At 68.9% G+C, this 346,568-nt stretch carries 320 protein-coding genes, 6 tRNA genes, 1 other RNA gene and 6 pseudogenes; 135 read left to right on the top strand and 198 right to left on the bottom strand.

Annotated elements, in window-relative coordinates; translation table 11 throughout:
* The 17 genes and pseudogenes from AC37TH_RS08195 to ffs form a co-directional block, all read right to left on the bottom strand.
* A pseudogene (locus AC37TH_RS08195) lies at positions 1 to 187 on the bottom strand (thymidine kinase); the annotation flags it as partial.
* A gap of 30 nt (positions 188 to 217) precedes the next feature.
* Complete coding sequence (locus AC37TH_RS08190; protein WP_490763875.1) at positions 218 to 1,816, bottom strand: response regulator transcription factor; 1,599 nt, start codon at positions 1,814 to 1,816, stop codon at positions 218 to 220.
* A gap of 285 nt (positions 1,817 to 2,101) precedes the next feature.
* Entirely contained in the window at positions 2,102 to 3,343 is a 1,242-nt protein-coding gene (locus AC37TH_RS08185) for a sensor histidine kinase (RefSeq protein ID WP_490763835.1), read from the bottom strand.
* 176 nt (positions 3,344 to 3,519) lie between these two features.
* Positions 3,520 to 4,653 carry an Rv2578c family radical SAM protein gene (locus AC37TH_RS08180; RefSeq protein ID WP_490763834.1) on the bottom strand — a complete coding sequence of 378 codons (1,134 nt, stop codon included), beginning with the start codon at positions 4,651 to 4,653 and terminating at the stop codon, positions 3,520 to 3,522.
* 60 nt (positions 4,654 to 4,713) lie between these two features.
* Positions 4,714 to 6,408: an ABC-F family ATP-binding cassette domain-containing protein gene (locus tag AC37TH_RS08175; RefSeq protein WP_490763833.1), complete on the bottom strand. Its 1,695-nt coding sequence runs from the start codon at positions 6,406 to 6,408 to the stop codon at positions 4,714 to 4,716.
* A gap of 311 nt (positions 6,409 to 6,719) precedes the next feature.
* Positions 6,720 to 8,149 (bottom strand): annotated as a pseudogene (locus AC37TH_RS08170) (malate:quinone oxidoreductase).
* A 129-nt stretch (positions 8,150 to 8,278) separates the two neighbouring features.
* Complete coding sequence (locus tag AC37TH_RS08165; protein ID WP_490763832.1) at positions 8,279 to 9,349, bottom strand: aspartate-semialdehyde dehydrogenase; 1,071 nt, start codon at positions 9,347 to 9,349, stop codon at positions 8,279 to 8,281.
* An 81-nt stretch (positions 9,350 to 9,430) separates the two neighbouring features.
* A complete protein-coding gene (locus tag AC37TH_RS08160; RefSeq protein ID WP_490763831.1) occupies positions 9,431 to 10,717 on the bottom strand; it encodes an aspartate kinase in 1,287 nt (428 codons plus the stop codon).
* Positions 10,718 to 10,825: 108 nt separating this feature from the next.
* Positions 10,826 to 11,422 carry a recombination mediator RecR gene (gene recR / locus AC37TH_RS08155; protein ID WP_490763830.1) on the bottom strand — a complete coding sequence of 199 codons (597 nt, stop codon included), beginning with the start codon at positions 11,420 to 11,422 and terminating at the stop codon, positions 10,826 to 10,828.
* A 3-nt stretch (positions 11,423 to 11,425) separates the two neighbouring features.
* Positions 11,426 to 14,017 (bottom strand): DNA polymerase III subunit gamma and tau, encoded by a 2,592-nt coding sequence (locus AC37TH_RS08150; protein ID WP_490763829.1) that lies wholly within the window; start codon positions 14,015 to 14,017, stop codon positions 11,426 to 11,428.
* 60 nt (positions 14,018 to 14,077) lie between these two features.
* The gene (locus AC37TH_RS08145) at positions 14,078 to 15,361 is read right to left on the bottom strand and encodes an acyl-CoA thioesterase/BAAT N-terminal domain-containing protein (RefSeq protein WP_490763828.1); all 1,284 of its coding nucleotides are present in this window, start codon (positions 15,359 to 15,361) and stop codon (positions 14,078 to 14,080) included.
* Positions 15,358 to 16,656, bottom strand: coding sequence for an alpha/beta hydrolase family protein (locus tag AC37TH_RS08140; RefSeq protein WP_490763874.1), 1,299 nt, complete (start codon positions 16,654 to 16,656; stop codon positions 15,358 to 15,360). Before AC37TH_RS08140 ends, AC37TH_RS08145 begins: the two co-directional genes overlap by 4 nt.
* Positions 16,656 to 17,987, bottom strand: coding sequence for an acyl-CoA thioesterase/bile acid-CoA:amino acid N-acyltransferase family protein (locus AC37TH_RS08135; protein ID WP_490763827.1), 1,332 nt, complete (start codon positions 17,985 to 17,987; stop codon positions 16,656 to 16,658). The genes AC37TH_RS08140 and AC37TH_RS08135 overlap by 1 nt, the downstream gene beginning before the upstream one ends.
* A gap of 24 nt (positions 17,988 to 18,011) precedes the next feature.
* On the bottom strand, positions 18,012 to 19,229 hold the full coding sequence (locus AC37TH_RS08130; RefSeq protein ID WP_490763826.1) for an acetate/propionate family kinase: 1,218 nt from the start codon (positions 19,227 to 19,229) through the stop codon (positions 18,012 to 18,014).
* A complete protein-coding gene (pta, locus tag AC37TH_RS08125) occupies positions 19,226 to 21,370 on the bottom strand; it encodes a phosphate acetyltransferase (protein WP_490763825.1) in 2,145 nt (714 codons plus the stop codon). Before pta ends, AC37TH_RS08130 begins: the two co-directional genes overlap by 4 nt.
* A 3-nt stretch (positions 21,371 to 21,373) precedes the next feature.
* Positions 21,374 to 22,708: a DUF1254 domain-containing protein gene (locus AC37TH_RS08120; RefSeq protein ID WP_490763824.1), complete on the bottom strand. Its 1,335-nt coding sequence runs from the start codon at positions 22,706 to 22,708 to the stop codon at positions 21,374 to 21,376.
* 107 nt (positions 22,709 to 22,815) lie between these two features.
* An RNA gene (ffs, locus tag AC37TH_RS08115) (signal recognition particle sRNA small type) lies at positions 22,816 to 22,912 on the bottom strand.
* Between the two features lie 105 nt (positions 22,913 to 23,017).
* Here ffs and AC37TH_RS08110 point away from each other — a divergent pair.
* Positions 23,018 to 23,102 (top strand) — tRNA-Ser (locus AC37TH_RS08110).
* A 124-nt stretch (positions 23,103 to 23,226) separates the two neighbouring features.
* Here AC37TH_RS08110 and AC37TH_RS08105 read toward each other — a convergent pair.
* A complete protein-coding gene (locus AC37TH_RS08105) occupies positions 23,227 to 25,200 on the bottom strand; it encodes an acyltransferase family protein (RefSeq protein ID WP_490763823.1) in 1,974 nt (657 codons plus the stop codon).
* A gap of 258 nt (positions 25,201 to 25,458) precedes the next feature.
* Here AC37TH_RS08105 and AC37TH_RS08100 point away from each other — a divergent pair, with 258 nt between their 5' ends.
* Together AC37TH_RS08100 and AC37TH_RS08095 are read left to right on the top strand one after the other, a co-directional pair.
* A complete protein-coding gene (locus tag AC37TH_RS08100) occupies positions 25,459 to 25,605 on the top strand; it encodes a hypothetical protein (RefSeq protein ID WP_490763822.1) in 147 nt (48 codons plus the stop codon).
* Positions 25,606 to 25,655: 50 nt separating this feature from the next.
* Positions 25,656 to 25,988 carry a hypothetical protein gene (locus AC37TH_RS08095; RefSeq protein ID WP_490763821.1) on the top strand — a complete coding sequence of 111 codons (333 nt, stop codon included), beginning with the start codon at positions 25,656 to 25,658 and terminating at the stop codon, positions 25,986 to 25,988.
* 489 nt (positions 25,989 to 26,477) lie between these two features.
* On the opposite strand, the gene AC37TH_RS08090 is transcribed toward AC37TH_RS08095, so the two are convergent.
* Positions 26,478 to 27,170 carry a FadR/GntR family transcriptional regulator gene (locus tag AC37TH_RS08090; protein WP_490763820.1) on the bottom strand — a complete coding sequence of 231 codons (693 nt, stop codon included), beginning with the start codon at positions 27,168 to 27,170 and terminating at the stop codon, positions 26,478 to 26,480.
* A gap of 136 nt (positions 27,171 to 27,306) precedes the next feature.
* Here AC37TH_RS08090 and AC37TH_RS08085 point away from each other — a divergent pair, with 136 nt between their 5' ends.
* From AC37TH_RS08085 to AC37TH_RS08070, 4 genes are all read left to right on the top strand, one after another.
* Positions 27,307 to 28,776 carry a GntP family permease gene (locus AC37TH_RS08085; protein WP_490763819.1) on the top strand — a complete coding sequence of 490 codons (1,470 nt, stop codon included), beginning with the start codon at positions 27,307 to 27,309 and terminating at the stop codon, positions 28,774 to 28,776.
* A 1-nt stretch (position 28,777) separates the two neighbouring features.
* Entirely contained in the window at positions 28,778 to 29,311 is a 534-nt protein-coding gene (locus AC37TH_RS08080; protein WP_490763818.1) for a gluconokinase, read from the top strand.
* Positions 29,312 to 29,451: 140 nt separating this feature from the next.
* Entirely contained in the window at positions 29,452 to 30,777 is a 1,326-nt protein-coding gene (locus AC37TH_RS08075; protein WP_490763817.1) for a YibE/F family protein, read from the top strand.
* A gap of 84 nt (positions 30,778 to 30,861) precedes the next feature.
* Positions 30,862 to 31,089, top strand: a complete 228-nt coding sequence (locus AC37TH_RS08070) for an RNA-binding S4 domain-containing protein (RefSeq protein WP_490763816.1) — start codon at positions 30,862 to 30,864, stop codon at positions 31,087 to 31,089.
* A gap of 18 nt (positions 31,090 to 31,107) precedes the next feature.
* On the opposite strand, the gene arfB is transcribed toward AC37TH_RS08070, so the two are convergent.
* Positions 31,108 to 31,545 carry an alternative ribosome rescue aminoacyl-tRNA hydrolase ArfB gene (gene arfB, locus AC37TH_RS08065; protein ID WP_490763815.1) on the bottom strand — a complete coding sequence of 146 codons (438 nt, stop codon included), beginning with the start codon at positions 31,543 to 31,545 and terminating at the stop codon, positions 31,108 to 31,110.
* 184 nt (positions 31,546 to 31,729) lie between these two features.
* On the opposite strand from arfB, the gene AC37TH_RS08060 reads away from it, so the two are divergent.
* Positions 31,730 to 32,095: a hypothetical protein gene (locus AC37TH_RS08060; RefSeq protein ID WP_490763814.1), complete on the top strand. Its 366-nt coding sequence runs from the start codon at positions 31,730 to 31,732 to the stop codon at positions 32,093 to 32,095.
* On the opposite strand, the gene AC37TH_RS08055 is transcribed toward AC37TH_RS08060, so the two are convergent.
* The 6 genes from AC37TH_RS08055 to AC37TH_RS08030 all read right to left on the bottom strand — a co-directional run bounded on the left by AC37TH_RS08055 (position 32,085) and on the right by AC37TH_RS08030 (position 38,097).
* On the bottom strand, positions 32,085 to 32,711 hold the full coding sequence (locus AC37TH_RS08055) for a hypothetical protein (protein WP_490763813.1): 627 nt from the start codon (positions 32,709 to 32,711) through the stop codon (positions 32,085 to 32,087). The genes AC37TH_RS08060 and AC37TH_RS08055 overlap by 11 nt on opposite strands.
* Before the next feature lie 36 nt (positions 32,712 to 32,747).
* Positions 32,748 to 33,734 (bottom strand): EamA family transporter, encoded by a 987-nt coding sequence (locus tag AC37TH_RS08050; RefSeq protein ID WP_490763812.1) that lies wholly within the window; start codon positions 33,732 to 33,734, stop codon positions 32,748 to 32,750.
* A gap of 81 nt (positions 33,735 to 33,815) precedes the next feature.
* On the bottom strand, positions 33,816 to 34,313 hold the full coding sequence (locus AC37TH_RS08045; RefSeq protein ID WP_490763811.1) for an FBP domain-containing protein: 498 nt from the start codon (positions 34,311 to 34,313) through the stop codon (positions 33,816 to 33,818).
* 328 nt (positions 34,314 to 34,641) lie between these two features.
* Positions 34,642 to 35,634: an adenosine deaminase gene (add, locus tag AC37TH_RS08040; RefSeq protein ID WP_490763810.1), complete on the bottom strand. Its 993-nt coding sequence runs from the start codon at positions 35,632 to 35,634 to the stop codon at positions 34,642 to 34,644.
* A 10-nt stretch (positions 35,635 to 35,644) separates the two neighbouring features.
* The gene (locus tag AC37TH_RS08035) at positions 35,645 to 36,628 is read right to left on the bottom strand and encodes a nucleoside hydrolase (protein ID WP_490763809.1); all 984 of its coding nucleotides are present in this window, start codon (positions 36,626 to 36,628) and stop codon (positions 35,645 to 35,647) included.
* A gap of 47 nt (positions 36,629 to 36,675) precedes the next feature.
* Complete coding sequence (locus AC37TH_RS08030) at positions 36,676 to 38,097, bottom strand: MFS transporter (RefSeq protein ID WP_490763808.1); 1,422 nt, start codon at positions 38,095 to 38,097, stop codon at positions 36,676 to 36,678.
* A gap of 100 nt (positions 38,098 to 38,197) precedes the next feature.
* Between AC37TH_RS08030 and AC37TH_RS08025 the strand changes: the two genes are divergently transcribed.
* The 4 genes from AC37TH_RS08025 (at position 38,198) to AC37TH_RS08010 (ending at position 41,013) form a co-directional block, all read left to right on the top strand.
* Entirely contained in the window at positions 38,198 to 38,986 is a 789-nt protein-coding gene (locus AC37TH_RS08025; protein ID WP_490763807.1) for a GntR family transcriptional regulator, read from the top strand.
* A 68-nt stretch (positions 38,987 to 39,054) separates the two neighbouring features.
* The gene (locus AC37TH_RS08020; RefSeq protein ID WP_490763806.1) at positions 39,055 to 39,936 is read left to right on the top strand and encodes a PfkB family carbohydrate kinase; all 882 of its coding nucleotides are present in this window, start codon (positions 39,055 to 39,057) and stop codon (positions 39,934 to 39,936) included.
* Between the two features lie 241 nt (positions 39,937 to 40,177).
* Positions 40,178 to 40,426, top strand: a complete 249-nt coding sequence (locus tag AC37TH_RS08015; RefSeq protein ID WP_490763805.1) for a hypothetical protein — start codon at positions 40,178 to 40,180, stop codon at positions 40,424 to 40,426.
* Positions 40,427 to 40,476: 50 nt separating this feature from the next.
* Positions 40,477 to 41,013 carry a hypothetical protein gene (locus AC37TH_RS08010; RefSeq protein WP_490763804.1) on the top strand — a complete coding sequence of 179 codons (537 nt, stop codon included), beginning with the start codon at positions 40,477 to 40,479 and terminating at the stop codon, positions 41,011 to 41,013.
* A 38-nt stretch (positions 41,014 to 41,051) separates the two neighbouring features.
* Here AC37TH_RS08010 and AC37TH_RS08005 read toward each other — a convergent pair whose 3' ends face one another.
* Positions 41,052 to 41,660, bottom strand: coding sequence for a GNAT family N-acetyltransferase (locus AC37TH_RS08005; protein ID WP_490763803.1), 609 nt, complete (start codon positions 41,658 to 41,660; stop codon positions 41,052 to 41,054).
* A 17-nt stretch (positions 41,661 to 41,677) separates the two neighbouring features.
* On the opposite strand from AC37TH_RS08005, the gene AC37TH_RS08000 reads away from it, so the two are divergent.
* The gene (locus tag AC37TH_RS08000; RefSeq protein WP_490763802.1) at positions 41,678 to 42,577 is read left to right on the top strand and encodes a helix-turn-helix domain-containing protein; all 900 of its coding nucleotides are present in this window, start codon (positions 41,678 to 41,680) and stop codon (positions 42,575 to 42,577) included.
* Positions 42,574 to 43,455: an aminoglycoside phosphotransferase family protein gene (locus AC37TH_RS07995; RefSeq protein ID WP_490763801.1), complete on the top strand. Its 882-nt coding sequence runs from the start codon at positions 42,574 to 42,576 to the stop codon at positions 43,453 to 43,455. Before AC37TH_RS08000 ends, AC37TH_RS07995 begins: the two co-directional genes overlap by 4 nt.
* A gap of 7 nt (positions 43,456 to 43,462) precedes the next feature.
* Here AC37TH_RS07995 and AC37TH_RS07990 read toward each other — a convergent pair whose 3' ends face one another.
* The 9 genes from AC37TH_RS07990 to AC37TH_RS07950 form a co-directional block, all read right to left on the bottom strand.
* Positions 43,463 to 45,364, bottom strand: coding sequence for a helicase HerA-like domain-containing protein (locus AC37TH_RS07990; protein WP_490763800.1), 1,902 nt, complete (start codon positions 45,362 to 45,364; stop codon positions 43,463 to 43,465).
* Between the two features lie 4 nt (positions 45,365 to 45,368).
* Positions 45,369 to 46,670, bottom strand: coding sequence for a saccharopine dehydrogenase family protein (locus AC37TH_RS07985; protein ID WP_490763799.1), 1,302 nt, complete (start codon positions 46,668 to 46,670; stop codon positions 45,369 to 45,371).
* A gap of 43 nt (positions 46,671 to 46,713) precedes the next feature.
* Complete coding sequence (locus AC37TH_RS07980; RefSeq protein ID WP_490763798.1) at positions 46,714 to 47,391, bottom strand: phosphatase PAP2 family protein; 678 nt, start codon at positions 47,389 to 47,391, stop codon at positions 46,714 to 46,716.
* A 117-nt stretch (positions 47,392 to 47,508) separates the two neighbouring features.
* Positions 47,509 to 48,738 carry a multidrug effflux MFS transporter gene (locus AC37TH_RS07975; RefSeq protein ID WP_490763797.1) on the bottom strand — a complete coding sequence of 410 codons (1,230 nt, stop codon included), beginning with the start codon at positions 48,736 to 48,738 and terminating at the stop codon, positions 47,509 to 47,511.
* A gap of 189 nt (positions 48,739 to 48,927) precedes the next feature.
* On the bottom strand, positions 48,928 to 50,100 hold the full coding sequence (locus AC37TH_RS07970; RefSeq protein WP_490763796.1) for an ROK family transcriptional regulator: 1,173 nt from the start codon (positions 50,098 to 50,100) through the stop codon (positions 48,928 to 48,930).
* 70 nt (positions 50,101 to 50,170) lie between these two features.
* Positions 50,171 to 51,268 carry a Gfo/Idh/MocA family protein gene (locus AC37TH_RS07965; RefSeq protein WP_490763795.1) on the bottom strand — a complete coding sequence of 366 codons (1,098 nt, stop codon included), beginning with the start codon at positions 51,266 to 51,268 and terminating at the stop codon, positions 50,171 to 50,173.
* Positions 51,253 to 51,945 carry a ThuA domain-containing protein gene (locus tag AC37TH_RS07960; protein ID WP_490763794.1) on the bottom strand — a complete coding sequence of 231 codons (693 nt, stop codon included), beginning with the start codon at positions 51,943 to 51,945 and terminating at the stop codon, positions 51,253 to 51,255. The genes AC37TH_RS07965 and AC37TH_RS07960 overlap by 16 nt, the downstream gene beginning before the upstream one ends.
* Complete coding sequence (locus tag AC37TH_RS07955) at positions 51,942 to 53,153, bottom strand: Gfo/Idh/MocA family protein (protein WP_490763793.1); 1,212 nt, start codon at positions 53,151 to 53,153, stop codon at positions 51,942 to 51,944. The genes AC37TH_RS07960 and AC37TH_RS07955 overlap by 4 nt, the downstream gene beginning before the upstream one ends.
* 103 nt (positions 53,154 to 53,256) lie before the next feature.
* Entirely contained in the window at positions 53,257 to 54,264 is a 1,008-nt protein-coding gene (locus AC37TH_RS07950) for a LacI family DNA-binding transcriptional regulator (RefSeq protein ID WP_490763792.1), read from the bottom strand.
* A gap of 76 nt (positions 54,265 to 54,340) precedes the next feature.
* Here AC37TH_RS07950 and AC37TH_RS07945 point away from each other — a divergent pair.
* Positions 54,341 to 55,316 (top strand): annotated as a pseudogene (locus AC37TH_RS07945) (acetylxylan esterase).
* Positions 55,317 to 55,361: 45 nt separating this feature from the next.
* Here AC37TH_RS07945 and AC37TH_RS07940 read toward each other — a convergent pair.
* The 4 genes from AC37TH_RS07940 to AC37TH_RS07925 form a co-directional block, all read right to left on the bottom strand.
* On the bottom strand, positions 55,362 to 57,782 hold the full coding sequence (locus AC37TH_RS07940) for a beta-xylosidase/alpha-l-arabinosidase (RefSeq protein ID WP_490763873.1): 2,421 nt from the start codon (positions 57,780 to 57,782) through the stop codon (positions 55,362 to 55,364).
* Positions 57,783 to 57,883: 101 nt separating this feature from the next.
* Positions 57,884 to 58,759, bottom strand: coding sequence for a carbohydrate ABC transporter permease (locus tag AC37TH_RS07935; protein WP_490763791.1), 876 nt, complete (start codon positions 58,757 to 58,759; stop codon positions 57,884 to 57,886).
* Positions 58,759 to 59,781, bottom strand: coding sequence for a carbohydrate ABC transporter permease (locus tag AC37TH_RS07930; RefSeq protein WP_490763790.1), 1,023 nt, complete (start codon positions 59,779 to 59,781; stop codon positions 58,759 to 58,761). The genes AC37TH_RS07935 and AC37TH_RS07930 overlap by 1 nt, the downstream gene beginning before the upstream one ends.
* 8 nt (positions 59,782 to 59,789) lie before the next feature.
* Positions 59,790 to 61,085 carry an ABC transporter substrate-binding protein gene (locus AC37TH_RS07925; protein ID WP_490763789.1) on the bottom strand — a complete coding sequence of 432 codons (1,296 nt, stop codon included), beginning with the start codon at positions 61,083 to 61,085 and terminating at the stop codon, positions 59,790 to 59,792.
* Positions 61,086 to 61,253: 168 nt separating this feature from the next.
* On the opposite strand from AC37TH_RS07925, the gene AC37TH_RS07920 reads away from it, so the two are divergent.
* From AC37TH_RS07920 to AC37TH_RS07905, 4 genes are all read left to right on the top strand, one after another.
* Complete coding sequence (locus tag AC37TH_RS07920) at positions 61,254 to 62,282, top strand: LacI family DNA-binding transcriptional regulator (RefSeq protein ID WP_490763788.1); 1,029 nt, start codon at positions 61,254 to 61,256, stop codon at positions 62,280 to 62,282.
* Positions 62,283 to 62,358: 76 nt separating this feature from the next.
* Positions 62,359 to 63,636, top strand: coding sequence for an endo-1,4-beta-xylanase (locus AC37TH_RS07915; RefSeq protein ID WP_490763787.1), 1,278 nt, complete (start codon positions 62,359 to 62,361; stop codon positions 63,634 to 63,636).
* An 11-nt stretch (positions 63,637 to 63,647) separates the two neighbouring features.
* On the top strand, positions 63,648 to 64,838 hold the full coding sequence (xylA, locus tag AC37TH_RS07910) for a xylose isomerase (protein WP_490763786.1): 1,191 nt from the start codon (positions 63,648 to 63,650) through the stop codon (positions 64,836 to 64,838).
* Positions 64,839 to 64,906: 68 nt separating this feature from the next.
* The gene (locus tag AC37TH_RS07905; protein ID WP_490763785.1) at positions 64,907 to 66,349 is read left to right on the top strand and encodes a xylulokinase; all 1,443 of its coding nucleotides are present in this window, start codon (positions 64,907 to 64,909) and stop codon (positions 66,347 to 66,349) included.
* A gap of 40 nt (positions 66,350 to 66,389) precedes the next feature.
* Here the strand turns inward: AC37TH_RS07905 and AC37TH_RS07900 are convergent, their stop codons facing one another.
* Both AC37TH_RS07900 and AC37TH_RS07895 read right to left on the bottom strand, forming a co-directional pair.
* Positions 66,390 to 68,219: a bifunctional sugar phosphate isomerase/epimerase/4-hydroxyphenylpyruvate dioxygenase family protein gene (locus AC37TH_RS07900; protein WP_490763784.1), complete on the bottom strand. Its 1,830-nt coding sequence runs from the start codon at positions 68,217 to 68,219 to the stop codon at positions 66,390 to 66,392.
* A complete protein-coding gene (locus AC37TH_RS07895; RefSeq protein WP_490763783.1) occupies positions 68,219 to 69,091 on the bottom strand; it encodes a shikimate dehydrogenase in 873 nt (290 codons plus the stop codon). The genes AC37TH_RS07900 and AC37TH_RS07895 overlap by 1 nt, the downstream gene beginning before the upstream one ends.
* Positions 69,092 to 69,226: 135 nt before the next feature.
* Between AC37TH_RS07895 and AC37TH_RS07890 the strand changes: the two genes are divergently transcribed.
* A complete protein-coding gene (locus AC37TH_RS07890; protein ID WP_490763782.1) occupies positions 69,227 to 70,564 on the top strand; it encodes an MFS transporter in 1,338 nt (445 codons plus the stop codon).
* Positions 70,565 to 70,652: 88 nt separating this feature from the next.
* Here the strand turns inward: AC37TH_RS07890 and AC37TH_RS07885 are convergent, their stop codons facing one another.
* Both AC37TH_RS07885 and AC37TH_RS07880 read right to left on the bottom strand, forming a co-directional pair.
* Positions 70,653 to 71,072: a DUF5684 domain-containing protein gene (locus AC37TH_RS07885; RefSeq protein WP_490763781.1), complete on the bottom strand. Its 420-nt coding sequence runs from the start codon at positions 71,070 to 71,072 to the stop codon at positions 70,653 to 70,655.
* Between the two features lie 194 nt (positions 71,073 to 71,266).
* Complete coding sequence (locus AC37TH_RS07880) at positions 71,267 to 72,682, bottom strand: MFS transporter (RefSeq protein WP_490763780.1); 1,416 nt, start codon at positions 72,680 to 72,682, stop codon at positions 71,267 to 71,269.
* Between the two features lie 36 nt (positions 72,683 to 72,718).
* Here AC37TH_RS07880 and soxR point away from each other — a divergent pair, with 36 nt between their 5' ends.
* Positions 72,719 to 73,165: a redox-sensitive transcriptional activator SoxR gene (gene soxR, locus AC37TH_RS07875; RefSeq protein ID WP_490763779.1), complete on the top strand. Its 447-nt coding sequence runs from the start codon at positions 72,719 to 72,721 to the stop codon at positions 73,163 to 73,165.
* A gap of 37 nt (positions 73,166 to 73,202) precedes the next feature.
* On the opposite strand, the gene AC37TH_RS07870 is transcribed toward soxR, so the two are convergent.
* From AC37TH_RS07870 to AC37TH_RS07815, 12 genes are all read right to left on the bottom strand, one after another.
* Positions 73,203 to 74,186 carry a LacI family DNA-binding transcriptional regulator gene (locus AC37TH_RS07870; protein ID WP_490763872.1) on the bottom strand — a complete coding sequence of 328 codons (984 nt, stop codon included), beginning with the start codon at positions 74,184 to 74,186 and terminating at the stop codon, positions 73,203 to 73,205.
* Between the two features lie 93 nt (positions 74,187 to 74,279).
* Positions 74,280 to 75,617, bottom strand: coding sequence for an APC family permease (locus AC37TH_RS07865; RefSeq protein WP_490763778.1), 1,338 nt, complete (start codon positions 75,615 to 75,617; stop codon positions 74,280 to 74,282).
* A 32-nt stretch (positions 75,618 to 75,649) separates the two neighbouring features.
* Complete coding sequence (locus tag AC37TH_RS07860) at positions 75,650 to 77,794, bottom strand: glycosyltransferase family 39 protein (protein WP_490763777.1); 2,145 nt, start codon at positions 77,792 to 77,794, stop codon at positions 75,650 to 75,652.
* The gene (locus tag AC37TH_RS07855; RefSeq protein WP_490763776.1) at positions 77,791 to 79,179 is read right to left on the bottom strand and encodes a glycosyltransferase; all 1,389 of its coding nucleotides are present in this window, start codon (positions 79,177 to 79,179) and stop codon (positions 77,791 to 77,793) included. Before AC37TH_RS07855 ends, AC37TH_RS07860 begins: the two co-directional genes overlap by 4 nt.
* Before the next feature lie 92 nt (positions 79,180 to 79,271).
* Entirely contained in the window at positions 79,272 to 79,544 is a 273-nt protein-coding gene (locus tag AC37TH_RS07850) for a hypothetical protein (RefSeq protein WP_490763775.1), read from the bottom strand.
* Positions 79,545 to 79,613: 69 nt separating this feature from the next.
* Positions 79,614 to 80,756, bottom strand: coding sequence for a carboxylate-amine ligase (locus tag AC37TH_RS07845; protein ID WP_490763774.1), 1,143 nt, complete (start codon positions 80,754 to 80,756; stop codon positions 79,614 to 79,616).
* A complete protein-coding gene (locus tag AC37TH_RS07840) occupies positions 80,753 to 81,259 on the bottom strand; it encodes a GNAT family N-acetyltransferase (protein WP_490763773.1) in 507 nt (168 codons plus the stop codon). The genes AC37TH_RS07845 and AC37TH_RS07840 overlap by 4 nt, the downstream gene beginning before the upstream one ends.
* 7 nt (positions 81,260 to 81,266) lie before the next feature.
* A complete protein-coding gene (locus tag AC37TH_RS07835) occupies positions 81,267 to 82,622 on the bottom strand; it encodes a calcium:cation antiporter family protein (protein WP_490763772.1) in 1,356 nt (451 codons plus the stop codon).
* 327 nt (positions 82,623 to 82,949) lie between these two features.
* Positions 82,950 to 83,636: an alpha/beta fold hydrolase gene (locus tag AC37TH_RS07830; protein ID WP_490763771.1), complete on the bottom strand. Its 687-nt coding sequence runs from the start codon at positions 83,634 to 83,636 to the stop codon at positions 82,950 to 82,952.
* A complete protein-coding gene (locus AC37TH_RS07825; protein WP_490763770.1) occupies positions 83,636 to 84,040 on the bottom strand; it encodes a VOC family protein in 405 nt (134 codons plus the stop codon). Before AC37TH_RS07825 ends, AC37TH_RS07830 begins: the two co-directional genes overlap by 1 nt.
* A 97-nt stretch (positions 84,041 to 84,137) precedes the next feature.
* Entirely contained in the window at positions 84,138 to 85,328 is a 1,191-nt protein-coding gene (locus AC37TH_RS07820; protein WP_490763769.1) for a cystathionine gamma-synthase, read from the bottom strand.
* A 40-nt stretch (positions 85,329 to 85,368) separates the two neighbouring features.
* Positions 85,369 to 86,733: a cystathionine beta-synthase gene (locus AC37TH_RS07815; protein WP_490763768.1), complete on the bottom strand. Its 1,365-nt coding sequence runs from the start codon at positions 86,731 to 86,733 to the stop codon at positions 85,369 to 85,371.
* Between the two features lie 49 nt (positions 86,734 to 86,782).
* Here AC37TH_RS07815 and AC37TH_RS07810 point away from each other — a divergent pair, with 49 nt between their 5' ends.
* Positions 86,783 to 87,451 carry a metal-dependent transcriptional regulator gene (locus AC37TH_RS07810; protein WP_490763767.1) on the top strand — a complete coding sequence of 223 codons (669 nt, stop codon included), beginning with the start codon at positions 86,783 to 86,785 and terminating at the stop codon, positions 87,449 to 87,451.
* Positions 87,452 to 87,472: 21 nt separating this feature from the next.
* Here the strand turns inward: AC37TH_RS07810 and AC37TH_RS07805 are convergent, their stop codons facing one another.
* Together AC37TH_RS07805 and AC37TH_RS07800 are read right to left on the bottom strand one after the other, a co-directional pair.
* On the bottom strand, positions 87,473 to 88,738 hold the full coding sequence (locus AC37TH_RS07805; protein WP_490763766.1) for an Nramp family divalent metal transporter: 1,266 nt from the start codon (positions 88,736 to 88,738) through the stop codon (positions 87,473 to 87,475).
* A gap of 75 nt (positions 88,739 to 88,813) precedes the next feature.
* Positions 88,814 to 90,700 carry an ABC transporter ATP-binding protein gene (locus AC37TH_RS07800; protein ID WP_490763765.1) on the bottom strand — a complete coding sequence of 629 codons (1,887 nt, stop codon included), beginning with the start codon at positions 90,698 to 90,700 and terminating at the stop codon, positions 88,814 to 88,816.
* Positions 90,701 to 90,836: 136 nt separating this feature from the next.
* On the opposite strand from AC37TH_RS07800, the gene AC37TH_RS07795 reads away from it, so the two are divergent.
* The 5 genes from AC37TH_RS07795 to AC37TH_RS07775 all read left to right on the top strand — a co-directional run bounded on the left by AC37TH_RS07795 (position 90,837) and on the right by AC37TH_RS07775 (position 95,418).
* Complete coding sequence (locus AC37TH_RS07795; protein ID WP_490763764.1) at positions 90,837 to 92,120, top strand: ABC transporter substrate-binding protein; 1,284 nt, start codon at positions 90,837 to 90,839, stop codon at positions 92,118 to 92,120.
* 81 nt (positions 92,121 to 92,201) lie between these two features.
* On the top strand, positions 92,202 to 93,227 hold the full coding sequence (locus AC37TH_RS07790) for a carbohydrate ABC transporter permease (protein WP_490763763.1): 1,026 nt from the start codon (positions 92,202 to 92,204) through the stop codon (positions 93,225 to 93,227).
* A complete protein-coding gene (locus tag AC37TH_RS07785; RefSeq protein WP_490763762.1) occupies positions 93,227 to 94,141 on the top strand; it encodes a carbohydrate ABC transporter permease in 915 nt (304 codons plus the stop codon). Before AC37TH_RS07790 ends, AC37TH_RS07785 begins: the two co-directional genes overlap by 1 nt.
* 4 nt (positions 94,142 to 94,145) lie before the next feature.
* Entirely contained in the window at positions 94,146 to 94,394 is a 249-nt protein-coding gene (locus tag AC37TH_RS07780; RefSeq protein ID WP_490763761.1) for a hypothetical protein, read from the top strand.
* A gap of 16 nt (positions 94,395 to 94,410) precedes the next feature.
* Positions 94,411 to 95,418, top strand: a complete 1,008-nt coding sequence (locus AC37TH_RS07775) for a LacI family DNA-binding transcriptional regulator (protein WP_490763760.1) — start codon at positions 94,411 to 94,413, stop codon at positions 95,416 to 95,418.
* 231 nt (positions 95,419 to 95,649) lie between these two features.
* On the opposite strand, the gene AC37TH_RS07770 is transcribed toward AC37TH_RS07775, so the two are convergent.
* Both AC37TH_RS07770 and AC37TH_RS07765 read right to left on the bottom strand, forming a co-directional pair.
* Positions 95,650 to 96,888: an MFS transporter gene (locus AC37TH_RS07770; RefSeq protein ID WP_490763759.1), complete on the bottom strand. Its 1,239-nt coding sequence runs from the start codon at positions 96,886 to 96,888 to the stop codon at positions 95,650 to 95,652.
* Positions 96,889 to 96,943: 55 nt separating this feature from the next.
* Positions 96,944 to 97,411, bottom strand: a complete 468-nt coding sequence (locus AC37TH_RS07765) for a MarR family winged helix-turn-helix transcriptional regulator (RefSeq protein WP_490763758.1) — start codon at positions 97,409 to 97,411, stop codon at positions 96,944 to 96,946.
* A gap of 94 nt (positions 97,412 to 97,505) precedes the next feature.
* Here AC37TH_RS07765 and AC37TH_RS07760 point away from each other — a divergent pair, with 94 nt between their 5' ends.
* A complete protein-coding gene (locus AC37TH_RS07760; RefSeq protein WP_490763757.1) occupies positions 97,506 to 99,002 on the top strand; it encodes an amino acid permease in 1,497 nt (498 codons plus the stop codon).
* A 3-nt stretch (positions 99,003 to 99,005) separates the two neighbouring features.
* On the opposite strand, the gene AC37TH_RS07755 is transcribed toward AC37TH_RS07760, so the two are convergent.
* From AC37TH_RS07755 to AC37TH_RS07725, 7 genes are all read right to left on the bottom strand, one after another.
* A complete protein-coding gene (locus tag AC37TH_RS07755) occupies positions 99,006 to 99,647 on the bottom strand; it encodes a class I SAM-dependent DNA methyltransferase (protein WP_490763756.1) in 642 nt (213 codons plus the stop codon).
* Positions 99,648 to 99,716: 69 nt separating this feature from the next.
* Positions 99,717 to 99,857 (bottom strand): hypothetical protein, encoded by a 141-nt coding sequence (locus AC37TH_RS07750; protein WP_490763755.1) that lies wholly within the window; start codon positions 99,855 to 99,857, stop codon positions 99,717 to 99,719.
* Positions 99,858 to 100,122: 265 nt separating this feature from the next.
* A complete protein-coding gene (gene rplL, locus AC37TH_RS07745) occupies positions 100,123 to 100,509 on the bottom strand; it encodes a 50S ribosomal protein L7/L12 (protein WP_490763754.1) in 387 nt (128 codons plus the stop codon).
* A 59-nt stretch (positions 100,510 to 100,568) separates the two neighbouring features.
* Entirely contained in the window at positions 100,569 to 101,084 is a 516-nt protein-coding gene (rplJ, locus tag AC37TH_RS07740; protein WP_490763753.1) for a 50S ribosomal protein L10, read from the bottom strand.
* Between the two features lie 233 nt (positions 101,085 to 101,317).
* Positions 101,318 to 102,094, bottom strand: a complete 777-nt coding sequence (locus tag AC37TH_RS07735) for an alpha/beta fold hydrolase (protein ID WP_490763752.1) — start codon at positions 102,092 to 102,094, stop codon at positions 101,318 to 101,320.
* Complete coding sequence (locus AC37TH_RS07730; protein WP_490763751.1) at positions 102,091 to 103,713, bottom strand: sensor histidine kinase; 1,623 nt, start codon at positions 103,711 to 103,713, stop codon at positions 102,091 to 102,093. Before AC37TH_RS07730 ends, AC37TH_RS07735 begins: the two co-directional genes overlap by 4 nt.
* Positions 103,710 to 104,465 (bottom strand): response regulator transcription factor, encoded by a 756-nt coding sequence (locus AC37TH_RS07725; RefSeq protein WP_490763871.1) that lies wholly within the window; start codon positions 104,463 to 104,465, stop codon positions 103,710 to 103,712. Before AC37TH_RS07725 ends, AC37TH_RS07730 begins: the two co-directional genes overlap by 4 nt.
* A 179-nt stretch (positions 104,466 to 104,644) precedes the next feature.
* Here AC37TH_RS07725 and AC37TH_RS07720 point away from each other — a divergent pair, with 179 nt between their 5' ends.
* Positions 104,645 to 106,198, top strand: a complete 1,554-nt coding sequence (locus AC37TH_RS07720; RefSeq protein WP_490763750.1) for an ABC transporter permease — start codon at positions 104,645 to 104,647, stop codon at positions 106,196 to 106,198.
* A gap of 19 nt (positions 106,199 to 106,217) precedes the next feature.
* The gene (locus AC37TH_RS07715) at positions 106,218 to 106,889 is read left to right on the top strand and encodes an ABC transporter ATP-binding protein (RefSeq protein WP_490763749.1); all 672 of its coding nucleotides are present in this window, start codon (positions 106,218 to 106,220) and stop codon (positions 106,887 to 106,889) included.
* A 12-nt stretch (positions 106,890 to 106,901) separates the two neighbouring features.
* Here AC37TH_RS07715 and AC37TH_RS07710 read toward each other — a convergent pair whose 3' ends face one another.
* The 5 genes from AC37TH_RS07710 to AC37TH_RS07690 all read right to left on the bottom strand — a co-directional run bounded on the left by AC37TH_RS07710 (position 106,902) and on the right by AC37TH_RS07690 (position 111,639).
* Complete coding sequence (locus AC37TH_RS07710) at positions 106,902 to 107,522, bottom strand: pentapeptide repeat-containing protein (RefSeq protein ID WP_490763748.1); 621 nt, start codon at positions 107,520 to 107,522, stop codon at positions 106,902 to 106,904.
* 83 nt (positions 107,523 to 107,605) lie between these two features.
* Positions 107,606 to 108,625: a sugar phosphate isomerase/epimerase family protein gene (locus AC37TH_RS07705; protein WP_490763747.1), complete on the bottom strand. Its 1,020-nt coding sequence runs from the start codon at positions 108,623 to 108,625 to the stop codon at positions 107,606 to 107,608.
* Positions 108,622 to 109,719, bottom strand: coding sequence for a Gfo/Idh/MocA family protein (locus AC37TH_RS07700; protein ID WP_490763746.1), 1,098 nt, complete (start codon positions 109,717 to 109,719; stop codon positions 108,622 to 108,624). The genes AC37TH_RS07705 and AC37TH_RS07700 overlap by 4 nt, the downstream gene beginning before the upstream one ends.
* A gap of 79 nt (positions 109,720 to 109,798) precedes the next feature.
* A complete protein-coding gene (locus tag AC37TH_RS07695) occupies positions 109,799 to 110,896 on the bottom strand; it encodes a Gfo/Idh/MocA family protein (protein ID WP_490763745.1) in 1,098 nt (365 codons plus the stop codon).
* Positions 110,893 to 111,639 carry a sugar phosphate isomerase/epimerase family protein gene (locus AC37TH_RS07690; protein WP_490763744.1) on the bottom strand — a complete coding sequence of 249 codons (747 nt, stop codon included), beginning with the start codon at positions 111,637 to 111,639 and terminating at the stop codon, positions 110,893 to 110,895. Before AC37TH_RS07690 ends, AC37TH_RS07695 begins: the two co-directional genes overlap by 4 nt.
* 143 nt (positions 111,640 to 111,782) lie before the next feature.
* Between AC37TH_RS07690 and AC37TH_RS07685 the strand changes: the two genes are divergently transcribed.
* From AC37TH_RS07685 to AC37TH_RS07675, 3 genes are all read left to right on the top strand, one after another.
* Complete coding sequence (locus tag AC37TH_RS07685; RefSeq protein WP_490763743.1) at positions 111,783 to 113,003, top strand: ROK family protein; 1,221 nt, start codon at positions 111,783 to 111,785, stop codon at positions 113,001 to 113,003.
* A gap of 119 nt (positions 113,004 to 113,122) precedes the next feature.
* The gene (locus tag AC37TH_RS07680) at positions 113,123 to 114,256 is read left to right on the top strand and encodes a Gfo/Idh/MocA family protein (RefSeq protein WP_490763742.1); all 1,134 of its coding nucleotides are present in this window, start codon (positions 113,123 to 113,125) and stop codon (positions 114,254 to 114,256) included.
* Between the two features lie 2 nt (positions 114,257 to 114,258).
* Positions 114,259 to 115,002 (top strand): ThuA domain-containing protein, encoded by a 744-nt coding sequence (locus AC37TH_RS07675; protein WP_490763741.1) that lies wholly within the window; start codon positions 114,259 to 114,261, stop codon positions 115,000 to 115,002.
* A 65-nt stretch (positions 115,003 to 115,067) separates the two neighbouring features.
* Here AC37TH_RS07675 and AC37TH_RS07670 read toward each other — a convergent pair whose 3' ends face one another.
* Both AC37TH_RS07670 and AC37TH_RS07665 read right to left on the bottom strand, forming a co-directional pair.
* Complete coding sequence (locus tag AC37TH_RS07670; protein WP_490763740.1) at positions 115,068 to 116,090, bottom strand: cell wall-binding repeat-containing protein; 1,023 nt, start codon at positions 116,088 to 116,090, stop codon at positions 115,068 to 115,070.
* Between the two features lie 31 nt (positions 116,091 to 116,121).
* Positions 116,122 to 116,271, bottom strand: coding sequence for a hypothetical protein (locus tag AC37TH_RS07665; RefSeq protein WP_490763739.1), 150 nt, complete (start codon positions 116,269 to 116,271; stop codon positions 116,122 to 116,124).
* 145 nt (positions 116,272 to 116,416) lie between these two features.
* Here AC37TH_RS07665 and AC37TH_RS07660 point away from each other — a divergent pair, with 145 nt between their 5' ends.
* Both AC37TH_RS07660 and AC37TH_RS07655 read left to right on the top strand, forming a co-directional pair.
* Entirely contained in the window at positions 116,417 to 117,475 is a 1,059-nt protein-coding gene (locus AC37TH_RS07660) for a Gfo/Idh/MocA family protein (RefSeq protein ID WP_490763738.1), read from the top strand.
* 187 nt (positions 117,476 to 117,662) lie between these two features.
* A complete protein-coding gene (locus tag AC37TH_RS07655) occupies positions 117,663 to 118,307 on the top strand; it encodes a YqaJ viral recombinase family protein (protein WP_490763870.1) in 645 nt (214 codons plus the stop codon).
* Here AC37TH_RS07655 and AC37TH_RS07650 read toward each other — a convergent pair.
* Positions 118,295 to 118,993 carry a DUF998 domain-containing protein gene (locus AC37TH_RS07650; protein ID WP_490763737.1) on the bottom strand — a complete coding sequence of 233 codons (699 nt, stop codon included), beginning with the start codon at positions 118,991 to 118,993 and terminating at the stop codon, positions 118,295 to 118,297. The genes AC37TH_RS07655 and AC37TH_RS07650 overlap by 13 nt on opposite strands.
* Before the next feature lie 139 nt (positions 118,994 to 119,132).
* Between AC37TH_RS07650 and AC37TH_RS07645 the strand changes: the two genes are divergently transcribed.
* On the top strand, positions 119,133 to 120,101 hold the full coding sequence (locus AC37TH_RS07645; protein ID WP_490763736.1) for an NADP-dependent oxidoreductase: 969 nt from the start codon (positions 119,133 to 119,135) through the stop codon (positions 120,099 to 120,101).
* On the opposite strand, the gene AC37TH_RS07640 is transcribed toward AC37TH_RS07645, so the two are convergent.
* The 7 genes from AC37TH_RS07640 to AC37TH_RS07610 all read right to left on the bottom strand — a co-directional run bounded on the left by AC37TH_RS07640 (position 120,098) and on the right by AC37TH_RS07610 (position 125,582).
* Positions 120,098 to 120,628: a GNAT family N-acetyltransferase gene (locus tag AC37TH_RS07640; protein ID WP_490763735.1), complete on the bottom strand. Its 531-nt coding sequence runs from the start codon at positions 120,626 to 120,628 to the stop codon at positions 120,098 to 120,100. The two genes, AC37TH_RS07645 and AC37TH_RS07640, sit on opposite strands and share 4 nt — an antisense overlap.
* 67 nt (positions 120,629 to 120,695) lie before the next feature.
* Positions 120,696 to 122,693 (bottom strand): S53 family peptidase, encoded by a 1,998-nt coding sequence (locus AC37TH_RS07635; RefSeq protein ID WP_490763734.1) that lies wholly within the window; start codon positions 122,691 to 122,693, stop codon positions 120,696 to 120,698.
* A gap of 197 nt (positions 122,694 to 122,890) precedes the next feature.
* Complete coding sequence (gene rplA / locus AC37TH_RS07630) at positions 122,891 to 123,580, bottom strand: 50S ribosomal protein L1 (RefSeq protein WP_490763733.1); 690 nt, start codon at positions 123,578 to 123,580, stop codon at positions 122,891 to 122,893.
* Between the two features lie 74 nt (positions 123,581 to 123,654).
* A complete protein-coding gene (gene rplK / locus AC37TH_RS07625) occupies positions 123,655 to 124,086 on the bottom strand; it encodes a 50S ribosomal protein L11 (RefSeq protein ID WP_055890341.1) in 432 nt (143 codons plus the stop codon).
* Positions 124,087 to 124,205: 119 nt separating this feature from the next.
* Positions 124,206 to 125,126 (bottom strand): transcription termination/antitermination protein NusG, encoded by a 921-nt coding sequence (gene nusG / locus AC37TH_RS07620; RefSeq protein ID WP_490763732.1) that lies wholly within the window; start codon positions 125,124 to 125,126, stop codon positions 124,206 to 124,208.
* A 67-nt stretch (positions 125,127 to 125,193) separates the two neighbouring features.
* Positions 125,194 to 125,466 (bottom strand): preprotein translocase subunit SecE, encoded by a 273-nt coding sequence (secE, locus tag AC37TH_RS07615; RefSeq protein WP_490763731.1) that lies wholly within the window; start codon positions 125,464 to 125,466, stop codon positions 125,194 to 125,196.
* Positions 125,467 to 125,509: 43 nt separating this feature from the next.
* Positions 125,510 to 125,582, bottom strand: a tRNA-Trp gene (locus AC37TH_RS07610).
* Between the two features lie 191 nt (positions 125,583 to 125,773).
* On the opposite strand from AC37TH_RS07610, the gene AC37TH_RS07605 reads away from it, so the two are divergent.
* Positions 125,774 to 126,979: a pyridoxal phosphate-dependent aminotransferase gene (locus tag AC37TH_RS07605; protein WP_490763730.1), complete on the top strand. Its 1,206-nt coding sequence runs from the start codon at positions 125,774 to 125,776 to the stop codon at positions 126,977 to 126,979.
* A gap of 102 nt (positions 126,980 to 127,081) precedes the next feature.
* Here the strand turns inward: AC37TH_RS07605 and AC37TH_RS07600 are convergent, their stop codons facing one another.
* On the bottom strand, positions 127,082 to 127,867 hold the full coding sequence (locus tag AC37TH_RS07600; RefSeq protein ID WP_490763729.1) for a LuxR C-terminal-related transcriptional regulator: 786 nt from the start codon (positions 127,865 to 127,867) through the stop codon (positions 127,082 to 127,084).
* Positions 127,864 to 129,081 (bottom strand): ATP-binding protein, encoded by a 1,218-nt coding sequence (locus AC37TH_RS07595; protein ID WP_490763728.1) that lies wholly within the window; start codon positions 129,079 to 129,081, stop codon positions 127,864 to 127,866. The genes AC37TH_RS07600 and AC37TH_RS07595 overlap by 4 nt, the downstream gene beginning before the upstream one ends.
* Positions 129,082 to 129,195: 114 nt before the next feature.
* On the opposite strand from AC37TH_RS07595, the gene AC37TH_RS07590 reads away from it, so the two are divergent.
* The 5 genes from AC37TH_RS07590 (at position 129,196) to AC37TH_RS07570 (ending at position 134,928) form a co-directional block, all read left to right on the top strand.
* Positions 129,196 to 130,605 carry a PspC domain-containing protein gene (locus tag AC37TH_RS07590; protein ID WP_490763727.1) on the top strand — a complete coding sequence of 470 codons (1,410 nt, stop codon included), beginning with the start codon at positions 129,196 to 129,198 and terminating at the stop codon, positions 130,603 to 130,605.
* Complete coding sequence (locus AC37TH_RS07585; protein ID WP_490763726.1) at positions 130,602 to 130,961, top strand: hypothetical protein; 360 nt, start codon at positions 130,602 to 130,604, stop codon at positions 130,959 to 130,961. The genes AC37TH_RS07590 and AC37TH_RS07585 overlap by 4 nt, the downstream gene beginning before the upstream one ends.
* Before the next feature lie 7 nt (positions 130,962 to 130,968).
* A complete protein-coding gene (locus AC37TH_RS07580) occupies positions 130,969 to 131,904 on the top strand; it encodes an ABC transporter ATP-binding protein (protein WP_490763725.1) in 936 nt (311 codons plus the stop codon).
* Positions 131,901 to 132,716, top strand: coding sequence for an ABC transporter permease (locus AC37TH_RS07575; RefSeq protein ID WP_490763724.1), 816 nt, complete (start codon positions 131,901 to 131,903; stop codon positions 132,714 to 132,716). The genes AC37TH_RS07580 and AC37TH_RS07575 overlap by 4 nt, the downstream gene beginning before the upstream one ends.
* A gap of 115 nt (positions 132,717 to 132,831) precedes the next feature.
* The gene (locus AC37TH_RS07570) at positions 132,832 to 134,928 is read left to right on the top strand and encodes a RecQ family ATP-dependent DNA helicase (protein WP_490763723.1); all 2,097 of its coding nucleotides are present in this window, start codon (positions 132,832 to 132,834) and stop codon (positions 134,926 to 134,928) included.
* Positions 134,929 to 134,933: 5 nt separating this feature from the next.
* Here the strand turns inward: AC37TH_RS07570 and AC37TH_RS07565 are convergent, their stop codons facing one another.
* The 5 genes from AC37TH_RS07565 to AC37TH_RS07545 form a co-directional block, all read right to left on the bottom strand.
* Positions 134,934 to 136,073, bottom strand: coding sequence for a UDP-N-acetylmuramate dehydrogenase (locus AC37TH_RS07565; RefSeq protein ID WP_490763722.1), 1,140 nt, complete (start codon positions 136,071 to 136,073; stop codon positions 134,934 to 134,936).
* Positions 136,073 to 136,492 carry a MaoC family dehydratase gene (locus AC37TH_RS07560; RefSeq protein ID WP_490763721.1) on the bottom strand — a complete coding sequence of 140 codons (420 nt, stop codon included), beginning with the start codon at positions 136,490 to 136,492 and terminating at the stop codon, positions 136,073 to 136,075. Before AC37TH_RS07560 ends, AC37TH_RS07565 begins: the two co-directional genes overlap by 1 nt.
* Complete coding sequence (locus tag AC37TH_RS07555; protein ID WP_490763720.1) at positions 136,492 to 136,938, bottom strand: FAS1-like dehydratase domain-containing protein; 447 nt, start codon at positions 136,936 to 136,938, stop codon at positions 136,492 to 136,494. Before AC37TH_RS07555 ends, AC37TH_RS07560 begins: the two co-directional genes overlap by 1 nt.
* 615 nt (positions 136,939 to 137,553) lie before the next feature.
* Positions 137,554 to 138,450, bottom strand: a complete 897-nt coding sequence (locus tag AC37TH_RS07550; protein WP_490763719.1) for an SMP-30/gluconolactonase/LRE family protein — start codon at positions 138,448 to 138,450, stop codon at positions 137,554 to 137,556.
* Positions 138,450 to 139,208 carry an SDR family NAD(P)-dependent oxidoreductase gene (locus AC37TH_RS07545; RefSeq protein ID WP_490763718.1) on the bottom strand — a complete coding sequence of 253 codons (759 nt, stop codon included), beginning with the start codon at positions 139,206 to 139,208 and terminating at the stop codon, positions 138,450 to 138,452. The genes AC37TH_RS07550 and AC37TH_RS07545 overlap by 1 nt, the downstream gene beginning before the upstream one ends.
* 58 nt (positions 139,209 to 139,266) lie before the next feature.
* On the opposite strand from AC37TH_RS07545, the gene AC37TH_RS07540 reads away from it, so the two are divergent.
* The 4 genes from AC37TH_RS07540 (at position 139,267) to AC37TH_RS07525 (ending at position 143,476) form a co-directional block, all read left to right on the top strand.
* Positions 139,267 to 139,998 carry an SDR family oxidoreductase gene (locus tag AC37TH_RS07540; RefSeq protein WP_490763717.1) on the top strand — a complete coding sequence of 244 codons (732 nt, stop codon included), beginning with the start codon at positions 139,267 to 139,269 and terminating at the stop codon, positions 139,996 to 139,998.
* Complete coding sequence (locus AC37TH_RS07535) at positions 139,995 to 140,678, top strand: FadR/GntR family transcriptional regulator (RefSeq protein WP_490763716.1); 684 nt, start codon at positions 139,995 to 139,997, stop codon at positions 140,676 to 140,678. The genes AC37TH_RS07540 and AC37TH_RS07535 overlap by 4 nt, the downstream gene beginning before the upstream one ends.
* A 104-nt stretch (positions 140,679 to 140,782) precedes the next feature.
* Entirely contained in the window at positions 140,783 to 142,147 is a 1,365-nt protein-coding gene (locus AC37TH_RS07530) for an O-acetylhomoserine aminocarboxypropyltransferase/cysteine synthase family protein (RefSeq protein WP_490763715.1), read from the top strand.
* A gap of 9 nt (positions 142,148 to 142,156) precedes the next feature.
* Positions 142,157 to 143,476, top strand: coding sequence for an NtaA/DmoA family FMN-dependent monooxygenase (locus tag AC37TH_RS07525; protein WP_490763714.1), 1,320 nt, complete (start codon positions 142,157 to 142,159; stop codon positions 143,474 to 143,476).
* A 7-nt stretch (positions 143,477 to 143,483) separates the two neighbouring features.
* Here AC37TH_RS07525 and AC37TH_RS07520 read toward each other — a convergent pair whose 3' ends face one another.
* Genes AC37TH_RS07520 through AC37TH_RS07510 form a run of 3 tightly spaced genes read right to left on the bottom strand, consistent with a single transcriptional unit; the run spans position 143,484 to position 147,159 of the window.
* Positions 143,484 to 144,806, bottom strand: a complete 1,323-nt coding sequence (locus AC37TH_RS07520; protein ID WP_490763713.1) for an NtaA/DmoA family FMN-dependent monooxygenase — start codon at positions 144,804 to 144,806, stop codon at positions 143,484 to 143,486.
* Positions 144,803 to 146,134 (bottom strand): LLM class flavin-dependent oxidoreductase, encoded by a 1,332-nt coding sequence (locus AC37TH_RS07515; RefSeq protein ID WP_490763712.1) that lies wholly within the window; start codon positions 146,132 to 146,134, stop codon positions 144,803 to 144,805. The genes AC37TH_RS07520 and AC37TH_RS07515 overlap by 4 nt, the downstream gene beginning before the upstream one ends.
* Positions 146,131 to 147,159 carry an LLM class flavin-dependent oxidoreductase gene (locus tag AC37TH_RS07510; protein ID WP_490763711.1) on the bottom strand — a complete coding sequence of 343 codons (1,029 nt, stop codon included), beginning with the start codon at positions 147,157 to 147,159 and terminating at the stop codon, positions 146,131 to 146,133. Before AC37TH_RS07510 ends, AC37TH_RS07515 begins: the two co-directional genes overlap by 4 nt.
* Before the next feature lie 175 nt (positions 147,160 to 147,334).
* Between AC37TH_RS07510 and AC37TH_RS07505 the strand changes: the two genes are divergently transcribed.
* The 5 genes from AC37TH_RS07505 to AC37TH_RS07485 are packed head-to-tail and all read left to right on the top strand — an operon-like array spanning position 147,335 to position 153,178.
* Positions 147,335 to 148,129 (top strand): DUF427 domain-containing protein, encoded by a 795-nt coding sequence (locus AC37TH_RS07505; protein WP_490763710.1) that lies wholly within the window; start codon positions 147,335 to 147,337, stop codon positions 148,127 to 148,129.
* A 26-nt stretch (positions 148,130 to 148,155) separates the two neighbouring features.
* Positions 148,156 to 149,703, top strand: coding sequence for an ABC transporter substrate-binding protein (locus AC37TH_RS07500; RefSeq protein ID WP_490763709.1), 1,548 nt, complete (start codon positions 148,156 to 148,158; stop codon positions 149,701 to 149,703).
* Positions 149,704 to 149,725: 22 nt separating this feature from the next.
* Positions 149,726 to 150,766 (top strand): ABC transporter permease, encoded by a 1,041-nt coding sequence (locus AC37TH_RS07495; RefSeq protein WP_490763708.1) that lies wholly within the window; start codon positions 149,726 to 149,728, stop codon positions 150,764 to 150,766.
* A 1-nt stretch (position 150,767) separates the two neighbouring features.
* Positions 150,768 to 151,658 (top strand): ABC transporter permease, encoded by an 891-nt coding sequence (locus AC37TH_RS07490; protein WP_490763707.1) that lies wholly within the window; start codon positions 150,768 to 150,770, stop codon positions 151,656 to 151,658.
* Entirely contained in the window at positions 151,655 to 153,178 is a 1,524-nt protein-coding gene (locus AC37TH_RS07485; RefSeq protein ID WP_490763706.1) for an ATP-binding cassette domain-containing protein, read from the top strand. The genes AC37TH_RS07490 and AC37TH_RS07485 overlap by 4 nt, the downstream gene beginning before the upstream one ends.
* A gap of 218 nt (positions 153,179 to 153,396) precedes the next feature.
* Here the strand turns inward: AC37TH_RS07485 and AC37TH_RS07480 are convergent, their stop codons facing one another.
* Entirely contained in the window at positions 153,397 to 153,786 is a 390-nt protein-coding gene (locus tag AC37TH_RS07480) for a DUF4352 domain-containing protein (RefSeq protein WP_490763705.1), read from the bottom strand.
* 467 nt (positions 153,787 to 154,253) lie between these two features.
* Here AC37TH_RS07480 and AC37TH_RS07475 point away from each other — a divergent pair, with 467 nt between their 5' ends.
* From AC37TH_RS07475 to AC37TH_RS07435, 9 genes are all read left to right on the top strand, one after another.
* Positions 154,254 to 155,381 (top strand): Gfo/Idh/MocA family oxidoreductase, encoded by a 1,128-nt coding sequence (locus AC37TH_RS07475; protein WP_490763704.1) that lies wholly within the window; start codon positions 154,254 to 154,256, stop codon positions 155,379 to 155,381.
* Positions 155,378 to 156,271 carry a sugar phosphate isomerase/epimerase family protein gene (locus tag AC37TH_RS07470; protein WP_490763703.1) on the top strand — a complete coding sequence of 298 codons (894 nt, stop codon included), beginning with the start codon at positions 155,378 to 155,380 and terminating at the stop codon, positions 156,269 to 156,271. The genes AC37TH_RS07475 and AC37TH_RS07470 overlap by 4 nt, the downstream gene beginning before the upstream one ends.
* Before the next feature lie 66 nt (positions 156,272 to 156,337).
* The gene (locus AC37TH_RS07465; protein ID WP_490763702.1) at positions 156,338 to 157,726 is read left to right on the top strand and encodes an ABC transporter substrate-binding protein; all 1,389 of its coding nucleotides are present in this window, start codon (positions 156,338 to 156,340) and stop codon (positions 157,724 to 157,726) included.
* Positions 157,723 to 158,679, top strand: coding sequence for a carbohydrate ABC transporter permease (locus AC37TH_RS07460; RefSeq protein WP_490763701.1), 957 nt, complete (start codon positions 157,723 to 157,725; stop codon positions 158,677 to 158,679). Before AC37TH_RS07465 ends, AC37TH_RS07460 begins: the two co-directional genes overlap by 4 nt.
* Positions 158,676 to 159,506: a carbohydrate ABC transporter permease gene (locus AC37TH_RS07455; protein WP_490763700.1), complete on the top strand. Its 831-nt coding sequence runs from the start codon at positions 158,676 to 158,678 to the stop codon at positions 159,504 to 159,506. The genes AC37TH_RS07460 and AC37TH_RS07455 overlap by 4 nt, the downstream gene beginning before the upstream one ends.
* Positions 159,503 to 160,315, top strand: a complete 813-nt coding sequence (locus AC37TH_RS07450; RefSeq protein WP_490763699.1) for a 6-phosphogluconolactonase — start codon at positions 159,503 to 159,505, stop codon at positions 160,313 to 160,315. The genes AC37TH_RS07455 and AC37TH_RS07450 overlap by 4 nt, the downstream gene beginning before the upstream one ends.
* Positions 160,316 to 160,332: 17 nt before the next feature.
* Positions 160,333 to 161,085: a GntR family transcriptional regulator gene (locus tag AC37TH_RS07445; protein WP_490763698.1), complete on the top strand. Its 753-nt coding sequence runs from the start codon at positions 160,333 to 160,335 to the stop codon at positions 161,083 to 161,085.
* The gene (locus tag AC37TH_RS07440; protein ID WP_490763697.1) at positions 161,082 to 161,963 is read left to right on the top strand and encodes an ROK family protein; all 882 of its coding nucleotides are present in this window, start codon (positions 161,082 to 161,084) and stop codon (positions 161,961 to 161,963) included. The genes AC37TH_RS07445 and AC37TH_RS07440 overlap by 4 nt, the downstream gene beginning before the upstream one ends.
* Entirely contained in the window at positions 161,914 to 162,711 is a 798-nt protein-coding gene (locus AC37TH_RS07435) for a phosphatase PAP2 family protein (RefSeq protein ID WP_490763696.1), read from the top strand. Before AC37TH_RS07440 ends, AC37TH_RS07435 begins: the two co-directional genes overlap by 50 nt.
* A gap of 12 nt (positions 162,712 to 162,723) precedes the next feature.
* Here the strand turns inward: AC37TH_RS07435 and AC37TH_RS07430 are convergent, their stop codons facing one another.
* The 7 genes from AC37TH_RS07430 to AC37TH_RS07400 all read right to left on the bottom strand — a co-directional run bounded on the left by AC37TH_RS07430 (position 162,724) and on the right by AC37TH_RS07400 (position 169,760).
* Positions 162,724 to 163,071, bottom strand: coding sequence for a TOBE domain-containing protein (locus AC37TH_RS07430; RefSeq protein ID WP_490763695.1), 348 nt, complete (start codon positions 163,069 to 163,071; stop codon positions 162,724 to 162,726).
* Positions 163,068 to 163,781: an ABC transporter ATP-binding protein gene (locus AC37TH_RS07425; RefSeq protein ID WP_490763694.1), complete on the bottom strand. Its 714-nt coding sequence runs from the start codon at positions 163,779 to 163,781 to the stop codon at positions 163,068 to 163,070. The genes AC37TH_RS07430 and AC37TH_RS07425 overlap by 4 nt, the downstream gene beginning before the upstream one ends.
* Position 163,782: 1 nt before the next feature.
* The gene (locus AC37TH_RS07420; RefSeq protein ID WP_490763693.1) at positions 163,783 to 165,261 is read right to left on the bottom strand and encodes an ABC transporter permease; all 1,479 of its coding nucleotides are present in this window, start codon (positions 165,259 to 165,261) and stop codon (positions 163,783 to 163,785) included.
* 102 nt (positions 165,262 to 165,363) lie between these two features.
* Positions 165,364 to 166,407 (bottom strand): iron ABC transporter substrate-binding protein, encoded by a 1,044-nt coding sequence (locus AC37TH_RS07415; protein ID WP_490763692.1) that lies wholly within the window; start codon positions 166,405 to 166,407, stop codon positions 165,364 to 165,366.
* 227 nt (positions 166,408 to 166,634) lie between these two features.
* Positions 166,635 to 167,630 (bottom strand): type I glyceraldehyde-3-phosphate dehydrogenase, encoded by a 996-nt coding sequence (gene gap, locus AC37TH_RS07410; RefSeq protein ID WP_490763691.1) that lies wholly within the window; start codon positions 167,628 to 167,630, stop codon positions 166,635 to 166,637.
* A gap of 119 nt (positions 167,631 to 167,749) precedes the next feature.
* A complete protein-coding gene (locus AC37TH_RS07405) occupies positions 167,750 to 168,697 on the bottom strand; it encodes a GlxA family transcriptional regulator (protein ID WP_490763690.1) in 948 nt (315 codons plus the stop codon).
* A gap of 64 nt (positions 168,698 to 168,761) precedes the next feature.
* Entirely contained in the window at positions 168,762 to 169,760 is a 999-nt protein-coding gene (locus AC37TH_RS07400) for an alpha/beta fold hydrolase (RefSeq protein WP_490763689.1), read from the bottom strand.
* A gap of 151 nt (positions 169,761 to 169,911) precedes the next feature.
* On the opposite strand from AC37TH_RS07400, the gene AC37TH_RS07395 reads away from it, so the two are divergent.
* The 4 genes and pseudogenes from AC37TH_RS07395 to AC37TH_RS07380 all read left to right on the top strand — a co-directional run bounded on the left by AC37TH_RS07395 (position 169,912) and on the right by AC37TH_RS07380 (position 174,027).
* Complete coding sequence (locus AC37TH_RS07395) at positions 169,912 to 170,382, top strand: MarR family winged helix-turn-helix transcriptional regulator (RefSeq protein WP_490763688.1); 471 nt, start codon at positions 169,912 to 169,914, stop codon at positions 170,380 to 170,382.
* Between the two features lie 63 nt (positions 170,383 to 170,445).
* Positions 170,446 to 171,909, top strand: coding sequence for an MATE family efflux transporter (locus tag AC37TH_RS07390; RefSeq protein WP_490763687.1), 1,464 nt, complete (start codon positions 170,446 to 170,448; stop codon positions 171,907 to 171,909).
* Positions 171,910 to 172,008: 99 nt separating this feature from the next.
* The gene (locus AC37TH_RS07385) at positions 172,009 to 172,755 is read left to right on the top strand and encodes a FadR/GntR family transcriptional regulator (protein WP_490763686.1); all 747 of its coding nucleotides are present in this window, start codon (positions 172,009 to 172,011) and stop codon (positions 172,753 to 172,755) included.
* Between the two features lie 8 nt (positions 172,756 to 172,763).
* A pseudogene (locus AC37TH_RS07380) lies at positions 172,764 to 174,027 on the top strand (alpha-hydroxy acid oxidase).
* 2 nt (positions 174,028 to 174,029) lie between these two features.
* Here the strand turns inward: AC37TH_RS07380 and AC37TH_RS07375 are convergent.
* A complete protein-coding gene (locus tag AC37TH_RS07375) occupies positions 174,030 to 174,560 on the bottom strand; it encodes a hypothetical protein (protein ID WP_490763685.1) in 531 nt (176 codons plus the stop codon).
* Positions 174,561 to 174,610: 50 nt separating this feature from the next.
* Here AC37TH_RS07375 and AC37TH_RS07370 point away from each other — a divergent pair, with 50 nt between their 5' ends.
* Positions 174,611 to 175,489, top strand: coding sequence for an SMP-30/gluconolactonase/LRE family protein (locus AC37TH_RS07370; RefSeq protein ID WP_490763684.1), 879 nt, complete (start codon positions 174,611 to 174,613; stop codon positions 175,487 to 175,489).
* 17 nt (positions 175,490 to 175,506) lie between these two features.
* On the opposite strand, the gene AC37TH_RS07365 is transcribed toward AC37TH_RS07370, so the two are convergent.
* The gene (locus tag AC37TH_RS07365) at positions 175,507 to 176,370 is read right to left on the bottom strand and encodes a fumarylacetoacetate hydrolase family protein (RefSeq protein ID WP_490763683.1); all 864 of its coding nucleotides are present in this window, start codon (positions 176,368 to 176,370) and stop codon (positions 175,507 to 175,509) included.
* A gap of 34 nt (positions 176,371 to 176,404) precedes the next feature.
* Positions 176,405 to 177,385 carry a C-terminal binding protein gene (locus AC37TH_RS07360; RefSeq protein WP_490763682.1) on the bottom strand — a complete coding sequence of 327 codons (981 nt, stop codon included), beginning with the start codon at positions 177,383 to 177,385 and terminating at the stop codon, positions 176,405 to 176,407.
* 88 nt (positions 177,386 to 177,473) lie between these two features.
* Between AC37TH_RS07360 and AC37TH_RS07355 the strand changes: the two genes are divergently transcribed.
* Together AC37TH_RS07355 and AC37TH_RS07350 are read left to right on the top strand one after the other, a co-directional pair.
* Positions 177,474 to 178,223: an SDR family NAD(P)-dependent oxidoreductase gene (locus AC37TH_RS07355; RefSeq protein ID WP_490763681.1), complete on the top strand. Its 750-nt coding sequence runs from the start codon at positions 177,474 to 177,476 to the stop codon at positions 178,221 to 178,223.
* A gap of 59 nt (positions 178,224 to 178,282) precedes the next feature.
* Positions 178,283 to 178,618 (top strand): nuclear transport factor 2 family protein, encoded by a 336-nt coding sequence (locus AC37TH_RS07350; protein ID WP_490763680.1) that lies wholly within the window; start codon positions 178,283 to 178,285, stop codon positions 178,616 to 178,618.
* Here the strand turns inward: AC37TH_RS07350 and AC37TH_RS07345 are convergent.
* Genes AC37TH_RS07345 through AC37TH_RS07275 form a run of 15 tightly spaced genes read right to left on the bottom strand, consistent with a single transcriptional unit; the run spans position 178,608 to position 196,609 of the window.
* The gene (locus AC37TH_RS07345) at positions 178,608 to 179,393 is read right to left on the bottom strand and encodes an SDR family NAD(P)-dependent oxidoreductase (RefSeq protein ID WP_490763679.1); all 786 of its coding nucleotides are present in this window, start codon (positions 179,391 to 179,393) and stop codon (positions 178,608 to 178,610) included. The genes AC37TH_RS07350 and AC37TH_RS07345 overlap by 11 nt on opposite strands.
* Positions 179,390 to 180,511 (bottom strand): enolase C-terminal domain-like protein, encoded by a 1,122-nt coding sequence (locus tag AC37TH_RS07340; RefSeq protein ID WP_490763678.1) that lies wholly within the window; start codon positions 180,509 to 180,511, stop codon positions 179,390 to 179,392. Before AC37TH_RS07340 ends, AC37TH_RS07345 begins: the two co-directional genes overlap by 4 nt.
* Positions 180,508 to 181,326: an SDR family NAD(P)-dependent oxidoreductase gene (locus tag AC37TH_RS07335; RefSeq protein WP_490763677.1), complete on the bottom strand. Its 819-nt coding sequence runs from the start codon at positions 181,324 to 181,326 to the stop codon at positions 180,508 to 180,510. Before AC37TH_RS07335 ends, AC37TH_RS07340 begins: the two co-directional genes overlap by 4 nt.
* 38 nt (positions 181,327 to 181,364) lie before the next feature.
* Positions 181,365 to 183,488, bottom strand: a complete 2,124-nt coding sequence (locus tag AC37TH_RS07330; RefSeq protein WP_490763676.1) for a peptidase C14 — start codon at positions 183,486 to 183,488, stop codon at positions 181,365 to 181,367.
* 18 nt (positions 183,489 to 183,506) lie between these two features.
* Positions 183,507 to 185,708 (bottom strand): peptidase C14, encoded by a 2,202-nt coding sequence (locus AC37TH_RS07325; protein WP_490763675.1) that lies wholly within the window; start codon positions 185,706 to 185,708, stop codon positions 183,507 to 183,509.
* Positions 185,705 to 187,084 carry a hypothetical protein gene (locus AC37TH_RS07320; protein WP_490763674.1) on the bottom strand — a complete coding sequence of 460 codons (1,380 nt, stop codon included), beginning with the start codon at positions 187,082 to 187,084 and terminating at the stop codon, positions 185,705 to 185,707. Before AC37TH_RS07320 ends, AC37TH_RS07325 begins: the two co-directional genes overlap by 4 nt.
* Complete coding sequence (locus AC37TH_RS07315; RefSeq protein WP_490763673.1) at positions 187,081 to 188,037, bottom strand: GNAT family N-acetyltransferase; 957 nt, start codon at positions 188,035 to 188,037, stop codon at positions 187,081 to 187,083. The genes AC37TH_RS07320 and AC37TH_RS07315 overlap by 4 nt, the downstream gene beginning before the upstream one ends.
* On the bottom strand, positions 188,034 to 188,972 hold the full coding sequence (locus AC37TH_RS07310; protein WP_490763672.1) for a Gfo/Idh/MocA family oxidoreductase: 939 nt from the start codon (positions 188,970 to 188,972) through the stop codon (positions 188,034 to 188,036). The genes AC37TH_RS07315 and AC37TH_RS07310 overlap by 4 nt, the downstream gene beginning before the upstream one ends.
* On the bottom strand, positions 188,969 to 190,000 hold the full coding sequence (locus AC37TH_RS07305; protein WP_490763671.1) for a hydroxyacid dehydrogenase: 1,032 nt from the start codon (positions 189,998 to 190,000) through the stop codon (positions 188,969 to 188,971). Before AC37TH_RS07305 ends, AC37TH_RS07310 begins: the two co-directional genes overlap by 4 nt.
* Positions 190,000 to 191,076 carry a dihydrodipicolinate synthase family protein gene (locus AC37TH_RS07300; protein ID WP_490763670.1) on the bottom strand — a complete coding sequence of 359 codons (1,077 nt, stop codon included), beginning with the start codon at positions 191,074 to 191,076 and terminating at the stop codon, positions 190,000 to 190,002. Before AC37TH_RS07300 ends, AC37TH_RS07305 begins: the two co-directional genes overlap by 1 nt.
* 1 nt (position 191,077) lies before the next feature.
* Positions 191,078 to 192,100, bottom strand: a complete 1,023-nt coding sequence (locus tag AC37TH_RS07295; protein WP_490763669.1) for an NAD-dependent epimerase/dehydratase family protein — start codon at positions 192,098 to 192,100, stop codon at positions 191,078 to 191,080.
* Between the two features lie 56 nt (positions 192,101 to 192,156).
* Positions 192,157 to 193,026, bottom strand: a complete 870-nt coding sequence (locus AC37TH_RS07290; RefSeq protein ID WP_490763668.1) for a carbohydrate ABC transporter permease — start codon at positions 193,024 to 193,026, stop codon at positions 192,157 to 192,159.
* Positions 193,023 to 193,976 (bottom strand): carbohydrate ABC transporter permease, encoded by a 954-nt coding sequence (locus AC37TH_RS07285; RefSeq protein WP_490763667.1) that lies wholly within the window; start codon positions 193,974 to 193,976, stop codon positions 193,023 to 193,025. Before AC37TH_RS07285 ends, AC37TH_RS07290 begins: the two co-directional genes overlap by 4 nt.
* A gap of 59 nt (positions 193,977 to 194,035) precedes the next feature.
* Positions 194,036 to 195,280 (bottom strand): extracellular solute-binding protein, encoded by a 1,245-nt coding sequence (locus AC37TH_RS07280; protein WP_490763666.1) that lies wholly within the window; start codon positions 195,278 to 195,280, stop codon positions 194,036 to 194,038.
* Positions 195,281 to 195,334: 54 nt separating this feature from the next.
* Entirely contained in the window at positions 195,335 to 196,609 is a 1,275-nt protein-coding gene (locus tag AC37TH_RS07275) for a Gfo/Idh/MocA family protein (protein ID WP_490763665.1), read from the bottom strand.
* A 241-nt stretch (positions 196,610 to 196,850) separates the two neighbouring features.
* On the opposite strand from AC37TH_RS07275, the gene AC37TH_RS07270 reads away from it, so the two are divergent.
* Complete coding sequence (locus AC37TH_RS07270; protein ID WP_490763664.1) at positions 196,851 to 197,537, top strand: GntR family transcriptional regulator; 687 nt, start codon at positions 196,851 to 196,853, stop codon at positions 197,535 to 197,537.
* Positions 197,538 to 197,544: 7 nt separating this feature from the next.
* Here AC37TH_RS07270 and AC37TH_RS07265 read toward each other — a convergent pair whose 3' ends face one another.
* Entirely contained in the window at positions 197,545 to 197,670 is a 126-nt protein-coding gene (locus AC37TH_RS07265; RefSeq protein ID WP_490763663.1) for a hypothetical protein, read from the bottom strand.
* Between AC37TH_RS07265 and AC37TH_RS07260 the strand changes: the two genes are divergently transcribed.
* On the top strand, positions 197,663 to 197,998 hold the full coding sequence (locus tag AC37TH_RS07260; RefSeq protein ID WP_490763662.1) for a hypothetical protein: 336 nt from the start codon (positions 197,663 to 197,665) through the stop codon (positions 197,996 to 197,998). The genes AC37TH_RS07265 and AC37TH_RS07260 overlap by 8 nt on opposite strands.
* Positions 197,999 to 198,311: 313 nt before the next feature.
* On the opposite strand, the gene AC37TH_RS07255 is transcribed toward AC37TH_RS07260, so the two are convergent.
* Positions 198,312 to 199,796 (bottom strand): MFS transporter, encoded by a 1,485-nt coding sequence (locus tag AC37TH_RS07255; RefSeq protein WP_490763661.1) that lies wholly within the window; start codon positions 199,794 to 199,796, stop codon positions 198,312 to 198,314.
* A 138-nt stretch (positions 199,797 to 199,934) separates the two neighbouring features.
* Here AC37TH_RS07255 and AC37TH_RS07250 point away from each other — a divergent pair, with 138 nt between their 5' ends.
* From AC37TH_RS07250 to AC37TH_RS07235, 4 genes are read left to right on the top strand one after another with little or no spacing between them, the layout of a single operon-like run.
* Positions 199,935 to 200,498, top strand: coding sequence for a TetR/AcrR family transcriptional regulator (locus AC37TH_RS07250; protein ID WP_490763660.1), 564 nt, complete (start codon positions 199,935 to 199,937; stop codon positions 200,496 to 200,498).
* A gap of 51 nt (positions 200,499 to 200,549) precedes the next feature.
* Complete coding sequence (locus tag AC37TH_RS07245) at positions 200,550 to 202,286, top strand: cation:proton antiporter (protein WP_490763659.1); 1,737 nt, start codon at positions 200,550 to 200,552, stop codon at positions 202,284 to 202,286.
* A 45-nt stretch (positions 202,287 to 202,331) separates the two neighbouring features.
* Entirely contained in the window at positions 202,332 to 202,778 is a 447-nt protein-coding gene (locus tag AC37TH_RS07240; protein WP_490763658.1) for a Fur family transcriptional regulator, read from the top strand.
* Between the two features lie 13 nt (positions 202,779 to 202,791).
* Positions 202,792 to 204,285, top strand: a complete 1,494-nt coding sequence (locus AC37TH_RS07235) for a catalase (protein ID WP_490763657.1) — start codon at positions 202,792 to 202,794, stop codon at positions 204,283 to 204,285.
* A gap of 103 nt (positions 204,286 to 204,388) precedes the next feature.
* Here AC37TH_RS07235 and AC37TH_RS07230 read toward each other — a convergent pair whose 3' ends face one another.
* Both AC37TH_RS07230 and AC37TH_RS07225 read right to left on the bottom strand, forming a co-directional pair.
* A complete protein-coding gene (locus AC37TH_RS07230) occupies positions 204,389 to 205,306 on the bottom strand; it encodes a Vgb family protein (RefSeq protein WP_490763656.1) in 918 nt (305 codons plus the stop codon).
* Positions 205,303 to 206,010: a PhzF family phenazine biosynthesis protein gene (locus AC37TH_RS07225; protein WP_490763655.1), complete on the bottom strand. Its 708-nt coding sequence runs from the start codon at positions 206,008 to 206,010 to the stop codon at positions 205,303 to 205,305. Before AC37TH_RS07225 ends, AC37TH_RS07230 begins: the two co-directional genes overlap by 4 nt.
* Positions 206,011 to 206,092: 82 nt before the next feature.
* Between AC37TH_RS07225 and AC37TH_RS07220 the strand changes: the two genes are divergently transcribed.
* The gene (locus AC37TH_RS07220; protein WP_490763654.1) at positions 206,093 to 207,190 is read left to right on the top strand and encodes a LacI family DNA-binding transcriptional regulator; all 1,098 of its coding nucleotides are present in this window, start codon (positions 206,093 to 206,095) and stop codon (positions 207,188 to 207,190) included.
* Between the two features lie 88 nt (positions 207,191 to 207,278).
* Here AC37TH_RS07220 and AC37TH_RS07215 read toward each other — a convergent pair whose 3' ends face one another.
* Positions 207,279 to 207,710 (bottom strand): hypothetical protein, encoded by a 432-nt coding sequence (locus AC37TH_RS07215; RefSeq protein WP_490763653.1) that lies wholly within the window; start codon positions 207,708 to 207,710, stop codon positions 207,279 to 207,281.
* A 325-nt stretch (positions 207,711 to 208,035) separates the two neighbouring features.
* Here AC37TH_RS07215 and AC37TH_RS07210 point away from each other — a divergent pair, with 325 nt between their 5' ends.
* Genes AC37TH_RS07210 through AC37TH_RS07185 form a run of 6 tightly spaced genes read left to right on the top strand, consistent with a single transcriptional unit; the run spans position 208,036 to position 215,376 of the window.
* Positions 208,036 to 209,703, top strand: coding sequence for an ABC transporter substrate-binding protein (locus AC37TH_RS07210; protein WP_490763652.1), 1,668 nt, complete (start codon positions 208,036 to 208,038; stop codon positions 209,701 to 209,703).
* 4 nt (positions 209,704 to 209,707) lie between these two features.
* Positions 209,708 to 210,688: an ABC transporter permease gene (locus AC37TH_RS07205; protein WP_490763651.1), complete on the top strand. Its 981-nt coding sequence runs from the start codon at positions 209,708 to 209,710 to the stop codon at positions 210,686 to 210,688.
* Complete coding sequence (locus AC37TH_RS07200) at positions 210,685 to 211,638, top strand: ABC transporter permease (RefSeq protein ID WP_490763650.1); 954 nt, start codon at positions 210,685 to 210,687, stop codon at positions 211,636 to 211,638. The genes AC37TH_RS07205 and AC37TH_RS07200 overlap by 4 nt, the downstream gene beginning before the upstream one ends.
* Positions 211,635 to 213,332 (top strand): ABC transporter ATP-binding protein, encoded by a 1,698-nt coding sequence (locus AC37TH_RS07195; protein ID WP_490763649.1) that lies wholly within the window; start codon positions 211,635 to 211,637, stop codon positions 213,330 to 213,332. Before AC37TH_RS07200 ends, AC37TH_RS07195 begins: the two co-directional genes overlap by 4 nt.
* Positions 213,329 to 214,186, top strand: coding sequence for an alpha/beta fold hydrolase (locus tag AC37TH_RS07190; RefSeq protein WP_490763648.1), 858 nt, complete (start codon positions 213,329 to 213,331; stop codon positions 214,184 to 214,186). Before AC37TH_RS07195 ends, AC37TH_RS07190 begins: the two co-directional genes overlap by 4 nt.
* A 17-nt stretch (positions 214,187 to 214,203) precedes the next feature.
* Positions 214,204 to 215,376 carry a glycoside hydrolase family 1 protein gene (locus tag AC37TH_RS07185; protein ID WP_490763647.1) on the top strand — a complete coding sequence of 391 codons (1,173 nt, stop codon included), beginning with the start codon at positions 214,204 to 214,206 and terminating at the stop codon, positions 215,374 to 215,376.
* An 85-nt stretch (positions 215,377 to 215,461) separates the two neighbouring features.
* Here AC37TH_RS07185 and AC37TH_RS07180 read toward each other — a convergent pair whose 3' ends face one another.
* On the bottom strand, positions 215,462 to 216,955 hold the full coding sequence (locus AC37TH_RS07180; RefSeq protein WP_490763646.1) for an NAD-dependent succinate-semialdehyde dehydrogenase: 1,494 nt from the start codon (positions 216,953 to 216,955) through the stop codon (positions 215,462 to 215,464).
* Positions 216,952 to 218,304 carry a 4-aminobutyrate--2-oxoglutarate transaminase gene (gabT, locus tag AC37TH_RS07175; RefSeq protein ID WP_490763645.1) on the bottom strand — a complete coding sequence of 451 codons (1,353 nt, stop codon included), beginning with the start codon at positions 218,302 to 218,304 and terminating at the stop codon, positions 216,952 to 216,954. Before gabT ends, AC37TH_RS07180 begins: the two co-directional genes overlap by 4 nt.
* A 94-nt stretch (positions 218,305 to 218,398) precedes the next feature.
* Here gabT and AC37TH_RS07170 point away from each other — a divergent pair, with 94 nt between their 5' ends.
* Positions 218,399 to 219,892, top strand: a complete 1,494-nt coding sequence (locus AC37TH_RS07170) for a PucR family transcriptional regulator (protein WP_490763644.1) — start codon at positions 218,399 to 218,401, stop codon at positions 219,890 to 219,892.
* Between the two features lie 56 nt (positions 219,893 to 219,948).
* Here AC37TH_RS07170 and AC37TH_RS07165 read toward each other — a convergent pair whose 3' ends face one another.
* Entirely contained in the window at positions 219,949 to 224,406 is a 4,458-nt protein-coding gene (locus tag AC37TH_RS07165; protein WP_490763643.1) for an SdrD B-like domain-containing protein, read from the bottom strand.
* Positions 224,407 to 224,651: 245 nt separating this feature from the next.
* On the opposite strand from AC37TH_RS07165, the gene AC37TH_RS07160 reads away from it, so the two are divergent.
* Positions 224,652 to 225,575: an aldose 1-epimerase family protein gene (locus tag AC37TH_RS07160; protein ID WP_490763642.1), complete on the top strand. Its 924-nt coding sequence runs from the start codon at positions 224,652 to 224,654 to the stop codon at positions 225,573 to 225,575.
* Positions 225,576 to 225,802: 227 nt separating this feature from the next.
* Here AC37TH_RS07160 and AC37TH_RS07155 read toward each other — a convergent pair whose 3' ends face one another.
* Positions 225,803 to 228,544 carry an AAA family ATPase gene (locus AC37TH_RS07155; RefSeq protein ID WP_490763641.1) on the bottom strand — a complete coding sequence of 914 codons (2,742 nt, stop codon included), beginning with the start codon at positions 228,542 to 228,544 and terminating at the stop codon, positions 225,803 to 225,805.
* Between the two features lie 136 nt (positions 228,545 to 228,680).
* Here AC37TH_RS07155 and AC37TH_RS07150 point away from each other — a divergent pair, with 136 nt between their 5' ends.
* Together AC37TH_RS07150 and AC37TH_RS07145 are read left to right on the top strand one after the other, a co-directional pair.
* Positions 228,681 to 229,364, top strand: coding sequence for an alpha/beta fold hydrolase (locus AC37TH_RS07150; RefSeq protein WP_490763640.1), 684 nt, complete (start codon positions 228,681 to 228,683; stop codon positions 229,362 to 229,364).
* 127 nt (positions 229,365 to 229,491) lie between these two features.
* Positions 229,492 to 229,692 (top strand): hypothetical protein, encoded by a 201-nt coding sequence (locus tag AC37TH_RS07145; RefSeq protein ID WP_490763639.1) that lies wholly within the window; start codon positions 229,492 to 229,494, stop codon positions 229,690 to 229,692.
* Between the two features lie 63 nt (positions 229,693 to 229,755).
* Here AC37TH_RS07145 and AC37TH_RS07140 read toward each other — a convergent pair whose 3' ends face one another.
* The 6 genes from AC37TH_RS07140 to AC37TH_RS07115 all read right to left on the bottom strand — a co-directional run bounded on the left by AC37TH_RS07140 (position 229,756) and on the right by AC37TH_RS07115 (position 236,885).
* Complete coding sequence (locus tag AC37TH_RS07140; RefSeq protein WP_490763638.1) at positions 229,756 to 231,423, bottom strand: amidohydrolase; 1,668 nt, start codon at positions 231,421 to 231,423, stop codon at positions 229,756 to 229,758.
* Positions 231,416 to 232,885: an APC family permease gene (locus AC37TH_RS07135; protein ID WP_490763637.1), complete on the bottom strand. Its 1,470-nt coding sequence runs from the start codon at positions 232,883 to 232,885 to the stop codon at positions 231,416 to 231,418. Before AC37TH_RS07135 ends, AC37TH_RS07140 begins: the two co-directional genes overlap by 8 nt.
* A gap of 163 nt (positions 232,886 to 233,048) precedes the next feature.
* Positions 233,049 to 234,059, bottom strand: a complete 1,011-nt coding sequence (locus AC37TH_RS07130; protein ID WP_490763636.1) for a LacI family DNA-binding transcriptional regulator — start codon at positions 234,057 to 234,059, stop codon at positions 233,049 to 233,051.
* 106 nt (positions 234,060 to 234,165) lie between these two features.
* Positions 234,166 to 235,518 (bottom strand): flavin monoamine oxidase family protein, encoded by a 1,353-nt coding sequence (locus AC37TH_RS07125; RefSeq protein WP_490763635.1) that lies wholly within the window; start codon positions 235,516 to 235,518, stop codon positions 234,166 to 234,168.
* Between the two features lie 153 nt (positions 235,519 to 235,671).
* The gene (locus tag AC37TH_RS07120) at positions 235,672 to 236,133 is read right to left on the bottom strand and encodes a MarR family winged helix-turn-helix transcriptional regulator (protein ID WP_490763634.1); all 462 of its coding nucleotides are present in this window, start codon (positions 236,131 to 236,133) and stop codon (positions 235,672 to 235,674) included.
* Positions 236,130 to 236,885 carry an SDR family NAD(P)-dependent oxidoreductase gene (locus AC37TH_RS07115; RefSeq protein ID WP_490763633.1) on the bottom strand — a complete coding sequence of 252 codons (756 nt, stop codon included), beginning with the start codon at positions 236,883 to 236,885 and terminating at the stop codon, positions 236,130 to 236,132. Before AC37TH_RS07115 ends, AC37TH_RS07120 begins: the two co-directional genes overlap by 4 nt.
* Positions 236,886 to 236,959: 74 nt before the next feature.
* Here AC37TH_RS07115 and AC37TH_RS07110 point away from each other — a divergent pair, with 74 nt between their 5' ends.
* The 3 genes from AC37TH_RS07110 (at position 236,960) to AC37TH_RS07100 (ending at position 241,156) form a co-directional block, all read left to right on the top strand.
* Entirely contained in the window at positions 236,960 to 238,567 is a 1,608-nt protein-coding gene (locus AC37TH_RS07110; protein WP_490763632.1) for an MFS transporter, read from the top strand.
* 174 nt (positions 238,568 to 238,741) lie between these two features.
* Entirely contained in the window at positions 238,742 to 240,259 is a 1,518-nt protein-coding gene (locus AC37TH_RS07105; protein ID WP_490763631.1) for an APC family permease, read from the top strand.
* 90 nt (positions 240,260 to 240,349) lie between these two features.
* A complete protein-coding gene (locus tag AC37TH_RS07100; protein WP_490763630.1) occupies positions 240,350 to 241,156 on the top strand; it encodes a CPBP family intramembrane glutamic endopeptidase in 807 nt (268 codons plus the stop codon).
* Here AC37TH_RS07100 and AC37TH_RS07095 read toward each other — a convergent pair.
* The 6 genes from AC37TH_RS07095 to melA form a co-directional block, all read right to left on the bottom strand.
* Positions 241,140 to 242,078: a carbohydrate kinase family protein gene (locus tag AC37TH_RS07095; protein WP_490763869.1), complete on the bottom strand. Its 939-nt coding sequence runs from the start codon at positions 242,076 to 242,078 to the stop codon at positions 241,140 to 241,142. The two genes, AC37TH_RS07100 and AC37TH_RS07095, sit on opposite strands and share 17 nt — an antisense overlap.
* A gap of 21 nt (positions 242,079 to 242,099) precedes the next feature.
* Complete coding sequence (locus AC37TH_RS07090) at positions 242,100 to 242,987, bottom strand: carbohydrate ABC transporter permease (RefSeq protein ID WP_490763629.1); 888 nt, start codon at positions 242,985 to 242,987, stop codon at positions 242,100 to 242,102.
* The gene (locus tag AC37TH_RS07085) at positions 242,987 to 243,937 is read right to left on the bottom strand and encodes a carbohydrate ABC transporter permease (protein WP_490763628.1); all 951 of its coding nucleotides are present in this window, start codon (positions 243,935 to 243,937) and stop codon (positions 242,987 to 242,989) included. Before AC37TH_RS07085 ends, AC37TH_RS07090 begins: the two co-directional genes overlap by 1 nt.
* A gap of 12 nt (positions 243,938 to 243,949) precedes the next feature.
* Positions 243,950 to 245,269 carry an ABC transporter substrate-binding protein gene (locus tag AC37TH_RS07080; protein ID WP_490763627.1) on the bottom strand — a complete coding sequence of 440 codons (1,320 nt, stop codon included), beginning with the start codon at positions 245,267 to 245,269 and terminating at the stop codon, positions 243,950 to 243,952.
* A 57-nt stretch (positions 245,270 to 245,326) separates the two neighbouring features.
* Positions 245,327 to 246,208, bottom strand: coding sequence for an SIS domain-containing protein (locus AC37TH_RS07075; protein ID WP_490763626.1), 882 nt, complete (start codon positions 246,206 to 246,208; stop codon positions 245,327 to 245,329).
* 120 nt (positions 246,209 to 246,328) lie between these two features.
* Positions 246,329 to 247,642 carry an alpha-galactosidase gene (melA, locus tag AC37TH_RS07070; RefSeq protein WP_490763625.1) on the bottom strand — a complete coding sequence of 438 codons (1,314 nt, stop codon included), beginning with the start codon at positions 247,640 to 247,642 and terminating at the stop codon, positions 246,329 to 246,331.
* 110 nt (positions 247,643 to 247,752) lie between these two features.
* Between melA and AC37TH_RS07065 the strand changes: the two genes are divergently transcribed.
* Positions 247,753 to 248,568, top strand: a complete 816-nt coding sequence (locus AC37TH_RS07065) for a DeoR/GlpR family DNA-binding transcription regulator (protein ID WP_490763624.1) — start codon at positions 247,753 to 247,755, stop codon at positions 248,566 to 248,568.
* Positions 248,569 to 248,599: 31 nt separating this feature from the next.
* On the top strand, positions 248,600 to 249,229 hold the full coding sequence (locus AC37TH_RS07060) for an NADPH-dependent F420 reductase (protein ID WP_490763623.1): 630 nt from the start codon (positions 248,600 to 248,602) through the stop codon (positions 249,227 to 249,229).
* Here the strand turns inward: AC37TH_RS07060 and AC37TH_RS07055 are convergent.
* A complete protein-coding gene (locus AC37TH_RS07055; protein ID WP_490763622.1) occupies positions 249,215 to 249,811 on the bottom strand; it encodes a TetR/AcrR family transcriptional regulator in 597 nt (198 codons plus the stop codon). The two genes, AC37TH_RS07060 and AC37TH_RS07055, sit on opposite strands and share 15 nt — an antisense overlap.
* A 165-nt stretch (positions 249,812 to 249,976) precedes the next feature.
* Here AC37TH_RS07055 and AC37TH_RS07050 point away from each other — a divergent pair, with 165 nt between their 5' ends.
* On the top strand, positions 249,977 to 251,002 hold the full coding sequence (locus AC37TH_RS07050) for an aldo/keto reductase (RefSeq protein WP_490763621.1): 1,026 nt from the start codon (positions 249,977 to 249,979) through the stop codon (positions 251,000 to 251,002).
* 62 nt (positions 251,003 to 251,064) lie between these two features.
* Here the strand turns inward: AC37TH_RS07050 and AC37TH_RS07045 are convergent, their stop codons facing one another.
* Entirely contained in the window at positions 251,065 to 251,658 is a 594-nt protein-coding gene (locus tag AC37TH_RS07045) for a TetR/AcrR family transcriptional regulator (protein ID WP_490763620.1), read from the bottom strand.
* Between the two features lie 85 nt (positions 251,659 to 251,743).
* Between AC37TH_RS07045 and AC37TH_RS07040 the strand changes: the two genes are divergently transcribed.
* Positions 251,744 to 252,832 (top strand): ABC transporter permease, encoded by a 1,089-nt coding sequence (locus AC37TH_RS07040; RefSeq protein ID WP_490763619.1) that lies wholly within the window; start codon positions 251,744 to 251,746, stop codon positions 252,830 to 252,832.
* Between the two features lie 180 nt (positions 252,833 to 253,012).
* Positions 253,013 to 253,633: a hypothetical protein gene (locus AC37TH_RS07035; protein WP_490763618.1), complete on the top strand. Its 621-nt coding sequence runs from the start codon at positions 253,013 to 253,015 to the stop codon at positions 253,631 to 253,633.
* An 84-nt stretch (positions 253,634 to 253,717) separates the two neighbouring features.
* Here AC37TH_RS07035 and AC37TH_RS07030 read toward each other — a convergent pair.
* The 3 genes from AC37TH_RS07030 to AC37TH_RS07020 form a co-directional block, all read right to left on the bottom strand.
* Positions 253,718 to 253,791 (bottom strand) — tRNA-Met (locus tag AC37TH_RS07030).
* A gap of 32 nt (positions 253,792 to 253,823) precedes the next feature.
* Positions 253,824 to 253,895: transfer RNA gene (locus tag AC37TH_RS07025), tRNA-Thr, on the bottom strand.
* 257 nt (positions 253,896 to 254,152) lie between these two features.
* Positions 254,153 to 255,109 (bottom strand): aldo/keto reductase, encoded by a 957-nt coding sequence (locus AC37TH_RS07020; protein WP_490763617.1) that lies wholly within the window; start codon positions 255,107 to 255,109, stop codon positions 254,153 to 254,155.
* A gap of 122 nt (positions 255,110 to 255,231) precedes the next feature.
* On the opposite strand from AC37TH_RS07020, the gene AC37TH_RS07015 reads away from it, so the two are divergent.
* Positions 255,232 to 256,128, top strand: a complete 897-nt coding sequence (locus AC37TH_RS07015; protein ID WP_490763616.1) for a pentapeptide repeat-containing protein — start codon at positions 255,232 to 255,234, stop codon at positions 256,126 to 256,128.
* A gap of 89 nt (positions 256,129 to 256,217) precedes the next feature.
* On the opposite strand, the gene AC37TH_RS07010 is transcribed toward AC37TH_RS07015, so the two are convergent.
* Entirely contained in the window at positions 256,218 to 258,176 is a 1,959-nt protein-coding gene (locus tag AC37TH_RS07010) for a glycoside hydrolase family 13 protein (RefSeq protein WP_490763615.1), read from the bottom strand.
* 74 nt (positions 258,177 to 258,250) lie between these two features.
* Here AC37TH_RS07010 and AC37TH_RS07005 point away from each other — a divergent pair, with 74 nt between their 5' ends.
* Positions 258,251 to 260,014: a glycoside hydrolase family 13 protein gene (locus tag AC37TH_RS07005; protein ID WP_490763614.1), complete on the top strand. Its 1,764-nt coding sequence runs from the start codon at positions 258,251 to 258,253 to the stop codon at positions 260,012 to 260,014.
* 81 nt (positions 260,015 to 260,095) lie between these two features.
* Here the strand turns inward: AC37TH_RS07005 and AC37TH_RS07000 are convergent, their stop codons facing one another.
* The 3 genes from AC37TH_RS07000 to AC37TH_RS06990 form a co-directional block, all read right to left on the bottom strand.
* Positions 260,096 to 261,091, bottom strand: a complete 996-nt coding sequence (locus AC37TH_RS07000) for a M23 family metallopeptidase (RefSeq protein ID WP_490763613.1) — start codon at positions 261,089 to 261,091, stop codon at positions 260,096 to 260,098.
* A gap of 141 nt (positions 261,092 to 261,232) precedes the next feature.
* Positions 261,233 to 262,045 carry an inositol monophosphatase family protein gene (locus tag AC37TH_RS06995; protein WP_490763612.1) on the bottom strand — a complete coding sequence of 271 codons (813 nt, stop codon included), beginning with the start codon at positions 262,043 to 262,045 and terminating at the stop codon, positions 261,233 to 261,235.
* Between the two features lie 241 nt (positions 262,046 to 262,286).
* Positions 262,287 to 262,368: transfer RNA gene (locus tag AC37TH_RS06990), tRNA-Tyr, on the bottom strand.
* A gap of 184 nt (positions 262,369 to 262,552) precedes the next feature.
* Here AC37TH_RS06990 and AC37TH_RS06985 point away from each other — a divergent pair.
* Positions 262,553 to 263,122, top strand: coding sequence for an ATP-dependent Clp protease proteolytic subunit (locus AC37TH_RS06985; protein ID WP_490763868.1), 570 nt, complete (start codon positions 262,553 to 262,555; stop codon positions 263,120 to 263,122).
* 75 nt (positions 263,123 to 263,197) lie between these two features.
* On the opposite strand, the gene AC37TH_RS06980 is transcribed toward AC37TH_RS06985, so the two are convergent.
* The 7 genes and pseudogenes from AC37TH_RS06980 to AC37TH_RS06950 form a co-directional block, all read right to left on the bottom strand.
* Positions 263,198 to 263,584: a helix-turn-helix domain-containing protein gene (locus tag AC37TH_RS06980; protein ID WP_490763611.1), complete on the bottom strand. Its 387-nt coding sequence runs from the start codon at positions 263,582 to 263,584 to the stop codon at positions 263,198 to 263,200.
* On the bottom strand, positions 263,542 to 265,071 hold the full coding sequence (locus AC37TH_RS06975) for an acyltransferase family protein (protein WP_490763610.1): 1,530 nt from the start codon (positions 265,069 to 265,071) through the stop codon (positions 263,542 to 263,544). Before AC37TH_RS06975 ends, AC37TH_RS06980 begins: the two co-directional genes overlap by 43 nt.
* Before the next feature lie 139 nt (positions 265,072 to 265,210).
* Positions 265,211 to 265,885, bottom strand: a complete 675-nt coding sequence (locus AC37TH_RS06970; protein ID WP_490763609.1) for a response regulator — start codon at positions 265,883 to 265,885, stop codon at positions 265,211 to 265,213.
* Positions 265,882 to 267,114 (bottom strand): sensor histidine kinase, encoded by a 1,233-nt coding sequence (locus AC37TH_RS06965; protein WP_490763608.1) that lies wholly within the window; start codon positions 267,112 to 267,114, stop codon positions 265,882 to 265,884. Before AC37TH_RS06965 ends, AC37TH_RS06970 begins: the two co-directional genes overlap by 4 nt.
* Before the next feature lie 26 nt (positions 267,115 to 267,140).
* Positions 267,141 to 267,800: a DedA family protein gene (locus AC37TH_RS06960; protein ID WP_490763607.1), complete on the bottom strand. Its 660-nt coding sequence runs from the start codon at positions 267,798 to 267,800 to the stop codon at positions 267,141 to 267,143.
* A 49-nt stretch (positions 267,801 to 267,849) separates the two neighbouring features.
* On the bottom strand, positions 267,850 to 268,389 hold the full coding sequence (locus AC37TH_RS06955) for a hypothetical protein (RefSeq protein WP_490763606.1): 540 nt from the start codon (positions 268,387 to 268,389) through the stop codon (positions 267,850 to 267,852).
* A 115-nt stretch (positions 268,390 to 268,504) separates the two neighbouring features.
* Positions 268,505 to 269,398 (bottom strand): annotated as a pseudogene (locus AC37TH_RS06950) (DHA2 family efflux MFS transporter permease subunit); the annotation flags it as partial.
* A gap of 64 nt (positions 269,399 to 269,462) precedes the next feature.
* On the opposite strand from AC37TH_RS06950, the gene AC37TH_RS06945 reads away from it, so the two are divergent.
* The gene (locus AC37TH_RS06945; protein WP_490763605.1) at positions 269,463 to 270,086 is read left to right on the top strand and encodes a TetR/AcrR family transcriptional regulator; all 624 of its coding nucleotides are present in this window, start codon (positions 269,463 to 269,465) and stop codon (positions 270,084 to 270,086) included.
* Here the strand turns inward: AC37TH_RS06945 and AC37TH_RS06940 are convergent.
* The gene (locus AC37TH_RS06940) at positions 270,083 to 270,313 is read right to left on the bottom strand and encodes a DUF2283 domain-containing protein (RefSeq protein WP_490763604.1); all 231 of its coding nucleotides are present in this window, start codon (positions 270,311 to 270,313) and stop codon (positions 270,083 to 270,085) included. The genes AC37TH_RS06945 and AC37TH_RS06940 overlap by 4 nt on opposite strands.
* A 158-nt stretch (positions 270,314 to 270,471) precedes the next feature.
* Here AC37TH_RS06940 and AC37TH_RS06935 point away from each other — a divergent pair, with 158 nt between their 5' ends.
* Both AC37TH_RS06935 and AC37TH_RS06930 read left to right on the top strand, forming a co-directional pair.
* Positions 270,472 to 270,615: a hypothetical protein gene (locus AC37TH_RS06935; RefSeq protein ID WP_490763603.1), complete on the top strand. Its 144-nt coding sequence runs from the start codon at positions 270,472 to 270,474 to the stop codon at positions 270,613 to 270,615.
* An 88-nt stretch (positions 270,616 to 270,703) separates the two neighbouring features.
* Positions 270,704 to 271,192, top strand: a complete 489-nt coding sequence (locus AC37TH_RS06930) for a YajQ family cyclic di-GMP-binding protein (protein ID WP_490763602.1) — start codon at positions 270,704 to 270,706, stop codon at positions 271,190 to 271,192.
* Between the two features lie 70 nt (positions 271,193 to 271,262).
* Here the strand turns inward: AC37TH_RS06930 and AC37TH_RS06925 are convergent, their stop codons facing one another.
* The 4 genes and pseudogenes from AC37TH_RS06925 to ubiE form a co-directional block, all read right to left on the bottom strand.
* Positions 271,263 to 272,279: an alpha/beta hydrolase gene (locus AC37TH_RS06925; RefSeq protein ID WP_490763601.1), complete on the bottom strand. Its 1,017-nt coding sequence runs from the start codon at positions 272,277 to 272,279 to the stop codon at positions 271,263 to 271,265.
* 78 nt (positions 272,280 to 272,357) lie between these two features.
* Positions 272,358 to 273,752: an FAD-dependent oxidoreductase gene (locus tag AC37TH_RS06920; RefSeq protein ID WP_490763600.1), complete on the bottom strand. Its 1,395-nt coding sequence runs from the start codon at positions 273,750 to 273,752 to the stop codon at positions 272,358 to 272,360.
* 18 nt (positions 273,753 to 273,770) lie between these two features.
* A pseudogene (locus tag AC37TH_RS06915) lies at positions 273,771 to 274,848 on the bottom strand (polyprenyl synthetase family protein).
* The gene (ubiE, locus tag AC37TH_RS06910; RefSeq protein WP_490763599.1) at positions 274,848 to 275,975 is read right to left on the bottom strand and encodes a bifunctional demethylmenaquinone methyltransferase/2-methoxy-6-polyprenyl-1,4-benzoquinol methylase UbiE; all 1,128 of its coding nucleotides are present in this window, start codon (positions 275,973 to 275,975) and stop codon (positions 274,848 to 274,850) included. The pseudogene AC37TH_RS06915 and the gene ubiE overlap by 1 nt, the downstream one beginning before the upstream one ends.
* A 191-nt stretch (positions 275,976 to 276,166) precedes the next feature.
* Here ubiE and AC37TH_RS06905 point away from each other — a divergent pair, with 191 nt between their 5' ends.
* Entirely contained in the window at positions 276,167 to 277,432 is a 1,266-nt protein-coding gene (locus tag AC37TH_RS06905; RefSeq protein WP_490763598.1) for an isochorismate synthase, read from the top strand.
* 6 nt (positions 277,433 to 277,438) lie between these two features.
* Here AC37TH_RS06905 and AC37TH_RS06900 read toward each other — a convergent pair whose 3' ends face one another.
* Positions 277,439 to 278,251, bottom strand: a complete 813-nt coding sequence (locus AC37TH_RS06900) for a polyphosphate kinase 2 family protein (protein ID WP_490763867.1) — start codon at positions 278,249 to 278,251, stop codon at positions 277,439 to 277,441.
* An 84-nt stretch (positions 278,252 to 278,335) separates the two neighbouring features.
* A complete protein-coding gene (locus AC37TH_RS06895; protein WP_490763597.1) occupies positions 278,336 to 280,261 on the bottom strand; it encodes a hypothetical protein in 1,926 nt (641 codons plus the stop codon).
* A gap of 141 nt (positions 280,262 to 280,402) precedes the next feature.
* Between AC37TH_RS06895 and AC37TH_RS06890 the strand changes: the two genes are divergently transcribed.
* From AC37TH_RS06890 to AC37TH_RS06875, 4 genes are all read left to right on the top strand, one after another.
* A complete protein-coding gene (locus AC37TH_RS06890; RefSeq protein ID WP_490763596.1) occupies positions 280,403 to 280,789 on the top strand; it encodes an SHOCT domain-containing protein in 387 nt (128 codons plus the stop codon).
* 253 nt (positions 280,790 to 281,042) lie between these two features.
* Positions 281,043 to 281,726 (top strand): GntR family transcriptional regulator, encoded by a 684-nt coding sequence (locus AC37TH_RS06885; protein ID WP_490763595.1) that lies wholly within the window; start codon positions 281,043 to 281,045, stop codon positions 281,724 to 281,726.
* The gene (locus AC37TH_RS06880; protein ID WP_490763594.1) at positions 281,726 to 282,427 is read left to right on the top strand and encodes a GntR family transcriptional regulator; all 702 of its coding nucleotides are present in this window, start codon (positions 281,726 to 281,728) and stop codon (positions 282,425 to 282,427) included. The genes AC37TH_RS06885 and AC37TH_RS06880 overlap by 1 nt, the downstream gene beginning before the upstream one ends.
* Positions 282,428 to 282,506: 79 nt before the next feature.
* Positions 282,507 to 283,439 carry an alpha/beta hydrolase gene (locus AC37TH_RS06875; RefSeq protein ID WP_490763593.1) on the top strand — a complete coding sequence of 311 codons (933 nt, stop codon included), beginning with the start codon at positions 282,507 to 282,509 and terminating at the stop codon, positions 283,437 to 283,439.
* Between the two features lie 9 nt (positions 283,440 to 283,448).
* Here AC37TH_RS06875 and AC37TH_RS06870 read toward each other — a convergent pair whose 3' ends face one another.
* The 5 genes from AC37TH_RS06870 to AC37TH_RS06850 all read right to left on the bottom strand — a co-directional run bounded on the left by AC37TH_RS06870 (position 283,449) and on the right by AC37TH_RS06850 (position 285,006).
* A complete protein-coding gene (locus AC37TH_RS06870) occupies positions 283,449 to 283,748 on the bottom strand; it encodes a Dabb family protein (RefSeq protein ID WP_490763592.1) in 300 nt (99 codons plus the stop codon).
* Positions 283,745 to 284,008, bottom strand: a complete 264-nt coding sequence (locus AC37TH_RS06865) for a glutaredoxin family protein (RefSeq protein WP_490763591.1) — start codon at positions 284,006 to 284,008, stop codon at positions 283,745 to 283,747. Before AC37TH_RS06865 ends, AC37TH_RS06870 begins: the two co-directional genes overlap by 4 nt.
* A gap of 78 nt (positions 284,009 to 284,086) precedes the next feature.
* Positions 284,087 to 284,185: a 30S ribosomal protein bS22 gene (locus tag AC37TH_RS06860; protein ID WP_003792170.1), complete on the bottom strand. Its 99-nt coding sequence runs from the start codon at positions 284,183 to 284,185 to the stop codon at positions 284,087 to 284,089.
* A 69-nt stretch (positions 284,186 to 284,254) separates the two neighbouring features.
* A complete protein-coding gene (locus AC37TH_RS06855) occupies positions 284,255 to 284,449 on the bottom strand; it encodes a helix-turn-helix domain-containing protein (RefSeq protein ID WP_055889786.1) in 195 nt (64 codons plus the stop codon).
* A gap of 128 nt (positions 284,450 to 284,577) precedes the next feature.
* A complete protein-coding gene (locus AC37TH_RS06850; protein WP_490763590.1) occupies positions 284,578 to 285,006 on the bottom strand; it encodes an ArsR/SmtB family transcription factor in 429 nt (142 codons plus the stop codon).
* 65 nt (positions 285,007 to 285,071) lie between these two features.
* On the opposite strand from AC37TH_RS06850, the gene AC37TH_RS06845 reads away from it, so the two are divergent.
* The 3 genes from AC37TH_RS06845 (at position 285,072) to AC37TH_RS06835 (ending at position 288,286) form a co-directional block, all read left to right on the top strand.
* On the top strand, positions 285,072 to 286,508 hold the full coding sequence (locus tag AC37TH_RS06845) for a TrkH family potassium uptake protein (RefSeq protein WP_490763589.1): 1,437 nt from the start codon (positions 285,072 to 285,074) through the stop codon (positions 286,506 to 286,508).
* Positions 286,501 to 287,172, top strand: a complete 672-nt coding sequence (locus AC37TH_RS06840) for a potassium channel family protein (protein WP_490763588.1) — start codon at positions 286,501 to 286,503, stop codon at positions 287,170 to 287,172. Before AC37TH_RS06845 ends, AC37TH_RS06840 begins: the two co-directional genes overlap by 8 nt.
* Before the next feature lie 292 nt (positions 287,173 to 287,464).
* On the top strand, positions 287,465 to 288,286 hold the full coding sequence (locus tag AC37TH_RS06835; protein WP_490763587.1) for a hypothetical protein: 822 nt from the start codon (positions 287,465 to 287,467) through the stop codon (positions 288,284 to 288,286).
* Between the two features lie 42 nt (positions 288,287 to 288,328).
* On the opposite strand, the gene proC is transcribed toward AC37TH_RS06835, so the two are convergent.
* A complete protein-coding gene (gene proC / locus AC37TH_RS06830) occupies positions 288,329 to 289,177 on the bottom strand; it encodes a pyrroline-5-carboxylate reductase (protein ID WP_490763586.1) in 849 nt (282 codons plus the stop codon).
* Between the two features lie 22 nt (positions 289,178 to 289,199).
* On the opposite strand from proC, the gene AC37TH_RS06825 reads away from it, so the two are divergent.
* Together AC37TH_RS06825 and AC37TH_RS06820 are read left to right on the top strand one after the other, a co-directional pair.
* The gene (locus tag AC37TH_RS06825) at positions 289,200 to 290,162 is read left to right on the top strand and encodes a cation diffusion facilitator family transporter (RefSeq protein WP_490763585.1); all 963 of its coding nucleotides are present in this window, start codon (positions 289,200 to 289,202) and stop codon (positions 290,160 to 290,162) included.
* Complete coding sequence (locus tag AC37TH_RS06820; RefSeq protein WP_490763584.1) at positions 290,159 to 290,863, top strand: glutamine amidotransferase; 705 nt, start codon at positions 290,159 to 290,161, stop codon at positions 290,861 to 290,863. The genes AC37TH_RS06825 and AC37TH_RS06820 overlap by 4 nt, the downstream gene beginning before the upstream one ends.
* A gap of 12 nt (positions 290,864 to 290,875) precedes the next feature.
* Here AC37TH_RS06820 and tadA read toward each other — a convergent pair whose 3' ends face one another.
* Positions 290,876 to 291,343 (bottom strand): tRNA adenosine(34) deaminase TadA, encoded by a 468-nt coding sequence (gene tadA / locus AC37TH_RS06815; RefSeq protein WP_490763583.1) that lies wholly within the window; start codon positions 291,341 to 291,343, stop codon positions 290,876 to 290,878.
* A gap of 42 nt (positions 291,344 to 291,385) precedes the next feature.
* Between tadA and upp the strand changes: the two genes are divergently transcribed.
* Together upp and AC37TH_RS06805 are read left to right on the top strand one after the other, a co-directional pair.
* On the top strand, positions 291,386 to 292,018 hold the full coding sequence (gene upp, locus AC37TH_RS06810; RefSeq protein ID WP_490763582.1) for a uracil phosphoribosyltransferase: 633 nt from the start codon (positions 291,386 to 291,388) through the stop codon (positions 292,016 to 292,018).
* A gap of 424 nt (positions 292,019 to 292,442) precedes the next feature.
* On the top strand, positions 292,443 to 293,198 hold the full coding sequence (locus AC37TH_RS06805) for a winged helix-turn-helix domain-containing protein (RefSeq protein ID WP_490763581.1): 756 nt from the start codon (positions 292,443 to 292,445) through the stop codon (positions 293,196 to 293,198).
* A gap of 148 nt (positions 293,199 to 293,346) precedes the next feature.
* Here AC37TH_RS06805 and AC37TH_RS06800 read toward each other — a convergent pair whose 3' ends face one another.
* The 5 genes from AC37TH_RS06800 to AC37TH_RS06780 all read right to left on the bottom strand — a co-directional run bounded on the left by AC37TH_RS06800 (position 293,347) and on the right by AC37TH_RS06780 (position 296,607).
* Complete coding sequence (locus tag AC37TH_RS06800) at positions 293,347 to 294,174, bottom strand: ABC transporter permease (RefSeq protein ID WP_490763580.1); 828 nt, start codon at positions 294,172 to 294,174, stop codon at positions 293,347 to 293,349.
* Complete coding sequence (locus AC37TH_RS06795) at positions 294,171 to 295,187, bottom strand: ATP-binding cassette domain-containing protein (RefSeq protein WP_490763579.1); 1,017 nt, start codon at positions 295,185 to 295,187, stop codon at positions 294,171 to 294,173. Before AC37TH_RS06795 ends, AC37TH_RS06800 begins: the two co-directional genes overlap by 4 nt.
* A gap of 161 nt (positions 295,188 to 295,348) precedes the next feature.
* Positions 295,349 to 296,026 carry a PadR family transcriptional regulator gene (locus AC37TH_RS06790; RefSeq protein ID WP_490763578.1) on the bottom strand — a complete coding sequence of 226 codons (678 nt, stop codon included), beginning with the start codon at positions 296,024 to 296,026 and terminating at the stop codon, positions 295,349 to 295,351.
* A gap of 119 nt (positions 296,027 to 296,145) precedes the next feature.
* Entirely contained in the window at positions 296,146 to 296,301 is a 156-nt protein-coding gene (locus tag AC37TH_RS06785; protein ID WP_490763577.1) for a hypothetical protein, read from the bottom strand.
* A gap of 39 nt (positions 296,302 to 296,340) precedes the next feature.
* Positions 296,341 to 296,607, bottom strand: coding sequence for a hypothetical protein (locus AC37TH_RS06780; protein WP_490763576.1), 267 nt, complete (start codon positions 296,605 to 296,607; stop codon positions 296,341 to 296,343).
* Between the two features lie 167 nt (positions 296,608 to 296,774).
* Here AC37TH_RS06780 and AC37TH_RS06775 point away from each other — a divergent pair, with 167 nt between their 5' ends.
* The 4 genes from AC37TH_RS06775 (at position 296,775) to AC37TH_RS06760 (ending at position 301,281) form a co-directional block, all read left to right on the top strand.
* A complete protein-coding gene (locus tag AC37TH_RS06775) occupies positions 296,775 to 297,317 on the top strand; it encodes a MarR family winged helix-turn-helix transcriptional regulator (protein WP_490763575.1) in 543 nt (180 codons plus the stop codon).
* Between the two features lie 327 nt (positions 297,318 to 297,644).
* Positions 297,645 to 298,130, top strand: coding sequence for a MarR family winged helix-turn-helix transcriptional regulator (locus tag AC37TH_RS06770; protein WP_490763574.1), 486 nt, complete (start codon positions 297,645 to 297,647; stop codon positions 298,128 to 298,130).
* An 85-nt stretch (positions 298,131 to 298,215) separates the two neighbouring features.
* Complete coding sequence (locus AC37TH_RS06765) at positions 298,216 to 300,519, top strand: transglycosylase domain-containing protein (RefSeq protein ID WP_490763573.1); 2,304 nt, start codon at positions 298,216 to 298,218, stop codon at positions 300,517 to 300,519.
* A 228-nt stretch (positions 300,520 to 300,747) separates the two neighbouring features.
* Positions 300,748 to 301,281: a TetR/AcrR family transcriptional regulator gene (locus AC37TH_RS06760; RefSeq protein WP_490763572.1), complete on the top strand. Its 534-nt coding sequence runs from the start codon at positions 300,748 to 300,750 to the stop codon at positions 301,279 to 301,281.
* Between the two features lie 68 nt (positions 301,282 to 301,349).
* Here the strand turns inward: AC37TH_RS06760 and AC37TH_RS06755 are convergent, their stop codons facing one another.
* Positions 301,350 to 301,826: an SRPBCC family protein gene (locus AC37TH_RS06755; RefSeq protein ID WP_490763571.1), complete on the bottom strand. Its 477-nt coding sequence runs from the start codon at positions 301,824 to 301,826 to the stop codon at positions 301,350 to 301,352.
* 49 nt (positions 301,827 to 301,875) lie between these two features.
* The gene (locus AC37TH_RS06750; protein ID WP_490763570.1) at positions 301,876 to 303,585 is read right to left on the bottom strand and encodes a glycoside hydrolase family 13 protein; all 1,710 of its coding nucleotides are present in this window, start codon (positions 303,583 to 303,585) and stop codon (positions 301,876 to 301,878) included.
* Between the two features lie 99 nt (positions 303,586 to 303,684).
* Between AC37TH_RS06750 and AC37TH_RS06745 the strand changes: the two genes are divergently transcribed.
* The gene (locus AC37TH_RS06745) at positions 303,685 to 305,184 is read left to right on the top strand and encodes an FUSC family protein (RefSeq protein ID WP_490763569.1); all 1,500 of its coding nucleotides are present in this window, start codon (positions 303,685 to 303,687) and stop codon (positions 305,182 to 305,184) included.
* A 9-nt stretch (positions 305,185 to 305,193) separates the two neighbouring features.
* Complete coding sequence (locus AC37TH_RS06740; protein ID WP_490763568.1) at positions 305,194 to 307,323, top strand: S9 family peptidase; 2,130 nt, start codon at positions 305,194 to 305,196, stop codon at positions 307,321 to 307,323.
* Between the two features lie 45 nt (positions 307,324 to 307,368).
* Here AC37TH_RS06740 and AC37TH_RS06735 read toward each other — a convergent pair whose 3' ends face one another.
* Complete coding sequence (locus AC37TH_RS06735) at positions 307,369 to 308,193, bottom strand: aldo/keto reductase (RefSeq protein WP_490763567.1); 825 nt, start codon at positions 308,191 to 308,193, stop codon at positions 307,369 to 307,371.
* Positions 308,194 to 308,249: 56 nt separating this feature from the next.
* Here AC37TH_RS06735 and AC37TH_RS06730 point away from each other — a divergent pair, with 56 nt between their 5' ends.
* Positions 308,250 to 308,795 carry a type 1 glutamine amidotransferase domain-containing protein gene (locus AC37TH_RS06730; protein WP_490763566.1) on the top strand — a complete coding sequence of 182 codons (546 nt, stop codon included), beginning with the start codon at positions 308,250 to 308,252 and terminating at the stop codon, positions 308,793 to 308,795.
* A gap of 32 nt (positions 308,796 to 308,827) precedes the next feature.
* On the opposite strand, the gene AC37TH_RS06725 is transcribed toward AC37TH_RS06730, so the two are convergent.
* A complete protein-coding gene (locus AC37TH_RS06725) occupies positions 308,828 to 309,025 on the bottom strand; it encodes a hypothetical protein (RefSeq protein ID WP_490763565.1) in 198 nt (65 codons plus the stop codon).
* A 147-nt stretch (positions 309,026 to 309,172) separates the two neighbouring features.
* Here AC37TH_RS06725 and AC37TH_RS06720 point away from each other — a divergent pair, with 147 nt between their 5' ends.
* Positions 309,173 to 309,454: a Fe-S cluster assembly protein HesB gene (locus AC37TH_RS06720; protein WP_490763564.1), complete on the top strand. Its 282-nt coding sequence runs from the start codon at positions 309,173 to 309,175 to the stop codon at positions 309,452 to 309,454.
* An 83-nt stretch (positions 309,455 to 309,537) separates the two neighbouring features.
* Here AC37TH_RS06720 and AC37TH_RS06715 read toward each other — a convergent pair whose 3' ends face one another.
* The 11 genes from AC37TH_RS06715 to AC37TH_RS06665 form a co-directional block, all read right to left on the bottom strand.
* Positions 309,538 to 310,299 (bottom strand): DUF805 domain-containing protein, encoded by a 762-nt coding sequence (locus AC37TH_RS06715; protein ID WP_490763563.1) that lies wholly within the window; start codon positions 310,297 to 310,299, stop codon positions 309,538 to 309,540.
* Between the two features lie 51 nt (positions 310,300 to 310,350).
* On the bottom strand, positions 310,351 to 312,426 hold the full coding sequence (locus tag AC37TH_RS06710) for an ABC transporter ATP-binding protein (RefSeq protein ID WP_490763562.1): 2,076 nt from the start codon (positions 312,424 to 312,426) through the stop codon (positions 310,351 to 310,353).
* 1 nt (position 312,427) lies between these two features.
* Entirely contained in the window at positions 312,428 to 314,158 is a 1,731-nt protein-coding gene (locus tag AC37TH_RS06705; RefSeq protein WP_490763561.1) for an ABC transporter ATP-binding protein, read from the bottom strand.
* A gap of 105 nt (positions 314,159 to 314,263) precedes the next feature.
* Entirely contained in the window at positions 314,264 to 314,713 is a 450-nt protein-coding gene (locus tag AC37TH_RS06700; RefSeq protein WP_490763560.1) for a YdeI/OmpD-associated family protein, read from the bottom strand.
* 120 nt (positions 314,714 to 314,833) lie between these two features.
* On the bottom strand, positions 314,834 to 315,574 hold the full coding sequence (locus AC37TH_RS06695) for a GntR family transcriptional regulator (protein WP_490763559.1): 741 nt from the start codon (positions 315,572 to 315,574) through the stop codon (positions 314,834 to 314,836).
* Positions 315,575 to 315,638: 64 nt separating this feature from the next.
* On the bottom strand, positions 315,639 to 316,346 hold the full coding sequence (gene deoC, locus AC37TH_RS06690) for a deoxyribose-phosphate aldolase (RefSeq protein WP_490763558.1): 708 nt from the start codon (positions 316,344 to 316,346) through the stop codon (positions 315,639 to 315,641).
* A gap of 77 nt (positions 316,347 to 316,423) precedes the next feature.
* Positions 316,424 to 316,879, bottom strand: coding sequence for a D-ribose pyranase (gene rbsD, locus AC37TH_RS06685; RefSeq protein ID WP_490763557.1), 456 nt, complete (start codon positions 316,877 to 316,879; stop codon positions 316,424 to 316,426).
* A gap of 32 nt (positions 316,880 to 316,911) precedes the next feature.
* Positions 316,912 to 318,465: a sugar ABC transporter ATP-binding protein gene (locus tag AC37TH_RS06680; protein ID WP_490763556.1), complete on the bottom strand. Its 1,554-nt coding sequence runs from the start codon at positions 318,463 to 318,465 to the stop codon at positions 316,912 to 316,914.
* A gap of 3 nt (positions 318,466 to 318,468) precedes the next feature.
* Positions 318,469 to 319,497: a sugar ABC transporter substrate-binding protein gene (locus AC37TH_RS06675; RefSeq protein WP_490763555.1), complete on the bottom strand. Its 1,029-nt coding sequence runs from the start codon at positions 319,495 to 319,497 to the stop codon at positions 318,469 to 318,471.
* Between the two features lie 76 nt (positions 319,498 to 319,573).
* A complete protein-coding gene (locus AC37TH_RS06670) occupies positions 319,574 to 320,575 on the bottom strand; it encodes an ABC transporter permease (protein WP_490763554.1) in 1,002 nt (333 codons plus the stop codon).
* Positions 320,572 to 321,489, bottom strand: a complete 918-nt coding sequence (locus AC37TH_RS06665; protein WP_490763553.1) for a ribokinase — start codon at positions 321,487 to 321,489, stop codon at positions 320,572 to 320,574. Before AC37TH_RS06665 ends, AC37TH_RS06670 begins: the two co-directional genes overlap by 4 nt.
* Before the next feature lie 168 nt (positions 321,490 to 321,657).
* On the opposite strand from AC37TH_RS06665, the gene AC37TH_RS06660 reads away from it, so the two are divergent.
* Complete coding sequence (locus AC37TH_RS06660) at positions 321,658 to 322,017, top strand: cytoplasmic protein (protein ID WP_490763552.1); 360 nt, start codon at positions 321,658 to 321,660, stop codon at positions 322,015 to 322,017.
* Between the two features lie 50 nt (positions 322,018 to 322,067).
* Here the strand turns inward: AC37TH_RS06660 and AC37TH_RS06655 are convergent, their stop codons facing one another.
* The gene (locus AC37TH_RS06655) at positions 322,068 to 322,493 is read right to left on the bottom strand and encodes a VOC family protein (RefSeq protein WP_490763551.1); all 426 of its coding nucleotides are present in this window, start codon (positions 322,491 to 322,493) and stop codon (positions 322,068 to 322,070) included.
* A gap of 99 nt (positions 322,494 to 322,592) precedes the next feature.
* Here AC37TH_RS06655 and AC37TH_RS06650 point away from each other — a divergent pair, with 99 nt between their 5' ends.
* The 3 genes from AC37TH_RS06650 (at position 322,593) to AC37TH_RS06640 (ending at position 324,989) form a co-directional block, all read left to right on the top strand.
* On the top strand, positions 322,593 to 323,675 hold the full coding sequence (locus tag AC37TH_RS06650; RefSeq protein ID WP_490763550.1) for a helix-turn-helix transcriptional regulator: 1,083 nt from the start codon (positions 322,593 to 322,595) through the stop codon (positions 323,673 to 323,675).
* Between the two features lie 16 nt (positions 323,676 to 323,691).
* The gene (locus AC37TH_RS06645) at positions 323,692 to 324,327 is read left to right on the top strand and encodes a hypothetical protein (protein WP_490763549.1); all 636 of its coding nucleotides are present in this window, start codon (positions 323,692 to 323,694) and stop codon (positions 324,325 to 324,327) included.
* Between the two features lie 290 nt (positions 324,328 to 324,617).
* Entirely contained in the window at positions 324,618 to 324,989 is a 372-nt protein-coding gene (locus AC37TH_RS06640; RefSeq protein ID WP_490763548.1) for a DUF2510 domain-containing protein, read from the top strand.
* A 206-nt stretch (positions 324,990 to 325,195) separates the two neighbouring features.
* Here AC37TH_RS06640 and AC37TH_RS06635 read toward each other — a convergent pair.
* Together AC37TH_RS06635 and AC37TH_RS06630 are read right to left on the bottom strand one after the other, a co-directional pair.
* Positions 325,196 to 325,268: transfer RNA gene (locus tag AC37TH_RS06635), tRNA-Arg, on the bottom strand.
* 445 nt (positions 325,269 to 325,713) lie between these two features.
* Positions 325,714 to 326,490, bottom strand: a complete 777-nt coding sequence (locus tag AC37TH_RS06630; RefSeq protein ID WP_490763547.1) for a dienelactone hydrolase family protein — start codon at positions 326,488 to 326,490, stop codon at positions 325,714 to 325,716.
* 168 nt (positions 326,491 to 326,658) lie between these two features.
* Here AC37TH_RS06630 and AC37TH_RS06625 point away from each other — a divergent pair, with 168 nt between their 5' ends.
* Together AC37TH_RS06625 and AC37TH_RS06620 are read left to right on the top strand one after the other, a co-directional pair.
* Positions 326,659 to 326,952, top strand: coding sequence for a GNAT family N-acetyltransferase (locus AC37TH_RS06625; RefSeq protein WP_490763546.1), 294 nt, complete (start codon positions 326,659 to 326,661; stop codon positions 326,950 to 326,952).
* 3 nt (positions 326,953 to 326,955) lie between these two features.
* Entirely contained in the window at positions 326,956 to 328,005 is a 1,050-nt protein-coding gene (locus tag AC37TH_RS06620) for a zinc-binding dehydrogenase (RefSeq protein WP_490763545.1), read from the top strand.
* 224 nt (positions 328,006 to 328,229) lie between these two features.
* Here AC37TH_RS06620 and AC37TH_RS06615 read toward each other — a convergent pair whose 3' ends face one another.
* Together AC37TH_RS06615 and AC37TH_RS06610 are read right to left on the bottom strand one after the other, a co-directional pair.
* Positions 328,230 to 328,688, bottom strand: a complete 459-nt coding sequence (locus AC37TH_RS06615) for an SHOCT domain-containing protein (protein WP_490763544.1) — start codon at positions 328,686 to 328,688, stop codon at positions 328,230 to 328,232.
* Positions 328,689 to 328,806: 118 nt separating this feature from the next.
* Positions 328,807 to 328,977 (bottom strand): hypothetical protein, encoded by a 171-nt coding sequence (locus AC37TH_RS06610; protein WP_490763543.1) that lies wholly within the window; start codon positions 328,975 to 328,977, stop codon positions 328,807 to 328,809.
* Positions 328,978 to 329,113: 136 nt separating this feature from the next.
* On the opposite strand from AC37TH_RS06610, the gene AC37TH_RS06605 reads away from it, so the two are divergent.
* Complete coding sequence (locus AC37TH_RS06605; protein WP_490763542.1) at positions 329,114 to 330,082, top strand: helix-turn-helix domain-containing protein; 969 nt, start codon at positions 329,114 to 329,116, stop codon at positions 330,080 to 330,082.
* Positions 330,083 to 330,118: 36 nt separating this feature from the next.
* Entirely contained in the window at positions 330,119 to 330,469 is a 351-nt protein-coding gene (locus AC37TH_RS06600) for a hypothetical protein (protein ID WP_490763541.1), read from the top strand.
* Between the two features lie 51 nt (positions 330,470 to 330,520).
* On the opposite strand, the gene AC37TH_RS06595 is transcribed toward AC37TH_RS06600, so the two are convergent.
* Positions 330,521 to 331,045 carry a VOC family protein gene (locus tag AC37TH_RS06595; protein WP_490763540.1) on the bottom strand — a complete coding sequence of 175 codons (525 nt, stop codon included), beginning with the start codon at positions 331,043 to 331,045 and terminating at the stop codon, positions 330,521 to 330,523.
* A gap of 144 nt (positions 331,046 to 331,189) precedes the next feature.
* On the opposite strand from AC37TH_RS06595, the gene AC37TH_RS06590 reads away from it, so the two are divergent.
* Positions 331,190 to 332,161, top strand: a complete 972-nt coding sequence (locus AC37TH_RS06590; protein WP_490763539.1) for an NADP-dependent oxidoreductase — start codon at positions 331,190 to 331,192, stop codon at positions 332,159 to 332,161.
* Between the two features lie 549 nt (positions 332,162 to 332,710).
* On the opposite strand, the gene AC37TH_RS06585 is transcribed toward AC37TH_RS06590, so the two are convergent.
* On the bottom strand, positions 332,711 to 332,875 hold the full coding sequence (locus AC37TH_RS06585) for a CsbD family protein (protein ID WP_490763538.1): 165 nt from the start codon (positions 332,873 to 332,875) through the stop codon (positions 332,711 to 332,713).
* A gap of 156 nt (positions 332,876 to 333,031) precedes the next feature.
* Between AC37TH_RS06585 and treY the strand changes: the two genes are divergently transcribed.
* The 4 genes from treY (at position 333,032) to AC37TH_RS06565 (ending at position 340,026) form a co-directional block, all read left to right on the top strand.
* Positions 333,032 to 335,302, top strand: coding sequence for a malto-oligosyltrehalose synthase (treY, locus tag AC37TH_RS06580; protein ID WP_490763537.1), 2,271 nt, complete (start codon positions 333,032 to 333,034; stop codon positions 335,300 to 335,302).
* Positions 335,299 to 336,984 carry a malto-oligosyltrehalose trehalohydrolase gene (treZ, locus tag AC37TH_RS06575; RefSeq protein WP_490763536.1) on the top strand — a complete coding sequence of 562 codons (1,686 nt, stop codon included), beginning with the start codon at positions 335,299 to 335,301 and terminating at the stop codon, positions 336,982 to 336,984. Before treY ends, treZ begins: the two co-directional genes overlap by 4 nt.
* Before the next feature lie 115 nt (positions 336,985 to 337,099).
* Positions 337,100 to 339,139, top strand: coding sequence for a glycogen debranching protein GlgX (gene glgX, locus AC37TH_RS06570; RefSeq protein ID WP_490763535.1), 2,040 nt, complete (start codon positions 337,100 to 337,102; stop codon positions 339,137 to 339,139).
* On the top strand, positions 339,139 to 340,026 hold the full coding sequence (locus AC37TH_RS06565) for a serine/threonine-protein kinase (protein ID WP_490763534.1): 888 nt from the start codon (positions 339,139 to 339,141) through the stop codon (positions 340,024 to 340,026). The genes glgX and AC37TH_RS06565 overlap by 1 nt, the downstream gene beginning before the upstream one ends.
* Here AC37TH_RS06565 and acs read toward each other — a convergent pair.
* The gene (gene acs, locus AC37TH_RS06560) at positions 339,967 to 341,940 is read right to left on the bottom strand and encodes an acetate--CoA ligase (RefSeq protein WP_490763533.1); all 1,974 of its coding nucleotides are present in this window, start codon (positions 341,938 to 341,940) and stop codon (positions 339,967 to 339,969) included. The genes AC37TH_RS06565 and acs overlap by 60 nt on opposite strands.
* Positions 341,941 to 342,039: 99 nt before the next feature.
* Between acs and AC37TH_RS06555 the strand changes: the two genes are divergently transcribed.
* From AC37TH_RS06555 to AC37TH_RS06545, 3 genes are all read left to right on the top strand, one after another.
* Positions 342,040 to 342,615 (top strand): TetR/AcrR family transcriptional regulator, encoded by a 576-nt coding sequence (locus AC37TH_RS06555; RefSeq protein WP_490763532.1) that lies wholly within the window; start codon positions 342,040 to 342,042, stop codon positions 342,613 to 342,615.
* Positions 342,616 to 342,753: 138 nt separating this feature from the next.
* Positions 342,754 to 344,169: an MFS transporter gene (locus AC37TH_RS06550; protein ID WP_490763531.1), complete on the top strand. Its 1,416-nt coding sequence runs from the start codon at positions 342,754 to 342,756 to the stop codon at positions 344,167 to 344,169.
* 20 nt (positions 344,170 to 344,189) lie between these two features.
* Entirely contained in the window at positions 344,190 to 345,200 is a 1,011-nt protein-coding gene (locus AC37TH_RS06545; RefSeq protein ID WP_490763530.1) for a PHP domain-containing protein, read from the top strand.
* A 69-nt stretch (positions 345,201 to 345,269) separates the two neighbouring features.
* Here the strand turns inward: AC37TH_RS06545 and AC37TH_RS06540 are convergent, their stop codons facing one another.
* Positions 345,270 to 346,001, bottom strand: a complete 732-nt coding sequence (locus AC37TH_RS06540; protein WP_490763529.1) for a hypothetical protein — start codon at positions 345,999 to 346,001, stop codon at positions 345,270 to 345,272.
* Positions 346,002 to 346,150: 149 nt separating this feature from the next.
* On the opposite strand from AC37TH_RS06540, the gene AC37TH_RS06535 reads away from it, so the two are divergent.
* Positions 346,151 to 346,492 (top strand): YciI family protein, encoded by a 342-nt coding sequence (locus tag AC37TH_RS06535; protein ID WP_490763528.1) that lies wholly within the window; start codon positions 346,151 to 346,153, stop codon positions 346,490 to 346,492.
* The last annotated feature ends 76 nt before the right edge of the window (positions 346,493 to 346,568 follow it).

Raw genomic sequence — 346,568 nt, 5'->3', positions numbered from 1 at the left:
TGATCAGGTAGTCGACCTCGCGGGTGACGCCGAGCCGCGACAGGATGCCCATGTCGCCTCTGGTGTCGATCGACGGCTTCGCGAGCAGCACGCGATGCCCGCGCTCCTCATAGTTGTAGGCCGCCTGGAGCATCGCCGTGCTCCTACCGCTGTTCATCGCGCCGTAGCGGAAATACAGTTTTGCCACGCACCGATCCTAGAGGGTGCCGCCCGGAGGTCAGGTGAGATACCCGTCCTCTGCGGCGCGCCGGATGAGGTCGGCGCGCGAACTCGTCGGTCGCCCGGCCTTGCCGTACTTCTCCCTGACCCTGCGCAGGTAGGTCTTGGCGGTCTCGTACTGGACGTTCATCGCCTTGGCCACCTCGGACGTCGTCCTGCCGTCCGCATACAGTGTGAGGGCCTGCCGCTCTCCGTCGCTGAGCCGGGGCCTGGCCGATTCCGGGATGCTCGGCTTCGGCCGCCACGACGGCTCCGCCGGCGGCTCCTTCTGCGCGTCGTCGCCCCCTCTGCCCATCGCCGAGAGCGCCGCGTCCAGAACGTCTGTCATGGGCTGCGTCTTGGTCAGGTATGCGACGGCGCCTGCTGCGAGCGCCGCATCCCTGTCTTCCGCCGTGTCGACGGCGCTGAGCACGATGACCTTGGCGCCGGCCGCCCGGCAGGTGCGCACGCGCGCGCCGATGGAGATGGTCTCGCGCAGTTGCAGATCCATGATGACGAGGTCGGTGGGGAACGCGTCGCTATGGACGAGTTCGAGCCAGCTGCTCGCGCGCAGCACGAGGTGCGAGCTCTGGCGCATGCTTCTCGATCCACGACGACAGACTGTCGAGCAGGAGCTCGTGGGTCGTCGAGGAGGGCGAGTACTGATCGGTGGCGGTGGAGTGGGTGCGGGGGTCACTCTGTTCTCCCCCTCCGGGTATTCGAATCGGATAGTGAGGTGGTCGCCGCGAAGACGCAAGGAGGTTTCCATCGCGACGGATCGCAGCGAGCTGAGCAGGGCGGCAAGCGCCTCCCTGACTTCGCGCGGCGGCTGGTCGACCGTCGCGGTCAGTTCGAACGCAGGATGCTCCGGCCTGCTGACGACGATGCGCACGGACGAGGGGACGAGACCGGGGAGGGCCGCGGTCGTCGCGATGATCGCACCGACGATGGCGCGCTGCTCCTCGCTGAGCACCCTGTCGAGCCCGTCCGGGTCGTCGACCATGGTGGTCGAGCGGGCGGCACGCGGATCGAGTCCGCGGAGCGCGAGTTCGTGCGCAAGTCGTTCGGCCAACCAGGTGCGGTCGACGGCCGAGACGGCTTCGTCGCGCAGCCGGATGGCGAGTTCTCTGGCCGTCGTGGCGTCGTCTGCTGTGACTTCGCCACGACGCAGCAGGTCCGCGAGGAACGGTGTCGTCGCCTCGTTGAGCGTCGACAGCTGCTCCTGGACGACCATCCGGCGCGCGGTCTCACGCAGCTCGGTGTCGAGATCCGCCTGCCCCCGTTTGGCGACCTGGCGCCAGGCGAGGGTCTCTCCCGTCATCGTCCACGCATAGCCGCATCCACCGCAGGCGAGCGCGATGATCGGCGTCGCGGAGACGGTGAAGTAGACGACAGGACTGGTCACGATGGTGAGCGAAGCGCTCTGCAACGCCGAGGAGACGCCGATGACGAACGCCGAGACGCAGGCGACGAAGATCACCTCGGAGACCGGCCGGTACAGCGGCATAGCGACGAGGAACAGTGCGACGGCGATCTGCCCCCAGTCGTCCTGGATGCGCACATTGCGCCCCCAGGCCGACGCGGTGAACGCCAGCGCGGCGGTGACGGTCACGGCCATCACGGAGAGGTGCTCCTCGGCCGAACGGGGCGAGGGCCCGGTGAGCGCGCACGGAGAACGCCGTACCGGCGAGGACGAGCAGCACGATCGCGGAGTATGCGAGCGCGGGGTCTCTGACCTGATCGCCGTGCTTCACGGTGGAGTAGATCGCGTAGCCGACCGCGAGGGCGCTGAGCAGGGGCACGAGCATCCAGGCCGATTGCACGCCGAGCGGGTCGAGTCGTTGCGGTGTGCGCTCGAACGGCGCCGACCTCAGGCGGACGATGGTGGCGTCGTCGAGTCTGGTCACCCCGTCGCCTCCTCGTCGCCGGACGGGACGACGATCAGCACGGTGGTGCCGACGTCCTCGCTCGAGTAGATGGTCACCACTCCGCCGACGCGCTCGATCCTGTCGTGCACGGACTGCCGAAGTCCGAGTCTGTCGCTGCCGGCCGCCGACGGCACGAAGCCGTGCCCTTCGTCGACGACCATGACGGACACGGATCCCCCGGACGACGAGAGGGTCACCTTGGCCGTCGCGCTTCCTGAGTGTCGCAGGACGTTGACCAGGCACTGCCGCACGGCGAGTCCGACAGCGCGTCGGCGGTCGTCGGAGAGCCTGTCCAGGACGTCCCTGTCGCCGGAGACGCTCACCGCGAGTCCTTCGTCGCGCGCCAGCTCGATGGCGTGATGCAGTTCGCTGGAGAACCACGCGTCTCCCGGCCCGTCGCCCAGTGGGTGCGGATGGTCGGCGGAGCGCTGCTCCGGCAACCCTCCCGGCGCGGGACGGCCGGATCCTCCCGACGCCCCGAGCGACAGCAGATCGGCCTCGATCCGTTCCCTGAGCTTCGGCGCAAGCGGACCGGGCGACGCCGCTGCGACGGCGAGGAGATCGCTGAGCACGGTGTCGTGAAGGTCGGCGGCGAACTCCGCGATCACGTTGCGACGGAGGTCGATGAGGCGCGCATCCCGCACGGACCGGTGGATCGCGGACTGTGGCTTGCTGCGCGACCCTCTGGTCAGGCCGTCGAACGCGAACACTCCGACGAGGAGGAGGTACGCGCCGAGCGAGATCGCGTCCGGCCGGAAGGTCCGGCCCACGTTGATCGCCGCCAGAAGCACCGCCGCCTCCGCGAGGGCGAAGCCTGCCGTCGACCAGAGGATGCCGGAGAGCGATCCCGTACCCGCCCCGCCGACCAGGGTCATGGCCACCACCGGAAGTGCGATGACGAAGAGATTGGTGTCCGTGTACGACGGCGTGGTCGTCAGGAGGATGACGACGTAGAAGTACGTGGAGAACGCACCGACCGCAAGGTACGCCACGGTCAGCGCGACCGTCCTCCCGCGCGCCAGGAGCACCAGCAGCGCCACCATTGGCAGCAGCACGAGCAGCCCCACCCAGGAGTAGGCGCCCGCCGCTCCGAACCCGGCGACCGCCACATTGATGAACGCGGAGCCGAGGCACACCATCCCCGCCCAGCGCGCCGCCGACCCGAGCGCCCGGGAGTTGGCGACGCGCGACAGATGTGTCGGAAGCCCGAGCGACATCGCCACCCCCTCGTGTCCTGGATCGTCCCCCCGAGCGTGCCCGATCGGCATCGGGCACGGTGGACGGAACGGAGCGACTCGGACGGATACCGAGCGCCCCCAGATGGATTATGGCAGTTCCTCGGCGCCCTGTGTACCCCGCCGCGTTCTCCGCTGTACCCCGCGCCCGGGCATCCTCAGAACAACGTCGGCTGCACCCCCAGCATCGTCAGCCCGTTCGCCGCGGCGTCCACCTCCTCCGGGATCACCCTTGTGCGCCGCACCCCCGCCGCCGCCGCAACCTGTCGCTCACCTTCCCCATCGCGCAGCATCCCGAGCGCCGTCGACCGCACCCCTCCGGTGAGCGGGTCCTCCTCCCCGCGTTCCAGACCGTGCGCGGTGATCAGCGGCTTGATCTTGGCCGCCAGCCACTTTCTATACTCCTTGGGCGCGTGCGCTCCCCCGCCATACATGCGCCGGTAGTGCGGCAGCAACTCAGGATGCTCCCGCCCGAGCCACAGGTAATACCACTCCTTCACCCCCGGTTTGAGGTGCAGGGCCGTGTAGAGCACCGACGTCGCTCCCGCCTCTTTGGCCTGCCGCAGGGCGTCGTCCAGGTGCGCCCTCGTGTCGGTGAGGTAAGGCAGGATCGGCATGAGGAACACGGCGCAGTCGAGGCCGTGCTCGCGCACAGCGGTGACCGTTGCGAGCCGCGCCTTCGTGCTCGGGGTGCCAGGCTCGACGGACTGCTGCAGTTCGTCGTCGTAGATCGCGATCGACATCGCGAGGTCGACGGGGACCCGGCGCGCAGCGTCTGCCAGGTGGTCGAGATCGCGCCGGAGCAGCGACCCCTTGGTGAGGATGCTGAACGGCGTGCCCGTGTCGGCGAGAGCGTCGATGATGCCCGGCATCAGCGCGTACCGCCCCTCCGCCCGCTGATACGGGTCGGTGTTGGTGCCGAGCGCCACCGGGTGACGACCCCAGCTCGGTCGGCTGAGCTCCTTGCGGAGCACCTCGGCCACGTTGACCTTGACGATGATCTCCTGGTCGAAGTCTTTGCCGGAGTCGAGGTCGAGGTAGGAGTGCGTCGGCCGCGCGAAGCAGTAGACGCAAGCGTGCGAGCATCCACGGTATGGGTTGATGGTCCACCCGAACGGCATCGGCCCCCCGCCGCCCGGGATCTTGTTGAGCGCCGACTTCGCGAGCACCTCGTGAAACGTGATGCCCGCGAAGTCGGGCGTGCGCACGGAGCGCACCAGATTGTTCAACCGCGCCAGCCCCGGCAGCGTCGACGGCTCCTCAGCCGTGAGTTCTTGCCCGCTCCATCTCATGGATTCATTCGAACATACGTTCGAAAGTTAAGCAAGCGCTCAGACGCCCGCGTCCGGAACTCACCTCCCCACGATCCGCCCCGCGCGCATCTCCACCCGCTCCCCGGTCCACGCCGCGCGCAGCCACCTGTCATGGCTCGCCACCACGACAGCGCCCGGATACGCGCCGAGCGCCTCCTCCAGCTCCGTCGCCAGCGAGAGGGACAGGTGATTGGTGGGCTCGTCGAGCAGGAAGACGTGCGGCGGTTTCGCCAGGATCAGGGCGAGCGCGAGCCTGCGCTGCTGACCGATCGAGAGCGCACCGACCGGCCGGTCGACGTCGCGAGGAGCGACGAGCCCGAGCCCGGTGAGCGGCACCGCCTCCGCGCGCCGCTCGCCGAGGCGTTCCTCGTAGATCCGGCGCGGGCTGGCGGACGGGTCGGCGAAGCGCACGTCCTGTTCGAGCAAGCCGACGCGCAGCCCTCTCCTCCTCGTCACAGTGCCCGCGTGGACCTCCTGAAGGCCGGCCAGCGCCGACAGCAGGGTCGACTTGCCTGCGCCGTTGTGGCCCGTGATCAGGATGCGCGACTGCGGCTCGACCCGGAAGGAGCGCACGTCGAGACGATCCGGGATGCGCGCCTCCGACACCTGCACCAGCGTGCCGGCCTCCTCGTTCAGCGCTTGCGACCCGGTCGGGATGCCGGCGAAGCTCAGGATCGCCGGGGGCTTGCGCACCTGGGTCTCGCTGAGTTCGTCGAGCCTGCCGGACGCGTTCTTGATGCGGCGGCTGATCTGCTTGTCCAGCGCACCGCCCTTGAACGACTTGGCGAACTTGTCGTTGTCGCGCACCTTGCCCGACCATGCAATGCCGCGCGCCGTCACATCGACGGCGAACTTCAGCGCTTTGAGCTCGTCCTGCTCGTCGGAGAACTGCTTCTCCCAGCGTTCCCGCTCGTCCGCCTTCGCGGCGAGGTATGCGCTGTAGTTGCCGCCGAACACCGTCGTGCCGGAACGCGCAGGGTCGAGGTCGAGCAGACTGGTCGCGACCGCATCCAGGAAGGCGCGGTCGTGGCTGGCGAAGACCACTGGCCCACGCCAGGCGGTGAGCTGGCGTTCGAGGAACAGCGCCGCATCGTCGTCGAGGTGGTTGGTGGGCTCGTCGAGGAGCAGCGCATCCGGCCGGGACAGCAGGAGTGCCGCCAGCGCGAACCTGCTGCGCTGCCCGCCGGAGACCTCGGACAGCCGCCGGGCGAGCGGGATGGACCCGACGCCGAGACCGGACAGAAGCTCGTCGCGGCGCGCATCCACGCTCCAGACGGCGGCGCGTTCGGCCGCGTCGAGAGCGGCGGCGTAGCGCGTCGCCGCCTCCGGATCGTCGCCGCCGAGCGCCGAGGCCGACGCTTCGAGCTCGCGCTCGATCGCCCGCACCTCCACCAGGGAGCCCTCGATGAGCTCGGCGAGGGTGTCCTCCGGAGCGAATCGGACCTCCTGCCAGAGGATGCCGGTGCGCGCCGGGCGCACCAGCGCTCCCCCGTCCGGCGCCTCGGCACCGCCGAGGATCCGCAGCAGGGTCGATTTGCCGACGCCGTTCTCGCCGATCAGGCCGAGGCGGGCGCCGGGCGCGACGGTGAGCGACACATCGGTGAGCACTCTGCGGTCGCCGTAGCTCTGCGAGACGCCATCCGCCTTGAGGTAGGCGGCGACGCTCGCTGGAGCGGTGACGACCGCATCCACAGTGGATGCGGTGGGAAGGGGTGAGAGAACGTTGCGTGGCATGGAAACCGCCTTTTCGAGCGCTCCGGAGAGCAGATTCCCGCCGGGTGTTCCGTCGTAGCCGCGCCGGAGCGCTCAGAACGATGACCGTGTCATCTGGCTATGTCGACGGCGCCACGATGCGTTGCATCGCGCAGGCTGAGCCTCGGGCGCGGGACGATAAGGAGATTCCTACTTCATAGCGCCGACTACTCTACCAACGTCGTCGGCGGTTTGTCCAGCAGCAATTCTGCGGGCACGATTCGTGCGAAAAGCGCGGTCGGTGCCACTCCGACCGCACTTTCGGCACGAGCCGTGCCAGCTGACCAGCGCGCCTACTGCGCGATGTGCAGCGTCTCGGCGGTCTCAGCGACGACGCGCGCGGCCTCGGCGGGCTTGTCGTTCAGTGTGGTCCCGATGGTGGGCACGAGCGCCGTCAGTGTCGGCAGCCAGCCGTCGTAGCGGTCGGGGAAGCAGCGCTTGAGGATGTCGAGCATGATCGGCACAGCAGTGGATGCGCCGGGCGATGCCCCGAGAAGGCCCGCGATCGAGCCGTCCTCCGACGCGATGACCTCGGTGCCGAACTGCAGAACGCCGCCCTTCTTGGCGTCTTTCTTCATCACCTGAACGCGCTGACCGGCGGTGATCAGCTCCCAGTCCTCGCTCTTGGCGGTCGGCATGAACTCCTGCAGCGCCTTGAGCTTCTTGGCCCGGTTGGCGAGCAGCTCGCCGACGAGGTATTTGATGAGGTCGAAGTTGTCTTTCGCGACGGCCAGCATCGGGATGAGGTTGCCAGGCCGGATGGAACCGGGAGGTCCCACCAGGTGCCGGTCTTGAGGAACTTGGGGCTGAACCCGGCGTACGGGCCGAACAGCAGCGACGCCTCTCCGTCGACCACGCGCGTGTCGAGGTGGGGCACAGACATCGGCGGAGCGCCGACGGCGGCCTTGCCGTAGACCTTCGCCTGGTGCTGCGCGACGATCTTCGGGTCGCTCGTGCGCAGGAACTGGCCGGAGATCGGGAACCCACCGAAGCCGTTGATCTCCGGGATGCCCGACTTCTGCAGCAGGTGCAATGCGCCGCCGCCCGCGCCGACGAACACGAACCGTGCCGTCACTTCGTGCGGGGTGTGGCCGACCTGGTGGCGCACCTTGAGCTTCCACAGCCCGTCTTTGGTGCGCTTGATGCTGCGCACCTTGTGGTTCAGGGCGACGTCGGCGCCGCGGCGCTGCATGTCGTCGACCAGGGAGCGGGTGAGCGCGCCGAAGTCGACGTCTGTCCCAGCCGGAACCCTGGTCGCTGCGACCCGCTGCTTGGGGTTGCGCTTCTTGGTGAGCAGCGGGGTCCACTCGGCGAGAACGGCCGGGTCTTCCGTGTACTCCATTCCCGCGAAGAGCGGCTGATCCTTCAGCGCCTCGTAGCGCTTGCGCAGGTAGGTGACGTTGTCGCGGCCGTGCACGAACGTCATGTGCGGCGTCGAGTTGATGAACGTGGAGGGCTCCGGGAGGTCGCCCGAGGTCACCAGGCTCGCCCAGAACTGGCGGCTCAGCTGGAACTGCTCATTGATGACGATGGCCTTGGCGGGGTCGACGGTTCCGTCGGGCGCCTCGGGCATGTAGTTGAGCTCGCAGAGCGCTGCGTGGCCCGTGCCCGCGTTGTTCCAGGGGTTCGAGCTCTCCTGTGCCACCTCGCCCAGGTTCTCGTACAGGCGGATGCTCCAGTCCGGCTGCACCCTCTGGATGAGGGCTCCGAGCGTGGCACTCATGATGCCACCGCCGATGAGGACGACGTCGATGGGAGAATTACTCACCCGTCAGTCCTACGGTGCCCGGCGACCGGCTTTGTCCGTCCGGCGGGCACCAGTGGCGCGCACCGTCGTCGCCGGCCCAGCTTGTCAGGCGGTGACGGGCGTCGCGAGGCGCTCGGCGACGATCTCCGCGATCTGGACGGCGTTGAGCGCCGCACCCTTGCGGAGGTTGTCGTTGCTGATGAACAGGGCCAATCCCCGGCCGGCCGGTGCGCCCTCGTCGCGGCGGATGCGGCCGACGAAGCTCGGGTCCTTTCCGGCGGCTTCCAGCGGTGTGGGGACATCGGTGAGCACGACACCCGGAGCGTTCGCGAGCAGTTCCTCGGCGCGCTCGGGGCTGATCGGCCGGGCGAACTCGGCGTTGATCGACAGCGAGTGACCCGTGAACACCGGGACGCGCACGCACGTGCCGCTGACCAGGAGTTCCGGAAGGCGGAGGATCTTGCGGCTCTCGTTGCGGAGCTTCTTCTCCTCGTCGGTCTCGTTCTCGCCGTCGTCGACGATGGAACCGGCGAGCGGGATCACGTCGAACGCGATCGGGCGGACGTACTTGACAGGCTCCGGCATCGCGACGGCCGAGCCGTCGTGCACCAGCTGCAGCAGGTTCTCGTCGGCGACCGCGGTGCGGATCTGCCCGGCGAGCTCCTCAGCCCCGGCGAGGCCGGAGCCGGAGACGGCCTGGTATGTGCTGACGATGAGGCGCTCGAGACCGGCCTCCTCGTGCAGGACCTTGAGCACCGGCATGGCGGCCATGGTGGTGCAGTTGGGGTTGGCGATGATGCCCTTGCGTGCTTCGGCGATCGCGTCCGGGTTGACCTCGCTGACGACGAGGGGAACATCCGGGTCCATGCGCCAGCCGCTGGAGTTGTCGATCACGATGGCGCCGGCCTCGGCGAATCGCGGAGCCTGCGCCTTCGAACCGGTCGCACCCGCGGAAAAGAGGGCGATGTCGATGCCGGCGACGTCGGCCGTGGCCGCGTCCTCCACCAGAACGTCCTCACCCTTGAACGGCAGGGTCGTTCCCGCGGAGCGGGCGGAGGCGAAGAAGCGGATGCGTCCGACCGGGAAGTCGCGCTCCTCCAGCAGGCGGCGCATGACGCTGCCGACCTGCCCGGTCGCTCCGACGACGGCGACGGTGAGTTCTCTTTTTTCGCTCATGGTGTGGCCCCTTCGGGTCGTGTGTTGAGTGATCGAACGACGGGTCTGCTCCTGGCATTCCCGCCACAGTGGATGCGCGGGTCAGCGACCCGTTCCGGCGTAGACGATCGCCTTGTCGTCGCCGTCGAGGCCGAACGCCTTGTGGACGACGCGGGCGGCCTCGTTGACCGTGTCTGCGCGAGTGACGACCGAGATGCGGATCTCGCTGGTGGAGATCATCTCGATGTTGATGCCCGCGTCGAAGAGCGCGGCGAAGAGCTGCGCCGAGACACCGGTGTTGGTGCGCATCCCGGCACCGACGAGCGCGAGCTTGCCGATCTGGTCGTCGTACTGGAGGGACTGGAAGCCGACGTCCGGCTGCTCGGCTTTGAGGGCGGTCAGCACCCGCTGGCCCTCTGACTTCGGCAACGTGAAGGAGATGTCGGTGAGCCCGGTGGATGCGGCGGACACGTTCTGCACGATCATGTCGACGTTGGCTTCGGTCTTCGCGACGATCTTGAAGATCTGTGCGGCCTTGCCTGGAACGTCCGGCACGCCGACGACGGTGATCTTGGCTTCGCTCAGGTCGGTGGCGATTCCGGCGATGATCGGCTCTTCCACGGTTCCGTCCTTCAATCTCGCGGCCTCGACCGCTGCTTCGTTGAGCACGAGCGTTCCGTCGTTGTTGTTGAACGACGAACGGACGTGCAGGGTCACGTTGTGGCGACGCGCATATTCCACTGCGCGAATATAGAGGACCTTCGCGCCGGCCGCGGCCAGTTCGAGCATCTCCTCGCTGGTGATGCGGTCGATCTTGCGCGCGTTGGGGACGACCCGCGGGTCGGAGGTGAACACCCCGTCGACGTCCGTGTAGATCTCGCACACCTCGGCGCCGAGAGCGGCGGCGAGGGCGACGGCGGTGGTGTCGGAGCCCCCGCGGCCGAGCGTCGTGATGTCTTTGGTGTCGCGGTTGAAGCCTTGGAACCCTGCGACGATCGCGATGGCGCCGTCGTCGAGCGCATCCCGGATGCGGCCCGGGGTCACATCCACGATGCGGGCAGCGCCGTGCTGGGCGTCGGTGATCATTCCGGCCTGGCTGCCGGTGAACGAGCGGGCGTCGTATCCCATGCTGCGGATCGCCATGGCGAGCAACGCCATCGAGATGCGCTCGCCAGCGGTGAGCAGCATGTCGAGCTCGCGCGGCGCGGGGATGGGCGTGACGTCGTGCGCGAGGTCGAGCAGTTCGTCGGTCGTGTCGCCCATCGCGGAGACGGCGACCACCACCTCGTTGCCACCCTTGCGGGTCTCGACGATGCGTTTCGCGACGCGCTTGATGCTCTCTGCGTCTGCGACGGACGATCCGCCGAATTTCTGAACGATGAGGGCCACTGATACTCCTGGGGATAAGCCGGAACCCCCATCCTACCGGCGATCACATGCGCCGAATCCCATATGACGCCGCGCCCGCGGAGCCGCCGGGCGGGCTGTTCTCCGGGGTCAGGAGATGAGGCGCCTGCCCTCGAAAGCACGCCCGAGGGTGACCTTGTCCGCGTATTCGAGGTCGCCTCCGACGGGGAGTCCGGAGGCGAGTCTGGTCACCCGGATCTCGAGCGTCGTCAGCAGCCTGCTGAGGTAGGTGGCCGTCGCCTCGCCCTCGAGGTTGGGGTCGGTGGCGATGATGACTTCCTGCACGGTTCCGTCCGCGAGCCGCTGCATCAGCTGCCGGATGCGCAGGTCGTCAGGTCCGACGCCGTCGATCGGGCTGATCGCGCCGCCGAGCACGTGGTAGAGCCCACGGAACTCGCGCGTGCGTTCGATCGCGACGACGTCCTTCGCTTCTTCGACGACGCAGATCAGCTCCGGGTTGCGCCGGGGGTCGCGGCAGATGGTGCAGGTCTCCTGCTCGGACACGTTGCCGCAGATGGCGCAGAAGCGCACCTTGTCGCGCACTTCGAGCAGCACCTCGGCGAGCCTGGTGACGTCGAACGTCTCGGTCTGCAGGATGTGGAACGCGATGCGCTGCGCCGACTTCGGCCCGATGCCGGGGAGCCGGCCGAGTTCGTCGATCAGCTCCTGGACGATTCCTTCGTACACGAACTACCTCGACCCGGCAGGCGGTGCTGCCTGCTCTTCGATGAAGGTGGCGCCGAGGATCTCGCGCACCACCGCTTCGCCGTACCGCTGCGGCTGCTGGAACGTGGGAGTGCGGGTGCCGGCCGCCTGCGACGTGCGCGCCGGACGCTCCTCGATGCGGCCACTGGATGCGGCGGGGCGCTCCGGGCTGGACGTCGCGGGCGCGGAAGTGGGGGCAGGCGCAGGAGCTGAAGCAGGGGCGGACGCCGATGGCCGCGTGGCCGGGATCGCGTCGGGGAAGGGGGCGTCGTCGGGGGCGCTCACCGCCCATTCGCCCTCCGGCTCCTCGGGGAGCGGCGGCTCGTACGGCGGCTCGATCTCGGGGGGAGGGACGTCGTCGTGCGGGTAGTCGTCGCGTTCGAGCGTCGCGACGGCCGACGGAGCTGTGGACGTCGAGGCAGAGCTCGACGCGGCGGCCGACGCCGGAGCGACGCTTGCTGCCACGGTCGGCGCGGAGGCTGTGCCCTCGACAGCTGCCGAACCACCCGGGATGCTGACGACCGCCCACTCGGTGGTGACAGCGGTGGGCTGCGCGGGCGCAGCGGCCGCAGGGGCTGTGGTCGACGCTGCGGGTACCGAGACGGTGGGCGCAGCAGCCGCCGGTGCCGAGGCCGAGGCCGAGGCCGCCGGCGCAGCGGCCGCCGGTGCAGAACTTGCAGGCGTGGACGCGGCGGGCGCAGACGCGGGTGGCGCGGACGTGGGCGCTCCTGCTCCTCCGGCACCGGGGCCGGCGCCCGGGCCGCCGGGCGCAGGACGCGTTCCACCGGTCGGTCCGGCGCCGCCGCTCGGGGCGCCGTCTGTGCGCGCGATGAACTTCACGCGGATTCCGAGGATGTCGACGATCGCTTGGCGGAGGTATTCGCTGACGCCCTTGGTGTCGGAACCCTGCTGCTGCTTGAAGCTCGCCACGTCGTTGTCGCTCGGGAACGACAGCGTGAGGACGTCGTCGTTGAGAGACCGGACCTGCGCGGTGAAGACGACCATCCACGCACTGCGCTTGGCACGCTGCACGGCGTCGAGGATCTGCGGCCAGGTGTCTTTGACCTGCTGGGTGGTGACGGGGCCGACCGGCGCAGCAGCCGGGGCAGGCGCAGCGGCCGGTGCAGGCGAGGTAGCCGGTGCAGGCGCAGCAGCCGGGGCAGGCGAGGTTCCGGCAGGAGCGGCTGGCGCGGCAGCTGCAGCACGTGCCGCCGAGGCGGCCGTCTCCACAGACGCGGGCGGCGTGGCCGCCGCAGTGGAGGGCCGCTGCGAACCAGGCGCCGCTGCGGCAGGAGGCGTCGCTGCTGCAGGAGGCGAACTCGGCGTCGGTGGGGTCGCAGCAGGAGCAGGAGCAGCAGCAGCGGGCGCAGCCGGAGCGGCACTCACCGCACCCGCCCCACCCGTCGCGTCGCTCACGCCGACCCTGCGCTCCAGCCGCTCCACGCGGGCGAGCGCGCCGCGCTCGGTCTCGTCGCTCGACGGCACGAGCACGCGCGCGATCATCAGTTCGAGGTGGAGCCGGGGCGAGGTCGCGCCCGTCATCTCGGTGAGCGCGGCGTTGACGATGTCGGCGGAGCGCGACAACTCCGCCGCGCCGAACTTCATGGCCTGGACGCCCATGTGGTCGAGCTCGTCCTGCGGGATGCCACGCAGCACGGCGGCTGCGCCCTCGGCGCTCGTCGCCGAGACGACGATGAGGTCGCGGAGCCGTTCGAGGAGGTCTTCGACGAAGCGCCGCGGGTCCTGGCCGGTCTGCACGACCCGGTCGACGGCGCCGAACGCTCCCGCCGCATCCCGTGCTGCAATGGCGTCGACGACCTCGTCGAGCAGGGCGGCGTGCGTGTAGCCGAGCAGGGCGACCGCGCGCTCGTACTCGACGGTCTTCGCGTCGGAGCCCGCCATGAGCTGGTCGAGCAGCGACAGGGTGTCTCTCGGCGAGCCCCCGCCTGCACGAACGACGAGCGGGAGGACGCCGGGCGCGACCTGCACGCCTTCGCTGTCGCAGAGAGTCTGCACGTATTCGAGCATCTGCGCGGGCGGCACGAGCCGGAACGGGTAGTGGTGCGTGCGCGACCGGATGGTGCCGATCACTTTCTCCGGCTCGGTGGTCGCGAAGATGAACTTCACGTGCTCCGGCGGTTCCTCCACGATCTTCAGCAGGGCGTTGAAGCCCTGCGGAGTGACCATGTGCGCCTCGTCGAGGATGAAGATCTTGTATCGGTCACGCGCGGGGGCGAAGATGGCGCGCTCTCGGATGTCGCGGGCGTCGTCGACGCCGTTGTGGCTGGCGGCGTCGATCTCGACCACGTCGAGCGATCCACTGCCGTCGCGGCTCAGCTCGATGCAGCTCGAGCACTTTCCGCACGGGGTGTCCGTCGGGCCCTCTGCACAGTTGAGGCAGCGGGCCAGGATGCGCGCCGACGTGGTCTTGCCGCAGCCGCGCGGGCCGCTGAACAGGTAGGCGTGATTGACGCGGTTGGTGCGCAGCGCCGTCATCAGCGGCTCGGTCACCTGCGACTGCCCGATCATCTCGGCGAAGGTGTCTGGCCGATAACGGCGATACAGTGCGGTAACCACCCACTCATGGTACTTGCCGCCGCCGACATTTCGGTGGGGGCGACCGCATCCGGAGACCGCTCAGCGGCCGGGGACGCTCGACGGCTCGGAGAGGGCTTCCAGGATGCCGTTCCAGAGACGAACCCTCGCGTTCTCGGTCGGTTGCGCATCCGGAGCTGCTAGAAGGTAGAGCGGGGTGTACGGCGGCGCGTAGAAGAGGTGCGTCGCCTCGGGAGCGCGGACGACGATGTCGCCGAATCTGGTGCCCCTCGCCGCGATCCCCGCGTCCATCCACGCGCATCCATTGGCGAGCTGTTCGTCCTTGCCTGCGCAGCCGAGCACGATCGGGCCGGGGATGCGGGACAGGTCGAGCACGTTGGGCCGGCTGGTGTCCCTGGTGCCGGAGGCGCACGGCACCCAGCTGCCGTCGACGGTCACGGCCGGGCTCGGGACCGGCGAGTTGCAGATCAGTCCCGTCGTGCCGCCCGGCGCGATCGCTCCGTAGACGAGCGTCGGATATGCGACGGCAGCCCACAGCGCCAGCTGGGCGCCCCTCGACGTGCCGAAGGTGAAGATCCGCTGACGGTCCACGCCGGGCTGCGCGCGCAGCCACGCGACCGCAGACAGGAACCGCTCGGCGGGGAAGGTGTGCGTCGGGTCGAGCTGACCGGCCGACCCGAACGTGGACAGCGCCAGCGTCGGATAGCCGTTCGCGGCGAGCTGCGACGCGGCGACGACGCCCGTCGGCGCATCGCTGTCCGTGCCGTCGAAGACGATGATGGCCGGCCGGAGGGCGACGTCGCTCGTCGTCGGCTGGAAGAAGTCGCCGCTGATCCCGTCGTCGAAGACGGCGCTCGACACCGAGGCCGCCGAGAGGCCGACGCGCACGACAGTGGTCTGGGCGACGCGGCGCCCCTCGATCGACGCAGCCATGCCCACCCGCTGGGTCGCCCCACCCCACAGGGCGGCCGACGACGCCGGGGCTCCGGAGGCGCTGCGCAGCGACCAGAACAGCCCCATCCCGTCCACGCCGGTGAACGGCGCGTCGACGGGAGCCTGGCTGTCCAGGTCCACCGTTCCGTTCGCGGGGACGACGTAGTCGGCGTGCGAGGACCAGAGCGTCCCGTTCTTCACCGTCGCGGTGATCGTCACCCGCTGGCCGGGCGGGAGGGAGGCGAGCCGGATGCCGACGGGCTGCCAGACGGGACTCGGGTTCTGGCTGACCACGAACCGCGGGCCGTCGCGCTGCACGCCGCCGGAGGGCTGCGCGCACCCGGCGAGCGCCGCGACGACCGTGAACACCGCGAGCACCGCCGCGACGACCGCGAACCCGCGCCGTCGCCCACCCCGCGCTCCCGCTCTCATTCCACCGCCTCCTGCAACGCGGAGAGCGCGTCGAGCCAGATGGCGCTGCGTGCCAGCTCGGTCGCCTGCGCGAGCGACTGCGGCAGGTCGGACAGCCCGACCGGGACGATGGGCGGTGTGCTGATCGCGTGCCCGGCGCCCTCGGCTCGCAGCATCCGGTCGCCTGGCCGGCGTCCCCTCGCCTGCAGTGCTGCCGTGAGCCAGTCGCACGCGTTCGACAGGATCTCGTCCTTGCTCCCGCAGGCGAGGACGAGGGGCCCAGTGATGCGGTCCAGCCGCAGCGTCGGGGTGTCCGCGATGGTGCGCACCTGGCTCTCGCACGGCACGGGGTCGCCCCGGCTGGTGAGCGGAGACGCCCCGCCGGAGGCTGTGCAGAGGAGCGCCGTCGGCCCGCTCGCCCCGATGGCGCCGTAGACGGCATCCGGTTCGACGGCGGCGAACCAGAGCGCGAGCGGCTCGGCCCGCCAGGTCCCCCAGACGAAGATGCGGGAGGCGTCCACCTGCGGTTGCTCTGCCAGCCAGGTGCGCGCCGTGTCGAACGATTCGACGGCGAGCGCGGACGAGCCGGGGATCTGGCCGGTCGGTCCGAACGACGGGAGCACGAAGGCGGGGAACCCGTTCGCGGCGAGCTGTCCGGCCACGAAAGCGCCGGAGCCGCCGTCGTCATCGCCGTCGATGACGATCACAGCGGGCTTCGGGATTCCCGTGACCCGACCCGGCAGGACGAGGGTTCCGATCGGTCTGTCGAACACCGTCCCTCCAACGTCCTGCCCGCTGTCCGGTGCGCTCAGCAGGTCTCTCGCGAACACCTCGCGCGACGATGTCGCGTTCCGGAACCCTGTGCGGTGCATGATGCGGGAGGCGACCTCCCTGCCGTCCTGCTCCGCAGCGAGCCGGATGTCCACGTCTCCCCCGGCCCAGGTCTGCTCCAGCCCGCTCTGACTCACCGGCGGTCCGGACAGACTCCACAGGAGGGCCGCGGAGTCGGCGGCGGCGAACGGGGCGAGCAGCGGTTTCGCCCTCCAGAGGTCGATCACCCCGTTCGGCGGTACGTCGTAGACGGCGCGTGACGACCAGGTGCCCGTCGCCGTCCGTGCCGTCGCCGTCAGCACGGCGTCGCCGCCCGGACGCAACCCGACCACGGAGAGGACGACGGGATCGGCGATGCCGGTGTGCAGCTGGTCGACCACGAACCGCGGGCCGATGGACTGGGGTGGGCCCCCGCATCCGGACAGCACGGAGACGACGAGCAGCGCCCCGGCCACGACCGACGCGAGGCGCCATCGGCCGCGCATCACGCCCGCACCGCCCTCAGCAGCACGTTGAGCACGGCGTTCCAGAACGCGATCCTCGCCTGCTCGGTGTCTTGAGCGTTCTGCCCGTCCGGGAGGGCGATCGGCAGCCCGGGCGGCACGGTCGTCGCGTGCGTCGCCCCCGCGTCGCGCAGGAAGACGTCCCCGGCCCGCGTCCCTCGGAGCGTCATCACGGCGGACAGCCAGCCGCACGCCACCGGCAGGGACGCGTCGTGCTCCGAGCAGCCGAGGACGAGCGGCCCGCGGACGGCGGAGAGCACGGGAACCGCCGACTGCTCGACCACGAACGGATCGGACTGGCAGTCGGCGGTCACGCCACCCGTGAACACCGGGGCGACGCTCGTCGACGGCAGGCAGAGCAAGGCGGTGGCTCCCCCGGCGGCGAACACCCCGGCTATCCGGCCGGGGAATTGCGCGGCCGTCCACAGTGCCAACTGCTCCGACTGGCTGGAGCCGTAGACGTACACCTGCCGTGCGTCGACGTCGCCCCGTTCGTCGAGCCAGTCGAGCACGGAGCCGACTGTGCCCGCGTCGATGATCGACGTGAGCCGGACCCCGTCGTCCGACCGGGTGACCGGAACCACGAAGACGGACGCGCCGAACAGCGAGAGCAGCGGAGCGACAAAATCACCGGATGCGCCGGACGCCGGGTCGTCGAAGACCAGCACTGCAGGCGTGCGCGGCCGTTCGATCGACCGAGCGCTGTAGAACGTGCCGATCCGCACATCCTCGTGGGTCTGGGCCGGGAGGAGCGGCGCCTCGCCGCCGGTCCGCTGCGCCGTCGCCGCCAGCAGATCACGCGTGAACACCCCGCTGGTGTGCACGCCGGCGCCGAGCCCCTGCAACCGGAACGTCCTGGCCGCGATGGCGCGGCTGCCGTCGAACGCGGTGACGGTGACCGGAGAGGTGTCGAGCATCCACTGCTGGACGAGCGCCTGCTGATCGAGCTGCGGGCCGCGCAGCGACCAGAACAGGCCGGCCGAGTCCGGCTCGGCGAACTGGGACAGCTGAGGCCTGGCCGTGGCGAGGTCGAGCGTGCCGGAGGCGGGGATCGTGTACGTCGCCGACGACCGCCACTGACCGCGGTCCGTGCGCATGGTCGCCTCCAGCCGCACCCGGCTGCCCGGCTCTGCTCCCACCAGTTGCAGCGGCACCGGCCAGAGCACCGAGGTGTACCTGATCAGCGGGGGTGTGACGAATTGGGGGCCCTCCGCCCCACTGGACGACGTGCATCCGGTGAGTGCGACAGCGGCGACGGCGATCGCGGCGCACACGGCGAAGGCCCGACGCAGCCTGCCGTTCCGCGCGTGCATGACACCACCGCCGCCGGTCGCCGGTCACCCGGCGGCTGAGGCCCCCGTCTGGCCGCCGCCGATGGCCTGCACCGTCTGGCGTGCGATCTCCAGCTCCTCGTCCGTCGGGACGACGAGCACGGTCACCGGCGAGTCGTCCGTGGAAATGACCCGCGCCTCCGTGGACGTGCTGGCATTGCGTTCTCGGTCGAGCCGGATGCCGAACGTCTCGAGGCCGGTCAGCACGTCGGCTCGCAACGCGGCATCGTTCTCGCCGACGCCGGCCGTGAACGTGAGCACGTCGAGCCCGCCGAGCAAGGCCGTGTACGCGCCGATGTAGTGCTTCAGCCGGTGCACGGTGGTCGCGAGCGCGAGCTTCGCCGCTTCGTCCCCCGCGTTCGCCGCCCGGCGCACATCCCGCATGTCGCCGCGGCCGGACAGCCCGAGCAGGCCGCTCTTGCGGTTGAGCAGTTCGTCGAGGTCGTCGATGTCGAGGTTCGCGCGCCTGGCCAGGTGGATGAGGACGGCCGGGTCGAGGTCGCCGGAGCGGGTGCCCATCACGAGCCCCTCCAACGGCGTCATCCCCATCGACGTGTCGATCGAACGTCCTCCGTCGATCGCGCACGCCGACGCACCGTTGCCCAGATGCAGGACGATCTGCTTCAGCTCGGCGAGCGGGCGTCCGACGAAGGCGGCCGCCGCCTCGGAGACGTATTTGTGCGACGTGCCGTGGAAGCCGTAGCGACGGACGCGGTGCCGCTCGGCGAGCGCTGCGTCGATCGCGTATGTGTACGCCTCCGGCGGCAGGGTCTGGTGGAACGCCGTGTCGAAGACAGCGACGTGCGGCACGTCCGGGAACGCCTTCTCCGCGGCGCGGATCCCCTGCAGGTTGGCTGGATTGTGCAGGGGGGCGAGGTCGGCAAGGTCTTCGATGTTGATCTCGACCAGCGGCGTCACGACGGTCGGCTCGAAGAACCGCTTGCCTCCGTGCACCACCCGGTGGCCGACGGCGACAGGGGGATGCTCGGTGAGACTCGGCCCATCGGCCTCGAACGCGTCGATCATCGCCTGGAACCCCGCCGTGTGGTCCGGGATCTCGACACTGCGTTCGCTCGTGCCGTTCGGGCCGCGATGCGTGGTGTGGCCGGACCCTTCGCCGATCCGCTCCACCAGCCCGCTCGCCAGCGGCTGCTCCGTGTCGAGGTCGATCAGCTGGTACTTGAACGACGACGAACCGCTGTTGATCACGAGGACGGCGCTCATGAGAGACCCGCCTGGATCGCCGTGATGGCGACAGTGTTGACGATATCGTCGACGAGGGCGCCGCGGGACAGGTCGTTGATCGGTTTGCGCAGGCCCTGCAGCACCGGCCCGATCGCGACAGCGCCTGCGCTCCGCTGCACCGCCTTGTAGGTGTTGTTGCCGGTGTTCAGGTCGGGGAAGATGAACACCGTCGCACGCCCGGCGACCACCGAGCCGGGCAGCTTCGCAGCGCCGACCGCCGCATCCGCCGCCGCGTCGTACTGGATGGGACCGTCCACCGCCAGCTCCGGCGCGCGTTCGTGCACGAGCGCCGTCGCCGCGCGCACCTTGTCGACGTCCACCCCGGAGCCGGACTCGCCGGTGGAGTACGACAGCATCGCGACGCGCGGCTCGATGCCGAACTGCGCGGCCGTCTCGGCCGACGAGATCGCGATGTCGGCGAGCTGCTCCGCCGTGGGGTCGGGGATGACGGCGCAGTCCCCGTAGACGAGCACCCGGTCGGCGAGCGCCATCAGGAAGACGCTCGACACCACGGACACCTCCGGACGGGTCTTGATGATCTCGAACGCGGGCCGGATGGTGTGCGCCGTCGTGTGCGCGGCACCGGACACCATCCCGTCGGCGAGGCCGAGGTGCACCATCATCGTGCCGAAGTAGGACGGGTCGGTGACCGTGTCGGACGCCTGCTCCAGGGTGATGCCCTTGTGCGCACGAAGCTTCGCGTACTCGGTGGCGAACCGCAGCCGCAGCACGTCGTCGAACGGGCTGAGCACTTCGGCGCCGGAGATGTCGACGCCGAGCTCGATGGCACGCGCGCGCACCTCGAACGACTCCCCCAGGATGGTCAGCCTGGCCACACCCCGGGAGAGCAGCGTCGCCGCCGCCCGCAGGATGCGGTCGTCCTCGCCCTCCGGCAGGACGATGTGCTTGTTCGCCGCGCGGGCACGTTCCAGCAGGTCGTACTCGAACATGAGCGGGGTGACCACATCCCGCGGGCTGACGTCCAGCCGCTTGAGCAGCGCGTCCGCATCCACGTGTCGTTCGAAGAGCGCCTGCGCCGTGTCGTACTTACGCTGCGAGTCGGCGGCGAGCCTGCCTCGGGCGTGCGTGATCCGCACCACCGTGTCGTACGTCCCGAGTTCCGTCTCCACGATCGGCAGCGGAGAGCGCAACCCGGCGAGCAGCCGCTCGATCGGCTCAGGAAGCGCGAAGCCGCCGTTGAGGACGATCCCGGCGATGGACGGGAAGGTTCCGGATGCGTTCGCCAGCAGCACCGCGAGCAGCACCTCGGTGCGGTCGGCGGGCACGACGACGACAGAACCCTCGATCAGCCGGGGCAGCACGTTGTTCATCGACATCCCGGCGACCACCACGCCGAGCGCCTCCCGCGCCAGGAGTTCCTCATCCCCCGCGATCAAAGTCGAGCCGGTGGCCTCCATGATCGAGCGCATACTCGGCGCCACCAGGAACGGGTCCTCCGGGATCGCCCACACCGGAGCGGCAGCGGAGGGCGACGCTCCTGCCGACGCTGCTGCCGCCGCCGCGACCGCCTGCTCCACGGCGTGCACCACCTGGTCGAGAGTGTCAGGATCCGCGCGGTTGGCGACGACCCCGAGCAGCGCGACGTGCTCATCCCGCAGCTCCGCGAGCGCCAGCTCGGTGAGTTGCCGCATGTCCTCCGGCGTGCGCGGCTCCGCCTGCCCGAGACGTTCGCCGAGGCCCTGGCCCACGCGTCCGCCGAGGACGAGCAGCACGGGAGCGCCGAGGTTGGCGGCGATGCGCGCGTTGAAGCGGAGCTCGGTCGGGCTGCTCACGTCCGTGTAGTCGGAACCGAGGATGACGACGGTGTCGCAGCGCGACTCGACCGCCCGGAATCGGCGGACGATCTCGGAGAGGGCGGCGTCCGCATCCAGATGGACGTCGTCGTACGTGACGCCGATGGCCTCCTCGTAGTGGATGTCGGCCGTTTCCCGCTGCAACAGCAGCTCGAGCACGTAGTCGCGCTCCGCCGTCGAGCGCGCGATCGGCCGGAACACGCCGACCCGCCCGACGGCGCGGCGGAGCGCCTCGAGAACACCGAGGGCGACGGTGGACTTGCCTGTGTGACCCTCAGCGGAGGTGATGTAGAGCGAACGTGCCACGAGTCAGTCGACCCGCTCGATCGCAGGGACCTCGTACTCGCCGTCGAGAAGTTTGCGCTCCGGCACATACAGCCGCATGATCGGCCGGAACTCGCCCTTCGGCGCCGGCAGCCAGTTGGCAGCCGCCGTGGCGTCGGTCGGCCTGGTCGCACTCATGGTGATGGTGAGTCCTCCGTCGTCGTCGTACACGATCCCGCGCGTTCTGTCCCCGATCGAATACCGCTCCGCCTCGTTCTCGACGAGGTAGAAGTTCGGGAGGTCGTACATGGTGATGGACCAGAAGGCGCCGACCGGCGGCGTTGGATGCAGGCGCAGCGTGTACGTGTGCTCCCCGCTGAGCGCCTCCCCTGCCGCGTCGGTGTACGTCATGAAATAAGCGGCCTCGTAGCCGTGGTTGCCCCAGAGGCCGCCGAGCGCCGCGCCCGCCCTCGTGGCATACCTGGTCTTGGCGTCCTCGTCCTTCCAGAACGGCTCGTCGAGCGCTCCGACCTCGAAGAAGTCGAGGTTGTAGTCGAACAGGTGCAGGTTGACCAGCCAGTTGTTCACGAACGGCCCCTGTCCGCCGTGCACCGCCATCTCCAGTGCCTGCTTGCCGGCTGCGTACCCGGCCTTCAGCGCCTCGCGCACCTCGGCGGACGCCTCCGCCAGCGTGTACGGGCTGGTCAGACCGAGCACCTCGTACGAGTCGAGAGCCACCCTGTCCCTGTCGGCGGGAGGGAAAGCGAGCGACCAGACGCGGACCTTCTCGAAGAAGTCGAGCGCCTCGCCGAGGCCCTCGGCCACGACGGGAATGCCCTGCGGAGGCGTCAGCGATTTCCGGATGGGCGTCAGCGTCAGCGAGTTCTGCAGCTCCTCGACGGCCGGCAGATCCTCCTCGCCATCGCACGCCCACCGACCGACGATCGTCGCAACGCGCGTTGGGAACCGGATGACGGTCACGCCGTCACCCTCTGGCCCGCCCTCCCAGTCCGGCGGGACGAGCAGGAAGTCGCCGCGCCCGTTTCCGGTGGCCCTGGTGCCGACATAGGCGAAGTTGTTGGTCCACGCGTCGACGAACTGCAGCACGTAGTAGCGGTCCCCCGCCTCCGGAACGCTCAAGAGGACGGGGCCGACGCTCAAGTCGATCGGCGCGAACGAATAGAGGGTGTCGTTGTTGATCGACACGAAGGTGTCGCGCGACGTCGCCAGTTCGCGCGCGTGCCCGAACGAGTTGTACGAAGCGGGAGGGAGCGACCCGATCCCCGTCGTCGTGATCCGGAGCATCTGCTCCCCGTTGAACACGAGTGGGAATCCGAAGACATACGCCTCAGAAGCCAATTCGCTCAATTGCTCCGTCATACAGCACCCCAACTCAATCGGCGGATCTCGAATCGTTCTTCTACAAAGTGTAGAAGAGCGGTCGTGCTGATCCCAACTGTACGCGGAACACCCTGACCGACAGCAAAGAAAAAGACCCCTCACGCACCCGCCAGAGCCCGGTTACCCTTGCTGCGTTTCCGCCCTGGGGGAGTTGGCCTGGATGGCGCCACGTGAGGAGCCGGGAACCAGTGTAGCGGGTGAGACTGAGAGCACGTGGCACGAGCATCCCCGAAGACCCGGTAGGATACTTCGTGGCCGTTGCTCCGCTACCGGAGTGACACCGCCCAAGGAGAATTCGCCTAGTGGCCTATGGCGCACGCTTGGAAAGCGTGTTGGGTGCAAGCCCTCGGGGGTTCGAATCCCCCATTCTCCGCCGAATTTGCCAGTGAATGATGGCCCCGAGATCCGTGCGTTTAGGCGGAAGTCGGGGCCCTTGCTCTTTCCTCAGCCAGCCGATTCTGCTCGCCGTGCCCACACTATGCCCACACGTTTCTGACTCAATGACTTTGTCTCGACGCCGTTTCTGTGGGGCCGAGAGCTCGCTCGAGCGCTGTCTCGAAGCTGGGGAGGGCGGCAAGGTTGCCCCAGCCGGAGACGTGGTCGGTGTCGACGAACAGGGCTCGGCCCTGTTCGTCGTATTCGCTGCAGGTGCTGTGCGTCGGGGGGCAGAGCGCGGAGAAGACGTCCCAGACGATCACAGAGGGGACTGCGGCGACCACCGCATCGATGCTGCTCTGTCCGGGCTGTGCTCGCTTCAGTTCGCTAGACCGTGGCACTGTTGCGGGGCTGCGGCATCCAACGTTGGCACTGAACCAGACGTCATCGCACAGGTAAGGAGCGCGCGCGAACAGCGGCTCCGGAGTGTTGACCATGACCTTCACGCCGCGATCGGTCAGCTGACGGACGATGGGCTCGAATTGGGCGAGCGCCGTTGCCCTGGCGGCGACGTTGTCCGGACTGTCGCTGACGTATGCGGGTTCGATCCTGCCTAAGTCCGCGATTCGAGGTGCTCGGAGGCCGATGAAAAGTGCGAAATCGCCCCGGCGGGCCGAGCGGATCGCTTCCCACGTGGCGCGGCAGCTGCCGTCTGTTGTAACGGGAGCGAGCAGCGTGAAACCGCAACCCGAGTGGCTGGCGATGGTGAGTGAGAGCCCGTGGTCTTTCGCCGCCGCCGTCACCATGGCGGTGTACGCGCTGGCGTGTGAGTCTCCGATGTCGATGAGCCGTGGCGCATCTGCCGCAGCGGTCGGCGTTTGCTTCGGTTGGTTTGGCAGACGATCGCTAGCCCAGCCCTCTTGCTTCGTCACCGTGAGCGAGAGCGGCGATTCACGGGCGAAGCTGTCGTGATGCCAGCCGACGATGAAGACGACCGACAGCGTCGTCAGGATGGCGGCCCCGCCAAGGATCCACTGGGTGCGCCTCAACGGTTTGTTCGCCAGTCGGCTGCGGAGCACAGGGCGTTCGACACCGTAGTACGACAGTGCAGCAAGGCCGACAGCGATCGCGATCGCCAGAACGATGCCGTCGGGTCCAGGCGACCCGAAGACCCACAGCCAAATGACGGCGACAGGCCAATGCCACAGGTACAACGAATACGACACCCGGCCCAGCCAGGTCATCGGAGGCGTGCGCAGCCACCGGCCGGATGCGGCCCATCCCGCGCGTTCGACGGGTGCTACCCAGATCAGCGCCACTGTGCCCGCGACGGGGAGGAGCGCCGCGGGGAACGGGCTGTCCGGGCCACCGAGCCCAGCCAGCGACGCCAGCACGACGGCCATCGCCGTCCAGCCCAGTGCGACCCGCGGAATGGCACCGCGAATGCGTGCGGCCACCCAACCCGCGGCCTGGAAGGCGAGCGCGCCGGCGGCGAGCTCCCAGAACCGGGTCGGGAGGAGGTAGAAGGATGCGCTCGGGTTCGTCCGCCACAACCACGCCGCGAGTGCGAGAGACGCGACCGCGAGCACGATGAGCAGCAGCAGGGCGCGCCGCCGTGCCACCGCGACGGTGGCGCTGAGAACCAGCCACAGCAGCAGTGGGAAGAGCAGGTAGAACTGCTCTTCGACCCCTAACGACCAGGTGTGTAGGAACGGATTGAAAGCCGTGGTCGCACCGAAATAGTCGCCCTGCTCACTGCCGAGCAGGACCATATTCGACACTCCGACAGCCGCCCCGATACCGGTCCAGAGAATGGTCGCCGACGTCGAGCCGCGCGGCTCGAAGAGTGCGAAGAGGGCGCCTACCACCCCGACCATGACGAGAAGCGCCGGGGCGATTCTCCATAAGCGCCGCCGATAGAAGCCGAGCAACCAACTCCCCAGGCCGCCCGGATGGTTTGAGTGCGCCGCCGCCAACGACCGGCTGATGACGTAGCCGCTGATCACGAAGAACACGTCGACGCCGAGGAAGCCGTTCCGCACGCCGGGAATTCCGAAGTGGTACAACACCACCGCGGCCACGGCGATCGCCCGCAAGCCGTCGATGTGAGATAGACGCCCAGACGCCGAGCGCGGCTGTTCGGCGCCGGACTGTGCCGACGTTTCCGGTTGTACTCGGGGACGCCGCCGCAGAGCGCGGCCGAGACCAAGCGCCCCCGCATTCACTGAGCGTTCCTCATGTTCACGACAATAGCGAGATCGGCACCCTGGCGGTCTACCCCCAATGCAGGGGGCGGGTACGTCGCAGCGCGCTCACTGCGTGAGGGCTCGCCGCTTCATGTTTCGGACGTGTTGATGTCCACGGGCGAGTACGACTCCCTGCTGGAAACCACCTTCCTGCTCCGCTCCCCCGAGAACGCCCACCTCCTGATCGAAGACATCCTCCGCGACGACCCCTTTGACGGCGTCGGCAAACCGGAACCACTCAGGCACGTTGCCTAAATCGACGAAACCAGTCGACCTGCACAGGCGTGGCGCTTTAGTGTTCCCACATGACCAGACCGTGGAAGATCGAGTCGCAAACCCTCAACGGCGATGCGTTGAGTTCGATCGTTCTCTTGACCGTCGTACATGACATCGGATCGACGACGATCACGTTCAAGATCATCGGATCCAACGATCCTCTAGTCGCCGGCAGGGAAGTCCTGGATTCCATTGGCGTACGAATGGATAACGAACCCGTACGGGTGAGGGGCACGCTAGGGGATCAATGGCAGAAGGACGGTATCCGCGAGTTCTTGATCTGGACCGACCCGGTGTCAACGGATAGCCGCGCGCTCGAGCTGCACGTCGGGGATACCTTCCTGTATGCGACGCTCAGCTAGGCCGCGCTCGACACGTATCGCTACGGCTGAAAGTGAATTCACGGGTCATGGGAACTGAGTCTTCAGGTGACGCGTCAAGCGCTGGTTGGTGGTGGGACAGGAAACCTGACGCCCTCCTTCGAGTAACGCTTTGGCCGAGCGAGGACGGCGGACTGACCAGAGCTATCCACGGACCGTTTGTCGGCTTTCCATTGGACGCGGACGACGGATACCCACACATGAATGACTGTCGTCTGCTGCTTGGTGATCTCACACTGCAACCAGGAAGCACGACCGTCGTTCCAGTCGCGTATCTGTCGCCCGATGAAGCGCAGAGCCGATTCGCGGAGGGAACGGTGGTCAAGCTTTGGGCCGGGCGATTCGTCGGCGAAGGCGTCATACTCAAGACCTCGAGGCCCCAAGCCCCCCTCGCGACGCTTCGACAGATGATCGGCCCGGGAGGCCACTAGTCCTGACCCGAACGTTCGCCGGGCGAAGGTTCCAGCCGGCTCAGTCCCCCTCGGCCGCCGCCTGGACCGCCGTGTCCGCCTCTTCGACGATGGCGCGCATCGCTGCTTCCGCCCGGACGCCGTCGCCGGAGCGTACGGCGGCCGCGACCTCCTGGTGCAGCCGGATCGCCTCCGGATTTGCGGTGTGCGGCATGAGGGCGTGCGTCGTGCGACCCGAGAGCGCTTCGACGATCGCTCCGCTGAGAGAACGGAACCCCGGATTTCCCGAGGCTTCGAGCAGGACGCGGTGGAACGCCTGGTCGTAAGCCAGATACTCGCCATGGTCTGCGGCGCGCTGGGTGGACGCCATCCCGACGATCGCCTCGGTCAGCGCTCCGCACTGCGCCGGCGTTGCACGGGTGCTTGCGAGGCGTGCGGCGATCGGTTCGATCGCGAGCCGGAGCTCGCTGAGGTTGCCCAGCGCCGCACGGCGGCCGGGGCCGGCGAGCCGCCAGGCGATCACGCGGGGGTCGAGGACCTGCCACTCGCTCTCGTCCTGGACGACGGTGCCGCGGCGGCGTCTCGCCTGCACGAGGCCGAGGGACTCCAGCACGCGGATGGACTCCCGCAGCACGCTGCGGGAGATCCCGAGGCCTTCCGGGGTGAGCACCGCCCCGGGCGGGATCTCGCCGGAGACGATGCGGCTGCCAACGGCCTCGAGGGCTTGCTCGTGAAGGGAGTCCGCGATGGCCATGCCTCATTATCGAGCTTCGAGCTCGCGCAGACAAAACCACGACGAGCGACGATTAAATGCTATCAACAAGCTCAGATTTCGTAATTAATCTGATTTATAGGTAGGGTAGCGCAGCACATTCCCATCACGACCAAGGATGCTCATGATCGCTTTCCCCTCCAGCGCGCTCCGCGTCGCCGCGGCCGCAGCGCCGCCCGCACCTCATCCCAGCGGCGCCGAACCGCAATTGATCCTCGCCGCCGTCATCGGCGTCGCCGTCATCGTCGCGCTGATCACCTGGCTCAAAATCCACCCCTTCCTCGCTCTGCTCCTCGGAGCACTCGTCACCGGCCTTGTCGCCGGCATGGCCGCGGACGCGGCCACGACGAGCTTCATCACCGGTTTCGGGAGCACAGAGGGCAGCGTCGGCATCCTCATCGCCCTCGGCGCGTTGTACGGCAAACTCCTCGCCGACTCCGGCGGAGCCGACCGCATCGTCGACACGCTGGTCTCGCGGACCAGCGTGCGGGCTCTGCCCTGGGTGATGGGTCTCGTCGGCGCCATCATCGGCCTCCCGATGTTCTTCGAGATCGGGCTTGTGCTGCTCATCCCGGTGATCATCCTGGTGACGAAGCGCTCCGGCCTGCCGCTCATGCGCATCGCACTGCCGACGATCGCCGGCCTCTCTGCCATGCACGGGCTGGTGCCGCCGCACCCTGGACCGCTCGTCGCCATCGGCGCTCTCGGCGCCAACCTCGGGGTGACGCTCGCGTTCGGCGTGCTCGTCGCCATCCCGACCATCATCCTCGCCGGCCCCGTCTTCAGTCGCTGGGCCGCCAAGTGGGTGCCCGTCGATGTTCCCGGCCTGTTCTTGGAAAGCGACCCCGAGCAGGGGCGCACCGGAGCAGGCGCCACGGAGGCAGGCCACGGCCAGCCCGTCGAGCGCAAGCGCCCGTCGTTCGCCGGAGCATTGATCAGCATCCTGCTGCCCGTCGTGCTCATGCTGGCCAAGGCGTTCGCCGATATCGTCGCGCAGAATTCCACCGCCGAGTGGAAGACGATCCTCGATTTCCTGGGCACCCCGGCCATCGCACTGACCATCGCCGTCCTCGCCGGCATCTTCCTGCTCGGCATCCCGGGCGGGATGAACCGCAAGGCGCTCCAGACGAGCATGACGGCTGCGCTTCCCCCCATCGCGGGAATCCTGCTCATCGTCGGCGCGGGCGGCGGTTTCAAGCAGGTGCTCGTCGATACGGGTATCGGTCAGGTCATCGCTTCCTTCGCCCACGGCAGCAACGGCGTCGGCATCCTGCTGCTCGCCTGGTTCATCGCAGCGCTCATCCGCGTCGCGACCGGATCGGCCACGGTCGCGACCGTCACCGCTGCGGGCATCCTGGTGCCGGTGACCGCGCACCTGTCGACCCCGATGGTCTCGCTCCTGGTGCTCGCGATCGGTTCCGGTTCGCTGTTCCTCTCCCACGTCAACGACGCCGGATTCTGGCTCGTCAAGGAGTACCTCGGTCTCAGCATCCCGCAGACCCTCCGCAGCTGGACGATCCTGGAGTGCATCGCATCCATCGTCGGGCTCGCCGGGACGCTGGTGATCGCCGTCTTCGTCGGAGGCTGACATGCGGCCGACCCAGGTGAGCGCGATCGTCGTCATGGGCGTCGCAGGATGCGGGAAGTCCACCGTCGCCGCGCTCCTCGCGGAAAGGCTGGGCTGGGAGCTGCTGGAAGGCGACGACCTCCACCCGGCGCGCAATGTCGAACGCATGCGAGCCGGCATCCCTCTCGACGACGACGACCGCGCTCCCTGGCTCGCGGCCGTGGCCGAACGGATGCGCGATCGACGCGCCGCCGGGCAGCCGCTCGTGGTCACGTGCTCCGCCCTGGCGCGCCGCTACCGCGACGTGCTCCGCGCGGACGGCGTCCTCTTCGCGCACCTCGACGGTTCGCGGGAACTTCTCGAACGCCGCATCGCCGAACGCAGCGCCCACTTCATGAAGGCCGGGATGCTGGACTCCCAGTTGCGTACGCTCGAGCCGCCCGAGCAGGACGAGACCAGCGTCACGGTCGATATCGACGCGGCTCCGCAAGTGATCGTGGACCGGCTCCTCTCCGAGCTGAAACGCCGCCGCGACACGGGAGCCTCCGCCGCTTAGGACGGCGAACTGCCGGCGTTCGATCGGGCTCGAGGGAGAACCGAGCCGAGACTGGCTTCTGATCTTCACACCCGAGCGCGCTTATTCAGAATGGTTCTCAGGAAATCCACTAGGGTGACATGTCGTTCCTAGGAGGTTCCATGGCGCACGCCAACGCTGACTCACGCGACCGCAGACGGCGCCCGACCACCAGCGGCCGGACGCTGCGCACCGTCGTCGTCGCCATCCTGATCGCGGCGGGAGTGTCGACAGCGCTCGGGCTGGTCGCCTTGTGGCCGGATCACGCGAAGGTCGCGGCCGCGTCGGCCGACCTGCAGTTCGCCGCGCCGGGGACGACCTTCCCCACCGCGAAGATCGTGACCCTCTCCGACGGGTGTCCCGGATACTTCCCCTCCGGGACGACCGCGTCCTCCGCACCGGGAGACACCCGGGCCTGCCAGACGGCGAAGGTCGTCCTCCTCGACGGTCCGAGCACCGGCCGGAGCGTCTCACTGCCCTTGCTGTGGCCGTGGTCGAAGGCCGGGCTGCACGTGGACGACAAGCTGGAACTGATCGTGCCCCCGCAGCCGTCCACGAACTCCGGCGGGAGCAGCACGCAGGGCGTCACCGTGAACGGGGTCGTGCGCGACCAGTCACTTCTGGTCTGGGCTCTTGTCTTCGCGGCGGTGGTCATCGCCGTGGGCTTGCTCCGCGGGCTGATGGCTCTCGTGTCGCTGGCCTTCAGCGCGTTCATGTTGATCGAGTTCATTCTTCCCGCACTGGTGTCGGGCCAACCAGGGCTTGCTGTCGCCGTCGTCGGGGGCTCGGCGATCATGTTCGTGGTCCTCTACCTCGCGCACGGACTCTCGATGCGAACGAGCGTCGCGCTCCTGGGAACCCTCTTCGGCATCGCGCTCACCGCAGGGATCGCGCAGCTCGCGGTGGTGACCACGCACCTCACCGGGGTGTCGGGAGACGTGGGCGGCATGCTGGCCGGTGCCACCCAGATCGACTTCCGCGGTGTTCTGACGAGCGCCATCGTCATCGCCGGACTCGGCGTTCTCAACGACGTGACAGTGACGCAGGCGTCCTCGGTCTGGGAGCTCAGGGCCGCCTCCCCCGAGCTGTCCCGGCGGCAGCTCTTCACGCGGGCGATGCGGATCGGCCGCGACCACATCGCTTCGACGATCTACACCATCGCGTTCGCCTACGCCGGCGCTGCGATGGTGGTGTTGATCGTGCTCTACCTCTACAACAGGTCGACGTTGAGCCTCCTGTCGCAGGAGGATCTTGCCGGCGAGGTCGTCCGCACCCTGTGCAGCGGCATCGGACTGGTGCTCGCCGTGCCCGTGACGACGGCTATCGCGGCGGCCCTCGTCCCCGCCGACGTCGAGCTCCGCGAGAACAGGATGCTCGACGCACTCAAACTCCGATGGCACTCGTTCATGCCACGCTCGGCTCCCGAGCCCGCCCGACGTCCGTACTAGATGGCAGCGTCCGTTCCAGCTCCCCCTTCGTGACGCGATGTGTTCGCCACTGGGGCCCAGCATCGGATGGACTAATATTCGAGGATGACGAAACCGGCTCCGATCGACGACATCCCGATCGGCGGGGAGGGCATTCGCCTCGGTCAGTTCCTGAAGTTCGCGGGACTCCTCGACTCCGGCGGCGACGTGAAAGAGGCCATCATCGACGGCTTCGTGTCGGTGAACGGCGAGGTCGATCGCCGACGCGGACGGCAACTGCAGCCCGGTGACATCGTCAGCTTCGAGGGGCGAAGAGCTCGCGTCAGCCGGTGAGGCGCCGCCTGTCGATGGTCAGTCCTGAGGAGGGCGACGCAGCCGCTTGACGTCGGTGCGCCGCTTCTTCGCTTCCAGACGCCGTTGCTTGGAGCCGCGACTGGGCTTCGTCGGTCGTCGCGGCGCTGCCGGCGGCAGGAGCGCCTCTGCCACGATGTCGGCCAGCCGGGCGCGCGCAGCCTCCCTGTTGCGCAGCTGCGCGCGGTGCTCGGAGGCCGCGATGGTCAGCGTTCCGTCAACGAGGCGACCGCTCAGACGCTCACGGAGCCGCTCCCGCTGGAGCGGCGTGAGAATGGCAGAGCCTGCCACATCCCACACGAGCTCCGCCCGGGAGTCGGCCGTGTTGACGCCCTGCCCGCCGGGACCGGACGACCGCGAGAACCGCCACGACAGCTCCGACTCGGGGATCGTGAGTCCGGCGCCGACCAGAAGGCCGGGACGGTGAGCAGTAGGCATGGGTCCATCATCCTCGTTGTGGTCGAGCTGCGCCCGCCGACAGCTCGATCGCCGCTACTCTGATCATCATCATCAGCGAGCCGACTCTGGAGGGCAATGCGGGAACTCGACGACGAACTCGTCGCCGCCTGGGCGATGCCATCCAGTGCGCCCGAGACCCCCGAACACAGGCATTCCTGAGCCCATGGTGGTCCTTCAGTCCATCGCGTTCTGGGTCGTGACGATCCTCGTGTTCGGCGTGCCCGTGGTGCTTCTCAGACGGAGGAGCACGAGCAGGGCGCGCGCTCGCGGCCGCGGACCGGATCAGCCCGCCGATGCTTCCCTGTCCCACGATCATCGGGATTCCCCGGCCTCTCCGCCGACGAAACGCACGCCATACGCAGGGGTCGCCGAATCCATCCTCGCGAAGCTCATCGTGGACGATGCCGACCCGGAGGCGGACGCTCACCGTGCGACGATCCACCGGCTGTTCGTCATCGCCACGGTCGTTCTAGCCGTCGGCTTTCTCGGCATCGTGACCGCGATGATCGTCGCGCTGGCTACGAACTAGCCCCGCTCTCGGCGAGGTCGCGCGATCCGGCTTCGCGCGGCCTCGGCCAGAACGCGAACCCGAAGACGATGGGGGCGACGACTCTGCCCACCACTGCCAGCACGATCAGCGGCGCACTGTCCAGACCGAACGCCAGCGGCTGAATCAGGACCCCCACGGATCCGACGACGGCCGCGATGATCGCCGTTCGATTCCAAAGGCGGGCAGGGAGCAGAGCGCGCACCAGCCTGATCGGTCGGAGTCTCACGGTTGTCAACATTCTTCCCGCCCCGATGAGTGCCAATACACCGATCGCGAGAGTCCCGAACGCGAGCAAGGTTCCGACGACGGTCAGCGCGACCACTGTCATCATCTGTAGTCGCACCACCGACCGAGGCGTGAAATCCCGGTACGCGAGGTACCCGAACACCCAGAGTGCGACGGCCGTCGCCGCCGGCAGCGCCACGGCGGCGAACGCCAGGGCGGGCACAGAGTGCGACCCCGGCCTCGCCGCGATCAACGCCTCGACCACCGCGATTGCGACCAGCAGGAACGGCGGCAGCACCCACTCGTACACCCGGACGGGCGCACCGGCAGGGACCACCAGCTCGGGTTCGGCCGTCACCTCGTCGTCCACCTTTGAACACTACTGCGGCGCTCGCACGGTCACAGGTCACCCCCGCGCATCCCGCACCCCCACCGGATTCCGCAGCACCAGCCCCACCCCCACCACGCACACCAGCATCGCCGCACCTTCCGCGAGCGAGGGCCATGCGCCGCCAGCGGCCACCTCCAGCGCGCGAACGACGAACGGTACGGCGAGCGACACGGTCGCCGCGTACACCGCACCACGCTGGTGGATGAGCTGGTGCTGCAGCACGTAGACCGGCACGTAGATCCCGATGCCGAGCACCGCCAGAAGCAGCCAGGTGACCGGGTCGACGCTCAGGATGTCGGCGAGACGGCCCGTCGCCGCGAGCAGGATCAGGAGCAGCATCGTTCCGAAGCCGAAGATCCCGGGCAGGAGGTCGAGCGGGTTCCGCCCGGCCGAGAGCCGCGCATAGTGCTGACCGTAGAGCGCCATCGAGAGGGCTGCCACGACGGCGAGCGCCACCCCGACGATGCCGCCGAGCACCGAGATGCCGTCGGCCGTCCTGAACGACACCACCACGTAGGCCGCCGCCCCGGCCGTCGCGATCAGCGTGCCGACGATAGCCGCAGCATTGCCGCGCGCACGGAACCAGAGCATCCCGACCACGAGCGACAGCAGGGGTGTCGTGGTGAGCAGCAGGTTCGGGATGGACACCCCGAGCAGCGCAATCGCCTGCAGCGAGGCGAAGGCGTAGACGGCGACGCCGAGCAGGCCGGACAGCAGCAGCGACCACGGTCGCGCCCGCAGCACCTGCACCGACCTGCGGGCGGAGCCGCGGCTGCGGGCGGCCAGCAGCAGGATCCCGACGCAGCTGAAGAAGGACCGCCCCGCCGCCACGATGCCCGCCGACTCCCGCTGCACGGCCAGGTCGGAGACCACCCAGGTGAGGCCGAGCAGCAGAGCGAGCGCCGCGGTCATGACGGGGACGGCCCAGCGACGCGCGCGCGTCCGCTCGCCGGCGGCCACCGGCGACGTCATCTCACGCTTCGACGACGACAGCCAGCCCATCCCGCGATGGTACCGGCCGGTGGATGCGCGGAGGGCGCACGAATCCGCGACTTCCTGCGCCGCGCATCCACCGGTCGGCCGCTAGCGCGCTGTGCCGTGCAGCACCGACACGGCGAAACTGGCCGCCCGCTCGCGCAGGCTCTCCATGCGTTCCTGGCGTGCCGCATCCACGTCGAAACCGACGTAGGCGAGCGGCGGGCGTTTGCGCACGTTGACCGAGCATCCGAAGTCGGTGCAGACGAGCGTGCCGACGGTGTCGCCGTTCTTGCCGGCCTGCCCGGCACGCTTCGCGCTGTAGAAGGCGACGTCGTTGGTCAGGTTGACGTCCTGGCACCAGGAGCACTGCGGCCTGCGGAGCGCCGACGCCTCCGACTGGCGCAGGAGCAGGCCGACGGGTTCGCCGTCGAGCACGACCACGGCGTACGCCCGCTTGGGCTGCTTGCGATCGCGCCAGCCGAGGTAGTCGAGTGCGTCCCAGTCGATGGTCGCGAAGTCGACGGGCAGGGTCAGGTCGCTGACCTCTTTACGGGAGGCGTTGACGAAGGAGGAACGAACCTGTTGTTCGGTCAGGGGGAGCATGAGGTGTCACCAATCGGACAGGCCACGAAGGCCGAAGAGATCGCACGAGCCGACAGGCCCGGATGCGCGTCGATGTCTGCGCGGGACCGACGCCGGCTGTGCACCAGGAACCACACACGCGCGGAAACGGTCGATCACCGCAGCCCTCGCACGGAACGGCGAGAGTGAAAGGCAGGAGACGACGTCTTTATCTCGCGCCGGCGTTCAGAACGCCGACGACCTCCTGACGCCCGGAGGGCAGCACGGAAGCGGAACGGGAAGACACCCTGGGAGTGTAACACCGCCCCTCCCTGCAGCGAGTGGTGACAGGGCGGCAGGCCGCGGGCGGTCAGCGCGTGGCGGGTGACGCCTCGGCCGCGAGGGTGCGCGAGAGCGCCGTGCGGGTGCCGTCGTCGAGGAAGGCGGCGGCGATGCTCGTGCTGGCGACCTCCGCGATCCCGCGCGCACCGAACCCGAGGTCGTCGCGCAGGATGACCGCTTCCGCGCTGAGCGGCGAGAGCGTCTGGCGCGGGTTGTCGTCGCCCAGCACGACACGGACGCCTGCCTGGCGGAACAGCGGCGCCGGATGTGCGGCGATCGCCCCGATGGCGCCGGTGAACCAGTTGGAGCTGGGGCAGACCTCCACCACGATCCCGCGCGCGACGATCTCGTCGAGCGCCGCGCGGTCGTCGACGATGTGCGCTCCGTGACCGATCCTGGTCACCCCGAGGAGGTCCACCGCCTCGATCGCCGCCGAGCCAGGGCCGGCTTCCGCCGCGTGGCAGGTGAGCCCGAGACCGGCAGCCCTGGCGATGGCGAACGCCCCGGCGTACGGCGCGAGAGCCGGGTAGCGCGCCTCGTCGCCCGCGAGGTCGAAGCCGACCACCCCGCGTCCCGCGAACGCGGCGGCCGCCCGCGCGACGGCCTCGTTGGTCTCTGCATCGTGCAGGCGCAGCGCCGCGACCACCACGCCCGCCGCCATCCCGGTGGATGCGCGCCCCTGCTCGACGCCCTCGCTCACGGCAGCGATCACCTGGGCCAGCCCGAACCCGTCCCGCGCGTGGGTCGCCGGGCCGAACCGCAGTTCCAGGTAGTCCTCGCCGTCAGCGGCTGCGTCTTCGACGGCCTCCCGCGCAATGCGGGTGAGCGCGTCGCGGCTGGCGAAGAACGGATAACTGGACGAGACCTTCTCCAGGTAGGACGTCAGGGTCGCGGGCCCGTCGAGCTGGAGCGCAGCCCGCCAGTCCCTGCCCGGATTCGTCAGGCCGAGTTCGGCGGCCAGCTCGGCCGCGGTGTCCGGCCGCACGCGGCCTTCGAGGTGCGTGTGCAGGTTGAGGAGCATCCCTGTCGCCTCAGCGTCCGGTCGCGACGAGGGCGCCGACCAACCGGCCGACCAGCTCTGGTGCGAGCGGCCGGTCGGTCGCCTGGACCACCCGCACCGTCGCCCCCGGCTGATCGACCGGGCCGAGGCGCTGGCCGCGAAGGTCGCAGATGGTCTGGCCGCGACCTGGCCCGTCTGTCGCGTCGACGACGACGCCGACGGCCGGGGCGACGGTCGCGTGCACGCCGCCCACCGCGATGGCTGCCGCCAGCGGGTCGTGCAGTGCGCTGCAGCGACGCCCGTACAGCTCGACGTAGAAGTCGAAATAGAAGTCGAGCATCTCGCCGACCGCTCTGGCGATCGGCACGTCCGAGCCGAGCAGCACCGCGCGGTCGTCCTCGTCGAGGACGTTCTCCAGGGTGACGTCGAGCGGTACCAGGGTCACGTCCCAGGCCGCGGAGACCAGCTCGGCAGCAGCCTCCGGATCATTCCAGATGTTCGCCTCCGCCACCGGTGTCACATTGCCGGGCACGAGGGCAGCGCCACCCATCGTCGTCACCTGCGCGACCCGCTCGGGCAGCGACGGGTCGAGCCGCAGAGCGATGGCGATGTTGGTGGTCGGACCGACGGTGATGACCTCCAGGCGACCGGCGTGCTCGCGCGAGAGCCGTAGCAGCAACTGCGCGGCGCTCTCGGTCGCCGCAACGACACCGGACGGCGGCAGTTCGACGCCGCCGATGCCGTTCGCCCCGTGGACATGCGGCGCACCGCCGTCGAACGCCCTGGCGAGAGGGTCGTGCGCGCCGACGGCGACCGGCACATCGGTGCGTCCGGCGAGCGCGAGCAGGCGGAGGGTGTTCTCTGCCGCCTGCTCGGCGCTGACGTTGCCGCTCACCGTCCCGATGCCGACCAGGTGGATCTCCGGGGACGCCAGCAGGTATGCCAGCGCCAGGGAGTCGTCGATGCCGGTGTCGCAGTCGAAGTAGACCGGGCGGATGGGGTCGGGAGCAGTCATGGTTCCTCCGTTGGGGTGGTGATGGTGGTGCGGTGCGTGCGCGCCGGTCAGAGCTTCTGGCCGGGGCGCGCCGCGATGAACAGGCTGGTGATGAAGGCGAGCACGGTGATCCCGACGGAGATCCACAGCGCCGTCGAGTATCCGCCGATCGTTCCCTGAGCGGCGAACGGAGCGACGATCCCGATTCCGAGGCTCGCCCCGATGCCGAAGGCGGCACCGTTCAGCCCGGGCAGAGCGGCGGGCGCATCTTCCGGCGAGAGCAGGACGCCGAGCCCGTTGATGGTGGTGAGGACGAGACCGTTGTACGTGATGCCGAGCAGGGCGATCATCGCGAACACGACCCATTCGGTGTGCGGCAGCAGGCCGACGACGATCAGCGCGAGCGTGCTCGCCACCAGTCCGATGCGCAGGATGCGGATCCAGCCTCGACGCCCGGCCAGCCAGCCGGAGATCGGCGCGGCGAACACGCCGAGCAGCGCCGGGGGCGCCAGGAAGAGGAGCGCGGAGGTCGCCGCGTCGAGCCCGAACCCGGCCTTCGCATCCTGGCTGAGGAGCACAACGGTGAAGTTGATGACGGCGAAGACACCGGACAGCGTGAGGATCGTCGTGGCGATCACCGGCCAGACCTGACGCGACTTGAGGTGCTCGACCGAGATCAGCGGAGTGCGCTTGCGCTTCTCGATGAACCAGAACGCCACGAACGAGACGACGGTCCCCGCGAGGTAGAGCAGCGTGATCGGCGCCGTCCAGCCGGCCGACGAGCCCTGCGAGACGAAGAAGGTCACGCAGATCAGGGCGATCGAGAGGACTGCTGCGCCCCACCAGTCCATGCGCCCTGCCGACACCGGTCTTGTCGTCTTCGGCACGACCAGGAACACGCAGAGCAGGGCGATCAGACCGACGATGAAGATCACCACGAAGATCGAGCGGAAGCCGAACGCATCGGAGAGCAGCCCGCCGACCCAGCCGTCGACACCGCCGACGCCTCCGTTGATGGCGGTGATGATGCCGAGGGTCGTACCGAACACCTTGGCGCTCATCGACTCGCTGAGGATCACGTAGGAGAGCTGGAAGGCGGCGCTCGAGGCGCCCTGGAGTGCCCGGCCGATCAGGAGGATCGGGAGGGACGGCGCGAACATGCAGAGCAGGGTTCCGACGGCGAGGACGCTCAGCACGATGATGAGCGCCTGCTTACGGCCGATGAAGTCGGACCACCGGGACAGGACGACGCCGCCGATCGCACCGGCGAGGAAGAACAGGCTGGAGACCTGCGACACAGCGCCGACGTCCTCGTGGAGCTGGCGGGCGATGTCCGGCAGCGCCGGCGAGATCATGCTGGCGTTGAGCTGGTACGAGAGCACGCCGAGGACGAGGGTGGCGACGAGGCCGACGGCTCGCCCGCCGCGCAGAGGCGGAGCGCTGGGGTGGACAGCCGCGGACGTGCCGCTGTCGAGGGTGGGGGAACTCACGGGAGAGACTCCTTCGTCTGGTTCGGGATGAGGTGGGTACGATGTTATACCTCTCGGGTACGACATGTACAACCGCGACTTTTCCTGCTTGAATATGGGCATGACGATGACCGTGGATCAGTTCCTCGACCGCGACCTCACCACGACGGTCGGCCAGCCGCTCCGCGTAGCGGTGTACTCCCGGATCGCCGAAGGCATCCGCTCCGCCGTCTTCCCGCTCGGCTCCGCCCTCCCCCGCGAGACCGAGCTCGGAACCGCGCTCGGCGTCAGCCGCACAGTCGTCCGCGAAGCACTCATGCTGCTGGAGGAGGACGGCCTGATCGTCACGAAACGCGGCGTCGGCCGATTCGTCGCGACGAGCATCCCGAGGGTCGGGCTGGAAGAACTCCAGCCGTTCGAGGAGGCGCTGTCGGAGGGGGACCGTCCCGTGACGGTGCGACCGATCGAGTTCGTGATCCAGCAGACCACCGACTTCGTCTCCAACAAGCTCGGGCTCGACCTGGCCGCGAACACCTGGTTCCGCGAGAGCGTGATCGAGCAGGACGGCGAACCGATCGCGATCGTGCAGGAGCACGTTCCCGCCGGTCGCTACCTCAGCGACGTGAGCCCGGCGCTCGCCGACAGCCTGCAGGCCGCCGCCGAAAGCCCGGCCACCCTGCTCGCCGGCCTGATCGAGCGCTGCGGTCCGGTGTTCAGCGCCGGGGTCTGCCAGATCGCCGTCAACGTCGTCGGGGCGACGCGCGGCAAGCTGCTCGACCTCGACGCCACCGCGCCCGTGCTCATCCTCACCCAGACGGCCGAATACGACGGGACGCCCATCTACCTCGCCAAGTGCATCGTCTCCGCGCGGGTCGGCCATCTCTCCGTGGTGCAGGCCTCCGCCTCCTGACCTTTCGCATCCCGGCCCACCGCATCCCGGGCCACCAGCTCCTGGCCGACCGCACTCAAGGAACCTTCATGTCGCACTCCGCCGCCCCCACCCCTGCCATCGGTCAGATTCCCGTGGCGCTCACTGTCGTCGGGAGCATCAACCTCGACCTCACCGCACGCACGGCGCGGCTTCCCGAGCCCGGCGAGACGATCGGCGGAGGCCGGCTGCGCCGCGACGCCGGCGGCAAGGGCGCGAACCAGGCCGCTGCTGCCGCGAGACTGGGCGCCAAGGTCAGGATGGTCGGAGCAGTCGGAGCAGACCGTGACGGCGAGGAGATGGTCTCGGCGCTCACCGCAGCAGGCGTGGACGTGAGCCGCATCCGCACAGTGGACGAGCCGACCGGCACGGCTCTGATCGTCGTCGACGCCGACGGCGAGAACCAGATTGCGGTCTGCGAGGGCGCCAACGCGCTGGTCAGCCTCGACGGCGTCGACTTCGCCGAAGACGAGACGGTGCTCGCCCAGCTCGAGATCTCGATGGAGCTCGCTGTGCAGCTCGCGCGCAGGGTGCCGGGCTACTTCGCCCTGAACGCCGCCCCCGCCGTCCCCCTTCCCGCCGAACTGCTGGACCGCGCAGACCTCATCATCGTGAACGAGACCGAGTACGCCCTCATCCCTGAGCTCGCGCACGCGCGTCTCGTCGCGGTCACCTACGGCGCGGACGGCGCCGCTCTCCTGCAGCGCGGCGAACGCATCGCATCCGCTCCGGCCGTGAAGACGACGGTGGTCAACACCGTCGGCGCCGGCGATGCCTTCTGCGCCGCCCTCACGATCGCGCTGCGCTCCGGGCTCACTCCTGAGGATGCACTGAGCACGGCGTGCGCTGTCGGCGCAGCGGCCGTCGCGGACCCGGCCTCCCAGCCCGCGCTCGACGCACTCTCGGCGTACACGCCGACGCCGAGCGCCTAGCCCCGGCCGAGGCGCGTGCTGCAGGCTACTTCAGCCTGCGCTCCTCTTCCTCTTCGAGGTGCTCCTTCTCGGCGTCCTTGCGCTCCTGCTCTTTCTGGATCTCTTCCTCGCGCGGCGTCTTGTTCGTCATGGGCTCATCCTCTCGTCGTATCCCGACTGTAGCCCCGGCCCGTGCGCCGAGGCCATCCCTCCCAGCGGACGCCCGCGCGGACCCTGCGAGCAGCCCCATACGATGGGCACCGTGAGCAAAAAGGTCTTCGCGCAATTCTGCACAACCCTGCTGCTCGGCGCCCTGACGGTGCTCGTCGGGCGCAACATGCACGATCTGGGCATGGTCGTGGTCTTCGCCGTGTGCGTGCTCGTCACCATCCTCAGCGCGTTCCGGGTGCGCAACCTCCGGATGCGGGAGCGAGCAGCCGCCCTCCGTGCCGCACAAAAACCGGACGTCCGTGTCCCCCAAAATGCCGCTACCGAGACCACTGGCGAATAGGCGATGCTCGAAGGATGGTGGGTCGGCGTGAGCTGAGACAGGAGTCGGGCGTGGCACAGCAGACGGTTGTTCTGCGTCCGCACGCCCACCTCTTCGCGCGCGGAATCGTCGCGCTGCTCGCCCTCACCACCCCGGTGTTCGCTGTGCTCTACTGGTTGACCATTCCGGATGGGGTCTGGCCTCTTGTCCTGGGCGCGCACATCGTTGTGATCACCGGCACGACGCTCGCCGTCCTCGCCTTCTTCAGCACCACCATCCAGCTCAGCCCCGACCTGGTGCGCGAGCGCGGCTTCTTCGGCAGGACAGTGGATGTTCCCCCCGGCACGGTGGGGTCGGTGATCCTCGTGAACCTCTACGAGGGCAGCACGCTCGACACGCAACCGCAGCTTTTCGTCACGGGCGCGGACGGCACGCTGCTGATCCGGATGCGCGGCCAATTCTGGGCGCTCGAAGACATGGAGCGGGTCGCGGAAGAACTCGACGTTCCGGTGACGAGGCGCGAGGACTCGATGACGCTCTCTGAGCTGCGGCGCGCCTCCCCTGGGCTGCTGTACTGGTTCGAGCGCATCCCCGGCCTCAGCCGCTGACTGGTGCGCTGACTGGTGCGCTGACTCGCGCGCTGCCGCTACACGGTGGCGCTGGTCGAGATCGCGTAGATCGGACCGTTCGGCGTGCTCGACGGCAGCTCGTGGAAGCCGAGCCTCTCGTAGAACGCCCGGGCTCCGGTGTTCGTCGGCGACATCCGCAGGTACACCCCCGGCACCCCGCGCTCGCGGAGAGCTGCGAGGAGCGTGCGGATGAGGGCACGCCCGAAGCCTCGGCCCTGCAGTTCCGACAACAGGTCGATGTGGAGGTGCGCCGGATAGTCGGCGAGCTCGGGAATCAGCACCTCGCGCACGTCGAGCCCGTAGCCGATCGCCTCGCGCTCCCTGTCGTCCCTCGCCTGGTCGATGGGGTGCTTCGCCGCGAACGCCGGCAGCCACGCGCTGGCGTACCAGTCGACGTACGCCGCGCTGTCGGCCACCGCGATGACATACCCGGCCACGTGGTCGCCGGTGTCGACGACGAAGGCAAGGTCGGGCTGGTACGTCACGTACGGCCCGGCGAACACGTCGGGGATGAGCTCGTCGTTCCGGTACGTGCCCGTGGCGTCAGCACCGCTCGCCCCTGTTCTGATGCACACGCTGTACACGTCGTCACGGTCGCCTGGCTGGTAGGGACGGATCGAGCTCACCGTGAAAGTATGTCAGCGTGAGCACCCCAGCCGCTGGCACCCGCGCCGCCGATGCGCGCTCCGCCGGTGCGCGCGACGCCCTCGGAGTGGAGCCGGTGAGCCACGGACTGCTCACCGAGAACGGCTCGGCGCCGGTGAGCATCGAGCGGCTGTGGCCGGACGACGACGCAGCGGTGTTCGTCCGCCACTACTGGCTCCCCCGCTGGCGGCTCGCCCCCAGCCAGACGATCCGGCAGCAGGTGCTCGAGTATCCGACGGCCAACCTGGTCATCGAAGGCGACCATGTCGCCGTCCATCTGGCCAGACGCGGACTCAGCGTGAGGACGCTGCGCGGTGAGGGCTGGGCGTTCGGGGCGATGCTCCGTCCCGGTGTGCTGCGCGGGCTCGCAAGTGTGAGCGTCCGCAGCCTGCCGACCGTCCTCCGGCTGGTGGACGGCGAGCGGGGCGGCGCACGCCACGACGAGCTGGTGCTGCCCGGCGTGGATGCGATGACCTCGCGCATCCAGGACGCCATGCGCTCGCGCGCCGGTGGCGCCGCTGTCGCCGCATTCGAGGCGTGGCTCACGACCGTCCCCGCCCCCGGCGAAGACGCCCTGGCGGTCGACACGATCGTGGACACGGTGGAGAACGACAGGACCATCGCCCGCGTCGAACAGCTCGCCGACCGTTTCGGACTCGGCATCCGGCACCTGCAGCGTCTGGTGGCCGGCCACATCGGCTTCGGCCCCAAATGGCTCATCCAGCGCTACCGGCTGCAGGAGGCGGCAGCCGCCCTGCGCTCACCGATCCCGCCGCAGCTCGCCGACCTCGCCGCCGAGCTCGGCTACGCCGACCAGGCGCACTTCGGCCGGGAGTTCAAAGCGGTGGTCGGGGCGACCCCCGGCGCATACGCGGCCGAAGCGGCGCGCGCCCGATGACGGAGGCGCCGCAGCACAGACCGCTGCCGGGCTCGCAGCCGCGCCCCTCCTCCGCGGACGACGCGCTTGCGCCCTGGCGCGCCCGCTGGAGCCTCGCACCGGACGGACCGGCGTTCCGTACGCCGTCGAGCATCCTGCAACCGGTGGGCTGGCGGGGGCGGCGGGCGTTCCTCAAGCTGGCGACGGTCGAGGAGGAGGCCGCCGGAAACCGGCTGCTCGCCTGGTGGGCCGGCCGGGGCGCTGCGCCGGTCTACGCGGCGGACGGCGACGCGATTCTGATCGAACGCGCGACAGGCGAACACGACCTCACGACACTGGCGAACTCCGGGGAGGACGGCGACGACGAGGCCACCCGCATCCTGTGTCGCACAGCACTCCGCCTGCACGCCGTCGACGACCGGCCGAGACCGGACGGGCTGGTCGACCTGCCGACCTGGTTCCGCGAGCTGTCCGCCGAAGCGGCCGAGCATCCGGAGGAGCACGGAGGGCTGTATGCGCACGCCGCGACGGTCGCTGCCGAGCTGATGGCGCATCCCGTCGCCGACGTCGTGCTGCACGGCGACCTGCACCACGGCAACGTGCTCGACTTCGGCGCGGACGGCTGGCTCGCGATCGACCCCAAACACATCGCGGGCGACCCCGGCTTCGACTACGCCAACATCCTGTGCAACCCGGATGCGCGGCTCGCCCTGGCGCCCGGCCGGTTCGAGCGGCAGCTGCGCGTCATCTGCGCGACGACGGGCGTCGAGGAGGGCAGGATGCTGCGCTGGGCGTTCGCGTGGGCAGCCCTCTCCGCCTGCTGGTCGGAGCGCAGCGGGCTGGACGCCGCGCACACACTGCAGGTGGCGACGATGGCGCGCGGGCTGTTCACCGGGTAGCGCGGTATCAGCGCCGCTTGCGCGTGCCGAAGATCCCCTCCACCACCCCGGTGAGGATCGACGAGGTCGCCTTCGAGCCGAGCACCTGCTCCAGGATGTTCGGCTGGGGCTTCGAGGTCGTGCGCGTGCCCCGCGTTGCCGGCCCGGTCGACTTCAGCAGCCGGTTGTACTCGGCGTCGGCGGCTTTCTGCGCCTTCGCCTGATCGGCAGCGGCTTTGTCTGCAGCCTTCTGCGCCTCCACTGCCGCCTTGGCCTGGGCAAGAACGCGCTCCTGCTCCTCGGCTGCAGCGGCCGCCGCATCCAGTCTGCGGGTGAGCATCTCGCGCGCCGAGTCGCGGTCGATCGCTGTCCCGTATTTCGCGAGCAACGGCGACGCCGCGATGGTCGCGTCGAGCTGCGCATCCGGAGCGGGGGACATCGACCCCTGCGGTGCCCGCAGTCGAGTCCACGCGACCGGGGTCGGTGCTCCCTTCTCCCCCATCACCGTGACGATCGCTTCCCCCGTTCCAAGCTGCTGCAGCACGTCGGCGAGGTCGTAGCCGGACTTCGGGTAGGTGGAGACGGTCGCCTTGAGCGCCTTCGCGTCGTCCGGTGTGAACGCCCGCAACTGGTGCTGGACGCGCGAGCCGAGCTGCGCGAGCACGTCAGACGGCACATCCTTCGGCGTCTGCGTGACGAAGAAGATCCCGACACCCTTCGACCTGATCAGCCGCACGGTCTGCGTGATCGAGGCGAGGAAGTCCTTCGACGCGTCCTTGAACAGCAGGTGCGCCTCATCGAAGAAGAACACCAGCTTGGGCTTGTCGAGATCGCCGACCTCTGGCAGATCGTTGAAGAGGTCCGCGAGCAGCCACATCAGGAAGGTGGAGAACAGCGCCGGCTTGTCCTGCACGCCGGGCACTTCGAGCAGGCTGACCACCCCGGTGCCGTCTGCGGCGAGCTTGAGGAACTCGGCGGTGTCGATCTCCGGCTCCCCGAAGAACGCGTCGGCGCCCTGGTCGGCGAACGCGATGAGCTCGCGCAGGATGACCCCGACTGTCGCACTCGACAGCCCGCCCAGGTCCACGAGCTCGGCTTTGCCGTCCGCACTGTTCAGGAAAGTGAGCACCGCCCGCAGATCGCTGAGGTCGAGCAGCGGCAACCCAGCCTTGTCGGCATAGTGGAACACCAGACCGAGGCTCGACTCCTGCGTGTCATTCAGCCCGAGCACCTTCGACAGCAGCAGCGGACCGAACCCGGCGACGGTCGCCCGGATCGGGACGCCCTTGCCGATGCCGCCGAGCGAGAAGAACTCCGTGGTGGTGGCGTGCGGAGCCCAGTCCTGCCCGATGCCGCTGGTCCGTTCGAGGAGCTTGTCGTTCGGCTCCCCCGCCACGGCGATCCCGGACAGATCGCCCTTGATGTCTGCGGCGAACACGGGAACACCGTTCGCGGCCAACTGCTCGGCGAGCACCTGCAGGGTCTTGGTCTTGCCCGTGCCTGTCGCACCGGCCACGAGGCCGTGCCGGTTGGTCATCGCCAACGGGATGCGCACGGGCACGTCGGCGCGGCCGTCCCCGTTGACGAGCGCGCCCATCTCCAGGGCGGCGCCGCTGAAGGCGTACCCGGCGCGGACGGCGTCGACCTCGGCCTCGGTGAGCGGGCCGGGTGAGGCGGGGGTGGGACCGGGAGGTGCGGGAGTAGTGGGTGGCGTATCTGCCTGCGTCGGCGCGGGCGGCGCCACCTCCGTGACGGCAGCACTGGCCGCGGTCGCCGCGTCTGCTGCTGCGGCCGCCGCATCCTGTGCTGCGGCCGCCGCATCCTGGGCCTGTTTCAGCGCCGCGTCCGCCTCCGCCTGCAATCTGGCCGCGTTCTCCGCGGCTGCTTTCGCGTCGGCCTGGGCGTGTGCAAGTGCATCGGCGTCACTCATGCGCTCACTCTAAAGGGCCCGTCTCGCCGCCCGCAGCAATCTGCTCGCGAAGGCCCCACGACTGGCCGTAGCCGCCGTCCTCGACGGGCCGCTCCATCAGGGCGAGGTACGGCCCGGCGTCGAACGCCTCCGGCCCGAGCACGCCGATGCCCGACCAGACGCCGGTCGCCAGCAGCTCGAGGGCGATCACCGGGTTGAGGGCGGTCTGCCAGACGACGCACTGGGAGTCGTATTCGGACATCGTCCACTCGTTGTCGCTCACGTGATACAGGTAGACCTCGCGCGGGTTCCCGTCCGTACCGGTGCCTTTCACCCACACCCCGGCGCAGGTCTTGCCCGTCATCCTGGGGCCGATCGTCGCCGGATCCGGAAGGGCAGCTGCGACCACATCCCTCGGCGCCACCTCGACCGGGCCGTTCTGGCTGCGCACCCTGAGCGGCGTCGTCGAGTCCAGTCCGAGCTGATGCAGCGTGCGCAGGATCCCGATGAACTCCTCGCCGAGCCCGTACTTGAACGTCACCCGCTCCGCGTCGATCCAGCGGGGCATCAGCAGCACTTCCTCGTGCTCCACATTCACGCACTCGACCGGCCCGATGCCATCCGGGAAGTCGAACACCTCCGGTTCGCTGAACGGCGGCGTCGTGTACCAGCCGGCCTCCTTCTCGAAGATCACCGGCGGGTTCAGGCACTCCTCGATCGTGGTCCAGATGCTGAACGACGGCGCGAAGATCTCGTTTCCGTCGCTGTCGCGCACCACCAGGTTCGCTCCGTCGCGCGTGCCGAGCTCCTCGATGTGCGAGAACAGAGTGTCGGCGGCGTACCGGGCGAACACGTCACTCAGCCCCGGCTCGACGCCCATCCCGACGAGCGCCAGCCGGCCGGCGGTCTCCCAGTCACCGCGCTGCGCGAACTGGTCGTCTCCGAGCTTCACGCCCGTCTTCGCATACGGATCGGTGGGGTGCGGCTCAGACAGGCTCATCGCCATGTCGAGATAGTCCGCTCCCGCGGCGAGAGCCCCGGCGAAGATGGTCGGGACGAACTTCGGCTCGACGGCGTTCATGACGTGCGTGGCGCGATGCTCCCTCGCGACCGACGCCACCGCATCCGGATCGGACGCGTCGATGGCGGCTGCGACGAAGCGGGATGCGACGTCGTCACCGTGTTTGCCGCGGATCCACTCGATGGTCTTCTCGGCCCGGCCGATGTCGTAATCGCTGACGACGATGATCTCGAAGAAGGAGCGGCGAGCGGCGATCTTCGCGATGGCGGCGCCGACCCCGCCGGCGCCCACGAGCAGGATTCTCATGGCGCAACGCTAGCGCTATGAGGGCGGGTGCGGTCAATAACGGTCAGTCACGCAAGAAGAACAATCGGTGCGGCTCCAGCCGCTCCTTCGTGAGCCGCAGCGCGAGCGGCGCCCACACGATCACCGCGACGGCTGCCCCGAGAATCAGCCCACCGATCGTGTCGCTGAGCCAGTGCGCCCCCAGGTAGGTGCGGCTGATCGCCATCAGGACGGCCCAGGCACCGCCGAGCACCCACACCCACACGCGCGGGAAGATAATAGCGAGCACCACCACCATCGTGGCGGCATTCGCCGTATGCCCCGACGGGAATGAGCCAGCGTCCGACTGCACCAGGATCTCCGTGGGGCGGGCGCGGCCGACCGTGTGCTTGAGAAGCTGGACACACGCCACCGACAGGATGCTCGCGACGGCGAAGAACGTCGCTCCCCAGGGTCTGCGGAAAGCGAGGAGCAGCAGGAAGATCACGACTGGGATGACGAGCGTGCCGACGATCCCGCCGCCCGCGTAGTTGAAGAACAGCGCCGGGCCCAGCCAGAACGGCGAGCGGTGCTCGACGATCTCGCTCATCCACTCGAGGTCGATGGCGAAAGCCTCATGAGGGCGGAAGGCGATGATGGCGCCGAGCACCACCACAAGTCCTACGGCGACGGACGCGGAGATGACCGGCCACCGCCTGTTCACTTTCGCAGCCTGCTGAACTTGTTCGTGCGCCGATCCCATGCCGACCACCGTACTCATCACCGCCTGGGCATCAATCCAGTCCGGAGTTATTCACGCCCCCGACCGGCGTGTCGCGTGAAGAAGTCCAGACTCGATCGTGCGGGGACGCGGGCGGGGTCAGTGGGCGAGGGCGGGGACGGTGCGCGGGCGGACGATGAACCAGAGGGAGGCGATGGAGACGAGGGCGCAGATGGCCATCACCATGCCCATCGGGGTGGAGCTGCCGACGCCGAGGATGCCGACGATCGGCGACACGATGCCCGCGATCCCGAAGTTGAGCGCACCCAGGAGGGAGGCCGCCGTGCCCGCTTCGTGTCCGTGGCCGTTGAGCGCGAGCACCTGCACGCAGGGGAAGCCGAAACCGCAGGCCGCAATGAAGAACCAGAGCGGGATGACCGTGCCCCAGAGTCCGACGTGCGCCTGGTCCAGGATCACGATGAGCGCACTGGAGACGAACATCACGATCGTCGAGACCGCGAGGATCCACTGCGGGCCGACGTATTTGGTGAGGCGGGCGGCCGACTGCACGCCGATGATGATGCCGATCGAGTTCACCGCGAACAGCAGGCCGTATTCCTGGGCGTTGAACTTGTAGATCTCCTGGAACACGAACGAGCTCGACGACAGATAGGAGAACAGCCCGGTGAAGTTCGCGGCTCCGACGATGGCGATGCCGACGAAGATCCTGTCGCTCAGCACCGATTTGTAGCGCTGGCGCACCGTGGAGTGCCCCGCATCGTGGCGTCGGGCCTTCGGGAGCGTCTCGACGATCCAGAGCGAGACGCAGATCACGACGAAGAGGCCGTAGCAGGCGAGGACGACGAAGATGCCGCGCCACGGCATGACGAGCAGCAGCCACGAGCCGATCACCGGGGCGAGCACCGGCGCGAGACCGTTGACGAGCGCGAGTCGGCTGAGCATCCTGACCAGCGGGCGGCCACCGAAGAGGTCGCGCACCATCGCCATCGCGACGACGCCGCCGGCTGCGGCGCCGATGCCCTGCATGGCGCGGGCGAGGCCGAGCAGTTCGACGTTCGGTGCGGCGGCGGCGCCGAGGCACGCGAGGATGTGCACGATCGTGGACAGGATGAGCGGCGTGCGCCGTCCGATCTTGTCGCTCCACGGTCCGACGAGCAGCTGGCCGACGCCGAACCCGATCGTGGTGGCCGTGAGCGTGAGCTGGATGGCCGCCGTGGAGACGTTGAAGTCGGCCTGCAGGGTGGGCAGCGCCGGCAGGTACGTGTCGATGGTGAACGGACCGAGAGCGGTGAGGGCACCGAGGATGAGGATGTATGCGAGGCGCTGGCGACCGGAGAGGGAGTCCCCTGGATGCACGACGGTGGTCACGAAAGAGTTCCTTGACTGGAGAAGACGAACACCGCGGACGTATCCGCGGTGCGTGGGTGGGTGGGATCTGCCGGACTCCCGGCGGGGTGCTACTCGCTCGCTCGAATCGATTCGACCGTCGTTGCTCGATAATCCTATCGGATTCGACGGCCGAATGTTACCGTGCACATCCCCGAGTTCGGGGGGAGTTCAGTCGGCGGGACCCGCGAGCAACGGAGCGAACGCGAGCTCAGCGGCGCCGATCATCAGGATGTTCGCCCCGAGTTCCGCGCGCGCGATCCTGAGTTGCTCGCCGGACGCCGCCAGCGCCTGCTCGGCGACGAGCCCGCTCAGCCGCTCCGGGGCGACGGCGAACAGCGAACCGAGGAACCCGCCGAGCACCACCAGCTCCGGATTGAACACGTTGGTCGCGTTGCGCAGCGCCACGGCGAGGAAGCCGAGCTGCCGCTCGATCTCCGCGAGCACGCTGGCGTCGCCCGCCTCGACCGCGGCGGCGAGCGCCGCATCCAGTTCGTCGGCGTCCGCGGACTCCAGCCCGATCGCCGCGAGCAGCGCGCGCTGATTGACCTCGGTCTCCAGGCAGCCGACGGCCCCGCAGTGGCAGCGGACGCCGTTCGAGTTGACGAGGGTGTGCCCGAGCTCCCCCGCGTATCCGGAGACGCCGGTCAGGGGCACGCCGCCGACCACGACGCCCGCGCCGATTCCGGATGCGCCACCGTTCAGATAGACGAGGTCGCTCGCTCCCCGCCCTGCACCGAAGAGCCGTTCGGCGTTGGCGCCGAGGTTGGCGTCGTTCGCGGCGACGACGCCGAGGCCGGTCGCGTCTGCGAGCTGAGTGGCGAACGGCTCGTCGCGCCATTCGAGGTGCGGGGCGAGTCTCACCACTCCGTCGCTCTCGCGCACCAGCCCCGGCACGGCGACGCCGATGCCGACCACCCGGCTCGCGGCGGCCAGGTCGGGGCGGAGTCCGTCGATGACGGCCGCTGCGACGGCGGCCGCCTCTTCCGCACCGGGCACGTGGTCGAGCGGGAACCGAACACGGCGGTGCACGACGCCGTCGAGCCCCACGATGCCCACGGTGACGGCGTCGACCTCAGGGTTCACGGCGATGGCGACGACACGTCCGTCCGCAGCCACGACGGGCGACGGCCGACCGACCCTGTTGCTCGTCCCAGGCTCGCGCTCGCTGACCAGCCCGAGCTCGACGAGCTCTGCCACGAGCGCTCCGACGGTCGACCTGTTCAGCCCGGTCGCCTGCGTCAGCGCCGAACGCGCGGCAGGACCTCCACGGTGAACGAGGCCGAGGACCGTGGCGAGGTTGTTCCTGCGCACCGTGTCGAGGTTCGTCCCTGTGGTGTTCATGATCCTGTGTACTGTACCGGTTCGCGCCGGGCGGCCACGGTCAGGTGACGGAGAGCGTCTGCTGCGCTGTTCACCAGTCCTGGGGCCGCGCGCCGAGCGGAACAGGCTCAGGACGGACGGCCGTCGAGGTCAGCGTGACGACCTCGTGGCTGCGCCCGGCGACGATGATCGACTCCATGATCTCCAGCACGTGGAACGCCAGCTCTCCGGAGGCGCGATGCGGTCTGCCCGTCTCGACCGCCCTGGCGAGGTCGGCGAGTCCGACGCCGCGTCCGGCGTCCGCATAGCCCGCCGTGACGGGAACCTCGCGCCAGGTCCGGTCGTCGGAGGTGGCGATGGCTGCGACGGCCGAGAACTGGTTCGGGTCCGGCACCGCGATCGTGCCGTCCGTTCCATACACCTCGAACAGCGGGGATTTCGACGCCCACACCTCGAACGAGACCGTCACCGTCGAAATGACACCGGAGGCGTGCTCCAGGATCGCGGTGACGTGCGTGTCGACGTCGACCGGGATGGCCGTTCCCGCGAGCGGTCCGGTCGCCACCGTGCGCTCCCGCTCCGACCGGCCGACAGCGCCGGACACCCGCACGACCGGCCCGAAGAACGTGACGAGACTCGTGAGGTAGTAGGGGCCCATGTCGAACAGTGGGCCGCCGCCCGGCTGGTAGTAGAACGCCGGCGCCGGATGCCACAGCTCGTGACCTGGAGCACTCCATGCGACGGCTGCACCGACCGGCCGTCCGATCCGCCCGTCGTCGAGCAGCGCCCGCGCGGTCTGGATGCCCGTGCCGAGCACCGTGTCCGGTGCGCTGCCGACGCGCAGCCCCTTCTGCTCAGCGCGCGCGAGCACCGGGCGGGCGTCGGCGGTGGCGAGGGCGAGGGGCTTCTTGCCGTAGACGTGCTTGCCCGCATCCAGTGCGCGGAGAGCGATCTTGGTGTGCGCCGCAGGGATGGTGAGGTTGAGGACCACGTCGATCCGCGGGTCGGCGATCAGCGCATCCACGGTGAGTGCTTCTGTGCCGTGCTCGGCGGCGACGGCGGAGGCGCGGTCCAGGTCGAGATCGGCGACGGCCGTCAGCGCCAGGTTCGGCAGGTGCGGGAACTGGTCGAAGTATTGACGGCTGATGTTGCCGACCCCGACGACGCCGACGTTCAACGGGCTGCCCACAGGAGTCCCCTCTCGATGATGGTGCGCACGGGCTGGCTCTCCACGACTTCGAGCCGGTGGCCTGGCGCGGAGACGAAGATGCGGCCTTGGCCCCACTGTCTGGTCCAGATCGCCGGTGCGGTGACCGGTCTGTTCCAGGCATCCCAGGGCCGCACGGACTGGGTCGTGGTGGCGAGGACGTCGTTGTATTCGTCGCTCAGCACCCAGTACTGCTCGCTGACGAGGTCGAAGTCGTCGATCCCGTCGGTGATGGGGTGGCTGCGGCCGTACTCGGTGATGTTGACCGTGTACGGGATGTAGTTGTCCGACTGCTCGCCGATGCGCTCGGCCGGGTCGATGCCCGCATGGTGGGCGAACTGGCCGCCGATCATGTGCAGGTAGTCGGCGTTGTCACGGTAGGCGTCGGCGATGCCGCCGTGCCAGCCCGCCAGGCCGGTGCCGTTGAGCACGGCACGCTGCAGTCCGGCGAACTCCTCCTTCTCGATCGTGTTCATCGTGTTGATCTGGACGATGAGGTCGACCGTGTCCAGGTACGCCTCGTCGGTGTAGACCGCCGGAGACCCCTCGACGCGCACGGTGAACCCGTTCGCTTCGAGGTACGGGATGAAGAGGTCCGTGGTCTCGACGGGCATGTGCCCGTCCCAGCCGCCGCGGACGACGAGTGCGTTCTTGGTCATGCTTCCTGTCCTGTCGGTTCTGCGGTCGTCGTCCAGGCGCTTCCGGCCGCCGCGCTGCGCTCCACCGCGGCGAGCACCCTCTGCACATGCAGGCCGTCCGCGAACGACGGCTGCGGGTTCCTTCCGGCGACGATGTCGTCGACGAAGTCGGCGATCTGGTGGCTGAACGCGTGCTCGTAGCCGATCGCGTGCCCGGTCGGCCACCAGTTGGCCATATATGGATGCTCTGGCTCGGTGACGAGGATGCGCGTGAAGCCCTGCTCCCCCGCCGGGAGGGTCGCGTCGTAGAACTGGAGTTCGTTCATCGCCTCCAGGTCGAAGGCGATGGCGCCGAGCGAGCCGCTCAGCTCGATGCGCAGGGCGTTCTTGCGTCCGGTCGCATAGCGGGTGGCCTCGAACGCGCCGATTGCTCCAGATGCGGCGCCTCCCCCACCCAGGCGGGCGGTGAACCACGCGGCGTCGTCGACGGTGACCCTGCCTCGTTCGGCGGACGCCGTGCCGGACAGCCCGACCGTCTCCCCGAGCAGCGGGCGCTCCTCCACGAACGTCGCCAGCGTGCCGGAGACGCTGTCGAGCCGCGAGCCGGTGATGTGCTCGACCAGGTCGATGGCGTGGGCGCCGATGTCGCCGAGGGAGCCGGAGCCCGCCGCCTCCTTGTCGAGCCGCCAGGTCATCGGGCCGTTCTCGTCGGTGAGCCAGTCCTGCAGGTAGAGCGCGCGCACCTGGCGGATCGTGCCGAGTCTGCCGTCTGCCACGAGCCGCCTGGCGAAGCCGATCGCGGGGACGCGGCGGTAGCTGAACCCGACCATGGACCGCACGCCGCGTGCGGCTGCACGCTCGGCGGCGGCGACCATGGCCTCCGCCTCGGTGACCGTGTTGGCGAGCGGCTTCTTGCAGAGGACGTGCTTGCCCGCATCCAGTGCCGCGATGGCGATCTCGGCGTGCGAGGCGCCGGGCGAGCAGATGTCGATCACGTCGATGTCCGGATCGTCGACGACACGACGCCAATCGGTCTCCGCCTGCTGCCAGCCGAAGCGCGTCTTCGCAGCGTCGACCCTGTCGCGGTCGCGCCCGACGATGGTGCTCATCACCGGCTCGGCGCCCAGAGGGAAGAAGCGTGGGGCGACCCGCCAGCCCTGGGAGTGGGCGGCGCCCATGAACCCGTAGCCGACCATCGCCACGCGCAGCTGCCTGGCAGCGTCCGTCATCTCTCGCTCCTTCGCGTCGTCCCGCCGTTCGACGCTATTGTGCGCCGCTCACGGCTCACAAGTTTCGGCGAACCATTGGAAAACTTTCGCGAGCGAACGCGATTCAGGATGCGGGCGCGGCTGTCGACTGCCGCACCACGAGGGAGGTGGCCAGTTCCAGCCGCGCGTTGTCGATCTCTCCGGAGCGCAGGCGCAGCGCCATCCTGGTCGCCTCCTCCGCCATCTCCTGCAGCGGCTGCCGCACGGTCGTCAGCGGCGGCCGGGCCCACAGGGCAGGGCGCACATCGTCGAAGCCGACCACCGACAGGTCGCCGGGGATGTCGAACCCGAACGCCGACGCCGCGTCATAGACGCCGAGCGCTTGCTGGTCGTTGCCTGCGAAAATCGCCGTCGGCCGGTCGGTCATCGCGAGCATCCGCCGCGCCTCCCGCTCGCCGTCGGCCTGCCCGAAGTGTCCGGACCCGGCCAGCTCTTCCACATACGGGATTCCGGCCTCGGCGAGCGCCGACTGGTATCCGGCAACCCTCGCCCGGGAGCACATCAGGTCGGCCGGCCCGGAGATCACGCCGATCCTGGTGTGGCCGAGCCCGATGAGGTGCCTGGTGGCCGCGACGCCGCCCGCCCAGTTGGTGGCCCCGACCGCGGGGACGTCGTCGGGCGGATCCCCGGCGGGGTCGACGACCACGAACGGGATGTTCCTGGTGCGCAGCTTCCGGCGGTGCTCGACGGTGAGGTCCGAGAACTGCAGGATCACCGCGACGGGTTTGCGCTGCAGCACCCCTGTCATCCACTCGTCGCGGGGCTTGTGGTGGTCGCCGAGTGCGGAGAGGGCGAGGACGAACCCCGACTCGCGGGTGATCCGCTCCACCCCGCGGATGATCTCGACCGACCACTCGCTCTGCAGGTCTTCGACCACGAGCTCGACCAGGCCGCCGCGCTCAGGGTCGAGGCCGCGCCTGGCGTACCCGGAGTCGCGCAGCAGCTCCTCGACGCGCTGACGGGTGGCCGCCGAGACGCCCGGCCTCCCGTTGAGCACCTTGGACGCGGTCGACAAGGAGACGGACGCCTGCAGCGCTATCGCCTCCAGCGTCGGCCTGGCTCGATCGGACATGCTCACACTGTGCCACAATGTGGCCCATCCCTTTCGCCCGATCCGGCGAAAACTTCCCAGAAGGAACTGCTCAGCGATGGCTTTCACCGACCTCTCCCCCGCCGAACTGCTCGCCTTCCGCCCGGAGGTGGACGAGCCCGCTGACTTCGACACGTTCTGGGTCGAGACGCTCGCCGAGGCGAGGGCGGCCGGTGGCGAGACGACGATCACGGCGGCCGACACCCCGATCACGCAGCTGATCATCGAAGATCTGACGTTCCCCGGCTTCAACGGGGAACCGGTGCGCGCGTGGGTCTCGCGGCCTAGGGATGCCACCGGCCCGCTCCCGGCGGTCGTGCAGTTCCAAGGCTACGGCGGAGGCCGCGGCCTCCCCGGCGAGAACGTGCTTCTGGGCCCTCGCCGGCTACGTGCACGTCTTCGTCGACACCCGCGGCCAGGGCAGCAACTGGGGCACCGGCGGAGACACCCCCGACCCGCACGGCTCCGGCCCGGCGACCCCCGGCTACATGACCCGCGGCGTCCACGACCCGCGCGCGTACTACTACCGCCGCGTCTTCACCGACGCCGTCCGGGCGGTCGACGCGACGCGCTCCCTGCCGTTCGTCGACGCCGGCCGGATCGCCGTCACCGGCGGCAGCCAGGGCGGCGGCATCGCCATTGCGGCGGCAGCGCTGGCCGACGGCGTGAGCGCTGTGCTTCCCGACGTCGCGTTCCTCTGCGCGTTCCGCCGCGGAGTGGAGATCGCGGTCGGCGGCCCGTACGTCGAGCTGGCCACCTATCTGTCGGTGCACCGCGACCAGGTGGATGCGGTCTTCCGCACCCTCTCCTACTTCGACGGCGTGAACTTCGCCCGCCGCATCCACGCCCCGTCGTTGTTCTCGGTGGCGCTGATGGACAGGGTCGTCCCTCCGTCGACCACGGTCGCCGCGTTCAACCACCTCGCGGCGGAGGACACGACGCTGGAAACGTACCCGTTCAACGACCACGAGGGCGGCTCAGCCGTGCAGTGGCAGAAGCAGGCGCGGTGGCTGGGCGAGCGCTTCGGCGTCTGATGTTCTGACGCCTAGCCCCCGGCAGAGCGCCCGGCAGAGCGCTCGTCAGACCGCGTCGGCCAGCTGCCCGACGCGCTCGCTCAGCAGCACGCCGACTGTGCGCCTGTCCGCCGCCGTCACCTCGTGCACGCCGCCGGTCAGAACGACCGTGGCACGCGGCGTCGACGAACCGGGGATGTTCCGCACGTCGGCCTGCTTCTCGTTGACGATCGCACCGCCGGTGACCTCGTCGCCGCGCAGCCCCGTGGAGGCCGCGGCGTGCGTCGCCGTCCACACCTCCACGTCTCCCGGCTCGACGACCCTGACCATCCTGCGGTCGCTGAACGCGAACCGGGTCGCCGGGACGTCGAACGTCACCCGCACGGACTCTCCGGCGTCGAGGTCAACCCTCGCGTAGCCGAGAAGTTGCGCCACCGGACGCGTGACGGTCGCCGCGACGTCACGGCCGTAGAGCTGCACCGTGTCCGTGCCGCGCACCGAGCCGGCGTTGGTCACAGTGACGGAGGCGCTGAACGCCCCGTCTGTGGAGGCGGCGGCGTCGACGGACAGCTCGGAGTAGCCGAACGCCGCATACGACAGACCGAAGCCGAACGGCAGCACGGGCGTCGAGTCGGTCGCCGTCACGTCGGACGGGCCGCCCAGGATCGGGTGCAGGTACGAGTACGGCTGCGCTCCGGCCGAGCGCGGCATCGAGACGGGGAGGCGCCCAGACGGGTTCACCCTGCCGGTCAGGATGTCCGCGATGGCCGGTCCGCCGCCCTCGCCGGGGAAGAATGCCTGCAGCACGGCCGCGGGGGCCGCATCCTGGTGGATGGCCCAGTCGATCGCGTACGGACGACCGGTGAGCAGGACCATGACGACGGGCGTTCCCGTCGCGATGACCGCCTCGACCAGACGACGCTGGGCGCCGGGGAGTTCGAGCGATTCGGAGTCGTTGCCCTCACCGACGGTTCCGCGGCCGAACAGACCGGCCTGGTCGCCGACGACGACCACGGCGAGGTCGGCGCCGATTGCCGCCTCCACGGCCGCAGCGAAGCCGGACTCGTCGTCGCCCTCCACCGAGCAGCCCTCGGCGTGCACGAACTCCGGGACAGGGAGCCCTGCATCGGCGAACGCGGTGGGGAGGGATTCCAGCACGGTCGGGATCTCGAAGCCGAGCGGGAGGCCAGGGTGACCGGCGAGCACGTGGTTGGCGAACGAGTAGCAGCCCTGCAGCGCCTCCGCACGGTCGGCGTTCGGGCCGATGACGGCCACCCGCGAGAGCGCAGACGGCCGCGCGCGGAGCGGGAGCACGCCGTCGTTCGAGAGCAGGACGACCGACTCCTCCGCGAGCCGTCTAGCCAGCTCGCGATGGCGCGGAGAGTCGAGGTCGACCACCGCGGGCGGCTCGTCCTCGAACGCGTCGGCGTCGAGCAGCCCGAGCTCCTCCTTCTGGCTGAGCGCGCGGAGCACCGCCCGGTCGACGTACGCCTCGTCGAACGCCCCGGAGCGGATGCGGTCGGCCAGCGGCTGCAGGTACGCGTCGCCGGTCGGCAGCTCGATGTCGATGCCGGCCTCCAGGGCGAGAGCGGCCGCCTCTCCGCGATCGGCGGCGACGGCGTGCATCACCTCCAGGAACGCGACGGCGAAGTAGTCGGCGACGACCACGCCGTCGAAACCCAGCTTCTCGCGGAGCGTGCCCGTGAGCAGGGAGGGGTCCGCGGCGACCGGGACACCGTCGATCTCGGTGTATGAGTTCATCACCGAGCGGGCACCGCCGTCGAGGATCGCCATCTCGAACGGGGGCAGGAAGACGTCCGCGATCTCGCGGGGTCCGGCGTGGACGGGCGCATGGTTGCGTCCGGCGCGCGACGCGGAGTATCCGAGGAAGTGCTTGAGCGTCGCGTGCACACCCGCATCCTGCAGCCCGCGCACGTACGCGGTCCCCACCGTGCCGACGAGGTACGGGTCCTCGGCGATGCACTCGTCGACTCGGCCCCAGCGGGGGTCGCGGATCACGTCGAGCACGGGGGCGAGGCCCTGATGGATGCCGAGCTGCTTCATCGCATCGCCGATCGAGCCGGCCACCTGCTCCACCAGCTCGGGGTCGAACGACGCACCCCATGCCAGCGGGGTCGGGAACGTCGCCGCCTTCCAGGTGGCGAGACCGGTCAGGCACTCCTCGTGCACCAGGGCCGGGATGCCCAGCCTGGTCTCGCGCTTGAGCCTGCGTTGCTCCTGCCACAGCCACGCCGCACGTTCGGCCGGGTCGACGGGGCGGGTGCCGTACACCCGCGTGTAGTGCCCGATGCCGTGGCGCGTCACCTCGGCGAGGTCGCCCTTCGCATCCTGACCGGAGGCCATCTCGCTCTGCATCGGGGCCACGAGGCCGTTCTGATCGAGCCAGTACCCGACGATCTGAGCGAGCTTCTCTTCGAGGGTCATGCGGGCGTGGAGTGCGCGAACGCGCTCCGACACGTCGGGCATGGCCGCGGGAGGAACGGTCGCGGACTCAGTGCTTTTCTTCACGGGAACCAATCACAAAAGAGAGCTGAAGGCAGGTGGAGGTGGAACGGGCGGAACTGCGGTCAGCCCTTGACCGCGCCGGTCAGGCCGCCGACGATGCGGCGTTCGAACAGCGAGAAGAAGATCAGTGCGGGGATCATCGACAGCGACGTGAACGCGAGCACCTTCGCCGTGTCCACCGAGTACTGCGACGAGAACGCCTGCACACCGAGCGGCAGCGTGAACGTCGACTGGTCGTTCAGGATGAACAGGGGCAGCATGTAGCTGTTCCAGCTTCCGATGAACGCCAGGATGCCCACGGTCACGACGCCGGGCAGCGAGAGCGGGATGACCATCCGCCAGAAGAAGCCGAGCCTGCTCGCTCCGTCGATGGAGGCGGCCTCCTCGATCTCCATCGGGATCGCCTTGAGGAACGGCACCATGATGATGACGGTCGTCGGCAGCCCGAACGCGATCTGCGGCAGGATGACACCGGCGAGGTTGTTCGTGAGGCCGAGGTCCTTCACCAGCAGGTAGAGCGGGGTGATGGCGACGGTCATCGGGAACATCAGGCCGGCGGCGAACAGTGCGTACATCGCCCCGCGGCCGACGAAGTCGTAGCGCGCGAGCACGTAGCTCACCATCACGCCCAGGATGACGACCCCGATGGTCGTCGAGAGTCCGGCGATCGCCGAGTTGCCGACCTCCTGCCAGAAGGTCGAGCTGACCAGGACGTCGAGGTAGTTGTTGAACTGCCACGGGTTCGGCCACGCGGCGGGCGCGTTGGTGATCTGCGAGTTCGTGCGGAACCCGCCGATGACGATGTAGAGCACGGGGGCGAGGCACACCGCGATGAAGACGAGGGCGACGAGATACGTGAACGGCTTGGCACGGCGGAACCGCGTCGCGAACGACGCACGTTCCTGCGTGGGCGCGTGGCGCAGCGCTGTGGTGGTCATCACTTCTCTTTCTCGGTGATCGCGCCGGCCATGTCACGTCGCAACACGAAGCGCTGATAGATCAATGCGATGACGAGCGAGATGACGAAGATCACCACGGCGACGGCGTTGCCGAAGCCGTAGTTCCCCGAGTTGCGCCCGTTCGCCACCATGTAGGTCGCCATCGTCGATGTGCCGGCCGTCGACGCGACGTATTGACCCCAGATGATGTAGACGAGGTCGAACAGTTGCAACGACCCGATGATCGAGAGGAACGCCCAGATGCGCACCGTCGGTCCGAGCAGCGGCAGGGTGATCGTGCGCTGGATCTGCCAGTAGCTCGCGCCGTCGATCTGCGCTGCCTCGAACAGTTCTTCCGGGATGCTCTGGAGACCGGCGAGGAAGAGGATCACGGCGAAGCCGATGTACTTCCACGAGATGATGATCATCAGGGTCCAGATGGCGATCTTCGGATCGGACAGCCAGTTGGCTTTGAAGGCGCCGAGCCCGATGTGCTCCAGCAGGTCGTTGATGGCGCCGGAGGTCTGCAGCATGAGGCTCCAGCCGGTTCCGACGATCACCTCGGAGATCACGTACGGCACGAAGATCAGCACGCGGATGATCGAGCGTCCGCGGATCTTCTGGTTGAGCAGCAGCGCGAGGATGATCGCGACTGGCCCCTGCATGAGGAGCGACAGCACCACGATGAGGCCGTTGTGGAGCAGCGCCTGGTGGAACGCGCTGTCGGTGAAGATGATCAGGTAGTTGTTGATTCCGACGAAGTCGGTGGGGGCTCCGTAGCCCTTCCATTTGAAGAAGCCGTAGTACGCGGCCATGATGACCGGCAGGATCACGAAGCCGACGAAGACGATGATCGCGGGGCCGGCCAGGAGTGCGATCTCCAGGCCCTTGCGCCGATCTTTCTTCCGCTTGGGTCGCGCCCCGGCCGGGGACGACGCACGCTGTGCGCCGCCCCCGGCCGTCTGCGCTTCCCTGCGCGGCTGCGTGTCGATGTCCGACTTCGCATCCAGGGAACTGCTCATGGTTCGAACTACCCCTTAGCGGCGGCCTGGTTGGTCGCGCTGATGATGTCGGCGACCGACCCCTGACCTGCCATCAGGTTGACGACACCGGTGTTGAGCGCGTTGCCGACGCTCTGGCCGTAGAGGGTGTCGAGGTACTGGGACACGAACGGCGCCTTGTTGTACGCCTCGAGGACGGGCTTGATGTACGCGCCGTCGATGCCGCCCTGGGCGTCCTTGTTCACCGGGATGGTGTTGAACGCGGTGGCGTACGCCTCCTGGACGCTCTTGGTGGCGGTGTAGTTCAGGAACGCGGTGCATTCCTTCTGCGGAGCCTTCGCGGAGCACGAGTACCCGTCGAGGCCGCCCATCATGGAGGCGGGGTCACCCTTGCCACTGGCGGTCGCAGGGAACGGGAACCAGGCGAGGTCCGGCAGGGCCTTCTGGTCGGGCGTGAGCGATGCGATCACTCCCGGGTCCCACGCGCCCATGAGCTCCATGGCCGCCTTGTGGTTGGCGACGAGTCCTGCGGAGCTTCCGGCGCCCTGCTGGGCGGAGGTGGTGAGGAAGCCGTCGTTGAAGGGCTTGGTGTCGTTGAACGCCTTGAGGTCGTCTCCGGCCTTCGTCCAGCAGGAGTCGTCGAACTTGAGCGACTTGGCCGTGGCGTCCAGCGTCGACTCGCTGCACTCGCGCAGCGCGAAGTTGTAGTACCAGTGCGCGGCCGGCCAGGCGTCCTTCGCGCCGACGGCGACAGGGGCGACGCCGGTGGCCTTGAGCTTGACGATGTCGGCGTTGAGCTCGTCCATGGTGGTGGGCGGGGTGTCGATGCCTGCTGCCTTGAACAGGTCCTGGCTGTAGTAGATGCCTTCCGGCTGCACGTCGATCGGCATGGCGTAGACCTTGCCCTGGTACGACTCGCCCTTGAACGCGCCGTCGCTGACCGCTGCCTTGACGTCGGCGTCGATCGAGCCGCTGATGTCCATCAGCTGGCCGGCGTCGGCCATGGCGGCCATCTTGCCTCCGCCGCGCTGCAGGAAGATGTCCGGGGCGTCGCCCGAGTTGAGGGCGGTCTGCAGCTTGCCGTCGAGGTCTTCGTTCTGGATGGTCTGCATCTTGATCGTGACGTTCGGGTTGGCCTTCTCGAAGTCTGAGATGGTCTTCTTCCAGAAAGTCTGACCTGGACCGGTGGTCGCGTTGGTCCAGAAGGTCATCGAGACCTTGCCGTCGCTCGAACTGCTGTTGCTGTTGCCAGAACAGCCCGTTGCGAGCAGCGCTGTGCCCGCAACGACCGCGAGAATACCCGCGACCCGAAATTGCCTCTTCATTGTGGAAACTCCTTGGTTGTCCTCATTGACGCACGGAAACGTCCGCCGCGGAGAGCATCGCATCCGGTCACGGAGTTTGTCAAACGTTGTCGATAACGTTTTCGATAACGTTATCGAAATGGCGGTGGGCAACCCGGAAAACCACTGGGCGCACGGTACTGTGTCCCCATGGACACCGAAATCGATCCGTCCGCCTTCGGCAGGGTGACGATCACCGACGTGGCACGCGCGGCGGGGGTCTCGGTGTCAACGGTCTCGAAGGTCGTCAACGAACGCTACGGCGTCGCCCCGACCACCTCCCGGCGCGTGATGGAGGTCGTCAACGAACTCGGCTACGAGACATCGCTGGTCGCCAGCAGCCTCCGCCGGAGCCGCACCGACGTCATCGGCATCCTCGTGGCGGAATTCGAGCCGTTCTCGGTCGAGCTGCTGAAGGGCATCTCGGTGGCGGCGACGGGAACCGGCTACGAACTGCTCGCGTACACCGGGCTCGTCTCCGGCGAGAGCAGTGTGGGCTGGGAGCGCAAGTCGCTCTCCCGATTGGCGGGGACCCTCATCGACGGCGCGATCATCGTGACGCCGACCACGCTCATCCCGAGCTCCTCCATCCCGGTCGTCGCCATCGACCCGCACACCGGCCAGGGCGGCCCTGCGACGATCGACTCGGACAACGTGGGAGGCGCGCTCGTCGCCGTCCGCCACCTGATCGGGCTGGGACATCGCAGAATCGCGCACATCCGCGGCCGCAGAGACCTCGCCTCCGCCCAGCTCCGAGAGGACGGCTACCGCGCCGCCCTCGAAGAGGCCGGGATCGCGTTCGATCCGGACCTCGTCCTGTTCGGCGAGTACTCCGCGGCGCAGACCGCCTCTGTCGCCCACGAGCTGCTGAGCAGGCCGGACAGGCCGACGGCGGTGTTCGCGGCGAACGATACGTCGGCGCTCGGCGTCATCACGGTGGCGCGCGAGCTCGGACTGCGCGTGCCGGAGGATCTGTCGGTGGTCGGCTTCGACGACATCCCGGATGCGGCGAATGCCACGCCGCCGCTGACCACTGTCGCGCAACCGCTGCACGAACTCGGTGAGCGAGCGCTGCAGATGCTGCTCGCACTGCTCGACGACCAGCCCGTCTCCACGGGCGTTCATCTTCCGGCGGAGCTCGTCGTCCGGGCAAGCACGGGACCAGCGCCGGCCGCCTGACGAGAATCGGTATTTCCCATCGGCCGCTCTCGCTGATATGTTCTTAGAAACAACAATTACCTCCGAGAGTGAATCGATGTCGATCTATTCCGCAGCAGTGCCGTCGGCCACGGCGCCTGCCCACCGCATCCACGATGCTGTGGTCACGGTGCTGGATGCGCGGGGAGAGCCGCTCGCGGGGGTCGAGGTCACGGTCGAGCAGACCAGGCACGCGTTCGCGTTCGGCAACATCGGCTTCGACTTCGTCGGCCTCGCCAACGGCGAGAGCGAGCATGACGGCGAGCGCGATCGCGCGGCGACCGAGCAGCTCGCGGAGCTGTACACCGACGTCTTCAACACCGCAACACTCCCGTTCTACTGGGGCCGGTTCGAGCCGCGACGCGGCGAACCGGACACGCACCGGCTGCAGCAGACTGCGCACTGGTTCCGCGAGCGCGGCGTCGCCCTGAAGGGCCACCCGCTCGTCTGGCACACCGTGCAGCCGGACTGGCTGCTCGGCCTCCCGCTGGACGAGGTCGAGCGCCTGCAGCGCGAGCGCATCCGCCGGGACATACACGACTTCGCCGGGCTGATCGACACCTGGGACGCCATCAACGAGGTCGTCATCATGCCGGTGTTCGACAACGGCGACAACGCCATCAGCCCTCTCGCCCGCGCGAAAGGCCGCATCCCGATGATCAGGATGGCGTTCGAGGAGGCGCGCGCCGCCAATCCGGAGGTGCGGCTGCTGCTCAACGACTTCGACCTGTCCACCGCGTACGAGTGCCTGATCGAGGGCGTGCTGGAGGCGGGCATCCCGGTCGACGCCATCGGCCTGCAAACCCACATGCACCAGGGCTACTGGGGCGAGGACGCGATGCTGGAGACCGTCGACCGGTTTGCCCGCTACGGCCTCCCGCTGCACTTGACGGAGTCGTCCCTGGTCTCCGGGCGCCTGATGCCCGCCGACATCGTCGACCTCAACGACTACCAGGTGCCCGAATGGCCGTCCACGCCGGAGGGCGAGGAACGCCAGGCGGACGAGATCGCCCGGCACTACCGCTCACTCGTCTCGCACCCCGCCGTCGAGGCGATCACCTACTGGGGCCTGACAGACGCGGGCGCGTGGCTCGGCGCCCCGATCGGGCTCGTCCGCGCCGACGGAACACCCAAGCCCGCCTACGACACGCTTCGCCGCCTGGTGAAAGAGGACTGGTGGCTCGCGCCCACCACCACCGTCACCGACGACGACGGCCGTCTCCGTGTCTCCGGATTCAGCGGAGACTACCTGGCCCGTGTCGGCGCAACGGCCACCGCATTCACCATCGACCCCACCACCGATCGCACGCCGATCACCATCCCATCGAACACCTGAAGGACACACTCATGACTGCAACACCCACCCGCGAGGACAAGTTTTCGTTCGGCCTCTGGACCATCGGCTACAACGGAACGGACCCGTTCGGCGGCCCCACCCGCCCGCAGCTCGACGTGGTCGAAGCCGTCACCAAGCTCAACGAACTCGGCGCGTACGGCCTCACCTTCCACGACGACGACCTGTTCGCCTTCGGCTCCACCGACGCGGAGCGCCAGAAGCAGATCGACCGTCTCAAGGGCGCCCTCGCCGACACCGGCGTCATCATCCCGATGGTGACCACCAACCTGTTCAGCGCCCCGGTCTTCAAAGACGGCGGCTTCACCTCCAACGACCGCGCCGTCCGCCGCTTCGCGCTGCGCAAGGTGCTTCGCAACCTCGACCTCGCCGCCGAGCTCGGCGCCAAGACGTTCGTCATGTGGGGCGGCCGCGAAGGAGCGGAGTACGACTCGGCCAAGGACATCCGGTCGGCGCTGGAGCGCTACCGCGAGGCCGTCAACCTGCTCGGCCAGTACGTCACCGACAAGGGCTACGACATCCGCTTCGCCATCGAGCCGAAGCCGAACGAGCCCCGCGGCGACATCCTGCTGCCGACCGTCGGCCACGCGATGGCGTTCATCGAGACGCTGGAGCGTCCGGAGCTGGTCGGCGTGAACCCCGAGGTCGGGCACGAGCAGATGGCCGGCCTCAACTTCGCCGCCGGCATCGCCCAGGCGCTGTACCAAGGCAAGCTGTTCCACATCGACCTGAACGGCCAGCGCGGCATCAAGTACGACCAGGACCTCGTCTTCGGTCACGGCGACCTGCAGAACGCGTTCGCGCTCGTCGACCTGCTGGAGAACGGGGGCCCGAACGGCGGCCCGTCCTACGACGGCCCCCGCCACTTCGACTACAAGCCGTCGCGCACCGAGGACATCACCGGTGTCTGGGACTCCGCAGCAGCCAACATGCGCACCTACCTCCTGCTCAAGGAGCGTGCGCAGTCGTTCCGCGCAGACCCCGAGGTGCAGGAGGCGCTGGAGGCATCGCGCGTCACCCAGCTCGCGCAGTCGACGCTCGGCGCCGGCGAGAGCTACGACGACCTGCTCGCCGACCGTTCGGCCTACGAAGACTTCGACGCCGACGCATACTTCGGCGGCAAGGGCTTCGGGTTCGTGCGCCTGCAGCAGCTCGCGCTCGAGCACCTGCTCGGCGCCCGCTGAGCCGACACCACCATCGAGGGGCGTCCCGGCGGGGCGCCCCTCTCCCCCTTTCTGAAAGGACAGACCGGATGACACTGGTCGCCGGAGTCGACTCGTCGACCCAGAGCTGCAAGGTGGTCGTGCGCGACCTCGAAACAGGAGCCGTCGTGCGGTACGGGCGTGCCGCGCATCCCGATGGCACCGAGGTCGACCCCGCCGCCTGGTGGTCGGCACTGCAGGAGGCCATCGCAGATGCGGGTGGGCTCGACGACGTCGCCGCCGTCTCCATCGCCGGTCAGCAGCACGGCATGGTGACACTGGATGCGCAGGGCCGGGTCGTCCGCGACGCCCTGCTCTGGAACGACACCCGCTCCGCCCAGGCCGCCCGCGATCTGATCGACGAGGTCGGCGCCACCGAGTACGCGTCGCGCGTCGGCGTGGTGCCGGTGGCGTCGTTCACCGCGACCAAGCTGCGCTGGCTGCGGGACGCTGAGCCGGAGAACGCCGCCAGGGTCGCTGCCGTCGCACTCCCCCACGACTGGCTCACCTGGCGCCTGCTCGGCTATGGCCCGGAGGGCGAGAGCGACCTCGGACCGGACCTCGACGCTCTCACGACCGACCGCTCCGACGCGAGCGGAACGGCGTACTGGGGCGCCGCATCCGGTGCGTACGACCTCGATCTGTTCTCCCGGGCTCTCGGGCGCGACGGCCGTGAGGCAGGCGGCGGACAGGCAGGCGGCGACGACGTCGTCGTGCTTCCGCGCGTGCTCGGACCGGCGGAACCGGCTGGACGCACGCCGTCCGGTGTCCTGGTCGGCCCCGGCGCCGGCGACAATGCCGGAGCCGCGCTCGGGCTGGGGGCGGCGGACGGCGACGTTGTCGTCTCCATCGGCACCAGCGGCACCGTCTTCGCCGTCACCGACGCCCCGATCGCCGACGAGAGCGGAACCGTCGCCGGCTTCGCCGACGCCAGCGGTCTCAGCCTGCCGCTCATCGCCACCCTCAACGCCGCTCGCGTGCTCAGCTCCATCTCCGGCCTGCTCTCCGTCGATCACGACGGCCTCGCCGGCCTCGCCCTCTCCGCCGAGCCCGGTGCGGAAGGCGTCGTGCTCGTCCCATACTTCGAGGGCGAACGCACGCCCAACCTGCCGGACGCGACCGCGAGCATCCACGGGCTCACCATCGCCAGCACACGTCCGGCCACGTTCGCGCGCGCCGCGATCGAAGGGATGCTCTGCGGGCTCGCCGACGGACTCGACGCCGTGCGCGCTGTCGGCGTGCGCGAGAAGCGCGTGCTGCTCATCGGCGGGGCGGCGCAGAACCCGGCCGTCGCGGCCATCGCGGCGCAGGTGTTCGACGCGCCCGTTGTGGTGCCGTCGCCGGGCGAGTATGTCGCGAACGGCGCGGCGGTGCAGGCGGCGTGGGCGCTCACGGGCGAACGCCCGGCCTGGGCAGTGGATGCGGCCCCTGCGCTCCCGGTCGACACCCGGCCGGTGATCCGCGAGCAGTACGCGCGAGCGACCTCCGCCTGATCTGCAAGGCGGGCAGAGGCGGCGGTCGGCCGGAAGCGGCTCAGACCGCCGTGTGCTGCACCGACATCCGCACCGGAGCGTTTCCGGCGCCGTAGCCGTCGTACCCGCCGAACCGCTGCACCACCTCGATGAAGACGCTGCCGACCGTCTGCGTATAGAAGTGCACGAATTCTCCGCCTGCGTCGCGGTCGTAGAGCAGGTCGAGCGAGCGCAGTTCCGCGACGCGCTCGGCGTCGAGGCCGAATCGCGCCGCGAGGTCGTCGTAGTAGTTGGCCGGAACGGGAAGGAAGGCCAGGCCGCGATTCTTGGCACGCCCGGCCAGGCCGACGATGTCCGAGCAGGAGACGGCGACGTGCTGGGCGAAGGGCGCAGCATCCGGTGCCGCATCGTGCTCGGACAGCGACGGAGCGACGTTGAGCGCGAACCGGACGCCGCCGTCGCGCGAACGAACCACCTGGCTGCGGACCAGCCCCACCGGACCGGCCACCTCCGTCGTCGCCGACGGGCGGAGCGCGAGCAGGCTGCCGTAGAACAGCACGGCCTCGTCGAAGTCGGCGGCCGGCTGCGCCAGGTTCACGTGGTCGATGCGGCCGATCGCCGCATCGCCGCCGCCGAAGCCGCCGGTGAACTCGGCCACCCACGGCGGGGCACCGTCCCCGGCCGGAACGGTCGCCCAGAAGATCTCGGTGCCGTCCGGTGCGAGAACGGCGGGAAGCTCGTGATCGCCGGCGCTCGTCCGCCGGAGGGCGGGAGGGACGCTCAACCCGGCTGCCCTCGACGCCGCGGCCGCCGGGTCGTCGACGTCGAGCCCGACCGCCGCGATCGACGGCGTACGCCCCCGCCCTCGCTGCTCGTTGAGGACCACGCGGGCTCCGCCCTGCGCCCAGAGGCGGACGTCCTTTGTCCTGTGCTGCCCGGCGTACGCGAAGCCCAGCCGTTCCAGGAGAACGGCGACCTCGTCGGTGTTCTCGCCCGTGATCTCCACGAAGTCGACGCCACGCGGTTCCGGCACGGCCGTCACCGTGTCGAGCAGCAGAGCGGCGGGCTCCCCCACCAGCAGTCGCGCCGTCGCGTCCTCGAGCACCCGCAGCGAGCGGTGCGCGTGCCGCGCCGTCCGCCACGCATCGGTCTGCCGGAAGGTGTCGTTGAAGACCTCCAGCGACAGCGGGCCGCGGTAGCCGGCGCGCACCACGTGGGCCAGGAACGAGGGCAGGTCGAACCCGCCCTCGCCGGGGAAGAGGCGGTGATGGCGGCTCCAGCTCAGCACATCCATCGCCAGCAGCGGCGCATCAGCCAGTTGTACGAAGAAGATCTTCTCGCCAGGGATGCGCTCGATGCCTGCCGGGTCGTGCCCGCGCGACAGGATGTGGAAGCTGTCGAGGCAGACACCGAGCGCGTCGTTGCCGGCCAGTTCCACGATCCGCCACGACCGGCGGTAGTCGTCGACGTAGCGACCCCAGGCGAGCGCTTCGTACGCGATCCGCATCCCGCGCGTCGCAGCCAGGTCGGCCAGCCGCGACAGCTGGGAGGCGGACACCGCGTCGTCGTCGACGGTCGCCGTGGCCACGTTGCTGCACACCAGCACCGTGTCGATGCCGAGCCTGTCCATCAGCGCGAACTTGGCGTCCGCCCGGCGCAGCACGGCGCCGAACGCCTCCTCGCCGACGCCCTCCGCATCCCGAAACGGCTGATAGAGCGAGAGCGAGAGGCCGAGCCTGTCGCTCAGCGCGCGGAGCTCCTCCGGCGACTGCCGGGCGACGACGAGGTCCTGCTCGAAGATCTCGACAGCGTCGAACCCCGCGTCGGCCGCGGCGTGCAGCTTGTCGACGATGCCGCCGGAGAGGCAGACGGTCGCGATCGAGGTGCGCATCAGCGGCCGTCGGCGATCATCGCGAGGAAGTGGGCGTGCATGCGGAGCCTGTCGGGTTCGCTGCCGGTGATGAGCCGGAACGCGTCCGCCGCCTGCCCCACCGCCATCTGCCCGCCGTCGAGCACGCGACAGCCGACGGCCGTCGCTGCCGCGACCAGTTCGGTGACGACGGGTCGGTAGACGATGTCGGCCACCCAGAGATCCGGATGCAGGAGTGGCGCATCCAGGGGGATGCCGGGGTGCGAGTTCATCCCGATGTAGCTGGCGTTGACGAGGCCCGTCGCGGTCGACACGAGGCGTGCAAGTTCCACCGGAGCCGCAGACTCGACCCTGGTGTTGAGGTGCGCCGCCCCGGCGGAGGCGGCGAGTCCGCTCGCCGCACCGCGGTCGATGTCGACGATGGTGAGTCGCCCAGCGCCCGCGGCGAGGAGTGCGTGCGCGACAGCGGAACCGGCACCGCCTGCGCCGATCAGCACGACGGAGGAGAGGTCCGCGCCGGGCAGGCCGTGGGCGAGCGCCGCAGCGAAACCGGTCACGTCGGTGTTGTGGCCGACGAAACGGCCGTCCTGGAGGAGAACGGTGTTGACCGCGCCGACGGCCCGCGCCGCCGCGTCGACGGTGTCGAGGCCGCCGAGCACCTCGCGCTTGCACGGGTGGGTGATGTTGAAGGCCGAGAAGCCGAGCTCCCGGCCGGCGTCGAGGAGACGGCCGACCTCGTCAGCGCTCCGGCCGATCAGCGTGAGGTCGAGCGGCCGGTAGAGATAGCGCATCCCCTGCGCGTCGCCCTCCGCCTCGTGGAGTGCGGGCGTGAGCGATGGCAGCACTCCGTCGCCGATCAACCCGACGAGATACGACTCGCCCACCGTGCTCATGAAGACTCCTCGCCCGTGAATTGGATGCTGAAATTCGTTTGACAGCGGCCGTACCTTCTTTCTAACGTACCGTATGACTCATCCAACATTTGAGTAAGATCGGGCTCGCGGCCCGAGTGATCAGCGAGGACCACCATGGCGACTGCCGCTCCCCCCACCAAGACACCGCGTCGCGCCGCCGTCGCCAGCTTCCTCGGCTCGGCCGTCGAGTACTACGACTTCTTCATCTTCGGAACGGCGTCGGCGCTGATCTTCCCGCACGTCTTCTTCCCCGACGCGGACACGAACGCGCTCGTCATGTCGTTCGCGACGTTCGGGTTCGCGTACGTGGCCCGGCCGATCGGTGCGGTCTTCCTCGGTCACTTCGGCGACAGGATCGGGCGTCAGAAAGTGCTGGTCTTCACGCTCGTGCTGATGGGCCTGTCGACGTTCATCATCGGCTGCCTGCCGACCTTCTCGGCGATCGGCTGGTTCGCCCCGGTGCTCCTGGTGCTCTGCCGGCTGATGCAGGGGCTCTCCGCGGCCGGCGAGCAGGCGGGCGCCAGTTCGATGACGCTCGAACACGCGCCGGAGGACCGGCGCGCGTTCTTCACCTCGTGGACGCTGACCGGCACCCAGGGCGGGCAGATCATCGCCGCCCTCGCGTTCATCCCGATCCTTGCGGCGCCGGACGAGTTCACATATTCGATCGGGTGGCGCATCCCGTTCTGGCTGTCTGCCGTCGTGGTCGTCATCGCGTTCGTCGTGCGCCGGTCGCTCTCGGAGTCGCCCGACTTCGAGGAGGCGAAGAGCAAGGGCGAACTCGCCAAGCTGCCCGTCGCCGACCTGATGCGCGACCACTGGCGGGATGTGCTGCGCGTGGTGCTTTGCGCGACCGTGTCGGCGGTCTCCACCGTCTTCGGCAGTCTCGCCATCGCCTACGGGATCAGCGTGGGCGTCGAGAAGGAGCTCACGCTCTGGCTGGTCGTCGCGGCGAATGCCGTCGCGCTCGTGACCCAGCCGTTGTTCGGCCGCCTCGCCGACCGGATCGGCCGCAAGCCCGTCTTCGTCTACGGGGCGCTGGCGAGCGCCGCCCTCATGCCGTTCTATCTGCTGTCGATGTCGCAGCCGAACATGCTGCTGGTGTTCGCGCTCTCCGTCGCGACCTTCTCCTGCGGCTACGCGGCGGCGAACGCGGTCTGGCCGTCGTTCTACAACGAGATGTTCTCGCGCCGGGTGCGATTCTCCGGTGTCGCCATCGGCACCCAGCTCGGCTTCCTCGCCGCCGGCTTCGCGCCGAGCATCGTCACCGCCCTCGGCGGAACCGGGGACGACGGGTGGGTGGTCATCTCGATCTTCACGGCCTGCATCGCCGTGCTCGCCTCCGTCGCGGCACTCACGGCGCGGGAGACCGCTCACGTGCCGACCGACTCACTGGGTCATGACCGCGCATCCGGTGCGGTCGACGCGCTCGAACCCGCGGCGACCCGCTGAGCCGGCATCGGCCCCGAGACCTAGAGAACCGGAGACAGCGAAAGGGTGCGGCCGGAACTCCCGGCCGCACCCTTCCTGATTCGCTGACCTACGCGGCGACGCCTTCGCGGCGTCCACCGGGGCCGACGTACTGCGAGCTGCCGTAGCCGACGATGAAGTATCCGATGATGGCGAACAGCCAGAGCAGGAAGATGCTGAACGCAGCGCCCTTGGCGAACGCGCGTCCGACGCCGAGCGCGACGATGATCGCGACGACGATGTTGACGATCGGGATGAAGTACAGGATCACGAGCGCACCGTGGAACCCGCCGATCTTCACGAGCAGGTAGGTGTTGTAGATCGGGATGAGCGCACCCCAGCCCGGTTTGCCCGCCTTGGTGAACACGGGCCACAGGGCGATGACGACCAGGATGTAGCCGATGAGTCCGCCGATGACGGACGGCACAGGGTTGTATGCGGTGGTGTCGGTGGCGATCAGGCCGTCGGCGGCCAGGGCGATGGGGAACATGGGTGTCCTCTCTATGAACGAAATGACAGTATCCACTCAGGGAATCAACAGGGGGACGCCAGGTGAACCGGGCGTGTCGTGCGACCGACGGATTCCCGCCGTCGAGTATCGTCGCGGCGGCGGACGGCTGTCGCTCGGCCCCGCGGTTCGGGAGCCGTCCGGCCGCCGCCGCGACGAGTGTGAGGGGCCCGCGGCTAGCGCCGCGACACCAGGATGCGCGGCCCGGCAGCCCACGACGCCAGGCACAGGATGCCGGTGAACGCGAACGCGCCGACGAACGGCCACGCGCCGCCCAGCCCGGCCAGCGCCGCGAACACGATGGCGGTCGCTGCGAGCGAGATCGCCGAGCCGATCGCGTCGGCGATGGACAGCGCCGAACTGTTGAACCCCTGATTCTCGATCGTCGAATACTGCAGCGTGAGCACCCCGAGCCGGGGGTACAGGATGCCCATCCCGGCTCCGGCGAAGGCCCAGCCCACCACGACCACCACCGGCGACAGGTGGAACAGCGCCGTCAGCAGGAGCGACCCGACGGCGATGCTGAGGCCGAGTGATCCGAGCCACGCCGCCGTCCGATTGCGGAGCGCGGGGAACTTGCCCTGCACCCAGGAGGCCGTCGCCCAGCTCACACCGGCGGCGGTCAGTGCGAGGCCGGACAGCGCCGCCGACAGGCCGTACTCGGTCACGAGCAGCAGTGGCACGTACACTTCGGCCGCGAAGAACGTCCCGGCGACCAGGGCGCGCACGAGGATCACGCTCGGCAGCCCGCGTGCGGCACGGAGGGCACGCGCGGGCAGCAGCGGCCGGATGGCGACGATCGCGACCGCGACGGCGAACACCGGCGCGATCCACTGCACGGGTCCGCTGGCTTCGGCCGTCAGGTTGAGCGCGAGCACCGCGACGGCGACCAGCACGGCCCAGCCGATCCGCTTGACGTCGAGCGGCGGACGCTCCTCGCCCTCGTCCGGGCGGTGGACACCGCGCATGGCCGGCACGACCATCAGCATCGCGAGCACCGCGAGCGCGACGACGCCGAGGAACACCCAGCGCCAGCCGACCGACTCGGCGAGCGCACCGGCGATCAACGGTCCGATGAGCGACGGGATGACCCAGGCGGCCGCGAACCCGGCGAAGATCTTGGCGTGCAGGTTCGGCGGGTAGACGCGCGCGACGATCACATACAGCGCCACGGTCAACGCGCCGCCACCGAACCCGTGGATGAGCCTGCCGGCCACGAAGACGCCCATGTTCTGCGCCGTGCCCACCACGAGCAACCCGACCACGAACATCCCGACGGAGGCGAAGAGCGCGTTGCGTGGGCTGCCCCTGTCGCACCAGGCGCCGGCGAGCACCATGCCGACGACGCTGACCGCGAGGGGTCCGGCGAACGCGAACGCGTACAGCCCTGCACCGTCGAGCTCGCGGCTCACGGTCGGCATGATCGTGGTGACGGCGAGAGCCTCGAACGCCGCCAGCATGATCAGCGCGCACATCCCGATGCTGACCCAGCGGTAGCGCGGGCTCAGCACCCCGCCCGGCGGGGGCAGGTCGGCGACCGGCGCCCCCTGCTGGGCGGGCGCAACGGTGCCTTCGATGTCGTCACTGGTCATGGTGCGAGCCTATGACCTCAACTACGGTTGAGGTCAATGACTCCCTCCGAACCCATCCTGAGCGTCGGCGACCTCGCCTCCCGCAGCGGCGTCGCCGTCTCCGCCCTGCACTTCTACGAACGCCAGGGCCTGATCAGCAGCGAGCGGACCGCAGGCAACCAGCGTCGCTACCGGCGCGACGTACTGCGCCGGGTCGCGTTCATCCGGGTGTCGCAGCGGGTGGGGGTGCCGCTCGCCGAGATCCGGATCGCCCTGGACTCCCTGCCAGAAGGGCGGACACCGACGAAGAAGGACTGGGCGCGGCTCTCCCGGCTCTGGCGGGATGCGCTCGACGAACGCGTCAGCGACCTGGAGCACCTGCGCGACGACCTCACCGGCTGCATGGGGTGCGGCTGCCTGAGCCTGCGCACCTGTGCCCTGCAGAACCCGGCGGACGAGCTCGGCGGGCACGGACCGGGCCCACGGAGGTGGGTCGAAGACTGACCGGCCGCCGCTGCCCGCTCAGCCTGCCGCTGCCCGCTCAGCGCGGCGCGGCGGTGGAGGCGCGGACGATCAGCGCCGGCTGCACGTTTCCGGGATGCGGTTCCTCGGTCGACTCGATCTCGGCGACCAGCCGGGCGACGCAGCGGCGGCCGAGCTCGGCGAAATCCTGCCGGACGGTCGTGAGCGGAGGGCAGAAGTGCGCGGCCTCCGGGATGTCGTCGAAGCCGACGATGCTGAGGTCGGCGGGGATGTCCCTGCCGAGATCGCGGGCGGCGTGCATGACGCCGAGCGCGAGCTGGTCGTTCGAGGCGAAAACGGCGGTGACGCTCGGGTCTGCGAGGAGCTCCCTCCCCGCCGCGTAGCCGGACTGCGCAGACCAGTCGCCGCGGATCGGTGGAAGCACGTCGATCCCGGCCGCGCGGCACTCCTCCTCGAAACCCTGCAACCTCGCCTGCGCCTCGATCCAGCCGAGCGGACCGGAGACGTGGACGATCCGGCGGTGACCGAGGTCGATCAGGTGCCTCGTCGCGGCGCGCGCTCCCGCGAGCTGATCGACGGACAGCTCCTTCTCCGCGTATCGGTCGCCGGCCTGGAGTGTCACATACGGCACGTCGAAGCCAGTGGCAGCGATCTGGTCGAGGATCCTGTCCTGCGGGGCGATCACGACGATGCCCTCCACGGCCTGCGCGAGCAGATGGTCGATCCCGTCGGCGATGCTTTCCGCGCTGAGGTCGGCGAGCTGCGCGACGGCCACGTAGTATCCGGCTTCGCGTCCGGCGTTCTGGATCGCGCCCATGCTCGACACCGGTCCGTAGAGCGACGCGGCGGAGGCGGCGAGCACCCCGAGCGTGTTGGAGCGCGCCGTGACCAGGGCCCGCGCCGCGCGGTTGGGGCGGTAGTGCAGCTCGTCCATCGCCTGCACCACCCGCTCGCGCGTGGACGCGCGGATGCTCGGGTGGCCGTTCAGAACGCGTGAGACCGTCTGGTGCGACACCCCGGCGACGCGCGCGACATCGCGCATACTGGCTGCCCGACCGGCGACTTCCTCGTGCGTCACCCCCCAATTATGCGTGCCGTCGACCCGTGCGCCCGCCACCCGCCATCGAGTCCGAACTTATTCCCGGGTGCGCTCGGCATGCCGCGTGAACACGTTCGGTGTCGATCGCCAGGGGCGGATGATCACAGCGGCGAGCGCGAGGGCGAGCGGGAAGACGAGATGCCAGCCGGCGAGCGCGAGCAGCCCGGCCGCGAAGACGCAGGAGGCCAGCGACATCCACCAGCCGACGGAGCGCCGGGGCAGCAGCACCAGCGCGGAGGCGACGCCGAGCGCGTAGACGGCCGCGGCGATGCTGGTGTGCACCAGGATGAACGGCTGCAGGTCGCCGCTGGCCAGGACCACCACCGAGTAGAGCCCCATGACGACGGCCGACAGCAACAGGCCACGGCGGGCGATGCCCCCGTTCTCGGCACCACGCCCGAACCAGCGGGGTAGGTCGCCGTCGCGTCCCATCGCGGCCCCCAGCTTGCTGAACGCCGCCAGGTACGCGTTGAAGACTCCGGTGACGACGATGGCCGCGATCACGGCGACGACGATCCCGCCGCCCTTCCCGAACGACACGACCACGAGGTCGAGCAGCGGCACGGCGCTCGTGGATGCTGAGCCGCCGAGCACCAGCACGGTCACGGTCTGGATGGCGAGGTAGGCGACGGAGACGATCACGAGGGCGAGCGCGGTCGCGCGCGGGATGTCGCGCTTCGGGTTGCGGAACTCGCCGCCGATCCCGGCCACGGCCTCCCAGCCCGCGAACGCCCAGATGTACAGGTTCATCGCGAGTCCGACGCCCTGCCAGCCGTGCGGGAGCAGCGGCTGCAGGTTGGCGGGGTCGGCGTGCGGGACCGCCGCGGTCAGCACGAAGACGAGAACGGCGACAAGGGCAGCCGAAAGCACGAGCTGCAGCCAGCCGGCGAACCGGACGCCGAACGCGGTGACGATCACCGGGATCACCATGAGGCCGATCGCGATGAGGGTGGTGGTCAGCGCATCCCCGCCGAGGACGGCCACGACGTATCGCGCCGTCATCAGCGCGGCGATCGGCGCACCGATCGGCGTGCCGAAGAAGAACCAGTAGCTGATGATGCGCGCGGCCGTCGGCCCGAACGCCCGGCGCGCGAACGTCGCGACACCGCCCGCATCCGGATGCCGTCTGGAGAGCGCGGCGAAGGTGGCGGCCAGCGGGATGGAGATGAGAGCGAGGGCGGCGACCGCGATGATCGAACCGGGGCCGGCGACGGAGGCGGCGAGCGCCGGAAGCACCAGGATGCCGGTGCCGAGGACGGCGGCGACGTAGAGTGCCGTTCCGCCCGCGACGCCGAGGTGCCCGCGAGGTTCGGAGCGATCGTCGCTGGGTGCTGTGCCGCGAGCACGCGTGATCGAGGGCCCGCTCTCCGTCATGTCTCCATGATGGCGCGGACCCCCGACATCGGCTACTTCGTCAGGTCGTAGAGCGTGGTTCCTCCGACCGTGGTTGCGGTGTAGTTCGCCGCGACCCAGCTCGCGATGGCACTGGAGGCGCTGCTCCCGCCGTTCGACTGGCCGACGCCTCCACCGATGAAATAGTGGATCTTGCCGGCGGCGACGTACGCCTTGAACTGCGCGAGCGTCGGCGACGGGTCGGAGCCGTTGAAGCCGCCGATCGGCATCACGGCCTCCTGCGAGGCCAGCTGGTAGCCGGCCGCCGAGTTGGAGCCGATCGCGGCGGCGACCCAGGTGTACGACGACGCGTTCTTCCTGAGGAGCGCTGTGACGGTGGAGCTGACGTTCGACGATCCGAGTAGGCCGCCCATCCCGCCGCCCTGGGCGCCGGTCCCGGTGCCGCCGGGTGCAGTGCCGGTTCCCGTGCCCGTTCCCGTTCCGGTGCCGGTCTGGGTTCCGGTTCCACCCTGGGTCGTACCGGTGCCGCCGGGAGGCGTGAAGCCGCCCCCGGTCCCGCCCTGCGTCGTGCCGGTGCCGCCTGGCGCGGTTCCCGTTCCGCCCGGCGCGCCGCCGAATCCGCCACGGCCGCCGCCCGCACCTCCGCCACCCGGGCCGCCCATCGACCCGGAGACCGTTGGACCTGCCGTGACGATCGAGCCAGTGTGCCCGGTGGTGACGGTCTCGACCGAGTACGCGGCGGGTGCGAGCAGTGCGGCGACGAGGGTGGTCGCGATGGTCGCTCCGGCGAACATCCTGCCCCGGGGCGGCAGCACGAGCAGCACGGCGCCGATGACGGCGAGCACCATCACGACGATCTTGAGCCAGGGCAGCCAGTCGGCCGCCCTGTCGAGCAGCACCCACGCCCACACGGCCGTTCCGATGAGCGTCGCAGCCGACAGGATGCGCACCCACAGCTTCTCCCGCGCCGACCAGGCCGCCGCGGCCCCGATCGCGACCGTCCCGGCGAGCGCCGGGGCGAGCGCGATCGTGTAGTAGGCGTGGAAGATGCCGGCCATGAAACTGAAAGCGAGCGAGGTGACGATGAGCCAGCCGCCGAAGAGCAACAGCGTCGCACGGCGGGCGTCCGTCCGCTTCGCCCCGCGTCCGAGCACCAGCGCGAGCACGAACAGCACGAGCGCTGCGGGCAGCAGCCAGGTGATCTGGCCGCCGATCTCGTTCTCGAACAGGCGGAAGATGCCGGTCGAGCCCCACATCCCCCCTCCGGTGGCGCCGCCGCCCGCGCCTCCGGTGACGCTGCCGGTCTCGTTGCCGGTGAGGCGGCCGAGCCCGTTGTATCCGAAGGTCAGCTCCAGGAAGCTGTTCGTCTGCGAGCCGCCGATGTACGGCCGCAGCGAGGCCGGCACCAGCTCCACGATCGCGACCCACCACCCCGCCGCCACGATCACGGCGCCGAGGGCCGCGAACAGGTGGCCGAACCGCTTCTTCCACGAGACGGGGGCGACCCCGAGGTACACACCGGCGAGCACAGGCAGGATGAGAAAGGCCTGAAGCTGCTTGGTCAGGAACCCGAACCCGACCGCCACGCCGGCCAGCAGCAGCCAGCGCATCCTGCCGGACTCGATGGCGCGGAGGGTGAAATAGGTGGCGGCGGTCAGCAGCAGCACGAGCAGCGCATCCGGATTGTTGAACCGGAACATCAGCGCGGCGACCGGGGTGATCGCCAGCACCCCTCCCGCGAGCAGCGCGGTCTGCGCCGAGAAGTGCCTGCGGACGATGCAGTAGACGATGGCGACGGTCGCGACGCCCATCAGCGCCTCCGGCACCAGGATGCTCCACGAGCTGAGGCCGAAGATCCTCACCGAGAGGGCCATGATCCACAGGCTCGCTGGCGGCTTGTCGACGGTGATCGAGTTGGCGGCGTCGCTGGAGCCGTAGAAGAACGCCTCCCAGTTGACGCTGCCCGCCTGCACGGCGGCCGAATAGAAGGAGTTGGCGTATCCACTGGCCGCCAGATCCCAGAGGTACAGGATCGCGGTGACGCCGAGCAGGCCGAGGAGCGCCGGTCGCTCCCACGCCGCGCTGCCGACGCGACCTCTGATCAGCCGGCGGCCCGCTGCTCGCAGGCGGCCTCCGGCGTGCGGCTGCTCGTATACCGGGTACTCCACGGCGGGGCGGTCCTGCGTTGTGGTGGTCATGATCCGTTCACTTCCTGTCGGATGTCGGTCTGTCGGAGGTCGTGCTCTGGAATCGAGTGGTCCCGAATTGCCGTGAGCGCATCCTGTGTTGCGGCAATTCGGGACCACTCGATCGGGATGGGGACGGGCGCGGGGCGCGCGGACCCGGCGGGAACGGGCGGCGCGGCGGGGGACGTCGCCGGGACGGGCGGCGCGGTGGGGCGACGGGAGGCGCGGAAGACCCAGAGGCGCAGGAGGACGAAGCGCACCAGGGTCGCCGCGAGGTTCGCGACGGTGAGCACGACGAGCTCTGCGCGGGCGCCGGCGGTCGGCGCGGCCGCGTGCAGGACGGCGAGCGAGCCCGAGGTCATCGCCCAGGCGATGCCGAACACGATCAGGCCCTGGAACTGGTGCCGGACCGCGCCGTTCCTCCCCCGGACGCCGAAGGTGAACCTCCGGTTCGCCCCGGTGTTCGCAATCGTCGTGATGAGCAGGGCGGCGAAGTTCGCGAGCTGCGCGGCCATCACCCCCTGCAGCAGCAGGTAGAGCACCGCGTACGCAGCGGTCGACAGCACCCCGACGACGCCGAACCGCACCACCTGGCCGAAGAAGCTGGGCGGCCGGGGCGGATCGAACGGGCGCCTCCCGAGTTCGGCGTACACCGACTCGAGCGGGATGCGCCCTCTGGCGATGTTGGTGCCGACCCTGAGCATCCCTTTGAGGTCTTCGCCGGCGGTCGAGACGATGTCGACGGAACTGTGCGGGTCGTCCACCCAGTCCACCGGGATCTCGTGGATGCGGAGCCCCGCCCGCTCGGCGAGGATCAGCAGTTCGGTGTCGAAGAACCACGCGTCGTCTTCGACCAGCGGCAGCAGCCGGTCGGCCACCTCCCGCCGGATCGCCTTGAAACCGCACTGCGCGTCACTGAAGCTGACGGCCATCGTGCGGCGGAGCAGCAGGTTGTAGCTGCGGGAGATGAACTCGCGCTTGCCTCCGCGGGTGACCCGCGAGCTGTGGCCGAGCCGGGTGCCGATGGCGAGGTCGGAGTGACCGGAGAGCAGAGGGGCGACGAGGGGAGGGAGGGCGGCGAGGTCGGTGGAGAGGTCTTCGTCGAGGTAGACCAGGACCTCGGCCGGGGACGCGCCCCACACCTGTTTGAGGGCGCGACCGCGACCCTTCAGGGCGAGGTGCACCGCGACGACGCCAGGAAGCTCGGCCGCCAGGGCGTCGGCGATCGCGGCCGTGGCGTCCGTGCTCGCGTTGTCGGCGATCGTGATGCGCCAGGTCTGGTCGATCTGGCCGGTCAGGTAGGCGTTGAGCTGACGGATGGACTGTTCGAGCGTCGCCTGCTCGTTGTAGACGGGCACGACGATGTCGAGCGACAGGGGTGAGAGTGAGTGCGACATGCAGGCAACACTCGCGTCGTTACATTCCTGTGACCTTTGCTGGTCCTATGCGGAATGAATGCATTTCCTCCGGGGTCGCTATGCGCCGCCGATCAGAGCCCTGCGTGCGCCGCCAGCACCTCCACCGCGAGCCGCCAGTCACTCGACGGAGCTCCCTCGCCCTCGCCCTCCTCCTCGCCGGGCAGCCGCGCGACGAACGACGGCCACGCCGCGCCCTCCGTGCGCACCTCCTCGATCAGCCCGAGATACTCGCCGCCGTAATAGACCTCCCACGCCGCCGTCGCCGTCGGGCTGTACATGAGGGTGAGGGGCGTCGTCCCATAGCTGTAGACGGCGTGCTGGTGATCGAGCTGTTTCCCCGCCATGTCCGGCAGAGTATGCGCTATCGCGTCCAGGCGGTAGACGGCGGCGGCAGGTATTGCGGAGTGAGACGCTCAGGCCACCGAGAGGTCGCCACCGGACGGGGTGAGCTCGTGCGTCGCATCCACGGCGTCCGACACCACATCCTCCAGTCGTCCGCGCACCGCGAAAGCCGCCCGCTGCCGTCCCGCCCCGCCGCCGACGGCCACGATCCGCTCCAGGCCGTCCCGCACGAGTGCGGTGTCCCCGTTCGCGGCGAGAGCATCCCCGATGTGGCCGACCAGCGCATCCAGTGCGTCGGCGATATCGCCGCCGGACCCGTGCACCGGATGCGGGAGCATGCCCTGCACACCGGTCAGCGCCGCCTGCCACCCGGCCAGCCGGAGCGCGGCGGTCGGCAGATCGGACGGCACGATGCCCGCGCGCCACTCCGCAGCGGCGGTGTCGACCAGTGCGCGCACGACAGCGGCGAGCACCACCGTGTCCCGCGCATCGAGGCAGACGTCGGCGATGCGCACCTCCACGGTCGGCTGCTTGTGCGACAGCCGGGCGTCCAGGTACACCATCCCGTAGTCCAGGATCACCCCGGTGTCGAGCAGAAGCCGCTCGAACCGGTCGTACTCGTCGACCGAGCCGAAGACCTCCGTGGGCCCCGCGCTCTGCCACTGGTGCCAGGTGAGGAACCGGAAGCTCGCGTATCCGGTGTCGCCGCCGTCCGCGAACGGGGAATTGGCGCTCAACGCGAGAAGCACCGGAAGCCAGGTGCGGATACGGTCGAGGATCGCGACGCCCTCCTCGCGGGAGGCGATGCCGACGTGCACATGGCAGCCGCAGACGAGCGTCTTGTGCGCGGTGGCGCCGTAGCGTCGCATCATCTCGCTGTAGCGCGCCTTCTCGGTGGGATGCGGCTGGAACGGCATCGGCGACATGGCCAGCGCGACCGCGCGCACCCCGAGCGGACGGACCAGCTGATCCGCCGCGACGCGACCGGCGATGATGTCGGCGAGCAGCTCGTCCGTCGACGTCGTCGGCCTGGTCTGCGTCTCGAGCATCTCCTGATGGATCTCCGCCGACACCTCGGGGGTGCTCTCCCCGGAGACCGGTCTGGCGAGCTCATCGGCCGCTGCGACGGCGAGCGCCTGCGGCGCGACGGCCCGCGGGGTCCCGGTGTGCTCGTCGACGAGCAGCAGTTCTTCCTCCACCCCGAAAGTCCTCATGCACCAACTATCCGCGCCAGCACCTGCCCTGGCCAGTCCCCCACCAGGAATGCGTCCGTTTTCGTGTAACCGCACGACTCATAGAACCGGACGAGATCGCCGGTCCCTCCCGCGTAGCAGTCCACCCGGAGGAGGGTGACACCCGCGGCCAGAGCCTGCTCGTCCGCGAACGCGAGCAGCGATCGTCCCGTGCCTTTCGCACGCGGGTCCCGCGAGCCGATCAGCACCTTCACATACAGTTCCGGCTCCGTTGCGGCGGGGACGTAGTCGGTCGCATCCCCGAGGATGAGCGCGCCGACCACCCCGGCCTCCGGATGCTCGGCCACCCACGCGCCAGGTCCAGCCAGCCACGCGTTCACCCTGTCCACCTGCTTCTGCTGGGCCGAGAACGGCTCGGACCCCCACTGCCCGGTGTTGCCGATGCTGACGAACCAGGCGACCGCATCGTCGAAGAGGCCGAGGACGGGTGCGGCGTCGGACGGGGTGGCTGGGCGGATCGTCATGCCACCATCATCCCGCGTGCTCCGGCTCGTGCACAGGCGGCGCATCCCCGTCCAGCGCCTCCACGCGCTCTCCCTTGTCCCGCCCGCCGAACCGGAACGGCGCCGTGATCGTCGGGAGCAGTGTGCGCCAGCGGATCGCGAACAGCGCGAGGGCGAGCACCGCATAGACCGCGGACACGATCAGCCTCGCCTCCGTCGAGGTGAACACGAACGTGGCAGCGAACAGCACGAACAGCGCCGCGGCCCAGCGCCCGCTGAACCGGAGTGTGAGCAGCATCGCGACGCCCAGGATGGTCTGCGTGGCGGTGAGCGTGAACTCCTCCACCTGGCGTGCATCCATCGGAAGGGCGGGGCCCCCGCCGCCGATCAGGTGGGCGATCGGGAGGGTGCCGACCAGCGCCGTCCACTGGTTGACCTTGCTGGCGAGCAGGATGCCGATGCCCATCCGTGCTTTGCCTCGGAGGGCGAAGATCACGGCGATGACGAACTCGGGTGCCTCCGAAGCGAGCGGCGCCAGCCACTGCACCAGCAAGAAGTCATCGATCCCGAGCGAGCGGCCGCCCTCCACCAGACTGGTCGCGAACGGTTCGGCGAGCAGCAGGATGATGACGGCCGCCAGGACGAAGATCGCGATCACCGTGGTGCGGCGAGCGCGGGTCGGCAGCGTTCCGATGCTGTGCGCGACGCCGACGAGCTCCGGCTCGTCGCTCTCGCCGGTCGACACCCGCCACAGGTAGTAGGCGAATAAGGCGAGCAGAACGACGCCGAGGACCACGTGGATCTGCCCGGTCAGCGGGATCGCGAGGGTGAGCACGGAGGCGATCAGGAGCAGCCCCAGCTCCACGCGGTTGTCCCGGGGAAGGGTGATGGCGAACGGCGTGGCCTGCACATCCGGATCAGCTGGCGTGCGCCGGTTGCGGGCGGCACGGAACGCGACGAACGCCACCAGCAGGATAAACGGCCAGCCGAACCCGAGCAGCAATCGGTTCGACCCGGTCATGTTCGCCGCCGCGTACTGCGCCTGCGACGGGTCGGAGCCCGCGGTGAAAGCGAAGTACAGGTCGATCGCGTACTCGGGCAGGATCGCGATGATCGCGAGCAGCCCCACGGCGAGGCCGCCGGAGATGTCGACCTCCGCCGCCTCTCCTGCCCAGGCGAGGGCGAAGGCGGCGGCGACGATCGCGACGCCGAAGGCGAGCACGCCGACGAGTGGAGGGACGTGCACGCCGGTCAGCCGCAGCGCGAGGCCTTGCGCGGCGATCAGTCCAACGATCCCGAGCGGGAGGACGAGGCGGCGCCAGGCGGAGGCGGAGCGAGTTGGGCCGGAGCGGGTGGGCGCTGCGGGATGGTGCGGATTCGACACGGGGAGACCCTTTCGATCACAGGCAGCGACCGAGAGGAACGCAGGGGTGGACTCGGTCGCCGTGAATGGCCGACCGAAGGTCTCGTTCGCCCGCGCGCTGGACGCGCTGCGGGTGGTGCGCCGGGCCGGTCTCCGTGACCGGCCAGTATGTCGACGAACCGCGTCGCCGTCTCCGCACGCTGCGACGAGTCGCGCTGCGCGGTTCCGGCGGTGGGAACTACTCCCCTTCGATGTCGTCCATCCTGCCCGGGATGCGCGCGAACCTGTGAGCCGGCCGGGTGTTCTCCCAGCGTTTAGGCCGGCCTGACATTCGCACCGAGGCCGACCTCATTCCGCGGTTCGGCCGCCCGAGAGGAGAAGCTCGACGATCGGTTCGGGATGCGAGAGCGCGGCGAGGTGCCCGCCGGGGACCAGGTGCGCGTCCAGTGCCAGTCGTTCGCGTGCGACCCGCTGCTGCAGGGCGGGAGGGAACAGCCGGTCGTCGCGTCCGGCGATGACCGTGACGGGGACGTCCGGCCAGCCGGGGAAGTCCGCGGGCTCGGCGAACATGGCCGCGGAGTCTTCACCCGGCTCGTGCTGCATCAGCGCCTCCCTCTCCTCCGGAGACAGGTCGTGGAAGAAGTAGAGGTCGAGATCGAACCCGGCGTCGGGATCGCGCCCCTCCGCGATGTCGTTCGCGCGCATGGCGTCGCCGTGGCCGACCGCCTCCCACCAGCCGCCCGCCGTCTCGCCCGGCACGGGGATCATCGCGTTCACGAACACGATCCGGCTCACTGGGAGACGCTGGGCTGCGAGCGCGGCCGTGAAGCCGCCCATCGACTGCGCGACGAGCACGACATCGTCGGCGCCGTCGGCTGCGGCGACCACGGAAGCGGTGTATTCGGCCAGCCCGCGGCCCTCGCCGACCTCGAGGTCGACGGCGACCGCCTCCAGGCCCTCCGCCTGCAACTGCTCGACAACGCTGTGCCAGATGTAGCCCGCGCCTCCCGCGCCCGGAACGAGGACGTAGCGCATCAGATGGTCAGCGTTCCGTCGGCGTTGATCGTCCAGTCCGGGTTGTACGCGACCTCCCAGACGTGTCCGTCGAGGTCGGCGAAGTAGCCGGAGTACCCGCCCCAGAACACCCGCTCCGCCGGCTTCAGGATGCGCGCCCCCGCCGCCTCCGCCTCCGCGAATACCCGGTCGACGGCTTCTTCCGACGGCTGGTTGATGGCGATGGTGATGCCACTGAACGTGCCGTCGATGGGATGCTTCGCGTCGTCGGCGAGCGCGTCCCTGCCGAAGAGCCCGAGCGCGATCCCCGGCAACTGGTAGAAGCACACGCCGTCGAGCGCCTCGGTCGGCACCCACCCCAGCCCCTCCTCGTAGAAGTGCCGCGCGCGCCCCAGATCGGCCACGCCAAGGGTGATGAGACTCACTCGCTGATCCATGCCCCCGACGCTACCTGCACCGCCCGACACCCGCCAGCGTCAGCGGGTGGGTGGGCGCGGGTGAACCGCGCCCGCCCCGGAAGAACTAGCGGGCGAGGGCCTGGTCGATGTCGGCGAGGAGGTCGGAGACGTCCTCGATGCCGACGGAGAGGCGAATGACGTTGTCGGGGACCTCGAGCTCGGTGCCGCGGACGGAAGCGTGCGTCATTTCGGACGGGTAGCCGATCAGGGACTCCACGCCGCCGAGCGACTCTGCCAGCTGGAAGACCTCCGTCGACTCCGCGAACCGGCGGGCCGCCGCAGCTCCCCCGCTCAGGGCGACGGAGAGCATCCCGCCGAAGCCGCTCATCTGGCGGGCGGCCAGCTCGTGGCCGGGGTGCGTCGGCAGGCCGGGGTAGTAGACCGCATCGATGCCCGCGCGGCCGACCAGCGCTTCCGCGATGGCCTGCGCGTTCTCGGTGTGGCGCTGCATTCGCACCGCGAGCGTCTTGATGCCGCGGGTGGTGAGCCACGCATCCATCGGTGCAGACACCGCGCCGGCGGCGAACTGGATGAATTGGACCCTGCTCGCCAGCTCGTCGTCATTGAAGACGAGGGCGCCGCCGAGCACGTCGGAGTGGCCGCCGAGGTACTTCGTGGTGGAGTGCGCGACCACGTCGGCGCCGAGCGACAGCGGCTGCTGCAGCGCGGGCGACGCGAACGTGTTGTCGACGACGACGAGCGCGCCGACCGCGTGACCGAGCTCCGCGAGGGCCGCGATGTCGCTGATCTTCATCAGCGGGTTGCTCGGGGCCTCGATCCAGAGCACGCGCGTGCGCTCCGTCTTCAGGGCGGCGCGCACCGCGTCCAGGTCGGTGAGGTCGACCGTGGTGTTCGTGATGTCCCACGCCCCGTGGATGCGGTTGATCAGCCGGTGGGTGCCGCCGTAGACGTCGTTGCCGAGCACGACGTGGTCTCCCGGCTTCAGGACGGCGCGCAGCAGCGCGTCCTCCGCTGCGAGCCCGGACGCGAACGACAGCGCGCTCGTCCCGCCTTCGAGAGCGGCGAGCAGTGTCTCCAGGGAGGTGCGGGTGGGGTTGCCTCCGCGGCTGTACTCGTAGCCGCCGCGCAGACCGCCGACGCCGTCCTGGACGAACGTGGACGTCTGGTAGATCGGCGGGATGATCGCGCCGGTCGTCGGGTCGAACTCCTGGCCGACGTGGATCGCCTGTGTTGCAAACTTCATGGTTCTGGCTGCTGCTTTCTGTGAGGAGCAATCGAGTCCGAACGTCTTCACGCCGGGCCTCGCCGTGTCGCGTGAAGAAGTCCGGAGTCGTTTATTCGCTGAGGAAGTTGAGGAGGTCCTGCCTGGTGAGGACGGCGACGGGCTTGCCGTCCTCTGTGACGAGGAGGGCGTTCTCGGTGGCGAGCGCGGCGCGGGCCGCGCTGACCGGCTCGTTGACGCCGATCAGCTGCAACGGGGCACCGACGTGCGCTCCGATGTCGTCGGTCATCTGCGCGCGGCCGCTGAACACGGCGTCGACCAGCGACGTCTCGTCCAGGGCGCCGGCCACCTCGCCCATCACCACGGGCGGTTCGGCCGTGAGCACGGGGAGCTGCGAGACGCCGTACTTGTTCATGATCTGGATGGCGTCGCGCACCGTCTCCGACGGGTGCGTGTGCACCAGGTCTGGCAGGTCGCCGCGCTTGGTCTTGACCACGTCGTGCACCGTCGCTTCGTCTGGAACATCGCTGAAGCCGTAGGAGCGCATCCATTTGTCGTTGAAGATCTTGGCGAGGTAGCCGCGGCCGCCGTCCGGCAGGATCACGACGACGATGTCATCCGCGCTGAGGTCTTTCGCCGCACGGAGCGCCGCTGCGACCGCCATGCCGCTCGAACCGCCGACCAGGATGCCCTCCTCGCGGGCGAGTCGACGCGTGACGTGGAAGGACTCGGCGTCGGAGATCGCGATGACCTCGTCGACGACGCTCGGGTCGTACGCGCCCGGCCAGAAGTCCTCGCCGACGCCCTCGACGAGGTACGGCCGCCCGGTTCCTCCGGAGTAGACCGACCCCTCGGGGTCTGCGCCGATCACGCGCACGCTGCCCTCCGACGCCTCTTTGAGGAAGCGCCCTGTGCCGCTGATCGTGCCGCCCGTGCCGACGCCGATGACGACGTGCGTCACCTTCTGGTCGGTGTCGCGCCAGATCTCCGGACCGGTGGTCTCGTAGTGGCTGCGCGGGCCGTTGGGGTTGAAGTACTGGTTGGGCTTGAAAGCGCCGGGGATCTCCGCCGCGAGTCGGTCGGAGACGCTGTAGTACGACTCAGGATGCTCCGGCGCCACCGAGGTCGGCGTCACCACGATCTCCGCGCCGTAGGCGGTGAGGACGTTGCGCTTGTCCTCCCCCACCTTGTCCGGCAGGACGAAGACGCAACGGTATCCGCGCTGCTGGGCGACGAGCGCGAGCCCGACGCCGGTGTTGCCGCTCGTCGGTTCGACGATCGTTCCGCCGGGCTTCAGCAGCCCCTCTTTCTCCGCAGCGTCGATGATGCGGGTTGCAATGCGGTCCTTCGACGAACCTCCGGGGTTCAGGTACTCGAGTTTGACGAGTACCGTCGCCGCGATTCCGTCGGTCAGCCTGTTGAGCTTCACGAGCGGAGTGTCGCCGACCAAGTCGATGATGGTCTCTGCGTAATTCACGCGACCCACCGTAACAGTGACGCATGCCGACCGCCCGTACAATTACGTCATGCCTGTGTCCGACCTCTCGACCGTGGCCCAGGATTACCTCAAAGTCATCTGGTCGGCCACCGAGTGGTCGGAGACCCCGATCACGGTCAAGCAGCTCGCCGAGCGTCTCGGCGTCCGCGCCGCGACCATCTCGGACGGCATCCGCCGCCTCGCCGATCAGGGGATGCTCGTGCACGAGCCGTACGGCGGCATCGAGCTGACGGAGACGGGCCGCCGCCACGCGGTGATGATGGTGCGCAGGCACCGTCTGCTGGAGACGTTCCTGGTGGAAGAACTCGGCTACGGCTGGGATGAGGTGCACGACGAGGCGGAGGTCCTCGAGCACGCCGTCTCCGACACCCTCGTCGAGCGCATCGACCGCCGCCTCGGCTTCCCGTCCCGCGACCCGCACGGCGACCCCATCCCGAGTGCGGACGGCACCCCGCACCGACCGGATGCGACCCCGCTGCTGTCCGCACGCACCGGCGTTCCGCTCACCGTCTCGCGCATCTCCGACGCCGAACCGGCGATCCTCCGCTACCTCGCCGAGCGCGGCATCGTGCCGGACGCGGAGCTGACCGTGGACGAGCACAGGGAGTTCGCGGGCGACGTGACCGTGCGGCTGGGCGACGCGGAGATCGTGCTCGGCCAGACGGCGGCCGGCGCGGTGTGGGTGGCGAGCAGCTGACCGGCGTCAGCCGATCCAGCGTCAGCCGATCCACTGCCCCACCGTCAGCACCACCAGCGCGATGTTGAGCACGACCACGAGCGCCGCGATGCCGACGCCCGCAACACGCATCCAGACGCCGTCCGCCCTGTCGCCCATCACCGCTTTCGACGCGGTCAGCCGCAGCAGCGGAATCATCGCGAACGGGATGCCGAGGCTCAGGAACACCTGGCTGATCACGAGGGCCCAGGTCGGCTCGACGCCGAGTGCGAGGATCACGATGGCCGGGATGAGCGTCACCACCCTCCGCGTCAGCAACGGGATGCGCACCTTAAGGAGTCCGGCCATGATCGTCGCCCCCGCGTAGCTCCCCACCGATGTGGAAGCGAGCCCGGACGCGAGCAGGCCGACCGCGAACGCGATCCCCACCACCGGCCCGAGCGCCGCCGTGATGGCCGCGTGCGCCCCCTCGATCGTGTCGGTGCCTCCCACTCCGCCGAGCGACGCCGCGGCGAGCAGGAGCATCGCTATGTTGACGGCCCCGGCGAGGACGAGCGCCGCCACGACGTCGACGCGGGTTGCGCGGAGGAGCGTGCGCCGTGCCTCCGGTGTCGCAGCGTGGCCGTGCCGGTCGCGGGACAGCGCGGAGTGCAGGTAGATGGCGTGCGGCATGACCGTGGCGCCGAGCATACTGGCGGCGAGCAGCACGGTGGGAGCCCCGTCGAGGCGCGGCACGAGCCCCGCAGCCGCCGCGCCCCAGTCGACCGGGCTGACGACGAGCCCGGCGAGGAAGCCGATCGCGATCACGCCGAGCAGGCCGAGGATGACGGCCTCGAACGGCCGCTGCCCTCTGCGGGACTGGATGGCGAGGATGCCGATGGAGACCACGCCGACGATCAGGCCGCCGAGCGGCAGCGGTAGGCCGAACAGCAGGTTGAGGGCGATGGCCCCGCCGATCACCTCGGCCAGATCGGTGGCTGCTGCGACGAGTTCGGCCTGCACCCAGAAGGCGCGCCTGCCGCCTGTGCCGAGCCGGGCGCCGAGAAGTTCCGGCAGGCTGCGGCCGGTGACGATCCCGAGCTTCGCCGACTGGTATTGCACGAACACCGCGATCACGTTGGCGGCGACGAGCACCCAGACCAGCAGGTAGCCGTATTGGGCGCCGGCGGTCAAGTTGGCGGCGACGTTGCCGGGGTCGACGTAGGCGATGGCGGCGACGAAGGCGGGGCCGAGCAGGAACCAGAGGCGGGTGGACGGGCGGCGCCCGCGCGTGGTTCGCTGGTCGCGTTCTGCGACGGCGTCCGCCATCGGCCACCTCCCTAACCTGAATGTTAGACCAGCCTAACATTCAGTGGGAAGCGGTGCGAGGGATCAGCGGGAGATTCAGTCGCCGAGCAGCGCGCCCTCCGTCTGCTCCCGGTACAGCCCCGCGTACACGCCGCCCAGCTCCAGCAACTCGCGGTGGCTGCCGTGCTCGACGAGCCGCCCGTGGTCGATCACGAAGATGACGTCGGCGGCGACGATGGTGGACAGCCGGTGGGCGATCGCGATGGTCGTCCTGCCCCGGGAGGCGGTGTCGAGCGCCTGCTGCACCACGCGCTCCGAGATCGAGTCGAGGGCGCTGGTCGCCTCGTCGAGGATCAGCACCTCCGGGTCTTTCAGCAGCACGCGCGCAATGGCGATGCGCTGCTTCTCGCCACCGGAGAGACGGTAGCCGCGTTCGCCGACGACCGTGTCGTAGCCGTCGGGGAACCCGGCGATCGTCTCGTGGATGTTCGCCTTCCTGGTCGCCTCCTCGATCTCCGCCTGCGTCGCCTCGGGCTTGGCGTAGCGGAGGTTCTCGCCGATCGTGGCATGGAAGAGATAGGTCTCCTGGCTGACGACGCCGATGTGGGCGACGAGGGAGTCCTGCTGCAACTGCTTGATATCGGTGCCGCCGAACAGGATGCGGCCGCTCGTCGCGTCATAGAAGCGCGGGATGAGGTACGAGACCGTCGTCTTGCCGGCGCCGGAGGGCCCGACGAACGCGGCGAACTGTCCGGGCTGGATCAGGAACGACACGTCGTCGAGCGTGTTCCGCTCGCCCTCGCGCGCATCCGGATAGCGGAACACCACGTGGTCGAACTCGACGCGGCCGAGGTCGCGCGCCGGGTCGACGGGAGCCGCATCCGGACGGTCGGCGATGGCCGGCTTCAGGTCGAGGTACTCGAAGATGCGGGCGAACAGCGCGCCGGAGGTCTGCAGGTCGAGCGCCACGCGCATCAGCGCGAGCAGCGGGAACAGGAGCCGCGCCTGCACGGTCGTGAACGCGACGATCGTTCCCGCCGTGATGTCGGTCGCCCCACCGAGCACCAGCCAGCCGGACACCAGATAGACGATGGCCGGGATGGACGACAGGAAGATGTTCACCATCGCGAAGAACCATTGGCCGCTCATCGACTGCGACACCTGCAGCCTGATCTGGTTCTCGTTCTCGTCGGAGTACCGTCCGACCTCCGCCGCCTGCCTGTTGAAGCTCTTCGACAGCAGGATGCCGGACACGCTCAGCGTCTCCTGCGTGATCGCAGTCATGTCCGACAGCGACTCCTGCGTCTTCGTGGCGATCCGCGCGCGCACCTGGCCGACCCTGCGCTGGGCGATCACCAGGATCGGCATCAGGATGACGGCGACCACCGTCAGTTGCCAGTTGAGCAGGATCATCGCCACGAACGCCGCGATCACGGTGACGGTGTTGCCCAGGATGCTCGACATCGTGTTGGTGAGGACGTTCGCCACACCTCCGACGTCGTTCTGCAGCCGCGACTGGATGATGCCGGTCTTCGTCTTGGTGAAGAAGCTGAGCTCCATCGACTGCAGGTGCGAGAACAGCCGGACGCGCAGGGAGCCCATCACCTTGTTGCCGACGGACGAGGTCAGATAGGTCTGCCACACGCCGAGCAGGGCGGAGCCGACGTACACCACGATCATCACGACGACGATCGTGATCAGCGCCTCCATGTTCGGCTTGCCGCTCTTCGGGAAGAGCCCGTCGTCGAACGCGCGCTGGGTCAGCAGCGGAGGGATGACCGACAGCGCCGCTCCGATGAGCACGAGGACCATCGTGACGATGATCGCCGTGCGATGCGGGGCGAACAGCGTCGTGATGCGCCGGAACAGGTGGGGGATCTTCGGAGCCGTGGCGTTCAACGCCTTCTGGGCCTCCGCGTCCCCGCCGCTCACACGGGAACGACCGCCGCCTCCACCGCCGGCCATGCCGCGCATCCCGCTCATGGTTTCAGCGTAGCCCCGGCGTGACCGAACCGTGATGCAAGCGCTTGACGTAAACGCTTGCATTGCACCCCGTTCCGGGGGTAGCGTCCGTTCCGGGCGCACCCGCGCCTGCACCACGAGCTCAATGAGGAGTGAAATGAAAGCAGCACGTCTCTCGGTGATCGCCGGAGTGGCCGTCGTCGGCCTCGCGCTGGCGGGATGCACCGGCGGTGGTTCAGGGGGCAGCGGGGGCGGAGACGCCGGCGCCAACCTCACGGGCAAAGGCCCGATCACCTACGTCCAGGGCAAAGACAACTCCAACGTCGTCCGCCCGCTCATCGACAAGTGGAACGCAGCCCACCCGGATGAGAAGGTCACCTTCAAGGAGCAGTCCGACCAGGCAGACCAGCAGCACGACGATCTCGTCCAGCACTTCCAGGCCAAAGACTCCGGCTACGACGTCGTCGACGTCGACGTCGTGTGGACAGGCGAGTTCGCGGCCAAGGGCTGGTTGCAGCCGCTGACCGGCGACCTCAAGATGGACAACTCGGCGCTTCTGGCCCCGACCGTCAAGTCCGGCACGTACAACGGAACGCAGTACGCGGCGCCGCAGACGTCCGACGGCGGCATCCTGTACTACCGCAAGGATCTCGTGCCGACGGCGCCGAAGACCTGGGCCGACATGCTCAAGGACTGCGACATCGCCAAGGCGAAGGGCATCGGCTGCTACGCCGGGCAGTTCGCCAAGTACGAGGGCCTGACGGTGAACGTGGCTGAGGCCATCAACACCAACGGCGGGACCATCGTCGGCGACGACGGCAAGACCGTCACCGTCGACAGCTCGGAAGCCAACGCCGGACTCACCCGTCTGGCAGACGGCTTCAAGAACGGGCAGATCCCCGCTGAGGCCATCACCTACCAGGAGGAGCAGGGACGCCAGGCGTTCGAGGCAGGCAAGCTCCTCTTCCTGCGCAACTGGCCGTACGTGTACAACCTGGCCAAGACCGACGGCAGCTCGACCGTGAAGGACACCTTCGGCATCGCACCGCTTCCCGGCGTCACCGCCGACAAGCCGGGCGTTTCCAGCCTGGGTGGTCACAACGCGGCGATCAGCGTCTACTCGAAGCACAAGGCGACGGCGTTCGCGTTCCTGAAGTTCCTGCAGAGCGAAGAGACCCAGAAGTTCTTCGTGACCCAGGGCTCGCTGGCTCCCGTGCTGTCGTCGCTGTACGACGACGCGAGCCTGAACACGCAGCTGCCGTACCTGTCGACCCTGAAGACGTCGATCGAGAACGCGGTCCCGCGTCCCGTCTCGCCGTTCTACCCGGCCATCACCAAGGCGGTGCAGGACAACGCATACTCCGCGCTGAAGGGTGACAAGACAGTAGACCAGGCGCTGAAGGATATGGCTGCGGCCATCAAGACCGCGAGCGCCGGATAACCCGACCGGATGCGGCCACCGGGCGGCGGGAACTCTCCCGCCGCCCGGTCCCCTTCCCCTGAAACCGTACGGAGGCCTCACATGTCAACGTCGAACGTCGTCGCCCCGCCAGGAACCCGCCCGCCGCAAGCGCGGGCCGGGGTCAAGAAGAACCGCCGCCAGCAGAGTCGCTGGGCGCTCTATCTCATCCTCCCCACCATCGTCCTTCTCGCGATCGTCATCGGATACCCGGTCGTCAGCGCGATCATCATGTCCTTCCAGAAGGACGCAGGACTCGACCCGGCCACCGGGCTGTTCGTCCAGGGCGGCTTCGCCGGCTTCGACAACTACGCCCACTGGCTATTCCAGCAGTGCGCGGGCCCGAACGGCACGACCATCACCTGCCCGCCGGGCAACCTCGGCTCGCAGTTCTGGAACGCCGTCTTCGTCACCTTCTTCTTCACCGTCACCACGGTGGTCCTGGAGACGGTGCTCGGGATGTGGTTCGCCTTCATCATGAACCGCACGTTCCGCGGCCGCGGCCTCGTCCGCGCCGCCATCCTGGTGCCGTGGGCCATCCCCACCGCCGTCACCGCGAAGCTCTGGTTCTTCATCTTCTCGGTCGCCGGCATCGCGAACGCCGTGCTCGGCGCCCACATCCTGTGGACGAGCGACGAATGGGCATCGCGGTTCGCGATCATCATCGCGGACACCTGGAAGACGACGCCGTTCATGGCGCTGCTCATCCTGGCCGGTCTGCAGATCATCCCCGAAGAGGTGTACGAGGCCGCCAAGGTCGACGGCGCATCCACCTGGCAGCGGTTCTGGCGGGTGACGATGCCGCTGGTGAAGCCGGCGTTGCTCGTCGCCGTGCTGTTCCGCGTGCTCGATGCGCTCCGCATCTACGACCTGCCAGCCATCCTCACCGGCGGAGGTGGTGGCACCGGTAATGCCACGACCACCCTCTCCATCCTCGTGGTCGATCAGATCAGGCAAGGCTTCAACAGCGCCTCCGCCCTGTCGACGATCACGTTCATCTTGATCTTCCTGGTCGCGTTCATCTTCGTGCGGTTCCTCGGAGCCAACGTGGTCAGAACGCAGGAAGCCCAGCAGAAGGGAGCGAAGTGATGACCACCGTCGCAGGGCCGGCAACGGCCACGGCTGAGGCGAACGCCCTCCCCCGCACCAAGCAGAAGTCCAAGTCGAAGTCCCGCCAGCGCAACGCGGGCCTCCGCACCGGTTTCAGCGCGATCATCATCGTGCTGTGGTGCCTGCTCCCGTTCTACTGGATGGTCGTGACCTCGTTCCGTGACGTCGGATACACCTTCGACACCACACCGTGGTTCACGCACTTCACCTGGGACAACTACGCGACGGCGTTCTCCACCCAGCTCGGCAACCACCTGGGCCAGGCGCTCCTGAACTCGCTGTTCATCGGAGCCTGCGTCACGATCATCGCCCTGCTGGTCGGCACCTTCGCCGCGTACGCGCTCGCCAGGCTCGACTTCCGGTTCAAGGGAATCGTGCTCGGGATCATCCTCGGCGCCTCCATGTTCCCCGGGGTCGCGCTCATCACGCCGCTGTTCCAGCTGTTCACGAACATCGGCTGGATGGGCACGTACCAGGCGCTGATCATCCCGGAGATCTCGTTCGTCCTTCCCCTCACCGTCTACACGCTCACCTCGTTCTTCCGCGAGATGCCGTGGGACCTGGAGGAGGCGGCACGCATCGACGGCTGCACGCAGGCGCAGGCGTTCAGGAAGATCATCCTGCCGCTGGCGGCTCCCGCCGTGTTCACGACGGCGATCCTGGCGTTCATCTCCTCCTGGAACGAGTACCTGATCTCCAGCCAGCTGTCCAGTGACGCCACCCAGCCTGTCACCGTCGCCATCGCCTCCTTCGCCGGCAGCCAGCCGCACCAGGAGCCGTACACGGCCGTCATGGCGGCCGGGACGATCGTGACGGTCCCGTTGGTCATCCTGGTGCTGATCTTCCAGCGCCGCATCGTCGCCGGGCTCACCGCCGGTGGTGTGAAAGGCTGATCGCATGCGCTGGAACGATTCGCTGGAGATGGTCGACGTCGGCATCGGCATCGTCGGATTCTTCGCGTTCGCGTTCCTGATCATTACGATCGTGAGCGAGCTCACGGGCGCCGATGCCCTTGGCTGGGCATTGACTCTCCTGGCTCTCGTTCTCATCCTCGTCCTGCTCTGGCAGTCGCGGCGCCGCATCGTGGCGTCGCGACTGCCGGCGGACGAGGACGAACGCGCCGCCATGCCCCACCAGGGCTCCTGACCGACAAGGGACGAGCATGGCAGGGATCGACGAGGTCGCGCGCGCGACGGGCGTCTCGACGGCGACCGTCTCGCGGGCGCTGCGGGGGCTGCCGAACGTATCGGATTCGACGCGGGCGGCGGTCAGGCGAGCGGCCGACGAGCTCGGCTACGTCGCGTCGTCGAGCGCGTCCGGGCTCGCGAGCGGACGCACGCTGGCGATGGGTGTCGTCGTCCCCTCGGTGAGCCGCTGGTTCTACACCTCGGTGCTCGAGGGCGTCGACGCCGAGCTGCGCACGGCCAGCTACGACATGATCCTGTTCAACCTCGGCGGCCACCGGGGTGACAGGGAGCGCGTCTTCCACCGCAGCATCCTGCGCAAGAGGACGGATGCACTCCTCGCGCTCTGCCTGGATTTCACGGCCGACGAGCGCCACCAGCTGGCGTCGCTCGGCCACCCGACCATCGTGGTCGGAGGCCCGGTGAAGGGCCTGCGCAGCGTCGGCATCGACGAGAAGGCAACGGCGCGGGCCGCGACGGCCCACCTCATCGACCTCGGCCACACCGACATCGCGCACATCGGAGGTGAGGACGAGGAGGGCCTGAACAGGCAGGTGCCCATCGGCCGCCTGCACGGCTTTCAGCTGGCGATGCGCGATGCGGGCCTCGCCGTTCGCCCGGAGTGGGTGGTCCCCGGCGGGTTCTCGCTCCCCCTCGGGCGCGCGGCGATGAATACCCTGCTCGACCGGCCTGGGCCACGGCCGACCGCCGTGTTCGCCGCGTCGGACGAGATGGCGATGGGAGCGATGCTCGCCGCCGCAGACCACGGCCTCTCCGTGCCGGGTGACCTGTCGATCATCGGGATCGACAACCACGACTTCGCCGAATCGTTCCAGCTGACGACGATGGCGCAGGACCCGTTCGATCAGGGGTCCGTCGCCGCGCGCATCCTGCTGGCGGAGCTGGCTGGGGGCGAGCCTCGGAGCAGGTCGGTGCGGTCGAGCGCGAAGCTCACCCTGCGCGGCTCGACCGCGCCTCCCCGGTGAGGATTCGTCACCCGCTGCCGACACGCGCGGAGGAGCGCTTGATAGGTTGCACACTCGGCGATCTGAAAGAATAGCCGAGCGAACGTCCGGCTGATCGTGCCTTTCGGGTAGGCGCGATCAACTGCTGTCGATGTCGCCCGTTCTTGAGCACCTAACTCGGGAACGGGGAGAGCCGCCCTGCCTAGGAACAGGGCGGCTCTTCGAATTCCGGCGTCCGGCCGGTCCGTCGACTCAGACGGTGTCGCCGATCGAGACGGCCTCCGCCTCTTCGATCCCGGACTCGTCGACGCCGTCCACCCGCTTGAGGTAGCGGTGCCCGGCCATGATCAGGATGACCGCGACGAGCACCGAGATCGCACCGGCGAAGAAGGGCGTGGCCGGCGAGATCGTGGCGGCGAGCAGCGTCGCAGCGGGCGGGGCGATGGCGCCGCCGAGGAAGCGCACACCGGAGTACGCACTGGATGCGACGGAGCGCGGCAGGTCCGTCGCCTCCATGACGCACTCGGTCAGCACGGTGTTCAGCACGCCGAGCAGCAGGCCTCCGACGATCACGCAGACGATGAGCCCGACGAGCGAGCCGATCAGGAGGCCGGCTGCGGCGAGGTCGATGGCGAGCAGCGGCATCACGATCCACAGCACCCTGGTGCGCGGCAGTCTGCTGGTCAGCAGCGGGGCGCCCCAGACCGAGGTGACGGCGAGCGCGACACCCCACCCGAAGAAGACCAGGCCAAGCGAGATGGCGCTCCCCATCCCGAGCGGTACAAGGGCGAACGGCGTGTACGCCAGGAGGACGAAGAAGCCGATGTTGTAGAACAGGGCGGCAGCGGCCAGGAACCCGAGCGCGGGCTTGGCGAGCGCCTTGAACGGCGCGGAGAGGCTGGTCGGCTGCGGTTTCTCCGGCGACTTCTTCAGCATCAGGACGATGGCGATGAAGCCGACGGCCATCAGCGTCGCCGTCCCGAAGAACGGTCCGCGCCAGCTCCAGCTGCCGAGCAGGCCGCCGAGCAGCGGGCCGATCGCGATGCCGAGACCGAGTGCGGCCTCATAGAGGATGATCGCCGACGAGGTGCCACCGGAGGCCGCCCCGACGATCGTGGCGAGCGCCGTGGAGATGAACAGCGCGTTGCCCAGACCCCAGCCCGCCCGGAAGCCGATGATCGACTCGACGTTCTGCGACAGCCCGGCGGCGAGCGCGAACACGACGATCAGGGCCAAACCGATCAGCAGCGTCTTCTTCGCGCCGATGCGGCTGGAGATCCAGCTGCTGAAGAACATCGCGATTCCGGTGATCAGGAGGTAGCTGGTGAACAGCATCTCCGTCTGCGTCGGAGTGGCCTGCAGGCTCTTGGCGATCGCGGGGAGGATGGGGTCGACGAGACCGATTCCCATGAAGGCGATGACGGAGGCGAAGGCGACGGCCCAGACGGCGGTCGGCTGCTTGAGGAGGTTGTTCGGTTTGTCGTGGGACATGGACGTGCGTGGCTCCGATGCGTGTCGGTGGTGGGTGAGGAGGTGGTGTGGTTCGCTATTCGGCGGCGGCGAGCGCAGCGGCCGGGCTGGCGAGGCCGACGCGCGACCCGATGATGCGCACCGTGGCGCGCAGGGCGGCCACCTCGTCGTCGGTGAGGTCGTCGAACATCGGCACGAGGGCTCCGGAGAGCTCGTCGCGCCAGGCCTGCAGCGCGGTCTCGCCCTTCGGGGTCACGGCGATCTGCCAGGCCCTGGCGTCGTCGGTGTCCGCGATGCGCTTGACCCACTCGGCCTCGACCAGGTTGCGGACGAGCTTGGTCATGGTGGGCTGGGAGACCCTGCTGTGCGCTGCCAGCTCACCGAGGCGCATCGCGCCGGAGGACTGCAGGACGCTGAGAGTGCGCCAGGTGGCCGGGGATTCGGTGTTGCCCGTGACGCGGGCGGCGAGACGCGTCAGCCGGTGGCTGGCGACCACGAGGTCGCCGAGCGTCTCCCGGAGTTCGCTGGGGGTGCTGTGTGTCATACGTCGATTATATATAGCTACGCTATGTAAATCAAGCCTAATTCGTATCAGTATTTTATATGGGTACGTTTTAGATGTGGGTTAGATTGAAAGAATGCCCTCCCCGCGCCGCACCCCGCAGCAGACCGCCGAGCTGCTCGCCGCCCAGAACGACACCGACTCGTACAAGAAGGGCCTCAAGCGGCGACACATCCAGATGATCGCCGTGGGCGGCGCCATCGGCACCGGCCTCTTCCTCGGCGCGGGTGGGCGGCTCGCGACGGCCGGTCCCAGCCTGCTCATCGTCTACGCGATCTGCGGGCTCTTCGCCTTCTTCATCCTCCGCGCCCTTGGCGAGCTGGTGCTGCACCGACCGGATTCCGGCTCGTTCGTCTCGTACGCCAGAGAGTTCTTCGGCGAGAAGCTCGCGTTCGTGGCCGGCTGGTCGTACTGGGTCTACTGGGCGATGATCGCGATCGTCGACATCACGGCCATCGCGCTCTACCTGTCGTTCTTCGGCAAATACGTGGAGTTCTTCGCCGTCGTGCCGCAGTGGATCTTCGCCCTCGCCGCCCTCGCGGTCGTGCTCGCGCTCAACCTGCTCTCGGTCAAGGTGTTCGGAGAGCTCGAATTCTGGTTCTCCGTCATCAAGGTCGGTGCGCTCATCATCTTCCTGGTCGTCGGCGTCCTGTTCGTGGTCCTCGGCACCCCGATCAACGGCCAGACGCCCGGCTTCTCCCTCTTCGCCGAGAGCGGGGGCTTCTTCCCGAACGGGGCCCTGGCCGCCGTCCTCGTGGTGCAGGGCGTCGTCTTCGCTTACGGCGCCATCGAGCTCGTCGGCACGGCGGCGGGCGAGACGCCCGACCCGCAGAAGACGATGCCGCGGGCCATCAACTCGGTCATCCTGCGCATCGCGCTGTTCTACGTCGGCTCCATCGCCCTGCTCTCCCTGCTCCTGCCATACACGGCGTTCGACAAGGACACGAGCCCGTTCGTCACCTTCTTCGCTTCGATCGGAGTAGAGGGCGCCGACGTCGTGATGAACATGGTGGTGCTCACCGCCGCGCTCTCCTCGCTGAACGCGGGCCTGTACTCCACCGGACGCATCGCCCGCTCGCTCGCGCTCCGCGGCGCGGCTCCGGTGTTCACCACCAAGCTCAGCCGCCACGGGGTGCCGTACGGCGGCATCATGATCACCGGGGCCATCGCACTCCTCGGCGTCGGCCTCAACGCCGTCGTCCCGGAGAACGCCTTCGAGATCGGCATCAACCTCACCGCACTCGGCACCCTCACGGCGTGGGGCGTCATCGTGATCTGCCAGATCCGCCTTCGGCAGCTCTCGCTGCGCGGGCTCGTCAAACGACCATCGTTCCGGATGCCCGGGGCGCCGTTCACTGCTTACGCCACGCTGGCGTTCCTCGCCACCGTCGCGGTGCTCATCCTCTTCGACTTCCCCACGGGCACGTTGACGTTCGGAACGGCCATCGTGGTCGTCATCCCCGCCCTCGTGCTCGGCTGGTTCGGCGTCCGCCGCCGCGTCGCCCTCGTCGCCGCGGCGCGCGAGGCGCGCGCGCCGGCCGCGCCGGCTGCGGAGCCCTCGCCCCGTTCATAACCCTCAGCGGGAGGCGAGGACGTAGGCCTGACGCACCTTCTCCGGGGCGTCGGGGGCGCGGACGAGGCGCGCGTACTCCGTGAAGCCGGCAGCCTCCAGCAGAGCCCGGATGCGGTCGGGGTCCTGGCGGTACGCGTCCAGTTCGAGGTCGTGGCCGTAGGCGTGCCGCAGGTTCACCACGTCGTCGCCGACCTGGAAGGCGAGCAGCAGCCAGCCGCCCGGCCGCACCACCCGCGCGAACTCCGAGAACAGGAGATGCTGCCGCTCGGGAGGCGTGTGGATGATCGAGTACCAGGCGACAGCGCCGGTGAGCGCGGCATCCGGGATGTCGAGCGCCGCCATCGTCCCCACCTCGAACAGCAGGCCGGGGTAGCTCTCCCTGGCGACCTCGACCATCGCGGGAGACAGGTCGATGCCGAACGCGTCCACCCCCAACCCGGCCAGGTGCTCGGTGACCCGCCCCGGCCCGCAGCCGAGGTCGGCCACCTCTCCCCCGCCCGCCGCCGCGATGTGCTCGGCGAACGCCGCCAGCATCGCCCGATCCACCGGCTTCGCCGCCAGCTCGTCGCGCAACATATCCGCGTAGTCCACGGCAACGACGTCGTAGGCGGTCCGGGTGGCTGCGATATCGGGATGCTCGGTCATGGCAGCAGTCTAGACAGACAAGGAAACGCCCCCGGTTACCAACCGGGGGCGTTCTCATGGGGTCGGGGGCTACCGCAGGAATCGCTCGTAGAGAGCGATGCTGCGGTAGAGATCCGGCGGGTGAGCTGAGCTCTCCCGCGTCTCCCCTGTCAGGGTCGCGACGGTCAGGTCGCGCCAGTATGCGGCGTATGAACGCCAGGATCGTTTCATCGTGGTTCTTCCTTGCGGTTGTGCGTCCTTGCACACCGGAACACGCTGGCAGGCGCGATCGGACGCGGTGGGTGGTCGAGCATCCACGTCGATCGGCGTCGTTAAACGCACGAAGGGCGTCGCCCCGTTGCGGGGGCGACGCCCTTCACAACGCGGATACTCGTCTTGCGAGGAGTCCGCGTCGCGTTCCGGCAGTCAACCTGCGGTAGAAAGAGCCCCGATGGGGCGCCGACTACGTGAGGGGGTCCACGTGGGACCCGCTCAACTACTTGAGGGTGATGGTGGCGCCAGCTTCTTCGAGCTGAGCCTTTGCCTTCTCTGCGGTCTCCTTGTTGGCGCCTTCGAGCACGGTGCTCGGAGCGCCGTCAACGAGGGCCTTCGCCTCACCGAGGCCGAGGCTGGTGAGTGCGCGCACCTCCTTGATGACCTGGATCTTCTTGTCACCGGCAGCCTCGAGGACGACGTCGAAGGAATCCTTCTCCTCGACCTCTTCAACGGGGGCGGCAGCGCCAGCACCGGCCGCAGCAACGGCGACGGGGGCGGCGGCGGTGACCTCGAAGGTCTCCTCGAACTTCTTCACGAACTCGCTGAGCTCGATCAGGGTGAGCTCCTTGAACGCCTCGAGCAGCTCGTCAGTCGACAGCTTTGCCATGATTTTCTCCTTAGTTTTCGTCGTTTACTCACCGCTGATAGTGCATCCCGGGGGATGGACTATGCAGCGGACTCCTGCTTCTCACGCAGCGCGTCGACCGTGCGAACGGCCTTCGACAGCGGTGCGTTGAACAGATATGCGGCTCCGAACAGCGAGGCCTTGAAGGCGCCGGCCAGCTTGGCCAGCAGAACCTCACGGGACTCGAGGTCGGCGAGCTTGCCTACCTCTTCTGCGGTCAGCGGGTTACCGTCGAAGTAACCGCCCTTGACCACGAGGAGAGGGTTTGCCTTGGTGAAGTCGCGCAGAGCCTTCGCGACGGCGACAGGGTCACCGTGAACGAATGCGATCGCCGAGGGGCCGACAAGCTCCTCATCGAACGACGAGATCCCGGCCTTGTTGGCAGCGATCTTGGTCAGCGTGTTCTTCACCACGGCGTACGTCGCGTGCTCACTGATGGACTTGCGCAGCGTCTTGAGCTGAGCAACAGTGAGACCGCGGTACTCGGTCAGCAGAACGGCGGTCGAGCTCGTGAACAGGTTCTCGAGTTCGGCAACCGTGGCTTCCTTGTTCGCCATGGCCTACTCCTTATATGTACGTCGCACACCGCGGGAGCGATGTGCGCCCAGACCGCCGGCATGAAAAAAGCTCCGGCGCGGGGCACGGAGCTGGCGACGCAGGAGAACCTGCGAGAACTGCTTCATACACCTGCGCGGGCGCCCACCTGAGTGGATCTTCTTGCCGTGCGAGCACGACAACCAGCGGTCTTTGGCTTCGTATAGCGTACGGGATGCGCGGGGCTCTACGCAAATCAGGCGTTCGCGCTGAGGAATCCCGCGATGTCCCCGGCGAAGTGCGGGTGCAGTGGAACCCCGCCGTGCGCCCGGCCGCCGTAGACGATGTGGCTGGAGCGCCGGATGCGTTTCGCCGTCTCCCTGCCGAGCTCCGGCGGGTAGAACACGTCACGGCCACCCGAGATGATGAGGGTGGGAGCGGCGATGCGGTGGACGCGGTCGAGCACGTCGAAACCGTCCTCCGCGCGCACCAGGGCGATCAGGCTCTCCGCGTCGTCCGGCTTCGGTGCGAGCCTGCTGGCAAGGCGGACGACGCCGTCGAAATGCTTGGAGTTCATGGTTGCGCTCGCCAGCTCGGCGTACGCACGACGGTCGCCCGCGGCGAGCAGGGAGACGTACCGGCGCTGGATGGCGCGGCCGCGGGAGCCGAGCCTGCCGGAACCGGCCGCGATCACCAGCGACTTGACGAGCTCCGGCTGATCCGCCGCGAGCTGCAGGGCGACGCTCGCGCCCGTCGACAGCCCCATCAGGGCGACGGGGCGATCGAAGTGCTCCCGCAGATAGCGCCCGTAGACCTCCGCGATCTCCGGCATGTCGAAGTCGGAGGGGAGGTACGCCGGCCGCCCGACGGCGTGCACCCGCCTGACCCGCGACGGACCGCGGACGATCAGCCGCTCGATGAGGCGGTCGGCACCGCGCGGGTTCTCGATCTCGGCAGGCAGCGCGCGGATGAACAGCAGAGGGTCCCCATCGGGCTGGCCGTATGAGGCGGTGGCGAGGATGTCGGGCGTCACCGTTCCGCCTCGGCCGTTTCGCCACGGTCGGGACTCTCGCGGTCGGGACTCTCGCTGTCGTGGAGGTGTCCGAGCGGCAACGAGACCGAGAACACGGTGTTCCCCGGCTCGCTCTCCACGGAGAGAGCGCCGCCGTGCGCCTCGACGACGGCACTGACGATCGCGAGGCCGAGACCGGTGGAGCCGGTCGCCCTGTTGCGGGAGCTGTCGCCGCGGGCGAACCGCTCGAAGAGGGTGGACCGCAGCTCTTCCGGGATGCCAGGGCCGTCGTCCTTCACGGAGATGATCGCCCTGCCAGCCGCCTCGTCGACGGCGAGTTCCGCGACGACCTTCGTGCCCTCCGGAGTGTGCACGCGAGCGTTCGCCAGCAGGTTCGTGACCACCTGGTGCAGACGCGGCTGGTCGCCGATCACCTCGACGGGCTCCTCGGGCAGCACGATCGACCAGCTGTGGTCTGGACCGGCGGCGTGCGCGTCGCTCAGCGCGTCGATCAGCAGCATCGAGAGGTCGACCGGGTCGCGATCCAGCTCGCGGCCCTCGTCCAGCCTCGCCAGCAGGAGCAGGTCTTCGACGAGGGAGGTCATCCTGGTCGCCTCCGACTCGATCCGGCCGAGCGACCTGGTCACATCGGTCGGGAGTTCGTGCGGGGCACGCCTGGTCAACTCCGCGTAGCCCCGGATGGAGGCGAGTGGCGTGCGCAACTCGTGGCTGGCGTCCGCGACGAACTGCCGCACCTTCTGCTCGCTCGCCTGCCGGGCGGTCAGCGCGGAGGCGACGTGGCCGAGCATCCGGTTGAGGGCGGCGCCGACGGTGCCGACCTCGGTGTGCGGATCGGTGTCGGCCTCCGGCACGCGCACCGACAGCGCGACGTCTCCGCGGTCGAGCGGCATCTCGGCAACCTGCTGGGCGGTGCTCGCCACGCGGGCGAGCGGCCGCATCGCCAGCCGGACCACGAAGCTCGCGATCAGGAACGCGAAGATCAGCCCGGCGAGGGTGACCAGCGCGATCACGAGCGTGAGCTGCGAGACGGTGGCGTTCACGTCGCTGAGCGGCAACCCGATGATGACGCTGTCGCCGTTGTCGAGGCGTGCCGCGGCGATGCGGTACGAGCCGAGCGTCTCACCGAGATCGACGGTGTGCGGTTTCTGGTCGGAGGGGACGGTCAGCAGCGCGAGACCGTTGATCGTGACCTGCTTCGGTTCGAGCGGCAGGTTGGTCGAGTTGTCGGACGGCTGGTCCGCGAGGACGACCGGCGGGAAGAGGAGCCCGCCACTCGCGCTCCGCACCGCCCCGAGCGTGCCGGTCGGCTGGCCGGGGGTCTGGACGACGCCGGCGGCCTGCGGACTGGTGGGGCCGCCGCCGTTGATCCGGTCGGCGGCGTGCTGTCCGCGGATGAGTGCACTGGTGAGCTGCCCATCCAACCGGTTCACGAGATAGCCCTGCAGCGCGACGACGCTGATCGCGCCGATCACGGTGCCGAGCACGGCCAGCATCGCGACGACCACGAGGACGACGCGACTGCGGAGCGTCCAGGAACGGAATGGCCGGATGCGCGAGAAGAGCGAGCGCCGCCCGCTCGCCGCCTCTGTCGGTGTGCCCGTCGCGCGGGCTGTCGTCATTGTGCCGCCTTGACCATGTAACCGGCTCCGCGCACCGTGTGGATCATCGGGGCGCGTCCGGAGTCGATCTTCTTGCGCAGATAGGAGATGTACAGCTCGACGACGCTGGAGGAGCCGCCGAAGTCGTAACTCCAGACGCGGTCGAGGATCTGGGTCTTGCTGAGCACGCGGCGCGGGTTGCGCATCAGGAAGCGCAGCAACTCGAACTCGGTGGCGGTCAGCTGGATGAGCTGGCCGTCGCGGTGCACCTCGTAGCTGTCCTCGTCGAGGACCAAGTCGCCGACGATCAGCACGGGGTCGCTCTCGTCGGCGACCGCGGCGCGTGACCGGCGCAGCAGGCCGCGGAGGCGGGCGACGAGCTCTTCGAGGCTGAACGGCTTGGTGACGTAGTCGTCGCCGCCCGCCGTCAGCCCGGCGATGCGGTCGTCGAGCGAGTCTTTCGCCGTGAGGAAGAGGACGGGAGCCTCGTTGCCGTCCGCGCGCATCCTGGACAGCACCTGCAGCCCGTCGATGTCGGGGAGCATGATGTCGAGCACCACGACGTCCGGCTTGAACTCGCGCGAGAGCTGCAGAGCCTGCTGCCCGTTGGAGGCGGTCTTCACGTCCCAGTCTTCGTAGTGCAGTGCCATCGAGAGCAGATCGGTCAGCGTGGACTCGTCGTCGACGACGAGCACGCGGATCGCGGTCCCGTCTGCACGGCGCAGCAGGCTTCTTGGCTGGGTGGAGGTGCCGGAAGCGGCACGCGAGTTCATGGTCACCTTTCCCATTATGAGGAGTGCTCTTGATGTGGGCTATGCGAAACCTATGGGAAATCTGTGAGCATTCGGCCAGCGCCCACAGCGAAAACATAGCCACGCCATAGTCATCGCAAATTGCACGCTCCTAACGTCCGAATCGCCCCCAAGACCCACCCGAGAGATACGGAAGCAACATGTTCGGGACTTATCTGCGGCGCGAGCTCCTCAATCGCCGCAAGCAGACAGTGATCATCGCAGTTGGCATGGCCCTTGCGATCGCGCTCGTCATCATCGTCAACTCCGTCTCGGCGGGGGTGAAAGCAGCGCAGGCGAGTGTCCTCCAGTCGGTCTACGGCGTCGGGACGGACATCACCGTCAGCGAACCCGCCACCGCGCAGAGCGCCACGACCAGCCAGGCGCAAGGCGGTGGCCCGCGCTTCGACTTCGGCGCGAACGCCGGGACGGACACCGGCGCAGGCCGCTCGGTGAACACGTCGCGCCTCGAACCGACGCGCGGAGCGACGGTGATGGATGCGACCACCCTCACCACCGTCAAGAAGGTCCAGAACGTCTCGGCCGCCGCCTCGGTGCTGTCGCTGACGAACACGAGCTTCTCCGGAACGCTCCCCAACTTCCAGCAGCTCCGTGAGCAGCGCCAGGCCGCCGGCGGCACGGGCTCGTCCGGCGGAGCAGCTGTACCGAATCCCGCGCCCACCGGCGGCTCGGACGGCGCGGGCGGAAGCTCGTTCAACGTCGACTCCTTCTCCGTCCTCGGCCTCGACCCCGCAGGCAAGTCGGTCGGCCCGCTCTCGTCGGTGACCCTCTCCAGCGGTCGCGCCTTCGCGGCCTCCGACGCCGGGAAAGACGTGGTGGTCCTCGACCAGGCATACGCCAAGACGGGCAGCAAGGCCGTCGGCGACACCGTGACCATCGGCGGAACCGACTTCAAGGTCGTCGGCATCGTCGCGGCCACCGGCAGCGACTCCACCACCGCAGCCAACGCGTACATCCCGCTCGACGTGGCGCAGAAGCTGTCCGGCCAGACCGGCAAGGTCAGCTCGGTCTACGTGACCGCCGCGTCGTCCAGCGACATCGACCAGATCAAGACGGACCTCACCAAGGCGCTCCCGAAGGCGACCGTCAGCACCCAGGCCGACCTCGCATCCAGTGTCTCCGGATCGCTCGGCACCGCCGGTGACCTGATCGCGAACCTCGGCACCTGGCTGTCGCTGATCGTGCTCGCCGCCGCGTTCCTCATCGCGATCCTCTTCACCATCTCCGGCGTCACCCGCCGCACCCGCGAGTTCGGCACCCTCAAGGCGATCGGCTGGTCCAACGGCCGCATCGTCGGCCAGGTGGCGGGCGAGTCTGTGGTGCAGGGCCTCATCGGCGGTGTGATCGGCGTCGCCGTCGGCCTCCTCGGAGTGCTCGTCGTCAACATGGTCGCGCCCACCCTCTCCGGCAGCATCAGCAGGGGGACGGTCGACGCAGCTGCTAGGACGGGCACAGGTGGCGGCGGAACCGGAACCGGCGGCGCCGGATTCGGCGGAGGCGGAGGCGGGTTCGCCGGCGCCAGGACCGCCGCGGCCAACGCGACCACCGACATCGCCCTGCACGCCCCCGTCACCGTCTGGGTGATCGTCATCGCCGTGGGCCTCGCCATCCTCGGTGGCCTGATCGCCGGCGCCATCGGCGGATGGCGCGCCTCCCGTCTCCGCCCAGCCGCCGCCCTGCGCTCGGTCGCCTGACCCACCTCCAGGAGAGAACATGTACACGCTCACCAACGTCACCAAGAAGTACACGCAGTCGAAGCGCGAGGTGATCGCCCTCAACGACGTGACCCTGCACATCCCGGATGGGCAGCTCGTCGCGATCCAGGGTCCGACCGGCGGAGGCAAGTCGACGCTGCTGCAGATGCTCGGAGCGCTCGACCGGCCGACCAGCGGCTCGGTCGAGCTGGAGAAGTCCAGCCTGTCCGGGCTCGGCGACAACAAGCTCACCGCGATCCGCGCCACCGAGATCGGCTTCGTCTTCCAGGGCTTCAACCTCATCCCGACGCTCACCGCCCAGGAGAACGTCGAGACCGCCCTCGCGCCGCTCAAGGTGAGCAGCGAGGAGCGGAAGCGCCGTGCGGCGGAGGCCTTGGCCTCGCTCGGCCTCGCCGACCGAGGAAGCCACCTGCCGTCCGAGCTGTCCGGCGGCCAGCAGCAGCGCGTCGCCATCGCGCGTGCCCTGGTCAAGAACCCGGATGTGCTGCTCGCAGACGAACCGACCGGCAACCTGGACGAGGAGACCCGCGACGAGATCATGGATCTCCTCGAAGGGCTCTGGCGCGACCGCGGCCTCACGCTGGTGATCGTCACGCACGACAGCGCCGTCGCCAAGCGCGCTCAGCGCCGCCTGCACATCAAGCACGGACAGGTGAAAGAGGTCGCCTGAGCGGCTCAGCGATCAGGCTGGGATGACGACCAGGCCGAGCGCCTCCACGAGGGCGACGGCCTGGTTGTCGTCGATGACGGCGCCGCGCAGCGTGGTGGTCAGCGGGTCGAGGCCGGTGAGGTCGCTCCCCCGCAGCGTTGCGCCCGTGAAGTCGGCGCCCTCGAACCAGGCGGCGGAGAGGTCGCAGCCCGCGAACGTGGCGTCTGCGCAGCGCGCGGAGCCGAGGTCGGCCTCCCGCAGCCGCACGCCGCTGAAGTCGGCGCCGCGCAGTTCGGCCTTCTGGAAGCCGACGAACGACCAGTTTCCTCCGTCGACCTTCAGCAGGCCGAACTCGCAGCCGTCGAACTGGCTGCCGGTGAGCTTGCAGCGGGTGAACGTGGTGTCGAAGAAGTTGCAGCGGGTGAACGTGCAGTTCACGAACGCCGACTCGGCGTGCGTGCTGACGTTGAACTTGACGTTGAGGAAGGTGCACTCGGTGAACACCGCACCGGAGCTGGTCAGCTCGGTCATGTCCACGTCGATGAACTCGACCTTCTCGAACTCGGCCCCATCGAGGTCGCGCCCGTACCAGTCCTCTCCTCTGACCGTCGTCTCGGTCACGGGCATCCTGGCATTGCGTCGACTGTCCACCATCCCCCTATCCAAGCACCGGCCACCGACCCGCGTGCGCCGAAGCGCGCGAGCCGGTGGCCGGTGAGGTGAATCGGTGAGGTGAATCAGTCCTGGTTGCTGAACGCGGCGTCGAACGACGCTGTCGGCTGTTTCCAGAGCAGCGAGCGGATGTAGCCGACGGCCTCCTTGGCGCCGTGCAGCCTGTCCATGCCGGCGTCCTCCCACTCGATCGAGATGGGGCCGGTGTATCCGATGGACGTGAGAGCGCGGAAGGAGTCCTCCCACGGCACGTCGCCGTGACCGGTGGAGACGAAGTCCCAGCCACGCCGCGGGTCGCCCCACGGCAGGTGCGAACCGAGCACCCCTGCTCGGCCGTTCTTCGGGCGCAGGCGCGTGTCTTTGCAGTCCACGTGGTAGATGCGGTCTTTGAAGTCGACGATGAAGCCGACAGGGTCGATGTCCTGCCACATCATGTGGCTCGGGTCCCAGTTGAAGCCGAACGCCTCGCGGTGGTCGATCGCTTCGAGGGACCGGACGCTCGACCAGTAGTCGTAGGCGATCTCGGACGGGTGCACCTCGTGCGCGAACCGCACGCCCTCGCCGTCGAACACATCCAGGATGGGGTTCCAGCGGTCGGCGAAGTCCTGGTAGCCGGCGTCGATGACGGAGGCGGGGACCGGAGGGAACTGGGCGACATACGGCCAGATCTTCGAACCGGTGAAGCCGACGACCGTGTCCACGCCGAGCTTGCGGGCGACCTTCGCGGTGAGCTTCAGCTCTTCGGCGGCGCGCTGGCGCACACCCTCAGGCTCGCCGTCTCCCCACACCTTCGAGCCGACGATCGCCTGGTGACGGAAGTCGATCGGGTCGTCGCAGACCGCCTGGCCCTTGAGGTGGTTGGAGATGGCCCAGACCTTGAGGCCGTACCTGTTCAGGATGTCGAGGCGACCCTGCAGGTATGCGTCGTCCTCCGCCGCCCTCCACACGTCGAGGTGTTCGCCGGAGCAGGCGATCTCGAGGCCGTCGTAGCCCCACTCGCTCGCGTACTTGGCGACCTCTTCGAGCGTGAGGTCCGCCCACTGGCCGGTGAACAGCGTCACCGGGTGCGTGCTGGTCTCTGTCATTCTGTTCCCATCTCGATCCAGGTGCCTGACTCCGCGGAGTCGAGCACGGCGTCGGTGACCCGCACGGCCCGCAGGCCGTCGGTGAAGCGCGGCAGCCCGGCGGGGTCCGCCCCGCCGATGGCCGCGTATGTGTCTGCGACGAACGCGTTGAACGCATCCTGATAGCCCTGGGGATGCCCGGACGGCACAACGCAGAGGCGTGCGGCGTCGGCGCTCAGCTGGTCGGCGTCGCGCGGCAGGAGCACGCTGCCCTTCCGCTTGCCGATCCACAGTGTCTCCGGCTGTTCCTGGTCGAACGCGACGCTCTCGGCGCTTCCCGCGATCTCCAGGGACAGCCTGTTCTTCCTGCCGGGAGCGACCTGGGACACCAGCAGGGTGCCGAGGCCGCCGGAGCGCGTCTCGATGACGACGGCGACTGCGTCTTCGGTGGTGATCGCTGAGTGCGACGCCCGCTCGGTGAAGTAGGTCTTCTTCGTGGCGGAGACCCGGGAGACCCTGTCGCCGCTGACGAACTCGACGAGGTCGACGAGGTGCGATCCGATGTCGGCGAACGCGCGGGAACGGCCTCCCGCAGCGGAGTCGACACGCCAGTTGTCGTCGTCCGCGCCGAGCAGCCAGTCCTGCAGGTACGACGCGTTCACGCTCAGCACGCGCCCGGCCGCTCCGGAGGCGAACCGGTCGCGCGCCTCCCGGACCATCGGGTGGAAGCGGTAGGCGAACGGCACCGTGGCGGTGAGATCGCCGACGGCGGCGACCAGGGCCTCCGCATCGGCGACCGTCGTGGTCAGCGGCTTCTCGCAGACGACGTGCTTGCCCGCCGCGAGCACGGCGGCGGCCTGCTCGGCGTGCAGCCCGTTCGGCGTGCAGACGTGAACGACGTCGATCGAGTCGTCGGAGAGCACCTGGTCGAGCGAGTCGTATGCGCGGTCGATCCCGAGGGTTTCGGCGGCCGCGGCGGACTTCCGCGGGCTGGAGGAGACGATTCCGGCCAGCTGCGCCCGCGCGTTGCGCGCCGCCCGGGAGTGGACCTCCGCCATGAACCCGCCGCCGACGATCGCGACCCTCGGCCGCGGTGTTGCCGTGTTCTCCGTCATTCGCCCATCCTGACCGGCGACGCACCGCGCCGCCATCGCTCTGCCGTTTTCACTGTGACCCCGCTCGCACGCGCCCGCCTCAGGCGAGCGTGGCCGCGCGAGGGTCCCAGTCCTCCGGCAGCGCCGGAGCGACCGTGACGGTGCTCTGAACGTCGACGGGCGCCTTGGCGAGCCCGGCCTCGATCGTCGAGACCATCACGTCGAGCACGTGGTACGCCTGCTCTCCGGATGCGCGCTCCGGCACTCCCGCGCGGATCGCGCGGGCCAGCTCGACGACACCCGTGCCGCGGCTCGACGTGGAGCCGGTCGCCGGGACGGTCTCGATGCCGTCGGCGCCGTGCACCAGCAGGCCGCCGACGAAGGTGTTCGGGTCGGGGACAACGAGGGTCCCCTCGACGCCCGCGACCTCGAACTGGGTGCGGCCGAGCTTGGAGTCGAAGCTGAAGATGCTCTGCGCGGTCTGCCCGCTCTCGAACTCGTAGAGAGCGCTGACGTGAGTCGGAACCGTGACGGCGAACTCCTCGCCGGCACGCGGGCCGGAGCCGATGACGCGCGTCTCCTTGGACTTCGACGCGACCGCGCTGACGCGGGCGACGGGACCGAAGAGCTGCACCAGAGCGGTGAGGTAGTACGGGCCGATGTCGAACAGCGGACCGGCGCCCTCCTGGAACAGGAAGTCGGGGTTCGGGTGCCAGGACTCCGGGCCAGGGCTCTGCATCAGCGTCAGCGCGGTCAGCGGGGCGCCGATCGTGCCGTTCTCGATCAGGCGGCGGGCCGACTGGATGCCGGCGCCGAGGAAGGTGTCCGGCGCCGTCGCGACGCGCAGCCCCTTCTCGTGGGCGGCTTCGAGCAGCTCGGTTCCGCTGACGCGGTCGAGCGCGAAGGGCTTCTCGCTCCAGACGTGCTTGCCCGCATCCAGGATCTGCAGGGCCACCTCGACGTGCACGCGCGGCAGCGTGAGGTTGACCACGATCTCGATCTGGTCGTCGGCGAGCAGGTCGGCGACGGAGCCGTGCCCGGCGATGCCGAACTTCTCCGCCTGCGCTTCGGCGCGCGCCTCGTCGATATCGGCGACGAAGCGCACGTCGAGGTCGGGGAAGGCCGTGAGGTTGGTGAGGTATTCGGAGCTGATGACACCGGCGCCGATCACACCGACGCCGACCTTGCCGCCGCTCACGCGAGGCCCTTGGAGGTGAGGAACTCGATGCTGTCTGCGACGGCCTCGAAGCGGTCGCCGCGGGAGTCGTCCAGCTCGATCACGCGCAGCGCGTTCGGCGCGGCGGCGATGATCTGCTCGATCGGCAGCGAGCCCTGGCCAACGGCGACCTGGTCCTTGGTCTCCGTTGTGGCTGGGCCGTCTTTGATGTGCAGCGCGACGACGCGGTCGCCGAGCTTCCCGAGGAGTTCCACCGGGTCGTGACCGCCCACCGCCACCCAGTACGTGTCGACCTCGAGGACGACCTCCGGGGAGAGCTTGCCTGCGAAGTACTCAAGTGCGGTGACGCCGTCGATGGTGCTCTCGAGCTCGTGCGCGTGGTTGTGGTAGCCGACGCGCACGCCGTGGCGGGCGGCGACCTCGGCCGCCGCGTTGAGCTGAGCGGCGATCTCGTCGACGCTCTCGGCCGTCTGCCAGCGCTCGGGCGCGACGAACGGGTCGATCACGGTCTCGATGCCGAGGGTCTTGGCCGACTCGAACACGGTGTCGAGGTCGCCGGACCCGATGAAGCCCTGGTGGGCGGTGGGGGCGGTGAGTCCGGCCTCCTCGAGTCCACGACGCAGGGCGTCGCCGAAGTCGAGGAAGGCGAACGGCTCGACCTGGGTGAACCCGAGGTCGGCGATGCGCTTGATGGTGCCGACCGTGTCGTCGGTCAGGAGCTCACGAACCGTATAGAGCTGAACGGAGAGGTTGGACTTCGACACTGTGCTCCTCGTCGAGTGGATTGGGGATGCGCCTGATGGCGACGGTCTCCATTCAAGCGAGACTTTTGCCGATTGTCAATCAAAAGTCGCATGAGAGAAAACAGACTTTGATCGCTTCGGGAACGGTGTGGTTCAATACCCTCATGACCGACAGCGTGCGCGAGCAACCGCTTGTCGCCCCGGACGCCGCCGGCCTGCTGGCGATCCTGCGCGACGGCATCCCCCGCACGCGCGCTCAACTGGCGGAACTGACCGGTCTCGCCCGCTCGACGATCGCGGTGCGCATCGACAGCCTCACCGCCTCCGGTCTCGTCGCACCGGCGGGAGACGATGTCTCGACCGGTGGACGGCCGCCCGCGCGCATCCGGTTCAACCCGGAGTCGCGCATCGTCATCGCGATCGACCTCGGCGCGACGCACGGCGTCGTCGCCCTCTCCGACCTGGCCGGCACCATCCTGACCAGCGAGTCCAAGCGCATCCTGATCACCGACGGGCCGGAGGCGATCCTGGACTGGGCGCTCGGGGTCGCCGAGACCCTGTTCGCCGCCTCCGGTCGGCCCACCGGCGATCTGATCGGCATTGGCATCGGCGTCCCTGGACCGGTCGAGCACTCGACGGGCCTGCCGGTCAACCCGCCGATCATGCCCGGCTGGGACCGCTTCGACATCCCGGAGTACGTCGGCAGGACGTTCGACGTTCCCGTGCTCGTCGACAACGACGTGAACCTGCTCGCCCTCGGCGAGCACGCCCTGGTCTGGCCGGACCAGTCCGACATCCTCTTCATCAAGGTGGCGACCGGGATCGGCGCAGGGATCATCAACGGCGGCCGCCTGCAGCGCGGCGCGCAGGGCTCGGCCGGCGACCTCGGCCACGTGCGCGTCCCGTTCGGTGCAGACACCCCCAGCCACGGCGCGAAGGACGCCGATCTCGAAGCGCTCGCCTCCGGCCCGGCCATCGCCCGCACGCTGACGGCGCTCGGCATCCCAGCGCGCACCAGCGACGACGTCGTCGAGCTGGCCCGCACAGGAAACCCGACGGTGCTGCAGACCATCCGTCAGGCCGGACGCGACCTCGGCGAGGTCATCGCCACGTCGGTGAACCTCCTCAACCCGTCGCTCGTCATCGTCGGCGGCAGCCTCTCCCGCGTCGGCGAGCAGCTCCTCGCCGGGATCCGCGAGGTCGTCTACCAGCGGTCGACACCGCTGGCGACGCAATACCTCACCATCACGCAGTCGCGCTCGGGCGAGACCGGCGGCGTGATCGGCGCGGCGACCATGGTCATCCAGAACGCGCTCGATCCCGTCTCCCATCCCGCCCGTCCCCTCTCCGCCAGAGCTGCAGCGGAGAGACCGCTCGGCCGCTGAGGCCGACCGTCCGGCACCCCGCGCATCCACCGGGCGAATCGAATCGTTTCGACCCTCAGCCATCAGCCACCGATCACCCACCAACCACCTACAGACCACCACCAACAGGAAGGACAGTCGTGAGCACTGCGACGAACCCCGGCGCCGCGACAGGCGCCGACACCGGAGCGACCATCAAGGCCGCCGTCATCGGACTCGGCTGGGCAGGCCAGCAGCACATGGATGCGTATGCGAGCCTCCCCGGCGTCGAGCTCGTCGCCATCGCCGGCATGGAGGACGGACCGCGCGCCGAACTCGGAGAGAAGTACGGCGTCACGCGCCTCTACCGCGACTGGCACGAGCTGGTCGAGGACGGCGGGATCGACGTCGTCAGCGTCGCGGTGCCGACCTTCCTGCACGCACCGATCGCTGTCGGGGCACTGGAGGCGGGCATCCACGTGCTCAGCGAGAAGCCGATCGCCAGGACTGCCGACGAAGCGCAGGCCATGGTGGATGCGGCGCACGCCGCCGACCGTGTGCTCGAGGTCGCGTTCAACCACCGCCGCCGCGGCGACATCGAGGCGCTCAAGGCCGCGATCGACGCCGGCCAGATCGGCCGCCCGTACCACGCGCGCGCCATCTGGCTCCGGAGGGCGGGCATCCCGGCTCTCGGCAGCTGGTTCACCAACCGCGAGATGGCGGGAGGCGGACCGCTGATCGACATCGGCGTGCACGTGCTCGACTACGCGCTGCACCTGTTCGGCGAGCCGACCGTGACGGCCGTCTCCGCCGTCACGCATTCCGAACTCGGCTCGCGCGGGCGAGGCGGCGCTGCCGGCAACAAGCAGGATGTGGGCTCCGCCTACGAGGTCGAAGACCTTGCGAGCCTGCTGCTGCGCCTGGAGGGCGGCGGCTCGATCGTGCTCGAGACCAGCTGGGCGGCCTACCGCCCGGCGGGCGACGAATTCGGCATCACCATCTACGGCACGGAGGGCGGCGCCGACCTGCGCGTCGTCGACTACGCCCCTGCTGGAGAGCTGACCATCTTCACGGGGGAGGGCGAGGCCACCTCCGACGTGAACGTCGCCGCCGATCCTGGCCGCGGTCACCTCGCTGTTGTCGAGACGTTCCTCGAACACGTGGCGGACACCGCCAACTGGGCGCAGTACGACGGCTCACGCGCCCTCGACAGAGCCCGCGTCATCGACGCGGCGTACGAATCGGCCCGCCGCGGCGCCGAGGTCGTGCTCGAACCAGCAACGAAGGGAGCCTGAACATGTCTGCACTGCGCGTCACCGTCTGGAACGAGGGGGTCCACGAGGCCACCCAGCCCGACATCGCCGCCATCTACCCCACGGGCATCCACGGCGCGATCGCCGACGGCCTGACCGAACTGCTCGGCACTGATGTCGCCGTGCGCACCGCGACGCTCGCCGACGAGGAGCACGGACTCACCGAGGACGTGCTCGCCGACACCGACGTGCTGCTCTGGTGGGGCCACATCGCCCACGACCAGGTGGCCGACGAGGTCGTCGAGCGCGTCCGCAGGCACGTGCTCGGCGGCATGGGCCTGATCGTGCTGCACTCGGGGCACTTCTCGAAGATCTTCATCCGGATGCTCGGCACCACCTGCTCGCTCGCCTGGCGCAACCCGGAGGGCGGAGAGCGCGAGCTGGTCTGGAACGTCAACCCGACGCATCCGATCGCCGAAGGGGTGGAGCAGCCCATCGTGATCGAGGCGCAGGAGATGTACGGCGAGTTCTTCGACATCCCGACGCCGGACGACCTGGTGTTCATCAGCTCGTTCACCGGCGGCGAGGTCTTCCGCTCGGGCGTGACTTTCACGCGCGGCCGCGGCAAGATCTTCTACTTCAGCCCCGGAGACCAGGAGTACCCGGTGTACTTCCACCCGCAGGTGCGGAAGGTGCTCGCCAACGGCGTGCGCTGGGCTGCCCCGGTGGCCGGCGCACGCCAGGCGCCGGAGGTGTCCAACCCGGACGCGGGAGTGTGGCCGCGGTAGGTCGCCCGCCTGTCGGGGGCCCGCGTTCATCGTGGCGATGAGCGCGGGCCCTTCGCGTGCGCTTCTCAGGGCGTGGGCGGACCCGGTACGCTGCAGCCGTCCTGCGACGAGATCGCGATGTCCGAGATCGATTGTGTGCCGCCGAGGACGGTCACCCCGGTGATGCCCAGCTCGCGTTGGCTGAGGACGATTGTGCCTGGCTGGCAGGTGGGCATGATGACGTACAGAGGCTGACCGTTCTTGCCGGCGATGGCCGACCCGACAAGCGCGTCCGGGAAGTTCCAGCCGGAAGCGACGTAGCCGTGCGTCGCGGTGCCGAAACTGCGAGCGATCACGGCTGACGTTTGGAACCGGTCCTGGCCTGCCGCACGGGACGAGTCGGGGACGATGGACTTCGCGTGCGCGAGGATGCCGTCGGAGACGACCACGGGGCCGCCAGCGATCACGAGCTGTGCCGGTGCCAGCTTCTTCAGCGTCGCCATCGTGGCGGCGTCGAGCCGGTCCGCGCCACCGTCCACCAGGAGGACGGGGCCACCCGCTTCGGCGGCGGCGGCGCCCGCGGAGAGCGCGTCCGGATAGTCCTTTCCTGTTGCGAGGTAGACCGTCGCGACCGGCTTCGTGAAGGTCGCCTCGGCAAGTTGCCTCGACGTGTCGTACCGATCCGTTCCGGCGACCCGCGCAACCTCGGGCGCGAGAGACGTCATCTCCTTCTCGACGCTAGGTGCGAGCGCGGCTGTCCCACCCACGAGCACGATCTTCTTCGGCGAGAGCCGCTTGATCTCGGCGGCGGTCACCGCGGGCACCTGGTCCCACTTGGTCAGCAGAACAGGACCGTCCTGCGTCGCAGCGACAGGCCCGGCCGACAGTGCGTCGGGGAAGTTCACCCCGCTCGCCAGATAGACCACCGCCGCTGTTTCCGGATACCCGCTCTTCGACACAGCAACAGCGGTGCCGAAACGATCGGCGCCAGCCAACCGCTCCGTGACCGTCGGTGTCAGCGCTGGGGTCTTTGCGTTCGCGGCAGGCGCCGTGAACGCGAGAGCAGCAGCACCCACGAACATCGCCACGGTCATCGGTGTTTTACGCATTGGTCGTTCCTTTCAGATAGATGGTCATGACTCAGCAGGGTCGTCCGGCTGCGACATCGGCGTTGAGGGAGTTGAGGCCGCCGATCAGGGTGAGTTGGTTGGCGCCGAGGCGGTCCATTTCGGTGAGCACCTCATGGTTGAGGCAGTATCCCGGGGACAGGAAAACGGGAGCCTTCTTCACCGCGGCAAACCGCGCCCGTAAACTTCACAGAAATTTCAGACTAGTATGCAGCATCATTTCTTTCTAGTGGTGGTATGTTTTGATAACGAGCCGTTGCCTGGGGTTCGCCCCGCGTCCATCCATTCGGTTGCGGCAGACTGGTCCCATGACCACCGGACTCTCCTCGCTTCCCGACCCGCGGCATCCCGACCCGGCGGACGCCCCTCCCCTGCGCTGGGGAGTCCTCGCGCCGGGAGGGATCGCCGCCGATTTCACGGATGCGCTGCACAAGCACACGACGCAGCGGGTCGTGGCGGCCGGGTCGCGGTCGGCGGAGCGCGCTGCTGCGTTCGCCGCCGCGCACGGCGTCGAGCGCTCTTACGGCTCGTACACACAGCTGGTCGAAGATCCGGAGGTGGACGTCGTCTACGTCGCCTCCCCGCACACCCAGCACGCCGAGCACGCGCTGCTGGCCATCGCGGCAGGCAAGAGCGTGCTCGTCGAGAAGCCGCTCGCCGCGACCGCGGAGGACGCCCGGCGCATCGAGCGGGCGGCGAAAGCGGCCGGGGTGTTCGCGATGGAGGCGATGTGGACGCGCTATCTGCCGCAGACCGACATCATCCGCAGACTCCTGGACGACGGCGCGCTCGGCGACGTGCGCGTCGTGACGGCCGACTTCGGCGGCAACGCGCGCTTCGACCCGGCCAGCCGCCTGTTCGACCCCGCGCTCGGAGGAGGCGCCCTGCTCGACCTCGGCGTCTACGTCGTCTCGTGGGCGTCGTTCGCCATCGGCCGCCCGGCCGGCGTGATCGCCGCGGGCACCCTCGCGCCCACCGGCGTGGACGAACAGGTGTCGCTCATCCTGTCGTCGCTGAGCGGCGCGCAGGCGCTCCTCAGCACCGGCGTGCGCGCCGTGACCCCGTCGCTTGCGACGATCAGCGGATCGCTCGCGCGCGTCGAGACCGGCAGCCCGTTCTGGTCGGCCAGCGGCGTCCGGTTCGTGCCGGGCGGCGGCTCCCCCGCGCTCGAATGGACCGATCCGTACGGCCGCCCCGGCCGCGAGGGCATGTCATACGAAGCTGCGGCACTCGCCCGCTACGTCACGGAGGGGCTGACCGACTCCCCCCTGCATCCACTGGTCGAAGCCGTGCAGACGCTGGAGACCATCGACGAGGCGCGCCGGCAGCTGGGCGCGGTTGGCGTGGGGTCCGGCACGGCCGCCTGAGGCGAGGCACAATGGAGGGGTGCTCGATCCTGCTTTGACCCGCCCCGCCTCCCTCGCCGACCTCCGGTCGCCGGAGCAACGCGCTGCGGAGCAGGCGGCGGCGCACGCGGGCGCCGAGATCGCACAGCTCGAGTTCCAGCTCGAAGCCCCGGATGCGGAACGCGTCTTCCACGGGCACCTCGCCAGGGTGGTCGCCCACTCCAGCGACAGGGTCGCCTGGCTGCGCGCCCGCAGCCGCGGCATCACCGCGACCGACGTCGCCAAGCTCTCCACGCCGCGGTCCGTGCAGTCCGCCGCGTACGACAAGCTGCACGGCTCAGGGTTCTCCGGCAACGTGTACACGCAGCACGGGCGGACGCGCGAGCCCGAGATCGCGGCGTGGGTGGCCGCGACCCACGGCATCCACCCCTCGGATGCGCTCTACCACTCCGAGCGCGACAAGCGCTTCCTCGCGACACCGGACGGCCTGACCGTCCGTTCGAGCGGCAGCATCGAGCTGGCCGAGATCAAGACCACGAACAAGCCGTTCAACAGCATCCCGCGCAACTATCTGCGGCAGATCTGGTGGCAGCAGTACGTGCTCGGCGCCGAGCGGACGCTGTTCGTCTGGGAGCAGCACGCCGGGTTCGTCCCGCTGCACGACGAGCCGCAGTGTCTCTGGGTCGACCGCGACGAGAACGAGATCAGGAAGCTGGTCGCCCTCGCCTGCGACCTCATCGACGCGCTGCGGCGCGCCACCAGCCCGCGGTCCACCAGCCCTCAGTCGTCCGGACCTCAGGCGCCCGGACTTCAGGCGCCCGGACCTCAGCCGTCCGGCCCTCAGGCGTCCTGAGCCCCGACCGGCACGCGCACGAGCGTGAGCGAGTAGATCGCCAGCCACGCGATGGCGACCGTCGTTCCGAGGAGTTCCAGCCACGCGCCCACGTCCGTCGCAACGTGCACGATGGCGAGCAGACCGCCGACGATCGTGATCGCCGCGACCGCGAAGCAGCTCACCATCGAGAACCGCGCGACCCTCGGCAGCGCGGAGGCGAACGCCACCTGCAGCATCGCGTAGCAGGCCGCCCCGAACCCCAGCACGGCGGTCACCGTGTGCACGAGATCCTGGATGGTCGACCGCGGATCGGCGAGCGGCACGGGGCACAGCGCCGTGCAGGTGATCTGTGACGCCACCACGAAGCAGATGGCGGCGAACCCCAGCGTGACAGCCGGCGCCCACCGGTTCAGCAGCCGCGCCGACGACCGGATGTGCCCGCTAGCCAGCGCGATCGAGAAGCCGCCCGCCGCGATGCAGAGCAGAGCGACCCTGAACGGCGCAGCGGTCGGCGCCCCCTGGGCGCCGAGCTCGCTGACGTAGACGGGATACGGCACGGTCAGCCGCGCAGCCCAGATGATCGTGAGGCCGCCGAGGACCGCGATGGTCCCGAGCGCGAGCAGCACGGGAACGGCACGCTGCCAGCCCCTAGCGAGCAGCGGTGCCGCAAAAGGTTGGCGCACGACGCGCAGCACTCTGCTCACGAGGAGCATCTTAACCAGACAGCACCTGCAAAGGCCCTGGGGGTATCCGAAACGCATTGTTCATCAGCTGTGACGCCGCCGAAACACCGGTGAATCATTCACGGGATTGACTGAGACACAGCCGATGAGGGGACGACGAATGCAGAAGACGATGCGGGCGGCGCTGCTCGCCCGCGCCGGCGCAGCCGACGAGCTGCGGATGGGTGAGATCGCCACACCGGACAGGGTGAACGCCGAGTTCCTCGTGAAAGTGGTCGCGGCCAGCGTGAACCCGATCGACGCCAAGACCAGGGCGGGTCGCGGCACCTTCGGCGCCATCCGGAACCTGCCGGCCGTCCTCGGCCACGATTTCAGCGGCGTCGTCGTGGAGTCGCCGTACCGCGCGCATCCGATCAAACCGGGCGACGAGGTGTTCGGGATGGTGATGGTCCCCCGGTTCAGCGGAACATACGCGGAGTACGTGTCCGTGCCGAGCCTGAGCGTCGTGCGCAAGCCGTCGACGCTGTCACACATCGAGGCGGCCGGCGCGCCGCTCGCCGCACTGACCGCGTGGGGCATGGTCGTCGAGGTGGCGAAGGCGCACGAAGGACAGCGGATGCTCATCCACGCGGGCAGCGGAGGCGTCGGTCACTTCGCCGTGCAGTTCGCGTCGTATTTCGGCGCGCAGGTCACTGCCACCGCCTCCGGCGCCAACGCCTCCTGGCTGCGGTCGCTCGGGGCGTCCACGGTGATCGATCACACGACCACCCGCTTCGAGGAGGTGGCCCACGACATGGATGTGGTCATCGACCTGATCGGCAACGTGCACGACGACACGGGAACCCGCTCCCTGACGGTGCTGCGTCCCGGCGGCCTCATCGTCAACGCGCCGACCGGCAGCTGGCCGACCTTCGCTGAGGAGACCGCCGCCGCCGGGATGCGCGGCACCGACTTCAAGGTCGCGCCGGACGGCAACACCCTCGCCGTGATCTCCCGCCTGCTGGAGTCGGGCAACGTGCGCGTGCACGTCGACCAGATCTTCGCGCTCGACCAGGCGGCGGAGGCGCACAAGGCCATCGAGTCCGGCCACACCCGCGGCAAGATCGTGCTGAAAGTGGCGGAGGGCTAGAGTGCCCGCTCCATCACCCAGTCGTCCTCCAGCCGGTCGCCGACCAGGAACTGCTTGGAGCCGACGCGCTCGAACCCGTTCTTGGAGTAGAACCGCTGCGCCCGCTCGTTCTCCTCGTTGACGCCCAGCCAGATTCCGGAGGCACCGGCATCGGCCGCCGCCGTGAGGCTCGACTCCATCAGCCCGCTCGCCACACCCGCACCGTGATGGCCTGGCAGTACGTAGCACTTGCTCAGCTCGCTGGACGGGCGGATGCGGATGGCCGCGCTGACGTCGCCGTCCGTCGGCTCTCCGAGGTTCACCATCGTGTAACCGATCGCCTCGTCGTCCTCCTCCGCGATCATCAGCACGCGCGCGTCGTCGGCGAGGTATTCGCCGAACTTCTCCTCGGACAGCATGGTCGCGACGAACGCGGCCTTCGCCTCCTCGGTGGTGTGCGGAGGACAGGCGAGAGGGAAGGTCACGGCGGCGACGGCGGCCAGGCTGCGCGCATCCCGTGCTTCTGCAGGGCGAATGGTGACGGTCACGCGACCCACCATACTGAAACGGCCGGCCGTCCACGAAGGACGACCGGCCGTTCCGGCGGTTCGGGCGCTAGTGGCGCCCTGCCGCGACCAGTGAGAGCAGGTTGAACGACACACCGCCGAGGCCGGTGACGTCGTCGTATCCCTTCGCGGTCTTCAGCGTGGTGTCCTGATCGAACGACACCAGGTAGCTGTTGCCGCTGGTGGCGCTGGTGTACGCGACCGCCTGCGTCGGGTTCTGCGGCACGACGTCACGGAACGCGTTCGGCAGGATGCGCTTGACGCCGTACAGCGTCGGGTTCGCGAACCCGATCGTGGCGTGCGTGGCCTGCTGCACGATCGCGATCTGCGCCGCCACGATCGGAGTCGCCAGCGAGGTTCCGCCGTACGTCTCGTTCACGTAGTCGCCCGTTGCGAGGGTCGTGTCGTCGATGATCGGACGGATGCCGATCGAGAACCCGGTGTACGGGTCGGCGAGCGCAGCCACATCCGGAGAGACGCGGTGGCCGTTCGCCAGGGCGGCCGGCACAGCGTTCCGCTGGTAGTCGGGCTGAGCGAACACAGCGCTCACCCCGCCGCCGGCGCCGCCGACGAAGCGGGTGCCGGGCAGCGGCTCCTTGTAGGACAGCGAACCGTCGGCGTTCTTGACGATCTGGTCGACCGTGTCGCCCCAGCCCGCCTCGAACGAGATCTTGCTGTTCTTGTCGATGCCGAGACTCGTGCCGCCCACCGAGGTGACCCACGGGGAGGAGGCGGGGAAGTCGGGCGACGCGTAGTCGAGGTTCGCGACCTCGTCGCCGTTGTCACCGCTCGAGAAGTACAGCCCGATGCCTTCGCCGGCCGCCTGCAGCTGCAGGTTGACCTCGCCCTGGATCACGTCGGCCGGGACAGCCTCACCCACGTTGCCGTAGCTGTTGCTCACGATGTTCGACAGCTTGTTGTCGAGGACCTTCGACATCGCGACATCGAGGCCGCCGCTGCAGTCCGTGCCACCCACGTACAGGATGCGCGCGCCCGGTGCGATGCCGTGGACGGACTCGACGTCGAGCGTCTGCTCGCCCTGCCATCCGCTCGGCTGCTGGCACAGCTCCTGGTCGGTGAAGTCGCTCGACTTCGGAACCAGCTGCTGGTAATTCGAGTTGTTCAGGCCGGGCTCGCCGTTCTGCTGCGAGTACGAGTTCACGTCCTTCACGATGCTCGGGCTCGCGTACGCGTCGATGATCGCGACCGTCTGGCCTGAGCCGTTCACTCCGCGCTTGTTGAGCGCGTCCAGCCCGTAGGCCGTGCGGAGCTGCGACGGCGTGTAACCGCAGTTGAACGTGCTGTACTGCGTCTGGCCGTTGTAGCTCGCGGGAACCGTCACGACATGCTCGCCGATGTAGTGCGAGCACGGGGTCACGACGACCGGTGCGGCCGCCGCCTTGCGGCTCAGCTGCGGGGTCGCGGAGGCGCCGAGGTCGCCCTGCTTGATCGAGTCCGGCTTGGTCAGCGTTCGTGACTGCTCGATGCTGATGCCGGAGACCTTGGTGCCGACCGCCGCGGGGAGTGACGGGGCGGAGGTCGGAGCGACCAGGCGCTTGCCCGCGTAGTCGAACGAGTGCAGCGACGTGCCGAAGATCGACCCCAGCTGGTCGGGCGTCCCCCGGAAGACCACGTACTGCCGGCTCGCCGGAACAGCCGTGATCGTGAGGCCGACGGTCTTCAGGAAGCTGACCACCGAATCCGAGTCGGCCTGGGTCGGCGAGAACCGGTTGATCCACTGGTTCGGGTTGAGCGCCTTGCGGTAGCCCTGGTTGACCGGATTCGAGACAGCCTTGGCGAGCGCCTCCGCGCCCTGCTGGTCGCGCAGGGGGAGATAGATCTCGCCCTGCACTGTCTGGTCCGTCGGTGCGGCGCCTGCGTCGTTGGCTGCAGTGGCCCAGCTCGGTACGGAATCGGCGAAAGTGACCCTGTCGGCCGCATTCGCTGCTCCGGTCCCCGCCATCGACAACGCCACCGCGGCGGCCGCGGTGGCGATGATTCCGACGGCCCTTTTGTGGAGGACTCGTCTGGTGGTGCGAGTTGTCATGAAGTGATCCTTACTCGACAGTGAGCGACGCGCGACGCGCGCCAACCGCGAGAGTAGACCCACAAGTTCTACCGCCACAAGAGGGGTAGACAGTTCTGTTGCAGATTGCGTCGTCTGTGGACGCCACCTCAGCGCAGGGATGCGAAAAGGCCGCCTCCGGAATCCGGAGACGGCCTGTTCGCACGAACGATGCGCGACTAGATGGCGTTGACGTCCAGCGGGATGCCGGGGCCGAACGTGGTCGACACAGCACCCTTCTGCACGTAGCGACCCTTCGAGGAGGACGGCTTCAGACGCATGATCTCTTCGAGCGCGGTCTTGATGTTCTCGTCGAGCTGCTCGGCGGTGAAGCCCGCCTTGCCGACGACGAAGTGCACGTTGGCGTGCTTGTCGACGCGGAACTCGATCTTTCCGCCCTTGATGTCGGAGACGGCCTTGGCCACATCCGGCGTCACGGTTCCGGTCTTCGGGTTCGGCATGAGGCCACGCGGGCCGAGCACCTTACCGAGACGGCCGACCTGGCCCATGAGCTCCGGGGTGGAGACAGCCGAGTCGAAGTCGGTGTAACCACCGGCGACCTTCTCGATGAGCTCCGCTCCGCCGACCTCATCGGCGCCCGCGGCGATCGCGGCCTCAGCGGCCGGACCCGTCGCGAACACGATGACGCGCGCGGTCTTGCCGGTACCGTGAGGAAGGATGACGGTACCGCGGACCATCTGGTCCGCCTTGCGCGGGTCGACGCCGAGCTTCAGCGCGACCTCGACGGTCGAGTTGAACTTGCTGGAGCCGGTCTCGCGAGCGAGCGTGACGGCCTCAGTGGGGGTGTAGAACTTTCCGGCCTCGATCTTGTCGGCCGCGGCCCGGTAGGCCTTTGACTTCTGTGCCATGTGGTTTCTCCTGTCGAGAATGTGGTGCGAGCCTGGCCGGCTCTGCCACGGATGTGTCTGTGAAGGACGAGGGCTTACGCCTCGACCGTGATGCCCATCGAACGGGCGGTGCCTGCGATGATCTTCGACGCTGCGTCGATGTCGTTCGCGTTCAGGTCGACCATCTTCTGCTCGGCGATCGCGCGCACCTGCTCCTGGGTCAGCTTGCCGACCTTGGTGGTGTGCGGGACGCCGGAGCCCTTGGGGACGCCTGCGGCCTTCTTGATGAGCTCAGCGGCCGGCGGGGTCTTGAGGACGAACGTGAACGAACGGTCCTCGTAGACGGTGATCTCCACCGGGATGACGTTGCCGCGCTGCGACTCGGTCGCCGCGTTGTACGCCTTGCAGAACTCCATGATGTTGACGCCGTGCTGACCCAGCGCCGGACCGATCGGCGGAGCGGGGTTGGCGGCGCCGGCGTTGATCTGAAGCTTGATCAGACCAGTGACCTTTTTCTTCGGTGCCATGTTTCTTCCTTCTTTGTGTATTCGAGCGTTCAGGATGAATCCCGAACGGCTCTCCCGGTTTCTCGGCCTGTCCGAGACCCGGTGATCTAAAAAACCAGGGGCTGTCGGCTCTTATTCCGTTAGAGCTTGGTGACCTGGTCGAAGCTGAGCTCGACCGGGGTCTCACGCTCGAACAGGGAGACGAGGACGGTGAGCTTGCCGCTCTCCGGCTTGATCTCGCTGATCGAACCGGGCAGGCCCGCGAACGAGCCTTCCTTGATCGTGATGGTCTCGCCGATCTCGAAGTCGACCTCGGCGGGGATGACGCGCTGTGCGGCCTTCTGGCCCTTCGCGGCGCCCTTGACCGGAGCGGCCTCGATCTGCACGAGGCTCTTCAGCATCGAGAAGGCCTCTTCGAAGCGCAGCGGGGTGGGGTTGTGCGCGTTGCCGACGAAGCCGGTGACACCCGGCGTGTGACGCACGACGGACCAGCTGTCCTCGTTGAGGTCCATGCGCACGAGCACGTAGCCGGGGATGCGCACACGGTTGACCATCTTGCGCTGGCCGTTCTTGATCTCGACGACGTCTTCCATCGGAACCTGGACCTCGAAGATGAAGTCCTCCATGTTCATCGAGACCATGCGGTTCTCGATGTTGGACTTCACGCGACGCTCGAACCCGGCGTATGAGTGGATGACGTACCACTTGCCGATCTTGCTGCGCAGCTCGGCGCGGAACTCCTCGTACGGGTCGGTCGCTGCCTCGTCTTCGTCTTCGACGGCCTCGACGGCGGCTTCCGCCTCCTGGTCGTCGTCGACCTCGAGGGCCTCGTCGACGGCGCGGTCGGCCTCGGGGTCGACAGCCTCGGCCATCGCGTCGAGGACCGCATCCAGGTCGATCTCGGTTCCGTCTTCTGCGACGACGTGCAGAGCTTCGTGCTCAGCGGCGTCGACCGATTCTTCTTCACCGGCCAGAACGTTGCCGGTCTGCGCCTCATCGTCTTCGGAGGACTGCTCGGCTGCGGTCGCCCAGTCCACGTCGTCGCGATTTGTCTCAGACACTGAATTCATTCCATTTCTGTCGGTGGCCGGTCGGCCGGCTCGGGAAGGCCGTGACTCAGGCGCTGGATCAGGTCGGGTTTCCGAAGACCCAGACGACGCCGAGCCCGAAGACCCAGTCGAGCAGGGACACGAGCGCCATCATGATCACCACGAAGACGAGAACAACCCCGGTGTAGCTGAAGAGTTCTTTCCTGGTCGGGGTGACGACCTTCTTGAGCTCGCCGATGACCTGGCGGATGAACAGAGCGATCCGAGCGAAGGGTCCACGCTTTGCGGCGCGGTCCTTTTTCGCGTTGGCGACGATTTCCTCGCTCGGCTCGTCGATAACTTTTCGGGCCACCTTGTTACACCTTTCGTGGGTCGTCACCTGAAGTGACGACTTGCAGGGCGGACAGGACTTGAACCTGCAACCTGCGGTTTTGGAGACCGCTGCTCTACCAATTGAGCCACCGCCCTATGAAAGCGAAATCGCGGAGCCTTCCCGCGCACCTTCTCGAACAAGGCTAGCCGATCCCACTCGGAGATTCCTCTGCGAGAGGCAGATCCGCCGGCCGTCCTCAGTGAAAAAGGGCGCAAAAAAGCTTGGCAGATTTCAACTACCGCGACCAAGTGTATGTGACGTGGGGCGGACTGTAAAGTTGGGCACCGTGACCGGACAGCAGCGCATTTCCCGACGCATCGCATCCATCGCCGAATCGGCGACGCTCAAAGTGGATGCGAAGGCCAAAGCCCTCAAATCACAGGGCAGACCCGTGATCAGCTTCGCCGCCGGCGAGCCGGACTTCGTGACGCCGCAGAACATCGTGGATGCGGCGCTGACGGCCGTGAACGACCCGCGCAACTACCGGTACACCCCCGCCGCCGGTCTGCCGGAGCTGCGGGAGGCGATCGCGGAGAAGACGCGACGGGACTCCGGGATGGACGTCCCCGCATCCGGAGTCGTCGTCACCAACGGCGGCAAGCAGGCCGTGTACCAGGCGTTCGCCACCTTGATCGACCCCGGCGACGAGGTGCTCGTGCCGACGCCGTACTGGACGACGTACCCGGAGGCGATCAAGCTCGCCGGCGGCGTGCAGGTGGACGTGTTCGCCGGAGCAGACCAGGGCTACCTGGTCACCGTCGACCAGCTCGAAGCAGCCCGCACGGAACGCACGAAGGTGCTCCTGTTCGTGTCGCCGTCGAACCCGACCGGTGCCGTGTACCCGCCGGAGCAGGTCGAGGAGATCGGCCGCTGGGCGGAGGAGCACGGGCTGTTCGTCATCGCCGACGAGATCTACCAGAACCTCACATACGACGGCGGGAAGGCCCTGTCGATCGTCGAGGCGGTGCCTGCGCTCGCCGACCGCACCATCCTGGTCAACGGCGTCGCCAAGACGTACGCGATGACCGGCTGGCGGGTGGGCTGGATGGCCGGGCCCGCCGACCTCATCGCCGCGGCGGCCAACCTGCAGTCGCACCTCTCGTCGAACGTCTCCAACATCTCGCAGCGCGCGGCCCTCGAAGCGCTGACGGGTCCGCAGGAGCCCGAGGAGCAGATGCGGCTCGCGTTCGACCGCCGGCGGCAGACGATCGTCGCCGAGCTGAACGCGATCGACGGCATCCGCACGCCGACGCCGCAGGGCGCGTTCTACGTGTACCCGGACGTGTCCGGACTGCTCGGGCGGACCTGGGGCGGCGTGACGCCGACCACGTCGCTGGAGCTGGCGGACCTCATCCTGGAGCAGGCGGAGGTCGCGGCGGTGCCCGGCGAGGCCTTCGGGCCGTCCGGCTACCTGCGGTTGTCGTACGCGCTCGGCGACGACGAACTGCTCGAGGGCGTGCGCCGCCTGCAGCGCCTCTTCGGCGCGCGCTGAGCGCCGCTGCGCGGCCCGCGCGCGCCCTGCGCATCCACGATTCGTGCGAAAAGTGCGGTGCCGTCCTCGTAACCGCACTTTTCGCACGAGTCGCGCGGCGTGTCAGAGCAGCTTGCGCTCGAGCGCCCAGGCCGTGAGCTCGTGGCGGGAGGAGAGCTGCAGCTTGCGGAGGACGGCGGAGACGTGGCTCTCGACGGTCTTGATCGAGATGAACAGGTCGGCCGCCACCTCTTTGTACGAGTATCCGCGGGCGATCAGGCGCATCACCTCGCGTTCGCGCGCCGACAGACGGTCGAGCTCATCGGTGGACTCCGCCTGCTCGCCTGCGGCCGCGCCGAACGCGTCGAGGACGAAACCGGCCAGCCGCGGCGAGAACACGGCGTCCCCGCCCGCGACGCCGACGACGGCGTCGCTCACCTGACCGCCGGAGCTGCCCTTGGTGAGATAGCCGCGGGCGCCGGCCCTGATCACGCCGACGACGTCCTCGGCGGCGTCGGAGACGCTCAGCGCTAGGAAACGGGTGTCCGGGCACTCCGCGATGGTCCTGCGGACGACCTCCGCTCCCCCGCCGCCAGCCCCACCCGGAAGGTGGACGTCGAGGAGCACCACCGCGGGGTGAGCCTCGCGGATCACGGCGACCGCCGCATCCACATCGGCGGCCTCCCCGACGACCGAGAGGCGGTCGTCGAGGTCGGCTCGCAGGCCGGAGCGGAAGATGGAGTGGTCGTCGACGATCACGACGGTGATCGGGGCGACAGTGGATGCGCCGGGCTCAGTGGATGCGCCGGGCGCGTCCTCGTGTGTCGCCGCGTGCTGCCCGCCGTGCGCCCGCTGCTCGCCCTGCGCGTGCCGCTCGTCGTGCTCGCCCTGCTCGTGCTGCTCTGTCATGGTGCCTCGTTCGCGTACTCGATGCTCAGCTGGACCTCTGTGCCGGTGTCGCGCGACGTGACGGTCGCGTGACCGCCCGCCCTGCGCATCCGGCCGATGATGGACTCGCGCACTCCCAGTCTGCCCTCCGGAAGCGCATCGACGTCGAAGCCGGGTCCTCTGTCCCTGATGAAGACGTCGACACCGCCCGCCCTGCTCTCCACATAGACGGAGACGTCGCCGCCGGCGTGACGGGCCGCGTTCAGCATGGCCTCGCGCGCTGCGGCGGCGAGGTCGGACGGCGCGTGCTCGACCGGTTCTCCGACCGTCACGATGTCGAAGTGCACCGGATTGTCGACCTCCAGCGCCGCACCGGTGGACCGCAGCTCGGAGGCGAGGTCGCGCACCTGCGCATCCCGGTCGTCGGCGGCGTCGGCGTACAGCCACTCCCGCAGCTCCCGCTCCTGGGCTCGGGCGATGCGGGCGACCTCGCTCGACGCGCCCGCCCTGTTCTGGATGAGGGCGAGCGTCTGCAGCACGGAGTCGTGCAGGTGCGCGGCGATCTCGGCACGCTGCTCCTGCTTGATGCGGGCCGTCCGCTCGGCGATGAGCTCCCTCCACAGCCGGAGCGCCCACGGCCCGACGAGCACGGCCGCTCCCGCGAACGTGGCGGCGATGATCCCCAGCCAGAGCCAGCCCGTGCCCGCCCTGTCGACCAGCGAACTCAGGGCGACGGCGATCACGACCAGGAACGCGCCCGCGGCGATGCGCAGCGTGCGGGACGCGACCGGTCCGCGCGCCGCGTCCCCCGCGTCGACCAGCTGATCCCAGGCGACGCACGCGACGGCCGCCAGGATACTCGTGCCAATCGCGGCGAGCAGCCCGAACGGCGACGACCCTGCAGCGGCGAGCGCTACGGCCGCGACACCGGCGACCCCGGAGATCCCGAGCAGCAGCCACGACACCGGGATGCGGCGGACCACGCGTTCCTGCGGGTCGGCGGCCGTCGCGGGCCGGAGCGGCGTGAGCGCCCACAGCCAGAGATAGAGGAGCACCCCGGCGCCGCCGACGAGCCCGAGAGCGACGAACAGCCAGCGCACCATCGCGACCGGCCAGCCGAGATGGTCGGCGAGCGCGACGCTCACCCCGCTCAACTCGCACGTTCGCGGGCGCGCCAGTGGAACCCTCGGAGGGCGGGCGGCGGGCGCGCTGTCAGGCGCGAACGTGTCGGTCACGGTGAAATCCAAGCAGACTCCGCCCGTCCCCGACACCCCGGCCGCCGGGAATCAGGGGCGACTCAGGGTGATACCCGATATCGGCGGACCATCGGTCAGCGCCAGGATCGAAGCATGTCACAGCAGGACTCCCCAACACCTCCCCCTCCCGGCACCCCTGGCGCGCCGTACGGCGGCCCCACCAGCGGCCTCTCCGGGCGCGGCAGAACGTTCTTCGACTGGATGCGCGGCCTCGGCGTCGTGCGTTCGGACGGCTGGCTCGGCGGCGTGTGCGCCGGCGTCGCCAACCGCATCGGCATCGACCCGCTGATCGTACGCGGCATCGTCGTCGTCGCGGCGATCCTCGGCGCACCGATGCTCCTCCTCTACGCGGCGGCGTGGGCGCTCCTGCCGGACAGGGAGAACCGCATCCATTTGCAGCGGCTGTTCGATGGCGACTTCCAGCCGGCCATCGTCGGGATCGGCGTGCTCGCCCTGTTGTCTCTGCTGCCGTGGGCGCCGGGGATCTGGTGGGCGAACGGTGGATTCTGGGGGTCGCCTTCGCTCGGCGACGTGATCGGCCGGGTGCTCTGGACACTGATCGTGCTCGCGCTCATCGCCGGTCTCGTGGTCTGGGCGGTGCGCGGCAACTGGGGCCGGGATGCGTGGGGCGCGAACCGCGGGACGGGCGCCGGTGCCAGTGCTGGTGCCGGTACCGGTGCCAGTGCCAGTGCCAGTGCCAGTGAGTCCGCTACCCCCGCTGCCGACGCTTCCGCCTCCGCCGCACCGGGTCCTGGGGTCTGGGTGGCCGCCGCGGCGGGAGCATCCACTGTTCCTGAGCCTGCGAGCGCGGAGGCAGGCGCGACGCCGGACGCTCCTACCGTCCCCCTCGATCCCGTAGCCGGCAAGCCGGCCCTCGACACCACCGCAGAGCCGACCGAGCCGCCTGCGCCGACCGTCGGGGCGTCGACGCAGGACGTCGCAGACTGGCGCGCCCGTCACGCTTCCTGGCAGGCGGAGCACGCACAGTGGAAAGCCAGGCTCGACGAGGACATGCGCGCCGTCAAGCGTCAGCGAGCGGCGGAGATGCGGGCGCAGGCAGCCGCAGCCACCGCCGAGGCCGCCGCTCAGCGCCGGGCGTTCCGCGCGGCCAACCCGCGCGTCGGTGCGGCGTTCGGCTGGGCGACCGTCGGCCTGGCCCTCGTGGCCGCCGCGGTGGTCTCCGCGGTCTGGGAGCCCGCGACCGGCTTGACCGGTTACGGCGTCACGGCCGCGCTGGCCGCAGCGACGCTGGTCTTCGGCGTCGCGGTGCTCATCGCGGGGCTCGCCAGGCGCAGGAGCGGGTTCCTGATCTTCCTCGGGATCGTGCTCGCCGTCGCGACGCTGATCTCCGGGTGGGTGCCGCGCGATAAGCCATTCGTCTTCGAGGGCGTCCACTTCTCGTCGATGAGCGCCCAGCTCAACGACGCCCAGATCAGCGACGCCCAAAGCAGCGACGCCCGCATCAGCGACGCCCGAATCAATACACAGGAGCAGGGACGATGAGCGACAGCACGAACAACGACACCACGAATCACATCGCTCCGAACGCGGACGCCATCCCGACCGTCGTGATCGACCAGACGACCGGATGGGGCGCGCAGCAGCAGCCCCGCGCATCCACCGGCCGCAGCCAGATCCGGTGGGGCGGCGTCGTCTGGGGCGTCATCCTGATCGTCTTCGCCGCTGGCACGCTCGCCGTGCTCTCCGCCCGCGACCGGCTGATCGCCGCGCAGGTGTGGTTCGCCTCCCTCACCCCGGCGAGCGCGTGGGCGCTCGGGCTCGCGGTGGCGGGCGGGATCATCGTCGTCCTCGCCGTTCTCGGCGGAGTGAGGAGCGCTCAGCGCCGCCGACGGGCATGATGAGTGCATGAGCAGCAGCCCTTCCGGCGGTCCTGCCGTCGTCGTCCGAGATCTGCGGAAGTCGTACGGACAGTTCGAGGCCGTGCGTGGCGTGAGTTTCGACATCGAGCAGGGCGAGACCTTCGCCCTGCTCGGTCCCAACGGTGCAGGCAAGAGCACCACCATCGAGATCCTCGAGGGCTACCGGGATCGCAGCGGCGGCGAGGTGAGCGTCCTCGGCATCGACCCGCATCGCGGCGGGTCGGAGTGGAAGGCGCGACTCGGGATCGTGCTGCAGACCGGCGCGGAGGCCGCCGATGTGACCGTGCGGGAGCAGGTCGCGCACTTCTCGCGGTTCTACCCGGCCAGGCGGGATGTGGACGAGCTGATCGCGGCGGTGGGTCTCGCGGAGAAGGCGAAGGTGCGCATCCGGAACCTGTCGGGCGGGCAGCGGCGGCGACTGGATGTGGCACTCGGGGTGATCGGACGGCCGGAGCTGCTGTTCCTGGACGAGCCGACGACCGGGTTCGACCCGGAGGCGCGGCGCGAGTTCTGGCAGCTGATCCGCGACCTCAAGAAGGAGGGGACGACCATCCTGCTCACCACCCACTACCTCGACGAGGCGGCGCAGCTCAGCGACAGGGTCGCCGTGATCGCTCGCGGTGAGCTGATCGACATCGGAGCCGTCGACACCATCGGCGACCGGGGGGCGCGCATCCCGATCGTGCGGTGGCGGGATGCGAACGGGCAGCTGCACGAGGAGCGCACGGAGACGCCGGCCGCGGTGGTCGCCCGGCTGACCGCCGAGACCGGTGGGGAGCCGCGGGACCTGGAGGTGATCCGGCCGAGCCTGGAGGACGTGTACCTGGGGCTGGTGCAGGCGGCGGAGGAAGCGGCGGCGTCGACTGGCTCGGCTGCTGGGGCTGCTGCTGGGGCTGCCTCGTCGAAGGGGGCGGCAGCATGAGGACCGTGTCGCTCGGCTTCGTCCGCATCCGGTACGAGGTGCTCACCTATTTCCGCCAGGCGGACACGATCTTCTTCACCTTCCTGTTCCCGGTCGTCATGCTCGGGATCTTCTCCGTGGCGTTCCAGGGGCTCGGAAACGTCGGCGCCAACCCGGACGGGTCGGGTGGGATCACCCAGGCCGCCTACTATCTGCCGGGGATGATCGCCGCAGGCATCCTGCTGTCCGGCGTGCAGAACCTCGCCGTCGACATCGCCGTCGAGAAGAGCGACGGCACCCTCAAACGTCTCGGCGGCACCCCGCTGCCCGTCGTCTCGTACTTCATCGGGAAGATGGGGCAGGTGATCGCCACGAGCATCCTGCAGATCGGGTTGCTCCTGCTGATGGCACGACTGGTGTTCGGCGTCGCGCTGCCCACCGACCCCGCGCTGTGGCTGCGGTTCGCGTGGATCTACGCACTCGGCATCGTGACGTCGGCCGTGCTCGGCATCGCGCTGTCCTCCGTGCCCCGGACGGGCAAGAGCGCGACGGCCGTGATCATCCCGATCGTGCTGGTGCTGCAGTTCATCTCCGGCGTGTATCTGGCGTTCAATCTGCTGCCGACGTGGCTGCAGAACATCGCGAGCATCTTCCCGCTGAAATGGATCGCGCAGGGGATGCGCAGCGTGTTCCTGCCCGCGTCGTTCGAGGCGCAGGAGCCGAGCGGAAGCTGGCAACTGGGGTGGATGGCCGTGGTGCTGCTGATCTGGCTGGTCGCCGGGCTGGTAGTGTGCCGGCTGACGTTCCGGTGGATCCGGAAGGACGGGGCGTAGGTCGGCCGTTCGCACTCGCGTCCGCGCTCCCGTCCGGTTTTCCACAGCCGCGAGTTCTCCACCGGTTTGCACCCCCCGGCTCGGCAGCGTCGGTGCTCTCTGAAACGATGTGTCCATGAGCACCACCACCAGAGACCAGGCCGTCGACACCCTCCGCGCCCTGGTCGGCGATCCCCAGGCCGAATTCCACGACGGGCAGTTCGAGGCGATCTCGGCACTCGTCGACGAACGCAGGCGCGCCCTGGTGGTGCAGCGCACGGGATGGGGCAAGTCGGCGGTGTACTTCGTCGCGACGATGGTGCTCAGGGCGCGCGGGGCAGGGCCGACCATCCTGGTCTCCCCGCTCCTGGCGCTGATGCGGGATCAGGTCGCCGCCGCCGAACGTGCGGGAGTCCGCGCGGTCACCCTCAACTCCGCCAACCGCCATGAGTGGGACGACGTGTCCCAACGCCTCCGCGACGACACGGTGGATGCGCTGCTCGTCTCCCCGGAGCGGCTCAACAACCCGCAGTTCCGTGACGAGTTCCTGCCCGACCTCATCGCGCGCAGCGGACTGCTGGTGATCGACGAGGCGCACTGCATCTCCGACTGGGGGCACGACTTCCGCCCCGACTACCGGCGACTGCGCGACCTCATCGCCGCGATGCCGGACGGCGTCCCTGTGCTCGCGACCACCGCCACGGCCAACGAGCGCGTGGTGGCCGACGTCGCCGAGCAGATGGGCACCGGCAGCCACGAGCAGGTGCTCACCATCCGCGGGCCGCTCGCCCGGCGCTCGCTCCGGCTCGGCGTCCTCACCCTGCCAGACGCCGGGGCACGTCTCGCTTGGCTGGTGAGCCATCTGGCCGACCTCCCCGGGAGCGGCATCGTCTATGCCCTCACCGTCTCCGCCGCGGAAGACACGGCCCGGCTGCTGCGGCAGGCCGGGCACGAGACGTACGCATACACCGGCCAGACGGACACGGCCGAGCGCGAAGACCTCGAAGGTCGCCTGAAACGCAACGAGGTCAAGGCGCTGGTCGCGACCAGCGCGCTCGGCATGGGCTTCGACAAACCCGACCTCGGGTTCGTCGTGCACCTGGGCGCGCCGTCGTCGCCGGTGGCGTATTACCAGCAGGTCGGGCGCGCAGGGCGCGCGACCGATAACGCCGACGTGCTGCTGCTGCCCGGCCAGGAGGACCGGGCGATCTGGGACTACTTCGCCACCGCCTCCATGCCGTCGGAGGTGAAAGCGGACGCGGTGCTCGGCGCGCTGCACGACGAACCGCAGTCGACGCGCGCGCTGGAGAGCCAGGTGGACCTCAAGCCGTCGACGCTGGAGCTGCTGCTGAAGGTGCTCGACGTCGAAGGAGCGGTCAAGCGGGTGGCGAAGGGCTGGATCAGCACGGGCGTCCCGTGGACGTACGACCGCGAACGCTACGAGCGGATCGCCGCCGCCCGCACCGCAGAGCAGCAGTCGATGCTCGAGTACGAGTCCACGGACCAGTGCCGCATGATGTTCCTGCAGCGCGCCCTCGACGATCCGGAGGCGCAACCGTGCGGCCGCTGCGACAACTGCGCAGGCACGTGGTATCCGGCTGCGATCGACGCCGCTGCGAGCTCCTCCGTGGCGACGGCGCTCGACAGGGTCGGCGTCGAGATCGAGCCGCGCAAGCTGTGGCCGACCGGAGCCGACCGGCTCGGCGTGACCGTGAAGGGCAAGATCGCCGCCGACGAGCAGCTCGAACCGGGCCGCGCGCTCGCGAGGCTCACCGACCTTGGCTGGGGAGGGCCGCTCCGGGAGCTCCTCGGCGCCGACGCCGCCGACCAGGCGTGCCCGCCCGCGCTGCTGGCCGCGTGCATCCGGGTGCTGGGCGATTGGAACTGGGCGGAGCGTCCCGCCGCGGTCGTGGCGATGCCGTCCCGGCGGCGCCCGCAGTTCGTGCAGACGCTGGCCCGCGGATTCGCCGAGGCCGGGCGCCTCCCGTTCGCCGGGACGCTCGACGTGGTGGACGGCGGCCCGGTGGGCGAAGCGGGAGGCAACAGCGCGTTCCGGCTGTCATCGGTGTGGAACCGGTTCTCGGCCGACGCGCTCGATCTGCCGCAGGGCGTGCCGGTGCTGCTGGTCGACGACCTGGTCGACAGCCGGTGGACGATCACCGTCGCCGGGCGCGCGCTCCGGCGAGCGGGTGCGTCGGCGGTGCTGCCGTTCGCGGCGGCGCTGCGCTCGTAGCGGCGCTAGAGAGAGGTTCCGAGGAGGATCGGCTCAGGGTGCAGGATGACGCCGAACTCGGATTGGACGCGAGCCTGCACGTAGGAGGCGAGCTGGGTGATGTCGGCGGCGCTCGCGCCTCCGCGGTTGGTGATCGCGAGCGTGTGCTTGCTGGAGATCGCCGCACGGGAGCCCGGCAGCGAGAAGCCACGCCGGATGCCCGACTGCTCGATCAGCCAGGCGGCGCTGAGCTTCACCGAGTACGGGCCGCCTGCCAGGCCCGGGACGTCGCCAGGCCACACACCGCCCGCCTCCAGGCCGAGCACCCGATCCGGCTCCGGCGGGGTCACCGGCCAGCGTGGAGCGGCGGCGGGCAGCGAGCGGGCGAAGTTCTCGGACACGATCGGGTTGGTGAAGAACGACCCGGCGCTCACCGAGTCCTGGTCGTCCGGGTCAAGCACCATCCCCTTGGAAGCACGCAGAGCGAGCACGGCGCGCCGCAACTCGGCGACCGGCACCCGGGAGCCGAGCGCTACGCCGAGCGAGTCCGCAAGCTGTGCATACGCGATGGGAGCGCTGAGCGGGGCGCCGAGACCGCCGGGCTGGTTGCCGTCCTCGAGTTCGAGGACCACGGACAGGACCACGCCGCGCATCCCCTGTTTGAGCACAGACGTGCGGTAGCCGAGCCGCAGGTCGCCGCGGCCCATGGCGCGCAGCTCACCGGTGCCCGCATCGAGGAACTCGACGCCGAGCAACGCCGACTCGAGCTCCTGCCCGTACGCCCCGATGTTCTGCACCGGCGCCGCGCCGGTCGAACCGGGGATTCCGGACAATGCTTCGATGCCCGACCAGCCGTTGCGCACGGTGTGTGCGACGAGCGCGTCCCACGGCTCGCCCGCCTGCACCCGCAACCGGATGCGCCCGGCAGGGGCATCGAGGAGTTCGATGCCGCGGGTGACCACCCGGATGACCGTGCCGTCGAATCCGTCGTCGCCCGCCACGGTGTTGGAGCCGCCGCCGAGCAGCGCCCACTCCTCGCCGTCCGCCCACACGTCGAGGGCGGCCGCGATCAGGTCGTCGCGGGTGGGCGGTTCGATCAGACGTTCCGGCACGCCGCCCACCTGCATGGTGGTCAGCGTGGAGAGCGCGGGGGTCTGGTCCGGCATCAGGCGAACGTGACGCGGACCTGCGCCTTGCCGAGCACGGTCGCGCCGTCGAAAGTCACGGTGAGGTCGATGCGGGCGACGCGGGCGTCCGCATCCAGCTGGCCGACCTTGGCGATGACGGAGACGTCGGCGCCGTCGGCGGGGTCGACGACGACGGGGCGGGTGAAGCGCACCTGGTAGTCGGCGACGCGGGCGGGGTCGCCTGCCCAGTCGACGACCGGCTGCACAGCGAGGCCCATGGTGAGCATCCCGTGCGCGATGACGCCCGGCAGCCCGACGGAGGTGGCGACGTCGTCGCGGTAGTGGATGGGGTTGAAGTCGCCGGAGGCGCCGGCGTAGCGCACGAGGGTGCCGCGGGTGAGGTGGTAGCTCTGCTCGGCGACGACGTCGCCGACGGAGAGGGTGTCGAACTCGGGCATCACTCGTCTCCTCGAACGACCAGGGTGGATACGGCGGTGACGACATGCTCTCCCGCCGCGTCGACGATCACAGACTCCGCGGTGACCATCGAGTGCGCCCCGAGCGACTTGACACTGCTGACGGTGAGCGTGGCGGTCAGTTCGTCGCCGGCGACGACGGCACGCGTGTAGCTGAACCGCTGATCGCCGTGGACCACCCTGCTGAAGTCGATGCCGGCGTCCGGTTCGGCGAGCAGCTGCGCGAGCGTCTGCTCCTGCACCACCACGGGGAACGTCGGGGGCGCCACCAGGTCGGCATGGCCGGCGGCGTGCGCCGCCTCCACGTCGAAGCTGATCGGATCAGTGGCGAGGACGGCCCGCGCGAATTCGCGGATCTTCTCCCGCCCGACGAGATAAGGACTAGTCGGGGCGAACGTCCGCCCCTGCAACTCTGGGTTCACTGCCACCAGCCCATTCTACGGATGCGCGTCTCCGCCCCGATGGCTTAGGGAGGTAGGTGGGGCGAAAAAGAGAGAACCCCGGCGGCCGAAGCCGTCGGGGTTCTCGTACTGGTGCTGCTGCCTACTGGCAGCTGTCGCACTGCAGCAGATCCATGGGGTCGACGGGAACCGAGTAGCCGCCAACACTGTCGCTTTCGTAGTCCATGATGGCCTCCCCTAGAAGTCTCGTTGCTCCGCGTCTTGCGGTGTTCACCCACTATATAACCCGAATGACACGATTGTCATTCCACTACATGTAGTGTTTTCGAAGTTTTTTTGCTCTGCCTTGATTTTACGCGGAACCACCGACAATGACATCTCTCACAGACCGTGACACCCCAATCCCATTGGTGACACTTCTCGCGGATGACCGGGTCCGAGGAACCGGCCTGCCTCACAACTCCGGTCCCCCGAGGTTGCGGGTTGCGACGGGTTGCGCGATACCCAAATACTGTTCGCCCCTTCGCATGCTCCGCAGAACGACGCTCGCCCAGGGCCTCAGCGCGTCAGCCTTCTTAGAGAACCCGGTACGTTCATGATCGGGATGCGCGAACAGCACCGGGCGACCGTTCTCACTCTTTCCTAACGCGATCCTCTGATTCCAGCAGGAGACGCGTGGGCACCCGGCCGTCCCGCGAACACCTTGCCTGCGTGCGGGTCGCGCTCCGGCGCCTGACGGTCGTAGCCCTCGCTAGAGGTCGTGATGAAGAGCGTGGATCCGTCTGGGCCTCCGAAGCAGCAGCTGGACACTTGGGTGGCGGGGACTTCCATACGGGCGAGCAATTGGCCAGCAGAACTGTAACGTTGCACGGCACCGCCTCCCCAGAGCGCGACCCACAGGCACCCGTCGTCGTCGATGCACATACCGTCGGGCGCGCCGTCTTCAGGTGGGATGCGGATGACGACCTCGCCGCCGTCCAACCCGTTCGGCGTCACATCGAACCGGCGGACTGTCTGCGTCGGGGTGTCGATATAGAACAGGGTGTCGCCGTCGGCCGTCCACGCCAGGCCGTTGGAGATTGTGACGCCGTCGAGCATCAGCACGGACTGATCGCCGTCGAGTCGGTAGAGGGCTCCGGCTCCAGGCGTCTTGTCGAACGCCATCGATCCCGCCCAGAATCGGCCCAGCGGATCGAGCTTGCCGTCGTTCATGCGACGGCGCACACCATCGTTAGGCAGGACGTCGGTGATCAGCGTGAGATCACCGTCGCTGGCGAGGTGGTGAAAGCCAAGACCAGCCGCTACAAGCCAGCCGTCGTCTTGGGCCGGCACGATCGCACCGATAGGCATCCCGAGTTCAAACGGTTTCCCCTCCACGAGCGCCCCAGTGGCCGACACCATCGCGTGACGGACGATTCCCCGATATTGATCCACCCACATCAGGCTGTCATCGCGCGCGTCCCAAAGTGGTCCCTCAGCATGTTCCGCCGCGGCCTCCACCGCGACCTCCGTGTGTATGACCACCGGCGCCGCGGTCACTACCGCGCCTGCTCGTGAGCGACGCTCGGGATCTGCGTCGCGAACTTGCCGCCCGAAACGTCGACCATCGTGCCGGTGATGTAGCCGGCGAAGTCGCTCGCGAGAAAGCACACCAGGTCAGCGACATCCTCGGGCCGCTCCCACCGACGCAGCGACAGTGTGTCGAGCAGACGGCTCTGCCGCGCTTCCGGGAGGGCTTCGAACCCGTTCATCGCGGTCGGGATCATCCCGGGCGCGTACGCGTTGACCGTGATGTTCCAGGGGCCGAGCTCCGACGCAAGCACACGGGTGAACTGGACCACGGCCGCCTTGGATGCACCGTATGCGGCCGCGCCGACGCTCGGGATGACGGCGGCGAAGGAGGCTGCGTTGATGATCCGCCCTCGTCGCGCCCGCTTCATAGCGGGGACGACGGCCTGCGACAGCGCGAACACCCCGAAGACATTCACGTCGAAACACGCGCGCCAGCGCTCAGGGTCGAGGGTCTCGACCTCCCCCTCCACGTTGATGCCTGCGTTGTTCACGAGCACGTCGATGCGACCGAACTCGGCTTCGACAGTCTCGATCGCCGCTCGCACCGCTGCGGTCTCCGTCACGTCGCACTCGAGCCTCCGGACACCCGACAACCCCTCGTCGAACCCGATGTCCAGCGCCACGACGGTTGCGTTCTCTGCGACGAACCGCTCCGCGATCCCGCGGCCGATGCCACGGCCTCCCCCGCTGACGATAACGACCTGCCCGGCGAAGTCGATAAGCATGTGACCTCCAAAAGTCATACTATTGACCACAGCGTAGCGAGGATCAGGGAGGTTCGCGATGGGTTCGAACGATGAACGCCGGGTGGTGTGGATCACTGGGGCGGGTTCTGGAATCGGTCGCGCGACCGCGATCGAAGCTGCACGGTCCGGCTGGCGGGTCGTCCTTTCCGGCCGCCGCGCCGCAACTTTGGAGACAACCGCCGACGCCGTGCGCGCCGACGGCGGCGACGCACTCGTCGCGCCCGGCGATGCCGCGTCCGACGACGATATCCGCTCCACGGTCTTGCGGATCGTCGAAGTCTGGGGTCGCATCGACGCGGTCGTACTCGCGGCCGGCCTCAACGCGCCGGAGCGACGCTGGAACGACCAGGACCTCCCGACGTTCGACGACATCGTGCAGACCAACCTCGTCGGCCCTGCGCATGCAGTGGACGCCGCCCTCCCCCACCTGCGGCAGACCCACGGCGTCGTCGTGTTCGTCTCCTCATACTCGGCCTGGGCATTCAACCCGATCGCCGGCGTGGCGTATAGCGCGAGCAAAGCCGGGCTTTCGGCACTGAGCCGCACGCTCAACGCTCAGGAGTCGCAGGACGGTGTGCGGGCCTGCCACCTCTGCCCCGGCGACGTCAACACGGGCTTTCTTCAGCACCGTCCTCAGGTGCCGCAGGCCGACGCCCGCGCGGCGATGCTGCAACCGGAGGACGTGGCGAGAAGCATCCGCTTCGTGATCGACGCGCCGGCACACGTGCGATTCGACGAACTCGTGATTTCACCCGTGTCACAGGCATGAGCGCGAGCCCAGCCGCCGAAGGAGGACGTGCATATCGCAGGGTGCTCGATCAGGTCGGCCTGGCGATCATCTCCGGCGACCTCCCGCCCGGCCGCATCGTGAACGTGGACTGGGCGATGGAGCAGACCGGAGCATCCCGCAGCGTCGTTCGCGAGGCGACCCGCGTGCTCGTCTCGCTCGGCCTCCTCGTCGCCCGCCAGCGCGTCGGTCTCACCGTGGCGCCGATAAGCGACTGGGACACACTCGACGGAGACGTGGTCCGCTGGCGACTCGACTCCGCCGACCACGCCGCGCAGATCGGCGAGCTCCTGGAACTCCGCCTCGCCATCGAGCCCGCCGCCGCCCGCACCGCGGCGTTGCGCCGACCCGACGACGATGCCACCACCATTGTCGCCATCGCCCAGGAACTGGAAGCCGCGGCAGCACGTCGCGACGCCGCTGCGTTCTTCGAAGCAGACGCCGCCTTCCACAGCATGGTCATCGCGGCCAGCGGCAACAGTATGTTCGTCCGCCTCCAGTCCGTGCTGCGCGAGGCACTGCGGGAACGAACCCCGCGCGCCCAGGTGCGGTGGCGCGACGCCCCAGCGGACGCCCGGCTCCACGTACGCCTGGCCGACGCCATCCGAAAACGCGAGACGACTCGATCGGGCGAGCTCATGACGCAGATCGTGCGGGGGTGAAAACGTGAGTGCCGTCCGGACGGCGAGCCGGCAACGTGCGCCGCCCGCGTAGCTTTGCGAAACACACGCTTTGCCGAGCAGGGCTGGGAGTGCAGCATGTGCCAATGCCCCATTTCGCCACAGCCCAGATTCACGCCGGAGAGGCGCGAGACGCCGCCCACGGCGCCAGGGTCACGCCCATCTACCTGACGGCCGGCTTCGAGTTCGACGACTTCGAGGATGCCGGGGAGCGGTTCGTCACGGAGGGCGCCGGGTACACGTACAGCCGCCACGGCAACCCGACGACCGCATCGCTGGAGCGGCGCATCGCCGCCTTGGAGGGCGGCAGGGAGGCCATCGCCGTCGGCAGCGGGCAGGCGGCGATCACCGTCGCGGTGGTCGGGCTCGCGAAGGCCGGCGATCACATCCTCTCCGCGCAGAGTGTGTACTCGGGGACGCGGGCGCTCTTCGAGGACGGCCTGCGGCGGCTGGGCTTGGACATCGAGTTCGTCGACAATCCCCGCGATGCCGCAGAGTGGCGGCGCAAGCTCCGCCCGAACACGCGGCTGCTGTTCGGGGAGTCGATCGCGAACCCGTCCAACGACATCCTCGACATCGAGCTTCTCGCCGGAATCGCCCACGGGCACGGCATCCCGCTGGTGGTGGACAACACCCTCGCGACGCCATATCTCCTCAAGCCAGGCGAGCACGGCGCCGACATCGTCGTCCACTCCGCGAGCAAGTTCCTGGGCGGTCACGGCTCCGCGCTCGGCGGCGTGGTCGTCGACCAGGGCAGCTACGACTGGGCGTCGTCGCCGTTCGAGCACCTGACCGGTCCGGATGCGTGGCTCCAGGGTGCGAGCTACGTCGACACCCACGGCGCCGGGGCGTTCGTGGCGTTCTCGCGGGCCGTCGTCGCTTCGCTGTTCGGACCCGTGCTGTCCCCGATGAACGCATTCCTCATCCAGCAGGGTGTCGAGACACTTTCTTTGCGGGTGCAGAAACAGTCGGACACCGCGCTCGCGGTCGCGCGCTGGCTCGAGGCGCAGCCGGGGGTCGAGCGGGTGGACTACGCCGGGCTCGCCTCGCACTCCTCGCACGGACTCGCCCTGCAGTATCTGCCGCGCGGCGCCGGAGCCATCGTCGGCTTCGAACTCTCGGGAGGGGAGCCTGCCGCTCGACGCTTCTACGATGCGGTCCGGCTGTTCAGCAGGATGACGCACATCGGTGACGTGCGCTCGCTCATCCTGCACCCGGCGTCGACGACCCACGCCCACCTCAGTGGCGGCACGCGCGAGACGATCGGGATCGGGGACGGGCTGCTGCGCCTCTCGATCGGCCTGGAGGAGACCGACGATCTGATCGCGGACCTGTCGCTCGGCTTCGTCGCAGCCGAAGCCGGAGCCGCGCCTGCGCCCGCAACCGTCCCCGCCGCCGCCGCCGCCGTCGCAGCTGCTGTCGCCATCGCCGTCGCAACCGCGGCCAACTGAGGAGAAGACATGGCAAGGCTTCAGCATTTCGGCTGGTTCTTCTCGCGCGGGTTCGGCCCGCAGGGGTGGGGTCACCCGTCCTACGACTGGAACTACGACTGGACGAAACCCCGGCTCTACCAGCACGCCGCGCGCGAGCTGGAGCAGGCCGGGCTCGACCTGGTCATCATCGAGGACGCGCTCTCGCTCGGCTTCCCCGAGACGATCGACCTGCGGGTGCGGCAGGCATACGGCGGCCCCAAGCACGACCCGCTCATCCTTTCGCCGTACCTGCTGGATGCGACGGAACACATCGGTGTCGCCCCGACGATCAACGCCGGTGCATACCCTCCGTATGTCGCAGCCAGGCAGTTCGCGACGCTGCACCACCTCAGCGACGACCGGCTCGGCGTGAACGTGGTCACCGATGTCGGCAGCGCGCGGCACCTGGGGCTGCCGCAACTCGGTCACGACGCGGCGTACGACCGCGCGGAGGAGTGGCTGACCGTGATCCGCCGCCTCTGGCACAGCTGGGACGACGACGCGCTCATCCAGGATGCGCGAACCCACCACTACGCCGACGGCTCGAAGATCAGGGCGTTCGAGCACCACGGGGAGTACTTCAGCCTCACAGGACCGCTCAACGCTGCGCCGTTCTCGAACGGCGATCCGGCGATCGTGTCGCCGGGCGGCTCTCCGCGCGGGATCGCGTTCGCCGGCACCCATTCCGACGTACAGCTGGCCCTCGCGCCGCTCGACGTCGAGAGCGTCCGCGACTACCGCAGGAAGGTCCGCGAGGCGGCGATCGCCGCCGGACGCGATCCAGACTCGATCAAAGTGCTGTTCGTGTTCAAGCCGGAGATCGTCGCGAGCGACGAGGAGGCGGATCGCGTCGTCGAGGCGTCGAAGCACCCGACCGACGACGAGCTGTACTCGGTGCTCCTCGGACAGTCCAGCGACCTGGAGACCGACCTCACCGCACTCTCGCTGGACGAGCCGTTCGACGCGTCGATCTTCGGCGAGCACGTCTCGCAGGGCACCATCAAGGGGCTGTTCGGCAAGCAGGGGATCCGCGACGGCGTCACGCTCCGCGACCTCATCACACCGAAGACGGTCAAGGGCAGGATCACCGAGCGGCAGGGGTTCGTAGGCACAGCGGAGCAGATTGCCGACTTCATCGAGGAGTTCGGGGACGAGGCGGACAACGACGGCTTCATCTTCTCCGGCGATCTGCATCCGGTCACACTGCACAGGAACCTCGACGAGCTCGTCCCGATCCTGCGGCGTCGCGGCGTGCTCCGCACGGAATACGGCAACGGCGGAATCCTGACCAACCTGTCGGACTTCTGAGCCGTCGTCAGGCTGGAACGACCCGCGCGGGTCGTTCCAGCCCCAGCCGGTCCCGAAGCGTCCCGGGCCCGTAGCGCTCCGGGGTGAGGCCCCGCCGTTGCAGCTCGGGGGTGACGAGGTCGACGAACCGCTCCAGGCTGTCCGGGAGGGTGAGCGACTGGACGATGAAGCCGTCGGCCGCGTCCGCCTCCACCCGCTCTTGGATGATGTCGGCGACCTCCGGTCCCGTGCCGACAACGACCGCGTCGCGGAACGTCCGCGCGTACACCTCGCGCGGTGTCGTGGCGCCGCCGGCGCGAAGCACGTCCACGCGTCGGTTGGGCGAGCGTGACTCGTTGGAGGTGTCGGTGTCCGGAGCGAAGTCGAACGGTTCGTCTGCCGACCGGCCGGTCAGATCCTGGCCGATCGAGTGCGACACGTCCTCCACGATCAGCGCATCCGGTGTGGAGGCGAGCAGTTCGTCTGCGAGGTCCTCCGCCTCGGCGCTGCTGCGGCCGACCACGGGCTGCAGCGTCGGCAGGATGTGGAACGCTCCCGGATCGCGGCCGGCGTCGGCGACCTGGTCCTTCAACCCGCGGTAGAAGGCCTGCGCATCCGGCAGCGTGCTGTACCTGGCGAACACCGCGTCGGCGGTCAGGGCGGCGAGGTGCTGTCCGGCGGGCGAACCTCCCGCTTGGAACTGCACGGGATACCCCTGCGGAGGGCGGGCGATGTTCAGCGGGCCGCGCACGGTGAAGAACTCGCCCCGGTGGTCGGCGGTGCGCAGCCTGCTCCGGTCGGCGAAGATGCCGCTCTGCTTGTCGGCGGGGAAGGCGTCGTCCGCCCAGCTGTCCCAGAGTTCCTCGACCGTGCTCACGAATTCCGCGCCGCGCTCGTAGCGGCGGGAGTGGTCGAGGTGGCTGTCTCCGCCGAAGTTTCGCGCCTCTTCGTCGTAACGGGAGGTGACGAGGTTCCAGGCTGCGCGGCCGCCGCTGAGATGGTCGAGCGATGCCAGCGCGCGGGCCACGTGGTACGGCTCGTTGTATGTGGTCGAGATCGTCGCGGCGAGGCCGATGCTGGTGGTGTGCACGGCGAGCGCCGACAGCAGGGTGAGGGGTTCGAGTCGCAGCTGGCCGTAGTGATCGACGCCGGACGGGTGACGGTCCCAGAAGTAGAGGCCGTCGGCCAGGAAGATCGTGTCGAACACCCCGCGCTCGGCGGTCTGCGCGAACCGCCGGTAGTGGTCGATGGTCAGGTGACGCTCTGGCCGTGCGGTCTCGTGCCGCCAGCCGGTGACGTGCGCGCCACCCGGGTGGAAGGCGAACGCGCCGAGGTGGATGCGACGGGTCATGCGGCGTACCTGCTGTCTGGTCTGGCGAGCCCGAGGTGCTCGCGGAGGGTGTCGCCCGCGTACTCCGCCGGGTAGACGCCCCGGTCGGTGAGACGCGGGACGACCTCGGTGACGAAGTCGGTCAGGGCGTCGGGCAGGGTGGGGAACATCAGGATGAACCCGTCCGCCGCCCGCTCGGTGTATGCCTCGGTGAGGCGGTCGGCCAGGCTATCCGGTGTGCCGAGCACGAACCGCCGTCGGAGCACCTCGCGGTACAGTTCGCGGAGCGTGTATTCGCGCTCGCGCAGCAGCGCGACGATGGAGGCGTAGAGCGACTTGGACTGGTTGAAGCCGGCCAGGTCGGCGTCGAACTCGAACCGCTCGTCCAGGTCGCGTCCGCCGAAGTCCTCCCCCAGCCAGTGCGAGAGCAGGTCGAGCGCGACCTGTTCCGGGGTGAGCTCCTCGATCAGCCGCAGCTTCTCCTCCGCCTCGGCGAGCGTGCGACCGATGATCGGCTGCAGCGCGGGGAGGACCTTCAGGTCCTCCGGGTCGCGTCCGGCCCGCCGTGCGCGCAGTTTGTAGTCCCGGTAGAGCCGCGCGCCCGCAACCAGATCGTCGGAGCCGAGCGTGAACACGGCATCCGCCGTCCGGCCGGCGAGAGCCCGCCCCGCCTCCGACGCCCCGGCCTGGAACAGCGGTGGGTGACCCTGCGGCGGCCTGGCGATGTTGAGCGGGCCGCGAACGGACAGGAACTCGCCCTCGTGGTCGAGCACGTGCACCTTGTCGCGGTCGGCGAAGATGCCGGTCGACTTGTCGTGAGGGAAGGCGTCGTCGTCCCAGCTGTCCCAGAGGCCCTGGACGACGTCGACGAACTCCTCGCCGCGCCGGTAGCGCACGGCATGGTCGAGGTTCGCGTCCCTGCCGAAGTTGCGCGCCTCCTCGTCGCTGGCACTGGTGACGAGGTTCCAGGCTGCGCGGCCGTCACTCAGATAGTCGAGGGACGCCAGCTTGCGGGCCACGTGATACGGCTCGTTGTACGTGGTGGAGATGGTCGCGGCCAGGCCGATCTTCGACGTCAGCTGCGAGAGGGCGGCGAGCAGCGTCAGCGGCTCCGGCCGGATGTTGACGCCGTGGTCGACCCCGGAGTCGAAGCGGTCCCAGACATATAGTTCGTCGGCGAGGAAGACGGTGGCGAATCGGCCGTCCTCCGCCGTGCGCGCGAATTCGACGTAGTAGTCGAGGTCGAGATAGCGGGTCGGCTCTGCGGCGGCGGAACGCCATCCGGTGATGTGCTCCCCTCCCGGATAGAACATCCCTGCGCCCAGCACCAGCGGGTGCCGCGCGCTCATCCGGCGACCCCGGCCAGCACCGGAGAAGACCAGCCGAGCGCCGGAGCGATCTCCCGCGTGATCTGCTCGATCGCATCGTGCCGCTCCGTGTACCCGGCGTAGACGAGCTCGAGCTGCACCTGCAACAAAGTGGTGTACCGGAAGGCAGGATGCGTCGCGATCGACTCGACGATGTCGTCCGTCGTGCCGTAGTGCAGCCCGATCGATGCCGCCTTCTCCGCGAGGGTCGTCGCCGGGGGCAGGAAGTCCTTGCCCCACGCCCACTTGCGCTCGATGCCCTCCTCGGCGGCGCGCAACGCATCTTCGCGGCTGCGTCCTGGTCGGATGAGCGTCGAGAGCCCGAGCCGCGGCTCCGCCCTGTCCCCCAGGCCGTCAAGATACGCCTCGGCGGTGACCTCCGCCGGCACCGTCTGCGTGGAGCCGACGAGCACGCCGTAGCCGCTCTCGCCCGCCGCGCGGGCGCTCTCCGCCGTCAGCGTCGCCTCCCAAATCCGGTCGGCGAGCCCGGGCGCGGTCGGAGCGAGAGTGTGACCGTCCGGCGTCAAGGCGTCGCCCCTGAGCGCGCCGAGCAGCGTGTCCACCGCGGCGAGGAACGCACGGCGCCGCGCATCCCGGTCTTCGGGGAGCGCGCGGCCGAGCGCCTCCGTGGTGCCGGGAGGCCCGAACCCGTTGGCCACGCCGAGCTCCACCCTCCCTCCGCTGATCGCGTCGAGCACGGCCGCATCCTCAGCGACCCGGACGGCGCTCTCCAACGGCAACGTGATCGCCGCCGTCCCGAGCCGGAGGGTGCTGGTGCGCGCGGCGAGCGCGGCCAGCAGGACGAACGGCGACGGCAGACCGCCGGACCGTGTGCTGCCTGCGCTCCGAAAGTGAAACTGCCGCACCCAGGCGTACCCGAACCCCGCCTCCTCGGCGTGCTCGAAGAGGCGGAGGAACTCGCGGTACGACTCTGCCTCGCTCGCCTCATCGGCGAAGTGGGCGAAGAGGCCGAGCTGGAGGGGCACGTCGACGATTCGTTGGGACACCAGGTCTCCGTTTCTTTCGGTTCTCGACGACTTACGGTGGTTCGCGTCGTGGGAGCCGCCACTGTATTCACGCCATGTCCACGATCCGCTCGATGTGTTGCGAGATGTGACGGACATGTCGTTCTATGACGCCGACGGTGGCCATGACCGACGACCAGGCAATTGGATGCCCTCCATGCCTACCGAACAGTCCTGGCTGCCGACGGTCACAGAGACCCTCGTACAGCGATTCCCCGCATACCCCACCGCGTGGAGCTTCCAGCAGAGCGAGCGCTGGGTCCGCGGCTACATCGGCGACACCGCAGTGGTGGACAGTCGCCGTCAGATCCTCGTCTGGGAACCGCGCCACAAGGTGCCGGAGTACGGGTTCCCGCTCGCCGACGTCCGCACCGACCTCCTCGTCGAGACCGATGCCCCGGACACCGACCTCGGCTATTACCGGCCGCGTCGCACGCCGGCCCAGTGGTACGACCTCCGGGTCGGCGACCGGGTCGTGCGCCACGCGGCGTGGAGCTGGGACGTGCCAGAGCTCAGCGGGTTCCTCGGCGTCAGCTGGTTCCCCGGTGTGCTCGACCAGTGGCTGGAGGAGGAGCAGCCGGTGTTCGCACACCCCCGCGACCCGTACAGCAGAGTGGATGCGCTCCCCAGCGGCCGCCACGTCACCGTCTCCCGCGACGGCGTGGTCCTCGCCGACAGCCGCAACACTGTCGTCGTCTACGAGACCGGGCTCCTCCCGCGCTACTACTTCCCTCCGGAGGACGTCCGTTTTGCGCCGCTGACCACCAGCGACACCGTCACCGAGTGTCCATACAAGGGACACACCACGCAGTACTGGAGTCTCGCCGACGGCGGACTCGACGACATCGCGTGGACGTACGGCTCCCCGAAGACCGACGTGATCGCCATCGAAGGGCGCATCGCTTTCTACACCGAACGCCTCGACCTCACCGTCGACGGCATCCCCGTCTGACCAGCACGCCACCAGGAGACCCGACCATGAACACTCCCCGCACGGCCACCGGCCGTCGCATCGCCGCCCTCTCTGCGGCGATCGCCGCCACGGCACTCCTCCTCAGCGGATGCGCGGCAACCGCCCCCTCCGCATCCTCGACAAACGGAGCGAGTGGTGTCTACCGCATCCCGATCGGCGACCCCGGCGGAGAGGTCGACCCGCGGACAGCGGCCGACTACGACGCCATGCTGATCTCCGGTCTCACCCAGGAGGGGCTGATCAGCCTCGACTCGAAGGGCGCGCTCATCCCTCGCCTGGCCACCTCGTGGAAGTCGGCCTCTGACCAGCTGTCGTGGACCGTCGACCTGCGGCAGGGTGCCGAATTCAACGACGGCGCCCCCGTCACGGCGAAGGACGTCGTCTCGACCTTCGAGGCGATCACGGCAAAGGACAGCCCGTCGCCGGGCAAGAGCTCGTTCGACGGCATCCTCTCTTCCGTCACGGCCGGAGCGGACGGGACGTCGGTCGTGTTCACCCTTGCGCGTCCGTTCTCGGATTTCCCCAGGCTGCTGACCGGCGCGAACACCGCCATCCTGCCCGCCGGATACACGCCGGGCGACTGGCTGAAGCATCCGATCGGCGCCGGACAGTTCGTACTCGACAAGTACACACCGAGCCAGGGCGCGACGTACTCGAAGAACCCGAAGTACTGGGACGCGAAAGACATCCACGTCTCCGGCGTCGAACTCAAGATCTACGCGGACACCCAGGCTCAGCTGCTCGCCTTCCAGGCCGGGGAGATCGACCGCATCGACCAGACCAGCGAGGTATCAGCGGCGGTGAAGGCGTCCGAATACACGTCGGTCAACTCCGGGTACAACAAGTTCGACGGCATCTTCCTCAACACCACCGCCGCGCCGTTCACCGTCGTCAAGGTGCGCCAAGCCGTCGCCTGGGCGATCGACCGTAAGGCACTGGTCAAGACGGTGTACGGCGGCAACGCCGACGTCGCGGACGACAACCTGTACTTCCCGGACTACCCCGTGAAGCCGGCCGGCCTCGACCAGCGGCAGAAGGACTCGGCGAAGGTCGCCGAGTTGCTCGGCGGCAAGACCGTGTCGTTCGACATCACCACCGACAACAAGCTCTACGGCCAGGTGTTGCAGCAGCAGCTGAACGCGGTTCCTGGCTTCAAGGTCGGCCTCAAGGTGCTCACCAGCGAGCAGTATTACGCCGACGGAGCGGACTCACCGTGGCTGAACGCACCGCTCACTGTCACGAACTGGGCCAAGCGCGCGCCCTCGCAGTACATCGGCCAGGTCTATGCGACGGGAGCGGCCTGGAACGCGTCGCACTACTCCAACCCGAAGCTCGAAGCCCTCTCCGCCGAGTACGACAAGGCGACCGGTGAGCCAGAGCGGCAGAAGCTCGCCGACCAGATCGCCGAGATCGAGTGGACGGACGTCCCGGTGATCGTGCCGACCTTCGTGAAGGCGAATGTGCTCCAGAACAAGCGCGTGCACGGCACGTTCCCCGGTGCGCTGGACTTCTACACCGGGTACTCGTTCAAGGGGATCTCGATCGCCGGCTGATCCCGGCGAAAGAGACGATCCCATGACAACGAGCAGCCCCCGCCTCAGCGACCGCGATCCGGCGCGGAGTCGGGGGCTGTCCAGGCTCGCCCCCCGGCACACCGCTCTCCTCGGGGTAATCGGCCGACGTCTCGTGCAGATCCCGCTCGTGCTGCTGGTCGTCTCCGTACTGGTGTTCTGGCTGGTGCAGGTCGTCCCTGGCGACCCGGGCCGGAACGCGCTCGGACCGTACGCGACCGCCGCCCAGGTGGCCGCCTGGAACGCCCAGCACGGCCTCGACGGCACTCTCGTCGAGCGCTACCTGCACTGGCTCGGCGACTTCGTCACCGGCGACTGGGGCACCAGCATCGTCTACTCCGAGCCCGCGTCGCAGCTGATCCTCGAGCGTCTCGGCAACTCGCTCCTGCTCGGACTGGTCGCGTTCGCCATCATGGTGCCGGTTTCCATCGCCGTCGGCGCCCTGCAGGCGTATCGGGAGGGCAAGCGGACCGATCGCGCGATCACCGTGCTGCTGATGTCGTTGTCCGCCGTGCCGGAGTTCGTGATCGGCATCGTGTTCCTCATCGTGTTCGCCGTCTGGCTGGGCTGGGTGCCTGTCAGCTCGGCCGCCGACGCGCTCTCCCCCGACCCGCTCCTGCATCTCCGCGCGATGATCCTGCCCGCGGTCACCCTCGCCCTCGCTTACCTCGCGGTGCTGGTCAGGATGGTTCGCACCGGCACCCTGGAAACGCTCGCGTCGCAGTACCACCGCACCGCGGTGCTGAAAGGCCTCCGCCCCGCGCAGGTGGTGCGCTCGCACGTCGCCCGTAACGCGCTCATCCCGACCATCTCGCTCCTCGGCATCTACCTCGGCTCCCTGCTCGGCGGCAGCGCCATCGTGGAATCGCTGTTCGGTTACCCGGGGCTCGGCGCACTGCTCGTCACGGCCACGCAGAAGAAGGACATCGTGCTCCTGGAGGCGGGGGTCATGGTCACCGGTGTCATCTCGCTGCTCGCACTGCTCATCACCGACGTGCTGTTCTCGGTGGTCGATCCACGCATCCGCTTCGACAGGAAGGACTGACATGGCGATCGACGACCTCCGCGTTGCCGCGGCCGGCCCCACCGCCCTGCCGCTGAACGCTCCCGTCGCGCCCGCGAGGCGACGGCGAGCGATCCCCCGGCTGCTGCGGCGCCCGACCTTCGTCGTGAGCGTGATCGTCGTACTGTTCTGGGTGGTCGCCGCGGTCGGCTGGCGATGGTTCGGCCTGCAACCCTTCGCCGACACCGGCCAGCAGCTCGCCGCCCCCTCCGGCGCGCACTGGTTCGGCACCGACAGCATCGGCAGGGACGTCTTCGCGAGGGTGCTCGCGGGAGCGGAACCCGCCCTCGCCATCGGCCCGGCCGGCACCATCCTCGCTACCGTCCTGGGCAGCACGATGGGCCTGATCGCCGGATACTCCCGCGGCTGGGTGGACGCCGCGTTCATGCGCGTCTTCGACGTGTTCCTCGCCCTGCCGACCCTCATCTTCCTGCTCGTCATCGTCGGCGCTTTCGGGGCGAGCGTCCCGACCCTCATCGTGACCGTCGGGCTGATCTTCTCCCCGGGTATCGCCAGGATCATCCGCGCGTCCGTGCTCTCCGAGATGGGCAAACAGTACGTCACGACCGCGAAACTGCAGCGCGAGTCGACAGCGCGCATCCTGTTCAGGGAGCTGCTGCCGAACGTGTTCCCGACCATTCTGATCCAGGCGACCCTCAGCCTGGCCGCCGCGATCTTCCTCTCGTCGTCGCTGTCGTTCCTCGGCCTCGCGTCCGCGCCGCCGTCTCCGGACTGGGGCCTCGCGATCAGCGACAACCGCGCCTATCTGCAGAGCGCGTCCTGGACCGTGCTGTTCCCCGCCGCAGCCATCGCGTCGCTGGTGGTGTCCGTGCACTTGATCGCGGACAACCTCAAGGAGGTGCTCGACCGATGAGCGAACGCATCGTGGCGGTCGAAGGCCTCGACGTCGGCTACGCCATCGGGGGTGTTCCCCGCCGTGTCGTCTCCGACGTGGACCTGGTCATCCACGCCGGGGAGTCCTACGGCCTGGTCGGCGAATCCGGCTCCGGCAAGAGCACCATCGCGCTCGCCCTCACCCGCTACCTCCCCGCCACCGCGACACTCGCCGCGCGCAGGCTCGAGGTCGCCGGCCAGGATGTGCTCTCCCTGAACCCCGAACAACTGCGCCGCTACCGCGCGGGGACGGTCGGTGTGGTCTACCAGGAGCCCGGGCTCGCCCTGAACCCGACCTCCACCGTCGGCGCCCAGCTCGCGGAGGTGTTCCGGATCGCCGGCGCAGGCCGCACAGAGGCGCGCACCGCGGCGATCGCGGCTGCGGCCGACGTCGACCTGCCCGATCCAGCATCGATCGTCGCCCGGTACCCTCACGAGCTCTCCGGCGGACAGCAGCAGCGCGTCGTCATCGCGATGGCACTCGCCACCGATCCGCGGCTGCTCATCCTCGACGAACCGACCACCGGCCTCGACAGCAGGGTCGAAGCCGGGATCCTCGACCTCATCGAACGGCTCCGCCAGCAGAAGAGGTTCGCGACGCTGCTGATCAGCCACAACCTGCCCCTCGTCGCCTCGCACTGCGACACGGTGGCCGTGCTCCGGAACGGCCAGGTGGTCGAGCGTGCAGAAGCCAGACGGGTGCTGACCCGGCCGCAGCACTCTTACTCCCGCGCACTCGTCGACGCGCTCCCCTCCCTCGACCCAGCGCCGAGCATCCGGTCGGGGCCGGAGACGCCGCTGCTCGAGTTGCGCGACGTGCACAAGCACTTCGGCCGCAAACACGCCCTCGATGGTGTGTCGCTCACCATCGGCGCCGGCGAGATCGTCGGCCTCGTCGGCGAGTCCGGCAGCGGCAAGTCCACCATCGGCCGGATCGTCGCCGGGCTGACCTCGTTCGACGGCGACCGCGTGCTCCACGATGCCGCGCGCATCCCGGTGCAGATGGTGTTCCAGAACCCGGATGCGTCCCTCAACCCGCGCCGCACCGTACGCCAGGTGCTGACCCGCTCGATCCGGCTGCTCGGCGGCGACCAGGATGCGCACCACCTCGCCGACACCGTCGGCCTGCCACCCGACGCCCTCGACAAGCTGCCGCGCGAGCTCTCCGGCGGCCAGAAGCAGCGCGTCGCGATCGCGCGCGCCTTCGCCGGCCCGGTGCCGCTCGTGGTCTGCGACGAGGTGACCTCCGCCCTTGACGTGTCCGTCCAGGCGCGCATCGTCGAGCTGCTGTCCGACCTGCGGGAGAGGACGGGGGTGTCCTACCTCTTCATCAGCCACGATCTCGCCGTGGTGCGCTCACTGGCCGATCGGATCGTGGTGCTGAACGGCGGACGGGTGGTCGAGGAGGGGCCGGCCGATCAGATAGTTCGGGAACCGAAGGAGGAGTACACGCGCGAACTGCTCACAGCGGCCGCATCGCTCCGCGCCGCGCTGTACTAGCGATGTCCCGGTGATGGGTGACTGCATCCTCATCAAGGCGACCTTCGCCGACCGTGACTCCACCTGCTGGGACGGTGTGCCGCCGGGTCCGAGGAACCGAAGTATGTAGCACTGTCCATCTTCTGGTGACACCGTGATTGCGGGCAGCGGCCAGCAGCAGGAGGGACCGCCAAGACGGCGGACGGTTCGGGTGCCGTCCGCCGTCCTGCCGGTATCGTTCAGCCGAGGTTGATGGTCTCACCCTTGGTGAACGCGTTGTCCGACACCTGAACGCTGACCGCTTTCGTGCCCGCGGGGACGTCGAAGAGGATGGGGCCGGTGATGGCGTTGCCGGGGTTGATCGCTGCGACCCATGCGGACTGGTTCGGGCTGGCGTACAAGGTCGCGGTCGGGTCAGCGTCGAAGGTCTTCCCGGAGCTGTCGACGACTTTCACGTAGTTCGACAGGAACGTGGCGGCGCTGTTGCCGACGTTCTTGATCGTCAGGTCCACCTCGAGGAACGTGCCCTGTGCGGTCTGCGTCAAAGGGGACGCGCCGACGGTGGCGCCGGCGTCCTTGGACCCTGTTGCGGTGTACTCGAACGATCCGACCTTCACCGGCGTGTTCAACCCAGCGACCTGTGGGGCTGCGGCGGTTGTGGCGCCGGTGCTGGACCCGCCGCCGGCGGCTGTCCCGCCAGCGGAGCAGCCGGTGAGGGCGAGAGCGCCGGCGATAACGGCAGCGGCGGTCGCACGTTCAGTCGCACGTTCTCCGAGATCGTCGGCCGTTCCCCCGCCGCCTACCGCAAATGGGTCGCACCCGAGCAACAGATCGCGCCGACGTCCTTCGCGATGCGCTGGTCCCGTCCCTCGGCAACGGCCGCCGGCCGACTTCCTCCAAAAGGCAGGTGAGTCGACCTACGCGTTGTCCTCGCGGTGGATGTTCACCTCACCGCCGCCACCGTGCGCCAAGCCTTCTTTGACATTTGTCTCACAAATCAAAACTGGACTATCTGGTTTTGTCATGACATTCTGATCTGGAGCAACGACGCAGTCCCGATCGTCGGCTCGACAGTCAACGGAAGGACGACACGGCCATGCCCGAAAACACTCCCGGCCTGCGGATCGCGGTCATCGGAGCAGGAACCATCTCGCAGTCGGTGCACATCCCGAGCATCCGGAGGGCGGGCATGACCCTCGCCTGGGTCTGCGACCTCTCCCCCACCCGCGCGGCCGAGGTCGCTCAGGCGAACGGCAGCCGCACATCGTCCGACCCGGCAGAGGTGTTCGCAGCCGACGATGTCGACGCCGTCCTGATCGCGACCCCCGGATCGCACGCGTTCCTCGCCGCCCAGGCCATCCGCGCCGGCAAGCACGTCCTGGTCGAGAAGCCCGTCGCCCTCACCGTGCGCGAGATCGACGAGCTGATCGCCGTCGCCGCCGAACACGACCGCGTGGTGCAGGTCGGGTACATGAAGATGTACGACCCGCTCACCGCCACGGCCAAGGCCGAACTGGACGCGCTCGACGATGTGCGTCTCGTGCGGGTGACCGTCGCGCACCCCGCCGATTGGCCGCAGATCGCCCACTTGCGCATGTCCCCTCCGCCCCGTGACGCCTCCCCCGCGGCCATCGCCGAGGCCGAGGCGTACGAGACGGCGCGCGCCCGCGAAGCCATCGGCGACGCGAGCGACGACCTCCTCGCCTACTACGCCGGTGTGCTCAATGGCTCGGTCATCCACGAGTTCAGCCTGCTGCGCGCCCTCGGTCTCGACCTGCCGGCCGACTGGACCGCCTCGGTCTTCCCCGCCCTCGGCGGCGACGCGCCCGCCTGCCTGCTCGCGCAGGCAGAGGTCGGCGGATCCCGCTATGTGCTGAGCTGGAACTGGCTGCCCGAATACCCGGAGTACGACGAGGAGCTGGCCGTGCTCGCCTCTACCGGACGCCTGACGTTCACCCTCGCCAAGCCGTACCTGCTCGAGGCCAGGAGCTACCTCGAAGTTCAGCGCAACACCGGACTCCAGCGCACCGACACGCGCTTCTTCGACACCTATGAGACCGGCTTCCTCCGTCAGCTCGACGCGTTCGCCGCATCCGTCGCCGACGGCGCACCGGTCGTCTCGACCCTCGAGGGCGCGCGCGCCGACATCGAGCAGGTCCAGCGCCTCGCGCGGGCGATCGGCCGTTCCCAGGGCGTCGAGCTCGCGATCGAGACCGCGCGATGACCGCCCGGATCGCCAACGCGCCGGTCTCCTACGGCGTGTTCGGTACCATCACGGTGGATGAGGCGACCACTCCTGCCGCCCTCCTCCGCACGATGGCGCGGGGCGGATACGCGGGCAGCGAGCTCGGCCCTCCCGGCTTCTTCGGGACGATCGACGACACGGTCTCCGCCTTCGCCACCTCCGGCCTGGAGCCGGTCGGCGCCTACGTCCCGCTGCACACCCAGGGTCCGGAGCACGAACTCTCCCGCGACCTGACCAGGATGCGCCAGACCTTCGACGAGCTGGAGGCGCTCGGCGGCTCCGGGCTCGTGATCCTGGCGGACGAGGGCAGCGACACCCTGCTCGCCCACCCGCGCCACGCGGCGGAGTACGCCCTCGACCGGGAAGCCTGGGCGCGGCTCGTCGCCGTCGTCGAGGCGGCGCGCGTCGAGGCGGAGAGTCGCGGCCTGCGCACCTCGTTCCACCCGCACATTTCGACGTACGTCGAGCAGCCATCCGAGATCGAGCGGCTACTCGACGACACCGGCGTCGGCCTCACCTTCGACGTCGCCCACATCGTGCTGGCCGGCGGCGACGCCGTGGCCGACTTCGGCGCCTGGCGGGAACGCGTCAACCACATCCACGTGAAGGACGTCCGCCTCGCCGTGCTCGAACAGGCCGTGCAGAGCGGGCGCACCGACTTCGACGCCTGGTGGGCCCAGCTCTGCACCCCGCTGGGCGCAGGCGACATCGACCTCGACGCCTTCCTGGCGGCCGCGACGACCAGCGGCTACGACGGCTGGTACGTCGTCGAGCACGACCGCGCACCGCTCCGCGACGGCGACTTCCCCGGCGTCGTCGCCTCCCAGGCCGCCAACGCCGACTGGCTGCGCGCCCGCGTGGCCAGGTAAGACCACCACCCGCCCCAGAACCAGCACCACACCCGAACACCCCCACCCGAACGAGAGGAACCAATGATGTCGTCTTCATCGCGCACGAACCCACCCACGGCGGCCCGCCGCCGATCCAGGATGCTCGCATCCGTCGCCGTCGTCGCCACCGGCCTGCTCGCCCTCGCCGGCTGCTCCGCGCCGGGCGGCTCCAGCCAGCAGAGCACGACCGTCGCCGATCAGATCACCGCCCCTGTCACCGCCGCCCAGGTGAAGGCGCTCGGCGACACCACCCTCAACGTCTGGGCGGACCAGGGCGAGCAAGACCTGATGAAGTCGATCGTCCCCGCCTACGAGAAGGCCTTCCCGAATGTCACCGTGAAGGTGCAGTTCAAGAGCTTCAACGACCTGACCGCCACGGTCCTCAACGCGATGAACTCCGACAGCGCACCGGATGTGACCCAGGGCAACCAGGGCTGGGCCACCGACGGCTCGCTCGTGAAGGCCCACCTCATCCGGCCGCTGGACGATGTCGTGAAAGCATACGGATACGCGGACGCTGCGGGGGCAGCGGCGAGCCAGCTCAAGTGGTCGTCCGACGGCAAGACCTTCGGCACCGGCAGCTACTACGGCATGTCGCCGGACAACCAGATGGTCGGCCTCTTCTACAACAAGACGAAGCTCGACAAGCTCGGCCTCGCCGTCCCGAAGACGCTCGATGAGCTGAAGACCGCCCTGGCGAAGGCCAAGGCGGCGGGTGAGACGCCGATCACGCTGGGCAACTCCGACAAGGGCTCTGCCATGCAGGCCTTCTCGGTCGTCCAGGGCGCGATGACCCCGGCCGCGGACACCGTCGGCTGGATCACCGGCAAGAAGGGCGCCGACTTCGACGCCGACACCAACAAGCAGGCCCTGGATCTCTGGGCGTCCTGGGCAAAGGACGGCACCATCTCGGCCGGTTACGACGGCACCAGCCCGGACGACGCGGCAGCCGCGTTCGCCAAGGGGGCCGGCGTCTTCTACCTCGGCGGCAACTGGCAGGCGGGCACCATCTCGGACGGCGCCACCTTCGGGTTCGCTCCCGCACCGTCCGGCGCAGGCAACACCGCCGCATCCAACGGGTCGTTCGGTCTGCCGTGGCACATCAGCAGCAAGTCCAAGAAGACCCTCGCGGCCATCGCCTTTGTCGGCCTCATCAACGGTCCGGACAGCGGTCACTACCTCGCCGACGTCAACCGCGTGCCGATCCAGCTGAAGGGCGTCAACGTCTCCGACCCGATGTTCACCAGCCTGATCGACGCCTCCAAGACGCAACTGTCGAACAACGGAGCGCTCTACTACTACGACTGGTCCACCCCGACGATGTTCGACCTGTTCACCTCCGACCTGCAGGAGGTGATGGCCGGCAAGCTCAGCTCGGCCGACATGCTCAGCGCGGTCCAGAAGAACTGGACGGAGTTCCAGGCCAAGCCATGACCGCTCTCACCGAAACCCGGCGCGATGCCGCGGCCGTGCCGAGGGTCCGGAGGAAGGGGCTCCGGACCCGGTACGACTGGTCCGCCTATCTCTACATCCTTCCGGCGCTCATCTTCTATGTGATCTTCCTGGTGCGCCCAGTGGTCGAGTCCGCCTGGATCTCGCTGTTCGACTGGGACGGCATCACGCCGTCGACGTGGGCGGGCGCCGGCAACCTCGTCAGTGTGATCACCGACCCAGCGATCTGGACAGCTGTCGGCCACTCGCTCGTGTTCATCGTGTTCTACGCCGTGCTCCCGATCGCGCTCGCGCTGTTCTTCGTGGCGATCATCTCGCGCATCAAGGTGCGCGGGCTGGCCTTCTTCCGTGCCGCGTTGTTCGTGCCGTACATCCTCTCCACGGTGGTCGTCGCGATCGCCTGGCGCTGGATCTACGCACAGGACGGCCCGCTGAACTCACTGCTGCGGGCGATCGGGCTCGACGGGATCACCCGCGCCTGGCTCGGCGACTTCGGCACGGCGCTTCCGTCGGTCGGCTTCATCGGCACCTGGATCATGTTCGGCCTCGCTTTCGTCCTGTTCGTGAGCGGGCTGCAGAACATCCCGCTGGAACTGTTCGAGGCGGTCAGGCTGGACGGCGCCGGGTTCGTTCGCGAGTTCTTCACCGTCACGCTGCCGAGCCTCCGCGGCGAGATGCGGGTCGCGCTCGTGCTGATGATCACCGCGGCGCTGCGCAACTTCGACATCGTCTGGAACACCACGTCGGGCGGCCCTGGGACCTCGACGACGGTGCCCTCGTACTACATCTACCAAGAGGCGTTCACGGTGCACCAGGTGGGCAGGGCCTCGGCCATCGCCGTGCTGATGACCATCTTCATCCTGTGCGTGCTCGGCATCGTCATGTGGCTCATCCGGGATCGTCCGGACGTCGTGCGACGGAGGAAGGCGCCATGAGACAGCCACGTTCCGAACAGATCCTCGGTCACGCGGTCCTGGTGATCGGCGCGATCGTCGCCCTCTACCCGTTCCTGTCGATCCTGCTGCTCGCGGTCACGCCCAAGTCGGACCGCGCGACAGGGTTCACCATCCCGAGCTCGGTGACGATGGACAACTTCGTCACGGCCTGGACGCAGGGCGGTTTCGGCCAGGCGCTCTTCTCGTCGGCGGTCGTCGCGCTCGGCGTCGTGCTCGGCTCCGTGCTGTTGTCGGTGCTGGCCGGCTACGCGTTCGCCACGATGAAGTTCTGGGGCAAAGCAGTGCTTGCCGGGTTCCTCCTCATCGGCCTCGTGATGCCGTACGAGGGCCTGATCGTGCCGCTCTACTACCTGCTCGACTCGCTGCACCTGCTGAACACGTACTGGGCGCTCATCCTGCCGCAGATCGCGACCTCGGTCTCCCTCGGCATCTTCTGGATGCGCACCGCGTACGCCAACGTCCCCGGCTCGCTGCTCGAAGCGGCCAAAATCGACGGCGCGAGCAAGCGGGCGACCCTCTGGCGGGTGTACCTGCCGATCTCGTGGCCGGCGGTCGGCACGCTGGCGACGCTGCTGTTCCTCTTCACCTGGAACGAGTTCCTCATGCCGCTCGTGCTCGTCTCGCAGAACCCGGCGGTGCAGACGGCTCCGCTCGCGCTGTCGTTCTTCGCGGGCAACACCCGCAACTTCGACCCCTCCGTCACCGCGGCGGCTGCCGTCATCGTCGCGGTTCCGATCATCGTCGTCTACGCGATCCTGCAGCGACGTTTCATCTCCGGCATCGTCTCGGGAGCAGTAAAGGAATGACCATCATCAACGACAAACTCGCCGTCTTCGCCGACGCAGCAGAACTCGGCAGCACGCTGGCTGCGGAGATCGCGGACCGCATCGAGCGAGCCGTCGCCGCCGGGGACGGATTCGTGCTCGGCTGCCCGGGCGGCCGCACCCCGATGTCCACCTACCTCGCGCTCGGCGACGAGTTCGCCAGAAGGGGAACCGATCTGCGCAGCCTCACCATCGCGATGATGGACGACTACGTCGTGCGCGGCGACACCGGGTGGATGCACGTGCCGGAGACCGCGCACAACTCCTGCCGCCGCTTCGCGCGCGAGCAGATCCAGGCCGTCTTCAACGCGGGTGTTCCAACCGGGCACCGCGTCCCGGATGCGAACGTCTGGCTTCCCGACCCCGCCGACCCCGCCGCATACGATCGGCGCCTGACGGCGGCCGGCGGCGTCGACCTTTTCATCCTCGCCAGCGGCGCAGGCGACGGCCATGTCGCCTTCAACCCGCCCGGCAGCGCGGTGGACTCCATCACCCGGATCGTCGAGCTGGCCGAGCAGACCAGGCGCGACAACCTGGCCACGTTCCCCGACTTCGCCGGGCTGGACGAGGTCCCCACCCACGGCGTCACGGTCGGCATCGCCACGATCGCGACGCAGTCCAAGCACGCCGTGATGATCGCGGTCGGCGCCGACAAGCGGGAGGCGGTCCGTCGTCTGCTCGACGGAGACGGCTACGACCCATCCTGGCCGGCCACCGTGTTCCGCACCATGCCGGGCGTGCGGCTGTACGCTGACGCTGCCGCTGCGCCGGTCGCGTCCATCGCCGGCTGAGGCACGAGGGAGCGAACGTGAGCGACACAGAGACCCAGCAGCTGGGGCGCGCGGCGACCAGAGCGCGGGACGGCATCGAAGCCCTGATCACCGAGGGCGTCTTCGCACCGAACCAGAAACTGCCAGGCGAGCGGGACCTCGCGGAGCTCGTCGGCGTCAGCCGATCCGTGCTGCGCGACGCTCTCGCCTCGCTCGCAGCGGACGGCATCCTGGAGAGCTCCCCCTGGCGCGGCTGGTTCGTGCGCGGTCAGCAGATGGCGGAGCGAGTGGAGCTGACCAGCTTCACCGAGATGGCACGCAGACGCGGGATGATCCCGACATCCCACGTCGTCCTGTCCGAGGTGCGGCCGAGCACGTCCGAGGAGGCCGCTTCCCTCGCCATCGTCGCGGACGCCCCAGTCCTCGAAACACGCCGCCTGCGCAGCCTCGACGGACGACGCGCCTGCTTCGACGTCTCCGTGATTCCCCTCTCCCGCGCCGAAGGCCTGGTCGGCGCCTCGCTGGAGGACGCTTCGCTCTACGACACGCTCGAAGACGCCGCCGGGGTCAGGATCGTCCGCAGCGACTACGCCGTCCGCGCCGCGGCGGCCGACCCCGATCTCGCCGCTCTGCTCGGCATCGACGACGGCGATCCCGTCCTCGTCGGTGAGGAGATCGCATACGACGCGGGAGGAACCGCCATCCTCCTCGGCCAGGCGACATACCGAAACGAGATGTACCGATTCCAGGCCACCCTGTTCCGGCGCGCGACCTCCGAGAGCGACCAGTGAACGTCGTCGGCGTGGACGTCGGCGGCACCAAGACGATGATCGCCGTCGTCTCGGAAGACGGCGACATCCTCGACCTGGAGGAGCATCCGACGAGACAGGGACTCGACGACATCGAGCATGTCGTCTCCCTCACCGGTGAAGCCGTCGCGCGCTGGGGCGCCCACGACCTGCAAGCGGTCGGCGCGGGATTCCCCGAGTACGTCTCCGAAGGACTTTTGACGTCGAGCGAGGTGCTCTCGTGGGCGCACCAGCCCGGCAGCCTGTTGCGGAGCGAGCTGGCCCGACGCGAGCACACGCACCTGCCCGTCGTGATCGAGTCCGATGTCCGGCTCGGCGCCCTGGGCGAGGCCGCATTCGGTGCTGGCGCTGGTTTCGATTCGTTCGTCTTCGTTTCCCTCGGCACCGGGCTCTCGTCGGCGTTCGTCGCCGACGGCGTGTGCTGGCCCGGCGCGCGCGGCGAAGCCATCGCGCTCGGCGAGTGGGACGTGCGGGACGGCAGCTTCGCCGGGTCGCTGGAGGAGTACGCGTCCGGTGCAGGTATCGCGGCGAGGTACGCGGCGGCAACGGGCGTCGAACGCGCGACCAGGGAGCTCGTGGCGTCGGCCGCGAACGGCGACGCTGTCGCGCTGGACGTACTCGTCTCAGCCGGGACGGAACTCGGCCGTGCGTGCGCAGCGTTGGTCAGCGTCCTCGACCCCGCCGCAGTCGTCATCGGCGGCGGCCTGGGCACGGCACGCACCCCGGTCGCATCCGCCCTGCGCACCGAATTCGGCCGGCGGATGCGCCGCACAGGCGCACCACCGCTCCTCATTGCCGCGAATGGAGCGCGTGCCGGAGTTCTCGGCGCTGCCGCCGCGGCCGCCGCGCGCCTCCGCTGACGGAACCGGCAACCCAATCTTTGGTGAATCCTTGGAGACGTCGCGGCAGAGTGGCGTCGTGGGAACTCCCGTGGCAAACGACACCGCCCTCAGGACACCGAGACTGAGCGGTCCTTTGCAGGCGGCCATCGTCATCGCTGTCGCTGTGATCATTGCCGTTCCGTTCGCGGGCATCGCGATTCGGGGCTCGGCGTCGATAACGGCGTGGGACCTCTCGGTTCTCCAGGCCCTGGAAAGCGTGCGCTCGCCTGTGCTCGAGTTCATTGCACTGGGCATGAGTTGGCTGTTCTCGCCGGCGGTGTCGGTTGCTCTTGTCATCCTGGCGGCCGTGGCGGTCTGGGTTGTGCGCCGCGAGGTGTGGGCTTCCGTGATGGTCGTTGCGTTGACGCTGGTGCCGTGGCTGGGCAATTCCCTGATCAAAGCGATCGTCCACCGGCCGCGTCCGGACTCCGGAGCACTTCCGAACCATCTGCTGACCGCAACAGGATTCAGCTATCCGAGCGGACACACCAGCTTCGCGGTGGCGTTCTGCCTGGCCCTCGTGATCGTGCTCGGTTCAGGGAGGTGGCGTCTTCCGCTGATCGTGGTCGCGAGTGTGGTGCCTGTGCTCACCGCATTCGCACGGATATACGTCGGAGTGCACTACCTGACCGACGTGATCGCCAGCCTGCTCTACGCGACGGCAGCGACGGTGATCGTCTACGCGGCCCTGGTGGCGTCGCGTTCTCGCGCACCGTCACGCCGCTAGAGCGGGCAGCCGTCAGCGGTCCGCGCTCTCGGCCGGTTCGTCGAAGAGGGTTCCTGGACCGTCGACGGTTGCCCGCACCTCCGCGCCGACGGCGAACGAGCTCAACTGGTGCGTGGGCACGAGGACGCCGAGCCTGGTCTGATCGGAGAGCTCCACCTCGACCCGCGCGTACTGCCCTTCGGGAGTGGCGCTGAAGACTCGCGCGTTCGCTGCGCCGTCGGCCGCGTGGAGGGTGACCTGGCTCGGGCGGATCAGCAGGACGGCGCCTGCGTGCTCGGTGCGACGATCCGACGTGATGGCGAGGTCCCCGAGCGCTGTCGCGAACCGGCCTCCGTCGACACGACCGTTCAGAAGGATCACTTCGCCGAGGAAGCGGGCGATCTCAAGTGTTCGCGGCTGCTCGAAGACGACGTCGGGTGGGCCGTCCTGCTGCACCGTTCCCCCTCGAGGACCGCGATATGGTCGCCGAAGGTCAGGGCCTCATCCTGATCGTGCGTGACGAGCACGGTCGTCATCCCGGCGGCCTGGAGGGTGTCGATGACTGCTTGCCGTGTGCTTGCCCGAAGTCCGGTGTCCAGAGCGCTGAAAGGTTCGTCCAACAGCATCAGGCGCGGCCGCGGGGCCAACGCCCGGGCGAGCGCGACGCGCTGTTGCTGCCCGCCGGACAGCTGGTGGGGGTACCGATCGAGCAGTTCGGTCTCCAACCCGCTCAGTTCCGCCGCCTCGCGCACGCGCGTTAGTTTGTCGGCCCGGCCCCTGACCCCGAATCCGATGTTCTGAGCTGCGGTCAGGTGGGGGAACAGGGCGCCGTCCTGCGGGACGTAGCCGATGCGGCGCCGATGGGCAGGCAGATGACGCTCGACGGAGGACAGGATCTGTCCGTCGATGCGGATCTCGCCGCGGTCGACCCGCTCGAATCCCGCGATGAGCCGGAGGAGGGTGCTCTTACCGCTGCCGGACGGGCCGACGATCGCGCTGCGCGATCCCGTGGCAAGGGCGAGATCGATGTCGTGGAGGACCTTCTGCCGACCGAGCGACTTCTCGACGTTTCTGATGGCGAGCTCGTTCATGTCAGCGTGATCTCCTTGTGGCGTTGACGAACAGCAACGCGACGGACGGGATCGCCAGCGCGATCAACAGGATCGCGTACGGTGCCGCGGCCGGGTACGCGACCGCCGAACTCGCGGACCAGAATTGAGTGGCCAGCGTCCGGGTCCCGTTCGGAGCCAGCAGGAGTGTGGCAGTGAGCTCGTTCGCGCAACCCAGGCCGACCAGGGCGACGGCCGCACCGATGGCGGGGGCCAGCAAGGGGAACGTGACCCGCGCATGGACGCCGAATGAATTGTGTCCCAGCGATCGCGCAGCGTCCTCCAGCTCGGTCGGGATCTGGGCCAGGCCCGCCCGGAGCGCGACGAGCGCACGGGGAAGGAAGACGATCACATACGCTGCGATCACCGTCGCCGGCGTCTGATAGAGAGCTGGAACGGCGCGCAGGGTGACGGTGACGAGGGCCAGCGCGACGATGATCGTCGGCAGGCTTGACGCCACGAACATGGAACCCTCCAGAAAGCGCGCCGTGCGGCCGGAGAAGCGGACACTGAGCCACGCGACAGGCAGCGCGACCACTGTGGCGACGATTGCGCCGGCTACGGACAGCCCGATGGTCTGGAGGAGGGTTCCGAGGAGGTCGGACTGCTGCCAGGCCGCCGGATACGTCAGCCAGTGGACGATGCTCAACCCGGGGACGACGATCGACAGAGCCGCGATCCCGGCGAGGAACAGCAGTGCGGGAATGAGCCAGTATCCGAGCCGTTCACGAGTCGCTGGGCGCGGCGCTCCGGCTCCCACGCGGGCATACCGCCCTCGCCCGCGCGCCGACGACTCCCCCACCAGGAGGGCGACGCAGAGGAGGGCGAGGACGATGCCCAGTGCGTTGGCCGCTGGGCCGGCGAACGTCGACTGATACTGGGCGACGATCGCCGTCGTGAAGGTGTCGAACTGAATCGATGCGAACGCGCCGTATTCTGCCAGCAGGTGGAGCGCGACGATCAGCGCACCTCCCAGGATCGCCAGCCGAAGTTGTGGCAGCACCACGCGCAGGAACGTCGAGGCCGGGCGGTATCCCAGCGACCTGGCCGTCTCCTCCAGCGCAGGATCCAGCCCCCGGAGCGAGGCGAGGACCGGCAGATAGACGAACGGGTAGTACGCGAGCACCGCGATGAGCACGCCTCCGCCGAGGCCGCCGAGCGTCGGGACTGCGCTCACCCATCCGTAGCTGCTGACGAACGCGGGGATCGCAAGCGGTGCGGCCAGGACGACGGCCCAGATCCGGCGGCCCGGGAGCGTCGTCCGCTCCACCAGCCACGCGCCGGCGATTCCGAGGACGACACAGATGGGCACCGCGATGACCACGAGCAGGATGGTGTTGACGAGCAGTTCGCCGACCTTCGGCCGGAACACGAGCGGCGCAAGCGCCTCCCATCCGACGTCGATGCCGACCCAGCAGACGAATCCGATCGGCACGAGCATGAACAGCGCGATCGCCGCCACAACGACGATGAGGGAGGCCGGAGGCGATGGCCGCCGACCCCCCTGTTCAGCGCCCTTTCCCGCGACAGAGGCTGCGGATGCACGGCGTGCAGTATCGGTCAGTTAGATCAGCCCTGCTTCGGTCATCAGATCGGTCACGGTCTTGCTGTTGAGTTTGCTCGGGTCGATCGTCGGAGCCTCCAGCGTGTCCAGCGGCGGCAGGACAGCGTTGGGGGCCACATCGCTGGCGACAGGATACTCGAAGCTCGTGCCCGTTCGGAGGATGTCCTGACCGGCTTTGGAGGTGATGAACGCGAGGAACGCCTGCGCGGCAGCCTGGTGCTTGCTGGACTTCAGAACTCCGCCTCCGGAGATGCTGACGAAGGCCCCAGGATCCTGGTTCTTGAAGTAGGCGAGCTTGGTGTTCGCGCTGTTCTCCTTGGTGCCGGCCTGGTCGATGAACCAGTAGTAGTGGTAGATCACCCCCAGCGGGACCTCGCCGGAGTTCACCGCCTTCATCACCGTGCTGTTGCCCTTGTACGCCACCGAGTTCGTCTTCATCGCTTTCAGCCACGCGAGAGTCTCGGTCTTGCCCTTCTCTGCGAGCATCGCGGACACGATCGCCTGGAAGTCCGCTCCGGACGGCGAGGCGGCCCAGCGCCCCTTCCACTCGGGGTTCTGCAGGTCCATGATCGACTTCGGCAGGTCCCCGGCCGCGATCTTCGCGGGGTTGTAGACGACCACGGTCGAACGCGCAGCGATTCCGGTCCAGGTGCCCGTCGACGGCTTGTACGCGCTCGGAACGTTCTTCAGCGTGTCAGCATCCACTTCGCTGAACAGCTTGGCGTTGTCGACAAGTGACATCGCCGGTGAGTTCTCCGTCAGGAACACGTCTGCCGGTGACGCTGCGCCTTCCTGCACGAGCTGGTTCCCGAGCTCCGCATCCCCGCCGTTGCGCAGGATGACTTTCACGCCGCTCTGCTTCGAGAACGCGTCGGCCCAGGCTTGGGTCAGCTCCTCGTGCTGAGCGTTGTACACGGTCAGGCTGGTGCCGCGGATCGACTCGGTCGCGGACGGCGACGAGGTGTCGCCGCCGGACGAGGCACAGCCGGTGAGCGCAAGCGCGGCGGCCGTGAGACCGGCGGTGACCGTGAGTATGCGTCGCACAGAAACTTCTCCTTGGTACGGGGGCTGAGGATAGCCTTACCTTACCGTCGGCGAAGGAACCGTCCCAACTCGCTCCCGATCCGCGCCCGGTGATTCCCAGGAGGTTCCCACGCCTTTCAGGATGTGCTTCCGGACCCTGACCGGCGTGACGCACGCAGAGCCGGTCTTCGCCGGCCTCGTCACGCTGTGGCGACATGAACGCTGCGCTGCGTGCGCCTGCCGCCCGGTCAGCTCGCGAGCAGCTCCAGCGTGTCCACCACGCGGTTCGAGAAGCCCCACTCGTTGTCGTACCAGGCGACGACCTTGACGTGCGTGCCGCTCACCCTGGTGAGCGCCGCGTCGAAGATCGAAGACGCGGGCTGGCCGGTGATGTCCGAGGAGACCAGCGGCTCGTCGGCGTATTCGAGGACGCCGTTCAGCGGTCCGGCAGCGGCGTCGCGGTAGGCGGAGAGCACCTCGTCGAGCGTCACCTCGCGCGCCACCGTCGTGTTCAGCTCCACGATCGAGCCGACAGGAACAGGAACCCGGATGGAGTCGCCGGAGAGCTTGCCGTCGAGGTTCGGAAGCACGAGGCCGATCGCCTTGGCTGCTCCGGTGGTGGTCGGCACGATGTTGACGCCCGCGGCGCGGGCGCGGCGGAGGTCGCGGTGCGGGCCGTCCTGCAGGTTCTGCTCCTGCGTGTATGCGTGGACCGTGGTCATGAAGCCGTGCTCGATGCCGGCCAGGTCGTCCAGCACGGCGGCGAGCGGCGCGAGGGCGTTGGTCGTGCAGGACGCGTTGGAGACGATGACGTGCTTCTCCGGGTCGTACGCTGCGGTGTTCACGCCGTAGGCGAGGGTGACGTCCGCACCGTCGGACGGTGCGCTCACGAGGACGCGCTTCGCACCGGCGCGGAGGTGGGCGCGAGCGGCGTCGGCGGAGGTGAAGCGGCCGGTGGACTCCAGCACGATCTCCACGCCGAGCTCCGCCCAGGGCAGGTCGGCGGGCTCGCGCTCGGCCAGCACCCGGATGCGGCGGCCGTCGACCACGAGGTCCGTCCCGTCGACCTCGACGCTGCGGCCGAGACGGCCGAGGGTGCTGTCGTACTTCAGCAGGTGGGCGAGGGTCTCCGGAGCGGTGAGGTCGTTGACGGCGACGACCTCCAGGTCGCTGCCGCGCTCCAGCAGTGCACGGAGGGTGTTGCGTCCGATCCGGCCGAAACCGTTGATGGCGATGCGGGTCATGGGGTGGGTTCCTTTCGTTCCGCCTTCCATGCTCGGTGGCCACGCCCGGCTGCGACAGTGGCTCGAACGACAGTGTGCGCAAGGATCTCGCCTCGTGTTGCCGTGCGCGTCGCGACGGCCTAGGCGGAGAACGTGTGCCGATACTCCGTCGGCGAGGTGCCCAGGATGCGCTGGAAGTGCAGCCGCAGGTTGGCGCCACTGCCCAGACCGACGCGGTCGGCGATCTGCTCCACACCGAGGTCGCTGCGTTCGAGGAGTTCCCTGGCCAGGTCGACGCGCGCCCGGAGCACCCACTGCATCGGGGTGTATCCGGTGTCCTCCACGAAGCGGCGGGAGAACGTGCGCGGGGACACGCGGGCATCGGCGGCGAGCGCATCCAGTGTCAGCGGTTCGGCCAGGTGCTCCAACGCCCACTCCCGAGTGGAGGCGAACAGGTCGCCGAGCGGCTCTGGGACGCTGCGCGGAACATACTGCGCCTGTCCGCCGCTGCGGTACGGCGCGGCGACCAGGCGGCGTGCGACGTGGTTGGACAGCGCGACGCCGTGGTCGCGCCGCACCAGGTGCAGGCTGAGGTCGATCCCGGAGGCCGCTCCCGCCGAGGTGAGCACGTCGCCCGCGTCGACGAACAGCACGTTCTCGTCCACGCGCACGAGCGGGTATCTGCTGGCGAGCGCCCGGGTGTAGTGCCAGTGCGTCGTGGCACGCTTGCCGTCGAGGAGCCCGGCCGCGGCGAGCGCGAACGCGCCGGTGGAGATGGCGGCCAGCCGCGCGCCGCGTTCGTTGGCGGCCCGGAGCGCGGAGACGACGGCAGCGGACGGCTCGGTCGTCGCCGGCTCCCGGTAGCCGGGGACGAAGACGGTGTCCGCATCTTCGAGGGCGTCGAGGCCGTCGGCCACGTGATACGAGAGGCCGTCACCGCCGGTGACGAGCCCGGGAGCGGCCCCGCAGACGCGCACCTCGTACGGCATGCTCGGCCGGTGCGAGAACACCTGGGCGGGGATGCCGACATCGAGCGGTTTCGCGCCGTCGAGCACGAGCACGGCGACCCGGTGATTGCTGGACGGCATGGCGACCTCCTGGCGATGTGGATGCCTATCGCAAGCATCCTGTCACGAGGTCGCCGGAGGCGCGCTACCCGGCCGTCAGGAACGCCTCCATCGCGGAGGCGATCTCCGCCGACTTCGTGTGGTGCAGGTAGTGGTCGGCGTCCAGCGGGACGAGCTCGCTGTGCTCGACGCTCGCAGCCTGCTCCCTGTGCAGGGTCATCCAGCCGTCGACGTCCGTGTTGTCCGCCTGCACGAACAGCAGGAGCGGGAGGTCTTTCGGGAAGGAGAGCTTCTGCGCGTCGCGGAAGTTGGAGGCGAAGTGCTCCATCTCGCTCGCGTACGTCGCCGTGAAGCCGTTGCGGTTCGACAGGATCGTCATCTGCTGCTTCTGCTCGTCGGTGTACGGGAGCCCGGCATACGGGTCTCCGGCGGCCGCCGTCATGATCCGGAGCAGGCCGAGGGTTTTGAGCGTGCGCAGCGCGTCGATCGGGAACTCCTCGTCCATCCCCGGCTGGGTGGGGACGCTGCTGTCGATGCCGACGAATGCGGTCACCTCGTCGCGGTAGGTGTTCGCATACTGGAGGCCGTAGATCCCGGCGATGGAGTGGCCGCCGAGGACATACCGGTCGATGTGCAGCGCCTGCAGCGCTCCGTGCACCTCGCCGGCGATGTTGGCGTTGGTCCGCGGCCGGTCGGTCTCGTCGCTCAGTCCATAGCCGAACGGCTCGACGACGACCACCCGGTAGTGCGATTTCAGCTTCTCGACCAGTGGCGCGAAGTCGATGACCGGCGATGCCGTTCCGAAACCGGGCAGCAGCACGACGGTCTGCGCGCCGGCGCCCTGGATGTCGACGTTCATCTTCTTGCCGTCGACGTCGACCAGGCGGCCGTACTTCTTGAGCTCTTTCGCCTCGGAGGCGCTGGCGATGGCGTTGATCGTGGTGGTGGTTGCGAGGGTGAGCACCACCACGGCCACGATGCTGACGACGGTCACGAGGGTGACGCGAAGGAACTTCCGTCCCCGCTTCCTGGGCGGGGGATTCTGGGCGGCGGACTCGATGGTCGGACGGGTGTTGTCGCTCATGCTTCGACGCTATGGGAGGGGCCTCTCCGGCGGATCGGGCGGCGGTGCCAGGGCCGCCGACGGGGGTGTGGGACCGTGGCACCATCTTGGCGGTGAAGGGGTGCGCATCCGGGGGTTGACAGTTTGATTTCTAACTATTAGGTTTCTAACTATGTCGAAGAGATCCGAACAGCTGACCGCGCTCATCCGCACGCTGTCGTTCGCCCAGCGGGCGACGGCGGACGCCTGGGTGCGCAGCAGCGGCCTGAGCAGGTCCCAGGCGTTCACCCTCGGCTACATCGAGGAGCACCAGGAACGCGGAGTGATCGCCCGCGAACTGTCCGAGATGTCCGGCACCACCCCGGCCAGCGTCGCCAGCCTCCTGCAGGGGCTGGAGGAGCGCGGCTACATCACCCGCACGGCGTCCCCAGACGACTCGCGGGTGAAGCTCATCAGCGTCACCGCGCTGGGCGCGACGGTCGTCGCCGGATTCCAGGACGACCTCGCCGCAGAACAGGAACAGGCGTTCTCGGTGCTCGACGCCGCGGAGCAGGACCAGCTCATCGAGCTCCTGCAACGGGTCGCCGACCGCATCGAACCGTTCCCAGACGGACCGCCGGAGCGCGGCCGCCGGGCCGGCTGACACAGCCAGCCCACTCCTCTACTCACCCACTTCACAAGCCGTTACCGGAACGGAGGTTCCGTCATGTCCTCGAACCGTACCTACCTCGCCTCTGCGCCCATTTGGCGCTCCCTGGTGCACCTCTGCGTGCCCATGATCGCCGGCTTCTCGGTCGGCGTCGTCTACAACATCATCAACGCCGGATTCATCGGCGCCCTCCACTCCACGCCGCTGCTCGCGGCGCTCACCTTCTCCCTCCCTGTCTTCGCCCTGCTGATGGCGATCGGCGGGGTGTTCGGGGTCGGCGGCGGCACCTTCGTGTCCCGCCTGCTCGGGATGCACGACGATCCGGATGCGGACCAGGCCGCCGTGGCGGGCGCATCCACCAGGATCAAGCAGGTCTCCTCGTTCACGATGTGGGGCGCGCTTGCGGCCGGCGTGGTGATCGGGGTCCTCGGACTGGTGTTCGCCGAACCGCTGGCCATGGCGGTCGGCGCGAGCGGCGACTCCCTGCAGCCGACGGCGCTGTACATCGGAGCGATGTTCGGCTTCGCGCCGGTGCTGGTCGCGGCGTTCTCGCTCGAACAGCTCGTGCGGGCGGAGGGCGCGGCGGTCGCTTCGATGACCGGGCTCATCGCATCCACTGTTGCCAACCTCGTCTTCGACGTGCTGTTCATCCTGGTGCTCGGCTGGGGTGTGCTCGGAGCGGGCATCGCGCTCGGGCTCTCCAACGTGGTGACCGTCGGATACTACGTGTGGTGGCTGACGAAGAAGAGCAGTGCCGTCTCGCTCTCGCCCAAGCACTTCCGCGCCGACCGCGAGCTGGTGAAGACCGTGTTCGGCGTCGGCGCCTCCGAGCTGCTGATGTCGTCGTTCCTCATCGTCACGACCCTCGTGATGAACTGGATCGCCATCGCATACGGCGCCTCCCTGCTCGCCGCGATGGGCGTCGCCCTGCGGATCGTGCAGCTGCCGGAGATGATCTGCATGGGCGTGTTCATGGGTGCGATCCCGCTCTTCGCCTACGCATACGGGGCCCGCAACCACGCCAGGCTGCGCAAGGCCATCGCCGGAAGCGCCATCGCCATCGCGGGGATCACGCTGGTGTTCTCGACCATCGTGTTCCTGTTCCGCGACCAGGTGTTCGCCGCGTTCAGCGCCGACCCGTCGGTGATCGAGGACGGCACGCTCATCCTCACGGCGATGCTCGTCTCCACGCTCTTCAACGGGTTCACCGGTCTGGTGATCGCGGTGTTCCAGGCGACGGAGCAGATCAGGAACGCCACGATCATGGCGGTCTCGCAGGGCGTCCTGTTCATCCCGGTGGTGCTGATCGGCAACGCCGTGTTCGGGCTGAACGGCGTGATCTGGGCGATGACGGTGACCGAACTGCTGACGTTCGTACTCGGCGCCGGGCTGTTCCTGCTCAGCCGCCGGGCACTGAACGCTGCTCCGTCGGCCGAGGCGGTCGCCGCGGCGAGCGAGGTGGATGCGGACGAGGTGGACGCGGACGAGGTGGACGGCGTGCGGCCGGTCGCGGCGAGCTGATCTCGGCTCTGGACAGCGGACGGTCCGGCGGATAGTGTGGACGGACCACATGGTCGGACCACACGCTGAACCTCCGGCCGACCGCAGCGAGGGAGCACGATGACGACCGCAGAGCCGCGAGCCTGGGAGGGCGTTCTCGCCTCCATCGAGGCCAGGCTCGTCGACGGCGACCTCCGCCTCGGCGATCACCTCCCCGCCGAGCGCGCGCTCGCCGCCGACCTCGGCGTCGCCCGGTCCAGCGTGCGCGAAGCCATCCGCGTCCTGGAGGCGATGGGGCTCGTGCGCACACAGACCGGCTCCGGACCGAGCTCCGGTGCGATCATCGTGGCGCGACCAGTCGGCGGGATGCAGGCGCTCATGCGCCTTCAGGTCGCGGCGAGCGGGTTCCCTGTCGCCGACGTCGTGCGCACCCGCCTCCTGCTGGAGACGGCCGTCGCCGTCGACCTCGCCGAACGGCCTGCAGACATCGCGCTCGACGACGCGGAGCAGCTTCTCGACGCCATGGACGACACCGCGCTCACCCCGCAGGAGTTCCTCGCGCTCGACGCGCAGTTCCACCTGGCGCTCGCGGAGGCGTCGGGGAACACCGTCGTCGCGGCGATGATGGCCGGGCTGCGCAGCTCCATCGAGAGCTATGTGGTCTCCGGACTCGAACGCATCCACGACTGGGAGGCGATGGCCGACCGGCTGCGCGGGGAGCACCGCGCGATCGTCGGCGCGATCCGCTCCGGAGACCGGACGGGTGCACAGACCCTGGTGCACGACCACATCAGCGGGTACTACCGCGACGCCGCGCCCCTCCCCACTTCCACGTCAACGTCCCCCTCTCACCTCGAACCCCGTTAGGCACATCCATGGTCACTCGCCAGGTCCCCAAGCCCGCCGAGCTCCTCGAGCTCATGAAGTTCAAGAAGCCGGAGCTCGACGCCAAGAAGCGCCGCCTGCAGGGCGCGCTCACCATCGGCGACCTGCGCACGATCGCCAAGCGCCGCACCCCCAAAGCTGCGTTCGACTACACCGAAGGCGCCGCCGAAGGAGAAGCTCTCGCTCGCCCGCGCGCGCCAGGCGTTCGAGGACATCGAGTTCCACCCGTCGATCCTGCGCGACGTGTCGACGGTCGACACCGGATGCGAGATCTTCGGCGGCCGCTCAGCCCTCCCCTTCGGCATCGCCCCGACCGGGTTCACCCGGCTGATGCAGACGGAGGGCGAGACCGCCGGGGCCGGCGCCGCCGCCGCCGCCGGCATCCCGTTCACTCTCTCGACGCTCGGCACCACCTCCATCGAGGACGTCAAGGCGGCCAACCCGGTCGGCCGCAACTGGTTCCAGCTCTACGTGATGCGCGACCGCGAGATCTCCTACGAGCTGGTCCGCCGCGCGGCGGCCGCCGACTTCGACACCCTCTTCTTCACGGTCGACACCCCTGTCGCGGGCGCCCGCCTGCGCGACAAGCGCAACGGCTTCTCCATCCCGCCGCAGCTCACTCTCGGCACGATCGTCAACGCGATCCCCCGGCCGTGGTGGTGGTACGACTTCCTCACCACCCCGAAGCTCGAATTCGCGTCGCTCTCGGCCACCGGGGGCACGGTCGGCGACCTCCTCAACGCGGCGATGGACCCGTCGATCAGCTTCGACGACCTGGCGATCATCCGCGACCTCTTCCCCGGCAAGATCGTGGTGAAGGGCGTCCAGAACGTCGAAGACTCCCGCCGCCTGGTCGACCTCGGCGTCGACGGCATCGTCCTCTCCAACCACGGCGGGCGGCAGCTCGACAGGGCGCCCATCCCCTTCCACCTGCTCCCCCAGGTGGTGCGCGAGGTCGGGGCGGACACCGAGATCGCGATCGACACCGGCATCATGAACGGGGCGGACATCGTCGCCGCATACGCCCTCGGCGCGAAATTCACACTGATCGGCCGCGCATACCTCTACGGCCTGATGGCCGGAGGCCGCGCGGGCGTCGACCGCACCATCGAGATCCTGCGCGACCAGATCATCCGGACGATGCAGCTGCTGGAGGTCGCGAGTCTCGACGAGTTGAGCCCGAAGCACGTGACGCAGCTGCGGCGACTGGTGCCGGTGCAGGCGGTGGATGCAGGGGTGCGGGCGGAGGGGTAGCTCTACCTCCGCAGCGCCTCCGGGCGCGGGAGGCCGAGCTCTTCGAGCAGGTCGCCGAGCATCCGGTCGAGTTCGTAGCCCGCCTGCGTGATCTTGTTGTTCCCGAGGCTCACCAGCTGGGAGCTGGGCTGGTCGACGGTGAGGATCGTGCCGCCGTTGCGACCGGCGTGCAGCTCGATCCTGGTCGGCGTGTACAGCATCGCACCCGGGTCGTGCCGGAACACTCTGGATACGGTGACGTAGTCGCCGATCAGATAGCTCGCACTCGGGATGTCCGCCCCGCCCACCCGCATGATCGCGGAGGGGTAGTGCCGCCAGAACGCGACGAACCGGTGAATGCCGTTCCCCTCAGCCTCCTGAGCGAACCTCTTCCACTCCGCGCCGTCGGCCACCAACTGCTCGAACCGGGCGGAATCGACCAGAGGCACCTCCGCCTCGAACGCACGCCGCAGCGTCTCGAACGGCACGTGGGCTTCGATCTCGATCCGATTGACCGTGACGGGGACGAGCCGGTCGGAGGCGTGGAAGGTCATCCCCTCATTCTCTGCCAGGACGCGCCCCGCCGGCGTGAAAGGATCGATGGATGACTGCGTATGCCGCCGGCAGGGCGACCACCGAGGCGTTCGAACTGGCCGAAGGTCCGGTCTGGGATGCGCGGCGTGGCCGCCTGCTCTGGGTGGACATCCTGGGCGGCGCGGTCTTCGAGGGGGAACTGCACGGCGACGAGATCGACGTGGTCGGTCGTCACACGTTCGACGGGATGGTGGGCGCGGTCGTTCCCGCCGCGGACGGGTCGCTGGTGGTCGCCGGGGAGCGCGAGCTTGTCGTCCTGCGCCAGGACGGACGCAGGGAGCGCGGCCCAGTGCTGGTCGGGCCGGGTGCGGTCAGCCGCACGAACGACGCGGCGGTCGGCCCGGACGGTCGGCTGCTCGTCGGCACGATGACGCTCGACGACACGGTGGGAGCCGAACGGCTGCTGCAGGTGACCGGCGACGACGTGCGCGTCATCGACGACGACCTCGGCCTCTCGAACGGCATCGGCTGGTCGCCGGACGGCGCCGTCCTGTACAGCGTCGACACGGCGGCGCGGACGGTCTGGGCGCGCGACTACGACGCGGACACCGGCGCCACCGGCGCACGCTCGCGGCACCTGCTGGTCGACGGCTTCCCCGACGGGATGTGCGTCGACAGCTCCGGCGCACTCTGGATCGCGCTGTGGGGCGCAGGCGAGGTGCGCCGTTTCGGCGTGGACGGACGGCCGCTGGATGTGGTGACCACCCCGCTCGCGCCGCACACGTCGAGCGTCGCCTTCGCCGGGCCGGACCTGGACCTGCTCGTGGTGACGACCGCACAGCAGCACCTCACGCCGCAGCAGCTCCGCGAGTTCCCCGCATCCGGAGCGTTGTTCACCGCCCGCGTCGACGCGACCGGGCTGCCGGACCGCCCGTACGCCTTCGCCTGAACGCGGAGTCCGGCGGACTACGCCGCCAGCACCACCCGCCGCACCCGCTGGCGCTGCGTGCCGAGACCGTCGATGGACAGCTCCATCGTGTCGCCGTCCGCCAGGTATGGGAAGCGACCGGAGAGCGCGACACCCTGCGGCGTCCCGGTGTTGACGATGTCCCCCGGCTCCAGGACCAGGAACTGGCTGAGGTTCCACACCAGGTGCTCGACGCCGAAGATCAGGTCGGCGGTCGTCGAGTCCTGTCGTGGCGAGCCGTTGACGGCCGAACGCAGCCGCAGGGCGGTGTGGTCGACCTCGTCGGGGGTGACCAGCTCCGGGCCGAACGGGTTAAACGTCTCGCTCGACTTGCCCTTGGACCACTGGCCGCCGGACAGATCGAGCTGGTACTCGCGCTCGGACACGTCGTTGGAGACGGCGAAGCCCGCGATGTGGTCGAGCGCATCGGCCGGGGAGGCGAGGTAGCGTGCCCGGCGGCCGATGACCACGGCGAGCTCGACCTCCCAGTCCGCCCGCTGCGCCCCCGGCGGAAGGAGGACGTCGTCATCCGGGCCGACGAGCGTGTTCGGGTGCTTGAAGAAGACGATGGGATGCTTGGGCGGCTCCGCACCGGATTCGGCGGCGTGCGCGGCGTAGTTCTGGCCGATGCAGATGATCGCCGCCGGGCGCGCGACCGGCGCGCCGACCCGGAGCTCCCGCCAGCCGGAGGCGACGGGCAGCGTTCCGGAGCGGAGCGCCTCGCGGGAGCGGGCGACGCCGTCCGTCGCGAAGAACGCGGGGTCGATGTCGTCCGTCACGCCGCTCAGGTCGTAAACGGTGCCGTCAGCGTCGCGCAGGTGCGGGCGTTCGGCGCCCTGGTCTCCGAGTCGCAGGAAGCGCATCCGGGGTTCTCCTTCTGTTGCCTGGTGGGCGGGATCAGCGGACGGGCTGCGCCGCCGCGGCGTTCACGATGGCGGGTACGGGCCTGCCGGCCCAGTGGTCGATGATGTTGGCCGCGGCGTGCACGGGCAGGTCGGCCAGCGCCTGCGGCGAGTACCAGGCGGCGTGCGGGGTGAGCAGGACGTTGTCGAGCATCCGGAGCCTGCTGCCTGCGGGCAGCGGCTCGGTGGCGAAGACGTCGATCGCGGCGCCGGCGATCCGCCCGGTCTCGAGCGCGTCGGCCAGAGCGTCCTCGTCGATCAGCGGGCCGCGGCAGGTGTTCACGATCACGGCGCCCGGTTTCATCGAGGCGATCGCCGGCGCCCCGATGAGGTGGTGGGTCGCCGCTGTGAGGGGCGCGTGCAGGGTGAGCACGTCGGCCTGGGCGACGGCGTCGGCGAAAGTGACCGGCTCGAGCCCATCGCTCAGGATGCGGTCGGCGGGCACCACGGGGTCGGCGACGACCACGCGGAAACCGAGGGCGCTGCACCGCTGGGCGACGAGGGAGCCGATGCGGCCGTAGCCGACGACGGCGATGGTGGTCGCGGACGGCCGCACGGCCATCGGGGTCGCGGCGACGGCCGACCACTCCCCATTGCGCACGGCGCGGTCGTGGCCGAGCAGGCCGCGGCCGAGCCCCAGGATCATCGCGATGGTGTGCGTCGCGACCTCGTCGATGCAGTACGCGGGCGTGTTCGCGACCAGGACGCCACGCTCGCTGGCCGCCGCAACGTCGATCATGTCGTAGCCGATGCCGAGCCTGCTGATGAAGCGCACGGAGGGGAGCCGGTCGAGCAGGGCTGCGGTGATGGGCGCCCACTGCACGATGAGAGCGGATGCGTCTTCCGCCGCGGCGACGATGTCGTCGGCGGACGGGGACGCTGCTCTGTTCGCTGTGAGGCCGGCCGCGCGCAGTGTGTCTTCGGCCGCGCTGCCCGGCAGGTCGCAGTCGGTGATCACGACAAGGTCGGAAGTCATGCCAAAACGCTATAGCATCTAGCGTTTTTGCGCCACATTCGACGCTCGCTCCCGACGCATTCGGAGGAAATGCTATAGCGTTCTGGGTATGACTCCTCGCCGCTCACTCGTCACTGGCGCAAGCTCCGGAATCGGCTCGGCGGCCGCCGTGCAGCTCTCCGCGGACGGCAACGCCGTCTGGCTCACGTACACCTCGGGAGAGGAGGCGGCGCGGCGCGTCGCCGACCTCTGCGCCGAGGCCGGAGCGCCGGAGGTGCGCATCAGCAGGCTCGACCTGCGCTCCCCCGCCTCCATCGACGCGCTCGTCGCCGAGGTCGCCGCCGCCTGGGGCGAGCTGCACGTCCTCGTCAACAACGGAGGCGTGTGCCCGTACCGCAGCTTCGAAGACATCGACATCGACGAATGGGACGCCGTCATGGAGACCAACGGGCGCGGCACCTTCCTGCTCACCAGGGCAGCCCTCCCCATACTGCGCGCCGCCGACGGCGACCGCTCGGTCATCAACCTCTCGTCGATCGCCGGACAGGTCGGCGCCCTGCAGACCGGGATGCACTACGCGGCGAGCAAGGGCGCGATCCTGGCCATCACGCGCAGCTTCGCCAGGCACCTGTCCGCGGAAGGCATCCGCGTCAACGCGGTGACCCCCGGACCCGTCACCAGCGCGATCACCGACCAACTCTCCGACCAGGGACGCGCTGCGCTCGAATCGTCGATCCCGGTCGGCCGGTTCGGAGTGCCGGACGACGTGGCGTGGATCATCGGAACGCTCGCATCGCCGAGGGCCGGCTTCGTGACCGGCGCCACCTACGACGTCAACGGCGGCGTCCGCATCGACTGAGCACGTCGACGCGACCAGCACGCCGAGTCCAGCCCACCACGAGACGAGAAGAGACACCGATGACGGCCATCGCCGCCCTGCAGACCGTGACAGCCCAAGTGGATGCGTTCAACGCGCACGACCTCGACGCCTTCGTCGCGACCTACGCCGAGGACGCCGTCGTCACGGGCGTCGCCGAGGCTCCGCTGGTCGGCCGGGCGGCCATCCGCGCGTTCTACGCCGGGCGTCTCGACAACCCGCTGCTGAGCTGCAGCATCGACGCGACGACGCTGTTCGGCGACCGCTGGGTGGTCGCGCGAGAGAACGTGGTCAACGACGGCGTCGGCACCGAGACCATCGCGACGTTCGACGTGCGCGACGGCCTGATCCGCCGCGCCTCCATGCTCAAGGCCTGAGCCGGAACCGTTCGGTGAGCGCCTGGTCGGGCGACGGTGCGCCGAACGACGCGGTCCAGGCTCCGTCGACCGCGATCGACTGGCCGCTGATGTACGACGCCTCTCCGCCGAGCAGGAACGCGGCGAGCGCTGCGACCTCCTCGACGGTGGCGATCCTGCGCATCGGCGGGCCTTCTGCGAGGCCGCGTTCCTCGGCTTCCGGATCGGCGGCCGCGGCGATCTGCGCATCCAGGTGGGGGGTACGCACGCCGCCGGGAGCGACGGTGTTCGCGCGGATGCCGTACGGCCCGTAACTGACGGCGACGCTCCTGGTCAGGGCGTCGATGCCGCCCTTGGTGAACTCGTATGCCGCGTGGTCGACGAAGCTCGCGCGACCGTGGATGGAGCCGACGTTGACGATGGCCCCCGGCGTTCCCTGGTCGACGAATGCGGACACGGCGGCCGAGCATCCCCACAGGTAACCGAGCCCGTTGATCTCGACGATCTCGCGCACGGCGGCCTCGTCCAGTTCGTGCAACGGGGTCCGGCGGGTGATCCCGGCGTTGTTGACCCAGCCGCCGAGGGGCGCGAGCTCTCTGGCGCGCTCGGCGGCCCGGAGGTGCGTCTGCCTGTCCGCACTGTCGCCGACCACGACCGCCGCGCAGACGCCGTCCTCCACCGATCGGGATGCGCTCCTCTCGACGCCGACGACGACCCACCCGTCGGCGGTGAGCCGTTCGGCGATCCCGCGTCCGATGCCTTTGCCGCTTCCGGTGACCACGACGCTGCGTTTCATGCGTTCCTCCCGAAGTCGAAGGTACCCGGAGCGAACGAGAAGCCGAGACCGGGCTCCTGGGTCGGACGGGCCGTCCCTCCCGCGAACACCGGGCCGCCGTCGATCAGCGTCGGCGATGGATCGTATGGGTTGCCTCCCCGTCCGCGCCCGAAAGTCTCCAGTCCGACTCCGTGGCCGAGGTGCGCGCTGGTTTCCGGACTGATGTGGCAGGACACCGGGAGCCCCCTCTCCTCCGCCCAGGCGGCGAAGTCGAGTGCCGGGGTGATCCCGCCGATGGCGACGACGTCGAGCCGCGCCAGGTCGATGGCGCCGCCATCGGCGAGAGCTTTCAGGACGCCGGGGTCGGTGACCTCGTCGCCGACCCCGACACGGAGGCCCGTCGCCGCACGCAACCTGGCGCATCCGGCGATGTCTTCCGGCAGGAGCGGGTCTTCGAGCCACGCGAGCTCGGGATCTCCCCACTCCGCGACCTCGGCGATGGCCGTGTCGGCATCCGGCCAGCCGAAGCCCACGTCGACCACGATGCCGGTGCTCGGCGGCAGCTCGCGCCGCAGGGTCGCGAGCAGGTCGCGCATCAGCGCAGGGTCCGGCGAGCGGGAGAGCTTCACGAGCGGCCAGCCGTCTTCGGCCTGTGCGACGACGTCGTCCACGAGATCGGCGACGGTGCGCCCCGGGGTCGGGTACGCCGCGACCAGCATCGTGCTGCGCGGGCTGTCGTCCGCGCCGACCAGCCGCCAGACCGGAGTGCCGAGGCGCCGGCCGAGAAGGTCCCAGATGGCGATGTCCACCAGTCCGATGGCCCGGCGCACGAGGCCGACGCGTCCGACGATCGCGCTGCCGCGCAGCGCCCGCTGCCACAGCTCCGGCACGTCGAGCGCGCCGCCGACCACGTGCGACGCGATCAGCCGTTCGACCAGCTCGCCCATCGGGGCCTCGCGGGTGAGGCCGTAAGCGATGCCGGTGTTGCCGTCGCCGTCGGACACCTGCACGGCGGCGTACTCGCGCCGGGTGACGGTCATCGCGCCGAGAAAGAGCGGTCGGGCGAGGGGCACGGAGACGGTGGCGGTGCGGAGGTCGCGGACCACCGCATCCGGAGCGGACGAGGTGGCGACGGTCACGGCTTGGGCACCGAGGCGAGCGGCACGCCGTAGTCGACCATGAAGCCGCCGTCGACGTACATGGTCTGTCCGTTCATGTACGACGCCTGGTCGGACACCAGGAACGACACCCCCGCGGCGATCTCGGTCGCCTGTGCGAGCCGCCCGGCCGGGATGCGCGCGAGGATGGTCTGCTCGTTCAGCGTCCCCGCCGCGACGCCCTGGCGGAACACACCGGTGTCGACGTAGCCGGGCGCGACGGCGTTGACTCGCACCCCTCGGGCAGCCCACTCCGCCCCGGCGGTCGCGGTCAGTCCGATCACGGCCGCCTTCGTCGCCGCGTACGGCGCCCGACCGGCGGAACCGCGGGACGAGATGGAGGAGATGTTCACGATCCGCCCGCCACCCGCCGCGAGCATGTGCCGTCCGGCGGCCTGCAGGCAGAGGAAGACCCCGTGCAGGTTGACGTCGACGACGGCGCGCCACTCGTCCCAGGCCAGGTCCTCGATCGCGCGGTGCCGCTGGATGCCCGCGTTGTTCACGACCACGTCGATCCGCCCGAACTCGGACGCGATCCCGTCGAACACCGCTGTGACGTCGTCGGGGTCCGTCACGTTGAGCGGGCGATGCACGATGCCGTCGACGGGTGCGGTCTCGGTGAAGCCCGGCACGAGATCGGCGGCGACGACCCGGTAGCCGTCGGCGGCGAGTCTGCGGCCGATCTCCCAGCCGATGCCGGCCGCCCCGCCGGTGACGACGGCGACGGGGGCGGAGCCGGACGCTGTGGCTGGGGACGATGCCGAGGGGGTGGGTTCTGCGGAGGTGGTTGCGGTCATGATGGTCCTTCCTGGTGGAACGGGGGTGCGGTCGCGGTTCAGACCGCTATGTTGCCTGCGGTGACGATCCGGTCGGAGTCGTCCGGGAAGCCGACGCGCTTCACCGACGTCTCCACGTTCGCCGTGTGCAGGAGGGTCGAGCCCGACCCGAACGCCGCGCTGGACAACTCGAGCTTGCCACCGTCGAAGCGGCACCCGGATGCGCGGTAGTGGTTGGTGCCGCCGGTCAGGGAGACGTGGGCGCCGCCGGCCTCCGACCTGGCGAACGTGCTGTCGGCCAGGAGCATGGTGAGCGCCGCGCTCCCTCCCCGGCCGAGCGCCGTCCCTCCTGCACCGGTCACGGTGCTTCCGCCCGTGACCTCGACCGTCTGAGCCGCTCCGCCGGTGGCGACGACGGAGACGCCGTCGATCGTGCTGCCGCTGAACCGGGTGCGCGCCGAGGAGGTCTGGACGGCGTCCGCGCCGGCCGGGGCGGTCAGGGTGCTGCCGCGGAAGGTGACGTCCCCTGTGCCCAGGATCTTCATGCCGCCCACGTTTTCGAGGGTGGTCCCGTCGAAGAGCACCGGCACCGTGACGCTCGCGTCGGTGAGATTGCCTGGCGCGGCGAACCGGAACCAGGAGTCCCTGATCACGGTCGGCCGAGAAGACGCCGACGACGACTGGCTGATCACCAGGGTGCTGTCGGCCGTGCATCCGGTCAGCTGGGCGCCGTCGGCGTTGATCCAGAGCATCCCGGAGCCGGCCAGCGACGGCTTGCCGATGACCTTCACGTCTTCGAGGGTGAGGTCGGTGATCCGGACCCTGGCGACGAACCAGGAGCAGACGTGCTTGCGCACGGTGATGCGCTTCGCCGCCGACCCCCAGGCCGCGCCCGAATTCGCGAACGTCATCAGGCCGGAGTTGCCCGTGTACGTGAGGTCGTGCTCGTACTGGCCGTGGGTGACGAACGGGCCCTCGTCGTCTCCGTCGCCGTGGCAGTTCTCCACCATCGAGTACGCGCTGGCGGTGAAGTCGTTCAGGTGCCGCGCGTTCGAGGTGTGGCAATTGGCCACGTAGCCGTAGAGGCAGTAGATCTGCTGCGTGAGGTAGCCGGCGCCGCCGTATGTGACCGAGGTGGGGTTGGAGAGCGTGCACTCGATCGTGGAGTAGAAGGTGTTCCAGCGGCGCATGATCAGCGGCCAGAAGGTGAGAGAGCCGACCACCTTCTCCACGTCGCAGCGCACGGCGTACTCGAACGCGATCGGGTGCGCGCCGGTGATCGGATCGGTGCCCTTTCCGCGGAAGACGAGATTGCTGATCCGGATGTTCTGCACCGGTTCGACTCTGGTCCAGGTGATCGTGCGCCCGGCCTTGAGCGGCCAGCCGTTCTTGTAGTTCACGCGGATGTGGGTCGCGTCGACGATCTGCGTGACCTGCACCAGCTTCTGGAGCTCCTTCTCCCAGCGTCCGCTGAGCGCGTTCACGTCGGCGGCGTACCAGGAGTCCACGGCGAACCACGAGGCGTCTGCGACCTGGAAGATGTCCCCGAGATCGGGGATCGTCTCGGTCAGAGTCGCCGCCTGCGCGTCTTTGGACACGACGCCCGTGAAGAACAGGACGGCGCCGAACGGGTTGTCGGTCGAGTTGGCCTCGATGCCCTCCGCCGTCATCAGGTGACCGCCGAAGTCGAGGTCGAGGCCGGAGCGGGTGAAGACGTGCCGCCGCACGAAATTCAGGTCGGTGTGCGCCTCTATCCGCGAGACGGCCGGGTCGGCGACCATCGCATCCAGAGCGTCGTCGGCATTCTTGTCAGGACCGAAGACACCGAACTGCCGGAAGTCGACGGTACCGGCGTGCTGCAGCAGCCAGACCGTGCCGTTCTTGCCCGCGATCACGGTGCCACCGTTCGGCTCGCCCGTGAAGCGCGACGCTCCGCGGTAGACGAGGTCCCCCGCGTCGCCCGGCGTGCTGTACCCGGCGACCGCGACCAGCTCGCCGTCGGACGCCTTGATGCCCGCGAGGTCGCGCACGGTGCGCGCCTGCCGCAGCGATCCGGAGTTGTCGTTCTTGGCCGCGACGGCGGCGTCGGCCGGAGAGACGGCGCCGATCGCGCCGGCCCCGCCCAGCACGACCGCGCCGAGGCCGACGATCATGCCGCGCCTGGTGCCCTGGAGACTGTTCATCCGTGATTCCTTTTCGTGTCAGTCGACGACGATGCTGTCGCCGACGATGATTCGGGTCGTCTTTTCGGGAATGGTCCGCTCGACGCCGCGCTCGATCGACGCGTCGTAGAGGAGTGTGGATGGTGCGGAGAAGCCGGCCGACGGCAACTGGATGCGCCCGCCTGCGAACTGGGAGCCGACGATCCGCGCGTGGTTGACCCCCGACTCGATCGCGAGGTGCGGCGTGCCGCCGGGAGCGGTGGAGCTGACGCCGTCGACGCGCCAGGTGACGACTCCGGATCCTGCGGCCCTGCTGATCGTCGCTCCCGAGGTGCGCACGGTGCTGAGCCGCACCCCGTCGATGGTCACGAGCTGATCCTTCGCGGCCGTCGCGACCAGGGCGACGCCGTCGATCGTTCCGCCGCGCACGCTCACCTCCACGCCGGCGAGCTGGAACGGGTCGCCGGCGGCCGGACCGCTGAGGTCGCAGTCGGTGAAGCGCACCGCGCCCGCGCCCCTGGCGACCGTCCCGTCGATTCCGTCGATCCGGCAGCGCACGAACGAGACCGTCGCTGTGACCGGTGTCTGCACCAGCACCTGCCCTTTCGGCAGGGAGAACGTGCAGTCCTCGATCACGGTGGGACGGCTGGAGCGGGCGCTGCGCTGGCCGACCGCGAACAGTCCGGCCGTGCATCCACGCAGCTGGGCGCCGTCGGCGTTGATGGTCAGCGTCGCCTGCGGATCGAAGGTGGAACGCCCGACCACCCGGACGTTCTCCAGCGTCAGGTCGGTGATCTTGGTGCCGGCGACGAACCAGGAGCAGACGTGGTCGCGCACCGTGATGCGCTTCGCCGACGTGCCCCACTGCGCGCCGGAGTTGGCGATGTCCATCAGGCCGGAGCATCCGATGAACGTCAGGTCGTGCTCGTACTGACCGTGGGTGGTGAAGGGGTTGCCGCCCTGGTCGTCGCCGTCTCCGTGGCAGTTCTCGACCATGCAGTATGCGCTGGCCGTGAGGTCGTTGAGGTGCCTGGCGTTCGATGACGTGCAGTCACGGACGTGACCGTAGAGGCAGTAGATCTGCTGCGTGAGATACCCGGCCCCTCCATAGAACACGGTGGGCGGGTTCTCGATCGAGCAGCGCTCGGTGACGAAGTGGGTATTCCACCTCCGCATCACCACCGGCCACCAGGTGCGGGAGGCGTGGATGTCGGAGACGTCGCAGTGCACCGCGTACTCGAACGCGGTGGGGTGCGAGCCGGTGAGTTCGCGCGCATCCGGCAGCGATCCGTCTGTCGGCCCTGTGTACGGCCCTGAGCCGACGAATCGCAGGTTGCGCACCTGCACGCGCTCGACCGGCGCGACCCGGCGCCAGGTCATGCCCCGACCGGCGTCGAGCGGCCAGCCGTTCAGGTAGTCGACCCGGATGTGCGACGCATCGAGCTGCTGCGTCACCCGCACGAAGCGCTGCAGTTCGCGCTCGTCCGAGCCGCCGCCGGAAACCGGGTCTACCTGAACAGCCCACCAGGTGTCCACGGGGAACGCGGCGGCGTCCGGGACGGCGACGGCGTCCGTAAGCTCGGGCCACGCCTCGGCCAGTGCGTGCTTCACGGTGGTGCCGTCCGGCGTTCCGGTGAAGAAGAGGACCGCGCCGAACGGGTTGTCGTGGCTGTTCGGTTCGATGCCCTCGGTGGTGACGAGGTGACCGCCGAAGTCCAGTTCGATGCGGGACCGAGTGAAGACGTGCCGCCGCACGAAGTTCAGGTCGGTGTGCGCTTCGATCCGCTCCACGGACGGGTCACCCACGAGCGCGTCGAGCGCGTCGTCGGCCGGGCGATCCGGCCCGGTGATGCCGAAGACGCGGAAGTCGAGCGTGCCGTCGTGTTGCAGAAGCCAGACGGTGCCGCCCTTGCCCGGCACGACGGTGCCGCCGTTGACGCGCTGCCCCTTGCCGCTCGCCCCGCGGAAGATCAGCCGCCCGGCGTCCCCCGAGCGGCGATAGCCGGCCGCCAGGGCGAGCTCTCCGTCGCGCGCCTGGATGCGCCCGAGGTCGGCGACGGTCCGCACCTGCCGCACCTGTCCTGACGACCCGGAGGAGTCGGGGGTCTGCGGCACAGCGGCGCCGGCCGGAGCGGAGTTGCCGAGCACCCCTGCCCCTCCGAGAGCGACGGCGCCGAGGCCGACGATCAGTCCGCGCCGCGAGCTCGCGGCGGTGCGGGGTGGAACCGGTGGCTGCGTCATTGCTGCTCCTCGATGATCGTGCGGATGGCGGTGCGTGCTGCGTCCTCGAGTCGTTCGAGGGAGCCGGGGGCGAGCGGGGTCTGCCAGGCCTGGTATGCGCCGCGCTCGTAGGCGTCGCGCGTCGGCAGGTAGACGAACCCTGGCCCGTTGGTGAGGTTCATCACGATCACGGGCCGGTCGGGGAACGCCGCGCGCACCGTGCGCTGCAGCCGCGAGTACGCCTCGCCGGGGTGCGCGACCACGACAGCGTCGCCCAGCAACCAGGTCCACACCGGATGCTCCACCTGCGGCCCCGTGACATAGCCGTCGCGGAGGTTGCGCGCCCGACCGAGACGCTCGGCTCTGCTGCGCTGGTCGATGTCGGCCCACTGCTCTTCCAGCTCGGCGATGGAGGGAAGGGGCCCGAGGTCGAGGGCGACTGCCTCCTTGGCTGCGGCGATCCTGCCGCTCGGCGCCTGCCGTGCCTCTGTCCACAGCGCGAGCGGCGCCCCGGACTCGACGACGCCGGACAGTTCGAGTTCGTGGCCGGGAACAGGCAGGAGGTCGAGCGCCGACAGCACTGCGTGCCCGAGTGCGCGGCCGTGCCGGTCGGCGACATCCAGGTCACCCGTGTACTGCTCGCGCGGGGCGAGCTCGCCGGACGCCCCCTGCAGGAACAGACAGGCGGCGCCGGTCACCTCCTCCACCAGTTCGCGCATCGCGCCGACGTAGTCCGGGGACACGAGGCGGTTCTGCCAGGCGAGGGTGGTCGGATGACAGGCGTAGTTGACGATCGTCGCGAGCGTCGTGCCGTCCTCCGCGCTGACCCTGCCGATCAGGACCGTGTCGTCGGCCGCCTCCGCCTCCGGGTTGAATCCGACGAGCGCGCGGCCGTCCACGTCGAGTTCCCGGTCACCGGCGAGAGCGCAGCGGCCCGAGGTCCAGTCGATGCGTGCGGGCTCGGCCGACTGCAGCGCCTCGCGGCCGGCGGCGGTCGCCGCTTCCGCAAGCCTGTCCAGGTAGGCGGGGATGAGTTCCCCGCCGTCCAGGTCGGCGTCTGCGCTGCAGAGCACCGGCCCGGCATGAGTGTGCGACAGGGCGATGAGGAGCTGTTCGTCGCGGAGGCCGAGGGCGTCGAGCACCCGCGAGCGCACCGACCACTCGTCGTCCACGCGCCGCCACCAGGTGCCGTCCACGGCGATCAGCAGAAGCGGGTCCGCTCCGCCGACGGCGAGCGCGGTGAGCGTCATCGGACGGTGCGCGCCTTCCGAGCGCTCCCAGTCTGCCGGGCCCCAGTTCTTGGCCCTGATCCCGACGGGCGGCGTGATGTCGCGCCGGGCGACTCCGACGGCGGCGTCGGTGTGAGGAACAGCGTGCCGTGCTCCGAATGCCGTCACAGGTAGTCTCCCGTCCAGTGGTGGGCTCGCGGATGCGCGGCCGTCGCGAGGGCGTCGTCGAGCGTTCCGTCGAGCGGGTGGATCATGCCGGTGTTGTCCGGCTGCCAGACGGCGTCGGCGCTGAGGGCGGCGACGATGGCGTCGAAGGGTGCGCCGTCCGGCAGGTCGAACTCGATCGTCCCGACGCCGGCGCGGGTCAGGTCCACGAGCGCGGAGCGGCCGATCGCCGCCAGCGCGTCCGCGTGGCCGCCCACCTCCAGCACGGCGGCGTCCGACCCGCCGTGCTGCGCACCGGCCGTGCGGACGATGGCGTACGCCGCATCCTGAGCGTCGGGACCGGCAGCGAGGTAAAGCTCGGCGCCCGCGTACCAGCCGAACGCACGCCGCCAGCCGAGCTGGTCGCGGATCGCGCTGAGCGGCAGCGCCGCCGTGGCGGCGTCGTGCATCCCGGCGAGGCGAGCGGACTCGACGTCCGCGAGCGGGCGTCTGCTGGTGCGCAGGGTCGACGGCCCGCTCGCGTCGTTCACCGCCGCGAGGTGTCCGGCGCGGCGTCTGCGTTGCTCGAAGACCACGAAGCCCGCGCCCTCGTAGACGTGCGGGGTGCCGGTGAAGAGGAGCGCCCAGTCGTAGCCGGTGCGCCTCCCGTACGAGACGGCCTCGCCGGTGAGCATCCTGGCGACGCCCCTGCCGCGTGCCCGAGACGCGACGGCGACGTTCGCGAGCCCCAGCACCCTGACGATCCTGCCGCCGGCGCCACGCACACCGTGATCGAGCAGGTACACGCTCCCGGCCAGTCCGCTGTCGTCCTCCGCCACGATGGTGGAGGCGTGCCGGTTGGGGTCCAGCTCCCACTGGTCGAGCATCCCCGGCTCGGCGAAGGCCTCGGCCCAGAGGGCGGCGATGCCCGTGTCGTCTGCTGTGGATGCGGCCCGCAGTGTCACCACGCCCGTCACGCCGGCGCCTCCGACGTTGCGAGCGTCCGGCCGCGCGCGATGGTCGCGGCGGCGATGGCCGATCGGTAGACGGCGATGGTGCGCGCGGGTGCGACGGGCGCGTCCGCTCTCCCGGCGAATGCGACGACCGCCGCGGCGAGCGCCGCGTATCCGAGGTCGGAGCCGTCGCCGAGCGCGAGAGTGTGGACGCCGCTCTCGGCCACCACCCGCACGCCATACTCGTCCGGTCCGGGGACGCCGCTGATCGAGATGCTCACCGGGACGCCGGTGGACGTGCGCGCCCTGACGAGCGCTGACGATTCCGACATCGTGTCGACCGAACCACGGGCGGAGGTCGCGTCGACGATCTCGATGCGAGTGCCTCCCGTCACGAGGTCGAGCAGCTCGTACGCGTGGATGCCGACGTTCAGCATGGTGCCGCCCGCGCCGTCCGGTTCGTCCTGCCAGCGTCGCTCCGGAATGAGGAACCCGCCGATGTCGTGCTGCGCGGTCACCTGGATGGACAGTGCACGTTCGGAGCGCATCCGGTCGGCGAACGCGACGGCCTCCGGGGCGAACCGCAGCACGGAGGAGCTGAACCAGCGCGACGCCGGCGCGAGCGCCTCCAGCCTGCGCAGGTCGGCCGCCGAGGTGGCGACGGTCTTGTTCAGGAAGACCGGCACCCCGGCGGCCGCGCAGGCGGCCGCCACGTCGGCCGCGCGGGCGGTGCGCGGCGTCGCGACGACCACGTCCGGCCGGAGGGCGAGCAGGGCGTCGAGACCGGCGTCGAGACTGGAGACGACCGGCGCACCGAACCGCTCGGAGAACGTGGCGAGCCTGTCGGGGTCGTCGGCGTCCCAGACGCCAACGATCTCCGCCCCCAGCTCCTGGAGGTTTTTCGCGTCGGTGAACGGGTGCGTGTGCGCGACCCCGGCGAACGCCACCCGCACGCTCACGCCATCCGTTCGAGGTCGGCGGACGAGACAGTGTGCAGCAGGCGCTCGCCCGCGGCGAACCGTCCGACCTCCTCCGTGACGATCCGACCCTGACGCAGCCGCCCCTCCGTCGTGCCGGCCGCCTTGTGCGGGGCGAGCAGCACGTTGGGCAGCGTCCGGAGTTCGTGGTCGACCGGCAACGGCTCGTCGTCGAAGACGTCGAGCGCTGCGTCGATCCGCCCTGTCTTCAGTTCAGCGATCAACGACGCCTCGTCGACCAGCCAGGAGCGCGCCGTGTTGACCAGCGCAGCGCCGTCCGGCATCAGCGCCAGCTCCGGCGCCCCGACCATCCGTCTGGTCTCCGGCAACGACGGCGCGTGCAGCGCCACGATGCGGCTCTCAGCGAGGAGGGTCTCCAGCGGGACGAGCGTCGCGCCGAGCGCGTTCGCGTCTGCGGCGTCCAGCGTCGGGTCGGCCAACAGGATGCGCGCGCCGAGCATGCGGAGCAATTCCAGGTACGCGCGGCCGGTGCGCGACGCCCCGACCACGCCGATCGGGGCATCCAGGAGTTCATGCCGGGCTGGCGCGTCCTCCGCGACACTCCACTCCGCGCCGCCGTGCAGCGCGTGATCGAACCGCGGGAGGCGGTGCAGCAGCGCGAGCGTGAACGCCAGCGACACCTCGGCGACCGACCTGGCCATCCCCGCTCCAGCCTGCGTCACCTGCACTCCGCGCTCGAAGCACTCCGCCGACACGAACGGCTTCACGCTCGCGCCGGTGTGCGCGATGAGCCGCAGCCCCGGCATCCGGTCGAGCAGGGCGGCGTCGAAGCGGGGGGCGCCCCAGGCGATGACGGCCACCTGCGTCGCAGTCAGGTCGAAGCGGGTCCTGCCGTCCTCAACGGACTCGGCGACGGCCAGGCCGCCCCCGCCGAGCGTCGTCGCCGCAGCCGTCAGCACAGCGAGGTCGTCCCGCGTGAAGAACTCTGCGCGCAGCCCGGACGGCACCGCCACGAGGACGGACGGAGGGGCATCCATCAGCGCAGCCATCAGCGCAGCCACTCGTCGCGGTGCTCCGCGATGAACGCGTCGTCGTTGAGGTGAGGGTACTGGCGCCGGACGCGCTCGATCTCCTCCGACTGACCAGGCGACAGCGTCTCGTTCTCGTCGAGGCACCAGATGCCGTCGAGAAGCCCCTGCTGACGCAGCATCTCGTGCACCCCGGCGATCACGCCGGCGAAGCCGTTGGCCGGGTCGAAGACCGCGGCGTTCAGGTCGGTGAGGTCGGCCGCGAGACCGGAGAGCTCGGCCGCGGCCGCCGTGTCGCCGTCCGCCGCACGATGCGCCAGCGAGAGCACGCCCGTCGCGGCGCGCGTGCCGACCGCCCACTGCCCGAGCAGGCCGCCGACGAAGCGTGCGTCGCGCAGCCCGGTCGCAGTCTCGACATGGTGGCTGGCGGTCAGGTCGGCCACGATCGCGTCGTCGTTCCCTGTGTAGAGGCTCACCTCGCCCGCCCTGTCCGACTCGGTGACCCCGCGGACCAGCTCCGCCGTGCGGTAGCGGTCGAACGGCGCGGCCTTCACCGCCACGACCGACGGCAGATCGGCGAACCGGCGCCAGAACGACCGGGAGAGCACCGGGCCTCCGATCGCCTCCTGCAGGTAGAAGCCGACGACGGGCAGCACCTCGCCGACCGCCGCAGCGCGCTCGATCAGCGCGTGCTCGTCCGCCCCGGCGACCCGCGGGCTGAGCAGCACCGCGTGATAGCCGAGGGCAGAGGCCAGCTCCGCCTCGCGCACCGCCTGGGCTGTGTCCCCGACCACGCCGGAGATGCGGACGAGCGGCCGGTCGGCCTCCGCGTCGAGCACGTCGGCCGTGAGGGCGAGCACCGGCTCCAGCAGCCCGCGCTCCGGCTCGTGGATCTCGAACTGCGTGGTGTGCACGGCGATGGCGATGCCACCCGCGCCCGCAGCGAGGTAGTAGCGGGTGAGCGCCCGCTGGCGGCGCTCGTCGAGCGTGCGGTGCGCATCCAGAGCCAGTGGATGCGCCGGGATCACCGTGCCGGCCGCGAGCAGGTCTGCGAGGTCCCGCGGCAGCACGGGGACGGTGTGCGGTGTGCCAGGCATCTCAGAACCTCCCGTCGCGGACGGCCCACTTTGTCGGTTTGCCCGAGGTCGGGAGCCCCCGCGAGAGCCAGTCCGCCTGCCACTCGACCAGGGTGCCCGCCGGCACGGAGGGGTAGCCGAACAGCTCGAAGCACCGCCCGGCGTTGTTGAGCAGCGCGGTCGGGGCCTCCGCCCCGTCGAACCGCACCTCGCGGTCGAGCAGCTCGCCGAACCGTTCTGCCACCGAGCGGACGGAGAGCTGCTCCGGCCCGGTCAGGTTCACCGTAAAGACGGACTCGCTCGCGTGACGCATCGACCGGAGCACGACCTCGTTCGCGTAGCCCTGCCAGACCACGTTCACGGTTCCCGTGGTCAACGACACCGGCGCATCGGCGAGGACGGTGGAGGCGATGTCCGACAGCACGCCGTAGCGCAGGTCGACGGCGTAGTTGAGCCGCACGATGGAGACCGGCGTGGCACGGGTCAGCGCCGCGAACTCGAACACGCGCTCTCTGCCGAGGCACGACATCGCGTACTCGCCGACCGGCGCCGGGGCGTCCGACTCGACAGACCCTCCGCTCGCCGGAGCCACGAACGGGTACACGTTCCCGGTGGACATCGCGGTGATCGCACTGTCGCGGTAGCGGCGCGCCACCCGGTCCGGCAACGCGGCGTTGACCTCCCACGCCCAGGATGCGTTGGTCGCCGCCCCGAACTTCGCACCGACCATGAACACCACATTCTGCGCATCCGGCAGCTCGGCGAAGTCGTCGTCGGAGAGCAGGTCGAACGGAATCGTCGTCACGCCCTTCTGCTCCAGGCCGTCCCTGGCCGCCGGATCGGAGAACCGCGACACCGCGTAGACCGTGTCGGAGGAACGGCCGGCCTGGTCGAGCGCGTTGCGGGCGAGCCGCGACAGGCTCGGCCCCATCTTGCCGCCGGCGCCGAGGATGACGATGTCGCCGGACGACTCCGCCAGGTCGGCGACCAGCTCCGGCCGCGGGGTCGCGAGGGCGTCTTCGAGTTCGATCTCGGAGGTGAACATTGCTGCCTTTCCTGCTGCTGGCTGGTCTGCTGCGTGCTGTCCTGCTGCGGGGCCCGTCATCCCTTGATGCCTGCCGAGGTGACGCCCTCCTGCACGTAGCGCTGCGCGACGGCATAGGCGAAGAAGATGGGGACGAGCGCCACGACCGACCCGGCCAGCATCACGCTGAGCGGGACGTTCTGCTGCTGCAGCGACGAAACGCCGACGGTGAGGGTCCACATGTCGGAGCTCTTCGCCATGATCAACGGCCAGAGGAAGTCGTTCCAGTGCCAGAGGAAGATGAAGATGCCGAGGGTGGCGAGCACCGGCTTGCAGAGCGGGAGCACGATGGTGAGGAAGATGCGGAACTCGCCGGCTCCGTCGATCCTGGCCGCCTCGAACAGCTCGTCGGGGAGACCTTGGATGAACTGGCGCATCAGGAACACCGCCTGCGCATTCGCGAGGGTCGGCAGGATGAGGCCCCAGTATGTGTCGACGCCACCGAGCTTGGCCAGCACGATGAACGTCGGGATCAGCGTGACGTGGAACGGCACCATCACCATTGCGAGGAACGACCAGAACATCGTCTCCTTGCCGCGGAACCGCTTCTTCGCGAACGCGTAGCCCGCCATGGCGGAGAGCAGGAGCACCGCGACGACGCTCACGACGGCGTAGATCAGCGTGTTGCCCACCCAGACCAGGATGTTCTGACTCCCGAGCACCTGGTCGTACGACGAGGTCGACAGATTCCACGGCATCAGGCTCGCCGGGAAGTCGACCGCGAGACCGGGCTTCAGGCTGAGGATCACCATCGCGTAGAAGGGGAAGAAGCAGACCACGGCGGCGACCGTCAGCCAGATGTAGCGGACGACCAGACCGAGCCGCGTCGGTTCGAGCGCCCGGTATGCGCGCCTAGTGCGCGGGATGCGCTGGGTCGCGGTGGTCATTTCTGCCTTCCGATCACGCGGCGCTGGATGAGCGCGACGACGAGTGTCATGACGAAGAGCGCGACGCCGATGGCGGCGGCGTACCCGTAGTCGGTGTACTTGAAGCCCTGGTCGTAGAGCATGTAGACGAGGGAGTAGCTCCCGTGCGCCGGTCCGCCCTGGGTCATCACGTACACCAGGTCGAAGACTTGGAACGATGCCGTGGTCTCGATCACCGCGAGGAAGAAGATCGTCGGCTTGAGGTGCGGGAACACGATGAACTTGAACCGTGCCCACGCGCTCGCGCCGTCCATCAGCGCCGCCTCCTCGAGCTCTCGCGGTACATCCTGGAGCGCGGCGACCACGATGAGCATCCCGTAGCCGAACCGCGACCAGACGCCGACGATCACGAGCGCCGGGATGACGAGCACGGTCGAGTTCAGCCACGAGCCGCCCAGGCCGAGCGGGGTCATCAGCGTCGACCACGGGCCGTCGCTGGAGAAGATCCACTTGAAGATCGCTCCGGCGAGCACGAGGGACGTGATCACCGGAAGGAAGAAGACGGACCGGAAGATCCGGGATCCGCGGAACGCCCTGCGAACGCCGAGCGCCATCGCGATCGACAGCGCAACAGAGATCGGCACGGCGAGCACGGCATAGACGAGCGTGACGCGCAGCGCCTGCCAGAACACCGGGTCGGCGAACATCCGCTGGAAGTTGCCGACGCCCTTCCAGTCGAGCTCGCCCGAGATGTCGTAGTCGAAGAAGCTCAGCCCGACGCCCGCGATGGCCGGACCGAAGCGGAACGCCAGGAACAGCAGGAACGCCGGCAGCACGAAGAACAGCCCGATGCGGGCCTCGCGCCTGGCCAGCACGCGCTTGGTCAGGCCAGGTGGGCGGTCGGGGTCTCTCCGCGTCTCGCGCTGGGCGGCAGGTCGGGGCGCTGCCGGAGCCGGTCTGGTCGATGTCACGGGTCTTCCTTCTCCGTTCCCGGGGCGGGGATCGCTCCCCGCCCCGGGCACAGGGTTCGTTACTTGATGAGGGGCTGAGCGGCCGCTGCCGCGTCCTTCAGCGCCTGCTGCGGCGTCTTCGTGCCGAGCAGCGCCGCCTGGATCTCCGGTGCGAGCACGCCCATCACGGCGCGTGCGCTCGGCTGCAGTTCACCGACGCGGCTGGTCGGGATCGTCTTCTCGATCGCGCTCTGGATGGGGTCGCCGGCATAGAGCTCACCCGTCGACTTCAGCGGGGAGAAGAAGTTCGACGCGAGGTCGTACTTCTTGGAGTTCTCCGCGTCCGTGGCGAACGAGGCGAACTCGCCCGCCGCATCCTTCGCCTTCGAGCCCTTCAGCATCGCCAGCGAGCCGACGGTGCCGTACGACACCGACTTCTTGTCGGTCAGCGGCGGCAGGATCTTGATCGAGTCAGCACCCCAGAACGACGTGACGTCGGACGGACCGGACTGCCAGGTACACGCGACCTTGTTGGTCGCGAGAGCAGTCTGCTCGAGGCTCGGCATCGTGGAGATGAGGTCCTTCTCGATGTAGCCGTCCTTGGCGAAGCCGGAGATGAGGCTCAGCGCCTTCTCGCCCGCCGCGCTGTCGAACGCCACCTTGCTGCCGTCCTTGTTGTACACGGAGCCTCCCGCCTGCCAGAGCAGCGGGTAGAAGGTCATGTTGAGCGTCACATCCGGGGAGCCGAAGTAGTTGGTGACGTAGATGCCCTTCTCCTTGAACTTCGGGGCGAGCGCCTCGAGGTCGTCCCAGGTCTTCGGGTACTCGGTGATGCCGGCGGCGTCGAACGCCTTGGCGTCGCACATCAGCGCGTTGGCGCTCGTCAGGATCGGCGCAGCCATCAGCTTGCCGTCGATGGTGATCGACTCGGTGACGTTGTCGAGGATGTCCTTCTTCTGGGCGGCCGGAAGGTAAGAGTCCATCGGCTCGATCGACTTCTGGTACGTCGACAGCTGGTCAGGGATGAGGTACACCAGGTCGGGGCCTTTGCCGGCCGCGATCGCCGTCGCCAGTGACTCGTCGCGGTTCGCCCACGGGTAGACCTCGTAGTTGACCGTGATGTCCTTGTGCTTCGCCTCGAACGCCTTGATCGTCGAGTCCCAGAAGGCCTTGTGAGCCGTCTCGTCCGCGATCACCGGGTAGATCCACATGGTGACGGTCTTCTTGGAGGAGTCGGACTGGCCCGACCCTCCGCTGCAGCCGGCCAGAGCGACCGCTGCCGTTGCTGCCACGGCGGTGGCCGTGATCATTCTCTTGTACCGCATGCTGCTCCTTCTCGGTGGCGCGACGCGAGGTCGCTCGGGTGGGGTGGAACGCTGTCAGGCCCGGGGAACGGATTCGACGGTGCCGTGGTGTCTGGACCGCTCTGCGGCGAAGACGGCGAGGTGGCTGTCGAGCGACTCTCGCGGTCCGGAGCGGATGTGCGACGGATCGCCGGTGGCGACCGCCTCGACGAAGGCGTTCATGACGCCGCCGTCTCCTCCGCCGTGGTCTCCCCCGGCGTTGGCCGCGCCAGTCGGTCCCGTCTCGTAGACGACGGACTCTCCGGTGCGGAAATCTGTGACCCTGACCTGCTCGCCGTCGCCGTCGAGCACCCCGTGCGACCCGAAGAGCTGGGTCTTGCGGTGCTCCTGCTCGCTGAACGCCGTCATCACGAAGGTGCCTGCCGCGCCGTCCTCGAACTGGATGGCGACGACCTGGTTGTCGACGACTGTGTTGTCCGCCGCGTAGACGCAGACCCCGTACGGTCCCGTCCTGAGCGCCTCTGTCACACCGGCCTCCGTGGCGTCGTCGGTGATGACGGTGACCGGCCAGACGGCGCCTTCATCGCGCAGCACGGGGAAATAGAGCTTCTGCGCCGCATACGGGCAGGTGTTCTGCAGCGGGCAGTCCAGGCACCGGTCGGCCGCCTCTGCCGGGCGGTTCTCGTGCCGGAAGTGGTGGCGGGAACCGAAGCTCGCGACGGTCGAGATGCGCTTTCCGGTGACGTACCTGATCCAGTCGATGTCGTGACTCGACTTGGCGAGCAGCATCGGCGCGGCCAGGTCCTCCCTGCGCCACGGCCCGCGCACGTAGGAGTGCGCCATATGCCACCAGCCGACCGGTTCGAGGTGCTGGACGTTGACGATGTCGCCCAGGACACCGGAGTCGACCACGCTCTTCACCAGGTCGGTGTACGGCATGTACCGCATCACGTGGCAGACGCCGAACAGCACGCCGGTGGCCTCGACCGCGTCGACGATGCGCCTGCTCTCCTCCTCCGTCGGGGCGAGCGGCTTCTCCATCAGGATGGCGTATCCGCGTTCGGCGCAGGCGATGGCCGGTTCGACGTGCTGCCTGTCCTGGGTGGCGATGATCACCATGTCCGCGATGCGTTCCGGCAGCGTGACCAGCTCGCGCCAATCGTCGAACTGCCGGATGCGCTGGTCGCCCTGCGACACGATCTCCCGCTGGAACGGCCTCGGGTCCGCGACGGCGACCAGGCGCGCCCGCTCGGGGTTGGCGTGGATCCAGCGCGTGTACGACTGCCCCCTGTTGCCAGCGCCGATCAGCGCGATGCGCACGGGTCGGGTGGTCTCTGGGGTGTCTTCCATCGCTCCTAGGCCTTCTCTTCGTTGCTGCGGCTGTGCCCGGGAGGGTTCGCCGTCGAACGCTCCCACGATAGCATTATTGCTATAGCATGTAGCAAATGAAAACTTCGGGGCGGAAGATTTACCCGTTCGAAACAAAGAGCTGGCGCCGACACGATTCGCGCGATTCCATCCTTGCGTCCTATAGCTTGTAGCAAAGCACGATCACGGTGGGTCGCACGAATGGCCGCCACAGAGGAGAGCGATGACACTCGGGAGCGTTTCCGACAGGAACATCTCGGCGAAGGTGGCCGACGAACTGCGCGAGGCGATTCAGAACGGCACGTTCGAGCCCGGCGAGCGCCTGGTCGAACGCAAACTCGCCGATCGCCTCGGCGTCAGCCACATTCCGGTCAGGGAAGCCCTCGCGAAGCTCGCCGAGGAGGGCCTGATCGAGCGGACCCCGCGCCGCGGAGCCCGCGTCGCACTGCTCACGGACAAAGAGCTCGCGGAGATCTCCAGCCTGCGCATCGTGCTGGAGCAGTACGTCGCCCAGCGCGTGCAGCAGACCTGGACCCCCAAGACGGAGACGCAGCTGCGCAAGATCGTCGACTCCATGGTCGCCGCTGCCGAACGTAAGAACATCGACACGATGTTCGCCCTCGACCGCCGCTTCCACGAGACCCTCTGGGAGATGGCGGACAACCGCACCCTCCTGACCATCGCGTCCCAGCTGCGCAGCAGGATCAACGGCTTCCTGCGCGCCGCGAACGCCAGCCTCGCCCCCGACGAGCTCGTCGCGCACGCCCGCTCCCACGACGCCCTGGTGGATGCGCTGGCCAGCGGCGACCAGGCCCGTGCGGCCGAGGCGATGGCCGCCCACGTCGAGATCGCCGCAGCACGCATCACAACGAACGCGGAGGGCGACGAGCACCCGCCCGCCGCGCGCTGACGACCGCCTAGCGCCGCTTCTTCCGCGCCGCCCGCGCCGTACGCGACTTCCGCAGCGCAGCGATGTCGGCGCGCAACGCATCCAGTCGTTGCGGCTTGCCCCGATCCTCGCCGCCGATCGACTGGATGCGCACGGTCTCCTCGACGACGCCGGACAGCTCCCGCCATGCCTCCAGCCGCGACTCCTCGACGATCCTGGCGAAGGTACTCCTCGTCGGCGGCGCGGGCCCGCAACGACCTGGCCGTCGCCTGCGCGAGCGCCTCGCGCCTGCGGAGGTTGAGCGAGTCGGCCGTGCGGTAGTCGTGGGTGTGCTCAGCGCGGCCATCCTGGACCTCGGCCCAGGCCTGCTCGCGGACGATCCGCGCCTCCGACGCCTCCGACTCGTCGGCGAGCCGCAGCACGGCCTCTCGCGCGACGTCGGCGAAGTGCCCGGCGTCGAACGCACGGTCGGTCGTGAGTAGTTCGGTCATCATCCGGTTGCGCACCGCCATGCGCACGGCGTAGTCGGCGATGAGTAGCCCCTCCTCGAGCGCATGCGCCAGCGTGGTCGGCTTCGGCGACTCGAGCGCGCTGCCGTCGAACGGACGCATGTCCGCCCTCCGCGACGGCCGGCCCCTGCCGAAAACACCCATCAGCGCCTCTCGCCTCCGCTCCCGCTCGCTCGCCCCCACCTCCAGTGTCGCACCCGCCCGCTCGACGCAATCGAGCCCGCAGTTTCTCCCGCTCAGAACGTCTCAGAGCGGGAGAAACTGCGGGCTCGATTGTCAGGGGGGGTCAGGCGGCGGGGACGAGTTCTGGCTCGGGGGCGTCGGCGGGGACGAGCGCCGTCGGCGCCACGAGCGCGGGCACTGCGGGGTCTGCAGGCGCGAGCGCCGCGTCCGCACGCGGCGAGCGCATGAGCACGATCGCGACCACGGTCACCACGAGCGCTCCGGCCGAGAGCAGCCCGGCCACCACGAAGCCCTCGCTGTATCCGGCCTCGGTCGGGAGGCCATCCGCGGCTGTCGAGCCGGTGACCAGCGCCGTCATCACGGCGGCGCCGATCGCCGAGCCGACGGTGCGCAGGTTGGCGTTCATCCCGCTGGCCACGCCGGTCTGCGTGGCGGGGACACTCTGCACGACCACGCTGGTGATGGCCGCGTAGACCAGGCCGAGGCCGATCCCGAACACTCCGGAGGCGACGGACACCTCTACGAGGCTGCCGTGCAGCACTCCGAGCGAGACGCCGGCGAGCGCCATCAGCCCGGCGGCGATCACGATCTGCACGCGGAAGCCGATCCAGCGGGCGAGCGGTCCGCTGAGGAAGCCGGTGATGGCCATCGTGACGAGCATCGGGAGCATCAGCATCCCCGATTCGGCGACGGACGCGCCGAGCCCGTAGCCCGTGGAGACCGGTGTCTGCACGAAGCGCGGGAAGAACGCGAACACCGCGAACATGGAGGCGCCGATGAAGACGGCAGCGGCGTTCATCGTCCACACGCCGTGCTCGCGCATCAGCCGCATGTCGACCAGCGGGGTGCGCGAGCGCAGCTCCACCACGATCCAGCCGGCCAGCAGCAAAGCGGCGAGCACCAGCAGCCCCACGACCGCCGGAGACCCCCAGCCCCACTGCGCGCCCGTGCTGAGCGGGAGCAGGAGGGCGACGAGCCAGCCGGAGAGCAGCACGGCCGACCACGGGTTGACCCCTCCGGCCGCGCGGGTGGGCGATTCGGGGATGATCAGCATCGCGAGCACGGCGCCCGCGACGGTGAATACGGCCGGCACGAGGAACAGGCCGCGCCAGCTGAGCACGTCGGCCAATGGTCCGGCGAGCACGGTGCCGAGTCCGCTGCCGATGGCGATAATGGAGGCCATGGCGCCGATGGCGGACGGCAGGCGGTGCGCGGGGAACTCGTCGCGGATGATCCCGAACGCGAGCGGGAACATCGCGCCGCCGAGGCCCTGGATGATGCGCGCGCCGATCAGCACGCCGATGGTCGGCGCGACCGCGGCGATGACGCTGCCGAGCGCCACGGCGAGGAGGGCGAGAACCAGGATGCGGCGCTTTCCGACCATGTCCCCCACCCGGCCGAGCAGCGGGGTGGCGACAGCGGCGGAGATCAGCCAGGCGGTCATGGTCCAGGTGACGCCGGCAGTCGTGGTGCCGAGGTCGGTCTGGATGACGGGCAGGACGGGGACGACGAGGGATTGCAGTGTGGCGAAGGAGCCCGCACTCAGCGCCAGGACGGCGAAGGTGAGGCTGGGACTGGTTCGAGACATTGAGTTCTTCCGTTCTCGATGGGGTGTTGCCGAGGCAGAAATCGGCTAGAATGGAGGCTGGCTCCGATCGGAGGAAGCCTCCGCTTAATGACAGTAGCGGAGGGCCCCTCCGTTTTGCAACCCTCTGAAGGAAGAAACTTGGCCAGCACCACCCCGACCGTCGCGGCGACGCGTCCGCAGCGCGCGGATGCCCGCCGAAACTTCGACGCGCTGCTCGCCGCCGCGCGCGAGGCGTTCGCGGCCAACGGCACCAGCGCATCGCTCGAAGACATCGCGCGCCGCGCCGAGGTCGGCATCGGCACCCTCTACCGCAACTTCCCCACCAGAGACGCCCTGGTCGAGGCCGTCTACGTCGACGAAGTGGATGCGGTGGTCCAGGCCGCCCAGAACGCGGCGTCCCTCGAACCGTGGGCCGCCGTCGAGACCTGGGTGCGCCGGTTCGTCAGCTACATCGGAACCAAGAAGGCCCTGGTCGACGGCCTCAACAAGGACTCCCCCGTTCTGCTCACCTGCCGCACGTCGCTCTACGACGCGGGAGAGCCGCTGCTCGAGCGCGCCAAGGCCGCCGGCGAGATGCGCGACGATGCCCAGATCCAGGATGTGGTCCGCATGATCTCCGGCATCGCGAGCGTCGCCTTCGACGACGATGCGCAGAGGGACAGAGTGATCGCGATCGCGATGGACGGCTTGCGCGCGCGCTGACCGGGTAACCACCGACCGACGACTGCGCAGGTAGCCTCTAGGATTGGATATATGGAACTCGGCCTCTACGCGGTGATCGCTGTCTCTGTGATCGTCGGCGTGGCCGCGTTCTCCAAGAAACTGGGGGTCGCGGCCCCCATCATCCTGGTCGTGGTTGGCGTCGGGTTGTCCTACCTCCCCGGCGTCCCCGAGATCGAAGTGCCGCACGAGATCATCCTCGACGGGCTGCTCCCTCCCATCCTGTATGCGGCGGCCATCAGCGTTCCGCTCACCGATTTCCGGCGAAATCTCGCGCCGATCGCCGGACTCTCGGTCATCCTGGTCGTCATCACGGCGTTCGCGGCCGGGTTCATGCTCTACACCGTCCTGCCCGACCTCAACCTCGCCGCCGCCATCGCGCTCGGTGCCATCATCAGCCCTCCGGATGCAGTAGCCGCGACCTCGATCGGGCGCAAGCTCGGTCTCCCCCCGCGCCTCCTGACCGTTCTCGAAGGCGAGGGCCTCGTCAACGACGCGACCGCGCTGGTGCTGCTCCGCACGGCCATCGCCGCCGCCGTCGGAGCGCTCGCGACACCGTGGGCAGGAGTGTTCGACTTCTTCTCAGCGGTGGTGATCGCCATCGTCATCGGCGTCGTCGTCGGTTTCATCTCCGTCTGGGTGCGCTCGAAGCTGCACGACCCCGTGCTCGACACCGCATTGTCGATCGTGGTCCCGTTCGCCGCCTTCATGCCGACGGAGGCCGCGCACGGCTCCGGCGTGCTCGCGGTCGTGATCGCCGGCCTCTACACCGGGCACGCAGCACCGAGGCACTTTACGGCGCAGGCGAGGATCAGCGACAAGATCAACTGGCGCACCATCCAGTTCCTGCTGGAGAACGGCGTCTTCCTGCTCATCGGTCTGGAGATCCGCACGCTGGTCGGCGATGTCGACCCCGAGGTGCTGAGCGGTTGGGATGCGGTCGGCATCGGCCTGCTCGCGACTCTCGCGCTCGTGATCATCCGGTTCATCCTGATCGGCCCGCTCGTCCTCGCTTTGCGACAACGCGCGCGGCGCGCGGAGAAGGCCACCTTCAAGGAGTGGCTGATGATCAGCTACTTCCGCGACCATCCGGTGCGCTCCAGACGCGAGGCCTTCCGCAAGCAGCGGCTCGAAGTCCGGTATGCGCGGCGCAGAGCCGACCTGGAGCAACTCCGCCAGGAGGACATCGACTGGCGCGGCGGCATCGTGCTCGGCTGGTCGGGGATGCGCGGGGTGGTCACCCTCGCGGCCGCCCAGTCCTTGCCGAACGACGGCAGCATCCCGTACCGGCCTCAGCTCATCCTGATCGCGTTCACGGTCGCGGTGGTGAGCCTCGTCGTGCAGGGCGGAACCTTGCCCTGGCTGATCCGCCTCCTCAAGATCGAGGGCATCGACACCCGCTCGGACAGGCAGCAGCTCGCCCACCTGCTCGACGACCTGAGCAACGACGGTCTGGCGGTGCTCGACGACCCGGAAGGAGCCGTCGGCGCGACCGATCCGATCGACCCGGAGGTGGTCGAGCGGGTCCGCCAGTCGTCATATCTGCGCGCCGAGGCCGCCTGGGAGCGCATCGTGCTCAACGACATCCCGGCCGACAGCAGGCCGCACCAGCTCTACCGCACGCTGCGACTCGCGGTCGTGGACGCCGAGCGCGACAGGCTGCTCCTGGAGCGAACCCGCGGAGCGTACCCGTCGCGCATCCTGGCCGAGGCCGAGTCGATGCTCGACCTGGAGGAGACCAGGCTGCAGTCCCGCAACGTGCGGCACTGAATGCCAGCATTTTTTGAATCATTCAAAACAGGCTAGGCTCGTCGAATGGACACGGCACAGCTCGAAAGCGCACTGCGCGCCTCCGGGCTGCGGGTCACGACGGGCCGCCTCGCGGTCCTCGGGACCCTCGCCACGCATCCCCACGCGAACGCAGACGCCGTCTTCCGGAGTGTGATCGACGCGCTTCCCGGCACGTCGATCCAGAACGTGCACAACGTTCTCGGCGACCTGACGGACGCCGGACTCCTCCGGCGCATCGAGCCGGCAGGCTCGCCTGCGCTGTACGAGCGGCGCATCGGCGACAACCATCACCACATCGTCTGCACCTCGTGCGGCGCCGTCGCCGATGTGGACTGCGTCGTCGGCCACGCGCCGTGCCTCACCCCGTCGGATGCGTCCGGCTTCGCGGTGAGCACGGCCGAGGTGACGTTCTGGGGGCTGTGCCCGTCCTGCCAGGAGCGTGCGGCGAAAGCCCCGTCGCACGTCGAGTGACGAAGGAGAACGAATGTCGGAGAACTACACGACCAGCCAGACCGGAAGCCCGGTCGGCAGCGACGCACACTCGCTGACCGCGGGAGAGAACGGCGTCACCGCGCTGCACGACCGCTACCTGGTGGAGAAGCTCGCGCAGTTCAACCGCGAGCGCATCCCGGAGCGGATCGTCCACGCCAAGGGCGGCGGAGCGTTCGGCACGTTCGTCGTCACCGGCAACGTGACGGCGTACACGAAGGCCGCCGTCTTCCAGCCCGGCACCAGCACCGAGACCGTCCAGCGGTTCTCGTCCGTCGCCGGCGAGCAGGGCTCCCCGGACACCTGGCGCGACGTGCGCGGATTCTCGGTGAAGTTCTACACCTCCGAGGGCAACTACGACATCGTCGGCAACAACACCCCGGTGTTCTTCATCCGCGACGGCATCAAGTTCCCCGACTTCATCCACTCACAGAAGCGCCTGCCGGGCTCCGGCCTGCGCGATGCGGACATGCAGTGGGACTTCTGGACCCTGTCCCCCGAGTCTGCGCACCAGGTGACATACCTGATGGGCGACCGCGGCATCCCTCGCTCGTGGCGGCACATGCCCGGCTACGGCTCGCACACCTACCAGTGGATCAACGCCGCCGGTGAGAAGTTCTGGGTCAAGTACCACTTCCACGCCCTGCAGGGCAACGAGGAGATGCACGGCGCGGAGGCGGAGGCCATCGCCGGTGCGGACGCCGACTACTACCGCCGCGACCTCTACGAGGCGATCGAGCGCGGTCACTTCCCCGCCTGGAAGGTCTCCGTGCAGGTCATGCCGTACGAGGATGCGAAGACGTACCGCTTCAACCCGTTCGATCTCACCAAGGTGTGGCCGCACAGCGACTACCCGCTGATCGAGGTCGGCGTGCACACGCTGAACACCAACCCGGAGAACTTCTTCGCCCAGATCGAGCAGGCGGCGTTCTCGCCGGCCAACACGGTCCCCGGCGTCGACATCAGCCCGGACAAGATGCTGATGGCGCGCGTGTTCTCCTACCCGGACGCCCAGCGATACCGCGTGGGCACGAACTACAACGAGCTTCCGGTCAACGCGCCGGTCGCCCCGGTGCACAACTACTCGCAGGATGGCGCGACCCGGCACGGCTTCAAGCCGGCGTCCGCTCCGGTCTACGCCCCCAACTCGAAGGGCGGCCCCGTGGCGGACGCCGCTCGCGCCGGTGAGGGCTCGTGGGAGTCGGACGGCGCCCTGGTGCGCTCGGCCGCGACCCTGCACGCTGAGGACTCCGACTTCGGCCAGGCCGGAACGCTCTATCGCGACGTCTACGACGCAGCGGCCAAGGAGCGTTTCCTGGAGACCATCACGGGAGCCGTCGGCGGCGTGAAGGATGCAGAGATCCGCGAGCGCGCCATCCAGTACTGGACCAACGTGGATGCGACGCTCGGCGCCGCGCTCCGCGCCAACCTGGCTTCCGGCACGTCCACCCCGGACGAGTCCGCCGAGTACGTCGGCGTCGCCGGCTAGCCCACCGCAACGATCGAGTGGTCCCGAATGGCCGCGCCGCCACTGGCGCGCACGGCGATTCGGGACCACTCGTTGTTGGGGCGGGAGAGAGCGCGCCGCCGGGTCAGCCGGGGATGACCTCCGCGAGCGCGCCGGATTCGAGGGCGACCCAGACGGTGCCGTCGGGCGCGACGGCCAGGCCGTGCGGCTCGGAGTCCGGGGTCGGCAGGTCGTGGAGAGCGAGGTCGCCAGCGGCGCTGACGTGCGCGAGCTGGTTCGACCCCCACAGCGTCGCCCAGGCGCCTCCGTCGTCGTCCGCAGCGACCGCGTGCGGCTTGGATCCGTGCGCGAGCTTCACCTCGGTGAGTGCACCCCGATGGATGCGCGCAAGCGCGTCCCCGAGGATCTGCGCGACCCACACGGCGCCGTCCGCGGCCACGGCGATGCCGACAGGACCGGACGGGTCGCCGGGCAGCTCGGTGAACGCGATCGCCGCATCCCCGCCCCGCACATGGCCGACGAGCCCTGCGGCGTTGAGGGTGAACCAGATGCTGTCGCCCGTCGTCGCGATCATCGACACGAACGATCCGGCGCGGCCGACCGGGAACTCCTCCACCCTGCCGAGGATGTCGATGCGGCCGAGCGCGTCGGCGCCGAGCTCGGTGAACCACGCGGTGCCGTCGTCGAGGGCGACGACGCCGAACGGCTGCGCATCCGGTGTCGGCACGGCGACCTCGCCGATCAGGTCGATCACCGCATCCCGCACCCCGAGGTGCACGAGCCTGTTGCCGGTGCTGTCGGTCACCCAGACGGTCGACTCGGTGGCCGCCGCGAGGAGGGACGGCTGTGATCCGTCGCCGAGCGACAGGTAGGCCACCGTGCCGTCCGGAGAGAGACGGCCGACGCGTCCCCCGTGCACCAGGGTGAACCAGACGCCGCCGTCTCGGGTGACGGCGACGGCGTACGGGCCTTCGCCCGGCTCCCCGACGGGATGCTCGACCACATTCACGCGCGCCGCGGCCGCTCCGTGCTCCGCTGTCACAGCGTTGCGCTGATCGTGCGGTCGTACACCGTGCGTCCGCCGACCGCGATCCGGTCGTCGCCCTCGATCGCGGTGACGAGCTCGGAGCCTTCGCCCTGGGAGATGCGCAGGTCGCGCCCGAGGCGCGCGGTCAGTGCAATGGCGGCGGCGCCCGTCGCCTCGTCTTCGACGATGCCCATCGCCGGGGCGAACATCCGCGCGCGCAGGTGAGCCACGGACTCGTCGATCCAGGCGTACGCGTAGTGCTGACCGTCGGTGAACGCGTATGCGTCGAGCGCCTCCACGTCCTCCGGCGACTCCAGCGGCAGCCACTGGAAGGCAGGCGCCCATTCGGCCTCCGCGGTGATCCAGGTCGGCTCGTCCTCCGAACCGTATGTGACATCGACGATGCCGGCCGGTTCGCGCAGCATCGTGATCGGAGTGCCCTGCTCGCCGAGCCACCACGCGGTGCCGACGCTGGGGTGCCCGGCGAACGGCAGCTCGGAGGCCGGGGTGAAGATGCGGATGGTCGCGACGCGGCCCAGTTCGCCGTCCTCGCTCAGCGCGTCGAGGAACACCGTCTCGCTGAAGCCGAGCGCCGAGGCGATGGCCTGCTCGCGTCCCGCCGTCACCGGCGAGCTGCGCACGATGCCCAGCTCGTTTCCGTTCGCGCCACGGTCGTCCGTGAAGACGCGGACCACCACTACTTCGATCGATTCGTCCATGCACTCAGCCTCCCACGAACCAGGCGCGCGCGGATGCCCGTGCGTATAGTGGGGGTGCTCGAAGCAGTGAGGAAGCGCATACATGGGCCGGAATCCGACCGTCTACGACGTCGCGACGCACGCCGGTGTGTCGATCGCGACGGTGTCGCGCGTGTTCAGCCGTCCGGAGACCGTGAAGGAGGCGACGCGCGAGCGCGTTCAGGCCTCCGTGGAGGCGCTCGGCTACGTCCCGAGCGGAGCCGCCCGCGGTCTCGCCGCCAACAAGACCGGCGTGCTCGGGCTGTTCTTCCCCGGCCTGGATGCGATGGACGACATCTCCGACCTCCCGCTGGACGACGCGGACGCCGGGCGCACCACGATCATCCGGGATGTCGGCGGTGTGGCAGACACCCGGCAGCTCAACCTGTACTTCGACGAGGTGCTCCGCGGCAGTGAGCTGGAGGCGTGGCGGAACGGCTTCGTGCTGCTGGTCGGCGTCGGCCGGGGCTCGACGTCGGCGGAGACGGTCCGCGACATGGCAGGGAGGGTCGACGGCCTCGTGGTACTGGCGGGGAGTGCCAGCGACGACGAACTCGCCCAGCTCGCCCGCCGCATCCCGGTCGTGGTGATGGCCGGGGCGAGCATCGGCGACGGCTTCGACCACGTCTCCGTCAGCAACGCCGAAGGGATGCGCGCCCTCGTCGGCCATCTCATCGACGATCTGAGCGTGCGCGACCTGGCGTACGTCGCCGGCAGTCTCGACTCCCCCGACGACGCCGAGCGCTGGGACGGCTACCGCTCTGCGCTCGCCGACCGCGGACTCCCGGTCCCGGACGCGCCGGAATACCGCGGAGACTTCACCCGCGACGGCGGCCGCAGGGCCGGTCGCGAACTGCTAGCCGCCGGCGAGCTGCCGCGCGCGGTGGTCTGCGCCAACGACCAGATGGCCCTCGGCGTGATCGACGCCGCGCGCATCGGCGGCGTCGAGGTGCCGCGCGACCTGATGGTGACCGGCTTCGACGGCATCGACGCCGGGCGCCTCTCGACGCCGAGGCTCACCACCGTGAAGCAGCCGATGGAGCTGCTCGGCCGCGCGGCGGTCCAGCTGCTGGTCCGGCGCCTCGCCGACCCCGACCGTCCGGCCGGCTCGGTGCGCCTGCCCGTCGAGGTCTACCTCCGCGAGAGCTCCGAGCCCGCCTGACCCTCCAGGCAATCGAGTCGGGACTTATGTACGCGACACGCGGGCGTGTCGCGTACATAAGTCCCGACTCGATTGCTTGGGGGCGGGGTTAGGCGGCGAGGACGACCCGCTCGCGCAGGAGGTCGACGACGGTGTGCGGCTCGCGCCCTCCGACGCAGACGAAGAACACGAAGTCCTCCGGCGCGTCGACGGTGATCACCGCATCCACGGCGTGCCACACGTCGTCGGGCAGGGCAGCGAGGCTCAGCATCTCGAACGAGCGGCGCTCCGCATCGCGGGCAGTGCCCTGGACGGTGTAGAACGCGTCGATGCTGGCGTCGTCCGAGGGGTCGGCGAGCCAGGCGACGAGCGGGGTGGCGGTGTCGGCGCTGATCGGGAGCACCGGGAACAGAGCGGCGGTCAGCCGTTCGACGGAGACGCCGCTCGCCACGCCGACGCCACGGGTTGCGTCGAGGGAGGAGATGGCGATCCAGCGACCGGGTTCGACGTCGTCGACGACGGACAGAAGGGGTGCGGGCACAGGTGTATCTAGAGTGTTGTACATGGAAGTTCGGGTACTTTCCATTAGCGGTCACGCCCGCAGACGGGTCACGGAAGCCGCGGTCCTAAGCACGTTCCCCCATGCACCGCATCGACAGACGAAGCGGGTAAAGCCCTCCCGACGGTGCCGGGAAGCCACGATCGACTTTTCGGGAAGCCGGTGGTGTACCCCGACTATAGCCGCCTGTCCTCTATAGTGCGGACCCCATTTTGGGGGGTTTCTGGGATTCATTCAGGCTTTCTCACCTTGCATAAATGAATGTATGCGCTTACAGTGGTCCGCGTACCAAGCAAGGATGGTGGCAATGACGCACACGAAACACACCGGCACCCGCCGCCGGGGACTCGCGATGCTCGCGACGCTGGCCGCGGCCGCTCTCGCCCTCTCGGGCTGCAGCATCAAGATCCAGAGTCAGCAGGACCCGTCGATCCCGGCGGACACGATGCTGCTGGCCGCAGACAAAGGCACTCCGATGATGGAGCGCAACTTCAACCCGTACCTCGTGAACAAGCGAGCGGCCTCGAGCTATATCTACGAGCCGCTCGTGGTGATCAACGTGCTCGACGGCAAGGGAACGCCCTGGCTCGCGTCGAAGATCGATCTGCCGAATCCGCAGACGATCGACTACACGATCCGCAGCGGTGCGACCTGGTCGGACGGCAAGCCGTTCACCGTCCAGGACGTGAAGTTCACGCTCGACCTGATCAAGAAGTTCCCGACGCTCGACCTCAAGGGCGCCTGGCAGCACATCAAGACCCTGGAGGTGCAGGGCGATCACCTGATCGTGCACCTCAAGGAGGCCGACGCCCCCGCGTCCGACATCATCTCCCAGACACTGATCGTTCCCCAGCACATCTGGAAGGACATCAAGGACCCGGGCACCTGGCGCGACCCGAACCCGGTCGGCACCGGCCCGTATACCCTCGGCAACTTCTCCTCGCAGCAATACACGATGGACAAGAACGAGTCGTACTGGCAGGCCGACAAGGTGGAGGTCAAGCACCTCGTGCTCCCCGCCTCCACCAGCGAGCTCGACATCGCGACCAAGGGCTTCGACTGGGCGTACGCCTTCATGAGCGATGTGCAGGGCACCTGGGTCGGGGCGAACAAGAACAACAAGTACTGGTTCCCGCCGGCCGGCGTCATCAGCCTCATGCCCAACCTCACGATGAAGCCGTTCGACAACGTGGATGTGCGCCGCGGCATCGCCCTCGCGCTCGACAAGGAGAAGATCGCCGACTCCGCCACCGAGGGCTACCTGAAGGCTGCAGGACAGACCGGCCTCATGCTGCCGAACCAGCAGAGCGAGCTCGACCCGAGCATCCCTGATCAGGGGATCATCGCGCAGAACACCGCAGCGGCCCTCGAAGCGTTCGCCCGTGCCGGATACACCAAGCAGGGCGACAAGCTGGTGGATGCGTCCGGCAAGCAGTTCGCCTTCTCCATCACCACCGCGAACGGGTACTCGGACTGGCTCCGCGCCGTGCAGGAGGTCCGCAAGGAGCTCAGCGCCCTCGGCATCGACGTGTCGATCAAGCAGCCGCAGCCGCCGGGCTACCAGGCGGCCATCCAGAACGGCGACTTCCAGGTCGCGATGGGCGGCATGGGAGGCGGCATCATCTTCCAGGCTTTCAACGGCCTGCTCTCCAGCGAGTTCGCCACCCCGATCGGCAAGGCCACGGCCAGCAACTTCGAGCGCTACAGCGATCCGGCCACCGACGAGTTGCTGCAGGAGTACAAGGTGACGACGGACGAAGCCGGACGCCTGAAGCTCAGCCACGAGCTGCAGCGTGTCGTCTTCGACCAGCTCCCCGTGATCGGCCTCTACTACGGCGGAAGCTGGGGTCTCTACAACGACGCCAAGTTCACCGGTTGGCCGGACGCCAAGAACCCGTATGCGCCTCCGCAGACCTACGACCAGACCCCGCTGCTCGTGTTCACGCATCTCAAACTCAGGAAGGACGGTGAGTAGGCCGATGGCGTATACACTCCGCAAGCTCGGCCTGTTCGTCCTCACCCTGTGGGCGGCGGTCACCCTCAATTTCATCCTGCCGAGGCTCATGCCCGGATCCCCCACCGACGCCGCCATCGCGAAGCTCTCGCAGAACGGCCCGGTCACCGCGGCCACCCGCGCGGCCATCGAGGCCCAGCTCGGCGTGCCTGGCGGCAACCTCTGGGACCAGTACGTCAGCTACCTGCACCAGGTGGTCACGTTCGACTTCGGGGTCTCGTACACGTTCTATCCGCAGACCGTGTCCGAGCTCGTCGGCCAGGCGTTCCCGTACACAATCGTGCTGCTCGGCATCGTGACCGTCGTCGCGTTCGTGCTCGGCACGCTGCTCGGCGTGCTCGCCGCGTGGCGCCGCAACACCTGGCTCGACTCGCTGCCGACGCTGACCGGAACGTTCGCCAGCACGTTCCCGTACTTCTGGACGGCGCTGCTCCTGCTGTTCTTCCTCGGCTACGTGCTGCACTGGTTCCCGACCTCCGGAGCCTTCGGGCCGACGGCGACCCCGTCGTTCAGCTGGGACTTCATCGTCGACGTCGCGTATCACGCGGTGCTTCCTGCGGTCACCATCCTGATCACCTCGATCGGCGGCTGGATCCTCGGGATGCGCAACGCCATGATCAACACGCTCGGTGACGACTACGTGACCTTCGCCCAGGCGAACGGCCTCAAGGGCCGCACCGTCGCGATGAAGTACGCGGCCCGCAACGCGATCCTGCCCAACCTGACCGGGTTCGGGCTGGCGCTCGGCGGCGTGGTCGGCGGCTCCATCCTGGTGGAGCAGGTGTTCGGATACCCGGGCATCGGCTTCCTCCTCTTCAACGCCGTGATCGGCCAGGACTACCCGCTGATGCAGGCGCTGTTCCTCCTCATCACCGTCAGCGTCCTCGTCGCCAACTTCCTCGTCGACATTCTGTACGGCGTACTCGACCCAAGGACCCGCCGATGACAACGACACAGAGTTTCAAGTCAATCGCCGTGGATGCGTCCACCGCGCCAGACGGGGCGAAGCCCCCGCACAAGCTCGCATTCCTCGGGCGTGCGGCCTCCACCCTGTGGTCGAACTGGAAGTCCAGGCTCGGCCTCATCATCCTGGCGTTCTTCGTGCTCGTCGCGATCTTCGCCCCGCTGCTGGCGCCGTACGGCGCGACGCAGGACGGCTTCCCCCGCAACGCCGATTCGAGCCCTGAACACTGGTTCGGCACGACGGCGGCGGGCGAGGACGTGCTCAGCCAGCTCATCTACGGTGCACGCGTCAGCGTGGCCGTCGGCTTCATCGCCGGGCTGCTCTCGACGATCGTCGCCGTGCTGATCGGCCTCAGCTGGGGGTACATCCGGGGCTTCGGCGCCGAGGTGGTCAACTTCTTCGTGAACCTGTTCCTGGTCATCCCCGGCCTGCCGCTGATGATCGTGATCGCCGCGTATCTGCAGAACGGCGGCCTGTTCATGATCGTGACGGTCATCGTGATCACCGGATGGGCGTGGGGCGCCCGCGTGCTGCGCAGCCAGACCCAGTCGCTGCGATCGCGCGACTTCGTCACCGCCGCCCGGTTCTCCGGCGACCGGCCTTTCCGGATCGTGTTCAACGAGATCCTGCCCAATATGACCTCGCTGATCACCGGCAGCTTCTTCGGGGCGGCGACCGCCGCCATCCTGGCCGAAGCCGGCCTGGAGTTCCTGGGACTCGGCGACTCGTCGATCGTCAGCTGGGGAACGATCCTCTACTGGGCGCAGAACTCCAACGCGCTCCTCACCGGGCAGTGGATCCTGCTGTTCGCCCCCGGTCTGTGCATCGCGCTGCTCGCGATGAGCCTCACGCTCATCAACTTCGGCGTCGACGCCATCAGCAACCCGCGCCTCCGCGAAGGCCGTCCAGCGAAAGAAAAGAGCGCACGATGAGCGACCTTCTCGAAGTCCGCGACCTCTCCGTCATCTACGAGTCCGCCGGGCAGACGCCCGTGCAGGCCGTCGACCACGTGTCGTTCAGCGTCGGGGCGGGCGAGTTCGTCGGCCTGGTCGGCGAGTCCGGCTCCGGCAAGTCCACCCTCGGCTTCGCGCTCACCCGGCTGCAGAAGCCGCCGGCGCGCACCAACGGCGGCCAGATCCTGTTCGGCGGCCAGGACATCCGCGAGCTCGACGACGAGCAGCTGCGCCGTCAGCGCCAGGGCGGGTTCGCGATGGTGCTGCAGTCCGGGATGAACGCCCTCAACCCGGTGCGCACGATCCGCAAGCACTTCACCGATATCTTCCACGCCCACGGCCACGTTCAGAAGGACCGCTGGGACGACAGGATGCGCGAGCTGATCCGCAAGGTCGGGCTCGACGAGAAGGTGCTCGCGCGCTTCCCCGGCGAACTCTCCGGCGGGATGCGCCAGCGCGTCTCGATCGCGCTCGCGCTGTCGCTCGAACCCCGCCTGATGGTGTTCGACGAGCCGACCACGGCGCTCGACGTGCTCGTGCAGCACGCGATCATGGACACGATCACCGAGCTGCAGGAGTCGGAGGGCTTCACGGCCATCCTGATCAGCCACGACCTCGGCGTCGTGCTCGAAGCGACCCAGCGCGTGCTCGTGATGCACGACGGCCGGATCGTGGAGGACTCGTCGAGCAGGGAGATCCTGGAGGCGCCGCAGCACGAGTACACGCAGATGCTGCTGAGCCACTACGCCGACCCACGGGCCGAAGTCGTGGAGCTGCCGGGGTTCCCTGCACGACGGGACCGCGCGACGGGTGACGGCACATCCCGTGCTGCCGCGGTCGCTCCAGTCCGCGAGCGAGAGGGACGCGCCGCCCAGGCGGCCATCGTCGTGGACGGCATCTCGAAGGTGTACCCGGCTCCGCGCCGCGGCGAGAACGAGGTGACAGCGGTCGACAACGTCTCCTTCACGCTCGAACCCGGCCAGTCGCTCGCGCTCGTCGGTGCGTCGGGCTCCGGCAAGTCGACCATCGCCAAGCTGCTCACCGGCGTCGAGAAGCCGACCTCTGGCACTGTCCACTTCGGCGACGCCGATGTGGCGAAGCTGAACCGGCGCGGCATCCGGGAGCTGCACAAGAACGTGCAGATGGTCTTCCAGGACCCGTACGCAGCGCTCAACCCGCTGCACACGGTCGAATACGCGCTCACCCGTCCGGTGGTCAACTTCACCGGGCTCCGAGGACGGGACGCGCGTCGCCGCGTGCTCGAACTGCTGGAGACCGTCGGCCTCACGCCCGTCGAGCAGTTTGCCTCGAAGCTGCCGCACCAGCTCTCGGGCGGGCAGCGCCAGCGCGTCGTCATCGCGCGCGCCCTGGCAAGCGACCCGCAGGTGCTGATCGCCGACGAGCCTGTCTCGATGCTCGACGTCACACTGCGTGCCGGTGTGCTCGCTCTGCTCGAAGACCTGCGCGAGCAGTGGGGCCTGTCGCTCCTCTACATCACGCACGACCTGCTCTCCGCGCGCCTCGTGACCGACGACATCATGGTGCTGAACGCCGGACAGGTGGTGGAGCGCGGGCGGACCGCCGACGTGCTGCAGCACCCGACCGACCCGTACACGGTGCAGTTGCTCGACGCCGTCCCCAACCCGGCCAGGGCTCGGGAGGCGCTCGCGTGACCGCGTTCCCGCCCATCGCCCCGTTCGGCGCGCTGCCCATCCCGGACGGCGTGGAGGTCGTCGGCCTCCCCGCGCGGATCGGCACGCTGACGGCGTTGCATGCGCCAGCACAGGATGCGCGGGGAACCGTGCTCTTCGTGCCCGGCTTCACCGGCTCCAAGGAGGACTTCCGCACCTTCCTGCCGCTGCTCGCCGCGGCGGGCTGGGACGTCTGGGCGTACAGCCAGCGCGGCCAGGCCGACTCGGTGTCCCCGAGCGGCGCGCAGAACTACCGCCTCGACGACTTCGCCGCCGACACCGTGGAGGTCGCGCGGCTGATCGGCGACGGCGCGCCCGTGCACCTCATCGGCCACAGCCTCGGCGGCGTGATCGCCCGCGAGGCCGCGATCGCCGCACCGGAGGCGTTCCGCTCGTTCACCATGCTCTGCTCCGGCCCGACCGGCTGGCCGGGCCGCCACCAGCAGACCACGGACACGGTGACCGAATCCGGCTCGATCGGCCTGTGGAACCGCGACAACCCGCACACGATCGGCCAGCCAGACTCCGCGCTGACGCCCGACGAGGCGTTCCTGCGCCTGCGTGCGGAGCGCACGTCGAGCGAGAACCTGCTCGCCGGGGCCGAGATCCTGCGCGCCGACCACGACACGACCGACGCGCTCCGCGCCTCCGGCCTGCCTGTCCTGGTCGCGCACGGCGAGTTCGACGACGCCTGGCCCATCCCGATGCAGCAGCACATGGCCGAACGCCTCGGCGCCCAGTACGCCGTGATCGCGGGCGGCCACCACTCCCCCCAGCTCGAAGCGCCGGAGGCCACGGTCGCCGCGCTCGACACGTTCCTCACGACCATCCACTGAAACACACCAGGAGAACTGTGCTCACCTTCCCCGACGGATTCCTCTGGGGCGCTGCGACCGCCGCGCACCAGATCGAAGGCAACAACATCAACAGCAACTGGTGGGTGCACGAGCACACGCCTGGAACCTCCATCGTCGAACCGTCGGGTGACGCGATGGACAGCTACCACCGCTACCGCGAAGACATGAAGCTGCTCGCGGACGCCGGCCTCAACACCTACCGGTTCAGCGTCGAGTGGGCGCGCATCGAGCCGGAGCGCGGTTTCGTCTCGCGCGCCGAGATCGACCACTACCGCCGGATGGTCGACGCCGCGCACGAGTTCGGCCTCAACCCGGTCGTGACGCTGATGCACTTCACCGTTCCGCGCTGGTTCGAGCGCGACGGCTTCTGGCGTGCACCGGATGCGGCGGACCTGTTCGCGCGCTACACCGAGCTGGCCCTCCCCATCGTCTCCGACGGCGTGGACTACGTCTGCACGATCAACGAGCCGAACATCGCCGCGATGCTCGCGGGCGGAGAGGACGCCGCCAACCTGGTCGCGTACGGCCTGCCGAACCCCGACCTCGGGGTCGCGGATGCGCTGCTCGCCTCGCACAAGCGGTCGCGCGACGTGCTGTCGCAGGTCTCCGGCCTGAAGTCCGGCTGGACCATCGCCACGCAGGCGTTCCGCTCCAATGGCGAGCCTGGTTCTGACGAGATGCTGCGCGAATACGGCTACCCGCGCGACGACTGGTATCTGGAGCAGTCCGCCGGCGACGACTTCGTCGGCGTGCAGGCGTACACGCGCACGTTCATCGGCCCGACCGGTCCGCTGCCGGTCGACGAGAACGTCGAGACCACCCTCACGGGCTGGGAGTTCTACCCGCCCGCCGCCGCCGAGGGCGTCCGCAGCGCCTGGGAGTTGTCCGGCGGCGTCCCGGTGATGATCACCGAGAACGGCATCGCGACCAGCGACGACGAGCGCAGGATCGCGTACACCGACGCCGCCCTGCGCGAGCTGCACGCGACCATCCAGGATGGCGTCCAGCTGGAGGGCTACCTGCACTGGAGCGCCCTCGACAACTACGAGTGGGCGAGCGGCTACCGCCCGACCTTCGGCCTGATCGCGGTCGACCGCGAGACCTTCGTGCGCACGCCCAAGCCGTCGCTGGCGTGGCTCGGCGGCGTCGCGCGCGCCAACGGCCTCTAGCGCGCCGCGCGCATTCGTGCGAAAAGCGCGGTCCCGGAGTCCGGGACCGCGCTTTTTGCACGAGTGGTGCTGTGCGTGGGTGCGGCTAGCCGGCGGGGATCAGCGTGTACTTGGTGGACAGGTACTCGTGAATGCCCTCTGCGCCGCCCTCGCGGCCGAGGCCGGACTGCTTGATGCCGCCGAAGGGGGCCGCCGCGTTGGAGACGAGGCCCGTGTTCAGTCCCATCATGCCGGTGGCGACGCGGTCGATCATGCGCTGGCCGCGCGCCAGGTCCTCGGTGAAGACGTAGCCGACGAGTCCGTACTCGGTCTCGTTGGCGCGCGCGACGGCCTCGTCCTCCGTGGAGAACGTGGTGATCGCGAGCACCGGCCCGAAGATCTCCTCGGCCAGGATGGTGCTGCCCTGCTGCACGTCGACGAGCACGGTCGGCTCGAAGAACGAACCGTCGCCCTCCGGCGCGTTCCCACCGGTGAGCACGCGGGCGCCGCGCGAGACGGCGTCGCCGACCAGCTCCACCATGGAGGCGACGGCCTTGGCGTCGATGAGCGGCCCGATGGTCACGCCCTCCTCCGTGCCGGCGCCGAGACGGAGCGCCTCGACTTTGGCGGTGACCTTCTGCGCGAACTCCTCCGCGACCGACTCGTGCACGATGAAGCGGTTGGCCGCCGTGCACGCCTGGCCGGTGTTGCGGAACTTCGCGAGCATCGCGCCCTGCACGGCCTTGTCGACGTCAGCGTCGTCGAAGACGACGAACGGCGCGTTGCCACCGAGCTCCATCGACGTGCGCAGCACGTTCTGCGCCGCCTGGGCGATCAGCCGCTGGCCGACGGGGGTGGAACCGGTGAACGACAGCTTCCGGAGACGCGGGTCGGCGATGATCGGCCCGGAGACCGTGCTCGACGTGCTGGTCTGGATCACGTTGACGACACCGGCGGGAACGCCAGCGTCCTCGAGCAGCTGCGCGAAGAACAGGGTGGTGAGCGGGGTGAGCTCGGCGGGCTTGACCACCACCGTGCATCCGGCTGCCAGCGCGGGGGCGATCTTGCGGGTCGCCATGGCGAGCGGGAAGTTCCACGGCGTGATCAGGAAGCACGGCCCGACGGGACGCTGCGAGACGATCATCGTGCCGGTGCCCTCGGGGTTCTGCCCGTACCGCCCGCCGATGCGCACGGCCTCCTCGCTGAACCAGCGCAGGAACTCACCGCCATAGGTCACCTCGCCGTTGGCCTCGGCCAGCGGTTTGCCCATCTCCAGCGTCATCAGCAGCGCGAAGTCGTCCCTGCGCTCCTGCAGCAGGTCGAACGCGCGCCGCAGGATCTCGGCGCGGGTGCGGGGCGGGGTCGCCGCCCACGCCTCCGCCGCGCCGTCTGCCGCGTCCAGAGCACGGATGCCGTCCTCCGGCGTCGCATTGGCGATGCGCTTGATCACGCGGCCGGTGGCCGGGTCGCTGACCTCGATGGGGTCGCGCGTCCCAGCCTCCCAGCGGCCGTTGATGTACAGGCCGTCAGGTACACGCGAGAGCAGTTCGCTCTCCCGTGCGGACAGGGTGGCTGTGGGGGTCTGTTCTGCGATGGTCATGCGTTCACCAGTGCTTCCGTGACGATGTCGAGTCCTTCGATGAGGAGGTGGTCAGGGATGCTCAGCGGCGGAAGGAACCGGATGACGTTCCCGTAGGTTCCGCAGGTGAGCAGGATGACGCCGGCCGCGTGCACGGCGGAGGCGACCTTGGCGGTGAGTGCCGCATCCGGTTCGCCGTTCTCGTCGACGAGCTCGATGGCGACCATCGCGCCCAGTCCACGGACCTCGGCGACGCGCGGGTCGGCGTCGCGCAGGGCGCCGAGCTTGTCGAACAGGATCGCGCCGATCTCGCGGGCGCGGGCGGCGAGATCTTCGGTCTCGTAGGTCTCGATCGCGGCGAGGGCCGCGACGCAGGCGAGCGGGTTGCCGCCGTAGGTTCCGCCGAGTCCGCCGAGCTGCGGCGCATCCATGATCTCTGCACGGCCGGTGACGGCGGAAAGCGGGAGGCCGCCCGCGATCCCCTTGGCTGTGACGATCAGGTCGGGCACGATGCCGAACTGCTCGGAGGCGAACATGGTTCCGGTGCGGGCGAAGCCGGTCTGGACCTCGTCGGCGATGAACACGACGTCGTTCGCAGCGGCCCAGTCGGCGAGTGCGGGCAGGAAGCCGTCGGCGGGGACGATGAAGCCGCCCTCGCCCTGGATCGGCTCGATGATGAGCGCGGCGAGGTTGGCTGCGCCGATCTGCTTCTCGATCATGGTGATGGCACGCTTGGCCGCCTCGGCGCCGGACAGCCCGCCGTCGCGCAGCGGGTAGCTGAGCGGAGCGCGGTAGATCTCGGGGGCGAACGGGCCGAAGCCGTTCTTGTACGGCTGGTTCTTGGCGGTGAGGCCCATCGTGAGGTTGGTGCGGCCGTGATAGGCGTGGTCGAACGCGACGACGGCCTGCTTGCCGGTGTAGTGGCGGGCGATCTTGACCGCGTTCTCCACCGCCTCCGCGCCGGAGTTGAACAGTGCGCTGCGCTTGGCGTGGTCGCCAGGGGTCAGCCAGTTGAGCGCTTCGGCCACGTCGACGTACGAGTCGTACGGCGCGATGGTGAAGCAGGTGTGCGTGAACTGGGCGGCCTGGGCGATGACGGCCTCGACGACGCGCGGTGCGGAGTTGCCGACACCGGTGACGGCGATGCCGGAGCCGAAGTCGATGAGCGAGTTGCCGTCGACGTCGACGAGCACTCCCCCTCCGGCTGCGACCGTGTACACCGGGAGCGTGCTGCCGACGCCCGCGGCGACGGCCTGCGCCTTGCGTTCCGCCCGCTTGCGCGACTCAGGGCCGGGGATGGAGGTGACGAGCCGGCGCTCTTGAGGGAGGGCGGGTCCGCCGATGACGGTGGGAGTGTCGACGATGGTCATGGGGGAATCGTATGGACGCACGCGGTCCTGTCCATTAGCCACGATGTACAATCGCTTCGCCAGCACTGGACAGACTGGCGGATCGGAGTCGATCGTGCCCGCCACCGTCGCCCAGCTGCTCGCCCGCCCCGACCTCGGGCTGCGGCTTCTGACACCGAACGTGTCCGCTGCACTGGATGCGCGCATCCACTGGGCGCACAGTTCGGACCTCGAAGATCCGACGCCGTTCCTCGCCCCCGGGCAGGTGCTGCTTGTCACGCGCGCACCGGACGAGGTGGAACCGTACGTGTCCCGGCTGGTCGAGCATGGGATCGCCGGACTCGGCTTCGGCACCGAGGTGATGCGGGCCGGAACCCCCGACGCACTGGTCGAGGCGTGCACCCGGCTCGGGCTTCCGCTGTTCGAGGTGCCGTATCGCACGCCGTTCATCGCCATCGCGCGCTTCGTCGCCGAGCGCGTCGCCGCCGACACCTACGCGCGCAACACCTGGGCACTTCGTGCGTCCAGGGCGATCTCGCTCGCGGCCCTGCGACCGGATGCGCTCGGCGCCGTCCTCGCAGAGCTCGCGCGCCAGATCGAGCGGCCGGTCGCGCTGATCGGCGCAGACGGCGAGATGGACAGGGCGTATCCGCCCGGCGCGCTCTCCGCGGTCGACCGCGCTGCGATCGGCGCGGCGGCCGAACCGTTGCTGCGCGCCCGCCGTCGCGCGGCCGGCACCGCCGGCGGCGGCGGTAGCGGCGGAAGCGGCGGCCACGACGAGACATTCTCGCTCCAGACCCTCGGCGCGGCCGGCCGCCTGCGCGGCGTGCTCGCCGTCGGCTCCTCCGGACTCGACCAGGCCGCCCAGCAGGTGGTCACGGGCGTGGTCGCGCTGGCCGGTCTCGCTCTGGAGCAGAGCAGGGCGACGGATGCGGCGCGAACCCGGCTGCGCACAGCGGTGTGGCGTGCGCTCCTCGCCGGGGACAGGGCGCTCGCGGAGACGGTGGCGGAGCCCGTGCTCGGCGCGCTCCCGTCCGGTCCGGTGCGGGTCGCGGTGCTCAGCGGCAGCGCCGTCGCCGCGGCCGCGGACGTCCTGGAGACGCGGCCGGGGCTGTTCTTCGCCCGCGACGGGCACGACCTCGTCGTCCTCGAAGAGGACGCGGCCCCGTCCGGCCTGCCGGAGCTCGCGTCCCGCCTCGACCTCCGCGGAGGCATCTCCGCCGCCGGTCCGCTCACCGACCTGCCGTCCTCGCTCGCGCAGGCCTCTGCCGCCCGCGACCGGGCTGACACCGACCGCCCGTTGAGGGGGTTCGACGACATCGCGGGTGGGGGCATGCTCGCCATGCTGGACACCGCGGACGCCCGCGCGGTCGCGACCGCGGCCATCGCCCCGCTGGCGAAGGCCGACAGGGAGTTGCCGCGAACCCTCCTGGTCTGGCTCGACCACAACGGCGTCTACGACGTCGCGGCGCGAGAACTCGGGATGCACAGGCACACTCTCCGCACCCGCGTCAGCGAAGCCGAACGCCTCCTCGGCGTCGACCTCGGCGTCTTCGCCGCCCGGGCCGACCTGTACGCGGCCCTGCGCGCCGCAGGCACACACGAGTGAGCGGGGTGGACGGCTGACCGTCCACCCCGCTCAGGGTCGTGCTTCATCCGGTGGGGCTACCGCGTTCCTGCCGTCTTCCTGCGACGGATCAGCAGCAGCACCGCACCGGCGAGCAGGAGCAGTCCGCCGAGCCAACCGGCCAGCGTCGCGATGGCCGAACCGGTCGTCGCCAGCCCGTCCGTCGTCGCCGCGGTGGGGCCGCCGCCGGAGTTTCCGCCGTCGCCCGGGGGTCCGCCGTCGACCGTCCAGGGCTTCTGGATTACCGGGGGCTGCGTCTTCGTCTTGTCCGGCACAGAGACCGTGTCGGTGTCCGTGGAGGCGCACTGCGACGCGTCAGCGCAGCCGTGTTCGGTGGTCACCGTCGCCGTGTTGACGATGGCGTCACCGTCCGCCTTCCCTTCGGTCACCCGCACCGTCACACTGACGGCGCGCTCGCTTTCCGGGTCGAGGGTGCCCAGCTCCCAGGTGACTGCTCGCGTCTCCTGGTCGTAGACACCGCCGTCGGTCGCCGAGACGAACCCGACGCCTGCGGGCAGCACGTCGGTGACCACGGTGAGCGGCGCCTCCCAGGCTGCGTTGTTCGTCACGGTCAGGTCGTAGGTGAGCGTCTGGCCGATGGACACGACCCTCTCGCCGTCGTCTTTCACGATCGAGACGTCCGGCGTGTGGTCGACGTCTTCTGCGGAGCAGTCGCCGGCGACGACACAGCCCTCGACCGTGGCGACGGAGGCGCCGTTGACGATGTTCGAGCCGGCCGGGGTCGTCGCGGCGACGGTCACGTGGACCTGCACCACCCGTCCGCTGCCCGGTGCGAGGTCGCCCAGGGTCCAGGTGACAGTCCGTGCGTCCGCGTCGAACACGCCGTCGTCGGACGCGCTCACGAACTCCAGATGCTCAGGAAGCGTGTCCACGACGGTCACCTCCGTCGCGGTGGCCGCCGCCGAGTGGTTCTCGACGAACAGGTCGTAGCGGAGGGTGTCGCCGTTGCCGGCCGTCGCCTGGTGATCGTCCTTCAGGACGGTCACGCGTGGCGGAGTGCGGTCGACGTCGGTGGCCGCGCATGCCGTCAGACAGTCCAGCGTTCCGGTGAGCGTCGCCACGTTGGCGATCTCGGTGTCCGGTGCTGTGCCGGCTGCGACCGTCGCGGTCACCTCGAGGATGCGCGTCTCCCCCGGCGCCAGGGCGCCGAGCGTCCACACGATCACGCTGTTGTCCTCGTCGAACGCGCCGTTCTCCGTGGCGCTGACGAACTCGAGCTCGCTCGGCAGTGCGTCCGCGACGACAACGGTGTCCGCGACGGCTGTCACGGCTGTGTTGGTCACCGTGATCGCGTATGTCGTCGACTCACCCGGCCGGACGATCGACAGACCATCGTCTTTGGTGATGGTGACTCCCGCCCTGACCAGGCCGGCGTCGAGCGTCGTAACGATGTTCGCGCCGTCGCCGTTCCGGACCGGATCGGCGATGGTCACCGGTGCGGTGGCCGCTCCGACAGCCCCGAAGTCGGAGTCGATCGCGTCGTCCGCCCCCGCCTGCAGAGCGGTCAGCTCGTACTCGGCAGGCAGTGCCACGATCGCGACGCTCCATGTTCCGAGCGGAACGGTGAACAGGTAGCCGCCGTCTTCGCCGGTGACCGTGCGAACGGGTGAGCCGTCCGCGCCGGTGACCGGCTGGCCGTTCTCATCGCGAAGTTCCATCGTGATCCCGGGAACACCCGCCTCGCCGGCCGACCGCCGGCCGTCGCGGTCGGCGTCGAGCCAGACGCTGTCGCCGATCTGTCCCGCGGCACGGCGCACGCTGACCGCCGGAGCCTCCGAGGCGAGCAGCGCAGCCGTCGATCCGGCACTCGTGACGCGCGACGTCTGCCACGCGATGTTGTTGTTGGCGACCGCCGACGGATCCGTCAGCGCGAGGTCGTCACGACCGTTCAGACCTGGCGCCGTCGTGCGGTACTCGAGGTATTCGGGCTCGAGCGTCGGGGCCAGTTCGGCGAAGACGATCCTGAGCGCCTTCACGCTCGCGTGATCGGCGGGCAGAGCCGCCGACCAGTCTGCGTCGCACCCGCTGGGCAGTGCCTGCCCAGCGGGACGGTCGAACAGCTCGGGACGGCACGGGTTGTAGGACGTGGAGTACTCGATGGTCGCGCCGGCGGGCTTGCTCAGGATCGAGTCGAACGTGACGTTCCACTGGCTCCCGCGTTCCATACCGGCCAGAACGCCGCTGATCGCGGTGTCGCCGACATGCGGGAGCACGTCGTACACGACGAGGTCTTTCAGGGCGGTGTTGTTGGGGTCGGAGATCGCGAGCCGGTAGTCGACCTGGGTGTCCGAACCGTCGAACGTGGCGTTCGTCAGTGCGTCACGGCTCCAGTCGGCGTCGAGCGCACCCTTGACCGACTTCTGGATGGCGGCGCCGGAGCTGGCGAGGACGGTCCAGCCGACCGTGCTCTCCGACACCATCTCGTCGGTGTTTCCGTTGCCGTTGAGGTCGTCGACATCCGTCGCCGCGCCGGTGCCTTGGCTGATGAGCGTGTTGTTCATGTCGAACAGCACAGCCCGCTGGACGTCGCCGGTGGCGTGTGCGCCTTCGGTGGCGGCGAGCGTGACGTTCGTGTCGAACGTAACGGTCGGCCGAGGGTCGTCGACAGCGAGTTCGGTGCCGAACGGCCAGGTCCAGGTGAGGAGCTGGCGCGTCACGCCGTCGATCTCCTTGGTGCCCTGCGTCAGCGTCGGCTGGCCGACCGCATCCAGACCGGTCCACGCGATGGAGGAGACGTCGGGCTCAAGGCCGAGCGGAAGGACGTCGACGAGCATCGGGCGCAGCGGCACTTTGCCGTTCGCGCCGTTCGCGATCTGGATCTTCCACGAGGCGGTCACGCCTGGGCGCAGGCCATCGACATCGGTGACGGCGGTCTTCACCACCTGCGGGTCCGGCTGCGGCGTCGCGAAGAACTCCGGAGCGCTTCGCTGGATCGCATCAGAGACGATTCCGGCGACAGGGCTGTCTCCCGGCGCGAACTCCAAGCCGTAGAACGGTGCGTACGTGTTGCTCATGGTGAGGAGTCCGGAATCGGCGAACGCCTGCGTGCTCACGCCGCGCACGGCCCACCAGTCTGGGACGTTGTCCTTACCGATGCTGACGATGCGGAGGTCCGTCACGATCTCATTCGCCGGAAGCCCGAAGCTCACCTCGTCCGCTCCAGCGCTCGCGCGGTGGATGTTCAGCCGGAACGGGCCGACCATGGCAACCGGTTTGACGTAACTGTGCGTCTGCGGAAGCACGCCGTTCCAGGTGACGAGATCGACCTGCACCAGGTGCGACGCCGTCGTCTCGTCGAAACGGAACTGCTCTGTGCTGAACGCGGGAGTCGTGCACTGGCCGGACGGAATGCCGAGCTGCCCAGGGTAGGACATGCTCAGTGAATCGCTCGCGGGCATGGCCGGGGAGGCCGCCCTGCCTTCGACCACACAGGGAAGACGGTCGACCGCTGCAGCGGGGCGCAGCTGGTCCGACTCATAGCCTGGAATGCTTCCGTGCCAGTGCGATAGCAGTCCCCACTGATACTCGCTCGTGGTATCGGTGTGCAGGTAGTTGTTGTGCGACGCGGTCTTGGCCGCCAGATAGTTCGCCAGACCCTCCGCGTTCGGCGACACGAACGCGTGGTTGCGCTGGTCGAATGCCGTGAGCGTCTGTCCGTCGAGCGCGGTCGCTGTGGCGCTGATCCTGTTCTGGAAGGAGTTGACCGACTCACCGGCGGGGATCGACGCGACGAACTTCTCGTCCGAGTAGATCACCGTGATGTCGAACACCTCGGACGGGTTCACGCAGTCGTCGCGGGCCGGGGTCGCCGACACCCAGGTGACGGTCTCGGCCGCCGGGTCGTAGATGCCTCCCCCGGTGGCGGAAACGAAGGTCGCCCCCTTCGGCAGGGTGTCGACGATAGCAAGATCGGTGTAGTCGAGCGCGCCGAGGCTGGCGGCGTTCGGGTTGCAGCCGTAGACACGGTAGGTCACAGGCTCGTCCGGGCGGACGAGTGTCTCGCGCTCCGGTGTCACCATCTGCTTCACCGCGGTGAGCGCCGGAGTCGCCCCGATCGTCACCGGCGTCGGAGTGGTGACCTCGATGGCCACTCGCCCGCCGGTAGCCGCGTCATCCGCATAGCCGAGCTCCACGGTCACCGGGAAAGTGGTGCCGGGGAGCGTCGTGAAGTTGGGGACCTTCCAGGCGAGGGTGAACTCCCCGGACTGGCCAGGGCCGAGATCGCGCAGCACGACCGTGAGCGGAGACCCGTCGGCAGAGACGATGTCGGCACCGCCGTGCACGGTCGGCTGCCCATCGAAGGCGGCGGGCAGGCCGTTCGGTCCCTCACCCATGGGGACGGGAACGGTGATGGTCGGCGCGACGCAGTCGCCGAATGTCAGATTGGAGCACTGGTACGCGACCCGGTAGACGGCCTGGCCGCCGGACAGCACCGTGTCGTCGATCGCGACGATCGTCGCGGACATCGCGGACATCGCGGTGGAGGCTGCCGCGGCGGGAAGTGCTGGGAGTGCGGCACCGAGCAGGGCGACGAGCGCCAGAGACGCCCACCCGATCCGCTTCTTTCGCGTTGCGGGTCGCGAAGAATGTTTCAAGTTCATGAGGCATTACTACCACATTAAACATTCTTTTATTTAGAATATTCTAGTGTTTATGTGCATCGCATAAGCGTTCTGCCTCCCGCTATACGCGGGCGCATCCCGTGCAAGAGAATGGGCGGATGACCACACCCATCTCCGGAACGCACTTCGGCCTGACCGTCGGCGACTACCACGCCACGATCGCGTCCGTCGGCGCATCCCTGCGCACCCTCGAGCACAAGGGCCGCCCGCTCGTCGTCCCCTTCGACGCTGACGAGGTGCGACCCGCATACCGTGGCGCCACGCTGGCACCGTGGCCCAACAGGGTGGTCGACGGCCGGTACACCTTCGCCGGGGTCGAGCAGCAACTCCCCCTCACCGAGCCGGCACGCGGCCACGCTCTGCACGGCCTCGCCAGCTGGCTCGACTTCGCAGCCGTGGCCAGATCGGCCAGCGGCGTCACCTTCTCCGCCACCATCGAGGCGCAGACCGGCTACCCCCACCGCGTCGACGTCGTCGTGACCTTCGATCTCGACGAGGACGGCCTGCACACCTCCGTCACCGCCACGAACACCGGTCAGGACGACGCGCCGTGGGGCACAGGCCCGCATCCGTATCTCGTCGCCGGGGACGGCCGCGTCGACGACTGGACACTGACCCTCCCGGCAGCGACCATCCTCACGGTCACAGAGGACCGACTCATCCCGACCGGTCTCGCCGACGTCGCCACCGAGGCGGACGGCTCCTTCGACTTTCGCGAGCCGCGCACGATCGGCGACACGTTCATCGACCACGCCTTCACCGGCCTGCAGCGCGACGAGTCCGATGCTGCGACGGTGTGGCTGCACGCCGCCGACGGCAGCGGGGTCGCAATCTCCTGGAACGCCGCGTGCCCCTGGGTTCAGGTGCACACCGCCGACACGTCGGACGATGCCACCGACCGCATCGGCCTCGCCGTCGAGCCGATGACCTGCCCGCCCGACGCCTTCAACTCGGGCACCGACCTGATCGTCCTCGCCCCCGGCGCCTCCCACACCGCATCCTGGACCATCCGAGCCGTCTGACTCGCCCCCACCTCATCGAGCCCAGTCAGAGCGATGCCCCCAGCTGAACCCGAAACAGCTGGGGGCATCGACGCGGCGCGCTAGGACGCTCGCGTAATCCGGACGGAGCCTGTACCCGTTCAGGTGATCCGTCCGTACGAGGAGCCGGATGACTCACGGCCTCGTTTTGTCGATCCTACATGCCGGATGCCAAATTTTACAATTGACCCTGGTCAATGAAGGCGTACTCAGGCGTGAGCGCCCGGAGTCTGCACACCTTCTTCGCCGTCGAGTGCGTCTCGGAGCGCGGCTCGTGACGTGATGCCGAGCTTGGGGAAGGTCTGGTACAGGTGCGCTCCGACGGTGCGCGGAGACAGGAAGAGCCTTTCGCCGATCTGCTTGTTGCTGAGCCCAGCAGCCGCAAGCTCGGCGATCTCGCGCTGCTGCGGCGTCAGCGCTCCCGCGACGTGTTCGTGGGCACCGAGCCCGGTCGCCCTGAGCTCGGTCCGCGCACGCACAGCCCACGGTTCGGCGCCCAGCCGTTGAAACGCATCCCTGGCTCCTTCCAGTTGGATGCGCGCGTCGGTCGGCGCCTTTCCTCGCCGCAGGCGTTCGCCGTACGCGAGCCGGATCCGTGCCAGCAGGAACGGCCATCTGCTCGCGTCCGGCGTCGCCAGCGCGTGCTTGAACGCCTCGTCATAGTCCGCCTCGGCCGCGATCAGAGCGGTCGCGCCCAAGACGACGAGTGCGAGGCGAGGCGAGATGTCCGCGATCCCGGATGCCCGCAACTCGGCGACATGAGCGGCCGCCTCGCGCGCTCGACCGGCCCGCACGGCGGCCTCGACGAGATCGAACAGCATCCAGAGCGCCGCCGGTTTGTGGCTCGGGATCGTGCCGGGACTGCACACCTCCACGACCTGTCGATACGCGACATCGAATTCCCCAGAACTCAGCGAGGCGAGCGCTTTCGCGTGCGCGGCGAGCTGCAGCGCGAAGCCGACCCGGTTGGGAGCGGCCCACCCGATGAGGTCGTCAGCGATCCGCTGCGCCGTTGCCGCGTCTCCGCGGGCGGCGGCGATCATGGCCAGGTCGTATTGCAGGAATCCGCCCAGCAGCCGGTAGTGGTGGCGGTCTGTGAACGTCAGTCCCTCCTCCGCCAGCCGGTGCGCTTCGTCCCAGTCACCCGTCAGCAGGGCGTCGAAGCCGAGCAGGACGAACGCTTTGATCGCCGAAGCGACCGCCCCGCCCGCACGGCCGTGCTCGACGATGCGCGTGAGCGCGTCCCTGCATCCGGCGAGCCGGTCGACGTACATCCCGGCGATCCCCAACCGCACGGCGTGCGCGTGGTCGAACTCCTCGGCGATGCCGGCGATCGCCTCGTCCAGGCGAGCCAGCGCCGGCTTGGCACGGGTGACGGGTTCGAGGAAGGTGTCGCCGAGCAATGCGAGGATCTCCGGCGGTTCGAGTCCCAGCTGATCGAGCATGGCCCGGTAGTCGTGGACCAGATCGGCTCGGGAGCCGAACGAGCAGTTCGATTGGAGCACATACACGATCTCGACGAGGGGCTCGTCCCACGCTGCGACCGGGCCCCGGACAGTCTGCAGAGCGCTGACCAGGATGCGATGGATCGTGTCGATGTCGCCGCCGCTGTTGACCATGTACGCGGCGGCGGCGACGGCCGCGGCGATCGTCTGCCCCTGCCCAGGGACACCGGTTGCTCCCGCCCGTCGTGGGTCCGTCAGCTCGCCGGTCACGTCGACGCCGAGGTAGCTCGCGAACATGGCCCGGCGCTGATAGTCGGCGGGACCAGGACTCAGATCCGCCGCTCGCAGCAGCATCCCGATCGCGCCGACGGGGTCGCCGCGCCCCTTGGTCCTCATCGCCGCATCCTCCAGCAGGCGGGCGATCGCCTCGTCCGGCTCGGAGCTGGCCGCGGCGAGATGCCACACTCGTCGGTCCTGGTCGTTCGCGTAGCGGTCGGCCAGGCGGCGATGGGCCGCCCTGCGCTGCTCGTCGGTGGATAGTTCGACGACCGCCGACCGGGTGAGCGGGTGCCGGAACTGGATGCCGTGGCTGATCGGATGGACGCGGATCAGGCCGACCCGTTCCGCCGGCTCCAGGTCACCGGCCGGAAGACTCTGGAACGGGTCGCCCGTGCCGTCGAGCGCCGCCAGAAGCAGCTGATCGCGAGTGGCCGCGGGGAGGGCGTCGATCAGTCTGGCGAAGTAGAGCCGGAGCCGTCTGCCCACCGGCGTCCTGGCGATCGTGTGTCCGGGGTCTGTGGGAACCGTTGCCGCCGGCAGTTCGATCAGGGCCAACGGGTTCCCCTGCGCCTCGATGAGCACCTGCTGCGTGGCGTGACGGCCCAGCTGTGGGAACGTCCCGGCGAGAAGCGTCGTGGAGGCTGACTCGTCGAGCGACCCCAGCGCGAGCTCAGGCAGAGCCGCATCCTCGAAGAGGCTGCCCTCTCCCTCCCGCGCGACGCCGATGAATCCGATGCCCGTGCCGGAGAGCCGACGTGCGAGCGTGGCGAAGAGCACGGCGCTCGCGTGGTCGAGCCACTGCAGATCGTCGACGACCATCAGGATGGGCGCGGAGGCAACGCTCTGGGCGAGAAGCGCGAGCACGGCGTTCGCCAGCGTGAGGCGGTCGGGTGCCACCCCGTCCTCCATCCCGAGACCGACCGAGATCGCGTCCCGGAAGTCCGGGCGGAGTCCCGTCAGCTGCGGCGCGATGGGCGAGAGCAGCTGGTGGAGTCCAGCGAAACTGACTTCCGCTTCGAACTCCACACCGGATGCGCGCAGGATGCGTGTTCCCGACACCGCCGCCGCGGCCGCCACCGCCTCGAGGAGCGCCGTCTTGCCGACACCGGCCTCCCCGACGACGACCAGAGCTCCACCGTCTGCTCGCGCGTGGTCGGTGAATTCGCGCAACGCGGCCAACTCGCGGTCGCGACCGACGAGCCCCAGGGCGGAGGTCCAGTGCGGCACGATGCCGACTCTAGACCCGCGAGCGCCCGGAACGGCAGGCCCGGAGTCAGGGGGCGACTAGGTCATTCGACAGATTCGGTCCAGCGACGCACTGCATAGATTCGCTGGTGTCCATACGATTCGGAAGGAGAAACACATGACTGCAACAATCGTCCTCGTGCACGGGGGCTTCGTCGACGGCTCCGGCTGGCGCGGGGTCTACGACGACCTGACAGCGGACGGGTTCGACGTCCGCGTCGTGCAGAACGCGACGGTCTCGCTCGCCGCCGACGCGGCGACCACGCGCGACGTCCTCGATTCCGTCGACGGCCCCGTCGTCCTCGTCGGCCACTCCTACGGTGGCGCCGTGATCACCGAGGCGGGCACCCACGATGCGGTGCGCGCCCTCGTCTACATCACGGCGTTCGCGCCCGACCAGGGCGAGTCCGTCAATGCGCTGCTGGCGTCGTTCCCCGCCGACGGCCCCCAGCCGCCGATCCTGCCGCCGGTGAACGGCTTCCTCTTCCTCGACCGCTCCAAATTCGCGGAAGCCTTCGCCGGCGACGTGGCCGCACCGGATGCGGCGTTCCTGGCCGACTCGCAGGTGCCGTGGGGTCTGGAGGCGCTCGGCGGGATCGTGTCGATGGCCTCGTGGCGGGCGAAGCCGAGCTGGTATCTGCACGTCGCCGACGACCGGATGATCCCGCCGGCCGCCCAGACCACGATGGCCGAGCGGATGGGCTCCACGGTCGCGGAGACGCCAGGGAGCCACGCCATCTACGTCTCGCAGCCGAGGGTCGTTGCCGACCTGATCAGGCAGGCCGCCGCCTCGGTCGCCTGACCACGGACAGCCGCACGCCGCGCACGCCGCGCCGCCCAGCCTCCACACCGGTTCGGGCGGCGCGGACGCGTGACGGCGGAGAAAATCGCCCGCGCCACTCCGCTCGCACAGCAGTACGCTGAGCACTATGAAGCGCAGTTGGCCGTTTCTCGTTCCCGGCGTGATCCTCGCCGCCGTCGGACTTCTGTGGAGCCTCCAGGGCTTCAACATCGTGGGCGGCTCCGCCATGAGCGGGTCGTCGATGTGGGCCACCATCGGCCCGATCGTCCTGATCGTCGGCGTCGTCCTGATCGTGGTCGGAGTCGTGCGTCGCCGCAGGGCGCACTGAGTCCACCCCGGATCACCGCCTGCCGCCCGCCGCCTGCCGCCTGCCGACGCCAGGGACGCGCGGCTACCGCACCCCCACCGCGTCCACCACGACCTCGCCCGCCACGACCGTGAGCAGCACCGCCGTCTCGGCGAACGCATCCGGGTCGGTGCTCAGCGGATCGTCCGCGAACACCGTCAGGTGCGCCGGCATCCCCGCTGCGACGATCCCGCCCATCTCGCCGACCGAACGCCAGTACTCGCTGGTGTACCCCTCCAGAGAGGCCCGTGCGGTCAGCGCCTGGTCGGGCACGACGGGTTCGATCTCCGGTCGCCCGGCCGGCCGTCGCAGCTGCGCGGCCGCCAGGATGCCGCGCGGATCGTACGGCGCGATCGGCCAGTCGGAGCCGAGCGTGACGATCGCCCCGCGCTCGCGCAGGTCGCGCGTCCGCCAGGCCCGGTCGGCACGTGTGTCGCCGAGTCGCTGCGACCAGTTGTCGGTGTGATCCGCCCGCGTGTAGTGAGTGCAGTGCGTCGGCTGCATACTCGCCGCTGCGCCGGCGGCCATGATCTGGTCGAGCACCTCGTCCGGCAGCGTCTCGATGTGCTCGATGCGGTGCTGGGTGCCGTTCGCTTCGAGCGCGCCGAGGGTCGTCGCGACGAACGAAATGCCCTTGTCACCGATCGCGTGCGTCGTGGTCGGGATGCTCCGGTCGTGGAAGAACCGCACGGCGCGCTGATACTCGGACGGGTCGAGCCAGAGCGAGTCGGTCGACTCGCCGCGGGAGTCCGGCGCGAACAGCCAGGCCGTTCCGTTGTCGATGGTGCCGTCGATCATCAGCTTGACCCCGCGAACGTGCCAGCGGCGACCGGCCAGCGACTGATACCCGACGTACCGTTCGAGGTCGGCGTCCGTGAAGCCGGGGAACACGGACGGGGAGATCCGCACCGAGATCGGCAGGTCGCCGCGGCGCTCCGCCTCGGCGAACAGGTCGAACGAGTCCGGGTCCATCAGGTCGAGCATCTGCCCGGCCACGATGCCGGTCTCCGCCATCCCCCGCAGCAGGAGCAGCAGCTGCTCCACCCGGTCGTCGAAGGTCAGATCCGGGATGTGCGGAAGCACCAGCTGCTGCGCGGAGAACTCGTAGAGCATCCCGGTGGGGCGGCCGGCATCGTCGAGCCCCAGCGACGAAGCGTCGGGGAACACCTCGTCGCCCCGGATGCCCGCCGCGGCGACCGCCGCTTTGGAGGCGAGGGCCGAGTGGCCGTCGAACAGCGTGATGAACAACAGGCGGCCGCCGTCTACGTCGTCGAGCAGATCGTTTCCGAAGGCCCCGCCGCCGAAGACCGCAGGGTCGAGACCCCACGCGAGCACCCACTCCCCCGCCGCGGCGTCGGAGCCTGCGCCGCCGAGCGAGTCGACGTAATCGTCGATCGCCTGTCGCACGGCGTCGCGCTCGGTGATCCCGGACAGGTCGAGCCCGCGGGTGAGCCGCAGTCCCATGACCGGGTGGATGTGCGCATCCACGAAGCCTGCGGTGACCGTGGCGTCGCCCACGTCGACGACGCGGTCGGCGCTGTCGAACCAGCCGGCGCTCCGCGCGTCCTGCTCGGCGGCGACCCCGGCGATCAGGCCGTCCCGGACGGCCACGGCGACGCGGCCGTGCTGCCCGCCCTCCTGCCTGTCCCCGGCGATCGCTTCGGGCGTCAGCACCGTCGACGCCACGATGACGAGATCCAGTCGCTCAGACATCGGCCACCTCCGATGCGCCGCCGATGCGCCGGTACACGTCCGGCCGTGTCCGCCTCCAGACGAGGGCGAGCACCAGGCCCACCAGGAACACGACGGCGACCGACGCCAGGATGATCGCGTTGACGACCGGGCCTCCTGCTGTGAGCAGGTCGAGGTTGGCGCAGAGCAGGTAGAGCACCACCAGCATCGCGAGGCCGGCGACCACCGCGCTCGGGATGACGTACCACTTGCGCGGCAACGTGCGGTTGCGCACGAAGAAGACGACGACGGCGACGCAGGTGATGATCTGCAGGGCGATCACGCCCAGCACGCCCGGGCTGTTCACCCAGAGCAGCAGCTGCATGTACGGGTCGCCGTTGATCGCGGCGAAGAACAGGACCACCGCCAGCGCGAGCACCGTCTGCACCAGGCCGGACATCCACGGCGAGCCCGCCTTGTTGGTGCGGTGCAGGATGCCCGGCAGCGCGCCGTCCCGAGCCAGCGAGAAGGTGTAGCGGTTGATGGCGTTGTGGAACGCGAGCTGGCTCGCATAGACGCTGGTGATCACGAGCAGGTACATCGTGAGCTCTGCCCACGGCCCCAGGTAGTGCCCTGCCTGCGCGAAGACGAGACCGGCCGCGTCCTTGGCCGCCGCCTCCTGCACGTGCGACTCGCCGACGGCGATGATCACGGCCCACACGACGAACCCGTAGAACACCGCCATGAACGCCACGGAGATGTAGGTCGCGCGCGGGATGGTCTTCTCCGGATCGCGCGCCTCCTCGCGGTAGAGCGCGGTGGACTCGAAGCCCATGAACGCGGCGAAGCCGAACCCCAGGATGCCGAGCAGGCCGGGGTTGAGCAGCGCGTCCCAGCTGAAGGTGCCGAACGTGATGCCTTCCGCACCGCCCTGCACGAGCACGGCCACGGCGAAGATCACCAGGATGAGCGCCTCGCAGGTGAGCAGGACGCCGAGCACCTTGGCGCCGACGTCCACCCCGCGGTATGCGACGAAGAACACCCCGAGCACACCGGCGATCGCGATGACCCACCACGGCACGTCGACGCCGAACTCATTCTTGAGCAGGTCGTGCCCTTGCGCGCCGAGCAGGCCGTACAGTCCGATCTGCAGTGCGTTGTACGAGAACAGCGCGACGAACGACGAGGCGAGCCCGACCGCTTTGCCGAGGGCCTCGCTGATGTAGGTGTAGAAGCCGCCGAGCGCCCTGACGTATTTGGTCATCGCCATGAACGCGATGGCGAAGATTCCGAGCACGATGCCGGCGACCGTGTACACGAGGGGTGCGGCGATGCCGCCGATCAGGATCGCGAGGGGCGCGATGCCGGCGACGATGGTGAGCGGGGCGGCGGCCGAGATGACCATGAAGACGATGCCGCCGGTGCCGAGGGCGTTCGTGCGCAGCGCGCTGGGGGCGCCGCCGACGTCGGCTGATTCTGTGGGGGTGGTTTCGGTGAGGCCCATTGGCCCGGCTCCTTTGCTCGAGGCGTCAGTGGTGATTCTGTGTTTCAACCGAATTCAGTAAGTGAATCGATTATGCACGAAAGAATCCATTTGCAAAACCGATTCATCACAACTGATTCCGAAGCTGAAAGCGCACCGAACGCTTGCTGTCACCCCGACGTGCTCAGGCCGAGCGAACACCCTCCGCCGTCGAGCCCCGCTCGACGACGCTGATCGGCACCTCGACGCTCTCGGGCACGCCACCCTCCAGTGCGCGCACCAGCAGGTCCATGCACTGGCGGCCCATCTCCCGCGGCCGCAGGTCGAGCGCGGTGATGGTCGGCTGGGTCACAGCGAGCGAGTCGCTGTCCACGTAGCTCGCGATGAGCACATCGCGGCCCGGTTCGAGCCCGGCCGCACGGATCGACTCGAGCGCCACGATCGCGACCCCCTCCGGCGCCGTGATCACCGCATCCGGTCGGCGCTCGCCCGCCAGCAGTTCATCGAGGGCCGAGCGCACCTCGTCCATCGTCGTGTCGAACCAGCCGAGCAGCCGCTGCGGCTCGACGCCCTTCTCCGCACACCACGCGAAGTAGCCGTCCGCCATCTCGCGGCCCCACGCCATCGCCGGGTCAGGCAGCATCACCGCCGGACGGCGGCTGCCGCGCTCCCACAGATGGTCGAGCAGCATCCGGATGCCCGCCCGATGGTCGCCGTACACCGTCGCCCACGGTTCGGTCATCGCCTCGGAGACGTGCTCGCCCGCGACGACCGGGCTGCGACCGGCCAGAAGCCGCTCCACGATGGGGTCGTCGTCCACCGGATCGATCACCAGGAAGCCATCCAGCTGGTCGGTGATCCCCGACCGCGGCGTGAAGGCGGTGGGCATCAGGGTGACCAGCAGGTCGGACTCCTGGGCGCGCTCCACGGCGCCGAACGCGACATCCATGTAGTACCGGAAGCTCAGCGTCTGGTCCGGCACGTAGAGCCCGACCGCGCCGGAGCGGGCGGTGCGCAGGTTCCGCGCGATGATGTTGACGACGTAGTCGAGCTCGTCCGCCGCATCGCGGACCCTCTGGCGCGTGCTGTCCGACATCCGGCCTTTGCCCGCAAGGGCGAGCGAGGCCGTCGAACGCGACACTCCCGCCCGGTCTGCGACGTTCTGCAGCGTGACGATGACCGGGCCCGATTCCACGTCGTCAGTCTAGGTTGCACCCCGTCGTGAGCGGATCACGACGGGGTGCGGTGGGCGCGGCACTCCACGACGGGCCGCGTCCAGCTCTGGGGAAGGCGAGCGGGAGCTACGCCTTCGCGATGATGGCGGCCGCTGTCTCGCGTCCGACCCGGATGGCGCCGTCGACATGCTGGTATCCCTTACCGGCCATGTCGCTGCAGGAGAAGTGGATGGGACCGACCGGCGTGCGCAGATCGGCGCCGTAGCGCGCGAGCCCGCCCATGTCGAAGCTCGCCGCGTACGCGCCGCGCGTCCACTCCTCGCTGCCCCAGTCGCTCTCGTAGTACACGACCGTGTCCAGGGCCTTCGGGCCGTAGTAGTGCGACAGCGACTCCAGGATGCGCGCCTTGCGCTCCTCGGCCGAGAGGTGGAACACCGCATCCGCCTCCTCGTCGGAGACGAAGCCGACCAGGGTTCCGCGCGGATCGCCGTCGTAGCAGTTGTCGTAGGCCTCGTGCACCAGCTCGTACGGACTGAACGCCGTTCCGGAGTAGCCGTCCTCGCGCCAGAACGGCGTCTCGTAGACGGCGTGCACCTTAATGACGAAGCCCATCGACAGGTGCTGGTGCAACTGCTGCTGGCGACGCGGAAGCGGCGGCTCGTACGAGATGCGGCTGATCAGCACGGGCGGCAGGGCGAGGATCGCGAACCGCGCCTTCACCTCGACCCCGTCGGCGACGGCGGTCACGCCCGCGTCGTCCCAGCGCAGCACCCGCACGGGCGCGTTCAGGTGCACGTCGTCGCCGAGACGCTCGGCGAGCAGCAGCGGCACCTGCTGCAGGCCGCCCTTCACCCGCTTGTCCAGGATGAAGTCGGCGTCGACCAGGTGGGAGAAGCTGCCGGCCGAGGCGGCCATCAGCAGCGCCTGGAGGGCAGAGAAGGAGTGGGCGGGCTTGGTCAGCATCGCGCCGGCGATGAACATGCCGATGTTGAGGCGGGCCTCCTCGTCGTCGGTCTGCGTCTCCAGCCAGCGGCGGAACGAGATCTCGTCCAGCTCTTCGGCCCGCGGGTGCTCCCACGGCCGGTCGGGGTCGATCTCGGCGACCAGCGCATCCAGTTTGTCGATCAGGCTGACGATCTCCTGCTCGGTCTTCGGCGGGACGGGGAAGATCTCGCCCTCGAAGGTGCGGCGCTCTCCGGTCGGGCTGATGTAGATGTTGGTGCCGTCGCGGTAGCGCTCGTAGGTGTCGAGTCCGAGTTCGTCGAGCGTGTCGATGAGCGCATCCTGATCGGGAGAGACCCACTGACCGCCGATCTCGAGCGTGACGCCGTCGATGTCCTCCGTCCAGAGCCGGCCGCCGACCCGGTCGCGCGCTTCGAGCACGGCGACGCTCAGCCCGGCCTTCTTCAGCTCGGTGGCTGCCGTCAGACCGGAGGCGCCTGCGCCCACGATCACCACGTCACGTTCGATGCTGCTCATAGTCCGTCTTCCGTCCAGTCCAGTCGGGGTTCATCGTTCTTCGACCCACGGCGATCGTATGCACGGCCGCGGTCACCACGGATATACGCACTGTACAGAGCGCCGGAGTCATTTCGACAGGGTGGCGGTATCGGCGACCGGCCTGCGCGACCGCTATCCCCTGTCGATCGTCGCGGCGTACGCGTTCAGACGCTCCGTCGCCGCCCGCAGGACACGGCGGGTCGTCTCCAGCTCGTCGCGGTCCGCGCCGTCCAACGAGACCGCCCGGATGATCGCGATCGGGTCGGGGAGTTCGCGCCAAAGCGCGCTGCCGGCTGCGGTGATCCTGAGCATTCGCTGGCGCTGGTCGGCCACATCGGGGGCTTGGTCGACGAGCCCCTTGCGCATCAGGGTCGCCACGACTCCGCTGAGCGTCGCCCTCTCGATGCTGAGCAGCTGCCCGAGGTCGCGCTGCAACGTCGGGCCGCCGTTCGCCAGCTGATACAGCACGTACCACTGCGTCGAGCCGAGGCCGAACGGGCGCAGCACAGCCTCGATCATGGAGCGGCTGGCGTAGTGATACCGCTTCGCCCATCCGCCGACCGAGTCGTGCTGCGCATCGTCGCCGTCGTTCACCACGGGATCGTCGAGTCCTCCCAGCGCGTGAACGTGCCCGTCGGGCCGTCCGGGCCGAGCAGTGCGACGCGCACGACCTCGCGTGACCCGTCTTCGACGGACTGCGTGCCTTCGTAGCCGTTGAGGTTGGTGCTCGTGAAGCCGGGCGAGACGAGGTTGACCTTGATTCCCGTCCCCTCCAGCTCGACCATGATGGCAAGCGTGATCGCGTTCAGCGCAGCCTTCGACGCCGGGTAGACCGGGCCGAAGTTCGGGTGATACGGGTAGGCCGGATCTGCGTTGTTCGTGAGGGAGCCGACCCCGCTCGACACGTTCACGATCCGCGCGTCCGACGACTCCCGCAGCAGCGGCAGCATGGCCTGATACACGGCGAGCACTCCGAAGACGTTGGTCTCCCAGACCGCGCGGACCTCATCCAGCGGCACGATGCTCGGCAGGGACTGCTCCCGGTATTCGTCGAGGGACAGCTCCCCCTTGCGCGTGTTCGAGATGGCCGCATTGTTCACCAGCAGGTCGAGCCGCCCGAACTCGCTGCGGATGCGCTCCGCGGCGGCGGCGATCGAATCGGGGTCGGTCACGTCGAGCTGAATCGGGATGGCGCCCTGTCCGATCCGCTTCGCCGCCTCCTCGCCGCGTTCGAGTCCTCGAGAGCCCACGAACACGGTCACGCCGTCCGCCACCAGTTCCTTCGCGACCTGGAAGCCGACGCCCTGATTGGCGCCCGTGACCAGCGCGATACGATCTTTCGCCATTGCCATCACTCCTCTTCGCACACGATTCGTATGCCACCTAACGAATGGTACGCGCGCTGACTATCCTGAGGAACATGTCGGCGTCGCAAGCGGTCGGTTCGAAGGTCTCTGCGTGGGCGCCGATGGCGATCCCCGCCTTCCGTGTGCTGTGGTTCGCTCAGCTGGGCAGCAACATCGGCACCTGGATGCAGACGCTCGGCGCGCAGTGGTATCTGGTGGATGCCGCGGCAGGGGCCACGGTCATCGCCCTCGTCCAGACGGCCAGCCTGGCTCCCGCGATGCTGTTCTCGCTTCCGGCCGGTGTGCTCGCGGACTCCTTCGATCGCCGCAAACTGCTGATCTGGGGATCGGCGGCGAGCGCGGTCGTCGCCGTGGCACTGACCGTCGTCGCTGCGGCGAACGCCCTGACGCCGTGGACCCTGCTCGCCTTCACCTTCCTGCTCGGCGTCACCGCCTCCCTCACCTCCCCGGCCTGGCAGGCGATCCAGCCGGAGCTGGTGCCTCGCGAGCAGATCGGGGCGTCGTCGGCGCTCGGCGGCGTCACGGTGAACGGCGCCCGCGCGGTCGGACCGGCTCTCGCGGGCCTCGTCCTCTCTGTGACGGGTGCGCCGGTCGTGTTCGGCATCAACGCGCTCAGCTTCGTCGCCGCCGCGATCGCCCTCCTCTGGTGGAAACGACCTCCCCAGGAGAACCTGAACGACCGGGAGCAGTTCACCCCCGCCCTCCTCGCCGGCGTCCGCTACGTCGCGTCGGCGGGACTGATCAAGCGCATACTGCTCCGCTCGGCGCTCTTCGCCCTGCCGGCGAGCGCGCTCTGGGCGCTGCTGCCGGTCACGGCGCAGCGGCTCGGCGTCGGCTCCGGCGGCTACGGACTCCTGCTCGGCGCGCTCGGCGTCGGCGCGGTCGCCGGGATCTTCGTGCTGCCCCTCGCTCGTCAGCGGTTCTCCGACAACGTCGTCATCGCGGTGAGCCCGCTACTGTTCGCCGTCGGCACGCTGGCCGCGGCGTTGCTTCCGTTCGTGCCCGCCCTCGTGTTGCTGATCCTGTCCGGAGTCGCCTGGATCGGGACGCTGACCGTGCTGAACGCCGCGCTCCAGCTGACGCTGCCGCAGTGGGTGCGCTCGCGCGGAGCGTCCGTGTACATCCTGGTGTTCATGGGCACCATGGCGATCGGGTCGTTCCTCTGGGGCATCGTCGCGCAGCTGGCGGGAACGAGTGAAGCGCTCGCGGCTGCGGCCGTTCTCCTGGTCCTGGTGGCCGCGAGCACGCGCATCCTGCCGTTGCTGCACGGCACAGGCACCATCGATCGGACGATCTCGCTCACCTGGGCGACACCCACCCTCATCTTCGAGCCGGAACCGACAGACGGCCCGGTGCTCGTCACCGTCGCGTACACGGTGCGGCAGGATGCGGTCGCCGCGTTCCTGGATTCGATGCGCGCCGTCGAGAAGTCCCGTCGACGCACCGGCGGATACCGGTGGCGCCTCTACCGCAGCGGTGAGGATCCGGATGTGCTGCTCGAGTCGTTCATCGTCCCCTCCTGGGGCGAGTTCCGACGCCAGCAGACGCAACGGCTCACCGGGGCGGATCGTCAGTTCCTCGCCGACGCCATCGCACACACCGACGGCACGCCGACCGAGCGCCACTACTTCCAGACCGGCGTCGGCGGAGGGTCTCGCTAGCCTCGCGCCGGTCGTCGAACGAGTGCCGAGAACCACCGTCTCGTCGTCAAAATTGTTCCGTATTCGTATGCTTTCTCGAATATTGCAACAGATTTCGTAGGAAAAGGCTTGTTTGCGCGTCGTTCCCTTGCTAGCGTCCCCCTGTCGCACACACGACCCGAATGTGGGAGAGCAATGACGCAACAGAAATCCCCGGAGGACTCCGCCACCAACGTCGGTGGCGCCCTCAACAGCGGGAGCGAAGAGAAGCACGCGTTGCAGGCGGACGGCGTCAGCGCCGCCGGTTCCATCGTGATGGCCGTCGCCGGCAGCGCGCCGGCGTATTCGATCGCGGCGACCACCGCGATCCTGGTCGGCGCAGCGGGACTCGGCGCACCGGGTGTGCTGCTGTGGTGCGGCATCCCGATGCTCGGTATCGCGTGGGCGTTCCTCTACCTGGGACGCATGGACGTGAACGCGGGCGCGGCGTACTCCTGGGTCGCGCGAGCGCTGCACCCGATCCTCGGATTCCTCTCGGGATGGGCGCTCGTCATCTCGGCCACGATCTTCATGGTCGCCGGAGCACTCCCGGCCGGAGCCATGACCGTCTCGCTCTTCGCGCCGGACCAGGCGAACAACACCATCCTGATCACGTCGATCGGCGCGGTCTGGTTCCTCGTGATGGCCGCCTGCGTGCTCTTCGGCGTCCACATCACCGCGCGCGCCCAGTGGATCATGTCATTGATCGAGGTCGCCATTCTCGTGGTGTTCGCTGTCCTGATGATCGTGCGGGCGACGACGTCGACGCACGCCGGCCCCAGCTTCTCCTGGGACTGGCTGGGCTTCTCCCACCTCGCAGGACCCGGCGTGTTCGTAACGGCAGCGCTCACGGCGGCCTTCTACTTCTGGGGCTGGGACGTGTCGGCGAACCTCAATGAGGAGACCAAGAACGGCCACAAGTCCGCAGGCTCTGCGGGCATCATCGGCGTTCTCATCGTCTTCCTCCTGTTCGTGCTGTTCACGATCGGCACCCTGATGATGCTGCCGTCCAAGACGATCGAAGACAACCAGGCGAACATCCTCGTCCCGCTCGGCGAGGCCGTCTGGCCCGGCATCGGCGGAAAGATCCTCATCGTCGCGGTCGCCCTGTCGACCATCGCCACCCTGGAGACGACGCTCGTCCAGGTGACGCGCACCCTGTTCGCAATGGGACGCGACAACACGATCCCCGCCGCCTTCGGCCGGATCCACCGCAAGTGGCGCACCCCCGCATTCGCGACCCTCGTGATCGTGGGCGTTTCCCTCGTCCTCTTCCTCGGCTCGACCTTCATCGGAAGCGTCGGCGACGTGATGTCCAACGCGATCAGCTCGATCGGCGTCCAGATCACGTTCTACTACGCGCTGGCGGGCCTTGCGGTGATCGTCGCCTACCGGAAAGTGCTCTTCGCCTCGGTGAAGAACTTCTTCCTGATCTTCCTCTGGCCCCTCGTCGGCGCGATCTTCATGGGGTGCATGTTCGCCTTCTCGATTCCGAACAACGACGCGATCGTCAACATCCTGGGCGTCGGCCTCATCGTGCTCGGCCTCGTACCGGTCGCGATTTACTACCGCAAGGCGAAGGGCTACTACACGCGCCGCCCCCTCGAACTCCCCGAGGAGCTCGATGCGAAGGCGCCGCCGCACGTCGACGACCGGGATCCTGCCGCACGCTGAGACCGTCATCGACCCTGCGCTCTCTAGCTCGGAACACGCTCCGCCCGATACGGTGAACCATCCCGCAAACCCCGAAGAGGAGCACACGAGATGTCGATCGTTTCACCGGAGTACAAGGTCACGCCCCGCGTGTGGATCGGGTTCGCGATCTACCTGGGGTACGTGCTGGTGGTCTTCGTCGTCCAGTCCCTCAGCGGCGTTCCATACACTGCGCTCGGGGACAACGGGGGGAACCTGTTCCTCGGCGCCGGACTGTCGCTGATCGTGGGCGCGATCCTGCTCGCGATCACCACCAGCCTGCTCGGCTGGTGGCGCCCCGCTCTGTTCGATCGGGTGCGGGCGAAGCACCGGTGGCCGATCATCGCGCCGGCGCTGATGGCCGTCGCCCTGATCCTGAACCTGACCTCGACGGACTGGGCTTCATACGACGGCGCCTTCTTCGCCGCGTCCCTCGTCCTGATCCTCGTCGGCTTCACCGAAGAGCTGACCACCCGCGGCCTGCTCCTCACCGGGCTCCGCAGTAGGCTCTCCGAAGGCTGGGTCTGGTTCCTCACCTCGGCCATGTTCGGTCTGATGCACTTCGTGAACGTGCTGACCGGCCAGGCCGTCGGCCCGACCGCGCAACAGGTGCTCTTCGCGTTCGGCGGCGGCACGATCTTCTACATCCTCCGCCGGGTCACCGGCTCGCTGATCTGGGCGATGGTGCTGCACGGGCTCTGGGACTTCTCCACCTTCGCGGTCGGCCACGGAACGGCGTCGCCGCTCGCCGGGACTGCCAGCATCCTCTACATCGTCGCCATGGTGGTCGGACTCGCGTCGGTCGCGTTCGTCCTCCGCGGGGCCACAGAAGGCGCCCAGCTGACGCGCTCCGACGGCAGGCTCACGTCCCGCGCGTGAGCCTCGCCAGCTCGTCTGGGGTCGCCTGCGCGCCCGTCCCGCCCCGGCCGCGCACCGAGAGCGATCCCGCCACGGCCGCCCAGCGCAGTCGCTCTTCCTCGGTCGGGACGGCTGCGAGCATCGCGGCGAGGTAGCCGGCGTCGAAGCTGTCGCCCGCGCCCGTCGTATCCACGACGTCCAGCACGAGGCCGGGAGCTGTCGCGATCGTGGCGCCGTCTTCGAACGCGACGCCGCCGTCGGCTCCGGCCTTCACCACCACCCGGCAGCCCAGCGCGGACAGCCCGGATGCTGCGTCATCGAGCCCGCTGACCTCCCTGCCGAGCACGGCCGCGCCAATGGCAAGCGCCTCCTCGCGGTTGGGGAGGAAGATCGCGACGCGGCGAAGCACGTCGGCCAGTCCTCCCCACTCCTCTGCAGGGTCCCAGTTCGTGTCGAGGCTGACCGTGGCTCCGGTCGCCGCGATGGCGTCGAGCAGAGCGGGCAGCCCCGCCGCGAGGCCGGGCTGCAGAAAGTAGGACGCGACGTGCACATGGCGCGGACGGAACGTGGCGACCGCCGCGAGCACCGCATCCGGAGTGAGGGCGGGGATCGTGCCCGGCAGCGTCAGGATCGCCCTGTCCCCCGGCTCGGACAGCACCACCGACAGACCGGTCGGCAACGCGGAGCTCGTCTCGACGGCCGCGTCGTCCACGCCGGCCTCGCGCAACCGGTCGCGCACGAACGCGCCGAACTGGTCGTCGCCGACCACGGCGGCGAGCGCCGTCCGCAGGCCGAGCCTCGCCAGCCCGCAGGCCACGATCGCCGCGCTCCCGCCGAGCAGCAGGTCGGCCGTGTCGAAGAAGCTGCTCCGCCTGGCCGAAGCGGGGAACCGTGTCCCCGGTGAGGAGCAGGTCGGGGTTGGCGTCCCCGACCACGAGGACATCAACGGGTGGACGGTCCGCGCTCACCCTTTCAGCCCGGAGAACGTCATCGTCGCGATGAACTGGCGCTGCGCGAACAGGAAGAACAGGATCAGCGGCAGCGTGGCGATCACGTTGCCCGCCATGATCAGGCTCCAGTCCGTCTGGTGGGCTCCCTGGAAGTTCGCGATGCCCAGCTGCAGCGTGAACGATGACTGATTGTTGATCGCGATGAGCGGCCAGACCAGGTCGTTCCAGGCGCCGAGCAGAGTGAAGATCGCGAGGGTCGCGAGTGCAGGACGGGCGAGCGGGAGGACGATCCTGAAGAAGATCTGCCAGCGGTTGCAGCCGTCGATCGCCCCGGCCTCCTCCAGCTCGGCCGGCAGGCTGAGGAAGAACTGCCGCATCAGGAAGATCCCGAACGCCGTCGCCAGCCACGGCACGATCGCTGCTCCCAGACCGTTCAGGAGACCGAGCTTGGCGAAGAGGATGTATGTCGGGATCATCAGCAGCTGCGTCGGGATCATGATGGTCGCGAGGATCATCAGGAAGCCGAAGTTGCGCCCGGCGAACTTCAGACGTGCGAAGCCGTAGCCCGCCAGCGAGCACAGGACGATGTTGGAGACGATCGCCGTCGCCGACACGATCACCGTGTTGCCCAGCCAGAGCAGGATGTCCGTCTGGCCGAACAGTTTGACGTAGCCGTCGATGGTGAAGTGCGACGGCACGAACGGCGGCGGGAACGCCACGAGCTCCTTGGCCGGCGAGAACGACGCGAGCGCCATCTGCAGGAACGGCACCAGGAACAGGATCGCGATGGGGAACAGCACGAAGTGCCACCCGCTCATCTTGATGCGCCTGCCTGCGCCACGGACCGTGTCCCGTGCCACCTGGTCGGAGGCCTGCGAGACCTCGTCGAGAATCGTCGCCATCAGAACGCCTCCGAGCCCCGGCGTCGCTGGATGACCACGACGCCGATCGTGATGAGCAGGGTGGCCGCGAAGAGCACATACGCGGCGGCCGACCCGTAGCCGAACTGCAGGGCGTGGAACGCCTTGTCGTAGAGGAAGTAGACGATCGTCCTCGTCGCATCCAATGGCCCGCCGCGCGTCGTGGTGTACACGAGATCGAACAGCTGGATGGCCTGGATGGTCTGCCAGATGCAGACGAACACCGTCACGGGAGCCAGCTGTGGCCAGACGATGCGCCAGAACGTCTGCCACGGGTTGGCCCCGTCGATGCGCGCCGCCTCGATGAGGTCGGCAGGCACATCCTGCAGGGCGGCCAGGTAGATCACGGTGGTGAACGCCGCCGAGCCCCACAGCGACATGATCGCGATGACCAGCATGGCCTGGTGCGGATCGTCGAGCCAGCCCTGCTGCGGCAGGTGCAACACCCGCAGGATGTTGTTGACCAGCCCGAACTGCGGGCTGAACAGGTAGGTCGAGAGGATGCCGGTGGAGGCCGCCGATGCGACGAACGGGACGAAGATCGCCGTGCGATAGAACCCCATCCACCGGATGCGCCTGTTCAGGGCGACGGCGAGGAACAGGCCGAGCAGCACGGAGGCCGGCACGAACAGCACCGTGAAGCCGAGCGTGTTGAGGACGGAGTTGCCGAAGTCGGCGTCCGTCACCAGGTTGGCGTAGTTCTCGCCGCCGACCCAGGTGGCTTCGCTGAAGCCGTCCCAGCTCTGGAAGGAGAGGACGAACGCCCACAGGGCGGGGAAGATCGAGAGCCCCAGGATGATGATGGTCGCGGGGGCGACGAACCCCCAGCCGGTCAGCGACGCCGTGAATCCTGGTCGCTTCGCCCGGCGCCGCCGGGTGGCGTCGGAGGACGCACCCGGCCGGCCGAGCGTCGATGCAGTACTGCCTGTCATCAGTGGGCTCCGCTACTTCTTGCTCAGCGCCTGGTCGGCGACCTTCGCCGCCTGTTCGAGCGAGCTCTTCGGCTCGCCGTCGCCCTGCAGCACGGAGGAGATCGACTTGCCGATGGCCACGGAGAGGGCTGCGTAGCCCGTCGACGTCGGGCGTGTGTTCTTCACGTTCGCCGAGTTGGCGACGAAGACCTCGTAACCCGGGAACGCTGCCGCCTCCTTCTTCACGGCGTCGGAGTCGGCCTCCGACGAGCGAAGCGGCAGGTTGCCGAGAGCCACGTTGAACCGCTCGTCCTGTTCGGCGGAGGTGAGCCACTGGGCGAACTGGGTGGCCCAGTATGCGCGGTTCTTGTCCTTGTGGTCGAACAGCGCCCAGATGTCCGGGCCGGACACGGTCTGGTGATCGCCGTTCGTGCCTGGCAACTGCACGACTCCGTACTTCGTGCCTCCGGTCTTCAGGTCGGAGAGCTGCCACGGGCCGGAGGTGATCATCCCGATGCGGTTGCTGGTGAAGAGCTGGCCGAACTTGGTGTCCGTCTGGTCGAGGTAGACGCTCTTGTCGTTCACGGCCATCGACTGGAGGAAGGTCAGTGCGTCGACACCGGGCTGGGAGGCGAACTCCGACTTCGTGCCCGCGTCGTTCAGGATCTTCCCGCCGTTCTGCCACAGGTGCGGCCAGAACTGCCAGGTCGTCTCCTCGCTTCCGGAGACGGAGTATCCGTAGCCGTAGACGTGGTTCGCCGTGTCGGTCAGCTTCTTCGCCGCGGTGCGGAAGTCATCCCAGGTCCAGTCGGCCGTCGGGTACGCAAGCCCTGCCTTGTCGAACAGGGTCTTGTTGTAGAGCAGCCCGATGTTGTCCACCACGGCCGGGAACCCGATGACCTTCTTGCCGCTGGGCTGCGCGGTGCCGCGGGCAGCCTCGGTGAACTCGTCCCATTTGACGTCCGGCTTCTTCACATCGGCGGAGATGTCGAGGGTGCGGCCCGACGACTCCAGCTGGCCCGCCCACGACCCGAACGCGTACGACATGTCGGGATACTGGTCCCCCGCGAACCCCGCAGAGAGCTTCTGCAGCAGCTGGTCGGTCGACGAGGCCCCCGGCGAGATGTCGATACTGACGTTCGGGTGGAGCTTCTCGAACTCCTTCGCCAGCGACTCGACGATCTTCTCCGCCGCGTCGGACTGACCTGACCACACCTGGATGTTCGTCTTGGCCTTCGTGTCGAGCGTCGTCGCGCCCTGCGAGCCGCTGCATCCGGCCAGGGCGGTCACCACGGCCGCCGCGGCCAGGATGCCGGTGGTGCGGAGTATCCGCTTCGTGAGTGGAGTCATCATCGTCGGTTCCTCTTCTCGGTGCTGCTGTTCGGGATGTTCGGGATGTTCGGGGCTGGGTCAGCCGAGCACGATGGAGCGCGTCAGGAGACGCGGGTTGTCCGGGTCGAGTCCGCGCTGCTCGGCGATCGCGACCGCGAGGCGCTGCGCATCGGCGAGTTCCACGAGCGGGTCGCCGGTGGAACTGCGGACGAGGGCTCCCGTGCGTTCGATGTCGGCGATCAGGCTCGGCTCGGCATCCCCCAGGATCCAGACGATCGAGCGCTCGTCCGCGACGGCGAGCGGGCCGTGCCGGTAGTCGAGCGCCGGGTACGACTCCGACCAGGCCTGCGCCGCCTCCCTGATCTTGAGCGCGGCCTCCTGCGCGAGTCCATACGTCCAGCCGCTGCCGAGGTAGACGAAGTGGGAGAGCGCGCCGGTCTCGATGTCGAGCGGGGCGGCGAGGCGCGCATCCACTTCGTCCGGCAGCCCGGCGACGTCTTCGCCGAGGGCGTGTCGCGCCAGCAGCAGGAACGTGGTGGGGAAACGGGTCTGCACGACGGACTTCTCGTCGGCGAAGTCGAGCAGCAGCACGTCGTCGACCCGCGCGGCGAGGGGCGAGTCCGCGACGCCGGTGACGGCGATCGTGCGGACCCCGGCCGGGAGCACGTCCAGAGCCTCGATCACCTCGGTCGTCGTCCCGGAGCGGCTGAGCAGCACGACGGCGTCGTAGTCGCGCCACGGCCAGGGCTCCGACGCGTACGCCGCGTCGGTCACGCCGAATCCGGCGCGCTCGCGCAGTGCGGCGTACGACTCGGCGAGGAAGGCGCTCGTGCCGCAGCCGAGAACCAGGACGCGTGAGCCCGGCAGGGCGAGCAGCTCGTCTGCGATGGCAGATCTGCTCTCAAGGGCCTCCCGCCAGATGGCCGGCTGACTGGCGATTTCGATGGACGTCAATGACACGTGGTGCTCCTGCGGGTCTGGGGAGTTGCAGCGCGGCAGCGCGCGCTGGCTTCATCCTTGATGGGAAGTGAGCGATTGACAATCACAATGCGCATATCGCTCACTCGGTGTGATTGTTTGTTACAGGGAGGTTTCGGCGGTCCCGCCCAGCGCGACCGGAAGGAGCGCCGCGTGGCGTGCGGTGAGCTCGTCGCAGAGCTCCCAGATCTGCTCCGGGGTGAGCGACGACGACGCGTTGGGGTCGGTCAGCACGGCGCGGCGGACCAGCTCGGGGTCGCCGGTCCTCGCGGCCTCGATCGCCAGCTCGGCGACCGAGAGGTACGTGCGGTTGAGCGCCGCCCCCTGCACGGGGATGGCGCCGAACGGCAGTGGATGCACGCCATCCGCATCCACCCGGCTCGGCACCTCGACCACCGCGCCCTCCGGCAGGTTGTCGATCAGCCCGCGGTTGACGACGTTCGCGTGGATGATGCGTTCGGTGCCCGTGATGATCGAGTGGATGACCTGCGGGGCGTACTCCGCGGCGCCGTCCTCCAGCTCCAGGTCGGCTCCGGCGGCGAGCGCCGCCTTCGCGTGCTCGAACTCGGCGACGTTCTCCTCGGAGATGCCGATGTACTGCAGCGGGTCGATCCGGAAGCGTTCGATCTGCTCCGGTGAGCGCAGGAACCAGTCCAGGTACTCGGAGGAGTGCTCGCTCGTCTCGGTCGGGTAGAACCCGATGCGCCGGAAGATCTCGACGCGGACGCGCCGCTGAAGCTCAGGGTCCTTCTCGATCGCGGCACGGAGCAGCGGGTAGAGGTCTTCTCCGTCGCGCGACCACTCGACGAGCCACGCCTGGTGGTTCACCCCGGCCGCGCGGTAGTGGGTGCCCTCCATCGGCACGCCGATCAGTTCGCAGAGGTCGTGAACGGTCCAGTAGACGCTGTGGCAGAGTCCGACGGTCTTGATGCCGGGGGCGACGACGGACATCCACCAGACGTTCATCGCCATCGGGTTGGTGTAGTTGAGGAACCAGGCGTCGGGGCAGAGCTCGGTCATGTCGGCTGCGATGCCGGAGAGCACGGGGAAGGTGCGCAACCCGCGGAAGACGCCGCCGACGCCGGTGGTGTCGCCGATCGTCTGCAGGAGTCCGGCTGCGGCGGGGACCTCGAGGTCGATGCGCGTAGCGTCGATGCCGCCCACCTGGATCATGTTGATGACGAAGTCGGCGCCGGTGAGGGCCGCGCGGCGGTCCAGGGTCGCGACGATCTCCGCGTCGCGGCCGAACCGCGAGGCGACCTGCTCCGCGGTGCCGCGGGCGACCTCCAGGCGTTCCCGGTCGATGTCGTGGAGCACGATGCGCAGGGTCGGGAGGTCGTCGAACCGGAACAGGTCGGCGAGGAGCTGGCGGGTGAAGACGACGCTACCCGCGCCGAGGAAAACAATCTGTGGCATGGAGCGATCCTGCGGTACTGTGTCAACTCTGCGCAACAGAATGAGCGAATCGCGAATAAAGTGCTCAGAACGATTGATCGTTTCAGTCGACGACGCCGAAAGGTCCGCCTATGCTGCCTCCGACCACCGAATCCCTCATCGCGCGCGTCACCACCGGGCGACGCGCCGAGCGCCTGGTCGCCATCCTGGATCTGGTCACCGATCACGGCACCATCAGCCTGAGCGAGCTGTCGGAGACGCTGGGCATCTCCGCCGCGACCGCCCGCAGAGACCTCTCCGATCTGGCCGACCAGAGCCTCCTGCTGCGCACCCACGGCGGCGCCTCCGCCCTCGAACGCCGCCGAGAGCTCCCCGTCGTCCTCCGCGACACCCGCTTCCAGGATGCGAAACGCGCCATCGCCCGCGCGATGGTGCGTCGCCTCCCCTCGGAGCGCTACGTCGTCGCCCTGGGCGGCGGGACCACCACGGCGAGCGTCGCCAGGGCGCTCGCCAACCACCGGGACATCACCGTGGTGACGAACTCGCTCACCATCGCAAACCTGCTCTCCGGCTACGCGGGCGTCCGCCTCGCCATGACGGGCGGCTTTCTGCGCCCCGAGTCGCTCGAACTCGTCGGCGCCCTCGCCGAGAGCACCTTCAACGCCGTCAACGTCGGCACCGCCATCCTCGGAGCTGACGGCGTCAGCGCGTCCGCGGGGGTCACCACGCACGACGAGACGGAGGCCCGCACCAACCGGGCGATGGTCGCGAAGGCCCAGCGCACGGTGGTCGTCGCCGACGGCTCGAAGCTCGGCACCGTCGCGCTCGCCCAGATCGCGGACGCGTCGGAGATGGAACTGCTCATCACGGACAGCTCCGCCGACCCGGACGAACTGGAGCGGCTGCGCTCGGCGGGCGTCCAGATCGTGATCGCGGACGAGGAGTGACCGTCGTGATCGCGGACGAGGAGTGACCGGGATGCGCGTTGGGATCCTCGGCACCGGCTCGATGACCAGGGGCATCGGCACCCGGCTCGTCCTGGCCGGCCACGCTGCCGTTATCGGCAGCAGGGACCCTCTGCGGGCAGCGGAGCTCGCGCACGAGATCGATGGGGAGGCTCGCGGCGCCGGCTATCGGGAGGCGGCGGCCTGCGAGATCGTCATCGTCGCGGTCCACGACCCTGTGGCGATCGACCTGGTCGCCGAGCTCAGCGACCCCCTCCACGGCGCCGTGCTGATCGACCTCGGCAACCCGCTCGATCCCCCGCACTGGGAGAGCCGCTACTCCAGCGGCCCCTCGCTCGCCGAGCGGATCGCGGAGGCCGCTCCCGGCGCACGCGTTGTCAAAGCCTTCAACACGGTCTACGCCGAACTCCTCGCCGTTCCCGCGCCCGCCGATGCCGAGCCGCCGCAGACCTTCGTCGCGTCCGACGATCCGGAGGCGAAGGCGCTCGTCATCGCGCTCGCCGCCGAACTGGGCCTCACGCCGGTGGATGCGGGCCCGCTGCGGATGGCCAGGCACCTTGAGGCTGTGGCCGGGTTCGAGGTCGCGTTGGTGTCCGCCGGTTTCGCCCCCGCGGTCGCCGTGCGGCTGTCAGCCGTGCACTGACTCCGTCGCGGGTGCGCGCAGGCCCGCCAGCAGGAGTCGCACCATCCGTTCCGCGCGCGGTGAGGTCGGTGCGCCGCCCGGCTCCCCGCCGTGGCAGAGGTTGGCGACGGCACCCAGGAACTCGGTCGCCTCCACCTCCTGCACGACGTCCCCGGACGCGCGGGCAGCCGCGAGAAGTCGCTCCAGTGTCGGCGACAGCCGCGTCGCGAAGTACTCGGCGAGCGGCTCGTACGCAGGATCGCCCGAGTGGAGCGCGGCAGCGAGCCCGCGCTTCGTCGCGACGAACCCGGTGTACCGCATGATCCAGCGGTCGAGCGCCTCCCCCGGCTGGTAGGCGGCTTCGAGGTCGATCGCGTCGTCTGCGCAGGCGTCGATCTCGCGGCGGAACACCGCCGAGATCAGGTCGGAGCGGAGCGGGAAGTGGCGGTAGAGCGTGCCCACCCCGACACCGGCGCGCTCCGCGATCGACCGGACCGGCGCATCCACACCGGACTCGGCGAAGACCGCCTTCGCGGCCTCGACGATGGTCACCACGTTCTGCCGGGCGTCGGCGCGTTTCGGGCGGTCCGCGGTGGCGGGCATGGGGTCGCTCCTCTGGCGGACGGCACGCTTCGCGTGTACAGTCTGTGTAAACGGAACGTCGTTCCGCTTAGGGTCGGTTCTAACCGGAATGATGTTCCGATTGATCGATTCTACGGGAGCGGCGGGGCCGCTGTCACGATTCACACCCGCGAGGAGCAGAAAATCATGCAGTACAGAACTCTTGGCCGCACCGGCATCCAGGTCACCCCGTTCGCGCTCGGCGCGATGATGCTCGGGTCGCTTGGGAACCCCGACCGGGCCGAGGGCGTCCGGATCATCCACCGGGCACTCGACGCCGGGATCAACTTCGTCGACACCGCCGACCGCTACGGCGACTCGGAGGAGGTCGTCGGCGAGGCACTGAAAGGCCGCCGCGACGATGTCGTGCTCGCCACCAAGTTCTGGGGTCCGGTCGACGACGACCTCAACCACCGTGGCGCCTCCCGCCGCTGGATCGTCCAGGCGGTCGAGCGGTCGCTCCGCCGCCTCCAGACCGACCACATCGACCTGTACCAGTTGCACCGGCCGGACACCGACACGGACATCGACGAGACACTCTCCGCGCTCACCGACCTCGTGCGCCAGGGCAAGGTCCGTGCGATCGGATCGTCGTCCATGCGCGGCTCCGAGATCGTCGAAGCCCAGTGGATGTCCGAGCGCCGCGGTTTCGAACGGTTCCGCACCGAGCAGCCCAACTACTCCATCCTCGACCGCGAGATCGAGCGGGAGATCCTGCCGGTCGCCCAGCGCTACGGCATGGGCACCCTCGTCTACAGCCCGCTCGCCGGCGGCACCCTGACCGGCCGCTACCGGGCCGGGCAGGACAACGACAACTTCCGGTCGTCTCGCACCGGGATGCAGCACTTCCGGGATGAGCGGCGCCTCGCGGCCGTCGAGCAGCTGATCGCACTGGCGGACGAGGTGGGCGTGAAGCTCACCCACCTGGCCATGGCCTTCGTGATCGCGCACCCGGGCGTGACCTCCGCGATCGCGGGCCCCCGGACGATGGACCAGCTCGAGGACACGCTTGCCGGGGTCGACGTCGCACTCTCCGACGACGTGCTCGACCGGATCGACGCGATCGTCCCGCCCGGTGAGAGCATCGGCGCTATGGACATGGTCTATCGGGGACCGGAGGTGGCGGACGCCTCACTCCGGCGCCGCCCGAACCGCGAGCGTTCGGCGGAGTGACGGCGTCCATCGCGTAAGGCGTCGCCCTCGGCTCACCCCTGCGCGAAGAGGTCGCCCTCGACTCACGCCTGCGCGAAGAGGAGGTCGACTCCCGCGAGGAAACGCTCCTTGTCGAACTCCGGGATGACGGTCTGCTGCAGTGCGAGTCCTTGCAGAAGGGCGAGCATCGCAGGAAGGATCGTCTCCGCCCACTGCGACGCCGCATCCGGAGCCATGCCTCTGGCTTGCTGCGCCCACCTCGTGAGCGGCGCGAAGAGCGTGGAGGTGAGCGCTGCGAATGCACTCGTCGCTACCTCCGCATACTCCGGGTCGGTGGCCGCCTCGCTCCAGAGCTGGAGCACGATCGTCCTGGTGCGCGGTCGGCGGGAGAAGTCGGAGTCGAGCACCCTCAGCAGGTTCGAGGGTGAAATGGGTCCGTCGAGACTGGCCGCGTCGATCCCCGACGACCGCCCTGCCCCTTCGCGTCGAACGGCGGCCAGCGCGAGCTCCTGCTTGCCATCGAAGTAGACGTAGATCGCACCAGCAGACAGCCCGGACTCGGCGATGACATCGGTCATCGTCGTGGCGTGGATGCCGTTCCTGATGAAGCAGGCGATCGCGGCATCGATGATCTGATCCCTCCGTGCTTCGCGATACGCCTCGGTTACCTTGGGCACCGGCCACCCCTTTCCGATTGCATCCTATGCGAAGTTCAACTATAAAGAACGAGTATTCGTTTTTTAGTCGAACCAGGAGATTACGATGACGTCGCCAGAAACACCAGGGCAAGCAGCACCAGCTGCGCCCCACACTCCGTGGCTGCGCGCAGGGGTCCTCGGTGTCCTGCTCTCGGCCGTGGTGTGCGTAATCGTGCTCGCGTTCTCGTGGCCGAGCGCCACCGTCAACCCGCAGAACGTGCCGGTCGTGATCGCTGGCCCCGCTCAGGCGGTCGATCAGGTGAAGACCACTCTCGACAAGCAGGCCGACGGAGCATTCGACCTGATCGTCGTGTCCGATCGCGCGGCCGCCGTGTCGAAGATCAAGACCCGCGACGCCTACGGCGCGATCATCCTCGGCACCACTCCGGAGGTCCTGACCGCGTCGGCCGCCGGCGCCGCCACCAACCAGCTCATGACGCAGCTGCACACCCAGCTCGAGACGCAGGCGCAGGCCCAGGCGGCCGCGGCAGCGAAGGCCGCCGGGTCCCCGACGGTGCCGACGGTGACCGTGCCTCTGACGGACGTCGTCCCCCTGGTCAGCACCGACCCGCGCGGCGTCGGGCTGACGGCTGCCGCTCTTCCCCTGGTGTTCGGCGGAATGATCGGCGGCATCGGCATCACGTTCGCGGTCAGCGGAGCGTGGCGTCGTGTCGTGTCCCTCTTCACGTATGCCGTCGTGGGCGGCCTCGCCATCGCCGGGATCATGCAGGGCTGGTTCGGTTTCCTCGGTGGCTCATACTGGGCCAACGCCGGCGCCTTCGCGCTCACCCTCCTCGCGATGGGAGCGACGATCGTCGGATTCGCCTCGTTGCTCGGCCGCATCGGCGTCGCCGTCGGGCCGGTGCTCTTCATGCTCATCGGCAACCCGATCTCGGGGGCGGCGTTCCCGAAGGAGTTCCTTCCCGTCCCCTGGGGCGCGATCGGCCAGTTCCTGCCCCCGGGAGCCGGCATCTCTCTCCTGCGGGACACGTCATACTTCCATGACGCCAACCCCGCATTCCCGATCCTCGTGCTGACCGCATGGGCCGTGGGCGGCCTCATCCTCATCGTCATCGGCCACTTCCGCGACCAGGGTCGCTTGGCCATCGAGGAGAACCCCGCCGATGTCGAAGCAGAGGCGGTCCTCGCCTGAACACTCCGCCGGCCGCAGAGCCGGCGACCTGACCGCCACCATCGGTCGAGCCTTGCGGAGAGGCCCGACCGATGGTGGCGTTTTTGCACAGGAAGAAGGCCCGAGACGGCGAGATCGTGCGCCTTTCCGGCTAGGGCGACACGGTCGGTAGTGCACATCCGGGGAGGTAATGTCATCGATGTGAAGCTCGCCGCACCCGCTTTCGTCTGCATCGTCGTCCTCGCCCTTGCCGGTTGCAGCATGTCTTCCGCCAGCGCGCCGACCGCATCCAAGGCCTCGGCCAGCGCCGCGTCCAGCGCCCCGGCACCTGACCCGAGTCCGAGCGTCGTCGACGGGCTACCCGCCAATTGCGACGCGTTCTTCTCCGGCCAGAAGACGTTCATCTCACCGGATGGTTCGCTGGTGCTCAATCCGACGTGGAAGTCAGGGCCGGGCGAAGCGCGATCCGTCTCGGTTGGTTACGGCACGTACGACCCGACGCTGGCGGGCATGCTGTCGACCGATCCGGGCATGATCTGCGATTGGGCTCCCCCCACCGGCCCCAGCACCACGTTCCTCACCACTCAGCTGCGTCACGTTGATGACGCGACCGAACAAGCCGCGATCACGAGATTGAACGAACTCGGCTGGACGTGCACCGCTGAGTACGGTGGCCAGTGGTGCCTGACGGACGACTCGCACACTGGGGTTTCCATCGGCGAGTCCCAGTTCCTCGGGCAAGGCATCTGGCTCGCCTCGGACTGGAACAACGCCGGACCCGATACCTACACACCGAGGCTCCTTCACATCCTGTTCGGCTGAAAGCAGCGAATGGCCGGCGAACAGATGACAAGCCCGATCAGCGGGCATGAAAAAAGCCCCGAGATGGCGAGATCTCGGGGCCAGTAGCGGGAGCGGGACTCGAACCCGCGACACCACGATTATGAGCCGTGTGCTCTAACCACCTGAGCTACCCCGCCGCTGCCTCCCGCTGTCTAACGCGGGAGGAGGGAGCCCCCTGTGGGAATCGGACCCACTACCTCTTCCTTACCAAGGAAGTGCTCTACCAATGAGCTAAGGGGGCGAAGCCTGCGCTGAGCTTCCGCTCCGCGTTTTTTGGCAACCGTACGAGGATACCATCCGCGCGAGGGTGTTTTGTACACGCGGACGGGCACCGGACCGAGGCACCCCACACCGGTGCGGCGACGGCGTCGAATTCCCTCCACAACCCCGCCACCGCCTAACGCGAGATGCCAGTATCTGCGCCGTATCCCGGGCGTTTCGTGACAGTTACTGGTATCTCGCCGCGACCAGGCGGTGGAGGGCGCGGGTGCCGACGCCTCAGGCGGCTTCGCGCTCCTCCGAGGCGCCCGAGAGCGCATCCAGTTCGTCGGCGGTGAGGTCGAGGGTCACCGAGGCGAGCAGGTCGGGGAGCTGGTCGAGTGTGCGGGCGCTGGCGATCGGGGCGACGACCGTCGGCTGGGCCGCGAGCCAGGCGAGGGCGACGGAGGCGACCGATGCGCCGTGTGCCTCCGCGACCGTGTCCAGGGCGTCGAGCACCGAACGGCCGCGGTCGTCGAGGTACTTCGACGCTCCGGCTGCGCGGGCGCTGTCGACCGTGACGCCGTCGCGGTACTTTCCGGTGAGGAAGCCTGCGGCGAGCGCGAAGTAGGGCACGACGCCGAGGTTCTCGCGCTCCGCCAGCGCACGGTACTTCTCTTCGTAGTCGCGCTCGACCAGGTTGTAGTGGGGCTGCAGGGCGACCGCGCGGTGCAGGCCGTTCGCCTCGGTGATGCTGAACCACTCCTCGATGCGCTCCGGCGAGTAGTTGGAGATGCCGATGTAGCGGACCTTCCCGGCGTCGACCAGGCCGGACAGTGCCGAGACGGTTTCCTCCAGCGGAACCGTCTGGTCGTCGAAGTGGGCGTAGTAGAGGTCGATGTGGTCGCTGCCGAGGCGTTCGAGGGAGGCGTCGGCGGCGCGCAGGATGTTGTCTGCCGCGAGCCCCTTGAAGTCGGGGTGCTGGCTGACCTTGGTGGCCAGCACGATGTCGTCGCGGTTGCCGCGCGCCTGGAACCACTGGCCGAGGATGCGCTCGCTGTCGCCGCCCGTGTTGCCAGGCACCCACGCCGAGTATCCGTCTGCCGTGTCGACGAAGTTGCCTCCGGCGCCGACGTAGCCGTCGAGCACGTCGAACGACGTTGCCTGGTCGGCCGTCCAACCGAAGACGTTGCCTCCGAGCGAGAGCGGGAAGACCGAGAGGTCGGACGATCCGATGGTGCGGCGCGGTGCTGTCATTCGTGGTTCTCCTTCGATGGGCGTCGATTGACGGTGCTCTCACGCTAACGCGGGGTGTCTGGCGCTATTCCGGGATCGGATGAAGATGTGGAAATGTTGCGCGGAGTTCGTACTGTGGAGGGATGGACACCACCGAGCGCGGAGGAATCGGACACCGTGGGGAAAACGGAGACCGCGCAGACAGCCGAGACAGCGGCGGCCGCGCCGACCTCTTCGCCGACTGTGCGCGCTGCGTCGGCCTGTGCTGCGTGGCTCTCGCGTTCGCCCGCTCGTCCGAGTTCGCGTTCGACAAGGCGGCCGGCGAGCCGTGCGTCAACCTCGCCGACGACCACCGCTGCGGGATCCACCCGGAACTGCGCGAACGCGGGTTCAGCGGATGCACGGTGTTCGATTGCTTCGGGGCGGGTCAGCAGGTCACTCAGCACACCTTCGGCGGCGGCGACTGGCGCGAACGACCGGAACTCCGCGGCGAGATGTTCGCCGTGTTCCCGATCGTGCGTCAGCTTCACGAACTGCTCTGGTACCTCGACGAGGCCATCCGGATGCCCGCCGCCGCTCCCCTGCGCCCGCAGCTCAGCGCTGCCCGCGACGAGGTCGCTCTGGTCGCCGCCGCACCGGCCGATCGCATCCTGAGCATCGAGGTGGACGAGCTTCGCGCTCCGGCCGCCGAGCTGCTGCGCGCGGCGAGCCGCCTCACTCGCGAGGCCGCGACCGTGCCGACGTCTGCGCGCCGTGACCCCCGCATCGCCCCCGGCGCCGACCTGCTCGGCGCCGACCTCTCCGGCCGCGACCTCCGCGGTGCGGAACTGCGCGGGGCTCTCCTGATCGCTGCCGACCTGAGCGGCGCCGACCTCTCCGACGCCGAGCTCATCGGCGCCGACCTCCGCGACGCGAACCTCTGCGGCGCCGACCTGCGCACGGCGATCTATCTCACGCAGGTGCAGGTTAATGCGGCGCGAGGGGATGCGCGCACGCGCCTCCCCGACGGCGTGCAACGGCCGTCGCACTGGGCCGGCTGAGAGCCGGGCGGCCAGCCCTCCTCGTGACCACGACCGGCCCGCGATGCCCCCGGCGACGCCACAGCGGCCGGCCCGCAACCACCCCCCGGCTACTCCGTCACAACCCCCGGCAGCGCCCACGCCGTGAACACGGGCCCGCGCGACGTGAACCGGATGCCGTCATCCCCGACCGCGACAGAAGCATCCCCCACCAGTCGTTGCGCCTCCGCGATCCCCGCCACCGCATCCACGTCGAGCACGAACGACGCATCAGCCCTCGCTGCGAGCACGAGCACCGACTCGTCCTCCGCCTCGCGCACGAAAGCGAGCGCGTCGTCGCCGACGTGCAGCCACCGCATCCCGCCGCCGTTGAGCGCCGGGTGGGCGCGCCGCAGCCCGATGAGGCTCGCGTACAGCTCGACCGAGTCCGCCGCCGACGTGTTCTCCGTGCCCCACGGCAGCGGGGTCCGCGACGCCTCCCCGTCGATCCCGGTCAGGCCGAACTCGTCGCCGGCGAACACCACCGGGATGCCCGGCAACGTCACGGACAGACCGAGGGCGACCGGAACGGTGCCCGGCTTCGCTTCGGTCAGGAACCGCGGGGTGTCGTGGGTGTCGAGCGCGTTCATCGTGCCGAGCCGCGTCCGCCAGGGGAACCCGGCGGTGAACTGCCGGTGCGCCGCGAAGAACTGTTCGCCCGTGTATGTGGGGATCGTCCCGAACGGAAGCCCGAAATAGCTGGACTCCCTACCCTCCTCCGACAGCCACCCCCAGACCGGCCTGGTGAAGTTCGCGTAGGTCATCGCGCCGTGCCAGGCGTCGCCCTGGAAGTCACTCGACGCGTCGTTCGTCGACTCGCCCAGCAGGATCGTGTCCGGGTTGACCGCCAGCATGGTCGCGCGGATCATCCGGCGGACGGACTCGTTGAGGTCCTGATCCCCGTACCGTCCCGTCATGTTGGCGACGTCGATGCGCCAGCCGTCGAGCCCGTACGGCTGCTGCAGCCAGCGGCCGACCACCGAGTCCGGGCCGTCGATGAACCGGCGCCGCAGCTCGTTCGAGTTCCAGTTCAGCTTGGGCAGGCTGGGGACGCCGAGCCAGGAGACGTACTGGGTGTGCTCCTCGTTCAGCCAGAGGAAGAACTCGCTCTCCGGAGCATCCGGGTTGCCGTAGGCCGCCTGGAACCACTCGTGGCCGTTGCCGCAATGGTTGGAGGTGAGGTCGCCGATCACGCGCAGCCCGCGCTCGTGCGCGGCGGCGGTGAGACGCGCGAGCGCCTCGTCGCCGCCGAGCAGCGGATCGACCATCGCGAAGCTGGCGGCGTCGTAGCGGTGGTTGGACCTGCCGGGGAAGACCGGGGTGAGGTAGATCGTGGAGATGCCGAGCCGTTCGAGGTGGTCGAGGTGCTCGATCACCCCGTCGAGGTCGCCGCCGTAGAACTGTTGCGCGCGTCCGGGAGGCACGTCGTCGACGGGGTCCGACCAGGATGCGGGGATCGCCCAGTCCGGCAGCGCCCTCGCGTCGGCGGCTGCCGAGCGCGCGAACCGGTCGGGGAAGACCTGATAGAGCACGGTCTCCTTCACCCAATCCGGAGGCGCGGAGTACGTGACCAGCTTGAAGTCTTCGGCGTCGAGCGTTTCGATGTCGTGCACGCCCGTCGCGTTCACCCACACCTTGCGGCCGTCCGTCCTCGAAATGAGGAATCGGTAGCCGTGCACCGGGTTCTCGACGATGACCGTCGCCTCCCACCAGTCCCAGCCGTCGGAGGAGCGGATGAGCTGCGCGTCGGTGAACCGCGGCTCGTGGTCGGGATTCGAGCGGGTGCGCACCGCCTCCACTGCTCCCCAGGTGCGCGGGATGCGGAGGCGGACCTGCACCTGATCGCCGAGCGACGGCTCTGGGTCGAGACGTGAACGGGCGAACCGTCGTGATGGGGAAGGTGGAACGACGCGACCGACATCTGAGACTCCCGGCTGTGAGACGCCGACGATGCACTTCTGCAGAACGAGGAACAGCGCCATCACCGGAAGCACGGAGAGCACCGCGCCCGCAGCGAAGATATCGCACATCAACCACAAAGCGGAGGCGGATACCATATCCGTGAGCGCCGACGATGCCGCCATCCGAGCCCCTCCCGAGACAGGTGATCACCATCACGCCCACAACTTCCTCGCACGACAGCGCCTCCAGCGCGTCCACTGAGCCGACCGCATCCACCAGCGCACTCGCGCCCAGCACGCCGGGCAGGGAGTGGTGGCGCTCTGCGGTGATCTACCAGGTGTACCCGCGCTCCTTCGCCGACGCGAACGGCGACGGCATGGGCGACCTGCCCGGCATCACCGACCGGCTGCCCGCCCTGCGCAGCCTGGGCGTCGACGCGGTGTGGCTCTCCCCCTTCTTCACGTCGCCGCAGAACGACGGCGGATACGACGTCGCCGACTACTGCGACGTCGACCCGCTTTTCGGGACGCTCGCCGACTTCGACGCGATGCTGCAGCGCGCACACAGCCTCGGGCTGCGCGTCATCATCGACATCGTCCCCAACCACAGCTCCAGCCACCACGTCTGGTTCCAGGAGGCGCTCGCCGCAGCTCCCGGCAGCGTCGAGCGCGAGCGCTACATGTTCCGCGACGGCAAGGGCGAGAACGGCGAGCTTCCGCCGAACAACTGGGAGTCGATCTTCGGCGGCGCGGCCTGGACCCGCGTGACCGAGCCAGACGGCACGCCCGGCCAGTGGTATCTGCACCTGTTCGACAAGTCGCAGCCCGACCTCAACTGGGAGAACCCGTGGGTGTGGGAGCAGTTCCGCGGCATCCTGAGGTTCTGGCTGGACCGTGGCGTCGACGGCTTCCGGGTGGATGTCGCACACGGCATGGTCAAGGAGGCGGGCCTCCCCGACTACACGCCCCCCGCCAACTCCGGCAGCATGGGCGGCGTCGCCCTGGAGCCCGAGATCGGTGCGCACGCCGACACCGAGCCGCCGACACCGCCATACTTCGCCCAGGACGGCGTTCACGCCATCTACCGCGACTGGCACACGGTCCTCGAAGAGTACGAAGGCGACCGCGTGCTCTGCGGCGAGGCCTGGGTCGAGCCGCTGGAGAAGCTGGCGCGCTGGGTGCGCCCGGACGAGATGCAGCAGACCTTCAACTTCGGCTACCTGGAGACCCCGTGGGACGCTGCGGCGCTCCGCACGGTGATCGACCGCTCCATCTCGGTGTTCGCGAGCGTCGGAGCGCCGAGCACCTGGGTGCTCTCCAACCACGACGTCGTCCGCCACGCCACCCGCCTAGCGCTCGAAGGCGAGAACCTGCAGGGCCACGGCATCGGGCCGAAGTCCGCGGGCATCCCCGACACGGCGTTCGCGCTGCGTCGCGCCCGTGCCGCGACCGCGCTGATGCTGGCGCTGCCCGGCTCCGCCTACCTCTACCAGGGCGAGGAGCTCGGGCTCCCCGAGGCGATCGACCTTCCGGACGACGCCAGGCAGGACCCGACCTGGTTCCGCACCAACGGCGAGCGGTACGGCCGAGACGGCTGCCGCGTCCCCATCCCGTGGGAGGGGACGGACCCGTCGTACGGTTTCGGTCCCGGCGCCGCCAGCTGGCTGCCGCAGCCCGCATCCTGGGCGTCGTACACGCGCTCGTCGCAGGAGGGCGTCGCAGGCTCGACGTTGACCATGTACCAGGATGCGCTGGCCGCCCGCCGCGAGCACGACCTGGCGTTCGGCGCGCTCGACTGGGCCGACTTCGGGCCGGACGTGCTCGCATTCCGTTCGGGGAATATCTTCGTGATCGCGAACGTCGGCACAGAACCGGTCGCTCTGCCGGACGGGGACATCCTGCTCACGAGCCACGACTTCACCGGCCGTGCGCTGCCGCAGGACACGACCGTCTGGCTGCGCGCGTAGCGGTCCGACGCCGGAATGATTCGTGCGAAAGGCGCGGTGCGGGTCTCCTGCACCGCGCCTTTCGCACGAGTGGGGCGAAGGTCAGGACGCGTTGGCCGTGAGCCAGGCGTACGGATCGACCTGACGGGTGCCGTCGAGCAGCACCTCGAAGTGCAGGTGCGCGCCGGTCGAGACGCCGGTGTTGCCGACGAGCCCGACGATCTCCGCCACCCGCACCTGCTGGCCGGCGGTCACCCGCACCGAGCCGGACTGCATGTGGCAGTACTTGCTGCTGACCAGCTGTCCGCCGATCATGTGGTCGATGGTCACGTTGACGCCGCATCCACCGTTGTCGCCAAGGACGACCTCCCGCACGACGCCGTCCGCCATGATCTGGATGGGGACACCCGAGCCCGGCGCGAAGTCCACCCCCATGTGGTTGCTGGACGCGCCCTCCGTGGGCGAGACCCTGGGCCCGAACCAGTCGGAGATCGGAACGCCGACCGGGAACGGCCACTGGATGGCGCCGTTCGGGTTGTTCGTGAACGTGTCGGCGATGCGCATCGAACGCAACCCGGCGATCTTCTCGCGGGAGGTCACCTGTGCGCCCTCGCGGACGATGGAGGCGACGCCGCCCTGGGCGGGAGCCGACAGATCCTGCAGCTCGGCGTCCTGCGCGCGCGACGCGACGTACTGGGCTTGGAGCGCCTGAGCACGCACGTCGTCCTCGGTGAGCAACGCCATCGCGGGCACGGAGGTGGCGACGCCGATCGCGAGCACGAACGCCATGGCGGCGATGCTGACGCCCCTGCTGACGCGGGTGGGGCTCGAGGAGGGTGCGGTCTTGGCGGGACGCGGCGTGGTACTGGTGCTGGTGCTGGTGCGGCGGTCAGGTGAGGCCGCACTGGATGCGGACGTTGCGGTCGCTCCGGTCGCTGCTGTCGCCGCGGACGACCCCGCGGCCTCCGCCATGCGCTCACGCTCGCGCAGTTCCCGGCGCGTGAGTGCCGGGGTCGCATCCTGGGTCGCGGCATCCGGAGTCGCCGATGCCTGGTCCGGGCGCTCGGGCACCGGGGAGGGCAGGCGGTCGGGAGTCAACGGTATGTTCGGCTTTCGATCTTTCTCAGACGTTCACAGGGGGATGCACTTGCGCGGACGCAGGACAACTACCCCAATGTAACGAATAGATAACCAACTTCCCAATACATGCAGCAAAAAATATGCGAACGCATGGGTATGTCAGCGCCAGTCCGCGTAGTAGGCCTGCACCAACGGGTTGAGCTGGTCATACACGGCCGGCGGTGCCGCCACGATGAGCTCGGCCCCGGCCTGCGCGTCCCCGAGACCACCGACCGTCGCGCCGGCCTCCCGGGCGATCAGCGCGCCCGCCGCGTGGTCCCACGGGTTCAGGCCGCGCTCGAAGTACGCATCCAATCGTCCGGACGCCACGTTGCAGAGGTCGAGCGACGCCGTCCCGATCCGCCGGACATCCCGCACCTTGCCGATCAGTTGCGCCACGAAGGCCGCCTGGCGTTCCCGCTTCTCCGCGTCGTAAGCGAAGCCGGTTCCGACGAGAGCCAGTTCGAGGGGAACCCCCTGGTTGACGTGCAATTCGCGGCCGTTGAGCTTCGCACCCCCTCCGGCCGACGCGGTGAACGACTCCCCGCTGACCGGGTTGACGACGGCGCCGGCGAGCGTCCGCCAGGTCGCGGGATCCGGGTCGCCCTCGACGACCGCGATGCTGACCGCGTACGCGGGGAGCCCATAGAAGTAGTTGACCGTGCCGTCGATCGGGTCGACCACCCAGGTGAGGCCGCTCGTGCCCTCCCCTCCCCCGGACTCCTCGCCGAGGAACCCGTCGCGCGGGCGGGCGGCGGCGATGGCCGCGCGCACCAGGTTCTCCACCTCACGGTCGGCACGGGTGACGATGTCGGTCAGCGTCGACTTGGAGGCGGCGACCTCCACCCCCTCCGCCCTCCGCAGGAAGGCGAGGTCGGCGGCGCGACGCGCGATGCTGAGCGCGATGTCTCGGAGTTCGGCGTTGGAAGGCATGACGACAGCCTGACAGACCCGCCGTCGCTGGGCGACGAGTGGTCCAGAAGAAACGAGTGGTCCCGAATTGCCGTAACAACACGCGCCACCCCAACGAGTGGTCCCGAATTGCCGCGGCGACACGTGTGCGCACGGCAATTCGGGACCACTCGTTCGTGGGATGACCGAACGGGAATGCGCGTCGGAGAGGGCGGGAGAAACCCAAAGCCCCGGTCGCGGAGACCGGGGCTTTCAGGCGATGTGGCGGGTGAGGGATTCGAACCCCCGAATGCTGAGCAGTCTGATTTACAGTCAGATCCCTTTGGCCGCTTGGGTAACCCGCCGTGGCGCTCCCGACCACCAGTGTTCTCGTGATCGAAGGCGCTCACCAAGGATACTCATGCAACGCCCGCAGACGAAATCAGCGCATACCCAGCCGGCCCCCTGGTCTGCCGTCGGCAGATTCGCCCCCGGCAGAAACGCTCGCGCCGCACCGGTCCCCGTTTGCAGGATGGGCTCATGACCACGATGACGGACAACCCACCAGACCAGCTGATCTTCAAACGCCTGCTCGAGGAGCGGATCGTCTTCCTCGGCAGCGAGGTCACCGACGACTCGGCCAACGAGATCTGCGCCCAGCTCCTGATCCTCAACTCGATCGAGCCGGAGCGCGACATCTTCCTCTACATCAATTCGCCGGGCGGCTCCATCACGGCGGCGTTCGCGATCTTCGACACGATGAACTTCGTGCAGGCCGATGTCGCGACCGTCGCCCTCGGCTTCGCCGCATCGGCTGGGCAGTTCCTGCTGTCGTCCGGCGCAGTGGGCAAACGGTACGCGCTGCCGAACGCGAGCGTCGTGATGCACCAGCCGCACGGCGGCTTCGGAGGTACCTCGGCGGACATCCAGACCCAGGCGAAACAGATCCTCTACTTCAAGAAGCGCATGGCGGAGCTGACGAGCGTCCAGACCGGGGAGCCGATCGAGCAGATCCTCGACGACGGAGACCGCGACCGCTGGTTCACCGCCGACGAAGCGCTCGCGTACGGCTTCGTGGACCACGTGATCGGTTCGACCCGCGCGCTGCCGAAGGGGTGAACCGTGCTGCACGTCGAGGTGGACGGAGAGACCGCGGGCAGGCCGGTGCGTCTGGTGTCGGACGCACCGAGCCGGTCAGGCCGCGAGGAGGATGCGCGGGGCGATGGCGTCTTGCGGAGCGGTAAGAAGGGGCTCGACAGTTGCGAGATCGACACTGCTGACATCGACACTGGCGAGATCGACACTGCGGAGATCGACACTGCGGAGATCGACGGATCGAAGGTGGACGAGCTCCGTCGCAGCGAACTCGGCGGCGACTCGGGTGAGAAGCTCGCCTTCGCCGATGCCGAAGACCCGGCACAGCGTGGCGAGGATCTCCGACGAGGCCTCCTTGCGTCCCCGCTCGATCTCCGACAGGTACGGGATGGAGACGCTGGCCGTCTCGGACAGCTGCCGCAGGGTTTCCCCGCGTTCGAGCCTCAGCCGTCGGAGCACAGCGCCGATCGCGTGTCTGAGCAGCATGTCCCCTCCTCATCCGTCGACGTGTCCGCCAGCCTAGGCGCGCGCCCGCTGACGCGCACCACCCTCCCGCGGATTCTGCTCAGGGCAGAATCGGGGGCAGCGTCCGGGTGCGCTTCGCACCTCCGCGCCGCGACGAGTGCTCCGGCGACGAACGCGCATCCGGTGACCCACCCGGCGACGGACGACCCGGCGAGCAGGATCACGAGAACGCCCCCTGCTCCGGAGGCGGCGGACAGCCAGCCGAGACCGGAGCCGCCCGCGAGCGGAGCGGAATCACGCCGGACCTCGGCGCGCACAGCAGGCACAGCACGTTCGGCACTCACGGCACGCCCACGTCCCGCCTCCACCCGCCCGGCCACAGCGACCACCGCCGCGACCACCACCAGGACCGCCGCCAACCACAGCCCGCGCGTCCCCCACCACTCCGGCGAGCGCGGCGCCGGCAGCGGCATTCCGGACAGCAGCAGCAGGCCGGTCAGCCCGATGATGGCGAGCATGTGCCACGAGTAGATCGTCATCGCGCGGGCATTGATCGCGCGCACGGCCGCGCCGATCATCCTGTGGCGAGCGAGGCGGCTCACGACGGGTCGCGCGAGGTCGAACAGGCACAGCTGGGCGACGCCGACCAGCACGAGGGCGAACGTCGGCGGGTTGAGGTCGGCGAGGAGGTCGAAGGAGTACACGCCCGTCGCCGCCAGGACGAACAGTGCTGCGAGGGAGCCGACGGCGACCATCCAGCGCGCCCGGCGTGGGAAGGCGGCGACAGTGCCGTCCGCCAGCGCGTAGCCGAGCTGCTGCACGAGCAGCCAGACGAACAGCAGGTTCGCGAACCCGACCGCCGTCACCCCGGTCGACAGGCGGACCACGTCGACGGAGACGGCCAGCGCCGCAAGCACGGCCAGGGAGCCAAGGGGATGCCTCCGGTGTGCGGCGACCGTCAGGGGCACCGCGGCCGTGCACAGCACGTACACCCCGAGGAACCAGAGCGGCTGGCTCAGCCGGAACCCCGCCGTCGCGACCACCGTCGCCGGAACGCCAACGAGGGTCAACATGGAGAGCACCACGGCGGACGCGCCGATCGCGGCGACCGCAGGAAGCAGCAGGCGGCGCATCCGTCCCGCCACGTATGCGGCCGGCGTCATGCCGCGGGCGCGCATCCCGGACCAGTGGAGGGAGCTGGAGAATCCGCCGAGCACGAAGAAGAGGGGCATGACCTGCGCCAGCCAGGTCAGCGCCGGGAGCCCGGACCAGCCATCGAGGGCGTTCTCGAGCACCGGCGCGCCCGCGGTGACGCTTACGCCGACCATCAGGGAATGCAGCAGCACCACCATCACGAGACAGCCCGCCCGCGCGACGTCCACCGCCGAGTCCCGCCCGGCGCGCACATCCCGCCCGGCGCGCACATCCCGCGCTGACCCCACCACCGCACCCGATGCGGCACCACCTGACGCGCGACCCGCGTCCTCCAGAACTGCCGACTGCGACATCCGCTGCGCTCCCATCGCGGCCCACGGTGGGCCGTCGACGGAAGCGTCTCAGCGCGCTCGCCCTGCGGTCGTCCGCCCGCGGAGCCAACCCGACCCCGTACGGCGGTACGGGCAGGCAGCCCGGGCAGGCGGCACCGACTCAGGAGGCCGGTTCCACCAGTCCGGCGTCGAACGCCAGGATCACCGCGTGCACCCGGTCGCGGAGGCCGAGCTTGCTGAAGATACGGCTGACGTGGGTCTTCACCGTCTGCTCCGCGATGAACAGCTCGGCGGCGATCTCGCCGTTGGAGTGGCCACGACCGATCAGCACCAGGATCTCGCGCTCCCGGTCGGTGAGGTCGGCGAGCTGCAATGCGTGTGCGCTTCCCGCGGGGCGCTGGGCGGCGAAACGTTCGAGGAGCCGTTTGGTCACGCGGGGAGAGAGCAGCGCATCCCCGGCGGCCACGACGCGGACCGCCTGCACCAGGTCGCCGGGCGTCGCGTCCTTGAGCAGGAACCCGCTGGCTCCTGCCGAGAGCGCTTCGTGCACGTAGTCGTCGGCGTCGAAGGTGGTGAGCACGAGCACCAGCGGGATGTGCGGCTCACCGCGGGTGGTCGGATGGACGAGCTCCCTGGTGGCGTCGATGCCGTTCATCCCCGGCATCCTGACGTCCATCAGCACGAGGTCGGGCTTCAGCCGTCTGGCCTGCGCGACGGCCTCTTCGCCGTCCGCCGCCTGGCCGACGACCGTGATGTCGTCCTGCGCGTCCAGGATGGCGGCGAAGCCGGCCCGCACCATCGCCTGGTCATCGGCGATGAGTACGGTGATCGTCATGCTGTTCCTTTCGAGGCTGCGGGGATGCTCGCACGGACGACGAAGCCGCCGTCGTCCGTCCGCTCCGCCACCAGACTGCCACCCAGCAGCGCGGCGCGCTCGCGCATCCCGCGGATCCCGTGCCCACCCGCATCCGGTGCCGGGGCCGAGGCCGGGCGCCCAGGGGCGCGGTCGTTGCGGACGAAGACCTCGATCGTGTCGCCCGAGCGGTCGAGCAGCACGGCCGTCGTCGCGCCCGTGGCGTGCCTGGCCACGTTGCTGAGCGCCTCCTGCACGATGCGGTAGACCGTCAGCGAGACGGCGGGGTCGAGCGCCGCGGCGTCCTGCGCGGGGAGGCGGTCGTCGAGCCTGACCGCCCCCGCCGCCTTGGCCGATCGGGCCACCAGCGCGGCGACTTCCCCGATCCCCGGCTGCGGGGCCGTCTCCACCACGGTGTCCTCGCTGCGCAGCACGCCGAGAAGTCTGCGCATCTCGCCCATCGCCGCCCGCGCCGTCGCCGCGAGGTCGTCGAACTCGTCCGCCGCTTCCTCGCTCAGCGACGGGATGCGGTATCGGGCGCTCGACGCCTGCACCTGGATGGCGGACATGCCGTGGGCGACCACGTCGTGCAGCTCCCTGGCGATGCGGGTGCGCTCCTCCGCGAGCTCGCGGCGGGTCAGTTCCGACGCGGAGATCTGCTTCTCCCGGAGGAGCTGACGGCGCACGTCCTGCCACTTCGTGACCAGCGTCGCCCCCAGCAGCGCCGCGGCGCTGATCGACGCGAACACGATGAGGTCGGCGACGACGGCACCGGATGTCGCGGGCGGGCGGGCGGCCACCAGGGCGACCAGGATGCCGCCGAGCGCACCGCCTGCCCACCCGGTCAGCCCGACGCGCCAGTCGGAGCGCAGCGTGGCGATCATGAGCACGAGCGACTGCGCGACGATCGTCGGCACGGCGATCGGCCACGGGCTCGCGCCGTCCGGCACGGAGGCGAACCCCGCGGCGACCAGGGCGACGACGGAGACGACGACCGCGAGCCGCGGCGAGACGATGGCGACAACAATGGATGCGCCCTGCGCCAGCCCGAGACCGAGCGCGAGCACCACGGGGATGCCGTAGAGAGAGGCGCCGAGCGCCGAAGTCAGGGCGAGGATCACCACGGCGGCAGTCGACCCGATCCCCCAGAGGAGAACGAGCATCCCGTCGAGCCTGGTGTGCAGTGGGGGCTGGCTGGTGGTCATCGTCATTCCGCTCATCGTCATTGCTCGCGCCGTCATTCCGCGTGTCCGTCGGCGCACTGTGCCGGCACCAGGGCTGCGTTCCGGCGTGCCTGCGTTGCCGAAGCACGCCTCGTGAACCGCATCCCCGCGTCGATCAGCAGCCCGGTCGCGACTCCCATCGCGATCCCGGCGAGCATCCCGAGCAGCGGGTTGCCGTGCAGCCAGTGCCCGGCGAGCAGTCCCACCGTAACGGAGTACGCCGACCAGGACAGCCCGGCGAGGATCGAGAGTGTGAAGAACCGGCGGCGGGGGAAGCCGGACGCACCGGCGACCAGGTTCACGGCGACCCGGCCGACCGGGATGTACCGGGCGGTCAGCAGGAGCACGGCGGCGCGGCGGTCGAGGCCAGCGCGCGCCCGGCCGACGGCGGCCTGCATCCTGGGTCGTCGCATCCATTGGAACCTGGTGACCCCGACGCCGCGGCCGATGGCGAACGTGACGTTGTCCCCCGCGATCGCACCGACTGCCGCGCACAGCACGATCAGGGCGATGTTCGGCTGCCCGAGGCTGATGCTCGCCGCTGCCGCCGCGATCACCACGGACTCGCTCGGCACCGGCGGGAAGAACGCGTCGACGAAGACGACGGCGACGACCAGCAGGTAGATCCACGGCGACGACACCGCCTGCACGATCAGTTCGTTCACTGCGTCCACGTCGCACTCCGTCCGGATGCGGGCGGAGGGTTCCGCCCATCTCCAGAGGCTACGAACGCGGAGTGCGGCTGCGCGTCACCCGACGGTACCCGGCGACCCCTACCGCAGAGGGATATCCCCCGTCGACGCAGGTGCCTGTTCGGGGCGCCTGCGGCAGCGCCTTCGCAGGCTCCACCGGTTCGCCCGGCGTCTCCTGCGCACCGGGCACGGCCGCCGGTCGGCCGGGCAGGAACAGCGACAGCCCGATCGCCAGCACCGTGAACCCGATCGCCCACCAGAACGCCTGGTCGAACGCGTCCGCGATCCCGTCGAGCGAGTGCGCACCCACCGCGGCGCCCTGCAGGATCACGGCGAGCAGCGCCACCCCGAACGATCCGCCGAGCTGGGAGGCGATCCTGGTGAGGATGCTCGCGTGCGGCACTTCAGGGCGTTCCAGCCCCACGAACGCGACAGCCATCAGCGGGATGGTGACAGCGCCGAGCCCGAAGCCGCGCACAAGGAGGGCGACCATCAGGATCCACTCGTTCGTTGTCGCGGTGGTGAAGGCGAACGGCACCGTCGCAACCCCCACAATTGCGAAGCCGGCCATCGACACCCACCGCGCTCCGAACCGGTCGGTGAATCGTCCGGCCGCCGCGCCGGCTGAACAGGGTGCCGATGCCCTGTGGCACCAGCAGCAGCCCGGCGCCGAGCGCGTCCGTTCCTCTGACCTCCTGGAAGTAGAGGGGAAGGAGCAGCATCGCGCCGTAGAGCGATGCCCCGGAGAGGAACAGCAGGGCAGACGAGGAGGCGAGCGGCCGGTTCCGGAACAGCCGCACGTCGACCAGTCCGCCGTCTGCGCGTCGCAGCGACCAGAGCACGAACGCCACGAGCAGCAGAACACCGGCGATCACGGGGATGAGCACGTCGGCGCGGCCGAATCCGCCCTCTTTGCTGACGTTGGACAGCCCGTAGAGCAGGCCGACCACCGAGGGCGACAGGAGCACGAGCCCCACCCAGTCGAGTTTCGGGCGGGCTCCGAGGGTGTCGCGCGGCAGCATCCGGATGGCGAGGACGATGCCGACGACACAGAACGGCACGTTCACCCAGAACAGCCAGCGCCAGTCGAGGAAGCTGAGGATGAGGCCGCCGATCACCGGTCCGAGGATCGGGCCGAGCACGGCGGGGAGGCTCACCGCGGACATCAGCCTTCCGAGGTTCTGACCGTGGGCGGCCTGCATGACCATAGTGGACATGAGCGGGAGCATGATGCCGCCGCCGACGCCCTGCACGACACGGAACGTGATGAGGCTCGGGGCGTCCCAGGCCAGGCTGCAGAGGATCGAGCCGAGCAGGAAGACAGCGAGCGCGATGATCCAGAGCCGTTTGCCGCCGATGCGCTGCTGCGCCCAGCCGACGATCGGGATGGTGACGCCGAGCGCGAGCAGGTAGCCGGTGCTGACCCACTGGATGGTGTCGATGGAGGTGTGCAGGTCGGTCGCGAGGGTGTGCAGCGCGACGCTGACGATGGTCGTGTCGAAGATCACGGCGAGCGCGCCGACGATCACGACGACCGCGATGCGAACCACCCCGGGATCGAGCTTGGTCTTCTCCGCCATCATGACTCCTTAAGACGCGACTGTATCTTATGGCGATCATAGGTCCGCGCGATAAGATACGCAAATGGATCTTGTACAGGAAGCGCCCGCCCGCCGTCGCCGGGGCGAAGAGCTCGAGAACGCGATCCTCGACGCCGCCTGGGACCAGCTCGTGCAGCACGGATACGCAGCCTTCACGATCGACGCGGTGGCGAGCAGGGCCGGCACCAGCCGTCCCGTCGTCTATCGCCGCTGGCCGACCAAGCAAGACCTCGTCAAAGCCGCGATCGGCCGCGCGGGTTCCCGCGACCGCCCGGCCACCCCGGACACGGGGAGCCTGCGCGGCGACCTCATCGCACTCCTGGAAATCGCCAACCGGACGCGCCTCGGCTTCGCGGCGGCGCTCAGCGTCCACCTCGGCAGCTACTTCGTGGAGACCGGCACCAGCCTGTCCGACCTCCGCACTGTGCTACTCGGTGGCAGCGCGTCGGCCCTGGACACGATCACCGACCGCGCCATCGAGCGCGGCGAGATCGACCCGGCCCGCCTCACGCCGCGCATCAAGGCGCTGCCGTTCGACCTGTTCCGGCACGACGCGATCATGACCTTCCGGCCGATGCCTGCGGAGAGCGTCGCCGAGATCATCGACACCATCTACCTCCCGCTGGTGCGACCAGTGGATGCGGTGGGCGCTCCGCAAGCACGCTAGGCGCTGCTCGACCGCTCCGCTGCGGCGAGGACGTCCGGCCGTAGAACCAGGTGCGCCCCGAGCACCTCGAACCCGACCAGGAAGCCGGCCGCGTCGAACTCCGCGTCGATGTGCGCGCCGGCGGCCGGAGCATCCGGAACGGCGGACCTGTCCGGCAGGGACGGATCCGCCGGGACATCCAGTCGAACGTGCGCGACGTCGAGCTCCGGGTCGTAGGTGATGCGCATGCGTCGAGCCTAGGAAGGCGGTTGCGGCGTGTCGTCGGACTCTCGTACCACGTCGCGTTCTCCGCGAGGAGGACGTGTGCACGACGGGACGCGCGCCGATCCGCGACACCCCGCATCCACTGCCCGCAATGTCGGTGGTGCGGCGCAGAATCGTCGGCATGAGAACGTTGGAGATTTGCGAACGGTGCGATGGAACCGGCGCCGACCCGTTCCAGCACGATGACGAAGTCACGATGTGCGTGGAGTGCGGCGGAGACGGCTGCCACGTGACCTACCTGGCCGAACTGCAGCAGACCGCGTAGCCGCGCCGTATTGGCGTTCGCGCGAGACCCTGTTTGAATTGTGTGGTGCCGCACGGCACCCGTAGTTCTCTCAGGAAGGTGGCGACGAATGGCAGACTCATCGTTCGACGTGGTCAGCAAGGTCGACAAGATGGAGGCCGACAACGCCCTCAACCAGGCACGCAAAGAGGTGGAGCAGCGCTACGACTTCAAGAACGTCGGCGCCTCCATCGAGTGGAGCGGCGAGAAGGTCATGATGAAGGCCAACACCGAGGAGCGCGTCAAGGCCGTCCTCGAAGTGTTCGAGTCGAAACTGATCAAGCGCGGCATCTCGCTCCGCTCCCTCGACACCGGTGAGCCTTACGCCTCCGGCAAGGAGTACCGCATCGAGGCCGGCATCAAGAACGGCATCGAGCAGGACGCCGCCAAAAAGATCAACAAGCTCATCCGTGACGAGGGCCCCAAGAGCGTCAAGTCGCAGATCCAGGGCGACGAGCTCCGCGTCAGCTCGAAGAGCCGCGACGACCTGCAGGCCACGATGAACCTGCTCAAGAACGCCGACCTCGACGTCGCGCTGCAGTTCATCAACTTCCGCTAACAGCAACGGGATGCGCGGCCGGCGCCGAGTGGGTGGCCGCGCATCCCGATCGTCTGCGTCCGCATCCTGCTCAGTGCAGGTAGCCGCGCAGCCAACGCTGCAGCTCGGCGTAGGCTGCCCGCCGCACCGGCTCGCGCGACAGGAAGATGTCGTGCAGCGCGCCGTCGATACGCGAGACCGTGACGGTCGGTGCCAGCTTGAGCGCACGCTGCGCGATCTCGTCGACCACGAGCACGATGTCGGAGCTCAGCATCTCCGGCGTCCAGCGCGGCAGAATCGTCGAGCGCGCTGACACCATCGTGAGCACGGGCGCCTCGATGCTGAGCCCCGCCGCGACCTTCGCGTGCCCGGCCATCACCGCGTTCAGCCACGCGGGGAGCACGGCGAAGCCGCGCACCGGTCGCCAGGCGAGGTCGTAGTCCCACTCCCCCTCCATCGTCGACGAAACGCTCCGCGTGTAGAAGCCGAGGTCGACGTTCGGCAGCGGGGCCTTCGGGTCGACGCGCGCCGTCAGGCCGATCAGCGGCGCGAGCGCTGCACGCCCGGCGGAGTGCGCCTGGAACTCGAGCCACGGGCTGTTCAGCACCAGCGCATCCACCCGGCCGGGATGCCTGTCCGCCCAGAGGCTGAGCGTGAGACCTCCGGTGGAGTGGCCGAGCAGGAGCAGGCGGCGGCCGTTCTGCGCGCCGTTCTGCTCGCCGTCGCGTGTGCCGTTCTGGATGACCGACAGGGCCGCATCCAGTTCTTCGTCGTAGGTCGCGAGGTCGTCCACGAAGCCGGGGGTCTGCCAGGGGCGCAGACTCCGGCCGTACTTACGCAGGTCGAGCGCGTAGAACCGGGCTCCGCTGTCATGCCAGAACCGGGCGAGCTCCTTCTGGAAGAAGTAGTCGGACCAGCCGTGCACGTAGAGCACGTCGGTGTCCGCAGCGACGGGACGGTGCAGCCGTAGGTCGGACAGGCGCGGCGGCGGCGCGTAGCGCACGAGGGTCGCGACGACCTCGCCCTCCGTGTCCGGTCTCAGCGGCAGCGTCAGCTGCTCGAACGGCTCCCCCAGCACATCCGGCGTCCACTCCTGCGCGCGCGTCATGACCCCAGCGTGGCAGGCGTGGAGGAATTCGCGCGAGCGCACCTGCGGAACGGGCGGCCGGAACGGAGGGGCGGCCGATCAGTTCTCGGTCGCGGTCTCCGTGGCTGCCTCGACCGGCGTCGCGTTCGACACCCGGATCATCTCGTCGCGGGGAACGACCTTGATGCGCGCGCGCCCGTGTTCGGCTCCGAGAGCCTGCTCGTGCGTGTCGAGGTTGTGCCAGCCGTCGAGGTTCGTGTACTCCACACCCCGCTCGCGCAACAGGTTCTCCACAGATTCCTCGGACGGGTCGGTGGGCGCCCACCAGTTCCCCTGATCATTGATCACATGTTTGATGGTTTCCATGGCGTCCGACTTGGTGTGACCGATGAGTCCCACGGGTCCGCGCTTGATCCACCCGGTGGCGTACACCCCGTACATGCGCTCGTTGTCGCCCTTGCGCAGCACCTGACCCTCGTGGTTGGGGATCACACCGTGCTTCTTGTCGAACGGGATGCCGGGCAGCGGCGAACCGAAGTAGCCGACAGCGCGGTAGATCGCCTGGATCGGCACCTCGCGGATCTCGCCGGTGCCGCGCACGCCGCCCTCGCCGTCGGACGCGGTGCGCTCGTACCGGAAGGCGGCGACGTGCCCTTCGCCGTCGGAGACGACCTCGAGCGGCTTGGCATAGAAGTGCAAGTGCAACCGGCGGGATGCGTTCCCCACCTCACGCTGGCGCCACTGCTGCAGCACGCGGTCGATGACCATGACCTGCTTGTTGCTGGCGATAGCGGCCTTCGACTGCTCGTCGTAGTCGAAGTCCTCGTCGTAGAGGATCATGTCGACGTCCCGCAGCTCGCCGAGCTCGCGGAGCTCCAGCGGGGTGAACTTCACCTGCGCCGGACCACGACGACCGAAGACGTGCACGTCGGTCACCGGCGAGCTCTTGAGGATCTCGTAGACGTTGTCCGGGATCTCGGTGGGGAGGAGGTCGTCCGCGTGCTTCGCGAGGATGCGCGACACGTCCAGCGCGACGTTGCCGTTGCCGATCACGGCGACAGACTCGGCCTTCAGCGGCCAGGTGCGCGGAACGTCGGGGTGACCGTCGAACCAGCTCACGAAGTCGGCCGCGCCGTAGGAGCCTTCGAGGTCGACGCCCGGGATGTCCAGGTCGGCGTCGTGCACGGCGCCCGTGGAGAAGATGACGGCGTTGTAGTGACGCTTGAGGTCGTCGAGGGTGATGTCGGTGCCGTAGGTCACATTGCCGAAGATGCGGATGTCACCGCGGTCGAGCACCTCGCGAAGCGCGGTGATGATGCCCTTGATGCGCGGATGGTCAGGGGCGACGCCGTAGCGCACGAGGCCGTACGGCGCAGGCAGCTGCTCGAAGAGGTCGATGGAGACGTCGAAGGCACGCTCCGCCTTCAGGAGGATGTCCGCCGCGTAAATGCCGGCGGGTCCCGCACCGACGATGGCCAGTCGCAATTTGGTCATTCGTTGTGTCTTTCTTGCTCAGCTGGAACGTTCGACGATGGTGTCCGCGAAGCGGATCAACGCCTTCTTGACGGGACCGGTCGGCAGCGGTTCGAGCGCTTCGACGGCCTCGCGGGCCCAGCGGTGGGCTTCCTGCAGTGTCTGGGCGGTGACCTCGTGGTCGCGGAGCGCCGCGATGGCAGCCGTCGCCTCCGGGGTGATCGCGCCGTCCTCCGCGGTGCCGATCACGTCCCGCTCGAGTCGTTCGAGCAGAGCGCGCGCGTCGGCGTCGGTCGCGGCCAGCTCGCGCAGTCGAAGCACGGGAAGCGTGGCGACACCGGCGCGGAGGTCGTTGCCGGGCGTCTTACCCGTCTCCTTGACGCCCTTCGACGAGAGGTCGATGACATCGTCGATGATCTGGAAGGCGACGCCGATCTTCTCGCCGAACGTCACGACGGGCTGCTCGTACTCTTCCGGAGCCTTCGCGAAGACGACACCCATCTGAGCGGCGACGGCGATGAGCGAGCCCGTCTTGTCCTCGAGCACCTTGATGTAGTGCTCGACGGGGTCCTCACCGTCCTGCGGGCCGATCGTCTCGTGCAGCTGTCCGAGGCAGAGTCGCTCGAACGTGTCCGCCTGCAACTGGATGGCGCGCTCGCCCAGGATCGAGACCATCTTGCTCGCCCTGGCGAACAGCAGATCTCCGGTCAGCACGGCCACGGAGTTGCCCCAGACGAACTGCGCGCTCGGCACCCCGCGCCGCATCTGCGAGTCGTCCATGACGTCGTCGTGATAGAGCGAGGCGAGGTGCGTGATCTCCACGGCCTCCGCCGCCTGCAGCACCTCGGGGGGTTCCCCTGCCCGAGTTGCGCCGCGAGGAGGGTCAACATGGACGCACCCTCTTGCCACCCGCCTCCAGCAGATACCGGGCGGTGACATCGGCGAGGTTGTCTGCGAACCGCATCTCGGCGTGCAGTCCCTCCTCGACGAGGGCGAGGCCCGCGTCGACGGCGGCAGCGAGCTCCCTGTCCTGCCCGGACGAGAAGATCCGCTCGGTCAGACCGATCTGGCTGGACAGCGACGCGGTGCGTCGCACAGCGGGGACGCTTGGTGGCACTACTCCCCCTCGGGTGGGACGCCGGACGAATCCGTCGCCCCCGTGGCGCCCGTCGCTCGGTCAGAGCGCGCGGACTTGGCGGTGGTGGGTTCTGCGGTGGTGCGTGTGGTGCGCTTGGTGGTGGTGGGCTTCGCAGCCGTCTTCGCAGCGGCGGGCTTCGCCGCGGCAGGCTTCGCGGCAGCCGTCTTCGCAGCGGCAGGCTTCGCAGTCGCAGGCTTCGCAGCGGCCGCCTTCACCGCGGCGGGCTTCGCAGTCGCGGGCTTCGCAGCTGCAGGCTTGGTGGTTGCAACCTTCGCGGTCGCAGGCTTCGCGGCGGCGGTTTTGGCCGTAGCTGCCTTCGCAGCCGCGGGCTTCGCGTCGGCGGACTTCGCTGCGGGCGTCCTCTTGGCGGCCACAGCGTCCGTCGCGCGCGCTCCACCCGCATCCCGAGGCTTGTACCCCCGGTGCAGGGCGACGATGCCGGCGGTGAGGTTGCGGTAGGCAACGTGCTCGAACCCGGTCTCGCGGAGCCAGTCGGCGAGCACCGGCTGGGAAGGCCAGGCTTCGATGGAGTCCATCAGGTATTCGTAGGCGGCGGGGTTTGAGCTCGCCACCTTGGCCAGCACGGGCATCCCGAAACGGAGGTACGCCGAGTATCCGGTGCGCACAATGGAGGCGGGGGGCTGGGAGAACTCGCAGATCACGACGCGTCCGCCCGGCTTGGTCACGCGATAGAACTCGGCGAGCGCCTTCTTGGGGTCGACGATGTTGCGGAGGCCGAAGGAGATGGTGACGGCGTCGAACTGGTCGTCGTCGAACGGGAGTTCCATCGCGTCCGCCTGCACGAACCGGACGAACGGGTTGTCCGCCTGCCGGCGACGCCCGACCTCGATCATGCCCTCGGAGAAGTCGGCGGCCACCACGGTGGCGCCGTTTTTGGCGAGGGACGCGCTCGACGTGCCCGTCCCCGCCGCGACGTCGAGGATCGTCTCGCCGGCGCGCGGGCCGACGGCCTTCGTCGTCGCCACACGCCAGAGTGCCGCATTGCCCATCGAGAGGACGTTGTTGGTCCTGTCGTAGTGCGTCGACACCTGATCGAACATGGCGGCGACCTGGGCGGGCTGCTTACTGAGGTCGGCCTTACTCACCCCTCTAGCTTAGGCGGCACCGCACCGCCATGCATTCCAGCTGCCTGTGAGCCGGCGCCGACCGCTGCAGGCATCGGTGACGCAGCAACCAGAACTGCTCTCCGAGGCGGGGCAGGCACGCGAATTCGCGTCCCGCGAACCCCCAGCCCGCGCGCATCCGGTGCCCAGCATCCCGGGCGTAGGCTGGTGAGGTGACAGCAACAGCGACCACGCCCCGCACGACGAGCGCCACGGCTCTCCTGGTCGAAACCACCCCCATCGACGACGTCCGCCAGCTCATCCCGTTCCTCGATGCCAGGCACCCGCTGCTGTGGCTCCGCAAGGGTGAGGGCATGGCCGGAATCGGCGAGGCCCTCCGGCTCGAGTTCTCCGGCAACGACCGGATGCGCGCGGCCGCGACCGCCTGGCGCCAGGTCGTCTCGCAAGCGTCCGTCACCGACACCGTCGGTCGCCCTGGAACGGGACTCGTCGCGTTCGGAACGTTCGCCTTCGCCGACGACAGCAGCGCTCCGAGCGTGCTCATCGTCCCCGAGTTCATCGTCGGGCGCCGCGACGGCCGCAGCTGGATCACCCGCATCCGTCCCGCCGACGACGCCGTCGACTCCTCGTCGCTCCCGCATCCCACCCCGTTCGGCGACGAATACCGTCTGTCGCTTCTGCCCGGCTCGCTCGGCAAGGCGGGCTTCCGCAACGCGGTGCAGAGCGCGGTGGAGCGCATCGAGCACGGTGACCTGAGCAAGGTGGTCCTCGCGCGCGATCTCACCGGGCATCTCCCGCACGAGTCAGACCTCCGCAGGGCCCTGGTGGAGTTGGCCCTCGGCTACCCGGAATGCTGGACGTTCGCGGTCGACGGCCTGGTCGGCTCCTCCCCGGAGACGCTCGTGCGCGTCGACCACGGCAGCGTGAGTGCCAGGGTCCTCGCCGGCACCATCTCGCGGGGCACGGACAGCGTCAGCGACCACGACGCGGCCGTCACCCTCGCGAGCAGCACCAAAGACCAGGACGAGCACCGCTACGCCGTCGCGAGCGTCGTCGACGCCCTCCGCGAGCACAGCGCCGACCTCGCGGCGAGCGACCTCCCGTTCACGCTCAAGCTCCCCAACCTGTGGCACCTCGCCACCGACGTCCAGGGCACCCTGAGCGACGGGTCGAGCTCGCTCGACCTGGTCGACGCCCTCCACCCGACCGCAGCGGTCGCCGGCACCCCCACGCGGGATGCGATGGCCGTCATCCGTGAGCTGGAGCCGTTCGACCGTGGCCGGTACGCCGGACCTGTCGGCTGGGTCGGCGGCGACGGCGACGGCGAATGGGCCATCGCCCTGCGCTGCGCACAGGTCGCCGAGTCCGGCGACATCACGGCATATGCCGGTGCGGGAATCGTCGCAGACTCCGACCCGGAGCGGGAGCTGGCGGAGACCACCATGAAGTTCCGGCCGGTGGTCGAAGCCTTCGGCTGATCCGGCTCAGGACGCCGCGAGGCGTTTCTTCTCCGCTTCCACGTCGTAGTCCGGCTCGGGCCAGCCCAGGTCCATGTCTTCGAGCGCATGGATCAGCAGGTGCTGCACCGCGAGCCTCGCATACCACTTGCGGTCTGCCGGGACGACGAACCAGGGCGCGTCCTCCGTGGAGGTCCTGTCGAAGACGACCTGATACGCGCCCTGGTACTCATCCCACAGCTCGCGCTCGTCCACGTCGCCCGGGTTGTACTTCCAGTGCTTCTCCGGCCTGTCGAGACGATCGGCCAGCCGCGCCCGCTGCTCGTCCTTGCTCAGATGCAGCATCACCTTGACGATGGTCGTGCCACTCTGGGTCAGTTCGTCCTCGAACTGGTTGATCGCGCCGTACCGGCGTTCGATCTCGTCCGCCGGTGCCAACTGGCGCACCCTCCCGATCAGTACGTCCTCGTAGTGCGAGCGATCGAACACTCCGAGTTGACCGGCAGCAGGCACCTCTTTGTCGACGCGCCAGAGGAAGTCGTGCGCAAGCTCCTCCGGAGTCGGCTTCTTGAACCCCCGGTACCGCACGCCTCCAGGGTTCACAGCTCCGACGACGTGCGAGACGATGCCGCCCTTGCCTGCCGTGTCCATCGCCTGCAGCACCAGCAGCAGCCTCCGCTTGTCACCGACGGTCCCCGCCGCGTACAGGCGCTCCTGCAGGTCGGCGAGGATCACGGCACCGTCGGCGAGCGCCTTCTCGCCGTCCGACTTGCCGCCGTCGAACCCGTGCTTCGCGCCCGCATCCTGCTCGTCGAGCCGGAAGCCCGGCCGGACGCGCATCAGGTCAACCGGCTCTGTCGTCCAGAAACTCTCGCGTCCCACGGGGACCTCCTCGTTCGCAGTGGGGTCCATCGTACGTGCAGCTCAGCGCCGGGAGGCAGTATCCACGACAGGCTCGAATGCCGTCGGCGGATAGAACACCACCGCCGGTTGCGCCCCTCCGGGGAACGCCAGCTCGAACTCGGCCTCCGAAGCAGCGTCATCGAAGGAGACGTCGAGGATCTCCCTCCACCGGCCGTCCGCCATCTGCTGCACCGTCGCCTCCCAGGTGACGCCAGGAGTCTCCTTCGCCTGCAACCGGAAATGGATGCCCACCGCGCGCCGGCGTTTCAGCAGCGACAGCAGGCCGCGGTATACGGCGAACCGTTCGACCGTGGTGAACCACGGCCCAAGACTCCGCACGAGCACGTCGGCGTTCCAGAGGATGGTCGTCGCGAACCCGGCCCGCGACTGATACACGTCAACGGCGATCACGCCGGGGATGCGCCGCAGTGTCTGCCGCAGGGTCCCCCTCGTGATGCCTTCCTGAACGGTGCTGTGCAGGTAGAACGGCACGGAGGGTTGCGGGCCGTACTTTCCGGTCCGCAGTGCCGCATGGTCGACGATGCTCTGCCCCCTGCCGAAGTACACCCGCAGCTCGTCGAGCATCGAGGCGACGAGCGCATCCGGTGGCTGGGCCTCGATGGCCTGCGCCGTGTCCGCATACGCGGTCGACTGGTGGAGGGCTCCGAGCCGGAATCCGGCCGGGAGCATCGGACCGGCCTTGACGGTGACGAACCCGTCCGCGCCCGTCGCCCGGCGCACCGGGTTCTCCCGGCCGTCGATGCGCGGCACGAGGTCGAGCAGATGCTCGATGGCGAGCACGCGCACCCCGGCCGGGAGGTGCACCCGGCCGAGCGGGGTGCCGGCGACCACGAGATGCGCGATCGTGAACTCCGCTCGCGGAGCGCGCGCGGCGACCTGGGCGGCCACCATGCCGCCGAGACTGAACCCGGTGAGCAGCACGGGCTCCTCCGGCCGGATGCCCGCCGCCCGCATCGTCTCGATGGCGGCCCGCGTCACGGTCGGTTCCTGATCGGCCCCGATCACCAGATCGGCCGTGAGGTCGTTGGGGGCAGCACCGGCCCTCGGATGCCAGGACTTGGTGCTCGGGAACTGCACGATCCAGTGTCTGAGCCCGCGTGCATCCTGTCTGGATGCGACGCGGATCAGCCCGGCATCGGCGCGGTCATCGAGGTCCGGGTCGCAGAGGTCGTCGATCTCACGCTGGCTGAGGAAGACGTCGCGCAGGCTTCTGATGCTTCGGCGCCGGAGCGCTCCGGCGGCGAGCCCCGGGTAACCGAGCGGGTCCGGATACGGTTCGAGGTCCAGGCCGAGGAGCGCGGCCGGGACGTCCACGAGCGTCGGCGACGGCGTGTACGCGACGGGTGCATCCCGGTTGCGCCACCAGTCGAGGAAGTCACGGATGTGCGGGAACGCCGCGGCCAGGAAGTCGTCGTAGAGGAGGATCTCCGCGTCGTGCCCGTCGCGCAGGAGGCCGCGGCGACGGCCGAGGTTCACGATCTTGTGCAGCACGGCAGGGAGGGTGAACACCGCGACGTACGGTCGTGCCCTCCAACGCGCCGAGAACAGGCCTGCGACGCCGGTCGCCAACAGGAGCGGCCCGAACACGACGCCGGCGAGCCGTGCAGCACTCCCGACGACGCGCGGCGCGAGATCCAGGTAGAGCGAGCTGCCGACCAGACGGCGCGAGCGCTTGCCGTCCGGCGGCCCCAGCCGGAACGGATACGGGATGCGCGGCAGGCGCTCGACGGCGAACCACAGCCAGGCGATGCCCGCCCACACCAGCCACACCAGGAGCCCGGCGACCGCGATCACGACGCCGAGCACGAGAAGCGCCAGGCCGGCCACGACGGCGACAGGAATGCCGACGACGAGCCAGAGCGCGAAGAGCAGTGTCGCCGCAGCGCTCCTCCCCCGCCACGTGTGCGGAGGGATCTGCGGCAGCATGGCGTCAGCCTAGCTCGCACCCTCCGACAGCCCTGGCCGCAATAGCTGCATTAGCCGGAAATCAGGGCGCCACGGCGGACCGGAGCACTAGCGTGTGCTCAGACGCGGCATTGGGCGGCGCACTGGAAGGACAGTCGAACCATGTGGAACAACTTCTGGAACATCATCTGGCTCATCTTCTGGGCGTTCGCCTTCGTCGCATACCTGTTCGCGCTGTTCACGATCATCGGCGACCTGTTCCGCGATCAGAAGCTCAACGGCTGGTGGAAGGCGCTGTGGATCATCTTCCTGATCTTCCTGCCGTTCCTCACGGCCCTGGTCTACCTGATCGCTCGCGGTCGCGGCATGGCGGAGCGCCAGGCGAAAGACCTGCAGAAGGTGCGCGACGACTCGTACGACTACATCCGCCAGGCGTCCGCGTCTCCGGCGGACGACATCGCCAAGGCGAAGCAGCTTCTCGACCAGGGCGTGATCAGCGCCGGCGAGTTCGACGCGCTGAAGGCGAAGGCCCTCGGCAACAAGTTCTGACCAGGCCGGCAGGCCGAACGGCACGGCACGCCACCAGCACGACGCCAGCGCGGCGTCCCGTGAACGCGGGGCGCCGCGCTCGTGCTTTTAGGCCGGATCAGCTATACTCATATCTTACATAGGAGACTTCACAGACGGAGAATCCCGCATCCCTCACCGCAGCCCCCTGCATCCCAGGTGGCCCTATCCCACATCTGCGACACTCGCGTTCCGATGGACTTGAATTCGACCGCGGCGGATGTAATATACATGTATGCCTGTACCCATCACCGAGACCGTCAGCCCCCGACGGCTCATCAGAGACGAAGTTTTCCTTCGCCTGCTCGACGCGATCGTCGACGGCGATCTGACTCCCGGCGAGCAGCTCTACGACGCGGAGATCGAGAAGTGGGTCGGCGTTTCGCGCACTCCGGTGCGTGAGGCGCTGAACCAGCTCGCATCCATGGGTCTCGTCGAGATCATGCCGCAGAAGCGCACCCGCGTCACCCCGATCGACCCCGCTCGCCTCAGCGGACTGATCGAGACCGTGGGAACCCTGCTGCACGGCATCGTCCGCGACACCACGGACCTCCTCACCGACGACGACAAGGAGACCCTGCGCGGCATCGCCGCGACGGCGAAGGACGCGGACGACCTCGGAGCGCTCGTGCGCGACAAGGCGTTCTCGGACGACCTGATCAACGTCTACGTGCGCAGGCTCGACAACAAGACCGCTGCCCGCCTGCTCAGCCGCCATCTGCCGGAGATCCGCCGCGCGCTCATCGCCGCGCCGAGCACCGACGCGTTCAAAGCCGGACTGCCGTACGTCACGGCCATCGTGGACGCCTCCGTCGCCGGCGACGCCGCCAAAGCCGCAGCTGCGGTCGACGGCTACTGGACCAAAGCACTCTCCCAGCTCGTCGACGAGTTCGCCGCGCTCGAGAAGAAGGAGAACTGATGCCGCTCCCCGTCAAAGACACCGCACCTGTCGAGCGCCAGCTCCTCCGCGACGTCGTGTACAACCGTCTCTACGACGGCATCCTCGACGGAACCCTCGAGCCGGGCGAGACCCTGCTCGACGAGAAGCTGACCGCGTGGCTCGGCGTCTCCCGCACTCCGATCCGTGAAGCACTGATGAAGCTCGCGGAGATCGGGCTGGTCGAGATGGCCCCCAACCGGTACACCCGTGTCGCGCCCATCGACATGCGGGCGATCGACGAGGCCGTCTACATCTCCGGACTCCTGCATGAGCAGGCGGCGCGCGGCGCCGTCCCCACGCTCGACAACGCAGCGGTCACGCGCCTCGACAAGCTGTCCAAGGAGGCGAAGAAGCTCGCCAAGTCCGGCGACCGCACCGCGCTCGGCCACGCGCTCAACGAGTTCTTCCTCGAGTTCGAGCGGAACACCGGCAACGAGGTCCTGGTGAGCGTGAGCGAGGGCCTCAGCCCGCAGCTCCTCCGCTACATCACCGCCTGGCAGCGCCCGTTCGACACCGACGACCTGCCGGCCAGGATCGCGGAGATCGCCGCAGCGGCGAAGGAACGCGACGGCGCCAAGGCCGGCGACCTCGTCAAGGCGCTCTACGCGCCGTCGCACGAGCAGTTCCTCGCCGACTACCGCCGCACCGACGCCGAGATCGACGACACCCCCATCGTCTAGCGCGTCCAGAGGCACCACCGATCGAGCCCGAGCGTGTTCACCACACGCCCGGGCTCGATCCGTTTGTATGGTGGTTCCCGTGCGCTTCGACCTGCCGTCACTGATCGACCCGGCCCTGTACGACCACGTGGAGGCGACCGCCGCGTTCTACGCGAACCGTCCGGCCAGGCGCGGTCCGAGCAGCCTCGACGAACTGCTCGCGGTGCGGGAGGCGGCTGCTGCGGCTGCTGCTGCGGCTGCTCCTGCTGAAAGCGATCCGCGGCCGGAGCTCGTGCTCGCGGAGGCAGGCGGGCACAGCGTGCCCGTGCGCATCCACCGGCCCGTGGGTGCGGAGCCTTCCGGTGTGCTCTTGGAGATCCACGGCGGCGGGTTCTACCTGGGCTCCGCGGCGGCGAGCGACGTGCGCAACCGACGCACGGCCGACGCGCTCGGCATCGCCGTCGTCAGCGTCGACCACAGGCTCTCCCCCGAGCATCCCTGGCCCGCTGCCCCGGACGACTGCGAGACGGCGGCCCGCTGGCTGGTGCAGCACGCGCAGGGCATCTTCGGCACCACACGGCTCGCCGTCACCGGCTTCTCCTCCGGCGCCACGCTCGCGATCGGCACCCTGCTCCGGGTGCGCGACAGCGGGATCGACGCGTTCAGCGGAGGCGTGCTGGAGTTCGGCACGTACGACCTCGCCGCCCGGACTCCCGCCGGGCGGCTGATCGCCGACGAGTACTTCCTGGAGGCGTACGCGGGGACAGCTCCCGACCGGACCGACCCGGGACTCTCACCGCTGTTCGCCGAACTCCCCGGCCTTCCGCCGATTCTGATCGTGATCGGGGAGGACGACCTCGTGCTGCACGACAACCTGGCAATGGCGGCGCGGCTCTCTGCCGCGGGCGTCGCCATCGACCTGCGGATCTACCCGGCGTCTCCGCACGGCTTCTCCGGGCATCCGACCCCGATGGGGCGCGCCGCGGTCGCGCACATCGACGACTGGCTGCGCGAACGGTTCAGCGCGGGCTGACGGAGCGCGTCAGACCACGAAGTCGACGGCAGAACGGCCGCCGACGACCGACCGGATGTACCCGGCGACGCGCTGGTGGTCCGGGTGGTCGACGTAGCGCTGCAGGGCGTCGGCGTCAGCGAAGTCGCTGATCAGCACGACGTCGAAGTTGTCGGCGCCGAGCGCGTTCAGTCCGACCTCCAGCGCGAGGATCTCCGGAATGCTTGCTGGCAGCGATTCCAGCCCGGCCTTCACGGCGGCGGCCTGCTCTGCACGCTCGGTCTCGTCCGAGGTGGCGAGCTTCCACGAGACGACGTGGCGAATGGTCATCGGACCTCCAGGAGAGCGGTGCGGAGACGAGCCGGATCGACCCGCCAGTATGTGTGGACCTTGCCGTCGACGAGCACCACGGGGATGTCCTCGACGTACTGCGCGTGCAGCTCGGGGTCTTCCAGGATGTTCTTCTCGTCGACCACGACGGACGGCCCGTCAGCGGGCAACTCGCCGATCACGACGCCGATGACGTCTCGGGCGTCATCGCACAGATGACAGCCGGGCTTGCCGATCAGAGTGAGGGAGACGCTGGACACGCCTCCAACCCTAGCCGGATGCGGGCAGCAAAAAGCGTCGGCCCGGACGGGTCGACGCTTGAGCTGCAGACTCGAGGTCTACTTCTTGTTGCGACGCTGGTGGCGCGTCTTGCGAAGAAGCTTGCGGTGCTTCTTCTTCGCCATACGCTTGCGACGCTTCTTGATAACGGAACCCACGTAGACCTCACAAAGTTAGGGGGCAGGCCGCGGAATGCGCGGCGACACAAGCCAACAGTCTACCCGACGTCAGGCGGTATCGGCGACGTGATTGTCGAGAGCCTGGGTGACAGCCGATTCCGGCACTCGGAACGACCGCCCGAAACGAATCGCGGGGAGCTCTCCCGAGTGCACGAGACGGTACACGGTCATGCGGGAGACACGCATCATGTCGGCCACCTCGGCGACCGTCAGGAAGCGCACATCCGAGAGATCGCGTGCCATTCTGCCAAGTCCTTCTTCTGCTGTCATGGTACTCGTGTGACACGAGTGGTGACACGAACTCTAGAACCCGGCAGGCCCTCGCGACAAGTGCCGGTTCGTGGCAGTCCGGCTGGCGCTGCGACTGCCGATCAGTCCCGGCGCCACTTGCGCGGCGTCACGCGCTCGACGGCGGTGGTCACCCGGTAGCCGGTGTCGGCGAGCACCTTGCCGACCGTGCTCGCGAACTCACGCGTCTCGTCCGCGAGCTGATCGTCGATGGCCGACAGGTCCACCTCGGATGCCGTGAACGGAATGACCCAGTCCTCCACGGCCTCCAGAGGGACCGCATCCAGCCGGTAATAGCGGTGCTGACCCTCCTCGCGGACAGAGACGAGCCCTGCCTCGCGCAACACCTTGAGGTGTTTGGAGACCGTCGGCTGGCTCAATTCCAATGTCGACACGATCTCGGAGACGGATATCTCTCCGGAGGAATGGACATCGTCGGCGTGGCGGTCGAGAAGCACTCTCAGGATGTCGCGCCGCGTCGCATCCGCGATCACGTCAAAGATGTCGGCCATCACCCCAGGCTAGTCACTCGCCCAGCGGAGTACCATGTCCCAAGCTGTCGGCGGAGGGAACGGTCATGCGAGCGACACAGACGTCCGGGCGCATCAGCCTCGGGCCGGGCGGTCGCATCCGTGACGGTCTCAACGGCTTCGCGAGCAGGAGCCCTTCCCGGTTCGCGATCCTCGTCTTCACCCTGCTCATCCTCGTCTTCACGCTGCTGTTCTCCCTCCCGATCGCCACGACGCAGGGGTCGAGGACGCCCCTCGCCGACGCGCTGTTCACCGCCGTCTCCGTGATCTGCGTCACCGGGCTGTCCACGGTCGACATGGCGACCCACTGGAGCGTCTTCGGCCATCTGCTGGTGTTCTTCGGCGTGCAGATCGGCGCGGTCGGCGTGCTGACGATGGCGAGCATCCTGGGCCTGATCGTCTCCCGCAAGCTCGGGCTGCGCGCCAAGCTGATGGCGGCGAGCGACAGCAACCCGCTGCGCATCCACGCCGGTCCCGTCGCCGAAGGTCAGGCGGTGCGGCTGGGCGAGGTGGGCAAGCTGCTGATCACCGTCGCGCTCAGCATGGTGGTGATCGAGGGCGTCGTCGCACTGCTGCTCTTCCCCCGGATGCTCATCGCCGGCGTCCCAATCGGCACCGCGCTCTGGGAGAGCGTCTACTACGCAGCCATGGCGTTCACGAACACCGGCTTCAGCCCCAACGCGGAGGGGCTGACGCCGTATGCGGAGGACTTCTGGTTCCTCGGCGCGCTGATGATCGGCGTCTTCCTCGGGGCGATCGGCTTCCCGGTGATCCTCGCCATCGCCACGAACCTGCGCAAGAAGCGCCGCCGCTGGTCCATCCACGTCAAGCTGACGCTGGTGACCTCGGTGATCCTGCTTGTGGCCGGCGCCGTGCTCTACATCGTCTTGGAGGCGGATAACCCCAAGACCTTCGGCCATCTGGATGCGGGCCACACGATCTTCCAGTCGTTGTTCCTCTCGACCATGGCCAGATCCGGCGGATTCTCGACGATCCCGATCGACGACCTGCACGGATCGAGCCTGATCGTGACCGACATGCTGATGTTCATCGGAGGAGGGTCAGCATCCACGGCCGGTGGCATCAAGGTGACGACGCTCGCGGTGCTGTTCCTCGCGGCCTTCGCCGAGGCACGCGGTGTGGAGTCGATGGATGCGTTCCGTCGCCGCATCCCGATCGACGTGCTGCGACTGTCCGTCGCCGTCGCCCTTTGGGGAGCGACGATCGTGGCCGTGGCGAGCATCCTGATCCTGCAGATCACGAAGGCGCCGCTCGACCATGTGCTGTTCGACGTGATCTCGGCGTTCGCCACCTGCGGCCTCTCCACCGGGCTGACGGAGAAGCTGCCGGACGCCGGCGTGTACGTGATGGCGGCCACGATGTTCTGCGGGCGCGTTGGTACAGTGACACTCGCCGCGGCGCTCGCCCAGAGCCAGCGGAAACAGCTGTACCAGAACCCGGAGGAGAGGCCGCTCGTTGGTTGACAGGATCAAGCACAACGCCCCCGTCCTGGTGATCGGACTCGGGCGCTTCGGCGCGGCGACGGCCGGGGAGCTCGACCGGCTCGACCGCGAGGTGCTCGCCATCGACACGGACGCCGCCCTCGTGCAGAAGTGGGCGGACAGGGTGACGCACACCGTGCAGGCCGACGCGCGCTCGATCGAGACGCTGCGGCAGATCGGCGCGGAGGACTTCTCCATCGCGGTGGTCGCCGTCGGCTCGTCCATCGAGGCCAGCGTGCTCATCACAGCCAACCTGGTCGACCTCAAAGTGCCGCAGATCTGGGCCAAGGCGATCTCGCAGTCGCACGGCAAGATCCTGGAACGCATCGGCGCGAACCATGTGATCTACCCGGAGGCGGAGGCCGGCGAACGCGTCGCCCACCTGGTCTCCGGCCGGATGCTCGACTTCATCGAGTTCGACGACGACTTCGCGCTCGTCAAGATGTACCCGCCGAAGCCTGTCCGCGGCCTCAACCTGACGGAGTCCGGCGTTCGCACGAAATACCGCATCACGGTCGTCGGCGTGAAGTCCCCCGGCAAGCCGTTCACCTACGCGACCGCCGACACTGTCGTCTCCAACCACGACCTCATCATCGTCTCCGGCAACTCCGCCGACATCGAGCGCTTCGCCGCCCTCGACTCCTGACCCCCGGCGCGCGCTCGTCCCGTTCCCTCCCGTCCCGTTCCCTCAAAATCGAGCCGGGACTTATGTACGCGACTCGCCGACGCGGGGTGTGCATAAGTCCCGGCTCGATGGCTGCGCTGTGGAGAACCCCGGCAGTGGGCGTGACTCGCGGCAGCCTGGGGAGATGCAGTTAGGGACAGACGGAGAGCTTGACGCCTCGGGATTCACGTATGCGCTCGCAAGGGAGGCAGGGTACAGCCGACGCAGGGTAGACCACGCCGACTTTCAACGGCCATTTCGCGGCGTCCGGACCATGGATGCGGATCTCGACGACCACGTTCAGAGGTGCCGGGCCTATGCGGCGCAGCACCGTCACGGTCACTTCTTCAGCCACCAGTCGGCCGCTCTGATCCACCGGATGCCTCTGCCGTATCGCCATCACCCCAGCGAAGTACATGTCGCAGTCTTCGCACCGCAATGGCCGCCCGAAATGAACGGCGTGATCCCGCACGAGCTCAAAGCCACCGGTCACCGCGTCGTCACCGTGGATGGGCTGCCGTGCGTCTCGCCCGAGGACACGTGGGCGCAGCTATCCCAGCGGCTCGACATTCCCGAACTCGTGGCGATCGGTGATTTCCTCGTCACGGGCGACGAGCCGTATTCCGGTCAGCCGAGTCCGCTGGGACGCGCTGAGCTGGAACGAGCCGTTCGCCACCATGGTCGACGCCGGGGCGTCCAGTCGCTCCGCATTGCCAGCGAGCTGGTCCGATACGGCTCGCTGTCCCCGCAGGAATCCGTTCTCCGGGTCGCGTTGGTCCACGCGGGCCTGGCAGAGCCGGAACTCAACTTCCACGTCGTTCACGACGACCGGCTGGTGGCGATGGTCGACCTCGCATATCCAGACCGACGACTGGCCATCGAGTACCTCGGTGACCATCACCGTACAGACGCCGACCTTTACCGGGCAGACATCCATCGTCGAGAACGCCTTGCATCCATCGGCTGGAACACTGTCTTCATCACGACCGCCGACCTGACCGGCCCCGTCCCTCGTGCAGTCCCCCTCATCCGCGCCGCTCTGAAGAGATCGAGCCGGGACTTGTGCACGCTCTCATCCGGCGTGTCGCGTGCATAAGTCCCGGCTCGATTGCTGCGGGGGGGGGCAGGGACGCGCGGGTCAGGAGGCGGCGAGCTCGCGGGAGCGGGCGAGGGCGGCGTCGGTGGCGCGGGTGAAGAGGGCGGCGAGGTCGGCCTCGGAGAGGACGGCGATCGCGCGCTCCGTGGTGCCGCCGGGGCTCGTGACGCGGCGGCGCAGCTCGGCCGGCTCCTCGCCGGAGGAGACGAGCAGTTCGGAGGCGCCGAGGAACGTGCCGTTGACCAGGGTCGCCGCCTGCTCGGGCGTGAACCCCTTGTCGACGGCCGCCGCAGTCAGCGCCTCGATCAGGAAGAACACGTATGCCGGACCGGATCCGGAGATGGTGCCGAGCGCATCCAGTTGCGTCTCCGGCACCTCGACCACCTCGCCGACAGTCTCGAACAGGGCGCGCACCAGGGCGAGGTCGTCCGGGCGGGTGCGGACGCCCCCGCTGATGCCGGTGACGGCCTTGCCGACGACGGCAGGCGTGTTCGGCATCGACCGCACCACGGTGACGGTCTCCGGAAGCAACGACTCGAAGGTCGCGGTCGTCACACCGGCCGCGACGCTCACGACGACAGCGCCTGGGGTGAGGGAGGCGGCGATCTCGCGCAGCAGATCGGGAACCATCGCGGGCTTCACTGCCACGATCACGATCTCGGCGCCGTCGACTGCGAGACGGTTGGCGTCGGCCTTCGACTCGGTGGCGTACGCGGTCACGCCGGCCATCCCGGACAACTCCGCCGCCCGAGCCGCCGAACGGTTGGTGACCCGGATGCCGCCGTCGACGGTGACACCGGGGGCGAGGAGGCCGCTCAGGATGGCGCGGCCCATGGAGCCTGCTCCGAGCATGGCGATCGTCGGGAGCGTGACGTTCTGCGTGTCGGTCATGCCGTCATCCTAGGATGTTGGCATGAGCGCATCGGGTGGAACCAGGGCAATCGTCGCGGCCTTCGCAGCCAACCTCGGGATCGCCATCACGAAGTTCATCGCGTGGGCTTTCTCGGGCTCGTCGTCGATGCTCGCAGAGGGCGTGCACTCGCTCGCCGACTCCGGCAACCAGCTTCTTCTGCTGCTCGGCGGACGCCAGGCGAAGAAGCAGGCGGACAAGGAGCATCCGTTCGGCTACGGGCGCGAACGCTACGTGTACGCGTTCGTGGTGTCGATCATCCTGTTCTCGGTCGGTGGCGTGTTCTCGCTGTACGAGGGCGTCGAGAAGCTGACGCACCCGCATCCACTGGAGAACTGGTGGCTGCCGCTGCTCGTGCTGGTCATCGCCATCGGCCTCGAGTCGTTCTCGCTGCGCACAGCGGTGCACGAGTCGCGCCCGCACAAGAAGAACCTGTCGTGGCCGCAGTTCATCCGCCGCGCCAAAGCGCCGGAACTTCCCGTGGTGCTGCTGGAGGACGTCGCAGCCCTCACCGGCCTGGTGTTCGCGCTGCTCGGCGTCGGGCTCACGGTCATCACGGGCAATGGGGCGTTCGACGCGATCGGCACGCTCCTCATCGGCCTCCTCCTAATCACCGTCGCCGTCATCCTCGGGATCGAGACCAAGAGCCTCCTGGTGGGCGAAGGCGCGAGCGACGAGGACGTCGCAGCGATCGAGCACGCGATCCTCGACGGCGACGAGGCCGAGCGCATCATCCACATGAAGACCCTGTACCTCGGCCCGGACGAGCTGCTCGTCGGAGTGAAGGTCGCCATCTACGGCGAGCACAGACTCGCCGACGTCGCCGCCGCGATCGACAGCATCGAGCGACGCATCCGGGCCGCCGTGCCCGCCGCGCGCGTCATCTACATCGAGCCGGACGTCTGGATCGACCCGAACGAGAAGCACCCGGCCACCGACACCATCGTGATCAAGGGGCTCGAGTGAAGCGCGCCGTCGTGCTCCAGCACGACCCGACCATCCACCTCGGCAACATCGGTCCTGTCCTGGTCGAGCACGGCTACGACGTGCACGTGGTCGACGCGACCACCGAGGACGTGTCTGCACTGGATGCGCACTCGGCCGACCTCCTCGTCATCCTCGGCGGAGAGATGGGCGCGTACCAGACCGACGAGTTCCCGCACCTCGCCCACGAGCAGCGGTTGATCAAGGAGCGGCTCGACGCGGAGCGCCCGACACTCGGCGTGTGCCTCGGCGCACAGCTCATGGCCGGCGCACTCGGCGAGCGCGTCTACAAGGGCGACACGATGCAGATCGGGTTCCGCAGGGTCGAGCCCACCGCAGCCGGTGCCACCTCTCCCATCCGGCACTTCGACGGCGTGCCCGTTGTCGAGTGGCACGGCGACACATTCGAGCTGCCGGAGCGGGCGACGCTGCTCGCGTCGTCCAGCGACTACTCGAACGAGGCGTTCGCGATTGGCGACTTCGCCCTGGCGGTGCAGTTCCACCCGGAAGTCACCGACGAGATGCACGAGAGCTGGGTGTCGGACGGGTACAACGAGCTCGACGAGCACGCCATCGACCCGGAGGCGATGCGCAGCGACCGCACGCAGTACTCGGCGGCGATGCAGGCCGCATCCAGGGCCGCGTTCTCGGAGTGGCTCGCCCAGCTGCCTGAGCGGTCATAGCAGCCGCGCCCCTCAGCGCTTGGCGCGGAAGAAGTCCAGCAGCAGGTCGGCGCAGTCCTCGGCGAGCACGCCCGCGTACACCTCTACCCGGTGATTCAGCCTCCGGTCGCGCAGCACGTCGTACACCGATCCTGCAGCACCCGCCTTCTCGTCCCACGCCCCGAACACCACCCGCGGCACGCGCGCGGCGAGCACCGCTCCCGCGCACATCACACATGGTTCGAGGGTGACGACGAGCGTGCATCCCTCCAGGTGCCAGTCGTCGCGGGATGCGGCGGCCTCGCGCAGGGCGAGCACCTCGGCGTGCGCCGTCGGATCGTGGTGCAGCTCGCGCTCGTTGCGGCCGGTCCCGATCACGGTGCCCTGCTCATCCAGGACCAGCGCGGCGACGGGGACGTCACCCGTACCGAAGGCGAGTCTGGCGTCCGCGATGGCGCGGCGCATCCACTGCTCGTAGTCGTCGGGCACGGCCAGGCTCACTCGGCACTCCTCACGGGTGAAACGTCGGTTAGCCTTGAGCCTATGCGAGTGCACGTTGCCGACCACCCCCTCATCACCCACAAGCTGACGGTGTTGCGCAACAAGCACACCCCATCTCCGGTGTTCCGCGCTCTCACCGAAGAGCTGGTGACGCTGCTCGCCTACGAGGCAACGCGCGCCGTCAAGGTGGAACCCGTCGAGATCGAAACCCCGGTGACCACCACCATCGGCGTCACCCTCACCCAGCCGCGGCCGCTCGTCGTCCCCATCCTGCGCGCAGGGCTCGGGATGCTCGAGGGCATGGTGCGCCTGATGCCCACCGCCGAGGTCGGGTTCCTCGGCATGGCGCGCAACGAAGTCACGTTCGAGCCGACCACGTACGCCGAGCGCCTGCCGGACGACCTGTCCGACCGCCAGTGCTTCGTGCTCGACCCGATGCTCGCGACGGGCGGATCGCTCGGTGCCGCCATCGAGTTCCTGTTCAAGCGCGGGGCCGTCGATGTCACCGCGATCTGCATCCTGGCCGCTCCGGAGGGCATCGCCGCCCTCGAGAAGGCGACGGAGGGCCGCGACGTGACCATCGTCCTCGGCGCCCTCGACGAGCGCCTGAACGAGAACGGCTACATCGTCCCCGGTCTCGGCGACGCCGGCGACCGCCTCTACGGCACGGTCTAGTCGCCTTCTGGCGGGGCCGACGCTGGACGCAATAATGCGTAATGATTTGACACGAGGCGACATGGGGCGCTTTACTTCAATGCATGACTGACAACTCGCGTACCCTGACCTCCTTCGAGGCCCCTGGGGATGCCGGCATGATGATGCCCGGCCGCGACACGGTCATGTGTTGCCGAATGTGTCGCTAATCTGACGACCCTTCGCCGAGCCACCCGCCCGCCGACCCACTGAGTCGGGACCGGGCTGACGAGCTCCCCGGATGCGCCACACTCACGCATCTGCGCACAGGCCGCTTCCAGGCCCAACACGAATTCGCGAATCCTCGCACCCCGCCACTCACCTCAGCTCGTCGAACGCTTCGACGCCACCGGGGACGCCGTATCCGGCAGGGGATTCACCGCATCATCATCAAAGGACTCATCCCATGTCTCTGGCAACCATCGACACCGCGTACACCCCCAGCCGTCACCTCGCCGCCGCCCCCGCCGTCCAGGCGCCCGCCGTCCAGGCACCCGCCGTCCAGGCGGCCGCAGCGCCCGCCGCTTCCGCCCCGCAGATCCGCGCCGTGCCGAACGGCACAGAGGCCCGCGGCTTCGTCCTCTACGTCGGCATCGACGAGGCGAAGGCCGCCGCTGCCGGCACCGACCTCGGCCGCATCGTCGAAGCGCTCAAGCGCCTCACCGCCGAGATCGCCCCGTCCGCCGAGACATACGCCGCCGTCGCGCTCGCCCCGGAGGGTGCCGGCGGACGCGACGTGGACGTGGTCCGCCTCGCCCTGCAGGACCCCTCCGCCATCGCCAAGCACCGCCACCAGGTGACGCCGGAGGAGGACGAGGACCGCGCATCCGGTGGCGTCGTCGTCGACATCTCGCGCAAGCGCCTCATCCTCGACAACCAGACCGCCGCGCTCACCTATAAGGAGTTCGAGCTGCTGCAGTACCTCGTGCTCCGCGAGGGCCGCACCATCGAGCGGGCCGAGCTGATCTCGTCGCTGTGGGGTTCGGCCGACGACGAGGTGCCGAACGAGCGCACCATCGACGTGCACGTCCGCCGCCTGCGTTCGAAGCTCGGACGCTATGAGGACATCGTGCGCACGGTGCGCGGCGTCGGCTACCGCTTCGACCGTCACGCCGACGTCTCCATCCGTCACGCGTCCGCACCCTCCCCCGACCTCTTCTAAGCCGTTCCAACCCGTTCCGACCCGTTCCGACCGTTCCAACCCGTCCCCACCCGTTCCGACGCCATCGAGTCCGGACTTATGCACGGTGCCACTCGGCGTGTCGCGTGCATAAGTCCGGACTCGATTATGTGGGGACCCGGGCGTGTGGTCAGGCCGAGCGCTGGTAGGCGCGGAAGGCGGAGGTCGCCAGGGCGGCCATGACGACGGCGAGAGCCGCGAGCAGGCCGACGTGGGCCCAGAGCGACGACCAGTCCGGATGCGCGCTCAGCGCCTGGCGGCCAACGATCACCGCCCACTCGAACGGGTTGTACGCCGCCACGTTCTGCACCCACTCGGGCGACAGCTTGGTGTTCATGATCGCCGAGCTGAGGAACATCAGCGGAAGCGTGATGAGCTGCGAGATCCCGATCAGCGCCGTCTGGTCCTGAGCGAGCAGCGCGACGGCGTTCGACAGCGAGCAGAAGACCGCGGTCAGCAGCACCACCGCGAGCAGCAGCAGCACGATCCCGACGAAGCCGCCCTCGAACCGGGCGCCCGCCCAGAACGCGATGCCCACGACGATCAACGATTGGCACACCGCGAGGATCGACTGGTACACGAGCGTCGACACGATCATCGCGGCGCGACTGGTCGGCGACGTGAGGAACCGGTCCATCACCCCGCGCTGCATGTCCTGGATGTACACCGTCCCCGACCACGCACTGCCGAACAGCGCCATCATCATCACGATGCCGGGTGTCAGGAACTCCAGATAGCTCTGCCCGTTGCCGAACCCGGGGATCTCCACGACCGCCTTGAACAGCTGCCCGAACAGCAGCAGCCAGATGATCGGCTGCACCAGGTTCATCACCAGGAACACCGGCATCCGCCAGGCCGCCCTGAGCAGCCGCGCGGTCAGCACGACGGTGTGGGTGAAGAACGACGGCCCTGACGCCGTGCGCTCCGACTGGATGCGGGTGGGTGCGATGGCGGTCATGATGCGTTCTCCGATGCTTTGTCCTGCGCGGATTCCTGAGCTTTCGTGAGGGTGCGGCCGGTGTGCCGCAGGTAGACGTCGTCGAGGCTGGGCCTCGCGACGGTCGCGGACGCGACGGCGACGCCCGCCGCATCCAGGGCAGCGAGCGCGAGCGGGAGCGTCGCGGCTCCGCTGTCGGCGCGGGCACGCAGGGTGCGTCCGTCTTCGCCGATCTCGCTGAGCGCATCCACCCGGTTGAGGGCTTCGAGCGCCGCGAACGGGTCGCCCTCGCTGGTGAGTTCGACGATGACGGCGTCGCCGCGGAGGTCGTTCTTGAGCTCTTCCGGGGTTCCCGCGGTCACGACCTTCCCTCTGTCGACGATGGCGAGCCGCTTGGCGAGCCTGTCCGCCTCCTCCAGGTAGTGCGTCGTGAGCAGCACCGTCAGGTGCTCGTGGGCGGTCATCCGCTCGATCTCCGCCCAGAGTTCGGCGCGCGCCTCCGGGTCGAGGCCGGTGGTCGGCTCGTCCAGGAACAGCACGGCGGGCCGGTGCATCAGGCCGATCGCGACATCCAGCTTGCGGGCCATGCCGCCCGAGTACGTCTTGACCTGGCGGGTGGCGTGCTCGGTCAGCCCGAACCGGTCGAGCAGGTCGGCCGCCCTGGCACGTGCATCCCGGGCGGACAGGCCTTGCAGCCGCCCGGCGAGCACGAGGTTCTCCGCGCCGGTGTCCACCGGGTCGGCGACCGACTTCTGCGCGACGAAGCCGATGGAGCGTCGCACCCGTCCCGGATGTTTGGCGACGTCGATCCCCGCGACGACAGCACGGCCGGAGTCGGCGCGCGCCAGGGTCGAGAGGACCTTGATGGTGGTGGACTTGCCTGCGCCGTTCGGGCCGAGCAGCCCGAAGACGGTTCCGGTCTCAGCGGTGAAGCTGAGCCCGTCGATGGCGCGAACAGGCGGCTTGCCCCTGCCCGTGCTGTAGGACTTCTTGAGGTCGTCGGCGATGAGCGCCGACGGGTTTTCGGTTGCCACGATGGCTTCCTTTCTGAGTGAAGCCGTTCGTGGGAAACCCGCGCGATACCATTGGAGATGGACCCTCGGTGACTGTTGACGCAGGTTCCTCACGGAACGACTGGGGTTTGGATGGCCGGAGAGTTGCCGCTCTCCGGCCATCACTTCGTTGTGGTGCAGCTCTAACCGCCCAGCAGGTCGGCCACCTCCTGCCCGAAGTCGCCCGCCGACACCCGCTGCTGGATGTCGGCCATGCTGAGTCCTTGGCGGAGCAGCTCGTGGAGCCCCTCCCACATCTCGATGCCGCCGATCGACCGATCCCGGATGCGCGAGGCGAGCCCCGCGATGTACGCGCGCTCCGCATCCAGCACCGCCTGGCGGTAGTGGAATTCGACCATGAACAGCTCGGGAAGGCTGTCGTCGATCTCGTCGAGCTGGCGGTGCCGGTCGGCGATCTCGTCGTCGAGACGCCCCACCCGCTTCTCGAGGAGTTCGAGCGCGGTCTGCGGAGGGAGCATCGGCAGGAGCGACAGCCCGGTCTCGATGGCGGGGTACTCCTTGACAGGGGTGTCGATGAGCTCGCTCAGCCACTCGTCCGCCTCCTGGCGCCCGGCGTCGGTGATCTCGTAGACGATGCGCTCCGGACGGTTGCCCTCACGCTCGGTCTGCGTCGCGACGATGAAGCCGTGCTTCTCCAGCGACTTGATGACCGCGTAGAGCGAACCGAAGTTGAGGCGGATGCTGTCTTCCTTGCCGCGCTCGCGCATCGACGTGGTCATCTCGTACGGATACATCGGCCGCTCCCACAGGCAGGACAGCACCGCCAGGGCCAGCGGGTTCGAGATCGCTCGCTTCGTCATACTCACCTCCGAATACTTTGTTTAGAGTATTCGCTTTCGAGTGATCTGTCCACTGGCACGACAAAAAGCGGATCGCCCGGCGCTGGTGCGCCGGGCGATCCGCCATTTCTCCCTGCGGGTCAGGCCCTGCTCTTGCGGCGGATGAAGCCGACGATCGCCGTGATCACGAAGAAGACAAGGCCGAGGATCGCGAGCCAGAGGAGCCCTTTGACAGCGAAGCCGAGCACGGCGAGGATGGCCCAGATGACGAGCAGGACGATGATGAGGGCGAGCATGATTCTCTTTCCTTGTTGGTGGGGTGGTCGAGGGAAGGACTAGTGCGCTGCGCGCGAGCGGAACAACCAGCCTGCGCGGGGCGCCGGCTCCGGCGTGGCCCACGTCCGATACACGGCGCGCTGCGCTTCGGCGAGCGTTTCGAAGACGCCGAGGTCGCGGCCGGTGCTGCTGGTGCTGATGAATCCATCGCGGCCTCGATCGACCATCCCCAGGTATGCGGTGGGCGTCTCGGCAACCCAGAGCCCCTCGGCCGGGACCCGCCAGGTGATGTATTCGGTGTCGCGGGCGACTGTCGCGATCGTCATGATGTGCCCTTTCGAGCTCTCGATGGTCTGAATAACTAGATTCTCTAGTTAGTCAGGAATCGAGACAAATCCGGCCGAGGGGGTTGATTTGGCATACTCGATGCGTTACTAGCTCGGGTCAGGGATAGCTAGATCACCTAACTTGTAGTTGGTCTATCATCTAGTGCATGACGACGGACACCAACGGTTCGACGCCTCAGAACGTGCGTCACCCGGAGGCCGAGCGACAGCGCGCTGTCGCCGTCCTGGAAGCAATGCGGGCGTACGGAGCAGCCGACGCGGCGATGCAACGGCGCTCGGAGCACGCCATGCGGATGGGCGAGAACGACATCTCCGCCCTGCGTTATCTACTCCGCGCGCACGAGCGGGGCGTGAGCGTCGGGCCGAAGGAGCTCGCAGACTACCTCGGAGTGCAGAGCTCCTCCATCACGATCCTTCTCGATCGGCTCGAAAAGGCTGGTCACGTGCGGCGCGAGCCGAGCCCGTTCGATCGGCGCGCGCTGATCATCGTGCCGACGGCACCGAGGGACCAGCTGCAGCGCGCCATTCTCGGCGACCTCCGGGAAGAGCTGATCGACGTCGCCGGCGTGCTCTCCGACGCGGACGCGGCCACGATCGTCGCGTTCCTCGAGCGGCTGCGCGACGTGGTCGACCGCATCGACGCGTCGCCGGCCCCCGTCAACACGCCCTCCCGCCGCCCTCAGCGCTGATCCGCCCGCTTCGCAGGCCCTCCTGTGACCGCCGAAAGCCACACATAGAAAACTCGCAGCAAAAATAACGAACAGATAACTACCGCCCGTTACCTCTTCGTTATATAGTTCAAGAGCGTTAGTTGTTTGCTGTGGCAGCGAAGCGCGGAATGTGATTGCAGGACACTCTTGGTGCAAGGGAGAGGGCCGGCCGCTAGCCTCTGCGGCCGGCCCTCAATCCTTAACGGCGCGTGATCATCCCCGTGCTGGCACGGATGGAACTGTCACCCGTTGGTGGAAGGATGCGAATGCATCGAGCATTCGTCCACCCGAGGAGGCCACAGCATCATGCGTTCAGACGAGCGGACACGCACCGGCGAACGATCACGCACCGGAGAGCGGGCGACGGCACGCGTCAACGCCGTCTCGGCGTGGGAATCGCTGTTCCGCGCCCAGGTCGCCGTGATGCGCAGCCTCGCCGCCGAGTTCCCGACCAAAGACATCTCCTTCAACGAGTACGACGTGCTGTTCAACCTGTCCAGGCAGCCCGACCGCTCACTGCGCTTGCGCGACCTCAACAAGCACGTGCTGCTGACGCAGCCGAGCGTGAGCCGCCTGGTCGACAGGCTGGTCGCGCGGGGCCTGGTCGCCAAGTGCCCGGAGCCGTCGGATGCACGCGGCACCGTCATCCGGCTCACGGACTCCGGCTTCGAGATGTTCCGGAGGGTCGCCGTCGAGCACATGCGAACGATCACCGATCGCGTCGGCGGACGACTCGACGCGGCGGAGCTCGAACGGCTCGTCGAACTCTGCGACAAACTCCGCGACGCGTGACCACGAACTCTCCACAAGCCGTGACTGTCCCCAACCTGACGGGTGTCCCGGTGAAACCCCGGCACTCGCCGCGTATCATGACGCCATGAAATCTTCGGGTCGCAGCAAATGGGGATGGGCGCCCGCGCTCCTGGGGTTCGTGGCGCTCAGCGCCGTGGCCGGCGTGCTCAGCGCCGCAGCCGTCACACCGGCGGTGGCGCTCACCGGGTCGGCAGCAGACTCCACCATCGGCGTGTTCGACGGTCTCCCTGAGTACATCAAGGTCGAGCCGCTGGCCCAGGCGTCGACGATGTATGCCAAGGCCGGAGGCAAAGACGTCCCGATCGCGACCTTCTACTCTCAGAACCGCGTCGAGGTGGGCTGGGACGACATCTCGCAGAACCTCAAAGACGCCGCCATCGCCACGGAGGACCCACGCTTCTACGAACACGGCGGTGTCGATGTCACCGGCTCGATCCGCGGCGCGATGCTCACGGCCCTCCACAAAGATGTGCAGGGCGGCTCGTCCATCACGCAGCAGTACGTCAAGAACATCCTGGTGCAGCGCTGTGAGAACAAGCAGCCCGACGTCACAGCCACGGCGGCCGTGCAGAAGAAGCAGCTGACCGCCTACGAGTCCTGCTACAACGACGCCACCAAGGTTGACCCCGTCCGCAAGCTCAAGGAGATGCGGTACGCGATCGGGCTCGAGAAGGAATACACCAAGAACCAGATCCTGCAGAGCTACCTGAATATCGCACTGTTCGGCGGCAGGACCTACGGGGTCCAGTCGGCGGCCGAGTACTACTTCGGCGTCTCTGCGAAAGCTCTCAATCTGCAGCAGGCCGCAACGCTCGTCGCCATCCTCAACAACCCGGACAACCTGCGCATCGACCAGCCGACCAGCAAAGACAACGGCGCCGCCAACGGATACAAGGCCACGCTGGAGCGCCGCAACTACGTGCTCGACCGGATGCTCGCCAACGGCAAGATCACCAAAGAGGAGCACGACGCGGCCAAGGCGACCAAGGTCGAGCCGAAGATCTCGCCTGTGCAGAACGGCTGCATGACGGCGCAGCAGTTCAACGCGGCGTTCTTCTGCGACTACGTCGAGCGCCAGATCGAGAACAACACGATCTTCGGCAAGACGAGCGACGACCGCAGCAGCTTCCTCAACCGCGGCGGCCTGAAGATCTACACCACCCTCAACCTCGACCTGCAGGGAGCGGCGCAGGCATCCATCGCCGCGTACATCCCGCCGGCGAGCCCATACCTCGACCTCGGCTCGTCCAACGTCTCCGTCGAGGTCGGCACAGGACGCGTGATCACCATGGCGCAGAACAGGCCGTACGACAATACGGCGAATCCGTCTCCGGCGACCACAGCGGTCAACTACAACACCGACTACGTCGACGGCGGCTCGGAAGGCTTCCAGACCGGATCGGCGTACAAGGCGTTCGACCTGCTCGAATGGCTGCAGGAGGGGCACTCCCTCTACGACACCGTCAACGGCACGCAGCACCTCTTCCCGCAGTCGGCGTTCCACGAGAGCGATCCGTGCAACGACATCGGCGGCGCTCCGTGGCCGGTCTCCAACGACGAAGGCGAGTCGGTCGGCAGCACCACGGTGATGAACGCCACGGCCCAGTCGATCAACTCGATCTTCGCGCAGATGGCCACGAAGCTCGACCTCTGCGGAATCAAGCAGCGCGCCCAGGACCTGCTGGTCCACGGTGCCGACGAACAGGCCAACCCGCTCAGGGCCAACCCGTCCTCCGTGCTCGGCACCAACTACATCGCCCCGATCACGATGGCCACCGCGTACGCCGGCATCGCCAACAACGGTGTCGCTTGCAGCCCCATCGCGATCGACAAGATCCTGAACGCCGACGGCAGCGAGCACGCCGTGCCCAAGACGCAGTGCTCCACCACTCCGATCGACCCCGGCGTCGCCGCCGCTGCGATCTACGCGCTGCAGGGCGTGCTGCGCGGAGGTACCGCGACCTCGGCCAACCCGAACGACGGCATCCCGATCTTCGGCAAGACCGGCACGACGGACGACTCGCTGGAGAACTGGCTCGTCACGTCCACCACCAAGGTCGCGCAGGCCACCTGGGTAGGCAACGTGGAAGGCGCCGTCGCGCTCCGCAGTCAGTCGTTCAACGGCATCGGAGGCGGAAACGTCAAGTTCGCGATCACGAAGCCGATCCTGGCCGCACTGAACGCCGTCTACGGCGGGACAGCGTTCCCGTCGCCTGGCGCGAAGTATGTGAAGGCGCCCGTCGCGCCGAAGCCGCCGACGCCCACTGCGCCGGTCAACCCCGCGCCCCCTGCGACCGGCGGTGGCACCGGCGGTGCCGGGAACGGGAATGGCAACGGCAACGGGAACGGCGGCAAGGGCAACGGATAGCTCCTTCCTCCTCATCCACCCTGCGCCTCCTCATCCACCCTGCGCCTCCGCATCCACCCTGCGTCGGGGCGCACGAGTGAGCAGCGCGGAGGCCCCCGTCAGAACTGATATTGGAATACCGGCTTTTATACCCTGATTTACCTGCCCCTCTCGCGGCAACTCGTTTAGGGTTATCGCGTGGGACGGACGCCAGACCCCAGCCGAAAGCCAGAGCTCTTGAGTCGCATCATGGAACATGTCGCGACCGAGCCTCTGTCGCGGATGACCTTCCGCAGCCTGGCGAGCGCACTGGGCGTGAGCACGTACTCGTTCGTTTACCACTTCGGCTCGAGGCAAGACATGATAGACGCCATCCTGGAGGAGGGCGTCCGTCAGCAGTCGGAGCCCTCAGCGGGCGTCGACATCGTCGCGTTCGACCGCGATCAATTCGCCGAGTGGTACCGCGCGGCGTTCCGCCACTCCCTCCGCGAAGGGAACCTGACCGGCCTCCGGCTGCAGTTCGAGGCGGGAGCGCTGGAACAGATCGACGAGGAGCTCGGGAACCGCATCACGACGTCGTTCACCGATTGGCTTGCGCTCGTCCGACGCTGGCTCATCGGCCACGGGATCGAGAAGAAGCGCGCGGACGTGCTCGCCCACTGGCTCGCCGACACGGTCGCCGGGCTCCACTTCGGGTTCCTGATCACGGGAGACACGGAGAAGACCGTGTCAGCGTTCGACGTGTTCCTGAGTGCGTACCTTCGCGAGGCCGTCGGGCCGTAGCCGGTCGGGCCGTAGCCGGTCGCGCCGAAGCCGGTCGCGCCACGGCGTCCGGAACGTACCGGTCGGGTTCAGGCTCCCCGTTCGGCGACCGCCTTCACCCCGGCGAGCATCGTCGTCCAGTTCTCCCTGGCGTGGGTCGCCGCATCCACCGTCGGGTTGTTGTCCTGGTCAAGCGTCACATGGGTGCCGGTTGGCGTCTCATCCAGTTCGAACCGCAACGTGTGATAGTTCTCCGGCACGTCGTCGGCGCCGCTGAGCGGACTGAAGTGGGTGAGCACGATCCTGCTCGGCTCCTGCAATTCGATCACCCGGCCGTGGTCCTCGAACGTGCGCCCCTTCCACTCGCCGCGCCAGACGATGCGGCTTCCGATGCGCCAGTCCGACTCGATGTCAGCCCCGAACATGATCTCCGGATGCGCACCGTTGGACGTGAGCACCCGCCAGACCGCCGAACGCGGCGCACGCACATCGGCTTCGGCGCGCGCGACATAGTTACCCATGAGGGCCTCCTCGGTTCCGCCCTGCTTCTGGGCATCATCAGACACCCTCGAGCCGATCCTGGCAACCAGTTCGCGGCGGCCTCACCGGTGCTGTTCAGGCGTCGTCGCGGGAGAGCACGAGCGCCTGCCACGGCCCGAGTGTCCCTGTGACCCCGCCCTGCGCATCCCGGACGTTGCTGAGCACGGTCGTCGCGCCCGCCCATCGCTCCGCGTCCGGCAGTTCATAGTCGGCCCGCTCCCCGGTCAGGTTCACCAGCACGAGCAACTGCCGCGACCCCTTCGTGCGGGTGTACGCGAAGATCTGGGGATGCTCGGGAAGCACCAGCTCCAGCGTGCCGTCGGACACCCGATCGTCGTCGTGCCGAAGGTCGATGAGCCGGCGATAGTACGCGAACACCGAGTCAGGATCGCGTCTCTCGGCGGCCGCATTGATCTCGCGGAAGTTCGGGTTGACGGGGATCCACGGCGTGCCGGTGGTGAAACCGGCGTTCGGCGCATCCGACCACTGCACCGGGGTGCGGGCGTTGTCTCTGCTCGTCGTTCGGAGTGCGGCGAGCACCTCGTCCGCCGGGGCTCCCAGCACGTCGACGGCCTCAGCGTAGTGATTGAGGGTCTCGATGTCGCGGAAGTCCTCGACGCCGCTGAACGGCACATTGGTCATCCCGAGCTCTTCGCCCTGGTAGATGTACGGAGTGCCGCGCTGGAGGTGCAGCACCGTCGCGAGCGCCTTCGCAGACGAGATGCGCGCCGCGCCGTCGTCGCCGAACCTGCTGACCACGCGCGGCTGGTCGTGGTTGTTCCAGTACAGACTGTTCCAGCCCGTCTCGGCCAGGCCGTCCTGCCACTTCCCGAACGACCGCTTGAGGGCGAGCACGCTGGCGGGCCGGGGATCCCACTTGCCGCCCGGCCCGTGATCGAGATCGACGTGCTCGAACTGGAACACCATGTCGAGCTCGCCGCGCGCAGGATCGGTGAAGAGCTGCGCCTGGTCGATGGTCACACCGGGCATCTCCCCCACCGTGAGGTAACGGTCGTCCCGGCCGGCGAACACCCGCTCGTGCATCTCGTGCAAGAACTCGTGGATGCGCGGCCCCTGCCCATAGAACGGGTAACCGTCTCCGTACAGAGCGCCGGGAGGGACCGTGCCGTCCGGCAGATCCTGCACTTTCGAGATCAGGTTGATGACGTCCATCCGGAACCCGTCGACGCCGCGGTCGAGCCACCAGTTCATCATCTCGTAGACGGCGTCCCGCACCTCCGGGTTCTCCCAGTTGAGGTCGGGCTGCTTGCGCGAGAACAGGTGCAGGTAATACTCGCCGCTCGCCGCGTCGAGCTGCCAGGCCGGCCCGGAGAAGAACGAGCCCCAGTTATTCGGCTCGCCGCCGCGCTCGCCAGGTGTCTTCCCCTCGCGCGGAGGTCGCCACCAGTACCAGTCGCGCTTGGGGCTGTCCACACTCGACGCCGACTCGACGAACCAGGCGTGCTCGTCTGACGTGTGGTTGACGACGAGATCCATGACGAGCTTCATGCCGCGGGCGTGCATCTCCTGTAGCAGCTCATCGAAGTCGGCGAAACTGCCGAACGCCGGGTCGATGGCGCGGTAGTCGCTGATGTCGTAGCCGTTGTCGTCGTGCGGCGACGCGTAGATCGGCGAGAGCCACACCACGTCGACGCCGAGCGCATCCAGGTGGTCGAGATGGTCGATGACGCCGCGCAGATCGCCGATGCCGTCGCCGTTGCTGTCGGCGAAACTTCGCGGATACACCTGATACACGACGGCAGACTGCCACCACTTCTGGGTCATCTGCTCAGAGTAGTCGGCACGACCACTCGGCGACGATGGCACCTGGCGGGTGAGCACCTCGTCCGACGTCTCCTTCGGCTCGGGTGAGAAGATGCACCCATGCACTCCGCCGCCCGCGCCGGGCTCTCCGCCCTGATCACCGTCGCGGCGGCCGCCGGGGCGTGCGCGACCATGTGGTGGATCGCCGTGGCCGCCGGCGGCGGGTACGGCACGGCGGTGCTCGCGACGGTCGTCGCGCTCACGCTGTCGCGGCGCACGTTCGCGTCGCGCGCCGAGTTCGGCAGGTCTGCTGCGCTGCTCCCGGTGATCGGGCTGGTGGCGGCCGGGGTCGGGTGGCTGCTGGTCGCGGTCCCTCCTTTCGGAGCGGCGGCGTTCATCGCGGGGATGAGCCTGCCGATCTGGATGCGCAGGTTCGGCGGAAGGATCGCCAGACTCGGCGGGCTGCTCACGCTGCCGTTCCTGGCCATCCTGGTCGCTCCGGGGGCGGTCGAGCCGACCGGGCGGTGGTGGCTGGATCTGCTCCTGCTGGTCGCCGCATCCACCGTGGCCATCGCGTGGGTGGCGCTGGCGCGGGAGGTCGGCGTGCTGGTCGGCGTCGGGGTGCAGAGCGAGCTTGTCGTGGCGCCGCCCGGCGAGCCAGCCGTGGCGCCGCCCGGCGAGCCCGCCGGCCCGGCGAGACCCACTACGCGTCGCTTGCCCGCCAGCACGCGGATGGCACTGCAGATGGCCGTCGCCCTCGCCGCCGCGTTCGTCGCCGGGTGGCTGCTGTTCCCCCACCACGCGATGTGGACCGTGCTGACGGCGTTCATCGTCTGCTCCGGCAATCGCGGGCGCGGCGACGTCCTGCACAAGAGCGCACTCCGGGTGGCGGGCGCGCTCGGCGGAACCGTGGTGGCTGTCGCGTTCTCGCTCGTCGCCGAACCGACCGGGATCCTCGCCGTGGTCGTCATCTTCGTTGCACTGTTCATCGGCACGTGGCTGCGCACGTACAGCTATGCGTTCTGGGCGCTCACCGTCACGCTGGCCGTCGCCCTCCTGCAGGGAATGCTCGGCGTCGCACCGACCGGCGGCTCGATCGGCGCGGTGCTGATCGAGCGGATGCTCGCCATCGTCGCAGGGGCAGCGCTCGGGATCGCGGCGAGCTGGTTCGTGCTGCCCGTGCGCTCCGGGGATGTGGCCCGCAGGCGGTTCTCCGACATGCTCGTCTCGCTCGGGGCCGTGTTCGCGCCGGACGGGCCTGACGTGGCGGGGGTTCCCGATGCGCCGCTGGCCGATCGCGTGGCCGTGTTCCGCGCATCCATTGCCAGGATCGAACAGCTCGCGCCGGCGCACAGCGCTCACCGCGCCGTTGCCGGGCGGCGGACGACCAGAGCGATCGACTGCATCGAGGTCGCGCGCGAGCTTCCCACCGCAGTGGATGCGCGACTCGCGGCCGGGAGGTCCAGCCCGGCCGATCCCGAATCCGCAGCCCGGCTGCGGCGGGCCGTCGGGAGGGCACGGAAGAGTCTGGCGGCTCCCGTCGACTACGCCGACCTCCGCGCCGCGCTCCTCGCGCTGACCGCCGAGCTCGACGGACGCGATCCGGGCGCCGGACGGTAGCCTGAAACCATGCTCACGCCGCCGATCACGCCGAAGAAGCCGACAGAACGCATCCACCACGGTGACGTGCACATCGACGACTACGAGTGGCTGCGCGACAAAGACGATCCGGCCGTCGTCGCGCACCTCCACGAGGAGAACGCGTACACGAACGCCCGCACCGAGAACCTGTCGCTGCTGCAGGAGCAGATCTTCGAAGAGATCAAGGGGCGCACCCGCGAGACCGACCTGAGCGTTCCGACTCGCGAGGGCGACTGGTGGTACTACACCAGGACGGTCGAGGGGAAGCAGTACGGGATCCACTGCCGGGCGCCGATCGTGTCGGCGGACGACTGGGAGCCGCCAGCTCTCGACGAGGATGCGCAGCGCAACGGCCTGCCGGGCGAGCAGATCCTGCTCGACGACAACGTGGAGGCGGAGGGCACCGAGTTCTACTCGCTCGGAAGCTTCGACGTGAGCGCCGACGGCACGCGGCTGCTCTGGGCGGTCGACCTGGAAGGGGACGAGCGGTACACGATCCGGGTGCGCTCGCTCGTGGACGACGGGGTCGAGTTCCCCGACGAGATCGAGGACACCGCATCCGGGGCGTTGTTCGACCAGAGCGGCGAGTACATCTTCTACACGACAGTGGACGACGCCTGGCGGCCGGACACGGTGTGGCGGCACCGGGTCGGCGACGTGTCTGAGGCCGACGCGCAGGTGTTCCACGAGCCGGATGAGCGCTACTGGATCGGCGTCGGGCTCACCCGCAGCCGGGACTTCCTGGTGATCGAGGCCGGGTCGAACATCACCAGCGAGGCGTGGCTGCTGCGCTCCAGCGACCCGACCGGCGAGTTCGCCGTGGTCTGGCCGCGGAAGGAGGGCGTCGAATACGACGTCGAGCACGCAGTGGTGGGTGGACGCGACCGGTTGCTGATCGTCCACAACGACGACGCCGTCAACTTCGAGCTCGTCAGCGTCTCCGCCGACGACCCGCAGGGCGCACGGCGCATGCTCCTCCCCCACAACCCAGATGTGCGGCTGGAAGGAGTCGACGCTTTCCGCGACTTCGTCTCCGTCGAATACCGCCGCGAAGGCCTCACCCGCATCGCCGTCGCCTGCGTGCCGGAGGACGGCCGCACCGACGACGACACCCTCCACGAACTGCACTTCGACGAAGAGCTGTTCACCGTCGGCGCCGGCGGCAACCCGGAGTGGACGCAACCGACACTGCGACTCGGCTACGGCAGTTTCGTCACCCCGTCGACCGTCTACGACTACGACGTCCGGACCCGCGAGCTCCGGATGCGCAAGCAGCAGGCCGTGCTCGGAGAGTTCGATCCGGAGCTGTTCGCGCAGCGGCGAGAGTGGGCGACCGCGAAAGACGGGACGCGCATCCCGATCTCGCTGGTCTACCGCCGCGACCTGGTGACCCCGGGCGAGCCCGCGCCGCTCGTGCTCTACGGCTACGGGTCGTATGAGGCGAGCATGGACCCGTCGTTCGGAATCCCGCGTCTGAGCCTGCTCGACCGCGGCATCGTGTTCGCCATCGCGCACGTGCGCGGCGGAGGCGAGCTCGGACGGCTCTGGTACGAGCACGGCAAGAAGCTGCACAAGAAGAACACGTTCACCGACTTCGTCGACAGTGCCCGCCACCTCATCGACACCGGATGGACGTCACCGGACCGGCTGGCAGCCCAGGGTGGAAGCGCGGGCGGGCTGCTGATGGGCGCCGTCGCGAACCTGGCCCCGAAGTACTTCTCGGGGATCCTCGCCGAGGTGCCTTTCGTCGACCCGCTCACGAGCATCCTGGACCCGTCGTTGCCGCTGACGGTCATCGAATGGGACGAGTGGGGCGACCCGCTGCACGACGAGGAAGTGTACGCGTACATGAAGTCGTACTCGCCGATCGAGAACGTGCACGAGACGCACTATCCGCGCATCCTGGCGGTCACCAGCCTCAATGACACGCGCGTGCTCTACGTCGAACCGGCGAAGTGGGTCGCACGCCTCCGCGAAGTCGGGGCGGACGCGCTGCTGAAAATCGAGATGGCGGCGGGTCACGGCGGCGTCTCCGGCCGCTACTCCGCGTGGCGCGAGCGCGCGTTCGCGTACGCCTGGCTCGTCGACGCCGTCGGCGCCCACCCCACCGGCGAGTAGCCGCTCCCGTCGCGTCGCGTCCCGTCGCGCGCGCACGTCCCCTTGCTAGCCGAGGTCGTCGGGGTCGCGGCCGGTGCGTTCGCCGGACTCGAGGGTGGCGATGACGGCGATGTCTTCGGCGTCGAGGGCGAACGAGAACACGTCGAGGTTCTGGCGGATGCGGTCGGGGGTGACCGACTTCGGGATCACCACGTTGCCGAGTTGGACCTGCCAGCGGATCACGACCTGCGCCGGCGTCACGCCGTGCTTCTCGGCGATGCGCGCCAGCGGCTCGTTGCCGAGGATGCGTCCGCGGGCGAGCGGAGACCACGCCTCGGTGACGATGCCGTTCGCCGTGTCGTAGGCGCGCACGTCGCGCTGGGGCAGGCACGGGTGCAGCTCCACCTGGTTGACGGCGGGGACGGTGTCCGTCTCGCGTGCGAGTCGTTCGAGGTGGTGGATGTGGAAGTTGGCGACCCCGATCGACCTGGCTCGCCCCTCATCCCGGATCGTCTCGAGGGCCCGCCAGGTGTCGACGTATTTGTCGTTCTTCGGTGCCGGCCAGTGGATGAGGAACAGGTCCACCGTGTCGAAGCCGAGCCGTTCGAGGCTCTGGTCGAACGACCGGAGCGTGCTGTCGTAGCCGTTCTGGTCCCACCAGACTTTGGTGGTGACGAACACCTCGTCGCGGTCGAGGCCACTGCGGCGGACGCCGTCTCCGACACCCCGCTCGTTGTCGTAGAACGCGGCGGTGTCGATGTGCCGGTACCCGGCGTCGATGGCGGTGAGCACCGCCTCCGCCGTCTCGGCTTCGGGGATCTTGTACACGCCGAAGCCCAGCTGCGGGATGCGGTTGCCGTCGTTGAGAAGAAGGTCCGGAATGCTCGCCATGGGTTCATTCTGCCGCGTCGACGGAGTACAGGTGGGGTCGGACGAAGGAGGAAGACATGGCAATGGACGGAAAACGAGTCGCGTTCCTGGTCGCGGCGGAGGGCATCGAGCAGGCGGAACTGGTCGAGCCGTGGAAGGCGGTCGCCGCCAGCGGTGGCACCCCGACGCTGGTCTCCGAGAAGGCCGGCGATGTGCAGGCGTTCAATCATCTGACCCCCGCGGACAGCTTCCCGGTCGACGTGACTACCGCCGAGGCCTCTGCGGACGATTTCGACGCGCTGATGCTCCCCGGCGGTGTGGCGAACGGCGACCAGGTGCGAACGCAACCGGATGCGGTGGCCCTGGTCGCGGCGTTCGCTGCGGCGGGCAAACCGATCGGGGTGATCTGCCACGGCGGCTGGGTGCTCGTGGAAGCCGGCGTCGTCGGCGATCGCACCCTGACCAGCTGGCCGAGCCTGCAGACCGACTATCGGAACGCCGGGGCGCGCTGGGTGGACGAGGAGGTCGTGGTGGACGACGGCCCGTTCACGCTGGTGTCGTCACGGAAGCCGGACGACCTGCCGGCGTTCGACCGGGAGTTCGTGCGGGTGGTCGGCGGATAGACCTTGACCTCGCGATTGTGTTTCGCCCTCAGCTACGGCGCGGCTGGCGAGGTCGGGCTGTCCGGCTTGGCCGGCTGGAACTGCTTCCAGGCGACGAGCCAGGTGGCTGCGATGGGACCGAGGAGGAGGCCGAGGACGAACCACGTCCATCCGGAGCGGCCCTTCGCCTGTGCGAGCCCTCCCGTGATGATGGCGAGCCACAACCAGATGACGGGTACCAAAGAATCCATCGTGCGAGCGTAGCGGAACCTCGGGGCTGAGAGGAGAGGTCAGCGGTCCAGGTGAGTGTTCCCTGGCAATGCCGGTCTGTGGCCTTGCGTGATGGTGGAGGCTGCGGGAACGTAGGCGACTCCTGGAACCAAACGGAAGGAGAGCACATGCTCACCCTGACAGAGAACGCCAGCACGATCGTCAAGACGCTCACCGAGCAGGCCCCGCAGGACGATGCAGGGCTGCGCATCAGCAGCAGCAACCCCCAGAACACCTCGTTCGCAGCGGCCGTCGCGCCCGCCCCGGAGCCCGCCGATCAGGTGGTGGAGACCGGCGGCGCCCGGCTCTTCCTGGAAGAGGGAGCGGCTGACGCCCTCGACGACAAGATCCTCGACGCCCAGGTCGACGACCAGGGCGCCGTCAGCTTTGCGATCGGCGCGCTCGCGTAGCGACCCCGATCCGGTGCCACGGACGCGGCACGAACGGAACGGCCCCCGGTGCTCAGGCATCGGGGGCCGTTCTCTGCGTGGCGCTACGGCGTGGGCGGAGCAGGTGGCGCCGGAGGCGCAGGAGGCTGGGTCGGCGGGGCCGGAGGCTGCACGGGAGGCTCGGGTGCCACAGGAGGCTGCGGCGCACCCGGCGCACCGGGCGCAGGCGGCTGGGGCGCAGGCTGCTGGGGCTCTCCCGGAGCAGGCCACTGTGGCGGCGACGGCTGCTCCGAACCGATCGGTGACGCGTAGAGGGGCTGGCCGCCGGCGGGTCCTGCGTACGGCAGCGGGGACTGCGGCCAGCCGTAGTCGCGCGGCGGGAGGGCTGCTCCGGGGACGACGGGGACAAAGCCGGGGACTTCGCCGTCTGGGCGGTCGAAGCGGGCGCCCGCTGGGTTCGGCGGAAGCAGGGTCATGACGAAGATGGCGATGCCGCCGAGGCTGGGGATGAGGACGAGCAGCAGGAACCACCCGCTCAGGTTCACGTCGTGGAGTCGCCTGGCCGACAGGGCGATGCCGGGGACGAGGGTGGCGAGACCCCAGGCGGCCAGCAGGAAGGCGCCGACGGCGAGGCCAGGTCCGGGAACCGAGTTGCCGTTCTGGTCGGTGGACGCACCGGCGAGACCGAGGACGAGCAGGAGCAGGTAGAGCACGACGATGACGATCGCGTTCGCGAGCGCCCACCACCAGTACTCGCTGCGGCTCGCCCGGCCGTCGAATCGGGCGTACTTCTTCCAGAACCGCGTGAACGCGGCGCCAAGTGGCGCGCCGTAGTACGGAGCCCAGAGCGGAACGGTCGGATTCACGAACAACCCCCTCGTGCGTCGGGGCACCGAACGGCCCCGGTGGCAGTCAGCTTAGCTCGCGGACGGACCGCCCTCCCCGGCGACTTCAGCGACGGGCGATTCGCCGCCCGCTTCGAGCAGTTCGGCGTCGGCCTCCGCGTCTTCTCCGCGGAACTGCGTCATGTAGAGGTCGTAGTACGCGCCTTTGCGCGCGAGGAGAGCCGTGTGGTTGCCCTGCTCGACGATCGCGCCGTCTTCCATGACCAGGATGGTGTGTGCATCCCGGATGGTGGAGAGACGGTGGGCGATCACGAACGATGTGCGATCGGTGCGGAGAGCGGCCATCGCCTGCTGCACGAGCAGCTCGGTGCGGGTGTCGACGGAGGAGGTGGCCTCGTCGAGGATGAGCAGCGACGGGTTCGCGATGAAGGCGCGCGCGATCGTGATCAGCTGGCGCTCACCGGCCGAGACGCTGCCGCCGTCCGCGTCGAGCACGGTGTCGTAGCCGTCTGGCAGCTGGCGGACGAAGCGATCGACCATGGTGGCCTTGGCTGCGTCGACGACCTCGTCGTCTGTGGCGTCGAGGCGTCCGTAGCGGATGTTCTCGCGGATCGTGCCGCCGAACAGCCACGCGTCTTGCAGGACCATGCCGACCTGCTCCCGCAGTTCGGCCCTCGCCAGTTCGGTGATGTCGATGCCGTCGAGCAGGATGCGCCCGGAGGTGAGCTCGTAGAACCGCATCACGAGGTTGACCAGGGTGGTCTTGCCCGCTCCGGTCGGTCCGACGATCGCAACCGTGTGGCCCGGCTCGACCGAGAACGACAGGTCTTCGATGAGGGGCGTGGCCGGCGAGTAGCTGAACGACACGTTCTCGAACTCGACGTGACCGTCGGTGCGCTCCGGAAGCTCGGCCGCGACCTGGTCCGGCTCCTGCTCGTCCGCGTCGAGGAACTCGAACGTGCGCTCGGCCGACGCGACGCCGGACTGGAGCATGTTCGCGATGCTGGCGACCTCGGTGATCGGCTGGGTGAACTCGCGCGAGTACTGGATGAACGCTGTCGCGTCTCCGAGGGTCATCTGCCCCGTCGCGACGCGGAGACCGCCGACCACGGCGATCAGCACATAAGAGAGGTAGGAGACGAAGGTCATCGCCGGCATGATCGTGCCGGAGACGAACTGCGCGCCGAAGGACGCCCGGTAGAGCTTCTCGTTGCGCTCGTCGAACTCGGCGAGCATCACTTCGTCGCGACCGAAGGCGCGCACCAGTTCGAGGCCGGAGTACGACTCCTCGATGTGCCCGTTGAGCGTTCCGGTGTTCTTCCACTGCGCAGCGAAGAGCTTCTGCGACCGCGAGCCGATGACCCCGGCGATGATGCCGGACAGCGGCAGCGCGATGAGCGCGATCAGCGCCAGCTGCCACGACACGATGAACATCATGATGGTGATGCCGAGCACGGTGAGCACCGACTGCACCAGTTGCGAGAACGCCTGTTGCAGCGCCGCCTGGATGTTGTCGACGTCGTTCGTGACGCGCGACATCAGGTCGCCGCGCTGGCGGGTGTCGAAGTAGCTGAGCGGGAGCCTGTTCAGCTTGGTCTCCACGTCGGCGCGCAGCCGGTAGACGACGCGCATCACGAGGGCGTTGAGCACGTAGCCCTGCGCCCACATCAGGAACGACGCGACCAGGTAGATGGCCAGCACGATGAAGATGTATCTGCTCAGCAGCACGAAGTCGATGCCCTCGCCGGGGACGGGCTTGGTCTTGGCGAGCATGTCGGCGTACTGGTCGTTGCCAGCCGTCCGCGCCGCGTCGATCTGCTGCGCGAGCGACTGATCGGCGGGAAGGGCCCTGCCCAGGACGCCACGGTAGATGACGTCCATCGCAGAGCCCAGGATCTTGGGTGCGATCACCGTGAGGACGACCGAGATCACGACGAGGCCGACCACGAACGCGAACTTCACGCGCTCAGGCCGGAGGAGGCCGAGCAGGCGGCGCAGCGACGGCCAGAAGTGCTGCGCCTTCTTGGCGGGCGTTCCGCCGAACATGTCGCCGTCGGCCTCGGTGGGTGTGTACTCGAGGTCCTCGACCTCGGGGGCGGTGACGTCGTCGCGTTCGAGGACGTCGTCTGCGCGCTTGTCGCGTGCCATCTCAGGCCACCTCCAGGCTCAGCTGCGATTCGACGATCTCGCGGTAGGTCTCGCTCGTCTCGAGGAGTTCGTCATGCGTTCCGCGGCCGACGATGCGGCCCTCGTCGAGGACGATGATGCTGTCGGCCTCCCGGATGGTCGACACGCGCTGTGCGACCACGATCACCGCCGCATCGCTCGTCGCGTCGGCGAGGGCCGCGCGGAGGCGGGCGTCTGTCGCGACGTCGAGCGCGGAGAACGAGTCGTCGAAGAGGAACACGTGCGGCTGGGAGACCAGCGCCCTGGCGATGCAGAGACGTTGGCGCTGGCCGCCGGAGACGTTCGTGCCTCCCTGCGAGATGCGGGCATCCAGGCCGCCCTCTTTGGCGCGGACGAAGTCGTCCGCCTGGGCGACGCGCAGCGCCTCCCACAGTTCGGCGTCCGTCGCGTCCGGTCGGCCGAAGCGGAGGTTGGACGCGATGGTGCCGGAAAAGAGGTACGGACGCTGAGGCACGAGCCCGAGGACACCGGCGAGCTGTGACCTGGTGAGAGAGTCGACCCGCACGCCGCCGACCGTCACGGAGCCCTGCTGCGGGGTGTAGAGGTTGGGCACGAGGTTGACCAGCGTGGTCTTGCCCGCTCCGGTGGAGCCGACGATCGCGGTGGTCTTGCCCTGCTCGGCCACGAAGTCGATGCCGCTCAGCACCGGCTTCTCCGCACCGGGGTATCCGAAGCTGACGTCCTGGAACTCGACGCGCCCCGAGGGCGGCAGCGGGGCATCCCCGGTGCGTCCGGCATCCGACGGGTCGGTGGACAGCACCTCGTCGATGCGACCGGCGCAGACGACGGCGCGCGGGATCATCATGACCATGAACACGCCCATCATGACCGCGGTGAGGATCATGAGCAGGTATTGCAGGAACGCGGTGAGCGATCCGACCTGCATCTGACCCGCATCCACTCGTTGCCCACCGAACCAGAGGACGGCGGCGGTCGCAAGGTGCAGGATGACCATGATCACCGGGAACATCAGGACGAAGATGTTGCCGACCCTGACCGAGATCCTGGTGAGGGCGAGGTTGGCTTCGGCGTAGCGCTCGGACTCGAACGGCTCACGGACGAACGCCCTGATGACCCGGATGCCGACGATCTGCTCGCGCAGCACACCGTTGACCTTGTCGATGCGATCCTGCATCTCGCGGAACATCGGGAGCAGCAGCACGACCAGGATGCCGACGACCAGGAACAGGACGGGCACGGACACCCAGACCAGCCAGGACAGCCCGAGGTCTTCTCGCACGGCCATGATGATTCCGCCGATGCACATGATCGGCGTCGACACCATGAAGTTGAGGGTCATCAGCACGAGCATCTGCACCTGCTGCACGTCGTTCGTGTTGCGGGTGATGAGCGTGGCCGTTCCCCACCGGCCGACGTCGAGCGCGCTCAGGGAGTCGACCTTGCGGTACACCTCACGGCGCAGGTCGCGGCCGACCGCCATCGACACCTTCGCGCCGAAATAGATGCCGCCGACGGCGGTGAGCACCTGAGCAAGACAGACGACCAGCATGGTCATGCCGGTGTTCCAGATGAAGTCGGTGTCGCCGGTGACGACGCCCTTGTCGACGATCTGGGCGTTGAGGCTCGGCAGGAAAAGGGCGGCGATGGTGGACGCCAATTGGAGCACGACGACACCCACGATGCCCCAGACATAGGGGCGCGCGTGACGCAGGGTCAGACGGAGCAGGATCACAATTCCCCCAGGTGGCTTTTGCAGTACCTGAAGAGTTTGTCAGAGACCTCCGACATTCGTGACACCGGACCTGAAATTTGCAGCGTCGCATTCTTCACGCGGGGTCTACGAGCGGAGCGCCTCCAGCACGCTCTGGACGCGTCGCGCCTTGGTGTCAGCACCCTTGGCTCGCTGGATCGCCTCGGCGTGGCCGCGCTGCTTGCTGTACGACAGCGCCGCCCAGGCCGCCGCAGCGCCGGGCTCCGCCTCGAAAGCGGTGGCGAGCTCCGCCGGCACATCGACGGTCCGCGGGGCGTCGTCCACCTCGAGGGTGACCTCGACCTCGTCACCTGCACCCCTGCCCGTGGCAGCCCTCGTCTCGGCGTTGAACGAGATCAGGAAACGTCCTCCCATCGACGCGATGGTGTTCCTGTACGAGTACCCGCCGTCGATCGTGACCACGACGGGTACGCGCTTGCCACGCCCGAAACCGAGCACGACCTCCTCCGGCACGACGATGCCGACGTTGTTGCCGCCTGCTCCCAGCAGGGTCGTTCGGAACCTGACCACGGTCATTCCTTTCGCGGATGCCTCAGCGGAGGCGCTACGAGTGAGACGTTAACACGAGCCCGGTCAGCGGGCCAGGCCGTCGAGATCCAAGTCGTTGCGCAGGACGGCGCCCGGCGACACCCCGGCTCAGCGCCGCGAGAGCAGCGACGTGACCCGCAGCTTCTCGCTATGGATCCAGACGTCTGAGTACTCGACCGGCCGGTCGTCCGCCAAGTATGTGACCTGCTGGAGATACTGCACGGGAGCACCGGGTGGCAGATCGAGTGCCGAGGCGGCCTCTCCGGAGGCGGCCTCAGCCGAGAAGGTGCGGCGGGCGCTCCCGATCTTGAGGTGGTAGGCGCCCTCCAACGTGCCGAACAGGCTCGCCGTGCGGAAGTCGGTCTTCTCGATGCCAGGCGCCAGATCCGCCCTGACGTAGTTGTACAGCAGAGCGACGGGGCCACGGTCGGTGCTGCGCAGACGCACCAGCTTAAGCACTCTCGCGCCGACCGCCACATCGAGGAGCGCTGCGACGGGTCTAGGCGGCTCGATCAGCCGGCACTCGATCACGTCCGTCTGCGTGACGATCCCCTGGTTGGCGAAATCCTCGGAGAGCGTGCTGAGCCTCTGCGCGATGGCCGGCTCGATTGTGGTCGAGGTGACGAACGTCCCCTTGCCCCTTATTTGCCGCAGCAGGCCTTCCTCGATCAACGTGGTGAGAGCGCGCCGCAGGGTGCCGCGGCTCACACCGAGGTCGTGTGCGAGCTCCGGCTCGCTCTTGAGCCGGTAGTGAGCAGGCCATTCGCCCGACGCGATCCTGGTGCGGATGCGTTCGGAGATCTGGCTGTGCAGTGCGACGGGCGCGTCTCTGTCGAGGTCGTCGGTCACGTTCCCCCTCTTTCGGTTGCTCACCGCCGTCCCGACACTACGGCAGTCGGGACGGCGGCGCCTCTCAGTAGCTCGTCGTGTTCTCGTCGCCGGAGTCGGTGATGATCGAGAGTCCTGCGCTGGTGCCGAGCAGGCTCGCCCCCGCGCGGAGCAGGCCGAGCGCCTGCGGGTAGCTCTTGATCGAGCCGGACGCCTTCACGAGCACGCCGGGCCTGGCGAGACCGACCAGGTAGCGGACGCTCTCCGGGCTGGCGGTCTCGATCTGCCCGCTCGACGCGTTCTTCAGGAAGGCGACGCCCGCATCCATCGACAGCTCGACGGCCGCGCGACGCTCGTCCGGGGTGAGGAGGGGCAGTTCGAGCATGACCTTGACCGGGATGCCGGCCGCCCTCACGACACCGGCGATGTCGTCGCGGAAGGCGTCGTACATCCCGCTCTTCAGCCAGCCGATCTGCACGCCGATATCGAGCTGGGTCGCTCCGAGCTTGGCGATCGACTCGGCTTCCGCCGCCTTGCCCGCGCTGGTCGTCACGCCGACCGTCGGGAAGTCGAGTGCCGTGGCGATGCCGACCCCGGTGCCCGCCAGCTCGGCTGCGACCACGTCGACCCAGGATGCGGGGACCATCGCGGCGTTGAAGCCGTACTCGACCGTCTCCCTGGCGTGGGCGATCATCTCGTCGCGGGTCAGGCCCGCCTCGATCTTGGTGTGCTGGATGTATGGGGCGAGCTCGGCCGGAGCGAGAGTCAGCTCGGTGGTCGAAGTGTCAGTCACGGTTTCTGTTTCCTTTCGCGGGCACCGCTGGTGCGGTGCATCTGGTGGTGGTGCAGGTCGGGGCCGAAGCGGCTCGTTCAGAGCCGGTCGGCGTAGTAGTCGGGCGCGATCACTCCGTCTCCCCCGAACCAGCGGGGAACATCCACGCCGCAGACGAGGCCGATGTTGCCCCACGGCTCGAAGGCGCCGGTGCGCACGATGACCTTCGCCTGGGCTGCCACGGCGCCCAGCATGTCTGCGTGCGTGCGTGTGCTGAACTCCGCGCCCGTGAACCTGGACAGCAGCCACTCGTCCAGTCGCGAATTGTTGGTGACCACGTCGTCGGCGCGGATGACGCCTTCGACGACCAGCTCGTCGCTGATCAGGCCGAGCACGGTGCGCAGGTCGGGAAGATTCTCTGCGAGCGCCGGGTCGATGCGGTGGGCGTCGCGCGGGATCGGGAACCCTGCGTCGACGACGAGGATCAGGTCGGTGTGACCGAGCGTGGCGATCGCGCCGCTCAGTTCGGCGTTCAGGATGCCGTTCTTCTTCATGTGTCAGGTCCTTTCGGTGAAGGTCGGGCAGGTCAGGCGGCGGTCGCGTTCGCGCCGGTGGCGGCGGACATGATCGACTCCTCCGTCGCGTGGGCCGTGTCGAGCACCGCGACGATGCGCCCCTCCGCCATGACGGCGATCCGGTCGGTGATCGTCAGGAGCTCCGGCAGGTCGGACGACGAGCAGACGATCGCGACCCCGCTGGCGGTGAGCGCGTACAGCTGCTCGTAGATCTCGGCCCGTGCCCCGACGTCGACGCCCCTGGTCGGCTCGTCGAGCACCAGGACGCCGGGCTGGATGGCCATCCAGCGTCCGAGCATCGCTTTCTGCTGGTTGCCGCCGGAGAGATTGACGATGGGGGTGTCGAGCGAGGCGGTCTTCACGGTCATCGCGGCGGAGAGCGCGGCGGCATCGCGGTCGAACTGACGTCGGCGCACCAGGCCGAACCTGGTGAGCCTGCGCACCTCGAGGACGCCGATGTTCTCACCGACGCTCATCGTGCTGAGCAGCCCTTGCGCTCTCCGCTCGCCGGGCACGAAAGCGAGCCTGCGTCGCACAGACTCGCCGGGCGACCGCTGCTGATACGGCGCCCCGAGCAGCGTTACGTCCCCTCCTGCACCCTTGTCGGCCCCGAAGAGGTTGCGCAGCATCTCGACGCGCCCACTGTCCGGCAGCCCCGCGAAGCCCAGGATCTCGCCGGGGCGCACCTCGAAGGTCACATCGTGGTGCGCCCGGCCGGTGAGACCCGTCGCGGCGAGCGCGGGAGGCGCATCCAGCCAGCTGCTCCGGTCGGTGGTCTCCGCTCGCCGGCTGAGGTTGCCGAGCTCGCGGCCCACCATCGCTGCGACGGCCTGCTCCGGTGTCGTCTCGGACCGACGCCAGGAGGCGACGTGCCTGCCGTCCCGCAGCACCTCGATCTGGTCGGCGAGCCGGAACACCTCCGGCATGCGGTGGGAGACGTAGACGATGGTCGTCCCCTGCGCTTTGAGGGTCGCCATGAGGGCGAACAGACGCTCCGACTCCGCCGGCGTCAGCACCGACGTCGGTTCGTCCAGGATCAGGATGCGGCAGCCGCGTGCAATGGAGCGTGCGACGACGATCAGCTGTTGTGTCGCCAGATCGAGCGTCCCGACCGCTGCGGCCGGGTCGAGACTGAGATCGAGTTGCGCTAGAAGTTCGAGGGCGCGGGCGGTCATCCTGCGCCTCGACGGGAACCAGCGATGTCCTGGCTCCACCCCCACCAGGATGTTCTCTGCCACGGTTCGCTCCGGCAGCAGCGACAGCTCCTGCGGCACGATGGCGATGCCGTGCTCTGTGAGCATGGTGTGCGGGTCGAACCGGGTCACCGGGGCGTCGCCGACGGTGATGCTCCCGTCGCTCGGCGGCTGCAGACCTGCGAGCACCTTGAGCAGTGTCGACTTGCCTGCGCCGTTCTCGCCGAGCAGGGCCGTCACCTCGCCCTCCGGAACTTCGAAGGTCACGTCCTCCAGCGCACGCACAGGGCCAAACCGGCGGCTGAGCCCGGTGATGCGGATGGCGGGGCGCGGCTTCACGGCTGCGACATCGCCGAACGACGGGAGCGTCATGGTCTAGCCCTCCACCGTTGCTTCGGACAGGTTGTCCTTGGTGATGATCTGCGCACCGGTGTCGACGCCCGAGATCTTCTTCCCGTCCTTCAGGAAGTCGACGAGCACCTTCACCGCCTGGTAGCCCTGTTCGGACGGGTTCTGGCTGATGGTGAACGTCATCACGCCGTCCTTGATGAACTCCGCCGTCTGCGGGAGGAGGTCGAAGCCGACCGTGGTGATCTTCCCTGCGTTGCCCGACTGCTGCACCCACTTGGCGGATGCGGTGGTGCTGCAGCAGTCGAGGCCGGCGATGGCGACGACGCCGGTCTGCCCTGACATGGTCGAGTCGACGACGTTGTATGCCGCGTTCGGCTCGTTGCCGACGTTCACCGGCCCGACGAGTTCGAGAGGGGAGCCTTTCATCCCCTCTTTGAAACCGCCGAACCTGTCGTTGGACCAGCCGGCGCCGGTGTCGAGCGAGAACACGACGACCTTGCCCGTCGCCGTGTCGCCGAGCGCCTTGCGCAGCTCTTCGGCCTCCGACTTCCCTGACGCCTTCAGGTCTTGACCGACGAACCCCATCTGCTTGGAGTCAGGGTTGTCCGTGTTGAACGAGATGATCGGGATGCCTGCGTTGTATGCCTCGGCGATCACCGGCTTGAGCGCGTCCGAGCTCGCGGACGAAACGGCGAGCCCATCGACCGACTTCTGCTGGATCAGCGTCTGCAGCTCTGCGACCTGTTTCGCCGCGTCCCCGCCGGTCGGGCCGATGAGCTGGACGTCGGCGCCGAGTTCGGCTCCCGCCTTCTTCATTCCCTGCCCGATGGGCGTCGCGAACGCGAGGGAGGGGTCGTGGTAGCTGAGCTTGATACGCAGCTTCTCGCCGCCGTCCACCCGCTTCTGGATGTAGTCGGCGAGCTGGAAGCCGCCGCCGGAAGTCGAATCTGCCGTTGCGTTGGTGATCGCGCCGCAGCCGGTGATGGCGATGGCCAGTGCGGCGGTCAGGGCTCCCGCCGCGACGACGCGGCGGGACATGGTGCGGAAAGACATCAGTACTCCTTCGTGTGTGATGACGTGGTGCTGAACGGTGCTGCTTCCGGATGCGCCTTCGTCGGCGCATCCGGTGTCACGCGCGGGTTTTGCGTTTGCGCTGCCAGGTGTCTGCCGCGACGGCGGCGACGATGACGAGACCGGTGACGACGGTCTGCCAGAACGATGAGATGCCGTTGATGTTGAGGATGTTCTGAAGCACCCCGATGAAGACGACGCCGATGACGGTCCCCCACATGGTTCCCGAGCCGCCGAAGAGAGCAGCGCCGCCGATGATGACGGCCGAGATGACAGTGAGTTCGAGGCCGGTGCCCGTGACGCCCTGCACGTATGAAAGGAACGAGAGCCCGAGGATGCCCGCGAGGGCCGCCGTGAATCCGGAGAGCACGAAGGCGGCGACCTTCACGCCGGAGACATTGATGCCGACCAGCCTGGCCGCCTCCTTGTTCCCTCCGACCGCGTAGGTGTTGAAGCCGAGCCGGGAACGCGAGAGGAGCACGACGCCCAGGGCGACGATGACGATGAAGATCAGCAGCTGCATTGGGATGACCCCGAAGAGCCGTCCCTGCCCGAGCAGGTTGAACTCGGCGACACCCGGCTTGCTCGCGCTGAGCGAGATGGGGGCGCCGTCGGAGATGAGCAGGGCGACGCCACGGAACACGCTGAGGCTTCCGAGCGTCACGATGAACGACGGGACACCGAGCAGCACCACCGCCAGACCGTTGAGGAGGCCGGCGACGACCCCGACGAGCAGACCGATCACGATCGCGACCGGCCACGCCATCCCTGCGGCGATCGCCATGCCAGTGCTGATCGCAGAGAGCGCGTAGATGGAGCCGACGGAGAGGTCGATCTCGCCGTTGACGATCACGAAGGTCGCGCCGACGGCCATGATTCCGATCTGCGAGACTTGCTGGCCGACCGACAGCAGGTTGCCGCCCTGCAGGAAGCTCGGCGACAGCACGGTGCCGAGGATGAAGAGCAGCACCAGCGCGGCGAAGACTCCGGATTCGCGAGCGTGCAGGACCTTGCGGAAGTCGATCGCGGTGCGGCGCGGTGCGGCTGTTGTCGCGGTCATCGGGTGGATCCAATCGTCGGGGTGAGCTGGGCGCGGGTGGGGAGAGCGGGGATCACCCCTGGAATGGATACGGTGTGGGCGCCGGCGAGTGCCGCGAAAGCCGCCGCCTCCGCGAGGGAGCTGCCCTCGGCGATGCCGACGGCGAGTGCCGCGGTGAACGCGTCGCCTGCTCCCGTGGTGTCGACGACCCTGGCCGGGATAGTCGGCGGCACGGTCGCGATGGTGTCGCCGTCGGCGAGCAGTGCGCCGTGTGAGCCGCGCGTCAGGATGACCGCACCGTCGAAACGTTCGCGAAGGGCCGCGACGAGTTCCTGCTCGCTTCGGCCGTGGTCGGCGTCGAGGCCGAGCAGGACAGGCGCCTCCGTCTGATTGGGGGTCACGATGTCGATGAGCGCCCACGCCTCGTCGGGCAGAACCTTCGCCGGGGCGGGATTGAGCAGCGTGGTGGTGCCTTCCTGACGCGCGATGCGCAGGGCCGCGACGACCGCATCCATCGGGATCTCCATCGAGACCACCAGGATGTCGGCTGCGGCGATCTCCGCTCTGAAGGTCTCGACCGCGGCAGCGTCCAGCTCGTCGAGGGAGCCGGGGGCGATCGCGATACGGTTCTCGCCGGACGGCTCGACCAGGATGAAGCCGACCATCGTCGCCCCGGCGCCCGTCATCACCTTGGCCGCGTCGACCCCCTCTGCGCGCCAGAGTTCGCGGGCGGCACGGCCGAAGTCGTCATCCCCGACCGCCGTGAGCAGGGACACCTCGGCACCGAGCCGCGCGGCGGCGACCGCCTGGTTCGAGCCTTTGCCGCCGGGGCCGCTGTCGAACGTGCCGCCCGATACTGTCTCTCCGGCTTCCGGAGCCAGCGGTACGCGCATGGTGAGGCCGGCACCGTAGCTACCTACAACAGCGATCTTCATTGATTCTGGGTACTTCCTTGTACGTGGACAACTATGAACATGAGTGAGTCTATGTACATAGTTGTCCACGCGTCAAGCCATCGTCGTCGCCGGGCGGCGCGAGAGCGTCCCACTCACAATCCCGTCACCCGCTCGCGGCCGACACCCGAACCGGCGTATCCTCGCCGCATGGTCACCGACGACCCGATCAGCACCGACCCGCAGAATTACCGACTGCTCTGGGAGAACGAGTTCGTCCGCGTGCTCGAATACACGGACACGCCCGGCGTCCGCACCAACGACCACGACCATCCGAACAGCGTGCTGGTCGCCCTGACCGACTTCGACCGTCACCTGCGCACCCCCGGCAGGGAACGCTCCGTGCACCTGGAGGCGGGTGAGGCGGTCTGGCTGCCTGCCCAGCGGCACTCGGGCGAGAACGTCGGAGCGACGCCGACGCACACCATCCTGATCGAGCTCAAAGGGGACGCGGCGGGGGCCGCCCGGCCGGACGCCGCAGGCCCGGTGGGGCCGGATGCGACCGGGTGACTCCGGGTGCGCCCGCCGCACGGTCACGTGGGCGGGCGCCACCCATCAGCTCAGGACGCGTCCCACGCCACCGCGACGTCGAGCACCCACACGACGCCGAAGCGGTCCTTGAGCATCCCGTACACGGGCGAGAACGCCGACGGGCCGAGGTCCTCGATGATGGTCGAGCCCACCGCGAGCTTGCCCCAGCGCTCGGCGATCTCCTCGGCGGAGTCGCCGCGGACGGACACGTAGACGGACTTCTCCCCCTGGTCGTATGCGACGCTGGCCGGTACGTCGAACGCCATGATCTGGAAGCCGTTCGCGCCGACGACCTGGCCGAACTTGACCTGGTCGGCCTCCGCGGGCGTCTCGACGGAGTGGGCGTCTGTGTTGGTGACGACGACGAGCTGCCCACCGAAGACGGAGTGGTAGAACTGCAAGGCCGCCGCGGCGTCTCCGCGGAAGTTGAGGTGGGGTGTGGTGATGACGGACATGTCTGCTCCTCGCTGACGTTCGCCCGGTCTGTCCGGGCAGCACCACTCTCTCGGGTGAAGAGGACAGCTTCGGTCCTCTACTCGACCTAGTCTGAGGTCATGCCGACGACCACCTCCCGCCTCCTGACACTGCTGTCGCTGCTGCAGGCGCGACGAGACTGGCCGGGCGGGATCCTGGCCGAACGACTCGGCATCAGCCACCGGACCGTGCGCCGCGATGTGGACCGCCTGCGCGAGATGGGATACACCATCCTCGCCACCAAAGGCCCGGACGGCGGCTACCGTCTCGACGCCGGCGCCGACCTCCCGCCGCTGCTTTTCGACGACGACCAGGCGATCGCGATCGCGGTGGCGTTGCGCTCGGCAGCGCTCAGCGGCGCCGGGGCCGGAGCGGGCGGCGGAGTAGGCGGACCAGGCGGAGCGGGTGTCGGCATCGGCGAGGCGGCGTTACGGGCGCTCACCACCGTGCGGCAGGTCATGCCCTCCCGGCTGCGGCACCGGATGGATGCGCTCGACTTCTCGGCGATCCCGAACGAGCAGAACAACGCCACACCACCAGTGGATGCGGTGGTGCTGCTGGCGGTGGCCGCTGCGGTGCACGGGAGGGAGACGTTGCGCTTCGACTACGCGCGCCGGGATGCGGGAGGCGAGGCGGACACGTCGGACCAGCCCGTCCTCCCGCCGCGACGCGTCGAACCGCATCGCCTCGTGGTCGCGAACGAACGCTGGTACCTCGTCGCCTGGGAGCTCGACCTCGACGACTGGCGCATCTTCCGGGTGGACCGGATCGTGCCGCGCACGCCGAACGGCCGTCGGTTCGTGCCGCGGACGGTGCCGGGCGGTGACGTTCAGGCGTATGTGTCCGCGCGGTTCAAGGGCTCGACCGGTGGCAACGAGTGGCCGTGCCGCGGGAGTGCGACCCTGCACCTTCCCCCCGCCGCTGTGCTTCCGTTCGCGGGCGACGCGGTGGTCGACGACCTCGGCGACGGGCGGTGCCGCATCCACCTGGGGTCGTGGTCGTGGGTGGCGCTGGCGGCATCGCTCGGGCGCTTCGACACGGAGGTGTCCGACGCGCATCCTGAGCCGTTGGCGGAGGCGTTCGGCACGCTGGCGCGGCGGTATGCGGCGGCGGTAGGCGGCGGGGTGAGCAGCCAGGGCGTCCCGCCCGAATCCGGCACATGATCAGGTCTGCCATAGGTTGGACGCAGCCGCCGACAGTAATGTCGAAGCCTCGTCACGACGGCAGGAGGTCATTCTGAGAAAGCTGCTCATCGGGCTGATCGCCGTCATCCTGATCGCGACGGCCGGCTGGTTCGCCGCCGCATGGGTCGGCCCCGCTGTGTCGTCGGCGTTCACAGCGCAGCCTGCCGCGAAGCCGGCACCCACCTGTCCTGCCGCCGCTCCGGCGACGGTGGGCACGATCATCGTGCCCGCTGGGCCGGTGGCGGGGTTCTGCCAGCCGCAACTGATCATGGCCGCCCACATCATGAACGCCGCGCGCGACCAAGGAATCGGAACGCACACGCAAGCGGTCGGAGTGATGACCGCGATCGGCGAGACCGGGCTGCGCAACCTCGACTACGGCGACGCAGCAGGAGCGGACAGCCGCGGCCTGTTCCAGCAGCGCGACAACGGCGCGTGGGGCACTCTCGCCGATCGGATGGATCCGTACACGGCGGCGTCCAACTTCTTCCAGAAGCTGACCAGCATCGACGGCTGGCAGACGATGGACCCCAGCGCCCTCGCGCACGCGGTCCAGGTGAACGCCGACGCGAACTACTACTCGCAGTACTGGGACCAGGCCCAGACCATCGTCGCGGCGCTGGGCGGTTAAGACACACAACCCCCGCTCGAAGCGGGGGCCGTGTCTACTGTCTCAACCAGTGTGCGCCCGGAGGGATTCGAACCCCCAACCTTCTCCGTAGAAAAGGGGCGGTCGTGGCACTGGGTGCACCAAGTGTGCTGGATACCGCAAACACGGGGATTCCCGCTGGTAGATATGGGTCATCGTGCAGGTGGTGCCGCCTCGTCTCCCACCGTGTGCACACACAAGTGCACACACCCTTAAGCAAGTCCCGTACCGCCACGATGGCCGAAACAGGAGGAAGGCTTTACGATCTGCCCATGAGCGAATCAATCACACCACCCCCGACCGTCCCGGCAGGCTGGTATAACGACGGACAGGGACGTCTGCGGTGGTGGGACGGCTTCCGCTGGACTGACGCATACGCGCCAGTCGTGGTTCAGGCGCCCCATACGCCATTCAGCGGAATCAGCATCGCCGGATTCATCCTCTCGTGCGTTGGCTTCGTGTTTGCCGCCATCTCCGTGCTCGGCATTCTGCTGGGGCTGTTCGGCTTGATCGTTTCAATTGGCGGCTACGCAGATAAGACGCGGCGCGGTCGCGGGCTAGCTGTCGCTGGCATCATTGTCGGAGCGTCTGCGATCACATTGGCCGTCTTATTCCTGTTGCGATCCTTCACCGGGCTCATGTAGTGGCGCGGGTGTGAATTCTGGCACGATTCTGACCCACGGCCTTTCGTGTCCGGGACGATCACGCACCAGCATCTCAGTCTGCTTGAAGTAGTCCTCGAAGCTCGCTGGGCAACTATCGTGGGTCCGCCGCTTGAATGGTTCGCTGAAGGCGTTAACGACACAACCCCCGCTCGAAGCGGGGGTTGTGTCTACTGTCTCAACCAGTGTGCGCCCGGAGGGATTCGAACCCCCAACCTTCTGATCCGTAGTCAGATGCTCTATCCGTTGAGCTACGGGCGCAATGCCTTCGAACATTGCTGCTCGCGGGCCGGATTAGAGCTTACATGACACCGTCCAGTACCGCCAATTGGCGCTTCAACGCCACCTGCCGGTACGAGGTCTCGATCAATTCTGCGACCTCTGTCCATACCGGATCGCCCGCTTCCTGGGCGATGTCGATGCCCAGCCAACCGGATGCGCCCCAGTATTTCGGGACGAAGAAACGGGCGTCCTCGTGGAACGCCGAGCGCCTCCTCCGGATCCGGCTTGAACACGAGGGAGTACGGGCGTGCCAGGCCGCTCCCGGCGAGCGCGAAGACCTTCTTGCCTGCGCGGAACGTCGGGCGACCCCACGCCGACACCTCGACGGCGTCCGGGAAGCGCAGGCAGATGGTGCGCATCCGCTCGACGAACGGGTCGTCTGGGTCGAACAGTTCCGGGTGGTCCATGGCTGCGAGGGTACCGCTCAGGCGAACACCTCGTCGAGGAAGCAGACGAGCGCCCGCCAGCTCCGGGCATCCGCCCGCGGCCGGTAGCGGTCGGTTCCGGGGATGGTGAACGCGTGCGGGGCGCCGGAGTACGTCGTGAGCTGCCAGTCCACGTGCGGCGCAGTGCGCAGCTCGTCCTCGAACGCGACGACGGACTCGGGAGGGACGACGGGGTCGTCTCCCCCCGTGAGCACCACCAGGGAGGCGGCGATCGCGGCCGCGTCGGGCGGATCGTGGGCGATCAGGCCGCCGTGGAGCGACACCACCCCACGAGCGGGAGCGCCGGTGCGCGCGAACTCGATGGCCGCCGTTCCTCCGAAGCAGTATCCGATCACGGCCAGCCGGGCCGGGTCGACGGTGGCGTGCTGCTGCAGCACCGTGAACCCGGCGGCGACCCTGCTGCGCAGCAGAGGGAGGTCGCGGTAGTACTTGCCGGCCTCCGCGGACGCCGCATCACCCTGGGGACGGACGCCCGCGCCATAGAGGTCGGCGGCGAACGCCACGTAGCCGAGGCGCGCGAGCATCTGGGCGCGCATCTTGACGGTGTCGCCGACGCCGTGCCAGTCGTGCAGCAGGAGCACCGCCGGGCGCCGTTCGTCGGCCTGCGCATCCCGTGCCAGATAGCCTTCGAGGGCGACCCCCTCGTGCTCGTACGCGATCGTCTCCGCCTCGATCACCGTGTGATCGCGGATGGGCACCTGCGCGAGCAGTGCCTCATGGGCGGGCGAGAGGGGCGACGGGGAATCGAACGTCACAGCGGCTCCAGAATCGACGTGCACGGGCGACGGATGTCGCCTGCGGCCTGGCCTGCTGTGGCTCGAACGCGGAATTGCGCGCGGAAGCCCGAAGGGGTGCGGGTCGGGTTCCCACGTCGTCAGCCTACCTCGGGTTCCCTTCGCGCGCGACGGACGTACGATGGGCGCATGGCCACGGAGTTCAGCAACGAGACCGACGCGAAACGGTACGCGATGCACATCGACGGCGAGCTGGTCGGCGTGCTCGACTACAGCATCCTGGGCGGGTCGATCTCGCTGACACGGGCGTTCACCACCCCGGCGAAACGCGGCAATGGGTACGCGGCCCAGCTGGTCGAATACGCGGTGGACGACATCGAGGCGAACACCGAACTGCGCATCGTGCCGATGTGCTGGTACGTCGCAGACTGGTTCGAGGCGCACCAGGAACGGGCGGGGCTGCTCGCCCGCCAGGCAGGCTGACGGGTGGCCGCACAGAGCGCGGCCACGGTCTCGACGCGGGGCTCAGCGCGGGTCATCGCGCGGGTCGCAGCGCGGGTCACCGCGTTCGGTGACGCCGACGTCGTCACCCTCGTCGACGAGGAGGTCCGCGGACCGCGCGGCACCGAGGTCGTCGTGCGCGTCACCCACGCCTCCCTGGGCTCGACAGACGTGCTCGCGCGCCGCGGAGGGTACGTCCTCCAGCCGGTGCCGGGGTTCGTCACCGGCTACGACTTCGTCGGCGTGCTCGAAACCGAATCCGCCGTCTCCGCCGTGCTCGGGTTGCGTCCGGGCGCGCGCATCGCAGGTGTGCTCCCGCGCATGGGTGCGCACGCCACCCGCCTGGTGATCCCGGCGAACCTCCTCGCTCCCGTGCCGGACACTCTCGACTCCGCGGTCGCCGCGACGGCCCCGCTCGACCTGATCACCGCCTCCCACGCACTGCGGCTCGCGGCAGTGCAAACGGGCGGCAGCGTGCTCGTGCAGGGCGTCACCGGGCCGGTCGGCTCGTTCGCCGCACAACTCGCGGCGCGCGACGGACTGCGCGTGTTCGGCAGCGCATCGCTGCGGTCGCGCGCCGACGCGGAGGCGCTCGGCGTGACATTCGTCGACTACACCGACCCGCTCTGGGCGGCGCGCGTGAAGAACGCGAGCGGCGGAGGCGTCGACGCGGTGATCGACCACACGGGTTCGCCCGCCGTTCTCGGCGCCCTCGCGCCGCGCGGCACGGTGGTGCGCACGGCGTTCGTGGGGCGCAGAGGACACGAACGCGGCGACTCGCTGCGCGGATCGCTGACGGCTGCCTCACGCCGGTGGGGAGAGCAGCGCGAGCGCGTCTGCTCCGTGCCGCTGCTGGTGGCGACGAGACGCAACGACTACCGGCGCAGCCTCACCGCACTGCTCGGGATGCTCGCGGCCGGCGAACTGACGGCGCCGGCCGTCGACGCCGTGCGGTTCGAGCGCATCCGGGAGGCGCACCGCGAGGCCGACAGGGCCGCGCGTGGCCGCAAGGTCGTCGTCACCATGCCGGAGTGACAACCGCCCGGCGCGTGTGGGAGAGATCACTCGCCCCCACACACGCAGCGGGTAAGTAGCCGGCACTCCCCAATGGGCCCCTGAATCCCAGCGGCTGCACCGGCCGACCCCTCTAGCAAAGCGCGTCACATACCGACCGGTCAACCCGTTACGCAATCGAGCCCAGCCTTTTTCGCGGTATGAGGCATACTTTCCGCGAAAAAGCCTGGGCTCGATGGCTGGGGTCAGACGGTGGGAGCGGCGGGCGGCGCGGGAGGCGCAGCCGGGGCCGCAGCGGGCGCAGCCGGAGCCGCTGTTCCGGGGTGCGCGAGCGCGCGGGCCTTGAGGTGCGCGAACTCCTCCGGGGTGATGACACCCTGGTCGAGGAGCTGCTTGGCCTTGGCGATCTCGTCCGCCGGGCTCGCTGCCGCTACCGTGCGGATGTAGTCGTCGGTCGCGCTCTGAACCTGACGCGCTTCCTTCTGACTGCGTTCTGCCATGCCTGGGCCGCGCGCGATCAGGTAGACCAGCGCAGTGAGGAAGGGCACGAAGATCAGGAAGATGATCCACAGCGCCTTCCACCAGCCGTTGAGCTTGTGGTCGCGGAACAGGTCACCGATGATCGAGAACAGCGCGAACAGATACGCGATGAACGCGAAGCTCCAGAAGAAGAGCCAGATGATGTTCCAGAAGTTGTCCCACATGTTTTACTCCACCCTCCGTGACCCGAGCCGGACGTAGCTGGGTTTGCGCTGAGAGTAGCGCGGGGTGGTCAGGCTCGTCTAGACCGTATTGCGGTTCGTCTCGACGGGCCGAATCAGCTCAGCGACCGGTTTCGCGCGCATCCCTCGCCGCGCTGAGATCGGAGTACGCGCGATCGGTCTCGCGGTCCACGCGCTGTCCGCGTGCCTGCATTGCCGCCGGCAGCCACTCGCTCAGCACGAAGCGCCGACGACGCGGGATGCGCTCGGTCGCGCTCTGCGTGTTCGCCACGCGCCCGATCCACCCGTGTTCCATTCCCTGTGTGAAGATTCCCTGTGCCATGACGTTAACGTTACGGAGGGAAAGATTCGGCCACGAGATGGCCTGAGGTCTTTCTTCGCAAAGATTCGGCCACTAGGCTGTGGACATGATCCGCTCTGTCGCAGTGCCGCTCATTGACGACTTCGCCATGTTCGAGTTCGGTGTGGTCTGCGAGGTCTTCGGCCTCGATCGCAGCTACGCCGGAATCACCCCGTTCGACTTCCGCGTCTGCGCGATCCAGCCCGGCGTCCCCATCCCGAATCCGACAGGCGCCCCGATCATCGCGCCATACGGCCTGGAAGCGATGGACGACGCCGACCTGATCGCCGTGCCCGCCGCCCGCATCAGGGACGACTACCCTCCGGAACTGCTCGACGGCCTGCGCCGCGCCTCCGCTCGCGGTGCGATCCTGCTCAGCGTGTGCTCCGGCGCGTTCATCCTGGGTGCGGCTGGTCTGCTCGACGGCCGCAAGGTCACGACGCACTGGCGGTACGCGGACGAACTGGCTCGCCGCTATCCTGCCGCCGACGTCGACCCGGACGTGCTGTTCGTCGACGACGGCGACCTCATCACCAGCGCCGGCACCTCGGCGGGCGTGGACGCGAGCCTGCACCTCGTCCGCAGAGAGCTCGGCAGCGCGACGGCCAACACGATCGCCCGCAACATGGTCGTCCCCCCGCAGCGCGACGGCGGACAGCGGCAATACATCGAACGGCCGGTCTCGGACTGCACCGACGACACGTTCACCGAACTGCTCGACCACCTCACCGACAACCTCGACGGCAACCACACGGTCGGAGCGCTCGCCGAGCGCGTGCACATGTCCACCCGCAGCTTCTCCCGGCGGTTCGTGGCGGAGACCGGGGTGTCGCCCATGCAGTGGCTGACGACCCAGCGCATCCTGCACGCCCGGTTGCTGCTGGAGACCACCGACCTTCCCGTGGATGAGGTGGCCCGCCGCTGCGGGTTCGCCAGCGCGACCCTGCTGCGTCACCACTTCGACGCGGAGGTCGGCGTCGCGCCGACGCGCTACCGCGCCGCGTTCGCCCGCCGCGAGTCCGCGTCGGTCATCTGAGCGATCCCGGGCGGCTGGGTCGGTAGGCTCCTCAGCATGTCGAAAAACGGGATCGAGCATCGCCGGGGGATGGATGGGGAGATCCTGGGGTGGATGAAACCCGTCGGGGACGGGTTCGTCGCGATCGATCTTCTCGGGCGCGAGGTGACCGGCGTCGTCCCGTGGCTCGACGCTGAGGAAGCGCTCGATGCTCTCGGCATCGGATATCTCGCCGAGCCTTTCGAGCTTCAACTCGAAGACGGTCGCTGGCTGCGCGTGCGCCTGGCGGAAGTGTCCGCCCAGGAGATCCGGGTGAAGAAGGACGACTGGGGCGACATGACCGCGCCCCAGATCTACTACACGCTGCCCTTTCCCGCACCGGAAAGGCTCCGGCTCCTTCAGCGCTAGGGAACGCCCATCCGGCGTGTGCCGGACGGGCGTCCCCTGCTGCCGGAGCTCCTACAGGTACGGCTGAGTGAGGAGTTCGATGGCGTGTCCGGCCGGGTCCTTGAAGTAGACCCCGCGACCTCCGTGCTCGGTGTTCGTCTCGTTGGGGCGGGTCATCTGCGGGTCGGCCCAGTGGGTCAGCTCCCAGGCGACCAGGCGCGCGTATGCGCGGTCGAAGAGCTCATCATCGACCAGGAACGCATAGTGCTGCATCTGGATCTCGACGGGTGGCTCCGCGAACTGCAGCATCACTCCGCCGTCGAGGAGGATGTTGGTGAACGGGCCCCACGATGGGGCTTCGGACGCTTCGATGAGCTCCCGATAGAACGCGGCGGACTCGGTGCGATCCTTCGAGGCGATGATGGTGTGGTTGAACGTTGCTGAAATGGTGGTTCTCCTTATCTGTGTCGTGTGTCTGGGTGTCCTCGATGCCGTTCGCTGCCGGTGGCAGACGAAGGGCGCGACAGAACGCGGGGGCGCCCGTGCGCGGCGAGCCAGTTGCTCGAGCCAGAAGAAGATCGGAGCCGACGGTCGCACTGACCGCTGGAACCTCAGAGAACGACCGGTTTACCAACCTGTGCGTGGCATGGAGCCGATCCGGTAATCACAGCCCAAGGATAGTCGTCCGGCGTTCGGAGTCGATAGTTTCGAGAGACGCGGACGGACAGAAAGCAGAGAACAGTGGCGAAGCGAGTGCAGTATGAGCGGTTCGGCGGACCCGAAGTGCTGGAGGTCGTGGAGGTGGAGACGCCGCACGCGCCGGACGGCGGGGTCGTCGTGGAGGTGCGCGCCGCTGGCGTGAACCCGATCGACGGGAAGATCCGGTCGGGGCTGCGGCCGAGCGGTCCGATCACCGGGCCTCGGGGCGTCGGGACGGACGCCGCGGGCGTTGTCGCCGAACTCGGGGCGGGGGCGAGCGGCTGGAACGCGGGCGACGAAGTGGTGGTGCGCGGGGCGCACGCTGCCTATGCGACGCACCTCACCGCATCCACTGGCCAGCTGGTGCGGAAGCCGTCCGCCGTCACCTGGGAGCAGGCCGCCGCGATCGGCGTTCCGGTGAGCACGGCATACCAGGCGCTGCGGTCGCTCGGCGTCGCGCCGGGGTCGACGCTGCTGATCCACGGCGGCTCCGGAAGTGTCGGACGCGCGGCGATCCAGCTCGCGCGCCGCGACGGCGTGACGGTGGTGGCCACCGCGTCTCCGGTCAACCACGCTGCGCTGCGCGCCCTCGGGGCGATCCCGGTGGCGTACGGTCCTGGGCTGGTCGGTCGCCTCCGGGAGGCGGCGCCGGAGGGCTACGACCGCATCCTGGATGCGATCGGCACCGACGAAGCACTGGAGGCGTCGTTCGAGCTGACGGATGAGCGCTCGCACATCGGCACGATCGTGATGGGCGCCAAGGCGGCAGGGCTCGGCATCCTGGCGTGGGCGGGCGGCAACCCGCTGCCGCTCACTCCGGAGGAGCAGGCGTGGCGAGCGGAGGCTTACCAGGTGGCGCTCGACCTGATCGCGCGCGGCGAGTTCGTGGTCGAGATCGCCAGGACGTTCCCGCTCGCCGAAGCGGCTGACGCGCTACGGCTGGTGGAGTCCGGTCATCCGGGAGGGAAGGTCATCCTGGTGCCGGAGGCCGACGGAACCGCCCCTGCCGCGTGACAGAGTCGCACGGATAGCTGAGGCGCCGGCGGGCGCGCCGTAACCCCCGTGACGACGTCGGCCCACACCGGCGCCTCGTGAACAAAATACTCGCGTTAACCGGTCGTACGGTTTCTTGCGCCCTGATGCCCGAGCGGGAGGTCGTCGCCGCGGTAATGGCGGATCCTGTGCCAGTTCCGCCTGGCCAGCTGAACACATAGCCCGAGCGTGAGAACACCGCACACGATCACACCCCACGCCCCGGGATTCTCACCCTGCGTGGGGATGGCCACGGCGAGCGCAGCGGTCGCGATCAGCGTCAAAACGGCGAGCGCGATCCCGATGCCCACTCCGCGCCAGGCCCTGACGCGATCAACACGATCGCCCATTCACCGGAATTTACTCCCGGAAGTCGGTAAACGCCATGTGAACACCCCGTGAATCCTCGGTGCCGGCCGCACGGTTGGCAGACGACGACGGCCGGACCCGTTTCCGGGTCCGGCCGTCGTCACCCGCACGAGCGGGCGTCAGTCCTTGAACGCGTCAATCCTTGAACCCGTCAGTCCTTGCTCAAAGCCGCCTGACCTTCTCGCCGGCGTTCTTGAGGTCGGCCTTCGCCTTGTCGGCCTTGCCCTCGGCTTCGAGGCGCTCGTTGCCGGTGACCTTGCCCGTGGTCTCCTTGGCCTGGCCGCCGGTCTTCTCTGCAGCGTTCTGGATCTTGTCGTCGAGTCCCATGACGATCCTCCCTTTCTCAAGCTGTCGCGGCCGGCAATCCTGCCGACCTGTCTTCGACGTTCCCACGCCTCCGCAATGTGGGCTACCCCCTTGCCAGCATTCTCGAAGGGTGGCTACCCCCTTCCCTGCACGGACGGACGCGAAGAGGATGGCGAGGTGAGCACCAGTAGCTATCGCCTTCAGATCTCGCCCGACTTCCAATTGCGTGACGCCGCGCAGACCCTCGGCTACCTGCGGAGGCTCGGGGTGGGCTGGGTGTACCTCTCCCCTCTGCTGGAGGCGGAACCGGGTTCAGCCCACGGCTACGACGTCGTCGACCATTCGCGGGTGGACCACGCACGCGGCGGGGCGGAGGCTCTCCGTGCGCTCTCCGACGCGGCCCACCGGCGCGGTCTGCGCGTGCTGGTCGACATCGTCCCCAACCACATGGGAATCGCGACCCCGCGGCTGAACGCCTGGTGGTGGGACGTGCTGACGAACGGTCAGGATTCTGCGTTCGCCGACCATTTCGACATCGACTGGGCGGCCGCGGACGGTCGGGTGCGCCTCCCGATTCTGGGCGGAGACGACGACATCGCGCAGCTGCGGATCGAGGACGGAGAGCTCCGATACTTCGAGCACCGCTTCCCGCTCGCGCCCGGCACGGAGGACGGAACGCCCGGTGAGGTGCACGACCGCCAGCACTACGAACTGGTCTCGTGGCGCCGCGCCGACAGCGAACTCAACTATCGCCGGTTCTTCGCGGTGAACACGCTGGCCGGCATCCGGGTGGAAGACGAGCGGGTCTTCGACGAGTCGCACGCCGAGATCGGCCGATGGATGCGCGACGGGCTGGTGGACGGGCTGAGGGTCGACCATCCGGACGGCCTCGCCGACCCCGGCGGCTACCTGGAACGCCTGTCCGCGCTCGCGGAGGGGAAGCCGGTGTGGGTGGAGAAGATCCTGGAGGGTGACGAGCGCATCCCCGACTGGCCGGTAGCCGGCACCACCGGCTACGACGCCCTCGCACTGATCGACCGCGCCTTCGTCGACCCGGCCGGCAAGGAGGCGCTCACCACCCTCGCCGGTGCGCGAAACGGGACCGACGACTGGGCGGCGCTGGTGCACGACCGCAAGCGCGCCGTGGCCGACGGCATCCTGAACTCGGAGGTGCGGCGCATCGCGCGGCTGCTGGACGGCGGCACCGCGGAGGACGCCACGGTCGACGCGGTCGCGGAGCTCGCGGCGTGCTTCCCGGTATACCGCAGCTACCTTCCGTTCGGTCTCGACAACCTGCACGCTGCACGGGATGCGGCCATCGCCTCCCGGCCGGACCTCGGTGACGCCGTCGCCCGCGTCGCAGAACGCCTCGCCGACCCTGCGGACCCCGCCGCGATCCGTTTCCAGCAGACCAGCGGCATGATCATGGCCAAGGGCGTCGAGGACAACGCGTTCTACCGGTACACCCGCCTCATCTCGCTGACCGAGGTGGGGGCGGACCCGTCCGAATTCGCCGTGCCCGTCGCCACGTTCCACGACAGGCAGCTGGACCGGCAGGGCAGGCTGCCCGCCTCGATGACCGTGCTCAGCACGCACGACACGAAGCGCGGAGAGGACACGCGGGCCAGGGTCTCGGCGCTGTCCGAGGTGCCGGAGGCGTGGGCTCGCTTCCTGCGGGAGGTCTCGGCTCGCGCATCCATCGGTGACGCCTCCGTGGAGGACGGGCTGTGGCAGGCGGCGGTCGGCGCGTGGCCGATCTCGCGCGAGCGCCTGCGCGACTACGCGCTGAAAGCAGCGCGCGAGGCGGGAACGCGCACAGCGTGGACAGACGGTGACGCGGAGTTCGAAGAGCGACTGCTCGGGCTCGTCGATGCTGCGTACGACGACCACGTCGTGCGCGGAGAAGTCGAGGCGATCGTCGCCAGGATCGATGCGGCCGGTGCGGCGAACGGCCTGGGGGCGAAGCTCCTGCAGCTCCTCTCCCCCGGGATGCCGGACGTCTACCAGGGCAGCGAGCTGTGGGAGCAGTCGCTGGTCGATCCGGACAACCGGCGTCCGGTCGGGTTCGAGGTGGCCGCTGCACTGCTCGCCCGCCTCGACGACGGCTGGCTCCCGGAGGTCGACTCGTCCGGCGCGGCCAAGCTGCTCGTGACGTCGCGCGCGCTCCGGCTGCGTCGTGACAGACCGGACCTGTTCACGACCTACCGACCCGTGCTCGCGACAGGCGAACGGGCCGCGCACGTGATCGGGTTCGACCGCGGCGGCGTCCTCGCGCTCGCCACCCGGCTGTCCATCGGCCTCGCGGCGGCGGGAGGATGGGCGCACACGACCGTCGATCTGGGAGGACGAAGGATGCGCGACGAGCTGACCGGCGCGGAGCACGAGGGCGTGACTCCCGTCGCCCGGATCTTCGAGCGGTATCCGGTGGCGCTGCTGGTGGCGCTGTGAACCGGCGGTTTCCCGTGTGGGCGCCTGGCGCATCCACGGTGGCGGTCGTGGTCGGCGGCCAGGAGAACGCGCTCGGCCGCGGCGACGACGGGTGGTGGCGACTTGACCAGCCGCTGGCGGCTGGGGGCGAGCCGCTCGACTACGGGTTCGTGGTCGACGGCGACGGACCGCATCCCGACCCGCACTCGCTGCGGCAGCCGGACGGCGTCCACGCGCTCAGCCGCGAGTTCGACCCGTCCACCCACGCCTGGGCCGACGACGGCTGGGCAGGACGTGACCTGACCGGCGCGGTGATCTACGAACTGCACATCGGCACGTTCACGCCCGATGGCACCCTCGACGCCGCCGCGGAGAAGCTCGACCACCTGGTGCACCTGGGGGTGGATGCGGTGGAGCTGCTCCCCGTCAACGCCTACAACGGGGTGCACGGCTGGGGCTACGACGGCGTGCTCTGGTACGCGGTGCACGAACCGTACGGCGGCCCTGCCGCCTATCAGCGGTTCGTGGACGCCTGCCACGCGCGCGGCATCGCCGTGGTGCAGGACGTCGTCTACAACCACCTGGGGCCGAGCGGCAACTACCTCCCGGTGTTCGGGCCGTACCTCGGAGACGGTCACAGCACGTGGGGCGCCTCGGTCAACCTCGACGGGCCGCAGTCCGACGAGGTGCGCCGTTACATCGTCGACAACGCGCTCTATTGGCTGCGCGACCTGCACGTCGACGGACTGCGGCTGGATGCGGTCCACGCGCTCCATGACGCCCGGGCCGTGCACATCCTGGAGGAGCTGGCGACGCGGGTGGACGAGCTGAGCGCCGAACTCGGCCGGCCGCTGACCCTGATCGCGGAGAGCGACCTCAACGATCCACGGCTGATCCGCGACCGCGCCAGGCACGGCTACGGCATCGCCGCGCAGTGGGACGACGACGTGCACCACGCCATCCACGCGAATCTCACCGGGGAGACCGCCGGGTACTACGCCGACTTCGCCGGGCCTGGCTCGGTCGTCAAGGTGTTCGAGCGCGGATTCTTCCACGACGGCACCTGGTCGAGTTTCCGCGAACGCCATCACGGCCGCCCACTGGATGCGGACATCCCGCACGCCAGGCTGGTCGCGTTCAGCCAGGACCACGACCAGATCGGCAACCGCGCGACCGGCGACCGGCTCACCGCCTCCCTGAATCAGGGCCAGCTCGCGGTCGCAGCGACCCTGACGCTACTCGGGCCGTTCACGCCGATGCTGTTCATGGGAGAGGAGTGGGGCGCCACCACGCCGTGGCAGTTCTTCACCTCGCATCCGGAGAAGGAGCTCGGGGAGGCGACAGCGCGCGGGAGGATCGCGGAGTTCGCGCGGATGGGCTGGGACCCTTCCGTGGTGCCCGACCCCCAGGATCCGGCGACCTTCGAGCGCTCCCGCCTCGACTGGGCGGAGGCGGAGCAGCCGGAGCATGCGCGACTGCTGGCGTTCTACCGCGACCTGATCGCCCTCCGGCGCGAGCTCCCGGCCGACAGCCCGGCCGCCGAGGTGGTGTCCGACGGCGACGTGTTCGGCTTCCGCCGCGGTAGGCTCCGCGTACTCGTGAGCCTGAGCGGGGACGGCCTGACCGGTAGCGGCCTGTCCGTGCCGGGCGACGTGGAGGCGCGTCTCCGGTTCGACGATGCCGTGCTGGTCACGCAGGGTTAGCGGAGTGGGTCGTCCGTGTCAACGGGTGGTGGTGTGGTCGATTATCTAGATAATCTAGCTATTCGGTCGAGCGCGAGGCGGATATGAACACAACGGAATATACGACGGGACGTGCATGACGACGACGGCATCCCGCCCACACCCCCTTGGCGTCACGCTGGTCGACGATGGCGCGAACGTCGCCGTCTACAGCGAGAACGCCGACGCGGTGACCGTCTGCATCTTCACCGAGGACGGCTCGGAGACCCGGCACGAACTGTCCGAGCGCACGGGGCACGTGTTCCACGCGATCGTCCCAGAGCTGACCCCTGGCACGCGCTACGGCCTCCGTGTCGCCGGTCCTTGGGAGCCGCAGGCCGGGCTCCGGTTCAACGACGCCAAAGTGCTCCTCGATCCGCACGCTCGCGCCGTCACCGGTGCCTTCGACACCGGACAGGCGGTCTTCGGTCACGAGCTGGACGCCCCGGAAGCGCTCGATCACACGGACGGAGCAGGGCACGTCGCCCTCGCGGTCGTGACGGACCCGCGATCCTTCGACTGGGGAGACGACCGGCCGCCCGCGACGCCATTGTCCAAGACCGTCGTATACGAAACGCACGTCAAGGGCTTCACGAAGCTGCTCGACGGTGTTCCGGAGGACGTGCGCGGCACCTATGCCGGGCTCGCGCATCCGGTGGCCGTCGAGAAGCTGACGTCGCTCGGCGTCACCGCCGTCGAGCTGATGCCCGTTCACCAGTTCCTCCAGGATGCGCACCTCCAGGAGAAGGGGCTGCGCAACTACTGGGGCTACAACACCATCGGATTCTTCGCACCGCACGGCGAGTACTCCGCATCCGGTGACACGGGCTCCCAGGTCGACGAGTTCAAGGGGATGGTGCAGGCGCTGCACGCGGCCGGTCTCGAAGTGATCCTCGACGTGGTCTACAACCACACCGCAGAGGGGAACGACCTCGGCCCGACGCTCAGCCTCAAAGGCATCGACAACCCGTCGTACTACCGGCTCGTCGAAGACGACCCCGAGCACTACTTCGACACGACGGGTACAGGCAACAGTGTCAACGTCAGCCACCCGGCCGCTCTGCAGCTCATCATGGACTCGCTGCGCTACTGGGTCACCGAGATGCACGTCGACGGCTTCCGGTTCGATCTGGCGACCACGCTCACCCGGCAGGGAGGGGACGCCAGTCTGCACAGCGCGTTCCTCACCCTGGTGCAGCAAGACCCGATCCTCGCGACGGTCAAGCTGATCGCCGAGCCCTGGGACACCGCCGGCTATCAGGTGGGCGGGTTCCCGGCCGGCTGGTCGGAGTGGAACGGGAAGTTCCGCGACGACGTGCGCGACTTCTGGCGGGGCACCGACGGGATGCTCGCGACCGTGTCGCAGCGCATCCTCGGCAGCCCGGACGTGTACGAGGACTCCCGCCGCTCGCCGCTGTCCAGCGTCAACTTCGTCACCGCCCACGACGGCTTCACCCTCGCCGACCTGACCAGTTACGACGAGAAGCACAACGAAGCAAACGGCGAGGACAACGCCGACGGCGAATCGGACAACCGGTCGAGCAACAACGGCGCCGAAGGCCCGACGGACGATCCGGACATCCTCGCCAGACGGACCAGGCAGCGCAAGAACTTCCTCGCTACGGTGCTGCTCTCTGCCGGGGTTCCGATGATCCTCGGCGGCGACGAGATCGGCCGCACCCAGCAGGGAAACAACAATGCGTACTGCCAGGACGACGAGATCTCCTGGTTCGACTGGGAGACTGCGGACACCGAGCTGCGCGACTTCACCGCCGCGCTCATCCGGTTGCGGTCGGCCGAACCCGCGCTCCGGCCGGATTGGTACCGGCAGGCGCCGGAGGTCGGCACGACAGACGTGGTGTGCATCCTGCGCGCCGACGGCGAGCCGTTCGCCGACGAGGATTGGGACGACGCCGACGCCAAGTCGATCGCGTTCGAGCTGCGGCACGCAGGCTCCGACAGCTTCCTGCTGCTGCTCAACGCGTCGGAGAACGGGGTCGAGTTCACGCTGCCGCAGGCTGTCGGCGGGTCGTGGGAGCTGGAACTCACGAGCGATCCGGACCTCTCCGTCGAGCATCCCGCGTCGTTGATCGTCGGCGAGACGTCGTTCGCGCTGCTGCGTTCGAGGCGCGAGTGATGGCGGACGCCGAAGTTCCCGCGCTGCTCGGACGCTACCGGGCGCACACCCTCATCGGCCGGGGAGGGGAGGCGCGGGTGTTCCGCGCGACGGACGAACTGCTCGACCGCGAGGTCGCGATCAAGGTGTACCGCTCCGGCGGCGACGAGGAGATGGCCCAGTACCGGCGGGAGCAGTCGGCGCTCGCCAGGCTCAGTCACCACGGAATCGTCTCGCTGATCGACGCGGGGATCGACTACTCGACGCTCGACGACCCGCGCCCGTTCCTCGTCATGGAGCTGGTCTCCGGGAGCGACCTGCAGACCGTCATCGGCCAGCGCGCGCTCACGGTCAGGGAGATCTCCGAAATCGCGTACGACGTGTCGGAGGCGCTCGAGTACGTGCACGCCAACGGCGTGGTCCACCGCGACATCAAGCCGTCCAACATCATGCTCGTCTCCTACGGCACGACGAGCTTCCGGGCGCGGGCGCGCATCACCGACTTCGGCATCGCCAGCGGCGTCGTCGGCCCGGAGCCGGACGAGTCGGGCACCACGACAGGCACGGCCGCCTACCTGAGCCCCGAGCAGGCGTCCAGGGAGCACGCGACCCCCGCGAGCGACGTCTACTCGCTCGGGCTGGTGCTGCTGGAGTGCTTCACGCGCACGGTCACCTTTCCGGGCGATCCCGTCGGCTCGGCGCTGGCGCGGCTGCGCGCCGACCCGCCCATCCCGGTGGACCTCCCCGGCGACTGGGCGCCGTTGCTCACCGCGATGACGGTGCGCGACCCGGCTGCGCGCCCGACGTTCGCGGCCCTCACCTCGGCGTTCCGGGAGGCGGTGATCGCGTCAGACGCGCTCGTCGAGGAGCGCGCGAATGGTGGCGGGGACCGTCTCGTCCTGGAGTGACGTGGTGTCGCCGAGCGTCCGCCCGTCGAACAGGTCGACGAGCAGGCGGCGCATGATCTTGCCGGAGCGCGTCTTCGGCAGGTCCGGCACGATGACGATGTGCTTCGGCTTCGCGATGGCGCCGATCTCGCGGGTCACCTGATCGCGGAGAACCTGCTCCGCCGGGGCGTCCCCGCTCGGCACGACGAACGCGGCGACGGCCTGCCCGGTGGTCGGGTCGTCCACGCCGACCACGGCCGCCTCGCCGACCTGTGGATGCGCGACCAGCGCCGACTCGATCTCGATCGTCGACAGGCGGTGGCCTGACACGTTGATCACGTCGTCGAGGCGACCGAGCAGCCAGATGTACCCGTCGTCGTCAACGGCGGCACCGTCACCGGCGAGGAAGTAGCCGTGCGCGGCGAACGGTTTCCAATACGAGTCGCGGTAGCGCTCCGGGTTGCCCCAGACCGTGCGCGCCATCGACGGCCAGGTGCCGTCGATCACGATGGACCCTCCCGAGCCGCGCCGCACGTCGACGCCGTTCTCGTCCACGACGCGCACCGTCACCCCCGGCACGGCGTTGGTCGCAGAGCCCGGCTTGAGCGCCGTGACGCCCGGCAGCGGCGCGACGATGGCCGCGCCAGACTCGGACTGCCACCAGGTGTCGACCACCGGGGCGGTCCCGGCGCCGAGTTGCTCGCGGAACCAGACCCACGCCTCCGGGTTGATGGCCTCGCCGACCGTGCCGAGCAACCGGATGCTCGACAGGTCCCAGTCGTCGCCCAGACCGTCCGGGAACCACGTCATGAACGTCCGGATGAGCGTGGGCGCCGTGTAGTACGTGGTCACGCCGTACCGCTCGATGATCTCGAAGTGCCGCCCGGGGTGCGGCGTGTTCGGGGTGCCTTCGTAGATCATGGAGGTCGCGCCGTTGGAGAACGGGCCGTAGAGCACATAGGTGTGCGCCGTGACCCAGGCGAGGTCGGCCGTGCACCAGTACACGTCGGACTCCTTCGCGTCGAACAGCGCCCAGTGGCTCCACGACGCCTGCGTGAGATAGCCGCCGGTGGTGTGCACGACACCCTTCGGTGTTCCCGTCGTCCCCGAGGTGTAGATGATGAAGAGCGGCGTCTCGGCGTCGAAGAACTCCGGTTCGTGGGTGTCGGGGGCGGTGTCGACCACATCGTGCCACCAGACGTCCCTGCCGTCCTGCCACGGGATGTCCGGGGTCAGGGCGCCGGTTCGGCGCACCACGAGCACGTGCTCGATCGCGTTCTCCCCCGCGACGGCCGCATCCGCGTTGGCCTTCACCGGCACGGCGACTCCGCGACGGTACTGCCCGTCGGAGGTGACCAACAGTTTCGCGCCGGTGTCCTCCACCCGGAAGCGCAGGGCCTCGGCGGAGAACCCGCCGAACACCAGCGAGTGGATGGCGCCGACCCGCGCGATGGCGAGCGTGATCACAATGGTCTCCGGGATCACCGGCAGGTAGACGACCACCCGGTCGCCCTGGCCGATGCCGAGCGCGGTGAGCGCGTTGGCCGCCTGCGCGACCCGGCGCTGCAACTCGGCGTATGTGATCGTTTCGGTGTCGCCGGGCTCGCCGACGAAGTGGATGGCGACCCTGTCGCCGTTGCCCGCATCCACGTGCCTGTCGACGCAGTTGACGGCGGCGTTGAGCCTGCCGCCCGCGAACCACTCCGCGCGCGGGATGCTCAGCTCCCCGTCGGCCTGGATCGTCGCAGGCTCCCAGGTGTGGGCGGTGTGCCACGGTTCGGCCCAGTCGAGGCGGGCGGCCTGCCGCTCCCAGAAGGACACGGCGTCGCGCGCGTCGTCGAAGGCCTCCGCGCCGACGTTCGCCTGGGCTGCGAAGGCGGCGGACGGCGGGTACAGGCGGGATTCGCGGCCGAGGTTCTCGATGGTGGAGCTCACCCGTTCGACGGTAGCGGGGGCGCGGAGGGGGTGCCGCGGGGAGGCGTAAGCGGGCGTAACGCTTGACCCGGCGCGGAGAGTGAGTGTACAGTCACTCACATGCCATCCACCTCGCGCTCCACCCTCTCCACCGCCGACGAACGGCGCGAGACCGTGATCGCCAGCGCCATCGACGTCTTCGGGGCCTCCGGCTACCTCGGCACGCCCATCTCGGCCGTCGCCGAGCACGCTCGCATCTCCACCGCGTACGTATTCAAGCTGTTCCCCGGCAAAGAGACCCTGTTCGTCGCCGCCCTGGAACGCTGCTTCGACCGGATCGAGGAGGCGCTGGAGGCGGGCGCGGCGGCGAGCGAGGGGCAAGCGCCGTCCGACATCCTGTGGGCGATGGGCGACACGTACGCCGACCTCATCGCCGACCGCTCGCTGCTCATGCTTCAGGTGCACGCGCAGTCTGCGGCGTCCGTGCCCGAGATCGGCGCAGCCCTCCGCCGCGGGCTGGCGAGGATCACTCGCTTCACCAAGGCGCGCTCCGGCGCGACCGACGACGAGGTGCAGCGATTCATCGCCTTCGGGCAGCTGTGCCACCTCATCGTCACCACCGGCATCGAAGACGCCGGCGACGACTGGGCGCGCATCCTGACCGCCGGGATCCGGCACCCCGAGCCGTCGGCGTAGTCGCAGGCATTTCGCGCGGCCACGTTCACAACCCCACCGCTTCCGCCCCCTCTTCCACCCCTTCCGCTTCTTCCAGCATTCCGTTTCACACCCACAAGAGTGACTGATCAGTCACTCACCACACGAAAGGCATCGCTCATGTCCATCCAGACCGCCCCGGCTCCGGCCGCCACCCGCAGCACCCACCGCTGGTGGGCGCTCAGCGTTCTCGCGCTCGCCCAGTTCCTCGTCGTGCTCGACGCCTCCATCGTCAACATCGCCCTCCCGACGCTCGGCGCGCAGCTCCACCTCGACACCGCTGCCCTCGCCTGGGTCATCACCGCGTACGTGCTGCCGTTCGGCGGCCTGCTCCTGCTCGGCGGGCGGCTCGCCGACCGGTTCGGCCACCGCCGGATGTTCCTGATCGGCGTCGCGGGCTTCGTCGCGGCGTCCGCGCTCGCGGGGCTCTCAGTCAGCGGCGGGATGCTCCTCACGGCCCGCGCAGTGCAGGGTGCGTCCGCCGCGCTGCTCGCCCCGGCGTCGCTCGCCCTGGTCACGCAGCTGTTCGTCACCGGCCGAGACCGCGTCAAAGCGCTCGGCGTCTGGGGCGCGGTGGCCGGGATCGGCAGCGCGGCCGGTGTGCTGCTCGGCGGCGTGCTCACCGCACTCCTCGGCTGGCAGGCCGTGTTCTTCGTGAACGTGCCCGTCGGCATCGTGGTGCTCGCCGTGATCCCGTCGCTCATCTCCCGCGACCCGTCCGGCGAACGCACCCGCATGGATGCGGCGGGCGCCGCCACGATCACGGCCGGACTCACCGCCCTCGTCGCCGCGCTCAGCTTCGCCGGGCAGCTCGGCTGGGCCAGCCCGGTGACGCTCGGAACGGCGGCCGCCGCCCTCGCGCTGCTCGCCGCGTTCGTCGTGGTCGAGCGCCGGGCCGCGCATCCACTGGTCCCATTCGCGTTCTTCCGCAACCGCGACGCGGCGACCGGCAACCTCGTCATGCTCCTCGCCGGAGGCGCGACGACGGCCCTCTTCTTCGCGCTGTCCGTCTACCTGCAGGACGTGCTCGGCTACGACGCGCTCACCGCCGGGATCAGCCAGCTGCCCCTCGCCGGAGCGCTCGTGGTGATCGCCGCCGTCGTGCCGCCCGTCGTCGCGAAGGTCGGCCTCCGGCCCACGCTCGCGGCGGCACTCGTCGTGTTCGCCGCCGGGATGCTCTGGCTCGCCGCTGCGGGGCCGCACGCGTCGTTCGTCGGCGGACTGCTCGGCCCGAGCATCCTGATCGGTGCGGGCCTCGGCGCCGGGTTCGTGACCGCGACGCAACTCGCGGTCGACGGAGCATCCACAGCGGACTCCGGACTCGCGAGCGGGATGGTGAACACCAGCCAGCAGATCGGCGGGGCGCTCGGCCTCGCCATCCTCGGCACCATCGCGGCCGGACGTACGTCGGCGGGGCTCGCTTCGGGCGCGACGCAGGCCACCGCGCTCTCGGACGGATTCTCCGCGCTGTTCGTCGGTGCGGCGATCCTCGCCCTGATCGGAGCCGGCGTCGTCGTCCTGCTCCGCCGACGCTGAACGGGTGCATGATGGGCACCATGGATGCCGTCGACGCCCTGAACGAGATCGCCTTCTGGCTGGAGCGTGAACTTGCGCCGACCTTCAAGGTGCAGGCGTTTCGGCGGGCGGCGGGCACGATCGCGCCGCTCAGCACGGACGACCTTCGCGACCGGGTGGCCGACGGCCGACTCAAACGCACCAAGGGGATCGGCGACCGCACCTTCCAGGTGATCTCGCAAGCGGTGGACGGGCAGGTGCCCGACTACCTGGCCGACCTGCGGGAGAAGAACGCGCATCCACTGGCCGAAGGAGGGGACGCGCTGCGAGCCGCCCTGCGCGGGGACCTGCACGCGCACACCGACTGGTCGGACGGCACTACGCCCATCGAGGCGATGGCGGCGGCGGCCGTGACGCTCGGCCGCGAGTACCAGGCGATCACCGACCACTCCCCCAACCTCACGGTCGCCAACGGGCTGAGCGCCGAACGCCTCACCGAGCAGCTCGACATCATCGAGGCACTGGACGCGGGGCCGGTGCAGCTGCTCACCGGGATCGAAGTGGACATCCTGGAGAGCGGAGAACTCGACCAGACCCCGGAACTGCTCCGTCGGCTGGACGTGGTCGTGGCGAGCGTCCACTCCAAGCTGCGGGCGGACAAGGCCACGATGACCGCCAGGATGCTCGGCGGCATCCGCGACCCGCACACCAACGTGCTCGGGCACTGCACCGGCCGCCTGGTCAGCGGGTCGCGCGGCACCCGGCCGCCGTCGGAGTTCGACGCGGAACGCGTCTTCGCGGCGTGCGCGGAGAACGACGTCGCGGTCGAGATCAACTCGCGGCCCGAGCGTCAGGACCCGCCGGACGACCTCATCCAACTGGCCCTGGCCGCCGGGTGCCTGTTCTCCATCGACACCGACGCCCACGCCCCCGGCCAGCTCGACTTCCTCGCATACGGCGCGGCCCGTGCAGCCGCCAACAACGTGCCCGCCGATCGCATCATCACCACCTGGCCGCTCCCTCGCCTCCGCGCCTGGCTCGCCCCCAGATAATCGAGTCGGGACTTATGTACGCGACACGCCAGTGTGTCGCGTGCATAAGTCCCGACTCGATGATGAGGGTTACTGGCCCCAGGCGGAGGCGGGGGCCTTGACGAGCTGGACGGGGGCCGTGCTCCAGTGCGAGCCGTTGCCGTAGTGGCTGGAGGCCCACGGCGACGCCCAGATGGCGGCGGCCGTCGCGTCGGCGGACGTGCCGGCGGTGAGGCCCGCGACGATGCCGGGGTAGCCGCGCTGCAGGTTCTCGGCGGCGTACTTGGCCGCAGTCGTGAGGTCGGGGTAGCTGCCGAGTCCGGCGCCACCGCCGGAACCGTAGCCGTTGTTCAACGGGTTGTTGCGGTTCCACCAGTCGGGCGGGCCGTTCTCCTGGCGCATCCAGCGCAGCATCACCTGCACGTTCGCGTCGGTCTGCGGCCAGCCGCCGAACATCAGGACCAGCTTGGCCCAGTCGCCGTTCGTGCCGTTGTTGCTGAGCGTCTGCACGCCGTCGGTCGCCGTGAGGTCGTCGCGGGAGACGACGGGGGCGGCGATGGTCGCATCCACGTCGATGCGCTGCTGTGGGGCGTTGCCCGGCGCATCCTGGTCCGGCGCGATGGTGGTTGCGGGAGCCGCGATGGTCGCGGCGAGGGCGGCGTCCGTCGGCACGATCGAGAAGCCGGTGACGAGCGCGATGACCGCGAGCGCGACCCCGATCCTGTGATGGACGGGCGACCGCAACTCCGCCGTCGCCAGGGGAGCACGACGGACCGCTGAGCGGCGGCCGTGACTGCGGGGGCTGGTGGATGCGGACTGCATACCCGTTCGACAGTAGCAAAAGGCTTCGCGAAGGTCACTGCAAATGCCGATTCCGGCCACTGCTCAGCCTGAACGTGCGTACATTCGGGAAGGTGTCGATTCCGCGTCGTTCCGTTCGACGTGACAGTGAGAGCCACTAGGAGGCGACGATGAAGTATCTGCTGACGATCTACAACACCGACGAGTTCGTGACCAGGATGGACGCGGACCTGAAGGACGAGTTCGAGCAGGCGCACCAGGAGGTGCAGCGCGAGCTGATCGCGAACGGCGAGCTGGTCGAGACGAACGAGCTGAGCGTGACGAACGCGCGCGTGGTGCGGACGGATGCGGCGGGCGTGCACGTCACCGACGGCCCGTTCACCGAGAGCAAGGAGTTCGTCGGCGGCTACTACCTGGTCGACGTCGCGAGCATCGACCGTGCCGTCGAGCTGGCGTCGCGCTTCGTCGAGGCGCGCTTCGCCCCCGTCGAGGTGCGGGCGCTCGGCGCCTGACGAACGAACGAGTGGTCCCGAATCGCCGTGCGCGTGATGCGCGTGCGGCGATTCGGGACCACTCGATGGGGTGCTG

Source organism: Leifsonia sp. McL0627 (assembly GCF_058244615.1).
This window is presented reverse-complemented; position numbering and strand designations above follow the sequence as displayed.

Bases quoted from the DNA above. Each gene is read 5' to 3' on its own strand.
- AC37TH_RS08190 (WP_490763875.1), bottom strand. From the start codon at position 1,816: ATGGCCGTGACCGTCACCGCCGCGCTGGCGTTCACCGCGTCGGCCTGG.
- AC37TH_RS08185 (WP_490763835.1), bottom strand. From the start codon at position 3,343: ATGTCGCTCGGGCTTCCGACACATCTGTCGCGCGTCGCCAACTCCCGG.
- AC37TH_RS08180 (WP_490763834.1), bottom strand. From the start codon at position 4,653: ATGAGATGGAGCGGGCAAGAACTCACGGCTGAGGAGCCGTCGACGCTG.
- AC37TH_RS08175 (WP_490763833.1), bottom strand. From the start codon at position 6,408: ATGCCACGCAACGTTCTCTCACCCCTTCCCACCGCATCCACTGTGGAT.
- AC37TH_RS08165 (WP_490763832.1), bottom strand. From the start codon at position 9,349: ATGAGCGAAAAAAGAGAACTCACCGTCGCCGTCGTCGGAGCGACCGGG.
- AC37TH_RS08145 (WP_490763828.1), bottom strand. From the start codon at position 15,361: ATGAGAGCGGGAGCGCGGGGTGGGCGACGGCGCGGGTTCGCGGTCGTC.
- AC37TH_RS08140 (WP_490763874.1), bottom strand. From the start codon at position 16,656: ATGCGCGGCCGATGGCGCCTCGCGTCGGTCGTGGCCGGGGCGCTGCTC.
- AC37TH_RS08135 (WP_490763827.1), bottom strand. From the start codon at position 17,987: ATGCACGCGCGGAACGGCAGGCTGCGTCGGGCCTTCGCCGTGTGCGCC.
- AC37TH_RS08130 (WP_490763826.1), bottom strand. From the start codon at position 19,229: ATGAGCGCCGTCCTCGTGATCAACAGCGGTTCGTCGTCGTTCAAGTAC.
- AC37TH_RS08120 (WP_490763824.1), bottom strand. From the start codon at position 22,708: ATGACGGAGCAATTGAGCGAATTGGCTTCTGAGGCGTATGTCTTCGGA.
- AC37TH_RS08100 (WP_490763822.1), top strand. From the start codon at position 25,459: ATGTCCACGGGCGAGTACGACTCCCTGCTGGAAACCACCTTCCTGCTC.
- AC37TH_RS08095 (WP_490763821.1), top strand. From the start codon at position 25,656: ATGACCAGACCGTGGAAGATCGAGTCGCAAACCCTCAACGGCGATGCG.
- AC37TH_RS08090 (WP_490763820.1), bottom strand. From the start codon at position 27,170: ATGGCCATCGCGGACTCCCTTCACGAGCAAGCCCTCGAGGCCGTTGGC.
- AC37TH_RS08085 (WP_490763819.1), top strand. From the start codon at position 27,307: ATGCTCATGATCGCTTTCCCCTCCAGCGCGCTCCGCGTCGCCGCGGCC.
- AC37TH_RS08080 (WP_490763818.1), top strand. From the start codon at position 28,778: ATGCGGCCGACCCAGGTGAGCGCGATCGTCGTCATGGGCGTCGCAGGA.
- AC37TH_RS08075 (WP_490763817.1), top strand. From the start codon at position 29,452: ATGGCGCACGCCAACGCTGACTCACGCGACCGCAGACGGCGCCCGACC.
- AC37TH_RS08070 (WP_490763816.1), top strand. From the start codon at position 30,862: ATGACGAAACCGGCTCCGATCGACGACATCCCGATCGGCGGGGAGGGC.
- arfB (WP_490763815.1), bottom strand. From the start codon at position 31,545: ATGCCTACTGCTCACCGTCCCGGCCTTCTGGTCGGCGCCGGACTCACG.
- AC37TH_RS08060 (WP_490763814.1), top strand. From the start codon at position 31,730: ATGGTGGTCCTTCAGTCCATCGCGTTCTGGGTCGTGACGATCCTCGTG.
- AC37TH_RS08050 (WP_490763812.1), bottom strand. From the start codon at position 33,734: ATGGGCTGGCTGTCGTCGTCGAAGCGTGAGATGACGTCGCCGGTGGCC.
- AC37TH_RS08045 (WP_490763811.1), bottom strand. From the start codon at position 34,313: ATGCTCCCCCTGACCGAACAACAGGTTCGTTCCTCCTTCGTCAACGCC.
- add (WP_490763810.1), bottom strand. From the start codon at position 35,634: ATGCTCCTCAACCTGCACACGCACCTCGAAGGCCGCGTGCGGCCGGAC.
- AC37TH_RS08035 (WP_490763809.1), bottom strand. From the start codon at position 36,628: ATGACTGCTCCCGACCCCATCCGCCCGGTCTACTTCGACTGCGACACC.
- AC37TH_RS08025 (WP_490763807.1), top strand. From the start codon at position 38,198: ATGACGATGACCGTGGATCAGTTCCTCGACCGCGACCTCACCACGACG.
- AC37TH_RS08020 (WP_490763806.1), top strand. From the start codon at position 39,055: ATGTCGCACTCCGCCGCCCCCACCCCTGCCATCGGTCAGATTCCCGTG.
- AC37TH_RS07995 (WP_490763801.1), top strand. From the start codon at position 42,574: ATGACGGAGGCGCCGCAGCACAGACCGCTGCCGGGCTCGCAGCCGCGC.
- AC37TH_RS07990 (WP_490763800.1), bottom strand. From the start codon at position 45,364: ATGAGTGACGCCGATGCACTTGCACACGCCCAGGCCGACGCGAAAGCA.
- AC37TH_RS07985 (WP_490763799.1), bottom strand. From the start codon at position 46,670: ATGAGAATCCTGCTCGTGGGCGCCGGCGGGGTCGGCGCCGCCATCGCG.
- AC37TH_RS07980 (WP_490763798.1), bottom strand. From the start codon at position 47,391: ATGGGATCGGCGCACGAACAAGTTCAGCAGGCTGCGAAAGTGAACAGG.
- AC37TH_RS07970 (WP_490763796.1), bottom strand. From the start codon at position 50,100: ATGAACACCACAGGGACGAACCTCGACACGGTGCGCAGGAACAACCTC.
- AC37TH_RS07960 (WP_490763794.1), bottom strand. From the start codon at position 51,945: ATGACCAAGAACGCACTCGTCGTCCGCGGCGGCTGGGACGGGCACATG.
- AC37TH_RS07955 (WP_490763793.1), bottom strand. From the start codon at position 53,153: ATGACGGACGCTGCCAGGCAGCTGCGCGTGGCGATGGTCGGCTACGGG.
- AC37TH_RS07950 (WP_490763792.1), bottom strand. From the start codon at position 54,264: ATGTCCGATCGAGCCAGGCCGACGCTGGAGGCGATAGCGCTGCAGGCG.
- AC37TH_RS07940 (WP_490763873.1), bottom strand. From the start codon at position 57,782: ATGCCCGACGTGTCGGAGCGCGTTCGCGCACTCCACGCCCGCATGACC.
- AC37TH_RS07935 (WP_490763791.1), bottom strand. From the start codon at position 58,759: ATGACCACCACAGCGCTGCGCCACGCGCCCACGCAGGAACGTGCGTCG.
- AC37TH_RS07930 (WP_490763790.1), bottom strand. From the start codon at position 59,781: ATGAGCAGTTCCCTGGATGCGAAGTCGGACATCGACACGCAGCCGCGC.
- AC37TH_RS07925 (WP_490763789.1), bottom strand. From the start codon at position 61,085: ATGAAGAGGCAATTTCGGGTCGCGGGTATTCTCGCGGTCGTTGCGGGC.
- AC37TH_RS07920 (WP_490763788.1), top strand. From the start codon at position 61,254: ATGGACACCGAAATCGATCCGTCCGCCTTCGGCAGGGTGACGATCACC.
- AC37TH_RS07915 (WP_490763787.1), top strand. From the start codon at position 62,359: ATGTCGATCTATTCCGCAGCAGTGCCGTCGGCCACGGCGCCTGCCCAC.
- xylA (WP_490763786.1), top strand. From the start codon at position 63,648: ATGACTGCAACACCCACCCGCGAGGACAAGTTTTCGTTCGGCCTCTGG.
- AC37TH_RS07905 (WP_490763785.1), top strand. From the start codon at position 64,907: ATGACACTGGTCGCCGGAGTCGACTCGTCGACCCAGAGCTGCAAGGTG.
- AC37TH_RS07900 (WP_490763784.1), bottom strand. From the start codon at position 68,219: ATGCGCACCTCGATCGCGACCGTCTGCCTCTCCGGCGGCATCGTCGAC.
- AC37TH_RS07895 (WP_490763783.1), bottom strand. From the start codon at position 69,091: ATGAGCACGGTGGGCGAGTCGTATCTCGTCGGGTTGATCGGCGACGGA.
- AC37TH_RS07890 (WP_490763782.1), top strand. From the start codon at position 69,227: ATGGCGACTGCCGCTCCCCCCACCAAGACACCGCGTCGCGCCGCCGTC.
- AC37TH_RS07885 (WP_490763781.1), bottom strand. From the start codon at position 71,072: ATGTTCCCCATCGCCCTGGCCGCCGACGGCCTGATCGCCACCGACACC.
- AC37TH_RS07880 (WP_490763780.1), bottom strand. From the start codon at position 72,682: ATGACCAGTGACGACATCGAAGGCACCGTTGCGCCCGCCCAGCAGGGG.
- soxR (WP_490763779.1), top strand. From the start codon at position 72,719: ATGACTCCCTCCGAACCCATCCTGAGCGTCGGCGACCTCGCCTCCCGC.
- AC37TH_RS07870 (WP_490763872.1), bottom strand. From the start codon at position 74,186: ATGCGCGATGTCGCGCGCGTCGCCGGGGTGTCGCACCAGACGGTCTCA.
- AC37TH_RS07865 (WP_490763778.1), bottom strand. From the start codon at position 75,617: ATGACGGAGAGCGGGCCCTCGATCACGCGTGCTCGCGGCACAGCACCC.
- AC37TH_RS07860 (WP_490763777.1), bottom strand. From the start codon at position 77,794: ATGACCACCACAACGCAGGACCGCCCCGCCGTGGAGTACCCGGTATAC.
- AC37TH_RS07855 (WP_490763776.1), bottom strand. From the start codon at position 79,179: ATGTCGCACTCACTCTCACCCCTGTCGCTCGACATCGTCGTGCCCGTC.
- AC37TH_RS07850 (WP_490763775.1), bottom strand. From the start codon at position 79,544: ATGGCGGGGAAACAGCTCGATCACCAGCACGCCGTCTACAGCTATGGG.
- AC37TH_RS07845 (WP_490763774.1), bottom strand. From the start codon at position 80,756: ATGAGGACTTTCGGGGTGGAGGAAGAACTGCTGCTCGTCGACGAGCAC.
- AC37TH_RS07840 (WP_490763773.1), bottom strand. From the start codon at position 81,259: ATGACGATCCGCCCAGCCACCCCGTCCGACGCCGCACCCGTCCTCGGC.
- AC37TH_RS07830 (WP_490763771.1), bottom strand. From the start codon at position 83,636: ATGCGCTACGTCCTCGTTCCGGGCGCGGGAGGCGCGGGCTACATCTGG.
- AC37TH_RS07810 (WP_490763767.1), top strand. From the start codon at position 86,783: ATGCCTGTGTCCGACCTCTCGACCGTGGCCCAGGATTACCTCAAAGTC.
- AC37TH_RS07805 (WP_490763766.1), bottom strand. From the start codon at position 88,738: ATGGCGGACGCCGTCGCAGAACGCGACCAGCGAACCACGCGCGGGCGC.
- AC37TH_RS07800 (WP_490763765.1), bottom strand. From the start codon at position 90,700: ATGAGCGGGATGCGCGGCATGGCCGGCGGTGGAGGCGGCGGTCGTTCC.
- AC37TH_RS07795 (WP_490763764.1), top strand. From the start codon at position 90,837: ATGAAAGCAGCACGTCTCTCGGTGATCGCCGGAGTGGCCGTCGTCGGC.
- AC37TH_RS07790 (WP_490763763.1), top strand. From the start codon at position 92,202: ATGTCAACGTCGAACGTCGTCGCCCCGCCAGGAACCCGCCCGCCGCAA.
- AC37TH_RS07785 (WP_490763762.1), top strand. From the start codon at position 93,227: ATGACCACCGTCGCAGGGCCGGCAACGGCCACGGCTGAGGCGAACGCC.
- AC37TH_RS07780 (WP_490763761.1), top strand. From the start codon at position 94,146: ATGCGCTGGAACGATTCGCTGGAGATGGTCGACGTCGGCATCGGCATC.
- AC37TH_RS07775 (WP_490763760.1), top strand. From the start codon at position 94,411: ATGGCAGGGATCGACGAGGTCGCGCGCGCGACGGGCGTCTCGACGGCG.
- AC37TH_RS07770 (WP_490763759.1), bottom strand. From the start codon at position 96,888: ATGTCCCACGACAAACCGAACAACCTCCTCAAGCAGCCGACCGCCGTC.
- AC37TH_RS07765 (WP_490763758.1), bottom strand. From the start codon at position 97,411: ATGACACACAGCACCCCCAGCGAACTCCGGGAGACGCTCGGCGACCTC.
- AC37TH_RS07760 (WP_490763757.1), top strand. From the start codon at position 97,506: ATGCCCTCCCCGCGCCGCACCCCGCAGCAGACCGCCGAGCTGCTCGCC.
- AC37TH_RS07755 (WP_490763756.1), bottom strand. From the start codon at position 99,647: ATGACCGAGCATCCCGATATCGCAGCCACCCGGACCGCCTACGACGTC.
- AC37TH_RS07750 (WP_490763755.1), bottom strand. From the start codon at position 99,857: ATGAAACGATCCTGGCGTTCATACGCCGCATACTGGCGCGACCTGACC.
- rplL (WP_490763754.1), bottom strand. From the start codon at position 100,509: ATGGCAAAGCTGTCGACTGACGAGCTGCTCGAGGCGTTCAAGGAGCTC.
- rplJ (WP_490763753.1), bottom strand. From the start codon at position 101,084: ATGGCGAACAAGGAAGCCACGGTTGCCGAACTCGAGAACCTGTTCACG.
- AC37TH_RS07730 (WP_490763751.1), bottom strand. From the start codon at position 103,713: ATGACGACAGCCCGCGCGACGGGCACACCGACAGAGGCGGCGAGCGGG.
- AC37TH_RS07725 (WP_490763871.1), bottom strand. From the start codon at position 104,465: ATGAACTCGCGTGCCGCTTCCGGCACCTCCACCCAGCCAAGAAGCCTG.
- AC37TH_RS07720 (WP_490763750.1), top strand. From the start codon at position 104,645: ATGTTCGGGACTTATCTGCGGCGCGAGCTCCTCAATCGCCGCAAGCAG.
- AC37TH_RS07715 (WP_490763749.1), top strand. From the start codon at position 106,218: ATGTACACGCTCACCAACGTCACCAAGAAGTACACGCAGTCGAAGCGC.
- AC37TH_RS07710 (WP_490763748.1), bottom strand. From the start codon at position 107,522: ATGGTGGACAGTCGACGCAATGCCAGGATGCCCGTGACCGAGACGACG.
- AC37TH_RS07705 (WP_490763747.1), bottom strand. From the start codon at position 108,625: ATGACAGAGACCAGCACGCACCCGGTGACGCTGTTCACCGGCCAGTGG.
- AC37TH_RS07700 (WP_490763746.1), bottom strand. From the start codon at position 109,719: ATGACGGAGAACACGGCAACACCGCGGCCGAGGGTCGCGATCGTCGGC.
- AC37TH_RS07685 (WP_490763743.1), top strand. From the start codon at position 111,783: ATGACCGACAGCGTGCGCGAGCAACCGCTTGTCGCCCCGGACGCCGCC.
- AC37TH_RS07675 (WP_490763741.1), top strand. From the start codon at position 114,259: ATGTCTGCACTGCGCGTCACCGTCTGGAACGAGGGGGTCCACGAGGCC.
- AC37TH_RS07670 (WP_490763740.1), bottom strand. From the start codon at position 116,090: ATGCGTAAAACACCGATGACCGTGGCGATGTTCGTGGGTGCTGCTGCT.
- AC37TH_RS07660 (WP_490763738.1), top strand. From the start codon at position 116,417: ATGACCACCGGACTCTCCTCGCTTCCCGACCCGCGGCATCCCGACCCG.
- AC37TH_RS07645 (WP_490763736.1), top strand. From the start codon at position 119,133: ATGCAGAAGACGATGCGGGCGGCGCTGCTCGCCCGCGCCGGCGCAGCC.
- AC37TH_RS07635 (WP_490763734.1), bottom strand. From the start codon at position 122,693: ATGACAACTCGCACCACCAGACGAGTCCTCCACAAAAGGGCCGTCGGA.
- rplA (WP_490763733.1), bottom strand. From the start codon at position 123,580: ATGGCACAGAAGTCAAAGGCCTACCGGGCCGCGGCCGACAAGATCGAG.
- rplK (WP_055890341.1), bottom strand. From the start codon at position 124,086: ATGGCACCGAAGAAAAAGGTCACTGGTCTGATCAAGCTTCAGATCAAC.
- AC37TH_RS07600 (WP_490763729.1), bottom strand. From the start codon at position 127,867: ATGACAGAGCAGCACGAGCAGGGCGAGCACGACGAGCGGCACGCGCAG.
- AC37TH_RS07590 (WP_490763727.1), top strand. From the start codon at position 129,196: ATGTCACAGCAGGACTCCCCAACACCTCCCCCTCCCGGCACCCCTGGC.
- AC37TH_RS07585 (WP_490763726.1), top strand. From the start codon at position 130,602: ATGAGCGACAGCACGAACAACGACACCACGAATCACATCGCTCCGAAC.
- AC37TH_RS07580 (WP_490763725.1), top strand. From the start codon at position 130,969: ATGAGCAGCAGCCCTTCCGGCGGTCCTGCCGTCGTCGTCCGAGATCTG.
- AC37TH_RS07575 (WP_490763724.1), top strand. From the start codon at position 131,901: ATGAGGACCGTGTCGCTCGGCTTCGTCCGCATCCGGTACGAGGTGCTC.
- AC37TH_RS07570 (WP_490763723.1), top strand. From the start codon at position 132,832: ATGAGCACCACCACCAGAGACCAGGCCGTCGACACCCTCCGCGCCCTG.
- AC37TH_RS07565 (WP_490763722.1), bottom strand. From the start codon at position 136,073: ATGCCGGACCAGACCCCCGCGCTCTCCACGCTGACCACCATGCAGGTG.
- AC37TH_RS07560 (WP_490763721.1), bottom strand. From the start codon at position 136,492: ATGCCCGAGTTCGACACCCTCTCCGTCGGCGACGTCGTCGCCGAGCAG.
- AC37TH_RS07545 (WP_490763718.1), bottom strand. From the start codon at position 139,208: ATGCTTATCGACTTCGCCGGGCAGGTCGTTATCGTCAGCGGGGGAGGC.
- AC37TH_RS07540 (WP_490763717.1), top strand. From the start codon at position 139,267: ATGGGTTCGAACGATGAACGCCGGGTGGTGTGGATCACTGGGGCGGGT.
- AC37TH_RS07535 (WP_490763716.1), top strand. From the start codon at position 139,995: ATGAGCGCGAGCCCAGCCGCCGAAGGAGGACGTGCATATCGCAGGGTG.
- AC37TH_RS07530 (WP_490763715.1), top strand. From the start codon at position 140,783: ATGCCCCATTTCGCCACAGCCCAGATTCACGCCGGAGAGGCGCGAGAC.
- AC37TH_RS07525 (WP_490763714.1), top strand. From the start codon at position 142,157: ATGGCAAGGCTTCAGCATTTCGGCTGGTTCTTCTCGCGCGGGTTCGGC.
- AC37TH_RS07520 (WP_490763713.1), bottom strand. From the start codon at position 144,806: ATGACCCGTCGCATCCACCTCGGCGCGTTCGCCTTCCACCCGGGTGGC.
- AC37TH_RS07515 (WP_490763712.1), bottom strand. From the start codon at position 146,134: ATGAGCGCGCGGCACCCGCTGGTGCTGGGCGCAGGGATGTTCTATCCG.
- AC37TH_RS07505 (WP_490763710.1), top strand. From the start codon at position 147,335: ATGCCTACCGAACAGTCCTGGCTGCCGACGGTCACAGAGACCCTCGTA.
- AC37TH_RS07500 (WP_490763709.1), top strand. From the start codon at position 148,156: ATGAACACTCCCCGCACGGCCACCGGCCGTCGCATCGCCGCCCTCTCT.
- AC37TH_RS07495 (WP_490763708.1), top strand. From the start codon at position 149,726: ATGACAACGAGCAGCCCCCGCCTCAGCGACCGCGATCCGGCGCGGAGT.
- AC37TH_RS07490 (WP_490763707.1), top strand. From the start codon at position 150,768: ATGGCGATCGACGACCTCCGCGTTGCCGCGGCCGGCCCCACCGCCCTG.
- AC37TH_RS07485 (WP_490763706.1), top strand. From the start codon at position 151,655: ATGAGCGAACGCATCGTGGCGGTCGAAGGCCTCGACGTCGGCTACGCC.
- AC37TH_RS07475 (WP_490763704.1), top strand. From the start codon at position 154,254: ATGCCCGAAAACACTCCCGGCCTGCGGATCGCGGTCATCGGAGCAGGA.
- AC37TH_RS07470 (WP_490763703.1), top strand. From the start codon at position 155,378: ATGACCGCCCGGATCGCCAACGCGCCGGTCTCCTACGGCGTGTTCGGT.
- AC37TH_RS07465 (WP_490763702.1), top strand. From the start codon at position 156,338: ATGTCGTCTTCATCGCGCACGAACCCACCCACGGCGGCCCGCCGCCGA.
- AC37TH_RS07460 (WP_490763701.1), top strand. From the start codon at position 157,723: ATGACCGCTCTCACCGAAACCCGGCGCGATGCCGCGGCCGTGCCGAGG.
- AC37TH_RS07455 (WP_490763700.1), top strand. From the start codon at position 158,676: ATGAGACAGCCACGTTCCGAACAGATCCTCGGTCACGCGGTCCTGGTG.
- AC37TH_RS07450 (WP_490763699.1), top strand. From the start codon at position 159,503: ATGACCATCATCAACGACAAACTCGCCGTCTTCGCCGACGCAGCAGAA.
- AC37TH_RS07425 (WP_490763694.1), bottom strand. From the start codon at position 163,781: ATGAACGAGCTCGCCATCAGAAACGTCGAGAAGTCGCTCGGTCGGCAG.
- gap (WP_490763691.1), bottom strand. From the start codon at position 167,630: ATGACCCGCATCGCCATCAACGGTTTCGGCCGGATCGGACGCAACACC.
- AC37TH_RS07405 (WP_490763690.1), bottom strand. From the start codon at position 168,697: ATGCCGTCCAGCAATCACCGGGTCGCCGTGCTCGTGCTCGACGGCGCG.
- AC37TH_RS07400 (WP_490763689.1), bottom strand. From the start codon at position 169,760: ATGAGCGACAACACCCGTCCGACCATCGAGTCCGCCGCCCAGAATCCC.
- AC37TH_RS07395 (WP_490763688.1), top strand. From the start codon at position 169,912: ATGTCGAAGAGATCCGAACAGCTGACCGCGCTCATCCGCACGCTGTCG.
- AC37TH_RS07390 (WP_490763687.1), top strand. From the start codon at position 170,446: ATGTCCTCGAACCGTACCTACCTCGCCTCTGCGCCCATTTGGCGCTCC.
- AC37TH_RS07385 (WP_490763686.1), top strand. From the start codon at position 172,009: ATGACGACCGCAGAGCCGCGAGCCTGGGAGGGCGTTCTCGCCTCCATC.
- AC37TH_RS07375 (WP_490763685.1), bottom strand. From the start codon at position 174,560: ATGACCTTCCACGCCTCCGACCGGCTCGTCCCCGTCACGGTCAATCGG.
- AC37TH_RS07370 (WP_490763684.1), top strand. From the start codon at position 174,611: ATGACTGCGTATGCCGCCGGCAGGGCGACCACCGAGGCGTTCGAACTG.
- AC37TH_RS07365 (WP_490763683.1), bottom strand. From the start codon at position 176,370: ATGCGCTTCCTGCGACTCGGAGACCAGGGCGCCGAACGCCCGCACCTG.
- AC37TH_RS07360 (WP_490763682.1), bottom strand. From the start codon at position 177,385: ATGACTTCCGACCTTGTCGTGATCACCGACTGCGACCTGCCGGGCAGC.
- AC37TH_RS07355 (WP_490763681.1), top strand. From the start codon at position 177,474: ATGACTCCTCGCCGCTCACTCGTCACTGGCGCAAGCTCCGGAATCGGC.
- AC37TH_RS07350 (WP_490763680.1), top strand. From the start codon at position 178,283: ATGACGGCCATCGCCGCCCTGCAGACCGTGACAGCCCAAGTGGATGCG.
- AC37TH_RS07345 (WP_490763679.1), bottom strand. From the start codon at position 179,393: ATGAAACGCAGCGTCGTGGTCACCGGAAGCGGCAAAGGCATCGGACGC.
- AC37TH_RS07335 (WP_490763677.1), bottom strand. From the start codon at position 181,326: ATGACCGCAACCACCTCCGCAGAACCCACCCCCTCGGCATCGTCCCCA.
- AC37TH_RS07330 (WP_490763676.1), bottom strand. From the start codon at position 183,488: ATGAACAGTCTCCAGGGCACCAGGCGCGGCATGATCGTCGGCCTCGGC.
- AC37TH_RS07325 (WP_490763675.1), bottom strand. From the start codon at position 185,708: ATGACGCAGCCACCGGTTCCACCCCGCACCGCCGCGAGCTCGCGGCGC.
- AC37TH_RS07305 (WP_490763671.1), bottom strand. From the start codon at position 190,000: ATGGCTGCGCTGATGGATGCCCCTCCGTCCGTCCTCGTGGCGGTGCCG.
- AC37TH_RS07300 (WP_490763670.1), bottom strand. From the start codon at position 191,076: ATGCCTGGCACACCGCACACCGTCCCCGTGCTGCCGCGGGACCTCGCA.
- AC37TH_RS07295 (WP_490763669.1), bottom strand. From the start codon at position 192,100: ATGTTCACCTCCGAGATCGAACTCGAAGACGCCCTCGCGACCCCGCGG.
- AC37TH_RS07290 (WP_490763668.1), bottom strand. From the start codon at position 193,026: ATGACCACCGCGACCCAGCGCATCCCGCGCACTAGGCGCGCATACCGG.
- AC37TH_RS07280 (WP_490763666.1), bottom strand. From the start codon at position 195,280: ATGCGGTACAAGAGAATGATCACGGCCACCGCCGTGGCAGCAACGGCA.
- AC37TH_RS07275 (WP_490763665.1), bottom strand. From the start codon at position 196,609: ATGGAAGACACCCCAGAGACCACCCGACCCGTGCGCATCGCGCTGATC.
- AC37TH_RS07270 (WP_490763664.1), top strand. From the start codon at position 196,851: ATGACACTCGGGAGCGTTTCCGACAGGAACATCTCGGCGAAGGTGGCC.
- AC37TH_RS07260 (WP_490763662.1), top strand. From the start codon at position 197,663: ATGCGCACGGTCTCCTCGACGACGCCGGACAGCTCCCGCCATGCCTCC.
- AC37TH_RS07255 (WP_490763661.1), bottom strand. From the start codon at position 199,796: ATGTCTCGAACCAGTCCCAGCCTCACCTTCGCCGTCCTGGCGCTGAGT.
- AC37TH_RS07245 (WP_490763659.1), top strand. From the start codon at position 200,550: ATGGAACTCGGCCTCTACGCGGTGATCGCTGTCTCTGTGATCGTCGGC.
- AC37TH_RS07240 (WP_490763658.1), top strand. From the start codon at position 202,332: ATGGACACGGCACAGCTCGAAAGCGCACTGCGCGCCTCCGGGCTGCGG.
- AC37TH_RS07235 (WP_490763657.1), top strand. From the start codon at position 202,792: ATGTCGGAGAACTACACGACCAGCCAGACCGGAAGCCCGGTCGGCAGC.
- AC37TH_RS07225 (WP_490763655.1), bottom strand. From the start codon at position 206,010: ATGGACGAATCGATCGAAGTAGTGGTGGTCCGCGTCTTCACGGACGAC.
- AC37TH_RS07220 (WP_490763654.1), top strand. From the start codon at position 206,093: ATGGGCCGGAATCCGACCGTCTACGACGTCGCGACGCACGCCGGTGTG.
- AC37TH_RS07210 (WP_490763652.1), top strand. From the start codon at position 208,036: ATGACGCACACGAAACACACCGGCACCCGCCGCCGGGGACTCGCGATG.
- AC37TH_RS07205 (WP_490763651.1), top strand. From the start codon at position 209,708: ATGGCGTATACACTCCGCAAGCTCGGCCTGTTCGTCCTCACCCTGTGG.
- AC37TH_RS07200 (WP_490763650.1), top strand. From the start codon at position 210,685: ATGACAACGACACAGAGTTTCAAGTCAATCGCCGTGGATGCGTCCACC.
- AC37TH_RS07195 (WP_490763649.1), top strand. From the start codon at position 211,635: ATGAGCGACCTTCTCGAAGTCCGCGACCTCTCCGTCATCTACGAGTCC.
- AC37TH_RS07180 (WP_490763646.1), bottom strand. From the start codon at position 216,955: ATGACCATCGCAGAACAGACCCCCACAGCCACCCTGTCCGCACGGGAG.
- gabT (WP_490763645.1), bottom strand. From the start codon at position 218,304: ATGACCATCGTCGACACTCCCACCGTCATCGGCGGACCCGCCCTCCCT.
- AC37TH_RS07165 (WP_490763643.1), bottom strand. From the start codon at position 224,406: ATGTCCGCGATGTCCGCGACGATCGTCGCGATCGACGACACGGTGCTG.
- AC37TH_RS07160 (WP_490763642.1), top strand. From the start codon at position 224,652: ATGACCACACCCATCTCCGGAACGCACTTCGGCCTGACCGTCGGCGAC.
- AC37TH_RS07150 (WP_490763640.1), top strand. From the start codon at position 228,681: ATGACTGCAACAATCGTCCTCGTGCACGGGGGCTTCGTCGACGGCTCC.
- AC37TH_RS07145 (WP_490763639.1), top strand. From the start codon at position 229,492: ATGAAGCGCAGTTGGCCGTTTCTCGTTCCCGGCGTGATCCTCGCCGCC.
- AC37TH_RS07140 (WP_490763638.1), bottom strand. From the start codon at position 231,423: ATGTCTGAGCGACTGGATCTCGTCATCGTGGCGTCGACGGTGCTGACG.
- AC37TH_RS07135 (WP_490763637.1), bottom strand. From the start codon at position 232,885: ATGGGCCTCACCGAAACCACCCCCACAGAATCAGCCGACGTCGGCGGC.
- AC37TH_RS07125 (WP_490763635.1), bottom strand. From the start codon at position 235,518: ATGAGCAGCATCGAACGTGACGTGGTGATCGTGGGCGCAGGCGCCTCC.
- AC37TH_RS07115 (WP_490763633.1), bottom strand. From the start codon at position 236,885: ATGGCGAAAGATCGTATCGCGCTGGTCACGGGCGCCAATCAGGGCGTC.
- AC37TH_RS07110 (WP_490763632.1), top strand. From the start codon at position 236,960: ATGTCGGCGTCGCAAGCGGTCGGTTCGAAGGTCTCTGCGTGGGCGCCG.
- AC37TH_RS07105 (WP_490763631.1), top strand. From the start codon at position 238,742: ATGACGCAACAGAAATCCCCGGAGGACTCCGCCACCAACGTCGGTGGC.
- AC37TH_RS07100 (WP_490763630.1), top strand. From the start codon at position 240,350: ATGTCGATCGTTTCACCGGAGTACAAGGTCACGCCCCGCGTGTGGATC.
- AC37TH_RS07095 (WP_490763869.1), bottom strand. From the start codon at position 242,078: ATGTCCTCGTGGTCGGGGACGCCAACCCCGACCTGCTCCTCACCGGGG.
- AC37TH_RS07090 (WP_490763629.1), bottom strand. From the start codon at position 242,987: ATGGCGACGATTCTCGACGAGGTCTCGCAGGCCTCCGACCAGGTGGCA.
- AC37TH_RS07085 (WP_490763628.1), bottom strand. From the start codon at position 243,937: ATGACAGGCAGTACTGCATCGACGCTCGGCCGGCCGGGTGCGTCCTCC.
- AC37TH_RS07080 (WP_490763627.1), bottom strand. From the start codon at position 245,269: ATGATGACTCCACTCACGAAGCGGATACTCCGCACCACCGGCATCCTG.
- melA (WP_490763625.1), bottom strand. From the start codon at position 247,642: ATGCCACAGATTGTTTTCCTCGGCGCGGGTAGCGTCGTCTTCACCCGC.
- AC37TH_RS07065 (WP_490763624.1), top strand. From the start codon at position 247,753: ATGCTGCCTCCGACCACCGAATCCCTCATCGCGCGCGTCACCACCGGG.
- AC37TH_RS07060 (WP_490763623.1), top strand. From the start codon at position 248,600: ATGCGCGTTGGGATCCTCGGCACCGGCTCGATGACCAGGGGCATCGGC.
- AC37TH_RS07055 (WP_490763622.1), bottom strand. From the start codon at position 249,811: ATGCCCGCCACCGCGGACCGCCCGAAACGCGCCGACGCCCGGCAGAAC.
- AC37TH_RS07050 (WP_490763621.1), top strand. From the start codon at position 249,977: ATGCAGTACAGAACTCTTGGCCGCACCGGCATCCAGGTCACCCCGTTC.
- AC37TH_RS07040 (WP_490763619.1), top strand. From the start codon at position 251,744: ATGACGTCGCCAGAAACACCAGGGCAAGCAGCACCAGCTGCGCCCCAC.
- AC37TH_RS07020 (WP_490763617.1), bottom strand. From the start codon at position 255,109: ATGACAGCACCGCGCCGCACCATCGGATCGTCCGACCTCTCGGTCTTC.
- AC37TH_RS07015 (WP_490763616.1), top strand. From the start codon at position 255,232: ATGGACACCACCGAGCGCGGAGGAATCGGACACCGTGGGGAAAACGGA.
- AC37TH_RS07010 (WP_490763615.1), bottom strand. From the start codon at position 258,176: ATGTGCGATATCTTCGCTGCGGGCGCGGTGCTCTCCGTGCTTCCGGTG.
- AC37TH_RS06995 (WP_490763612.1), bottom strand. From the start codon at position 262,045: ATGCCTTCCAACGCCGAACTCCGAGACATCGCGCTCAGCATCGCGCGT.
- AC37TH_RS06985 (WP_490763868.1), top strand. From the start codon at position 262,553: ATGACGGACAACCCACCAGACCAGCTGATCTTCAAACGCCTGCTCGAG.
- AC37TH_RS06980 (WP_490763611.1), bottom strand. From the start codon at position 263,584: ATGCTGCTCAGACACGCGATCGGCGCTGTGCTCCGACGGCTGAGGCTC.
- AC37TH_RS06975 (WP_490763610.1), bottom strand. From the start codon at position 265,071: ATGTCGCAGTCGGCAGTTCTGGAGGACGCGGGTCGCGCGTCAGGTGGT.
- AC37TH_RS06970 (WP_490763609.1), bottom strand. From the start codon at position 265,885: ATGACGATCACCGTACTCATCGCCGATGACCAGGCGATGGTGCGGGCC.
- AC37TH_RS06965 (WP_490763608.1), bottom strand. From the start codon at position 267,114: ATGACGATGACCACCAGCCAGCCCCCACTGCACACCAGGCTCGACGGG.
- AC37TH_RS06955 (WP_490763606.1), bottom strand. From the start codon at position 268,389: ATGGCCGGCTTCGCAATTGTGGGGGTTGCGACGGTGCCGTTCGCCTTC.
- AC37TH_RS06945 (WP_490763605.1), top strand. From the start codon at position 269,463: ATGGATCTTGTACAGGAAGCGCCCGCCCGCCGTCGCCGGGGCGAAGAG.
- AC37TH_RS06940 (WP_490763604.1), bottom strand. From the start codon at position 270,313: ATGCGCATCACCTACGACCCGGAGCTCGACGTCGCGCACGTTCGACTG.
- AC37TH_RS06935 (WP_490763603.1), top strand. From the start codon at position 270,472: ATGAGAACGTTGGAGATTTGCGAACGGTGCGATGGAACCGGCGCCGAC.
- AC37TH_RS06930 (WP_490763602.1), top strand. From the start codon at position 270,704: ATGGCAGACTCATCGTTCGACGTGGTCAGCAAGGTCGACAAGATGGAG.
- AC37TH_RS06925 (WP_490763601.1), bottom strand. From the start codon at position 272,279: ATGACGCGCGCGCAGGAGTGGACGCCGGATGTGCTGGGGGAGCCGTTC.
- AC37TH_RS06920 (WP_490763600.1), bottom strand. From the start codon at position 273,752: ATGACCAAATTGCGACTGGCCATCGTCGGTGCGGGACCCGCCGGCATT.
- AC37TH_RS06900 (WP_490763867.1), bottom strand. From the start codon at position 278,251: ATGCGCGTCCGGCCGGGCTTCCGGCTCGACGAGCAGGATGCGGGCGCG.
- AC37TH_RS06895 (WP_490763597.1), bottom strand. From the start codon at position 280,261: ATGCTGCCGCAGATCCCTCCGCACACGTGGCGGGGGAGGAGCGCTGCG.
- AC37TH_RS06890 (WP_490763596.1), top strand. From the start codon at position 280,403: ATGTGGAACAACTTCTGGAACATCATCTGGCTCATCTTCTGGGCGTTC.
- AC37TH_RS06885 (WP_490763595.1), top strand. From the start codon at position 281,043: ATGCCTGTACCCATCACCGAGACCGTCAGCCCCCGACGGCTCATCAGA.
- AC37TH_RS06880 (WP_490763594.1), top strand. From the start codon at position 281,726: ATGCCGCTCCCCGTCAAAGACACCGCACCTGTCGAGCGCCAGCTCCTC.
- AC37TH_RS06870 (WP_490763592.1), bottom strand. From the start codon at position 283,748: ATGACCATTCGCCACGTCGTCTCGTGGAAGCTCGCCACCTCGGACGAG.
- AC37TH_RS06855 (WP_055889786.1), bottom strand. From the start codon at position 284,449: ATGGCACGCGATCTCTCGGATGTGCGCTTCCTGACGGTCGCCGAGGTG.
- AC37TH_RS06850 (WP_490763590.1), bottom strand. From the start codon at position 285,006: ATGGCCGACATCTTTGACGTGATCGCGGATGCGACGCGGCGCGACATC.
- AC37TH_RS06845 (WP_490763589.1), top strand. From the start codon at position 285,072: ATGCGAGCGACACAGACGTCCGGGCGCATCAGCCTCGGGCCGGGCGGT.
- AC37TH_RS06835 (WP_490763587.1), top strand. From the start codon at position 287,465: ATGGATGCGGATCTCGACGACCACGTTCAGAGGTGCCGGGCCTATGCG.
- proC (WP_490763586.1), bottom strand. From the start codon at position 289,177: ATGACCGACACGCAGAACGTCACGCTCCCGACGATCGCCATGCTCGGA.
- AC37TH_RS06825 (WP_490763585.1), top strand. From the start codon at position 289,200: ATGAGCGCATCGGGTGGAACCAGGGCAATCGTCGCGGCCTTCGCAGCC.
- upp (WP_490763582.1), top strand. From the start codon at position 291,386: ATGCGAGTGCACGTTGCCGACCACCCCCTCATCACCCACAAGCTGACG.
- AC37TH_RS06805 (WP_490763581.1), top strand. From the start codon at position 292,443: ATGTCTCTGGCAACCATCGACACCGCGTACACCCCCAGCCGTCACCTC.
- AC37TH_RS06800 (WP_490763580.1), bottom strand. From the start codon at position 294,174: ATGACCGCCATCGCACCCACCCGCATCCAGTCGGAGCGCACGGCGTCA.
- AC37TH_RS06790 (WP_490763578.1), bottom strand. From the start codon at position 296,026: ATGACGAAGCGAGCGATCTCGAACCCGCTGGCCCTGGCGGTGCTGTCC.
- AC37TH_RS06785 (WP_490763577.1), bottom strand. From the start codon at position 296,301: ATGCTCGCCCTCATCATCGTCCTGCTCGTCATCTGGGCCATCCTCGCC.
- AC37TH_RS06780 (WP_490763576.1), bottom strand. From the start codon at position 296,607: ATGACGATCGCGACAGTCGCCCGCGACACCGAATACATCACCTGGCGG.
- AC37TH_RS06775 (WP_490763575.1), top strand. From the start codon at position 296,775: ATGACGACGGACACCAACGGTTCGACGCCTCAGAACGTGCGTCACCCG.
- AC37TH_RS06770 (WP_490763574.1), top strand. From the start codon at position 297,645: ATGCGTTCAGACGAGCGGACACGCACCGGCGAACGATCACGCACCGGA.
- AC37TH_RS06765 (WP_490763573.1), top strand. From the start codon at position 298,216: ATGAAATCTTCGGGTCGCAGCAAATGGGGATGGGCGCCCGCGCTCCTG.
- AC37TH_RS06760 (WP_490763572.1), top strand. From the start codon at position 300,748: ATGGAACATGTCGCGACCGAGCCTCTGTCGCGGATGACCTTCCGCAGC.
- AC37TH_RS06750 (WP_490763570.1), bottom strand. From the start codon at position 303,585: ATGACCCAGAAGTGGTGGCAGTCTGCCGTCGTGTATCAGGTGTATCCG.
- AC37TH_RS06745 (WP_490763569.1), top strand. From the start codon at position 303,685: ATGCACTCCGCCGCCCGCGCCGGGCTCTCCGCCCTGATCACCGTCGCG.
- AC37TH_RS06740 (WP_490763568.1), top strand. From the start codon at position 305,194: ATGCTCACGCCGCCGATCACGCCGAAGAAGCCGACAGAACGCATCCAC.
- AC37TH_RS06735 (WP_490763567.1), bottom strand. From the start codon at position 308,193: ATGGCGAGCATTCCGGACCTTCTTCTCAACGACGGCAACCGCATCCCG.
- AC37TH_RS06730 (WP_490763566.1), top strand. From the start codon at position 308,250: ATGGCAATGGACGGAAAACGAGTCGCGTTCCTGGTCGCGGCGGAGGGC.
- AC37TH_RS06725 (WP_490763565.1), bottom strand. From the start codon at position 309,025: ATGGATTCTTTGGTACCCGTCATCTGGTTGTGGCTCGCCATCATCACG.
- AC37TH_RS06720 (WP_490763564.1), top strand. From the start codon at position 309,173: ATGCTCACCCTGACAGAGAACGCCAGCACGATCGTCAAGACGCTCACC.
- AC37TH_RS06710 (WP_490763562.1), bottom strand. From the start codon at position 312,426: ATGGCACGCGACAAGCGCGCAGACGACGTCCTCGAACGCGACGACGTC.
- AC37TH_RS06700 (WP_490763560.1), bottom strand. From the start codon at position 314,713: ATGACCGTGGTCAGGTTCCGAACGACCCTGCTGGGAGCAGGCGGCAAC.
- rbsD (WP_490763557.1), bottom strand. From the start codon at position 316,879: ATGAAGAAGAACGGCATCCTGAACGCCGAACTGAGCGGCGCGATCGCC.
- AC37TH_RS06680 (WP_490763556.1), bottom strand. From the start codon at position 318,465: ATGACGCTCCCGTCGTTCGGCGATGTCGCAGCCGTGAAGCCGCGCCCC.
- AC37TH_RS06675 (WP_490763555.1), bottom strand. From the start codon at position 319,497: ATGTCTTTCCGCACCATGTCCCGCCGCGTCGTCGCGGCGGGAGCCCTG.
- AC37TH_RS06670 (WP_490763554.1), bottom strand. From the start codon at position 320,575: ATGACCGCGACAACAGCCGCACCGCGCCGCACCGCGATCGACTTCCGC.
- AC37TH_RS06665 (WP_490763553.1), bottom strand. From the start codon at position 321,489: ATGAAGATCGCTGTTGTAGGTAGCTACGGTGCCGGCCTCACCATGCGC.
- AC37TH_RS06660 (WP_490763552.1), top strand. From the start codon at position 321,658: ATGGTCACCGACGACCCGATCAGCACCGACCCGCAGAATTACCGACTG.
- AC37TH_RS06655 (WP_490763551.1), bottom strand. From the start codon at position 322,493: ATGTCCGTCATCACCACACCCCACCTCAACTTCCGCGGAGACGCCGCG.
- AC37TH_RS06650 (WP_490763550.1), top strand. From the start codon at position 322,593: ATGCCGACGACCACCTCCCGCCTCCTGACACTGCTGTCGCTGCTGCAG.
- AC37TH_RS06640 (WP_490763548.1), top strand. From the start codon at position 324,618: ATGAGCGAATCAATCACACCACCCCCGACCGTCCCGGCAGGCTGGTAT.
- AC37TH_RS06625 (WP_490763546.1), top strand. From the start codon at position 326,659: ATGGCCACGGAGTTCAGCAACGAGACCGACGCGAAACGGTACGCGATG.
- AC37TH_RS06615 (WP_490763544.1), bottom strand. From the start codon at position 328,688: ATGTGGGACAACTTCTGGAACATCATCTGGCTCTTCTTCTGGAGCTTC.
- AC37TH_RS06605 (WP_490763542.1), top strand. From the start codon at position 329,114: ATGATCCGCTCTGTCGCAGTGCCGCTCATTGACGACTTCGCCATGTTC.
- AC37TH_RS06600 (WP_490763541.1), top strand. From the start codon at position 330,119: ATGTCGAAAAACGGGATCGAGCATCGCCGGGGGATGGATGGGGAGATC.
- AC37TH_RS06585 (WP_490763538.1), bottom strand. From the start codon at position 332,875: ATGGGACTCGACGACAAGATCCAGAACGCTGCAGAGAAGACCGGCGGC.
- glgX (WP_490763535.1), top strand. From the start codon at position 337,100: ATGACGACGACGGCATCCCGCCCACACCCCCTTGGCGTCACGCTGGTC.
- AC37TH_RS06565 (WP_490763534.1), top strand. From the start codon at position 339,139: ATGGCGGACGCCGAAGTTCCCGCGCTGCTCGGACGCTACCGGGCGCAC.
- AC37TH_RS06555 (WP_490763532.1), top strand. From the start codon at position 342,040: ATGCCATCCACCTCGCGCTCCACCCTCTCCACCGCCGACGAACGGCGC.
- AC37TH_RS06550 (WP_490763531.1), top strand. From the start codon at position 342,754: ATGTCCATCCAGACCGCCCCGGCTCCGGCCGCCACCCGCAGCACCCAC.
- AC37TH_RS06545 (WP_490763530.1), top strand. From the start codon at position 344,190: ATGGATGCCGTCGACGCCCTGAACGAGATCGCCTTCTGGCTGGAGCGT.
- AC37TH_RS06540 (WP_490763529.1), bottom strand. From the start codon at position 346,001: ATGCAGTCCGCATCCACCAGCCCCCGCAGTCACGGCCGCCGCTCAGCG.
- AC37TH_RS06535 (WP_490763528.1), top strand. From the start codon at position 346,151: ATGAAGTATCTGCTGACGATCTACAACACCGACGAGTTCGTGACCAGG.